Source organism: Actinoplanes sp. NPDC023714, from assembly GCF_040639855.1.
GTDB lineage: Bacteria > Actinomycetota > Actinomycetes > Mycobacteriales > Micromonosporaceae > Actinoplanes.
Window position 1 is genome coordinate 56,814 of the sequence record NZ_JBFAAR010000008.1, and the last position, 345,376, is coordinate 402,189.

Below are 345,376 nucleotides of genomic sequence, written 5' to 3' on the forward strand. Positions count from 1 at the left end.
TCGAGCTGCCAGTAGTGGCGCGGGCCGGCCGCGTGCGCGTCGCTCGTCGCGTCGACGGCCAGCATCGTGAGGTCGACCGGGTCCTGGGCCAGCGGCCGGCCGGCGTCGAGGCGGGCCAGCAGCAGCAGGTCCTCGACGAGCGCCGTCATCCGCTTCGCCTCGGACTCGACCCGGGTCAGCACGTGCGAGATCTCGTCCGGGATGACCTGGCGGCTGCGGCGGCTCAGTTCGGCGTACCCGCGGATCGCGGCGAGCGGGGTGCGCAGCTCGTGGCTGGCGTCGGCGACGAACTGGCGTACCTGCATCTCGCTCGCATGCCGTGCCTCGAGGGCGTTGCCGACGTGGTCGAGCATCCGGTTCAGCGCGGCGCCGACCTGCCCCACCTCGGTGCGGGGGTCGGTGTCCTGCTCGGGCACTCGCTGCGCGAGTTGCACCTCGCCGCGGTCCAGCCTGAGCTCCGAGACCCGGGTCGCGGTCGCTGCCACTCGATCCAGGGGCTCGAGGGTACGACGGACGATGAGCGCACCACCCCAACCGGCGATGAGCAGCGAACCCAGGATCACGCAACCGGTGAACGCGGCCACGGTGATCAGGGTGGAGTTGATCCGGGTCAGCGAGAGGCCCACGTAGTAGACGACGCCCTCGCGGTTCACCACCTTGGTCATCATGTATTCGGGCAGATCGTCGCCGAGGTCGAGGTCGATCTTCGTACCCCGCGAAGTGACCTTGCTGAGCACGATCGCCTCGGCCTCCGCGGAGAGGGCGACGACCTCGTCCTTGGACTGCTCGTACCGGTAGACCCCGCCGGTCAGGGAGCCGTCGGTCTCCTGCCTCAGGACGATGGTCTGGGCCGGGATGCCGCCCAGGGGTACACCGCTCTGACCGCCGCCGCTACCGGGGTTGGGCCGCGGGAAGGTCCCGTCGGGCGCACGGAACTCGACGCGCTTCGAGATGTCCTCCAGCTCGTTCTCGACCTGGTTGTGCAGGGAGCGGTAGAGGTAGACCTCGGCGGTGGCGCCCACCACGAGACCCAGCACCGACAGGAGGGCGATCATGATGGCGACCAGCCGGGTGCGCAGCGACCAGCCCGCCGGGCTGCGCCAGCGAGCGGGGCGGGGGGAACGGGTCGTCGTGGCCATCGCGATCAGTCGGCGGGCTTGAGGACGTATCCGGCGCCGCGCATGGTGTGGATCATCGGCGCCCGGCCGGCGTCGATCTTCTTGCGCAGGTACGAGATGTAGAGCTCGACGACGTTGGCCTGGCCGCCGAAGTCGTAGTTCCAGACCCGGTCGAGGATCTGCGGCTTGCTCAGCACCCGGCGCGGGTTGCGCATGAGGTAGCGCAGCAGCTCGAACTCCGTCGCGGTCAGCGTGATCAGGTCACCGCCGCGGCGCACCTCGTGCGAGTCCTCGTCGAGGGTCAGGTCGCCGACGACGAGCTGCGACTCCGTACGCATCGGGGCGTGCCCCATCCGGCGCATGAGACCGCGCAGCCGGGCGACGACCTCCTCCAGGCTGAACGGCTTGGTGACGTAGTCGTCGCCGCCCGCGGTGAGCCCGGTGATCCGGTCCTCGACCGAGTCCTTCGCGGTCAGGAAGAGCACCGGCACCTCGGGGGACTCGCCGCGCAGCCGGCGCAGCACCTCCAGCCCGTCGATGTCGGGCAGCATCATGTCGAGGATGACGGCGTCCGGCCGGAACTCCCGGGCGGTACGCACGGCGGTCATGCCGTCGCCGGCGCTCCTCACCTCCCAGCCCTCGTAGCGCAGCGCCATCGAGAGCAGCTCGGCGAGGGTCGGCTCGTCGTCGACGACAAGGACCCGGACCGGGGTCCCGTCGGCCCGCCGGAGTTCGGTGCTGGAGTCTGTGTTCGCCATCGTCATGCCCCCACTTTGCTGGGCGTCGCTCTGCGCCGGCTTTTCGTTTCCTGTGTACTAGCTGTGGAGCTACACAGGGACCTTCGGCATGCGGGTCACCGCATTGAGGGGATCGGGGAACACTCGCCGTACGCGCGATGTTGTGCGAGCGTTGGTCTCTGTCGGCGGTGCGATCGTGGGGAGCGTGACGTGGATCTTCTCGAGGAATACCGCAGGGCGACTTTCTTCTTCGAGTCCGGCGACCCGCTCGGCGCCGCGAAGCTGCTCGAGCCGATCGTCGAGGCCGAGCCGCACAACACCGCGGTCCGGCAGCTCCTGGCCCGGGCCTACTTCAACTCGGCGCAGCTGAACGGCGCGGAGACCCAGCTGCGGGTGCTGATCGAGCACGATCCTTCCGATCACTACGCGCACCACGTGCTCGGCCGGACCCTGGAGCGGGCCGGCCGTTTCCGTGAGGCGCTGCCGCACCTGCGCCTGGCCGCCGCCATGAAGACGCAGCCCGACTACCAGGACGCGCTGCGCCGGGTCGAGACCTGGCTCGGCAAGAACGACGCCGCGTAGGGTTCGGATCGTGAAGCTGAAGCTGGACCTGCACGACATCTTCAACAAGGGGCACGAGATCGATCGGGCCCTGCGAGGTGTCATCGACGAGGCCATCCAGAAGAAGGCCGCGACCGTCGAGATCATCCCGGGCAAGGGGAGCGGAGCACTGAAGAAGAAGGTGCTCCGCTTCCTCGACCAGAAGGAGATCAAGCAGCTCTACCACCGGGTGGAGAAGGACGGCGACAACTGGGGCCGGCTCTTCGTGCACTTCCGGCACGACGCGCCGACCGGGCGCCGGGGCCGCGGGCGCTAGAGGGTGTAACTCTTCGCGATCGCCACCATCTCGCTGCTGTGCGAGCCGAGGACGCCCACGCCCGGCGGCCGGGGCCGGAATCCCGGTACCGCCGCCACGTCGTCGGTCGCGTCCATGGCCCGGAAGGTGACGGGTCCGGTCCCTCGTACCCTCAAGGTGATCTCCACCCCCTCAGCCGGCGGCGCATGGAAGACGAATCCGAAGCCCCAGCCGTCGCCGGCCACCCCGGTCACGTCCACCGGCCGGCCGCCGACGGTCGCCTCGACGACAGTGGTCGCCTCGGCCACGTGCAGCGTCACGAAGCGGGCCGTCCGCTGCGGTTTCAGCAGGAGATTCAAGGTCCGTTCCCCGCCCGAGGCCGTATCACCGGCGAGGGTGAGCTGCGGCGCGGGCAGATCCGACCAGGCCGGCGCCGGACCCTGCCGCAGCTCCTCGTCGCCGAAGGCGGGCAGCAGGCCGGTGACCCGGCCGGGCGGCTCGGTGAGGTACTGGGCGGTCCACTCCTGCGGGTCGGTCTCGTGACTCAGCCAGCGGGCCTGCTGGGTGTCGGCGTCGAGCGCGTACATCAGGTGGGTCAGCGACGGGTGCTGCTCGTCGAACCGGTCCACGGCCAGCCCGGTCCCGGTGAACGCCACGGCCGCCACCAGGGCGATCGCGGACGGGACCGCGCCACGCCGCCGGGCCCTCGCCGCTTCCATGCCCCGGGCGCCGCTCGACGCCGGGTGGATCAGGTCGACGACCGGCAGCAGCGCGAGCCCGAGCAGCACGGCCAGGAACGCGCCGACCCCGGCCATCGGCATGCCGAGCGCCGGGAAGAGCATCAGCACGGTGGGCAGCAGGATCACCACGGCCACGGCGGCGCCCGCGGCGATGAAGGCGGCGGCGCCCCGCTCGAATACCAGCGCGAGGAGGGCCGCGAGGGCGCCGGCCAGGGCCGGCAGCGAGGCCAGGTACGCGCCGCCGGGCGTCACCGCCGCGAGCACCACGCCGAGCACGGCCAGCCAGCCGAAACCCGCCACCGCGAGGGCGGCCGGGCCGATCCGCCGGCGCAGCAGCGCGTACCAGGCGAGGACGGTGAACCCGGCCAGGGCGATCACCGCGATCCGGTACCACAGTGGACGGTACGGGTCGATCGGGAGGCCGTCGTACTCCGGGCGGATCGCCACGAGCAGCCGCCAGAGGCCCTGCGCCAGGACCGGGGCCAGCACGATCGGGATCAGCGTGAGACCGGCGGCCGCCGCCATCCGCCCGCCGGTGGCCCGGCCCTGCCGGCGGACCAGCCAGGCCAGCGCCACGACCGCGACCACGGCCAGCGCGGCGAGCGGCCAGACCAGCGAGCCCGGATAGCGGACCAGCAGGCCGGGCACCGGGAAGTAGGTGGCGTCGCCGCCCTCGCCGATGCCGGTCAGGTCGCGTCCGCCGAGTTCCCGCAGGACCGCGAGGGTGTTCGCGCCGTGGTGCTGGAGGCTGGCCCGGTTCATCGACTCGGGAGTGTCGGTCGGCGCGTGGTAGACCGCCGCGCCGTCGATGTACGCGGCGTTCAGCCCGTGGAAGCCGGCCTCCCGGAACGGGGTGAAGTCGGTGTCGTTCGGCAGCAGCCGGTAGATCTCGACGGCGAACGAGGTGCCGACCGGCTGCGCCGCGTGCGCGTACGCCCCGACCAGCTTCCCGTTGTCCGCCGAGGTCTCGAACATGATCGCCGGGCCGTCGCTGCCGCGGGCCTCGAGGTTGAGCACGACGCCGCCGTCCCGGGCCAGCGGGTGCTGGTCGACGAACGCCTTCGCGCCGCAGAGACAGGCCTCCTCGGCGTCGGTGAGCACCAGCACCACGTCGTTGCGCAGCCGGTCGCCGGCGCCGGTCAGCGCGCGGGCGATCTCCAGGATCGAGGCGGTGCCGGCGGCGTCGTCGTTGCCGCCCGGGCCGACCTGCGCCGAGTCGTAGTGCGCGACCAGGAAGATCCGGCCGGTCGAGGCGGTGCCGGGGATCAGCGTGACGACGTTGCGTACCCGGGCCAGGCCCGCGCCGCCGGCGCTCGCCGACAGCGTCCCGCCCTGGATCGTGACGGTGTCCTGCGACTCGGGGGAGAGGCCGAGCCCGCGCAGGGTCTCGATCAGGTGGTCGTGCACCCGCGCGTTCGCGGCGCTGCCGGCCGGATGCGGCACCGCGGCGATCGTGCGCACCTCGGCGAAGGCGCGCTCCGCGCTGAACTCCCCGGCCGGCGCCGAGGTGGGCAGGGGCGCCGGCGGGGTGATCGACCGGACCGCGAAGAACCCGGCCAGGGCCAGGACGGCGAGGACCGCCGCGGCGGCGATGCCCCGGCGAGCCGGCCGGAGGAGAGCGAAGTCACGCATGGGTGACATCTAAGCGCCCGAGGTCACCGGCGGGTACCCCCAAGATCCATTCGGGCGGGCGATAGCGTGGTCCGGTGACTACTCCGCTCGACCCGGCCGCTGTCATCGCGGAATTCATCGACGCGGTGTCCCCGTACAACCCGCACCCGGACGCCGCGCCGGTCGCCGTCGTCGGCGTGCGGACCGCGCTCGGCGAAGACGTCTTCACGCTGAGTGATCACGTGGTGCGCGCTCTGTGCCGGGCCCTGGTGTCCTATCGCGACCCCGAGGACCGGGGCAACTGCTCGGCCTGTGGCGGACGCCATCTCGACGAGAACCTGCACTGCTGCGACTGCGGCCAGTTGCACGGCATCCTGGGCCAGGTGATCGCGGAACACGCCCGCCGGGTCGCGACCGAGAACGACAGCTCCCAGTGAGCCCAGGTCACGACGTGGTGACGCGAGTTGTGGTCACAGCCCGCGTGGTACACGATTTGCGGGTCACCTATGCGTCGAGTGGGGAATCGGAATGACGGAGCGGTCGCTCGCGCCCTCGCGGTACGCGGCGAACCAGCTGGAACGGTTGCGGATCCTGCTCGTCGAGGACGACGAGGGCGACGCCTTCCTCGTTCGTGAGCTGCTGACCGAGGCGGACGCCCCCTTCGAGCTGACCGTCGCCAGCACCCTGCGCGAGGCCCGGGAGCGGCTGACCGGCATCGAGTGCATCCTGCTCGACCTGGGCCTGCCCGACGCCGAGGGCATCGACGGCCTGCGCAAGCTGCTCGCCGTGGCCGAGGGCGCCGCCGTCTGTGTGCTGACCGGCCGCTCCGACGAGCACCTCGGCATGCAGGCGGTCGCCGAGGGCGCCCAGGACTACCTGGTCAAGGGCCAGGTCGACGGCGTGCTGCTGGTGCGTTCGCTGCGCTACGCGGTCGAGCGCAAGCGGGCCGACGAGAATGCCCGCCGGCTGCGCGAGGTGGAGCTGCTCCAGGCCGAGTCGGCCCGTCTCGAGCGGGGCCTGCTGCCGCAGCCGCTCATGCAGACCGCCGAGGTCGGCGTCGAGACGTTCTACCGGTCCGGCCGCGCGCTGGGCCTGCTCGGCGGCGACTTCTTCGACGTGGTGCAGATCGGCGACGACCGGCTGCACGTGATCGTCGGCGACGTCTGCGGGCACGGCGTGGACGAGGCGGCCCTCGGCGTCGAGCTCCGGGTCGCGTGGCGGGCGCTGGTGCTCGCCGGTGTCCCCGAGGACCAGGTGCTGCCGTCGCTGGAGCAGGTGCTGATGAGCGAGCGGCGGGCCCGGGAGGTGTTCGCCACGGTCGCGGCCGCGGTCATCGACCTGCCGGCCAACCGCGCGACGGTCCGGCTCGCCGGTCATCCGCCGCCCGTGGTGCTCTCCGGTGGCCGCGCCCGGCCGGTGGCGGCGCGTACCGGAATCGTGCTCGGGGTACGTCCCACCCCGACGCCCGCGACCGAGTTGGAGTTCCCCGGCGATGACTGGTCCCTGCTGATGTACACCGACGGCCTCATCGAGGGGCACACCGGCGGTGCCGGCACCGAGCGGCTCGACGTCGACGGTCTGTGCAAGCTGCTGGACGAGCCGGCCGCCCGCGAGGTGCCGCTGGCCGGGCTGCCGCCGTGGCTGGTGGCCCGTGCCGACCAGGACAACGGCGGCCCGCTCACCGACGACGTCGCCATGCTGCTGATCTCCCGGGGAGGTGGACGGTGAACCTGTTCCACGCGCGCAGCTGGACGCTGCGCCAGAGGATCATCGCGCTCTGCGTGGCGGTCGGTGTCGTGCTCGGCGGGCTCGGCGTCTTCGCGGCGATCACCGCGGCCGCGAACAACCGGCAGGTCGACGACGTGCTCAACCGGGCGAGCCCGATGCGGGCCGCCGGCGAGACGCTCAACACCGCCCTGGTCGACCAGGAGACCGGCGTCCGCGGCTACGCGATCACCGGCGACGCCCGGAACCTCGAGCCGTACGAGACCGGCCTCGAGGACCAGAGGCGGCAGGTCGCCCGGATCGAGTCGCTGCTGCGGCCGGAGGACGACGAGATCCGCGACGCGCTCGCGGCGGTCGAGACCCGGACCGCGACCTGGCGTGCCGACGTGGCCGACCCGATCATCCAGGCCGTCCGGCAGCAGGGTCCGGAGGCCGCGCAGGCCATGGTCGAGGCCTCGGACACCGCCGAGTTCGACGCGGTGCGCGCGGCCGTCGCCGAGATGCAGTCGCGCATCCAGGTGCTGCGGGCCGCCTCGGCGGACGCGGCCCGCGACTCCAGCCGCACCATGGTCGCCATCGAGATCGCGGCCGCCGTGATCATCGTGCTGACCGGCGCGTTCCTGCTCTACCTGCTGGACCGGGTGGTGACCCGGCCGATCACCGACCTGGCCGCCCAGGTCCGCCAGGTCGCGGCCGGCGACTACGACCGGCACATCGAGAGCCGGCAGGGCTCGTCCGACCTGGTGGCGCTCGCCGCCGACGTCGACCGGATGCGCCGGCAGATCGCCAGCGAGCTCGCCGAGGTCCGCGACGCGCGCGGCCACGTCGAGTGGGTGAATCAGCAGCTCAAGACGCAGGCCGACGAGCTGACCCGGTCGAACCGCGACCTCGAGCAGTTCGCCTACGTGGCCTCGCACGACCTCCAGGAGCCGCTGCGCAAGGTGGCCAGCTTCTGCCAGCTGCTCCAGCGGCGGTACGCCGGCCAGATGGACGAGCGCGCCGATCAATACATCGCGTTCGCTGTCGACGGCGCGCAGCGCATGCAGCGCCTCATCAACGACCTGCTCGCGTTCTCCCGGATCGGCCGGCTCACCGCGGGCTTCACCGAGGTCGACCTCAACAAGGTCCTCGGCGACGTGAAGTCGCAGCTCGACGCGCGGGCCGGCGACAACGCCGAGATCACCTGGCCGGCAATGCCCACAGTGGAGGGTGAGGAGCCGCTGCTCACCACGCTCTTCATGAACCTGATCGGCAACTCGCTGAAGTTCGCCCGCCCGGACGTCCCGCCGGTCGTGACGATCACGGTGGAGCGGGACGGCGGCGAATGGCAGATCAACGTCCGGGACAACGGGATCGGCATCGAGGCCGAATTCGCCGACAAGGTCTTCGTGATCTTCCAGCGGCTGCACTCGCGGGACGCGTACGAGGGCACCGGCATCGGACTGGCGATCGTCAAGAAGATCGTCGAATACCATGGCGGTCGGGTCTGGCTGGACACCGCCGTGCCGGAGGGCGCGTCGATCCACTTCACGCTGCCGGTGCTGCCCGGTACGGAGGACCCCGAGACGCAGACCGAGGAGCGAGAGGTGGTGGGAGCATGAGCATGGAGCGGGAGAGCGGTACTCCGATCGAGGTGCTGCTGGTCGAGGACGATCCGGGTGACGTCCTGATGACCCAGGAGGCGTTCGAGGAGCACAAGGTCCGCAACAAGCTCACCGTGGTGTCGGACGGCTCGGAGGCGCTCGCCTACCTCCGCCGCGAGGGACAGTACGAAGGCGCCGTGCGCCCGGACCTGATCCTGCTCGACCTCAACCTCCCGAAGCGGGACGGCCGCGAGGTGCTCGAGGAGATCAAGAAGGACGACGATCTGGGCCGGATCCCGGTCGTCGTGCTGACCACCTCCTCGGCCGACGAGGACATCCTGCGCAGCTACCAGCTGCACGCGAACGCCTACGTGACCAAGCCGGTCGACTTCGAGCGGTTCATCGCCGTGATCCGCCAGATCGACGAGTTCTTCGTCAGCGTCGTGAAGTTGCCGCCGCGTGCTTGATCAGGTCGCCGAGCTCATCCGCGAGGTCGCGCAGACCGTCGTCCTCCCGCGCTGGAAGCACCTGGCCGAGGGCGAGGTGTCCCAGAAGGCGCCGGGCGACCTGGTCACCATCGCCGACCAGGAGTCCGAGCGCGCGCTGACCCGGGGGCTCACCGCGCTGCTGCCCGGCTCGCTCGTCGTCGGCGAGGAGGCGGTCGCGGCCGACCCGGCGATCCGGGACCGGCTCGGGTCGGGCGGCGCCGTGTGGATCGTCGACCCGGTCGACGGGACGAACAACTTCGCCGCCGGCCGGTCGCCGTTCTGCGTCATGGTCGCGCTGGTCCGCGACGGTGAGCCGCAGGCCGCCTGGATCCTCGACGTGGTCGGCGACCACCTCACGGTCGCCGAGGCGGGCTCGGGCGCCTACCGGGACGGGGTGCGGGTGAAGACCCGGACCGACGACCCGGGTGCGGCCGCGCTGCACGGCGTGATCTCCCACAAGTATTTCCCGGACGACCTGCGGGAGCTGGTCCGGGCGAACGCCGAGGGGCTGGGCGGCCACACGCCGGGGCGGCACTGCGCCGGGTACGAGTACCCGGCCGTCGCCACCGACGAGCAGCAGTTCGCGATGTTCTGGCGGATCCTGCCCTGGGACCACGTGCCCGGCTCGCTGATCGTCAAGGAGGCCGGCGGCACCGTGCGCCACTGGGACGGCTCGCCGTACCGGCCGACGAACCGCAAGCGGGGGCTGCTGGTCGCCGCGAACGACGAGATCTGGGCGACCGTCCAGGGCACCCTGTTCCCGGACGGGGCCCCGGAGACGCCGGAGGGGTAGCGCGCGCGTGTCCACGTACCTTGATCGGCTCTTCGGTCTGAGCGGGCGCACCGCGGTCGTGACCGGCGGCAGCAGCGGGATCGGCAGGGAGATCGCCCTGGCTCTCGGCCGTTCCGGCGCGCGCGTCGTGCTGGTGGCCCGGCGCCCGGCGCCGATGGCCGAGGTCGTCGCCGAGCTGCGGGAACACGGTGCGGAAGCCGGCGCGATCTCGGCGGACCTCGGCGTGCGGGAGGCCGTCAGGGCCGCTGCGGCCGAGGTCGTGGAGGGGTACGGCGAACCCGACATCCTGGTGAACTCCGCCGCCGTGAATCTGCGCCCCCCGATGCCGGACCTGACCGAGGACGTCTGGGATCTGACGCTGGAGGCCAACCTCACCGCGCCGTTCCTGCTCGGCCAGCGGTTCGCGCCGGCGATGGCGGAACGCGGCTGGGGCCGGATCATCAACGTCGTCTCGCAGCAGGCGTTCCGCGCCTACGGCAACAGCGGGGCCTACGGCGCCGCGAAGGCCGGGCTGGTCGGGCTCACCCGGTCGCAGGCCGAGGCGTGGTCGGCCGACGGCGTCTGCTGCAACGCGATCGCGCCCGGCGTCGTGCACACCCCGCTCACCGAACCGGTCTTCGCGGATCCCTCGAAAGTGGCGGCGCACGCGGCCCGCACGATGATCGGCCGCAACGGCCTGCCCACGGATTTCGGCGGATGTGCCGTCTTCCTGGCCAGCGAAGCGGCACAGGCCGTGACGGGCCAGACACTGTTCGTCGACGGTGGATACTCGGCAACCTGATCGATCTCCCGAACTCCAGGTCGGGCACGGTAAAGTACCGGCGCTCACCGACTTGGAGGTATCCGTGCCGGCCAGACTCCCGCGCCGATGCGCCGCCCTGCTGGCTCTGCTCGTCGCCGCCGTCGCGATGATCCTGGCGGTGCCGTCGGCCGCCCTGGCCGAGCCGGACAGCGAGGGCGGCAGCAAGAAGCTGCGCACCGCGCTGGAGACCGCCGCCAAGGGGTACGACACCGCGAAGACGAAGCTGGCCTCCTCCAAGAAGCGGCAGAAGCAGCTCGGCACCAGGCTCAAGGAGTCCGAGGCGGCCGCGAAGGCGATGACCGAGCAGGTCAACGAGCTGGCGAACCGGTCGTACCAGATGGGCCGGGTCAGCACCGTGAGCATGCTGCTGAACAGCAGCTCGCCTGATGGCTTCATGGAGCGGATCCAGAGCCTCGACATGCTCGCCCAGGTCGACAGCGGCATGCTCGCCGACTACCGCGACGAGGTCGAGACGGCCAAGCGGGCCAAGGTCGCGCTGGACGCCGAGATCAAGGAGCAGAAGAAGCAGGTCGACCTGATGGCCCGCAAGAAGAAGCAGGCCGAGCTCGCCCTCGCCGAGGTCGGCGGCGGATCGGCCGGCGGATTCCTCGACCCGGACTCCCCGGCGGCCAAGCCGGCGCCGCGCAACTCGGACGGCTCCTGGCCCAAGGAGTCCTGCACGGTCAAGGACCCGACCTCCTCGGGCTGCCTCACGCCGCGGACCCTGCACGCCTACCAGGAGTCCCGCGCCGACGGCTTCAAGCGCTACACGGTCTGCTACAGCTCCCGCGCCTCCGGCGAGCACCCGAAGGGCCGGGCCTGCGACCTCTCGTCGAACGCCAGCACGTTCAAGAACGCCGCGGCGACCGGCGGGGACAAGGCGTACGGCGACCGGCTCGCCGCGTACTTCGTGAAGAACGCGTCGGAACTCGGTGTGATGTACGTCATCTGGTACCGGCAGATCTGGATGCCGAGCACCGGCTGGCGGGCGTACAGCGCGAGCGGCGGACCGGCCGCCGTGCACACCAATCACGTGCACGTCTCGATGCTCTGAGGTTGCCGTTTCGGACCCTCTCGGTCACGGAGCGAAAGTACGGCGATAGCGTTCCGATGAGGTACGGGCCGAACCCGTGACCGCAGACTGGAGCCGTATGGACCACCACCGGTGGATGAGCCGCGCCGTCGACCTGGCGCACCGCTGTCCCCGCTCCGAGACCGCCTTCGCGGTCGGGGCGGTCATCGTCGACGAGCACGGCCGGGAGATCGCGTCCGGGTACTCCCGGGACTGCTCGGACCGCGTGCATGCCGAGGAGTCCGCCCTGAGCAGGGCCGCCGGTGACGGCCGGCTGTCCGGCGCGACCATCTACAGCACCCTGGAGCCGTGCTCGGAGCGGGCCAGCCGGCCGCACGCCACCTGCACCAGCCTGATCATCGCGTCCAGGGTCCCGCGCGTCGTGATCGCCTGGCGGGAGCCGGACATCTTCGTGCACTGCGAGGGCGTGTCGCTGCTGCGCGCCGCCGGCATCGAGGTGGTGGAGCTCTACGAGTACGCGCTGCGCGCCCAGGAGCCGAACCTGCACCTCGGCGTGTTGGCGGGGCGGCACTAAGGATCTTCGCAGCCGGCGCCGGTAGCATCCGCGCGGTGGAGAACCCGCCGCGCGCCCTGCCCTCCGCTCTCGCCTCCGCCCTGGCCTTCGGGTCCAGCGGCGCCGTCCTCGTCCTGGAGATCGTCGCGCTGCGGCTGGTCGGCCCGTACGTCGGCGTGACCCTCCAGGTCAGCAGCTCGGTGATCGGGGTGGCGCTCGCCGCGATCGCCTACGGCGCCTGGCTCGGCGGCCGGCTCGCCGACCGGTTCGACCCGCGTGCTCTGCTGGCTCCCGCGCTGATCCTCGGCGCGATCGGCACGGCGATCACGCTGCCGCTGGTCCGCTGGGGTGGCGAGCTGCTCCGCGGCGGCGCGGCCCCGGCCGTGCTGCTGCTCGCCGCGCTCGCCATCTTCCTGCCCGCGTTCGTGCTCTCCACGATCGCGCCGATGGTGGTGAAGCTCCAGCTCGGCGACCTGCGGCAGGCCGGCAGCGTGGTCGGCCGGCTCTCCAGCATCGGCACCCTCGGCGCGATCACCGCGACGCTGGTGACCGGGTTCATCTTCGTGGCGGCGATGCCGAGCAGCGCGATCGTGCTGAGCCTCGCCGTGCTGCTCGGGGTGAGCGGCCTGGCGCTCGGCTGGTGGCTGCGCCGGGACATGCCGGGGTCGCCCCGGGCCCGGGCCGCCCTGGCCGCGGTCGGCCTGGTCGGGGCCGGGCTCGGCGCGGTGACGCCGACCCCGTGCGACGTGGAGACCGCGTACCACTGCGCCCGGGTGCAGGCCGACCCCTCGAGGCCGGGCGGGCAGACGCTGATCCTCAACTCGGCCCGCCACTCGTACGTCGACCTGAACGACCCGCGGTACCTGGAGTTCGAGTACGTCCAGTGGATCGGCGCGGTCGCCGACGTGCTGCCGTCCGGCCCGGTCGACGCCCTGCACCTCGGCGGCGGCGGGTTCACGGTGCCCACCTACCTCCGGGACACCCGGCCCGGCAGCGATCAGCTGGTGCTGGAGCTGGACGGCGGCCTGGTCGACCTCGACAAGGAGAAGCTGGGCCTGGTCACCGGCCCCGACCTGCGGGTCCGGGTCGGCGACGCCCGGGTGGGGCTGGCCGCGCAGGCCACCGGCGGCTACGACCTGGTGGTCGGCGACGCGTTCGGGCATCTGGTGGTGCCCTGGCACCTGGCGACCGTGGAGATGGCCGACGATGTGGCGCGGGTGCTGCGTACGGATGGCATCTATGCGCAGAACGTGATCGACTATCCGCCGAACCGGTTCATCCGGGCCGAGGTGGCGACCGTGGCGGCGGCGTTCCCGCACGTCGCGCTGATCGCCCCGCCGGACGCGATCGCCGGCGAGACCGGCTCGAACTTCGTGATCCTCGCGTCGAAGAGCCCGCTGCCGCTGGACGCGATCCGCCCGGGACTGAGCGGGGTCTCCCTGCTGGCCGGCCCCGAGCTGGACGACTTCGTCGATGACGCCCGGGTCCTGACCGACGACTACGCGCCGGTGGATCAGCTCCTGGCCGGTTGAGCCCGGCTTTCCTGGTTGCGGCACCGCGGGCTCGGCGCTCGGGCGAGAATCGGCGCATGGTGCGAACGGAGCGAAACGGGCAGGGCGGATCGCTCCGCATCGCCGGGCGGTACCGTCTCGTCGAGAAGCTCGGCACCGGCGGGATGTCGGTGGTCTGGCGCGGGTACGACGAGACGCTCGGCCGCGACGTCGCCGTGAAGGTGCTGTCGCCGAAGCTGGCCGAGGACCGGACGTTCCGCGACCGGCTGCGGCAGGAGGCGTTCGCCGCGGCCCGGCTCTGCCACCCGCACATCACCGGGATCCACGACTTCGGCGAGGCGCGGATCACCTTCGGCGAGGAGCTGACCGTCCCGTTCGTGGTGATGGAGCTGAACGACGGCGAGTCCCTCGGCGCGCGGATCGGGCGGCAGGGCTCGCTCGACTGGCGGGAGGCCGTGACCGTCGCGGCCGAGGTCGCGTCCGCGCTGGCCACCGCCCACGCGCGGGGCGTCGTGCACCGCGACGTGACCCCGGCCAACGTGATGCTCACCGGGGCCGGCGCGAAGGTCGTCGACTTCGGGATCTCCGCGGTCGTCGGGCAGCGCGACGCCGCCCCGGACGGCAGCCTGCTCGGCACGCCCGCGTACCTGGCGCCGGAACGTCTCGGCGGCGCGTCCGTCTCGCCGGCCACCGACGTGTACGCCCTCGGCCTGCTGCTCTACCGGGCGCTGACCGGCCGGATGCCGTGGCCCGCCGAGAACACCGCCGAGGCGCTGCGCGCGCACCTCTACTCCGATCCGGAACCCGTCCCCGACCTGCCCGGCATGCCCGGCGGCGTGGCCGCCATGTGCCTGCGCTGCCTCGCCAAGAACCCGGCCGACCGGCCGGCCGCCGCCGACGTGGCCCGGGCCCTCGCCGCCACGGTCGGCCTGCGCCCGATCATCCCGCCGCTGCGTACCGGGGAGGGGCCGATCGTGCCGGCCGCCCGCGGGGTGGTGCCGATCTCCGCCGCGCGGCGGCCCGGGAGCTTCGCCACGATGAAGCTGCGCGCCGGGCTGAAGGTGCGGGCGGCGCTGCGGATCGGCGGCGTGCGGCCCCTCGGCGGCGGTCTCTTCGTGGGCGGCCTCTTCCCCGGGCGGCGCCTGCGCGACAGATCTGCCGGCCGGCCCCGGAACCGGATGCCGGCGATCGCGGCGCTCGCCACCGTGGTGATGCTCGGGTCGACGGCACTGAGCTGGTCGGCCCGTGAGGAGTCCCGGGACGCCGGCGGCACGCACACCGCCGCTGCCGGGGCGGCGGGCGCAGCGGTCGGCGGGGCCACCGGGTCGAGCACGCCGAAGGGCCGGTGCGCGGTGACCTATCACGTCCGCCGCGACTCCGGCGCCGACTTCGAGGCGAGGCTCACCGTGGTCACGACCGCGGCCGCCGACGTGCGCTGGCGGGTCGAGTTCCGCTATCCCGGCACGCAGCGGCTCACCCCGGCGTCGAAGGCGATCAGCCAGCAGGGCCGCCGGGTCGTCGTGAACGGCAAGGGCCGGTCGAAGACGGTCCTGCTGCACGGCGGCTACCGCGACCGGAATCCGCTGCCGCTGGCGTTCGCCGTGGACGGGCTGCCGTGCCGGGCCGAGGTGCTGGGCAGCGTCAACCCGGGAACCGTGAAGAACAACTCGGTGAGCGCACCCTCCGGGACCGCGGGCGAGCCCGGCGCTCCGGCGAAGGCCGGCAAGCGCAAGCGGGTGCCGCCGCGGCGGGGCCCGGAGGTACGGAGACCGCCCGCGCCGCAGGGTCGTACGCCGGCGCCCGCGGCCAAGCGGGGAGCGGGCTTCTCCCTGGCCCTGTGATCTCGGAGTTAGGGTCGTGGCATGACACGACTCGCAGTGGTCACCGGCGGCGGAACCGGCATCGGCAAGGCGACGGCGGGCATGCTCGCCGGCGAGGGCTTCGACGTCATCGTCGTGGGGCGGCGCGCCGACGTGCTCGCCGACGCGGTGAAGTGGATCGGACCGCAGGCCACCGCGGTCACCGCCGACGTGTCCGACCCCGCCCAGGTGCCGCGGGTGGTCGAGGCGGTCGGTGACCGGGACCTCGACGTGCTGGTGAACAACGCCGGGGCGTACATCTCGCACGACGAACAGACCCTCGAGGGCGTCGCCGAGCGGTGGCGGGCGAACCTCGACTCGAACGTGCTCACCGCGGTCCTCACCACCACGGCGCTGCTGCCCCGGCTGCGTCGTCCGGGCGGCAAGATCATCGTGACCAGCTCGATCGCGGCCCAGCGCGGCGGTGGCGGGCCCTACTCGGCGGCCAAGGCGGCCCTGCACGGCTACGCGCTCGACCTCGCCACCAGCCTCGGCGGCGACGGCATCACGGCCAACGTGATCTCCCCGGGATACGTGACGGACAGCGAGTTCTTCCTCGGCCGGATGACCCCGGAGGGTCATGAGGCGCGGGTGAACGCCACGCTGGTGAAGCGCGCCGGCGAGCCGGCCGACATCGCCGAGGCGGTCCGGTGGCTGGTCGGCCCGGGCGGCAGCTTCGTGACCGGTCAGATCATCAACGTGAACGGCGGCTCGGTCCTGGGGCGCTGATCGCGATCACTCCGCGCCGCCGGTGAACGGGCCCTCGCCCGGCTCGTTCGTCCGGAAGCGCAGCGCCGACCACCGCTCGTCGATCGCCACCTGCCCGCACGGCCGCATGTCGTAGTCGGCCACGATCGGCCACAGCGAGTCCCGGTTGATGTCGGCCTGGTTCCCCTTCGGGTACGCGATCCAGAACGCACCGGGCTTGTCCAGGTCACCGCGATGCTCGGCGAGCTGCTGCCGGACGCCGTCGGCGCTCTCCGCGAAGAGCACCGCGGTGCCGGCGGTGGCGAGCACGGCGGTCTCCCGGACACCCTCGGGCATCGGCGTGAGCAGCGGCAGCCGCGCCGGCTCGTTCAGCCACACGGTGGAGTTCGACTTGATCATCAGCTTCTCGGCGATCGTCTTCGTCATGCCTCCGAGATTTCCACCCCGGCGGCCCTCCCTCATCGCTTTCCCCGTTTCCCCAACCGGCCCGCCCGGCTGTGGATAACTCCGGTCCGGGCCCGCGGCCCTGGTAGACATGCCGGGTGACCGAAGTGATGCAGGACCGGGCCGCCGTCCGTGACCGTGCCGAGGCGATCCTCCGCCGCCTGGCCGGGGAGCACGCGAGGCTGCGCGAGGACCAGTGGCGGGCGATCGAGGCGCTGACCGTCGACCACCGGCGGGTCCTCTGCGTGCAGCGGACCGGCTGGGGCAAGTCCGCTGTCTACTTCGTGGCCACGGCGCTGCTGCGTGAGCAGCAGCGGACCGGCCCCACCGTCATCGTCTCCCCGCTGCTGGCGCTGATGCGCAACCAGGTCGAGGCGGCGGCCCGGGCCGGCATCCGCGCCCGCACGATCAACTCCGCCAACCTCGACGAGTGGTCGCTGATCGAGGCCGAGGTGCGGGCCGGCGAGGTGGACGTCCTGCTGATCAGCCCGGAGCGGCTCAACAACCCGGACTTCCGCGACAACGTCCTGCCCGGTCTCGCCTCCAGCACCGGCCTGCTGGTCGTGGACGAGGCGCACTGCGTCTCCGACTGGGGCCACGACTTCCGGCCCGACTACCGGCGTCTGCGCACCTTCCTGGCCGGTCTGCCGTCGCACACCCCGGTGCTGGCGACCACCGCGACGGCGAACGCCCGGGTCACCGCCGACGTCGCCGACCAGCTCGGCGAGGGCGACACGCTGGTGCTGCGCGGCCCGCTCGACCGGGATTCGCTGCGGCTCGCCGTCCTCGAACTGGACGACCCGGCGCACCGGCTGGCCTGGCTCGCCGACCACCTCGAGCGGCTGCCCGGTTCCGGCATCGTCTACACGCTCACCGTCGCGGCCGCGACCGAGACGGCCGAGTTCCTGCGGACGCGTGGGTTCGCCGTGGCGTCGTACACGGGTCAGGTCGAGGACGCCGAGCGCCGCGCGGCCGAGCAGGACCTGCTCGACAACAAGATCAAGGCGCTGGTCGCGACGTCGGCGCTCGGGATGGGCTTCGACAAGCCCGACCTCGGGTTCGTGGTGCACCTCGGGGCGCCGCCGTCGCCGATCGCGTACTACCAGCAGGTCGGCCGGGCCGGTCGCGCCGTCGAGCACGCCGAGGTGGTGCTGCTGCCGGGCCCGGAGGACGCCGCGATCTGGCGGTACTTCGCGTCCCTCGCGTTCCCGCCGGAAGACCAGGTGCGGGCCGTGCTCGCCCAGCTGTCGCCGGACCGGCCGATCTCCACCCAGGCCCTCGAACCCCTCGTCGACCTGCGTCGCAACCGCCTCGAGCTGATGTTGAAGGTGCTCGACGTGGACGGCGCGGTGCGTCGCACGCGCGGCGGCTGGCTCGCGACGGGAGAGCCGTGGACCTACGACGGCGTCCGGTTGCGCCGCGTCGCCGAGGCACGCTCCCAGGAGCAGAAGAGCATGATTTCGTACGCGGGGACGACCGCGTGCCGGATGGAGTTCCTCCGCCGTTGCCTCGACGACCCGGAAGCGGCGCCGTGCGGCCGCTGTGACAACTGCGCCGGTCCACTCTTCGACACCGAGATCTCCTCGGCCGCGATGGCGGCGGCCGACGCGTTCCTGGGCCGGCCGGGCGCCGAGATCGCGCCGAAGAAGATGTGGCCGACCGGCCTGGCCGCGGTGGGCGTCGGCCTGAAGGGGAAGATCCCGCCGGCCGAGCAGATCGAGCCGGGCCGGGCCGTCGGCCGCCTCTCCGACCTGGGCTGGGGGAGCAGGCTGCGGGGTGTGGCCGGCCCGGAGTCCGCCGACGCGCCGATCCCGGACGATCTGGCGGCCGCCGTGGTCGAGGTGCTGAAGTCGTGGGCGCACGGCGACGACGCCTGGAGACAGCGCCCGGCCGCCGTCGTGGCGGTCCCCTCCCAGCGTCATCCACAACTTGTCCACAGCCTGGCCGAGCACATCGCGACCGTCGGCCGGTTGCCCTTTCTCGGCACTCTCACCACGGACCACGCGGGGGAGACCTCGGCGCGGGGGAACAGCGCCCAGCGAGTGCGCGCGCTGCACGACGCCTTCGCCGTCCCCGCAGGCCTGGCCGCCGAGCTGGCCGGGGGCGCGGCCGGGGGCCCGGTGCTGCTCGTCGACGACCTGGTCGACTCCGGCTGGACGATGACCCTGGCCGGCCGAGCCCTGCGCCGCGCCGGCGCCGAGGCGGTCCTGCCCCTGGCCCTGGCCGTCGCCGGATGACCCCGCGCGGCGTCCCGGCTCGGCGCGGCGTCCCGGCCTGGCGCGGTGCGGGTCCGGCGCGCTACGACGCGCCGGACTCGAGGTGGCCGAGGATGGCGGCCCGGGTCGGGCGTCGGTCGATCTCCATGAACCGCTGGGCTCCGGCGAGCGGTTCGAAGCCGGAGCGGCGGTACACCTCGTGCGCGTCCCGGGTGGCGAGCAGGAACCGCAGGATGCCCCGCTCGGACAGGCTCTCCACGATCGAGTCGACGAGCCAGGTGCCGAGGCCGTGGCCCCGGTGCGCCGGGTCGACGAAGACGTCGCAGATCCACGCGAACGTCGCCCCGTCGGTCACCACCCGGGCGAACCCGACCTGCTCGCCGCCGTCGGCCAGGACGATCGAGAACGGCAGCGACCCCTCGATCGAGCGGGCCACCACGTCGTGCGCGCGGCCGGCCGCCCAGTACGACTCCTCGGAGAGCCACCGGTGCACCCGGTCCAGGTCGACGCGTTCCCGGTCCTCGGTGAGGACGTACTGCCCGTTCCTGCGATCCGTCACGATTCGGAATCTACCGACCGCCGCGGAACCGGCCGGGGAGGCATCGATACGGGTGGGGGGTATAGTCACGGTATGTCCGGCATGCCGGCGCTGACACGAAGGGATCGATCATGGCGGTGACCAGCACCTACCAGGTGACGGGCATGACCTGCTCGCACTGCGTCCAGGCCGTGACCAAGGAGATCTCGGCACTGCCCGGCGTCGCCGACGTCCAGGTGGATCTCGCCGCGGGCGCCGTGACCGTCACGAGTGAGGCACCTCTCACCGACGACGCGGTCCGCGAGGCGGTCGACGAGGCCGGCTACGAGCTCGCGGATGCCTGACCCCGGGCCGCGGACCAGCCCCGACCGGACCAGCCCCGACCGGACCGGCCCCGACCGGACCGGCCCCGACGACCGGACGACGACCGACGCCGACGATGAGCTGGTCCTCGGGTCGATGGGGTCGTCCCCCTCGGTGCCGCAGAACGCGGGGTTCCGGTTCGCCGCGATCGGGGCGCTGCTCATCGTCGTGCTCTTCGCCGGATACGGCTTGGGCCGCCTCAACAACGGCACCGCAGCCGATCCCGCAGCCGGCGCCACTCAGCCCGGTCAAGGCGCCCAGGCCGGTGCGCCGGCGCCGTCGGCATCGGTCTTCGACGAGAGTCAGCCGCACGTGCACGGCACGGCGAACCCGGTTCCGGGCGCGGCCACGGCCGGCGCCGACGTCGGCGGCCTCTCGCTCAGCTCGCAGGGCCTCACGCTGACCCCGGTCGAGACCACGTTCCAGGCCGGTCGCGCGCAGAAGCTCGAGTTCACCGTGCACGGCCCCGGTGGCGCGCCGGTGACCACCTACGCCGTCGTGCACGACAAGCCGCTGCACCTCATCGTGATCCGCCGCGACCTCACCGGCTTCCAGCACCTGCACCCCGAGATGGCGCCGGACGGCACCTGGAGCATCGACCTCACGCTCGCCGAACCGGGCAGCTACCGGATGATCGCCGACTTCACGGCGCTCGTCGGTGGCGCGCAGCTCGCCACCACTCTGGGTAGCGACCTGACGGTCGCCGGCGACTACGCTCCGGTCACTCTTCCCGCTCCGGCGCGCGCTACGAGCGCGGAGAGCTACCAGGTTGCGTACGAGGGGACGCCCGGCACCGCGTCGACGCAGCCGCTGCTCATGACCGTCACCGACGCCGCGGGGAAGCCGGTCGCGGTCGAGCCGTACCTCGGCGCGTTCGGGCATCTCGTCGTGCTGCGGCAGAACGACCTGGCCTACGTCCACGTGCACCCGGAGAACCAGCTGGTCGACGGCAAGGTCAAGTTCTGGCTCTCCGCGCCGAGCGCCGGCACGTACCGGATGTTCTTCGACTTCCAGGTCGCCGGGAAGGTCTCCACGGCGGCCTGGACGGTCGTCGTCAGCTAGCCAGCATCTTCGCGAGGGCCGGGTCGACACCCCACTGCGCGGTCAGGTCGGCGTATTCCGTCCGCTGCTCGGCGGTCGGCTCGGCGCCGGTGCGGCGGGACCGCAGCAGCAGGTTGCGCGGGGTGTGCGCCGAGTCGATGAACTCGACGACGTCGACCCGGTACCCGTGCAACCGCAGCAGAGCGGCGCGCAGCGAATCCGTCAGCACGTCGGCGAACCGCTCGCGCAGGATCGCGTGACGCGTCGTCTCCCCGTACGGGAAGGGGGTCTTGACGTTCTTGAGCTGCGCGGCGATGTCGTGGTGGCAGCAGGGCGCCGCGAGGACCCACTTCGCCTCCCACCGGACCGCGCGGGCCAGCGCCTGGTCGGTCGCGGTGTCGCAGGCGTGCAGGGCGAGGACGAGGTCGGGCGTGAAGGGCAGCGCCGCCTCCTCGATGGTGCCGGCCACGAAGCTCACGTCGGCGGCACAGCCGAGCCGCTCCGCGACGGCGGTGTTGCGTACCCTCTGGTCCTCACGGACATCGACCCCCACGACCTGGACCTGCGCGCCGCGCCCGGCCAGATATCGGTAGGCGGCGAACGTGAGATAGGCGTTTCCGCAGCCCAGGTCCACGACGCGCAGCGGCGACGGCAGCTCGTCGGGCAGCGTCGCGGCGAGCGCGCGGAGGAACGCGTCGATCTGCCGGCGCTTCGCGGCGTTGCCACCGATCACCTCGAAGAGCGGGTCGCCCGGATCGAGCAGCCACTGCTTCGCCCGGTCGTGCGCCTGCGGCCCGGCCGTCGCGGCCACCGTGGCCGCGGCCCGGTGGACCTGGGCGTCGCCCTTCTTCGTGATCCGGACCTGCACTGTCGACGTCTCGGTCTCCACGTGCCAGTTCCCGAACGGCTCGGCGAGCAGCTCGTCGAACGCGGCGGCCGCCTCGGCGCCCGGGTCGACGTTGCGGGTGAACGGCCGCGAACCGTCATCGGTGACGATCTGTAGTTTCCGCCCGGACTTGAGGGTCACCGGCCGCACCTGCGCCCTGGACACCGAGGGTGCATGCCCCCGGCGCCGTCCGGCCGCGACGGCCCGGGTCAGGCCCGGAGCGAGCAACAGCTCCCGGACCTCGGCGAGTGCTTGATCGAGCGGTTCTGGCATGTCTTCCATTCTGCCCGGGTGCGGATCGGCCACTCGGCGGCTGTGGCGGGTGGCACGGCGCGATTAAGTTGATCAGCGGTGGAGGGAGGTGCTGCCCGGTGTCGTTGTCGTCCATCTCCGGCCGCCTGCTCTCCGACCGCCTCCGCGAGGTGACCCGGGAGGGGCGGGCCGTCGCGCAGCGCAGCCGGTACGTCGAGGGGCTCGCCGGCGGCCGGCTGCCGCTGGCCGCGTACGCGGAGCTGGCCGCGCAGCACTGGTTCGTCTACGAGTCGCTGGAGCCGGCCGCCGCCGCGATGAGCGACGACCCGGTGGCCCGGCACTTCGTCCACCCGGAGCTGTTCCGGCTCCCGGCCCTCGAAGCCGACCTGCGGTTCCTCTACGGCGCCCGCTGGCAGAGCCGGATCTCCGCGCTGGCGGCGACGACGACGTACTGCACCCGGATCCGCTCGGCGGCCTACGACCGGGCCACCGGCTACGTGGCGCACCACTGCACGCGCTACCTCGGCGACCTCTCCGGCGGCCAGTGGCTGGGCCGGAAGCTGGTCGAGGCGTACGGGCTGCGGCGCGACGGATACCGGTTCTTCGTCTTCGAGGGGGTCGACCCGCCGCTGTTCCGGGCCCGGTACCGCGACCGCCTGAACGCGGCGCCGTGGACGCCGGCCGAGCAGAACGCCTTCCTCGACGAGGTGGTGGCGGCCTACCGGCTCAACATCGGCCTGCTGGCCGAGCTCGAGGACCGGTGGCGCTGAGCGGTCCTCGAAGCGCGTTCTCGATGCGGGATCGGCCGGGTGGCTCCCGGAGTGCTTCGGGAGCCCTTCGATGCGGCTCGGAGCACGGGACCATCCGTGGTCCCGTGCAGCGACGATGGATCAGGCCTCGGCCGCGCCGACCCCGGCCTCGGAGCCACCGGTCATGCCGGCCTCGGCAGTGACGCCGGCTTCCGCGGCCGGACGGCGGCGGCGACGGCGGCGAGGAGCGGCGTCCTCGGAAGCGCCGCCGGCGGCCTCCGCGGCGGGCGCGGCTTCGGAAGCGCCGTCGGTGGCCTTCACGGCGGAAGCGCCGTCGGTGGCCTTCACGGCGGGCGCGGCGTCGGAAGCGAGCGTGGCCTTCGCGGCGGCAGCGCGCCGGGGAGCGCGCTTGGCCTTCGTGGCGGGCGCGGCCTGGGCAGCGACGGCGGTCACCTCGGCGGTCGCGGCCTCGGAGGCGGATGCGGCCTTGGACGCGGTCGCGGCCCCGGAATCGGTCGCGGCGGTCGCGGCCCCGGAATCGGTCACGGCGGTCGTGGCCTCCGCGGCGGGCGCGGCGTCGGCGGCGGTCACGCCCTCCGCAGCGGTCGCGGAGTCGGAGAACGACAGGGCCGTCGCGGCAGTGCGACGCCGGCGGGTCCGGGTGCGCGGAGCGGCGGCGCCCTCGTCGGCCGCCTTCTCGGACTTCTCGGCCCCGTCGGCGACCGGCGCTGCCTCGGTGGCCGTCTCGGTGACGGCTGGAGGCGTACGCATCTCGTCCTCGACCACCTTGCGCCGGCGACGCTGGCGCTTGGGACGCTCGGCGCCCTCGTCGCCGGAGGCGGCGGGGCTGTCGGACGACGGCCCGGAACCACCCCGGGTACGCCCGCCACGACCCCGGCCCCGCGCGGCCCGGCCACGGCCGCCGCCACCCAGGTCCTCCTCGACCTCGGCGGCGAGCCCGGCCCGGCTGCGGTCAGCGGTCGGCAGGGTGCCCGAGACGTCGGACGGGATGTCCAGGTCGGCGTAGAGCGCCGGGCTGGTGTGGTAGGTCTCCGGCGGCTCCGGCATGTTCAGCCCGAGCGACTTGTCGATCAGCACCCAGCGCGGCATGTCCTCCCAGTCGACGAACGTGATCGCCGATCCGGTGGCGCCGGCCCGGCCGGTGCGGCCGATGCGGTGCGTGTAGGTCTCCGGGTCTTCCGGGCAGTCGTAGTTGATCACGTGGGTCACGCCCGAGACGTCCAGGCCGCGGGCCGCCACGTCGGTGGCGACCAGCACGTCGATCTTGCCGGTGCGGAACGCCCGGAGGGCCCGCTCGCGGGCGCCCTGGCCGAGGTCGCCGTGCACGGCCGCCACGGCGAAACCGCGGAAGTCGAGGTCTTCGGCGACCCGGTCGGCGGCCCGCTTGGTCCGCGTGAAGATCATCGTGAGGCCGCGGTCCTTGGCCTGCAGGATCCGCGCCACCATCTCCAGCTTGTTCAGCGGGTGGGTGCGGTAGACGACCTGCTTGGTCAGCGGCGAGGGGCCACTGTCGGCGGTGTGCCCGGCGTGGATCGTGACCGGGTTGTGCAGGAACCGGCGGGACAGCGCCACGATCGGGTCCGGCATGGTGGCCGAGAAGAGCATCGTCTGACGCTGCTCGGGCAGCATCGCGAGGATCTTCTCGACGTCGTCGAGGAAGCCGAGGTCGAGCATCCGGTCGGCCTCGTCGAGGACGAGCGCGCGGACCGAGCCCAGCTTCAGAGCCTTCTGCTTCGCTAGGTCGAGGAGCCGGCCGGGGGTGCCGACCAGGATCTCGACGCCCTTCTTCAGGGTGTCGACCTGGGGTTCGTACGCCACGCCGCCGTAGATCGGCAGGACGCGGACGCCGCGGGTGCTGCCCGCCGCCGCGAGGTCGCGGGCGACCTGGAGGCCGAGCTCACGGGTCGGGACGACGATCAGGGCCTGCGGCTTGCCGTCGGCGCCCTCGGACGGCGCGAGGACGCGCTCGAGCAGCGGGAGGCCGAAGCCGAGGGTCTTGCCGGTGCCGGTGGGCGCCTGACCGATCAGGTCGGTGCCGCGCAGGGCGATCGGCAGAGCGTATTCCTGGATGGCGAACGCGTGGGTGATGCCGGCCTTGGCCAGCGCCTCGACGGTCTCGGCACGCACGCCGAGCTCGGCGAAAGTCGGGCTGTCCGGGCGGACCGGCGCTCGACTGGTCACAGGTACTAGAGCTTGCTCATTGTCGGTCATGAAGTTTTACGGGTGCCCTCTCGTGGTGCGCCCGTCGGATGTCTGGGGCGCGGTCTGTTTGGGCGCGGGCCACACGCAGGAATTGCGGGCCGCACGCGCGATCGCCGTGCGAACGCGAGCCCGGGAGGGCTCGGCGGCGGGTCGATTTGACAAATCGACGGGACGGCGACAGCACAAGTCTACCCGACCAGAGGCCGGGCGCACCCGAGAGCAAGTTACGGGAGGGAACCCTGCGACCAGGGTCCCCTCTCGTCGTATTTCAGCGGGTCGTGAAACCGAACGGGCGGTGCGACGCCTCGGCGATCTCCACGTAGGCCACCTTGGCGATCGGGATGATCACCTTGCGGCCCTTCTCGTCAGCGAGCGTCAGGACGCCGTCCTTGGCCAGAGCCTCGGTCACCGCCTGCTCGACCTCCGCCGGGGTCTGAGCGCTCTCGAGCACCAGCTCACGCGGCGACTGCTGCACGCCGATCTTGACCTCCACGGGGCCCTCCTCTGTCAACCGTCTACCGCTGTTGAGGCTATCCGATTTCCGGCGGCGTTCCGGCTGATGAACCGCCCTGGAGCGGGAAGCTGGCGATCCCGCGCCAGATCAGTGCAGCTACGAGCGATTCGGCTTCAGCTTTGGGCGTACGCCGGCCGTTCGCCAGCCAGAACTGAGCGGCCTGTCCGGCCGCCCCGGCGAGGCCCGAGGCGAGCAGCTCGGCCTGGTCCGGGCGGAGCCCGGTGTCCGAGATGATGGTGTCCGTCACAGCCGCGATGCAGCCCTGCTCGACGCGCTCGACCCGCTGCCGCACCTGTGGGTCGTTGCGCAGGTCCGACTCGAAGACGAGCCGGAAGGCCTCGCTCTCGTGATCCATGAAGTCGAAGTAGGCGCGGACCGCGCCCTTCACCCGCTCCTTGTTGTCGGGGGTGGCCAGCATGGCGCCCCGCACCTTGGCGATTATCGCGTCGCAGTGCGTGTCCAGCAGGGCCAGGTAGAGCTCGAGTTTGCCGGGGAAGTGCTGGTAGAGGACGGGTTTGGAGACCCCCGCCCGCTCCGCGATGTCGTCCATCGCCGCGGCGTGGTAGCCGTGGGCGACGAAGACCTGCTGCGCGGCGGCCAGCAACTGCTTACGGCGCGCCGAACGTGGCAGGCGGGTGGGTCGAGCGGTCTGTGCCCCGCCGGACGCAGCGGTCATTTCTCTGAACCTCCAGGGGGTCGGTCCCCGCGGTTTGTCGTCGTGGATTGCCCGGATCGGCGCTCGTCGCGGTCGTGCGGGCAATTGTCGCGACGCTGCAACTTATCGCCACTGCAACCACACGGTAGCCTCAGCGGGGGCGAGCGAGGAGCACGCGGTGGATGAATCAGGGCATTCCGGAGACACCGGAGCCGCAGGGAGCGGCAACGGTGCCGACTCGCGTGACCGCAGTCGAGTGAACGGGTGGGCGAACGCCGACAGCCCGTGGCAGGGGCCGGCGACGGATCAGGAGGCGGATGTGCCGTCGTGGCGTCGCCCGTCGGAAGGTCGCCCGTTCGGGCGTCAGCAGTTCCCGCCCGACCGCCCGTTCGGGTCCGCGCCGTCCTCGGCGGTGCCGGCCGGTGAGAATCCCTCTTCCGTGGACCCCGATCAGCCTCCCGCGCCCTGGCCCGGCGAGCGCAGCCGGCTCGCCGAGATCCTCGGCCGCCGCGCGCCCGGCGCGACTCCTCCGGTGAGCCCCGGCCCCCTGCCGAGCAGCGCACCCCCTTATCCGTACGAGGGCGACCTGGACGACACCTACGGCAACGGCCCGCGCGCCGCCGTCCCGATGAACCGGCCCGACTGGGTTCCGGCCGCCGAGCCGGCGTCGACGCCGCCCGCGCCGGCCGAGCGCTCCCGGCACGCCCTGGTGACCGACACCCTGGCCCAGGGGCTGCCCCAGGTGGAGACCCCCGCGGGGGACAACCCGGCGGCCGTGGCCCGTCCGTCGTACGATGCGGTCGGCTACCAGCGCCGTTACGACCCGGCGCCGGTCGCGTTCCCCCCGTCCACCGGCGAAGCCGGCCCGTACCCCGCTCCCGCGGCGTACCCGCCCCCGCCCGGCCGTCCCGAGGAGTCGGGCGCCGAGCCGGACAGCGGGCTCGTCGCCGCGGTCACGGAGAACAGCGGCGCGCTGCCGCAGCGGGTCCCGGCCCAGCCGGCTGATCTACCCCGAGTTCCGGAGCCGCCCTCCGTGGAGCCATCGCCCGAGGCGCCCGCCCTGGCGCGCATCGCGACGCATCTGCGCCGCGGTGACGTCGTGCCGGCGCAGGAGCGGCAGGAGGGCTTCGACGTCCAGGACATCCTGGCCGCCGTGCGCGAGGTGGCCGGCGTCCGGGACGCGTCGCTGCGGGCCACCCCGGCCGGCGCGCACAGCCTGCGGCTCGACCTCTCCGACGGCGCCGACCCGGCCGAGGTGAGCCGCCAGGTGGCCCGCCTGCTTCAGGAGCGGATGGGCCTGGACGCGGCGATGCCCGCGGACGGCCCGCTGGCCCCCGCCCCGATGCCCTCGCCGATCCCGGCCCAGACCCGGGCCGGCCGCGCCTCGGTGCCCGCCCCGGTCTCGGCGCCGCCTCAGTCGCCCGCGTCCGCACCGGTGTCGTCCGCGCCGATCTCGGCGGTGCCGGCCCCCGCGCCGGTCTCCGCGGCACCCGCTCCCGCACCGGCCGCCCCCGCGCCCGTCTCGTCAGCGCCGGTGTCGTCGGCGCCCGTCTCGTCCGCGCCGGCCCAGCGGGCGCCGTTCGTCGAGCGCGCCTCCCTGGTCCCGGTCGACGCGAGCAAGCCCCGCCCGCTGGACCCCGGCGACACCCCCGGCCCGCGCGTCGTCATCGAGAACGTGCACGTCAACACGTTCGGCGCGGACGCCAGCGTGGAGGTCCGGCTGCGGGCCGGCGGCCGCGTGGCCTCCGGGGTGGCGACCGGCCCGGCCGTCGACGGCTACCTGCTCCGCCTCTGCGCCACGGCCACGGCCGGCGCGGTCGACGAGCTGCTCGCCACGTCCCAGCACGAGCACGGCCCGGCGCGCTGCTTCGTCGAGCACGCCGCGTCCGTCTCGTTCGGTCAGATGCAGGTCGCGGTCGTCGTGCTGCTGCTCTCCTGCGACGGCGGCTGGGTCGAGCAGCTGGCCGGTTCCGCCGTGGTGACCGGCGACGACCGGCACGCCATGGTCCGCGCCACATTGGCCGCGGTGAACCGGCGGCTTGAGGCACTCTTGGCTTGATGAAGGGCGCGATTCTGGCCGACGACAGCGTGCTGTTGGCGGCGGACGAGATCCCGCCGCCGTGGCCCGCCCGCCGGGTCGAGGTCGGCGGTTCGATGCTGCACGTCCGGGACACCCCGGGTCATCCCGGCGCCGAGCCGGCGGTCTACGTGCACGGCCTCGGCGGTTCCTCGCAGAACTTCACCGACCTGGCCGGCCTGCTCGCCGACCGGCTCGACGGCCAGGCCGTCGACCTGCCCGGCTTCGGCTACAGCGACGCCATCCCGCGCTATTCGATCCCGGCCTTCGCGGCCACCCTGATCGACTACCTGGACCACGCCGGCCGTGGCCCGGTCCACCTGATCGGCAACTCGCTGGGCGGCTCGATCTCGGTGCGGGTCGCGGCCCTGCGCCCCGACCTCGTGCGGACGCTCACCCTCATCTCTCCGGCCATGCCGTTCCTGAACCCGCGCCGCACCGCGCAGGGTCCGGTGCTGCCGCTGCTCGCCCTCCCCGGCGCCGAGCGGCTGATGGCGTGGGCGCTCACCCGGGTCACCGCCGAGCAGATGGCCGAGCAGGTCCTCGCCGCGTGCTTCGGCGACACCACGAAGGTGCATCCGCAGCGCCGCGCCGAGGCGATGGAGGAGATCCAGCTCCGCTACACGGTGGCCCACTACCCGAAGGCCTACCTGGGGACGCTGCGCGGCCTGGTCGGCAGCTTCCTCCGGGCGTACCTGCCGGGGGAGGACTCGCAGTGGCGTCTCGCGGCGCGGGTGCAGGCGCCCACGCTGGTGATCGGCGGGCTCAACGACAAGCTGGTCGACCCGCGGGTGCCCGCCCAGGTGGCGAAGGCCATTCCGGACAGTCGCCTGCTCGTCCTCCCGGGCGTCGGTCACGTCGCCCAGATGGAGGTGCCGCGCCTGGTGGCCCGGGGCATCGTGGGCATGCTGGAAGACGTACGGCAGGCCGCGTAAGGCCCCTGTGGGCGGCGTCGACAGCGTGTGCCAGGGTGAGAAGCCCATGATCTCTTCAACACCGCCCACCCCGGTTCCGCAGGATCGGTGGCGCCGGATCTGGCTGGTGGTGCTGGCCGTGTCGCTGGCCCTGCTCGCCGCCGTGATGATCGGCAACCAGGTGACCGCCGAGTCGCCGGCGGCTCCGGTCGCGGCCTCCTCGCCCGCGCCGCCCTCGCTCGCCCCGTCCCCGTCCCCGTCCCCGTCGCCGTCGGTGCTTCCCACGGTCCCGGTTCTCGAGTCGGCCTCGGCTTCGCCCTCGGCCACCGGCCCCTTTCCGGCGGCGGGCCTGCTGCGTCTGCCCGGCAAGGTGCCCACTCACGCTTCAGGCGATTTTTCGTACGCCGGGAAGCGCTCCACGATCCACGGCGACAAGGGACGGCTGCGCCGCTTCAAGGTGGCGGTCGAGAAGGGCGCGAACGAGGACGTCGAAGCGTTCGCCGCGCAGGTCGTCGCGATCCTCGGCGACAAGCGGAGCTGGATCGGCAACGGCGACGTCCGCCTGCAGATGGTGACCGGCGCCGACAAGGCCGACTTCACCGTCTACCTGGCGACCCGGGACACCGCAGGGCAGCTCTGCGGCCGGGGCGGCACGAACATCCGGGTGGGCGGCGTCCCGTTCACGTCCTGCCGCACCACCGGCCGGGCGATCATCAACCTGGACCGCTGGCGGCTCTCCGCGACGCCCTACCTGGACGCGAAGGTCGACCTCGCCACCTACCGCCGCTACGTGATCAACCACGAGGTCGGCCACGAGCTGGGACACGGCCACCAGGGCTGCCCGAAGGCCGGCGGCCCCGCCCCGGTGATGGTCCAGCAGACGCTGACCCTGCGCGGGTGCAAGCCGTACGCCTGGCCGCGCCGCGACGACCGCAGCTTCGCCGGCCCGTCGCTGTAGGCCGCCCGGCGTGATCCTCTGCCCTTCAAACGCGAAACTCCTGTGACAAGCGGCAATTCATGGCACGCTGGCGCTTGCTATGGCAAACGCGACAAATGGTTCCGCTGATCCTGGTGCCGCCGATTCGGGTGCCCCCGCCGGGCGTTCCACCGGGCATCCCACCGAGCGTCCGGCCGAGCGTTCGGCCGAGCGTTCGGCCGAGCGCACCCGCGCCGAGGCCGCCCTGCTGGCAGGCCTGCGCCCGGCGAGGGTGGGAGCCCACCGCGCCGCCGACCCGGACGACCCCATCGCCGGCCACGACCGAGCGGTGTCCACTCCTCAACACGGTCGCGCGGCGTCCGCCCCGCACGATCGCGCGGTGTCCGCCCCGCACGGTCGCGCGGTGTCCACGCCGCACGGTCGCGCGGTGTCCATGCCGCAACACGATCGCGCGGGGTCGGGCGCCGAACGCGGCCGCGTGGTGGCCGCGACCGCGACGGGCCGCGCCGTGGTGACCGCCTCCGCCGACCCGGAGCCGGCTTCGCGCCGCCCCCGCACCCCCACCGCGACAGGTTCCGCGCCGGTGAAGTCGACCGGTTCCGCCAGGCCGCCGGCCGCGACCGGCTCCGCCCCGGCGAAGACGACGGGCTCGGCCAAGCCGCCGGCCTCGGGCGGCTCCACCAGGGCGTCGGCCAAGGCGCCGGCCGTGAAGTCGACCTCGAGCCGCAAGCCCGCCGAGGAGACGGTCTCCGGGAAGGCCGCCGGCCGTACCGCCCGCAAGAGCACCTCGGCCGCCGCCCAGCCGGAGCCGACGCCCCCGCCCACGAAGACCATGCGGCGTACGGCAGCGGCCAAGTCCACGCCGGAGCCGAAGACCACCGGCCGCGCCAGGGACCGGGCCGGCACGAAGCAGCCCGACACGAAGCAGGCCGACACGAAGCAGGCCGACACGAAGCAGGCCGAGACGAAGCAGGCCGGAGCGAAGCAGGCCGACGCCAAGAACGCGCGCAGCGCCGCCACCCGCGCCGTCCTGGCCTCACGGGGCGGAGGGGCCGGCAAGGCCGTGCCCGACAACCGAGCCACCCCGGCCCGCGTCCGGTCCGTCGAGGCCGCTCTGGAGGCCCGCACGGGCGCTTCCACGAAGACCTCCCGAACCGGTTCAGCCCCGGCCACCAAACGCCCCGCCACCAAACGAGCCGACGACAGCGCCACCGATGCCACCCGCGCCGCCGGCCGTGACGCCGGCCGCGACGCCGGCCGTGACGCCACGCGCGCCGCCGGCCGTGACGCCACCCGCGCCATCGGCCGTGACGCCACCCGCGCCACCGGCCGCGCGGGCGAACCTCCGGCGGCCGACACCGAGGCGGCCAAGCCCCGCCGCGGCCGTGCCGTGGCCGCCCTTCCCGCACCGGACGACGCCACGGGCCCGCGGTCCGAGGCCGCTCCCGCCGAGATGACCCGCGGCATCCTCGAACTCGCCGCCGAACGCCTGGCCGCCTCCCGCGCCATGGAGACGCCGCGGACCGAGGAGAGCCGGGACGATTCACCGCTCCAGGCGCCCGGCTCGACGGTCTCGCGCGCCCCCGCACCGCCGCGCTGGCAGCGCCCCGGCTCGACGGTGGAGTCCGCGCCGTCCGACCTTCCCGAGGCACGCTGGGAACATGACCTTCCCGAGGCGCGCTGGGAGCACGACCTTCCCGAGGCGCGCTGGGGCGATCCCCCGGCGGTCGCCTTCCACGGGACGCAGTGGCCGGAACCGGACCTCGACGAGGACTACCGGACGGCGGTGAGCGACCGGACGCCGGCCGGGCTCCCGGCGAGCCTCAAGCTGCCGGCCGAGCTTCCCGACAACCTCTGGCCGCCCGCCACCGTCGAGGAGCACCCCGAGATCTACGTGCCCCCGGCCCGCGACGCCGAGGAGGAACAGGCCGGCGCCGAGGAGGAACAGGCCGGCGCCGAGGAGAGAGACGCCGAGGAGGACCAGACCCCCGAGGGCGCCGCGGAGAGGGACGACGCCTGGGGAATCCAGCCCGACTGGCCCGAACCGCCACACGAGACCCGGGACGACCCGGATCGGTACCCGGACCGGGACGCCTGGGCGCAACCCGCCGAGACCACGGCCGAGCGGATCCACTCCCAGGAGCCCCCGCTGAGCGATCTCGGCCGGCGGCTGCAGGGGCACACGACCGAGCGCGACCACGGCTTCCTGCCCGGCGGCCTCACGACGGGGGACGACCGGGACGAGTACGCCGAGGAGACGGTCCGCGATTCCGCCCCCTCACCGAGGACGCGGCAGACCATCCGGAGGCGTCGGCGCACGGTTGTCCTCGCGTACCTCTTGGTGGTCGCCGGTGTCCTGGTCGCCGGTCACCAACTCCGCGAGCAGGAGCAGGCCTCGACCGCCGAGCAGGAGCAGGCCTCGACCGCCGAGCGGGAAGCCCGGACGGCAGCGGATTCGGCCGTGCTGGGCGGTGCGACGCAGGGCGCGATGCCTCAGGAGACGGCGGCACAGAATCAGGGGGCCCCAGACCCGGGGACGGAGGATCCGGCCGAACAGGACTCCTCCGATCAGGGGACCGCCATGGAGGTCCCGGCCGAGGGCGCCGGCGAGTTCCGGTACGCGAAGGGCCGCGGCCCGATGCTCGGCGAGGGCGGCAAGCTGCACCGATTCCGGGTGGCCGTGGAGAAGACCGTGGACGGCACCGCGCCGGCCGAGTTCGCCGAGGTGATCGACGAGACCCTCGGCGACGACCGGAGCTGGGTGAACGGCGACCGGATGCGGCTGCGCCGGGTGGCCGACGCCGGTAAGGCGGACTTCACGATCTACCTGGCCTCGGCGGACACCTCGGAGCGGATGTGCGCGACCGGCGGCCTGCAGACCGAGGGCTTCACCTCGTGCCGGGTGCCCGGTCAGGTGATCATCAACGCCGACCGGTGGGACGGCGGGATCCCGGACTACGAGGGTCACCTCGACGAGTACCGCCGCTACGCCCTGAACCACGAGGTCGGGCACGAGCTCGGGCACGGTCACGAGGCGTGTCCCGGGGAGGGTGAGAAGGCTCCGGTGATGATGCCTCAGACGTACGGTCTGAAGGGTTGCACCCGGAACGCGTGGCCGTATCTCGACGGCGAGCGCTACGCGGGTGAGCCCACAGTCTGAATATTCCACGATCCCGCATGTCGGGCCCGTGTCCCTCGTCATGGGCGTGTTGCGGGTGAACGAGCAACAATGGTCGGCGATCCTTACCACCGAACCCGGGGAGTGAACTGTGGCTCTGCCCCCGCTCGTCGAGCCGGCCGCCGAGCTGAGCATCGACGAGATCCGCCGCTATTCGCGACACCTGATCATCCCCGACGTCGGGATGGACGGGCAGAAGCGGCTGAAGAACGCCAAGGTGCTCGCGGTCGGCGCGGGCGGCCTCGGCTCGCCGACGCTGTTGTACCTCGCCGCGGCCGGCGTGGGCACGCTCGGCATCATCGACTTCGACACGGTCGACGAGTCCAACCTCCAGCGCCAGATCATCCACGGTGTCTCCGACGTCGGCACGCCCAAGGCGGAGTCCGCGGCCCGGAGCATCGCCGAGGTGAACCCGCTGGTCAACGTGGTCATTCACAACACCGCGCTGGACCGCGACAACGTCAAGGAGATCTTCAGCCAATACGATCTCATCGTCGACGGCACCGACAACTTCGCGACCCGTTACATGGTCAACGACGCCGCGGTGCTGCTCGGCAAGCCGTACGTCTGGGGTTCGATCTATCGTTTCGACGGCCAGGCCTCGGTCTTCTGGGAGGAGCACGGTCCCTGCTACCGCTGCCTCTACCCGGAGCCCCCGCCGCCCGGCATGGTGCCGAGCTGCGCCGAGGGCGGCGTCCTCGGCGTGCTGTGCGCGTCGATCGGCTCGATCCAGGTCAACGAGGCGATCAAGCTGATCACCGGCATCGGTGAGCCGCTCGTCGGCCGGCTGATGGTCTACGACGCCCTCGAGATGGAATACCGCAAGATCAAGGTCCGCAAGGACCCGAACTGCGTGCTCTGCGGCGACAACCCGACGCTCACCGACCTGATGGACGACTACGACGACTTCTGCGGCGCGGTCTCGGTCGAGGCGCAGGAGGCCACGTTCAACGCGACCATCACGGCCAAGGAGCTCAAGGACTGGCAGGACTCCGGCAAGGACATCTTCCTGGTCGACGTCCGCGAGCCCGCCGAGTGGGAGATCAACCGGATCCCCGGCGCGACCCTCATCCCCAAGGGCGAGATCCTTTCGGGTACGGCGTTGGCGCAGTTCCCGCAGGACAAGCAGATCGTGCTGCACTGCAAGTCGGGTGTCCGCTCGGCCGAGGCGCTCGCCGCGCTGAAGGCGGCCGGCTTCAAGGACGCCGTGCACGTCCAGGGCGGCATCGTCTCCTGGGTCAACACGGTCGACCCGTCGCTGCCCTCGTACTGATGGGTGTCACTCTAGGGAGTTGCCCGGGCAACTCCCTAGAGTGATGGTTCCACGTCACAGATGTGAGTTCGGCGCAGCGATTCACAGTTTCGGACGGTAGCGTCACCACAGTGGTCGATATAGATGCCGCCATCGGGTACGTGGTAGCCCACGGTGACCCGGTCGAGCGCGCTCGCCTGTCGTGCCTCCGGACCGGTCAGCCGGCCCCGGAGGATGTCGTCGAACGCATCGCCGCCGGGCAGATGCCGGAGGGCGGCTGGCCCGCCTCGGCCGAGGGCGCGGTCCCATCGATCGACGCGACCTGCTTCCGCCTGGCCGAGCTGGACGACCTCGGCAGCCTGCGCGGCCCGGTCGTCGAGCGCGCGCTGAACTGGCTGGCGCTGGCCCAGCGCGGCGACGGCACCTGGCAGGAGCACGAGTCCCTGGCCGGCGAGGCGCCGCCGTGGGCGATGCCGGGCGACCCGGAGGCCACGCTCTACCTCACCTCGGTGGCCGGTTTCTGGCTGACCGCCGCGGCCGTCGAGGCCGACCCCTACCAGACCCGTTCGCCGTGGGGTGACACGCTCGCCCGCGCCGCGGGCTGGGTGGTCTCCCAGCTCCACCCGGACGGCACCTGGCCGTCGTTCCTGGCGACCGGCTGGCACGCTGCCGGCCTGCTGCACCAGCGGCAGTTCTTCTACGAGTCGGCGCGGGTGCAGCAGGTGCTCGGCGGCCGGCTGCCGGACATGGCTCCGGCCGACGTGGCGGCGATGGCGGCCGCGCTCCGCCGGGTCAACCTGGGCGACGACTGGCTGTTGCAGAGCGCCCGCAAGAGGCTGGCCGAGACGCAGCGCATCGACGGCGGCTGGGACAGCAACGAGGGCCCGCTCTTCGACGTCAACATCACGCTGACGGCGCTCCGGGCCTGTCGCTGACCCCGGCTGTACCACAGGGCGACATTTCGGGCGCGGACCGAGCCGTGCCGTACAGCCGGGCCTGATCGGCTGTACGGGAGGGTGACATTTCGGGCGCGGACCGAGCCGTGCTGTACAGCCAGGCCTGATCGGCTGTACGGCAGGGTGACATTTCGGGCGCGGACCGAGCCGTGCCGTACTAGCGCCTGGCGTGCAGGACGTGCCCGCCGGCCGTCTCCGGTGGCACGTCGGGCCTGCCGAAATAGCGTGCGGCCAGCTCGGACGGGCCGAGGTCCTCGATCGCGGCGAAGCCCCGGGAGCGCAGCTCGGCGGCTATCTCGTCCGGTTCGAAATAGGTCAGCCAGGGCTCGCCGATCCGGGCCACCCGCTCGGCCCGGGCCTCCAGCGCCGCCCGCCGATCGGGCGCCATCCGCTCCGGCGACTGCGCGTAGTCGAACGCCACCTCGTTGCCCTCGGCGCTCGCCACGAAGGCCAGCGTCTCACCGAAGCCTTCGCTGGTCAGGTAGGGCACGACGCCGAGCCAGAGGAAGAACGCCGGCCCGTCCAGATCTACGGTGAGTGACTCCTTCTCGAAGTCGACACCGGCGTAGCGGACACCTTCCGGCACCTCGATCCCCGCCTCGGCCAGCCGCTTGCGCTTCCACGCCTGCGTGTCCGGGTGATCGACTTCGGTCACCCGGAGCCGTGGGTGCGGGTTGCGATACGCGTACGTGTCCAGGCCCGCCCCGAGGATCACCAGCTCCCGCACGCCACGCGTCACCGCCGCGGCGATCGCGTCCTCGGCGAAGCGCGTCCGCGCCGCGATGAACAGCCGCATGGCGCGGCGTGGGGCGTCGGCCAGGAGATCCGCTTGCGGTTCGTTCAGGATGCGTACGGCGAGAGGGTCCCGGAAGATCGACCCCGTCTCCAGGATCTGGTGTGCGGCCCGGTAGCGCGCGGCGCTCCACGCGGTCCTGCTGGGCTGACCGTTCTCCATCAGGGCATCCATCCCGCGTCGGCGATCACGACTCGGTCACCGCGAAGAGGCACGCCCTCGGCGAGGAGCCGGGCCCGGGCCTCCCGCTCGTGACCCGGCGGGAGCCGTCCGCTGCTGCTCACGACCCGGTGCCAGGGCACGCCGCCGCCGTGCCGGGCCATGATCGTGCCGACCTGGCGGGGCGAGTTGCGGCCCGAGCTCTCGGCCAGCGCGTCGGCGATCGCGCCGTACGACATGACCCGGCCCTCCGGGATGCTCTCGACAAGCGTCAGGACGCGTTCGACGTACTCCTCGGGTGTCATCAATCGCCACCATATGGGATCTGACCGCGATCGACACCGGCCCGCCGAGCAGAATGGGCCGGGTGCGGGATGTGGTGACCGGTGCGCGCCGGATCGTGGTGAAGGTGGGGTCGTCCTCGCTGACCACCGCGACGGGCGGCATCGACGAACAGCGGGTCGACGCGTTGGTCGACACCCTCGGCGGCCTCGCGACGGCCGGCCGCGAGGTGGTCCTGGTCTCCAGCGGCGCGATCGCCGCCGGGCTCGCCCCGCTCCAGTTGCGCCGCCGGCCGCGCGACCTCGCCACCCAGCAGGCCGCCGCCTCGGTCGGGCAGGGTCTGCTGATCGGGCGATACACGCTGGGCTTCGCGCGGCACGGGCTCACGGTCGGCCAGGTGCTGCTCACCGTCGACGACGTGACCCGGCGGGCGCACTACCGGAACGCGTACCGCACGCTGCGCAAACTGCTCGACCTCGGCGCCCTGCCGATCGTCAACGAGAACGACACGGTCGCCACCGAGGAGATCCGGTTCGGCGACAACGACCGGCTCGCCGCCCTGGTCGCCGCGCTCGCCGACGCCGACCTGCTGGTCCTGCTCTCCGATGTGGACGCCCTCTACACCGGCAACCCGGCCGACCCGTCGTCGCGGCGGGTCTCGCTGGTCCGCGACGAATCGGACCTGGCGGGCCTCGACATCGCGACGCCGGGCCGGTCCGGGGTCGGCACCGGCGGCATGGTCACCAAGGTCGAGGCGGCCCGGATCGCCACCGGGTTCGGAATCCCGGTGGTGCTGACCGCCGCGCCGCTGGCCGCCGGGGCGCTGGCCGGCGAGGACGTCGGCACGCTGTTCCAGGCCGCGCCCTCCCGGCCGGCCGCCCGGCTGTTCTGGCTCGCGCACGCCACCGCGCCCCGCGGCCGCCTGCACCTCGACGCCGGCGCGGTCGCCGCGGTGGTGGCCCGCCGGAAATCGCTGCTCCCGGCCGGGATCACCGCGGTGGACGGCTCGTTCGCGGCCGGTGACCCGGTCGACCTGGTCGACGCCGGCTCCGGCACCCCGGTGGCGCGCGGCCTGGTCAACTACGACGCGGTCGAGCTTCCGGCGCTGCTCGGCAGGTCCACACCGGAGTTGGCCGCGGAGCTCGGTCCGGGCTATGAACGAGAGGTCGTCCACCGCGACGATCTGGTGCTGCTGTAGCCCCGTACGAAATCAGTCAGAATTTGATCTTTAGAGAGGTTTGCCATGAGCGTGCTGGAGCAGGCCGCCGCCGCCCGGATCGCCGCCATCGACCTGGCCGCCGCCACCCGCGCCGAGAAGGACCGGGCCCTGCTGCTGATGGCGGACCGGCTGGTCGAGCGGACCGACGACATCGTCGCCGCGAACGCCGTGGACGTCGCGAACGCCCGCGAGAACGGCACCTCCGAAGCCATGATCGACCGGCTGGTCCTGACGCCGGAGCGGGTCGCCGCGATGGCCGACGGCCTGCGCCAGCTCGCCGCCCTGCCCGACCCGATCGGTGACGTGGTGCGCGGCTCGACCCTGGCGAACGGCCTGGAGCTGCGGCAGGTCCGGGTGCCGTTCGGCGTGGTCGGCATGATCTACGAGGGCCGCCCGAACGTCACCGCCGACGCCGCCGGCATCTGCCTCAAGTCCGGCAACGCGGCCCTGCTCCGCGGCTCCGGCTCGGCGTTCTCCTCGAACGCGGCGATCGTCTCGGTGCTGCGCAAGGCGGTCGCCGACGCGAACCTGCCGGCCAACGTGATCCAGCTCCTCGACGCCACCACCCGCGACTCGGTGAAGGAGCTCATGCGGGCCCGCGGCCTCGTCGACGTGCTCATCCCGCGCGGCGGCACCTCCCTGATCAAGACGGTGGTCGAGCAGTCCACGGTTCCGGTGATCGAGACGGGGGTGGGCAACTGCCATGTGTACGTCGATGCCGCCGCCGACCTGGAGAAGGCGCTGGCCATCGCGCTGAACTCGAAGACCCACCGGCCCTCGGTCTGCAATGCGGCCGAGTCGCTGCTGGTGCACGCCGAGATCGCGGACGCGTTCCTGCCGCTGATCCTCGAGGAGTTCGAGAACGCCGGCGTCACGGTGCACGGCGACGCCCGGGTGGCCGGCTACAGCGACGCCGTGGTGGCCGCGACCGAGGAGGACTGGGGCACCGAGTTCCTCTCCCTCGACATCGCGGTGGCGGTCGTCGACTCGCTCGACGACGCGCTCGACCACATCCGCCACTACGGCACCGGGCACACCGAGGCCATCGTGAGCGAGAACGTCACGGCGACCCGGCGCTTCACGGCCGGCGTCGACGCGGCAGCCGTCATGATCAACGCCTCAACCCGGTTCACCGACGGTGGCGAGTTCGGGTTCGGCGCGGAGATCGGGATCAGTACGCAGAAGCTGCACGCGCGCGGGCCGATGGGGTTGCCGGAGCTGACCTCGACGAAGTACGTGGTGACCGGAAGCGGTCACACGCGCTGATCCAGGAGTCGGCGCGCGCCCGATTTGTCGCCCTGTCGTGCAGCCGGCGGGGCTTGGCTGTACGGCACGGCTGGGTTCGCGCCCGAATTGTCGCCCTGTCGTGCAGCCGGCGGGGCCTGGCTGTACGGCACGGCTGGGTTCGCGCCCGAATTGTCGCCCTGTCGTACAGCCGGCGGGGTCTGGCTGTACGGCACGGCTGGGTTCGCGCCCGAATTGTCGCTCTCTCGTGCAGCCGGTCGGGCTTGGCTGCACGGCGGGACACGGCTAGGCGGTCAGGCCGGCGGTCGTCGCGGCGCCCGTCATCTGGTACTCGAAGAAGCCCCGCCGGTCCTCGTCGACCGACTTGTTGAGCTGCCCGAACAGTTCGGCGCTCACCGCGCCGCAGAGCTGGAAGAAGCCGGCGATGGTGTCCGCCACCGCGCGCGGCGGCAGGTCCGGCATGAAGGACTCGGCGATCGGGGCGAGCTCGCTCTCGAAGCTCGCGCCGATCGGCTCCCGCACGTCGACGAGCCCGTCCCGGTAGGCCTCCCCGAGCGTCTTTCCGAGGAGGAGCAGGACCCGGGTGGCCGGTCCGATGGTGTCCTGCGGCGCCTGGTATCCCGGGACCGGGCTGCCGTAGATGAGCGCCCACTGGTGCGGATTCTCGAGCGCCCACTCCCGCACCGCGTGGCAGGTGGCCAGCCACCGGTCGAGCGGCGTGGCCGGCGGCGCCGCGGCCCGGTCGGCGGCGTCCGCCACCTCGTTGTACGCGTCGATGATCAGCGCGGTGAGCAGGTCGTCCCGGCTCGCGAAGTAGCGGTAGACCGCCGACGACGCCATTCCCAGGTCACGGGCGACGGCCCGCAGCGACAGGTTCGCCCCGTCGGTGGCGAGGTGGCGGCGGGCCACCGTCTTGATCTCTTCGGTCATCTCGGCCCGGACCCGGGCCCGCAGGTTCGCGGCGCTCATGCGGCCAGTGTGCCATAACGAGAGCAGTGCTCTTGCAATCCGCGCCAGAGGTGTGCGACTGTTGTTCTCGACAGAGAGCAGTGCTCACAAAGGGGATCACTGAAATGGCTCAGCACGTCGTCATCGGATCCGGCCCGATCGGCTCGAAGGTCGCCCGTCTCCTCGCCGACCGCGGCGAGACCGTCCGGATCGTCACCCGCAGCGGCAGCGGCCCGGAGCACGCGCTGATCGAGCGCGCCGCGGCGGACGCCTCCGACGCCCGCCGCCTCACCGAGCTCGCCGAGGGCGCCGAGGTGATCTACAACTGCGCCAACCCGAAATACACCGAGTGGGCGAAGCGCTGGTTCCCGATGAACAACGCGATGATCGCCGCGGCCCGGGCGAGCGGCGCGGTCTACGCCATCACCGGGAACCTGTACGGATACGGTCCGCAGCCCGGTGGCCGGATGACCGAGAGCACCCCGCTCACCGCGCCGGGACGCAAGGGCCGGATCCGCAACCGGATGTGGCAGGACGCCCTGGAAAGCGGCGTGCGCACGTTCGAGGCCCGCGGCTCGGACTACGTCGGCGCGGGCACGGCCGGGATCTTCTCCACGGTCCTGCTGCCGGCCATCCGGAAGGGCCGCGCCGCGTGGGGCCCGGCCGTCATGGACGTGCCGCACACCTTCACCTACACCGGTGACATGGCCACCACCCTGGTCACCCTGGCCCGGGACGAGAGGTCGTACGGAAAGGGCTGGCATGTCCCGTCGCCGGCGCCGGTCACCATCCGGGAGATGGCCGAGCGGTACTGCGAGCTCACCGGGCAGCCGAAGCTGAAGGTGCACGGCCTGCCGCGGTTCGTGATGCGCACGGCCGGGCTGGTCGTCCCGATCGCCCGCGAGCTGGCCGAGATGGACTACCAGTTCTACGCGCCGTTCGTGATGGACAGCTCGCTCACCGAGAAGACCTTCGGCCTGTCGCCGACGAACCTCGACGTGGCGCTGCGCGAGACGGCGGCCGCCGCCGACGAGACCGCCGCCCGCACGATGTGACCCCCGGCCGGCACGACACGACCCCGGCCGGTCAGATCAGCAGGCCCACCCCACCCCGGCGGGGATCGCCCGCGGCGCCGGCCCGGCCGACCGCGGTGACCCCGCCGAAGTAGTGGTTCAGCTCGGGCCACTCGACGACCTGCCAGCCCGCGTCGGTGAGCGCCGCCAGTTCCTCGGGCGGGCACCCGGCCTCGGCGTGCACGGTGTCCTCGACGACGTGGTAGCGCGGCCGGGCTATCGCCTCCGGCACGTTCAGGTCGTCGACGAGCACCCCGAGCAGCGTGTCCACCAGGGCCGTGCGGATCCGGGACGCGCCCGCCGAGCCGGCCGCCACGGCCAGCCCGCCGTCCGGCGCGATCACCACGAGCGGGCACATGTACGACGCCATCCGCCGCCCCGGCACCAGCTCCTCGGTGAGCAGCTCACCCTCGCCCAGCATCGAGTTCAGGTTGATGCCGAGACCCGGCAGCCAGACGCCCGCGCCGAGGCCGAGCGTCGTGGTGACCACGCAGGCGTTGCCCTCGGCGTCGACCACCGAGACGTTGGTGGTGTCGCCGAGCCGCTGCGCGCCGCGGTTGCGCAGCGCGGTGGCGACCTCGGGGGCACGCTTCGGCCGGGAGAGGTCGTCGGGCAGCGCCGCGATCGTGTCGATCGTCCGATTGAGATCGTGCCGGGCGTAGACCCGGTGGCCGGCCAGCGTGGCCCGGTCCACCCGGCTCGACATGACCCGGTAGTTGGCCAGGTCGGCCGGCCCGAGCGCGCCGCCGGAGGCGCGGACCGTGTCGACCAGCATGGCGCCGTAGTCACCGGTGTAGAAGACGTCCGGGCCCTGCTCGCCGAGGACGTCCATGGCGGTCGCGAGCCCCGGGTGGAAGAGCAGCTCGTCGCCCTGGAGCAGCCGGCCGCCCGGCTGGTAGAGCTCGGCGCCCTCGCCGTACGCCAGGGCCGGCGCGCAGGACTCGAGCGTGCGGGCGTGCGCGGCCGGCAGCAGCACCCCGGTGCGGGCCAGGCCCGCGGCCGGCGCCACCACCTCGCTCCACGGCAGGCGTCCCCAGCGCCGGTGCACCTCGCCGAGGCCGGCCGGCACACCGGGGACCGCGACGCTCGCGCCGCCTATCGAGTAGATCTGTGGCAGGCCGCCGAAGAACACGTCGACCGCGACCATCGGCTCGGCCTTGCGGTCGCCGTCCAGGCCGGGCACCGCGACGAAGAAGTCGAGGCAGGTGACCTCGCCGGTGCGCGCCTCGAAGTAGGTGGCGAACCCGCCGCCACCGAGTCCGGTGTAGACGGTCTCGGCGACGCAGCACGCCAGAACCGCCGCCACCGCGGCGTCCGCGGCGGTGCCGCCGGACTCCAGGATCCGCACCCCCGTGCGGGCGGTCGCCGGGTGGCTGGCGGCGACTCCAGCCGCAACGCTTTTCATTCGAAGAGCGTAGGCGGCCCGGCCCGATCATGGTTACGATGCGCGTCGATGACGACATCCGGTCCCTCTCCCGTGTTACCCCGGAAGGGCGTACTCCCGCGCGGAGTTTTGGCTGGATATGCCCTGGGATCGCTGGTCACCGGGGCGTTCGGCACGGTGCCCGGTTTGCTTCTTCTGCCTTACCTGACCGATACGCTCGGTGTCGCGGCGGGCGTCGCGGGTCTTCTGGTCCTGCTGCCGAAGGCGTGGGACGTGCTCGTCAACCCGGTCGCCGGACGCATCTCCGACCGCACCGGTTCGCGGCGCCCGTTCCTGCTCGTCGCGGGCCTGCTGCTCGGCGCGCTGTTCGCGGCCATCTTCGTGGCGCCGTTCGGCGGCAGTGCGGCCTCCGGCGCGTACGTCGCGGTGGCCTTCCTCGCCGCCGCCACGGCCTACGCGTTCTTCCAGGTTCCCTACGTCGCGATGCCGGCCGAGCTCACCGACGGCTACGGCGAGCGCACCCGCCTGATGACCTGGCGCGTCGCCGTCCTGGCCCTGGCGATCCTGGTCTCCGGCGCCCTCGCCCCGCTGATCGTCGAGCTCACCGGCGGCGGCCGCGAGGGACACCGGTGGTCCGGCGCCTTCGTCGGCGCCATCATCGTCGTGGGCACGCTTGCGGTCTTCATGGGTACGAGGAAAGCGCCGTCCCGGACGGCGGCCGCCTCGGAGCCGAGCCTGCGGGCGCAACTGCGCGTCGCCTCGGCCAACCGGCCGTTCCGGGCGCTGCTCCTCTGCTTCGTGGTGCAGGCGGCCGGCATCGGCACCATGCTGGCCGGTGTCCAGTACTTCGCCGACCACGTGCTCTTCCAGTCCTCCGGCGCGACGTTCCTGTTCGCCGCGTTCGTCGGCCCGGCGCTGCTCGTCATGCCACTGTGGACGGCGGTCGGCGACCGCTGGGGCAAGCTGCGCTCGCTGATCGCGTCGTCGCTGCTCTTCGCGGTGGGCGCGCTGCTCCTGCTCGCGGCGCCGGCCCTGCCCCCGGCCGTGGTCTACCTGATCGTCGCGGTGATCGGTGCCGGGTACGCCGGCCAGCAGGTCTTCGCCATGTCGATGCTGCCGGACTGCATCGCCTACGACACCGAGCGCACCGGCCGCCGCCAGGCCGGCGTCTTCACCGGCCTCTGGACGGCGGGGGAGACCCTCGGCCTCGCTCTCGGCCCGGGCATCTTCGCGGCCATGTTGCAGATCTTCGGGTACGTCTCGTCCGCCACCGGCGAGGCCGCGACCCAGAGCGCCGACGCCCGCCTCGGTGTGCTGCTCGGATTCACGGTGGTCCCGGCCGTGCTGGTCGGGGCGGCGCTCGTGGTGCTCCGGGGTTACCAAGAGAGGATCACCGCGTGATCGACGCGCTGCCCGAGAAGGGCGTCCCCGGCGAGCAGATCCTGGCCGAGCTGCGGGAGCTGCGCGGGGGTGACCTGCCGACGCACGGCGGGCGGCTCTTCGCGTACGTCTACGACCCCGCCCTGGACGGCCTCGACGACCTGGCCCGGAGCGCCCACGCGATCTCCGCGCACGTGAACGGCCTCGACCCGACCGCGTTCCCGTCCCTGCTCGCCATGGAGAACGCGCTCGTCGGCGCGGCGGCCCGGCTGCTGGGCGGGGACGCCGAGACGGTCGGGAGCGTCACCAGCGGCGGCACCGAGTCGCTGATCCTCGCCGTGAAGGCCGCGCGCGACGCCCACCCGGAGATCGCCCGGCCGCGCCTCGTCATCCCGTCGACGGCCCACGCCGCCTTCGCGAAGGCGGCCCATTACCTGCGGGTGGAGCTTGACGTCGTACCCATCGAGGGGTTGACGGCGGACCCGCGGGCCATGGCCGCGGCAATCAGCCCGGACACCATCCTGGTCGCGGCCTCGGCGCCGTCCTATGCGCACGGGGTCGTCGACCCGATCCCCGCCATCGCCGCCGTCTCTGCCGAGCGCGGCGTGCGCTTCCACGTGGACGCCTGCTTCGGCGGCTGGATCCTGCCCTATCTGCGGCGGCTCGGCGCCGACCTGCCGGCCTTCGACCTCTCCGTGCCCGGCGTCACCAGCATCTCGGTCGACCTGCACAAGTACGCCTACGCGCCGAAGGGCGTCTCGATCCTGCTGCACGCGTCCGAGGAGTTGCGCCGGCCGCAGTACTTCGCCTACGCGGACTGGCCGGGCTACACCATGATCAATCCGGTCATCTCCTCCACCCGCTCCGGCGGCCCGATCGCCGCCGCCTTCGCGACACTGCGCCACATCGGCGACGCCGGCTACCTCGATCTCGCCGCGCAGACCCGGGCGGCGGTCCGCACCCTCGCCGACGCGGTGACCGCAACCGGCGGTGTCCGCCTCTTCGCCCCGGCTGCGACGAGCGTGGTCTGCCTCGCCTCCGACGGCGTCGACCTCTTCGTGCTCGCGGACGAGCTGGCCGCCCGGGGCTGGCACACCCAACCCCAGATGGCGTACGCCGACCTGCCGCCGACCATCCACCTGACCGTGACGGCGGCCGTGCGCGCCACGGCCGCCTCCTTCGCCCCCGACCTGGCCGACGCGGTAGCCGCAGCGCAGGCCCGAGGCCCGATCGACGTGCCGCCGCTGCCCCCGCTCACCCCCTCCGCGGTCACCCCCGAGCTGATCGCCTCGCTGGCCGAGGGGCTGGGCCTGGGCGCGGGCGACTTCTCCCGGATGGCCGTGGTCAACACGGTCCTGAACGCCGCGCCGCCGGCCCTGCGGGAAGCCTTGCTGACGGGTTTTTTGAGTTACCTCCAGCGCCCTCCCACGCAATGACGCAATGATTGCGTCATTGCGAGTTACACTGGAACCGTGCTCTATCCGACGCCCGCTCTGACCGACGCCGACCAGCAGGTCCTGGCTGGCGTCGAGGACATGCGCCGAAATCTCCGCCATCAGATTCAGGCCTCTCCGGCCAAGTGGACGCTCGGGTTGCGGAAATATCTGACGGCCGATGCGGTGGCGAGGTCCAACTCGATCGAGGGCTTCCGAGTCTCGACGGTCGACGTCCAGGACCTGATCGACGGCGAGCGCGATGTCGACGTCTCCGACGAGAACCGGGAGGAGACGCTCGCCTACCAGCGAATGATGACCTATGTGCAGACACTTCACGACGTCGCCGATTTCGAGTACGGCAAAGGGCTGCTGAACGCCTTGCACTGGATGCTGCAGGGCCACCGCCACACCGCGCGCAAGCCCGCCGGGCAGTGGCGCCGAGGTCCCGTCTACGTCACCGACCCGGATGAGCCGAGCCTCATTGCGTACACGGCGCCGGCAGCCGAGGAGATCCCGGAATTGATCAGTGAGCTGGTGGACTGGCTCAACACCGACGACGGCAGCCATCCGCTGGTTCGCGCCGCCATGGCCCACCTGCACCTGGTGTCGATCCACCCCTGGCCCGACGGCAACGGCCGGATGTCCCGCTCGCTGCAGACCCTGCTGATCGCCCGGGAAGGCGTGCTGGCGCCGGAGTTCTCCTCGATCGAGGCGTGGCTCGGCCGGCGCCAGAACACGTGGGCCTACTACGGGGAACTGAAGCGACGTGGATCCACGTTCCGGCCGGACCAGGACGTCTCCGGCTGGATCCGGTTCAACCTGACCGCCTATCACGAGCAGGCGCAGACCGTGCAGGGGCGAGCGGACAGGTCGGCGGCCGTGTGGAGTTCGCTCGAGTCGTTCGCCGCCGAGGCGGGCCTGGACGAGCGGGTCGTCTCCGCGCTGCACGACGTCGCGGTGATCGGCCGGATCCGGCGGCACCGATATGAGGAGGCGGAGGGGCTGACCCTGCAGCAGGCCCAGCGCGATCTGCGCGACCTCACCGCGGCCGGGTTGCTGGAGCCGGTGGGGCGGACGCGGGCTCGCTACTACCAGGCCGGGCCGCGCTTTCCGGGACCGGTGCTGGAGGTGGCGCGCACGCCGATGACCCTGCGCGCTCCCTACGAGGTAGGTTGACCGAATGGCCCTTCCAGGAGTGCTCGGTGAACCCATCCGGTTCGTGCTGAACTGGGGGCGCCGCTATTCCCTCTGGGTGTTCAACTTCGGTCTGGCCTGCTGCGCCATCGAGTTCATCGCGTCGAGCATGAGCCGGCACGACTTCATGCGCCTCGGCGTGATCCCGTTCGCGCACGGGCCACGCCAGGCCGACCTCATGGTGGTGTCCGGCACGGTCACCGACAAGATGGCGCCGGCGATCAAGCGGCTCTACGACCAGATGCCCGAGCCGAAATACGTGATCTCGTTCGGGTCGTGTTCGAACTGCGGCGGGCCCTACTGGGACTCCTATTCGGTCACCAAGGGCGTCGACCAGATCATCCCGGTTGACGTCTACGTTCCCGGCTGCCCGCCGCGCCCGGAGGCGCTGCTGCACGGCATCCTGCGCCTCCAGGAGAAGATCGCGGCCGAGCAGGCGGGCGTCGGCGGCGTTTCGCGGCCGGACGCGCTGGCCCTGACCGCGCCGATCGTGAAGCCGCCGATCCCGTGACGCCGCCGATCTCGTGACGCCTGGTCACCTCGTGACTTCGTCGAGGATCTGCCGGGCGCCCTGGCGCAGCAGCGCCGCCGCGACCGACGTGCCGAGCACGATCGGGTCGGTGGCCCACTCGTGCGCGTCGAGGACCGTCTTGCCGTCGAGACTGATCACGCGGGCGCGCAGCCCGATCCGGCCGTCCGGTTCGGTGCGGGCGTAGCCGGCGATCGGCGAGTGGCAGCTGCCCTGCAGGATGTGCAGCATCCACCGCTCGGCCTCGGTCTCCTGCCGGGCCCGCCGATCGCCGAGCGCCTCGGCCAGTTCGCGGGTGCCGGCGTCGTCGTCGCGGCACTGCAGCACGAGCGTGCCGGAGCCGACCGCCGGCACGAAGGTGTCCACGTCGATGGGGTGCGTCATCCGATCCTGCTGACCGATCCGGTACAGGCCGGACACCGCGAGCAGCAGGGCGTCGTACTCACCGGCGTCGAGCTTCGCGAGGCGGGAATTGGCATTCCCGCGGATCGGCACGGCGGTCAGGTGCGGGAAGTGCAGCGCGAGCTGGGCGATTCTGCGTACGGCGGAAGTCCCGATCCGGGAGCCCGCCGGCAGTTCGGCCAGTCGCCGGCCACCGGGGTCAATGAGACAGTCCCGCACGTCGTCGCGGGCCAGGTAGGCCGCGAGCACGGTGCCGGCCGGCGCCGGTCGGTCGCCGGGCACGTCCTTGACGCAGTGCACGGCCAGGTCGACCCGGCCGTCCAGCAGGGCCTGGTCGACCTCCTTGGTGAAGGCGCCCTTGCCGCCGAGGTCGGCGAGCGAGCCCTGCCACCGGTCGCCGCTGGTGGAGAGCGGCAGCACCTCGACGGTGACCTCGGGGCGGCGTTCGGCGAGCATCCGGCGAACGCGCTCGACCTGGGCCATTGCCATCGGCGAGGAGCGTGTTCCGATACGCAGCAGGCGTGAAGCGGACATAGCGGAAAGGGTAGCCCCTCCGTGGTCATCCCTGAGTACCGTGAACGGACATGGGCTCCCAGTCACGTGCCGACTTCATCGTTGACGTGCTCACCCGTGAGTTCGGCGAGCTCATGGCGATCGACCCGGCCGCGTTCCGCCGCAAATTCCGGAAGATGGCGGCCTCGCCGTTCGCGTTCTACCGGGGCAGCGCCTCGCTCTTCTACGCCGACCTCACCGGCGGCTTCCGCGACGACGGCTTCCTCGACGAGCGGACCAGCCGGGTCTGGATCCACGGCGACCTGCACGCCGAGAACTTCGGCACCTACATGAACTCGTCGGGCCACCTGGTCTTCAACGTCAACGACTTCGACGAGGCGTACGTCGGCCCGTTCAGCTGGGACCTCAAGCGGTTCTCGGCGAGCGTCGCCCTGATCGGGTACTCGAAAGCGCTCTCCGACGACAACATCACGGCGCTGGTCACCACGTTCGCCCGGTCGTACCTCACCGAGCTGCGGGCGATCGCGCACGGCGGTGACGACGCGATCGGCTCGATCACGCTGGAGAACGCGGACGGCGTGCTGCGCCGGGTCCTCCAGGAGGCCCGGCTCAACACCCGGGTCGACCTGCTGGCCGGGCAGACCACGATCGACGACTACGAGCGGCGGTTCTCGCTCGGCGACGGCGTCTACGAGGTCGACGCCGGTGTGGAGGAACGGGTGCGGGCGGCGTTCCAGCAGTACCTGAGCACGCTGCCGCAGCAGACCCGGCCGGTGTCCACCAACATCAAGGACATCAAGCTGCGCAAGGGCGTCGGGATCGGCTCGGCCGGGCTGCCGTCGTACAACCTGCTGCTCGAGGGGCACACCGAGGCGCTCGAGAACGACGTGATCATCTATATGAAGCAGGCGCAGGTGCCGGCCGTCGCGCGCTGGATCGACGACGACCGGGTCCGGTCCTACTTCAAGCACCAGGGCCACCGGACCGCCGAGTCGCAGCGGGCCCTGCAGGCGCACGCCGACCCGTGGCTCGGCTTCACCGAGCTGGACGGGGTGGGCCAGCTCGTCGCCGAGGTCTCCCCGTACGCCGCCGACCTGGACTGGTCGGACGTGAACGAGCCGGACGAGCTGACCGGGGTGATCGCCGACCTGGGCCGCGCGGTGGCCCGCATGCACTCGGTCGCCGACGACGAGTCCAGCCACGACCTGGTCGACTTCTCCACCGAGGAGGCGATCGTCGCGGTGGTCGACGCCGACGAGGCCGGTTTCGTCCGGCATCTGGTCGACTTCGCCCACCGGTACGGCGACCAGGCCCGCGAGGACCACCAGGACTTCGTCGACGTCTTCCGCAACGGCCGCCTCCCCGGCCTCTGAGTCACATCCGCTCGACCACGATCGCCCCGGCGCTGCGGCCGGCCGCCTCGGCGTCCGGCTCGAGCCGGGTGGCGAGCCCGCCCGCGGTGAGGTCGTGGACGAGGGAGGCGGTCCGGCCGCAGGTCACCTTCACGCTCTCGCCCCCGACGGTGGAAGGGCCGGCGGTGGAAGGGCCGGCGGTGAGGGTGGCGGCGCCGAATCCGACGCAGGCCGCCCGGATCCGGTATCGGCCCGGCTCGAGGGTCTCGTTGTCGCTGCCGCTGCCGTGGTCCATGAAGAAGCTCTCGGCGGCGACGCCGTCCCCGGGCAGCATCGCCGCCGCGGCCGCCTGGTGGCGGGCCCGGTCGGCGTCGGACAGCACCGGCACCAGACCGAAGACGGCCCCGCCGGCGCCGGCCGCCGGGGTGATCGTGACCGGCACGATCGCGCCGGGGTCGGGCATGGTCACCGGGATCGTCAGCACCGTCGTCTGCTCGCTGTCGCAGACGACTGTCGCCCGTGTCCCGGAGAACGCGACGTCGATCGAGCCGGTGCCCAGGCAGACCGCCTTGACGTCGTGGCGGCCGCCGAGCAGATTCCGGGTGGTGACGATCCGGCCGTCGCCCTCGTCGAATCTGGCGAGGACGGCGGGCTCCGGCATCGCCGGGTCGGCGCCGAGGGCACGGGCGACCCGCTCGGTGGTCGCGGACGCCGGCGGCCGGGACGGCGCGACCGGCGGGGCCGAGCCGTGCTCCGGTCGCAGCACCGCTATCAACCCGGCCACCGCCAGCACGAACGCCATCGCGAGCGCCGCCGCGAGGGCGGCCCGTCCCCGGTACAGCCAGGACTTCACGGTCCCGGTCGCGACACCCTCCCGGGCCGCGATCTCGGCGACCGGGATGTCGGCGAGGTAGTGCAGCACCACGGCTCTGCGATGCGCCGCCGGGAGGCCGTCGAGCGCGGCGAGCAGGGCGACCCGGTCCGGCCCGGGGCCGTCGGACTGCGGCTCGACGCGGCGCTGCCGGTTCAGGAAGCCGAGCGCGGTCCGGGCCCGGCGCCACCGGCTGATCGCCAAGTTCCAGGCGACCCGGCGGATCCAGGCGACCGGATCGTCGTAGTCCGCGACGGCGTCCCAGCGGACCAGGGCGCGGTAGAACGCCTCCTGGACCACGTCGTGCGCGTCCTGCCGGTCACCGAAGTGCGTCTGCAGGTGGACGACGAGGTCGGCGTAGTGGGCGGCGTACACCTCGTCGAAGCAGGGGCGCGCGGCGATCGTTGTCACGGCCACTACACGCCCGTTCCCGGCGGCCGGTTGCACCCGGCCGCCGGAAAATTCCTCACCGGGGGTGCAGGGCCCATCCGGTCTCGGCCCGCTCGCCGGGCGCGGCCCGATAGCGGGTCCAGAACTCCACGTTCCTGCCGAGCGCATCCGGGAGTTCGACGTCCTTCCTGAGCGGCGGCCACGAGCAGGCGACCGCGTGCTCGGCGAGAATCGTGCCGTCGTCGCCGCGGCGGATCTGGACAGCGTAGGTCCCGGTGCCCCGGCAGGCCAGCGCGAAGGTGTACCGCTCGTCCGCCGGGAACTCGGCATGCTGCGCCGATCGGTGGAACTTCCCGTCGAAGGGCTCCTCCTCCGGCGCGCCACCGCCGGCCCGGGCGCCGGTCTCCCGGCCGAGCACGGCCTGGACACTCGCCGCCTCGTCGTCGGGGGCGAGTGTCGCGTCGTCGTCGCCGGTCACCCGGATCGCGTAGCCGGCCTTCCCGCCGGCGCTCGTCGTGTCCTCGAGGCCGAACCTCAGCTCGGGCACCATGTACGCGTTGATCCTCCGGGTGATCGGGGCGGGGGCGGCCGAACAGGGCACCTCGATCCTGGCCAGCTCCCGGTCCTCGGCCATGTCGAACCGGTCACCCTCGACGTCCCCGGTCACCACCAGGGTGAACCGCCCGGCGCCGGCGCAGGCCACGGTGAGCGTGAGGCGCGACAGGTACATCCGCCGCTCGAAGCCGCCCGGCCGGACCGGTCCGGCCTGCTCGTACGCCGGCCGGTCGTCCCGGATCAGGCGCAGGGCCTCCGCCGCGAGCCGCGGGGCCGGGTTGAGCCCGGCAGTGGGCGACGCGCTCGCGGCCGGCAGGATCGGCGCCGCTTCCGGCTGCCGGGCCAGGCCGAACCCGCCCACGAGCGCCGCCGTCAGCGCGCCCGCGAGGGCCACGACCCCGGTGGTCCGGCGCCGGCGTACGGTCCGCCGCGCCGCCGCCGCGCCCGGTGGCCGGATCTCCCGCACCGCCGACGTCCGCAGATCGGCGAGAAGCTCCTCGATTCGGTCGGTCACCGCGCACCTCCGTTGCCGTCCTCGGCGAGAGCTCGGCCGGCCGTTGCCGGTTCAGGAAGTTCAGCGCGGTCCGGGCCCGGCGCCACCGGCTGACCGCCAGATTCCAGGCGACGCGGCGGATCCAGGCGACCGGGTCGTCGTACCCGGCGATGTGCTTCCACCGGGCCAGGGCGCGGCAGAACGCCTCCTGGCAGACGTCCTGCGCCTCCTGCCGATCACCGAAGTAGGCGTAGAGCTGCACGGCGAGATCCGTGTAGTGCGCGGCGTAGATCTCGTCGAACGAAGGCGCGGCGATCGGCTTCTCCGTATCAACTGTGGCGGTCACGGGGACTACACGCCCGGGCCACGCGGAACGTTGCGGACGTCTCGATGACCATAGGATGTGTCGCATGACGCCAGAAGAGGTCGGGGACCGCATGGTCAGCCTGCTGGCGACCGACCAGCTTCCGCTCAACGCGACGGCCGGGGTCTCCGGCGGCGGTCCCGGGCACGCCCGCGCCGTGATCGACGTGCCGCCGGCCCGCTGGTGGTTCGCCGCCGAGCTGGCCCGCGATCCGGGGGCGATCGGCTGCGACTTCTTCGACTGGCTCTCCGCCGTGGACGAGCTCGACGAGGGCTTCACCGTGATCGCCCATCTCTGGTCGGTGCGGCGCAAGCACGGCGTGCTGCTGCGGGCCAGGGTTCCGCGGGACGCGCCGGAGATCGAGTCGGTGGTGGACCTCTATCCGGGCGCCGACTGGCACGAGCGCGAGACGCACGAGATGTTCGGGATCGGGTTCGCCCGCCACCCCGGTCTGCGCCCGCTGCTGCTGCCGCCGGAGTTCGAGGGCCATCCGCTGCGCAAGGAGTTCGTGCTGGCGGCCCGGGTGGCGAAGCCGTGGCCGGGCGCGAAGGAGCCGGGGGAGTCCGAGGCCGGCGCCGCGAAACGCGCCCCGATGCGCCCGCCCGGCGTGCCCGACCCGAACGAGTGGGGTCCGATGAAGGGCAAGGTGCCGCCGCCCGAGCGGCCGGCCCGCCCCGAGCGACCGGCCCGTCCCGAGCGGACGGCGCGTCCGGAGCGACCGGCCCGCCCGCCGCGGGAGGAGAGCTGATGCCGCTCTGGCTCGACCTCCTCGTCCGGATCGTCGCCGTGATGGCCGCGTTCCTGGTCCTGCCGCTCGTGGTCGGCCAGGCCGAGCACAAGGTGATGGCGCACATGCAGGGCCGGGTCGGCCCGATGTACGCGGGCGCCTTCCACGGCTGGGCCCAGCTCGTCGCCGACGGCGTCAAATTCGTGCAGAAGGAGGACGTCACCCCGCGGGACGCGGACCGTGCCGTCTTCCGGCTCGCCCCGATCGTGGCGCTCTTCCCGTACCTCGTGGTGCTCTTGACCATCCCCCTCGGACCGGGCGGTCTGGTGGCCCAGAGCCTGGACATCGGCCTGTTCCTGGTCCTCGCGGTCCTCGGGATCGGCGTGGTGGCCGTCCTGATGTCGGCGTGGAGCTCGGCGAACAAGTACAGCCTGCTCGGCGGCGTCCGGGGCGCGGCCCAGCTGCTCGGGTACGAACTACCGCTGGTCCTCTCCGCCGCGAGCGTCGCCATGGCGGCCGGCACGCTGAGCCTGCCCGGCATTGTCGAGGCGTGGCGCCCGTGGTGGCTGATCTGGCAGGCGCCGGCCGCGCTGGTCTTCTTCGTGGCCGGGCTCGCCGAGATCCGCCGCCCGCCGTTCGACATGCCGATCGCCGACTCCGAGCTGGTCTTCGGCTACATGACCGAGTACACCGGCCTGCGCTTCGCGTTCTTCCTGCTCGCCGAGTACGTGGGCATCGTCGTGATCGCGGCCCTCACCACGGTCCTGTTCCTCGGCGGCTGGCACGGCCCGTTCGAGGAGCAGCTGGGCTGGCTCTGGACGCTGCTGAAGATCTTCGCGCTGTCCTTCGTGATCATCTGGCTGCGGGTGAGCTATCCGCGGCTGCGCGAGGACCAGCTGCAACGCCTCTGCTGGCTGATCCTGGTCCCGCTCGCACTGGCCCAGCTGGTCCTGACCGTCGCCGTGAAGGCCCTGACCTAGAGGTTGCGCGGCCGGATCTCCGTGATCGGGATCTCCATCCGCCACGGCTCGGCGAGCCGGATCGTGTCGCCGCCGCTGAAGGCTCCGGTCGGCTGGTAGACCCGATCTTCGGGGTCCAGCCGATAGGTCGTGACGGAGAGGTCGTTCTCCGTTTCGATCAGCCAGTAGAAGGGGATCCCGTGCTTGGCGTAGAGCGCGGGTTTCATGACGCGATCCATGCTCTGCGAACTCGGCGACACGATCTCCACGGCGAGCACGACATCGGCGGCCTGGAACTTCCCCCCGGGCTTCTTCGCGGCGTCGAAAGTCACGACCAGCAGATCGGGAATGAATTTCCGGCGAGAGCTCAGCACCACGTCGTTCGCCTGTGACACGAACAGGTGTTCCGGGCACCCCCGGGTCAACGCGGCCCCGAGCAGGATCACCAGGGCCTGGTGAGCGGTGGACGGTGACGGCGACACGTGGAGGATCCCATCGAGTAGTTCGCGACGCACCCCGTCATCCGGCAGGCCTTCGAGATCCTCGACGGTCCAGCCGTCCGCCGGCGGCACTTCGCTCAAGGAAGCGGTCATCGGGGCCTCCAGGGCGGGGTCGCTCTACCCGTCCGTCCACGGTACCGGAAATCTCGGGCGGGCCGAGGTCGCGTCACCCGGCCGGACCGGGCAGGATATGCCCTTGTGACTGATAACGGCGACCGCGACGTTCCCGGCAAGGGGCTGCTCGACGGGCTCGCGGTCACCTTCAAGACGATGACCAAGCGGTCCACCACCCAGCAGTACCCGGACGTCGAGCCCGATCTCCCGCCCCGCTCGCGCGGCGTGATCGCCCTGTCCGAGGAGAACTGCACGGTCTGCATGCTCTGCGCGCGCGAGTGCCCGGACTGGTGCATCTACATCGACTCGCACAAGGAGGAGGTGGTCGTCCCGGGCGCCGCGCGGGCGCGTCAGCGCAACGTGCTGGACCGGTTCGACATCGACTTCTCGCTCTGCATGTACTGCGGCATCTGCATCGAGGTGTGCCCGTTCGACGCGCTGCACTGGACGCCCGAATTCGAATACGCCGAGACCGACGTCCTCTCGCTGCTGCACGACAAGACCCGGCTGGGTGAGTGGATGCGCACGGTTCCTCCGCCCCCGGCCCACGACGTGCTGGGCGAGCCGAGCAAGGAGGAGGCCACGGCGGCGCGCAAGGCCGCGGGCCCGGGTGCGGCGACCGCCGCCAAGACCGCAAGACCCTCTTCCGTACGGGCGAAGCCCGCGTCGACCGAGCCGGAGGAGCAGTGACCGTCGCCGACGTCCTCCTGCTGGCGCTCGGCGCCCTCGCTGTCGGTTCCGGTGCCCTCGTCGTGACGAGCAGCCACCTGGTCCGGGCCGGCCTCTACCTGGTGGTCAGCCTCGGCGCGATCGCCGGCCTCTACCTCGTCCTCGGCGCCGAGCTGGTCGCCTGGGTGCAGGTGCTCGTCTACGTCGGCGCGGTGGTGGTGCTGCTGCTCTTCGCGGTGATGCTGACCCGGGCGCCGATCGGGCCCTCGGCCGACCTGGACCGCCCGGCCCTCCCGGCCGCCCTGATCGGCGGCGGCACCGGCCTGGGCCTCGCGGTGCTCTTCGCCGACGCGTTCCACTGGGTGCGCTACCCGGCGCCCGAGCCGGAGACCGCCGAGCGGGTCGGTGAGCGGATCTTCGGGGCCTGGGTGCTGCCGTTCGAGGTGCTCTCGATCCTGCTGCTGTCCGCCCTGGTCGGGGCGATCGTGCTGTCCCGGCCGGACATCGGCGCCCGGAAGGGGGACGCCTGATGCACGTCGTCATCCCGTACGTCGTAGGCGCCCTCCTCTTCGGCCTGGGCGTCTACGGCGTCCTGCGCCGGCGCAACGCGATCCTCGTGCTCATGGCGGTCGAGCTCATGCTCAACGCGGTCAACCTGATCCTGGTGACCGCCGACGTGAGCCTGCGCTCGGCGCTGGAGGGCGTCACGATCGAGTCGTGGGCCCGGCCGGGTGCGGCCGACCCCGGCACCGGCGGCGTCTTCGCGCTCTTCGTGATCGTGCTGGCCGCCGCCGAGGTGGGCGTCGGCCTCGCGATCGTGCTCCAGTTCTACCGGATGCGCAGGGCGGTCATCACCGACGAGGTGCGGCTGGACACCGACGAGGAACGGGTGACCGGGTGAGCGTCGACGTGGCCGGGCCGCTGCTTCCCCTCGTACCCTTGCTCGCAGGCCTCCTCGGTCTCCTGCTGCCGCCGGGCGACGGCGCGGGACCACGCAGAAGGCTCGCCGCCGGAATCGGCATCGCCGGGAGCGCGCTGGCCCTGCTCCTCGCGATCAGGCTGCTGCTCGGGGACGGCGATCCCTTCGAGACCGGCTTCGAGATCGCGCACTTCGGCGGCTTCACGGTCAGCCTCGGCGTCGCGATCAACCCGGCCGTGGTCTACGTGGCTCTCGCGGTCGCCCTGGTCGCGCTGCTCGTCCAGATCTACTCGGTCGCCTACCTGCACGACGATCCGCGGTACGCCCCCTACGCCGCCCAGGTCAGCCTCTTCACCGGCGCGATGCTGCTGGTGGTGACGTCGCACGACCTGATCGTCATGCTGGTCGGCTGGGAGGTGATGGGCGCCTGCTCCTACCTGCTGATCGGCCACGACCGGCGGCTGCCCGAGGCGCCCGCCGCCGCGGTGAAGGCCTTCCTCGTCACCCGGGTGGGTGACGTCGGCTTCCTGCTCGGCATCGCCGTGCTGATCACCCAGGCCGGAAGCACCCGGCTCGCCGACGTCATCGAGCATCCGTACGACGGGAGCACGCTCACCGCCGCGCTGCTCCTGATCCTGGCCGGGGTGGCCGGCAAGAGCGCCCAGTTCCCGCTGCACACCTGGCTGCCGGACGCGATGGCCGGCCCCACCCCGATCTCCGCGCTGATCCACGCGGCCACCATGGTCGCGGCCGGCGTCTACGTGGTCTTCCGCCTCTACCCGCTCTTCGAGCAGTCGCCGGTCGCGCTGGGGACGCTCGGCGTGCTGGCCGCGATCACGATCCTGCTCGGCGCGCTCGCGGCCACCGCGCAGGACGACCTGAAGCGCGTGCTGGCCTGGTCGACGGTCTCCCAGATCGGCTACATGACCGCGGCGCTGGCCGTCGGCTCGCCCGCCGCCGCGCTGTTCCACCTGCTCACCCACGCGGCCTTCAAGGCGCTGCTCTTCCTCGCGGCGGGGGCGGTCATCCACGCGGCCGGCACCGGGCTGCTGTCCCGGATGGGTGGTCTGCGGCCGGCCATGCCGGTGACGTTCTGGTCGTTCGTGATCGGCCTGGCCGCGCTGGCCGGGGTGCCGCCGCTGGCCGGCTTCTGGTCGAAGGAGACGGTGCTGACCGCCGCCGCCCATGCGACCGAGGGCGGCGAGACGATCCCGGTCTGGGCCGGGTGGGTGGTCTGGCTGGCCGCGCTTCTCGCGGTCGGGATCACCGCCTGGTACGCGACCCGGCTGCTGCTCCGGGCCTTCTTCGGGGTGTCCCGCGCGCCCGGCCCGGACGGGCCGGCCTGGGAGGTCGGCTTCGACGACGCCCGCTACCAGGTCCCGGCGACGCCGCACGACCCGCCGTGGCTCATGCGCGCGCCGCTGCTCGTCCTGCTGGTCCCGGCCGCGCTGCTCGGGCTGGCCGCGTACGCGCCCGGCTTCCGCACCTCCCTCGAACTCGAGGACCCGCACCTCGGCGTCGCCGTGGCGCTGCCGATGCTGCTGCTCGCCGCGGGCGCCGGCGCCGCCTGGTGGATCTGGTGGGCGGTCCCCGGCGTCGACCCGGCGCTCGCGCTCGGCCCGGCCCGCCCGCTCTTCGCCTCCGGGTTCCACCTCGACGCCGTGCAGCACCGCCTCGTGGTCGTGCCGGTGCGGGCGCTCGCCCGGTACGTCACCGCCGCCGACGAGCGGGTGGTGGACGCCGCGGTCGAGGGCGCCGGCGAGGGGACCCGCCGGGCCGGCGGTGAGCTCGCCGAGGCGCACCGGGTCGCGGTGTTGCCGGTCGCCGCGGTCCTCGTCCTGCTGGGCGCCCTCGTGCTCGGCATCGTCGCGTGGCTGGGAGTGCCGGCATGACCCTCTCCACCGACTCCTGGTCGTTCCTGCTCGCGGCGATGCTCCTGGTACCGGCCGTCGGCGCCGCGGTGGTGGCGCTGCTGCCGGCGCCCAGGATCGTCGCGACCCTCTTCGCGGCCGTGACGTTCGTGCTCACGCTGACGCCGGTCGTCTTCTCCCGGGACCTTCTCTGGGTGAGCTACGGGGACCGGCCTCCCGCCGTGGTGCCCTGGCTGAACCTCGATCTGCCGTGGGTGCCGGCCCTCGGACTCGACTTCCACCTCGGCGTCGACGCGATCTCCTACCCGCTGATCGTGCTGACCGGGCTGCTCACGGTGCTCTGCTGCGCGTACACGGGCTCGCGGCCCCTGGCCGCTCTGCTCCTGATCCTCGAGGTCGGCGTCCTCGGCACCTTCCTGGCCCTCGACCTGATCCTCTTCTTCGTGTTCTTCGAGGTCGTCCTGCTCCCGATGTACGCGATCATCGCGGGCTGGGGCGGGCCGGGGCGGCGGGCGGCGGCGCGGAAGTTCGTGCTCTACACGCTGGTCGGATCGGTGCTGCTGCTGATCGCCGTGGTGACGGTGGTGTCGCAGGCGGGGACCGGAGATCTGACCGGTTCGTTCGATCTCAGCCGCCATTTGCAGTATTTCGTTTTCATCCTGCTTTTTGTTGCTTTCGCGATCAAGGCGCCGCTCTGGCCGCTGCACACCTGGCTGCCCGACGCGCACACCGAGGCGCCCACCGTCGGCTCGGTGATGCTGGCCGGCGTGCTGCTCAAGATGGGCACCTACGGCCTGATCCGGATCGGTCTCGGCGTGGCGCCCGAGGGTGCCGAATGGGCGTCGCCGGTGCTCGGCGTGCTGGCCGTCGTGGCGATCCTCGCCGGGTCGCTGATCTGCCTGCGCCAGCGCGAGCTCAAGCGGCTGATCGCCTATTCCAGCGTCGGGCACATGGGCTTCGTGCTGCTCGGCATCGCGACGCTGACGGTCACCGGCATCCAGGCCGCGCTGATCGGCAACATCGCACACGGCCTCATCACCGGCCTGCTGTTCTTCCTGGTCGGGACGCTCAAGGAGCGCGCCGGCACCGGCTCCCTCGACCAGCTCAGCGGCCTGCGCGAACAGGCGCCGCGGCTGGCCGGCCTGCTCGGCTTCGCGGCGATCGCCTCGCTCGGCCTGCCCGGCCTCGCCGGCTTCTGGGGCGAGGCGTTCGCGGTGGTCGCGGCGGTGCAGGCGGGCGGGCCGCTCTGGGTCACCTGCGGGGTGCTGGCCGCCTGCGGCGGCGCCCTCACGGCCGCCTATTTCCTGCGCCTGCTGCGGCGGGTCACGCACGGTCCGGCAACCCCGATGGTACGGGGCGCGAAGCCGTCCATCGCGGGTGTGGAGTGGTTCGCCTGGGGGCCGCTCGTGCTGCTCACCCTGGTGGTGGGCGTGGCGCCGGCGCTGATCGTGTCCGGAACCGACATCCCGATCCTGCGTCTCCTGGAGGCGGTCTCCCGTGGGTAGCCAGGTCGTAGGACACTTCTCCCTTATCCCGATTTATGCTGCCGCATCGACCGCGATTCTGGCGTTGCTGGCCGACCTCTTCACCGGTCGTCGCGCCGTCATCGTGGGTGTGACCCTGCTCGGTGCTCTGGCGACCGCAGTGTGCGCGGTCGTCGCCGTCGATGCTTCTCCCACCTTCTGCGCCGGCGGCGGCTGCTCCTGGGTGCCGTCCGGCGCGGCCGCGACAGTGGCCGTCCTCTTCGCCGGCCTGACCGCCGGCGTGCTGGCGTTCTCCCTGCCCGCCCTGCGTCTCGGCATCGCGCCGGCCGGCGAGTTCTGTTTCCTGCTGGCCTGTTCGATGACCGGCGGCGTGACGGTCGGCTACGCCGGCGACCTGATCACCCTGATCGTCGGCCTGGAGACGCTGACCCTGCCCCTCTACGTCCTGGTGGGCCTGCGCCGCTTCGCCCCTTCCGAACGCGTGACCACCGACGGCGCCGCCGCCTCGGTCACCTTCTTCCTGATCAGCGTCATCTCCACGGTGATCGCCCTGCTCGGCGTGGCCCTCAACTACGCGGCCACCGGCGGCGTACACCTGGCGGCCCTCACCGCCGCGGCCCCGCCCTTCGCCGCCCTGGCCGGCGTGGGCGCCGCCCTCCTGGTGATCGGCCTCGCCTTCAAGGTGGCCGCGGTGCCCCTGCACGCCTGGGCGCCGGCCACCTACGACGGCGCTCCCGTCCCGATCGCCGCCTACCTCTCGACCGCCTCGAAACTGGGCGGTGTCATAGCCCTGGCAGCCGTCGTATCCCGCCTCGACACCCGAGCCGTGGTCGCCGTACTGGCCATCCTCACGATGACCATCGGCAACCTGGTGGCGCTCCGCCAGACCCGCATGATCCGCCTGCTCGCCTGGTCCTCGGTGGCCCAGGCCGGCTACATCCTGGCGGCCCTCGCCCTCGGCGAACCGGGCGTCGTGGCAGCCCTCGCCTACGCAGCCTTCTTCGTGATCCTCGAACTGATCGCCTTCGGCGTCGTGGTGGCCCTCCGCGCCCCGGGCCAGGACGGCGGCACCCTGGACGACTACCGCGGCGCGGGCCGCCGCTTCCCCTGGCTGGGCGCGGCGTTCGTCCTGGCCCTGGCCGGTCTGGCCGGTCTACCACCCGGCCTGGCGGGCCTGTTCGCCAAGCTCTCGGTAGTCGACGCCCTGGTCGACGCGAACTGGACCTGGCTGGCCGGCGTCGTCGTCCTCAACGCGGTGATCGCGTTGGCGTATTACGTCCGGGTGGCGGCGGGCCTGTATTCATTGCCGGAGAGGGTCGGTCTGTCCGTGGCCGACCCGGTCCTCGTCGACGAGGCGCTGCACCCACACGGCCCGGTTCCCCGTCCGGTGGCAGTGACCATTTCCGCTGCCGTGGTGGTGGCGGTGGTGCTGGGGTTCGCGCCGCAGGCGCTGTTCGACGCCCTGTCCTGACGCGGAGGACTACAGGAGCGGACTACAACTCCGTCGCGAAAGCTACAGAGGTTCGAATCCTCTACCCGCCACCACTGGGAAATGGAGCCCCTCATCTGCGGAGACGAGGAGGCGCTCTTTCGACTGATCGTGCGAGTCCCGCTCTCCACGAGTGATCGCGCGGCGGCTCTCGGCCGGTCAGTAGCCCGGCTCGCCGCCGGCCGCGAGCCTCGCGGCCGCCTCGGCAGGCGAATCGCCGTAGCCCGGCCGCGCTATGGAGACGGACTGGAAGAAGTAGCCCTGCTCCTCGTCGGGGTCGTCGTCCGCGGGGAAGGGCCGCCAGAACGCCAGGTACAGGTCGAGTGCCGCGAAGCTGCAACCGGACTCGTACTCCCGCAGGTCGGCATACCGCTGGATACGCTCCACGACCTGCCGCGCGGGCAATCCGAAGACGTCGACGTCCCGATAGCGCACGACGTCGTGTTCACAAGGTCGCCAGAGCTCGATGGCGTTCACCCGGTTCAGAGTCGGACCGGCTGCGCCGAAGCCGAGACTGAACCGGAGACCGCTCGGCCGGTCCACGGCGAACTCACCGCGGGATTCCTGCGCCAACCGGCCGAGCGGCTGCAACGCCGAACGCGCCTCCTCCGCGGTCATGCCCAGGCGGAGCGGCCCGACGCCGATCGGCGGCTCCAGTTCTAACTCCATCGGGTGATCATCGCAGTCTTCTCCCGGTGGTGACGCCGGCGCCACAGAGGTCGGGGCTCAGCCACGCACCGATAGCGAAACCCGCGCAACGGCCCCCGCCACCCGCACGCGCCCGCGTCGTGCGGGCGGGCGTTGTGGCTGCGGTTGTGGAGGGGTTGAGCCCTCGTACGAAAAAGCAATACAACCGCTTCCCCAAGACCCGCGTCTATCTAGGTGACGGCAGGAACGGGGAGCGGGATGGATGAGGACTATCTGGCGTACGTGAACGGGCGTCTGCCTGCGCTGCGACGGCTGGCCTATCTGCTCAGCGGCGATCGTGATCAGGCTGATGACCTGGTGCAGGAGACGATCACGAAGTTGTATGCCCGGTGGCCTCGGATCTCGCGTGCGGACAATGTGGACGCCTATGTGCACACGATGATCGTCCGGGCTTTCCTGGACGAGAAGCGGCGGGGGTGGTGGCGGGTCGGGTTGTTCGCGGCCGCGCCGGAGCTCCGGGACGGGGCGGGGAAGCCGGGCATCGAGGAGCGGACGGTTTTGCGGGCGGCGCTGGCGCAGGTGCCGGCGAAGCAGCAGGCGGTTCTGGTGTTGCGGTTCCTGTGCGATCGGCCGGTGGCGGAGGTGGCCCGGATCCTCGGCTGCTCGGAGGGGACGGTGAAGAGCCAGACCTCGCACGGCCTGGCCGCCCTGCGGCGGCTGCTGGGTGAACCCGCCAAAAAAGACACCCGGAAGGCAGACACCCGGAGGAGCGTCCTGTGAACGAGGAAGAGTACGGCAACCTGCTGCTCCGGCCGCTCGACACGGGCGGGCCGGACGGGCCCAGCAAGGTCGATGTGGGTAGGGCGATGCGGGACGGGCTGCGGGTCCGCCGGGTGCGGGCCTGGTCGAGCGCGGCGGTGGCGGCCGGGGTGGCCGTGGTGATCACCGGTGGGGTGCTGGTGCTGCGCCCGCAGGCCGAGGAGATGACGCCCGCGCTGCCCGCGGATCCGACGCTGCCCCGGGCGTGCACCGCCGCGGCGCTGCCGACGGGCCGGGCCACGTCGGCGTCCGTGGAGGCCGGCGACCCGGGCGGCACCTATCTGGTCGGCAGCAGCGAGCCGGTCGACGGCGGCGACCACGACGTGCTGGTCTGGCGGAACGGCGAACTGGTCGCGACGGTCGCGCAGCGGAGCCCGAAGGTGTCGATGCAGGACATCAACGCCTCCGGTGTGGCGGTGGGGGCCACTGTCGCGGGCAACACGATCCCGTTCGCGTACCACGACGGCGAGATCACCCGGATGAAGGGCGTCGGGAACGCGGTCGCGATCAACGACGCCGGGGTGGTGGCCGGTGACACCGAGGGGGCGCCCGACGCGGCACGGCCGCAGCGCTGGTCGTCGTGGGACGCCGAACCCGAGCCGATGCCGCTGCCCGCCGGGATGGCCGGCGGGGAGGCCTACGACATCACCGAGGACGGGACGATCCTCGTCGGGTTGTGGGGGAAGCAGGACTCCGGGCCCTACCTCTGGCACGCCGACGGCTCGCTCGAGCGGATCCTGCCGCCGGTGGCCGACCCCGATCCCGGCAAGGGGAGCGGGGTCGGGCCGATCGCGATCCACTTCGGATGGATCTACGCGGAGAGGACGAGGGACGACGCCCGGTCGGCGCTCTACCGCTACGAGCCCGGCAGCCGGACCTGGCAGAAGCTCAGCGACGACAGGTACGCCGTGCAGGTGCCGGCCGTGCAGCGCCGGGGCGGCGGTTTCATCCAGGACGACCCGGCCGTCTACGTCGGCGATCGGGTGCTGAAGCTGCCGAAGCTGAAGAGGTACGACGACGACTCGTTCGGCGTCACCTTCATCAGCGAGAACGCCCGCGTCGCCGCCGGTTCGAACCTGAGCGGCGACGCGGCCGGCCGTCCGGTCGTCCCGGTCATCTGGCGCTGCCGCTGACCCTCTTCTCGATCTCCCTGCGCATCGACGGGGGCAGGGAGTCGGCGTCCAGGAGGCGCGGCAGCCGATCCTGGTCGTGCATGTAGATGTCGAACGCCTCGGCCACGGTCAGCCCGTGGCCGGGGCGTTCGACGACGTCCACCCGGTCGCCGGCGCGGATCGTGCCGGGCGTGATGATCCGCAGGTAGGTGCCGGTCCGGTTGGCCCGCGCGAACCGTTTGATCCAGCTCGGCTCGGCCATCCGGTGCTGGAACGTCGCGCACGGGATCCGGCCGAACGTCGGCTCGAGCACCACGCCGGACGGGAAGTGCCAGCGCTCGCCGATCACCGCGCCGAGGAGATCCAGGCCCTCGGTGGTCAGGTTCTCGCCGAACAGCCCGTTCGGCAGCGCACGGCCCAGTTCGGCTTCCCACCACGCATAGTCTTCTTTTGCGTACGCATAAACCGCCTGGTCGTCGCCGCCGTGATGCTTCGTGTCCCCGATGAAATCGCCGACCACGCCGCTGTGCAGACCCGTCGTCTTCGGGCCCGGGGGCCGGACCTCGATCGGGCCGTCGATCGGGCGTTTGCCGATCCCGGTGATCCCGGTGCCCTTCGCCGGATTGGGCTCGGACCTGCCGACGTTGACGGTGAGAACGGTTCCCTGCTTCTTCACAGGCCCCATACTTTCGCGATCCGGGCCAGGCTGTCAGTCCGGGTCGCCGGGTCGTAGACCGAGCCGGCCAGCATCAGCTCGTCCGCCCCGGTCCGCTCGACGAGCGCGTCCAGGCCGGCGACGACCTCCTCGGCGGTGCCGGCGTACTGGGTCCCGGGCAGCGACTGGTCGAGCTCCTGCGCCGCGGCGGTCTCCGGCGACACCATCGGGCCGAGCCGGCCGGTACGCAGGCTCATCATCATCACCCGGCTCGGACCGGCCAGGTACTGCGCCTCCTCGGTGGTCTCCGCGGCCAGCACCGACGCGCTCACCATGAGGTGCGGTGCCGGGTACCGCGGCGACGGCTGGAACCCGTCCCGATAGAGCCGGGCCGCGCCGTCCACATCGGAGCCCATCGCGAAGTGGTGTGCGTAGCAGAACGGCAGCCCCAGCGCGGCGGCCAGCTGGGCGCCGTAGGTGGAGGAGCCGAGGATCCAGATCTCCGGGTACGTCTCCGCGACCGGGGTCGCCGACAGCCGGGCCGGCGCCGCGGCCCGCTCGTCGCCGAGCAGCGCCATGACGGTCTGCAGGTGCTCCGGGAACCGCTCGACGGTCAGGTAGGGCGAGACGCCGCGCAGCGCCTGGGCGGTCGCCTGGTCGGTGCCGGGCGCCCGGCCGATGCCGAGGTCGATCCGGTTCGGGTAGAGCGCCTCCAGCAGCGCGAACTGCTCGGCCACCACGAACGGCATGTGGTTCGGCAGCATCACGCCGCCGGAGCCGACCCGGATCGTCGCGGTGTTCGCCGCGACGGCGCCGATCAGGACCGGCGGCGCGGTGGAGGCGACGGCCGGCATGTTGTGGTGCTCGGCGACCCAGAAGCGGGCGTATCCGAGCTCGTCCGCGGCCTTGGCGATCTCGATGGTGCCGCGGAGGGCGTCGGCGCTGCCGTGCCCCTCGCGGACCGTGGCGAGGTCGAGGACGGAGAGCGGGACACGGTTCATGAGAACGTCCGTTCGGGATGTGAGGATTGGAGGAGGTCGAAGCCCTCCCGGATCAGGGTGTGCAGCCCTTCGAGGCCGGTGGCGGCGTCCCACCGGGGGCAGGTGGTGTTGAGTACGGCGCGGGCGGCGTTGACCTGTACCTCGACCCGGAAGTCGTCGCCGGCCCAGTCGCGGACGGCATCCCAGAAGCGGTCGGCGATCTCGCGGGAGCAGCTTCGCAGCTCGGGCGAGGCCTTTAAAACGCCTTTGTGTCGATGTATCCGCTCGAAGACCACGCTGGTGTATTCCAGGATCAACTCGCGCAGGGAGATCCAGAGCGGCTCGCCGGCCGGCCGGGCGTCGATCAGCCGGGACCACAGCGCCGGGTCGTCCGGATCGGGGTCGAAGAGCACCGACTCCTTGTCCGGGAAGTAGTTGAAGAACGTCCGGCGGGAGATGCCGGCCGACGCCGCGATGTCGTCGACCGAGACCGCGTCGAAGCCGCGCTCGCCCATCAGGCTCACAGCGGTTTCGCGCACCGACCGCCAGGTCTCGAGTCTGCGCTGTTGCACCTCTCGAACGTACCTCGACTTGCACTCAGTGCAAGTGACGGCCGTTACTGCAGCCAACTCACAGCGTGCTCGGGATGGAACCGAAGGTGATCGACGTTCAGTGGAGTGCGGGTCACGAACCCGCGTCAACCATGAGGAGTGGATGTTGTCCAGCCACCACAACGGCCTCAAGACAGCTGCTCTGCTGGGTCTGCTCACCGGCCTGATCCTGGCCGTGGGCTACTGGCTGGGCGGTACCGGCGGCCTGGTGCTCGCCGTCGTCGTCTCGCTGGCCACCAACGCTTTCAGCTACTTCTACTCGGACCGGCTCGCCCTGCGCTCGATGGGCGCCCGGCCGGTCAGCGAGGCCGAGTTCCCCGAGCTCTACCAGATGGTGCGGGAGCTCGCGGGCGAGGCCGGGCAGCCGATGCCCCGGCTCTACGTCTCGCCGTCGATGCAGCCGAACGCGTTCGCGACCGGGCGCAACCCGGAGCACGCGGCCGTCGCCGTCACCGTCGGCATCATCCGGCTGCTGACCCTGCGTGAGCTGCGCGGCGTGATCGGTCACGAGCTGTCCCACGTCTACAACCGCGACATCCTGATCTCCAGCGTCGCCGCCGGGCTGGCCGGCATCATCACGATGCTCGCCCAGCTGGCGTTCTTCCTGCCGTTCATGAGCTCCGACGACGAGGACAGCCCCAACCCGGCCGGCCTGCTGCTCATGATGATCCTCGGCCCGCTCGCCGCGTCGATCATCCAGCTGGCGATCAGCCGCAACCGCGAGTTCCAAGCGGACGCGTCCGGGGCCACCCTCACCCGCGATCCGCTTGCGCTCGCCAGCGCACTTCAAAAGATCCATTCGGGTACGAGGGAACTGCCGCTTCCCGCCGAGGGACAGCTCGCGACCACCGCGCACCTGATGATCGACAACCCGTTCCGGGGCGGCGGCATGGCGTCCCTGTTCTCCACCCATCCCCCGATGGAGGAGCGGATCCGCCGCCTTCACCAGCAGGCGTCTCTCACGCGCCGGTGACTCCTGCCACCGCGGGCTCATTTCGGTTCTGTTAACCGGGCCTCCGGCGTTAGCCTCGGAACGCGTTTCACCCGTTACCGTCGCTGATTCCGGAGGCCTGCCCGTGACCGCGTTGCGTCAGTACCTTGGCGTGTGGGGACTACCGGGCGGCAAGGTCCTTCTGGTGGTCGGCATCCTGGCCCGGCTCGGCATCGGCATGACCCCGCTGGCCCTGCTGCTCCTGGTCGAGCAGGCCACCGGGCGCTACGCGGCGGCGGGCCTGGCCGGCGGCGTCTACGCCCTGGCCGGCGCGGCCCTCAGCCCGATCGCGGGCCGGCTCGCCGACCGGATCGGCGCGGCGCCCATCCTGGTGGCGACGGCGATCCTGCACCCGTTGGCGCTCGGCGCCCTGATCCTCGCCAGCCGCGGCGGCGCCGACGCCCTCACCTGGATCTTCGCGGCGTCCGCGGTCGCCGGCGCCACGTACCCTCCCCTGACCGCGGCGATCCGCCGCGCCTGGACCGACATGACCGCCTCGACGTCGCTGCGCGGCGCCGCGATGGCGGCCGAGACCTCCCTCTTCGAGCTCGTCTTCGTCCTCGGCCCGATGCTCGTCGCCGCCTTCATGGTGGTCACCGGCGAGCCGGCCGCGGCCCTGGCCAGCGCCGCGGTGGCCACCCTGGTCGGCACCCTGTGGATCGCCCGCCTCCCGGTCATGCGGCACCGAGCCGCACACAACCCGGAACACGCCGCGAAGGGCCTCGGCCCGCTCCGCGCCGGCGGCTTCCCGCACCTGCTGCTCTGCGTCACCGCCCTGGGCGTCGCCTTCGGCGCGGCCGGCGTGATCGTCCCCGCCTACGCCTCCCAGCACGGCGGCGGCGAGGGCCTGGGCGGCGTCCTCCTCGGCATCTGGGGCGTCGGCAGCGCGATCGGCGGCATCTGGTTCGGCACCCGCCGCCCCGCCATGGCCCTCACCAGGCAGTTCGCCTGGCTCCTGGCCGCCGTGGGCGCGAGCTTCACGATCCTGGCCCTGATGCCGAGCCCGCTCTGGCTGGGCGCGGCCCTGGTGATCGGCGGCGCCACCATCGCCCCCGCCCTGACCGTCGAGAACAGCCTGGTGGGCCGCCTCGCCCCGGCCGGCATGCTGAACGAGGCCTACACCTGGATGGTCACCGTCTCGGTCTCCGGCAGCGCGGCCGGCGGCGCCCTGGCCGGCGTCATCGTCGACCAGCCGGGAGGCCTGCCCTGGGCCTTCACCTTCGCCGGTTCGGTGGTCCTCCTGGCGGCGGCGGTGGCCGCGCTCCCGCAAGGTTCCATGGCCCGAGCCGACCGCCGCGTAGCCGAAACCCTGGCCGTCGAGGTCTCCTGACCTCGTCAGCCTTCGCGGCGTCCTATCGCCCACAGCCTCTCGAACTCCGCGCTCGAGATCACCTCGAACGCCGGCTCACCCTCCTCGACGACCTCAGGAAACGGCGCCTCCGGAACAACGCCGTACCGCCCCTCATAGGCGATCACCGCGTCGCCGCCACCCGCATCCCGCGCCGCGACGACCTCAGCCAGCGAGGCCGCGGCGACCACGGTGCCGTCGCGCACCTCCACATGACGTGCCGCCCACCGAGCCTCGTCAAGCTCGTCATAGCACCAGACCTCTTCGTCCGGCCAATACCAGCGGATGTACTCCACGGCGCCAGCCCTCGTTGTCGCAGCGTCGCTTCGCGGCTTGCCACCCGTCTCTCAGCGACGCACGAGGGACCGGGTGTCGAGCTCGAACCGGAACGGGTGCTCGGAGGTCAGGCTCGCACCGGTCTCCACGACCGCTTCCTCGACGTAGTGCCGGCCGTCGAGGCGGTTGAGCCGCAGTGTCAGCGAGTCCGGTCCCCCATGCTCGACCAGGAGGTACCACCCGATGCCGGCAGCCGCGTAGAGCTGCATTTTGAGCACACGGTCCATAGCGGCGTTGCTCGGCGAGACGATCTCACCGATCAGGAGCACCCGAGAGGCGTCAGCAGTGACGTCTTCCTCGTCCACGTCGACGGCGACCAGGTCGGGAATCACGATGCGACCGGTATGCAGCCGGACGTTGATCGCCTCATAGACGAAGAGCCCGGCCTGCTCGGCCCCGTCCTCGAGCGCGTTCGCCAGACGACGGGAGAGTCGCTGATGGCTCATGCTCGGCGCGGGGCTGACCACCAGGCTTCCATCGACCAGCTCAATCCGATTCGTCGTCTCGCCGAGCGCGAAAAACTCGTCCTCGGTCCATGGACCGACGTGGTCGACCACTCCCACGCTCATCGACGACGTCACCCCCACCAGCGGCTCATGAGAAGATGCTTCCACCCACGGTACGGCACCCCATGCGGCACGGCGTCCCTGGAAAGCGGCACGCTGAGCCCGACCCGACCGGGGGATAAGGAAGAGACGCAGACGGCCAGACGCCCTGAATCACAACGAAGAACGGCCCCGGCTCAGCGTTTCCGCTGGCACCGGGGCCGTTCCATTCCCTGTGGCGGGTAGAGGATTCGAACCTCTGTAGCTTTCGCGACGGATTTACAGGGAGCGCACGTTCAAGGGCTCATCATGCCGTCGACCTGCGGATCTCTTACCTTCGTTCTACTTGAACGGGAGGTGGCCCACGATCCGCCCACAAGTACGACGCGATACACGTGATGGCGATCATCGGTTGCCGTTGCTACTTATCCCGGTCTGAGTGCGGAGGTTTAGATCCTCGGCGTCCCTTGGAGCGCTTGTGACGTTCTAACTGATCAACAATGCGCGAAAGCGACTCGGTCGCGGATGCGATGACATCGGGTGGAGGCGTCTGCTGTCCGTGAACTAGTCGGTTTCTGAGCTGTCGCAGTAGGTCGATCTCCCTGAGAGCGTCAGGCCCGAGGATGTTGAGTGACGCAAGCTGCCTTGTTGTGGGAATAACAATCCTATTTCTCGCACCATCAGCTGGTAGCAATTCCTGCACGAGGGTCTCAAAGAGAATCCAGGTGGTGATGAAGTGGCCGAGTTCGAGGGTCGAACGACTTGATCCGGAGGTACGTTTCCGGCTGGAGTATTTGTCCTGAACCGTGCGGTAAATCTCGTATCGAGAAGGTTCTTCGGTTAGGAGTTCATCGACTACCTGTTCGGCCAGAGGGCGAAGTTCCACATTGCCGTGCAAAGCTTGAAGGTAGGGAGAAATCTTTTCGGGCGTGTCGATCTTCAGTCGTCGAATAAGCTCGAAAAGATGATCGACGCGTCCCAGCCCTGAATCGCTTACGGGTCCATCAAGGGTCTTCGAGGCGTGATCGATAAGGTATGCGGCAAGGTCATAGTGGTTCGCGAATCTTCGGCCAGAGATCGAGCTACGCGCTTTGCCTGCTTTTTGGAGTCGTTCGAGCGCTATCTCGCCTGTAAGAACAAGTCCGTTCAACTCGTCCAGAATCGCCTCTTCCTCGTCAGAGAGCGCACCTTCCAGAGGTTTGTATGCGAGGTCGTGTTCAACCTCGGCCCATGCATGCATTAGAACCGATGCAACTTGTATTTCAATTCGTGCGGCGGCGTAACGCTTGACGGATTCCGCCAAAGTCTCTTCTTTTAGGCGTATCCGGTAGTGTGCCGCCGAGTAGCCGGCGAACTTCTTTCCCGTCCGAGTCTTTCCATCTTCGGGAAATGTTTTTGGTGGAGCAAGGAGTTCGAATAGGTTTGTTACGGCTTGATCGACCTGGTCGCGTTCCCCTGGGAAATACAGCGCGATCCGCACGCCGGCAAGATCCGCGATGTCGTCGTATAGATCATCGACCGATCTATACTCCTTTTTGGCTTCGCGCTGTCTGCATTTTGCCTCTAGGCGACGAACATCCTTAGCTCGATGAGTAACAATCGCTCGTACGCCAGCAGCGTCCAGATCGGACTTCAGAAGGTTGGCAGCCAGGCGAGCCGCCTCGGCATAGAAGTCATACTCGCGGAGGTATCTCCCCACGAACTCTTCGACTGGATCCATGGACACTCCGGTATATCGCTTCGCTGAGACCTGACGCCGGGCAAGTTTGGTGCGTATCTTATATCCACAAGAGTCGAGAAAGGTCACTTCAGCGCTCCACCGATCCGTTGGTTCACGCCGGCATCATCGCCATCGATGCAGTTCGCGTACACGCGGAGCAGAACTGCGACGCTATGTCCAAGACGACGTGCTACCTCCGTTGCCGGTACTCCTGCGTTGAGCCACAGTGAGGCGGCGGCGTGTCGGAGGTCGTAGGGCCGTCGTGCCAGTGGAGAGGCCGCCTGGGCATGGTTGAGGGCCTGGGCGCGGGCAAGCTTCCACCACCGGTCATACACCGACTCAGACAGCGGACCGCCATGCAGGCCCCGAAACAGCCGGCCATCCGGTGCAGTGCGGTGCTCCCCGATGTGATGATGCAGCAGGGCGACGAGCTGCGGAGGAATCGGCACCACGCGGGTGTCCTGGCGAGCTCGGTGCTTGAGGCCGCGTCGCTCGTGAGGCATTCCGTCATCAGTCCAGGCCGTACCCGATCGAGGCGCGGTCTCAGCCAGCGTAATGCGGCCCCAGCCGTACTCGATCTTGTCGTGAAGACATGAGCTAGACGGAGGTGCGGTGACGTCCAACAGGTCGGCATCACAGTCCAAGCACCGACCGGGGAGTTCGCAGTCCGGCTGACGAAGGTCAGCAGCCTCAGACGGTCGGGTGCCGGCGTAGTAGAGGCAACCGAAGAACGCCCGTACCCGGTCGGCGCGTTTGCCGAGCGACTTCACGGCATCGAGCAGCGCCGCGATCTGGCCGGGATTGGCGACCACCCGCCGGTCGATGGCCGACGCGACCTGCGGGGCGGTCCACTGGATTCGGTCGATCGGGTTGGCGTCGAGGCGCCCGAGTTCAACCGCGTAGCCCACCGCGTTGTAGAAGATCGCCCGCTTGCGCCCGATGGTGCTAGCGGCGGCCGCTTTGCCGTCTTGCCGAACACAGAGCCCATCGAGAACCCGTCGGACGGTGGCGGTCGTCTCCAGTTCCGTGATCTGCGCCGAGGCCCGTTCCAGCCAGGTGAGAGCGGCGGCGTGTGCTTCCGGAACGTCGTCGTCCCAACGCATCGGGTTGAGCGCGTACCGGTACAGCGCCTCACGAAGCACCGCATCACTTGGCCGACCTCGCCGGCTCTTTGCCGAAAGCATGATGGTGACGTCTGTCAGCGCCTCCACGGTGCCACGCCGAGATTTGGCCGCTAGCCGAGGCCACTTGACCTTCATGTACTCGCGCACGTGGGCGTACCAGGTTACGGCGTTGAGTGCCCGCGTCTCCGCCATCGGGCGCCCGGTCTCCGTGTCGAATGGCTCCCCATTGTTAGCGGCCTTGATCAGCTCGGCCCGGAACGAGTTCGCAAGAGCCTTCGTCCGGAAGGTGTCCTCGAACCGCCGTCCGGCGACAGCCCACCGCACACGCCACGGCTTGGCCTTTCGGTCTTTGCGGCTCGTGATCTCCCATGTCTGGAACTCGAAGCTCTTCATGCCGCGCTCGATTCGAGTTCGCCAAGCCACTCGTGCAGCACGGCCCGTCGGATACGAAGTTCGCCGTTGGGCAGCTTGATCGCTCGGGGTGCCTTGCCGGTCTGCCGCCAGTAGAACCAGGTCGAGCGGGAAACCCGCAGCTCTGCCAGCACCTCGGGGACGGTCAGCAGGTCGTTCATCGGTCCTCCCCGTAGCCGGTGGTCGGTGTGCTGGCCTTTGCCGAGACATCTGCGGGCGGGTCGCTTCCGGCCCGTTGCCGAGCGCTGTTGAGTTGCACGCGGCGTTGGATGCGCTGGGAGATCGCGCGCAGGAGCCGGTGTTCGAGTGCTGGCAGGTCGGGATCGTCGTTGCGGGCCATCTCCCAGACGGCGGGCGGCTTTTCCGTGCTGTCTTCCGTGTCGTCGGTGGCGACGCCGAGCACCGCTTTGACCCAGGCGTGCGCGTCGGCGCGGTGGTCGGCGAGGGTCTTGCCGGACCAGTCGCGGGAGACCAGGACGCGCCGGCCGCCGATGCCTAGGGTCGTTTTCTGGTGCACGCGTCCCTTGCAGTGGCCGGGCCGGAGCCGTCCGTGTGCCTTCTTCGGCTGGACGCCGTAGAGCAGCCAGTTCGCGCAGCGTTCCGAGCAGGGGATGACGCGGAGTTCGTGCCAGAGCCGGTCGAGGTGGGCGCGTTGCGGGTCGCTGCTGATGGTGTGGCAGTCCACCGCGGATTTGGTGATGTACTTCGTGATGTAGCCGATCGTGCGTTCGGCGTCGCGGGTGCCGGTTTCGACGCCTTTGGCCTTGACCTGGGCGCCGAAGCGGACCAGGTGCGCCGGCTCAGCGTCCGGGTCGTCGTCGATGGCGTCCAGGGCCTCAGCCCAGGTCGGCAGCGGTCGTCCGGTGTCCGGGTCCATCCATGCTTCGGCGTTGGCGTCCCAGGTCGGCGCCCGGTCGATCGGGTACCGCAGCCGGTCGGCCGGCGGCCACCACACCTGGTGGTAGGTCGCGGTGGCGACCAGCTCCAGCATCGTCCGAGCGACGGTGCCCCGGATGGCGAAGTGCGCGTGCGGGGCGAGCCGCCGCTGCGGTTCGACACAGCCCGCGTACTGGACGTTCCAGCCCACGGCCCGGCGCAGGTTCTGCCAGTACCGGTCGAGTAGCCGGGGGAAGTGTACGGCGTCCCAGGCCGCGCGGCGGTAGTCGTAACGGGTCGGGTCGACCGGGGTGCCGAGCAGCGGGTCATCGTCGGTGTGCCGGCGACGGCAGGCGCACGGGCGCCCGGCGTGGATCGAGTGGACCGGGCCGTAGCTGTCCAGGGTCAGGGTCAGCCACATCGACGGCCGGTGCTCGACGCCGTCCGCGCCGGTGTAGGTGCGGCCGACGGTGCGCGGGTCGACCTTCTGTCGAGGCAGCTCGGGCACGTCCGGCCGCCGCTTGGTGGACCGGACTCGCCGAGGGGCGTTGTCGTCGTCGCCCTGGTCGTCGCTGGCGTGACCCGGTGCGATGCTGCCGCGCAGTCCTTCGGCGGAGATCTCCCGCTCGACAGCCCCGATGGCGAGGTCGATCCGGTCAAGCTCTGCCGCTCGGTCGTCAGGGTTCATCGCGGCGAGCTGGAGCGCGGCCCGCTCGAATTCCAGGTGTGCCCGTGCGGTGATCAGGTCGCGTTGCCGGGCGGTGGCCGGGGCCGAGCCGGGGAGTGGTTCGTCGGTGCGGTGCCAGCCCTCGCGGATCTGGACCTGTCGCAGCCTGCGTGCCCGCTTGGCGCACGGCGGGCACTTCGCTTCGAGGGTGGCGCCGCAGGGCAGGTCGATGAGTTCGGTTTTGCCGGTGGTCAGGTCGGTGCGGCGTAGGGCGATCGGGTGGATGCAGACGCCGTGGTCGATGGCGAGGTCTTTGAGCGCGTCGACGGCGCGGGGTTGGGCGAGGCGGGCGGCCCGGGAGCCCGGCCGAGGCGTCGTCGTCTCGGCCGGGGTGGGCAGGGTCGGGGTCGTCAACGGGTCACCTGCCCGATGACCGGGACGCCGTTGGGTCGGGTGATCGGCCGGGCTGGGATCGTTGCCGCCGGAGCCGGAGCCGGAGCCGGAGCCGGAGCCGGAGCCGGAGCCGGAGCCGGAGCCCTGTCCGTCTTGGGATTCGACGCCGTGCCGCTGAAGACGAGCTTGACCAGGGCCATGAACGCCAGGGCAGGTACCGCGGATAGCAGCCATCCGGATGGGCTTGGTTGCGCGACGGCGAGCTGAGCGGCCAGAGAGAGCGTGCCAGCGGCGATCAGGAGGGACAGCGGGTAGCCGATCGGCGCACCCACCCGGCGGCGCCGCTTGATCGTGAGCAGCGCCGCGACCGGGACGAGTTCAGAGATGACCGCGTTCACCCAGCCGAAGGCATCCGGGGTGCCAACCGGGACGTGCCGCATCGTCCAGTCGTGCACGTGCGAGAAGGACGCCCACCCCGCCGCCACCGCGACGATCGTGAGGATGGCGGTCAACGTCAGGCCCTCGATCCGTTGCGCGTCGAGCTTCATGCCGCACCTCCGGCCGGTTCGCCGTACAGGTCGGCCATGTCGCGCACGGTGTCGTCGTCGCAGTAGGTGTGCCGCACCCGCATCGGCGAAGGGTCGCCTTCCAGGACCACATAGCCGGTTCCGGGTTGGGTCTGCGGGATGCGGTCGCAGAGGGCGCCACGGTCGCGCATCCCGTCACCGAGCACCATGTCGACCTCGGCGGGTTCCGAGAGCCGCAGCCCGATGCGGGTCGGAAACAGGCCACGCGCCGGTAGTACCTCTTTGCGGGGGTCCTGGATCGCGGCGACGACGTGCACGCCGACCGCGCGGCCCTGGGTGAGGACGATGCCGAGCGCGGCCTTGATCCGGTCCTTGAGTTGCCGCTCGGTCAGGTAGGCGGTCAGGTTCGCTAGCTCGTCGATGACCAGGACGATCAACGGTTCATCCTTGGTCGGGGTGTGCTGGCGGGTCCGGCCGGCCAGCCGGGCCGCACGCTCCTGTGCTGTGTCCGCCGCCCGTTCGATCAGGGCAGCCATCTCAGTGAAGTCCCGCGAGGCGAACTTGGCGAACAGCGGCCGGCCGATACCGAGTTCCATGCCGCCTTTGGGATCCAGCCCCCATAGCTCGACCACACCGGCCGCCACGCCACCGGCGAGCGCGCGGACGATGGACCAGATCACCGAGCCCTTACCCGACCCGGTAGCCCCGACGATCAGCACCTGCGTGCCGAACAGCCGCAGCCGGTACAGCTCGCCGTCCTCCTGCACGGCGATAGGCAGGGCGGTGAAGTCCGGCAGGTACGGCACCGGCAGCGGCGGCACCGTTTCGTGGAGAGCGTCGCCGCGCATGAGGACCAGGACCACGGTCGCGTAGGTCGGTCCGGGCATGGCCTTGACCTGCCGCACCCCGAACGTGTGAGCCAACCGCTCTGATGCCTTGGCGAAGTCGTCAGGAATCTGCCCAGTCACCATCCGGACCGTGACCTCATCACAGCCCGCCCGGCACCGGACCCGCGCGATCTCCGGGATGATCGTGCGCTTGTCGTACGAGGTCGACAGCTTCGCTGTGACCATCGCTGCCGTCCACCGCCGCCGGTAGACCAGCCTGCGAACCCTCGCGAGGATCGGCCACCAGCCGAACCGCAGCCACGACGGCCGGTGCGCGAGCGCCCAGCCGGTCGCCGTCACCGCGATCCCGCCGAGCATCGCCGCGAGGGGTTGCCACCCATGGACGACGTAGAGAGCGGTCAGGAGTGTGATCGGCAGCGTGGCGTACCAGTGCCGGACGTAGCTCGTGACCAGCCAAGCGACCGCCTTGACGATCTCCCAGAGCACGACGAGCCAGATCGGGAGCTTGAAGACCGGGGTCCGGACGTTGAGCGGGGCGACCGGGATCGTCTCGCCCCGGATGATGTTGACCAGCGGCATCGCTACCTCGCCCCCTCGTCCTGGCGGAGCGGGTGAAGGGTCTTGAGCAAGTGCCGGATCTTGTCGATACGCTCGGCGTCGCTGACGCAGGGGATCTGCACGGCCCAGGCGTCGATGCGGCCGACGAGGTCGGCATAGCGGTAGGCGAGGTCCCAACCACGTTCATCGGTGGTCTGCTTCTTGCTAGCGGCGCAGTCCTCGCAGCGGTCGACGCCATCGGGCAGCGGCTTGAGTCGCGAGCAGCCGGTGCAGGTACGCCATACGGTGTTGTCTCGTGTCGTGACGCGGGCAGCGTCGACTACCTTGGGCATCGCAGCCCTCTCCTTCGCAGGTGGGTGGTTGAGCGGCCGGGGCGGGGATGACTTCTTGGCGGTTGTTGGCCCCGCTCCCGGACGCGACGAGATTTAGGCGGCTTTCGGCGCCCGCCCGGCGGACTGCGCTGCGGTCATGGCGGTCGCACGCACCGACCAGCCGAGCCGCGCACGGCACTTGGCGGCGGTGCCCTTGCACTTCTGCGAGTCCACGTACGGCGTCAAAGTGACGTCCGCGAACTCCACCATCGGCGGGTAGCCCGGCACGGCCGACGCTGGCGGGACCGGCTGCTGCGGCGCCACGACCTTGACCTTGAACTCCTTCGAGCCGCCGAATTTGCCTGCCTCCGGGTCGAGGTCGAGGAGCCGGACCAGCCAGACCCGCTCCCCGGTCTCCTTGTCGCGGAGCTGGTCGTCACCCTGCCCACGCTTGTCGAAGTCGGTGGCCGGCTCCACACCGAGGCAGAGCGCACCGTGCGGCACGACGTACTCCCACGGAACCGGCACCTTGATCGAGTTCGGAATCACCGAACGACTCCTTCCGTCGGGACTTGACTACTTGACTAACCAAGTTGGACAGAAGACTACACATGGACAGCATGGCTAGCCAAGTGAAATCAGGGGCGAAGAGAGAAAAGTTCTTCGATGCCTTGCGGTGGCGGCGCGCCGACAAGATCAACCGTGAGCAGCGGGGATGCCCCAGCATTGCGAACCACCAGCAGAAAAGTCAGCACACTAGAGCCCGGAGTTAGAGCGAGAAGCGTCGATTCCCGAACGGTCGCGGGCCGCAGCGACATTCGCTCGACAACGTCAGCCGCCGCGAGGCGCCGATGCCGCTCCAGGTGATCGAGCACGCCCTCACGGAGCGGGTCTGTCGCGGCGAATCCGGTCCCTACCGCCGCAACGGCTGGTAGGTGGACTGTCGAGAGCGCCGACCACTGCACCTCGTCGCCATGCATGATCCGCCGGCGGGCGATCACCGACCGTCCGGCCGGAATGGCGAGCAGCTTCGCGATCCGCTCCGAGGCCGGCGTGCGAACGGCGCCGACAAGAGTGCCATTCCCGATCTCCGGCGCATGCAGCGCCTCGTGTGTTCGCGCCGGCGGCGAGGGTCGGCGGCGCGTAGGTGCACCAAGGACGAGTCGGCCCTTGCCTTGCACGCCCTCCAGGTAGCCGCGTTGTCGCAGGTACTCCAGAGCCCGGACCACCGTCGAGCGGGACGCGCCGAACTCACGCACCAACTGCGACTCGCTGGGCAGCATCGCCCCAAGCGGATACGTGCCTCGCGCGATCCGCTCCTGTAGTACGTCGATGATGTGCGCGTACTTCGCCGAACTGGAGCCAGCGGGCATGCCGGTCATACCGCGCCTCCTGCGGTGACCGCGCGCAAGCGGCAAGCGTCGACGTGCACGAGAGCTTGCAACCATCGCAGCCGGTACCCGGCATGGGACAACTCGTCGCCCTCCACCCAGACCCAGCAGCCGCCGTACCAGCGCGAGATGTCGAGCCGCACCCGCCGCACGAACAGGACCAGGGCGGCATCGCGATAGCGACACGAGCCAGCCGGAATACACAACACGCGACCGGTGAGCTGATCAGCCGGAATCGGTAGGTGCGGCGGCATAGAGATCGACAGCCCGCTCACCAGTGGCCCCTATTGGCGAAATGTGGACCGGCGGTCACCGGTTGCACCGCGACGGCAAGCCCGAGGTCCGCGAGTTGGCGCGCGACGCACGGATAGACGATCGCGGGTCGGCAGTTCAGGCACCAGCCGTCCGGGCCGGGCTGATGATCGGCGTACAAGCGCCGAGCCAGCCGCCAGATCAGCGGGCTGACGCAGCCGGCAGGGGGATCAATCGGCGGTGTCTGCCCGCCGAAGTCGAGCGGTTCGGGCATGACGGGACCTCCGCAGCAGCCTGGAGAGGCGCCGAGGTGGGGACCCTGTGGGTTTCGTGAAGCCAGCCCACCCCGGCGCCGACCGCCCTCCCGAACGAGGTCAACCACAGCGGGATGCGGCTGAGCAAGATCCAGCGAGGGCGACTTGACTAGCTTGGCTAGCCAGATCGACCGTAAAGCTGTCACCACATATACGCAACCCTCAACGTCCCGAATCACCTAACCTGGCTAGCCAGGCTTTAAGCTGTCGACTGTGAACGTTGAAGCGCGCGACCTTGACGACTTGGAGCCGGACGACGCCCGCCCGGCCTCCCAGCAGATCGCGAATGTGCTGCGCGCGGCGATTCTGACTCGACGCTTCGCACCCGGCGAGCGCCTGCCCTCACAGACCGATCTCGCCGAGCGCTACGGAGTGGCCCGCGAGACCGTCAAGACCGCGCTGCGCATCCTGCGCGAAGACCGGCTGATCATCAGCCGGCAGGGAAGTGGCGCGTTCGTCCGTGCCCAGACGGATCGGCCCGTGGGGTTGCGCCCGCACATTGAGGCGGCGTTCGAGCAGGCCCACATCAGCATCGACTTCGCGGGCTTCTCCAGCGAGACCCTGCACGGCGCCATCCAGGAGCCGTTAGACAAGATCCGCGCAGGTCGGCTTACCCCCGAGTCGATCGCGATCCGCATCCTGCTGCCGGACCTCAGCCGGCCATCGATCGTGCCCTCCCGCGCCGAACCTGCCGGAGATGACCCGGCTGTGCGCGAGCGCGCCGCCCGCATCGCCCGCCGGCACACCGAGGCGATCGTCGAATCGGTGGGGGAGCTGGCAACGCTTGGACTTGTCCGCAACGCCACCACCGAGATCCGCGCGTACGGCACCACGGTGCTGTCCAAGCTGTACATCGTCAACCGGGAGGAAGTGTTCTTCGGCTTCTACCCGGTCGTGCGCAACACTGTCTCGGTCGACAAGCAGGCCGTGCCGATCTTCGACGTGCTGGGCAAGGACGTGCCGCTGTTCCACTACGCCACCAGTGGCGATGACGGTGACGCCGGGGATCAGTTCGTGCAGCAGTCCCGCGCCTGGTTCGACAGCGTGTGGGACACCATCGCCCACGAGTACACCCCGTGACACTCGCCGAACTGATCAGTCAGGCCCATCACCTGCTGATCGACTTCGACGGTCCCATCTGTTCCGTTTTCGCCGGTTACCCGGCTGTTGCCATCGCCGACAAGCTGCGCGAGATCATCCGCCGGCACTGCGGCGGCATGCTGCCACCCGGTCTGGCAGAACTGCACGGCGACCCGCTCCGCCTCCTGGTCGACGTCGCGCAGCTCGGAGACGACGAGCTGACCAGAAGGGTCGCAGACGCCTGCCGCGACGCTGAAGCGACTGCGGTGAACTCCGCCGCCGCTACACCAGGCGCCGATGAGGTACTTCGCACCGCATCAGGAAGTGGCCGCCGGGTAACCGTGGTCAGCAACAACGCCACCGCGGCCATCGGTGACTACCTCCAGGCCCACGAACTGAGCCCTCACGTTGCAGGAATCGCCGCCCGCTTCGACGGCATGAACCCACGCCTACTCAAGCCGCATCCTTTCTTGGTGCAACGTGCCATCGACGGTGCTGACGAGCCGAGTAGCCGTGCTCTCTTCATTGGCGATTCCATTACCGACATCGAGGCTGGTATCGCGGCCGGAATCCCCACGATCGGGTACGCGAACAAGCCGGGGAAGCACCAGAGACTCACCGACGCCGGTGCCACCGTCGTGATCGACTCCATGCGACTGCTGGCCGCCGAGCTGCGCTCCACGACAGCCAGACCAGCGCAATGACCTATCGGACAGCAGTGCCAGCTGACGTGCTTGCGAATGTTCGCCGCCGCTGGCCAGGAGCAGCCGAATCCTGGGCGACGCAGGCCGAAATGCAGCTCCGTGAGCTCTGCGAGCGTTACCGAGCGACACCGCGTGAGGTGCTGTCGGCACGTTACGGGTTCGTGGTGGCAGTCGACACCGCTGACGGTCCGCTGGTCATCCGCAGTAGCCCCGACCCACACGGAAAGGATCAAGCAGCCGTCGCCGTCGCGCTCGCCGAGCTGGGCATTGCTCCACGGGTGCACGAGGCGTTCAGTACCGAGCACGGCACCTGGACTGTGCTGGACCAAGTCCTTCCCGGTACGCCACTCAGCCAAGCCGATCCATCCGCAGTTGACCCCCAAGCGCTGTTTACTCCGTTGGCAGCCATGGCGGATCAACCGCCACCCACGGTGGATATGCCGTCGATCTTGGATTGGTTACGGGATCGTCTGGAAGACGATCACCTCGCTGATCTGCGCCCCGGTACCACCGTAGCCTCGGTCAGCGAGCGTAGGGCCGCGCTGGAAGTTCTCGCAGACCTAACTCGCGACCACATCCCTGCTCTCTGCCATGGCGATACCTCCAGCGGAAATATCCTCGCCCATGCCCCTAACCGTTGGATGTTCATTGATCCGCGCGGCATGACTGGCGAGCACTCCTACGACGTTGCGGTGCTCGCGCTTCGTGTCAGCACCGTCTACAGGTCGCCGGACCTTACCGATGTGATCGCTTCTCTGGCGCAGACGGACATCGAGCGCCTGCGTGCTTGGATGAAGATCGCCCAGGCCGCACGCGTATAGGCGCCCGCCCACGTGTCAGATGTCCGCAGACGATCCCTCTGCGGGATTCGTGAACCGTGCCGTCTTCATGGGCGTGTACCACTGTGGATGGAGCTGGCTCTCCATCTCGATCGCCCACGGAACAAGATGACTACTCAAGTAGTCAAGTTGCGTCGGACGGTTGGTTCGAGACGATCCTGTTGAACGCTCGCAAACGAGGAGTAGCCATGGTCGGGCAAACGGGCCGCAGAGACCGTGCCGGCGGCTTCACCCTGCTGATGCTGTGCACGACAGCATCGGTCCTGCTCCTCGGTGTGGCTCTCCTGGTGGCGGTCTCTGAAGAGGTGGCGGATGCGACGCTGTTCAGCCGCGCCGGGATCATGGCCCTGACGATCAGTGCTGCCGTCGTGGTCTGTGCCGCTGCCGTGATCGCTCGACACCGGACGGGGCCTCCGGTGCGTACGGTGGCCGTGGTCTTGTCGATCGTCGCCGCAGTCCTGGTCGGATGTGTCGGGTTTCTCTTCCTGTTCTCCGCGACCCCGCAGCTCTCCGCAGGGCTGTTGCTGGTCGTCGCGGCCGTGCTGATCGCCATGTGTGGGCGGGAGGCCGCGCACACCTCCGAAGCCGGGGAGGGACGCTGAGATGCAACCGGATGTGATGCAACGCCTTCAGGGACTACAGCAGCGCGCCACCCAGCTCGGTCAGCTTGCGGGGGAGCTGGCGTCGGCCGCGCCCGTGCGCTCGGAGGGCTATGACGCGAGCGGACGGGTGCTGGTGGTGCTCGGCCAGGACGGGTTGCCGACCGAGATCCGCGTGCACGAACGCTGGCAGGAGCGGCTGGAGCCTGACCAACTCGGCGCCGCGATCCTGGACGCCGCCTCTGATGCCGGGCAGTCAGCCATCCGGGCGTGGACCGGGAGGCTGGACGAGAGCCGCTGGTGGCGTCGGCAGCGGGACGCGGACGAGGGCGTTGCGATCCCGGACGGGGAGGCGCTGGTGGGGCCGCCGCTGGGACGGCCACAGCATGACGGCGAGTTCAACGAGCAGATCGTGAACGCTTTGCAGGCGTCGGTACGCCAAGCCGGCCGGCCGCGTCCGTCCGGCGAGGTGACGGGCACGGACACCGGGCAGCACGTCGCCGTGACGCTGACCGGCGGCGGCATCGCTGGATGCTTCATCGACCCGTGGTGGGCACGCGACCGTACAGGGGGCGCCATCACCGAGAGCGTATCCATCGCGCTTCGGCGAGCAATGCACGAATTAGCGGCCCCCGCGCTCCCGAGCGCCGATCTCGACGCTCTGGTGGGCGACGCCCTCGCCACGCTGAACGCCGTCGTCCATCAGCGGGCCAGTGGCGGTGATCAGTGATGGGATTGCCCAGTTCAGAAGAGGTCTCGGTCGCCACCGATGCCCTGCGCACCGAGGCGACAGCGTGGCAGGTCCAGGGCGAGAAGCTCAATGCGCTCAGCGCCCAAGTCGAGGCCATGGACTTCGGTCGGGTCGAAGCAGGCCTCTTCCAGATCATGGTGAGCCCGTACAACGACGTGATCCGTGCCGTTACCGCCCGCTGCGCGGAAGGCGCTGTCGCGATGGCGGAGATGGCCGGCACGCTGCGCCGAGTCGCGGACGTGTACGAGGCGGAGGACCAGGCCGGCGCGCACCGCATCAGGAATGTCTACTGAACCCAGGAGCCGCGATGTTCAGCATGGCGCAGTACGAGGCAGTGATCAGTGAGATCGAGGAGGGGACGAAGACCTTCGAAGCTCGGCTCGCCGAAGTCATTCCCGCCGCCGACCGAGTCTCCAGTCAGTGGTATGTCGGCGAGGTCCTCGGCGACCTGCTCCAGTGGATTGCCCGCAAAACGGTCGAGGTGGGGACAGAGATCCTGAACTTCATCCTGGACGTGCTCAAGGGCGCCACCGCACCGATCTTCATGTTCGTCGACGGCTACAAGTGGACGGACTTCAAGGGCGCGGCCAATGGCGTCTCGGCCGACCTCACCACTCAGAACCTGGTGATCGACGACTCGGATTGGTCGGGCAAGGGGCACGACTCGTACCTCACTGCCGCTGCGGCTCAGTCCACCGCCGCCGGCCGCATCGGCTCCATCGCCAAGGCCGCGTCTGACAATTTGCTGTTGTGTGCCACCGCAGGCCTGGCGTTCTACATCGTGGTCGCCGGCGTGGTCGCCAAACTGATCGCTGAAGTGGTCGCCGCGACCACCGCCATCAGCACGGCCGTGTTCTCCGCCGTCGGCGCGATGATCTTCCTGGAGTCCGGCGCCGTCAACACGGCCGCCATCGTCACAGCCGTCGGCGTCCTCGCCGCCTTCCTCGGGACGCAGGTCAACGCCCTGGTCACCCTGCACAGCGAAGCCGTCGACCCCACGAGCTTCCCGAACAGCGCTTGGCCGAAGTCAAACACAGCCCAGTACAACGACGGCACAGTCAAAGACGGAGACGCGGACTGGTCCCTCAAGAGTAATTAGCAGAGTCCCCACAGCACCTGGAGGGAAGACGCTTTAGCAGAGGCGTAGCCAGCGGTCACGCGGGCAAAAAGGGGTTGTCCGCTCTGCCGTTATGCTGGTCCGGTCTGGGCGCGGTAGCCGACTATGGCATCAAAAATCCCGACCACCTATCGAAGGCGGGTCGGGATTTTGGGTCTAGTTCGACGGAGTCGAGGTGCTAGATCCCCTGACGGTTGCCACAAGCCCAGCGCTCGGGGATCGAAAGAGGCCCAAAGTGACAGAGGGTAGGCCAAGCCTCGAAGCAACGCTATGCAACGCTTCCCGAATGAACGGGAAGACCACCTTTATTCCGATGCGATCGATAAACCAGGTAATAGCTGCTTCGTTGACGCCTTCAAAATGATCCAGCTGGTATACGGTAACGATTCCGATCTCAAAATCTGCGACTTTTTCGGAATCTTTCTCTAGTGGTGCTGCCACATCGAACTTGAGCTCAAATCCATCGCTAGTCCGTCGATACCCTGCGGAGATTGTAAACTCTAACTCGATGTTTGCCGGATCCACGGTCTGAAAGAGTTCAGCCGCGAGCTTCACCGTGCGTACGTCTAGCAACTCAGCCGCGAGGAGGAGGCGGAAGCCTTCTGGCTCTGCCTCCTCCAATGCGGGCTCGACGGCAGTTTCAGGCATCAGGACTTCACTCGCTCACTTCGGGGTGAGCTAGAGAGGTGGCTGTCCCGATTAATGGGTGAACGCACTCCCAGATGCACCGCAGAGGACTTTCCGGTCGCGACAGCTATGTATTCGCCTGATGACGGGTTTACCGGCTTCGCTTTCGACGGCATTGCCGGTTCTGCCGACGTGCGGACGACCATCTTGGAGATGGCTTCCCACTCTGTGTCGAGATGCTCCTTGGACTTCAAAAGCGCAAGGTTGACCTTAGCTACCTGTGAGTCAGAGAGAAATTTCTCGTCGCCGTCACTAATACCGTAGTGTTGTTCAAGCCATTCGCTTACTCTCGCCCAACGCCAGACGCGTGAAGATCCAGGTACGCCCGCAGGCGGAGGGAAGCCTCCCGGGCCGCGGGAACCTTCCGACCAAAGGCGAACTGTCTCCCGGTTCATCCCAACGCGGTGAGCAATGTCCGAGACGCTGACCAGGTCGAGATCTACCTCTCGCACACAAGCGCCTTGCACAGCGTTCTCAAGCTGGCGTGCTACCTGAACAACGTGTCCCTCGGGATCTTGCTCGGTCTCGGAGTGCAAGATAGCAATCACTCGGTCACCCACCTGCGTCCAGCCTAGAGACGGCAAGACTTGCCCCAAGCGGCAGAGAACGTCATCGTCCTCCAGGTCAACACCTTCAACGAACAGCGGGATTCGGTACATAGCCCTCACCTGCTCGGCTCCCTTCCCGAAACCTAAGCATAGGTACAGTGTTGGCAGTTGCCAACACGTTACGTCCGAGGACCCCGTAATTTCACTCCGAGGGCAAACGACGACGCAGGTCAGCAAGGTGCGTTCGCGCAGCTTGGAGTCGGGTGACGAGTTGCTGGACCCGGGTGTTCGCCGGAGGTAACGTTTTAACTTCGGCCTTGACCTCGGAGGCTGTCTGGTCGGCCTCGGCTACAAGGCCCAAGGGCTCCGTGGCTGGCGACATGCCGATGATTTCGAGTTCGGCGGAGGCCTCTGCGAAGGCGACACGGGCTTCGAGATCCGTCTGGCCAGCTTGCTCCATGACCGACTCGATCTCCCCGGAGCTGACTTCGGCCTCGGTCAGTAGATCCTCCGCTCGCCCCCAGAGGTCGGCGGCGGCATCAGCACTCTCCGCTGCGTCCAGCAGGTGACCAGCTGCGCTGATCAGCGACTCGACTTTCCCCATCTTGATGAAGGCGCCACCAATGATGGCAGCCTGCCCCGCAGACAAGTGAGTGCATCGATCCACCAACCGCCCAGAGTCCTTGGCTACGCTCTCCCCGGCTTCCCCCGTAGAGAAGATCACCAGCGAGCAACCTGGACCATCCTCGGGCCGTCGACAGTAGAGCTTGCCCCACATGTGAGCGGAGCTCCCGCCGGACTTCAGGTGCCAGCCGGCGTCTCGGGCCTTCCCCAGCGCTTTGCGCCACCAAGACTTCGGGTGTGACGGCCAAGGATCGTCAGGGCCGTACCACCTCGTTTGCCCGCCGGATGACACTCGCGCGTACCCCTCAATCAAGCGGACATTCACCGGAGGCTCAACGCGGAGCCGGATCCAGAGGATGAGTCTAACTCGACAGGCATCGAACGCACGTACGGCTTGAGCGTTGATTTGGGCTCGTCCGCGCTACTCGCGGGTAGTCCGTACGATTCGGACTCTGGTGCGCGGGCTGCTGGTTGAAATTCAAGATGTTCTGAGATCGGCCTCACGGCTGCTGCTGAGGTTTTGAAGATCGCGCTGATTTTTGGGTGTCGAACCTCCACGTGCGACCCAAGGCTGCTGGAGGGGTTCCTTGAGGCGGAGCTCCAAGTTGAGCAGATGGTGCAAGATCCGTCCAGCAAAGGAGGGCGAAACGGTATGTAGTCGGACTAAAAGGCCTTGACATCGGCGGTTACGCTCGACCACGTCGCTCCGCGATGCCTTGCACCCAACGGGCGTGGTCGAGCGTAACCGCCGGGCGCGCGCGCGATTATACTGATCGTCTGCGACTGAGTCAAATCCGCTGGTCAGATCGTATCACTTGACAGCACCAGTAGGCTCGCTCTGTCGCTCCGCGATGCCATGCACCCAACGGGCAGAGCGAGCCTACTGGTGCTGCAAACAGAGGCGAGCAAGAGACTGCCATGCCGATGTAGACGCCAACTTGGAACGGCGTCGAGCCTCGTTCCCTCGTGCCGTAGCCGATCAGGGGCGAGCTAGCAGGAGCGCCTCACTGCTGCCGAGACTTAGTGGCGTATTTTCCGGGGTGGCGAGCGGCAACGAAGTCTGTCTAGTCCCACCTGATGCTTGACGTTTCCGTCCCATCTGTTGCTTGACGGTTGGTCTAGGTCTGGGTGCCTATTGGTCTGTCGCGGCTCGTGGCGCAGCGGCTGGGGCGGCAGCGCCGCAGTGTGGCTGGTACCGGTTCTCGACTATCGCGCGCCGTACCTCGTCCGGGGGTATCTCGAGGTTGCGGTAGGCGACGGCTGCTGCCGATGCTGCTGCCGCAAGGTGCCGTTGGTGGTTGGCGTGGTCAGCCGCGCCCGGCAGGCGATCGACGATCTGATCATGAATGCGTGCGCCGTTGCGAGCTGTTTCGGCCATCAGCTCGGCAGCCTCCGCCAGGCGTTCGCACGTTGCCTTCCAGGAGTCCGGCGGCGGCCGGTTGCTTCGGCTCATCTAGTCAGTACAGCCGCGCCGGCTGAACATCGCCACTGGTGGACCCGGCAGGTAGCCGCACGGGCGAGTGCGACTGGGTGGGACCTGCACCGTTCCCTGCCGCCTGGTGCCGCGCCTACACTCACAGAGGTGACGGATGACGAGATTCGTCGGAGCTCACTGGACGAGCGGGAGAAGCGCGCGGCCGAATGGGACGCCGCCTACGAGGTACGGCAGCGTGACGCCGACAAGCGGGACATCGACGCGGAACGGCGAGAGTCGGCTGCGGTCTTGCGCGAGGAGGCAGCCGACGTACGCGATCGCATCGCGGACGAGCGTGACCAGGCCGCCGACCGGCGTGACCAGATAGCCCGGGAACGGGACGCCGCGTCCCAAGCTCGGCAGCGCGATGCCGACCAGCGGGAGATCGACGCGGAGATGCGGGACTCGCAGGCCGCCATGCGTGACCAGGCGGCTGACGAACGCGGCAGGATCGCTGACAAGCGGGACAGGGCCGCCGACCGGCGTGACCTAGCAGCCCGTGAACGTGACGAAGCCGCCGAGCAGCGTGACCAGGCAGCCCGGGAACGTGACCAGGCCGCCGACCGGCGTGACCAGACAGCTCGTGAACGGGACCTCACCGCAGACAGGCGCGACCAGGCCGCCGACAAGCGCGAAGCTGACTTCGATCAGCGAGTGATCGACGACGAGATCGCCCGCTGGGATGCGCCACCTCGCAGTTGATCCGGATGGCCGCAGCGCGACCGACAGGGGCATCCGCGTGCCAGGAAACGCTTGCCCAGCAGTGCCCGCCAGTGCTAATCCCGGCTCTCCGACTTCGCGCTGCCGCACAGCTCGTGATCAAGAAAGCCGAACGGTGATCATGTTAAGCATCCGGTGGGACGTGAGTGTCAAGCATCAGCCGTGACGGGACAAGCGGCAACGAAGTCTTATTGCCGAATTCTTCTCTCCTGGATCAAGGCGCCGCGCAAGCGCGGCGCGGGCCGGCCGCGCTCGGCCTGCTGGCGGCCTTCGGCCGGCATCGGCCGACGCGCCGGCCGAGTGTTCTCGGCGTTGCGAGCGCATGAGCTCGGGACTGGAAGTCGTCAACCAACGGACGGCAGCGAGATAACGCTCGGGAATGTCCTGGAGTGGATCAGACCGCACGATCTAGCGTTCGAGGATGCTGAGTGGAGGACAGGTTGCGTTGGCGGCAGCCAGGAAGCCGGACTGGGGCGATGTTCCGACTTGGGCGGGCGCCGGTGTGGCGGCGTTGGGACTCACCGTCTCCATACTGGCCTTGTACTTTGCGGCCAAGGCAGCTCTAGCCGCACGTGACATCTACAAGATTGAGTCCGCGCGGGACCGGCTTAGCGAGAACGACCGAGCGGCCCGTGAAGAGGAAGCCGAGAAGGAGCAGGCGGCCAAGGTGGCCTGTTGGCTTGAGCCTTCCGGGCAGAAGGTCCGTATTGCTGGCAGCGACACTTCACGTTTCTTGATCCTGTTGCGGAATGCCTCTGACCTCCCGGTGTACGACCTCATCGCCTACTACTGTTACCCGGACGGCGATGCCTACAAGGTGGTTGATGAGTACGTCAGGCCAGTTTTAGCGCCCGACGCGACAGACAAGATCGATCCGCCCACGAAGCTGCTCTACAAAGTTGGGACCGAGGCGATGGCGCGGGGGCGTGCCGCCCTGACGTTCCGCGACGCAGGCGGTCGCAGTTGGTGGAGACACCCAGATGGGCGACTCGAACGCCGGGAAGATGATGTTCTTCCCTGGGCTGTATCGCCGCTGAGTGCCAAGAAGGTGTACCTGATCCCACTGGGGGCGCCTCCGGGCTATGTCCCTGGACCGGATGACGAACTTGCGTGAGCCCAGCGGGCGACGGGCAGCCGCAAAGTCAAAGGCCAGCCGATTGATCCTGCCGAATTTCGAAGGGCGCCGTTGCTATCCGTGCCTTCGGCGGAGATCTCTGGCTTCTGGGATGGGTTCCATCCCGCCCACCATCGACCCAGGCGAAGCCGAGCAGTCCTGCCCCTGGGCGCCAAGGTCGTTCGTCCGGTGGGGCGCTCCACCTTGTCACCCAGGGGCAGGACTGCTCCACGGGTGTGGGTCGACGGCGGACGGGATGGCGTGGCGCCGGGGGTGGGGAAGATCAGCAAGACATGATCCTTCTGCCCACGATCCGCCCACCACTACTCGTGGATAGCCGGACTCGACTGGACTCAGCTAGATCAAACGAAGAAGGCCCCTCCCTGCCGTTTTGGCTGGTGAGGGGCCTATCTTTCCCAGTTGTGGCGGGTAGAGGATTCGAACCTCTGTAGCTTTCGCGACGGATTTACAGTCCGCTCCCATTGGCCGCTCGGGCAACCCGCCTGGGAACCACCGCGGTCTCCCGCAGCAGCGGACATCAGAATAGCCGTACCGCGGAGCCGCCTCGCAACCGGGTACGGTCGGCATGTCGCGGGAGCTCAATCACCCCGCAAAACATCACCGACGCAGGAGTCTGATCATGGCAGCCAACCCGTCGTTCGACATCGTCAGCAAGGTCGACCGGCAGGAGGTCGACAACGCTTTCAACCAGGCGGAGAAGGAGCTCGCCACCCGGTTCGACTTCCGGGGCACGGGAACCGTCGTCGCCAAGTCGGGGGAGGCGTTCACCATCACGTCGGAGACGGAGGAGCGGGCCACGGCCGCGCTCGACGTCTTCAAGGAGAAGCTGGTGAAGCGCAACATCTCGCTGAAGTCGCTGGACGCCGGCGAGCCCCGGCAGTCCGGCAAGACGTACAAGATCGATCTGAAGGTCGTCGAGGGCATCGACTCGGACAAGGCCAAGGCGATCAGCAAGAAGATCCGCGACGAGGGCCCGAAGGGCGTGCAGCCGCAGATCCAGGGCGACCAGCTGCGGGTGACCGGCAAGAAGCGCGACGATCTGCAGGCCGTCATCGCCCTGCTCAAGCAGGAGGACTTCGGCGTCGCGCTGCAGTTCACCAATTACCGCTGATCCCGCGGTGCGAGGCCGCAGACTGAAGCGGTGCTGCTGGTGGGCGGTCTGGTCGGGTCGGCGCTGCTGCTGTTCGGCGCGCGCGTCCTGGTGACCGGCCGCGCGCCGGCGCTGATCGGCCGCTCCTTCCGGTGCGATCGGGACGCCGGCGGCTACCACTTCCTCTTCGGCGCGGCACTGGTGATCTTCGTGGTGGGGGCCCGCCTTCCGGGTGAGGCCTCCGGCACGATCACCGCGCTGCTCTCGATCGCCCTGGTGGCGACGGCGGTCGTCCGTTTCCGCCCACGAGCGCGCCGGACGAGCGACGACTGAAAGATCAAGATCAAGATCCGGGCCCAAGGGTACGAGGGAAGATGGGCGCCATGGATCTGATGGACGCTGTGCTCTCGTTCGCCCTTCTCGGCGCCCTTCTCACCATCACTCCCGGCCTGGACACCGCGCTGGTCCTGCGGGCCGCCGTCACGATGGGCCGCGGGCCGGCGTTCGCCACCGCGTTCGGCATCGGCGCGGGCGCGCTGGTCTGGGGTGCCGCGGCCGCGGTCGGCGCCGCCGCGCTGCTGGCGGCCTCCTCGTTCGCGTACACGGCCCTGCGGGTGGCCGGCGCGGCGTACATGATCTTCTTGGGCTTGAAGATGGTCCGTGGGGCTCTCCGCCGGGACCGGGTGGACGAGAGTCCCGAGGTTGCGGAGCCGTCGCCCACGCTGTGGAGCACGTTCGGGCGCGGTTTCCTGACGAACCTGCTGAACCCGAAGGTCGGCGCCTTCTACATCGCGGTGATCCCGCAGTTCCTCCCGGAGGGCGCCTCGCCGCTCGGCGTGGGCCTGCTCCTGGCCCTGGTGCACGACATCGAGGGCCTGCTCTGGTTCACCGTGATCATCATGGCGGCGCGGGCGGCGCGCGGGTTCCTGGCCCGGCGCGCGGTACGGCGTAGCGTCGACGCCGGAACCGGTGTGGCCCTGCTCGGCTTCGGCCTCCGCCTGGGTCTGTCCGGCCGGTAGTAGGCAGGCCGCTGGTAAGTAAGAAGGAAAGAGAGAGGGAGGCGCGCGGTGATCGATCCGGTCGTGGACGCGGAGTGGCTGGCGGCGAACCGGGACGGCGTGGTGCTGGCCGACGTCCGGTGGTACCTCGACGGCCGCTCGGGACTTCAGGCGTACGAAAAAGGTCACCTGCCCGGCGCCGTCTTCATCGACCTGGACACCGCGCTCGCCCGGCACGGATCGGCGGCCGAAGGCCGGCATCCGCTGCCGGAACCGGACGTCTTCGCCGCCGCGATGGCCGCCGCCGGGATCGGGGACGAGACCCGGGTGATCGCGTACGACGACGCCGGCGGGGTGATCGCGGCCCGGCTCGTCTGGATGCTCCGCGCGACCGGCCACGACGCTGCCCTGCTGGACGGCGGCGTCAAGGCCTGGACCGGCGATCTCGTCACCGAGGTTCCCGAGGTGCGGCCGGCGACCTTCACGGCCCGGGACTGGCCCGCTGCCCGGATCGCCACCCTGGAGGAGGCCGTGACCGGCCCGGTCGTGCTGGACGCCCGGGACCGTTCCCGCTTCCGCGGCGACGAGGAGCCGGTCGACCCGCGTCCCGGGCACATCCCGGGTGCCCGCAATCTGCCGTGCCGGGAGAACCTGACCGCGGACGGCCGCTTCCTGCCCGTGGCCGACCTGCGGGAGCGCTTCGCGGCGGCCGGCGCGGACGGCTCGGCCGAGGTCATCTCCTACTGCGGTTCCGGCGTGACGGCCTGCCACAACCTGATCGCGATGGAGCACGCGGGCCTGGGCGAGGGCCGGCTCTTCCCGGGGTCGTGGTCGCAGTACGCGAACACCGGCCGCCCGGCGGCGACCGGCGACTGATCGGCGGTCAGACCTGGGTGTCGAGCCAGCGCTGATGCGCCTCCCACGCGGCCTGCTTGCTGCTGCCGACCGCGGCGCCGATCTGGGCCCAGGAGGCGCCGGCGCCCCGGGCCGTCCGGATCATCGGCTGACGCCCGTACCCGGCCTTGCGGATCACCACCTCGCTCAGCGCGAGCATCTCCAGCGCCTCGGCCCGGGTGAGCGCGGGGGAGCCCTCGGGGTCCATCGCGGCGAGCGCCTCGCGCATCCGGAGATCGTTGTACCGGGACGTCGCCGTCACGAGGGTGTGCTGGGCTTCGAGCTCCTCCGGTGTCGTCACGCGACGATGGTGTCGTCAGGTTTGCTTGACGTCAAGCAGCCCTGACGAGAAGAGGCGAATTGCCCTCACTTCTCACCGTAAATCCGGCGTAAAGCCCCCAATTCTTGGGCTGCGGGTCGCGAGATCGACTCAACCGTTCGGCCATTGTTTCGTGAAGTGTGGGTTCGACCCGCCGATCGGCGCTGCCTGTCGCACAAGCGGTGTGGCAACATCAGGACACCGATCCGGAATTGCTGCACCAACAGGAGCCACACATGTCTGCAAAGAAACTGAGCCGCCTTGCCGGTTTGGTGCTTGTGCTGGCAGCTGTTCTCGGCGGAATCGCCGCAGGCCAGACGGCTTCTGAAGAGTCATCGGCAGTTCGTTACACCACCCTCGACTACGACTGGTCCTGATCCGACCCACAGAGGAGCGCCATGGCCGGCCGTTCACGCTCCCGGCGGCGTTCCGCTGATTACGCGTGGCTGATCACGGGCTCACTGGCTCTCTTCGCGCTCGCCTGCACCGTCGGGTTCTGGATCAACTTCCCGCCCCGGCCCGGCGACTGGCTGCCCGCGCTGCTCGTCCTCGCGCTCTATCTGGTCACCCAGTTCGCCGAGTTCAACGTCGTGATCCGGCGCAGCGGCTTCACCGTGACGGTGACCGAGGTGCCGCTCGTCCTCGGGCTGTACTACGTCTCGCCGGTCCTGATGATCTTCGTGGTGATCATCTGTGCGCTCTGCATGCAGCTGCGCGCCACCATGGTGCCGGTCAAGGCGTGGTTCAACGTCGCTAAGCAGGCGGCCTGCATCTGCGCCACGCTGCTGGTGATCCAGGCGTTCCCGCCGATCGTCAACGCCGGCCCGGGCACCTGGGGCATCCTCGCCGTGGCCGTCGCGGTCAACGTGCTGATGCAGGTGGCCTGCCTGGCCGGGGTGATCAGCGTGGTGCAGGGCGTGCGCGCCGGCGCCGACGTGATCCGGGCCAGCTTCTCCAACCTGCTGATCTCCGGCGTCAACGTGGCGGTCGGCCTGCTCTTCCTGATCGCGCTCGAGTCGACCCGCTGGTCGGTCATCCCGCTGGCGGTGCTGGCCGTCGCACTGACCCTGCTGCTCCGGTCGTTCGCGGGCGTCTTCCGGCAGCACCGCACGCTCGCCGACGTCTACGAGCTGACCCAGGCGGTCCGCAACGAGAGCTCGGACAGCGCGCTGCCGGACGTGCTGCTCGGCCGGGTCCGCGCCCTGATGCGCTCGGAGTACGCGACGCTCTGGCTCGCGCCCCAGGAGCGCTACCCCGAGGTGCTGCTCACCGCGAAGGTGGACGACCGCGGCCTGCTCGACCTCTCGCCGGTGCCCGCCACGATCCGGGACTACGCGGTGTCCGAGAACCGGGTGCTGGCGGTCGGCTCCCGCTTCCCGGACACCGAGCACCTGCTCGACCAGCTGCGCTCGACCCGGGCCAAGGACGTGCTGGTCGTCCCGCTCCGGTCCGGCCAGGCCATCATCGGCACGATCGAGGTGGTGAACCGGCTCGGCGAGAACCGCAGCTTCCGGGACAGCGACATCCAGGTCCTCGAGACGATCTCGGCGCACGTGGCGGTGGCGGTGGAGAACTCCCGCCTGGTCGACCGGCTGCGCCACGACGCGTACCACGATCGGCTGACCGGGATGCCGAACCGCCGGCGGATCGTCGACGCCCTGGCCGAGTCGGTGAAGGTGCACGCCGAGCACGAGGTGGTCGCGGTCGTCCTCTTCGACGTGGACGGCCAGCGCAACGTCAACGAGTCGATGGGTCACGCGGCCGGCGACAAGCTGCTCTCCGAGGTCGCGGCCCGGCTGCGCGGCATCGCCGACTCGGGCGCCCTGGTCGGCCGGATCGGCGGCGACGAGTTCGTGGTGACGCTGCGGGCGGAGAGCCTGGAGGCGACCATCGCGCTCGCCACCCAGATGAGGGAACGGCTGCGCGGTCCGCTCGCGGTGGGCTCGCTCACCCTCGACGTGGACACCGCGGTCGGCGTCGCGGTCTACCCCGACCACGGCAGCGACCCGGAGACCCTGCTCCAGCGCGCCGAGCTGGCGGCGAACGCGGCGAAGGCCCTTCCGTACGGGGTGCAGCCCTTCCATCCGGCCCTGGAGTCCCGGGCGGTCCGGCGCCTCGGCATCGCGGCCGACCTGCGGCGCGCCCTCGACAACGGGCAGCTGGAGGTCTACTTCCAGCCCATGGTGACGCTCGCCGACCGGCACGTGGTCGGGGTGGAGTGCCTGGCCCGCTGGGCGCACCCGGCGCACGGCGAGGTCGCCCCGGAGGACTTCGTGGCGGTGGCCGAGCACACCGGCCAGCTGGCCCGGCTCACCGAGGTGGTGCTCAGCGCCGGCCTCCAGCGCTGCCGGGACTGGGCGGACGCCGACCGGCCGCTCGCCATCGCGGTGAACCTCTCGGCGCGGACCCTGCTCGACTCCCGCTTCCCCGAGCTGGTCGAGGAGATGCTCGGGACCTACCGGGTGGATCCCGGCCTGGTGACCTTCGAGATCTCCGAGCCGGGGATGCTCAACGACATCGAACGGGTCCTGCCCACCCTCTACCGGCTGCGCGACCTCGGGGTGCGGCTCAGCGTCGACGACTTCGGCACGGGCGCCTCCTCGCTGGCCTACCTGCGCCAGTGGCCGGTGCACGAGGTGAAGATCGACGACAGCTTCGTGCAGGGCATGGCGACCGACTCCGGCGATCTCGCGATCGTCCGGGCGGTGGTCGGCCTGTCCCGTGAGTTCGGGCTCACCGTGGTTGCCGAGGGCGTGGAGAGCGAGCTCACCCTCGACCTGCTCGAGGAGATGGGCTGCGAGCTGGGTCAGGGATACCTCTTCAGCCGGCCGCTGCCGTTCGAGCGGCTGGAGGCCTGGCTGGCCGCGCAGACCGAGCCGGAATCCACGCCGACCGGCGAGGTCCGCAGGCTCCGGGCCGTGATCTGACCTGGGCTTTCCCGGACATGGGGGTACCGATTTCACCCCCGGTCCAAGGCCGTGTAGTCTTACTTCTGCAGCGAGCGAGAGATCGCGAAGCGGCAAGCCCCCTTAGCTCAGTCGGCAGAGCGTCTCCATGGTAAGGAGAAGGTCTACGGTTCGATTCCGTAAGGGGGCTCTTCCGGGTTCGTTCCCGCCCCGCAGGCGATGAACTATGAGCCTGGCTCGGCGGTGTAGCTCAGATGGCAGAGCAAGCGGCTCATAATCGCTGTGTCGCCGGTTCAAGTCCGGCCACCGCTACTTGGTAAAATCCCTGGTGGTTCCCCGTCCCGGGGCCCACTTTGCAGATCGGCGGCTCAAGCGTCTACGCTGGTTCGTCGACAGTTAGAACCCCGTTAGCAGGAAGGCACCCCGCCGTGGCCAAGGCGACCGACGTCCGTCCGAAGATCACCCTGGCGTGTACGGAGTGCAAGGACCGGAACTACATCACCAAGAAGAACCGGCGTAACGACCCGGATCGCATCGAGCTGAAGAAGTTCTGCCCGCGCGACGGGAAGCACACCCTGCACCGCGAGACCCGCTGATCCAGCGGTCACAGCTTTCACCCTGCGCCGTCCGGAGTCATCCGGGCGGCGCAGAGTAGTTTGTGGGGCATGTCCCTGGACCAGTCCTTCGTCGGCCGTGTGTGGCCGGCCACCGAGCCCTATCTCGTGGGCCGGGAGAAGATCCGAGAATTCGCCCGGGCGATCGGCGCCACCGACGCCGAATACCACGATCCCGAGGCGGCCCGTGCGGCCGGCTACGCCGACGTGGTGGCCCCGCCCACGTTCCCCGTGGTGTTCACGATGGCGGCCAGCCGGCAGATCATCTCCGACCCGGAGCTCGGCCTCGACTACACCCGCGTGGTGCACGGCGACCAGAGGTTCGCGTACGCGCGACCGGTCGTCGCCGGCGACGCGCTCGTCTGCGTGAACGCGGTCGAGGACATCACCAGCCGCGGCGGGCACGAGTTCATCACCACCCGGACCGAGGTGAGCACCGAAGCCGGCGAGCCGGTCGTGACGGTCTGGTCGAAGCTGGTCCAGCGGGGCGAGGAGGCCAAATGAGCGAGCTTGCGAGCGAATCAGCCAGCGCAGTCAAGACATGCCGGCACCGGAGCGCAGCGGAGGTGACGGTATGAGCGAGGTTCTGGAGCCGCAGACCTTTAGGGTCACCCGGGCCGATCTGGTGCGCTACGCGGGCGCCTCGGGCGACTTCAACCCGATCCACTGGAGCGAGCGCCAGGCGACCGGCGTGGGCCTGCCCGGCGTCATCGCGCACGGCATGTTCACGATGGCTCTGGTGGGCCGCGCGGTCACGGCGTGGGCCGGCGCCCCGGACGCGGTCGTCGAGTTCAGCGTGCGGTTCGCCCGCCCGGTTCCGGTGCCCGACACCGACGAGGGAACCGAGGTCGTGGTGAGCGGCACGGTGAAGGAGATCACCGAGGACGGACACACCCGGCTGAGCCTCTCCGCCACCTGCAACGGCGACAAGGTACTGTCACTGGCACAGGCGCTCATCAGGAAGCGGTAGCCCGGGTTGGGATTCGGCCGGGCGTACCCGTACACTGGTGCGCCGTGGGGCTCTGAGTCTTCAGTGGCGCAGGTCCCGCGAAGGGGTGTAGCTCAATTGGCAGAGCAGCGGTCTCCAAAACCGCAGGCTGCAGGTTCAAGTCCTGTCACCCCTGCGCATTCCTCCTCGACGTGCCCGCCCGGTGCGCGGTTCGCACAACTTCCGCGTCCGGTCGAGCCCTGACGGGATCATGAAGACCCACCGACGACGGAAGTAGGGCGAAGTGGCCGAGAAGGACCGGCCCGGTGACGACGTCCCGGGCGACGACGAGCTCCGCGCCGACGCCGCCGCCGGTGACGATGTTCCGGACGACGTCGCGGACAGCACGACCGGCAGCGGCGGGACCGCGCTGGCCGAGCGTTCGGCCGACTCGGAGGGCAGCCCCAAGGCCAAGAAGCGTCGCGGTGGTCCGTTCGGCCGCGTCGGTGGCTTCTTCCGCGAGGTCGTCAGCGAGCTCCGCAAGGTCATCTGGCCGACGCGCAAGGAACTGCTGACCTACACGAGCGTCGTGATCGTCTTCGTGGTGGTCGTGACTGCGATCGTGTCAGGCTTGGACTACGTCTTCGGGAAGGGCATCCTCTGGGCCCTCGGCTGATCAGCCGAAGAGCGCCGACGACCCGCGAGGGCCGGCCCGCCCCGGAGAACCGAACCGAAGAGACCTGATCTGGAGAAGTGAGCGAGCGTGCCTGAGTACGACGACGAGACCGCGCAGTTTGCTGACGAGCAGTCGTCGCTGGTCACCGACGAGTCGGTGGAGGCGGCCGACGAGCCGGTCGCCGCCCAGGCGCCCGAAGCGGACGAGGACTACGACCCCGTCAAGGAGCTGCGGCAGAAGCTGCGCTACGCGCCCGGCGACTGGTACGTGGTGCACTCCTACGCCGGCTACGAGAACAAGGTCAAGACCAACCTCGAGACCCGTATCACGAGCCTCGACATGGAGGACTTCATCTTCCAGGTCGAGGTGCCGACCCGCGAAGAGGTCGAGGTCAAGAACGGCAAGCGCAACCAGGTGCAGGCCAAGGTCTTCCCCGGTTACATCCTGGTCCGGATGGACCTGACCCCCGAGTCCTACTCCTGCGTGCGCAACACGCCGGGCGTGACCGGGTTCGTCGGCGCCACCGACCGGGTCGACCGTCCGGCCCCGCTCTCGCTCGACGAGGTGCTGAAGTGGCTGGCCCCGGCGGTCGCGGCCGAGGAGAAGAAGGCGAAGCCCGAGGTCAAGGTCCTCGACTTCGAGGTCGGCGACTCGGTCACCGTCACCGACGGCGCGTTCGCCTCGCTGCCGGCCTCGATCAGCGAGATCAACGCCGACCAGCAGAAGCTCAAGGTCCTGGTTTCGATCTTCGGCCGGGAGACCCCGGTCGAGCTGAACTTCAACCAGGTCACCAAGATCTGATCGTCCCGACGGGGCGATGTCAGTGGGAGGGACCGCGAAGGAAGCGGTCCCGCCATCAACCACAGGAGTAAGTGAAATGGCACAGCGCAGCAAGGCCTACCGCAAGGCCGCCGAGGCGATCGACGCGACCAAGCTCTACGAGCCCTTCGAGGCCGTGAAGCTCGCCAAGGAGAGCAACCCGGTCAAGTTCGACGCGACCGTCGAGGTCGCCATGCGCCTCGGCGTCGACCCGCGCAAGGCCGACCAGATGGTCCGCGGCACCGTCAACCTGCCGCACGGCACCGGCAAGACCGCCCGCGTCATCGTGTTCGCCCAGGGCGCGAAGGCCGAGGAGGCCGTCGCGGCCGGCGCCGACGAGGTCGGCACCGACGAGCTCGTCGCCCGGATCCAGGGTGGCTGGCTGGACTTCGACGCCGCGATCGCGACGCCGGACCAGATGGCCAAGATCGGCCGGATCGCCCGCATCCTCGGCCCGCGTGGCCTCATGCCGAACCCGAAGACCGGCACCGTGACCATGGACGTCACCAAGGCCGTCAACGAGATCAAGGGCGGCAAGATCACCTTCCGGGTGGACAAGCACTCGAACCTGCACCTGATCATCGGCAAGTCGTCGTTCTCGCCGGAGCAGCTGGTCGACAACTACGCCGCGGTGCTCGACGAGGTCCTCCGGGCCAAGCCGTCCGCCGCCAAGGGCAAGTACCTCAAGAAGGTCACCGTCGCCACCACGATGGGCCCGGGCGTCCAGGTCGACCCGAACGCGCAGAAGAACCTGAACCCGAGCACCACCGAGGCCTGATCCACGGCCGCACCGCACTGAAGGCCAAGCCCCCGGGGGACACCCCCGGGGGCTTTGTCATGGCAAGCTACCGGCCATGCGTTTCGAGGGGATCTGGTTCCGGTACGCCCGCCGTGCCCCCTGGGCCCTGCGCGCCGCCGAGGCCACCGTCGAACCCGGGCAGATCGTCGTGGTGCTCGGCGCGAACGGCGCCGGCAAGTCCACCCTGCTCCAGCTGGCCGCCGGCGTGCTGCGTCCGGTGCGCGGCGCGGTCCGGGACCGCCCGTCCGTGGTCGGCTGGGTCCCGGAGCGTTTCCCGGCCGCGCAGCCGTTCACCGCGGCGGCCTACCTGCGCTCGATGGCCGCGGTGCGGGGCCTGCCGCCGGCCACTGCCGATCCCTGGATCGAGCGCCTCGGGCTCGCCGCGCACGCGGACACCCCGCTCACCGGCCTCTCCAAGGGCACCGCGCAGAAGGTCGGTCTCGCCCAGGCGCTGCTCGCCCCGCCGGGCCTGCTGGTCCTGGACGAGCCCTGGGAGGGCCTGGACGCCGCCTCCCGGACGCTGATCCCGGAGATCGTCGCCGAGGTGACCGCGGCCGGGGGAGCGGTCCTGGTGAGCGACCACCGGGGCGAGATCGCGAATCTTCCGGGCGCCCTGCACTGGACCGTCACGGCCGGTGAGCTGCATCCCGCCGTGCCGCCCGCCGGGAGCGAGGCCCCCGAGGAGGACGAGCTGATCGTCGAGGTGGCGGTGCGGCGGCAGGATGCCGCCGCCGCGGTGGTCCGGCTGCGTGCCTCCGGTCACCGCGTCTTGGGCGTACGAGAGAAGCAGCGCGCCGATCAGGAGGACCGATGACCGCCCTGGCCCGGATGCGCGTCGCCGGCTTCGCCCGCAGTGGCCGGGCGCTGGCCCCGCTCGTCGCGGTGCTCGCGATCCTCTCGGTCCTCTACGGCGGCGGCGCCTCCCCGGCCGCGGCCGCCTACGGATATTCGGCCGTAGCGCTCTTCCCGGTGCTGGCCTGGATCACCAAGCTGGTCCTGGACACCGAGCCGGACGTGCAGCGCCGGCTGGCCCGGATCGCCGTGGGCCCGGCCCGGGAGGCGGCGTCCGGGCTGCTCGCGGCGGCCGTGATCGGTGCCGGTGTGTGCCTGCTCACGATGCTGGCGCCGGTGCCGTTCCGGGCGATCCGCGGCCCGATGCCCGGCACCGGCGAGCCCTCGCTGCTGACCGGCGTGCTGCTCGGCGTGGTCGCGCACGGGCTGGCGCTGGCCGCCGGGCTGGCCCTCGGCGCGCTGGCCGCCCGCGCGGTCACCCTGCGGGTGCTTCCGGGCGTCGCCGTGCTGGTGAGCGGCTCGGTACTGACCATCGTGCTGGGCCTGAAGGGCTCGATCGCCCCGTGGCTGGTACCGCCGGTCATGGCGTTCGCCCGGTCGCTGAGCGGGCAGACCGCACCGCCGGCCGCGACGGTCGCCGGGCTGGTGGGCTGGACCGTCCTGTGGTGCGCCGCCGCGCTGGCCGTCTACGCCGGGCTGCGCCGCGCGCGCTCGTGACGGGCCCGATTTGGTTTTTCGCGGCGGGTCCGCGTACTGTTGCTTCTCGAAGTTCCACCCATAGACCGCTGGTCGCCGCAGTGACCGTCACCACGACGGACGCCGCGGCCGAAGGTCCCGCACGAGCGGGCGACCTGCGCAGGGACAGGATGTGTTCTCGGGCCACGTTCGCGTGGACCCTGATCTCGCCCCGTGCCCTGCGCCGGGGCGTTTTGCTTGTGCGGACTCTTCTGCCAGTGGCTTGAGCACTAGGAGAGGAGGGACATGGCGGACAAGCCGGTCCGGGCCGACAAGGCATCGGCCGTTGCCGAGCTGACGGATCACTTCCGTGGCTCCGCGGCCACCGTGTTGACCGAATACCGCGGCCTCACCGTGAAGGAGCTCACCGAGCTCCGTCGCGCGCTGGGCACCGAGGCCAAGTACGCGGTCGCGAAGAACACTCTCGCGAAGCGTGCGGCCACCGACGCGGGCATCGAGGGCCTCGACGCTCTGTTCACCGGTCCTACCGCGCTCGCCTTCGTGAAGGGTGATGTGGTCGAGGCGGCCAAGGGCCTCCGTGCCTTCGCCAAGGCCCACCCCGTTCTCGTCATCAAGGGCGGTGTCTTCGAGGGCAAGGCTCTCACGGCGGACGAGGTCAACAAGCTCGCTGACCTCGAGTCCCGTGAGGTTCTGCTGGCCAAGCTGGCCGGTGCCCTCAAGGCCGGCCTCAGCAAGGCCGCTGCCACGTTCCAGGCGCCGCTCTCGCAGGCGGTGCGCACCGTGGACGCCCTTCGGGCTGAGCGTGAGAAGGACGGTTCGGCCGAGGCCTGAGCCTCTTCCGGACCTGTTAAACGTCAAGCAAGAACTTAGGAAAGGTTGCCAGACATGGCGAAGCTCAGCACCGACGAGCTGCTCGACGCGTTCAAGGAAATGACCCTCATCGAGCTCTCCGAGTTCGTGAAGCAGTTCGAAGAGGTCTTCGACGTCAAGGCTGCCGCTCCGGTCGCCGTCGCGGCCGGCCCCGCCGCCGGTGGCGCCGCTGCCGAGGCCGAGGCCGAGAAGGACTCCTTCGACGTCGTGCTCGAGAGCGACGGCGGCAAGAAGATCCAGGTCATCAAGGTCGTGCGTGAGCTGACCGGCCTGGGCCTCAAGGAGGCCAAGGACGCCGTCGAGGGTGCCCCGAAGGCGATCCTCGAGGGTGTCAACAAGGAGAAGGCCGAGGCTGCCAAGGCCAAGCTCGAGGGCGAAGGCGCCAAGGTCACCCTCAAGTGATCTAACGCTCCTCAGCGTTTCTCGTCGATGGCGGAGATCCATGTCGGATCTCCGCCATCGGTGTATTCCGCCGGGGTTTCGGCTGCTCACACCCGTGGGCGACAAATCTTGTCAAAGCTCGCTTTTCATGCGTTAAGGTCCCTTTGGTGCGCCCGGCGGATGACCGCACCGGTCCGACCCGCGGCACAGCCCTTGACTGTGTGTCCCCTGACAGGCACGCTGACATCAGCAAGTTTCCGCGCTTGCGACAGCCGCCCTGTGGGTAACCGGTTTGATGAGCCGGGTCCCCGCAGACCGGCACCCGAGGGAGAGTTGCCGCGTTTCTGAGCGGCCCCACCGCTGGTGGGGACACGTTCCGTGGGCCACCTCAGGTGTGGGCTGGACAGCGGTTAGCCGAGCGGCTACACTGCTAGTTTGCGCTGCCTTCTGTCTTGATGCCTGTCGGGATATCCATGTGGATAACTTCCCGGGGGCTCATTGGAGTGCACGCAGACCAGTTGCACCAGCAACTCAGCCGCATAGCAGCACCGGTCCTCGGAAGGACGCATCTTGGCAGCTTCCCGCCCTGCGAAGACCAGCCGTACGTCGAGCGCTTACGCACCCCGCCGGGTCTCTTTCGGCCGGATCACCGAGCAGCTAGAGGTCCCCAACCTCCTCGCCCTCCAGACGGACTCCTTCGACTGGCTGGTCGGCAACGAGGCTTGGCAGGCCCGGACGACGGACGACCCGCACGCCCACTCGGGCCTCGCAGAGATCCTCGAAGAGATCAGTCCCATTGAGGACTTCTCCGGCATCATGTCGCTGTCCTTCTCGGCTCCGCGATTCGACGAGGTCAAGGCCTCGATCGAGGAGTGCAAGGAGAAGGACCTGACCTACTGTGCCCCGCTGTTCGTGACCGCGGAGTTCACCAACAACACCACTGGCGAGATCAAGAGCCAGACCGTGTTCATGGGTGACTTCCCGATGATGACCCCCAAGGGGACGTTCGTCATCAACGGCACCGAGCGGGTCGTGGTGAGTCAGCTCGTCCGTTCGCCGGGCGTGTACTTCACCAAGGAGCCGGACAAGACCTCCGACCGCGACCTCACCAGCGTCAAGGTCATCCCGAGCCGGGGTGCCTGGCTGGAGTTCGACATCGACAAGCGCGACACCGTCGGTGTCCGCATCGACCGCAAGCGCCGGCAGGCCGTCACCGTCCTGCTGAAGGCGATCGGTTGGTCCGCCGACCAGATCCGTGAGCGGTTCGGCTGGTCCGAGCTGCTCATGACGACGCTGGAGAAGGACCACATCGCCGGGCAGGACGAGGCCCTGCTAGACATCTACCGCAAGCTGCGCCCCGGCGAGCCCCCCACCCGGGAGAACGCGCAGACCCTGCTCGACAACCTCTTCTTCAACCCGAAGAGGTACGACGTCGCCAAGGTCGGCCGGTACAAGTTCAACAAGAAGCTCGAGATCGACGTCCCGATCGTCCGGGGAACGCTTTCCGAGGAAGACATCGTCAAGACCGTGGACTACCTCTGCCGGCTGCACGCCGGTGAGGAGGGCTACGAGGCGGACGACATCGACCACTTCGGCAACCGCCGTCTGCGCACGGTCGGCGAGCTCATCCAGAACCAGGTCCGCGTCGGCCTGTCCCGGATGGAGCGCGTCGTCCGCGAGCGCATGACGACCCAGGACGTCGAGGCGATCACGCCGCAGACCCTGATCAACATCCGTCCCGTCGTGGCGGCGATCAAGGAGTTCTTCGGCACGTCGCAGCTGTCGCAGTTCATGGACCAGACCAACCCGCTCGCGGGTCTGACCCACCGTCGCCGTCTCTCGGCGCTCGGCCCGGGTGGTCTGAGCCGTGAGCGGGCCGGCTTCGAGGTCCGTGACGTGCACCCGTCCCACTACGGCCGGATGTGCCCGATCGAGACCCCGGAAGGCCCGAACATCGGCCTGATCGGCGCTCTCTCGACGTTCGCGCGGGTCAACCCGTTCGGCTTCATCGAGACGCCGTACCGCAAGGTGGAGAACGGCATAGTCACCGACGAGGTGCACTACCTCACGGCCGACGAGGAAGACCGCTTCATCAAGGCCCAGGCGAACGCCGCTCTCGCGAGCGACGGCACCTTCGCCGAGGACCGCGTCCTGGTCCGCCGGAAGGGCGGTGAGGTCGACTACGTGCCCGGCACCGAGGTCGACTACATGGACGTGTCGCCGCGGCAGATGACCTCGGTCGCGACCGCGATGATCCCCTTCCTCGAGCACGACGACGCGAACCGTGCCCTCATGGGCGCGAACATGCAGCGTCAGGCCGTGCCGCTGGTCAAGGCGGAGGCGCCGCTCGTCGGCACCGGCATGGAATACCGTGCCGCGGTCGACGCCGGTGACGTCGTCGTCGCCGAGGTCGGCGGTGTGGTCGAGGACCTCTGCGCCGACTACGTGACGGTCCACCAGGACGACGGCCACCGCCGTACCTACCTGCTGCACAAGTTCCGCCGCTCGAACGCGGGCTCCTGCGTCAACCAGAAGCCGGTCGTCTTCGAGGGTGACCGGGTCGAGGCCGGCCAGGTCATCGCCGACGGTCCCTGCACCGACGAGGGCGAGATGGCCCTCGGACGCAACCTGCTGGTCGCGTTCATGTGCTGGGAAGGCCACAACTACGAGGACGCGATCATCCTGTCGCAGCGCCTCGTGCAGCAGGACGTGCTCACCTCGATCCACATCGAGGAGCACGAGGTCGACGCCCGTGACACCAAGCTGGGTCCGGAAGAGATCACTCGCGACATCCCCAATGTCAGCGAGGAGATGCTCGCCGACCTGGACGAGCGCGGCATCATCCGGATCGGCGCCGAGGTCGTCCCCGGCGACATCCTGGTCGGCAAGGTCACGCCGAAGGGCGAGACCGAGCTGACCCCCGAGGAGCGGCTGCTCCGCGCGATCTTCGGTGAGAAGGCCCGGGAGGTCCGGGACACCTCGCTGAAGGTGCCGCACGGTGAGACCGGCACCGTCATCGGTGTCCGCACGTTCTCCCGCGAGGACGGCGACGAGCTGCCCCCGGGTGTGAACGAGCTGGTCCGGGTCTACGTCGCCCAGAAGCGCAAGATCCAGGACGGTGACAAGCTCGCCGGCCGGCACGGCAACAAGGGCGTCATCTCCAAGATCCTGCCGGTCGAGGACATGCCGTTCCTCGAGGACGGCACCCCGGTCGACATCGTGCTCAACCCGCTCGGTGTGCCCTCGCGTATGAACATCGGCCAGGTCCTGGAGACCCACCTCGGGTGGATCGCCAAGACCGGCTGGCAGATCGACGGCGAGGACGAGGACTGGAAGCGCCAGCTCCGCGCCATCGAGGCCCACGAGTCCCCCGCCGACAGCAACGTCGCGACCCCGGTCTTCGACGGCGCCCAGGAGGAGGAGATCAAGGGTCTGCTCGAGTCGACGCTGGTGAACCGGGACGGCAAGCGCCTGGTCAACGGCGACGGCAAGGCGCAGCTGTTCGACGGCCGCTCCGGTGAGCCGCTGCCGGACCCGATCTCGGTCGGCTACGTCTACATCCTCAAGCTCAACCACCTGGTCGACGACAAGATCCACGCGCGGTCGACCGGTCCGTACTCGATGATCACGCAGCAGCCGCTCGGTGGTAAGGCGCAGTTCGGTGGCCAGCGGTTCGGTGAGATGGAGTGCTGGGCGATGCAGGCCTACGGTGCGGCCTACGCACTGCAGGAGCTGCTGACCATCAAGTCCGACGACGTCCTGGGCCGCGTGAAGGTCTACGAGGCCATCGTCAAGGGCGAGAACATCCCGGAGCCGGGAATCCCGGAGTCGTTCAAGGTGCTTCTCAAGGAGCTCCAGTCGCTGTGCCTGAACGTTGAGGTGCTCTCCAGCGACGGCGTGGCTCTGGAGATGCGCGAGACCGACGACGAGGTCTTCCGGGCCGCGGAGGAACTCGGCATCGACCTGTCGCGGCGCCCGAACGAGGGCGTCAGCAGCGTCGAAGAGATCTGACGGTCGAACGTCCCCGGAGTGAGAGCTCCGGGGACGTTCCCGCCGGCCTGGAATTCACCCGAGCAACGAAACACGAGGGATAGACCAAGTGCTCGACGTCAACTTCTTCGACGAGTTGCGTATCGGCCTGGCGACCGCCGACGACATCCGTCAGTGGTCGCACGGCGAGGTCAAGAAGCCCGAGACGATCAACTACCGCACCCTCAAGCCGGAGAAGGACGGACTCTTCTGCGAGAAGATCTTCGGTCCTCAGCGGGACTGGGAGTGCTACTGCGGTAAGTACAAGCGCGTCCGGTTCAAGGGCATCATCTGTGAGCGCTGCGGCGTCGAGGTGACCCGGTCCAAGGTCCGCCGTGAGCGGATGGGGCACATCGAGCTGGCCGCGTCGGTCACCCACATCTGGTACTTCAAGGGCGTTCCGAGCCGGCTGGGCTACCTGCTGGACCTCGCCCCGAAGGACCTCGAGAAGATCATCTACTTCGCTTCGTACGTGGTGACTAGCGTTGACGCCGAGGCGCGTCACCGCGACATGTCCACCATCGAGAACGAGATCTTCGCCGAGAAGCGCCAGTCCGAGAACGGCCGCGACTCGGAGATCGAGAAGCGCGCCGCGAAGCTGGAGCAGGACCTCGCCGAGCTCGAGGCCGAGGGTGCCAAGGCCGACGTGCGCCGCAAGGTCAAGGAGGCCGGCGAGCGCGAGATGCGCCAGATCCGCGACAAGGCGCAGCGCGAGATCGACCGGCTCGACGAGGTGCTCGACACCTTCCGCAAGCTCGACTCCAAGCAGCTGGTCACCGACGAGCTGCTCTACCGCGAGCTCCGGGACCGCTTCGGTGAGTACTTCACCGGCGGCATGGGCGCCGAGGCCATCAAGGCCCTGCTCGAGAACATGGACCTGGACGCCGAGGCGGAGAACCTCCGGGAGATCATCCGCACCGGCAAGGGCCAGCGGAAGATCCGGGCGCTCAAGCGGCTCAAGGTCGTGGCGGCGTTCCTGAACACCCGCAACTCGCCGCTCGGCATGGTCCTCGACTGCGTCCCGGTCATCCCGCCGGACCTGCGCCCGATGGTGCAGCTCGACGGTGGCCGCTTCGCCACGTCCGACCTGAACGACCTGTACCGCCGCGTCATCAACCGCAACAACCGCCTCAAGCGACTGATCGACCTCGGCGCGCCCGAGATCATCGTCAACAACGAGAAGCGGATGCTGCAGGAGGCCGTCGACGCCCTGTTCGACAACGGCCGCCGTGGCCGGCCGGTCACCGGTCCGGGTAACCGCCCGCTCAAGTCGCTCTCCGACATGCTCAAGGGCAAGCAGGGCCGGTTCCGTCAGAACCTGCTCGGCAAGCGCGTCGACTACTCCGGCCGTTCCGTCATCGTCGTCGGCCCCCGGCTCAAGCTGCACCAGTGCGGCCTGCCGAAGCAGATGGCGCTGGAGCTGTTCAAGCCGTTCGTGATGAAGCGCCTGGTCGACCTGAACCACGCGCAGAACATCAAGTCGGCCAAGCGGATGGTCGAGCGTCAGCGCCCGGTCGTGTGGGACGTGCTGGAGGAGGTCATCAGCGAGCACCCGGTGCTGCTGAACCGTGCTCCGACCCTGCACCGCCTCGGCATCCAGGCCTTCGAGCCGCAGCTGGTCGAGGGCAAGGCGATCCAGATCCACCCGCTCGTCTGCACGGCGTTCAACGCCGACTTCGACGGTGACCAGATGGCGGTCCACGTGCCGCTGTCCGCCGAGGCCCAGGCCGAGGCGCGGATCCTGATGCTGTCGTCGAACAACATCCTCAAGCCGGCCGACGGCAAGCCGGTCACCATGCCCACCCAGGACATGGTCATCGGCCTGTACCACCTGACCCACCTCACGCCCGGTGCCAAGGGCGAGGGCCGGGTGTTCAGCTCGGACGCCGAGGCGCGGATGGCGTACGACAACGGCGAGCTGCACCTGCAGGCGCCCGTGAAGATCCGCCTCCACGAGGTCATCGGTGTCGACAACGGCGCCAAGGGCGAGAAGTGGGAGGCTCCGGAGGACTGGACCGAGGGCGAGCCCGTCCTGGTCGAGACCACCCTGGGCCGCGTGATCTTCAACGAGACGCTCCCGGTCGGGTACCGGTACGTCAACTACGAGATCCGCAAGGGTCAGCTGTCGGCGATCGTCAACGACCTCGCCGAGCGCTTCCCGAAGGTCGTCCTCGCGGCGACCCTGGACGCGCTCAAGGAGGCCGGCTTCCACTGGGCCACCTGGTCCGGTGTGACGATCGGCATGGGCGACGTCATCGGTCCTCCGCGCAAGCCGGAGATCCTGGCCCGCTACCAGGTCGAGGCCGACCGCATCGACAAGCAGTACCAGCGTGGTCTGATGACCGCCGAGGAGCGTCGCGGCGAGCTCATCGAGATCTGGACCAAGGCGACCAACGAGATCTCCAAGGAGATGGAGACCGCGCTGCCGCAGGAGAACCCGCTCTGGGTGATGATCAACTCCGGCGCCCGCGGTAACCTTCTCCAGCTCCGGCAGATCGCCGCGATCCGTGGTCTGGTGGCCAACCCCAAGGGTGAGATCATCCCGCGGCCGATCACCTCGTCGTACCGCGAGGGTCTGACCGTGCTGGAGTACTTCATCTCCACGCACGGTGCCCGTAAGGGTCTGGCCGACACCGCGCTGCGTACCGCCGACTCGGGTTACCTGACCCGTCGTCTGGTGGACGTGTCGCAGGACGTCATCATCCGCGAGGAGGACTGCGGCACCGACCGCGCGATCCCGATGGCGGTGGGCGAGCGGGAGCCGGACGGCACCCTGGTCGTGCACACCCACGCGGAGACCGGCGTCCACGCCCGGACGCTGGCCGACGACATCGACGACGCCGACGGCAACCGCGTCGTGTCGCGTGGCGACGACCTCAACTCGATCCTGGTCGACAGGCTGGTCGCCGCGGGCGTGGAGAACGTCCGGGTGCGCAGCGTGCTGACCTGTGAGTCGAAGCTGGGCGTCTGCGCGGCCTGCTACGGCCGTTCGCTGCCGACCGGCAAGTCGGTCGACATCGGCGAGGCGGTCGGCATCATCGCGGCCCAGTCCATCGGTGAGCCCGGTACGCAGCTGACGATGCGTACCTTCCACACCGGTGGTGTCGCGGGTGAGGACATCACCCAGGGTCTGCCCCGTGTCCAGGAGATCTTCGAGGCCCGCGTGCCCAAGGGCAAGGCGCCCATCGCCGACACCCCGGGACGCATCCGCATCGAGGACGGCGAGCGGTCCCGCAAGATCATCGTCATCCCGGACGACGGCAGCGACGAGATCGTGTACGACAAGATCTCGAAGCGCGTCAAGCTGCGGGCGCACGACGGCGACCACGTCAACGTCGGCGAGAAGCTCACCGAGGGCACCATCGACCCGCACGAGCTGCTCCGCATCATGGGCCCGCGCGCGGTCCAGGTCCACCTGACCAGTGAGGTCCAGGAGGTCTACCGCTCGCAGGGTGTGCTCATCCACGACAAGCACATCGAGATCATCATCCGCCAGATGCTCAAGCGGGTGACGGTCATCGACTCCGGCGCGACCGAGTTCCTGCCGGGCGTGCTGGTCGACCGGGCGCTCTTCGAGTCGGAGAACCGCCGTCTCGTGGGCGAGGGTGGCGAGCCCGCCGCCGGCCGTCCGGTGCTGATGGGTATCACCAAGGCCTCGCTGGCGACCGACTCGTGGCTCTCCGCGGCCTCCTTCCAGGAGACCACCCGGGTGCTCACCGACGCTGCGATCAACTCGCGCAGCGACTCGCTGGTGGGCCTCAAGGAGAACGTCATCATCGGTAAGCTCATCCCGGCCGGTACCGGTATCAGCAAGTACCGGAACATCCGGGTCGAGCCGACCGAGGAGGCCAAGGCCAAGGTGTACTCGATGACCGGGTACCCCGAGACCGACTACGGCTTCGGGCCGGCCAGCGGCCAGGCCGTGCCGCTGGACGACTTCGACTTCGGGTCGTACCGCTAAGGGTTCTCGAGGAAGGGCGGTCGCGCTTGGCGCGGCCGCCCTTCCGGCTTTCTAAGATGTAGGGGTGACCACCCTCCCCACGGTGCCCACCCGCCACCCGATGGATCCGGAGCCGATCCCCTCCACGAAGTCGCGTGCGGTCTTCGCGCTGGGGCTGATCGGCCTGCTGACCGGAGTGTTCGTCGGCGGCGTCATCCCGGCCACCCTGGCGCTGCTCCTGGCCCGTCAGGCACACCGCGAGGCGTACGCGGCGGGGGGCTATCTCACCGGCACCGCGTGGATCAGGCGCGGCCGCAGGTTCGCCTGGGGCGGGCTCGTGCTGGCCCTCGGCACCCTGGTGGTGGCCGCCATCGCCGGCCTGCTGCACCTGGCCGCCGTGCCCGGGGGACAGGACTTCGCGCCCGGCACCGACTGAAGCCGGGATGCGCCCCGGCTCGTACGGGTGACATGCTCTTCTCATGACCCAGCCGCCGCAGTCCTTCTACGGCCCGCCCGCGCAGCCCTACTACGGCCCGCCCCCGGTCGCGCCGCCCTCGGCGGGCTGGGAGCTGGAACGGGTCGACGCGGTCGGCGGCACCGGATTCGGTCTCGCCCAGCTGCGTGTCGTCCCCATCACGTCCGGTCTCGCGATCGGCTCGCTGGTGGCCGGCATCGGCGCGGTCCTCGTCTCCACGCTGGCGATCTGCTTCAACGCGGTCGGCGCGAGCGACGGCTGGGGAGTCTGGGTCGGCGGCGCCTTCACGCTGCTCAGTGTTCTCGCGGGTGGGGGAGCACTGGCCGCCGGGATGATCGCCCTGCGGCAGATCCGGCGGTCCGGGCAGACCGGCCGGGTGAGATTCACCGGCCGTGGGGTCGCGATCGCGGGGATCTGCTGTGGCGCGGCCGGCGCGGGAATAGGACTCATCGGTCTGTTGCTGGGACTGGTGTTGCAGATGTCGTGAGAGTCCCCCCGCACGCCCTGGTTCCGGCACCGCGGCGATGCCGCGTCAGGCCACCCGGTACACTGGTATACGGAGATGTCCATCGTGGGAACCTGGTCTGATTTTGACCTGGGTGCCTGAGGTGGGTAATCTTCTCCTTCGTGCCCGGGCTCGCCCGGGCAACTCGTGCGTGCACCCGATTCGGTTCGTACGACGGGTTAGCGGCACGACGGGCCGGAGCTCGGTGAGAGCGCCTGTCCCGACAAAGACAAAACCCGGTGCGCGTGGATCTCCCACGCGTAGCGGGACCGTGAGCCGGACGACACGCCCGACCGCGGGTGTCGGACTCCCCCTCTGGGGCGGGGCCGGCACACAGAGGCAGAAATACTCGGTGCGGCCGTAAAAACAGGAAGCGGCCGAAGGGAGCGGAGAAACCCGGTGCCCACGATCCAGCAGCTGGTCCGCAAGGGCCGCCAGGCGAAGACGAGCAAGACGAAGACGCCGGCGCTGAAGGGAAGCCCTCAGCGGCGCGGCGTGTGCACGCGCGTGTACACCACTACCCCCAAGAAGCCGAACTCTGCGCTGCGCAAGGTCGCTCGTGTGAAGCTGAGCAGCCAGATCGAGGTGACGGCGTACATCCCGGGCGTCGGCCACAACCTGCAGGAGCACTCGATCGTGCTCGTGCGTGGCGGTCGTGTTAAGGACCTCCCGGGCGTCCGCTACAAGATCGTTCGTGGTTCGCTGGACACCCAGGGTGTCCGCAACCGCAAGCAGGCCCGCAGCCGTTACGGCGCGAAGAAGGAGAAGAGCTGACATGCCGCGTAAGGGACCCGCTCCGCGCCACCCTGTGGTCGCAGACCCGGTGTACAACTCCCCGCTGGTAACGCAGCTGGTCAACAAGATCCTGATCGGCGGCAAGCGTCAGCTCGCCGAGCGCATCGTGTACGGCGCTCTCGAGGGTGCCCGGGACAAGAGCGGTGGCACCGACCCGGTGGTCATCCTCAAGCGCGCCATGGACAACGTCAAGCCGACCCTCGAGGTCCGCAGCCGCCGTGTCGGTGGCGCGACCTACCAGGTTCCGGTCGAGGTCCGCACCCCGCGTCAGACCACCCTCGGTCTCCGCTGGCTGGTCCAGTACTCGAAGGCCCGCCGCGAGAAGACCATGATCGAGCGTCTCCAGAACGAGCTGCTCGACGCCAGCAACGGCCTCGGCGCTGCGGTGAAGCGGCGTGAGGACACCCACAAGATGGCGGAGTCCAACAAGGCCTTCGCGCACTACCGCTGGTAAGACCCTGCTGAGGCCCGGCGCATAGCCGGGCCGTGGCAGTCGTACCGGTTCCCCGAGACGACGACGAAGAAAAGTAGGGATGGAAGTGGCCGCCGCAGACGCGCTTGCCAACGTACGCAACATCGGCATCATGGCGCACATCGATGCTGGTAAGACCACGACGACCGAGCGAATCCTGTTCTACACCGGCATCACGTACAAGATCGGTGAGGTCCACGAGGGCGCCGCCGTCATGGACTGGATGGAGCAGGAGCAGGAGCGCGGTATCACCATCACTTCCGCCGCCACCAAGTGCGAGTGGAAGGGTCACACGATCCAGATCATCGACACGCCCGGCCACGTCGACTTCACGGTCGAGGTCGAGCGGTCGCTGCGTGTGCTGGACGGCGCGGTTGCGGTGTACGACGGCGTTGCCGGCGTGGAGCCCCAGACCGAGAACGTCTGGCGTCAGGCGGACAAGTACAACGTCCCCCGGATGTGCTTCGTCAACAAGCTCGACCGGACCGGCGCCGACTTCTTCCGCTGCGTGCAGATGATGATCGACCGGCTGAACGCCACCCCGCTGGTCCTCCAGATCCCGATCGGGCTCGAGGGCGACCACATCGGCGTCGTCGACCTGATCGAGATGCGCGCCCTCACCTGGCGTGGTGAGACCCAGAAGGGTGAGGACTACGCCATCGAGGAGATCCCCGCGGATCTCGCCGAGCAGGCGGCCGAGTGGCGCGAGAAGCTGCTCGAGACGCTCGCCGACGTCGACGACGCGGTGATGGAGAAGTACCTCGAGGGCGAGGAGCTCTCGGCCGAGGAGATCAAGGCCGCCATCCGGCGCGCCACGATCGCCAGCAAGGCCAACCCGGTGCTCTGCGGCTCGGCCTTCAAGAACAAGGGCGTCCAGCCGATGCTCGACGCGGTCGTGGAGTTCCTCCCGTCGCCGCTGGACATCCCGGCCATCGAGGGCACCGCGACCGACGGCGAGACGCCGCTGCAGCGGAAGCCGTCGAACAGCGAGCCCTTCTCGGCCCTGGCGTTCAAGATCCAGACCGACAAGCACCTCGGCAAGCTGACCTACGTCCGCGTCTACTCGGGCACGCTCGAGTCCGGTTCCCAGGTGGTCAACTCCACCAAGGACCGCAAGGAGCGGATCGGCAAGATCTACCAGATGCACGCGAACAAGCGTGAGGAGCGCTCGACGGCCCAGGCCGGCGACATCATCGCGGTGCAGGGTCTCAAGCAGACCACCACCGGCGACACGCTCTGCGACCCGGCGAACCCGGTCATCCTCGAGTCGATGACCTTCCCGGAGCCGGTCATCCAGGTCGCCATCGAGCCGAAGACCAAGTCGGACCAGGAGAAGCTGGGCACCGCGATCCAGCGTCTCGCCGAGGAGGACCCGACCTTCCGCGTCTTCAACGACGAGGAGACCGGGCAGACCATCATCGCCGGCATGGGCGAGCTCCACCTCGACATCCTCGTCGACCGCATGCGGCGCGAGTTCAACGTCGAGGCGAACATCGGCAAGCCGCAGGTGGCGTACCGCGAGACGATCCGCGGCACGGTCGACAAGATCGACTACGTCCACAAGAAGCAGACCGGTGGCTCCGGCCAGTACGCGAAGGTCGTCGTCAAGGTCGAGCCGCTCTCGCTCGAGGCCGACGGCCCGACCTACGAGTTCGTCAACGCCGTCACCGGTGGCCGTATCCCCAAGGAGTTCATCCCCTCGGTGGACGCGGGTGCGCAGGACTCCCTGCAGTACGGCGTCCTCGCCGGCTACCCGCTGGTGGGTGTGAAGTTCACGCTGCTGGACGGTCAGTACCACGAGGTCGACTCGTCCGAGATGGCGTTCAAGATCGCCGGCTCCATGGCGATGAAGGAAGCGGCCCGCAAGGCCGACCCCGCTCTCCTGGAGCCGATGATGGCCGTTGAGGTCACCACCCCTGAGGACAACATGGGTGACGTCATCGGCGACCTCAACTCCCGTCGTGGCATGATCCAGTCGATGGAGGAGCGTCACGGCGCCCGCGTCGTGAAGGCTCTGGTGCCGCTCTCGGAGATGTTCGGCTACGTCGGCGACCTGCGGTCGAAGACTGCCGGCCGGGCTAGCTACAGCATGCAGTTCGACTCCTACGCCGAGGTTCCGCAGAACGTGGCAAAGGAGATCATCGCCAAGGCTACGGGCGCTTAATCCCCCGCCGGACGCGTTGAGGCACGTGCGGTCCGTCGAGGACCGCACGTGCACGAGCAGTCGACAGAGTCCTGAGCGCCTTATCGGCGTGCCGGGCGAAAAGTAATGATCAGTCCACAGGAGGACACCAGTGGCGAAGGCGAAGTTCGAGCGGACTAAGCCGCACGTCAACATCGGCACCATTGGTCACATCGACCACGGTAAGACGACGCTGACTGCGGCCATCACGAAGGTCCTGCACGACGAGTACCCGGACCTCAACCCCTACACGCCGTTCGACGAGATCGACAAGGCGCCGGAGGAGAAGGCCCGCGGCATCACGATCTCGATCGCGCACGTCGAGTACCAGACCGCGTCGCGTCACTACGCGCACGTGGACTGCCCCGGCCACGCCGACTACATCAAGAACATGATCACCGGTGCCGCGCAGATGGACGGCGCGATCCTGGTGGTCGCCGCGACCGACGGCCCGATGCCGCAGACCAAGGAGCACGTGCTCCTGGCCCGCCAGGTCGGCGTTCCGTACATCGTCGTCGCCCTGAACAAGAGCGACATGGTCGAGGACGAGGAGCTCCTGGAGCTCGTCGAGCTCGAGGTCCGCGAGCTGCTCAGCACCTACGAGTTCCCGGGCGACGACCTGCCGGTCGTGCGCGTGTCGGCGCTCAAGGCGCTCGAGGGCGACCCGGAGTGGACCGGCAAGCTCATGGAGCTGATGAACGCGGTCGACACCGCGATCCCGCAGCCCGAGCGTGAGACCGAGAAGCCGTTCCTCATGCCGATCGAGGACGTCTTCACGATCACCGGCCGTGGCACCGTGGTGACCGGTCGCGCCGAGCGCGGCATCCTCAAGCCGAACGAGGAGGTCGAGATCGTCGGTATCCGCGAGAAGTCGACCAAGACCGTCTGCACCGGCATCGAGATGTTCCGCAAGCTGCTCGACGAGGCCCGCGCGGGTGAGAACGTCGGTCTGCTGCTCCGCGGCATCAAGCGCGAGGACGTCGAGCGCGGCATGGTCGTCGTGAAGCCGGGCACCACGACTCCTCACACGGAGTTCGAGGGTCAGGTCTACATCCTCTCGAAGGAGGAGGGCGGCCGGCACACCCCGTTCTTCCAGAACTACCGCCCGCAGTTCTACTTCCGCACCACGGACGTCACCGGCGTCGTCACGCTGCCCGAGGGCACCGAGATGGTCATGCCCGGCGACTCCACCTCCATGTCCGTGAAGCTGATCCAGCCGATCGCCATGGAGCAGGGCCTGAAGTTCGCGATCCGTGAGGGTGGCCGCACCGTCGGCGCCGGAACGGTCACGAAGATCAACAAGTGATTGACGGTCGCTCACGGCTGAAGGCCGTGAGCGACCTCATTGGTGACCCCGATTGGTAATGCTGGAGTTAATCCGGCATACTAGTCAGGTTGCGTCCGCGCGGGGTGGGTGACTGATTGAGGCAGTACTGCTTCAGTTGCCCACCCTCGCCGGGTGTCCGGGTGTGGTTCGTTTTCGCCGCCCGACACCCTTAGATCCCCGTGATCGACCGGCTTCAGGCAGCTGAGGCGGGATCAGAGTGCCCAGCATTCTGAAGCAAGGCGCGACACGCCCGACCGCGGGGGTCGGACAACGCAGGATCAACGGTCCTGCGGGCATGCGGAGGCCACCCGCTTCCGCACGTAGCGGCATCGAGAGAAGGAAACAGAAGCCACCATGGCGGGACAGAAGATCCGCATCCGGCTCAAGGCCTATGACCACGAGGTCGTCGACTCCTCGGCGCGGAAGATCGTCGAGACGGTGACGCGTACCGGGGCGCAGGTCGCGGGCCCGGTGCCGCTGCCCACGGAGATCAACCGTTTCTGCGTGATCCGTTCGCCGCACAAGTACAAGGACTCGCGCGAGCACTTCGAGATGCGCACGCACAAGCGTCTGATCGACATCATCGACCCGACTCCGAAGACGGTCGACTCGCTCATGCGCCTCGACCTGCCGGCTGGCGTCGACATCGAGATCAAGCTGTAGGGATCGCGACTAATGGACAGGCAAGTTAAGGGGATCCTGGGCGCCAAGCTCGGCATGACCCAGGTCTGGGACAACAACAAGGTCGTCCCGGTGACCGTGGTTCAGGCCGGCCCGTGCGTCGTGACCCAGGTCCGCACCGATGAGAAGGACGGCTACTCCGCTGTCCAGCTGGCGTACGGCTCGATCGACCCGCGCAAGGTCAACAAGCCTGAGGCCGGCCACTTCGCCAAGGCGAGCGTGTCGCCGCGGCGCCACCTCGTGGAGCTGCGCACCGTCGACGCCGGCGAGTACGAGCTCGGCCAGGAGGTCACTGTCGAGGCCTTCGCCGCGGGCGCGTCCATCGACGTGACCGGCAAGACCAAGGGCAAGGGCTACGCCGGTGTCATGAAGCGGCACGGCTTCCACGGTCTGCGCGCCAGCCACGGTGTCGAGCGCAAGCACCGCTCGCCCGGCTCGATCGGCGCCTGCGCGACCCCCGGCCGCGTCTTCAAGGGCGTCCGGATGGCCGGCCGCATGGGTGGCCGTCGCTTCACCGTGCAGAACCTGACCATCCAGGCGGTCGACACCGAGCGCAACCTGATCCTGGTCAAGGGCGCTGTGCCCGGCCCCAAGGGCGCGCTGGTCCTGGTCCGTACCGCGGCGAAGAAGGGCGGTGCCAAGTGAGCTCGGTTGACGTGATCAACGCTGAGGGCAACAAGGCCGGCTCGGTCGAGCTGCCGGGCAACGTCTTCGACGTTCAGGCGAACATCCCGCTGATGCACCAGGTCGTCGTGGCGCAGCTCGCCGCGGCCCGCCAGGGCACGGCGAAGGCGAAGACCCGCGGCGAGGTCGCCGGCGGCGGCAAGAAGCCGTACAAGCAGAAGGGCACCGGTCGCGCCCGCCAGGGCTCGATCCGCGCGCCGCAGTTCACCGGTGGTGGCGTCGTGCACGGCCCCGTGCCGCGCGACTACAGCCAGCGGACCCCCAAGAAGATGAAGGCCGCCGCGCTCCGTGGCGCCCTCTCGGACCGGGCCCGGGACGGCCGCGTGTTCGTAGTCGAGTCCTTCGTCACCGGCGAGAAGCCGTCGACCAAGGCCGCCGTCGCGACGCTGCGCAAGGTCGCCCAGACGACCAAGGTCCTCGTCGTCCTGGACAGCCAGGACGAGCTGAACTGGGTCTCGCTGCGTAACGAGCCGACCGTGCACCTCATCGAGGCCGGCCAGCTGAACACCTACGACGTGCTGGTCGCGGACGAGGTGGTCTTCACGAAGGTCGCGCTCGACGAGTTCCTGGGCGGTTCCGCCGAGACGTCCGAGGAGGGCGACAAGTGAGCACGATCGCCGACCCGCGCGACATCATCGTCGCCCCGGTGGTCTCCGAGAAGAGCTACAGCGTTCTGGACCAGAACTGGTACACGTTCCTCGTCCACCCGGACGCGAACAAGACCCAGATCAAGATCGCTGTCCAGCAGATCTTCAACGTCCGCGTGCTGTCCGTGAACACCGCGAACCGCGAGGGCAAGCGCAAGCGCACCCGCACCGGCTGGGGCCAGCGCAAGGCCACCAAGCGCGCGATGGTGAAGCTGGCTGACGGGGACCGTATCGAGGCCTTCGGCGGCCCGGTCAGCTAAGGGGTTCATGAATCATGGCTATCCGTAAGTACAAGCCGACCACGCCGGGCCGCCGCGGCTCGAGCGTCGCCGACTTCGCTGAGATCACCCGGTCGACGCCGGAGAAGTCTCTGCTGGTCCCGCTGCCCAAGAAGGGCGGCCGCAACGTCCACGGCCGGATCACCACCCGGCACCAGGGCGGCGGTCACAAGCGCCAGTACCGGCTGATCGACTTCAAGCGGAACGACAAGGACGGCGTGCCGGCCAAGGTCGCTCACATCGAGTACGACCCCAACCGCACCGCTCGCATCGCGCTGCTCCACTACGCGGACGGCGAGAAGCGCTACATCGTGGCGCCGAAGGACCTCAAGCAGGGTGACCGGGTCGAGTCGGGCGTTGGCGCCGACATCAAGCCCGGCAACAACCTGCCCCTGCGCAACATCCCGGTCGGTACGACGGTCCACAACGTGGAGCTTCGTCCCGGCGGTGGCGCCAAGCTGGCCCGCTCGGCCGGCGTCGGCATCCAGCTGCTCGGTCGCGAGGGTGTCTACGCCACGCTGCGTATGCCCTCCGGCGAGATCCGTCGCGTCGACGTGCGCTGCCGCGCCACCGTCGGCGAGATCGGCAACGCCGACCAGTCGAACATCAACTGGGGCAAGGCTGGTCGTATGCGGTGGAAGGGCAAGCGCCCGACCGTCCGTGGTGTCGCCATGAACCCCGTCGACCACCCGCACGGTGGTGGTGAGGGTAAGACCTCGGGTGGTCGCCACCCGGTGAACCCGGCGGGTAAGCCTGAGGGCCGTACCCGTCGCAAGGGCCAGCCGAGCGACAAGCTGATCGTTCGCCGCCGCTACGCGACCCGCAAGCGCGGGTAACGGGAGTAGAAGATGCCTCGCAGCCTGAAGAAGGGCCCGTTCGTCGACGACCACCTGCTCAAGAAGGTGGAAGTCCAGAACGAGAAGAACTCGAAGAACGTCATCAAGACCTGGTCGCGGCGCTCGACGATCATCCCCGACATGCTCGGGCACACGATCGCCGTGCACGACGGGCGCAAGCACGTCCCGGTGTTCGTCACCGAGGCCATGGTCGGGCACAAGCTCGGCGAGTTCGCTCTGACCCGCACGTTCAAGGGTCACGAGAAGGACGACCGCAAGAGCCGTCGTCGCTAAGCAGATACACGGATTAGAGGATCAAGGAGCTACAGCGATGCCAGTCAAGGGCGACGCTCCGGTGCTTCCGGGCGCGCGGGCGGTTGCGCGGCACGTGCGCATCTCGCCGAGCAAGGCGCGCCGGGTGGTCAACCTCGTCCGCGGTCTGCCCGCGAAGGAGGCGCTCACCGTCCTGCAGTTCGCACCGCAGGCCGCCAGCGAGCAGGTTTACAAGGTGCTCGCCAGCGCCATCGCGAACGCTGAGAACAACGAGCGGCTCGACCCCGACGCACTCCTCGTGAGCGAGGCGTTCGTCGACGAGGGTCCGACTCTCAAGCGTTTCCGTCCGCGGGCGCAGGGCCGGGCGTACCGGATCCGCAAGCGCACGTGTCACATCACCATCGCGGTCGAGGCGGTCCAGGCGGCCCGCCCGGCGAAGAAGGCCGCTGCCAAGAAGGCGGCGCCGAAGGCCGAGTCCCAGAGCACGGAGGGTGCCGAGTAATGGGTCAGAAGGTTCACCCCACCGGGTTCCGCCTCGGCATCTCCACCGACTGGAAGAGCCGCTGGTTCGCGGACAAGCTCTACAAGGACTACATCGGCGAGGACGTCAAGATCCGCCGCATGATGTCCAAGGGCCTCGAGCGCGCCGGCATCTCCAAGGTGGACATCGAGCGGACCCGTGACCGGGTACGCGTCGACATCCACACCGCCCGGCCGGGCATCGTCATCGGCCGTAAGGGCGCGGAGGCCGACCGGATCCGCGGCGAGCTCGAGAAGCTCACCGGCAAGCAGGTCCAGCTGAACATCCTCGAGGTGAAGAGCCCCGAGTCGGACGCTCAGCTCGTGGCGCAGGGCGTCGCCGAGCAGCTGTCCAGCCGGGTCAGCTTCCGCCGGGCGATGCGCAAGGCCATGCAGTCGGCCATGAAGAACCCGATCTGCAAGGGCATCCGGGTGCAGGTCTCCGGCCGCCTCGGCGGCGCGGAGATGAGCCGCACGGAGTTCTACCGTGAGGGTCGCGTTCCGCTGCACACGCTCCGCGCGAACATCGAGTACGGCTTCTTCGAGGCCCGTACCACGTTCGGCCGGATCGGCGTGAAGGTCTGGATCTACAAGGGCGACGCCGTTCCGGGTCGCGAGGTCGCCACCGAGGCGCCCGCTCGTCCGCGGCGTGACCGCGCCGAGCGCCCCGAGCGTCCGCGTCGTGGCCGTTCCGGCTCGTCCGGCACGACCGCGGGCGGCACCGAGGCCGGCCGTGCGGCTGCCCAGTCGCGCGTCTCCGACGGTGACAACGTGAACGACGCGGCCGTTGCCGCGGCTCCGGCCGTGGCCGAGACGCAGCAGGAGGGCTGACACATGCTGATGCCGCGTAAGCCCCCGAAGGGCTTCCGCAAGCCGCACCACCCGGACCGCAGTGGCGCGTCCAAGGGCGGCAACCGGGTCGTCTTCGGCGAGTTCGGTATCCAGGCGCTGGAGCCCGCGTACGTGACGAACCGGCAGATCGAGTCGGCGCGTATCGCGATGACCCGTCACATCAAGCGTGGCGGTAAGGTCTGGATCTCGATCTTCCCGGACCAGGCACTGACCAAGAAGCCGGCCGAGACCCGCATGGGTTCCGGTAAGGGTTCTCCCGAGTGGTGGGTGGCGAACGTCAAGCCGGGTCGCATCCTCTTCGAGATGTCGTTCCCGAACGAGACGATCGCGCGTGAGGCGATGCGCCGCGCGATCCACAAGCTCCCGATGAAGTGCCGCATCGTGACGCGCGAAGTGGGTGAAAGCTGATGGCAGCGGGCGTTAAGGCAGCCGAGCTCCGCGAACTCTCCGAAGAGGAGCTGGTTTCGCGGCTGCGGGAGGCCAAGGCGGAGCTGTTCAACCTTCGTGTGCAGCGCGCGACCGGGCAGCTCGACAATCACCGTCGGCTCCAGGTCGTTCGCAAGGACATCGCGAAGATCTACACGATCATGCGTGAGCGCGAGCTGGGGCTCTCGGTTGCGCCGGATGAGGTGACAGCATGAGTGAGAGCACAGCTGCACCGCGCGCCCAGCGCAAGGTGCGTGAGGGTCTCGTGGTCAGCGACAAGATGGACAAGACCGTCGTGGTCGAGGTCGAGGACCGGGTCAAGCACGCGCTGTACGGCAAGGTCATCCGCCGTACCCGCAAGCTGAAGGTGCACGACGAGCAGAACGCGGCGGGCATCGGCGACCGGGTTCTGATGATGGAGACCCGCCCGCTGTCCGCGACCAAGCGGTGGCGAATCGTGGAGATCCTCGAAAAGGCCAAGTGAGTGCGCTGGGGCCGGTCACGGCCGGCCCCAGCCGCCCACATAGTTCCGCCAAGCTTCGGGGGAGCGACCCGAAGAACTGGCAGACATAGGAGACAGACGTGATCCAGCAGGAGTCGCGACTGCGCGTCGCCGACAACACGGGTGCCCGGGAAATCCTGTGCATCCGCGTACTCGGCGGCTCCGGTCGCCGTTACGCGAGCATCGGCGACGTCATCGTGGCCACGGTCAAGGACGCCATCCCGGGTGCCGGTGTGAAGAAGGGTGACGTCGTCAAGGCGGTCGTCGTCCGCACCGCCAAGGAGAAGCGCCGTCCCGACGGCTCGTACATCCGTTTCGACGAGAACGCCGCCGTCATCATCAAGGACGGCGGGGACCCCCGCGGCACCCGCATCTTCGGCCCGGTCGGGCGCGAGCTGCGCGACAAGCGGTTCATGAAGATCATCAGCCTGGCGCCGGAGGTGCTCTGACCGTGAAGATCAAGAAGGGCGACACGGTCGTCGTCATCGCCGGCAAGGACAAGGGTGCCAAGGGCAAGGTCATCGCGGCCTTCCCGCGGCAGGACAAGGTCCTGGTCGAGGGCGTCAACCGGGTCAAGAAGCACGAGCGCATCCGCACCAACCAGCGGGGCTCGAAGACCGGTGGCATCGTCACTCAGGAAGCCCCCATCCACATCTCGAACGTGCAGGTGCTGGACGACCAGGGCAAGCCGACCCGGATCGGTTACCGGATCGACGAGAACGGCACCAAGGTCCGCATCGCGCGTACGACCGGTAAGGAACTCTGATGACTGCCGCCACCGAGACCAAGACGCTGCCGCGCCTCAAGACCAAGTACCGGTCCGAGGTCGTGCCGGCCATCAACGAGCAGTTCAAGTACGGCAACCCCATGCAGATCCCCGGCCTGGTCAAGGTCGTCGTGAACATGGGTGTCGGCGAGGCCGCTCGTGACGCCAAGCTGATCGACGGCGCGGTGCGGGACCTGACCACCATCACCGGTCAGAAGCCGCTGGTTCGCCGGGCGACCAAGTCGATCGCGCAGTTCAAGCTGCGCGAGGGCATGCCGATCGGCGCGAAGGTCACCCTTCGCGGCGACCGGATGTGGGAGTTCCTGGACCGGCTGCTCTCGATCTCCCTGCCGCGTATCCGCGACTTCCGCGGTCTCGACGGCCGGAAGCTCGACGGGCACGGCAACTACACCTTCGGCCTGACCGAGCAGTCGGTGTTCCACGAGATCGACCAGGACCGGATCGATCGTCCGCGGGGCATGGACATCACGGTGGTCACCACCGCGAAGACCGACGACGAGGGCCGGGCGCTTCTCAAGCTCCTGGGCTTCCCGTTCAAGGAGAACTGAGCATGGCGAAGAAGGCCCTGATCCTGAAGGCTGCCGCGAAGCCCAAGTTCGCTGTGCGTGCCTACACCCGCTGCCAGAAGTGCGGTCGCCCGCACTCGGTCTACCGCAAGTTCGGCCTCTGCCGGGTCTGCGTGCGGGACATGGCCCACCGTGGTGAACTCCCCGGCGTGTCCAAGGCCAGCTGGTAACCCATCCAACCGCCCCGCCCGCCGCTCGTCAGCGGAGTAGTGGCTGGGTTTGTGCAACACCGCTTCGCCGTAGGCCCGCCCGCGGGAACCCCGGCGAGAAAGGTTGACGAATACCCATGACGATGACGGACCCGATCGCAGACATGCTCACGCGTCTGCGTAACGCCAACCAGGCGTACCACGACAAGGTGACGATGCCCTACTCGAAGATCAAGGCGAACATCGCCGAGGTCCTCAAGGCTGAGGGTTACATCGCCTCGTGGTCGTCTGAGGAGCCCGAGGAGGGCGCGGTCGGCAAGCGTCTGGTCGTTGAGCTCAAGTACGGCCAGAACCGTGAGCGCAGCCTCGCCGGCATCAAGCGCGTCTCGAAGCCCGGCCTGCGGGTTTACGCCAAGTCCGACGAGCTTCCCCGCGTGCTCGGTGGTCTCGGTGTCGCGATCATTTCGACGTCCCAGGGACTGCTGACCGACAAGCAGGCCCGCAAGCGGAGCGTTGGCGGGGAAGTCCTCGCCTTCGTCTGGTAACTGGAGACTTAGACATGTCGCGAATCGGACGTAAGTCGATCCCGGTCCCGGCCGGAGTCGACGTCACCATCTCGGGTCAGACCGTGAAGGTCAAGGGCCCCAAGGGCGAGCTGTCGCACACCGTCGCCGAGCCGATCACGGTCTCGCAGGACGGCGGAGAGCTGCACGTCAACCGCCCCAGTGACGAGCGCAGGGCCAAGGAGCTCCACGGCCTCTCGCGTACCCTCGTCGCCAACATGATCATCGGTGTCACCGAGGGTTACAAGAAGACCCTCGAGATCAACGGCACCGGTTACCGCGTCACCGCCAAGGGCAAGGACCTGGAGTTCGCTCTCGGTTTCTCGCACCCGGTGAACGTCGTGCCGCCGGCGGGGATCACGTTCTCCGTCGAGAAGCCGACCCAGTTCACCGTCACCGGCATCGACAAGCAGCTGGTGGGCGAGGTCGCCGCGAACATCCGCAAGATCCGCCCGCCGGAGCCCTACAAGGGCAAGGGCGTCAAGTACCAGGGCGAGGTCATCCGCCGCAAGGCTGGAAAGGCAGGTAAGAAGTGACCGCCACGCTGCTCAAGCGCCGCAACGGCGGCGGGGTCTCCGCCGCGCGTGCCGTTGGCAAGGCGCGTCGGCACTTCCGGGTCCGCAAGAACGTCCGCGGCACTGCCGAGCGTCCCCGCCTGGTCGTCACCCGGTCCACGCGGCACATCACCGCGCAGATCATCGACGACCTCAAGGGTCACACCCTGGTGTCGGCGTCCACGCTCGACAGCTCGATCCGTGGTGGCGAGGGCGCCAAGAGCGACCTGGCCGGCAAGGTCGGCGCGCTCCTGGGCGAGCGGGCCAAGGCCGCGGGCATTTCCAAGGTCGTCTTCGACCGCGGTGGCAACAAGTACGCGGGCCGGATCGCCGCGCTTGCGGACGCCGCCCGCGAAGCCGGACTCGAGTTCTAGGAGGAATTGACCAATGCCTGGTCAGCAGCGCCGAGGCGGCGGGTCCGGCGGTAACACCGAGGGTGGCAACCGCCGTGACAACCGTCGCGAGGGCGGCCGCGGCAACGCGCCCGTCGAGAAGACCCCGCACCTCGAGCGGGTCGTCGCGATCAACCGTGTCGCGAAGGTCGTCAAGGGTGGTCGTCGCTTCAGCTTCACCGCCCTGGTGATCGTCGGCGACGGTGACGGCACCGTCGGCATCGGCTACGGAAAGGCCAAGGAGGTGCCCGCGGCGATCGCCAAGGGCGTCGAGGAGGCCAAGAAGCACTTCTTCAAGGTCCCGCGGATCGGTGCGACCATCCCGCACCCGATCACCGGCGAGGCCGCCGCGGGTGTCGTCCTGCTCAAGCCGGCTTCCGCCGGTACCGGCGTCATCGCCGGTGGCCCGGTGCGCGCCGTTCTGGAGTGCGCCGGTATCCACGACATCCTGTCGAAGAGCCTCGGCTCCTCGAACCCGATCAACATCGTGCACGCGACGGTGGCCGCGCTGAAGGGCCTCGAGTCGCCGGAGAAGGTCGCGGCTCGCCGTGGCCTGCCGGTCGAGGACGTGGCGCCGGCAGCGATGCTGGCGGCGCGTGCGGAAGCGGCGGTGCGCTGATGGCACGCTTGAAGGTCACCCAGGTCCGGTCCGGTATCGGCCGTAAGCAGAACCAGCGGGACTCCCTGCGGTCTCTCGGCCTGAAGCGGATCAACGACGTGGTGGTCAAGGAGGACCGTCCCGAGATTCGGGGCATGATCTTCGCCGTGAACCACCTCGTGAGTGTTGAGGAGGTCGAGTAATGGCGATCAAGGTCCACCACCTCCGCCCGGCGCCCGGTGCCAAGACCGAGAAGACCCGTGTGGGTCGCGGTGAGGGCTCCAAGGGCAAGACCGCCGGTCGCGGTACCAAGGGCACCGGAGCCCGCAAGAACACTCCGGCGTCGTTCGAGGGTGGGCAGATGCCCATCCACATGCGCCTGCCGAAGATGAAGGGCCTCCGGAACAAGCCGCGCAACAAGGTCGTCTTCCAGGTCGTGAACCTGGACCGCCTCGCCGAGCTGTTCCCGAACGGCGGCGAGGTCGGCCCGGCCGAGCTCGTCGAGGCCGGCGCTGTCCGCAAGGGCCAGCCGGTCAAGGTTCTGGGCTCGGGCGAGCTGGGCAACGTGTCGCTGACCGTTTCGGCGCACGCGTTCAGCGAGTCGGCCAAGGAGAAGATCGCTGCCGCCGGTGGTTCCGTCACCGAGCTGTAGTACGTGAGAACGGCGAGAGGCCGTGGCACCGGATCCGTCCGGCGCCACGGCCTCTCTGCTTTGAGCCCCCTGTGCGGCTCTGTGAGGCTCCGGCTACGCCCGGCAGCGGTCGGAACACAGCCGTAACATCCGGGCGGTCCAGGGACGTTCTGAGAGGCTTCCGCTGGAGTAGTGTGAAACCGGCCGGGAACGGGTGACCGGCCAAGGTGGAGCATGCCCAGTTCTTGCACGCCTGGTTCGACCACGAACCCGGACAGTTGTGTTGTACTGGGGCATCGGAGAGTGCCACGCCGGTGGTTGAGTTCTCGGCGTTGCTGATACAGTGCTCCGCTGGCGGCCTCTACGGCTGCCCAATGATGTGTGCCCGAACTTCCGGGATAACGCAACCCAGAGTGTGGCGACCACGCAGGAGGATCAGTTGTTGTCCGCCTTCTCGAGCGCGCTTCGGACGCCTGACCTGCGGAAGAAGCTACTCTTCACGGTAGCGATTATCGCGATCTACCGTCTCGGTGCCACATTGCCCAGCCCCGGTGTGTCCTACGCCAACGTGAAGGCCTGTCTGGCGCTCACCGAGGCTTCCGGCAACGGCGTGCTGAACCTGCTCAACCTGTTCTCCGGCGGTGCGCTGCTGCAGCTCTCCGTCTTCGCGCTGGGCATCATGCCGTACATCACGGCGTCGATCATCCTGCAGCTGCTCACGGTCGTGATCCCGCGGCTCGAGCAGCTTCGCAAGGAGGGTCAGACCGGCCAGGCGAAGATCACGCAGTACACCCGCTACCTGACGCTGGGCCTCGCGGTCCTCCAGGCGTCGGCGTTCGTCGCCCTGGCCCGCACCGGCCAGCTCTTCGGCAACGTCTGCGACCAGGACAACCCGGCCTACCAGATCATCCCCGAGGACACCGGGCTGCCGATGTGGCTGACCCTGACCGTCCTGGTGATGACGATGACCGCCGGCACCGGCGTGGTCATGTGGCTCGGCGAGCTGATCACCGACCGCGGCGTCGGCAACGGCATGTCCGTCCTCATCTTCACCTCGATCGCGGCCCGCCTCCCCGGCGAGGGCTGGACGATCAAGACCTCCAGCGGCACCGGCAAGTTCCTGCTGGTGATCGGCCTGGTCCTGGTGATCATCGCGCTCGTCGTCTTCATCGAGCAGGCGCAGCGCCGCATCCCGGTGCAGTACGCGAAGCGCATGATCGGCCGGCGGATGTACGGCGGCACCTCCACCTACATCCCGCTCAAGGTCAACCAGGCGGGTGTCGTTCCGGTCATCTTCGGGTCCTCGCTGCTCTACCTGCCGCAGCTGTACCTGCAGTTCTTCGACCAGAACAACCTCAAGGGCTACCAGATCTGGATCCAGAACAACCTGGCGGATCCGACGAGCCCGATCTACATCGGCCTCTACTTCCTCCTGATCATCTTCTTCACGTACTTCTACGTGTCGATCACGTTCAACCCGACTGAGGTCGCGGAGAACATGAAGAAGTACGGTGGGTTCGTTCCGGGCATCCGTCCGGGCAAGCCGACCGCCGACTACCTGGACTTCATCCTCAGCCGTATCACGCTGCCGGGCGCGCTCTACCTGGCACTGATCTCGGTTCTGCCGAACTTCTTCTTCATCTGGCTGAACCAGCAGCAGTACCAGAACTTCCCGTTCGGTGGTACCGCAGTGCTGATCATGGTGGGTGTGGGTCTGGAGACGGTGAAGCAGATCGAGAGCCAGCTCATGCAGCGGAACTACGAAGGGTTCCTCCGGTAGTGGGGACGCGGGGCCGGGGGGCTCTGGCGTCGTCGGTGGGCGTGGTTTCTTCCCGAAGCGAGGCGATGTAGGTGCGGCTGGTACTGGTGGGCCCTCCGGGGGCCGGCAAGGGGACCCAGGCTGAGTTCATCGCCGCCCATCTCGCCGTACCGAAGATCTCGACCGGGGACATCTTCCGGGCCAACGTGTCGCAGGGGACGCCGCTCGGCGTCGAGGCCAAGCGGTACATGGACGCCGGGCAGCTGGTGCCGGACGAGGTGACCATCAACATGGTGCGCGACCGGCTCGCCGAGCCGGACGCGTCCGACGGCTTCCTGCTGGACGGGTTCCCGCGGACGGTGCCGCAGGCTCAGGCGCTGGACAAGCTCCTCGCCGACCTGGGCACCGCGCTGGACATCGTCATGGAGCTCGTGGTCGACGACGACGAGGTGATCCGCCGGCTCTCGGGCCGGCGGACCTGCCGTGGCTGCGGGAAGATCTGGCACGTCGAGTTCGACCCGACGAGCAAGGACAACATCTGCGACCGCTGCGGCAGCGAGCTGTTCCAGCGCGACGACGACAAGGCCGAGACGATCGCGAACCGGCTGGTGGAGTACGCGGACAAGACCGCGCCGCTGGTCGACTTCTACGGCGCTCAGGGCAAGCTCGTGGGCATCGACGCGACCGGCCCGGTGGAGGACGTCACCGTGCGCGCGATCGACGCCCTGCGTTCGTACGGCGGCTGAGATGGCACGGAACGAGCAGAGCATCCAGCTCAAGACGCCGGAGCAGATCGAACTGATGCGGGCGGCCGGCCTGGTCGTGGCGGCCGCGCTGGACGCCATGCGTGACGCGGTCGCGCCCGGTGTCTCGACCGCCGACCTGGACGCCATCGCCGAGAAGGTGATCCGCGACGCCGGGGCGATCCCGTCGTTCAAGGGCTACCACGGCTTCCCCGCCTCGATCTGCGCCTCGGTCAACGAGCAGGTGGTGCACGGCATCCCGAGCGCCGAGCAGATCCTCCGCGAGGGCGACCTGATCTCGCTGGACTGCGGCGCCATCCTGGAGGGCTGGCACGGCGACTCGGCGATCACGGTCGGGGTCGGCGAGACCGACCCGGCGCTGCTGCGGATGGCCGAGGTCGCCGAGGACGCGATGTGGGCCGGGATCGCCGCGGCGGCCCGGGGCGTCGCGAACGGCCGGGGCCGGCTCACCGACATCTCCTTCAACATCGAGAAGTCGATCCGCAAGGCCGGCCGGTACGGGATCGTGGACGGCTACGGCGGCCACGGCATCGGCACCGAGATGCACCAGGACCCGCACGTGCTGAACCACGGCAAGCCGGGCCGGGGCGTCAAGGTGATCCCGGGCATGGCCCTCGCCATCGAGCCGATGATCACGATGGGCTCGCCGCGGACCGTGGAGCTCGACGACGGCTGGACCGTGGTGACCCGGGACGGGTCCCGCGCCGCGCACGTCGAGCACACGATGGCCCTGCTCGACGACGGCGTCTGGGTGACGACGGCCGTCGACGGCGGCCGCGCCCGCCTGGGCGAGCTCGTGACGGCCCGCCAGCCGTAGCCCGCACTGGACGCCGGCTGGCATGCTGGGGCCATGGGGCGTGAGGACATGCGGGCGGCCGACGCCGATCGGCAGCGGGTCGCGGATCAGTTGAAGACGGCGCTCGACGAGGGCCGTCTCGATCTCGGCGAGTACGACGAGCGCATCCAGAAGGCGTACGGCGCCCGGACCTACGGCGAGCTGGACGGGCTGCTGACCGACCTCCCCGGGACGATCCCGGCGCAGAGGTCCCAGGTCCAGCCGGCCGCTCCCCAGCACCTCGCCGAGCCTGAGCAGTCCGGGCAGCCTCACCGCAAGGGCGGGGTCGGGCCCATGCTCAGTATCTTCGTGATCTGCACGCTGGTCTGGGCCATCTCGAGCGTGGCTTCCGGGGAGTTCCACTACTTCTGGCCGCTCTGGGTTCTCATCCCGGTGGCCTTCGCCGTTCTGGCGCGACTGAGAGATCGGGACAAGCGACGCGACTGATCGGGACAAGCGACGCCTCTGAGGCGATAAAGTCGTACATGTCCGGCAGTGACACGCCCGACCCCGGGTTACGGAACCCTCGGTTTGTCGTCCCTGTGCCGGGCGCGTAGACTAGCTTGCTGGCGCGCAGCGTCGACTCTCCCATGTCCTCAAGCGCTTCGAGGACGGGTGAGCCGCGGCTGGTCCGAGCTCTCCAGAGGGCTCGGAAACGACGTTGCACAGCCTGCCCCAGAACCCGATGTCAGGTAGCGGAGGACATGCCTAAGAAAGACGGAGCCATCGAGATCGAAGGCCGAGTGATCGAGCCCCTGCCGAACGCAATGTTCCGCGTGGAGCTCGCCAATGGTCACAAGGTCCTGGCACACATCTCCGGCAAGATGCGGCAGCACTACATCCGCATCCTTCCCGAGGACAGGGTCGTCGTCGAACTCTCGCCGTACGACCTGACCCGTGGGCGCATCGTCTACCGCTACAAGTAAGCAGCGGGTCGCGGGGTTTTCTATCCCGTCTGACTGAGAGTTAAGGCAAACCGTGAAGGTCAAGCCGAGCGTCAAGCGGATCTGCAACAACTGCCGGGTCATCCGGCGGCACGGCCGGGTCATGGTCATCTGCAGCACCGACCCGCGCCACAAGCAGCGTCAGGGCTGATTTCAGCCTCGTCGCAGGATCCGCACCACAGCACAAGCTCGTCCAGCCGCGAAGCATTCGCGTGAGCGGCTACACCCCCGGTCGGAGGCCGGGGCCCGCCTGGGCAGGCGGGGCCGGACGGGCACAGACCTCCGAGAGAACTCTGAGGAGCAAGCCCACTTATGGCTCGTCTCGTCGGCGTTGATCTCCCCCGCGAGAAGCGGATGGAGATCGCGCTTACTTACATCTTCGGCATCGGTCGCACCCGTGCCGTCGAGGCACTGACTGCTACCGCGATTGACCTGAACAAGCGCGCCAAGGACCTCACGGACGAGGAGCTGGTCCAGCTCCGCGACTACATCGAGGCCAACTTCAAGGTTGAGGGTGACCTTCGCCGCGAGGTCGCCGCGGACATCCGCCGCAAGGTTGAGATCGGTTGCTACGCCGGCATCCGCCACCGCAAGGGCCTGCCCGTGCGGGGTCAGCGGACCCGGACCAACGCTCGTACCCGCAAGGGCCCGAAGCGCACGGTCGCCGGTAAGAAGAAGCCCGGTCGGAAGTAATAGGAGCGCACTGACTTATGCCACCGAAGGCACGCGCAGGGGCCGCAGTCAAGAAGGTCCGGCGCAAGGAACGCAAGAACGTCGCCCACGGGCAGGCGCACATCAAGAGCACCTTCAACAACACCATCGTGTCGATCACCGACCCGACCGGTGCTGTGATCTCCTGGGCCTCGTCCGGCCAGGTGGGCTTCAAGGGCTCCCGCAAGTCGACCCCCTTCGCCGCGCAGCTGGCCGCCGAGGCCGCCGCGCGTCGTGCCATGGAGCACGGCATGCGCAAGGTCGACGTCTTCGTCAAGGGCCCCGGCTCCGGCCGGGAGACCGCTATCCGTTCGCTGCAGGCCGCCGGCCTCGAGGTCGGACAGATCTCCGACGTCACGCCGCAGCCGCACAACGGTTGCCGTCCGCCGAAGCGTCGCCGGGTCTAAGGGGGATTGACTGATGGCTCGTTACACCGGTGCTGACTGCAAGCGCTGCCGCCGCGAGAAGATGAAGCTGTTCCTCAAGGGCAGCAAGTGCGACGGACCGAAGTGCCCCTTCGAGTCCCGTCCGTTCCCGCCCGGCCAGCACGGCCGTGGCCGGACCAAGGAGACGGAATACCTGCTTCAGCACCGTGAGAAGCAGAAGGCCCGTCGCGCGTACGGCGTCCTCGAGAAGCAGTTCCGCGGTTACTACGAGGAGGCGGTGAACAAGCCGGGCAAGACCGGTGAGGTTCTCCTCCAGATCCTCGAGACCCGTCTCGACAACGTCGTCTACCGGGCCGGCTACGCCGCGTCCCGCGACATGGCCCGGCAGCTGGTCAAGCACGGCCACTTCCTGGTCAACGGTTCCAAGGTCGACATCCCGTCGTACCGGGTCAAGGAACACGACATCGTCACCGTGCGTGAGAAGTCGAAGGAAATGACCCCGTTCGTGGTGGCGCAGGCCCAGGCCGGCTCCCGCCCCGTTCCGGCGTGGCTCGAGCCGATCCCGGCCGAGATGAAGATCCTGATCCACTCGATCCCGGCCCGCGCTGTCATCGACACGCAGGTCCAGGAGCAGTTGATCGTCGAGCTCTACTCCAAGTAGCAGCTCCTGGGGCGCCGGTCTTGCGACCGGCGCCCTGATCCAACGGACGGCCATCAAATAGTGGGTGGCCCGACAGAAAGAAGAACAGCGTGCTCATCAGCCAGCGGCCGACCCTCTCGGAGGAGTCGCTCAGCGAGACCCGCTCCCGGTTCACCATCGAGCCTCTGGAGCCGGGCTTCGGCTACACCCTCGGTAACTCGCTGCGTCGTACCCTGCTGTCGTCCATCCCGGGCGCGGCGGTCACCAGCATCAAGATCGACGGCGTGCTGCACGAGTTCACCACGATCCCCGGTGTCAAGGAGGACGTGGTCGAGCTGGTCATGAACGTCAAGGAACTGACCGTCAGCTCCGAGCACGACGAGCCGGTCAGCATGTACCTGCGCAAGCAGGGCCCCGGCGACGTGACCGCCGGCGACATCCAGCCCCCGGCTGGCGTCTCCGTGCACAACCCCGACCTGAAGCTGGCCACCCTGAACAGCAAGGGCCGGCTCGACATGGAGCTCACCGTCGAGCGGGGCCGTGGCTACGTCACGGCGGCGCAGAACAAGAGCGCCGGCGCCGAGATCGGCCGCATCCCGGTCGACTCGATCTACTCGCCGGTTCTCAAGGTGACCTACCGCGTCGAGGCGACCCGTGTCGAGCAGCGCACCGACTTCGACCGTCTGATCATCGACGTCGAGTCGAAGGCGTCGATCTCGCCGCGGACCGCGCTGGCCTCGGCCGGCTCGACCCTCGTCGAGCTGTTCGGCCTGTGCCGGGAGCTGGACGAGACCGCCGAGGGTATCGACATCGGCCCGTCGCCGCAGGACGCTCAGCTGGCCGCCGATCTGGCCCTGCCGATCGAGGAGCTGGACCTCACCGTCCGGTCGTACAACTGCCTCAAGCGCGAGGGCATCAACAGCGTGGGCGAGTTGATAGGGCGTACGGAGGCCGACCTTCTGGACATCCGGAACTTCGGCCAGAAGTCGATCGACGAGGTCAAGATGAAGCTCGCCGGAATGGGCCTGGGACTGAAGGACAGCGCGCCGTCCTTCGACCCGGCGCACGTCGTGGACTCGTTCGGCGACGTGGATTACGACACCGACGACTACCGCGAGACCGAGCAGCTGTAATCCTGGCTGCCGCGCCATAACTCTGCCTGCCTGAGGCGGCTCCGCCGCACTGCAATAAGGCATATCAACGAGGAGCATCGGAAATGCCCACGCCCACCAAGGGTGCCCGCCTCGGCGGCAGCCCGGCACACGAGAAGCTCATCCTGGCCAACCTGGCCACCGAGCTCTTCCGGCACGGGAAGATCAAGACCACCGAGACGAAGGCCAAGCGGCTGCGTCCGCTGGCCGAGCAGCTCATCACGAAGGCCAAGCGCGGCGACCTGCACGCCCGTCGCCGGGTGCTGACCGTCGTGAAGGACAAGGACGTCGTGTACGCCCTGTTCGAGCAGATCGCTCCGCGGTACACCAACCGTCCCGGTGGCTACACCCGGATCACCAAGACCGGTCCCCGCAAGGGCGACGCCGCTCCCATGGCGGTCATCGAGCTGGTCGAGGAGCTGCAGGTCGCGGCCACCACCGCGCCGGCGAAGTCGGCCCGCAAGGCCGCTGCGCAGCAGAACAAGGTCGAGGCGCTCGCGCCCGAGGACGAGGCGCCCAAGAGCGCTCCGGCCGCGGACACCGACGCCGACCAGGACGCCGAGGCTCCGGTCAACGCGTCCGGTGACAAGGGTGCCGAGGGCCCCGGCGACCAGGCCGAGGGCGACGACACCAAGGCCTGAGTTCCACGTTGAAAGGCCCGGTGCCCACTCAGGGTGCCGGGCCTTTCGCCTGTCCGAAGATCAAGACCTGTCCGAAGATCAAGACCTTTTTTCGTACGAGGGAAGCGCCGCGGGATGACCGGAACCATCCGCCTACGACTGGACGTGTCCTACGACGGCGCCGACTTCTCCGGATGGGCGGTGCAGCCGGGACGCCGTACCGTTGCCGGGGTCTTGATCGAAGCGCTGGGCCGGCTGGTCGGACCGGACACTCCGCTAGGCCTGACCGTCGCGGGACGTACCGATGCCGGTGTGCACGCCACCGGCCAGGTCTGCCACATCGACCTGCCCGCCGACGACTGGGACCGGCTCGGCGGCTCCCTGGTGCGCCGGCTCGCGGCCCTGATGCCGCCGGACGCCCGGGTGCGCGCCGCCACCGAGGTCCCGGACACCTTCGACGCCCGATTCTCGGCGACCTTCCGCCGCTACGAGTACCGCGTCACCGACGACCCGTGGGGCCCCGAGCCGCTGCGCCGGCACGACACCCTCGGCTGGGTGCGCCCGCTCGACCTGGACCGCCTCAACGCCGCGGCCGCCGGCCTGCTCGGCGAGCACGACTTCGCCGCCTTCTGCAAGCGCAAGGAACACGCCACCACCATCCGCGCGATCAGCCGCCTCGACTGGCGCCGCGACCCGGACCGCATCCTGGTGGCCACCGTCCAGGCCGACGCGTTCTGCCAGGCCATGGTCCGCAGCCTGGTGGGCGCCATGCTCTTCGTGGGCGACGGCCGCCGCGAACCCGAGTGGCCGGCCCGCCTGCTGACCCTCCGCGAGCGTTCCAGCGAGGTCACGGTGGCGGCCGCGCACGGCCTCACCCTGGTGGCGGTCGGCTACGCCGACGAGGCCGACTATGCCGCGCGAGCCGAAGCGACGCGCCGCCTGCGGGCCTGACTCAGCGGCCGGCGAGGGTGTTCGCCAGGTGGGTGTCGAGGACCTCGGTCATGATCCGGGTGACCGCGGGGTCGTCGTTGGGGACCAGTTCGTCGCCCGGACTGAGGATCACGCAGTAGAGCAGGTAGTGGTCGTGGGTCCGCCAGATCACCGGGGTCCCGGGCGTGGTCCCGGCCCCGCTCAGGACGGCGAAGCCGCCGTCGCCCGTCTCCACCTGCTCGCGGACCCGTTCGCCGGCCGAGGCGGCGCTCTGGGCGTCCGGGAGGGTGAGGACTCCGGCGGTCACCCGGTAGTCGGCGTAGGGCACGGTGAGGGAGGCGCGGACCGCCTGCGAACATCCGTACCCTCGAAGCACTGACCGCAGCCCACCCGTGACCGCGACCGGGCAATCGGCCTCGACCCGCGCCTCGCCCACCCGGAAGAGGGACGCCCGATCGGGGAAGATCTCGGCCGCGGTGAGGGGAGTGCGGTCGGGGGCACCCGGATCGGTGGCCGGCCGGTTGCCGTCGTCGGCGACGACGAGAAACGCCAGCATCACGACGATGCCGAGCACGATGAGCGAGGCCAGCCCGTGGGTGAGCATGCGGGCGGCCTGGTGGGGCTCCCGCCGGAGGTGCCGCTGCCTGCGGGGTCGAGGGGTGCGATGCTGTCCGGCCGGTCCCGGGAACGGTCTCACGACCAGGGCGTGGGCGGAGCGCGTCGGGGTGGCGTACCGCATGGACCCCAAGCTAGGCGGGGACGCTGATCTATGAACGCACAGGTTGTCCGGCACCCCGCCGTCTCGCCGCTCGTTGCGCGGCGGGAGACTGGCCGGGTGAGTGCCGACCATTACTTCTCCGCCGAGCCGGATGCGCCGCTGCGGCGCGGCGAGATCGAGTTCAGCGTCGCCGGCAAGGACTACCGGCTCGCCGTCGCGTCCGGGGTGTTCTCGGCCGGCCGGCTGGATCCCGGCACCGCCGTGCTGCTGCGCAAGGCGCCCCTGCCGGACGCGACCGCCGCCGGGACGTTCCTCGACCTCGGCTGCGGCTACGGGCCGATCGCCTGCGTGCTGGCGACCGAGGCGCCGGCCGCGACGGTGTACGCCGTGGACGTGAACTCCCGGGCCCGCGAGTTGACCGCCGAGAATGCACAAGCGCTTCGGGTACGGGTCGCCGCGCCGGACGAGGTTCCGCAGGACGTGACGTTCGACCAGATCTGGAGCAACCCGCCCACCCACGTCGGCAAGGCGGAGCTGCACGGGCTGATGGAGCGCTGGCTGCCCCGGCTCGCCCCGGACGGCGTGGCCTGGCTGGTGATCAACCGGAACCTGGGCGGTGATTCGCTGCACACCTGGCTCACCGGTCTCGGCTGGCGGGTGGAGCGTATCGCCAGCCAGAAGGGCTTCCGGGTGCTCAAGGTCGGCCGAAATTCGGCTGACTGACGGTCGGCCACCGGGGAGGATGCCGCCATGGGTTACGTGGATGTCGCCGGCGTCGGATTCGTGCTGCCGGATGGGCGAGAGCTCTTCTCCGACGTGTCGTTCCGGGTCGGCGAGGGCGCGAAGGTGGCGCTCGTCGGTCCGAACGGGGCCGGCAAGACGACGCTGATGCGCATGGTGGCGGGCGACATCCCGACACAGTCCGGGACGATCGCGCGCTCCGGCGGGCTCGGCGTGATGCGCCAGTTCATCGGGATGATCGGCGATGACCGTACCCTTGAAGATCTTGCCTTGTCCCTGGTCTCTCCCGCACTCGGCGCGGCAGGCGAGCGGGTCCGCAAGGCGGCCGCGGCCCTCGACGAGACCGAGAAGAGCCAGATCGCGTACGCGAACGCCCTGGCCCACTGGGGCGAGGTCGGCGGCTACGAGGCGGAGGTCCTGTTCGACACGGTGACCGTCGCGATCCTCGGCAAGCCGTGGGAGGAGGCGAAGGACCGGATCGTCCGGACGCTCTCCGGCGGCGAGCAGAAACGGTTCGCGCTCGACCTGCTGTTCCGCGGCGGTGACGAGGTGCTGCTGCTCGACGAGCCGGACAACTTCCTCGACGTCCCGGCGAAGCGCTGGCTGGAACAGCGGATGCGCGAGTCGTCCAAATCGGTCCTCTACGTCTCGCACGACCGGGAGCTGCTGGCGCAGACCGCGGACCGGGTGGTGGCGGTCGAGGGCGGCGGCGCCTGGACGCATCCGGCCGGGTTCGCGTCCTGGCACGAGGCCCGCGGCGACCGGCACGAGCGGATGGAGGAGCTGCGCCGCCGCTGGGACGAGGAACACGAGAAGCTCCGCGAACTGGTCTTCACGCTGAAGAACAAGGCCGCCTACAACGACGGGCTGGCCTCCCGCTACCAGGCCGCGCAGACCCGGCTCCGCAAGTTCGAGGAGGCCGGCCCGCCGCCGCTGCCGCCGAAGGACCAGGCCGTGAAGATGAACCTGCGCGGTGGCCGTACCGGCAAGCGCAGCGTCATGTGTGAGCAGCTCGAACTGGAGAACCTGACGTTCCCGTTCGACCTGGAGATCTGGTACGGCGACCGGGTCGCCGTGCTGGGCGCGAACGGCACCGGCAAGTCGCACTTCCTGCGACTGCTCGCGGCCGGCGGATCCGAGCCCGACCTGGAGCACAAGCCGGTCGACGGCGCGCCGCTCACCCACGTGATGCACGACGGCAGGGCCCGGCTCGGCGCCCGGGTGCGCCCCGGGCACTTCTCGCAGACCCACGACCGTCCCGAGCTCATGGAGAAGACGCTCGTCGAGATCCTCTGGCGCGGCGACGAGCACCGGTCCGGTGTGGACCGTGCCGGGGCCATGAAGGCGCTCAACCGGTACGAGCTCGCGGCGCAGGGCGATCAGCGGTTCGGCACCCTGTCCGGCGGGCAGCAGGCGCGGTTCCTGGTGCTGCTGCTGGAGCTCTCCGGCGCGACCCTGCTGCTGCTCGACGAGCCGACCGACAACCTCGACCTGGCGTCGGCCGAGGCGCTCGAGGAGGGGCTGAAGGCGTTCGACGGCACGGTGATGGCTGTCACCCACGACCGCTGGTTCACCCGCTCCTTCGATCGTTTCGTGCTGTTCAGGGGCGACGGCGAGGTCGTCGAGGTTCCCGAACCGGTTTGGGACGTGCGCTGAGCTGGCTGGCTCCGCTTCGCTCCGCGGCGATTGCCTTGTAACCGGTGAGATCGGACGCGGTTTCCCGACACCCGCAAACCCCACGGGTGCCGGGAAACCGAGTCCGATCTCACCGGCGGCAATCGCTAGCGTTCATGTGATGGGTCGGGTTAGGGTCCGACTAGTAGAACAACCCCACGGGAGTCCGGGCACCGGGCTGAGAGGGGGGCTGATGCGGCCCCCGACCGTCGAACCTGATCCGGGTCATGCCGGCGCAGGGAGGAGTGCTTCATGCACGGTTTCTTTCCGTTCCCCCGGCTCCACGTCATCACCGACTCGCTCGACGTCGTGCGCGGCGTGGCGGGCCACGAGGACGTGGCCGTCCAGATCCGGGTCAAGAGCACCGACGCGGTCGCGTACGCGCTGACCGTCGCGGCCCTGGAGATCCTCCGGCCGGCCGGCACGATGTGCCTGGTCAACGACCGGGTGGCGGTCGCGCTCGCGGCCGGGGCGGACGGCGTCCACCTCGGTGAGGACGACCTCCCGGTGGAGGCGGGCCGCAGGGTGCTCGGGCCGGACGCGGTGATCGGCGCGACGTGCCGGAACCCGACCGCCGCCCGGGCCGCGGTGGCCGCCGGCGCCAGCTACCTCGGCACCGGGCCGGCGTTCGCGACGTCCACGAAGGACGGCTTACCGCCACCGATCGGGCCGGCCGGGGTCGCCGCGGTCGTCGACGCGGTGCCGGGCACGCCGGTGCTGGCGATCGGCGGCATCACCGCCGACCGGGTGCCGGTCCTGCCGTCGTACGGCGTCGCCGCGATCGGCGCGTTCGTCGCCGACCCGAAGCGCGCGGTCGCCGAGTTCCTCGAAGCGCTCCGATGAGGGTCGCCGTCGTCGGCGGCGGGATCATCGGTCTCGCCATCGGCCGTGAGCTGCTGCGCCGGAACGCCGACGTCACCGTCTACGACCCCGCGCCGGCCGGGACCGGCGGCGCCTGGCACGTCGCGGCCGGGATGCTGGCGCCCGGTGGGGAGTCGGCGTTCGAGTTCCCGTTCCTGGAGCCGTTGCTGGCGGCGTCGAACGAGCTGTGGCCGGCCTTCGCCGATGAACTCGGAGATGTCGGTTATGACGACGCCGGCACGCTGAGTGTCGCCCTGACCGCCGACGATCTGGCCGAGGCGCGGCGCGAATGGGCGCACCAGAAGCTGACGACACTCACCGGATCGCAGGCGCGTGATCTCGAGCCTGCTCTGTCCCCTCGGGTCCGGGCAGGTGCCTTCGCTCCCACCGAGCGTCAGGTCGATCCGCGCAAGGTGGTGGCGGCGTTGCGAAGAGCGCTGAATGGCCGCATTGTGCGTCGGAACATTTCGAATTTATCCGAAATGGAAGGCAGGGTCATTGTTGCGGCCGGCTGCGGGACGGCCACACTCACCGGCCTCCCGATCCGCCTGGTCAAAGGCCAGATCCTCCGGCTGCGCGGCGAACCGGGCCTGCTCAAGCACGTCGTCGACGGCGCTGCCGACGGCCGGCACGTCTACCTCGTCCCGCGCGCCGACGGCGAGGTCGTGGTCGGCGCGACCCAGGAGGAGCGGTCCGACCGGGCGATCACCGCGGGCGGCGTGCACGACCTGCTGCGGGCCGCCCTCGACCTGGTGCCGGGCCTCTCCGAGCACGAGATCGCCGAGTGGACGGTGGGGCACCGTCCCGGGACCCCGGACAACGCGCCGATCATCGGTGCCCTGAACGACCGCGTCATCGTCGCCGCCGGTCATCACCGCAACGGGGTGCTGCTCGCCCCGATCACCGCACGGCTGGTGGCGGATCTGGTGCTGACCGGCGCCGCGGATCCCCTGATCGACGCTTTCACCCCCGGGAGGTTCGGATGCGCCTGACGATCAACGGCCAGGACCGGAGCCGGTCCGAGTCCTGCACGGTCGCGACCCTCGTGGCCGAGCTCATCGCCGCCCAGCGTGGGGTGGCCGTCGCCGTCAACGGGACCGTGGTGCCGCGCTCCACCTGGGGCGAGGTCGACCTCGCCGACGGTGACCGGGTCGAGGTCCTCACCGCCGCGCAAGGAGGCTGAGATGTCGTTCCTCCCGGACAACGGGCTGATCCTCGGCACCGGTGGCGCGCAGAGCCTCGCCGCCCTCGAGGAGGCGATCGAGGCGTCCGAGACTACGCTGGTCACGGTGGCGCTGCGCCGGGTCGACGCGGCCGGGCCGGGCCTGCTGCCGATGCTCGACCGCCTCGGCGTTCGGGTGCTGCCGAACACCGCGGGCTGCTACACGGCCGGCGACGCGGTGAAGACCGCGCAGATGGCGCGCGAGGCGTTCGAAACCGATCTGATCAAGCTCGAGGTGATCGGCGACGAGCGGACGCTGCTGCCGGACGGCGTGGAACTGCTGAAAGCGGCCGAGGCGCTGGTGGCGGACGGGTTCACGGTCCTGCCGTACACCACCGACGACCCGATCCTGGCCCGCCGCCTCGCCGACGCCGGATGCGCCGCGGTGATGCCCGCCGGCTCGCCGATCGGTTCCGGTCTCGGGATCTCCAACCCGCACCACATCGAGCTGATCCGGCAGAGCGTCGACGTGCCGGTGGTCCTGGACGCCGGGATCGGCACCGCCTCGGACGCGGCGCTCGCCATGGAACTCGGCTGCGACGCGGTACTGGTCGCGAGCGCGATCACCCGGGCCGACGACCCGGCGGCGATGGCCTCGGCGATGCGTCACGCGGTCGCGGCGGGTCGTCTCGCCCGTACCGCCGGGCGCATCCCACGCCGGTTCCACGCCCTCGCGTCCACTCAAGACGACGGCATCGCGCAATGGTGACGCCGGGCGGGCTCGTCGTGCTCACCGACCGGCGGTCCGCCGCCGGGCCGCTGGTGGAAGTGGTCGCGGCGGCGGTCCGCGGCGGCGCCGAGTGGGTCGTTCTCCGCGAGAGAGATCTTCCGTACGCCGACCGCGCCGCTCTCGCGTCGCGACTGCGGAGACTACTGCCGGCCGGGCGGCTGATCGTCGCGGGACCGGACCCGCTCGGCGGCGACGCCGTGCATCTGTCCGCGGCCGATCCGCTGCCGGCCGGGGTTCCGCTGGTCGGACGCTCGTGGCACGGAACCGAGCCGCTGTCCGATGTGGATTACGTGACCCTGTCACCGATCTACCCGACCGCCACGAAGCCCGGCTACGGCCCGGCTCTGGGCCCGGCATCCGCCGCCGCGACGGCCGGTCCGATGCCGTGGCTGGCCCTCGGCGGCGTCGACTCCGCCGCCCGGGCAGCCGAGTGCGCCGAGGCGGGCGCCGACGGAATCGCGGTGCTCGGAGCCATCATGCGAGCCGCCAACCCTCAACGCGTAGCGAGCGAGCTGGCCGGCGCTTTCGCCGCGGCCAAACGCCGCCCCCGCGACCCCTCCCGCACCCCTGCCCCCGACTCCCGCGACCCCTCGCGCACCCCTGCCCGCGATCTTGTTGATCTGTGCAGGGACGGAGCTGCCCCAATCAACAAGATCGGGAGTGGAGGGCTGGGGTCGCTCCCGCCTCCTCGCGATCTTGTTGATTCGTGCAGGGACGGAGCAGCCCCAATCAACAAGATCGGGAGTGGGGAGCTGGGGTCGCTCCGGCCTGGTCGCGATCTTGTTGATTTGGGTGGGGGCGGGGCTGCCGGGATCAACAAGATCGGGAGTGGGCGGGTTGTTAGGGAAGGGGCCGTGGGGGAGGGGGTGGGGACGTGGTGACGCCGCCTGTTGTGCTGACCATCGCCGGGTCGGATTCTGGTGGGGGCGCTGGGATTCAGGCCGACCTCAAGACCTTTGCGGCTCTGGGTGCGTTCGGCACGTCGGTGATCACGGCGATCACCGCGCAGAACACGCTAGGGGTCACTGCTATCCACGGGGTGCCGGCGGACATCGTGGCGGCGCAGCTCGACGCGGTTCTCTCCGATCTGCCGGTAGCGGCCGTGAAGGTCGGCATGATCTCGGATCCGGCGGTCGCCAAGGTGATCGCGGAGCGGGCCGGTGACCTTCCGAACCTGGTGATCGACCCGGTTCTGGTGGCGACCGCGGGCAGCCGGCTCGGCGAGGCGGCCGTGGTCGGGGTGCTCCTCCCGTACGCCATGGTCGTGACCCCCAATCGGCACGAAGCCGGCGCCCTCCTCGGAAGGGTGATCGAAACGGCCGAGGAGATGGCCTCGGCCTCGGCCGAGCTTGCGGACCTCGGGCCACGCGCGGTCGTCGTGACCGGAAGTGAGCTCGCGGTCGACGTGCTGCGGCACGGCGGTGAGACCTCGCTGCTGCGCGGCGAGCCGGTGGCGACCCGGAACAACCACGGTTCCGGCTGCACCTTCTCGTCGGCGATCGCGGTGCGGCTGGCGGCCGGCGATCCGATTCCGGACGCGGTCGCGGCGGCCAAGGAGTACGTGCATCGCGGGCTGCGCGGCGGCAGCTCGTGGCGACTCGGGGCGGGACCCGGGCCGCTGGATCACTTCGGCTGGGCCGTCTAGGTCCTCCTTTTAGCCCGGTGCGCGGCCTCGTGCTGCCTCGCGCCGCCGTTTTTATCCTGATTTGGGGAGGTATGGGTATGCGACGCAAGGTCTATGTGGACGGTGTCCCGTTCACCGAGGTGGTGCTGAGCAACGACGAGCCGCCGGTGCGCCTCTACGACACCTCCGGTCCCGGCAGTGATCCGCTCGTCGGGCTGCCGCCCCTGCGCAAACCGTGGTGGACCGGGAAGACGCAGCTCGCGGCGGCCCGGGCCGGGATCGTCACGCCGGAGATGGAGTTCGTGGCGAAGCGCGAGGGCGTGCCGGCCGAGGTGGTGCGCGAGGAGATCGCGGCCGGCCGGGCCGTGCTGCCGGCCAACCGCAACCACCCGGAGTCCGAGCCGATGATCATCGGGTCGCGGTTCCTCGTGAAGGTCAACGCGAACATCGGCACGTCGGCGGTGACCTCCTCGGTCGCCGAAGAGGTGGAGAAGCTGACCTGGGCGACCCGGTGGGGCGCCGACACGGTGATGGACCTGTCGACCGGGCCGCGGATCCACGAGACGCGCGAGGCGATCGTCCGGAACTCGCCGGTGCCGATCGGGACCGTGCCGATCTACCAGGCGTTGGAGAAGGTCGGCGGCGATCCGCTGAAGCTGACCTGGGAACTGTTCCGGGAGACCGTTCTCGAGCAGGCCGAGCAAGGCGTGGACTACATGACGATCCACGCCGGGGTGCTGCTCGAATACGTGCCGCTGGCCGCCGAGCGGGTGACCGGCATCGTCTCCCGCGGCGGCTCGATCATGGCGGCCTGGTGTCTCGCCGAGCACCGGGAGAACTTCCTCTACACCCACTTCCGGGAACTCTGCGAGATCTTCCGGGAGTACGACATCACGTTCTCCCTCGGCGACGGGCTCCGGCCGGGGTCGATCGCCGACGCCAACGACGAGGCCCAGTTCGCGGAGCTGCGTACCCTCGGCGAACTGACCCACATCGCGTGGGAGTACGACGTGCAGGTGATGGTCGAAGGCCCCGGCCACGTGCCGATGCACAAGATCAAAGAGAACGTGGATCTCCAGCAGGATCTGTGCTCGGGCGCGCCGTTCTACACCCTCGGGCCGCTCGCCACCGACATCGCGCCGGCCTACGACCACATCACCTCGGCCATCGGCGCAGCGATGATCGGGATGTTCGGCACCGCGATGCTCTGCTACGTCACCCCGAAGGAACACCTCGGCCTGCCCAACAAGGAGGACGTCAAGGCCGGGATGATCGCCTACAAGATCGCGGCGCATGCGGCCGACCTCGCGAAGGGTCACGCCGGGGCGCAGGAGTGGGACGACGCGCTGTCCCGGGCCCGGTTCGACTTCCGCTGGGAGGATCAGTTCGAACTGGCCCTCGACCCGGAGACGGCCCGCGCCTACCACGACGAGACGCTGCCGGCGGCGCCCGCGAAGACCGCGCACTTCTGCTCGATGTGCGGCCCGAAGTTCTGCTCCATGAAGATCAGCCACGAGCTGCGGGCGGCCGGGATGAAGGCGAAGAGCTCGGAGTTCGTGGACGCGGGCGGCCGCGTCTACCTGCCGGTGGCGCCGTCCGCCTGATCCTCGCTGCTCGCCGCGCTCGGCGTCGCGCTCGGCGTCGTGCTCGGCGTCGCGCTCGGCGTCGTGCTCGGCTTTGCGTGCGGCAGGAAGTCGTAGATCGGTTCGTGGTGCGCCTCGGGCTCGGGGGCCGGGGCGCCTACGGACTGGTTGAGCTCGGCGAGGGTCTCCATGGCCTTGCGCTCGGCTTCCGGCTTGAGGCGGATGGGGCGCTGCAGCGGAGGTTTGTCGTCGGCCGGTTGTTCGTCCTTGGCCGGGTCTTCGGCCTTCGCTGGCTCGGAGGTCTTCGCCGGCTCGGAGGTCTCCGCCGGCTCGGCGGCCTTCTTGCGGGGGCGGCGGGCGCGCTTCTTCGGTGCTTCGGGTTTGAGTTCTTCGACGGGCTCTTTCGCTGCTTCCGGCTCCGGTGTCGAGCTTTCCAGGGGTGAGGGCTCCGGCGTCGAGGGCTCCGGTTTCGAGGGCTCGGTGGGCGAGGAGATCTCCTGCGTGGGCTGTGTGGGCTGCTCCTCCGCGAACTCTTCCTTCGCCGGCTCGGGCTCGGGCTCGGGCGGGAGCGGGGCGGCCTTGGCGGCTCTGCGGGCGGGCGCCCGGCGGGCCGGCGCCGGCTTCGTCTCCGGTTGCGGCGGCCGGGGGACGGCCGAGGCGATCCGATAGCGGTAGGTCACCCCGTCGTCGCGGACCACGAAGTCGTCGGCGCCGTCCGGCCGGGTCCAGGTGAGGATCATCTGGCCGTACTTCTCGGCGAGCTTCACCAGGGCCGGGAAGCTGTCGACGATCACGACCGGTTTGCCGGGCGGGCTCGCCATCGGCTCGACCGGGACGAGAAGGTGCGGGTAGCGGCGTTCGATCTGGTTCCGGGTGCGCAGCGGCACGCGGCGGAAGGCCGTCGTGGCCACGGCCGCAGCCCCGATGAACGCGGCGAGCAGCAGGATGACCGCATACTTACGCGCTTGCGCGGCGGTGAGGAGATCCCTTCCGAGAAGGGAGATCTGGCGGGGGTACGCCTCGCCGCCCGATGTCGCGGCCGATCGTTCGACAAGGAGGCTCTGCGCGCCGCCGGCGAGAGCGAGCTGGACGTCGTTCAGGGTGAACGACAGCGTCGGTTCGAAGGTCGAGCCGTCGTCGTGACGGACGAGCGCGGTGACCGTCGCGGTGATGGGACCGATGTCCGAGCCGATCGCCTCACTCGCTTTCTTGGCACGATCCTCGAAGCCGTCGAGATCGAGCGAGACGGTGCCGACGAAGCGCTGTGCGGTGAACTTTTTGGCCTGTGCCAGCGGGATGGTGGAATGCCAGCCGGCCGACGACGAGAGCCGGGCACTCACTTCGACCTCGCCGGGCTTGCCGAGATACTGCATCCGCAGGACGACGAAGTCGGCGAGATTCCGGTAGATCGGATCGGGGGAGTACGCGGTGGTGCCGTCGTAGGCGGCGCTCCGCGGCACGTCAGCGGAGTAGGAGAAGGTCATCCGCTCGCCCGCAGCCGAAGAGGGAGCGGTGATCTGGGTCGCCGGTTTCATCCATCCGAGCACGCCTAGGGCGAGACCGAGAACGGTCAGCACGGCGGAGAACGCGGCGACGGCGCGGATGGCGGGATGCAGCCGACCGGCCGCCTTGGCCACGGCCGTCACCACCGCCCACGAGCCGCCTTGGCCAGACATGCCCTTCGCTCTCTTCTTCTGCCTGCCGCGCGGAACGTCCCGGCGGGTTCTCGCCGTGGCCGTGGCTGCGCCGCCACTGGCGATCAGGAATCCGAACATCCCGAGAGCGGTGGGGCTGAGCAGTGGTTTCAGCCATCTGCCGCCCTGGGGGACGTGCAGAACCGCGCGGCCGATGAGCTCATCCGCGGTGGGGTTGAGCGAGTCGGCCGACGGGTTGTTGTCTCCTTGGAAGACATAGCCGGTGAGCGGGTCGCCGCCGATGATGCGGTGGAGTGTCTCAATGCCTCCGACCCCATGGTATGCGGCGATCTGCCCCACTTCGTAGGAATCGAATTTGATCAGGAAGACCAGATCGTCCGCGTAGTACGTGGGGTTCATGCTCACCCCGTGAGTGACGACGTAGGAGAGTCGGTGTGTGCCGACCGCCCAAGCACCGATGGCCGCCATCATGAAGATGGCGGCCACGGCGATACGTCGGAACCTCGGAATGGCTACTCCGTGATGTGACGGCTCAATGCTGCGGTAGCAGCCATGGTGTCACCCGGGAGAACCGTCCGGAGGCGTTCTGGATCAGGCGACGACGACGCTCACGTCGAGGTCGGTCACGGCGGTGAGGTAGTCGGTGCCCGTGTTGGCGACCGTGCAGTTCCACACCGTGCCGCTGGAGTAGGTGCAGGTGAGCGCCTTCGACGTAGCTGCGTTGTTGCCGCTGTCGGTGCCCTTCAGGACTCCGGACACCGTCGAGGTGGTGGGAAGGGTCATGCCGCCGGAAGCCGTCAGGTCGAGGGTCGCGCCGACGATCTTGTTAGCGTCCGTGGCGTCAGCCTTCAGCTTCGCCGAGGTGAGGACTGCGCCCTCGACCGTCATGGTGGTGGTGCCACCGCCAACGATCTTGGTGAAACCGCCGCTGTTGGTCACGCCGGAGGCGGTGAAGGCGGTGCTTCCGGCCGCGACGACACCGGCGACGGCAATTCCACCAAGCAGCTGCAGCATGTTGCGCATAGAAGGTTTCTCCCCAAGGTCGGTAGCCCAGCCGGCCCGTAAGGCCCCGTGGCTTTGCGTCCCCGGCTTGCGCCGGGTTTGCTCTTTCGCCGTGAGCGGTTGCTCGCTGACGCCAGGTTGTTCGGCTGGGGTTCCGGGGGGCTGAGCGGTCGCGGAGACTTTTTCTGAAGAAACCGCACCTGATAGCGGGTGGGGTGCTAACGGGGTGCGAGGCGGCTTTTCGAAACGGTGAAATGGGGGCGGGGCGACCGTCGGGAGGACGGCTGCCCCGCGTACGAAGAAAGGTTTTAAAGCTTGTAGAACGTCACGTAGTGGTCCGGCGTGAAGTAGGCGACGCGCGTGCTCCGGTTCACGACGATGCGGTAGGCGTCCCGGGAGGCGCCGCGGGCGCGGGAATAGACGTCGTATTCGCTGTACGTGGCGGACGGCAGTTGACCTTCGCGGTTGTAGAACGTGCCGCCGGTGTAGTTGTAGTTGCCGTACGGCCAGGAGTACCAGCCGGCGCTCGTCGGCCAGCCCAGGGACTGCCAGCCGGTGAACGCGGTGCGCGCGGCCGAGCAGCGGCTGATCGTGCAGCTGTTGTGTACGGCGGCCTGAGCCGCGTCGGTGCCGGTCGGCGCGACGACCGCGGGCGCGACCAGAGCGGTGCCCGACAGGGCGAAGACCAGGGCGACGCCTGCGAAGAGGCGGCCGATTCGGGACAGCGGGCGGGATTGCCGGTCGGTGCGCATGATCGGACTCCGATGCCGTGGGGGATGACCCGGACATCGAATATCGTCACTTTCGGGCGGGGGTTGCGGTACCTCCCGGACCGATCATTTCATCGGCGTCCATCGACGCTTCATGCGCCGCCCAGGCCGTTCACCCAGTCGACGTACTCCGACTCCTGGCGTCCACCCCGGCCGCGCTGCGGCGGCGGGCCGCTGATCGAGGTGGGCTCGACGACCGGCGGGCGCGGCGTGATCCGGGGGTGCTCGGCGGTGTCGATGCCGGTCCGGGGACCCGGGTTGCCGGTGGCGAAACCGTCGAACGAGCCGGCTGGGGACGCCGGTGGGTTCTCCGGGCCGGAGCGGCGGCCACGCCAGCCTCGGCGCTGGCTCGGCGCCGCCTCCTGCTGACCGGAGAAGCGGGGCGCGGGCTCCTGCGGCCGGCTCGGGGAGAAGCGGCCCTGGGCGGGCGCTGCCTGGGGCGCGGCTGCCTGGTGCGTGGCGGCATGCGCGGGGCCGGCCTGCGACGGGCCGGCCTGCGACGGGCCCTGGCCGAACGGCGTGCCGGTGCCGGAGGTGAACGGCGAGTTCGGCGCGTTGGCCGGGGCCTGATTCGCCAGGTCGGCAAGGGGGTGAGGACGGTCGGCAGGCGGGTGCGAGCGGTCGGCGTGGGGGTGCGGTCGGTCGGCAAGCGGGTGCGGGCGGTCCGCGACCGGGTGCGGGCGGTCGGCGGCGGGGATGACGCCGGTGTCCGAGGGGCGTAGCTGGGCCTCCGGGCGCTGCGCGGCGGCGGCCGCCGCGGCGGCGATGGCCGACTGCTGGGCGGGTGCCGGCGCGTCGCGGCGGGGCAGCGGCGGCGCGTCGGCGGCAGGGGTGGCGGCAGGGGTGGTGGCGGCGGTGTCGGAGGAGGATGCCGCGGCCGCGCCCTCCCGTTCCGGCGCGCCCCGCACGATCACGGCGAGCACCGAGCCGAGCACGCCGGCGCCGCTGGCGACCATCGCGCCCCAGTACGGGTTGAGCGCGAAGCCGGTGGTCTCGCCGGGTCCGGCGATCAGGTAGGCGAGGGTCAGCAGCGCCGGACCGGCCAGGCCGGCGAGCGCCACCGTGGCGGTCGACATCCGGCGGCCGCGGGCGAGCCAGCCGAGGATCACGCCGGAGAGCAGGGCGAGGACCGGCATGGTGACGAAGTCGGTGTGGTCGGCGACCGCTCCCGGGATGAGGCTGCCGCCGAGTACGCCGAGCCGGACCTCGCCCGGTGTGCGGCCGGGCAGCAGCGACGGGGCGATCGAGACGAGCGCGACGATCCAGGCCAGGACGGTCAGCGTGGCGAGGCTCCACCGGGCGACGGCCTTCGCGGCGGCGGCCCAGGCGGCGAAGATGCCCACGGCGGCGCCGAGGACCGCGCAGACGCCGATCACGAAGACCGGGTTGACGCCGGCGACCTGGGCGGCGCGGGCCGGCTGCATGGTCAGCGGAAGCACCGCGAGGGAGCCGAGACCGGCGGCGAGGCCGAGGCCGAGCGCTCCACCCGTACCGATGGGCTGCGGCAGCCATCGGGGCCGGAAGCCGGTCCCGACGATCGCGCCGACCGCGGCAGCGGTCATCGCGAACCAGGCCACCCACGCGAGCTGTGACGTCCATTGGTCACTCGCAGTGACGTCCAGATCCCGATCCAGGTGCACCACGCCGAGCCCGTAGGCGAGGCCTAGCTGACCTGCGCCGACGACCGCAGCGGCGCCGGTCGTCGTGGCCAGTAGCTTCACCCAGCTCCGAATTGCCATGCCGCGCACGTTACGGAATGTTCCGGGTGACGCGCCAGTCCGGGGACCGCTTATTAAGACACCCTAAAGTCTGGATCTTAAGCATCGAACTGTGTCACTATCTAGGCCGTCACTACGGGTGATCGCGAGGCGACGTACGGGCATTTGCCACACGCACCGTCCGCAGTGGACACTATTCCGCGCCGGACAACGAGTCCGTCGCGTCGTGCCGATCCTTGCGAACGTGAGACCTTCGCGAGGTCACGGGACGGGAATCCCAGTGGCTGGAACGGTGACGGTGGCTTCACGGAAGGTCGCGGGTGAGACATTCGCGCACGTCAAACCGGACGTCGCTGCCTCGGTACACCTGTGCGCGCGATTTCCGGGGGGACAGCCGAGTATTTTCCGGGCGGATCCACCCTTCCCAAAGGGTCGGCCGTTCTGGTGAAATCGCCGCCGTGCCGGATTCGGCGCGGGCTTTGCTGCGGGCGCCGGACGGGGCCGGGCCGCGGCCCCTGATGCGCCGGCCGTCCGGCCGGATCCGCCGGTTTCGCCGGAGGCGAGCGGGGACGACCACGAAGGAGATGTCGTGAGCACGGGATCCTCGGCCCAGGCTGCACGACGCGGTGGCCTTCCGTGGCTGCGGGACGCGAGCATGCGCGCCAAGCTGGCAGCCCTCATCTTCATTCCGCTCGTCGCGGTGCTGGTCCTCGCCATCGTCCGGCTCGGCGAGGTCGGTGAGCGCGCGAGCGACACCGGCCGGGTCGCCGACCTGACCGCCCTCGGCACCGACCTGTCCCGGCTGACCGATCTGGTGCATGACGAGCGGATGGCCGGTCTCGCGTACCTGGCCGTGCCGGGCGCCGCCGACACCGGATACCGCGAGGCGACCAAGGCGGTCGACGCCCAGGCGCAGACCTTCCGGGCGCACCGCGCGGAGATCGAGGAGATCCCGGCGCTGGTGGACGAGCGCCTCACCGCGATCGAGACCGTCCTCGGCACGCTGCCGGAGATCCGTGGCGCCGTCACCGGCCGCGGCGGCCAGGTGCCCGAGGTGGCCAGCCGGTACGGCGACGCGCTCACCGGCATGTCCGGTTTCGATAACACCCTGAGCCGCGTCGCCGACCCCGGGCCGGTGGCCGACGGCCTGCGGACGCTGGCGGCCTTCAGCAGGATCCAGGCGGCGGCCGCGGAACAGGCGGCGGTGACGTTCTCCGCCCGTACGTCGGGGGGTCTGGACGCCACCCGGCAGCAAGCGATCGTCGCAGCCCAGGCCACCCGCCGGGAGGCCCTGGCCGACCTCCGGTCGGTCGCGGCCGGACCGCAGACCGCCCTCGCCGAGACGGTGCTCCAGGACGACGCCGTGGCCCGGGCCGACGCCCTTTCCGGCCGGCCGGACGAGCTCGCCGCCACCGCGCCGAACGACGTGGTCGACGCGTTCGGCACGGTCACCGAACTGCTCCGGGCCGCCGACGTCCAGCTCGGTGAGCAGGTCGTCGCGGTCGCCGAGGAGAGCAGTTCGGACAGCGCCCAGCGCGCCACCATCGAGTTCGTGCTGGTCCTGATCGTGCTGATCCTCGCCGTCGCGGTCGCGATCTACCTGGGCCGCTCGATGCACATCGCGGTGCGCCGCCTCCGGGAGGGCGCACTCGCGGTGGCCAACCGGGATCTTCCCGACGCCGTGACTCGTTTGCAGGATGTGGAGAACCTGGGCGAGGGCGGCGTCGACCGGATCGTCGCGCAGACCCGGGACCCGATCCGGGTCACCGAGGACGACGAGTTCGGCCAGGTCGCCGAGGCGTTCAACATGGTGCACCGGGAGGCCATCCGGGTCGCGGCCGAACAGGCGGCGCTGCGGACCAGCGTCTCGACGATGTTCCTGAGCCTGGCCCGGCGCAGCCAGACCCTGGTCGACCGGATGATCGGCGAGCTCGACCAGATCGAGCGGATGGAGGAGGACCCGAAGCGGCTGGCCCGCCTCTTCGAACTCGACCACCTCGCCACCCGGATGCGCCGCAACGACGAGAATCTGCTGGTCCTGGCCGGCGCCGAGGTGGGCGCGCCGCGCCGCGAGGACGCGCTGCTGATCGACGCGATCCGGGCCGCGCAGTCCGAGGTGGAGCTCTACCACCGGATCGAGTTCGGCTCGATCGACACCGACGTGCTGGTCACCGCCGCGGCGGTCAACGACGTCGTACGCCTGATCGCCGAACTCCTCGACAACGCCACCCGCTTCTCCCCGCCCTCGACCGTCGTCATGGCGCACGGCGGCCGGGTGGGCGACCACGCCGTGATCTACGTCGAGGACCGCGGCCTCGGCATCTCCGCCGACCAGATGGAGCAGATCGACCGCCGGCTGCACGAGCCGTCCGAGGTGGACGTCGGCACGTTCCGCCTGATGGGCTTCGCGGTGATCGGCCGGCTCGCCGCCCGGCACGGCATCCTCGTCGAACTGCGCGCCGGCAGCGAGGGCGGCACCATCGCCGAGATCACCCTGCCGTCCGACGTCGTGGTGCTGCCGGGCGCGCCCGCCGCGCCGGCCCCGAGCCGCGCCGCGAGCTGGACCCGCCCCGGCCCGCCACCCCAATCCGCCGGGACACGCTCCGCCGGGACGCCGCGCAATGCCGGCGGCATGCCGCGCATCGAGGTACGGCCGCCGGTCCGCTCGGCGCCGATGCCGGCCGAGCCGCTGTTCCGGCAGGCGGTGTCGCTGAGCGGTCCGGTGTCCGATCTGGATCTGGCGCCCACGCCGGATCGGCCGCCGCTGCCGGCTCGCACGCCTTCCTCGCCCGCGCCCGCTTCCGCTTCCGCACCCGCTTCCGCACCCGCTTCCGCTTCCGGGCAGGCGGGGCCGGGCGGGCGGCTCGAGCAGTTCTCGGCGTGGGGATCGCCGGCGCCGTCTGCGCCGGACCCTTCGCCGGCCTGGGGAACGCCGCCGGACCGCATCCAGCTCGAGATGCAGACCAACTGGTTCGACCGGGCCGCCGAGGAGCAGGCCAACCTGGGTATGCCGACCGCCGGCTACGCCCCGGCCCCCGTCTCGGCGACCCCTTCCGCCGGATTCTCCGCCCCCTCATCACCCGCCGCCGGATCCCGCGCCTCCGCCCCTTCGGCCGCCGTGCCGTGGGCGACCCCGGCCGAAGCGCCCTGGGCCTCCCCGGCCGCCGCGTCCTGGTCTCCGCAGGTCTCCGCGCCGCCACTCTCAACCCCGCCGGTCAGCGCGCCCCCTGCCCCCACCCGCCCGGCAAGCGCCCCACCGGTCCCATCGGCCCCAGCGGCCCCACCAGCCCCACCGGCCCCAGCGGCCCCACCAGCCCCACCGGCCCCAGCGGCCCCACCGGCCCCCAAGCCCCAACCCGCCGCCTCCTCCGTCCCCAGGCCCCGCGAAGCGCCCGAATCCGAGGACCGCTGGCGCACCAGTGCCGACGAAGGCTGGCAGCGGGCGATGGCCGCCGCGATCCCCCAGGACGCCGGTACCACCCGTTCGGGACTGCCGAAGCGGGTGCCGCAGGCGCAACTGGTCCCCGGCGGGGTGCAGACCACCCCGCGGACCCAACATCGTCGCAATCCGGATGAGGTTCGAGGGCTGTTGTCCTCGTATCACCGTGGAGTGCAGCGAGGGCGGACGGACGGCGTTGCCGATTCCGCCGCGTCAGTTCCTAAGGAGAACGATCAGTGACCAGGCCCCCCACCATGCAGGACATGGGCTGGCTGCTCAGCAATTTCGTGGACAGCATCGCCGGCGTCGCGCACGTCGTCGCGGTCTCGGCGGACGGCCTGCTGCTCGCGTCGTCGCGTGACCTGCCGGCGGATCGGGCGGATCAGCTCGCCGCGATCACGTCCGGCGTGGTCAGCCTCACCGACGGCGCGTCGCGGATGTTCAGTGCGGGAAAGGTGCAGCAGACCATCATCGAAATGGATAGCGGTTATCTTTTCCTGATGTCCATCAGCGACGGTTCGTCGATGGCGGTCCTGGCGGCGCGCAGCTGCGACGTCGGTCAGGTCGGCTACGAGATGGCCCTGCTGGTGGAGCGGGTCGGCGCGGCGTTGTCGCCGGCGCCACGCGAGGCCGTCAGCTATTAGACGCCGGGCGGACCGCCCTGGCGGAGACGAGGTGACCGCGACATGACAGAGCCGCACGATCCCCGGGGCAACCTGGTGCGGCCGTACGCGGTCACCCGGGGCCGGACCGAACCGATCCGGGACATCCCGATCGAGGCGGTTCTGGTGGCGAGTGTGGCGGCCGTGCAGGAGTCGCGGTTCGCCGGACATGACAAGTACCGCATCGCTGTGCTGTGTGAGCCGAAGGCCCAATCGCTCGCGGAACTCGCGGCGCTGACCCGGATGCCACTGGGGGTCACCCGGGTGCTCGTCGCCGACATGGTCGCCGACGGGTTGTTGACGTTGCACAGTGCCGCTCCGAAGAAGGGCTTCACGGAGCGGATGGATCTTCTGGGAAGGGTGTTGAGTGGACTACGCAAGCTCTGAGGGGGCCGGAGCTCGTCCCACGGAGATCACCTCCGCCAAGATCGTCATCGCCGGTGGATTCGGCGTGGGCAAGACGACTCTCGTCGGTGCCGTCTCCGAGATCGAGCCGCTGACCACGGAGGCCGTGATGACCACGGCCGGAGAGGGCATCGACGACGCGTCCAAGGTGCCGGGCAAGGGCTCGACCACGGTGGCGATGGACTTCGGCCGCATCACGATGGCCGAGGACCTGATCCTCTACCTGTTCGGCACCCCGGGACAGACCCGCTTCTGGTTCATGTGGGACGAGCTGATCCGCGGGGCGGTCGGTGCCGCGGTACTCGTGGACACCCGTCGCCTCACCGACGCGTTCGCGCCGCTCGACTACTTCGAGAACCGGCATCTGCCGTACCTGGTCGCGGTGAACTGCTTCGACGGAGCGCCTCGTTACGAGCCGGAGGAGGTCCGTGAGGCACTGGCGATCCCGAAGCGGGTGCCGCTGCTCATGTGTGACGCACGGCACCGCGAGTCCGTCAAGGCCGTGCTGATCGGGGTGGTCGAGCACGCGATGGCGACCCTGGTGGCCGAGCACGAGGGCCATCCGGCGACGGTGGGATAGAAGATCCATGTCGTGGCGGGGTGGTGGGTACGGACCGCCGCTCCCGCCGAGGTGCCCGGCACGGCGTCGCTGCGCTTGCCGAGCCGGGCCACGTGCGTGAGTGGTTGCGCCCCTCTTCTCTCAGTCCCCGCTCAGACCGGAATCCGGTAGCCCCGCTTCACCACGGTCTGCACCACGCCCGGGACGGCCAGGCCGGCCCGCAGCCGGGCCACCGCCATCTCCACCGCGTGCTCGTCGGCGCCGCGGGGGAGGGCCTGCAGCAGCGCGGCCCGGGAGAGCACCCGCCCGGGTGAGGCCGCCAGTTCGCGGAGCACCGCCATGGGCGCCGGCGCGAGGGGCCGCAGCTCCCCGTCGACGATCGCGGCGTGGCCGCGGAGGGTCAGCGAGTGCCCGGCCACCTCGAAGCTCACGGCACGTTTCGGCAGCTCGTCGACGATGGCCCGGACCAGCGCGCTGAGCCGGGCCCGCCCGGGCGTCACCACCGGGATGCCCTGCCGGCGCAGCGGGGCCGCGGTGACCGGCCCGACGCAGGCGGCCAGGACGTCGCCGCGCAGCGAGTCCACCACGGTGTCGGTGCCCGTGCCGGCGGCCCGGAGCACGGCCTGCACCGCGGCGGCCGAGGTGAACGTCACGGCGTCCACCAGCTTCCCGATGATCAGGTCGACGAGCCGGTGCAGCGGTGCCGGGTCGGTGGGCGGCGCCCAGCGGTAGACCGGCACCTCGATGACGCGTGCCCCGGCCCGCTGCAGGGTCTCGGTGTATTCCGGCTGGCTCTCCCCGTGCAGCTGGAGCGCCACCGTGAGGCCGGCCAGCCCGCGCGCGGTCAGGTGGTCGACGACCTCCTCGAACCCCTCGCCCTCGGGGGTCCACCGCTCGTGCAGGCCGGCCGTCCGGACCGCGGCGCGGGCCTTCGGGCCGCGGGCCACGAGGTAGGCCCGGGACAGCACCGCGCGCAGCGGATCGCCCAGGCCCCAGCCCTCCGCCGCCTCCATCCAGCCGCGCATGCCGATCCCGGTGTTGACCAGCACGACGTCGGGTGGATCGTCGAGGCAGGCCCGGGTCGCGGCCCGCAGTTCGGCGTCGTCGGCGATCGGCACGATCCGGAGGGCGGGGGCCAGCACCACGCGGGCGCCGCGCGCCTCGAGCAGCGCGGCCAGCTCGTCCTTACGACCGTCCGCGGTCACCCCGATCGTGTATCCGGACAGCGCCGCCGCAGGCTCCGCCAGCGCGGCCGCGGTCAGCACAGCCCGGCGCCCGCCCGGCGTCCGGTCCGTCATCCCACGCCCGGGTGAAGAAGTTCGAGAAGTCGCGGCGTGGCCGAACGGTCCACCGAAGGGCACGCCCGAAGCCCGCCGTCCTCAGCGTCGACCCGCTCCCATGTCACGCCTGCGTTCTTCGCCGTGCCTCCGTCCGGGACACGCCGCGACTTCTCCCCGCCGAACCGGCGAGCCGGCCCGGCGGACATCGTCAGGTCCGTCCTCAACCCTGACGATGGTCCTTCCATGGTGCGCCCGGGGAAGCGGTATCGGCCAATCCCGTCCCGCATCTCTGGGTGAACACCACCGTCGGCCATGAACGGAAGCGTGCCGGTGCCGAATTTCGGCAGAGCGTCCCATTTGTTTCAAGCCTGCTAAGTCGAGATAGAGTGGTTCGGGCGCACCCGCCTCCGGCGTGTCGGCGGCGCGGAGTATGCTTGCCACGTTTGGGGTTCCGCCAGGGCTGAGTGTCTGCAACCAGGATGCTCGCCGGTTCACCCGTGCCTTGACAACGGCGCCCTGATCACAGCCTGTTTTGACCACTCGACGCGCATCCGGGTATTGTTGCCTGCTGTTGTGCGACTGTTGCGAGTGGTCCCTCTGCGGGGTCGCTTGACGCATCGGCTGATGTGACCAGCGCGCGCCCCCAGACCGACGACGAGACAAGGTAATTCTGTGCGTACGTACAGCCCGAAGCCGGGTGAGATCGAGCGTCAGTGGCACATTATCGACGCTTCTGACGTCGTTCTGGGTCGCCTGGCCACCCACACCGCGAACCTTCTTCGCGGCAAGCACAAGCCCACGTTCGCCCCGCACGTCGACACCGGCGACTTCGTGGTGATCATCAACGCCGGCAAGGTCGCCCTGACCGGCAACAAGCGGCAGACCAAGGTCGCCTACCGCCACTCCGGCTACCCGGGTGGTCTGAAGCAGGTCGGCTACGAGGAGCTGCTCACCAAGCGCCCCGAGAAGGCGATCGAGCTGGCCGTCAAGGGCATGCTCCCGCACAACAAGCTCGCGCGGCAGATCATCAAGAAGCTGAAGGTGTACCCGGGCGCCGAGCACCCGCACGCCGCCCAGCAGCCCCAGCCGTTCGAGATCAAGCAGATCGCGCAGTGAGCGCGGGAGAAGGCAGCAGCATGACCGACATCACCGAGCCGGAGACCGTCGAGACGGTCGAGACGGTCGAGGCCGTCGAGGAGCCCGCCGCTGAGGCGGTCGTCGTCGTCGAGACCCCCGCGCCGGCCCCGGTCCGCGCTCCGCGTCCCGGTGACCGTCCCGTCCAGACCGTCGGCCGCCGCAAGGAGGCCATCGTCCGGGTGCGCATCATCCCCGGCAGCGGCAAGATCACCTGCAACGGCCGTGACCTCGAGAACTACTTCCCGAGCAAGGTGAACCAGCAGCTCATCCGTGAGCCGCTCGTCACCACCGAGCGCGCCGAGCAGTTCGACGTCATCGCGAACCTGCGTGGCGGCGGCATCACCGGCCAGGCCGGTGCGCTGCGTCTCGCGATCGCCCGCGCCCTCATCGCGCTCGAGCCGGACGACCGGCCCGCGCTCAAGAAGGCCGGCTTCCTGACCCGTGACGCCCGGGTCAAGGAGAGCAAGAAGTACGGTCTCAAGAAGGCCCGTAAGGCTCCGCAGTACTCGAAGCGCTGATTTTTGCGCCGCTTCTGACCGACGGTCGAGTGCACCCCTGCTCCTGGGGGCGTGCTCGGCCGTCGTTGCGTTTCACCTCCCTCCCCAACCAGCCGTTCCGGTGATCGGAGAACGGCCGCGCTCTGCGGCAGGCTGTTCTGCACGTGTCACCGGCGAAAGGAAGCCGCCATGGGGCGACTCTTCGGCACCGACGGCGTTCGCGGACTTGCGAACGGCGATCTGCTCACCCCCGAACTTGCCCTCTCGGTCGCCGTCGCGGCCGCCCGGGTACTGGTCGAGACCGACGGCAGCCACCAGCCGGTGGCGATAGTCGGGCGCGACCCGCGCGCGAGCGGCGAGATGCTGGAGGCCGCCGTCGTGGCGGGCCTGACCAGCGCCGGCGCCACCGTGGTCCGGGTCGGTGTGCTGCCCACGCCCGCTGTCGCGTACCTGGTGGCGGAGACGAACGCCGACCTCGGCGTGATGCTCTCGGCGTCGCACAACCCCATGCCGGACAACGGCATCAAGCTCTTCGCCGCCGGCGGCACGAAGCTGCCGGACGAGCTCGAGGAGCGCATCGAGCAGGCCGTCGCGGACGGGCACGGCCAGGTCGGCCGGCCCACCGGCGCCGGCATCGGCCGGGTGCACGACCTGCTGGACGGCGCCGAGCACTACATCAAGCACCTGGTCGGCTCGCTGTCGCAGCCGCTCGCCGGGATCAAGGTCGTGGTGGACTGCGCGAACGGCGCGGCGAGCGAGGTCGCCCCGATCGCCTACCGCGAGGCGGGCGCCGAGGTCATCGCGATCCACGCCGAGCCGGACGGCCTCAACATCAACGACGAGTGCGGTTCCACGCACCTCGACAAGGTCCGCGACGCCGTGCTGCGCGAGGGCGCCGACCTGGGCCTAGCCCACGACGGCGACGCCGACCGGTGCCTCGCGGTCACCGCGACCGGCGAGGTCGTCGACGGCGACCAGATCATGGCGATCCTGGCGCTGGCCATGCGCGACGCCGGCACGCTCACCGACGACACCCTGGTCGCCACCGTGATGAGCAACCTCGGCCTGCGGATCGCGATGAAGCAGTCCGGCATCACGCTGCTGGAGACCAAGGTCGGCGACCGGTACGTGCTGGAGGAGCTGCAGAACGGCGCCCTCGCGCTCGGCGGCGAGCAGAGCGGGCACATCGTGATGCCGGCGTTCGCCACGACCGGCGACGGCGTGCTGACCGGCCTGCACCTGATGGCTCAGATCGCGGCGACCGGCAAGTCGCTCGCCGACCTGGCCTCCGTGGTGCACAAGCTGCCCCAGGTGCTGATCAACGTACGGGTCGGCGACCGGGACGCCGGAGCGTCGGCGCCGACCGTGCAGGCCGCGGTCGCGCTCGCCGAGAACGAGCTGGGCGAGACCGGCCGGGTGCTGCTGCGCCCGTCCGGCACCGAGCCGCTGGTCCGGGTGATGGTCGAGGCCGGTAGCGAGGAGAAGGCGCGCAGCGTGGCCGAGCGGATCGCCGACGAGGTCCGGGCCGCCAGCCCGGCCTAGCCTCGGGCGACGGTGACGCCTCGGGCGACGCCTCGAACAGCGCCTCGGACGACGCGAAAGGGCCGGCTGCGGAAGCCGGCCCTTTGCCATCTGCGGAATCAGGGTCTCTTGAGCCGGGCGACCGCCTCGTCGATGACCTCGAGCCGCTTGCAGAAGGCGAACCGGATCAGGTGCCGGCCGGCCTCCTCGTGGTCGTAGAAGACCTGGGTGGGCACGGCCACGACGCCGCTGCGGGACGGCAGCTCCCGGCAGAACTCGATGCCGTCGACGCCACCCAGCGGCCGGATGTCGGCGGTCACGAAATAGGTGCCCTCGGAGGGCAGGACGGCCAGGCCCGCGTCGGTGAGGCCGGCCACGAGACGGTCCCGGCGCTCCCTCATGCTCGCCGCGAACCCGGTGAAGTACGAGTCGGGCAGCCCCAGCGCGACCGCCACGGCCGGCTGCAGGGGGCCGGCGTTCACGAACGTCAGGAACTGCTTGACCCGCAGCACCGCGGAGACCAGCGACGCCGGGCCGGTGGCCCACCCGACCTTCCAGCCGGTGCAGGAGAACGTCTTGCCGGCCGAGGAGATCCGCAGCGTCCGCTCGCGCATCCCGGGCAGACCGGCGAGCGGCACGTGCTCGCCGCCGAACACGAGATGCTCGTAGACCTCGTCGGTGACGGCGTAGACGTCGTGCTCCCGGCACAGCTCCGCGACGAGGTGCAGTTCCTCCGAGGTGAAGACCTTGCCGGTCGGATTGTGCGGGGAGTTGAGCAGCACGAGACGGGTCCGCGTACCGAAAGCCGCTCTCAGCTCCTGCTCGTCGAACTCGTATCGTCCGGATGGTCCGGGGCGCAGCGTGACCGGGCGTCGCACCGCGCCGGCCAGCGTGATCGAGGCGGCGTAGCTGTCGTAGTACGGCTCGAAGCAGACCACCTCGTCGCCCGGCTCGCAGAGGGCCAGGATCGCGGCGGCGATCGCCTCGGTGGCGCCGGCCGTCACCGCCACCTCGGTGTCCGGATCCCGGGTGAGACCCCAGAAGCGCTGCTCGTGCGCGGTGATCGCGTGCCGCAGCGCCGGGATGCCGGCCAGCGGAGGGTATTGGTTCGCGCCGTTCGCCAGCGCCTCGGCGGCCGCCGCGAGCATCTCCGGCGGACCGTCGGTGTCCGGGAAGCCCTGCCCGAGGTTCACGGCGCCGGTACGGGCCGCGAGCGCGGACATCTCGGTGAAGATCGTCGTGCCGAACGGCCGCATCCGTGAGACGAGGGGATCCACTGGGCTCCTAGTCGAAGACGAGCTGGTTGCAGGTCGTCGAGGCGTACGGTCCCGATCCGGTCTGTTTCGCGACCTCCTTGCCGTCGACGGTGGCCCGGCAGGTGATGTCGCCGGAGGCGGCGTCGGTGCGCTGCGCGGAGACCGAGACGAGCGCGACGCCCTTCATCGTGGTGGTGACCTTCCACGGCAGTTTCACGCCGCTCACCACCTTGGGCGCGGTCCCGAGCTGTTCGGCGTAGAGGATCTCGGCCGGGCCGTCCCCGGTGACCTCGTAGGTCACCGAGATCTCCCGGTTCTGGTCGGCCCCGGGCAGGCCCGGCAGGTCGGGCGGCAGCGTCGGCAGGTCGGTCGGCAGGCCGGGGATGTCGGTCGGCCACGGCGCGTCCGGCAGCGTCGGGTCGACGATCGGGGCGACCGCCTCCTGCGCCTTGTCGGTGATGCTGCGGACGATCAGCACGCCGGAGGTGACCACGCCGCCGCAGAGCAGCAGCGAGATCGCCACGATCAGTGCGATCAGCGGCGCCTTGCTCTTCCGGGGTGGCGGGCCTGCCGCGTACGGAGAAGGTTGCTGAGGCGGATAGCCCCCCTGGCTGTAGTCGGGCGCGTAGCCCGGCTCGGGGGCGTAGCCCGGCGGCGCATAGTTGACCGGCTCGTAGCCGACCGGGGGGAACTGCGAGGTCGGATCCGGGCCCGGCGCGTAGGGGGCCGTGGGGTCCGGTGGCGGGGTGGCCTGGCCGGGAGTGAACTGCGGTGGCCGGGGCGGCTGGCGCGGCTCGCTCGGATCACTCGGATCGGTCATCTGTTCCCTCCCGGTGAGGCGCTGCCGAAGCCTCCCTCCCGGTGAGGCGCTGCCGTAGCCGACGGTACGCCAGCGGCGCACCTGCGGTGTCACCCACCCGTACGGGCTGTTCACCTTTCGTCCGGCAAACCACGCTTGTGCAGTACACGGCGCTGCGGTGCCCACTTCCGATCATAAGTCGTGCTCGAAAGTGCCCCTCCCGAGCATGACGTTTGAGCGAAAGTCGGTTAGGCTGCCCGCCATGTGTGGGATCGTGGGTTACGTAGGAAGCCGCCCGGCGTTGAGCATCGTCCTCGATGGGCTCCGCCGCCTGGAGTACCGCGGATATGACTCCGCGGGCGTGGCCGTCATCGACGGCGACGAGGTCCGGACCGAGAAGCGGGCCGGCAAGCTGGCCAACCTGGAGAAGGCGCTCGCCGAGCGCACCGGCGACGGCATCGCGTCCGGGATGACCGGCATCGGCCACACCCGCTGGGCCACGCACGGCGGTCCGACCGACCGCAACGCCCACCCCCACCTCTCCGCCGACGGCCGGGTCGCGGTCATCCACAACGGCATCATCGAGAACTTCGCCCGGCTGCGCGCCGAGCTCGAGGCGGACGGCATCGAGTTCCGCAGCGACACCGACACCGAGTGCGCTGCCCACCTGCTCGCCGCGGAGATCCGTGCGCTGCGCGCGGCCGGCGGCTTCGAGGGCCCGGCCCTGCTGGCCGAGGGCATGCGCCGCACCGTCCGCCGGCTGGAGGGCGCGTTCACGCTGCTCGCCGTCGACGTCGAGGTGCCCGACGCGGTGGTCGCGGCCCGGCGCAACTCGCCGCTCGTGGTCGGCCGCGGCGACGGGGAGAACTTCCTGGCCAGCGACGTCTCCGCGTTCATCGAGCACACCCGCGAAGCGATCGAGCTGGGCCAGGACCAGGTCGTGCTGATCACGCCGGGCGGCATCGAGATCACCGACTTCGACGGCGCCCCGGCGACCGGGCAGGAGTTCCACGTCGACTGGGACCTGTCCGCCGCCGAGAAGGGTGGCTACGAGTACTTCATGCTCAAGGAGATCGCCGAGCAGCCGCAGGCCATCGCGGACACGCTGCTCGGCCGGCTGAGCGACCGCGGCGAGATCATCCTGGACGAGGTGCGCCTCACCGACCAGGACCTGCGCGACGTCGACAAGGTGTTCATCGTGGCGTGCGGCACGTCGTACCACGCCGGCATGGTCGCCAAGTACGCCATCGAGCACTGGGTGCGGATCCCCTGCGAGGTGGAGCTGGCCAGCGAGTTCCGCTACCGCGACCCGATCCTCGACCGCTCCACGCTGGTGATCGTGATCAGCCAGTCCGGCGAGACGATGGACACCCTGATGGCGCTCCGGCACGCCAAGGAGCAGAAGGCCCGGGTCCTCGCGATCTGCAACACCAACGGCTCCACCATCCCGCGCGAGTCGGACGCCGTGCTCTACACCCACGGCGGCCCGGAGATCGCGGTGGCGTCCACCAAGGCGTTCCTGACCCAGCTGGTCGCCTGCTACCTGATCGGCCTGCACCTGGCCCAGGTCCGCGGCGTCATGTACGCCGACGAGGTCGCCGCCGTGGTCGAGAAGCTCCAGGCCACCCCGGACAGCCTGCGCACCCTGCTGGACGGGATGGAGGACGTCCGGGAGCTGGCCCGCGACCTGCGTACCGCCTCGACGATCCTGTTCATCGGCCGGCACGTCGGCTTCCCGGTGGCCCTGGAGGGCGCGCTCAAGCTGAAGGAGCTCGCCTACATGCACGCCGAGGGCTTCGCGGCGGGCGAGCTCAAGCACGGCCCGATCTCGCTGATCGACGACGGCACCCCGGTCGTCTGCGTGGTGCCGTCCCCGGCCGGCCGCGGCGTGATGCGCGACAAGGTCGTCTCCAACATCCAGGAGGTACGCGCCCGCGGCGCCCGCACCATCGTGATCGCCGAGCAGGGCGACGAGGGCGTCCGCGCCTACGCCGACCACCTGATCGAGGTCCCGCACACCCCGACCCTGCTCGCGCCGCTGATGACCACGGTGCCGCTGCAGATCCTGGCCTGCGAGATCGCCGCGGCCCGCGGCCACGACGTCGACCAGCCCCGCAACCTGGCCAAGTCCGTCACGGTCGAGTGACCGTCCTCGTCACAGCGCCGGGGCCGCGCGTGCGTTGATCCCATCCCGGCGCCGGCCATCGTCATGCGGCCGGCGCCGGTCTCATCTCACGGTCGCCGGCTCCTGACCTGTCACGATCCGGGCCAGGCCGTCGAGCGCGGGCCGGCCCGGATCCCAGTAGCCGAGGTGGCCCGCGTCGGCCTGGCTCGCGAAGACCCGGCCGCCGAACCCCGGATCGCTCGGATTCGGCCCGAACCAGAGCTCCCGCTCCGGCCGCCCGAACGCGAGCACCGGCCCGGCCACCGGAATGCCGGCCACCGTCAGATCGTGCGGCAGGCTCCGGGGCGAGACGGCCGCGTACTGGATCACGTCGCTCTCCGACGTCGTCGCCCAGACCCGCCCGGCCGGCACGGTCAGCTCACCGGCCGAGCCCACTCCGACACCGGGCGAACCCACGAAGACCACGTCGTCCGCGGCGAGCGGTCCGGCGGCCGCCGCGCCGACCACCACCGAGCCGTAGCTGTGACCGAGAACGGTCAGATGCGCCGGCGTCCGGTCGTGGGTCGCCCGCAGCTCCTCCTGGAACCGCCGCAGCCCCTCCCCGCCCTCCCGGGCCTGCCGGTCGGACCACGCCTCGTGCAGGAAGTCCGGCGCGTCGTAGTCGAGCCACAGCACCGCGCTCGCCGCCTCGGCCGGGTTCACCTCGGCGGCCCGGTCCGCCACCCGCCCGGCCCGGGTCAGTTCTCCGCCGAGCGACTCCAGGTCACTGGTCATGCCCGGGACATGGGTCAGCACGTGCCGGGCCCGGTCCGGGTCACCGAGCGCGACGACCGCCCGGCCGTCTCCCGAGACGTCAAGACCGATGAGGTACGGCCGGAGCCCCGCGTCGTCGTCCAGCCGCGCGCTCAACTCGTCCAGCCCGTTCCGCAGCCCCCGCCGCGCCCCGTCGGCCGCCCGCGCCCGGTGATCGTCGAGCAGCAGCCGGTTCGCCAGGTCGCGGTCGGCGACCGGGATGCCGCCGGTCGACGCCAGCCATCCCGGTTCGGTGACCAGCAGCCGGTTCCGCTCGCCCGGCGAGAGACCGTCCCACCACCGCCGGACCACCTCCGGCCCGTCCGCGCACCCGGGCCGCCCGAGACTCCCCGCGCCGCTCCCGGAAGCCGATCCGCCCGCGGAGACGACGCCGCTCCAGGAGGCCGATCCGCCCGGCGAATCCGCCGCGCGGGCCATCGATTCGAGGCGGGCGGCGGCTTCGGCGTCGGCCCGCGCGGCGACGTCGAGCGCCGCGGAGAGGTCGGCCACGACCGTGGGGAGATCGGGGGACGGGCCGTGCACCGTACCCGAATCGTCGATCACCAAGCCGGCGCCTCCGGCACGGCCTCGCGCCCGGCCGAGCAGCTCGCGCGCTCGCGCGAGCGCCGCCGCGAACTCGCTCAACGCCTGATCGGCACGCCAGCACAGCACCCGGAACATCGCGATCCGCCGCCGGAACCCGGCGATCAGGTTCGTCGCCGCGGCCACCGCCGGCCCCGACCAGGCCGCCCGCAGCCGCGCCACCAGCGGCCCGAACTCCGCCCCGAGCGCGCCGGCCATCGCGGCCCACCGCCGCCAGGCGAGCGCGGCAGCCCGCCACCGAGCCGGATCGGTCACCCGCAGCCGGGCATAGATGGCAGCGCTCATGGCCGGCGGGCGAGGCGGAAGCGGTTCGCGGCTCGCGCGTCTGCCTCCTCATAGGCCGCCGCCGAGGCACGGATTCTCTGCGCCGTCTCCGTCACCTCGCGGCCCAGCTGCGCCAACTGCTGCCGGACCGCCTCGGCCGCGAGCATGCCGGCGCTCGTGGTCGCCCAGCGCGGAACCGGATCGGGCTCCGGCGCTGAGCGGGCTGCCTCCGCCACCCGATCCGCCGTGTCGGCGGCGGCCGCGGCTATTCCGGTCAAATCGACGGAGTCGGCCTGGAAAGGAGCCTGGAAAGAGTCGGACGAATTCATCGGGTGCCTCCCATGAGCGCACGACGGAACGGGACGCACCGAAATTAGGCCCGTCCACAGGCCGTCGGCCCGCCCTGTGGACAACGGCGACCGGCCGATCCGGCCGCCCGTCCACAGGGCTTGCGCGCGAACGGCGACCCGGCTACCGGAGTCCGACGGCGGAGGCGCGGGCACGGCTAGGGTGACCGGTGTGATCGTGTCTGTCGGCATCGACGTCGTCCTGGTGGACCGCTTCGCCCGCGCCCTGGAGCGAACGCCGCTGCTGGGGGACCGTCTGTTCACCGAGCCGGAGCGGCTGACCGGCTCCGGCAACCCGCGCTCGGCCGAGTCGCTGGCCGCCCGGTTCGCGGCGAAGGAGGCCGTCGCGAAGGCTCTCGGGGCGCCGGCCGGACTGCGCTGGCACGACTGCGAGATCGTCACCGATCCGGACGGGCGGCCGTGGTTGACGGTCTCCGGTACGGTCGCCGCCGCGGCCGCCGAGCGCGGTATCCATCGATGGCATCTCTCGCTGTCCCACGACGGCGGGATCGCCTCGGCGATGGTGGTGGCCGAGACCGGTGAGCAGCAGGTGTAACGAAGGGGAGAACGCGTGCGGCAGGCATGGCGGACAGCCGACGTTCGGTCGGCCGAGAAGTCGCTGATGGCGACCCTTCCGGAGGGCACGCTGATGCAGCGCGCCGCGGCCGGCCTGGCCCGCCGGTGCGCGCTGCTGCTGGAGGAGTCCGGCGGCGTCTACGGCGCTCGTGTGGTGCTCCTGGTCGGCAGCGGTGACAACGGTGGTGACGCGCTCTACGCGGGCGCCTCGCTGGCCCGCCGGGGCGCGCAGGTCCGGGCGCTGCTGCTCACCCCGGAGCGGGTGCATCTGGCCGGTCTCGCGGCGCTGCGGGCGGCCGGCGGTTTCACCACGCTCGAGTTGCCCTCCCGCGCCGATCTCGTGCTCGACGGCATCGTCGGTATCGGTGGCAGCGGCGGCCTGCGTCCGCCCGCGGCCTCCGTCGTGGGCAGGCTCGGATCACTGCGATCGCGTACGGGTGACCGTCCCGTGGTGGTGGCCGTCGACACGCCTTCGGGGGTCTCGGTCGACACCGGCGACGTCCCGGGCGAGGCGGTCGACGCGGACGTCACGGTGACCTTCGGCTGCTTGAAGCCGGCTCACCTGATCGGCCCGGCCGCGGTCCGTTGCGGCGCAGTCGAGCTCGTCGACATCGGCCTCGGGCCCTCGCTGGTCACCGGCCCGGCGGTCCGGGTGGCCGAGGCGTCCGACATCGCCGGATGGTGGCCGGTGCCCGGCCCGGCCTCGGACAAGTACACCCGCGGCGTGGTCGGCCTGGCGACCGGCTCGGCCTCGTACCCGGGCGCCGCCCTGCTCTCCACGGCCGGCGCGCTCGCCGGGCCGGCGGGCATGGTGCGGTACGCGGGCAGCGCCCACCCCGAGGTGGTTCGCGCGCACCCGTCGGTCGTGGTGTCGCCCCGGGTCGCGCAGACGGGTCGCGTACAGGGCTGGGTCTGTGGCAGTGGCCTGGGAACCGGCGACGTGGCGCGCACCGAGCTCCGCAGTGTCCTCGCCACCTCGCTGCCGGTGCTGCTCGACGCGGACGCCATCACCCTGCTGGTCGGCGGCGAGTTCTCGGAGGATCTGCGCCGGGACGCCCCGGTCGTGCTGACCCCGCACGACGGCGAGTTCAAGCGGCTCGCCGGCGAGGTGCCGGGCGCCGACCGGGCCGGCGCGGCGGCCCGCCTGGCGGCCTGGACCAACGCGGTCGTGCTGCTCAAGGGCGACCGGACGATCGTGGCGACCCCGGGCGGCGAGATCTGGGCGAACCCGACCGGCAGCCCGGCGCTGGCCACGGCCGGCAGCGGCGACGTGCTGGCCGGCCTGCTCGGCTCGCTGCTGGCGGCCGGTCTGCCGGCGGTCCGGGCCGCGGTGGCCGCCGCCTACGTGCACGGGCTGGCCGGCCGGCACGCGGCGAAGGACGGCCCGGTCACCGCGCCGGACATCGCCGCCGCGATCCGCCCGGTCCTGCTCGACCTGCTGGGGTGACCGGAACTGTCATAGGCCGTCAGTAGGGTTAGAGGTATGTGGCAGGCCGAAGTCCGCGTCGATCTGGACGCGATCCGGGACAACGTCGCGGCGTTGCGCGCCCGCACCTCCGCCGAGGTGCTGGTCGCCGTCAAGGCGGATGGTTATGGGCACGGCTTGGTCCCGGCCGGCCGGGCGGCGCTCGCCGGCGGGGCCACGTGGCTGGGCGTCGCGACCCTCGACGAGGCGCTCGCGCTGCGCCGGGCCGGTGTCGAGGCGCCGGTCCTGGCCTGGCTGCTGAGCCCGGGGCTGCCGCTGGTCACCGGGGTCGAGGCCGGCGTCGACCTCAGCGCCGCCACGCCCGACCTGATCGACGAGCTGGTCGCCGCGGCGCGGCAGGCCGGCCGGGTCGCCCGGGTCCACCTGAAGCTCGACACCGGCCTGGCCCGCGGCGGCTCGCCCCGGGCCGAGTGGCCGGCGCTGCTCGAGTCGGCGGCCAAGGCGCAGGCCGGCGGCGACCTCGAGATCACCGGGGTGTGGAGCCACTTCGCCTGCGCCGACGAGCCCGGCCACGAGTCGGTCGACCGGCAGCTCGCGGCGTTCCACGAGGGCCTCGAGCTGGCCGGCCGCTTCGGGATCAGCCCGCGCTACCGGCACATCGCCAACTCGGCGGCCACCCTGAGCCGCCCCGACACCCACTTCGACATGGTCCGGGTCGGGATCGCGGCCTACGGCCTGTCGCCGATCGCGGGCGAGACGTTCGGCCTGCGGCCGGCCATGACGGCCCGGGCCCGGGTGGCCCTTGCCAAGCGGGTGCCGGCCGGTCAGGGCGTCTCCTACGGCCTGACCTACACGACCTCCGCCGAGACGACCCTCGCCGTGGTGCCGCTGGGCTACGGCGACGGGGTTCCGCGGCACGCGTCGAACGCCGCCCCGGTGCGGATCGGCGGCACGACCGCCCCGATCGCCGGCCGCGTCTGCATGGACCAGTTCGTGGTCGACGTGGGCGACGAGCCGGTCACGGCCGGCGACGTGGCGATCCTGTTCGGCCCGGGCGACGCCGGCGAGCCGACCGCCGACGACTGGGCCGCCGCCACCGGCACCATCAACTACGAGATCGTCACCCGCTTCGGCAGCAGCCGGGTCCCGCGCATCTACGACGGAGAGACCAGCCCCGACGGCGGCGAAACCAGACCCGGCGGCGAGATCGGCGCGACCAGCCCGAGCGGCGGCGGGACCAGCGCAGGCGGCGAGAGCGGCATCGGCGGCGAGGCGCGGCACGGTGCGCAGGGCGGGGAGGTCCGGGCGTGAAGCGGGCTGCGAAGACCGCCGGCATATTCGGCGCCGCGGTCGGTGTGGCGGCGGCCGGCCTGGCCACGGCGTTCGCGGTGGAGCGGGCCCTGGTGCGGCGCTCGGTCAAGGCGCCCGGCGACCCGCACGTCGACGAGCCGTTCGGCGATCAGCCGTTCGACCGGGAGCTCACCGTCACGGCGGCCGACGGCACCGACCTGCATGTCGAGATCGTCGAGCCGGAGCAGCCCACCGGCAAGCCGACCATCGTGTTCGTGCACGGCTTCGCGCTCGACATGGGCACGTTCTACTTCCAGCGCAAGGAGCTGGCCGAGCGCGGCGAATACAAGATGGTCTTCTACGACCAGCCCGGCCACGGCCGCTCCGGCAAGCTCCAGTCGGGCACCTACGACATCGCCGCGCTGGGCCGCTCGCTCGCCGCGGTGCTCGAGGAGACCGTCCCGGACGGCCACATCATCCTGGTGGGCCACTCGATGGGCGGCATGACCATCATGGCGTTCGCCGAGCAGTTCCCGGAGTGGTTCGGCAACCGGGTGACCGGCGTCGTCCTGATCTCCACCTCGGCCGGCCTCTTCGACAAGACCGGACTCGGCGTGACGAACCTGGTGGCCCGGGCCAGCGCGCCCTGGTTCCCGCTCTGGGACCGCGCGGCGAAACTCGGCGGTGGCACGATCGACCGCGCCCGGGTCGCCTCGTCCGACCTGGCCTGGCTGCTGACCCGGCGATACGGCTTCGGCGAGGCGAAACCCAGCGCCACGCTGGTCACGTTCGTGGAGAGCATGAACTCGAAGACGTCGGTGGAGACGCTGACGAAATACCTGCACACGCTCTACACGCACAACCGTTTCCCGGCGCTGTCGGCGCTGCGCGGGGTGCCGGTGCTCGTGGTGGTCGGCGACCGTGACTACCTCACCCCGGTCACCCACTCCGAGGAGATCCTCAAGCACCTGCCGCAGGCCGAGCTGCTGAAGATCGAGAACAGCGGCCACGTGGTGATGCTGGAGAAGGCCGACCAGGTCAACGCCGCACTGATCCCGTTCCTGGAGAAGATCACGTGAAGCTGAGGACCGTCGACGACACCAAGGACTTCGGCCGGCGCCTGGCCGGCATCCTGCGGGCCGGCGACCTGCTGCTGCTGACCGGCCCGCTCGGCGCCGGCAAGACCGCCCTGGTGCAGGGGATCGGCGCCGGCCTCGGCGTGCAGGGCGCGATCACCTCGCCGACCTTCGTGATCGCCCGGGTGCACCGCGGGCCGCTGCCGCTGGTGCACGCCGACGCCTACCGGCTGGGGGAGCGGCCCGACCCCCGTGCCGAGATCGACGACCTGGACCTGGACGCCTCGGCCGACGACGCGGTGACCGTCGTCGAGTGGGGCGCCGGCCTGGTGGAGCAGCTCAACGACGAATACCTGCAGGTCCGCATCGACCGGCTGGACGACGACACCCGAGTGATCGACCTGGTGCCGCACGGCGGCGACTGGGCACACCGACTGGAGAGCCTGTGAACCTGATCGAACTGCTGCCGGCCGAGTGGCGCGCCGAGCTGACGCCCTTCCTGGACGCCGAGGCGACCGCGAAGCTGGGCGAGTTCGTCGCCGCGGAGTATGCGAACGAGACCGTCTACCCGCCGGTGGAGGACCTGTTCGCGGCCTACCGGCTGACCCTGCCGGCGCAGACCAGAGTGCTGATCCTGGGGCAGGACCCCTACCACGGCCCCGGCCAGGCGCACGGGTTGAGCTTCAGCGTCCGCGAGGGCGTCCGCAAGCCGCCGTCGCTCGGGAACGTGTTCAAAGAGCTCGCCGAGGACGTCAACATCCCGAAGCCGGTGAGCGGTGACCTGACCGGCTGGGCGAAACAGGGCGTGCTGCTGCTCAACGCGGTCCTGACCGTCCGGGCGGGCAAGGCCGGCTCGCACGGCAACAGGGGCTGGGAGGCGTTCACCGACGCCACGATCCGGGCGCTCGACGCGCGTGACGAGCGGGTCGTCTTCCTGCTCTGGGGCAGCTACGCGAAGAAGAAGGCGGCCCTCGTCACGAACCCGGTCCACGCCGTCATCGAGGCCGGGCACCCGAGCCCGCTCAACCGGGCGGGCTTCCTCGGCAGCCGCCCGTTCAGCGCCGCCAACAAGGCCCTCGCCGACGGCGGCCGCCCGCTGATCGACTGGGACCCGAGGGCCGCCGGGTAAGGTCAGGTGTGCTCGTTCTCGCTCTGGACACCGCCACACCCGCCTCGACGGCGGCGCTCGTCGAGGTGACCGCCGACGGCCTGTTCGGCGTCGCGGAAAGCCGTACCGTCGACCCCCGCGCGCACGGGGAGAAACTCGCCCCGGAGATCGCCGCGGTGCTGGCCGAGGCGGGTTACCGCCCGCGCGACCTCACGGCGATCGTGGCGGGTCTGGGGCCGGGCCCGTTCACCGGCCTGCGGGTCGGGCTCGCCACGGCGGCGAGCATGGGGCAGGCGCTCGGCATCCCGACGTACGGTGTGTGCTCGCTCGACGGCCTCGGCCGGGCGGCCGGTCCGGGCCGCGTGCTGATCGCCACCGACGCGCGGCGCCGTGAGGTGTACTTCGCGACATATCAGGACGGTGACCGGGTGAGCGGCCCCGAGGTGGCGAAACCCGCCGACGTCGGCGTCGAGGGCGTGACCCGGGCGGCGGGGGAGGGTGCTCTCAAGTACGGGGACCTTTTCGGCGTACCCGTGGAGGAACATCTCCTCTATCCACCCGGCGCCGCCCTGGTGGCGCTCGCCGCCACCAGGATCCGTGCCGGGGCGGAGAGTGAAGTGCTGACGCCTCTCTATCTGCGCCGGCCCGACGCCGTCGAACCGGGCGCGCGCAAGCCGGTGCTGACCTGATGTTGATCGAGCGGTTCCGCTGGTGGCACATCGGTCAGGTGCTGCCGGTCGAGGAGGATCTCTTCGGCGCCGAGAAGTGGTCGGCCGCGATGTTCTGGAACGAGCTGGCCCAGGGCCACTACTACCTCGTGGCGACCGAGGACGAGACGGTGCTCGGCTACGCGGGTCTGTCCGTCGTGGACTCCGAGGAGTCCTGGGTGCAGAACATCGCGGTGCGGCGGGACACCCAGCGGCGCGGGGTGGGCCGGCAGTTGCTGGAGGCGCTGCTGGCCGAGGCGGCCGCCCGCGGGGTGCGCAAGACGCTGCTCGAGGTGGCCGTCGACAACGCGCCGGCGCAGCGGCTGTACGCGAGCTACGACTTCGAGCCGGTCGGGATCCGGCGCGGCTACTACCAACCCAGCAACACGGACGCCCTGGTGATGATGCGCGATGCGTGACGAACCCCTGGTCCTCGGGATCGAGACCTCCTGCGACGAGACCGGTGTCGGCATCGTGCGCGGGCACACCCTGCTCGCCGACGCGCTGGCGTCCAGTGTGGATCAGCATGCGCGGTTCGGCGGCGTGGTGCCCGAGGTGGCGAGCCGCGCCCACCTCGAAGCGCTGGTGCCGACCATGCAGCGGGCGCTCGACGAGGCCGGCGTGACCCTCGCCGACGTCGACGCGATCGCGGTGACCAGCGGTCCCGGTCTGGCCGGCGCGCTGCTGGTCGGCGTGGCGGCCGCGAAGGGCTACGCGCTCGCCGCCGAGAAGCCGATCTACGGCGTCAACCACCTGGCCGCGCACGTGGCGGTGGACACCCTGGAGCACGGCCCGCTGCCCGAGCCGGCGATCGCGATGCTGGTCTCCGGCGGGCACTCCTCGCTGCTGCTGGTCGACGACCTGACGGCCGGCGTGACGCCGCTCGGCGCGACCATCGACGACGCGGCCGGCGAGGCCTTCGACAAGGTGGCCCGGCTGCTCGGCCTGGGCTTCCCGGGCGGCCCGATCATCGACCGGACAGCGCGCGAGGGCGACCCGCGGAAGATCGCGTTCCCGCGCGGCCTGACCGCGCCGAAGGACCAGGCCGAGCACCGTTTCGACTTCTCCTTCTCGGGTCTCAAGACGGCGGTGGCGCGCTGGGTGGAGGCGAGGGAGCGGGCCGGTGAGCCGGTGCCGGTCGCGGATGTCTCGGCGAGCTTCCAGGAGGCGGTCTGCGACGTGCTGACCGCGAAGGCGATCGACGCCTGCCGGACCAACGGCGTGAAGACGCTCGTGATCGGCGGCGGCGTGGCGGCGAACTCGCGGCTGCGGTTGCTGGCCGAGGAGCGGGCGGCGAAGCACGGGATCGCCGTGCGGGTGCCGCGGCCGGCGCTCTGCACCGACAACGGCGCGATGGTGGCGGCCCTCGGCTCGCACCTGGTCGCGGCCGGGATCGCTCCCAGTCGTCTCGACCTCCCGGCCGACTCGGCGATGAGTTTGACCGAGGTCAGTGTCACGGGGTAGGAAGCGAGCATGATCGCGCGGATGTGGGAGGTACGGGCCTCGCGCAGCGGCTTCGACGAGCTGCTGAGCTGGGTCTGTGACACGGCGGTGCCCTCGCTGGAGGTGCTGCCACAACATGTGTCGAGTGACGTCTATTCGTCCACCGATCAACGCATCGTCGTCATCACCAAATGGCGTAACACCCCGGAGGGCATGCCGACTCCGCCGGAGAACCTGGTAGCACGCACTCCGCACGTCTGGGATTTCACGCCCGTCGATCGCTGAGCGGTCGCAGACCTCGCAGCCCGGCCTTACCGTCGGGCTCTGATGCATATATTGCCCGAGCCGGATCCCGGCCTGCCCGACTCCCGGTCCGCCGCCCGATATCTGTTCTGGTTGGTCCGGCGTTCCCGCCTGACGGTCGCTGCGGCGGCCACTCTCGCGATCATCTGGATGGGGTGCCAGTCGCTGGCGCCCGCCATGGTCGGCCGCGCCGTCGACGCCGCCGCCGGCAAGGACGGCGCCGGCCTCGCCCGCTGGACGCTCCTGCTGCTCGGCGTCGGGACGATCCAGGTGATCACCGGCATCATGCGGCACCGGTTCGCCGTCTCGAACTATCTGGGCGCCGCGTTCCGTACCGTCCAGGTCGTGGTCCGCCAGGCCAACCGGCTCGGCGCGACCCTGCCGCGCCGGCTCGACACCGGCGAGGTGGTGGCGATCGGCACCTCGGACATCAGCCACATCGGCGGCGCCGTCGACATCGTCTCGCGCGGCATCGGCTCGCTGCTCGCGGTCGCCATCATCACGGTGCTGCTGCTGCGCATCTCGGTGCCGCTCGGCATGATCGTGCTGATCGGCGTGCCGATCATGATGCTCGTGGTGGGCGCGCTGATCGGCCCGCTGCACCGGCGTCAGCGCGAGTACCGCGGCCGGCAGGGCGAGCTGACCGGTCAGGCCGCCGACCTGGTCTCCGGTCTGCGGGTGTTGCGCGGCGTGGGTGGGGAGCCGATCATGGCGGCGCGCTATCGCGCCGCGTCGCAGAGGCTCAGAGCGGCGGGGGTACGGACCGCGCGGGTCGAGGCGTTGCTCGAGGCGGCCCAGGTGCTGCTGCCCGGGGTGTTCCTGGTGCTGCTGACCTGGCTGGGGGCGCGGTCCGCCTGGGCCGGCCGGATCACCGTGGGCCAGCTGGTCTCGTTCTACGCGTACGCGGCGTTCCTGGTGGCGCCGCTGCGGCAGCTCACCGACGCGGTCGACCGGATCACCCGCGGGCACGTGTCGAGCCGCCGGGTGGTCGCCATGCTCGAAGTGGACGGTGAGCCGGCCGATCCGGGCGAGCCGGCGCCGCTGCCCGCCGCCCGCCTCGCCGACTTGGACGACCCGGAGTCGGGGGTGCGCGTCCCGGCCGGCCGGTTGACCGCGATCGTGGCGGACGTCCCCTCCGACGCGGCCCGGATCGCCGACCGTCTCGGCCGCTACGCGGACGGCGCCTCGATGGGCGGCGTCCCGCTGGCCGGCGCGTCGATGGCCGAGGTGCGCGAGCGGATCCTGGTGGCCGACAACGAGGCCCGGATGTTCGCCGGCCCGCTGGTGTCCGATCTGGATCCGTACGGCGCGGGCACCCTGCCGGAGGCGCTGGAGGTGGCGGACGCGACCGGCGTCGTCGACGCGCTGCCCGACGGCGTGGACACCGTGGTCGCCGAACGCGGCCGGTCCTTCTCCGGCGGCCAGCAGCAACGGCTCCGGCTGGCCCGGGCACTGGTCGCCGACCCGGAGATCCTGATCCTGGTCGAGCCGACGAACGCCGTCGACGCGCACACCGAGGCGATGATCGCGGACCGGTTGCGGGCGGCGCGGTCCGGTCGTACCACGGTGATCTGCACGTCCAGCCCGCTGCTGCTGAGCCGGGCCGACCGGGTCTGCTACGTCGAGAGTGGACGCGTCGTCGCCGCGGGCCCGCACCACGTCCTGCTCCGCACCGCGCCCCGGTACGCCCGGATGGTCCTGCGCGAGGAAGAGCCGTGACCCGCCCGCTGCCGGTGGCGAGCCGTGGCCAGGCCCGCCGGTACGCCCGCGAGCTGCTGCGCCGCCATCCCGGCATGTTCCGGGCGGCGGTCGGCCTCAACGTGGCCGCCGCGCTCGCCGCGCTCGCCGGCCCGCGCCTGCTCGGCGACCTGGTCGAGGCGATCGAGGATCACGAGCCGATGGCCGACCTGAACCGGATCGTCCTGGCGCTGGCCGGATTCGTGCTGCTGCAGACGGTCCTGACCCGGTTCGCGCACGTGGCCTCGGCGCGGCTCGGCGAGCGGGTGCTGGCCCGGCTGCGTGAGGAGTTCATCGCGCGGGTCGTGACGCTGCCGCTCGCCACCGTGGAGGCGGCCGGCAGCGGCGACCTGCTGACCCGGGCCACCCGGGACGTGGACGCGCTCTCCAAGTGCGTGCGGTTCGCCGTGCCGGAGACGATGATCGCGGTGATCACGCTGTTCCTGGTGGTGGGCGCGCTCGTGATGGTGAGCCCGCTCTTCGCGATCCCGCTGCTGATCGGGATGCCGATCCTGCTGGCCGGCACCCGCTGGTACCTGCGCCGGGCGCCGGCCGGCTACCTGGAGCAGAACGCGGCGTACTCCGAGGTGACCGAGGGGCTGACCGAGACGGTCGAGGGCGCCCGGACCGTGGAGGCGTTGCGCCGCGGGCGGCAGCGGATCGCCCGTACCGATGCGGACCTGGACCGGACCTGGAAGGCCGAGCGGCACACGCTCTTCCTGAGGACCGTCTGGTGGCCGGTGATCGAGTCGAGCTACGTCCTCCCGGTGGTGTTGACGCTGGTCGCGGGCGGCTGGCTCTACCTGCGGGACGCCGTGACGCTGGGGCAGCTGACGGCCGCGGTGATCTACGTGCAGCAGCTCGTCGACCCGCTCGACCGGCTCTCCGGCTGGCTCGACGAGCTGGAGGTCGGCGCCGCCTCCCTGGCCAGGCTGCTGGGCGTCACGGCGAAGCAGCCACCACCCGTCGGAGCGGCCCGCCCGGACGGGCGCCGGATCGAGTTGCGGGGGGTGCGGTTCGCCTACCGGGCCGACCAGGAGGTGCTGCACGGCATCGACCTGGTCCTGGAGCCGGGGGAGCGGCTCGCCGTGGTCGGGGTCTCCGGCGCCGGCAAGTCGACGCTGGGCCGGCTGCTCGCCGGCGTGCACCAGCCGACCTCGGGCAGCGTCACGGTGGGCGGGGTGCCGCTCGCCGCGCTGCCGCCGGAACGGCTGCGCGCCGAGGTCGCGCTGGTGACCCAGGAGCACCACATCTTCATGGGCACGCTGCGCGAGAACGTCGCGCTGGTGCGTCCGGGCGTGCCGGAGGGCGAGGTACGGGCGGCCCTCGCCGCCGTCCACGCGCTGGGCTGGGCCGACAGCCTGCCGGACGGCCTCGCCACCGCGGTCGGGGCGGGCGGCCTGCCGCTCACCCCGGCGCAGGCCCAGCAGGTGGCGCTGGCCCGGCTCGTCCTGGCCGACCCGCACACCCTGGTGCTCGACGAGGCGACCGCGCTGCTCGACCCGCGGGCGGCCCGGGACCTGGAACGGAGCCTCGCCGCGGTGGTGCGCGGGCGGACCGTCGTGGCGATCGCCCACCGGCTCTTCTCGGCCCACGACGCCGACCGGGTCGCGGTCGTCGAGGACGGGCTGATCACCGAGCTCGGCTCGCACGACGAGCTGCTCGCGGCGGACGGCTCGTACGCGGCCCTGTGGCGGTCCTGGCAGGGCGGCCCGGAGAAGCCGGAGATGCAGGAAGGGCGCACCACCGGTGCGCCCTTCCATGTCAGCTGAACGGTTCGGGTCAGAAGCCCGGGCCGTGCTGGTGGCCGTGGCCACCGTGGCTGTGACCGTGACCGCCGGCGGCGGCCGGAGCGGCCTCGGCCGGCCTCTCGACCACGAGGCTCTCGGTGGTCAGCAGCAGACCGGCGATCGAGACGGCGTTGGAGACCGCGTTGCGGGTCACCTTCACCGGGTCGATGATGCCGGCCGCGGCCAGGTCGACGTACTCGTCGGTGGCCGCGTTGAGGCCGTGGCCCCAGCCCAGCTCGCCGACCTTGCCCACCACGACGTAGCCGTCGTGGCCGGCGTTCTGCGCGATCCAGCGCAGCGGCTCCACCAGCGCCTTGCGGACGATGCTGACGCCGATCGCCTCCTCGCCGGTCAGGCCGAGGTCGCCGTCGAGCTCCTTGGACGCCTGGGCGAGCGCGGCGCCGCCACCGGGGACGGTGCCCTCCTCGACAGCCGCCTTGGTCGCCGCGATGGCGTCCTCGATGCGGTGCTTGCGCTCCTTCATCTCGACCTCGGTGGCCGCGCCGACCTTGATCACCGCGATGCCGCCGCCGAGCTTCGCGAGACGCTCCTGGAGCTTCTCCCGGTCCCAGTCGGAGTCGGACGCCTCGATCTCCTTGCGGATCTGGGCGACCCGGTCGGCGACGTCGGACTTGTTGCCGCCGCCGTCGACGATCGTGGTGTTCTCCTTGTCGACGACGATGCGCCGGGCGCTGCCCAGCGACTCGATGCCGACCTGGTCGAGCTTGTAGCCGAGCTCGGGGGCGATCAGCTCGCCACCGGTCGCGATCGCGAGGTCCTGCAGGATCGCCTTGCGGCGGTCACCGAAGCCCGGCGCCTTCACCGCGGCGACCTTGATGGTCTTGCGGAGCGCGTTCACCACGAGGGTGGAGAGGGCCTGGCCCTCGACGTCCTCGGCGACGATGAGCAGCGGCTTGCCGGCCTGCAGCACCTTCTCCAGCAGCGGGAGCAGCTCCTCGATGCTGGAGATCTTCTGCGTGGTCAGCAGGATGTACGCGTCCTCGAGGACGGCCTCCTGCGACTCCGCGTCGGTCACGAAGTTCGGCGAGATGAAGCCCTTGTCGAACTGCAGGCCCTCGGTCACGTCGAGCTCGGTGGCAAGCGCCGAGCCCTCCTCGACGGTGATGACACCGTCGCGGCCGACCCGGTCCATCGCCTCGGCGATCAGCTCGCCGATGGTGGCGTCCTGGGCCGAGATGGTGGCCACGTTCGCGATCGCCTTGTGGTCGGCGACCTCGACGGCCTTGGCCAGCAGCGCCTTGGACACGGCCTCGGAGGCCTTGTCCATGCCGCGCTTGAGGCCGATCGGGTTGGCGCCCGCGGTCACATTGCGCAGGCCCTCGCGGACCAGCGCCTGCGCGAGCACGGTCGCCGTGGTGGTCCCGTCGCCGGCGACGTCGTTGGTCTTCGTCGCCACCTCCTTGACGAGCTGCGCGCCGAGGTTCTCGTACGGGTCGGTGAGCTCGATCTCCTTGGCGATGGTCACGCCGTCGTTGGTGATCGTGGGAGCGCCGAACTTCTTGTCCAGGACGACGTTACGACCGCGCGGTCCGAGGGTGACCTTGACCGTGTCGGCGAGCGTGTTGACCCCGTGCTCCAGCAGGTGCCGGGCGTCGTCAGAGAAACTGAGAATCTTCGCCATCTATGGTCCCTTCACGCACCAGCGCCCTGCCCCGAGTCATCGGAACAGGGCGCTGGCGCAATCAGTCAGGTCTTACTTCTCGATGACCGCGAGGACGTCGCGGGCGGAGAGCACCAGGTACTCCTCGCCGGCGTACTTGACCTCGGTGCCGCCGTACTTCGAGTAGAGGACCACGTCGCCGACCTTGACGTCGAGCGGAACCCGGTTCCCCTTGTCGTCGATCCGGCCGGGGCCGACAGCGAGGACGGTGCCCTCCTGCGGCTTCTCCTTGGCGGTGTCGGGGATCACGATGCCGGAAGCGGTCGTGGTCTCAGCCTCGTTCGCCTGGACCACGATGCGGTCCTCGAGCGGCTTGATCGCAACCTTGGTCGCGGTAGTCACGGGCATACCCTCCTGGGTACAGGTTTCGCCGGCCTTGATCCAGGCCGGTCTGATGCCTCATGCCACCGGGCGGGGCCGTCGTCGCGGGTGCCGGTCCGCCTGGTGCCTAACCGCACGGGCGGGCCGCGCGGCTGGCACCCTCATGTTGAGAGTGCTAACCGGAGACTATTCCGGAACTAGCACTCCGTCAACCAGAGTGCCAGCCTGTCACGCCAGGGAGAATGCCTGTCGTGACCCCTGAGTTGCTGTCCCGCTTGCGAACCCCCGCCGGAGCCGAAGCCCTGGCCGTGGCGGCCGGGCTCGATGACGCCGAGCCCCTCGCCGCCGCCTCGGCCGTGCGTGCCCGGGGCATCGGCGCGGACCTCGCCGCGGCCGCTCTGACCCAGGCTAGTTTGCGCAGGCGGGCGGCGATGAAGTTCGGGCCGGACGCGGCCCGGATGTTCTTCACCCGGCCCGGCCTCGAGCAGGCCACCCGGGCCCCGGTCGCGGCGCGGCGGGCGGCCCGGCTGGCGGCCGCGGGCGTGCGGTCCGTCGCCGATCTCGGCTGCGGGCTCGGCACCGACGCGTTCGCCGCGGCCCGGCGGGGCATCCGGGTGCACGCCGTCGACGCCGATCCGCTCACCGCCGCGGTCGCCGCCGCCAACGCCGAGGCGCTCGGGCTGACCGGCCTGGTCACGGTGGAGTGCGCGGACGCCACGTCGGTCCGGGTCGAGGCGTTCGACGCGGTCTTCGCCGACCCGGCGCGCCGCCAGGCCGGCCGGGGCCGGGTGTTCGACCCGAAGTCGTACTCGCCGCCGTGGGACTTCGTCGCGGCGCTGCCGGAGCGGGTGCCGCGGACCGTGCTGAAGCTGGCGCCCGGCATCGGCCACGACCTGCTGCCGCCGGGAGCCGAGGGGGAGTGGGTCAGCGTCGGCGGCGACCTGGTCGAGGCGGCGTTCTGGTGCGGGCCGCTGGCCGGGGCGCCGCGGCGGGCGACGCTGCTCGGCGCCGACGGGTCCGGGGAGGCCGGGCTGACCGGCTCGGGGACCGCGGCCGCGCCGGTGGGGCCGGTCGGCGCCTACCTCTACGACCCGGACCCGGCCGTGGTCCGCTCGCACCTGGTGGCCGAGTTCGCCGCGACGGTCGGCGGCCGGCTGGGCGACCCGGAGATCGCGTACGTGCACACCGACGACCCGGTGGACACGCCGTTCGCGCGCCGGCTCGCGGTGACCGACGTGCTGCCGTTCTCGCTGAAGCGGCTGCGGGCGCTGCTCCGGGAGCGGGGCATCGGGCGGCTGGAGATCCGCAAGCGGGGGTCCGCGCTCGTCCCCGACCAGCTGCGCAAGGACCTGCGCCTGTCCGGCCCGAACGGCGCCGGCATCGTGCTGACCCGGGTGGCGGGCGCGCCGGTCGTGCTGATCACCCAGTAGCTTTCCCTCATGGCGAAGAAAGCGGCCGGCACCCCCGCGACCGTCCTGCTGACCTCCGAGCGGGTTCCGCACACCCTTCATCCGTACGAGGTGTCGCCGGACGCGCCCCACTACGGGGCTCTCGTCGCCGCGTTCCTCGGGGTCGAGCCGGCCCGGCTGTTCAAGACGCTGATCGCCGAGGTGGACGGCGCGCTGGTGGTCGGCGTCGTGCCGGTGACCGGCGATCTCGACCTGAAGGCGCTCGCCCAGGCGGCCGGGGGCAAGCGGGCGGCCCTCGCCGACCGGGCCGCGGCCGAGCGCAGCAGCGGCTACGTGCGGGGCGGGATCAGCCCGCTCGGGCAGCGGCGGCGACTGCCGACCGTGATCGACGACACCGCTCCCGCTCTCGACCTGATGTACGTCTCGGCCGGCCGCCGTGGGCTGCAGGTCTCCCTCGCCCCGGCCGATCTCATCCGGCTGACCAGCGCGATTGTGGCCCCGATCCGGAGCTGAGCGGCGGCATCCTAGCTTCCGTACGGATACGTCCGTTCTCCCGGTATACGCCAACTCCGTAGCTCGAAACTACCGAGCGTCACCCTGCGTGTCCCCCGGGGAGTATTCCGCGCACCGAGGTACCCGCTGGTAACCGCGCCGTGTTGCCGGATTGTTATCCCTCGTTACGAGATAGATCTCCGTTGCGGCTTGTGTTCTCGGCCACCATCGGAATACGTTGCCGGGCACAACAAACCGGTTCCTCATCCATCGGCGTCACAGGGCGAGCGTCACCTCTCCATCCGCCGCGACCCCTGACAAATCCGAACCAAGGCCCCGGATTTACCCCCCGAAAGGACATAAGGAATGCGTAAGGGACTGTTCGCCCTTGCCGCGGCTGGCCTGCTGGCCACCGGAAGCATGGCCGCGTGCGGCAGTGAGAGTGGCGACAGCGGCAGTGGCAGCGGCGACAGCGGCTCCTCGGCCGGCAAGGTCGGCGTGATCCTGCCCGACACCAAGAGCTCCGCTCGCTGGGCGACCGCCGACCTGAAGTACCTCACCGACGCCTTCAAGGCGGCCGGTGTGGAGGCCGACATCCAGAACGCCCAGGGTGACAAGACCCAGTTCCAGACGATCGCGGACGGCATGATCTCCAGCGGCGTCAAGGTTCTGATGATCGTCAACCTGGACTCCGGCACCGGTAAGGCCGTGCTGGACAAGGCGAAGGCCGCGGGCATCGCGACCATCGACTACGACCGCCTCACCCTCAACGGTGGCGCCGACTACTACGTGTCGTTCGACAACGTCGAGGTCGGCAAGCTGCAGGGTCAGGGTCTGATCGACTGCCTGACCGAGAAGAAGGCGACCAAGCCGGTCGTGGCGTACCTGAACGGTTCGCCGACCGACAACAACGCCACCCTCTTCAAGGAGGGCTACGACTCGGTCCTCAAGCCCAAGTTCGACTCGGGTGAGTTCGTCAAGGGTCCGGACCAGGACGTTCCGGACTGGGACAACGTTCAGGGCGGCACGCTCTTCGAGCAGATGCTGACCACGAACAAGGACATCAAGGGCGTCCTCGCCGCCAACGACGGCCTCGGCAACGCGGCCATCCAGGTGCTGAAGAAGAACAAGCTGAACGGCCAGGTCCCGGTGACCGGTCAGGACGCCACCGTTCAGGGTCTTCAGAACGTCCTCGTCGGCGACCAGTGCATGACGGTCTACAAGGCCATCAAGGACGAGGCGGACGCCGCCTCCGAGCTGGCGATCGCGCTGGCCAAGGGCCAGGCGCCGACCTCGGCGACCGGCTCGGTCACCGACCCGGAGTCGAAGAAGGACGTCAAGTCCGTCCTGCTGAAGCCGCAGTCGATCACCAAGGCGAACGTCAAGGACGTCGTGGCGGACGGCTTCGTCACCAAGGAGGAGCTCTGCACCGCGGACTTCGCCAAGGCCTGCACCGACGCGGGCATCAGCTGACGCCTCGGTAGTCAGCGCCTGAGTTCGGCGCCGCCCACGCACGCCGTGGGCGGCGCCGGAGTCGGTTCTCGACAAACCCGCGGTCGGCGGAGCCACGATGAGGTGGCGGAGCCGCGACGCAACCGGTCACCGAACGAAGGAGAACCATCAGTGGCCGCGACACCCCTTCTGGAGCTGCGCGGGATCGACAAGAGCTTCGGTCCCGTCCAGGTCCTGCACGACGTCGGCCTGAACGTCTACCCGGGCGAGGTCACCGCCCTGGTCGGCGACAACGGCGCCGGTAAGTCCACGCTGGTCAAGTGCATCAGCGGCATCTACTCGATCGACGCCGGCACGGTCACCTTCGACGGCAAGGAGGTCGCGATCCACTCCCCGCGCGACGCCTCCGCGCTCGGCATCGAGGTCGTGTACCAGGACCTCGCCCTCTGCGACAACCTGGACATCGTCCAGAACATGTTCCTCGGCCGGGAGAAGAAGTCCGGCATCGTCCTCGACGAGGCGACCATGGAGGAGATGGCCGGCGAGACCCTCCGCAGCCTGTCGGTGCGGACCGTCAAGTCGCTGCGCCAGCTCGTCTCCAGCCTCTCCGGCGGCCAGCGGCAGACCGTGGCGATCGCCAAGGCCGTGCTCTGGAACAGCCGGGTCGTCATCCTCGACGAGCCGACCGCGGCCCTCGGCGTGGCGCAGACCGCGCAGGTGCTCGAGCTGGTCCGCCGGCTCGCCGACAACGGCCTCGGCGTCGTCCTGATCTCGCACAACATGAACGACGTGTTCGCGGTCTCGGACCGCATCGCGGCGCTCTACCTCGGCCGGATGGCGGCCCAGGTGAAGGCCTCCGACGTGACCCACTCCCAGGTCGTCGAGCTGATCACCGGCGGGCGCAGCGGCAACCTCGGCCTTCCGCCCGAGAAGCCCTCGGAGTTCATCGACATCACGCCGGGAGAAGCCCAGTGACCACGACCACGACCACCACGGCCGGTGGCATCCAGGCCGTCAAGCCCACGGTCGGGAGCCACATCCGCGACTACTGGGCGCGGGTCCGCGGCGGCGATCTCGGCAGCCTCCCGGCCGTCCTCGGGCTGCTCGTCCTCACGCTGATCTTCGGCGTGGCCCGGAGCGACACGTTCCTCAGCGCGCTCAACTTCGCGAACCTGTTCAACCAGAGCGCGCAGGTCGTCTTCATCGCCATGGGCCTGGTCTTCGTGCTGCTGCTCGGCGAGATCGACCTCTCGGCCGGTTTCGCGAGCGGCGTGTGCGGCGCGGTCATGGCCATCCTGCTCACGAACGAGGGCCTGCCCTGGTACGTGGCGATCCCGGCCGCGATGCTCACCGGCATCGTGATCGGCCTGGTGCTCGGCCTGCTCGTGGCGAAGCTCGGCATCCCGTCGTTCGTCGTCACCCTGGCCGCGTTCCTCGCCTTCCAGGGCGTGCTGCTGACCATGCTCAAGGGCGGTCAGAACATCTCCGTCACCGACGAGTTCGTCCGTTCGCTGAACAACGACAACCTGTCGGTGGCCTGGAGCTGGGGCCTCACCGTCTTCGCGATCGCCGGGTACGCCGCGGTCCAGCTGAACCGCTACCGCAGCCGGAACGCCCGGAACCTGGTCGCCGACCCGCTCGGCATCGTCCTGCTGCGCGTCGGCGGGCTCGCGGTGCTGCTCGTCGCGGCGACCGCGGTGCTCACCCAGGAGCGGGCGATCAACCCGGCGATCAACTCGCTCAAGGGCGTGCCGATCGTCGTGCCGATCATCGCGATCGCCATGATCATCTGGAGCTTCGTGCTCGGCCGCACCACGTACGGCCGGCACGTCTACGCGGTCGGCGGCAACGCCGAGGCGGCCCGCCGGGCGGGTATCACCGTCGACCGGATCCGCATCTCGGTCTTCGTGATCTGCTCGTTCATGGCCTCGATCGGCGGCATCCTGGTGGTCAGCCGGGCCAGCTCGGTCGACCCGAACACCGGTGGCAGCAACATCCTGCTCTACTCGGTCGGCGCCGCGGTCATCGGCGGCACCAGCCTCTTCGGCGGCAAGGGCAAGGTGATCAACGCGGTGATCGGTGGCGCGGTGATCGCCGTGATCGACAACGGCATGGGTCTGATGGGCTTCAGCTCCGGTCAGAAGTACATCTTCACCGGCCTGGTGCTCCTGGCGGCGGCGAGCGTCGACGCCCTGGCCCGGCGCAGAGCCTCCGCAACGGGAAGCTGATGCGTGCCGGCCCCAGCCAGGAAGAGGTACGCCGGCACAACCTCGGGACCCTGTTGCGCTACGTGCACGTGCACGGCGCGACCTCCCGGGCGGAGTTGACGAACCGGCTCGGCCTCAACCGCAGCACCATCGGGGCCCTGACCGCCGAGCTGATCAGCGTGGGCCTGGTCAGCGAGGCGGCGCCACGTGAGACCGGCCGGGCCGGACGACCGTCACTGGTCGTCCGGCCCGAGTCCGGGCGGGTGTACGCGTACGCGCTGAGCATCGAGGTGGACCGGCTGCGCGCGGCGCGGGTCGGACTCGGCGGCCGCATCCTGGAGCAGTACGAGACCGAGCGCCCGCCCGGGATGAGCGCCGCCGACGCGGTGCAGCCGCTGGCCCGGTTCATCCGGCAGATGCGCGCCGGCGTGCCCGACGACGCCAAGTGCGTGGGCAGCGGGCTCGCGGTGGCCGGCATGGTGCGCCGCCAGGACGGCATGGTCCGCCTCGCCCCGACGATCGGCTGGGTCGAGGAGCCGGTCGGCGAGGCGCTGCGGGCCGAGCTCGGCGAGTCCGGCCGGTTCACCATCGGCAACCACGCGGACGTCTGCGCGCTCGCCGAGCACGCCCGGGGCGCGGCCGTGGGCTGCGACAACGTCATCTATCTGTACGGGGACGTGGGCGTCGGCGCCGGGATCGTGGCGGGCGGCCATCGGGTCACCGGCCACGGCGGATACAGCGGCGAGGTCGGTCACATGGTCGTCAACCCGTACGGAAGACCCTGCTCCTGCGGCTCGCGCGGCTGCTGGGAGACCGAGATCGGCGAGCACGCGTTGCTCCGGCTCGCCGGCCGGTCCGACCGCAGCGGGCAGGACGCGGTGCTCGCCGTCGTCGACGCCGCGATGCGCGGCGACAGCCAGGCACAGCACGCGCTGCGGCAGGTCGGCGACTGGCTCGGCTTCGGCGTCGGCAACCTCGTCAACATCTTCAACCCGGAGGTCGTGATCTTCGGGGGCACGCTGCGCGACGTCTACCTGGGCGCCGCCGCGCAGATCCGCAGCCGGCTCAACGCGGTCGGGCTGCCGGCCTGCCGCGAGCACGTCCGGCTGCGCACGCCCGAGCTCGGCGCCGACGCCGCTCTGATCGGCGCGGCCGAGCTCGCCTTCGAGCATCTGCTGGACGACCCGCTGCTTTCCTGAAACCCGCCCTCCGGGGGTCATCGCGGAAGATCTATGCTGCCCGCCATGCCCCCGCGTCGTACCCCTCGTGCCTCCCGTCGAGGCGCGGGATGATCAAGCAGCTCGAGGTGGACGGCGTGCCCGCGGTGCTGGCGCCGGTCACCGGGGAAATGCACGCCGGCCTGGTCTTCCGGGTCGGTGTCGCGGACGAGCCGCTGGTCCGCCGGGGCGTCACCCACCTCGTCGAGCACCTCGCGGTGCACGGCCTTGGTGACACCGGCTCGCACGTCAGCAGCAGCACCGGGGTCGAGCACACCTTCTTTCACGTACGAGGGTCCGCCGCGCGCATCGCCACCTTCCTGAACGGCGTCTGCGCCGCGCTGCGCGACCTGCCGGCCGGCCGGATCGACGCGGAGAAGGACGTGCTGCGCGCCGAGAGCGCCGGCCGGACGCCCGAGCCGCGCTCGATGTGGCGGCACGGGGCCCGCGACTACGGCATGCCCAGCTTCGGTGAGCGCGGCCTCGACGGCCTCGCCGCCGAGGACCTGCACGCCTGGATCGCCCACTACTTCACCAGGGAGAACGCCGCCCTCTGGGTGGCCGGCGACGAGGTGCCGCCGGGCCTGCGCCTGGACCTGCCCGAGGGGGTGCGCCAGCCCGCCCCGGTGCCGTCCTCGGCGCTGCCGGTCACGCCGGCCTGGTTCGCCGCGCACGGCGAGGAGCTCGCCTGGGACACCGTGGTCCGCCGGGAGGCCCGGGCCGCCGTCTTCGCCAACGTGCTGGAGCGCCGGCTGGCCCGGGACCTCGGGTGCGAGGTGCGGACCGAGTACGAGCCGCGCGCGTCCCGGACCGCCCGGATCACCGCGGTCGTGCCGGACGGCGGGGCGTCGGTGGACGGCCTGACCGGGGTGCTGGCCGCGATGCGGGACGGCCGGATCGAGGCGTCCGACGTGTCCACCGTGGTGGAGCTGACCTGCGAGGGCCTGCGGGAGTCCGAGGGGCGCGGCCGGCGGCTGCCGGGCCAGGCCTTCAACGTGCTGGCCGGCCGGGGCGTCCGCGGCGTCGACGAGGCGATCGCGGAGGTCCGGTCGATCACCGTGGACGACGTCGCCGAGGTGTCGGCCGCCGCGTACGGCGCGGGCCTGCTGATGGCGCCGGTCGGGACGGTGAGCGGCCCGGACGGCTGGACCGCGGCGCCCGGATCCTCGGCGTCGGCGGTCTCCGGCCGTACCCGCCGGGCCCGCCGCAATCGCACCCGGCGCCTGGTGCACGGCGAGGACGGGGTGAGCCTGCTCGACGGCGATGCGATCCGCACCGTGCGGTACGACGCCTGCGCCGCCGTGCTGGCCTGGCCGGACGGCGGACGGCGGCTGATCGGCCACGACGCGATCGCGGTGCCGGTCGAGCCCGCCCTCTACCGGGACGGGGACGCCGCGGTGGCCGACATCGACGCGCGGACGCCGGCGGCGCTGCGGGTCGCGATGCCCCCGCGCGACCCGGACACGATCCCGCAGGCGCCGCGCGGCTGGTGGCCGAACGGCTGAGGGTGGGATCATCGTCGCACGCATGCTGATCAGCCTCTATGCTGCGCGCCATGTCTCAACCCTCCGACGTGGTGTTCGACCCGGCCGCCGCGTACCCGGGCATCACCACGCTGCGGGCCGCGCTGGCACGCCGGGACTGGGCCGGCGCCCGAGCCGTGCTCGACTCGGTGTCCCCGTCCGACCGGACCGCGCTGATCCGTACCTGCGGCGACGAGAAGGACCTCGAGGACTTCCTGCGATACGTGCTGCGCGCCGATCCCCGGGACGGCGCCGCGGCCGCGCTGCTCGGATTCCACCTGGTCCATCTGGGCTGGGAGATTCGGACGGCGGCCTGGGCGAAGGACGTCACGAAGGAGCAGTGGGCCGGATTCCGCGAGCACCTGCGCAAGGCCGAGCTCGTGCTGATCGACGCGGCCGCGTACAACCCGGGTGACCCGGCGGTCTGGACGAGCCGGCTTCTCTCCGCGCGCGGGCTGTCGCTCGGCATCGCCGAGATCCGGCGGCGTTACGATCGGCTCAACGCGGCGGTGCCGCACCACCTGCCCGGCCAGATGGAGCTCTGCTACTCGCTGGAGCCGAAGTGGTTCGGCAGCTGGGAGGAGTTGCACGCGTTCGCCCGGGACTGCGCGCTCGCGGCGCCGCCCGGCAGCCCGCACGGCGGGCTGGTGGCCGAGGCCTTCTTCGCCCGATACGGCGCGGCCGACGACGACGCCGAACGCGCCCGCTTGGTGCGGGACCCGCAACTGCAGGCCGACCTTCAGCGGGTCGCCCACCACAGCGTGCTGCACCCGGGGTTCGCCCGCGAGTACGGCTGGGTGCGCGCCGCGAACGCGTACGCCACCCTGTTCACCCTGCTGGCGGAACGGCCCGCCGCCGCGCGGATGTTCGGGCTGCTCGGCAACCTCGCGACGGTCGACCCGTGGGGTCCCTCGGAAGAGAACGCGGCATCCAATTTCCGCAAGGCGCGCGCTTGGGCCCTGGGAGGAGCGCAATGATCAAGCAGACCGAGGTGAGCGGCATACCCGCCGTGATCGCCCCGACCACCGGCCCGATGCACGCGGGCCTGGTCTTCCGGGTCGGCTTCGCGGACGAGCCGCTGGCCAAGCGCGGCATCACACACCTGGTCGAGCACCTGGCGCTGCACGCGTTCGGGGTGGCCGACTACCACTACAACGGCGCGACCGGCACCGAGTACACCTTCTTCCACATGCAGGGCGCCGAGGCCGACATCGTGGCGTTCCTGAACGGGGTCTGCCGGGCGCTCAACGACCTGCCGATGCACCGGCTCCCCACCGAGAAGGAGATCCTGCGCACCGAGGAGAACACCCGGGGCGAGGGTCCGACCGAGGCGCTGCCGCTCTGGCGGCACGGCGCCCGGGACTACGGCGTGGCCACGTACCCGGAATGGGGTCTCTCCGGCATCAGCCCGGACGACCTGCGCGCCTGGGTGAGCCACTACTTCACGGTCGAGAACGCCGCGCTCTGGATCGCCGGACCGGCCGTGCCCGCCGGGCTCGAGCTCACCCTGCCGCACGGCGAGCGCCGCCCGGCCCCGGCGCCGTCGTCGGCCCTCCCGGTCCGGCCCGCGTTCTTCCCCGGCCCGTCCAACGTGGTCGCCTGGGACGCCGTCGTCGAGCGCTCCACCAGCGCCGGCGTCTTCTCCGGGGTGCTGGAGCGGTCGCTGTTCCGGTCGCTGCGGCAGGAGAGCGGGCTGTCCTACACGGTGCAGGCCGCCTACGAGCCGCGCTCCGGCGGCCGGGCCGTGGTCACCGCGTTCGCCGACGCGCTGCCGGAGAAGCAGGGCGCCGTGCTCGGCGGGTTCGTCGACGTGCTGGCCTCGCTGCGGCTCGGCCTGATCGACGACGCCGACGTGACCGCCGTGGTGAACCAGCGGGTCGAGGAGCTGACCCGGGCCGAGGAGAACGGGACGCGGCTGCCCGGCCAGGCGTTCAACCTGCTCGCCGGCCGCCCGGTGCAGAGCGCCGCGGAGCTGGTCGCCGAGGTGCGCGCGGTCACCCGGGACGACGTCGCGGCGGTCGCCGCGGCCGCGTTCGCCGACGGGCTGCTGATGACGCCGGGCCGCACCGGGGCCGACTGGGCCGGGTACACGCCGGCGCCGAGCGACTCCGACCGGGTGGCCGAGGGCAACCGGTACGGCTCGATGGACGACCCGGAGCTCTCGTTCGTGGCCGGCGAGCGCGGGGTGAGCCTGGTCAACGACGGTTCCGCCGCCACCGTCTTCTACGACGAGTGCGCGGTGCTGCTGGCCTGGCCGGACGGCGCGCGGCGGTTCGTCGGGCACGACGGCATCCAGGTGCACTTCGAGCCGACGCTCTATCCGAACGGCCACGCCGTGGTGCCGGCCCTCGACGCGCGGGTGCGCCCGGAGCTGCGGGCCACGATGCCGTCCCGCGACCCCGACCGGATTCCGAGGCCCCGACCGGCGCAACCCGCGGCTGCCACGTCCGGTGGCGGTGGCCGGACCTGGCCGGTGATCGTGCTGGTGGTGCTCGCGCCGGTGCTGCTCTTCTTCGGCTTCCTCGGCCTGATCATGGGCCTCACGGCGTTCGACGACGACGTGGACGTGGCCCTGGAGATCACCATCGCGGTGATGTTCCTGTCCTTCGCGGCGCTCGCCGGCTGGGGCGTCTTCTGGGCCGTCCGGCGCCTGCGCCGCTGACACGTCCCGCGCCGCGGGGGGTGGGCGACCGATTCCGACGGGTGACACAGAATACGAACACGGCGCCGCCCGGACCGGGCGGCGCCGTCGGCGGGCACCAGGTGAGGGTCGGAATCGGTTGTCCGGAAGCCGCACACTTCGTCCGACTCGAAAACGCAAGTCGCTCATACGGTGGCTTGCATGTCCACCAATGCGGTTGAAGAACCGCTGAACCACCCGGCTCGGTCCTCCGCCGAGGACCGCGCCGCAAGCCGTTTGGTGTCGCCGCGCGCCGGGCGGCGTCAGGCCGCCGGTGCCTGCCGCTGCGCGGGCACCGCCGTCTTGTGGGGCCGGCCGAGGCGCGCCTCGAGCCGGGCAAGGTCGACTCGTCCGTGACGATCCGCCAGGTCCTCCCAGCCGACCGCGAGCAGCCGCAGCCGCTCCGATTCGCTGAAACCTCCCCAAACTCCGTACGGCTCGCGAACCGCCAGAGCGTGCGCGGCGCACTCCGCCCGGACCGGGCAGGCGCCGCACATGGTCTTGGCCTTCGCCTCGCGGCGATTGCGGGACGACCCGCGCTCGCCGTCGGGGTGGAAGAACTGCGCGCTGTCCCGGCCACGGCAGAGTCCCAGCCTCTGCCAATCCCAAAGGTCGGCGATGGGCCCGGGCAGTCTGCGAACGTTCGACATCAACACCCTCCTCCCGCGCGGCACCGCGGAGCGTTCGTCATGAGGGCCTGTGCCCAGGCCTGTGCTGGCGGGTGTACCCCGGCGATCGCCGGCTCACACGCAACATGTCGATGTCTTCGCGAGCGGTATGGCAAAGGGGTGGCAAGTCATACCCATCTTTCCCATTTTTTCCATCTAAAGCGCGTAATGCTGCGGCCCTCGCGTGATCTCCTCTGAGAGAGAAGGAGGATCACTGTGCGTACCGTCCTCGTGTGCGTCCGAACCCCGCTGGCGGCCCAGACCGTCGCGTCGACCGCGGCCCGGCTCGGCATGACCGGTGTCGTCCGGACCGCGGTCAGCGAGACCGAGGCCATGATCCGACTGGCGGAACGGCCGGCCGAAGTGGTCCTGGCCGACACCGCCGTGACCCGGCCCGACAGCGTCGGGTTCACCAGGCGCGTGCTCGCACGTGCCCCCCAGGCTCAAGTAGTGCTCTTCGGAGCTGAGGACCCGCGGGTCGCGGCGGCCGCGGTCGCCGCGGGCGCCCGTGGCGTCATCCGCGGCGTCGAGCACGATCTGGTCAGCGTCGTCGCCAAGGCGCTGCTCCTGCTGCTGTTGCCGGTGCGCCCGCAGGGCATGCCGATCAACGGCGCGAACGCTCAGCCGGCCACCGTGGCCGGTGGGGTGCGCAACAACAACTCGCCGGCGGCCCGGGGCCAGTACGCGCCCGGCATGGGCATCCCGAACGCCGCGGCCGTCCCGGCGATGCTCGGCCCGAACGCGCCGATGGTCCCGGCGCAGCGCGGCGACGCGCCCATCGACCCGGCCACCGGCCGGCCGATGGTGGCCTGGCCCGGCAACGAGGCCGGGGTGGGGATGGGCGAGGCGGCCCCGGCGGGCCGCAGGCTCACCCTGACCGAGCGGGAGCTACAGGTCCTGCGCGGGATGGCGGACGGCAAGAGCAACGCCGAGATCGGCCGCGAACTCTTCGTCTCGGAGGACACGGTCAAGACGCACGCCAGGCGTCTGTTCCGGAAACTGGGTGCGCGCGACCGGGCACACGCGGTCGCTGCCGGTTTCCGAGCAGGCCTGGTCGCCTGAAACACCAGAACACAGGGACTTAGCTTCCGGTAAGGGCGTAGCCCCAGAGCACGTGCAAAAACGCCGCCGTTGAGGAGGCGTGTGCTTTTCCGGCGCCCGCGGGGTTTGCGGGTGGCGGGAAAGTGCGCGCCTCCTCAACGGCCGAAAAGGCGTTTTTGCCCAGGCGAGCGAAGCGAGCCCAGCAAGCTCAGCTCTGCTCGTCCTCAGAACCCTCGGTGAGGGTGTCGTGCACGCCGTCCGCATAACCACGGGCGTATTCCCACGTCACGTAGTGGTCGGGATCGGGGTCGTAGGCGGGCTCGTGCACCCGCGGGCGCCCGCTGTCGAGCAGGTGACGCAGGTTTCCCCGGAGCAGATCCCAGTCGAAGTAGTGCGGCTCGTGGCAGTCCTCGCACTCGATGACCAGCCCGCGGATGCCCGTCGGACTGAGCAGTGCCTGGTAGATCTCCAGGTCGGAGAGGTCCTCCAGGACGTCCTGCCGCTCGTCCTCGGTCAGCGGTTCGGTCTCGCCGTCCTCGTTGAGGTCGTCGAGTCCGGCGGCCGGGTCGGCGGGATCGCCGTTGAACGGGTCGATCGGCTCTTCTTGCACCCCCATACCGTACTCACCTCCGGCCGGGGTGTGCTGGCCCGCACGTTCTGTCCGCCGCCCGGGTGCCCCCTCCGGGATGGGTAGGATGATGGACTCCGCCTCTTCTCTAGGGATGATTTGTGGAAACTGACAGCGCCCGCACCGTTCCGCTCGGTCTGACCTTCGACGACGTGCTGCTGCAGCCCGGTGAGTCGGACGTCGTTCCCAGCCGGGTCAACACCGTGACGCGCCTGACGCGGAACGTCGAACTCTCCATCCCGCTGCTCTCCGCGGGCATGGACACCGTGACCGAGGCGCGCATGGCGATCGCCATGGCCCGCCAGGGCGGCATCGGCGTGCTGCACCGCAATCTCTCGGTGGAGGACCAGGCGACCCAGGTCGACCTGGTGAAGCGGTCCGAGTCCGGCATGATCACCAACCCGGTCACCTGCAGCCCGGACGACACCCTGCGGCAGGTCGACGCGCTCTGCGGCCGCTACCGCATCTCCGGCGCCCCGGTCGTCGACGCGAACGGCGTGCTGGTCGGCATCGTCACCAACCGTGACATGCGGTTCGTCAGCGACCTCGACGCGAAGGTGCGCGACGTCATGACGAAGGCGCCGCTGATCACCGCGCGGGTCGGCGTCACCAAGGACGAGGCGCTGGAGCTGCTCGCCAAGCACAAGGTGGAGAAGCTGCCGCTGGTCGACGAGGCCGGTCACCTGCGCGGCCTGATCACCGTGAAGGACTTCACCAAGTCCGAGCAGTACCCGAACGCCGCGAAGGACCCGCAGGGCCGGCTCCGGGTGGCCGCCGCGGTCGGGGTCGGCGACGACTCCTACAAGCGGGCGCGCGCCCTGGTCGACGCCGGCGTGGACGTGGTCATCGTCGACACCGCGCACGGGCACCAGCGGGCCGTGCTCGAGATGGTGGCCCGGCTGAAGAAGGACGTCCCGATCGACATCGTGGGCGGCAACGTGGCGACCTTCGCCGGGGCGAAGGCTCTGGTCGAGGCGGGCGCCGACGCCGTCAAGGTGGGTGTGGGTCCGGGCGCCATCTGTACGACCCGGATCGTCGCCGGCGTGGGCGTGCCGCAGATCACCGCGATCATGGAGGCGAACCGCGCCTGCGCGCCCGCCGGTGTCCCGGTCATCGGCGACGGCGGCATCCAGTACAGCGGCGACATCGCCAAGGCGATCGTGGCCGGCGCGAGCACGGTCATGCTGGGCAGCCTGCTGGCCGGCTCCGAGGAGAGCCCCGGCGAGCTGATCTTCATGAACGGCAAGCAGTTCAAGTCGTACCGGGGGATGGGCTCGCTCGGCGCGATGCAGTCCCGCGGTCAGGCCAAGTCGTACTCGAAGGACCGCTACTTCCAGCAGGATGTGAACGAGGACAAGCTGGTCCCGGAGGGCGTCGAGGGCCAGGTGCCCTATCGTGGTCCTCTGTCCAGGGTGGCGCACCAGCTCATCGGCGGGCTGCGCGCGGCCATGGGCTACGTGGGCGCGGAGACCATCCCCGACCTGCAGGAGCGGGGACAGCTCATCCGGATCACGGCGGCCGGGCTCAAGGAGAGCCACCCGCACGACATCCAGATGACGGTCGAGGCTCCCAACTACCACTCCCGCTAGAACCCCGTCCAACCACCCCCACCCGCCGCCCCATATAAGGACTGAAGGCGTTTCCAGCCATGCGTGACGTAGTGGAGATCGGCCTCGGTAAGACCGCGCAGCGCGGCTACCACCTGGATGACATCGCGATCGTTCCGAGCCGCCGCACCCGCGACGTGGACGACGTGTCGACCGAGTGGAAGCTCGACGCGTACCCATTCAAGATCCCCTGCGTCGCGCACCCGTCGGACGCCACCCAGAGCCCCGAGTCGGTGATCGCCCTGGGCCGCCTCGGCGGCCTGGGCGTGCTCAACGCCGAGGGCCTCTGGACCCGGTACGAAGACCCCACCAAGATCCTCGAAGAGCTGGCCGCGCTCGGCGAGGACTCCGACGCCACCAAGCGTCTCCAGGAGGTCTACGCCGAGCCGATCAAGCCGGAGCTGATCACCGAGCGGGTCCGGCAGATCCGCGCGTCCGGCGTGACCACCGCGGTCCGGGTCTCCCCGCAGCACACCCTCGCCCTGGCGCCGGTCGTGCTGGACGCCGGCGTCGACCTGCTGGTGATCCAGGGGACGCTGGTCTCGGCCGAGCACGTGTCCACCACGGACGAGCCGCTGAACCTCAAGGAGTTCATCGCCGACCTCGACCTCCCGGTCATCGTCGGCGGCTGCACCGACTACAAGACCGCGCTGCACCTGATGCGCACCGGCGCGGCCGGCGTGATCGTCGGCGTCGGCGCCGACGAATGGTCCACCACCGACACCGTCCTCGGCATCCGGGTCCCGATGGCCACCGCCATCGCCGACGCGGCCGCCGCCCGCCGTGACTACCTGGACGAGACCGGTGGCCGCTACGTGCACCTGATCGCCGACGGCGGGCTGTCGACGTCGGGTGACATCGCCAAGGCCATCGGCTGCGGCGCCGATGCGGTGATGCTCGGGGAGCCGCTGTCGCTCGCCGAAGGGGCGCCGGCGGGCGGGGCCTGGTGGCACTCGTCGGCGAGTCACCCGGCTCTGCCGCGGGGCGGGTTCTGCATCGCCGGCGAGCCGGACGGGACGCTCGAAGAGGTGCTCTACGGGCCGGCCGACCGCCCGGACGGTCAGCTGAACCTCTTCGGCGGTCTGCGGCGGGCGATGGCGAAGTGCGGTTACCGCGACGTCAAGGAGTTCCAGAAGGTCGCCCTCGTCCTGGACAAGTAGTGGGGTGTCACGGGGCCGGGGGTTTCTCGGTCCCGTGCAGCCAGTCCTGGAAGAACTTCGTCAGGTCTTTGCCGGAGGCTTGTTCGGCTGCCTCGATGAACTGGTCGGTGGTGACGTTGCCGTCCTTGTGGTCGGCCGTCCAGGTCTTGACCAGGGTGGTGAAGGCCTTGTCGCCGATGGTTCGGCGCAGGGCGTGGACTGTCATGCCGCCTCGCTGGTAGACGGCGGAGCCGAACAGGCGGGCCGGGGTGGGGTCGCCGGGGATCTCGGCCCAGTTGAAGGTGTTGTAGGTGGTCTCGAAGATCTCGTCGGCGGTGGCCTCGCCGGAGTGCTCGGACCAGAGCCACTCGGCGTACGTGGCGAAGCCCTCGTTCAGCCAGATGTCCTGCCAGCGGGTCAGCGCCACGCTGTCGCCGAACCACTGGTGGGCCAGCTCGTGCGCGACCACGCCCGGGTTCTCGCCGTTCGTGAAGAAGGTGTTGCCGTAGACCGGCCGGGACTGGGTCTCCAGCGCGTACCGGATCTTCTCCTCGTCGACGACCACGCCGCCGTTCGCGTCGAACGGGTACGGGCCGAACCGCGTCGCCAGGAAGTCGGTGATCTCGCCGGTCCGGGCCAGCGACCGCGCCTCCGGGCCGTTCGCGGGATAGGACGCCGGGATCGCGGTGACCATCGGCAGTCCGTTGTGCTCGGTCGTGGTGATCCGGTACTGGCCGATCACGACGGTCGCGAGGTAGCTCGCCATCGGCGAGTTCTCCGACCAGTTCCAGGTGGTCCAGCCGTCCGCGGTGGACCGCTCGCCGGGGACGCCGTTGCTGAGCACCTCGAGGCCGTCCGGGACGGTCATCGCGAGCTTCAGGGTGGCCTTGTCGGACGGGTGGTCGTTGACCGGGAACCAGGTGCTCGCCGACTCGGGCTGGCCGAGCGCGATGCCGCCGTCGGGGGTCCGCATCCAGCCGCCGTTGCCGAGGACCTTGTTCTCCAATTGGCCCGGGGTGCCACCGTACGTGACCACGACCGTGAACCGGGTGCCCGAGGTGATGCCGGCGCCGGGCGTGACGACCAGTTCGTTGCCGGAGGCGGTGCTGGTGGCGGCCGCGCCGTCCACAGTGATCTCGCGGGCCTTCAGGTGGGCCAGGTCCAGGTTGAACCGGGACAGGTCCTGGGTGGCTGTCGCGGTGATCGTCGCGGTGCCGTCCAGGGTGCCGGCCTTCGGGTCGTACTTGAGGGCCAGGTCGTACCCGGCCACGTCGTAGCCGCCGTTGCCGTACGCCGGGAAGTACGGGTCACCGGCGCCGGGAGCGCCGGGCGCGAACGAGACGGCGGGCGACGGGCTCGGTTCCGGATCGTCCGTCTTCGAGCCCGCCGAACAGCCGGCCGCCAGCATGAGGACGGCCAGCGCGCCCATTCCCCGTCGAATCATGCATCCGAGGGTACGTTCTACAGCTTGTCGACCAGCTTCGGATGGTCGGCGAGGTAGTCGTCGGCCTTACCCTTCACGAGCGCCTTGAGGAAGCCGCTCCCCTCGGCCTTGAGCTGCTCACCGAGGTATTTCCCGCCGCTGGAGACGCCGGTGCCGGGCAGGTCGACCAGGGTGATGTTCTCCGGGGTGAGGTCGCGGAGCGCGTACGCGTACTCGAAAGGCGTACGCCCGCCCACGTAGACGAGGGACTCGCCGACCGCCTCGATCACGTCGCCCAGCTTGGCCGGGTCCATGATGTCCTGGGAGAGCGCCTTCGTGAAGATCGCGCTGACCATCTGCCGCTGGTGCCGCTGCCGGTCGTAGTCGCCGTTCGGCAGCCCGTACCGCTGGCGCGCGTAGTCGGTGGCCTGCCAGCCGACCAGGTGCCGCTCGCCGGGCTGGTAGACCATCTGCGGCCCGGTGTGGTCGCCGCCGCCGGGCGCGAGCGGCCGGTTCGAGCCGTCCGGCTTGTGGTGCCGCGACTTCACCCTCTGGTCGATCGTCATGTCGATGCCGCCGAGCGCGTCGACGAGCTTCGACAGGCCGGCGAAGGTGAGGACGGCGCCGCCCTGGAACTCCTTGATGCCGGTGTATTCGCTGAGCGAGCGCGTCAGCAGCTCGTACCCTTGCTCCACGCTCTTCTTGGTCTTCTCGCCCGGAATCCGCGAGCCGCGGCTCATCGCCTCGGTGAGCTTGTGGCGGCCGCCCGCGAAGCCCGCCTTCTTGTAGGCGGGCATGTCGACGCGGAGGTCGCGGGGCAGGGAATAGAGGTATGCGGACTTCAGGTCGGCGTTGACGTGCAGCAGCATCACCGTGTCGGCGTGCGGTTCCCAGCCGGGGATGCTGACCCGGGTGTCGACGCCGACGAGGACCAGGTCGAGCGGTCCCTCGATGTCGGCGCCGGGGGAGACCGACGGGGCGGCCGAGGCCGGCGGCGCGGCCGGCTGCGAGGCCGCCGCGGAGCTCGCCGGCTTGGCTGCCGGGCTGTCCGAGCTCCGATTCATCGCGATGGCGACGCCCACGCCGGCGAGCAACGCCACGATCGCACCGGCGATCACCGCCCAGGTGATCTTGCTGTTCCGCATAGCGGAACAGTAAAGGACATCGTTGTAGTGCTCAATGCCCGTACATATCTCGTTCAATGAAACCGGTATTGCGTTTTAGAAGATCACCAGTACGCTGGCCCGGCGATTCGCCGACCCCCCGGCGGTCGCGACGGGGAGGTCTCGAAGTATGAATTCTTCCAGCCGGCGCGTTCTCGCCGGCATCATCACCGCGGGCCTGGCGGCCGGCGTGGGTGTGGCCGGCGTGGCCGGTCCCGCCCAGGCGTGGGACGCCAAGCAGGTCCGGCTCGTGGTGGGCCTCAAGGCCGGCGTCGACCCCGACGCCTCACTGTCCACACTGTCCGGCTTCGGGATCAAGAACCTCTCCGGTGGCAGCGCGCTCCGCTCCGCCCTGGCCGAGGTGCAGGCCAAGCCGCTGGAGGTGCCGGCCTCGCAGAAGGCGTCGGTGATCACGGCGCTGCGGAAGGACCCGAACGTCGCGTACGTCGAGGTCGACCCGACGGCGAAGTCGTTCGCCGTCACGCCGAACGACCCGATCTACTCCGGCGGGCACCAGCCCGAGCTCGGGCAGATCAAGGTCCCCGGCGCGTGGAACACCACGACCGGGGCGGCGATCAAGGTGGCGGTCGTGGACACCGGCGTGTCCTCGGTCGGCGACCTGTCCGGCAAGGTGCTCAAGGGCTACGACTTCGTCAACAAGGACAGCAACGCGTCCGACGACGGCGACTTCCCGCACGGCACCGTGGTGGCGTCGCTGATCGCCGCCAAGACGAACAACGGCTCCGGCATGGCCGGCGTCTGCGCGCAGTGCCAGATCCTCCCGGTCAAGGTGCTCGACAGCGAGGGCTCCGGCAGCTACGCGGACGTCGCGGCGGGCGTCATCTACGCGGCCAAGCAGGGCGCGAAGATCATCAACCTGTCGCTCGGCGGCCCGGACAGCTCGTCGACCCTCCAGAACGCGATCGCCTACGCGAACGGGCGCGGCGCGCTCGTCGTGGCGGCGGCCGGAAACGAGGGCACCGGCCAGCGGATGTATCCGGCGGCCTACGGCGACGTGCTGGCGGTCGGCGGCACCGACACCCGGGCCGGCGACAACCGCCGTGTCGAGTTCTCGAGCTACGGCGCGAGCTGGGTCGACGTGGCGGCTCCGGCCATCACGGCCGGCATGCGCAACAACGGCGTGTACTGCTGGGACGGCAACACGGCCGCCTGCTGGGACTGGTACTACAACGACTACGAGGTGCAGGGCACCTCGTTCTCGGCCCCGCTGGTCGCCGGCGTCGCCGCGCTCGTGCAGTCGAAGAACCCGTCGTGGAGCGGGTGGAGCGTGCAGCGCGCCATCCTCAACACGGCCCGCCCGATCGGCGGCTGGGTGGCGAAGGGCCTGGTGAACGCGGAGGCCGCGGTCACCTACAAGGGCACCGACACCGCGAAGCCGACCGCCGGGATCGGGATCGCGAAGAACACGCTGGTCCGCGCCTCCCGCACGATCAGCCCCACCCGGCTGTCGGACCCGGGCGGCTCGGGCATCCGCAACGTGGATCTCTACGTGAACGGCAAGTGGCACAGCTGGGACTACGTGTCCCCGTTCGCGCCGAAGCTGAACACGGCGGGCAAGAACGGCCCGATCAAGATCCAGCTGCGGATCACCGACAAGGCCGGCAACGTCGGCTGGACGCCGCACACCTGGGTGGTCGCCGACAACACGGCTCCCAAGGTGACGATCACCAAGGCCCCGAAGAACAAGGCCAAGGTGAAGGGCACCGTCACGGTCAAGGTGAAGGCCAGTGACAAGTACAAGGTCGCCAAGGTCCAGCTGCTGGTGAACGGCAAGGTCGTGGCGACCGACACGAAGGCCGGCTACAGCCTGTCCTTCAAGGTGTCGAAGCAGAAGAAGACCATGAAGGTCGTCGTCCGCGCGTACGACAAGGCGGGCAACGTGAAGAAGCTGGCGACGCGTACCTACTACCGTCGCTGATCGCAGTGTGCCGAGGCCCCACCGCTGGTGGGGCCTCGGCGTGCCGCCGGTAAACTCGCCGGGTGAGTACCCCGCGTCCCGTGCTCGTCGTCGACTTCGGCGCCCAGTACGCCCAGCTGATCGCCCGCCGGGTCCGTGAGGCCCGTGTCTACTCGGAGATCGTCCCGCACTCGATGCCGGTGGCCGAGATGCTGGCGAAGAACCCCGCCGCGATCATCCTGTCCGGTGGCCCGTCCAGCGTCTACGAGCCGGGCGCCCCGTCGCTCGACGCCGGGCTGTTCGACAGCGACGTGCCGGTCTTCGGCATCTGCTACGGCTTCCAGGCGATGGCCCAGGCCCTCGGCGGCACGGTCGCGCACACCGGCTCCCGGGAGTACGGGCGTACCCTCCTCGCCGCCCAGGGCGGCACCCTCCTCCGTGATCTGCCGGCCGACCTGCCGGTCTGGATGAGCCACGGCGACAGCGTCGCGGTGGCCCCGCAGGGATTCGCGGTCACCGCGTCGACCCCGGGCGCCCCGGTCGCGGCCTTCGAGGACCTCACCGCGAAGCGGGCCGGCGTGCAGTTCCACCCCGAGGTGGCGCACACCGAGCAGGGCCAGGAGATGCTCAAGCGGTTCCTCTACGACATCGCCGGCATCGAGCCGACCTGGACCGCCGGCAACATCATCGACGACCAGGTCGCCGCGATCCGCGAGCAGGTCGGCGACAAGCAGGTCATCTGCGGCCTGTCCGGCGGCGTCGACTCGGCGGTCGCCGCGGCCCTCGTGCACAAGGCCATCGGCGACCAGCTCACCTGCGTCTTCGTCGACCACGGCCTGCTGCGCTCGGGCGAGCGGGAGCAGGTCGAGAAGGACTACGTCGCCGCGACCGGCATCCGGCTCGTGGTGGTCGACGCCGAGGAGCAGTTCCTCGGGCACCTGGCCGGCGTCACCGATCCGGAGCAGAAGCGCAAGATCATCGGTCGCGAGTTCATCCGTACGTTCGAAGCGGCCGCCCGCGACCTGGATGCCGAGCGGCACATCGAGTTCCTGGTCCAGGGAACCCTCTACCCGGACGTCGTCGAGTCCGGCGGGGGCACCGGCACCGCGAACATCAAGTCCCACCACAACGTCGGCGGTCTCCCGGACGACCTGCAGTTCGCGCTGATCGAGCCGCTGCGCACCCTCTTCAAGGACGAGGTCCGCGCGCTCGGCGCCGAGCTCGGCCTGCCCGAGGCGATGGTGCAGCGCCACCCGTTCCCGGGCCCCGGCCTGGCGATCCGGATCATCGGCGCGGTCGACCGCGATCGGCTCGACATCCTGCGCCAGGCCGACCTGATCGCCCGCCAGGAGCTGACCGCGGCCGGCCTCGACCGGGACGTCTGGCAGTTCCCGGTGGTGCTGCTCGCCGACGTGCGCAGCGTGGGCGTCCAGGGCGACGGCCGCACCTACGGCCACCCGGTCGTGCTGCGCCCGGTCTCCAGCGAGGACGCCATGACCGCCGACTGGTCCCGGCTGCCCTACGACGTCATCGCCACCATCTCGAACCGGATCACCAACGAGGTTCGCGAGGTCAACCGGGTGGTCCTGGACGTCACGAGCAAGCCGCCGGGCACCATCGAGTGGGAGTGACTCTCGGTAGTGGATCAATAGCTCAGGGCGGGTAAAATCGCCCTGAGCTGCGATTACTCACTGCTATCCCACTGTCAGGAACCTGACAGAAGTTCTTGAGAGTTAACATATTCCGGGCAGAATGCCGCCGTGACCCCCGCACTGGAACCGCTCCGCAGGATCGCCGCCTACGCCGTCGCCCGCGACGACGAGGGCCGCGTCCTCCTGGTCCGGGCCTCGGCCAAATCCGGCACCCCCGGAGTCTGGTCGCTGCCCGGCGGCGCCGTCGACCACGGCGAAGACCCCAATCACACCGTCGTCCGCGAGACCGCGGCGGAGACCGGGCTCTCCGTCGCCGTGACCGGGTTGCACGACGTCCTGGCCGACATGCGCTCCATGCCGCACCGAGGCGTCACCATCCACACCGACCGCCTGATCTATTCGGTGTCGGTGCGCGGTGGCAACCTGATCGACCGGGTCGGGCACTCCACCGACCTGGCCCGCTGGCACACCCTCGAGGAGGCCTCGCAGCTCAAGCTGCGGCCGTTCGCGGCGGACGCGCTCGGGCTCCCGGCCGCCTCCCGGGACCTGCGCCCGGATGTGCCGCCGACGTTCCCGTCCTTCTATGCCTATGAGGGGCCGGACGGGCTGCACCGGGCGCAGCGCTTCGCGGCCTACGCGATCGCCACCGATCCGTACGAGAACCTGCTGCTCACCCGGATCTCGCCGGGATACCCGGGCGCCGGCTGCTGGCACCTGCCCGGCGGCGGCACCGACTACGGCGAGCAGCCCGGCCCGGCGCTGATCCGCGAGCTCGTCGAGGAGACCGGCCAGGAGGGCCGGATCGTCGAGCTGCTCGGCGTCGCGAGCCACCGGGACGCCGCCTCGCTCGGCCCGGAGGGCTACCCGATCGACTGGCACGGCGTCCGCGCGTTCTACCGCGTCGTCGTCGACCACCCGACCGAGGTGACCATCCACGACGTGGGCGGCTCGACCGACGAGGCCCGCTGGATGCCGCTCAAGGACGTGGCCGGGCTGGCCGCCGAGCAGCTCACCGAAGTCACGGCGGACGCCCTGCGCGCGGCGCGACTAATCTGATCATGTGATTCTTCGGAGAAGGGCGGCGGCGTACGGCGTCTGCCGCGACACCGGTGGCCGGGTGTTGCTCACCCGCGGATCGGATCTCGCGGCGTTCCCCGGCGTCTGGTCGCTGCCCGGCGGCGGCATCGACCACGGTGAGCACCCGGACGACACGATCGTCCGGGAGTTCGCCGAGGAGACCGGGCTGTCGGTGCGCATCGTCGCGGTGCGCGCCGCCACCGCCGACCTCACCCTGCTGCCGGACGACTCGGTCGAGCACACCGACCGGATCCTCTACGAGGTCGAGGCCACCGGCGGCGACCTGCGCGACGAGCTGGACGGCACGACCGACCTGGCGGCGTGGGTGGCGCCCGCGGACGTGGCGGGGCTGCCCATGCTCCCGTTCACCGCGGAGGTCCTGGGCGCCGGCCGCGGCGCTCCCGTCGTACCCCGCCCCGAAGTTGAATTTCAAAGGCCGCCGGGCCCGGTGCAGCGGTTCGGCGCCTATGCGCTGGCCACCGACCCGGACGGACGGGTTCTTCTCACCCGGATCGCCGAGGGTTACCCGGGAGGGGGACGGTGGCACCTGCCGGGCGGCGGCACGGACTTCGGCGAGACGCCCGAGGAGGCGCTCGCCCGGGAACTCGTCGAGGAGACGTCGCAACGCGGCCGTGTCGTCGACCTTCTGGGTGTTTCCCACCGCTATGACCCGGCTGCGCTCGGTCCCGAGGGCGTTCCCCTCGACTGGCATGTGATCAGAGTGTTCTACGAGGTCAGACTGGACGAACCGACTCCCGCAGCGGTGACCGAGGCGGCCGGCGGATCGACGTCCGAGGCCGCCTGGTTCGCTCCCGGCGAGCTTTCCGGCCTCCCTCTCACCGAGCTGTCCCGGGAGGCGCTCGCCCGGAAGGGCTAAAATCTGGGGTACGGAAGGCCGAGAGTGGATGAAACTCTTGGACGCCGGTGTTGTTCTTAAGGATCATGCGCCTCTCGCCAAGGCCGTCAGGGGTGTGCGAAGGTGTAACCCGCATTTCGCCGGTCTCCGGCGGAACCACCGAACTCCATGGAGGAAGCACGTGCCGAGTACCCCTTGGCGCCGGCGTCGATCGACGGATAGTCCCCGTCCCGCCGGGCGTCGTTGGGCTGGCCGGCTGCGCCGCGGCGGGACTCTCGCTCGGCAAGCCCTGTTGGTTCGGGTGGGCCGCCGCTCCGCCGAGACCGGTCGCGCCGCGACCGCGACCCGTGCCGAGGTGCTTTACACCCCGGCCCTCGCCGTTCCCGCGGTGCCCGTCACCGTGACCAAGCCCGAGGTCGAGGCCGAGCCCGACGCGATCTCGCTGCTCCCCGGCGAGCACACCATCTCCCGCAAGGCCAGCTTCGCGCTGGTCAACGCGTGCACCCTGGCCAGCCTCGCGCTGGGCCTCATGGCGATCTTCCTGGCCATGGACGGCGACGTCCGGATCGCGGCCGCCTGCCTGGTCGCCTGCGTCGCGTTCGACGGCCTGGACGGCGCGCTCGCCCGCAAGCTGGGCGTCTCCAGCCCGTTCGGCGCCCAGATGGACTCGCTGGCCGACATGTGCTCGTTCGGCCTCGCCGCGCCGGTCGTGGTCTACGCCTCGCTGGCCGACTCGGTCCCGCCGGCCGCCGCCGCGGTCGCCTGCGCGTTCGTGGCCGGTTGCGCCGCGATCCGGCTGGCCCGCTTCAACGTCTCGCCGAAGGACGGCCGGTTCTTCAGCGGCGTGCCGACCACCCTGGTCGCGGCGGTGCTGGCGCTCACCGTGCTGATCGGTCTCGACCTGCCCGGCGTGGTGCTGCTCGGCGGCGTGACGCTGCTGGCGTTCGCGATGGTGTCGAGCTTCCCCTACGCGAAACTCGCCCGGATCGTGAAGCTGCCGCCGTGGCTGCTCCTGCTCCCGATCGTCGGCGCGCTGATCCAGCCGCAGATGGCGTTCGTGCTGATCGTCGCGACCTACCTGGCGAGTGGCCCGGTGCTCTGGATGCGCGCCAAGCGCGTCTGACCCTTCCCACATCTGAGTCTTCCCATGAGAAAAGGGCCGCACTTCGGTGCGGCCCTTTTCTCATCCGCGGATCACTTCCAGCGGGCGATCACCGTGGTGCCGCCGACGACGCGCTCGTGCGGGGTGACCAGCGCCTCCGCCTTGTCGGCGGGCAGGTAGACGTCGGTGCGCGAGCCGAAGCGGATCAGCCCGTACCGCTCGCCGCGCGCGAGCAGGGTGCCGACCGGCGCCCGCTGCACGATCCGGCGGGCGATCAGGCCGGTCCGCTGCGCCACCGCGACCGTGCCGTGGTCGGTGTCGAGGACCGTGTAGGCGGCCACGTTGTGCTCGGCCGCGGCGGTCATCGCGTTCGCGTAGCCGCCCTCCTCGACGAAGTAGTCGGCGACCCGGCCGGCCACCGGCGAGCGGTTCACGTGCACGTCGAAGACGGACAGGAAGACCGCGATGCGCAGGAACTCGCCCGGGCCGAAGCGCTCGTCGTGCATCCGCTCCACCGACAGCACCTTGCCGTCGGCGGAGGCGACCACGGCGGACGGGTCGGTCGGGCCCTCCCGCTCCGGGTCCCGGAAGAACGCCGCGACCGGGGCGGCGGCGAGCGCCGGCAGCAGCCAGAGCTTCGACTTCGGCCGGGCCCGGCGGGCGAGGGCGGCGAGGCCGAGCGCGATGCCGGCGGCGGCCACGCCGTTCGAGTCGATGTGCATGGTCCGGGTGACCGGCACGCTCGAGGTCCGGTAGGCGGGGGCCAGGGTCGCGGCCGTCGACACCGCGGCCGGCGAGAAGCGGAGCTTGTGCACCCGCAGCGGCGGCTGGTTGCGGACGACCAGGTCGGAGCCGACGCCGAAGAGGGCGCCCTGGCGGAACAGCTCGGCCGCGGCGCCGCCGGTCCGGCCCGGAACGGCCGGGGTGGCGACCGAGAGCACGCCGCCGTCGGAGAGGTACTTGCCGAGCCGGTCGAGCAGGGTCCGGGTCTCCTCGGCGGTGCCGGTGAGGGGCTCGGCGGCGATCACGACGTCGGCGGGCTGCGCCTCGTCCAGCGACTCGACGATCCTCACCCGTTCGGCGACCCAGCTGCCCAGGCCGGTGATGTGGCCGCGCAGCAGATCGGTGCTGCTGTGCTCACCGGGGACGAGGGTCAGGGTGTCACCGGGCAGCAGCGCCTCGACCGCCGCCGCGACCACCGCGGAGGCGTGGTCGGCGCCGATGAGCAGGGCGGACGTGGCCGCGTTCTGCCGGGCGAACTCGGCGGTCAGGATACGGGCGGCCCGGGCACCCACGCCGGGTACAGGCGTGGTGGTCACGGCGGGATACGGGGTCATTGAACGAGCATATTGCCCCGCCCGCTGGATGCTTCCTGGCGGGCGGGGCAACTCGTCAGTCCCTGTGCTGTTCCTTCTCGAACCGGTGGGCCGGGTCGTCGAGCAGCTCCTGCACGATCGAGGCGTGCATCTCCGGGGGAAGGTCGCCGGGCGTCTCGATCCGGGCCTCGGCCGCGACCGGGGCCGGCTGCTCCTCGCGGCGGTTCGAGCGGATCGCGCCGAACAGGCCGATCACCCCGAAGAAGATCAGGGCCGCCGCGACGATCCAGCCCACGGCGGGCAGGTGGACCGTGATCACCCGGGAGATCGCCCACCAGAAGGCGATGCCCAGGAAGATCATGCCGAAGGTCAGGGACACGCCGTCCATGCGGTGCGGCTTCATCGGGCCACCTCCAGGTTTCCGGTGTCGAGCCGCAGGTCGAGGCGGAGGTTGCCGCCGCCGGTCCCGTCCCGGCCCAGGTCGGTCACGGTCTGCCGGGCGTTGTCGGACGGGGCGCTCTCGGTGCCGAACAGCACGGTCCGGATCCCGCCGCCGGAGACGTCGACGGTGGTGTCGACCTCCGGGGGCAGCAGCACCCGCAGCTGACCGACCTTCATGTTCACGGTGGTGAGCTGGTCGGCCTCTGCTCCGGCTCCGGCTCCGGCTTCGGCTCCGGCTCCGGCAAAGTCGACGTCGCGCAGGTCGAGCGTCACGTTGCCGAAGGTGAAGTCGTACTGGTCGGCGAGCTCGGACAGGTTCGCCGGGCGGTAGACGCTGTCCCGGAACTCGCCGCCCCAGCGCTCGGTGCCGGTCGAGACGAACAGGCCCATCGTGGCGATCAGGGCGAGCGCGATGAGTCCGCGGGCCCGGCCGAACCAGGCGCCGACGATCAGGCCGACCGCGATGGTGGCGAGGGCCGCCGCGAAGTAGGCGGAGACCACCACGTTCACCCCGGCCATGTCGAGCACGGCCAGCAGGCCCATCACCACGACCACGGCGAAGAAGGTCAGGCGGCCGAGGACCGAGCGCTCGCGCGGGGGCTTCGGCGGTTTCGGCGGCTTGGCCGGGGCGGGCGGCGCCGGCGGGACGGTGGAGCCGGCGAACGGGCCGTGCGGCGCGAACGGCGGGCGGTATCCCTCGGCGGGCGGGCTGAACAGCGGCGGCTCGTAGCGCGGCGGGGCCGGCGTCACCGGGTCGCCGGGAGCCGCAGGCTGATCGACGGTCGGCCGGTCGGCGGCCGCGGTGCCCGTCGGGTCGGCGCCGGCCGGGTCAGTGGTGGCCGGGTCTGTGGTGGCCGGGACGGCCGTGGTGGCCGCCGGAGCGGTCGCCGGGGAGGGGGTGGCCGTCGGAGCGGTGGCCCCGGAGGCGCCGGCCGCATGGGCGGTGGCGCCGGGCACGCCGGCCGCGGGCGGAGTCGTGAACGCGAGCGTCGGGTCGTCGACGGGTGCGGGCGGAGGCGGCGGCGCGGCCCCCGGAGCCGGCGCGTAGCCGTCCCGGTTCGGCACGCCGCCCCGCTTGATCAGCAGGAAGGCGCCGAGCACCACCGCGGCGGCGAGCATGCTGGCCCGGGCGCCCGAGTTCACGATGAACGCGAAGGTCAGCAGTGCGGCGCTGCCGAGCAGCACCACCGAGAGCGGCGCCATCCCGGAGTGGCCCTTGCCGAGCAGCGACTCGACCGGCGAGGCGGTGTCGCCCTCGGACGGGATGATCAGCCAGCCGATGAGGTAGAGCAGCACGCCGGTGCCGCCGAGGATGCCGAGCACGCCGAGCAGCACGCGCCAGAGCACCGGGTCGGTGTTGGTGGCCCGGGCCAGCGCGCCGCAGACGCCGGCGACGTAGCGGCCGTTGCGCGGGCGCACCAGCTGCTGGCGGGCGAACGCGGCGCCGGCGTTGGCGAGCCAGGGCGGGACGTTCGCCCCATACGGGCTCTCCGCGCCCGGCGGCGGGGGCTGCGGGCCCGAGGAGGCGTCGGGCTGAGGGGAGGAAGGTGCCGTGGCGCCCTGTGGACCGGCGCCCGGCGTGGAAGGTCCGCGGGTTCCGGCAGCTTCGTCGTTCATGCTTCGATCGTGCTCGCCCGGTCACCCGACGCGCTTCCGGAGCCGACCCTGAGGCCACCCTGAGATCCTGGGGCCCGGTTTCCCAGGGTGGTAACCCGTGGCCCCCGGCCGCGTGACGTGTGACGATCGAAGGGCAGAGAAGGGAGCAGTGCGATCACCACCACCGCCGTACCTCAGCCGCGCCGGTTGTACCGGCCGCGCGATCACCGCATCGTCGCGGGTGTCGCCGCCGGGCTGGCGCGCCATCTCGGCCTGCCGGTGCTGGCGGTGCGCATCGCGCTCGTGGTCCTGCTCGGCTTCAACGCCCTGGGACTGCTTCTCTACGCCGCCTACTGGGCGGTGCTCCCGCAGGAGGCGCGCGGCGACGAGGAGCCGGCCCGCCGCGACCTCTCCGCCCTCGCCCCGTTCGCCGCGATCGGCCTCGGGGTGGTGCTCCTCCAGGCCCTCGTCTTCGACGATCAGGTGGCCACCACCGCCGGCTGGATGATCGCGGTGATCGCGGTCGGCGCCGGCGTGATCTGGCACCAATCCGACCCGAGCCGGCGCGAGGCGAGCGCCGACTACAACATCGCCTCGACGCCGTGGCTCGCCGCCATCGTGTCCGAGAATGATCGGCGTTCCTTCATCCTCCGCTTCATCGGCGGAGGCATCCTCGTCGCGATCGGCCTGATCGGCGTGGTCGCGGTCTACGCACCCGACAACTCGATCTCCGCGGTGTTCAACGGCGTGATCTTCGCCTTCGTCGGCCTGGTCGGCGTCGGCGTGGTCGTCGCCCCGCTGCTCTGGCGCACCTTCGGCCAGCTGCGCGCCGAGCGCGAGGGCCGGATCCGGGAGCAGGAGCGCGCCGAGCTGGCCGCCATGATCCACGACCAGGTGCTGCACACGCTCGCGCTGATCCAGCGCAACTCGGCCGACATCAAGGAGGTGCAGCGGCTCGCCCGCGGCCAGGAGCGCAGCCTGCGCAACTGGCTCTACAAGCCGACCGCCTCGCCGACCGAGCGGTTCGCGGCGGCGCTCGAGCAGGCCGCGGCCGAGGTCGAGGACACCTACGCGATCACCGTGGAGACCGTGGTGGTCGGCGACACCCAGTGCGACGACCGGGTGGCCGCGCTGGTGGCGGCGGCCCGCGAGGCGCTGGTCAACGCGGCACGCCACGCCGGCGTGCAGACGATCTCGCTCTACGCCGAGGTGGAGGAGGACGAATTGAGCGTCTTCGTCCGGGATCGCGGCGCGGGCTTCGAGCTGGACGGCGTGGCGGAGACCCGGCACGGCGTACGAGGGTCGATCATCGGGCGCATGCAGCGCCACGGCGGGCGCGCCGAGATCCGCAGCGCGCCCGGCGACGGTACGGAGGTGCGGCTCATGCTTCCCGTCTCCCGGGAGAGCGTGACCGCAGGTAAGGAGCATGCACGATGACCGAGCCCGCAGCAGAGCAGCCGGCCGAGGCCGCCCGCAGGCTGACCGTCTTCCTCGTCGACGACCACGCGATGTTCCGCGCCGGGGTCCGCGCCGAGCTGGGCGCGCACGTCGAGGTGGTGGGCGAGGCGAGCTCGGTGGCCGAGGCGATCAGCCGGATCGGCGCGATCCGCCCCGACGTGGTGCTGCTCGACGTGCACATGCCGGACGGCGGCGGCCGGGCGGTGCTGGAGTCGATCCGGCGGACCCATCCGCAGGTCAAGTTCCTGGCGCTCTCCGTCTCGGACGCCGCCGAGGACGTGATCGGCCTGATCCGGGCCGGCGCCCGGGGCTACGTCACCAAGACCATCTCGCCGGACGAGCTGGCCGCCGCGGTGCGCCGGGTGGCCGACGGCGACGCGGTGTTCAGCCCCCGGCTGGCCGGCTTCGTGCTGGACGCCTTCGCCTCCCGGCCGGACGTGCCGGTCGCCGACCCCGAGCTCGATCAGCTCACCAACCGCGAGCGGGAGGTGCTGCGGCTCCTGGCGCGCGGCTACGCCTACAAGGAGATCGCCAAGGAGCTGTTCATCTCCATCAAGACGGTGGAGACGCACGTGTCCAACGTGCTGAGGAAGCTCCAGATGAGCAACCGCTACGAGCTGTCACGATGGGCTGCCGACCGCCGCCTGGTTTGAGATCCACCTTCCGGCGGGAAATATCAGCCGTTTGGCCGCACTGGGTGACCGCGCGGCCACGAGGGGGCGTACGCGCAGGTCAGGCCGGTCGAATCCGGCGAAAGAACGATCTTTGGGTCTGCGTACGGACGTAAACGGCTAATATCGGCTTGATAACGGCGCTCATTGGTTTCCGTGCCCCTGTGTCACAGTGGCAGCTACTCACACAACCCCTCGTGAGCGCCCCTGAAGGAGGCACTCCCATGCTTGGGAAAAGCCCATGGAAGATGGCGGTCGGAGCGACCGCCATCGCCTTGTTGGCCGCCGGTTGCGGTAGCGGTGACTCCGATGAGTCCACCGCCACTTCCAATACTGTGGTTATCGGTATCGCCGAGCCGCAGCACCTGATTCCGACGAACACGACGGAGTCGAACGGTGCCGAGGTTCTGAACTCGCTGTTCTACCCGCTGGTCGACTTCGACGAGCAGAACAACCCGGTCCCGGTCGCGGCTGAGGCGATCACGCCGGACAAGACCAACAAGGTCTGGACCGTGAAGTTGAAGCCCGGCTTCACCTTCCACAACGGCGAGCCGGTCATCGCGCAGAACTACGTCGACGCCTGGAACTACGGCGCCTACGGTCCGAACGGCCAGGGCGGTTCCTACTTCTTCTCGACCATCGCCGGCTACGCCGACCTGCAGAGCGAGGACCCGGACGGCGAGGAGGGCCCGAAGACGGCCCCCGACCCCAAGGCCAAGAAGCTCACCGGTCTGAAGGCGGTCGACGACAGCACGATCGAGATCACGCTGTCGGCGCCGTTCGCCAGCTTCGCGTCGCTGCTCGGCTACACCACCTTCTACCCGCTGCCGAAGGCCGCCTTCTCGTCCGACGGCGTCATCGCCGAGGGCTTCGAGGACGCCATCATCGGCAACGGCCCCTTCAAGATCAAGGGTACGTGGCAGCACGACTCCTCGATCGAGGTCGAGAAGGTCGCCGACTTCAAGGGCCAGGTTCCGAAGATCGACGGCATCACCTGGAAGATCTACCAGGATGACGCCGCGCAGTACGCCGACCTCGTCGCGGGCAACCTCGACGTGCAGACCCAGATCCCGATCGAGAGCCTCGCCTCGGCCTCGGCCGACCTGGGCGACCGGTTCCAGAAGAGCCCGAACTCCGCGTTCCAGTTCGTCGGTTTCCCGACGTTCCAGAAGGAGTTCGCGGACGTCCGCGTCCGGCAGGCCATCTCCATGGCGATCAACCGCCAGGAGATCACCGACCAGGTCTTCCTCGGTTCGCAGACCCCGGCGACCTCGTTCGTCTCCCCGGTGGTCGCGGGTTACCGCGAGAACACCTGTGGTGACAACTGCAAGTACGACCCGGCCAAGGCCAAGGAGCTCTACACCGCCGCCAAGGGCCCGTCCGAGCTGAAGATCACGTACAACGCCGACGGCCCCCACAAGGCGTGGGTCGACGCGACGTGCAACCAGATCAAGGCCTCGCTCGGCGTCAACTGCACCGGTGTCGGTGAGCCGAAGTTCGCCGACCTGCTGACCAAGGTCGAGAAGAAGGAGCCGGTCGGCCTCATCCGCCTCGGCTGGCTGATGGACTACCCGCTGATGGAGAACTACCTCGGCCCGCTGTACAGCACCGACGGTTCCTCGAACTACTACGGGTACAGCAACACCGCCTTCGACGACCTGGTCGCCGCCGGTCGCTCGGCCGCCACTCCGGAGGAGGCCATCGCGAAGTGGCAGGAGGCTGAGGATATCCTCGCCAAGGACATGCCGGTGATTCCGCTGCGCAACGGTCAGAACGTGTTCGGCTACTCGGAGAAGGTCTCCAACGTCAACGTTGACCTCTTCCAGAAGGTGAACCTGTACGAGATCGAAGTAGTCAGCTGATTTAACCGCTCGTACGGTGGTGGCGTCACGGATCATGTGAAACCGTGGCGCCACCGCTGTGTTAACCCACCCTCCTCGTCGCCGTGCTCACGAGGCCGGCGCTCTTCCGCGGAAGAGGCTAAACCCGTATGTTCCGCTACATCGTGCGGCGCTTACTGCAGATGGTCCTGACATTCTTCGGGGCCACTTTTGTGGTTTTCGCGCTGACGTTCGCCAACCAGGACGACCCCCTTCAGGCCTTGGCGGGCGAACGACCCATCACCGAGAGTCAGCGCATCGCGCTGACGGAGCGTTACCACCTGAACGAGAGCTTCCTCACTCAGTACTGGTACTACATGAAGGGTCTTCTCACCGGTGACCTCGGCAAGTCGCTGACCGGTCAGAATATCTCCGACATGCTCGCCAACGCGTGGCCCGTGACGCTGAAGCTGTCGCTGATCGCCATCGTGATCGCGGCCACGATCGCGGTCACGGCGGGCGTCTACTCCGCGATCAAACGGGGCGGCCTCTTCGACAACGTCACCCTGATCGCGACGCTGGTCGTGCTCGCGATGCCGATCGTCGTGCTGGCGCCGCTGGCCCAGCTCGTCTTCGGCATCAAGCTGGGCTGGTTCCCGCCGACCGCGACCCGCGACGCCGGGTTCTACGAGCTGCTGCTGCCGGCCCTGGTGCTGGGCAGCCTCGTGATCGCCACCGAGCTGCGGGTCACCCGTACCTCGGTCGTCGAGAACCTGCGGGCCGACTACGTGCGCACGGCGCGGGCCAAGGGCCTGACGCGCCGCCGCGTCATCTGGGTCCACGTGCTGCGCAACTCGCTCATCCCGGTCGTGACGCTGATCGGCGTCGACCTGGGCGGCCTGATGTCCGGCGCCATCGTGACCGAGAAGATCTTCAACATCCCCGGCGTCGGCTTCAACATCGCCCGCGCGATCACGACCGAGGACGGCCCGCTCGTGGTCGGCTTCGTCAGCGTGCTGGTGATCATCTTCCTGGTCGTGAACCTCCTCGTCGACCTGCTGTACGCCGCCCTCGACCCCAGGATCCGCTATGAGTGACCCCAACGCCATCACCTCTGTCGAGGCGCCTTCGACACTGCCGGGGGCGGAGGCCCCTCGCGGGCGCGGCAAGTCGGACAAGCCCCGCAGCCTGGCCGGGGACGCCTGGATCGACCTCCGGAAGAACAAGATCTTCTGGGTCTCGATCGTGCTGGTGCTCGTCATCCTGCTGATGGCGATCTGGCCCACGCTCTTCACCTCGGCCGACCCGCGTGCCTGCACGCTGGCGAACCAGCACAAGGGCGCGAGCGGCTCGGCGTACTTCGGGTACGACTTCCAGGGCTGTGACGTCTTCGCGAAGACCGTCTACGGCGCCCGGAACTCGATCATCGTGGGCATCCTGTCGACGCTGCTGGCCGGCGTCATCGGCCTGATCTTCGGGCTCTCGGCCGGATACTTCGGCGGCGCGACCGACGCGATCCTGTCCCGCGGCATCGACATCATGCTCGGCATCCCGTTCCTGCTCGGCGCGATCGTGCTGTCGAACCGGCTGGTCACCCCGCAGTCGGACGGTGTGCTGGCGGTGACGCTGACCCTGGGCCTGCTGACCTGGACGTCGGCGGCACGCGTGATGCGATCCGCCGTGATCGCGTCGAAGAACCAGGACTACGTCGCGGCCGGCCGGATGCTCGGTGCGGGCTCGGGTCGTCTCATGTTGCGCCACATCCTGCCGAACTCCATCGCGTCCTTCATCGTGGTTCTCACGATCCTGCTGGGCACGAACATCGCCAGCGAGGCGACCCTGTCGTTCCTCGGCGTCGGCCTGAAGAACGACGCGATCAGCTGGGGTATCTCGATCTCCGAGGCGTCGCCGTACGCCCGGGTCGCGACCGAGCCCCTGGTCTGGCCGTCGATCTTCCTCGCCGCCACCGTGCTGGCCTTCATCATGCTGGGCGACGCGATCCGCGACGCCTTCGACCCGAAGTTGCGGTGACCCTGTGACTGAAATCAAGGCGCAAATGGATGTCGTACCCGGCATCGATCCGCGCGCACCTCTGCTCGAGGTGACCGACCTGCACGTCGAGTTCCGCACCCAGTACGGCGTCGCCAAGGCCGTCAACGGCGCGAACTTCTGGCTCTCCCCGGGCGAGACCCTCGCGATCCTGGGCGAGTCGGGCTGCGGCAAGTCCGTGACCGCTCAGGCGATCATGGGCATCCTGGAGAGCCCTCCCGGGTTCATCACCAAGGGCGAGATCCGCTACCGCGGTGTCGACCTGCTGAGCCGCCCGGAGGAGCAGCGCCGCAAGGTGCGCGCCAACCGGATCGCGATGATCTTCCAGGACGCGCTCTCCGCGCTGAACCCGGTCTACAACGTCGGGTTCCAGCTCAGCGAGCTGTTCCGGATGCACCGCGGGATGTCCCGCGCGGACTCCAAGAAGCGGGCCATCGAGCTGCTCGACCAGGTCAAGATCCCGGCCGCGAAGGCCCGGATCAACGACTACCCGCACCAGTTCTCCGGCGGTATGCGCCAGCGCGTCATGATCGCCATGGCGCTCGCGCTCGACCCCGAGGTGCTGATCGCCGACGAGCCCACCACGGCTCTCGACGTGACCGTCCAGGCGCAGATCATGGGCCTGCTCGCGGAACTCCAGCAGCAGCGCAACATGGGCCTCATCCTGATCACGCACGACATGGGCGTGGTCGCGGACGTCGCCGACCGGATCTCCGTGATGTACGCGGGCAAGGTCGTCGAGGAGGCGGCCGTCTACGACATCTACTCGCGGCCGGCCCATCCGTACACTCGCGCTCTTCTCGAGTCGATTCCCCGGCTCGACATGAAGGGCCAGCAGCTCAACGTCATCCGCGGCCTGCCGCCGGCGCTGACCGACATCCCGAAGGGGTGCGCGTTCAACCCGCGGTGCCGGTACGCGAAGGACCCGTGCCGTTCGGACCCGCCGCCGCCGGCCTACGCCGTCGCGCCGCACCGTACCGCCCGTTGCCACTATTTCCGGGAGGTTCTCGGTGAGTGACGTCGTCCTCGAGACCAAGGGTCTCGTCAAGCACTTCCCGATCACCCAGGGCATCGTCTTCAAGACCAAGGTCGGCGCCGTCCGCGCGGTCGACGGTGTCGACATCCAGCTCCGCCGCGGCGAGACGCTGGGTGTCGTGGGCGAGTCCGGCTGTGGCAAGTCGACGCTGGCGAAGCTGCTGGTCGGCCTGGAGAAGCCGACCTCCGGCTCGATCATGGTCCGCGGTCAGGACATGGTCCGGCTCAAGGGCAACGAGCTGCGCAAGGCCCGCCGCAACATCCAGATGGTGCTGCAGGACCCGTACACGTCGCTGAACCCGCGCATGACGGTCGGCGACATCATCGGGGAGCCGTTCGAGATCCACCCCGAGGTCGTCCCGAAGAAGGGCCGGCAGCGTGCGGTGCAGGACCTGCTCGACACGGTCGGCCTGAACCCGGATCACATCAACCGGTACCCGCACCAGTTCTCCGGCGGTCAGCGCCAGCGCATCGGCATCGCCCGCGCGCTCGCCCTGAAGCCCGAGATCATCGTGTGCGACGAGCCGGTCTCGGCGCTCGACGTGTCGATCCAGGCCCAGGTCATCAACCTGCTGGAGCGTCTGCAGGACGAGTTCGGCCTGTCGTACATCTTCATCGCGCACGACCTGTCGGTGGTCAGGCACATCTCCGACCGGGTGGCCGTGATGTACCTCGGCCGGATCGTGGAGCACGGGTACGACCGGGAGATCTACGAGCAGCCGACGCACCCGTACACGCAGGCTCTGCTCTCCGCCGTACCGGTTCCGGACCCGCGCCTGCGCGGGCAGCGGGACCAGATCGTGCTCGAGGGTGACGTGCCGTCGCCGGCCAACCCGCCGTCGGGATGCCGCTTCCGGACCCGCTGCTGGAAGGCCCAGGACGTCTGCGCCCAGCAGGATCCGCTGCTGCAGATCCGCGACCGGTCGCCGCACCCGAGCGCCTGCCACTTCGCCGAGATCCGCGACGTGGTCCACGGTCGCTGACCGAAAACGAATAGCGGCGGCCCGGGGGTTTCCCGGGTCGCCGCTTCGTCATTCGGTCAGCGCGGCCGTTCGCCGCTCTTCGCGGGTCGTCTGCCGTGGCTCATCGCGGGTCGCCTGCCGGCCGTGTGTCGCTCGCCGCGCGCGCCCGGCTCTGGCGGATCTTGGACGTTTCACCACCGGATTCGGTGGTCGGGCGTCCAAGATCCGGGTGGGACGGTGGTGAGGCGTCCAAGATCCGGGAGGCGGTGGTGAGGCGTCCAAGATCTGGGGGGAGGCGGTGGTGGAGCGTCCAAGATCTGGGGGAGGCGGTGGTGAGGCGTCCAAGATCCGGGGGAGGCGGGGGTGGGGCGTCCAAGATCTGGGTGGGACGGTGGTGAGGCGTTCAAGACTGCCGGAGCTGCCGGAGCTGCCGGAGCTGCCGGAGGCCAGGCCCGGGAGCACCCGGAGCCTGCGGGATCTGCTGAGGGCTCCGGGCGCTGCGGAGGGAGGGTTACAGGGGGCCTCGGCCTGAACGGAGCAGGAGCAGGGCCACCTGGGTGCCGTCCGGGCCGAGCGCGTTGCGGAAGCGCTCGACGATCTCCCGCTCGCGGGCGAGAACGAGGCGGGTGCCCCCACTCGCCATGCGGGTCTTGCCGACCTCCTGGGAGAGGCTCGCGCGTTCCAGCCAGAGGTCGATGATCGCTTGATCGATCTCGTCGATGCGCTCACGCTTGGCACGGATCGCCGCGGCGGCCGGCTCCGCGCCCGCCCCGGTCTTCTGGTCCACGGTCTCGGCGGTCATGACTGCTCCTCGGGTGCTCTCGCCCCGGTCGACCCGGCCCGGGCAGAAAACAAGCCCCGGGCGGAGAAGCCCGGGGCTTGTTGTAGGTCTCGGTGTCAGACGCGACCTACGGCTGCCGGACTTCCGGTGCCGTAGTAGAAAAATCGCGCCCGCTGGATCACGTTGCCGAGTATGCCCCCGTCCCGGACGGTCCCGCAAGGAAACCGCCCGAGTGTTGGGACATCACGGCGTCCTGGTGATCCGGTCGGCCGGGCCGGGCGCGATCGGGCCGGTGGCGAGGTGCGCCACCAGCGCGTCCACGTCGAAGCCGGGAGCGGTGACCCGTCCCGAGCCCAGCGTGAGGTTGCTGAATCCGTCCCCGCCGTTGGCGAGGAAGTCGTTCGTGGTGACCAGGTAGTTCGCGGCCGGGTCGATGGGCGTCCCGTTCAGCGCGAGCCCGCTCACCTTGGCGCCGGGCGCGGCCGAGGCGCTCCAGGTGTACGTCAGCCCGGCCGACACCTGCAGGATGCGCTGGGTGGTCTGCCCGCCGAAGCCGGCGAACTGCTGCTCCAGCACGTTCTTGAGCTGCTCGCCGGTGAAGGTCTGGGTCACCACGAGGTTGTTGAACGGCTGGACCGTGAACGCCTCGCCGTAGGTGACCTGGCCGTACGCCTCGCCGCCGGAGGACTGGTCGGCGTCCAGGTCGGCGCGGATGCCGCCCGGGTTCATCAGCGCGATCTGCGCCCCGGCCGACCGCGTGTAGGCGAGCTGGGCGTCGGCGATCACGTCACCGAGCGGGCTCTCCCCGGCCGGCGTCGCGGTCCGCACGATGTCCCCGGTGATGCTGCCGACGATCTCGTTGGCGATCGGGGCGACCGCGGCGCGGTACTTGTCGGCCACCCTCTTCGCGGCGGGGTCGACGGTGTCCGGGTTGCGGACGTACGCCCCCGACGCGTCCTTGAGCCAGCCGCCGCTGCCGTCCGGCACGCCGTTCTCGACGATCACGTTGGTCGCCTCGATGCCGGCGAACCGGCCGGTCCGGGAGTCGAGCGAGTAGTCGATGTCGGTGACGATCTGCCCGTTGGTGCCGGCGCTGGTGACCACGGTCGGCACGCCCTTGCGGTTCGGGAGCTCGCACGAGTAGAAGCGGTGCGTGTGCCCGGAGATGACGACGCCGATCTCCGGGTTGAGGCCCGCCACGATCGGGACGATCGGCCCGGTGAAGCCGGCGCAGTCGGAGACGCCCGGGGTGGGCGTGGCCGAGGCCTGTGAGCCGCCCTCGTGCAGGAGCAGCACCTGCGCCTTCACCCCGAGGAGCTTGAGCACGTTGCTCCACTTGTTGGCGGTCTCCACCTCGTCGGTGAAGCGCACCTTCTGGATGCCGGCCGGGTTCACGATGCTCGGCGTGCCCTCCAGGGTCATGCCGATGAAGCCGACCGGTACGCCGCCGACGTGCTTGATCTCGATAGGCGGCAGGATCGGCAGGCCGGTCCTCTTGTCGATCGTGTTGGCCGCGAGGTAGGTGAACTTCGCGCCCCGGTATCCGTCGCCGTCCTGGCAGCCGTCCACCGGGTGGCAGCCGCCGCGCTGGATGCGGATCAGCTCGTCCACGCCCTCGTCGAACTCGTGGTTGCCGACCGAGCTGACCTGCAGGCCGATCTCGTTCATCAGCTCGATCGTCGGCTCGTCGTGGAAGGCCGCGCTGACCAGTGGCGTCGCGCCGATCAGGTCGCCCGCGCCGGCGGTGATCGTGGTGCGGCCCTCGGTCGTACCCTCGGCGCGCAGCCTCTTGAGCCAGGTCGCCAGGTATTCGACGCCGCCGGCCGGGGTGCTGGTGCCGCTCGCGTTCACGACGGCGCCGCTGCCGGTCGGCGGGTCGATCGCGCCGTGGAAGTCGTTGTAGCTGAGGAACTGGCCCTTGACCAGCTTTCCCCCGGAGGTGTCGTAGGACACCGACACCGGGGTGAACTCGGCGGGCGGCGCCGCGACCGCGCCCGGTGGGGCGGGTATCGCGGCGAGGGTGGCGGCGGCGGTGACGGCCGCGGCCGAGATGGCGAGACGCATCCGGGTCATATGGGTTCCCCGATCGGAGTGAGTTTTTCGCCGACCAGGACAAGCTAATCGCTGGCGGTCGATGCGGGGGCGGGTCGCCGGGAAATTCCTGTCGGTGGGGCGGCATACACTTGCTCCCGCGATGCGACCTTCCTCAGAACCTGCCGACACCCTGTTCTCCCTGCCCTCCGCGGCGCCTGCCGCCCGGGCTCCGGAGAGGCGTCCCGCCGCGCCCCGCCCGGCCGCGCGGCACATCGATCCGGAATCGCTGCTGACCGGCCTCAACGGCCCCCAGCGCGACGCCGTGACGCACGCCGGCTCGCCGCTGCTGATCGTGGCCGGCGCCGGTTCGGGCAAGACCAGGGTGCTGACCCACCGGATCGCCTACCTGCTGGCCGAGCGCGGCGTCCATCCGGGGGAGATCATCGCGATCACCTTCACCAACAAGGCCGCCGGCGAGATGAAGGAGCGGGTGGCCCAGCTGGTCGGCCCGCGCGCCCGGCTCATGTGGGTGTCGACGTTCCACTCGGCGTGCGTGCGCATCCTGCGCGCCGAGCACGAGCACGTCGGGCTGAAGAGCACGTTCTCGATCTACGACGCCGACGACTCGCGCCGCCTCATGCAGCTGGTCGCCCGCGAGCTCGACCTCGATCCGAAGCGTTACACCGCCCGCGGCCTCGCCGCCCAGGTGTCGAACCTGAAGAACGAGCTGGTCGAGCCGGAGGAGTTCAAGGCGAAGGCGAAAGGGCCCAACGAGCGGGCCGTCGCCGAGGCCTACGAGCTCTACCAGCGTCGCCTGCGCGAGGCGCACGCGCTCGACTTCGACGACATCATCATGGCCGTGGTGCACCTCTTCCAGTCGCACCCGATGATCGCCGAGACCTACCGCCGCCGGTTCCGGCACGTCATGGTCGACGAATACCAGGACACCAACCACGCGCAATACCAGCTGATCCGCGAGCTGGTCGGCACGGCCGGCGGCGAGGTGGAGCCGAGCGAGCTCTGCGTGGTCGGCGACGCCGACCAGTCGATCTACGCGTTCCGCGGCGCCACGATCCGCAACATCCTGGAGTTCGAGCGCGACTACCCGGAAGCCCGGACCATCCTGCTCGAGCAGAACTACCGGTCCACCCAGACCATCCTCTCCGCGGCCAACGCGGTGATCGACCGGAACACGTCGCGCAAGCCGAAACGGCTCTGGAGCGACCAGGGCGCCGGCGAGCAGATCGTCGGCTATGTCGCCGACACCGAGCACGCCGAGGCCGACTGGGTGGCCCGCGAGATCGACCGGCTCACCGACAACCACGACGTCCGCCCCGGCGACGTCGCGGTCTTCTACCGGACGAACGCGCAGTCCCGGGTCTTCGAGGAGGTGTTCATCCGGGTCGGCCTGCCCTACAAGGTGGTCGGCGGGGTGCGCTTCTACGAGCGCAAGGAGGTCCGCGACGCGTTGGGCTACCTCCGCGCCATCGTGAACGAGGACGACACCGTCAGCGTCCGCCGGGTGCTCAACACCCCGAAACGCGGCATCGGCGACCGGGCCGAGGCCTGTGTCGAGGCGCTCGCCTCCCGCGACCGGATCTCGTTCGGCCAGGCGCTGCGGCACGCCAAGAACGCCCCGGGCATCTCCACCCGCGCGTCCAACAGCATCGGCGACTTCGTGCAGCTCCTCGACGACCTGCGCGAGCTCACCAGGACCGCGCCGCCGGAGGAGGTCCTCGAGGCGGTTCTGCAGCGCTCCGGCCTGCTCAGCGAGCTGGAGGAGAGCCTCGACCCGCAGGACCAGGGCCGGGTGGAGAACCTCCAGGAGCTCGTGAGCGTGGCCCGCGAATACACCGAGCGGGTCGAGTCGCAGGCCGAGGAGGGGGAGGAACAGGTCGCCACCCTGGCCGGCTTCCTGGAGCAGGTCGCGCTCGTCGCCGACGCCGACCAGATCCCCAGCGACGATCCCGACCATCAGGGCGTCGTCACGCTCATGACGCTGCACACGGCGAAGGGCCTGGAGTTCCCGGTGGTCTTCCTGACCGGCCTGGAGGACGGCGTCTTCCCGCACATGCGCGCGCTCGGCGACAACACCGAGCTGGAGGAGGAGCGCCGCCTCGCGTACGTCGGCATCACCCGTGCCCGGCAGCGGCTCTACCTCTCCCGCGCGGTCACCCGGTCGGCCTGGGGCCAGCCGCAATACAACCCGCCCTCGCGCTTCACCGACGAGCTCCCGACCGAGCTGGTCCGGTGGGAGCGCACCGGCGGCTCCTACACGTCCTGGTCCGGGACCGGCGGCGGCGTGGGCGGCCGGGGCGGGGGAGACCGCCAGCGCGGCGGCGGCTTCTCCGGCGGCACGCCGAAAGCGCAGCGCATCGCCGAGCGCCTCGGGATCGACGGCAGCAAGCTGGCCACCGCGAGCGACCTCAAGCAGGCGCCCAAGGTCGACCCGGGCGACCGGGTCAACCACCAGCGCTACGGCCTGGGCCGGGTCCTCGCGGTGGAGGGCCACGGCCCCGGCGCCCGGGCCCAGATCGACTTCGGCGACCAGGTGATGTGGCTCGTCCTGCGCCACGCGCCAGTGGAGAAGATCTAGGCGCAGCCGCCGAGCTCCACGCCGTGGGCGCGCATCCAGGCGGTCGGCTCGATCGGGTTCTTGTAATGGCCCTGGTGCACCTCGAAGTGCAGGTGCGGCCCGGTCGAGTGCCCGGTCGAGCCCTCCAGGCCGATCCGCTCGCCGGCCGTGACCTGCTGCCCGGGGACGACCAGGATGGCGGACAGGTGGCCGTAATGGGTCAGGTACCCGTTGTCGTGCCGGATCAGGACGGCGTTGCCGTACCCGCCCTCCTCGCCGGCCGCGACGACGACGCCGGCCCCGGCCGCGACGACCGGGGTGCCGTGCGCGGCGGCCAGGTCGACGCCGGCGTGCAGGCGGCCCCAGCGCTGGCCGAAGCACGAGGTGACCCCGGCCGCGGGCATCGGGTGCACCCAGGCGCGGGCGGCGACGGCCGTGGTGGTGGCGACGGCGGCCTTCGTCACGACGGCCGGGCGCTTCTTGCGCTGGACGGCGTGGCCGGTGGGCTCGGCGGCGAGAGCCGGCGGGTCGGCGGCGAGACTCCCACGGGGGAACTGCTTGCCGGGCGCCTCATCGCCGGGAGGCGCGACCACGGGCAGTTCGGCGTACGGATGAGACGCGGTCACATGCGCTGACGGATTCGAGACCAGGGCGCCCGTGGAGGCCGACGCGGAGACCCCGGCCACGCCCACCCCGGCGGCGAGGGTGGCGCTCAGCGCGGTGACCGAGAGCGCCGTGCGCCCGCGGGTGGCGAACAGGGCCGGGAACGCGGGCGCGCGGTGGCGGTGCAGCCGTTCCTGCCGGTGCCGGCCGAGTGAGGGACGGTGCCGGCCGAGTGAGGGACGGTGCCGGCCGGGTGAGGGACGGTGCCGGTCGGATGAAGACTGCCCCACTCGATTGCCCTCCGAGGTACGTGACGATTCCTGCCACGTACCTGTCGGCGGAGGGTCGGGAAAGGGTGAAGGTTGTCGAAGAGGTTCTACCGGACTGCAACCGAAACGGTCGTCAGTGGTAGAAGTGCCGGGTCCCGGTCAGGTAGACGGTGAGGCCGGCCTTCTCGGCCGCCTCGATGACCAGGTTGTCCCGGATGGAACCGCCGGGCTGCACCACGGCCTTGACGCCGGCCTCGATCAGCACCTCGAGGCCGTCCGGGAACGGGAAGAACGCGTCCGAGGCCGCCACGCTGCCGGCCGCCCGGTCCGAGCCGGCCCGGGAGACGGCGAGGCGGGCCGAGTCGACCCGGTTCACCTGCCCCATCCCGACGCCGACGGTGGCGCCGCCGGACGCCAGCAGGATCGCGTTGCTCTTGACGCTGCGGATGGCCCGCCACGCGAACGCCAGGTCCGCGAGGACTTCGGGGGAGGCCGGCGAGCCGCAGGCCAGCGTCCAGTTCGCCGGCGCGTCGCCGGTGGCGTCGATCCGGTCGGCCTCCTGCACGAGCACGCCGCCGCCGACCTGCTTGACCTCGGTGCGCGGCGGGTTCCAGGCCGGCGCCACGAGCACGCGCAGGTTCTTCTTCTCCCGGAACAGCGCGAGCGCGTCGGGGGCGAAGGACGGCGCCACGATGACCTCGGTGAAGATCTCGCCGAGCTGCTGCGCGAGTTCCAGCGTCACCTCGCGGTTCACCGCCACGACGCCGCCGAAGGCGGAGACCGGGTCGCAGGCGTGCGCCTTCCGGTGCGCCTCGGCCACGTCCGCGCCGACCGCGATGCCGCACGGGTTGGCGTGCTTGATGATCGCGACGCAGGGCTCGGTGAAGTCGTTCGCGCTGCGCCAGGCGGCGTCCGCGTCGACGTAGTTGTTGTAGGACATCTCCTTGCCGTGCAGTTGCTCGGCCTGGGCGAGCCCGGCCGGCGCCTCGGCGTCGACGTAGAGCGCGGCCTGCTGGTGCGGGTTCTCGCCGTAGCGGAGCACCGACGAGCGGCGCAGCGCGATCCCGGTGAACTCCGGCCACTCCTCGGGGGCCAGCACGGAGGCGGTCCAGTTCGCCACGGCCACGTCGTACTCGGCGATGTCGGCGAAGGCGCGAGCAGCGAGAACCTTGCGCTGCGTCAGCGAGAAACCGCCGTCCTCCAGGGCCTTCAAGATCAGAGGGTACGAGGAGACGGCCGTGACCACGGCGACCGAGGCGTGGTTCTTGGCGGCTGCCCGGACCATCGCCGGCCCACCGATATCGATCTTCGCGATGCACTCCTCCTCGCCCGCACCGGACGCGACCGTCTCGGTGAACGGGTAGAGGTTGCTGACCAGCAGGTCGAACGCCTCGATGCCGTGCTCGGCGAGCTCGCCGACGTGGCTCTCCAGCCGCATGTCGGCGAGGAGGCCGCCGTGCACCTTCGGGTGCAGCGTCTTCACCCGGTCGCTGAGGATCTCCGGGAAGCCGGTGATCTGCTCGACCCGGGTGACCGGGACGCCGGCCTTCTCCACGGTCGACGCGGTCGAGCCGGTCGACACGATCTCCACACCGGCCGCGTGCAGCGCCTGGGCCAGCTCGACGATGCCGTCCTTGTACCAGACGCTCAGCAGCGCCCGCTTGATCGGACGACGTCCCTCGTCAGAAGAGATGGTCACGGGATCCGTACCTTTCTGTCCTCGATGGTCCAGCCCTCGCGGACCAGCCGGCCGACGTACTCCACCAGCTGGGACCGTTCGGCCACCTTGATCCGCTCGGTGAGGGTCTCCTCCGTGTCGCCGTCGAGCACGGGGACGCTGACCTGAGCGATGATCGGCCCGGTGTCGACACCGGCGTCGACGAAGAAGAGCGTCGCCCCGGCGATCTTCACGCCGTACGCGAGCGCGTCACGCGGCCCGTGGATGCCGGGGAACGCGGGCAGCAGCGCGTTGTGCGTGTTGATGTACCGGTCGCCGAACGCGTCCAGGAAGTTCTTGCCGACCAGCTTCAGGAACCCGGCCGAGATGACCAGGTCCGGGCGGTGCTCGGCGACGTGCGCGGTCAGGGCGGCGTCCCAGTCGTCCCGGGTCGGGTACGCCTTGACCGAGTCCACGAACGTGGGGACGCCGGCGGCGGTGGCGTGATCGAGACCGGCGATGCCGTCCCGGTCCGCGCCGACCGCGACCACCTCGGCGCCGTACGCCGGATCCTTTGTCGCTTCGAGAAGAGCCTGCAGGTTGCTGCCCGATCCGGAGATGAGGACGACCAGGCGGGCGGGCGCGGGGTCAGTCACCCGTGCACCCTATCGTCGCTGCGGAAACCGGCCGCTCGCAGGGCAGCGAAGATCGAGCCGGTTCACTAGGGTTTCCCTGTGTCATATCCACCTCCGGCCTACGGGCCGCCGCCTGGCCCACCGGCTCAGCCGCAGAACGCGTTCGGCCTGACCGGCATGATCCTCGGCATCGTCTCGATCCCGATCTCCTGCTGCTGGCCGGTCGCCGGGGTGCTCAGCATCCTCGGCCTGGTCTTCAGCGTGCTCGGCAAGAAGAAGGCGGACACCGGCCTGGCCACGAACCGCGGCATCGCGGTCGCGGGCCTCGCCACCAGCGTCGCCGGCCTGCTGCTCAGCATCGCGTTCCTGATCCTGGCGCTGACCATCCCGTCCGACTTCGACTACAACCGCTGGATCCAGGAGAACAGCTAGAAGATCCGGATCAGCGGGCGGTGCGCTGCGGCCCGAACATCCTGGCCGCCGCGGCGCCCGCCAGCACCGAGACGCCGGCGACGATCGTGCCGACGATCGCTACCTGCACGGCGTCCGGCCCGATCTGGGCGAGCCGGCCGTCGCCGAGCGACCCGCCGGAGAACCGGGCCAGCACGCCGAGCGTGATCCCGGCGACCGGCCCGGCCAGCAGGGCCGCGCCGATCAGCCGCGGCCACGCGGGCGCGTCCGGTGAGCCCGGCCCGCGGCGGCCGGTGCGCCGGGTGCCGCCCTGGCCGTGCCGGAGGCGCTGGGTCAGCAGCCAGCCGGCCGCGGCCCCGGCGATCACCGGCAGGAGCAGCAGCGCCGTGCCGGCCGCGCCCATCGGCCCCTCCGGCAGCCCGGCGACCAGGGGCAGCGTCGGCAGCGGGCCGACCGAGACCTCGGTGATGCTGACCTTCGAGGCGACGCCGAGCGCGAATCCCGGCCCGAGCAGGTAGGCGGCCGCCCAGATCGAGGCGTTCACCGCGTACCCGATGCTGACCAGCGTGATCCCGGCCTGCCCGGCCACCCCGGTCTGGTAGGCCGCGATCATCTCGGCGGCCTGCCCGCCGCCGAGAGCCACCGAGAGCCCTCCGGCGACCGCGCCGGCCGCGAGGATCAGGAACGCCGCCACCAGCCCGGTGCGGATGCCGTGCCGCAGCACCGGCGGGGTGCGCCGGGCCAGCGTGGAGATCGCGTCGGTGCCGCGCAGCGAGCCGATGAACGCGCCCGCCAGGCCGAGGATGAAGAAGTGCAGCGCGGCCCGCCCGGCGGAGATCTGGGTGCCGCGACCGTCGGCGAGGACCGCTGCGAGAGCTCCGACCAGGGCGTACGCGAGAGCGATGGACCCGGCGACGCCGAGTGCCCGGGCCGTCGAGCCGCTGCGCCGGGCGCCCACGGCGCGGGTGACGTGCAGGCCGGCCCGGTTGAGCCGCCAGACGACCAGCAGGGTGAGCAGGAGCGGGGCGACCGCGAGCGGGCCGATCGAGGTGCCGATCGGCAGGCCGTGCCCGAGCAGCCAGCCGGCCAGGCCGGCGCGCGTGGCGCCGCCGAGGCCGCCGGCGCCCTCCAGCGTGCGGGCCAGGCCGATCACCGCGGCGATCGGCAGGTAGCTCAGCAGCGCGGCCCAGAGCGTCGCGAACGCGGCCGCCACCAGCAGGGGCGCCCGCCGGGGCGGCTCCGGTGGCCGGCGCTGGCTCGGCAGCCGGACCGTGTCCCGCCGTCCGAGCAACTCGTCGTCGACCACGACGGTGTCCCGCCGGTCGCCTTCCCCGTCGGGGCGCCGGCCGGAAGGGCGCTCGCCGACCGGGACCTCTTCGGTGTCCCGTACGAAAGAGGTTTCTCCCTCGACAGACTGGATCGCCTCGGCGACCGCGAACGGGTCCTCCGAGCCGTCTGGCCGGTCGGTTGTGCTGGGCATCGCGACTACCTTGTCACGCCGCAGGGCTTCCGGCGATGCAGAAACAGCGGCGCGCCGCCGATCGGATCATCGAGATCCGTCCGGCGGCGCGCCCGTGTCGCTGCTTCAGCTCATGACCTCGCGCATGAGGCGGGCGGTCTCGCTCGGCGTCTTGCCGACCTTGACGCCGGCCGCCTCGAGGGCCGCCTTCTTGGCGTCGGCGGTGCCGGCCGAGCCGGAGATGATGGCGCCGGCGTGGCCCATCGTCTTCCCGGGCGGCGCGGTGAAGCCGGCGATGTAGCCGACGACCGGCTTGGTGACGTTGGCCTTGATGAACTCGGCCGCACGCTCCTCGGCGTCGCCGCCGATCTCACCGATCATGACGATCGCGTCGGTGTCCGGGTCCTCCTGGAACGCCTTCAGCGCGTCGATGTGGGTGGTGCCGATGATCGGGTCACCGCCGATGCCGACCGCCGTGGAGAAGCCGAACTCCCGCAGCTCGTACATGAGCTGGTAGGTCAGCGTGCCGCTCTTGCTGACCAGGCCGATCCGGCCCTGCGGGGTGATGTCGGCCGGGATGATGCCGGCGTTGGAGGCGCCCGGCGACGCGATGCCGGGGCAGTTCGGGCCGATGATCCGGGTCTTCTCGCCCTTGGCCACGTTGTACGCCCAGAACGCCGCCGAGTCCTGCACCGGCACGCCCTCGGTGATCACCACGGCGAGCGGGATCTCGGCGTCGATCGCCTCGACGACCGCGGCCTTGGTGAACGCCGGCGGCACGAAGATGACTGAGACGTCCGCGCCGGTCTCCTTGATCGCCTCGGCGACGGTCGCGAAGACCGGGAGCTCGGTGCCGTCGAAGTCGACAGTGGTGCCGGCCTTGCGCGGGTTCACGCCGCCGACTACCTGGGTGCCCGCGGCGAGCATCCGCTTGGTGTGCTTGGAGCCCTCACCACCGGTGATGCCCTGGACGATGACCTTGGAGTCCTTGGTGAGCCAGATAGCCATTAGTTCACTTCCCCGCAGCCGCGAGCTCGGCGGCGCGCTCGGCCGCTCCGTCCATCGTGTCCACCCGCTGCACCAGCGGGTTGTTCGCTCCGTCGAGGATGGCACGACCCTCTTCGGCGTTGTTGCCGTCGAGGCGGACCACGAGCGGCTTGGTGACGGTCTCGCCGCGCTCGGCGAGCAGCGCCAGGGCCTGGATGATGCCGTTGGCGACCGCGTCGCACGCGGTGATGCCGCCGAACACGTTGACGAAGACGGACTTCACGGACGGGTCGCCGAGGACGATCTCCAGGCCGTTCGCCATCACCTGGGCGCTCGCGCCACCGCCGATGTCGAGGAAGTTGGCCGGCTTCACGTTGCCGTGCTTCTCGCCCGCGTACGCCACCACGTCGAGGGTCGACATGACGAGGCCCGCGCCGTTGCCGATGATGCCGACCTCGCCGTCGAGCTTGACGTAGTTGAGGTTCTTGGCCTTCGCCGCCTGCTCGATCGGGTCGACGGCGGACTTGTCCTCGAGCGCCTCGTGGTCGGGGTGCCGGAAGCCGGCGTTCTCGTCCAGCGTGACCTTGGCGTCCAGGGCGAGCACCCGGCCGTCGCCGACCTTGGCGAGCGGGTTGACCTCGACCAGGAGCGCGTCCTCGGCGACGAACGCCTGCCAGAGCTTCACGGCGATGTCGACGACCTGGTCGGCGACGTCGGCCGGGAACTTGGCGGCGGTGACGATCTCGCGCGCCGTGGCCTCGTCGACGCCCTTGCTGGCGTCGATCGCGATCTTGGCGACCCGGTCCGGGTCCTCCTCGGCGACGGTCTCGATCTCCATGCCGCCGGCGACGCTGGCGATGCAGAGGAACGTCCGGTTGGCCCGGTCCAGCAGGTAGGAGAAGTAGTACTCCTCCTTGATGTCGGCCGTCTCGGCCAGCATCACCTTGTGGACCGTGTGGCCCTTGATGTCCATGCCCAGGATGTCGGTGGCACGGGCCTCGGCCTCGTCCGCGCCGTCGGCCAGCTTCACGCCGCCCGCCTTGCCGCGGCCGCCGACCTTCACCTGGGCCTTGACCACGACCTTGCCGCCCAGCCGCTCAGCGATGGCCCGGGCTTCCTGCGGGGTCTCGGCGACGCCGCCGCCCAGCACGGGCAGCCCGTGCCGTTCGAACAGGTCGCGCCCCTGATACTCGAACAGGTCCACGTGTCTCCTTTCGCTCGCGACGCCAAGCGCCGGCAAGCCGCACCGTTGCGTCCCGACCTGTGTGCGCGGCGCGGCTGTCCAGCGCCGCCAGCGTGAGGATCGTCTGACCTTCCACGGATTGCGGAACGGTCGTCATCCGCAGACTAGCGACCGTTTGGTCCCCTGTGACCTCGCGGGTGCGCGGTGTGCAAGACCGCACACTGGAGGGACGAAAACGCAGCTCCGTGACGGTTGATACCCGGGTGACGGGTGTGCACACGGGGAACGCCGGACCGGTTGTCCACAGGCCGTCCACAGGCCCGCCCGGATCGATCCCCTCAAGATCCGCTCACTCGATCTCCTCACTCGGAGGAGTGAACGTAAAAAGTCACGCGCCGAGCGGTAACCCGGCTGAGAAGGGCGTCGTTGAGTGTGATGTCGGAGCGCTGGAGAACTTAAGGCGCCCGCAAGGAAAGCGGCCGATGCCCTGTCGGTCGAGGGGTGGCGGCGGGGCATCGCGCATAGAGGGGCCGGACGTGTGAGGGGTGCGTCCGGCCTCTCCCCTTGCGCAGGACCATTTCCCCGCGGTCAGGCCACCGGCGTGGCCACATTCGCGCGCACCCATTCGACGATGGACGCGGTCGTCGCACCCGGAGTGAATAGCTTCGCTACGCCGAGTGCTTCCAATTCCGTGATGTCGTCCTCCGGAATGATGCCGCCGCCGAATACGACGATGTCCGCGGCATCACGCTCCGCCAACAACTCGATCACTCTCCGGAATAGCGTCATGTGCGCCCCGGAAAGGATGGACAGCCCGATCGCGTCGGCGTCCTCCTGAATGGCGGTCTCCACGACCTGCTCGGGCGTCTGATGGAGGCCCGTGTAGACCACTTCCATGCCGGCGTCGCGCAACGCCCGCGCCACCACTTTGGCGCCGCGGTCGTGCCCGTCCAGCCCCGGCTTCGCCACCACGACCCTGATCCGTGCTTGCATGCTGACCCCTTCGGGCTCTCCAACCTCGGTGTCGGACGCCTCGGACCGGCTGTCACCGCGGTCACCTGAACGAACGGTAACCCGGCGCGGGGAGGTCGGGGTAGCCGTCCCCGCGAGCGGGTGACCGAGTAAATAGTTTCTTAGGTCACATCACTTTGCGTCCGTTTGCTAATTACCCACGGTTGCCATAACGGCACCCCGGAAAGGTAGCCAATTCGGACAATCACTGATCAATGCAGACCAGGAACTGTCACGAAAATGGCGCTGCGACTTGTGACCCGGCGGTCGTTTCGTTACCGTGGCCCACGGCTCTCGCACAGGTTCACCCCATAGCGGGGGCCCGGCAAACCACCGTTCACCGCTGTTCGGCGGTGGTGTGGTGCCGCCGCAGTTGTCTTCTACGGAGGGTTGTTCGTGCGCCAGCGCTTGTCGTCTGAGCCCGATCGCTATCGCGGCCGCCGCCGCGTGCCGACCCCTCCCCGCAGCCGTTACGCCGCGGTCGTCACCTCCGCTTTCGTCGGAGCCGGCGTCGTCGCTCTCGGCGCCGCGTCCAACCTTCCGGACGCCAAGGACGTCAGCCCCGAGGTCCTGCAGAGCCTGAAGAGCTCGCAGATCGCCGCCGACGCGCTCGACAGCCGTTCCGACGACGAGAACCGCGCCTCCCGCAGCGAGGACCGCTCCGAGGGCGCCGAAGAGGTCAGTGCCGAGGTCTCCGCGGAGGACATCTACCTCCTGCCCCTCGACGACTACCAGTTCACCTCGGCCTACGGCGTCCGGTTCGGCAAGCTGCACGCCGGCATCGACCTGGCCGCCGCCGAGGGCACGCCCTACAAGGCGGTCCACGGGGGCACGGTCACCAGCGCCGGCTACAACGGCGGCTACGGCTACGCGGTCACCGTCCAGCAGGAGGACGGCACCGAGATGATCTACGCGCACTCCCGGCGCCTGCTGGTGAAGAAGGGCGACGAGGTCAAGGCCGGTCAGGTGATCGGCGAGGTCGGCAACACCGGCTACTCGTACGGCACCCACCTGCACCTGGAAGTCCACGTCAAGGGCACCCCGGTCGACCCGATCGTCTTCCTCAAGGAGCGCGGCGTCGACATCAAGCTCCAGATCGAGTCGGTCTACGCGGGCATGGCCGCCGCCGAAGCGGCTTCCTGAGCCCCTCTTCGTCTGATTGATCACTACCCGGCTCGGGCGGGCCGAAACCGGCACGGCGTGATTCCCCGCGATTTTCCCGACATTGTGGACACGGGGCCGACACATTGACGATGATCCAATAGCCTGACCGGTGAAAGTGACAGCGGCAACTACGCTGGTCAGTGCAAACGTCAACGTGCCGAGGAGGTAACGCCATGACGTTCGATCTCTTCGTGTGGCACGAGCCGTCCCCGATCAGTGCCGACGCGGCCGAGGCGAAGGTGCGCGAGGGCCGCTTCCGGGCCCACCCCGCCGTGCCGGCCCTCCGTGACGAACTGCTCCGCCGTTTCCCGCCGCAGCAGTCCCCGGGCGTCTGGACCATGACCCCCGACACCTCCGACGGCGTCCTGGCGCTCTCCTGCGTCTGGTCCCGGGCCGGCGAGTTCGGCGACGCCGTCCGCACGCTGGCCGCCGAGCACGGCCTCGTCTGCTATGAGCCGGGCACCCGCCTCCTGGACCCGAACGCCCCCGGCCACGACCACTGAGGGCGATAAGGCGCAACCCCGCGCGGTCCGCCGCCCGGCCTGGGATGGTGGAGGGTGGACGGCCGGTTCCGGGGCCGCCCGGTGATGATCGACGGGCGGGCAGTACGCTCGTACTGCTAAGCGTGTGTTTCGGGAGAGGAGCGCCGGCCGATGGCGAAAATCAAGGTCAAGAACCCGGTCGTGGAGATCGACGGCGACGAGATGACCCGGATCATCTGGAAGCAGATCCGTGAGCAGCTGATCCTGCCGTACCTGGACGTGAACCTCGAGTACTACGACCTCTCGATCCAGTACCGCGACGAGACCGACGACCAGGTGACGATCGACTCGGCCAACGCGATCAAGCGGCACGGTGTCGGCGTCAAGTGCGCGACGATCACGCCGGACGAGGCTCGAGTACAGGAGTTCGGCCTCAAGAAGATGTGGCGGTCGCCGAACGGCACGATCCGCAACATCCTCGGCGGCGTCGTCTTCCGTGAGCCGATCATCATGTCGAACGTGCCGCGCCTGGTGCCGAGCTGGACCAAGCCGATCATCATCGGCCGGCACGCGCACGGCGACCAGTACAAGGCCACCGACTTCGTGGCCCCGAAGGCCGGCAAGTTCACCGTGACCTTCACGCCGGAGGACGGCTCGGAGCCGCTGGAGTTCCACGTCGCGGACTTCCCGGCCGGTGGCGTCGGCATGGCGATGTACAACTTCGACGAGTCGATCCGCGACTTCGCGCGCGCCTCGTTCCGGTACGGCCTGGCCCGCAACTACCCGGTCTACCTCTCCACCAAGAACACGATCCTGAAGGCGTACGACGGCCGGTTCAAGGACCTGTTCGCGGAGATCTTCGAGACCGAGTTCGCCGACCAGTTCAAGGCGGCCGGCCTCACCTACGAGCACCGGCTCATCGACGACATGGTCGCGGCCGCGCTCAAGTGGGAGGGCGGCTACGTCTGGGCCTGCAAGAACTACGACGGTGACGTGCAGTCCGACACCGTGGCGCAGGGCTTCGGCTCGCTCGGCCTGATGACCTCGGTGCTGATGACCCCGGACGGCCAGACCGTCGAGGCCGAGGCCGCGCACGGCACCGTCACCCGGCACTACCGGCAGTGGCAGAAGGGCGAGAAGACCTCGACCAACCCGATCGCCTCGATCTTCGCCTGGACCGGTGGCCTCAAGCACCGCGGCAAGCTGGACGGCACCCCCGAGGTGACCGAGTTCGCCGAGAAGCTGGAGCGGGTCTGCATCGAGACCGTCGAGGGCGGTCAGATGACCAAGGACCTCGCCCTGCTGATCGGCCGGGACGCCCCGTGGCTCTCGACCGACGAGTTCATGAACGCGCTCGACGAGAACCTGGCGCGCAAGCTCGCCGCCTGATCCTCCGCACGGAAAAGGCCCGCCGGCACTTGTCGGCGGGCCTTTCGGCGCTCACCCCTCCCGATCTTGTGAAATGCCGCAGGGGCGGCCCTGTGCAACTTCACAAGATCGGCGGAAGGGGGGTGCGGGGCGGTGCGGGGCTAGAGGCTAGAGGGCTTCGCGCAGGCGTTGGGCTGCTGTTTCGGGGACGATGTCGTTCACGAAGGCGCCCATCGCCGACTCCGAGCCGGCCAGGAACTTCAGCTTGTCGGCGGCGCGCCGGATGCTGAACAGCTGCAGGTGCAGGTAGCCCAGCTCACGGCCCTCGCCGACGACCGCCTGGTGCCATGCCGAGATGTACGGCATCGGCTTGCCGAAGAGGCCGTCGAAGCGCTTCAGCACGTCCAGGTAGAGCGGCCCGAACGCGTCGCGCTCGGCGTCGGTGAGCGCGGGCAGGTCGGGGACCTGCCGGTGCGGGGCCAGGTGCACCTCGAACGGCCAGCGGGCCGCCGCGGGCACGTACGCGGTCCAGTGCTCGTTCGCGGCGACGACCCGTACCCTCGCCTCCCGCTCCGCGGCCAGGACGTCGGCATAGAGATTGCGCCCGCCGGTCTTCTCGGCGTGCCGCGCAGCGGCGCGGAGCATCGCCGCGGTCCGCGGCGTCACCGTCGGGTACGCGTAGATCTGCCCGTGCGGGTGGTGCAGCGTCACGCCGATCTCGACGCCCCGGTTCTCGAACGGGAAGACCTGCGCGACGCCCGGCATCCGCGAGATCTCGGCGGTCCGGTCGGCGAGCGCGTCGACGACGGTGCGGACCCGCGACGGCGGCAGGCTGCCGAACGAGCTGTTGTGGTCGCTGGTGAAGCAGACGACCTCGCACCGGCCGCGGCCCGGCTTCACCGGCACCAGGTCGGTGAGCTGGGTGATCTCGTCCGGCACGATCCGGTCGCTGAACGACGGGAACTGGTTCTCGAAGACCGCGACGTCGTAGGTCGGCGCCGGGATCTCGCTGGCGAAGTGCTCGTTCGTCGGGCAGAGCGGGCAGGCGTCGGACGGCGGCAGGAAGGTCCGCGTGTTGCGGTGCGCCGCGATCGCGATCCACTCGTCGACGAGCGGGTCGTAGCGCAGCTGCGAGGCCGGCGGGGGAGGCGGCAACTGCCGGGTGTCCGGGTACGAGGAACGCCCGCTGTCCGGGGCCTCGTCGTAATAGAACAGCTCCCGGCCGTCAGAGAGATGGACGGTCGAGCGGATCGGGGTCACTGCGGGTTCACCACCACGAGATCAGGAACGGTTTCCGAGAGGAGGGCCCGCGCGTCCTCGTCCAGTCCGGAGTCCGTGATCAGGACGTCGGCGCGGCTGAGGGGGACGATCGAGGAGATGCCGACGGTGCCCCACTTGGTGGAGTCGGCGAGCACGACGAGGCTCTCGGACGCCTCGACCAGGGCCCGGTTCGCGTCGGCTTCCATGAGGTTCGGAGTGGTGTACCCGGCGCGCTCGCTCATCCCGTGCACGCCGAGGAAGAGCAGGTCCAGGTGCAGCGATCCGATTGCGGCGACGGCCACCGGCCCGACAAGAGCATCAGACGGGGTACGGGTACCGCCGGTCAGCACCACGGTCTGGTCCGGCCGGCCGCCGCGGTAGAACACGTCGGCGACCGGGATCGAGTTCGTCACGACGGTCAGCGACGGCACGTCGACGAGACGCTGGGCCAGCTCCGCCGTGGTCGTGCCGGCCGAGAGCGCGATGGCGTCACCGGGGGAGACCAGGGCGGCGGCCCGCATCGCGATCGCGGTCTTCTCGCCACGCTGGCGGACCGACTTCGCGGCGAACCCGGGCTCGTGTGCCGAACCCGGGCTGACGGTGGTCGCTCCGCCGTGTACCTTCGCGAGCAACCCCCGATCGGCGAGGGCCTCCAGGTCACGGCGGATCGTCATGTCGGAGACGCCGTACTCCGAGGCGAGCTCGCTGACGCGGACACCGCCGGTGGCGCGCACCCGATCGAGGATGGCGGCCTGACGCTGTTGCGCGAGCATCAGAGTTTCCGAACTAATTCGAACACACTCGAACACTACCGTGTGATCGGCTCGGTGCGGAAGAGTGAGTTCAGATACCCCGTCCGCGTTTGTGCAGGGCGGACAACACGTTCTCCACCTTCACCGCCCCGGTCATGGCGGCCAGCGCTATCGCCGTACGCGGCTCCCGCCAGTTCTGGCGCACCGCCTCCTTGCTGTAGCGCCACGCCTGGCTGCGGTTCCCGGTCGCCGCCGACCAGCAGGCCAGCTGGCCGTACACCCGGGCCGCGCCGGGCCGGCAACCGCTGATCTCCGGGTGCCGCTGCATCATCCAGCGCAGTGAGGTGATCTTCGTGGCGTACTCGTAGGCGTAGTGCGAGGTGCGGCCCCAGAGCACCTGCACCAGCGGCTCGTCGAGGTGCACGATCGGGGCGCGGCGGGCCGCCCGCAGCAGCAGGTCCCAGTCCTCGTTCTGGCTGCCCGGCGCGTCCTCGGCGACCAGGCCGACGGCGTCCCCGGCGAGCGCGTCCCGGCGGATCAGGAACGACGACGAGTGCAGCATCGCCATCCGGGACCGGGCCAGGTCGTCCACCGTCACCCGGCTGCGGCCGGCCAGCCGCGCGGTGGTCCGGCCCTCGTACTCCACCTCGATCGCGCAGGTGGCGAACTCGGCGTCCGGGTCGGCGAGCAGGGCCGCGACCTGACGGCGCAGCTTGTCCGGCAGCCAGCGGTCGTCGTCGTCGCAGAACGCGACGAGCTCGGTGTCGAGGGCGAGCAGGCCGGTGTTCCGGGCGCCGGCCAGGCCGGACGACCGCCAGTTCGTCAGGACCAGGACCGGTACGCCGTCGGAGGAGGTGTTGGCGAGCAGGTAGTCCGGCTCGGTCTGGTCGTAGACCACCACGATCCGGATGTCACCGGGGTAGCGCTGCTCGCGCACCGCGGCGATCGCGCGGCGCACCAGCTCCGGGCGGTTGCGGGTCGGGATGACGACCCCGACGGACGGCCAGTTCATGGTGCCTCCGATGCGACGTTGATCGGGTAGCCGTAGGCGCGCAGCATCGGGCCGCAGACGGCGCCGACGAGGCGGCGCTGGGAGCTGGGCAGTGCGCGTACCCAGGCGTCGTCGTGGCGCAGCGGGAGATGGCCGACGGTGAACCGCATGGGGTTGCCGGCGGCGCTGTGCCCGACCTTCAGTTCGGCGCTGTGCCCCTCCTCGGCCGCCCGCTTCTCGGGGCGCAGGAAGTCCAGGTCCTCGGGGCGCAGCGGGACGCCGGCGAAGTCGGCGAGGCGGATCAGGCCGGCGCGGGGGTCGGCGAGGAACTCCTCGTACCGGATCCGGCGGACCGGGACCCCGCGGCGGGCGAGCAGGCCGAACGCGGCGTTGTGCGCGTTCCAGAGCAGCGCCGAGCGGCCGGGGGAGTAGCGGGTCATCTCCTCGGCGCCGTCGGTCTCCGGGCGGGACACCTTCTTGGTCCACGAGTACGCCACCCCGCGCGCGTCCCGGACCACGTGCACGACCCGCAGATCGATGTCGTCGGCCCAGCGCAGCACGTGGGCCAGGGCGGAGTGCTTCGACGAGTCGATGACGACCCGCGCGCCGGCGATCTCGGCGGCCGCGGCGTAGACGCGGGAGTAGAAGGACGCGTACTCACGCACCTCGGCGGTCGCGGCGCTGGCCGAGGCCAGCCGCGGGATGTGCCGGGTGCGCTCGACCGACTCGCGCAGGTGGTGTACCCGGTCGACGTCGACGTTGGACCAGCCGCCGAACGCGCGCTCCCCGACCTTCGTCCAGAACGGGCAGGCGGAGAACCGATCCCCGCAGCCGCACCGCTCGTCGTCGCGGACGTCGCGCTGCCACAGGTGGACGACCTCGCCCAGAGCGCACATCCCGGGTAGCTCGCCGAGCAGGCGTTCCACCAGCGTAGTGCCGCTTCGCCCCAATCCGCCCAAAAAAAGCACCTGTGCCACTTTGGCCTACCTTCGTTCGTTTCGCTCTGGTAACGAGTGAAGCAGGCAAAAGGAGGCGTTAGGTGTCTATCGAGGCTTTCGACCGCGTACACCTGGACGGAACCGGCATCGACCGGATCACCGAGGACGAGGTCGTGGCCGTGGTTCGGGACGCGCTGGCCCACGGCCGGGGCGGCCGCATCATCACGCCGAACGTCGACATCCTCCGGCGGGCGTCGGCCGATCCCCGCGTACGCCGCCACCTGGACGACGCCGACCTCATCGTCGCCGACGGCATGCCCCTGGTCTGGGCGAGCAGACTGGGAGGATCCCCCCTGCCCGAACGCGTGGCCGGCAGCAGCCTGATCTGGTCGCTCTCCCGGGGTCTGGGCCGGGACGCCCGCTCCGTCTTCGTGATCGGCGGCATCCCCGCAGGCACCGACCGCCCCGCCGGCGCCCGAGCCCGCCGAAGCGACAGTGCCGCTGAAGCCCACGCCACCGACGGCGACCGTCCCGCCGGCGCCCACGCCACCGACGGCGACCGTCCCGTCGGTGCCCACGCCACCGACGGCGAGCGGCTCTCCGGTGAGCGGCCGTCGGGCGCCGAGCGTGCGGCGGCGCGGCTGGCGGCGGCCTCGCCGGGTCTGCGGATCGCCGGGGCGGTCAGCCCGCCGTTCGGGTTCGAGCGGGACGAGGCGCGCTATGCCCGGTTCCGTGCCGAGGTGACCGAGGCGCGGCCCGACCTGGTCTTCGTGGGCCTCGGTTTCCCGAAGCAGGAACTCGTCATCGAACGCCTCCGCGAACACCTCCCCTCAACCTGGTTCATCGGCTGCGGCGCCGCCGTCAACTTCGTCGCGGGCGACGTCCACCGCGCCCCCCGCTGGATGCAGCGAACCGGCCTCGAATGGGCCCACCGCCTCGGCGCCGAACCCCGCCGTCTCGCGGGTCGATACCTCAGGCACGACGCGCCCTACGCCCTCCGCCTCCTGGCCCGAGCCCCCCGCGGCCGCCCCTGACCCCGCACCACCGCCGGACGAGACCGGGGAAGGCCCCGCCCCTAACCGCGGGCTCCCCGGCGGGCCCGCCCCCGGCCTCGGGGGAAACCGCGGAAAGCGGCACACCGCCGCCCCGCACGGATCGCCGCCATGCCGATGGCGGGTTGGGGCCACTGGGCCACCGCATAGCCTTCCTGCCAGGGGAAGCGGCCGAAGGGGTCGGGCCAGACGAGCTGGCAGAGGCTCACCCGGTCTTCGCCGTAGCGGTAGAGCGCCGAGCCCGGGAAGACCTCGTCGGTGGGGTCGCCGGCGACGACGAGCAGGTCGTGGCCGGTTGCCAGGTCGGTGACGCGCTGGCCGTGGGCGAGGCGGACGCCCTCCCAGGTGATGCGGCCGGCGATCTCGTTGAGCAGGGAGCCGGTCACGTCGAGCGGGACGCCGGCGACCGCCACCTCGGCGAGGCCGATCTCGGTGAGGCCGACCGTGTAGCCGAAGGGGACGGCGCCGGGTGGGTCGTCCTCCGTCGGCTCGACGTGGACGACCGTCCACCCGTATTTGTCGATCAGCCTGCTCTGTTCCTCGAAGAACTCGTCGAGGTCCATCGGTGCACCCCCGCCCATCAGGTCCGGTCCGCTTACCGCACCATCTTGGAACAGGTGTACGACACTTTTTCAGGGATTGAAGTAGGGGTCCTTCACCATGGTGTGGAACGCCTTGAACGCCGGGCCGTCGCCGGTCAGCTGGAAGTGCTGGTTGGGCTTGTTCCGTTCCGGGTTCGACTCGAAGTAGGCGACCGCCTTGATCTGCGGGTTCGCCTTGAAGGTCCGCTCGGCGTCCTGGAGCCAGGAGGCCCGGGCCTGCGAGCCCCACACCTTGGCCACCCCGAACTCGCCGATCACGATCGGCTTCGGCCGCTGGGCCGCCCAGTCCAGGAACGGGCCCATCAGCTTGCCGATCGGCTGGAACTGGGCGCCCGCGTAGACGTCCACGCAGGTCCAGTCCACCTGGTCGTCGCCGGGGTAGAAGTCCGGCGCCTCACCGCGGACGAACCCCTCCGCCGTCGGGCACCACACCCACGAGACGTTGTCGGCGCGTTCCTGGCGGAAGATGTTCCGGACGTACTTCCACGCCGCGATGTAGTCGGGCCCGGACCACATGGTGGCCCGCAGGTTGGGCCGGTCCATCTCCCAGCGCATCCGCAGCATCACCGGCCGCTTGATCCGCCGGATCGCGCGCGCCTGCTTGCGGATCATCTTGTCGTGGTCGCCGGCCACGATCGACCGGTTGTCCCCGGTCGCCCAGCTGATCATGAGGTTCGCGTCGTCGGCGAGGAACTCCTTGTCCGAGGCGGTGCCCATCATCTGGTCGAAGCGGCGGTACGTGTTGATGAAGTCGAGCCGCCGGCCCAGCGACTCCTCGAGCCCGCCGACCGCCGCGATCCGGCCCACGTGGGTCAGCTCGTCCGGCTTGATCCAGGCGCCGACGTACGCGCCCTCGCCGGGCGCCGAGAACGGGCCCGCCTCGAACGGCCCGGGGTTGACCGCGACGGCGCGGGGTGCGCTGCTCAGGTCCGGGGAGGGCGGCGGCGAAGGGTCGGGACGGTCGCCTGTGCAGCCGGCCAGGAGCAGAGCGAGCACGACGACGGCTGCCCTACGCATGGACCCGCCGCGCGGTGTAGAGCACGTTCACGGCGTACCCGTCGGTGCCCGGCAGCCGCCGGGCCGCCGCGTCCGCGACCCGGGCGAGCCTGCTGTCGTGCAGCTTCGGGGTCAGCATCGAGAAGCCGCGACGCTCGACGATCTCGAAGCCGTGCCGGTTCAGCAGCCGCTCCACCTGCTCGTGGGAGAGCTCGGCGAACCAGCGCTCGCCGTCGTGCCGCCGGGCGCGCAGGTGCCGCAGCGATCCGGAGTTGCCGTGGTTCTCCACGACGAGCAGGCCGGATCCGCGGTGCGGGAGGGCCTTCGCGGCGAAGGCGAGGGCGCGGTCGCGGACGCCGTCGTTGACGTTGAGCAGCAGCCGGAAGATGGTGACCAGCGCCGGGAAGCCGGCCGGCACGGGCGCCGGAACCGGGCCGTCCATCGGGACCTGGTGCCAGTACGCCCGCGATCCGACGTCGGCAGCTTTCGCCATCATCTCGGCCGACGTGTCGTACCCGTGTGCCTCGCGCACCAGGCCGTGCAGTGCCCGGATGGCCCGGCCGGTGCCGCACGCGAAGTCGTGCTGCACCGGCGGATGCTCGGGGAACTCGCGGCGCACCAGCGTGCGCAGATAGCTGCGCTGCCGTTCGCTGATCCGCGACGCGTAGCTGTCCGGGGCGTAGGTGACGTTCTCGTACTTCTCGACCGCGTCGGTGTCCCGGAACACCTCGGTGTACTCGCTGGTCAACTCTCCTCCAATTGAGATCGTCGTCGGGCGAAGGCGGCAAGCCCCAGCTCACGGCGGAGCAGCCAGGCGCCCGCGAAGTAGGCCGGCACGGCAGTCGTCAGCGCCGGCAGGAGGCCGGTCAGCGGGGTGGCCGCCGCCGGCAGCACGCCGAAGCAGCCGAGCGACAGCAGCGCGGCGGCCCGGGTGCCGGTTCCGAAGGGGTGCAGCCCGGCGGTGCGGTGCACCTGGGCCAGCGGCAGCAGGTTGTTCACGACCACGGCGCAGGCCAGGCCGGTGGCCGCGCCGGTGGCACCCCAGCGGGGGATCAGGAACAGGTCGACGCCGATCATCACGACCAGCGCGGCCAGCACGTTGCCGAGGTTCATCGAGGTGCGCCCGGCCATCGCGAGCACCATGTCGACCATCCCGCAGCCGGTCGCCACCAGCATCGCGGCGGCCAGCACCAGGACGACCGGGCGGCCGGCCGCGTACCCGTCGCCGAAGAGCCGCAGGTACCAGGGCGCGCATGCGACGACCAGCAGGTTGATCGGCCAGGTGACGAGCACGAGCCAGCCGGTCGCGGTCTGGTAGAGCCGGTTCGCGGCCTCCCGGTCACCGGTGGCCAGGGCCTCGGCGAGCCGCGGCTGCACCGACTGGGACAGGCCCTGGTTGGCGAACTGGATCAGCACGACGAACCGGCCGGCCACCGCGTAGACCGCCGCCGGCGCGAGACCGCCGAGGGCGGCCACCAGCAGCACGTCGACTCTCTGGAGCGCGAGCTGGGCGACCGCGGCGATCGCGCGCGGACCCGTGAAGATCCAGAAATCGCGGCGCAGCCTGCTGCGCTCCTCACGCCGGGTGGTCACACCGGGTGGGCGATTGCTTGCGTACGCCCTCCGGGCCGCCCAGCCGGCGAGGACCGCCACCGGCAGATAGGGCGAGGCCCAGGCCAGCGCGAAGACCGGGAGCGACGCGGCGACCCAGAGCGTGGTGATCCCGGCCGCCGTCACGGCGAGCAGCTGCAACCCGCTGCGCAGCACCCGGTCGAGCAGCACTGTCGGCCGCATCTCGCGGTAGCCGCGGGTCACCGTCAGCAGCACGTCGGTGAGCGCCTGCAGCGGCAGGAAGACGGCGAGGATGCGCAGGCCCGCGACGTGGTCGGCGACCACGTGCGGCGACTCGGCGGCGGTGAGGCGGGCGATCGCCGGGGCGGCGAGCCACATCGCCACCGCCAGCACCAGCGAGAACACCGCCACCGGCGGGATGCCGGCCCGCAGGCAGGCGCCGAGCAGGTGACCGTTGCCGGTGGCGCGCAGCCGGGCCGGCCAGTAGACCAGCCCGGTGTTCGTACCCAGCTTGGCCAGGCCACCGGCGAGCACGAACGCGGCCGTCGCGGCGAAGAACGCCCCGGCCTGCTCGGGGCCGAGGGTCCGCGCGACGACCCAGGTGACCACCACGCCGGTGCCGCCCGCGAGCGCCGAGCCGGCCATGTTGGCGAGCCCGCCGCGCGCCGCGCCCCGGGCCGCCCGATCGGGATCCCGGAAGGTCGCGCCGGATTCCGGAGGCGTCCCATCGGGATCCCGGGGAGGGGCCGGTGCCGTCACGCGCGGCGCCAGATCGGGGTGTGCCCGAGCCAGCCCGCGAGCGCCTCGTCGTGCGACTGGTAGTAGGCGCTCAGCTCCCGGCGCAGGCCGGGATCCATCTCGGCCTGCCGCGGGCGGGCGTTGTGCCGCTCGAACGGCGGCCGCTCCAGATCGGTGGGGAGGCCGAGGAACGCGCAGACCTCGTCGTAGACCGGCTCCGGGTCGGTGAAGAACCGCTCGCTCTCCACCACGTGGATCCGCTCCCGGCCGACGTGCTGGGCCATCACGCTGAGGTACCGCGCGTACTCGCCGCGGGCCCGGTACGCGTGGTGCTGGTGGGCGAAGCTGTAGAAGCTCGGGTCGATCGCGAGCCGCTCCTCCTGGCGGTGCAGCCGGGCCGGCTCGAGGGCCAGCGCCGCGCCGAAGTCCCGCTCCGACTCGAAGGCGCGGGCGACCTCGTGGTGGTGCTGGGAGTACGCCCGTTCCACCGGGTCCCGGACCAGGACGATGAGCCTTGCGTACGGGAGGTCGCGCGCGATCCGGGCGGCCGCCTGCGGGTGGTACATGTAGTACGGGCTGGACTCGAAGGTGCGCGCCGGTACCCCGTACCGTTCGGCGATCTTCTCGGCGCTGCGCAGCAGCGGGAAATGCGCCCGGTACCAGTCCAGCCCCCGGTGATACGCGGTGTCGAAGTAGTGCACGCCCTTGTGCAGCACCGCCTTGAGCACCACGGGATGCGCGGCGAGGGCCCGGTAGAGGGACGTGGTGCCGCACCGCTGGCCGCCGCAGATCAGGAACGACGGGAGCATCCGGTTCTCGGCGGTGAGCCGCCCGTACGAGCGGGAGCCCAGGTGCACGACCCGTTTCACGGGTGCGGGCAGTTTGCGGACGTCCATGGTGTCTAGAGCTCCTCTACGCGGCGGATCAGCACCGGAAGCAGCCACGTGCCGAGCACGCCGAGCCGCGCACCGGCCTCCGCCTGCCGGTCGGTGAGGTAACGGACGGCCAGGTCGACGAGGTAGAGCAGCGCGGTGATCTCCCGGGACACCGGCGCCACGCCGAACGGGGCCAGCAGTTCGTCGCTGCGGCGCACGGTCGCCTCGACTGCGGCCCGGGCGTCCCCGGTGGACTGGATCCGTCGCTGCAGCTCGTGGTGGACCGCGTCGAAACCGACCGGCACGCCGGTGGCGAACCGCTCCCAGTCCCAGACCAGCAGCGCGCTCTCCAGGTTCGCCATGTTCCAGGGGGCCCAGTCGCCGTGCCACGCGCCGTACCGCAGGGTGGTGTCGCCGGAGTGCGCGGCGAGCACGCCGACCGCGGCGGAGAGCGCCGCGCCCTCCGGCCGGTCGGCCACCGCGGCGAGCCGTTCCTGCAGCTCCCGCCAGTACGAGCTGGCGGTCAGCGAGCCGGCCGTGTAGCCCCGGCAGCCGGCCACGTCGAGCATCGCGGCGGTCAGGCGCTTCGCGGTGAGCGGGGCCCGGGGCAGCCAGACCGGCAGCGCCGACTGGATGAGGACCTCGATGTCGCGCCACCGCCCGGCGTGCAGCACCCGCGGCACGGCCAGCTTGGTCAGGCCGGCGTCGTTCAGCGTGGTGAGCGCCGCGGTCTCGGCCCGGACCAGGCGCCGGGTCAGGGCGCCGGTGCCCAGCTTGCCGAACGCGAACGTCTCGCCCTCGGTGCTGAGCAGCTGCAACACCGGTTTGCGGTTGGCCCGGGCCGGGCCGATGTGGATGCTCACGGCGAGGTCGCGGCGCAGCGCGTCGCTCAGGTAGCCGTCGATGCCGGCGGTGGCCGACCCGGTCACCCGGATCCGGTCCCGGAAGAGCAGCCCGGACGTCCGGGTGTGCACGGCCGCCACCACGGCGTCGCGCTTGAGCCGGGCCAGCCGGGACTGCGGCTCGGCGTACCGGCGGACCGCGGCCGCGGCGACCGAGGCGTTCAGCGCCGGCACCAGCAGCCGGGGCCGCCGGGCGTTCGGGACCACCAGGTACTCGGCGATCACCGGGCCCTCGCCGCCGGCGGTGTCGCACGGCGGCGGATAGAGCAGGCCGAGCACCTCGTTCAGGTACTGGGTCCGCAGGGCGGCGTCGTCGGCGGTCAGTTCCGCGGGCGCCGTCTTCACTGGACTCATGTGTGGTCGCTCCCCTCGATCCATTGGCGCCAGAGCAGCGCGTAGGCCAGAACCATGAAGGCCAGGGGGGTGACCAGGGAGTTGTACCAGAGCATCGCCGAGAACGAGGTGACGATCGCGCCGCTCGCGGCCACCCCGATCGGGCTCCGGTCGCGGCGGAAACGCCACAGCCCGTACCCGAAGAAGCCGAGATATCCGGCCGTGCCGACCGCGCCGTGCGCGTAGAGCAGCTGCCACAGCTGCCCGTTGCCGCCGACCGTGAAGTTGCCGCAGCGCTCGCACCCGGCGCTCTCGCCCACGGTGATCGAGTTGCGGCCGCCGAGGGTGTTCCGGGTGCCGCCGTACCCGATCACCGGGGACTCGGCGAAGCCCTCCACGGCCTTCTCGATGAGGAACGACCGGACGCCGTTGGACTTGCCGTTGTCGAGCCGGGCCTGCACGGTGTCGCCGAGCGGGGTGGCGACCATGGCGGCCCAGAGCGCGGCGGCGGCCACCAGCACGGCGCCGATGATCCAGAGCTTGCCGGCCAGGACGTACCGGATCGCGACGTAGGCGACCAGCACGCCGACGCCGATCCAGAGCCCCCGGTTCAGCGAGGCCACGGCCGGGACGATCGAGACGGCGACGCAGATCAGGGCCAGCGTCCGCTTCCCGGCGCTGCGGCTCGCCCACGCGGCCACCAGCAGGAACCCGACCAGCAGGCAGTAGTTGTTGCCCCAGGTGTTGGTGTACCCCCACGGCGCCGCGGGCCGCGGCTTCTCGCCACCGACCAGGTCCATGATCTGCGCGGCGTACGGGTGCACCAGCGACCGTACGAATCCCTTGTTCCGGACGCCGGAGGGGAGCAGCCACTCGACCGGCGAGGTGAACTCGAAGGTGCCGGCCACCATGCCGAGCAGGCCGCCGGCCACGGTCAGCACGAACATGCCGCCGAGCAGGCGCACCAGCCGGCGGCGGGACAGCTCCGCCTCGGTCAGGTTGCCGGCGTAGATCAGCAGGACGGTCAGCGACCCGTACATCGCAAGCTTGTAAATGACGGCCGGGAGACGCGCGCTCGCCCGCTCCGCAACAGTGCCGGTCGGATCGGCGCCCAGCGCCGCGATGCTCACCACTGCCGCGAGCAGGAAGATCGCCCACCAGGCGAAGCCCGGCGGCAGGCGCAGCGGCCGACCGGCCGCACGCCGCCGGACCAGCAGGAACAGCATCGGCACGGCCATCATCGGGAAGATCAGCACGCCGAGGCCGAGCGCCCACCAGAGTGGATAGAGCAGCAGGATGCCGGCTACCGGCCAGGACGGCAGGGAGCGGTTCTTGACGCTGCGGTGTGCCGGACCGGCGAGTGGAACCGCCGGGGCGACCGCTGTCACTTCTCGTCGCCGTCGCCGCTGATCTTCTCGATCACGGCGGTCTCGTCGGTGATGCCCTCGCCCGGACGCTGCCGCGGCGAGCCGGCGAACTGGAACTGCTGGGTGTGCTCCTCGGCCGCGGGCGGCGCGAGGGTGACGGCCGGCGCCACGATGTCGCCGGGCTTCATCGGGGCGAGCTTCGGCATCACCACGGCGCCGAGCAGCCGGGTGCCGACCCGCTGGAGCTGCTCGGTCGCGTCGAGCAGGGCGGGGCGGCGCGAGCGGCGCAGCTCGACCGCGAGGATGGCGGCGTCGGCCAGGCTCGCGAGGGACTGCGCGTCGGCGCTGCTGCTGGTCGAGGGCGCCTCGATCACCACGTACCCGGTCTGCTGCCGCAGCGCGGCCAGGGTGTCCTTGAGCCGCTGCGACTGCATCAGGCCGGCCGCCGTGGCGGCGCCGCCCGTGGTGATCACCCGCAGCGACGGGATGCGCGGCGTGCGCTGCAGCGTGCGGGCCAGCGAGACCCGGCCGGCCAGCAGGTCGGAGAGGCCGGGCATCGCGGAGACGCCGAGCATCCGCGCGAGCGGGGCGGCGTCCACGACACTGTCCGGCAGGTGCGCCCCGATCAGGATCACGTCGCTTCCGGTACGGGCCAGCGCCGCGGCCAGGTTCGCGGCCACCAGGGTGCTCGCCGATCCGCGGCTCGTGCCGGTCACCACGATGATCTGGTCGCCCTCGCGCAGGCTGGCGAGGACCTCGTTGCGCAGCCGGTTGAAGACCCGGCCGCCCGGCCCGTACGGCTGCACCACGTCGTCGAAGTGCGGCGTGCTGCGCTCGTCGAGCGCGGCGAGCACCGGCACCCGGCCGCGGTCCCGCACGTCGGCGGCGGTGACCAGGCGCCTGTCGAAGCGCTCCCGCAGGTACGCGAGGCAGAGCCCGAGCAGCAGCCCGATCATGCCGCCGGTGCCGACGTTGAGCAGGGTGTTCGGGCTGGTCGGGAGGTCCGGGAGGCGGGCGTCGCTGATGATGCTGCCGCCGCCCACCATCGTGGTGGTCAGCTCGTTGAGCCGGCCGGTCAGCGAGTTGAGCTGGTTCTGCGAGTTGTTGCGCAGGCTCAGCAGGTTGCTCTCGGTGGAGCTGCCCGGCGCGGCGGCGGCCAGCTTCGCGTTGATCCCGGTGAGCGCGCCGGTCAGCTGCTTGACCTTGAGGTTCAGCGAGCGGATCTGCCGGTCCAGCTGCGCCCGCGCGGTCTCCTCACGGTTGCGCAGGTACGCCTCGGCGAACGCGTGCGACCCGGACTGGGCGGCCGCCGGGGTCTCCGCCTGGAAGGTGATCACCAGGACCGTGGTGTTCGCCGGGACCTGGACCGACACCGAGCGGGCCAGCTCGATCGGGGAGAGGCCGGAGCGCAGCAGCGTCGCCGCCTTGACCGCGACCGCCCCGGACCCGACGAGCTGGGCCTCGGTGTCCAGGTTGACGGCGCCCTTGGTGCGGCCGCCCTGCGCGTTGGTGTCCTGGTCGACCGACTGCACGAGCACCGAGGTCGACGACTCGTACACCTTGGGCATGGCCTGCGTCAGGGCGGCGCCCCCACCCAGCCCCGCTGCCGTGGCCACCAGGGCGATCCACCAGTGCCGGCGGAATGCTCCCAGGTAGTGCGAGACGTCGGCGGATGCAGGACGAGACGCTTCCATCAGAGTTCGGCGGCCCTTCCGGGTATAGGAGTGTTTCGGGCGTTTCGCCCCAGGGGGCTAACGTCACACTCCCGCCGAGAGTGATGGGTCAGGTCAGTTTGGGCTCCACCCAGCCGCTCTCCACGAGGTACGCGAGCACCACCTCGACCGCCTCGGCGACGGTCATCGTGGTGGTGTCGATGGTCAGCTCGGCGTTCGACGGCGCCTCGTACGGGTCGTCGATGCCGGTCATGCCGCGCAGCTGGCCGGCCCGCGCCCGGGCGTACAGGCCCTTGCGGTCACGCTGCTCGCAGACCTCGAGCGGGGTGGCGACGTGCACCAGGATGAACCCGGCGCCGGCCTCCGCGGCCATCCGCCGGGCCGCCGCGCGGGCCGCCTCGTAGGGCGCGATCGGGCAGGCCACGGCCATCCCGCGGTGCCGGCCCACCTCGGCCGCGACCCAGCCGATCCGGCGCACGTTCGCGTCCCGGTCGGCCTTGCTGAAGCCGAGCCCGGCGGTCAGCTCCCGGCGCACCACGTCGCCGTCGAGCAGGGTGATGGTCCGCTCGCCGTTCTCCCGCATGGCGTCGGCCAGGTTGCGGGCGATCGTCGACTTGCCGGAGCCGGAGAGGCCGGTGAAGAAGACCACGAGGCCGCGGTGCCGGCGCGGCGGGCGGACCCGGGCCAGCTCCTTCGCGACGGCCGGCGGGGTGTGCCACTCGGGCAGCGGGAAGCCGCGGTCGAGCAGGTCGTCGATCTCGGCGGGGGTCATCGCGAGGCGGCGGTTGCGCGGCGGGATGTCGTCGCGCCAGCGCCACTGCCCGTCCCGGTTGTCGTAGGCCAGCTCGCGCGGCACCAGCACCCGCACCCCGGCGCCGGAGAGGGTGTGCTCGGTGGAGAGGACGTGGGTGACGCCGTAGGCCTGGGCCACCCGGGCGCGCAGCAGCGCGTCGCGCATCTCGTCGCCGCGGGTCAGCAGCGGCACCGCCACGATGGTGGCCGGCGGCATCCGGTCGCGGGCCGCGAAGATCGAGCGGACCAGCGACTCGGGCGGCAGGCCGTCCGGGCCGGGACCGCTCACCGGGATGAGGATCAGCAGGTGGGCCGCGAGGGTGCGGGCCGCGTGCGCGATCTGCGCGAGCTGCGGGCGGTGCAGCGGCCGGTCGGCGATCACACCGAGCACCCGGCCGGGCGGCAGCAGCGCGGTGACCTCCTCGGGCGTGCGCCGCAGGCGCTGGAACGGGCCGTGCCCGCCGTCGCCCATCCGGCGTACCGGGCCGCCGATGCCGAACCGGTTGACCCCGGTCTGCCAGACGTCGGCCACCTCGATCGCGGCGACCGGCGCGCCCTCCGGGTCGGTCAGCACGACCGTGCGCCGGCGCGGGTCGCGCAGGTCGAGGGTCTGCGCCAGCTCGCCGGGGATCTCGCAGGTGACCGGGACCGGCCACGGCGTGCCGTCGGCGAGCCGGCCGGTGCGGTTGAGCGCCGCCAGGTCGGCGCGGCCGAGGAAGCCGGTCAGCGGGGCGTAGGCCCCGGAGAGCAGCAGTTCCAGGTCCGCCAACTCGTACGGGCGCGGCGTGAAGGACGGCGCATCCCGCAGCACGTCTTCGGGCAGTACCGAACCATTCACCTTCGCATCCCCCAACAGCCGACTTGGGGGACAGTTTCGCAGCCTCGATCGAGTCGGTCGAGACGGGCTCTCGCTCTTCTGCGGATCTTCTTAGCGGGGCGGGCACGAGCCGGGGCAAAACGACTTAAACCCAATTTCAGCTTATTTCGCGTCATTTCTGGACAAGCCGTCGTGATCGACTGATACTGCCTGTTTGTGAGACAGAACCACGCTCGGCTGATCCGCATGACAGCGCTGACCACGGCTTTCGTCATGTCGGTGACGGTCACCCTCTCGTGGGCCTGGACCGGTGGCCTCGACCAGCTCGGCCTGAGGGACGACCCGCCCGGAGACCCGACCGTCAGCGCCCCGGCCGGCGACACCCCGCTGCCCGATCTGCTGGCGCCGATCACCGGCCCGACCGGGATGCCGTTCCCCGGGCCCGGCGGCAACCCCGGCCCCGGCCCCGGCTCCGGCGCCACCGCGGCACCGGGCGCCGGCGCGCGGCCGGTCCTGCGCGGCCTCGGCACCCAGATGCTCGGCGGGACGCAGGCCCGAGACGTGCCGGCCGCCGCCGACCGGGTCGAGCGCCGGCGCTGCCGTACCGGGGCCAAGCTGGTCCCGACGTGCGGCGTGCTGTGGGGTGTGGCGCCGGGTGCGAAGACCGAGTCGCGGGGACTGCGGGCGCTGCGCGAGTTCGAGCGGAAGACCGGGCGGCACCAGGCGGTGTTCCACGCGTACCACAAGGGGACGCGGCAGCTGTTCCCCACCGAGCAGGAGATCGCGATCTCCCGGGAGCGGGGGCGCAAGAGGATCCTGCTGCTGAACTGGAAGCCGGGGACGACGACGTGGGCCCGCATCGCACGGGGCGACCGGCGTACCGATGCCTTTCTCGATCGTCTCGCCGTGCACCTGCGGAAGAACTACCGGGAACGGTTCTTCTTCGCCATCCATCACGAGGCGGAGGATCAGGTACGGGAGCGGCCCGGCTCCGGGTACACGGCCCGGGACTACGCCGCGATGTTCCGGCACGTGGTCAACCGGCTGCGGGCCCGGGGCGCCACCAACGTGGTGACCGTCCTGATCCACATGGCCTACGTCCCGCACACCACGAAGAGCTGGTTCACCCAGATGTACCCGGGCGACGACGTGGTGGACTGGATCGGGTTCGACACCTACTCCTACAGCGACCCCGGGTACGGCCACGGCGGCCTCGACGAACTGCTCAACCGGCGCTCGGCGAGCAAACCCGGCTGGCCCGGCTTCTACAACTGGGTCCGGCAGAAGCACCCGCGCAAGCCGGTCATGGTCGCCGAGTGGGGCGTCTGGTTCTCCAAGCGCAACCCGGGGCACATGGCCCGCTTCTACCGGGAGGTCGGGCGGGACATCACCCGCTACCCGGGGATCAAGGCGATGGTGCACTTCGAGACGCCGGCGAATCACAAGGGGCAGGATTCGTCGGTGGACAGCACCCCGGCGGCGCTGCGGGAGTACCGCCGGCTGGGCAGCCTGCCGGTGTTTCAGGTAGCGGTCGGGTGAGCGCGCTTTCCTGTGAGGAGGCTGAGAGACCCTGAGAACCCCTCAGGGTTGATTCCGGATCCCGTGGGGTGCGGTGCCTTTCTAGGCTGAGGCCGTGACCATCATCGCTACCGAGGCGCTTACGAAGACGTACGGGGGCGGGGTGACCGCCCTCGCCGACCTGACCGTGTCCGTCGATGCCGGAGTCATCGGCCTCGTCGGCGCCAACGGCGCCGGCAAGAGCACCTTCATCAAGATCATGCTGGGGCTGATCGCGCCCAGCTCGGGTTCGGTCCGGGTCTTCGACCTCGACCCGGTCACCCAGACCGACCGGGTGCGGGCGCGCGTCGGATACATGCCGGAGAACGACTGCCTGCCGCAGGACGTCTCCGCCGCCGAGTTCGTCACCCACCTGGGGCGGATGAGCGGCCTGCCACGCACCGCCGCCCGCGAGCGCGCCTCCGAGGCGCTGCGGCACGTCGGCCTCTACGAGGAGCGGTACCGGCAGATCGGCGGGTACTCGACGGGCATGAAGCAGCGGGTCAAGCTGGCCCAGGCGCTCGTCCACGACCCCGACCTGCTGCTGCTCGACGAGCCCACCAACGGCCTCGACCCGGCCGGCCGCGACGCCATGCTGGCGCTGGTGCACCGCATCGGCACCGAGTTCGGCATCTCCGTCGTGGTCTGCTCCCACCTGCTCGGCGAGGTCGAGCGGATCTGTGACTCGCTCATCGCCATCGAGGGCGGGCGGCTGCTGCGCGCCGACCGCATCTCCAGCATGACGGCGGCCTCCGACGTTCTCGCGGTGGAGGTCAGCGAGGGTACGGACGAACTGGCCGCGGCCCTGACCGAGCGCGGGATGGCGGTCACCCGGGACGGCCGGATGCTGCTCGTGCCGATGGACTCGGATGCGGCGTACGACCAGATCCTGCGCGCCGTGACCGACCTCGAACTCTCCCTGCACCGCCTGGACCAGCGCCGGCACCGCGTCGCCGAGCTCTTCACCGCGAAGGAGACCGCCGATGTCTGAGGCCGGCGTCATCCACGACATTGGCTATCAGCGCTACGAGGGCGAACGGCTGGGCCGGAGCGCGGCGATCCGCGCCCTCTACGTGCACGGCCTGCGCGCCTCGTTCGGCTTCGGCCGCTCGGCCAAGGCGAAGATCTTCCCCTGGCTGGTGGCCGGCATCCTGCTGCTGGTCGCGGTCATCCTGGCGGCCGTCCGGTCCCAGCTCAACCAGGTCATCTTCACGTACGTGCAGTTCGACGACCAGATGTCCTGGCTGATCATCTTCTTCGTCGCGATCCTCGGGCCGGAGCTGATGTCCCGGGACATCAGCTCGAACACGCTGCCGCTCTACTTCAGCCGGCCGCTGCGCGCCGCCGACTACGTGCTCGCCAAGTACGCGGCGATGGCCTCCGCGGTGTGGCTGCTGCTCGGCGTCCCGCAGCTGATCATGTTTCTGGGCGCGGCGTTCACCACGAAGAGCGGGGCGAAGGGCGTGTGGAACGAGTTCCTCGACCTCGTACCCGGCTGGGGTTACAGCCTGCTCTGGGCGCTGCTGTTCGCCGGCATCGGCCTGCTGATCGCCTCGTTCACCGGTAAGCGCGCCTTCGCGGCCGGCGGCATCGTCGCCGTCTTCCTGCTGACCACGCCGGTCGTCGGGGTGATGAGCATCCTGCCGAACAGCACCGCGAACCACCTGGCCGGCCTGGTCAGCCCGATGTCCCTGATCGCCGGCGTCGGCGAATGGCTGTCCAACGAGCCGGAGAGCCAGATGGGCCTCGACATCGGCCGCTTCGGCCCGGTCTACGGCATCACGGCGATCTGCGTGATCACCGTCTGCCTCCTGCTGCTGCTCGCCCGTTACCGGAAGGTGGCGTCGCTGTGACGACCCAGACCCCTGCCGCGGAGACGACCGCCGTGACCGCCGCCGGCGCCGGAGTCGTCGAGCTGACCAACGTGACCCGGTGGTACGGCAACGTCGTCGCCGTCAACGACATCACCATGTCGCTGGGCACCGGCGTGACCGGCCTGCTCGGCCCGAACGGCGCCGGCAAGACCACCCTGCTGCACATGATGGCCGGCTTCCTGGCGCCCTCCCGCGGAACCCTCACCATCGACGGCCGGCCGACCTGGCGCAACCCGGCCGTCTACCGCGACCTCGGCCTGGTCACCGAGCGCGAGGCGGTGCACTCGTTCCTCACCGCCGAGCAGTTCGTGCTGGCCTGCGCCAAGATGCAGAAGCTTCCCGACCCGGCCGCGGCGGCCCGCCGGGCGCTCGAGCTCGTGGAGATGACCGGCGCCGCGGATCGGCGCATCGGCACCTTCTCCAAGGGCATGCGCCAGCGTACGAGGGTGGCCGCTGCCCTCGTACACAATCCTCGGGTCCTCCTCCTGGATGAGCCTTTCAACGGCATGGACCCGCGCCAGCGGATGCACATGATGGAGCTGCTGCACTCGCTCGGCGACCGCGGCCACACCATCCTGTTCAGCTCGCACATCCTGGAGGAGGTCGAGCAGGTCGCCGGCCTGGTCCAGGTGATCGTGGCGGGCCGGCTCGCCGCCTCCGGCGACTACCGCAAGATCCGCCGGCTCATGACGAACCGGCCGCACGTCTTCGCCGTGCGGAGCTCCGACGACCGGCGGCTCGCCGTCGCGCTGATCGGCGAGAAGTCGGTGAGCGGCATCGAGATCGAGGGCGGCGGCATGACCGTGCGGGCCTCCGACTACGGCAGCTTCACCCGCGCGCTGCCGCGCATCGCCCTGGACCAGGGCATCCGGCTGCACAAGCTGGTCCCGTCCGACGAATCCCTGGAGAGCGTCTTCTCCTACCTGCTGGAGGCCTGATGTCGACCGTCGCTCTGATCACGGCGCGCGGCCTCTTCGGCCGGCGCCGGGCGCTGATCCTGCTGCCGCTTCCGCTGCTGCTCATCCTGCTGGCCGCGGTCTGCCGGGCGTACGACCTGGACCCGTCCCAGTGGGGCGCCGCGGTCATCGTGGGCCTCGGCTTCGCGGTGGTGCTCCCGGTCATCTCGCTGATCGTCGGCACCGGCGTCCTCGGCTCCGAAGTGGATGACGGCACGCTCGTGCACATCCTCACCAAGCCGCTCCCGCGCCGCGACATCATCCTGGCGAAATACCTGGTCGCCGCCGTGACGTCGGCCGTCACCTCGGCGGTCCCGCTCTTCGTGGCCGGCATCCTGGCCGACGGCGTCGCGTTCGGCACCGCCCTGGCCGTCGCCGCGGTCGCCGGGGCCTTCGCGTACTCCGCCCTCTTCGTGCTGCTCAGCCTGCTGACCCGGCGGCCGGTCCTGCTCGGCCTGGTCTACATCCTGGTCTGGGAGGGCCTGCTGGGCCGCTTCCTGAGCGGCACCCGGGTCCTCTCCATCGAGCAGTACGTCATCACGATCGCCGACAAACTCGACCCGACGACGATCCTGACCGCCCAGGTCGGCATCGGTACGGCCGTCGTGATGAGCGTGGTCTTCGTGGTGGTCTGCACGGTCGTCGCCATCAACCGCCTGGGCAGCTTCAGCCTGGCCGGCGAAACCAGCTGACCGCAGTAACCGCGATGTGCCGCAGGGGTCCGGATGGATCCCTGCGGCACATCTGTGTCAGATGAGCACTTCTGTGTGGTAACGCCACCTCCTCTTTGGCAATCATCCGCTCTCTGTGGCAACGTCTGTGGCAATGTCGGTGGTGGTGGCACGACGAGGGTGGGTCTGATGAGCGCATTCGAACTGAGCCGTCTGCTGACAGATCTGCGTGCGCTCGGTGCCGACCACTACACCTGCGAGGTCAAGAAGGCGAAGGGCGGCCTTCCCGCGTCGCTCTGGGAGTCGATCAGTGCCTTCGCGAATGCCGCCGGAGGCGAGATCGTGCTCGGTGTCGATGAGAAGAGCGGCTTCCAGGTGACCGGCATCGACGATCCCGCGGCAATGGAGGCACAGCTCAGTGCGATCTGCGCCGAGATGGAACCGCCGGTCCGGGCCGAGATCCGAACTGCCCGGCTTGAGGGCAAGAGCGTGGTGTTGTGCTCCATCCCCCGCGTTTCTCGTGACCAGCGACCTTGCCACAAGCGGTCGGTCGGCCCCTGGGCGGGGTCGAGGATCCGGGTCGCGGATGGGGACCGGAAACTGACCGAGTACGAGGTCCGTGTGTTGCTTGCCAACCGGTCGGAACCGAGGCTTGACCTGCGGCCTGTGCCGGCGGCGTCGGTCGAGGACCTGGATCCGAATCTGCTCGGCGCCTTCCTTCAGCGGATTCGGGACACCAAGGGGGACATCTTCAGCCGCGTCAGTGACGAACGCGCGCTGACCATGCTCAACATTCTGGGAAAGAATGGCGATCGGATCGTTCCGACGCTGGCTGGTCTCCTGGTGTTCGGCTTCTATCCGCAGAGCTACGAGCCGCAGCTGAATATCACGGTCGTGGCTTATCCCACGACAGAGCCCGGGGTCGTCGGCGGTTTCGGCGAGCGATTCCTGGAAAACCGCTCGATAGACGGTCCGATTCCGCTGATGGTCGCCGAGTGCATCCGTGTCCTCAAGCGCAACATGAGGCGTCGGAGCATCGTCTCCGGGATCTTCCGAGTCGACGAGTGGGAGTACCCGGAAGAGGTTCTGCGGGAGGCGTTGGTCAACGCTCTGGTGCACCGGGACTACTCGGATCCCGCCAGCGGGATGCAGGTTCAAGTCGAGATGTACCCGGACCGCCTCGTGATTCGCAATCCCGGTGGGTTGTACGGCCCGGTCGAGGTGAGTTCTCTGGGAGTGAACACGGTGACGTCGTCACGGAACCGCTCGTTGCTGAAAATTCTCGAAGACACGCCCTTCGGAGACGGGCACATGGTCTGCGAGAACCGGGGGACGGGCATCGCGCGGATGCTGGTGTTGCTCGGTGAGGCCGGTATGGAGCCACCGCGCTTCACGGACGACATCTCCACCTTCACTGTCGAGTTTCCCAACCACACCCTGCTCGACGAGGAGGCTTTGGGCTGGCTGGCCTCGCTTGAGCTGCGCCCGCTGTCCAGGGCTCAGATGACGGCGCTCGTGATGATGCGCAACGGCGTGGTGCTGACCAACAGCTCATTCCGGGCGTCCACCGGTGTCCGTGACAGCCGGACGGCAACGCGCGAGTTGAAGGAACTGGTGGACGCGGGTGTGGTCGAGCAGAGCGGGACGCGGGGATCCACCACCTACCAGCTCACCAGCGCCGTGACTGATGAGCCGGAAGCGATGCTGCCCACGGTGAGGCTTTCCGTCAACGAAGAGAAGATCATGCACTCGCTGAGAGTGGCGTCTCGCACGCGAGCCGAACTCGAGGCTCAGAGCGGCTTGACGAAAGACCAGGTCCAGTACGGATTGGAGACGCTGCGGCAGAAAGGTCTGGTGACGCGTCTAGGGAAGCCGCAATCCCGCACAGCACGCTGGGCGACCACGGGCTGACGGCCGCGCCGGAAGACGAAAGGGCCCCCGGCCGGAACCGGGAGCCCTTTCGTCGTTCGTACGGAAGAAATCAGCCGGTGTTGCGCATGCCGGCGGCGATGCCGTTCACGGTGGTGAGCAGGGCCCTCTCGAGCGCCGTCGAATCGGAGGGGCCTCGGCGGGCGCCCGGCGCCGTCGGGATCTGGCGGCCGGCCTCGCCCATGTCGCGGTACTGGCGGAGCAGCGCCACCTGGAGGTGGTGCAGCGGCTCGAGGTAGGTGTCGCGGACGCCGAGGGTGCGGGACAGCTCGGGCTGCGAGGAGAGCAGCTCGGTGCCGCCGGTGATGGCCAGGACCTCCTGGACGGTCAGCGCGTACTCCTGCTCGATCGAGCTGAAGATCGGCTGCAGTTCCTCGGGTACCAGGGTCTCGACGTAGCGCCGCGCGATCGACAGGTCGGTCTTCGCCAGCATCATCTCGACGTTCGAGAGGAAGGTGCGGAAGAACTGCCAGTTCTCGTGCATGGCGTCGAGTTCGGCGCCGAGGCCGGCGGCGCGGACCGCGGCCAGGCCGGTGCCGACGCCGAACCAGCCGGGCACGATCTGCCGGGTCTGGGTCCAGCCGAACACCCACGGGATGGCCCGCAGGCCGCCCAGGCCGGCGTCGGCGTTGGGGCGCTTCGCCGGGCGGGAGCCGATGTTGAGGGCGCCGAGCAGCTCGGTCGGGGTGGCCGCCCAGAAGTACGCGGCCAGGTCCGGGTTCTCGACGAGCTGCCGGTACTGGGCGAACGCCGCGTCCGAGGCGGTGTCCATGACCGAGTCCCAGACCTTCAGCCGGACCGGGTCGACCGAGATGCTGGTGTGCAGCAGGGTCGCCTGGAGCACGGCCGCGACGGTCAGTTCGAGGTTCTCCCGGGCCAGGGCCGGCACGGTGTACTTGTCGGAGATGACCTCGCCCTGCTCGGTGACCTTGATGGCGCCGTCGAGGGTGCCGTACGGCTGGGCCAGGATCGCCTCGTGGGTGGGGCCGCCACCCCGGCCGACGGTGCCGCCGCGGCCGTGGAAGAGGCGCAGCCGCACCCCGTGCCGGGCGGCCACGTCACGCAGCGAGCGCTGCGCCTTGTGGATGCGCCACTGGCTGGTGGTGATGCCGGCCTCCTTGTTGGAGTCCGAGTACCCGAGCATGACCTCCTGCACGTCGCCGCGCGCCCGGACGATCTCCCGGTAGGCGGGCAGGGAGAGCATCTCGTCGAGCAGGTCGCCGCCGGCGTCGAGCTCGGCCGGGGTCTCCAGCAGCGGCACGATGTTGACCCGCGCCCGGCCGGTGTGGATGTCGATGAGGCCGGCCTCGCGGGCCAGCACGGCCGCGGCCAGCACGTCGTCGACGCCGAGGGTCATCGAGATGATGTACGACTCGATGACGTCGGCGCCGAACCGCTCCTGCGACTCGCGGATCGTGTTGAACACGTCGAACGTCTTGCGGGCCGCGTCGGTGAGCGGGGTGTCGGCGCTGGACAGCGGCCGGCGCCCGGTCAGCTCGGTGGCGAGCAGCTTGGTCCGCTCGGTCCGGTCCAGGGCCGCGTAGTCGTCGACCTCGCCGACCTGCGTGTACATCTGCTGGAGCACCTCGTGGTGCTTCTCGGCGTGCTCACGGACGTCGAGGGTGGCGAGCTGCAGGCCGAACGCGGACGCCTGCCGGATCGCGGTGGCGACGATGCCGACGGCCGGCAGCTGGCCGGAGTTGCGGGCCAGCGAGGCGCGCATCAGCTCCAGGTCGGAGATGAGCTCGTCGCTGCCGAGGTAGTCGCGGCCGGGCACGTGCGGGGTCCCGGCGGTGAGCCGGGCCCGGGTGTTCTCCAGCTTCGCCTTGATCGCGCGCACCTTGAGCCGGTACGGCTCCTCGGCGTTGACCCGGCGGAACCGCTGGGCGATCTCGGGCAGGTTGTCGAGGTCCTGGGCCAGGCTGGCGGAGAGGTCGAGCGAGACGCCGCGCAGCCGGCGGGACACCGACAGCTCGTCGATCAGCCGGTCCATCGCCTTCTCGGTCGCCTGGATGCCGTGCTCGTGCTGGATCAGCAGGACGTCGCGGGTGACCGACGGGGTGACGAACGGGTTGCCGTCGCGGTCGCCGCCGATCCAGGAGCCGAAGGTGAGCGGCCGGGAGGTGGGCGCGGTCTCGACGCCGAGCCGGCGCAGGGTCTCCGCGAGGTCGTCGAGGACCTGCGGGGCGGCCTCGGCGTACAGGTCCTTCAGGTAGTAGACCGCGTTGCGCGCCTCGTCGGTCGGGTCCGGCCGGTCCAGCCGCAGCTCGTCGGTCTGCCAGAGCAGGTCGATCAGCTCGGCGAAGCGCTTCGTGGAGGCGGTGGTGTCGGTCGCGCCGTACAGGGCCGCGGCGGCGGACTCGGCGTCGAGCGAGTCGGCGACCTGGCGCAGCTTCGACAGGATCGAGCGGCGGGACGCCTCGGTCGGGTGCGCCGTGAAGACCGGGCGGACCGCGAGGCGGCGGGCGGCCGCGGCGATCTCGTCGGCCGGCACGCCCTTGTCGGCGATCCGGGTGGCGGCCTGGTCCAGCCAGCCTCCGTCGCGGGCGCGGCGGCGGCGCAGGTCGCGGGCGCGGTGCACCTGCTCGGTGATGTTCGCGAGGTGGAAGTAGGTGGAGAAGGCCCGGGCCAGTTTCGTACCCGTGGTGATGTCCATGGCGCTGAGCCGGTCGGCGGCGGCGGGCGCGTCCTGGCGGACCAGGGCGCGGATCTCCTCGACCAGATCGAGAAGCGGCCGGCCTTCCTGGCGGGCCAGCGTCTGGCCGAGCAGCGTGCCGATCCGGCGGATGTCGGCGCGAAGCGCGGCGTCGGAACCCTCTGGGTCGAGATGGGCAGACTGCTCTTCTGTCATCGGGGCGCTCCTTAGAACGGATGGCTCCAGGACGGCGCTGTCCCGACTTCGCCGATCGTATCGGCGTACCCCCGACCGGGGGCGAATTGAGTCAAGGGTCTCATGCGCGTTCCGCGCACGAGCGATCACCCGGCAATCACGAAAACGTCATCGGGCGAGCGCCAGGGCGTAGGACGGATACCAGCGGCCCGCGGCGGGGGCACCGCCGCCGCAGGCGCCGTCGGACTCTCCGGGCCGTTTCACCCAGAGGTACGCGTCGGCGAGCGGATGCCCGGTGACCAGGGTCGGCGGGGTGCCGAGCCGCCGTCCGGGCGGGTTGCACCAGCGGCGGTCGCCGGTGACCCGTCGGGCCGGTCCGTTGCCGTTCCGGCTGGTGTCGACCACGAAGTGACGGTCGCCGAGCAGGCGGGACAGCTCCGTCCCGTACCTGAGGTTGTCCGCCGTGGTCTCGAAGTTGGCGACGTTGAGCGCGAAGCCGTGTGCCCGCATCGCCCCGGCGAGCCGCAGCGCCGGCGCCATCCGGGCGGCGGGCACCCAGGTGGGATTGCCCGCGTCCAGATAGACGCGCACGCCCGGTTCGGTCCGCAGCGTCGCGACCGCCCAGCTGAGCAGGGCGAGCCGCTGCTGAGCCGCCGTCCCCTTGAGGCATCCGCGGACCGCATGGGCCACCGCGTCGGGTTCGAGGATCACCAGGGCGCGCTGCCCGCGCAGGGCGAGGGTCAAGGTCGAGACCCATTTCTTGTACGTCTCCGTGCTGCGCGCACCGCCTTTCGAATGATGGGCGCAGTCCCGCTGGGGGATGTAGTACAGCGCGATCACCGGCAGCCGGCCGGCGCGCCCGGCGGCGAGCGCGAGCTGCCGCGCCCGGTCCGCGTATCCGGGCGAGGCGTCGGTGAACCAGGTGGCGACCGGCCGGTCCGCGATCTTCCGGATCACGGCGGCGTCGGCGGAGCGGCCGGCCCGCTCCAGCCGGCGCACGTGGTCGGCGGCCGCGCCGTGCGGATCGACGTAGAGCGCCGGCCGGCCGGCCGAGGTGCTCTCCGGCACCCGGACCGCCGGTGACGGCTCGTCGTCCTTCAGCAGGACCACGGCCGCCACCAGCGAAACGGCGGCGATCAGCGCGGCGCGTCGGCGGCGGCCGGTCACCTTGAGGTGCCGGGCCATGCGCTAACGCACCCGCACCCAGCGGGCCACCGACGGGACCCCGGAGTCGTCCATGAGGAACAGCATGTACCAGCCGGAGGGCACCAGCCCGGCCTTCTCCGGAACGGTCACCTCGACGGTGGCGGCCGAGCGCTTCAGGCCGAGCGCCACCGACCGCTGATCGGTGTCCGTCACGTGCGTGACCGAGCTCGGCTTCAGCAGCCGGGCCGACGCGATCCGGCCGGCGTCCGGGGTGGCGAACCGGGCGGTCCCGCCGCGGGCCACCTCCTCCGGGCCGCCGGTGATCCGCGGCCGCTCGCCCTGGAACAGGTACGGCGGGCTGAACACCTCGATCCGCTGCTCGAACGTGCCGGCGTTCTTCCCGCTCCGGTCGTAGAGCGGGTCGCCGCCCATGGTGATCACCCGGCCGTCGGGCAGCAGGATCGCCTCGGAGTGGTAGTTGCGGCCCACCGTCGAGTCGGCCGCCGTCACGAACGCGTTCCGGTCCGGCCGGTAGATCTGCGAGTTGAACAGGTCGCTGCGCGGATTGCCGCGGTACATGCCGCCGCGATAGCCGGAGGAGCCGCCCGTCGTGAACACCGAGTCGTCGGGGAGCAGGACCGTGGAGAGGTACCGGGCCGGCCGGGGCAGGTCCGGGCCGGGACGGTAGGCCGGCTTCTTCTCGTCGAGGTCGATGACGTCGGTGCGCCGCGTCGACTCCTCCGACTCGCCGATCCCGCCGCCACCCAGGATCATGACCTTCTGGTCCTGCGCGGGCGGGAGCAGCACCGACGAGCTGGTCTCGGTCATCCGCGGGTCGCGCAGGCCGGGCACCTCCCGGAACCTGTTCTTCCGGACGTCCCAGACGCCCGGGATGCGCCCCTCGGTGTCCGAGCCGTACCCGGCGTTGGACCCGGAGTAGAAGACCTTGCCGTCGGCCATCAGGTGCAGGCCCGGGTAGGTGGGGAAGTACCGCTTCAGCTCGGGCGCGGCCACCCAGCGCTTCTCCTTCGGCAGGTAGCGCTCGTTGCGGCCGGGCAGGATCCGGCCGAACTCGTCGAGGCCGGAGACCGCGAGCACGTCGCCGCCGGTGAGCCCGATGAGCGTCGGGTACCAGCGGTGGTCGCGCAGGTCGCCGGTGCGCACGTACTGCTCCTTGACCGGGTCGAACTCGTACGACGTCTTGTCGCCGCCATACTCCTGCTTCTCGTGGGTGATCTTGTCGCTGACGCCGTACAGGTTGCGGGCGTCCGCGCCGGTCAGGCCGTCGAGGGTGTACTGCGCGGGCTCGCGGACCACCGGGGCGTCGCCCTTGCGCTCCGCGTCGACCCAGACCTCGGCCTCGCCGGCGTGCACCATCACGGTGCCGCCGTGGGTCATCTTCGACGCGGCCGGGACGGTCACCTTCGTCCGGGTCAGGTAGGCCTGGCCGGACGCCGACAGCAGCCGGGTGCCCTTCGGGAACTCGCGCGGCCCGCCGTCCGGCGACTCGTTCTTGATCTTCATGACCCCGGCGGCGTGCTCGACGTCCTTTTCCAGCACCTCGTACGACTTCGTCCCGCCGGCGATCAGCAGATTCCCGTCCGGCAGGAAGGTGTGGCCGGCGCAGAAGACGTCGGTGGGGGTCTCCACCTCGGTGAACTCGTCCGTGGACGGGTCGTAGATCACCGTACGGAAGCTCTTCTCCTCGAAGGCGTCCCGGTTGTTGCCGCTGCCCGCGACGATCAGCACCTTGCCGGTGTGCAGCAGCGCCGCGTGGATGGCGTTCACCCGGAACCCGTGCGGCACCGGCAGCCGGGCCCAGTGCCCGAAGCGCTCCTTGTAGGACTGCCGATTGATCTGGTACGTGTGCAGCGCCTCGGCGCCGGCCGCCACCATCGGCCGGTTCGCGACCACCACGACGGCGAGCACCACCAGCGTGGCCAGACCGCTCACCAGGCGGCGAACGAGGGTGGGACGCGAGCGGGGCTTCATACGGGCGGCTCCTGATGACGGCGGCGGTTGACGAACCAGATGACGGTCGGGGCGAGACAGATGGCGAGGTTGAGGGCCGGCCAGGCGTACATGGCCGGGTCGACGTTGCCGAGGACGAGCGCGACGGCCAGCAGCGCGGCGTAGAAGCCGGCCCAGCGCAGGCCGGGCGCGAACGTGGCGAGCCGGTCCGGGCTGGCCGAGTCGCCCTTCGGCGTCACGACGAATCCGGATCGGCGGCGCAGCAGGGTGCCGACGAACGACGAGACGTAGATCGGCGTGCACAGCGTGGACGCCAGCATCCCGGCGAGGCCGGACGACCCGGAGCCCTCGTGCGGGCTCACGTTGTGCCGCCGGTTGTAGAGGTAGAGGCCGACCTGGAAGAGGGCGGCGTCCACATAGAGCATCAGCCAGACCTCGGCCGGCACCTGCACGCCCTTCGCGCCGAGCAGCAGGAAGCAGGCCGCGTTCAGGGCGCCGAGCAGCCAGGCAGCCGCGGTCAGCGGGTAGTACGACATCAGCAGCATGTAGTGCAGCGCGCGGGCCGGGCCGAGACGCCACGCCATGCGCGCGAAGCGCCGGACCACCACCTCGTCGGTCCCCTGCGACCAGCGGTGCTGCTGGGTGAAGTAGTCGGTCCAGGACGACGGCCCCTCGCCGACGGCGAGCACGTCCGGGGTGTAGACCGAGCGCCACCGCCGGCCGGTCGCCGGGTTCTCGGTGGCGTGGATCCTCAGGCTGGTCGCCATGTCCTCGGTGATCGAGTCCTGGAGGCCGCCGATCGACCGGAGGGCCGACACCCGTACCGCGTTGTTCGTGCCGACGAGCATGGCGATGCCGCGCCGGTTGCCGGCCCGCTGCAGCAGCGAGTGGAACAGGTACTGCTGCGACTCGGCCCAGCGGGTCACCAGGTTGTCGTAGTTGCCGTAGATCTGTGGGCCGACCACGAACGCCACGTCCGGGTCGCGGAAGTAGCCGAGCAGCCGCTCGCAGAAGTTCGGCGCCGGCACGTGGTCCGGGTCCACCGAGACGAACACGTCGTAGGAGTCGCCGTGCGCGTCCAGCCAGGAGTTGTAGTTGCCGTGCTTGGTCTTCGCCTTGAACGCCCCGGTGCGGGTGTTGTACTCGTCCCGGCCGCGCCGGCTGAAGTGCTTCACGCCGAGCCGCTTGCACATGAGCTTGACCACCGGGTCGTCGCCCTCGTCGAGCAGCCAGACGTCGAACGTCCCGCCGTACCGGATCTTCCGGGCCGCCCGCAGGGTCTTCTCCACCATGGCGATCGGCTCCTTGCCGGGCACGATCGTGGTGAGGAACGCGACCCGGGTCCCGGTGTCCGGCACGACCGGCGCCGGATCGCGGGCCCAGAGCGTGGCGAGACACAACGTCACGACGTTGACCAGCCGGAACAGCTCGATCGCGGCGGTCGCGCCGATCATGAAGAGGGTGGCCGCGTAGAGGATCGTGTGCAGCCGCTGGTCCGGCACCTCGATCGAGGTGACGAGCCAGCCGAAGAACGTGGCCTCGAAGGCGAACGCGAACAGCGTGATCAGCACCGTCCGGATCGGACGGCTGCGCGCGAGCCGGCGCATCCGGACCCGGTAGTCGCCGCCGGGCGCCGGCTCGGCCGGGCCGGCGAGCACGCTGTACGCGCTGTACTCGTACTGCGCGTTGAACAGCATGGTGCTGCCGAGCTCGTCGCCCGGCATCGGGACCTGCCCGGTGGGCGGCCGCTGTGGCGGGATGACGGCGGTCTGAGCGGGATCGGAGGCAGGGTGATTCGCCCCGGAACCCGGGGTGTGGAGGACGCTCATCGATCAGGCCGACACCGGGACCGCGGGACGGAGAGCGGGCCGGCGATCCAGGGCCGGGCCCGCATTGGTGTTCCGCTGCCGGACCGGCGGGGCGCCCGCTGTTCCGGCGTTCGCCGCGAACAGCAGATGGCGCGGCGTCTCGGCCGGCCGGATCTTGCGGACGAAGGCGCGGCGGGCCCCGGCGAACCCGGAGCGGTCGGTGTAGATGTCGCGGCTCATCTCGGCCAGTTCGCGGGTCTCGTACACATCGAGGGGAATGCGCTCGGCGGCGAGCCGCCTCGCCTTCGCCGCGCGCCGCTTGCGCGCGGAGGGCAGCTCACCGAGGCGTTCGGCGAGGGCGGAGAGCCATTGACCGTACGCCTCGGGGTGGCGCGGCCCGACCTCGTCGACCAGGCCGATCCGGGCGGCCTCCTGCACGCCGACCGGCAGCCGGTCATCGATGAGGCGTTGCGCGGCGTCCGCGCCGACCCGCCGCGGCAGCGAGAAGGTGTGCAGCTCCGAGCCGAACAGGCCGATGTCGTAGTACGGGTTCAGCACGATCCCCTCCCGCGCGGCGACGACGTCCGCGCCCAGGCCGAGCATCACGCCACCGGCGCCGGCGCTTCCGGCGTACGCGGCCACCACGACCTGCCGGGTGCACGTGATGATCTCCCGGCACACCTCGTTGATCGCCCGGATGGCCGCCCACGCGGCGCCGGACGGGTCGGCCGACCCCTCGATCACGTTGAGGTGGATGCCGTTGCTGAACGCCTCGGTGCCGCCGCGCAGCACCAGCACCCGGGTGTCCTGCGCGGCCGCGTGCCGCAGGCCGGCCAGCAGCCGCCGGGAGTGACCGGGCGCCATCGCGCCGTTGTAGAAGTCGAAACTCAGCCAGCCCACCGGACCGGTACGCCGGTAGCGGACCTGCCGGTACGCGTGCGGGTGCTCCGGGTCGTCGACCGGACCGGCATGCGACTGCGGCACGCCGTGCAGCCGGGGGCCGAGCGCCGTGGTGGCGGGCAGCTTGATGCCGTTCTCCGCGGCCGGGCGCAGGTGGCCGATCCAGAGGCTGCCGTCGCCGGTCGCCACCAGCACGGCGCCCTGCCGGCGGCACAGGATGGTGCCCGGACGCCCGCCGCGGGCGGCGCCCGGGTGCGCGTCGTACGCGTACGCCTCCATGCCGGCCAGCTCGGTGCGCACCCCCGGGGAGCCGTCGCTCGCCCGTATCCGCCGCAGGATGGCCTCGGACGGCTCGGACCAGTCGAACGCCCGGTCGGCCTGCCGCATCGGCGGCCGGGACCGCGCGCCGGGCACTCCGGCCGGCGCGTTCTCGGCCGCTGCCGGGGTGAACTCCGGGTCGGCGGCCTTGGCCACCACCTCGAAGACGCACTCCAGCGCGGCGTCCGCGACCGGGCCGGTGTAGAGCGCCGACTTGCGCGGCGGCGCGGCCGGCATCGGGAACGTCCGGGTGGCCCAGATCGGGCCGGCGTCCAGCTCCTCGACGGCCTGCAGCGCGGTGACGCCCCAGGCCGGGGCGCCCTCGCTGATCGCCCAGTCCAGAGAGGACGGGCCGCGGTCGCCGGCCGGGCCGGGATGGATCACGATGGTCCGTACACGCTGCCAGACCTGCGCCGGCACGCGCTCCTTCAGGAACGGGCAGAGGATCAGTTCCGGGCCCGCGGCGTCCACGCCCTCGACGATGTCCGCCTCGCTCGTCGCCAGCAGCACCCCGACCTCGTGCCCCGCCTCCCGCAGGGCACACCACACACGCTGGCTCAAGCCGTTGAACGCTGACACGAGCAGCAGGATCCGCACGATGCCTCCCCCCTTGGCACGAAAACAGAGGGGACTCTGTCGGACCGATCGCCTCCCATGTCGGACATGCTGTGCGATAAGCCGTGCGTTGCCGTAACTGTCAGACGGTCGGACTAAACTCGTACCCATCACCCCCGCCCTCCTCGGGCGCTCGGGGTCGTTCGTCGTGCCCTCTGGGGGTTCTTGCACATGCAACTCGCCGGTCTCATCCCTGCCGCGCTGCGCGATCGCGGCCTCGCCCGCGCGCGCGACCTGGCCCGCAAAAGCTTCGTCGACTCGGATTCGCTCGACCTGACGGCGCCGGTCTCGCTGCGCCCGTTCGTGGTGGCGACCGTGGCCGGGACCGCCGAGGCCGGTGGGGCGGGGCGGCCGGTGCTCGCCGTGACGGCGACCTCCCGCGAGGCCGACGACCTGGCCGACGCGCTCGGCTGCCTCATCGACGCCGACCGGATCGCGGTCTACCCGTCCTGGGAGACGCTGCCGCACGAGCGGCTCTCGCCCCGCTCCGACACGGTCGGCAAGCGCCTGGCCGTGCTGCGCCGGCTCGCGCACCCCGGCGAGCACCCGCTCCAGGTGGTCGTCGCGCCGGTCCGCTCGGTCCTCCAGCCGCAGCTCAAGGGCCTCGGCGACCTCGAACCGGTCGAGCTCGTGACGGGCGGGAGCGCCGAGCTCGAAGACGTGGCCCGCCGGCTGTCCGACATGGCGTACGCCCGGGTCGACCTGGTGACCAAGCGCGGCGAGTTCGCGGTCCGCGGCGGCATCCTCGACGTCTTCCCGCCGACCGACGAGCACCCGTCCCGGGTCGAGTTCTGGGGCGACGACGTCGAGGAGATCCGCACCTTCGCGGTCGCCGACCAGCGGACCATCGAGGCGGCGCCCCGGCTCTGGGCGCCGCCCTGCCGCGAGCTGCTGCTCACCCCCGACGTCCGGGCCCGGGCCGCCGAGCTGGCCGGCCGGCACCCGGAGCTCGCCGAGATCCTCGACAAGCTGGCCGAGGGCATCCCGGTCGAGGGCATGGAGTCGCTCGCCCCGGCGCTGCTGCGCGGCACCGACAGCATGGAGCTGCTGATCGACTGCATGCCGGCCGGCACGCACGTGCTGCTCTGCGACCCGGAGCGGATCCGGACCAGGGCGCACGACCTCACCCGCACGTCCGACGAGTTCCTCGAGGCCTCCTGGGCCGCGGCCGCCGTCGGCGGCCAGGCGCCGATCGACGTGGGCGCCGTCGCTTTCAAGACCCTTGCGGACGTACGCTCCCACGCGGCCACGCTGCGGCAGCCGTGGTGGACGCTGTCCCCGTTCGGCCTGGCCGCCACCTCCCCGGCCGAGGAGGCCCTCCCGTGGGAGGACGCGTCGGCGGTCGAGGTCTCACCCGACCTCGGCGACGCGATCGCGCTGGCCGCCCAGCCGGTGCCGCTCTACCACGGCGACACCGCGAAGCTGGCCGGCGACCTCTCCGGCTGGGCCCGGGCCGGCTGGGCGATCGCGCTGGTCTTCGAGGGCAAGGGCACCGCGCAGCGGGCCACCGAGCTGCTCCGCGACGCCGGCCTCGGGGTGACCCCGGTGGACGCCGTCGCCGACCCGATCGAGGACGGCCAGCTGCTGGTCACCTGCGGCGGGCTCAACCACGGTTTCGTCGACGAGGCGTCCCGGCTCGCCGTGATCACCGGCAACGACATCTCCGGCGGCCGCGGCGCGTCCACGAAGGACATGCGCAAGATGCCGGCCCGCCGGCGCAACACCATCGACCCGCTGGAGCTGAAGACCGGCGACTTCGTGGTTCACGAGCAGCACGGCATCGGCCGCTACATCGAGCTGGTGCAGCGCACCGTCAACGGCGCCGACCGGGAATACCTGGTGATCGAATACGCGGCGTCCAAGCGCGGCCAGCCCGGCGACCGGCTCTACGTCCCGACCGACCAGCTCGACCAGCTCTCCCGCTACGTCGGCGGCGAGTCGCCCAGCCTGCACAAGATGGGCGGCGCCGACTGGCAGAAGAGCAAGGCCCGCGCCCGCAAGGCGGTCAAGGAGATCGCGGCGCAGCTCATCCAGCTCTACGCGGCCCGGCAGGCCTCGCAGGGCCACGCCTTCGGGCCGGACACCCCGTGGCAGCGGGAGCTGGAGGACGCCTTCCCGTACACCGAGACGCCCGACCAGCTCGCGGCGATCCACGAGGTCAAGGACGACATGCAGAAACCGGTCCCGATGGACCGGCTGATCTGCGGCGACGTCGGCTACGGCAAGACCGAGATCGCGGTGCGGGCCGCCTTCAAGGCGGTGCAGGACGGCAAGCAGGTGGCGGTCCTGGTGCCCACGACGCTCCTGGCCCAGCAGCACTTCAACACGTTCACCGAGCGGATGAGCCAGTTCCCGGTGCAGATCAAGCAGCTGTCCCGGTTCCAGACGCCGAAGGAGACCGCCCTCACCCTGGAGGGCGCCGCCGACGGCACCGTCGACATCGTGATCGGCACGCACCGCCTGCTCGCCAAGTCGACCCGCTTCAAGAACCTCGGCCTGATCATCGTGGACGAGGAACAGCGGTTCGGCGTCGAGCACAAGGAGCAGCTCAAGGCCCTGCGCGCGTCGGTGGACGTGCTGACCATGTCGGCCACCCCGATCCCGCGCACCCTGGAGATGGCGATCACCGGCATCCGGGAGATGTCGACGATCGCCACCCCGCCCGAGGAGCGGCACCCGGTTCTCACCTATGTGGGGGCGTACGACGAGAAGCAGGTCGCCGCCGCGATCCACCGCGAGCTGCTCCGCGACGGCCAGGTCTTCTACCTGCACAACCGGGTCGAGTCGATCGACCGCGCCGCCCGTAAACTCCGCGAGCTGGTCCCCGAGGCGCGGGTCGCGGTGGCGCACGGCCAGATGAGCGAGGAACAGCTCGAGAAGGTCATGGTCGGCTTCTGGGAGAAGGAGTTCGACGTCCTGGTCTGCACCACGATCGTCGAGTCCGGCATCGACATCCCGAACGCCAACACGCTGATCCTCGAGCGCGCCGACCTGCTCGGCCTCGCCCAGCTGCACCAGATCCGCGGCCGGGTCGGCCGGGGACGCGAGCGGGCGTACGCCTACTTCCTCTACCCGCGCGAGAAGCCGCTCACCGAGCACGCCCACGAGCGGCTCGCCACCATCGCCCAGCACACCGAGCTCGGCGCCGGCATGTACGTCGCGATGAAGGACCTGGAGATCCGCGGCGCCGGCAACCTGCTCGGCGGCGAGCAGTCCGGCCACATCGAGGGCGTCGGGTTCGACCTGTACGTGCGGATGGTCGGCGAGGCGGTGAGCGCCTTCAAGGGCGAGCGCCCCGAGGAGGAGCCCGAGGTCAAGATCGACCTGCCGGTCGACGCGCACCTGCCCACCGACTACATCGCGGTCGAGCGCCTGCGTCTGGAGATGTACCGCAAACTGGCCGAGGCCCGCGACGAGACCCGGCTCTCCGAGGTGGTCGCCGAGATGACCGACCGCTACGGCGAACCGCCGGCCGCCGTCGCCAACCTGATCGCGGTGGCCCGGTTCCGCCAGGTGGCCCGGGCGTACGGGCTGACCGACGTGTCGATGCAGGGCAAGCACATCCGCTTCGCGCCGCTGGCCCTGCCCGACTCGAAGCAGATGCGGCTCAAGCGCTACCACCCCGACTCGGTCTACAAGCCGGCCACCGACCAGGTCAGCGTGCCCCGCCCGAGCACCCGCCGCGTCGGCGGCGAGCCGCTGCGCGACCAGGCCATGCTCGAGTGGTGCGCCCAGCTGCTGAAAGACGTGCTCGGCGAGGCCCCCGCCCCGGCGACGGCGACACGCTGACGGGGTGGGCGACCTAGATCACATTGTTCGTGAGACAGTCATGACCATGCTGCGTGCCCGCCGACTCGCCACCGCCGTTGTCGCCGCGTCACTGACCGTGGGTGGCCTCTCCGCATGCCGGTCCCAACCGGCTGTCGCCGTCTATATCGGACAGAGCGGCCAGATCACCGAGCACCGTGTCCAGCAGATCTGGGACGACACGGAGGGACTCCTGGAGGAGGCCTCCGGCGGGAAGGCGACGCGGATGCCGATCGCCCGCGCCGACGTGGTCGGGCTGCTGCTCACCAACGAGCTGTACGGCCGGGTGGCCGAGCGCGACCGGGTCACGCTGCCCGCGACGATGCCGTACGACGAGGTCGCCGGCCAGATCGGGCTGCCCGCCACGGCCGACATCACCCGGCTCTACACCGAGAACGCGGTGCTGCGGCAGACGCTGCTGCAGAGCGCCGCCGGCACGGCCGGGGCCCAGCCGAGCGACGAGGACCTGCGCGACGTCTACCAGCGGTTCGCCGACAACGGGGCGATCGACGTCGACTTCGACGCGTTCAAGAGCTCGCTGCAGCCGGCCGACAAGCAGGAGCTGCAGGGCGCGTTCGCGCTGCGTGACGCGCTCGAGACGCTGGTGAGCGACCTCGACGTCGAGGTCAGCCCGCGGTACGAGAACCTCGAGCTCGGCATCTCCTCCTACACCGACCAGAACAGCGGGCGGTCCTTCTCGATCGTCGGCGTGCCGTTCGGTGAGCCCGGTTCCGAACCCCTGGTGGTGGACGTTTCTTGACCAGCCGGATCATCCTTCTCGTCACCTCGCCGCGGCTGCCGGCCGGGCTGCTCACCGCCGAGGCCTGGGACGCCGTCCGGGCGTACCCGGTCTTCGCCGCCGCGGAGAGCGCGCAGGCCGGCGCGCTGCGGGCGAACGGCGTGGAGGTGACCGTGCTGGACACCGACGCCCAGGGGTTCCTGGACGCGGCCGGTGATCGGCCGGCCGTGGTCTGGCTCGCCGGGCCGGACGGGGACCAGGCGTTCGCGCGGCAGCTCGGGCTGCGCCTCGCCCGCGAGCCGGGACTGGCCGAGATGGAGCTGATGTACGGCTCGTGGGACCCGCCCGGCGCGCGCCTGCTCGACGCGGTCGCGGTGATGGACCGGCTGGCCTCGCCCGGCGGCGATCCGTGGAAGCGGGCGCAGACCCACCAGACGCTGGCGCCCTATCTTCTCGAGGAGAGCTACGAGGCGTACGACGCGATCGTCTCGGACGATCCGGCGGCGCTGCGCGAGGAGCTCGGCGACGTGCTGCTGCAGGTGGTGCTGCACGCCCGGCTCGCCGAGGACCACCCGGACGGCCGGGGGTGGAACATCGACGACGTGGCCGGCGGGCTGGTCGAGAAGATGGTGCGGCGCAACCCGCACGTCTTCGCCGGCGAGCGGATCGAGGACATCGAGGAGATCACCGCCAACTGGGAGCGGATCAAGCAGGCGGAGAAGTCCCGGGAGTCCGTGCTGGACGGGATCGCCCTGAGCCAGCCCGCTCTCTCGCTGGCCGCCAAGATCCTGTCGAGGGTGGAGCGCGGCGGTCTGCCCGTACCCTTGCCCGAAGCTCTTGATCTTGGATCTTCGCTGCTGAAAGTGGTCGCGGAGGCACGGGCGGCGGGTCTCGACCCGGAGGCCGAGCTGCGCCGGGCCACTCTCGCCTATGCGGACGCGGTGCGTGCGGCGGAAAATGTCGGTGGCGCCGAGTAGTTTCTGAGCATGGCTGAGTTCGTGCCGCTCGCCGAGCGCATCGTCGACGCTCTCCTGGAGAGCGACCCCGCGACCGCGACCTATGCGGGCGACCATCGTTTCGACGACCGCCTGCCCGACCTCTCGTCCTCCGGGGCGGCCGAGCGGGTCGCCATGCTGCGCGACGCCGGTGACGCGCTCAGCGGCGTCGACCCCGACGGCCTCGACGCGGAGGACCAGGTCGACCACGCCATCCTGACCGCGTTGGTGGAGCGGGCCGCGTTCGAGCTGACCGACGTCCGCGAGCACGAGTGGAACCCTCTCGAGCACAATCCCGGCCCGCTGCTGCACGCCCTGCTCTCCCGCCAGTTCGCCCCGGCGGGGGAGCGGCTGACCAGCCTGGCCGGCCGGCTCACCGCGATCCCCGACGCGCTCGCGACCGCCCGGGCCGTGCTGCGCGACGTGCCCCGCATCCACGCCGAGACGGCCGCCGGGCAGTTCGCCGGCACGGCCGCGCTGATCCGCGACGAGGTGCCCGCGCTGCTGGCCCAGGAGCCCGGCCTGCGCGACGTGGTCGAGCCCGCGACCGCCGCGGCGCTGGCCTCGCTCGGCGAGTTCGACGGCTGGCTGCGCGGCCTGCTCGACGGCGGCGAGCCGGGTCGCGACCCCCGGCTGGGCCGCCGGCTCTGGGAGGCCCGGCTCTGGCACACGCTCGACACCGAGCTCTCCGCGGCCGAGGTGCTGACCCGGGCGCGGGCCAACCTCGACCAGGTCGGCGAGGAGCTGCGGGAAGCGGCCGCCGAGCTGGTCGGCGGCCCGGCCGACGACGACACGGTCCGCCGCGCGCTCGACTCGATCGCCGCCGAGCACCCCGACAACACCAGCATCGTCGGGCTGGCCAAGCAGACCATGGACGAGGCGACCGCGTTCGTCCGCGAGCACGACGTCGTCTCGCTGATCGACGACGCGTGCGTGATCGAGGAGATGCCGGAGTTCGCCCGGGGCGTCGCCGTGGCCTACTGCGATCCGCCCGGCCCGCTCGAGACGGCCGACGTGCCGACGTTCTACTGCATCGCGCCGGCCCCGGCCGACTGGCCGGCCGAGCGGGTGCGCAGCTTCTACCGCGAATACAACAACCAGATGATCCGGGGCCTGACCGTCCACGAGGCGATGCCCGGCCACTTCCTGCAGCTCGCCCACTCCCGCCGGTTCCGGGCGGCCACCCGGGTCCGCTCGCTCGGCCTGTCCGGCCCGTTCGTCGAGGGCTGGGCGGTCTACGCCGAGCGGGTGATGACCGGCCTCGGCTTCGGCGGCCTCCCGGTGCGGCTCCAGCAGCTCAAGATGCAGCTCCGGATGAGCCTCAACGCGATCATCGACCAGCTCGTGCACTGCGACGGGCTGACCGAGGCCGAGGCGATGGAGCTGATGACCGGGCGCGGGTTCCAGGAGGAGGGCGAGGCGGCCGGCAAGTGGCGGCGGGCGCTGCTGACGTCGACGCAGCTGTCGACGTACTTCGTGGGCTACACCGAGGTGTCGGCGATCGCGGCGGCCCGGCCGTTCGGCGCCACGCCGCGCGCCTGGCACGACGCCATGCTGGCGCACGGTTCGCCGCCGCCGCGCCACCTGCGGACGCTGCTCGGGGTCTGACCGCGGCTCGCCGGCCGCCGCGCCCGGCTTGCGGCGGCGAGCGGCTTGCGGCGGGCGGCTTGCGGCGGCGGGTGGCTATTTGCTGCGGCGATCGACCAGGCGGGCGCCGGGCGGGACCGTGAAGTCGCGCTCCTCGGCCGTCGGGGCGTACTCGGTGAGCACCACGTCGATGCCGTCGCCGCGGAAGCCGGCGAGCGTGCCCTCCACGGTCACGCAGACGTCGAAGGACGACATCTCGGCGCGCTCCACGCCGGTGATGGCGAGGCAGGTGGCGTTCCGGCCGGCCAGGGTGGTGTCCCGCTGGGTGACCTCGGGATAGGAGTCCAGGGCGGCCGCCTCCAGCAGCGCCACCACGCGGGCGTCGGTCACCAGGCCGCTCGTCTCGGGAAGCGTCACGGCGTCACCGGGGTCGGTGGCGGTGCAGACGTCCGGGGTGCAGCTCGTCACCGCGGCCGGGGTGCGGATCAGGCGCCCGCCCGGATAGTCGTAGGCGGTCCGGTCCGGGGTCAGCGAACGGGTCACGTGGGCGGTGTCGCCGCCGGCCACCCGATAGGTCGCCGTGTATGCCGGGCCCGGCGTGGCCAGCCGGGTGGCGACCTCGGAGACCAGGTCGCCGGGCGTGACCCCGGCGGCGTTCGCCTGGTCGAGGCCGCCGCATCCGGACGACACCCCGATCAGCAGGATCGCGGCCAGGGCACGGCGGTTCACGCGTGAGGCGGGCACGACTGCCAGCCTCACCCGCGGCATTGATGAAACGCAATCGAGTTATCGCGGAGCCGACTCGAATATCGCCATTCGCGATGAATTCGCGAAAAGGAGGTCAGGCGCTGCTCGACTCGCGGGCCCGGGCCACCTGCTGGCGCAGAACGTACCGCCGGATGATTCTGGCCTGCCGTTCGTCCTGCTCGAACACGGCCACCAGCTCCACCATGAGCGGGCCCCGGGCCGGCACCCGCTGCCGGATCGTGCTCACCTTCGTGGCGACGGCCGGGAACTCGACCACGTCCTCGCCGAGCTGCACCCGCAGCGTCATCGGGTTGCCGGGGCGCAGCTCGACGTCGGTGAAGTGGGCCCGGATCGAGCTCTCGCTGATGTCGTGCACCCAGCCGACCGCGTCGCGCTCGCCGTGCCGCACCAGCACGACGCTCTCGCCGCCGCCGCCGCGCACGTAGTTGCGCAGCTGCTCGACCTCGGGCGCGCCGGTCAGGCGGATCTCGACGCGGTTCTCGTCGGCGCCGGTGACGACGCCGCGGACGGCCAGTCGGCCGCGATGGCCGGCCGGCCCGCGCAGGGTCACGTTCGTACCGGCCGGGGGCACGTCGTCGAGGGCCAGGGAGAGGGTCACGGCCTGCTCGGAGGCCTTGAGGACCCGGATGCCGGGGATGTGTTCCTCGCCGTTGTCCAGCTCGATGCGCGAGCCCTCGGCGAGGAAGCCGGAGGGAAACAGGTCACTGGTCATAGTGCCCAACGGTTCGGCAGCGGGGGTGCGGGTTTGAGGTAAACCGGGTGCGAACTTGACCGGCCCGGCGAACGCCGCATCGCCCGACTCGATAGGCTCAGGGCCGTGGACGGCCCGCAGGGTCGCGGACCGAAACTGTATTCGTCCAACTGTTAGGGAGCGACACCACAAATGGCCACCATTGAAGCGATCGTCGCCCGCGAGATCCTCGATTCCCGGGGCAACCCCACCGTCGAGGTCGAGGTCGGCCTGGACGACGGCACGGTCGGCCGCGCCGCGGTGCCCTCCGGCGCCTCCACCGGCGCCTTCGAGGCGCTCGAGCTCCGCGACGGTGACAAGGGCCGCTACCTCGGCAAGGGTGTCGAGAAGGCCGTCGCCAACATCGAGGACAAGATCGCCGACGAGCTGATCGGGTACGAGGCGAGCGAGCAGCGCCTCATCGACCAGAAGATGCTCGACCTGGACGGCACCGACACCAAGTCGGAGCTGGGCGCCAACGCGATCCTGGGCGTCTCGCTCGCCGTCGCGAAGGCCGCCGCGCTCTCCGCCGAGCTGCCGCTGTTCCGCTACGTCGGTGGCCCGAACGCCGCCGTGCTGCCGGTCCCGATGATGAACATCGTCAACGGTGGCGCCCACGCCGACTCGAACGTCGACGTGCAGGAGTTCATGATCGCCCCGATCGGCGCGCCGACCTTCCGCGAGGCGCTGCGGACCGGCGCCGAGGTCTACCACGCGCTCAAGTCGGTGCTGAAGAAGAAGGGCCTCTCGACCGGCCTGGGCGACGAGGGCGGCTTCGCGCCGAACCTGCCGGCCAACGCCGCCGCGCTGGACCTGATCGCCGAGGCCGTGCAGGCCGCCGGCTTCAACCTGGGCACCGACATCGTCCTGGCCATGGACGTCGCGGCGACCGAGTTCTACAAGGACGGCTCGTACGTCTTCGAGGGCGCCTCGAAGACCACCGACGAGATGATCGCCTACTACTCGAAGCTGGCGTCGGACTACCCGATCGTCTCCATCGAGGACCCGCTGTCCGAGGACGACTGGGCCGGCTGGAGCGCGATGACCGCCGAGCTCGGCAACAAGATCCAGATCGTCGGCGACGACCTGTTCGTCACCAACCCGCAGCGCATCGCCCGCGGCATCGCCGAGTCGGCGGGCAACGCGGTCCTGGTCAAGGTGAACCAGATCGGCTCGCTCACCGAGACGCTGGACGCCGTGGACCTGGCCCACCGGGCCGGCTTCAAGACCATGATGTCGCACCGGTCCGGCGAGACCGAGGACACCACCATCGCCGACCTGGCGGTGGCGGTCGGCAGCGGCCAGATCAAGACCGGTGCCCCGGCCCGCTCGGACCGCGTCGCCAAGTACAACCAGCTGCTGCGCATCGAGGAGCAGCTGGAGAGCGCCGCCCGGTACGCCGGTGCGGGCGCGTTCCCGCGTTACCGCGTCGGCTGACGTCCCGGCGACAGATCATGGAGTTGTGGCGCCCGTCCCGGCCGACGTAGGTTCGAGCGGGCGTCACAACACCGGACAGTCAGGCGGGGGAGGGCGGAGATGACGCAGCGTCGCCTGCCGAGCGGGCAGGGCCCCACCCGCCGCCAGGGCGCCGGTGGCCGGCCGACCGCGTCCCGCACGCGCAACACCGGGCCGATCCGGGTGCCGTCCTCTCGTCGTACGAATGGCTCTGGTCCTGAAAAAGCGGCCGAGCGCACCGACGCTCCCCGCCCGCGCGCCCTCACCGGCCGGGCCACCATCCTGATCGCGGTGTTCGTCGCGCTCGCGCTGGCCTACACCTACCCGCTGCGCGTCTATCTCGAGCAGGAGAGCCAGATCGCGCAGATCGAGAAGGACCAGGCGGCGCAGCGCGAGAAGATCGCGGCCACCGCCAAGGAGCTGGACAAGTGGCAGGACGACGAATACCTGCGCATCCAGGCCCGGGAGAAGTACTTCTACGTCCGTCCCGGTGAGACACCGCTGGTCATCTACTACGATGCGGCGGGCGCCACCCGCGACGCCGACCCGAAAGCGCCGGCGGCCGCCCCGGACCGCTGGTACGACACGCTGTGGAGCAGCGTCCGAGCAGCGAATGCCGAGCCCGCGAACTGATGTCAGAAGCACCGACCCCCGAAGACCTCGCCACCGTCGCTGAGCAGCTGGGCCGCCCGCCGCGCGGGACACGCGCGATCGCGCACCGCTGCCCGTGCGGCAACCCCGACGTGGTGGAGACCGCGCCCCGCCTCGACGACGGCACGCCGTTCCCCACGCTGTTCTACCTGACCTGCCCGCACGCCACGGCCGCGTGCAGCCGCCTCGAGTCGGCCGGCGTCATGCGGGACATGCAGGAGCGGCTCAGCACCGACCCGGAGCTGGCGAAGCACTACCAGGCCGCGCACGAGGACTATCTGGAGCGCCGGACCGCCATCGCGGACGTTCCGGAGATCGCCCACGTGTCCGCCGGTGGGATGCCCGACCGCGTGAAATGCCTGCACGTCCACCTCGGTCACGCGCTGGCGGCCGGGCCGGGCGTGAATCCGTTCGGCGACGAGGTGCGGGAGGCGATCGGGCCGTACTGGTCCGGTGGATCCTGCACATGATCGTCCGCCGTGCGCGCACCGGGGACGTCAAGGCCATCCGGGCTCTCGTCGACGCCTACACCACCGACCGGCGGCTGCTGAGCAAGGCGACCGTGACGCTCTACGAGTCGGTGCAGGAGTTCTGGGTGGCGGTCGCCGAGGACGGCACGGTCGCCGGCTGCGGCGCCCTGCACGTCATGTGGGAGGACCTCGCCGAGATCCGTACCGTCGCCGTGGACCCTTCCCGCCGTGGCCAGAAGATCGGCCACATGATCGTCACGGCGCTGCTCGACCAGGCGCGGGCGCTCGGCGTACGGCGGGTCTTCTGCCTCACCTTCGAGACCCGGTTCTTCGGGTCGTTCGGGTTCACCGAGATCGACGGGGCGCCGGTGCCGCACTCGGTCTACGAGCAGCTGCTGCGTTCGTACGATGAGGGTGTCGCGGAATTTCTGGACCTCGAACGGGTCAAGCCCAACACGCTGGGGAACACGAGGATGTTGCTGCACCTATGAGAGTCGCTGCGATCGACTGCGGAACGAACGCGATTAGGTTGCTCATTGCGAACGTTTCCGACAATTCGGAAAAATTGGTAGATGTCGCCCGGCGGATGGAGATCGTCCGGCTGGGGGAGGGTGTCGACCGCACCGGTCTGCTCGCCCCGGCCGCGATCGAGCGCACCCGGCAGGCGCTGCTCGGGTACGCCGCCGAGATCGCCGAACTGGGCGTGACGCGGGTGCGGATGTGCGCTACCTCGGCCACCCGCGACGCCGGCAACGCGCAGGACTTCCGGGACATGGTGCGCGGCGTGCTCGGCATCGACCCCGAGGTGATCACCGGTGAGGAGGAGGCGGCGCTCTCCTTCCTCGGCGCCGTGCGGGGCCTCGACGCGCCCGGCCCCTACCTCGTCTTCGACCTGGGCGGCGGCTCGACCGAGTTCGTCACCGGCACGACCAGCGTCGAGCACGCGATCTCGATGGACATCGGCTGCGTCCGGATGACCGAACGGCACCTGCACGGCGATCCGCCGACTCCCGCCGAGATCGCCGCCGCCACCGAGGACATCGTCGCGGCGGTCGACACGGCTCTCGCGGCCGTGCCGGGCAAGCAGGCCAGGACTCTGGTCGGCCTGGCCGGGACGGTCACGACCGTCGCTGCTCTCGCTCTGGAGCTCGACGGGTACGACTCCACGCGCATCCACCACAGCAGAATCCCGGCCGCCGACGTCGCCCGGGTCACCCGGGACCTGCTGTCGATGACCGTCGCCGAGCGCCGCGCTCTGCCGGTGATGCACCCGGGCCGGGCCGACGTGATCGGGGCGGGCGCCCTGATCGAACAGATCATCGTGGAGCGTTCCGGCCACGACACGATCATCGCCTCCGAACACGACATCCTCGACGGCATAGCGTTCGGCCTCGCCGCCGACTGAGGGCCCGGCTGTACGGCAGGGCTGGGTCGGCGCCCGAATAGTCGCTCTCCTGTGCAGCCGGTCGGGGTTGGCTGTACGGCAGGGCTGGGTTGGTGCCCGGATTGTCGCTCTCCTGTGCAGCCGGTCGGGGTTGGCTGTACGGCAGGGCTGGGTTGGTGCCCGAATTGTCGCTCTCCTGTGCAGCCGGGTGGGTCGTTGCCCGTGAGCCGCCCGGGCGCCTCGTCGACGGTTACTCTCCGCTGTCACTTCGAGGTGGCCCCGCATCGTGCCAGGTCACTCCTGCGCTCCACAACGGAGTAGTCCGTTGTTGACGGTACTGTGCATTGAATACTAGTCTGCATCGCGTGGATCGGTCCCAACTGCTCAAAGGCGTCCTGGACCTCGCCGTCCTAGGCGTACTCAAGGACGCCGACGGCTACGGCTACGACATCCTCCGCCGCCTCCGCGCCGCCGGCCTGGAGGACGTCGGCGACGCCTCGGTCTACGGCACCCTGCGCCGCCTCTACAACAGCGGCTTCCTGACCAGCTATGTCGTGGCGAGCGAGGAGGGTCCGCACCGGAAGTACTACTCGATCAACGAGCTCGGGTACGGCGAGCTCAGGCAGTCCAGCAAGGTCTGGCAGGACTTTTCATCGATCATGGACGGTCTGCTGACCGACCACAGTGAGCGACGGGTGACGCTGTGAACCTCACCGACCAGGACGAGATCGGCAACTACGTCGAGCAGGTTCGGCAGGCGCTCGGGGGCCTGCCGCCCGCGACTCGTGAGGAGCTGCTGGAGGACCTTCCGGAGCATCTGGCCGAGGTGCTCGCCGAGGGCGGGGGCACGCTGGTGAGCCGTCTCGGTTCGCCGTCGGCCTACGCGGCCGAGTTGATCGCGAGCGCGGGCCTGGCCACCGGTGAGGCCGGCGAGGGCGGGGATGCGAGGGGCGGCCTGCGGGGGCGGGCGCGCGATCTGCGGGATCGGGCGCGGGAGGCGACGCGGCGGGCCGACGTCCGGGTCGGGCCACTTCTCGGGTACGGGAAGGCGAGTGAATTCCTGGCCCTCCTCCGGCCGGCGTGGTGGGTGCTCCGCGGCTACCTCGCGGCGATGGCGTTCACCTACGTGTTCGACGACAACAGCGCGCCGATCGGGCTGCTGCCCCGGATCGGCGGCAGCGGCAACGAGCTCATCGCCCTCATGGTGCTCGCCGTGTTCGTCCTCGGGTCGATCTGGCTGGGCAGCCGGACGCCGTCGAAGCGGATGCCGCGGCTGCTGTTCCGGGCCGGCGGGGCGGCCCTGGTGCTCTTCGCGGTGGTCGGCTTCTTCGAGACCGACGGCCAGGCCCGGCGCGGCGACCCGGTCCAGGCCGGCTATGTCAGCGAGGTGAGCCGATACAGCGACGTCCAGGACGTCTTCGTCTACGACGACGACGGCAACCTGGTCCGGAACGTGCAGATTTACGACCAGTGGGGCAACGCCATCGAGTTCGGGGAGCCGGGCTGCATCGACCCGATGACCGGGGACTGGAGCCCGGCCCGCGAGCGCGGCTACCCGTACTGCCCCGACCAGGCGCCCTTCCGGTCGGGCCGGGTGGCGCCGTCGCCGTCGGAATCCGCGGTGTCACCGTCAGCGACGGTTACGCCGCACGCCGCTCCGAGTGTTGCGAACGCCTCACCCAGTCGTGAATAAAGCCTGGTAACGGGGTCGCGCAGGGGCGTCGGGGGTCGCTATTCTCGCGCGGCGGCGGCCGATTGTCGGTCGTACCCCTCGAGAGGAAAGACCCATGACAGACCCGGCCTACCCGCCTGCTCCCGGAAGCGGATACCCGCCGGCCGGTTACCCGCAGCAGCAGGGCTACCCGCAGCAGCCGGCCGTTCCTCAGCAGGGGGGTTACCCGCAGCAGCAGCAGCAGCAGGGCGGCTACCCGCAGCAGCAGGGTTACCCGCAGCAGGGCGGATATCAGCAGCAGGGCGGCTACCCGCAGCAGCAGGGCTACCCGCAGCAGGGCGGATATCAGCAGCAGGGCGCGCCCGCCTACCCGCAGCAGGGCGGCTACGGCCAGGAGAGCGGCCAGCAGTGGGGCGGCCAGCAGCAGGCCGACCAGCAGTGGGGCGCCCAGCAGCAGGGTGGTCAGCAGCAGGGTGGTCAGCAGCAGGGCCAGCAGGGCGGCTGGCAGGGCTTCGCCGACCAGGGTGAGGCGCCCGCCTTCCCACCCGCCCCGGCGCCCGAGCCGGAGAAGAAGAAGAAGGGCAAGAAGGCCCTCGGCATCGTCGGCGCCATCGCCATCTTCCTGATCATCGCGGTGGTCAAGGGCGGCCTCGGCGCGCTGCTGGCGAAGGACCCGACCGCCGAGGCGAAGGCCGGCGACTGCATCTCGGTCGACGACAACCTCGGTGAGCAGGCCTCCGACGTCAAGGCCAAGATCGTCGAGTGCTCGGCCTCGGACGCGAAGTTCACCGTCCTCGGCCGGGTCGACAAGGTCACCGACGTGAACAGCACGGCGTGCGACAAGACCTTCGAGGAGAAGCTCGCCGAGGGTGGCGAGGGCGCCGTGATCGCCAGCGAAGAGGGCGACGGCTACCTGCTCTGCCTCAAGGCGAACTGAACCGAACCGGACCCGGGTGCATCACGTTCAGCCGCTGATGCTGTGCTGATCTGATGCACCCGCACGGCGCTTCCCCTCGTACCCCCGCCGCAGTCGAAGCCAAGGCGGCCGGAGCCGCCTCACTCAGCGTGCTCGACGCGGAGATCGCGGATTGCTTCGCGTGTCCGAGATTGGTCACGTGGCGCACGGACGTCGCGGTCACGAAGCGCGCGTCGTTCCGGGACCAGACCTATTGGGGACGGCCGGTGCCCGGCTTCGGACCGGCCGACGCGGAGATCGCGATCCTCGGGCTCGCCCCGGCCGCGCACGGCGGCAACCGCACCGGGCGGATCTTCACGGGGGACCGCTCGGGCGACGTCCTCTTCGCGGCGCTGCACCGCGCTGGGCTCGCCAACCAGCCGACGAGCGTCGCGAGCGACGACGGCCTCGCGCTGCGGCACACCCGGATCTTCTCGGCGGTCCGATGCGCCCCGCCGGACAACAAGCCGCTGCCGGAGGAGCGCGACACGTGCGCGCCCTGGCTGCGCCGGGAGCTGGAACTGATCAGACCCACCCTGCGGGTGGTGGTCGCGCTGGGTGCCTTCGCCTGGGCTGCGTGGTGGCCCGCCCTGATCGATGTGTACGGGAAACGCCCACCCGTCCCGCGACCCAGATTCGGTCACGGGGCCGAGGTGCTGATCCCCGGCGCACCGGATCTGCTCGGGTGCTTCCACGTCAGCCAGCAGAACACGTTCACCGGCAGGCTGACCCCCGCGATGCTGGACGAGGTGTTCGCCCGTGCGAAGGCTCGTGCGGGCCTGGCATGATTCGAGCTTGCCGACAACCCCCGAGTCACGGATCTGAGCCCCCCGCATGGACCTCACCGCACTGCGCCGATGGTGGCCGCTGGCCGCCGTCGTCACACTGCTCTTCGTGATCTCGCTGGCTGCCACCCGTTCCGCGCCGCAGCTGGACCACATCACGCCCGACGCGACGCCGACCACCACGGCGCCGCCACTGCTGCCACCCACGACCGAGCCTGCGCCGGCGCCGTCGTTCACCGAGGAGGCCGTCCCCGAGGCGGCCCGCGGCCTGCCGGACTGGGCCGGTGACGCCGCCCTGGCCGTGCTCGGGTTCGTGGTGGTCTGCATGGTGGTGCTGCTCTCCTGGGCGCTCGCGCACGACTACCTGCGGCGGCGCGGCCGGCGGACCGGCCGGATCGACCGCCGCCGGCAGGCACAGACCGCCGAGGACCTGGTGGCCGCGCTCGATGCCGGCCTGGAGGAGCTCTCCGACACCGACCGCGACCCGCGCCGCGCCGTGATCGCCTGCTGGGTGCGCCTCGAGGACGCGGCGGCCGCGGCCGGCACGCCGCGCCACCCCGGGGACAGCCCGACCGACCTGGTCGGCCGGCTGCTCGCCGAGCAGCGGGTGGACGCCGGGGTGCTGGCGGCGCTGCTGGAGGTCTACCGGGAGGCGCGGTATGCGACGCACACGGTCGACGATCAGATGAGGCAGCAGGCGCGGTCGGCGCTGGAGCGGCTCCGGGCCGACCTGGGTGGTGTTTCGGTGTGAGCGACGACGGCAGCCTCGACGACCTCTTCGGCGGCGGATACGAACCCCCGGCCGAGGAGGCCGCCCCGGCCGAGAAGAAGCGCCGCTCGCGGATCCCGCGGCTGATCGGCGAGGCCGCGGTGATCGCCCTCACCACCGTGGTGATCACGGCGGCGCTCCGGGCCGGCGGGGTGAGCATCCCGCTGCTCCTGCTGGTGGCCGCGCTGATCGGCCTGCGCCTGGTGATCGGGGCGGCGTCGGCCGTGGCGCCGCCGCCCGCGCCGAAGCTGCGCTCGCAGATCGGCCGGAATCCGAAAGCCGGCAGTGACTCGTTGCGCTCCTCGGTGAAACGCTGGGAGCGCAACCTGGAGCAGGCCCACTCGGACCCGGATCTGTATGCGCGTAACGTTCTGCCGGTGCTCGCCGAGCTCACCGACGAACGGCTGCGGCTCCGGCACGGCATCACCCGGGCGAGTGACCCGCGACGGGCCCGGGAGCTGCTCGGTGAACCGCTGTGGACGGCGCTCGACGCGCCGGGCCGGCACGGGCTCCGGGCCCGTGATGTCGGCACCCTGTTGGACGCGTTGGAACGACTGTAGAAAGGTGTGCCGGTGACGCAGGCTCTTCCCCCGTACGAGGTCGGGCGGCTGGCCGGAGCGGTCCTCGACTCGGTCGGCACCGTGGTGGTCGGCAAGCGGGACTCGCTCGAGCTGGTGCTGGCCGGCATCCTCGCGGGCGGGCACGTGCTGCTGGAGGATCTGCCCGGTCTCGGCAAGACGCTGACGGCGCGATCCTTCGCGCAGGCGCTCGGGCTCGACTTCCGGCGGTTGCAGTTCACCCCCGACCTGCTGCCGGCCGACGTCACCGGCTCCTTCCTCTACGACCAGCGCAAGGGCGACTTCGCATTCCGCGCCGGCCCGGTCTTCACCAACATGCTGCTGGCCGACGAGATCAACCGGACGCCGCCGAAGACCCAGGCCGCCCTGCTCGAGGCGATGCAGGAGAAGCAGGTCTCGGTCGAGGGCGTGACGTACCGGCTCGATCCGCCGTTCCACGTGCTCGCCACCGCCAACCCGATCGAGTACGAGGGCACGTACCCGCTGCCCGAGGCCCAGCTCGACCGGTTCCTGCTGCGGGTGTCGTTCGGGTACCCGACGGCCGAGGAGGAGTGGGCGGTCCTCCAGCGCCGGATGTCCCGGCGTCAGGAGGAGGCCACCCTCACGCCCGTCGTGGACGCCCACACCCTGCAGTCCATGCAGGCCGCTCTCGAGTCGGTAGCGGTCGAGGACTCGATCGGCCGCTACATCGTGGCGCTCACCTCGGCCACCCGGGAGCACGGCGCCGTGCTGGTCGGCTCGTCGCCGCGTGGCTCGCTCGCGCTGCTGCTGCTGGCCCGGGCCCGGGCCGCGATGGCCGGCCGGGACTACGTGGTGCCGGAGGATGTGAAGGACGTGGCCGTGCCGGCGCTCGCGCACCGGATAACGCTGCGGCCGGAGATGTGGCTGCGCCAGGTCAACCCGTCGTTCGTGGTCCAGGAGGTGCTCTCGGCGGTGCCGGCGCCGGCCAGCGGTGCGCTACCGACCTACGCGCGGCATGACTGAGCCGTCCGCTCCGGTCTGGCTCCCGACCCGTGCGCTCGGGCGTACGGTCCTGCTCACCGGGCTGCTCCTGCTGCTCGGGGTGATCCTCGGCCGGGTCGACCTGGTGCTGCTCGCGGCGCCGTTCGCGATCGGCGCCGCGATCAACCTGCACCGCCGCCCGAGGGCCGTCCCCGAGGTGACGATCACCGCGGACGAGGGGCACATCGTGGAGGGCGGCGAGGTCGAGGCCGGCCTCACCGTGGCGAACCCGGACGCGATCGGGTACGACCTGGTCGTCGTCCGCGCCCGCACCTCGCCGTGGCTGCGCCTGCGGCACGCCGACCGGCCGTTCGCGATCACCGTGCCGTCGGACGGCTGGGCCGCGATCGACCTGCCAGGCGAGGCGACCCGCTGGGGCCGGCAGGACGTCGGCCCGGCCGCCGCCCGCGCCGCGGCCTGCGGTGGCCTGCTCGCCTGCCGGCCGGTCGTGACCCCGGCCCGGGGCGTCCGGGTCTACCCGGTCACCGAGCCGTTCAACGCGACCGAGGCGATGCCCGCGGCGGCCGGCCTGGTCGGCGCGCACCGGTCCCGCCGTCCCGGCGAGGGCGGCGAGCTGGCCGGGGTGCGGCAGTTCGCGCCCGGCGACCGGCTGCGCCGCATCGACTGGCGGGTCTCGCTGCGGACCCGCGACCTGCACGTGGCCTACACGCTGTCGGACCGGGACGCCGAGGTGCTGATCCTGCTCGACGTGCTGGGCGACGTGGGGCTGCCGGGCGGCGTACGCGGAAGCTCCTCCGTCCTGGACACCACCGTGCGGGCGGCCGCCGCGATCGCCGAGCACTACCTGCACCGCGGCGACCGGGTCTCGATGCTCGAGTTCGGCGCCTCCGGCCGGCGGCTGCGCGCCGCCTCGGGCCGCCGGCAGTACCTCACGGTCCTGGAGTGGCTGCTCGACGTCCGCGCCGACCCGGTCGACGACATCTCCCTCGCCCCGCAGCACATCTCGTCGTCCGCGCTCGTCGTCGTGCTCACCCCGCTGGTCGACCCGCGGGCCGCCGACATGCTCGCCCAGCTCACCCAGACCGGCCGGTTCACCGTGGCGGTCGACACCATGCCGAAGGACGCCGCCCCGGCGGTCCGCAACCAGTGGACTCCGGCCGCGACCCGGCTCTGGCGCATCGAGCGGGAGAACGTGCTCGGCCGGCTGCGCGAGCACGGCGTGCCGGTGGTGACCTGGGCCGGCGCCGGCAGCCTCGACCTGGTCCTGCGCGACGTGGCCCGGATGGCCTCGGCCCCGAGGGGACGCTGACATGCTCACCAAGATCTCGAAGCGGGCGGGCCGGCTGCGCACCACGCTGAGCCGCGCCACCGCCGTGCCGGTGATCGTCCGTTTCGCGGTGCTCCTGACCGGCCTGCTGGCGCTCGGCGTGGCCTGGCCCGCCGAACTGCTCGCCACCCGCTACTTCACACTGCTCGCCGTCGTGGCGGTCTGGCCCGCGATCGCGCCGGGCGGCCGGGGTGGCACCGCCGTGGCCCTCACCGCGATTGGCGGCTGGCTGCTCGACACGGCCGGATTCGACGCCCGGGTCGCGCTCTGGCGGGTCCTCGCGCTGGCCGCTCTGCTCTACCTCGCGCACACGCTCACGGCGCTCGCCGCGGTGCTGCCCATCGATGCGATAGTCAACTTCGACGTGCCGGGGCTCTGGCTCGGCCGGGCCGCCGTGGTGATCCTGATCTCGTCGGTGCTGATCGTCCTGGCCCTCGGCCTCACCGCCGATCTCGGCGGCAGCGCATTCCAATTGGCCACCCTGGCTGGGATTGCTGGGGCCGGTGTTGTGACAGTTCTCCTAGCACGTATGGCTCGACGCGAGTGAAATCTGTTAGTTACGACACTTGACTTTCGTCGTTGCGATCGTCACAGAACAGCGCATGAACAGCCTCTCGCGCGCGAGAATAGGGGCGTGAATCCACCGCGCATAGTCGTCGTTGGAGCAGGTCACGTCGGGCTGTATGCCGCCCTCCGCCTGTCCAAGAAGATGAACCGGAACCGGGCCGAGATCGTGGTCATCGACCCTGTTCCGCACATGACTTATCAGCCGTTCCTGCCTGAGGCAGCGGCCGGTAACATCTCGCCGCGACACGCTGTGGTGCCGCTGCGCCGGGAGCTGAAGAAGTGCCGCATCGTCTCCGGTGAGGTCACGAAGCTCGAGCACGCCCGCAAGACCGTCACGATCCAGCCGATCGACGGCCCCGCCTACGAGATGGAGTACGACCACATCATCGTGGCGCCGGGCTCGGTCTCGCGCACCCTGCCGATCCCCGGTCTGAGCGACCGCGGCATCGGTCTCAAGACCATCGGCGAGGCCATCTACCTGCGCAACCACATCCTCGACCGCCTGGACGTCGCCGCCGTGACGCCGGACGAGGAGGTTCGCAAGGCCTCGCTGAACTTCGTCTTCGTCGGTGGCGGCTTCGCCGGCATCGAGGCGCTCGCCGAGATGCAGGACGTCGTCGCGGACGCGCTGAAGTACTACCCGGAGCTGGACCCGAAGGAGGTCCACTTCATCCTGGTGGAGGCCTCCAACCGGATCCTCCCCGAGGTCGGCCCGGAGATGGGCGCCTACACGGCCCGGCAGCTCGCCAAGCGCGGCATCGACCTGCGCCTGGAGACCTTCCTGAAGTCGTGCGTCGACGGCCAGATCGTGCTCTCCGACGGTGACACCTTCCGCGCCGAGACCCTGGTCTGGACCGCGGGCGTCAAGCCGTCGCCGATGCTCGAGCACACCGACCTGCCGCTCGGGCCGCGCGGGCACATCAACTGCCTGCCGACCCTCCAGGTCGCGAGCATCGACTCCGGCGAGGTGCTCGAGGGCGCCTGGGCCGCGGGCGACGCCGCCCAGGTCCCGGACCTGACGAACCCGGGTGGCTGGTGCTCGCCGAGCGCCCAGCACGCGGTGCGCCAGGCCACCGTGCTCGCCGACAACATCCGCCAGGTCATCCTCGGCGGTGCCCCGAAGGAGTACCGCCACAAGCACGTCGGCGGCGTCGCGGGCCTCGGCATCAACAAGGGTGTCGCGCACGTCTACGGCGTGAAGGTCAAGGGCTACCCGGCGTGGCTGATGCACCGCTTCTACCACGTGAGCCGGATCCCGTCGTTCAACCGCAAGGTGCGGGTGCTCGCCGACTGGGTCCTCGCCTTCGTGCTCAAGCGCGAGACCGTGGCCCTCGGCCAGCTGCACCACCCGCGTGAGGAGTTCCTCGAGGTGACCCCGCCGGTGGCCCCTGCCGCCGAGAAGACCGACAAGGTCTCCGCGGGCTCGCGCTAGGGGAGTTTCCGTCACCCGGGCGGCACCAGATACGGTGTTCGCAGGTCCGCCCGGGTGGTGGAATGGCAGACACGGCCGCCTTAAAAGCGGCTGCCTCACAAGGCGTGCGGGTTCGAGACCCGCCCCGGGCACGGCGTATTTCGCGAAAGGGATGTTCCACCGACTGGCGGAACGTCCCTTTCGTCGTTGCGATCACGCCTCTGACCACGGGTTCTCAGACTTCACACAGGCTCTGCGGGCGGCGATCCGGCGGATCAACCCGTACCCTGGAACGACAGGCAAGACGCCCAACCTCAAGGGGAGGCTGGAAACAGTGAAGACATCGAACCCGGTGCTCTCGCGCCTCGGCCAGGCGGCCGAGCGGGAGCGGGCGGCCGGGTACGGGCCATATGGGCCGACCGGTCAGCCGGGTTACGGCCAGCAGGCGGGTTACGGTCAGCCGGCGTACGGCGACGCCTACCCGACGGCGACAGGCTACCCCGCCTCGCCGCCGGCTGTCCGGCCGATGACCATCGACGACGTCGTGGTCAAGACCGTCACACTGCTCGGCATCACGGGCATCTCCGCGGTCGCGGCGTGGAACGTGATCCCCGACTCGGCGACGGGTGTGGCCTGGATCGGCGCGGCGCTGGTCGGCCTCGTGCTCGGCCTGGTCATCTCGTTCATGCGGGTGGCGAACCCGGCTCTCGTCGTGGCGTACGCCGTGATCGAGGGCGTGTTCGTCGGCATGGTGAGCAAGACCTTCGAGAACATCCTCGGCTACGAGGGGATCGTCCTCCAGGCGGTGGTCGCCACATTCGGCGTCTTCTTCCTGATGGCGGTGCTCTACCGTGCCAAGGTCATCCGTGCGACCCCGAAGTTCACCCGCGCGATCATCTCGATCATGGCGGGCCTCTTCGCGGTCATGCTGATCAACTTCGTGCTGGCGCTGTTCGGCGTCAACACCGGGCTGCGTGACAACGGCGCTGTCGGCATCATCTTCAGCCTCGTCTGCATCGTGGTCGCGTCGCTGAGCTTCATCCTGAACTTCAACGAGATCGAGGAGGGCGTGCGGATGGGTCTTCCGCAGCGCTACTCCTGGACCGCTGCGTTCGGGATCCTGGTCGGCCTCGTCTGGCTCTACATCGAGATCCTCCGCCTCCTGAGCTTCCTGCAAGGCGGCGACGACTGACGGTTCGTCCCGTCGTCGCAGAAATGAGCAACGCCCGGCCCGCCTCCCCGCGGACCGGGCGTTGTCCCGTTCCCGGGGCCGGTGCTGCGGCGGGTAACGTCTGACTGATGTCGGACTTCGCCGTGTCGATCGAGCGCCTGTTGAACCAGGTCCGCCACTGGGAGGAGCGCCGCTGGTCCCAGCCGGCCGGATCCGCCCCAGCGGCGGGCGGTGCGGCTCGGGCGGGTGGCGGTGCTGTCACGCGGGCTCAGGCTGTTTTCGCTCTGGCGCAGACGCTTGCCGATCTGGGAGCTGAAGCGGAGAAGGGGCCGGTCCGGGAGGTGCCGTTCGTGCACGCGATGGTTCTGCCGGACCAGCTGAGGGTGCTCGCCGACGACATCGTGGCTGCCGGGCCGCCGCCGGAGCTGCTGACCCGGGCGACCGCTGCGGTGACCGATACCAGGAGTGCCCTCTAAAGGCGGAGGCTGAGAGCCGTCAGACCGGGGACCCTTGTGAAACCGCGGGCTGTGTAGAGCGCCAGCGCCGCCTCGTTGTCGTCCTCGGTCCGCAGGGAGACGCGCACGGCTCCGGCCGTCTTCGCGCGGGCTATGACGTGGTCCAGCAGGGCGTGGGCGACTCCGGCTCGGCGGGAGTCCGGCTTCACGAAGAGATCCTGTACGTGGACCAGCACCCCGAGCAGGAGTGACGCCGGCTGGACCGCGCTGGTGATCAGGCCGTGGAGGGTGCCGTCCCGGGTCGCTGCCGCCATCTCGAGGCGGCCGGTCGTGAGCTGCTCGGCCAGCCAGGCGCGGGTGCGTTCCGGGTCGTAGGGGTGGCCGTAGTGGGCGCGGTAGTCGTCGAAGAGCGCGGCCACGCCCGGGAAGTCCGCCGTCACCGGCACGATCTGCATCCGGCCAGTCTGCTGTCCGGGGACTGAGAGGAGAAGGAGCTCAGCCACTCACGCAGGTCGCGCGGCGCGGTGAGCGCAGCGAAACCCCGCCGCGCCCTCGGCGTGAGCAGCGGTCCGTACCACCCACCCCGCTGCGACATCCTGATCTTGAATTTCGCAGCGGGGCGGGAGGAAGAATCAGCTGAGGCGCTCGATGATCAGGGCCATGCCCTGGCCGCCGCCGACGCACATGGTCTCCAGGCCGATCGACTTGTCGTGCCAGTCGAGGGAGTTGAGGAGCGTCGTGGTGATGCGGGCGCCGGTCATGCCGAACGGGTGGCCGACGGCGATCGCGCCGCCGTTGACGTTGAGCTTCTCCAGCGGGATGCCGAGATCCTTGTAGGACGGGATCACCTGCGCCGCGAACGCCTCGTTGATCTCGAAGAGGTCGACGTCGGAGATGGACATGCCGGCCCGCTTGAGGGCCTGCTTCGACGCCTCGACCGGGCCGAGGCCCATGATCTCGGGGGAGAGGGCGGTCACGCCCGTCGAGATGATCCGGGCGAGCGGGGTGATGCCGAGCTCGCGGGCCTTCGTGTCGCTCATGATGACCAGGGCGGCGGCGCCGTCGTTGAGCGGGCAGCAGTTGCCGGCGGTGACCCGGCCGTCCTGCCGGAAGACCGGCTTGAGCTGGGAGACCGCGTCGATGGTGACGCCGGCGCGGGGGCCGTCGTCCTTCGACACGACGGTGCCGTCGGGGAGCGTGATCGGGGTGATCTCGCGGTCCCAGAAGCCGTTCGCGATGGCCTTCTCGGCGAGGTTCTGGCTGCGGACGCCGAACTCGTCCATCTCTTCGCGGGTCACGTTCTTGACCTGGGCGAGGTTCTCGGCGGTGTAGCCCATCCCGATGTAGATGTCCGGCACGAGGCCGTCCTCGCGCGGGTCGTGCCAGGTCGTGCCGGCCTCGGCGGACCGCTTCGTGCGGGCCTGGGCGTCGTCGAAGAACGGGTTCGTCCAGGGGCCGCCGACGATCTCCTGGGCGGCGGAGGGCAGGCCGTCGGAGGAGCCGCGGGCGAAGCGCGAGACGGTCTCGACACCGGCCGAGATGAAGACGTCGCCCTCGCCGGCCTTGATCGCGTGGAACGCCATCCGGGTGGTCTGCAGCGAGGACGAGCAGTAGCGGGTGACCGTCGCTCCCGGCAGGCCGTCCAGGCCCAGCTTCGTGGCGATCACGCGGGCCTGGTTGAAGCCCTGTTCGCCGCCGGGCAGACCGCAGCCGAGGTAGAGGTCCTCGATCAGCGTGCGGTCGAGCTGCGGCACCTTGTTGAGGGCGGCGTCGACGATCGTGGCGGCGAGGTCGTCGGGGCGCATTTCCTTCAGCGAGCCCTTGTGGGCGCGGCCGATGGGTGAGCGGGCAGTGGCAACGATGACAGCTTCCGGCATGCCGCCAGTTTACTCACCGGTAACATGGTCGGAAGCGCTAATTTGTCACACTCCGCTCATGGCTGCTTTCGCCACGGCGGGATAGAGCGCGTGCGCCCACACCCGATAGCCGTCGGCCGACGGGTGGAAGCCGTCGTAGCAGAGCGTCCCGGCGTCCGCGCGGAACACCGCCCCGGTCTCGCCGGCCAGGTCGACGACCGTGCCGCCGGCCTCGGCCACGGCCCGGGCCTGCGACTTCGCCATCCGGCGGCCGACCAGCCCGGCGATCTGCCGCAGCGGCGGGGCGATCGAGCGGACCGCGCCCAGGTCCGGACAGGTGCCGACGACGACCTGCACGCCCGCCGAGCGCAGCCGGCGCACGGCCTGGCCGAGGTGGATCGCGGCGTCCTCGGGGGCGCGGCCGGACGCGGCGTCGTACGCCCCGATCAGCACCACCGCGACGTCCGGCCGGTCGCCGAGCAGGGCCCGCGCCACCTGGGTGGCGAGGTCGCTGGACCGGGAGCCGGCCACGCCGACGCTGCTGAGCAGGACGTGCCGCTGCCCGGTCTCGGGGGTGCCGTCGGCCAGCAGCCGGGCCAGCTGGCCGCCGACCGTGTCGGAGAGCCACTCCACGCCCACGCCGACCGCGGCCGAGTCGCCGAGCAGCACGAGCCGCAGCGGCGGGGCCGTGGCCGGGCCCATCGAGGTGCGCAGGGCCAGGCCCATCGTGGGCTTGGCGTAGCGGCGGGCCTTCGCGGCGAGCAGCTCGCCGGCGATCAGCGCGGCGCCGCCCACCGCACCGGCGAGCAGACTGGTGGCAGCTGCCTTGCCCAGTCGTTCCGGCAGACCAGCCATGTCCCGCCTCCCTGCGTCAGCCGACTTGATGATCCTCTGGCGTATACCCTACGGCGGGAACCGGGTTCGTCGTGCCCGCCCTCGATCCGAACCAGTGCCGGGGCTCGCCGAACCAGGGGTGCCTGCGCAGCTGCGCCCACCGGCCCGCCGGACTGACCTCGGTGCCCGGCGCCCGGACCGCGGCGTCGGCGGCCTCGGGCAGGGTACGGACGGCCTCGGCGATCGGTGTCCGCTCGTCCTCGCCGAGGGCGGCCATCACCGTCGGCATCATCACGGCCGCTGCCCTGGCGTACCCCTCGGCGGACGGGTGGAAACGGTCCGAGCTGTACATCCGCACCGGATCCGCCTCGAACATCGGGCCGAGCAGGTTGCCGATCGAGACGGTCCTTCCGCCCTCGCGCACCACGGCGACCGTCTGCGCGGCGGCCAGCTGGCGGCTCCAGCGCCGGGCCAGCCAGCGCAGCGGCGGCTTGATCGGCTGGATCGCGCCCAGGTCGGGGCAGGTGCCGACGACCACCTTGCAGCCCGCGGCGCGCAGCCGGCGGACCGTGTCACCCAGATGGCGGACGGCGGCGGCCCGGGCCGAATTGTGCGTGACGTCGTTGCCGCCGATCAGGATGATCGCGAGGTCCGGCTGGTATTCCAGGGCGGCGTCCACCTGGTACGGCAGGCCCGACGACATCGAGCCGACCACGGCGAGCCGGTGCAGCCGGACCGGGCGGCGCAGCCGGCGCGAGATGCCGGTGGCGAAGAGCGCGCCGGGTGTCTCCCGGGGACGGTGCACGCCGTAGCCGGCCGCCGACGAGTCACCGAGGATCACCAGGTGCAGCGGCTTGCCGCCGAACTTCGCGCCGTACACCCCGTCGCCGCGCGGCGGCGGGGCCTCGGCCAACGGGATCACCCGGCGTGCGGTGGCGGCCTGGCGCAGCAGCAGTCCCGCCGAGAAGGCGGCGACGCCCGCGAGCGCGCCCGTCACGTGACCGGCCATCTTGATCCGCCGCCAGCCGTTGGCGGAGAGGGTGAAATCGATACTGCTCATGATTCCCTCCTCGTCCTTCATTCCAAGATCGGCATGTCATTGATCGGCATGTCATTCCAAGATCGGCATGGAAAGTGGGTACTTGAGGCTAACTCGCCATGGCGAGAGGCAATCATGGCGCGGCCAAGTCATGCTGGAGTGGCGGAGAGGGGAACAGAGATGGCCAAGACGTTGAAACGTGCGGCGGCGTTCACGGCGCTCGCCCGCGCACTGACCGCCGGCAGCAGGGGCGGGCCGTCGCTCGCGACACGGCTCGCCGCTCTGCCCCGGATGCTCAGCGCGGTGCGCCGGGGCGAATACGACGGCGGCGTGCGGCTCGCCATGATGGCGGCCGCGACGGTCTATGTCGTGTCCCCGATAGACGCGATCCCCGAGGCGTTCGTGTGGGTGTTCGGCCTGATCGACGACGCCGTGGCGGTCACCTGGCTCGCCGGGGCCGTGCTCGCCGAGACGGATCGCTTCCTGGAGTGGGAGCGGACCAACCCGCGCCTGGTCGTAAAGTGAAGCGTGCGCTATTACGACAACGTCGTCGAGATCATCGGTAACACTCCGCTGGTCCGGCTGAACAGTGTGACCGAAGGCATCAGCGCCACCGTGCTGGCCAAGGTCGAGTACTTGAACCCCGGCGGCTCGGTCAAGGACCGGATCGCGCTGCGGATGGTGGAGGACGCCGAGAAGGCGGGCCTGCTCAAACCCGGCGGCACGATCGTGGAACCGACCAGCGGCAACACCGGAGTCGGCCTGGCCCTGGTGGCCCAGCAGCGGGGTTACAAGTGCGTCTTCGTCTGTCCCGACAAGGTCAGTGAGGACAAGCAGAACGTCCTGCGGGCGTACGGCGCCGAGGTGGTGGTCTGCCCGACCGCCGTGGCCCCCGAGGACCCGCGTTCCTACTACAACGTGTCCGACCAGCTGACCCGCGACATCCCCGGCGCGTGGAAGCCCGATCAGTACAGCAACCCGGCCAACCCGCGCTCGCACTACGAGCAGACCGGCCCGGAGCTCTGGGAGCAGACCGGCGGCAAGATCACCCACTTCGTGACGGGTGTCGGCACCGGCGGCACGATCAGCGGCGTCGGCCGCTACCTGAAAGAGCAGGGGAACGTCCGCGTCATCGGGGCCGACCCCGAGGGGTCCGTCTACTCCGGTGGGACCGGCCGTCCCTACCTCGTGGAGGGTGTCGGCGAGGACTTCTGGCCGAGCGCCTACGACAAGACCGTCACCGACGAGGTCATCGAGGTGAGCGACTCCGACTCGTTCGAGATGACCCGCCGGCTGGCCCGCGAGGAGGGTCTGCTCGTCGGCGGCTCCTGCGGCATGGCCGTGGTGGCGGCGCTCGAGGTGGCCCGCAAGGCCGGCCCCGACGACGTCGTCGTGGTGCTGCTGCCGGACGGCGGCCGGGGCTACCTGTCGAAGATCTTCAACGACAAGTGGATGGCCCGGTACGGCTTCCTGCGTACCTCCGCGGCGACCCCGACCGTGGCCGACGCGCTGGCCGGCAAGGGCGCCGAGATCCCGCCGCTGATCCACGTGCACCCGACCGAGACGGTGCGCGACGCCATCGACTACATGCGGGAGTACGGCGTCTCGCAGCTCCCGGTCCTGAAGGCCGAGCCGCCCGTGGTGACCGGCGAGGTGGCCGGCTCGATCTCGGAGAAGGCGCTGCTCGACGCGCTCTTCACCGGGCAGGCCCACCTGCACGACACGATCGAGAAGCACATGGGCGACGCGCTGCCGATGATCGGCGGTGGCGAGCCGGTGGCCGAGGCGGTCGCGCTGCTGGAGAAGGCGGACGCCGCGATGGTCCTGGTGGACGGCAAGCCGGCCGGGGTGCTCACCCGGCAGGACCTGCTGGCCCACCTCAGCTGAGCCTCAGCTGAGGTCCTCCGCGACGCTGGGCCTCAGCTGAGCTCGTCCGGCGTCGCCACGACGTCGACGAGGGCGTTGCGCCTCAGCAACGTGATCGGCAGTTCCACGCCGATCGCCGGGCCGAGCATCAGCCGCTGCAGGGCTTGGGCAACCTGCAGCGGCTTGCCGCCCGCCGTGATCAGGACGTCACCCAGGTAGATCCCGGCGTGCCCGGCCGGGCTGCCGGGCACCACCTCGACGACTCGCAGCCCCTGCTTCTGGTCGAGCCGTTCGGCGACGGCCGGTGGCAGCGGCTGCGGCACGCCGGCCACGCCGAGCCAGGCGCGGCGGACGCGGCCGGTCGAGACGAGCTCACTGATGATCGACCGGGTGGTGTCGCTGATCGGGACGGCGAGCCCCAGGCCGAATCCCGCTATCGCCGTATTTATCCCGATGACCCGGGCGTCGGAGTCGGCCAGTGCGCCACCGGAGTTGCCCGGGTTCAGCGCGGCGTCCGTCTGGATCACGTTGTCGATGATGCGGACCCGGCGGCCGTCCCGGGCCGGCAGCGACCGGCCCAGCGCCGAGACCACCCCGGCCGTGACCGAGCCGGCCAGGCCCATCGGGTTGCCGACCGCCACCACGAGCTGACCGATCTTCAAGCCGTCCGCGTCGCCGAGCGGCGCCGGCGGTGCGCCCGGGTGGTGCACCCGGACCACGGCGAGGTCGGAGAGCGGGTCCGCCCCGACCACGTCGAACCGTGTCTCGGTGCCGTCCGCGAAGGCCGCCACGCCCTTCGCCGCGCCGGCCACCACGTGGGCGTTGGTGAGAAGGAAACCGTCGTCGGTGAAGGTGACCGCCGAGCCGGCGCCGCTGCCCCGCGACGAGCGCACCGACAGGGCCGCGACGGAAGGCAGAAGGCGCTCGGCGACGCCGGTCACGACGCTGCTGTACCCATCCATACGTATCTCAAGGCTCCGCCGTGCCGCATCGATACCCGTACGGCGTCCGCCCACGGCGAACATGGACCGTCACGGATAGTCGCCACAATCGCACACACAGTCCGACCAGCCGATGGTGGTCTGCGGTTGTATGTGTCGTGACGGAGCTATGAGCCACTCCCGGATGGAGGGGTAGGGGATGGTCGACGTCGACGAGGCGGTGCCCGCCGACATCGTGGACCGCCTTCTGTGGCGGGACGCGCAGCAGATGTTGGGGCGCCACACGGCGTCCGAGGCGGACGGCACCTGCGTCTGGTGCGGATGGCGATGGCCGTGCTCGGCCCGCCGCCTGGCGCAACGCGCCGACACCGTCGCCCGCCGATCCTGGCGGGAGTCGTGGACCTTGCGCCACGACCTGAACACCATGCGCGACCGGCCAGGTCGCGGGCTCAACGTTCCGTCCGACCACCGCTACAGGAGGCTCCTATGAGGTCTTAGACGTCGCCTGCCGTCCCCCGGCAGGCAAGGGCTTCCCGGCCCGGCGACGTCTCCCGGCGGTGACGCCGGCGCGCCCCGCCAGCGCTCCGGTATCCCGCGCCCAAGCCCGCCTTTGAACCGGTCACCAGGATCAGCACGCCTCCGCTGATCCGTGCCTCCGGCCAGGCACAGCCGATTCGGGCGGGGCGGTGGGCGGGAGCACGTGATCACAGGTTCCCCCGCATTCATAGGTCACGTGCTCCCGCCTTTTCCGCATTTATACCTTTTATATGTACGAAGAATGGCGGCCGCCCTCACCGGATCCGACCGCCCCCGATCGCACAAACCTGAAGCCCCTTCCCGCCGGCGCGACCCGCCGCCGGCCCCGGCGTCCCCTCACGCCCGCCAGGCCTCGACTCCCAGCCGGCCGGCGTCAGTCAGAGCCGTTTGTCGCTCGCGCCTTCCGCAGGCCGCCGGTGCCTTCCACCGGTCGCCCGGCACCTTCCGCAGCTCGCCCCGCGCCTTCCGCAGGTCGCCTTGCGCCCTTGGCGTTCCCTCCCGCGCCGCAGATGCCCAGGCAGCGACCCGCGATCCGGCCGTTCCCACGCGCGATCGCGATGCGGCACGCGCAGATGCCCCCGCCGCGACCCGGTGATGCCCGGCCGGCTGCACTCCACGGCTCGTGCAAGCGCTCCCACGCAGCCGTGCCGTACAGCCGAGGGGATCCGGCTGTACCTCATGGCTGGTGCGAGCGCTCCCACACAGCCATGGCGTACAGCCGAGGGGGCCGGGCTGTATCTCATGGCTGGTGCGAGCGCTCCCACGCAGCCGTGCCGTGCAGCCGAGGGGGCCGGGCTGTATCTCATGGCTGGTGCGAGCGCTCCCACACCGCCATGCGCTACAGCTGACGCGAGTCACTGGACGCAGTCCTGCGCGGGAAGGACAGGTCGTACAAGTGGGCGCCGCACTTTTCACACCCCGGAACGAAAAGTATCGACATGTCCTGACATGTCGATCAGACTCGGGAATGAGGTGACGGGCGACGGAGGTGGGCATGCAGTACCGGAACGACGATGAGCGCGCCGCCTGGGAACTGGCCGAATTCATGATCCAGCAGGCACGGCTGATGATGCGCGAGGCGGAGAAGGCGCTGGAGAGCTGGAAGCTCGGCAAGGAGATGAACCGGCAGCGCTGTGCGCGCCGCGGCATCAACACGACGGACGCGGAGATCCGGTGGGCGGCGTCGGCCAGCGCGAAGAACGCGATCACCAACAACTCGTTCCACGTGTCGCTGGCGACCATGTACTACGGGGCGGCGACCGCGAACTACGCGCGGGCCGAGTACCTCAGGAACAACCGGCCCTAGAGATCGTCGGGGGTGTCCTGTTCGGCGACCGGGCCGGGCTGCGGGCGCGGCGGTTCGGCCTGGGCCGGGGAGGCGGGAACGGCGAGCGCCAAGCCGAGGACGGCGCCGGCGCCGATGAGGCGCAGACCGGCGAGCGACGCGGACAGCGAGACGGGACGGCGTTCGGGCTTCTCCATGCGGCTCTCCTAACTGATCCTGGGAAAGAACCGTGACTGATCCTGGGAAAAGAACCATGACAGCTCAACCTGAGACATGACTGTGTCAAAGGGCGGCAACAGGGCACCATTGATACGTGGAGATCGCCACCGAGACCGAGCGCAAGTACGACGTCCCCGAGACATTCGAACTTCCGGAGCTGGCCGGGGTGGCCGGCATCGCCGACTTGGGCGGCGCCGAGACACATGATCTCGACGCCACCTACTTCGACACCGAAGACCTCCGGTTGATGAGAAATCGCCGGACACTTCGCCGCCGGGCCGGCGGCAACGACGCCGGCTGGCATCTGAAGACGCCCGGCGACGGTGAAGGGCGCACCGAGCACCGGGTGAACGGGCACGAAGGCGACACGGTTCCGGACGAACTGGTCGGTATCGTGCGCGGCATCGTCCGCCGTCACTCGCTGGGCCCGGTCTGCCGGTTGCAGACCCATCGGGTGGAGACGCCGTTGCGGGACGAGGGCGGGCGCACCCTCGCGTTGATCGCCCACGACCGGGTGATCGCCGACGCGGGTGAGGAGCACAGCGTCTGGCAGGAGCTCGAGGTGGAGCTGGTGGACGGCGACGCCGATCTGCTCGACGCCGTGGAGCGGGTGCTGCTCGACGCCGGCGCGACCCCGGCCGGGGGTCCGTCCAAGGCCGCCCGCGCCCTGTCCAGCAAACTCTCAGAAAAAACTAAGAAGACCAAGATCAACCCCGTTGTCCGGTACGCCCGTGAGCAGCGCGACGCGATCATCGGACACGATCCCGCGGCCCGGCGTGGCGACCCGGAGGCGGTGCACAAGATGCGGGTGGCCACCCGTCGCCTGCGCAGCACGCTGAAGACGTACCGTCGCTGGTTCCCGGAGACCGGTGCCGGTGACGAGCTCCGCTGGCTGGCCGGCATGCTCGGCGCGGTCCGCGATCCTCAGGTGCTGGAGGGGAAGCTGCTGGCCGGCGTCGTGGAGTCGGGGCCGGAGTTCGAGCCGGCCGCGAACCGGATCCGGGCGGCCCTGGAGCACCGCGTCGCCAAGGGCCGTGACGAGCTGGCCGAGGCCCTCGACTCGGATCGTTACCTCACCCTGCTCGACGACATCGACGCGCTGGTGGACCACCCGGAAACTCATGGTGGGGACCCTTCCCGACGTACCCGGAAGGTCTTGAAAAAGGCGGACCGGAGACTCGATGCGGCGACCGCGAGCGGGGTCGACGAGGAATTGCACGAGGCCCGGAAGACCTACAAGAAGGCCCGGTACGCCGTCGAGGTCATCCAGCCGGAGCACGGCAAGCCCGCGAAGCGTCTGGTGAAGGCGTTGACCGCGCTGCAGGACGGCCTCGGCGCCCACCAGGACTCGACGGTGGCCCGCGAGGTGCTCCGCGAGATCGGCCCGGACAGTTTCCATTTCGGCGTGCTGTACGGCAGGCAGGAACAAGTGGGTAAGGAGACCTTGCGGGAGGTGCCCGCGCTCGTGCGGGCGTCGCGGCGCAAGAAGGTGCGGCGTTGGCTGGTGAAGACATGACCACTGATGTTCATCAGGAACACGTTGATCCTGAACAGGACGTTATCGAGCATGTTGATCATGAGCATGCGGAGGAATCGATGACGGAGCCCTATTCGGGTCCGATAGCCGAGCTGAGCGGCTACCGGGTCGTTGACGACGAGGACGACGATCCGCGGCTGATCAACGCGGACGGCTCGCCCGTGGACACGTGGCGCGAGGACTATCCGTACGACGAGCGGATGTCCCGGATGGAGTACGACCACGACAAGCGCCTGCTCCAGATCGAGCTGCTGAAGCTGCAGAACTGGTGCAAGGACACCGGCGAGCGCCTGCTCATCCTCTTCGAGGGGCGGGACGCCGCGGGCAAGGGCGGCACCATCAAGCGGTTCATGGAGCATCTCAACCCGCGCGGCTCCCGGGTGGTGGCCCTGGAGAAGCCGAACGAGAAGGAGAGCACCCAGTGGTACTACCAGCGGTACATCAAGCACCTGCCGGCCGCCGGTGAGATCGTTCTGTTCGACCGCTCCTGGTACAACCGGGCCGGCGTCGAGCGGGTCATGGGCTTCTGCACCCGCGCCGAATACCTCGAGTTCATGCGGCAGACCCCGGAACTCGAGCGGATGCTCGTCCGGTCCGGCATCCACCTGGTCAAGTTCTGGTTCTCGGTGACCCAGGGCGAGCAACGCACCCGCTTCGCGATCCGCCAGGTCGACCCGGTCCGGCAGTGGAAGCTCTCCCCGATGGACCTCGAATCCCTCGACAAGTGGGACGACTACACCGAGGCCAAGGAGGCGATGTTCTTCTACACCGACACGGCCGACGCGCCGTGGACCGTGGTGAAGAGCAACGACAAGAAGCGCGCCCGGGTGGCCGCGATGCGGCACGTGCTCAACCGCTTCGACTACGACGGCAAGGACCCGGAGATCGTGGGCATCCCCGACCCGCAGATCGTCGGGCCGGCGTCGCTCGTGGTGGAGAGCACCGAGATGACCCCGCGCGTATTCCCGCGGCTGTGAGTGATTTTAAAGCGTTGGCGCTGCCTGCTGATCGTGGATAACGTAGCCGTACACGTGAAGGGAGGTGGTCCGAAGTTGTATAGCAACGGGACTCGTGAGGTGGCTGTCCGCTAGCCGCTGTCCTTGACAGCTTCGTTTGAGCGTCGAGACCGTGTGGCAGCGGCCCGGCGAGTACCAGACAGCCACCCGACCCCAGGGGATCCGGCCTTGTCCGACCGGACCACGCTCTCCGGAGCGTGGAAGTCCCCTGGGGTCGCTTCATTGTTGAAGCAGGCATGGCCGGGGGTCCGGATGCGTGAGTTGGTAGTGCTCGGAACGGCCAGTCAGGTGCCGACCCGGCTGCGGAACCACAACGGCTACCTCCTGCGCTGGGACGACGAGGTGATCCTCTTCGACCCGGGCGAGGGCACGCAGCGTCAGATGCTCCTCGCCGGCCAGGCCGTGACCCCGCTCCAGCGCATCTGCATCACGCATTTCCACGGCGATCACAGCCTCGGCCTGCCCGGGATCCTGCAGCGGATCTCGCTCGACCAGGTGCCGCACGAGGTGACCGTCCACTATCCGGCCGGCGGCCAGGATTTCTACGACAGACTGCGGCAGGCCACGAGCTACTGGGACAAGTCGATCATCTCGGCTTCGCCGGTGGCCGCGGGCTTCGAGGTGGAGACGTCCGCGGGGCGCCTTTCGGCGCTGCCGCTCAGGCATTCCATCGAGACGTACGGGTACCGCCTGGTCGAACCTCCGTCGCGGCGGATGCTGCCCGAACTCCTGGCCCGGCACGGCATCAGCGGACCCGCCGTCGGCGAGCTCCAGCGTTCCGGCCGGCTCGGCGACGTGCGGCTCGAACAGGTCAGCACGGTCCGCCCCGGCCAGAGTTTCGCCTTCGTGATGGACACCGGCCTGTGCGACAACGTCTACGCCCTGGCCGAAGGCGTCGACATGCTGGTGATCGAGTCGACGTTCCTGGCCGAGGACGCCGCCATGGCTGCGCAGGTGGGCCACCTGACGGCCGGTCAAGCCGCCGCGGTGGCCCGCGAGTCGGGCGTACGCCTGCTGGTCCTGACCCACTTCTCCCAGCGCTACCAGGAACCGTCCCGCTTCCTGGAGGAGGCGCAGAAGGAGTTCCCCGGCCCCATCGTGATCGCCGAGGATCTGCAGCGGGTGCCCGTCCCGGCAAGGAGCACGTCATGACGATCCGACTCCGCCTCGCCGTCGAGATCGACCTGCCCGCCGTGGGCCGCCTTCACCACCGCTCGCGAGCAGCCGCCTACGCCCACCTGGTCGATCCGTCCTCCTTCGCCGCCCGGGGCCCGGACATGCTGGTGGCCTACTGGGTGGAGCGCCACCGCTGGGAGCAGGACACCCACCGCATGACCCTGGCCGTCGACGGCGACGAGCTGATCGGCTTCTCCTACATCGGCCCGAGCGAGACGGATGGCGCCGCCGAGCTCTACGCCATCCACCTCGACCCGTCCCGCGTCGGTTCCGGCGTGGGTCGTCTTCTGATGGTCGACGCGCTGGCGAATCTGCCCGCCTATGGGGAGCCGCGGGCGGTGCTGTGGGTGCTGGAGGGCAATACGGTGGCGCGAAGGTTTTACGAAAAGGGCGGCTGGGTGGAGGACGGCGTGCGGCGTGCGGACGAGCTGAACGACCAGCCGGTGACGCACTTGCGCTACTCACATCCACTCTGACGGTCTCAGGGCAGAGCCGGGCGGGCCACGGTCGTGCCGGAGCGGGTCTCCTGGTAAGAGCGGCGCTCAGCGCCTTCCAGCGGGGGTGTCCAGCTATCGGTGGCGCACCGTGGGAAGGGGGTCAGTCCGCGGCGCTGAGGGACCGATACTTCTCGCCGATGCGGGAGGCGTGGTCGAGGGCCTCGTCGTCGCTGTCGTAGCGCCTCCGCGGCCAGAAGAAGCCGCGCAGGCCGTCGCCCTTGGTGCGGGGCACGACGTGGGTGTGCAGGTGCGGCACGGACTGGGAGACGATGTTGTTCTGGGCCACGAAGGTGCCCTGCGAGCCGAGGGCGGCGGGCACCGCCGCGGCAATCGACTGCACAAAACCGAAATATCCGGACAAGTCCGGAGTTGGTAGGTCGATCAACTGCACGATGTGCGGACGCGGCACGACCAGGACGTGACCCTTGAAAACCGGACGTATGTCGAGGAATGCCACGCCGGCCGGCGACGAGGCCACCATGAACGCCGGGACGGACCCCGCCACGATGCCACAGAACACGCAGTCGGCCACCACGTGAGACTAGCCTTGCGCTACATGACGGCTAACCAGTACGGGTTCGACACCCTCGCCATCCACGCCGGCCAGGAGCCGGATCCGCGGACCGGCGCGGTGGTGCCGCCCATCTATCAGACCAGCACGTACGCACAGGACGCCGTCGGCGCCCCGCGCCTGGGGTACGAGTACAGCCGCTCCGGCAACCCGACCCGGGACGCGCTCCAGGAGTGCCTCGCCGCGATCGAGGGCGGCCGGCGGGGGCTCGCCTTCGCGAGCGGGCTCGCGGCCGAGGACACCCTGCTGCGCGCGGTCTGCCGGCCGGGCGACCACGTGGTGATCCCGAACGACGCGTACGGCGGCACGTTCCGGCTCTTCTCGAAGGTCGCCGAGCGCTGGGGCCTGGACTGGACCGCCGTGCCGCTGGACGACCTGGACGCGGTGCGGGCCGCGTTCCGGCCCGGGCACACCCGGCTGATCTGGGCCGAGACGCCGACCAACCCGCTGCTCAACATCGCGGACATCGCGGCGCTGGCGGGCCTCGCCCACGAATACGACGCGATGCTGGCCGTCGACAACACGTTCGCCTCGCCCTACCTGCAGCAGCCGCTCGGCCTCGGCGCCGACGTGGTGATCCACTCGACGACCAAGTACATCGGCGGTCACTCCGACGTGGTGGGCGGCGCGCTGATCACGGCGGACGCGGGTCTCGGCGACGAGCTGGCCTTCCACCAGAACGCCATGGGTGGCGTGAACGGCCCGTTCGACGCCTGGCTCACCCTTCGAGGGATCAAGACCTTGGGGGTACGGATGGACCGGCACTGCGACAACGCCGAGCGCATCGCGGGATATCTCGCCGAGCACAAGGCGGTGACCCAGGTCCTCTATCCGGGGCTGCAGGACCACCCCGGTCACGAGACGGCGGCCAAGCAGATGAGCCGGTTCGGCGGCATGATCTCGTTCCGTACGGCCGGTGGCCCGGAGAAGGCGATCGAGATCTGCAACCGGGCGAAGCTGTTCGTGCTCGCCGAGTCGCTGGGCGGAGTGGAGTCGCTGATCGAGCACCCGGGACAGATGACACATCTGTCGGCTGCGGGCTCAGCGCTTGAGGTTCCCGCCGATCTCGTGAGACTGTCTGTCGGCATCGAAACCGTTGACGATCTGCTCGCCGACCTCGAGCAGGCGCTGGGCTAAAGACCGACGCTGGAGAATCTGCGCGATGGACACGACGACCTGGGTGGGAGCAACCGCCAAACAGATCGCCCGCGCGGTGCGCCGCGGTGACGCGAACGCCACCCAGGTCGTGGCCGACCATCTCGAGCAGATCGCCATCTCCGATCCCGAGCTGGGCGCGTTCCGGCTGGTCCGCGACGTCGAGGCGATCCGCGAGGCGGAGAAGGTCGACGACCAGGAGGACCTGGCGAACCTGCCGCTCGCCGGCGTGCCGGTGGCGGTCAAGGAGAACACCGCCGTCGCGGGACTGCCGACCTGGCACGGGAGTGCTGCCGCCCGTACCCCCGAAGTGGCCGAAGAGGACCACGAAGTGGTCCGGAGGCTGCGCGGAGCCGGCGCCGTCGTCGTCGGGGTGACCAGGATGCCGGAGATGGGTCTCTGGGCGGTCACCGACGACGACACCGGCGCCACTCGCAATCCGTGGGACCTGGAGCGCACGCCCGGCGGCTCGTCGGGTGGCTCGGCGGCGGCGGTGGCGGCCGGGCTGGTGCCGATCGCGCAGGGCAACGACGGCCTCGGCTCGATCCGGATCCCGGCGGCCTGCTGCGGTCTGGTCGGCCTGAAGCCCGGCCGGGGCGTCGTGCCCGTCGACTTCGGCGACAAGGACTGGTTCGGCCTGGTGGAGAACGGCGTGCTGACCACCACGGTGGCCGACGCGGCGCTGGGCTTCTCGGTGCTGGCCGGGCTGACCCCGCAGACCCTGAAGGAGCCGCGCCGGCTGCGGATCGGCGTCTCGCTGAAGTCCCCGGTGGCCGGGGTGAAGCCGGACGAGCCGAACGTCGGCGCCGTCACGACCGCCTCCCGGCTACTCACCGAGGCCGGCCACGACACGGTCACGGCCGACCCGGCCTATCCGACCGGCGTGGCGCTGGGCGTGCTCGCGACCTGGTTCGCCGGGGCGTACAAGAACTCCGAAGGACTCCCGCTCGACCGGTTGCAGCCGCGGACCCGGCGGCACATCGCGCTCGGCAAGGCGGCGATGCGGGCCGGGCTGGTCCGGCAGTCGTCCCGCGACGGGTGGCGGGAGCGGTCCATCCGCTTCTTCGCCGACCGCAACGTCGACCTGCTGCTCACCCCGGCCCTGGCCGCGCCGCCCCCGCCCGCGGTGCGGTACTCCGGGATCCCGTGGTGGAAGAACATGCAGGCGAATGCTTCGTACGCCCCGTACCAGGCGCCCTGGAACTACGCGGGCCTGCCGGCCATCGTGGTGCCGGTCGGCTCCCGGCCGGACGGCCTGCCGCTCGCGGTGCAGCTCGTCGGCCCGCCCGACTCGGAGATGCTGCTGCTCTCGGTGGCCGGCCAGTTCGAACTCCAGAACCCCTGGCAGCGCCAGAACCTGGTCTGACCGGCGGTGGCAGGATTGGTCCCCGTGGACCTGCTCTCCCTCGCTGACGTCGAGGCCGCCCGCGACCTGCTCGCCGGAGTGGCCAAGACGACGCCGCTGATCACCTCACGACCGCTCACCGAGATCACCGGGGTTCCGGTCTGGCTCAAGTGCGAGAACCAGCAGCGCGCCGGGTCGTACAAGGTGCGCGGCGCGTACACCCGGATCGCCCGGCTCTCCGACGCCGAGCGCGCCCGCGGGGTGGTCGCGGCCTCGGCCGGCAACCACGCGCAGGGTGTGGCGCTCGCGGCCGGCCTGCTCGGCACCCGGGCCACGGTCTTCATGCCGGAGGGCGCGCCGCTGCCCAAGGTCAGCGCCACGAAGGGCTATGGCGCGGCCGTCGAGTACGCCGGCACCAGCGTGGACGACGCCCTCGAGGCGGCACACGACTTCGCCCGCAGCACCGGGGCCGTGCTGATCCACCCGTTCGACCACCCCGACGTGATCGCCGGGCAGGGCACGCTGGCGCTGGAGATCCTCGACCAGTGCCCGGAAGCCACCACGATCATCACGGCGGTCGGCGGCGGCGGCCTGATCTCCGGGCTCGCGGTGGCGGCGAAGGCGCTGCGGCCGGACATCCGGATCGTCGGGGTGCAGGCCAGTGGCGCCGCGGCGTACCCGCCCTCGCTCGCCGCCGGCGCGCCGCAGAAGCTGGAGTCCGGCGCCACGATCGCCGACGGCATCGCCGTCCTGCGCCCCGGCGACCTCACGTTCGCGCACGTCGAGAAGCTCGTCGACGAGGTCGTCACGGTCTCCGACGAGGATCTGTCGGCCGCCCTGCTGATCCTGCTGGAGCGGCACAAGACGGTCGTCGAGCCGGCCGGGGCGGCGGCCGTGGCGGCGCTGCTGACCGGGGCGTACGTCCCGCCGCGCGGCGGCCCGGCGGTGGCGATCCTGTCCGGCGGCAACATCGACCCGATGCTGCTGCTCCGGGTGATCGAGCACGGCCTCGCGTCGGCCGGCCGGTTCCTGCGCCTCGCGGTGCGCTGCGCGGACCGGCCCGGTCAGCTGGCCCGGCTGCTGCGGGAGATCGCCGAGCAGCGGGCCAACATCGTCGACGTCTCGCACTCCCGGCAGAGCCCGCGGCTCAGCTTCGGCGAGGTGGAGGTGGCGCTCTCGGTCGAGACCCGCGGACCGGCCCACTCGTCCGCGCTGATCAGCGCCCTGCGCGACGCCGGCTACCGGGTGGCCCTGCTCGCCGAGGCCACGCCGTAACGGGGTTGCCGCGGCGGGCCCGGTCCCGCAAGATCATCGCCCGTTACCGATGAACGACCCTGTCCCCAGTGCTCAGCACCGACGATCAGCGTGCGGTCGGCCCCGGCGTGGTGCCCGTCGTGCGAGTGGAACCTGGACCGGTTCGATCCGGAGCACGGAGGGCACCTCGGCTGGCGCTGGGTGGACCGGCGGCTGTACAGGGCCGCGTACTGGCTCACCGCCCGCCGGTTCACCGAGCTGAGCGGGCGGACGGTGAGCGGGACGTCGGCGTCGGCCGCCCGGTTCGTCACGATCGGCGCCTCCGCGCTGCTCCTCGCCGGGGTCCTGGCGCTGGCCGTGGCCGGCGTGTGGCTGCTGGTGTGGGACTTCTTCAACCTGGTCAACCTGCTCGGCGCTCTCCTGCTGGCGCTCGCGGTGGTGCTGCGGCCCCGGCTCGGCCGGCTGTCCGAGCTGACCGTGGAGGCGCGGGAGGTCGGCCGGGACGGTGCGCCGGAGCTGTTCGGGCTGATCGACCGGGTGGCCGCCGCGATCGGGGCGCCGCGGCCGGACCACGTGCTGGTCGGGGCCGAACAGAACGCGTACACCACGACGGTGGGGCTGCGCCGCCGCCGGGTGCTCTATCTGGGCGCGCCGCTCTGGGCCGTGCTCGATCCGCAGGAGCGGGTCGCGTTGATCGGTCACGAGCTCGGGCACTTCGTGAACGGGGACGTCCGGCGCGGGCTGCTCACCCAGTCGGCGCGGAGCACGCTGGGGCACGTCGCCTACCTGCTCACCCCGGAGCGCGGCGGTGACTTCATCGGGCAGGTCGTCGAGTTCCTCGGCTGGGTGCTGTCCCGGGCGGCCCTCGGCTTCCACCTGCTGCTGGTCTGGACCAGCCTGCGCGACTCGCAGCGGGCCGAGTACCGGGCCGACGAGCTGGCGGCCGAGGCCGGCGGCAGCGCGGCGGCGGTCCGGCTGCTGGACTCGTTCCTGATCGCCGACTCGGTCGACACCGTGGTGCGCCGGGAGGCCCGGGCGAAGCAGGGCGCCGAGGCGTGGCGGGCGGCGGCCGGCCAGGCGCGGGCCGGGCTGTCGCCGGAGCGGGTCGCGGCGCTGCGGCAGCTCAGCCAGCGCACCGAGGCTTCGCTTTTCGCCTCGCATCCGCCGACCGGGCTGCGGGCCGCGCTCACCGCCTCGCGGCCGGATCGCCAGGCCGCGGTCGTGCTGTCCGAGGCCGGTGCGGCCCGGATGGACGAAGAGCTCGCGGCGCACTATGAGACAGCACGCCGCGAGCTCGCCGTGAGCAGGTGAGGGATCAGCCCTCGAAGGCGCCGAACTTCACGACGGTGACCTTGATGTCGGCGCCGCTGGGGGCCGTGTAGGTCACGGTCTGGCCGGTCCGCGCGCCGAGGATCGCCTTGCCGAGCGCCGACTCGGGGCTGTAGACCGTCAGGTCGGTCGTCGAGGAGATCTCGCGGGAGCCGAGCAGGAAGGTCTCGGTGTCGGCCTGGTCGTCGTCGAAGTAGATCGTCACGACCGAGCCGGGCGCCACCGAGTCGGCCACCTGGACCTCGCCGACCTCGGAGTTGCGCAGGAACTCCTTGAGGTAGAGGATCCGGCCCTCTTCGCGGCTCTGCTCCTCGCGGGCGGCGTGGTAGCCGCCGTTCTCCCGGAGGTCGCCTTCCTCGCGCCGCGCGTTGATCTCCGCGGCTATCGCCGGGCGGTTGGCGATCAACTGGTCGAGCTCGGCCTGCAGCCGGTCGTAAGCGTCCTGGGAGAGCCAGGTCTTCGGCGCCTCGGAACTGGACACGGTCGATCTCCTTGCTGGGACTGGGCAGTGTTCAGAGCATGGGGGGCAACGCAGCGAATCACCAAGCTTACCAGCGGTGTGCGCGGCGCCCGGAAAGTGAAATCTTGTCAGTGGTGTGACAGCCCGGCGGTCAGCCGCCCGCGCGGCAGCCCATCACGTCGCCCACCGATGCCTGCGCCGTCGTCGGCACCGCCTCGCTGACCTCGACCGAGCCGCCGCCCGGCTTGGCCGGCACGGTCACCTCGCGGCGGCCCACCTCGAAGCCGTCGTAGTCGCGGGCGCGCAGCATGCAGGTGGCACTGCCGTCCTCCGGCACGATCACCCGGAACTGGATCACCATCTCGGTGGGGGTGGGGTCGTTCCAGCCGATGATCTGCGGGTCGTAGTCGCCCTCGCCGAACTTGTTGTAGAACTGCAGCGACAGCGCCACGATGCCGACCGCGAAGAGCGCCGTGATGACGATCGACGGCCAGCGGCGACGCGAACCCTCACGGCGCCGGCCGTAACGGCCCGCGGGGAAGACCGGGGTTGTGGCGTGCGTCTCGCTCACCTGACGACCTCTCGTGCGTTTGTTGTCGGTGGGATCGGCCAGAATGGCAGAGTCCATCTTCGCAGCCGATCCTGGGCCGCCGACGGCAGGCCTGGTCGAGAGGGAAAACAACGTGGCCGAGCAGTTGCGCCTGATGACCGTGCACGCCCACCCCGACGACGAGTCGAGCAAGGGCGCCGCCACCATGGCGAAATACGTCGCCGAGGGGGTCCAGGTCCTCGTCGCGACGTGTACCGGCGGGGAGCGCGGCAGCGTGCTCAACCCGAAGATGGACCGGCCCGAGGTGCTGGCCGACATCTCCAACATCCGCCGTGCCGAGATGGACCGGGCCCGCGAGATCCTCGGCGTGAGCCAGGCCTGGCTCGGCTTCGTCGACTCGGGCCTGCCCGAGGGCGACCCGCTGCCGCCGCTTCCCGAGGGCTGCTTCGGCCTGCAGGACCCGCAGGAGGCGGCCAAGCCGCTGATCAAGCTGATCCGGGAGTTCCGGCCGCACGTCATGACGACGTACGACGAGAACGGCGGCTACCCGCACCCCGACCACATCATGTGCCACAAGGTCTCGGTCGTGGCGTTCGAGGCGGCCGGCGACCCCGAGCTCTACCCGGAGCTCGGCGAGCCGTGGCAGCCGCTGAAGCTCTACTACAACTCCGGCTGGACCCGGGCGCGGATGCTCGCGCTGCACGAGGGGATGCTGGCGGCGGGACTCGAGTCCCCGTACGCGGAATGGCTGGAGAAGGCGTCCGAGCGTCAGGACCGCGGTGACAAGATCACTACGCGGATCGAGTGCGGTGACTACTTCTCGATCCGGGACGACGCCCTGCGCGCCCACGCCACCCAGGTCGACCCGGACGGCTTCTGGTTCCACATCCCGCTGGAGCTGCAGCAGAAGGTGTGGCCGACCGAGGACTTCGAGCTCGCCCGCTCGCTCGTGGACAGCCCGATTCCGGAGTCCGACCTGTTCGCGGGCATCCGGGAGAAGGTCGACGCACACTGACGCAGTACGCTGCAGATGTGGACGTCTTCGCTGTCAACAACTTCGGTGACACCCGTTCGGGCGGCCTGGCCGGTCCGATGGGGCTGTTCCTCATCGTCCTCATGTGTGTCGCCACCGTGCTGCTGATCCGCAACATGAACAAGCGCATTCGTCGGCTTCCCGACAGTTTCACGGACGCCGCCGACCGCGAACGTGTGGCGGAAATCGCGCGCCTCGATGCCGATCTCGGGCGTCCCGCCGGTCCGGCCGCCGCAGACGTCGAAGCGGATCGATCCGTCGCTTCGGTGACCAAGGAGGAACCCGAGGTGACGGGCGTGCCCGAGGAGGAGCGCGACTCCGTGGAGGGCCGCAAGACCACCGGCGCGTGATGGTGCGGGCGCTCGGCGTACCCAAGGGATTTTCGCCCCTGGGAAGCCGAGTGTCCCCGTCTCGGGTCCGTCAAGCCCTGTTGCGTTCATCGGTATTGATTTAGCCTTCCGCCCGGGGGCCACACGGCCCTGGGACCCTGCGCGGAAGGGGGCGCCGAGATGACACCTTTCCGGCGCGAACTCTCCGCAGATCATCTGCACGTGCAGATGGCTGTGCACGTGCCCACCGGGGCTCCATCGTGACCGCCCCACCGGCCGATCTCACCCGGCTCAACCGGCCCCGCCCGGTGCGGATGCTCACCGCCGCCGTCGTGGTGGCCGCCCTGGCCGCCGTGCTGCTCGGCGTCCTGCTGCCGGTGGACCGCCCGGCCGACCGCCCGCTCTCCGCCCTCGACGGCGTCTGTGTGGCGGCCGTGCTCGCCGCCATCGCGCAGCTGGCCGGCCTCCGGTTCCGCCTCGGGCCGGACGCCGTCTCGGTCAGCTGGGCCGAGGCCGCCGTGGTGGTCGGCTTCGTGGTGGCGCCGGCCGGCTGGCTGCCCGCCGCGACCCTGGCCGGCACCGGCGCGGCCTGGCTGCTGCTCGCCTGGTTCACCGGCCTGCGCAACCCCGCCGAGATCGTCCACCTGGTCGCCTCGATGACCGTCGGCGTGGCCGGGGCCGCCCTGGTCACCACGATGCTGGCCGGCGACGCCCCGATCTCCGGCCTCCGGCTGCCGCTCGCCCTGGTGGGCGGCGCCGCCACCTACCTGGCGATCACGTTCGGCCTGGTCGTGCTCACCCTCGTGCTGCACCGTGACGCCTCGCCCGGCCGGATCGCCGCCCGGGTGCTCTACGCCAAACTGCCGATGTCGGCCGGCAACGTGCTGGTCGGGCTCGGCGCGGTCGTCGCGCTGATCCGGGAGCCGCTCTGGCTGCTCGCCTTCGGCCCGGCGCTCTGGCTGCTGCACCGGACCTACCGCTTTCACCTGCGCGCCGCCGAGGAGCGCCGGATGTGGGAGGCCTTCGCGGCCGCCACCGCCCGGCTGCCCGGCGCCAGCGAGGCCGAGGTGGCCCGGGCCGGGCTGCGCGGCGCGCTCGACGTCTTCGGCGCCCGCCGCGCCGAGCTGGAGGTGCGGATCGGCAACGGGCACCGGCGGTACGCGCAGGACGGTCCCGGCCTCGGCGACCCCGCGGCGGCCCGGTCCGGCCCGGCGATCACCCGCAGCATGGCGGTCGCCGGCCGGCCGGTCGGCGAGCTCACCGTCTGGCTCGGCGAGCCCAGCCTGCCGGTCCCGCAGGACGAGGCGGCCATCACGGCGTACGGGGAGGCGCTGGCCGGCGCGCTGCACGACGCCGCCGCGCACCAGCGGATCGCCGAGCTGGACGCCCGCGCCGCCCGCGACCGGATCCGCGACCCGCTCACCGGGCTGCTCAACCGCTCCGCCTTCGCCGAGGGCGGCGACCAGCTGCTCCGGTCGCTCGACCGCGGCCAGCACGTCGCCCTGCTGCTGCTCGACCTCGTCGACTTCCGCGAGGTGAACCGCACGCTCGGGCACCGCGGCGGCGACGAGGTGCTGCGGCTCGTGGCGGAGCGCCTCACCGAGCTCTGCCGGCCGCACGAGCTGGTCGCCCGCACCGGGGACGACGAGTTCGCGCTGCTGCTGCCGGCCATGGCGGCCCTGACCGAGCCGGCCGGCCGGGCGGGCGGCTCGCTCCCGCCGGCCCTGCGCCGGGCCCGGGAGCTGGTCGAGCAGCTGCGCCTGCCGATGGAGGTGGCCGGCGTCCGGCTCGCCGTCGAGGTGACCGTCGGCGTGGCCGCCGAGCAACCGGGCCGGATCGAGGTGGGCGAGCTGCTGCGGCGGGCCTCGCTGGCGGTCGGCCGGGCCAAGGAGCTGAACATCACCGTCGGGACGTACGACAGCGGCCAGGACGCGAGCAGCACCGATCACCTGGCGCTGCTGGCCGAGCTGCAGGACGCGTTCGCCGCCGACGACCAGATCGTGCTGCACCTGCAGCCCGCCGTCGACCTGGTGACCGGCGCGCCGACCGGCTGCGAGGCGCTGGTCCGCTGGCGGCACCCGCGCCGCGGGCAGCTGTCGCCCGGCGCGTTCCTGCCCGCCGTGGAGCGCAGCGAGCTGCTCATCCCATTCACCCGCCGGGTCCTCGACCTCGCCCTCGCGGCGGTCGCCGACTGGACCGCGAACGGCATCGACATCCCGGTCTCGGTGAACGTCTCGGCGCGCAGCCTCACCGACCCGACGTTCCCGGCCCAGGTCACCGAGGCGCTGCGCCGGCACCGGACGCCCGCCTCCCGCCTGGTCCTGGAGATCACCGAGTCGGTGGCGGTCAGCGAGCAGGAGATCGTCGACGAGGTGCTGGCCCGGCTGCGGGCCTCCGGCGTACAGATGTCGCTCGATGATTTCGGCACCGGCTTCTCCTCGCTCGCCTCGGTCACCCGGATGCCGGTCGACGAGATCAAGATCGACCGCTCGTTCGTGGACGAGATGATCGACAAACCGGCGGCCGGCGCGGTCGTGCGCGCCGCTGTCGAGCTGGGCGAGCGGCTCGGGGTCCGGGTCGTGGCCGAGGGCATCGAGACGGTCGAGCAGCGCGCCGCGCTCATCGAGCTGGGCTGCCCGACCGCCCAGGGCTACCACTTCTGCAAGCCGATGCCGGCCGACAAGATCGTCCAGGCGCTCACCCGGCTGGCCGAGGAGGCGGGGCCCGGCCCGGCCGTCAGACTCAGGTCTGACGGCGCTTCCGGAAACCAGACCTCGGCCTGACGACACCTCCCGATCCGGCGTGAGAAGGTGGGTTCATGCCCAACCGCCTGGCCGATGCCACTTCGCCCTATCTGCTGCAGCACCGGGACAACCCGGTCGACTGGTGGCAGTGGTCGGCCGAGGCGTTCGAGGAGGCCCGCCGCCGCGACGTTCCGGTGATCATCTCGGTGGGCTACGCGGCCTGCCACTGGTGCCACGTGATGGCCCACGAGTCCTTCGAGGACGAGACGATCGCCGAGCTGATGAACGCGGGCTTCGTCTCGATCAAGGTGGACCGCGAGGAGCGGCCCGACGTCGACGCGGTCTACATGACGGCCACCCAGGCCATGACCGGGCAGGGCGGCTGGCCCATGACGGTCTTCGCGACGCCGGACGGCGATCCGTTCTTCTGCGGGACCTATTTCCCCAAGGCCAGCTTCGGCAGGCTGCTCACCTCGGTCACCACGGCGTGGCGCGAGCAGCGCGACGACGTGCTGAAACAGGGCGCCGCGGTGGTCGAGGCGGTCGGCGGCGCCCAGATGATCGGCGGTCCCACCGCGCCGATCTCCGATGAGCTGCTCGCGGCGGCCGCCGAGGCGCTGGGGAAAGAGCAGGACCATCAGTACGGAGGGTTCGGCGGCGCACCGAAGTTCCCGCCCCACATGAACCTCCTCTTCCTGCTGCGGCACCACGAGCGCACCGGTTCGGCGGAGGCGCTCGAGACGGTCCGGCACGCGTGCGAGCAGATGGCCCGCGGCGGGATCTACGATCAACTGGCAGGCGGCTTCGCGCGCTACGCGGTCGACGAGAGCTGGACCGTGCCGCACTTCGAGAAGATGCTCTACGACAATGCGCTGCTGCTGCGGGTCTACACCCAGTTGTGGCGGCTCACCGGCGACCTGCCGGCCCGCCGGGTGGCCGACGAGACCGCCGCGTTCCTGCTCCGCGACCTCGGCACGCCGCAGGGTGGGCTGGCGTCGGCGCTCGACGCCGACACCGAGGGTGTCGAGGGCCTGACCTACGCCTGGACGCCCGCTGAGCTGACCGCGGCGCTCGGCGAGGACGACGGCGCCTGGGCGGGCGACCTGTTCAACGTGACCACGAAGGGCACCTTCGAGCACGGCAAGAGCGTCCTGGTCCTGGCCCGGGACATCGACGCCGCCGACCCTGCGCTGGTGGAGCGCTGGCGCGACGTACGCGAAAGGCTCCTCGCCTCTCGCCGCCGGAGGCCGCAGCCGGCGCGGGACGACAAGGTGGTCGCCTCCTGGAACGGCCTGGCGATCACCGCGCTGGCCGAGCACGGGCTGCTCACCGGCGCGGCGGAGTCCCGGGAGGCGGCGGTCGCGCTGGCCGGGGTGCTCGCCGACCGGCACCTGATCGGCGGCCGGCTGCGGCGGGTGTCGCGGGACGGCGTCGCGGGTGAGCCGGCCGGGGTGCTGGAGGACTACGGGTGCGTGGCCGAGGCGTTCCTCGCGGTGCACCAGGTGACGGCCGAGGGCCGGTGGCTGGAGCTGGCGCGCGGGCTGCTCGACGTCGCCCTGGAGCGGTTCGGCAGCGGGGACGGCGGGTTCTACGACACGGCCGACGACGCCGAGAAACTGCTCACCCGCCCGGCCGACCCGACCGACAACGCCACCCCGTCCGGGTTGTCGGCGATCTGCGCGGCGCTCGTCGGCTACGCGGCCCTGAGCGGCGAGACCTCCTACCGGGAAGCGGCCGACCGGGCGCTCACCACGGCCGGCCCGCTGATCGGGGGACACCCGCGCTTCGCCGGCTACGCGGCGGCGGTCGCCGAGGCGGCGCTCACCGGCCCCTACGAGATCGCGATCGTCACCGAGGACCGGGATGCGGCGAACCCGCTGGTCGAGGCGGCGCACTGGTCGGCGCCGGGCGGGACGGTGATCGTCGTGGGCGAGCCGGATCGTCCCGGCGTGCCGCTGCTGGCCGACCGGCCCCTCATCGAGGGAGCCCCGGCCGCCTACGTGTGCCGGGGATTCGTGTGCGACCGGCCGGTCACGAAGCCCGGCGAGATCGCGTCGCGAGTGGGGCGGTGAAACGTACGGATGAGACGGGGTTGATTTCTGATCTTCGCCTGCGCGTCGCTAGGCTGGCCTGGCGATGGATACCCGAACCGGACTGCCTGTAGTCGGCATGGTGGGCGGCGGCCAGCTGGCCCGGATGACCCACCAAGCTGCCATTTCCCTCGGCCAGTCACTGCGTGTGCTCAGTGAGAAGCCTGACGACAGCGCCGCGCTGGTCGCGGCCGACGTGCCGATCGGCACGCACACCGATCTGTCCGCGCTGCGCGAGTTCGCGAAAGGCTGCGACGCGGTCACGTTCGACCACGAGCACGTCCCCACCGAGCACATCGAGGCGCTCGAAGCCGAGGGCGTGAAGATCTTCCCGGGGTCGAAGGCGCTGGTCTTCGCCCAGGACAAGGGCATGATGCGGGAGCGTCTGGCCGAGCTGGGCGCGCCGGTGCCGCGCTGGCGGCGGGTCACGACGGCCGAGGAGATCGAGACCTTCGCGGCCGGGTCCTGGCCGGTGGTGGCCAAGGCCACCCGAGGCGGGTACGACGGCCGCGGCGTGTGGATGGTCTCCTCCGCCGAGGCAGCCGCCGATCTCGTCTCGACCGGCATCCCGCTGATCGTCGAGGAGAAGGTGGCGCTGCGCCGGGAGCTGGCCGCGCTCGTGGCCCGCTCGCCGTTCGGGCAGGTCGCGGCGTACCCGGTCGTCGAGACCGTGCAGAAGGACGGCATCTGCGTCGAGGTGATCGCCCCGGCCCAGGACCTCGACGAGGAACTCGCGCTCGAAGCCCAGCAGCTCGCCATCGACCTCGCCAACGAGCTCGGCGTGGTCGGCCTGCTCGCCGTCGAACTCTTCGAGACCGACCGCGGCATCGTCGTGAACGAGCTGGCCATGCGCCCGCACAACTCCGGGCACTGGACCATCGAAGGCGCGCGGACCTCGCAGTTCGAGCAGCACCTGCGCGCCGTCCTGGACTACCCGATGGGCTCCACCGAACTCACCGCGCCGATCGTCGTGATGGCGAACGTGCTCGGCGGCGAACCCGGCGGCATGTCCATCGACGAGCGGCTGCACCACCTCTTCGCGTCCGACCCCGCCGTCCGCGTGCACTTCTACGGCAAGCAGGTCCGCCCCGGCCGCAAGATCGGGCATGTGACCGCGCTCGGTGACGATCTGGCCTCGGTGCGGGCGCGCGCCGCCCGGGCCGCCCAGTGGCTTCAGGAAGGCAAGTGATGGCACCCGTCGTCGGCATCATCATGGGCAGCGACTCCGACTGGCCCACCATGGAGGCCGCCGCGGTCGCGCTCGCCGAGTTCGAGGTGCCGTTCGAGGTCGGCGTCGTCTCCGCGCACCGGACCGTCCGCAAGATGGTCGACTACGCCGAGTCCGCCGCCGACCGGGGCATCAAGGCGATCATCGCGGGCGCCGGTGGCGCGGCCCACCTGCCCGGCATGGTCGCCGCCCTCACCCCGCTGCCGGTCATCGGCGTCCCGGTGCCGCTCAAGCACCTGGACGGGATGGACTCGCTGCTCTCCATCGTGCAGATGCCGGCCGGCGTACCGGTCGCGACCGTGTCGATCGGCGGGGCGCGCAACGCGGGCCTGCTCGCGGTGCGGATCCTCGGCGCCTCCGATCCGGTGCTGCGGCAGAAGATGCTGTCGTTCCAGGCCGGGCTCGAGAAGCTGGTCGCGGAGAAGGACGAGGCGCTGCGCGCCAAGCTGTTGGGCTGAGTTCGCGCGCCGGGGCTGTTGTCTGGTTGTGGGCGCGGGCCTGTTGGTCGGGGGCTCGCGTCCCTGCTGGTCGCCCGCGATCTTGTGAGTCTGTGCAGGGACGGTCCTGCGTGGCTTCACAAGATCGGGACTCGCGTGCTTTCGGCGTGGGCTCGGCCCAGCTGTTCGCCGCGATCTTGTGAATCTGTGCAGGAACGGGCCTGCGGGACTTCACAAGATCGGGGCAACAGGGTCAGCGCATCTTGGAGAGCACCGAGCGCAACTCCTGCGTCCGGCGACGGTTCTCACTTGTGGCGCCCAGGAACAGCAGCACCACGCCGACCGGCACCAGCACCAGCCACGGCCCGACCAGGTTGAAGCCGAACCAGAGCGCCGCGAACACGGTCGCTATCGAGCCGATCACCACGGGCGCCTGCTGCTGGGTCCGCGAGCCGATGATCAGGGTGACCACGGCGCCGAGGAGCAGCAGGACCGGGCGGGCCTCGTTGCCGGCGTCGGCCAGGACGATGCCCATGGTCGGTACGAAGGCGGCGAGCAGGGCCGGGCCGTACGCCGCCCAGCTGCTCAGGTCGGGCCGGTGGTGTGCCTCGATGACGCCGACGGCGAGGGCCAGGGCCGCGAACGGCAGGGTGTACGCCTCCGGGACGGCTACCTCGGCGAGCGCGATGAACAGCCACCAGCCGACGATCTCGAAGCCGACCGCCACCCAGAACAGCGTGCGCCGCTGCTGCGGGGTCCGGTCCGGCCGGGACGCCGTGAGGCCGAGCACCGCGCCCCAGGCGGCCAGCAGGGCGGCCAGGTGGGCGGGGGAGTCGAACGCCAGCACGCCGGCGATCAGCGCGGACGCGTAGCCGCACCATTCGACGGTGACCGCCTCGGCCCGGTACTGCGGGAGGCCGAGCCGGGGCAGTGCCGCCTCCAGGGAGAGCAGGACCGCGCCGACGGCGAGGACGCCGAACGCCGCCCACTGCCGTTCCAGGCCCGCCGAGATCGCCACGGTGAGGACGAACATCTGCCCCATCAGCGCCGCGAAGAGCCACCCCAGGATCCGGGCGATCTGGGTACGCCCGCCGACCGCGGCGACCAGTCCCACACCGACGGCGCTGCCCAGGGTGAACAGGGTGAGCGGCTCCTCGGCGAGGCTGCCGGCGAGTCCGGCGCCGCCGGCCAGCAGGCCGATCACGAAGACGATGCTGCGGGTGGTTCGCAGCAGCGGCGCGCGGGTGGCGGCCGGCGGCGGGGTGAGCGCCAGCCCGAGCATCGAGATGGTGAAGACCACGAGCGCCGCGCCGGTCGCCGCCGGGAAGCCGGCGTGCAGCGCGATCGGCGTGATCAGCAGGGTCAGCGCGACGCCCGGCAGGATCACCGGGACGGTCTCCGAGGCCTTGCCGCCGAAGCCGAGCGCCGCCAGGGCCGCGGCGCCGGTCAGCAGCACCGCGGCCAGGGCGCTGGTGGCGTCGACGTTGCCGGCGTCCGGCACGGCCAGCGCCGGGATCGGGCCCTCCCAGATCGCGTTGATCTGCTTGAGCGGGTCGACGAGCGCCGCGCCCAGGGCCGGGGCCAGCGAGAAGAGCGCCAGCAGGGTGGGCAGCAGCGCCAGCCAGACGGCGCCGGTCGCCGGGTCGGCGAGCCAGCGCTCGCCGAGGCCGCCGGCGGTCAGGCCGCTCGCGCGCAGGGTGCCGCGGCGGGCCCGGACGTAGCGGGGCGCCGGGTATTCCAGCGGCGCGACCCGCTGCACCGGGGCCGGGGTGGCGCCGCGCAGCAGTTCGGCGAGGACGCCCAGCAGCGCGGCCGCGGCGGCGTAGAGGGCCGTCGGGTAGTCGGACGGCACCGAGGTGAGCGCCGTGATCGTGGCGCCCAGGACCAGGCCGATCGTCGCCCACGGCAGGAACTGGGGGATGTGCTTGCCGAGCGCGGCGAGCACGGCCAGCCCGATGCTCGAGGCGGCGAGCGCGGCGGTGAGCACGACCTGGACGCCGTACCCCTGGTCGGCGGCCGCGGCCGCGAAGACGCCGGGCAGCGCCAGCAGGACCGCGCCGGTGGCGGCGCCGCCGATCTGGGCCCGGTGCCGGGGCAGCGCGCTGGACGGCATCGAGACGTTCTCGGCGGCCTCCTCGGCCGCCTCCACCGGATCGGGGGCGGTGCCGCGGATCGGCATCCGGGCCAGCACCGCGACGAGCACGCCGAGCATCACGACGAGCAGCAGGGCGAGCGCGGTCGCCCACGGGCGGACCAGGCAGGTGGCGACCGCGTGCAGCAGGACCGCGACGGCCACCGCGGCCCGGGCCCGCGCCGCCGAGGGCGAGGGCGCCGCGACCGAGGCGAGCCCGTACGCGATGGCGACCGCCCCGCCCACGAGCAGCGGCGCCCACCAGGGCATGCCGAGCGCCCACGGCGTGCCGATGGTGGCGAGGGTGGCGGCCAGCCCGGAGGCCCAGTGCGACCACGGCTTCGCCATCCCGATCGCGGCCGTGATGGCGACCATGACGAGCGCGAACGGCGCCTGCCACGCCCCGGCGGGCGGGCCGGCCGGGTAGGCGCTCAGGTCGGCCGCCCAGAACGGGCCCGGCAGCGCCAGGATCCGCAGGCCGCCGGAGACCGCCTGGGCGCCCGCAATCAGGCCGACCACCAGGGCGGCGACGCCGAGGCCGCGGGACGGGCCGCGCTTCCAGTCCTCGGGCAGCACGGTGACGCCCATGCCGACCAGCAGCACCACGACGCCGGCCACGGCGAGCGGGGCGTCCGGGAAGGCGAGCGCGGCGACCCGGGCCAGCGCGCCGCAGATCGCCACGGTGGCGGCCGCGGCGGCGATGTCCGGGCCGTCCAGGATCCGGTCGTTGCGGCCGCGCTCGTCGATCGACTTGGCGAAGAAGAGCAGGCCGGCGGCGCCGAGCAGCAGCGCGCCGACCCACAGGTCGGGCGCGGCCGCGCCGGGCGCGAAGAGGGCGGCCAGCGCCATCGCCACGGCGCCGAGGCCGGTGCCGAGGGTGAGCGGCAGGCTGATCTCGCGGCGGGCCACCTGGTAGACCGCCGCGTAGCTGAGAGTGCAGGCCACCGCGAGGAAGCCGGCGGCCAGGGCCGGTACGGTCGCCGCCTCGGTGGGTGGCGGGCCCCCGCCGGGATCGGCGATCGCGAGGGCGGCGGTCACGGCGGCGCCCGGCAGCGCGAGCGCGGCGGCGCCGGACGCCCAGTCGCCGATCACCCAGGCGAAGAGCCGGACCGGGATCTGCCGGGCCGCGATCGCGACCATGACGCCGGCCCCGCCGAGTGCGGTCAGCACCGCGGCGGTCAGCCAGGAGGCGCTCAGCGCGGCGGCCGCGCCGAACAGGCCGACGATGCCGGCGCCGATGACGTGCGCGAACGCGATCCGGCGGGTGCTCGCCCAGAGCCCGGCCGCGCCGAGGCCGATCGACCCGAGCACGAGCGGCCAGGGCGCCTCGGACCAGGGCAGGCCGAGCGAGGCGGGCACGGCGAGCGCGGTCAGCGTGATGCCGGCGACCGCACCCTCGTGCCGGATGCTGACCGGCAGCGCGAGCGCGGCCGCGACGGTGGCGAGCAGGGCGCTGAACGCCAGCAGCCAGCCGGACGGGCCGACCGCCTCGGCGAGCTGCTGGGCGTACGCGGTGGTGTCGGCGTTCCAGACCGGGCGGGCCGCGGCGACCGGGGCGAGCGCGGCGCGGATCGCGTCGATCGAGATGATCAGCCCGATCACGGTGAGGGCGCCCGTCGACGCCCACTGCGGGCCGGTGCGGATCGGCCGGTCGAGCAGGCCGACCACGGCGCCGGTGATCGCCACGGTGGCCGCCGCGATCACCAGGGTCCAGCGCGGCGAGACCACGTCGGCGAGCCGGGCGGTCGTGCCGATCACGGCGAGGGTCAGCACCGCGCCGGCCACGTTCATGGCGAGCGGGTTCTTCAGCAGCCGGGCCGCGAAGACCGCGGTGAGCGCGGCGGCGATCAGGATCAGGCCGGAGCGCAGGGCGTCCGCCACCACCTCGGCCTGGAGCAGGGCCACCGCCGAATAGACGAGCGCGCCCGCGGTGGCGAAGCAGAGCAGCGCGAAGGTGAGCTCGCGCAGCCAGTCGGCGGACGGCGGGGAGGCGGGCGGCGCGAGCGGCACCGAGCCGGCCGGCGGCGCGTCCTCGGGGCGCGGGCCCGGGAAGATCCGGGTCGGGCTCCAGCGCCTCTTCGGCCGGGTCAGGCCGGAGATGATCAGGTCGGGTTCTTCCGGCTGGGACTCCGGGCGCGGCGGCGCGTCCGGGTCGGGGCTGGTGAACCGCGGCGCGTCGGCGTCCGCGAGCGACTCGCGGTCGGGCGGCAGCGGGCGGCCGATCGGCCAGCGCGGCACCAGCCGGCCGGTGCGGATCACGGTGGTGAGCAGCAGCAGGTCGAGCGCGGCCACGGCGGTGAGCGCAAGGCCCCACCCGGCGGGGCTCTGGATCAGCGGGTACGCGAGCAGCGGAGCGACCGGTTGGGCCGCGATCACGGTGGCGTAGCGGGGGGCCGCCAGCCGGGTGACTCCGGCGTACACGAAGCCCGCCATCGCGGTGATCGCGAACGTGATGCCCAGATAGAGGGCGACCGGGACGTCCGGGCCGCCGGCGAGCGCGCTGCCGTGCAACGCGAACAGCGTCATCGGCAGCATGATCAGCCCCACCGCGGCGACGGTCTCGCCGGTGGAGGTCAGGCCCCTTTTCGCGATGCCCGGCGCGACGGTGAGGGCGATTCCGGTGGCAAGAGCGAGGATCAGCGTACGGGCGAACGGGTTCTCCACCGCGACACCGGCGAAGACCACCGCGGCCACGCCGAGCAGCAGCGCTCCGAGCACGAGCAGGATGTTCTGCACGGACTGGGTGGACGCCTCCGGCGCGTGCTCCGGGGGAGGCGGCGGCTGGCGGCGCGGGCCGGCGGTGACCCGCTCGGTCGGCGGCGGGTCGTCGACGAGCAGCGTGACGCCGTCGGTGGCGACCCCGGGCGGCCCGGTGTGCCGGGTGCCCGGCTCGGCCCAGTCGGGCGGCGGCGCGGCGCGGCCGGGACCGGAGCCGCGCGACGGTGGCGGCGGCGGGTCCTCCGGGGCCGGCCGGTTCGCCGGTGGCGGGGGAGGCGGGAAGTCGCCGCCGGTCGCCGGTTTCCGCCGGGTGGACCGCTTGTTGCTCTTGGTGCCCTTGGTCTTCTGCGCGTGCGACAGGATGTCACGCTGGAACTGCGCCGCCTGGATCTTGCTGGCTATCTTGGTCCGCTCGGCGGCGGCCTGCATGTCCTTGACCTTGAGCTCCGCGATGGAGGCGTCGATCCGAGCCAGATCGTCGGCGTAGTCGGAATCGTCAGCCTGCGCCACGGGACCTCCTCGACTCCTCTTGGTAACTAGAGCATGCCGGTCGGACACCTCATTAGAACAGTCTCAACCGGGTGGAGATCCGTGGAAACGGCACGGAACCCGGCACTTTTCCAGGTGGTACTTCCCAGGGGGATGTTCCGCACACCTCGGACTGTTGCACCGGCAGCGCTACGCGCCGGTAACATGACGGCGGGACCCCTTAGGGAAGGTTAAGGTCATGTCTGATTTCGACGCATACCGGCTGCCGGAGGATCACGAGACCATTCGCGCCGCCGTGCGTGAGGTCTGCGACGCCAGGGTCGCACCGAACGCCGCCGAGGCGGACGAGACCAGCGAGTTCCCCAAGGCGTCCTACGACGCCCTGCGGTCCTCCGACTTCCACGCCCCGCACATCCCGGTGGAGTACGGCGGCGCCGGCGCGGACGCCCTCGCCACCGCGATCGTGATCGAGGAGGTGGCCCGCGCCTGCGCCTCGTCCTCGCTGATCCCGGCGGTCAACAAGCTCGGCACGATGCCGCTCATCCTGGCCGGCTCCGAGGAGCTGAAGCAGAAGTACCTGTCGAAGGTCGCGGCCGGCGAGGCGATGTTCTCGTACTGCCTCTCCGAGCCGGAGGCCGGCTCGGACGCCGCCTCGATGACCACCCGCGCGGTCCGCGACGGCGACTCCTGGGTGCTCAACGGCGTGAAGCGCTGGATCACCAACGCCGGCGTCTCCGAGTTCTACACGGTCTTCGCGGTCACCGACCCGTCCGCCCGCTCCCGCGGCATCTCCGCGTTCGTGGTGGAGAAGTCGGACGAGGGCGTCAGCTTCGGCGCCCCGGAGAAGAAGCTGGGCATCAAGGGCTCCCCGACCCGCGAGGTCTACTTCGACAACGTACGCATCCCGGCGGACCGCATGATCGGCGCCGAGGGAACCGGGTTCGCGACCGCCATGAAGACGCTCGACCACACCCGGGTGACCATCGCGGCCCAGGCCATCGGCATCGCCCAGGGCGCCCTCGACTTCGCGCTGAACTACGCGAAGGAGCGCAAGCAGTTCGGCAAGCCGATCGCCGACTTCCAGGGCCTGCAGTTCATGCTCGCCGACATGGGCATGAAGCTCGAGGCGGCCCGGCAGCTCACCTACGCGGCGGCCGGCAAGAGCGAGCGCGGCGACGCCGACCTCACCTACTTCGGCGCGGCCGCGAAGTGCTTCGCCTCGGACGCCGCCATGGAGATCACCACCGACGCGGTGCAGATCCTCGGCGGCTACGGCTACACCCGCGACTACCCGGTCGAGCGCATGATGCGCGACGCGAAGATCACCCAGATCTACGAGGGCACCAACCAGGTCCAGCGCATCGTCATGGCGCGCCAGCTCCTCAAGGACTGACCGGCCGCCCGGATCCCGCGGAGAAGCCGGGGCTGACCTCACAGGGTCGGCCCCGGCTTCTTGCTGTCCGCTGTTGCGAGCCCTAGATGACCTGAGTAATCTTCGGAGTCGTGCAGCTACACGGGGGTGTACTGCAAAGTCTTTGATGTAGCAGTGCGAGCCGCTTATTACTCACGTAACGTCGAGTCATCCCGTAGCGAAGAGAGTCACGGGACGTGTGAGGAAGTGGACCCGTGGTCGCTCAGGTGCCCCAACCCGAATTCGGTCGCCGCTTGCGGAAGCTGCGCGCCGGTCGCGGGCTCTCCCAGCGTGACCTGGCATCGGGAGCGGTCAACCAGTCGTACATCTCGCTGCTGGAGTCCGGCGCGCGGGTGCCGACGCTCGACGTCGTCGCGCACCTGGCCAAGATGCTCGGCGTGCCGCTGCGGGATCTCGCCGGCGACATCGACGTGGACATGGAGGCGGGCGCCGCGGCTCCCGCCCCGGGGCCGGCCGGTCCCGCGCCCGCCGCGTTCGTCCAGGAGCTGCTCGCCACGAGCGCCATCGACCAGGGCGACCTCGACCAGGCGGAGCAGCAGCTGACCCGGCTCTTCGAGTCGGCCGTGGCGGCCGGGTCGCCGACCGCGATCCTGACCCAGGGGCTCGACCTCGAGCGGGTGCTGGAGATGCGCGGCGACCGCCCGGCCCGCTACGCGCTGCTCGGCCGGCTGCTGCCGGTGGCCGAGTCGTCCGGGGTGGCCGAGGCGCGGGTGCGGATCCGGGTGTCGCTGGCCGCGGCCGCGCGCGACGTCGGCCGGCTCGACGAGGCGTTCGGCCACATCGAGCACGCCCAGCAGGAGATCGACGCGACGGCGTACCGGCACGGGGCCGAGCACATCAAGCTGATGGCCGTGCACATCTCCATCCTCGCCGACTCCGGCGGCGGCGCGGAGATCGTCCGGCTGGTGAACGGCATGCTGGCGATGGCCGAGCAGCTGGACAGCCCGGGCATCAGCGGCCGGGCGCACTGGGCGGCGAGCCTCGCGCTGGCCGCGGCCGGCGAGACCGACCGTTCCCTGGAGCTGCTGGCCGGCGCGCGCCGGATGCTGGCGAACCCGCGCACGTCGCTGCGGGACTGGGCGCGGTTCAGCCGGGCCGCCGCCTCCACGCTGCTCGACGTGGACGCCGACCGGGAGCGGATCGACGACTACATGCGCGCGGCCCGGGCCGCGACCGTGGCCGAGGCCGGCCCGGACGCCAACCGGCTCGCCGCGCTGGAGGTGCGGTACGCCATCGCCACCGGCGACCCGGAACGGGCGCTGGCGATGGCGGCGACCGTCGACGAGAGCCTGCTGATGGGCCTCGAAGGGGTCCGCTTCCTGCACGCGGTCGGCAGCGCGCTGGTCCGGGTGGACCGGGCCGGGGAGGCGGTCGCGACGCTGCGCCGGGCCGCCCAGCTGGCCGAGGAGATCTCGGCGTTCCGCCGTGCCTCGCAATTGTGGCGGGAATTGAACGACCTGATGGCTTCCCAGAACTGAGAACACGAAAAATGCGGGAACCCCGATGAGGGTTCCCGCATTTTGCGTTTCCGGTGAATACCCGGCGGACCGGGTATTCACCGGGAGCTTGGTGACCGGTTACCAGGGCCACTCGTCGGCGGGCCGGTCGATCGTGCCTGAATTGCCGGGGTTGTTCGGGTTACCCGGGATCGCCTGCGCTCCCACGCCCGGCTGCTGCGACGGGCCGTGCTGCGCCGGGTCGGCCTGCGCGGGGGTGGCGAGGAATCCGAGGACCGCGGTGGCGGCGGCGGCCAGGAGAGCGGTGCGCTGGGCGATTCGGCGGGTGTTGTGCGTCATGCCGATATTTCTATCGGCCGGCGCCGGGCCGGCGACAGCGCAGATCGAATTCTTCGATCCAGAACGGACGTACCGGCGAAACGGTGGTCTGCTGAATCTCATCCGAGCGGGACACATTCCGCACGACGAGAGGACGAGGAAATGACGTACGAGGACAAATTCGCGGCGGCCGGCGACATCGCTGCCGAGCTCAGCGAGCAGGAGATCGACCTCGAGGCGAGCCAGGAGGCCGGTGGCCTGTTCACCGTCCCGGGCACTAGCACCATCGGCTGGGTCTGCACCTACTCCTGGGAGTGCTCGGTGCCGAAGAAGCTCTGCGGCACCGGCGACTGACCGTACGAAATCTCCGCGGGGCCCCTGGACACCAAGGGCCCCGCGTTCGCTTTCACGAGAGGCGTGAACCCCCGATGCGATCGACCGACGTGCAGACCCTGTTCCCCGAGTACACCGACGCCGCCGAGCTGCGCGGCTTCCTCACCCGCATCTCCGGCGATCTTCCGGACGACGGCGTTCAACCCGATGACCGCACCTCGGAGCTGCTCGCTCTCGGCGCGCTCTGCGAGGATCCGCCCGGGACGGGGCCGGCCATGTTCGACGCGTTCGCCCGGGCCTTCGGCGAGCGGTACCGGGCCGAAGCCGAAGCCGTGTTCGCCGGCTCGCCGCTGACCGCCCGGGCGGCCGCGACGCTCGCCGGCGAGCTGCTGGACTGGCTCGTCGAGCGGGTGCAGAACGCTTCCGTTCGTACCCTTGTGGTGGCTCTTGATCTGATGAGGGCCGCGGGTGTGCTGCCCGGCGAGACCGCCGACGACCGGCTCCGGCACTTCTGCGACCTGACCGGCACCGAGGCGTTCCGGGAGACCCTGTTCCGCGTCTTCCCGGAGTTGCGCCGGCAGCTCGACGTGCTGGCCGAGGGGAGCGTGCGGCACGCGCGGCGGCTGGTGGAGGCGACCGGGGACGCGGTGGCCGGCGGCGTGCTGACCGCGGACGCGATCGGCGCCGGGCCGGCCGAGCTCCGGCACATCGGGTACGGCCTCGGCGACTCCCACGCCGGTGGACAGGTGGTCAGCCTGCTCACCTTCGGCAGCGGCCGGCTGCTCGTCTACAAGCCGCGGTCGATGGCGGCCGAGCGCGCCTACGCCGGCTTCCTGGCGAGGGTGAACGCCGCGGCCGGGTTCGCGCTGCCGGTGCTGCGGGTGTGGTGCGGCGCCGAGTGCGGCTGGCAGGAGTACGCGGACCAGGCGCCCGCCCGCGAGGACCCGGCCTACTACCGGACCGCGGGCCGGCTGCTCGGCGTGCTGAATCTGCTGCGCGCCGGCGACATGCACTACGAGAACGTGCTGAACCACGGCGGGCTGCCCGTGGTGATCGACGCCGAGTCGCTGTTCAGCGTCAACCATCGGGCCGGCGCGGGCGGTGCGGGCTCGGCGGCCGAGGCGCTCGCGCACACCGTCTGGTCCACCGGCTTCCTGCCGACCCGCATCGCGGACCCGGCCGAGCCGAACCGCTCGATCGACATCGGATTTCTCGGGTACGTCCCGGGACAGCAGGCGGTCACCGCGGTGCCGACGCTGGAGGGGTTCGGCACCGACCGCCCCCGGGTCACGATGACCACCGGCTCGGTGGACACCCCGGCGATCCGGCCGTCGACAGTGCCGCGCGGCGTCGAGCTGCGCGAGCTGTGCCGCGGCTTCGCCGAGTGCTGGGACTGGGCCGCCGGGGACGCCGGCCGGGTGGAGCGCTGGATGCGCGAGCTCTTCGCCGACCTGCCGACCCGGGCCGTCCTCGAGGCGACCAGCAGGTACTACAAGCTGCTGCGGACCTCGACGCACCCGGCCTTCCAGATGTCCACCGACCGGAAGCGGATCCTGCTGCACCGGGTCGGGCTGGGCCGGCTCGACCACTTCACCGCCCCGGTCGTCCGCGCCGAGATCGACGACCTGCTGCAGGGCGACATCCCGTTCTTCACGCTGCGCACCGGATCGCGCTGGGTGCACCACCGCGGCCGGCCGATCGCGGACGTGCTCCGGCAGACCCCGCTCGACCAGGCAGTCGCGGGCCTGCGGCGGATGTCGGACGAGGGGCGGGAGCGGAATCTGCGGATCATCCGGGCCGCGTACGCCGACCTCACCGAGCCGGAGTGCGATGCCCCCGCGTACCGGCCGGGTGTCCGGCGCCCGGCGCCCGCACCGGCCGGCCGGGTCCGGGAGGCGGTCGACGTCATCGCGGCCGAGCTGTCCGGCGCGGTGATCACGGCGGCCCGGCCGGAGTGGATCGGCGCGACCATCCGGGACACCACGCAGGAGCATCCGTGGCGGGTCGGCGAGCTCGCCGACGACCTGTACGCGGGGGTGGCCGGCCTCGCCCTCTTCCTGGCCGCGGCCGGGGTGCTGACCGGCCGGCGGCGCTACCGGGACCTGGCCCGCGACGCGCTGGCCCCGCGGGTGGAGGCGCTGCTCGCGGACCCGGCACGGCGGCGCCGGGAGGTGACCGGCGGGGTGGCCGGCGGATATCCGGGGGTGGCCTTCGCCGCCCTGGAGGCCGGCCGGCTGATCGGCTCGGCGGAGCTCGCCGAGCTCGGCGCCCGGCTCTGGGACCACCTGCCCGGCGACCTCGGCCAGATCACCGACTCGGACTTCCTGATGGGCACGTCCGGGCTGCTCGCGGCGTCGCTGACGGCCGGACGGCCGCTGGTCTCCGAGGCGCTCTTCCGGCACCTGCGCGCCGCCCCGCTGCCGGCGCCGGGCAAACCGGTCTACAGCGGTTTCGCGCACGGCACGAGCGGGCGGCTCGCGGCCGTGGCCCGGTACGCCGCGGTGACCGGGGGTGCCGGGGCCACCCTCGCCGGGCTGGAGCGGGCGCACGCCGGGCTCTACAACGCCGCCGAGGGGCACTGGCCGATCAGCGACCGGGCGCCGGAGCGGACCGCGCGCGGGTGGTGCCACGGCACGCCCGGGGTGCTGCTGGGAGTCACCGAACGGCTCGCGGTCCTGCCGGGATCCGCGCCGCTGGATGTCGCGGAGCTCGCCGAACAGGTGCGGACCGGCGGCTTCGGGCTGAACCTGTCGCTCTGCCACGGCGACGCCGGCAACCTGCTGATCCTCGGGCAGGCCGCCCGCTGGGACCCGACCGGCCGGACCGCCGAGCGCTTCGCCGACCGCCGCGGCCAGCTCGCCGCCGCGATCGTGCCCCGGGCGCTGCGGGCCCGCACCGGCAAGTCGGTGCTCAACGACTCCCTCTACGTGGGCCTGGCGGGGATCGGGATGGGCCTGCTGCTCAGCACCGGCGAGGTCGATGTCGCCTCGCCGCTGACGTTCCGCCGGGACACGCCGTGAGCCCCCGGCCGGGCTCGCTCCGCCGGATCCGGCGCCGCGGGCCGCGCGCCGTCGAGCAGCTGGGCGCCACCGAGTGCGGGCTGTGCTGCTGCGCCATGCTGCTGGAGGCGGCCGGCGCCGGGGTGTCCATGCACGACCTGCGGCTGCGGTACCGGGTCGGCCGGGACGGGCTCACCGTCGCCGACCTGGCCGCCGTGCTGCGCGAGAACGGCGTGACGCCGCACGTCTACCGGACCACCCCGGCCGGGCTGGCCGCGCTCGGAGCGCCGGCGATCTGCCACTGGAAACGGTCGCACTTCGTGGTGGTCACCGGGTTCGACGGCGGGGGAGTCACGCTGCTCGACCCGGGCGCCGGCCGCCGCCGGGTCGGCCACGAGGAGTTCGCGGCGTCCTTCTCCGGCCTGGCCGTGACGGCCGACCGGCTCCCGCGCCGGGCCCGCAATCCGTCCGGCGCCCGGGCGCCGGGAGGCGCTCGTGTGCTGGCCCGGTTCGCCTGGGAGAAGCGCCTCCTGCTCGGCCTCGTGCTGCTGCTCTCGCTGGTCAGCTCGGTGGTGCCGCTCGGCATCCCGTGGCTGCTCGATCAGCTGTTCGGTGGCGAACCGGGCGGCGATCCGGGCGGCCTGTCCGCGGGCCCGCTGCTGGCCGGCGTGGGGCTGGCGTTCGGCCTGATCCTGTTCGTGCGGACGGTGGCCGGCGTCGTGGCGTCCGCGGCGGTCGGCCGCGCGCTCTCCGGCGCGGTGTTCGACAGGCTGCTGCGCCTGCCGTACGGATTCGCCGAGACCCGCGGGCCCGGCGACCTGATGTTCACCCTGGAGTCGGTCCAGCAGTTGCGGGCGCTGCTCTGCAACGACCTGATCATGGTGCTGGCCGGCACTGTCGTCGCCGTGGTGCTGCTCGGCTGGCTGGCGGCCGTCTCGCCGGCGGCGCTGGCGGCCACGCTCGGGCTGATCGCGATCCTGGCCGCCGGGACGCTCGCCGCCGCCCGGACCGTCCGCCGCCTCGCGTACGCGCAGACCAAGGCGCAGGCCGAGCTCCAGGCCACCCAGCTCTCGGCGATCTCCGGCCTGGAACTGATCAAGACGAACGGCATGGAGGACGCGTACGCGGCGCAGTGGCAGTCCCGCAGCGACGCCGTGCAGCAGCGGGTGAGCCGTCTCCAGATCGCGCAGGGCGTGTTCGACGCGGTCACCGCGGGGGTGATGTTCGTCGGGCCGGTCGTCATCCTGGCGCAGGCTGTGCCGGCCGGCGCGCCGGCGAGCGTGTCCCTCATCGTGTCGGTGCAGGCGCTGACCGGGTTGCTGCTCGGCCAGGTCAACATGATCGTCGGCTCGATCACCCGGCTGTCCCGGGCCGGCTCGCTGCTGTCCCGGGTCGCGGACATCCTGCTGCGCCCGGCCGACGACCTGTTCCGCGGCGAGGTGCCGGACCGGCCGGCCGGCGCGGTCGACGTCGAGGGGGTGTCCTTCGGGTACGGCTCGTTCGGGCGCCGGGTGCTCGACGGCGCCACCCTGCACGTGCCGGCCGGCGCGAAGGTGGCGATCGTCGGCCCGTCCGGCTCCGGCAAGTCCACCCTGGCCCGGCTGCTGGTCGGCCTGCACCGGCCGGACCGCGGGCGGATCCTGATCGGCGGCGTGGAGCTGGGCCGGCACGAGCGCGACCGGTTCTTCGAGGCGGTCGCGTACGTGCCGCAGAACGTGGTGCTGGAGTACGGGACGGTCCGGGAGAACATCGCCTGGGGCGCCGGCGACCCGGACGAGGAGCGGGTGCACGAGGCGGCCCGGCGGGTCGGCCTGCACGACGAGATCAGCGCGCTGCCGCTCGGGTACGACACCCCGGTGGCCTCGCTCGGGCAGAACTTCTCCGGCGGCCAGCGGCAGCGCATCGCCCTGGCCCGGGCCGCCTTCAAGCGGGCCTCGATCGTGGTGCTGGACGAGGCGACCAGCTCGCTGGACAACCTCTCCGAGGCGACCGTGACGGCGTTCTTCGACAGCCTGCGGGCGACCCGCGTCGTCATCGCGCACCGGCTCACCTCGGTGCTCGACGCCGACCTCATCGTGGTCATGGACCGCGGGCGGGTGGTGGCGACCGGGACGCACGAGCGGTTGTGCCGGGATGACGGCCTGTATCGGGCGCTCTACCGCCGCACGCTCGCCGAGGTTAGCTGAGAATTACCTTAGTAATATCCTGTTATCTGGGCCGTGTGCAGGAAAAACACTACCTGCATGCATGGTGCACAGGGTTTCGGAACCGATCGATCATTGACCCCCGTGACAATCTCGCATTAGTGTGATGACTACAGTAAAGCTGGTGGCGCGGAACATCCACGGGGGAGTCATGAACGAGCGTGAACTGCAAGCTTTCGTCACCGTCGCCCAGTGCGGGCGGATGGACCTGGCCGCGCAGTCGCTGGGCTACTCCCAGCCGGCGATCAGTTACCAGATCAAGTGCCTCGAGCAGACGCTGAGCACCCGGCTGTTCGCGCGCAACTGCACCGGCGCCGCGCTGACCCGCGCCGGCGCCCTGATGCTCCCGTCCGCCCAGGCGGTGCTGGTGCTGATGAACGGCATCAAGACCGCCACCGGCTCGGCCGTGGGCTGAGCGGAACCGGGTCGGCCCCTACACGGACGCACGACGCAAACGGGGAGACATGCTATTCAAGATTCTGGGCCCCCTGGAGATCCAGGGCCGCCGGCAGACGGGCTCACCGGTACGCCGGGCCATACTGACCGCGTTCCTGCTGCGCGCCGGCCAGTCGATAGGCGTCGGCGAGCTCGCCACCCTGCTCTGGGACTGCCCGCCGCCGTCGGCCACCGCCAACATCCGTAGCCACCTCACCGGCCTGCGCCGCGATCTCGACGACGCCGTGCCCGGTCTGGGCGGCCGGATCAAGACCTACCGCGGGACGCAGGTCAGCTACGGCCTCCAGGTGTCGCCCGAGGAGTGCGACCTCACCGCGTTCAGCCGGCACACGCAGATCGGCCGCGGCCTGCTGCTGCGCGGCGAGGTGGAGTCCGCGGCGCAGACCCTCGAGGAGGCGCTCGCCCTGTGGCGCGGGCCGTTCGGGCCGGATCTGCCGGAGACCCGCTGGTTCGGCGCCCACGCGGCCGGGCTCAGCGGCGCCCGGTTCACCGCGTACGAGCAGCTCTTCACGTCCTGTGTGATGGCGAACCGGACCGACATGCTGTCGTACCGCATCGAGACGGTCCTGGCCGAGGCGCCGTACCGGCAGCGGCTCTGGGAGCTGCTCGCCGCCGTGCACTGCATCGAGGGCGACGCCGCGTCCGCGCTGGAGACCATCAAGCGCTGCCAGGAGCTGTTCGCCGACGACCTCGGACTCGACCTCCCGCCCAGCGTCGGCGCCATGCGGATGGCCGCGCTCAGCTGGGACCGCGCCCAGGCCCTGCGCCTGCTGTGCAGCGGCGCGTCCGCCACCGGAGGGGGTGCCGCGCCACCGCTCTCCAGAGTCTCCTGACGACACCCGCAAGCGAACCGAACGCGAAGGCGAAGAAGGTGCAATGAGCGCATCGATCGAAGTACGGCAACTGACCAAACGGTACGGCGCCACGGCCGCCGTGCAGGACCTCTCCTTCGAGGTCCACCCCGGCCGGGTGACCGGCTTCCTCGGCCCGAACGGCGCCGGCAAGTCCACCACGATGCGGGCGATCGTCGGGCTGGACCGGCCGACCTCCGGCGAGGTGCTGGTCGAGGGGAAGCGGTACGACCAGCTGAGCCGGCCGCTGCGGCACGTCGGGGCGCTGCTCGACGCCAAGTCGCTGCACGGCGGCCGCACGGTCCGGGCGCACCTGGACGGCCTGGCCCGCAGCAACCGGATCGAGGGCCGCCGCGTCGACGAGGTGCTCGACCTGGTCGGCCTCACCACGGTGGCGAAGAAGCGGGCCAAGGGCCTGTCGCTCGGCATGGCGCAGCGGCTCGGCGTGGCCGCGGCGCTGCTCGGCGACCCGAAGGTGCTGCTGCTGGACGAGCCGGTCAACGGCCTCGACCCGGAGGGCATCCTGTGGATCCGGGCGCTGATGAAGCGGCTCGCCGCCGAGGGCCGCACGGTCTTCGTCTCCAGCCACCTGATGAGCGAGATGGCGCTGACCGCCGAGCACCTCATCGTGATCGGGCAGGGCCGGCTGCTCGCCGACAGCCCGCTCGAGGAGTTCATCAGCCGCAACTCGCGGTCGTTCATCCTGATCCGCACGCCCGAGCCGGAGAAGGCCCGGGACGTGCTGGCCGCCGACGGCATCACGATCGAGAACGGCCCGGACGGCACGCTCGAGGCGGTCGGCACCACCCTCGAGGTCGTGGGCGCGCTGATGGCGCGTCACCAGATCACGGTCTACGAGATCAGCCCGAAGGTCGCCTCGCTGGAAGAGGCGTTCATGCAGATGACGGCCGACGCGGTGGACTACCGCGCGAAGCAGGAGGTGTGACCGTGGCGGAGTTCGGCGCGGCCCTGTCGTTCGAGTGGACCAAGATCCGTACGCTGCGGTCCACGTTCTGGAATCTCGCCATGTTCCTGGTGATCAGCCTGGCGCTGGCGGTGCCCACCGGGTACTTCCTCAACGAGACCTACGCGGACCTGGACGCCGCGGAACGTCTCACCTTCGACCCGGTCGGCTCGGGTCTCAGCTCGATCCGGCTGGGGCTGCTCGCCCTGGTCATCTTCGGCGTGCTCGCGGTGAGCACCGAGTACACCTCGGGCACCATCCGCAGTTCGCTGACGGCGGTGCCGCGCCGAGGCCTCTTCTTCGGCTCGAAGCTGGCGGCCGGCGGCCTCGTCGCGCTGGCGGCCTCGACCGTCGTGGTGATCGCGACCTTCGTCGCCACCAACGTGATGCTCGGCGAGCACGCCGTCGGGCTGACCGACGACGGGGTGCTGCGCGCCATCTTCGGCGGCATCGCCTACACCACCCTGCTCTGCCTGTTCAGCATGGGGCTGGCCGCCGTCCTGCGCAGCTCGGCGCTGACCATCGGCATCCTGTTCCCGCTCTTCTTCATGGTCTCCACGATCCTCAGCAACATCCCGAAGGTGGGTCAGGTCGCGCAGTTCCTGCCGGACGTCGCCGGCGGGCACATCCTCTACCGCGAGCCGCAGGGCGACACCGTGCTGAACGCCTGGACCGGCCTGGCCGTGCTGCTGGCCTGGACGGTGGCCGCGGTCGTCGCCGGTCACCTGGCCATCAAGCGCCGGGACGCCTAGAGCCGTCCCGCCCGGACCCGTTCCGGACGAGCCCCGCACGCCACCCGGCGCGCGGGGCTTCAGCTTTTGAGCAACGCGAGCAGGTCGCCGGCCGCCGCCCGGGGACCGTGCACGGCGGCCGTCCCGGTCGCGTTCAGGACGACCTCGTCCACCCCGGCCGCCGCGAACTCGTCGAGCCGCTTGCGGATGTCGGCGGCCGAGCCGTACAGGAAGACGCCCTCGTCGATGAGCCGGTGCGGGTCGGGCTCGTCGACGCCGGCCTGCCGGAGCATGTCCCGGTAGTGCGGCGCCCGCACGTGGGCGCCGCACGCGGCCGTGACCAGCGCGGCCGGGTCGCGGCCGGGACCGTCCAGGGCGACCGGCACGATGGCGGTGACCCGGATCGGCTCCGGCAGGGCCCGCGGCGCCGACCGCAGCGCCGGCCACAGCGTCCGCTCCAGGTAGGAGGCCGGGGTGAGCCAGGTGATCGCCACGTCGGCGACCTCGCCGGCCACCCGGGCCATCCCCGGCCGCAGCACGCCCAGCCCGATCTCCACCGGGGGCACCTCGACCGGGAACGGCGCCCCGGTCAGGGTGGCCCGGACCGCGCCGAGGTAGTCGCGGGCCACGGCGAGCGGCCGCGGGTAGGCGCCGCCCAGCAGGCCGCGCTGCAGCTCGGCCGACCCCGGCCCGAAGCCGGCGACCACCGGCTGCCCGGTCGTGAGCGCTACCGAGCGGGCGTCCACGGCGGCCTGCGCCGGCGACCGCAGCGGCATCAGCGAGACGCCGAAGCCGGCCGGCACCGGCAGGCCGTTGCCGGCCAGCCAGGTGACCACCTGATGCGCGTCGAGCAGCAGGCCCTGGCCCTGCCAGAGCCGGGCGGCCCCGCCGGGCCGCACCAGCTTGGCGAAGCCGGCCACCTCGCGCGGGTGCGCCGGCGCGAAGGGGACGAGCAGGGAGAGCCGCATCTAACCGGCCCGGCCGGAGCGGCGCGAGAAGATCGCGTAGAGCACGATGCCGGCGGCCGCGATGCCGGCGCCGACCCAGTTCTCCTGGGTGATCGCCACGATGGTCACCACGCCGAGGCCGGCGGCGACGATGGGCAGGCCGGACCTCTTGGTCTTGTTGTTCGCCATGATCGATCCCTTCAGTTCTGCGGTGCCGGGTGGATGGGCAGGTGGAACGCGACCGGAATGCTCCGGCCGGCGAGCCGCCCGTCGCGGGCGGCGTCGAGCAGCAGGTCGGTGTCGCCGACCCCGGACCAGCCCAGCAGGTAGCCGAGCAGGGCGGTCCGGCCGGCGGCGCCGGTGGAGAAGCCGTGCGCGCGCGCCGCGGCGATGACCCGCTCCTGGTACGCCGCCGCACGATCGAGGAACGCCGCGTCGTCGCCGAGGATGCGCCCGGTGGCGAGCAGGGACTGGATCACCCCGCTGCTGCCGTGGCAGACCGACAGGTCCACCGGCAGACCGGGCGACAGGTGCGTCGCGGCGTCCAGCAGGGCCGCGGTCCGGGCCTCGCCGAGGGCGTCGGGACGGCCGGCCGCGGCGAGGATCTCGGTGGCGGCGAGCAGCAGGCCGGCCGCGCCGTTGCACCAGCCGGCCAGCTCCGGCTGGTCGTCGCCGGCCAGCCGGTCGAGCAGCCAGCCGGCCGAGCGGGTGGCCGCCGCGGGGTCGCCGAGGACCCGACCGGCCCGGGCCGCGGCCCAGTGCAGCCCGAGGTCGCCGTGCGCCACGTCGTACCAGGGCCGGTCCCGGGCGACCGTGAGATGGGTGTGCACGAGGTCGACGAGGCCGGCCACGTCGACCTCGCGGGCGGACCCGGGGCGGGACAGCAGCAGCATCAGCAGGCCCGCCGGGCCGTTGCCGAGATCGGCCTCCAGAGTGGACGCGGCGGCGCGCCCGGCGATGCCCGCGGCGATCCGCTCGCGCCACGCCGGCTCGGCCCGCCCGTCCCGGGTGAGCAGCACCGACGCGGCGCCGGTGAACGCGCCCTCGGGCACCTGGAACAGCACTTCGGCGTATTCGGCGAGCAGGACGTCGAGCCCCCGCTCCGCGCTGTCCCGGACCGCTTCCAGGGCCGGGTCGGCCGCGGCGGCGTGGGCCAGGAAGGTGACGATGCCTCCGAGGTCGTGGAACGAGACGAAGTTGCCCGGGGTCAGCGTCAGCGTATCCCGGCCCGGCCCGATCCCGGCCAGCCAGCCGAGCTCCTCGCCGTCCGGCCCGTCGTGCCGGACGCCGACCTCGCCGATGGTCCGCGCGATGCCGGGCCACCACCGGCCGGCCGTGGCCGTGCGCAGGGCGGGGGCGAAGACGCTGTGCGGCGCGAGCTCGCCGGCGCCGGCCACCTCGCTGAGCCCCTCCTCCAGCAGGAAGTGGTGGTAGTGGTCCGGCTGCCGGGCGTTCTGCCGCAGCCCGCGGCGGGCGAACTCGAGCCCCGAGGTGCGGTGCACGTCCGGGTACGCGGTGCGCACCGTGGCCAGCTCGGTAGAGCCGGCCCGGGCCGAGAAGAGCGGCACGTTGCCGGCCCGCAGCGAGGCCCGCTCCTGCTCGCCGACGTACGCGGCGGCCCCGGGACTCAGATATGTCGGGTACTGCCCGAGCAGCGACAGCAGCCGCTCCGCCTCGGCGTGGTCGCGCAGGTAGTCCGGGTGGGTGCCGGCGTCGATGAACTTGGAGTAGACCCGGGTCGAGCGGATCAGGCAGCGCACCCGCATGTCCGGGTACTTGTCGAGGACCGGCTCCAGGACGCCGTCGCGGATCGCACCGAGCGCGGCCAGGTAGCCGTCCCGGATGTCGGTGAAGTGGGCGACCGCCGAGACCGCCGCCCCGCCCTCGCGCGGCAGGTTGTCGCCGTGCCGGTAGGTGATCGGCGTCCACTGTGCCGCGATGCCGTCGTTGTCGTGGTCGCGCACGGTCGGCCGGCGCATCCGGGAGCTCTGCACGCCGTCCACGCCGATGCCGGACATGTTGAGGTCGTTGTCCGAGCCGTGGTTGAGCACCGGGAGCAGCATGGTCGAGGCCATCGACAGCTTCAGGCTGTTGATCAGGCGATGCGGCAGGGTGTCGTCGTCCACGCCGGCGTCCGGCCGGACCACCGTCTCGGTGTCGATCACGTACGGGTGCTCGCCGCCCGCGATCACGTTCTCGTCGTGCAGGTCGGACGCGCCGATCGCGCCGAGGATCGCGCCCAGCGCGCCGAACCGGTAGAAGTAGCGGGCCGGCTGGTCCGGCGCGGTCATCGGGCGCGGCGTGACGTACTCCTGCCAGCCGTACCCGTCCCGGGCGATCGAGCGGGGCAGGCAGTCGCGCAGCGAGTGGGTCAGGTACGGCTCGGCGGCCGCGTACAGGTCCCGGACGAAGTCGTCGGTGGCGAGGTCGCGCGGCTTGAACAGCACCCGGCCGCCGCCGGCGAGCTCGAGGCCGACCACCTTGCGGTTGTCGTTGTGCAGGTCGCCGGCCGTGCCGAACAGCGACACCACCCGCTGGTCCGGGCCGGCGAGCAGGCCGGCGCGGTGCATCGCCTCCCGGTCCCGCCGGTACGCCCCGAGCACCTCGGCGTACGGCTCCAGCGACGCGGTGACCATGGTGGACAGCCGGTCCCGCAGCACCGGGTGGGCCGCCAGGACCTCCTCGCCGCCCGGCCCGGCGAGGTGGTCCCGGAAGAGCCGCAGCCCGGTGTCGCCGGTCGTGGTCGCGGGCAGGCCGCGGGCCTCCCGGAAGACGTGGAACGCGCCGATCAGCGTCCGGAAGGACTGCTGCTCCACCCGCCCGGCGAGGTCGTTCCACACCCGGTCGAGGATGCCGTCCACGTGCTCCGGGGCGGCGACGGCCGTGACCGCCTCGCGTAGCCGCGCGGCGACCCGGTCGCGCGGCACCACCCGGTCGTAGAAGGGGCGGAACGCGTTGATCGCGATGGACGGTCCGCTCATCGGGGCTCCTCGGCGGTCGTGACGGCCGCTGCCGTCTCGGTGTACAGGTCGGCGTAGGCGGCGCCGTTGGCCAGCAGGGCGTCGTGGGTGCCGTGCTCCACCACGTGGCCGCCGGCCAGGACGTAGATGTGGTCGGCCGACCGGATCGTGGCGAGGCGGTGCGCGATGATCACCTGAGTGGCGCCGATCTCCTGGATGATCTGGGTGACACGGCGCTCGTTGACGGTGTCCAGCGAGGCGGTCGCCTCGTCCATGACCAGGATCCGCGGCCGCTGGAGCAGCGCGCGGACGATGGCGAGCCGCTGCCGCTGCCCGCCGGAGAAGTTGGCGCCCATCTCGGACACCAGCGTCTTGAGGCCCATCGGCAGGTCGTCCAGGAAGTCCAGGATGCCGACGTTCGCGCAGTAGTCGCGGACCTCCTCGATCGGGATGTCCTGGCCCATCGTGAGGTTCTCCAGGATGGTCCGGTTGTGCAGGTGGACCTCCTGCGGGATGTAGCCGATCGAGCGGCGCAGCGCGTTCCGGTCGTACTCGCGCATGTCCGCGCCGCCGAACTCGACGGTGCCGGTGACCGGCTCGTAGAGGCCGCAGATGATCCGGCCCAGGGTGCTCTTGCCGGACCCGGACGGGCCGACCAGGGCGATCTTCGCGCCGGCCGGGATGTCCAGCGAGACGTTGCGCAGCACCAGATCGCTGTGCCGGGTGAAGCGGAAGCTGACGTCCCGCAGCCGGATGCCGGTCGACGGCAGCGTCAGCCGGCTGCCGCCCGCGGTCTCCGGCTGCGCGGCGGTGATGTCGCCGAGCCGGGCCACGTACCGGGACGCCTCGCTGAACTCGGTGTAGGTCTGGAACACCGAGGTGGCCAGCGCGAAGTAGGTGGCCGACACGGCCTGCACCCCGATCGCCGCGCCCAGGCTGATCTGCCCGTGCGACACCATGTAGAGCGCGCTGAGCAGCACCAGCAGCGGGCCGAACATCTGGGTGGACGCCGTGACCCCGGCGATCCGGCCCTGCTGCAGGCGGATCCGGGTCTTCATGGCCTCCAGCGAGTCCTGGTAGGTCCGGCTCCAGTCGGCCACGAAGCGGTCCGCGTAACCGCCCATCTTGATGGTCGGGATGGAGACGATCGCGTCCAGCTGCGTGGATTGGCTCTTCGACAGGTTGGCGATCTCGGCGTCCACCGCCTCCAGCACGCGCATCCGGGTCTTCGCCAGATAAAGCGCATTGAGTACGAGGAGAGCCAGCGTGATCAGCCCGAGCCGCCACTCGGTCAGGAAGATGTAGGTGGTGACCCCGATCAGGGTGCCGACGTCGAGCACCCCCTGGGCGACCCGCGACGAGAGCAGGTCCCGGATGGTGTTCACGCTGTTCAGCCGGAACAGCAGCTCACCGGGTTGGCGGGTGGTGAAGAACCGGTACGGCAGCGCCAGCAGCTTCGTGAACGTCCGGGTCATCAGGTGGCCGCCGAGCAGCGTCACCAGCGTGGACAGGGTGGCGGTGCGGATCAGGTGGATGACGTAGTAGCCGGCCGCCACGGCGAACACCAGCGCGATCATCACGCCCAGGTCGCCGAGGCCGTCGAACCGGGCGGTCCGGTCCACCGCCCACTGGGTGAGCAGCGGCACGCCGAGCACCGCGCCGTAGCCGACCAGCGACAGCAGGCCGACGAGCACCATCCGGCGGCGGGCGCCGTCGGCGAAGAGCGGCACCCGGCGCCACTCGGCGAACGGCTTCGCGCGGGACTTCTCGAAGTCCGGCCCCGGTTCGGCGGCGATCACGATGTTGCTGAACCCGGCCTCCAGCTCGGCCGCCGTGATCCGGCGCCGGCCCACCGCCGGGTCCATCACCACGGCGTGCTTGCCGTCGAACTTCTCCAGGACCAGGAAGTGGTAGTCCTCCCAGTAGAGGATGACCGGTTCGGTGAAGCCGGCGAGAGCGCGGACGTCCCGTACCCGATAGGTCTTGACCTGAAGGCCCCGGGCGGTGAGGTATTGGGCCAGCTGGTGCGCGGAGAGACCGTCGCGGCCGGCGTCCATCACCTCCCGCGCCGTGGAGATCTCCTCGGCCCGGCCGAAGTAGCGCAGCAGCGCCACGCACGAGCAGAGCCCGCATTCGGTCTGCGTCACCTGGGTGACGGTGGGGACCCGGCGCCCCATGATCACTCAACTCCTTCGGTGCTCGGACGGGCCAGATCGATCGGGGAGAGGCGGGCGGCCGGGTCGAGCCGGTTCACCAGGTGCAGCACGATGCCGGAGGTCCCGACCAGGAGGCTGTTGGTGTGCGCGTACCGGCTGTGGAAGTCGGCGATCTTCCGGCGGAAGACGTCCGGCGCGAGCCAGCGCTCCTCGATCCCGGCCAGCTCGGCGGCGAGCGGGGTGCCGGCCGGACCGGCCAGGGAGGTCAGCACGTCGTGGTTGCCCAGGTCGCCGTGGCACCAGGTGAGGTTGCGGCCGAAGCCGTCGCGGACGGTGTTCGCCACGGCCCGGGCCAGAAGGCGGTCCACCTCGGGGCCGTCGTTGATTTCCTGGTAGGCCGACAGTGCCAGGGCGATGCCGGCGGCGCCGTGGCACCAGCCGGTCGAGAACGCCTCGGGCGTCGCCAGGTTGGAGAACCAGTTCCGCTCGGCCGGGTCGTAGAAGCGCCCGAGGTGGCCGTACAGATCGGACAGAGCGCTGCGGACCGGGGCGTGCGCCTCGGCGGGCAGCAGCGGCAGCGCCCGGCTCAGGGCGTAGATCAGGCCGCTGACCCCGTGCGCGAAACCGGACTGGGCGAACAGGCTCGCGTGCCGGGCGTCGCCGGAGCCGATCGCGCCGAGCAGCAGCCCGGTGAGCTCGGTGACCGCCGATCCGGCGTGCCGGCCGCCGATCGCGGTGATCCCGGAGATGACCCCGGCCAGGCCGCCGATGACGTCGGCGGGCACGCCGGCCGGCGACTGCTTGCGGATCAGGTCGGTGACCAGCGGCACCGAGTCCTCGGCGGCGGTGCGCCAGTCCGGCCGGTCGAGCAGCCGGCCGGCCGCGGAGAGCGCGAACAGGATGCCGGTCATGCCGGTGTAGCCGCCGAATCCGGCCTGGGCGATGCTGCGGGCCTCGTACCGCTCGCCGGCCAGGATGTCCGCGGTGGTCGAGAAGATCTGCGAGGACAGGTCCCGGTAGCGGTCGTCGCCGAGCAGCCGGCCGGCGGCGGCGAGCGCCAGGGCCGGTCCGGTCCGTCCGGTGTAGAGCTCGTAGCCGAGCACGCCGGGCGGCCAGGGGCGGCCGGCCTCGGCGGAGGCGAGCGGGCCGATCCAGGTCCGGGGCAGGTGCGCGAACTTGTCCGGCAGTGAGGTGGCGACGAGCTGGTCGCTGAGCTCCGCCACGAGGGCGGTCATCTCGTCGCGCCGGTCGCCGGCCGGCTTCGCCGCGCCCGCGCTGGGCACCGGCCGCTCGGACGACGTGAGGTGGTTGTCCGGGAACCGGGACGCGAACGCCGAGTAGATCAGCCGCAGCTGCTCGCCGAGCTCGGCCTCGCTGAGCCGGCCCGCCTTCGCCACGGCGGCGTCGAGCGGCGACTGCGGGAAGTGCGCGCCGGTCTCGGCGCCGCTGCCGTCGGTCAGCGCCGTGCCGGTGGCCGCCACCGTGAAGTACGGGACGTCGCGCTCGGCCAGCTGCCGCATCTCGGCCCGGATGATCTGCCGGTCCGAGGTCTTGCTGGCGATCGCGATCCGCTTGAGCAGGGCGAGGTACGGCCCGGTGCCGTCCAGCGCGCTCGGTCCCGAGGTCATCTGGAGGATCTGGGCGTACAGCGACGTGGGGTTGTGCACGTAGCGGACCCGCAGGCCGGCGGCCGCCTCGCGGAGCAGCGCGGTCCACGCGTCCGGGTCGGCCATCGCGGCGCGGAACACCCGGGTGAAGCCGGCCGCCATCCGCTCGCCGAGCCGGTAGGTCTCCTTCTCGCTGAGGGCGCGCACCACGGTGGTCCGCTCGGCGGCCGCGGCGGGCCGGAACACCAGCCGGATCCGGTCGGTGAACGGGTTCTCGATCTGCGCCGACTTGAACGGCGCGTTGCCGCGCACGTTCTCCCCGAGGAAGCCCAGGTCGACGTGGCCCGCGTCGGCGTCCTTGCCGGCCAGCACCAGCGGCAGGATGCCGATGCCGTAGACCGACTTGCCGATCGTGGCGTACGCGTTCTCCGGCGCCTCCGGGGTGGGGCCGACGTGGATGCGGTCCGGGTGCAGGATCGTCTCGAGGTCGATCGGGAGCGGGCCGCGGCGGGTCGGCAGGATGTTCTCGAAGTGCATGTCCCGCGCGTTGAGCAGGTAGAGGACCGCCGCGAGCTCGCCGCTGGACTGCATGAACGCGCCGGAGATGTCCGAGACGTCCTCGGCGGTGACGAACTCGACGTAGCCGTACCCGGGGCGCTGGAGCACCGCGGCGCTGGCCAGGTCGGTGTCGATCCGGCTGTTCAGCTCGCGCGCGATGGTGACGTAGGCGGCCTCGCAGGAGACGTCGCGCGGCTTGTAGACGAGCCGGGCGCCGGACTCGAACACCAGGACGGCGACGCTGCGGCCGTGGTGGTGCGTGTCGCCCTCGGCCACGCCGTACGAGGCGAGCCGGTCGGTGGCGGCGATGCCGAACGCCGCGGCGATGGCGGCCCGGTCGGCGGCCAGCCGGGTGAGCAGCTCGCGGACCGCGGCGCGCTCGTTCTCGAGCACGATCCGGCGCAGGTCCTCCAGCAGCGGGAAGCTGACCCCGCCGGCCACCTCGAAGGAGGTGCGCAGGGACTCGGCGGCGAAGTGCTGGTAGCGGGCCTCGGGGGTGCCGCCGGTGAGGCGGTCGTCGCGCCGGGCCCGGTTGATCGCGGCCACGAGCGGGCGCGTGTAGAGGTTGCGGATCCGGCTCTCGGCACGGGTCAGCAGCTCCCGGAGGATCCGCTCCGGGCCGGCCAGGGACGCCGTGAACTCGGCGAGCGGGTCCGGTGCCGCCACGCCGGCCGCGATCGTCCGGATGATGCGCTGGAAAGGATATTGCTCGGGTTCGATCGACCATCGGCGTACGAATTCCGGGCGACCCTCCCGCAGCACGCCGGCGATTTCGTGGTCGAAAACGGCCAGCGGCGTGATGGTCTCCCCGATCTCGATGCTGTCGAACTCGGGATAGTAATTGGTTGCGGACGCCATTTTCTTCCACTTCCGTTCGGCTCGGCGCCGGCCGCGCGGAAAGGAAGCGGCCCGGCGCACGGTGAATGTTGCGCGTTCTCGGGGTGGTGCGGCCAAATGGAACGGCGACGGGGGTTGGCGCCTGTTCCATCCGGCCGCATCCATCACCGTGCCGGCTGGAGGGCTCTCAGCACTCCTTGGTGCACTTCGTCGTCGGGCAGACCGCCGCGGTGACCAGCGTGATCGTGGTGACGGCGCAGCCCCAGCCGGTGCCGCCGTAGGTGTCGGTCTCGCCGAGCTCGATCAGCTCCGCCTCGTCGTGGCGGGCCAGGTCGTCGGTCTCGTTCTGCTTCTCGCTCATGTTCTTCCCTCTTTCTTTCCGGTCGATTCGGTGATCAGGAGCAGTTCGGCTGGCATTCCTTGGTCAGGGTGCACCAGCCGCCGTTGTTGCCGAGGTAGTTGGAGAGCGAGAAGGTGTTCGTGGTGCAGGCGCCGTAGGCCACACCCTCGAAGTCCTGCTCCTCGATCTCCTCGACCAGCTCGATGTCGCCCTCGTACATTTCCTTCTCCTTTGTTCTGTCCGGCCGATCCGTCGTCCGCCTGACAAGAAATATCTTGGCGGGTGCGCATTGATATCAGGCATTGCGCCAAGAGGCCGGCCGGCACACTTCCCGCACACGCTCCGCATAGGACGGATGCGAGATCGGCCGGGCCGGCGTTGATCCAATGTGAGAGCGTTCCCGTACCGATGGGCATGGGCAGGTCTCGGAACAGCACGTCACGCTGGAAGGTCGCAGCGGTCGCAGCGGTCGCGGTCACGATCACCGGCGTGGGACTCGGAGTGGCGTCGGCGGCGGAGGGCGTGCCGACCGTCGCCTGCCCGCAGGTCGTGGTCGGCGGGAACATCCCCGCGCAGGCGCGGGACGAGGTGCAGCGCAACCTCGACCTGCTGCAGAAGCAGATCGAGGAGGCGAACGCCCGGATCGCGAGCACGCAGGGGCAGGGCGGCGCCAACTTCATCCAGAACGCGATCCTCGGGCCGCTGAAGGACAAGCGGTTCGCGGCCATCAACCGGATCGAGACGGCGATCGGGCGGAACGCGCCGAAGCCGGACCTGAACGCCGAGGGCCTGGCGCCCTGCACCCTCGACGAGGACGGCGGGGGAGACGACACCAACGCCGGCGGCGGCAATGGCAACGGTGGCGGGGCTCCTGCTCCCGGCGCCGACCTGGGCATCCTCACCAACAGCTGCGACACCAGCACCCTGCAGGCGCACGACGGTTTCCAGAAGGGCGACCGCTGCGTCTCCACCGAGTTCGGCGAGGTCGGCGCGGCCGCGAACAACCCCACCCTGCTGATCACCTCGGCGCCGAGCCAGGTGCGCCGGAACCAGGCCTTCACGCTGCGGATCAGCACCCGCAACCTGATCCGGGACCGGTTCCTCGCGGCCGGCCAGGGCGGCTACTACGTGGAGTCCAGCGTCCTGCAGAACGGCCTGGTCCGCGGCCACTTCCACACCGCGTGCCGGATGCTCGCCGGCACCCGCAGCGCGCCGGATCCGGCGCCGGTCCCGGCGTTCTTCGTGGCGACCGAGGACAGCCGGGGCGGCAGCACACCGGACACGGTCACCATCCAGGTGCCCGGCCTGCCCGAGTCCGGCACCGCCCAGTGCGCCTCGTGGGCAGGCGACGGCTCGCACCGCATCCCGATGATGGAGCGCGCCAACCAGACGCCCGCCCTCGACGCGGTCCGCATCCGGGTCCGCTGATCGCCGACCCCGGGCCGGCCCACCCGCAGCCGGCCCGGGCAGACCCTCGCCGAGGTCGCGAAGGTCATCACCTGAGTATTCTTCGTCGATGCTCCACCGGCGTCTCGGATGGCTGGACGGACTGCGGGCGGTCGCCGTCCTGCTGGTCCTCTACGCCCACCTGAGCCGGTACGCGTTCCCCGGCGTCCGCGCGGTCACCAGCGAGTGGCTGCACGCCGGCACCGCCGGGGTGATGCTCTTCTTCCTGGTCAGCGGATACATCATCCCGGCCTCACTGGAACGGCACGGCGACCCGCGCCGGTTCTGGGCGGGACGGTTCCGGCGGTTGTGGCCGCTCTACCTCGTGGTGGTCGTCGCGGCCACGCTGATCCCCACCAATCCCGAGATGTCGGCGGAGAGCGCCGTCGCGCATCTCGCCATGCTCCCGTTCCTGCTGAACGCCGATCTGGTCACCCCGGTCCTCTGGACGCTCAGCTTCGAGATGGCCTTCTACCTGCTCGTTTCGGCCATCCATGCGCTGGGGCTGCGGCGGATCGATGCGTACGCCGGAGTCACGCTGGCGATCCTCGCCACGATCACGGCCCCGCTCGTCTCCATCGGCCGGGATGTCACGGTCCCCGCCGTGATCGCCCTGATCGCCGGCCTGGCCGGGATCTGCGGCCGCCGGCGGTGGGCGGTCCGCGCGGGCGGCCTGGCCCTGGCCGGGCTCACCGGCTGGCTCCTGCTGACCGGGATGGACCCGTCGCACGCGTGGGACGGCCTGCTCATCCTCGCCGTGATGTTCACCGGGACGACGATCTACCGGGCCGACACCGGCCAGACCGGCTGGTGGCCGGTCCTGGTCACCGGAACCGTGGTGGCGGCCGCCCTGCTGACCAACTGGTTCGCCGAGCTGCGATCCCTGGACGGCTTCACGCCGCGATACGTGGCCCGCTCGGTGATCACACTCCTGGTCTTCGCGGGCGCCTTCGCTCTCGGCATGCTGACCCGGCGATGGCGCACCCCCGGCTGGCTGGCCCGGATCGGGGTGATCAGCTACTCGCTCTATCTCGTCCACTATGTCCTGTTGCAGGCCTTCGGCGCCTCCATCCACGGCCCGCTCGGCGCCGTCCTGTTCCTGATCGCGCTCTACGGGATCTGCGAGCTGACCTACCGCTTCATCGAACTGCCCGGCCAGCGACTCGGCCGCGGCCGCACCATCAGCCTGCCCGGTCACCGGCGCGGTGCAGGGCCTGCTACTCCCGAGACGATCACCGCGGAGACCGGGGTGGCGAGACCGGGCGGGTAGGCCGCGGCCATCCCCTCGAAGTCGTACGTGCCGGCGGTCACCCCGGTGAAGCCGGCCCCTTCGAGGAGGGCACGATCCGGCAGATCCCGGAGGCTCAGCGCCAGCCGGCCGCCGGGCTTGAGCACCCGCGCCGCCTCGGCCACCGCCGGCACAGGATCGGCCGGGTGCCGAAGCAGGAAGTTCCCCGCCACGACATCGAACACCCCGTCCCGGAACGGCAGAGCCTCGACCCGCCCCACCGCGAACGTCCCCCGCGCCCTCGACAGCCCCGCCCTCGCCGCATCCACCTCGGCAAACCCGACCCCCGTCTCGTCGGCGCGCGGCCCTTGATCAGGAGCCGCGTCCGGCGAGGCGGAGTCGAAGGCAGGCTGGCGAGAACGGGCCAGGGCGACCATGTCGGGGGCCGGGTCGAGGCCGGTGGGGCGGCAGCCTCGCATGGTGGCCCGGGAAGCCAGCGCGCCGGGACCGCAGGCCAGGTCCAGGACGCGCATTCCGGGTGCGGCGCCCGCCGCGTCCAAGAGGCGGTCGGCCAGGAGGCGGTCGTATCCCGCGGCCCGGCCCCGCCGCTCGGAACGGCTGAACGGGTCCATCCGGCCAGTGTGGCGGAGAAATCAGACGCTCAGCATCTCGGCGTAACGCTCCACATAGAACGTCCTCTTGAACTCGGCCGTCTCCGCCGCGCCGAGCACGCCCACGCTCGGCTCGTAGGTCGCGCCGCCGTCCGGGCCCAGCGGCAGCACGATCGCGTCGGGGGCCGGGTGGTGTTCCGCCACGGCGACCCCGCCGCCGATCAGCGAGCGGATGTTGGCGGCCACCACCCCGGCGTGCATGCCGGCGTTGCGTGCCATCTTGAGTTCCGGCACGGCCGTCACATCACCGATCGCGAAGACCCGGTCGTGTCCGGGAATGTTCAGGTGTGGGGTCACCGCGAGGCGACCGTCCGGCTGCCGGGCCGCGGCCAGGGTCGCGTCCAGATAATCGGTGTTCACCCGGCCTCCGAAGCACGGCAGCCACAGGTCGGCCGCGATGATGTCACCGTCGTCGGTGGTCACGGTGAAGGGGCGCAGGCTTCCGGGCGCCGGTTCCGGCTGGGTGCGCAGAGACGTTCCGAGGCGCATGCGTACGGGGAAAGCCTCCAGCTGCCGCCGCACGAGTGACCGGAACTCATCGGGGAAGCGCCCGCCGAGCGGTTCCCGGCCCGGATCGACGACCGTCACCGCCTTGCCCGGCCAGGCCGCCGCGATCTCGCCGGCCATCTCCAGCCCGACCGCGCCGGCGCCGAGCAGCAGCACGTGTGACGCGCGGACCAGATTGTCGCGGAGCTGCTCGAGCCGGGCCACGGCCCTCACCGGGTCGTCGATCTTGGCGGGGAACGGGCCGGAGGAGCCGGTCGCCAGCACCACGTAGTCGGCGGGCAGCACCTCACCCGAGGACAGCCGGACCCCGTCGCCGGTGACGTGGACGGCCCTGCTCTGGATGACGCGGCCGCCAGTGAGCAGCCCCCCGTACGGAAAAAAGATCTTGTCTTGCCAAGCGGGGTCGACGGTGGCACGCAGCGCCGCCACGTTGTGCACGAACATCGCGCGCGGCTCCACCAGGGTCACGTCTGCGATGTCGTCGAGCGCCTTCGCCACCGCGATACCGCCGTAGCCGCCACCGACCACCACCACGTTCTCGGTCATGTCCGTTCCTTCCGATCGAGGATGCGACTCGACTCTCGGCCGGATCGGGACGGGCGGGGAGACCGGCGTGAGGGTGGTAGTGCGGGGGACACCCTCCGGCACGCCGACGTTGTTACGGTCGGGGAGTGAGCGACAACGAGCTCGGTCTGTTCCTGCGCAGCAGGCGCGAAGCGGTGAGCCCGGCCGAGGCGGGACTGCCGGCCGGCAAGCGCCGGCGCACCCCGGGACTGCGCCGTGCCGAGGTAGCGATGCTCGCCGGGGTGAGCGTCGAATACCTGATCCGCCTCGAACAGGGCCGCGACCGTCATCCGTCGCCGCCGGTGCTCTCCGCGCTCGCCGGCGTGCTCCGGCTGACCCCGGCCGAGCGGGTCCACCTGCACCGGCTGGTCAAGTCGGCCGGCCCCGGATTCAGCTGCCGGGGTGCGATGGGGCCGGCCCGGACCGTGCGGCCCACCCTGCGCGCCCTCCTCGACCAGCTCGAACCGGCCGCCGCCGTGCTGCTCAACCAGCTCGGCGACATCCTCGCGTCGACCGGTGGCTTCCGCCGGCTGGTCGCGCCGCTCGGCCTGCTCGACGACCCGGACGCCAACCTCGTACGGTTCGTGCTCGCCGATCCGCGAGCCCGGACCGCCTTCCCCGACTGGGAACACGTCGCCGACGAGCAGGTGGCGGCGCTGAAGCAGGGGCCGTTCCGGTCGAACCCGCACGGGGCGTCGTTCGCCGACGAACTGACCGTCACGGCGGGCGCCGCCTTCACCGACCGGGTCGAGCGGGTGCCGGGGCTGCCGCGGGCGAGCGGGGCGCTGCGGGTGACGCATCCGGAGGCGGGGGCACTGCGACTCGCGTACGAAACCCTGGAACTCTCCGCCGACGACGACCAGCGGATCGTGGTGTATTTACCGGCCGACGAGGCGACAGCCGTGGCACTGAGGGGCCTCCGCGAGCCGTTGCGCCTGGTAGCGGGCTGAAAGCAGCGCCCGAAGCTGATCGCCGCCCCCTCCCCGCCGCGATCTTGTGAAGCCGCGCAGGACCGTTCCTGTGGGATTCCACAAGATCGCGGGTTGGTGGTGGCGCCGATCGCGCCGGCCGCCGCGCATAGCCGCCCCCTTGCCGCGATCTTGTGAAGTTGTGCGGGGCTGTTTCTGTGGGCTTTCACAAGATCGGGGGTTGGTGGCAGTGGCGGCGGCTGATCGCCGTCTCCTTGCCGCGATCTTGTGAAGCTGTGCGGGGCCGTTGCTGTGGGCTTTCACAAGATCGGGGGTCGGCGGCAGTGGCGGCGGCTGATCGCCGTCTCCTTGCCGCGATCTTGTGAAGTTGTGCGGGGCCGTTCCTGTGGGATTCCACAAGATCGCGGTTGGCAGCGGCGCCGATCGCGCCGGTCGCCGCTCATAGCCGCCCCCTTGCCGCGACGCTTCTATAGGTGGGCCGGTTCCGGGAGGGATTGGTATCGGTAGGTTCGTCGCCGGTGATTTACGAGTGACTCACACAAGATCTGGCCA

326 protein-coding genes, 5 tRNA genes, 5 pseudogenes and 2 riboswitches (1 of these 338 running past the window's edge) are annotated in these 345,376 nt (G+C 70.9%); of the genes and pseudogenes, 229 read left to right on the forward strand and 107 right to left on the reverse strand.

Annotation, left to right across the window (positions count from 1 at the left end; all coding sequences use genetic code 11):
- Positions 1–1,139: the 5' portion of a HAMP domain-containing sensor histidine kinase gene (locus AB0G10_RS30185; protein WP_360929156.1), read on the reverse strand. It extends 421 nt beyond the left edge of the window; 1,139 of the gene's 1,560 nt are visible here — the first part of the coding sequence; its start codon is at positions 1,137–1,139; its stop codon lies off the left edge, out of view.
- Positions 1,140–1,144: 5 nt separating this feature from the next.
- Positions 1,145–1,882: a response regulator transcription factor gene (locus AB0G10_RS30190; protein ID WP_360929158.1), complete on the reverse strand. Its 738-nt coding sequence runs from the start codon at positions 1,880–1,882 to the stop codon at positions 1,145–1,147.
- A gap of 183 nt (positions 1,883–2,065) precedes the next feature.
- On the opposite strand from AB0G10_RS30190, the gene AB0G10_RS30195 reads away from it, so the two are divergent.
- Positions 2,066–2,437, forward strand: a complete 372-nt coding sequence (locus AB0G10_RS30195) for a tetratricopeptide repeat protein (RefSeq protein ID WP_360929161.1) — start codon at positions 2,066–2,068, stop codon at positions 2,435–2,437.
- A gap of 10 nt (positions 2,438–2,447) precedes the next feature.
- A complete protein-coding gene (locus AB0G10_RS30200) occupies positions 2,448–2,732 on the forward strand; it encodes a Smr/MutS family protein (RefSeq protein ID WP_360929164.1) in 285 nt (94 codons plus the stop codon).
- Here AB0G10_RS30200 and AB0G10_RS30205 read toward each other — a convergent pair.
- Complete coding sequence (locus tag AB0G10_RS30205) at positions 2,729–5,083, reverse strand: M28 family peptidase (protein WP_360929167.1); 2,355 nt, start codon at positions 5,081–5,083, stop codon at positions 2,729–2,731. The genes AB0G10_RS30200 and AB0G10_RS30205 overlap by 4 nt on opposite strands.
- Before the next feature lie 74 nt (positions 5,084–5,157).
- Here AB0G10_RS30205 and AB0G10_RS30210 point away from each other — a divergent pair, with 74 nt between their 5' ends.
- The 11 genes from AB0G10_RS30210 to AB0G10_RS30260 all read left to right on the forward strand — a co-directional run bounded on the left by AB0G10_RS30210 (position 5,158) and on the right by AB0G10_RS30260 (position 16,138).
- Positions 5,158–5,499 carry a hypothetical protein gene (locus AB0G10_RS30210; protein ID WP_360929170.1) on the forward strand — a complete coding sequence of 114 codons (342 nt, stop codon included), beginning with the start codon at positions 5,158–5,160 and terminating at the stop codon, positions 5,497–5,499.
- 91 nt (positions 5,500–5,590) lie between these two features.
- Positions 5,591–6,790: a fused response regulator/phosphatase gene (locus tag AB0G10_RS30215; RefSeq protein WP_360929173.1), complete on the forward strand. Its 1,200-nt coding sequence runs from the start codon at positions 5,591–5,593 to the stop codon at positions 6,788–6,790.
- Positions 6,787–8,388 (forward strand): CHASE3 domain-containing protein, encoded by a 1,602-nt coding sequence (locus AB0G10_RS30220; RefSeq protein ID WP_360929176.1) that lies wholly within the window; start codon positions 6,787–6,789, stop codon positions 8,386–8,388. Before AB0G10_RS30215 ends, AB0G10_RS30220 begins: the two co-directional genes overlap by 4 nt.
- A complete protein-coding gene (locus AB0G10_RS30225) occupies positions 8,385–8,837 on the forward strand; it encodes a response regulator (RefSeq protein ID WP_360929179.1) in 453 nt (150 codons plus the stop codon). Before AB0G10_RS30220 ends, AB0G10_RS30225 begins: the two co-directional genes overlap by 4 nt.
- Complete coding sequence (locus AB0G10_RS30230; RefSeq protein ID WP_360929182.1) at positions 8,830–9,651, forward strand: inositol monophosphatase family protein; 822 nt, start codon at positions 8,830–8,832, stop codon at positions 9,649–9,651. Before AB0G10_RS30225 ends, AB0G10_RS30230 begins: the two co-directional genes overlap by 8 nt.
- A gap of 7 nt (positions 9,652–9,658) precedes the next feature.
- Positions 9,659–10,432, forward strand: a complete 774-nt coding sequence (locus tag AB0G10_RS30235) for an SDR family oxidoreductase (protein ID WP_360929185.1) — start codon at positions 9,659–9,661, stop codon at positions 10,430–10,432.
- A 100-nt stretch (positions 10,433–10,532) separates the two neighbouring features.
- Entirely contained in the window at positions 10,533–11,507 is a 975-nt protein-coding gene (locus tag AB0G10_RS30240; RefSeq protein ID WP_360929998.1) for a hypothetical protein, read from the forward strand.
- Positions 11,508–11,604: 97 nt separating this feature from the next.
- Positions 11,605–12,060 carry a deaminase gene (locus AB0G10_RS30245; protein WP_360929188.1) on the forward strand — a complete coding sequence of 152 codons (456 nt, stop codon included), beginning with the start codon at positions 11,605–11,607 and terminating at the stop codon, positions 12,058–12,060.
- A gap of 35 nt (positions 12,061–12,095) precedes the next feature.
- Entirely contained in the window at positions 12,096–13,571 is a 1,476-nt protein-coding gene (locus AB0G10_RS30250; protein ID WP_360929192.1) for a fused MFS/spermidine synthase, read from the forward strand.
- A 56-nt stretch (positions 13,572–13,627) separates the two neighbouring features.
- On the forward strand, positions 13,628–15,391 hold the full coding sequence (locus AB0G10_RS30255) for a serine/threonine-protein kinase (protein ID WP_360929195.1): 1,764 nt from the start codon (positions 13,628–13,630) through the stop codon (positions 15,389–15,391).
- A 21-nt stretch (positions 15,392–15,412) separates the two neighbouring features.
- Positions 15,413–16,138: an SDR family oxidoreductase gene (locus AB0G10_RS30260; RefSeq protein ID WP_360929198.1), complete on the forward strand. Its 726-nt coding sequence runs from the start codon at positions 15,413–15,415 to the stop codon at positions 16,136–16,138.
- 6 nt (positions 16,139–16,144) lie between these two features.
- On the opposite strand, the gene AB0G10_RS30265 is transcribed toward AB0G10_RS30260, so the two are convergent.
- Positions 16,145–16,543 (reverse strand): hypothetical protein, encoded by a 399-nt coding sequence (locus AB0G10_RS30265; protein ID WP_360929201.1) that lies wholly within the window; start codon positions 16,541–16,543, stop codon positions 16,145–16,147.
- A gap of 125 nt (positions 16,544–16,668) precedes the next feature.
- Here AB0G10_RS30265 and AB0G10_RS30270 point away from each other — a divergent pair, with 125 nt between their 5' ends.
- A complete protein-coding gene (locus tag AB0G10_RS30270) occupies positions 16,669–18,798 on the forward strand; it encodes a RecQ family ATP-dependent DNA helicase (RefSeq protein WP_360930001.1) in 2,130 nt (709 codons plus the stop codon).
- A gap of 61 nt (positions 18,799–18,859) precedes the next feature.
- Here the strand turns inward: AB0G10_RS30270 and AB0G10_RS30275 are convergent, their stop codons facing one another.
- Positions 18,860–19,339 carry a GNAT family N-acetyltransferase gene (locus AB0G10_RS30275; RefSeq protein ID WP_360930004.1) on the reverse strand — a complete coding sequence of 160 codons (480 nt, stop codon included), beginning with the start codon at positions 19,337–19,339 and terminating at the stop codon, positions 18,860–18,862.
- Positions 19,340–19,446: 107 nt separating this feature from the next.
- Here AB0G10_RS30275 and AB0G10_RS30280 point away from each other — a divergent pair, with 107 nt between their 5' ends.
- Together AB0G10_RS30280 and AB0G10_RS30285 are read left to right on the forward strand one after the other, a co-directional pair.
- Positions 19,447–19,659, forward strand: a complete 213-nt coding sequence (locus AB0G10_RS30280; protein WP_360929204.1) for a cation transporter — start codon at positions 19,447–19,449, stop codon at positions 19,657–19,659.
- Positions 19,652–20,740, forward strand: coding sequence for a hypothetical protein (locus AB0G10_RS30285; protein WP_360929206.1), 1,089 nt, complete (start codon positions 19,652–19,654; stop codon positions 20,738–20,740). Before AB0G10_RS30280 ends, AB0G10_RS30285 begins: the two co-directional genes overlap by 8 nt.
- Here AB0G10_RS30285 and AB0G10_RS30290 read toward each other — a convergent pair.
- The gene (locus AB0G10_RS30290) at positions 20,733–21,878 is read right to left on the reverse strand and encodes an SAM-dependent methyltransferase (RefSeq protein ID WP_360929209.1); all 1,146 of its coding nucleotides are present in this window, start codon (positions 21,876–21,878) and stop codon (positions 20,733–20,735) included. The genes AB0G10_RS30285 and AB0G10_RS30290 overlap by 8 nt on opposite strands.
- A gap of 98 nt (positions 21,879–21,976) precedes the next feature.
- On the opposite strand from AB0G10_RS30290, the gene AB0G10_RS30295 reads away from it, so the two are divergent.
- Positions 21,977–22,627 (forward strand): biliverdin-producing heme oxygenase, encoded by a 651-nt coding sequence (locus tag AB0G10_RS30295; protein WP_360929212.1) that lies wholly within the window; start codon positions 21,977–21,979, stop codon positions 22,625–22,627.
- A 621-nt stretch (positions 22,628–23,248) separates the two neighbouring features.
- Here AB0G10_RS30295 and AB0G10_RS30300 read toward each other — a convergent pair.
- The 3 genes and pseudogenes from AB0G10_RS30300 to AB0G10_RS30310 all read right to left on the reverse strand — a co-directional run.
- Positions 23,249–25,052 (reverse strand): annotated as a pseudogene (locus tag AB0G10_RS30300) (DEAD/DEAH box helicase); the annotation flags it as partial.
- Positions 25,053–25,097: 45 nt separating this feature from the next.
- Positions 25,098–25,322: a DUF3107 domain-containing protein gene (locus AB0G10_RS30305; protein WP_360929215.1), complete on the reverse strand. Its 225-nt coding sequence runs from the start codon at positions 25,320–25,322 to the stop codon at positions 25,098–25,100.
- 37 nt (positions 25,323–25,359) lie between these two features.
- The gene (locus AB0G10_RS30310; protein WP_360929218.1) at positions 25,360–26,019 is read right to left on the reverse strand and encodes a TetR/AcrR family transcriptional regulator; all 660 of its coding nucleotides are present in this window, start codon (positions 26,017–26,019) and stop codon (positions 25,360–25,362) included.
- 418 nt (positions 26,020–26,437) lie between these two features.
- On the opposite strand from AB0G10_RS30310, the gene AB0G10_RS30315 reads away from it, so the two are divergent.
- The 6 genes from AB0G10_RS30315 (at position 26,438) to AB0G10_RS30340 (ending at position 35,291) form a co-directional block, all read left to right on the forward strand.
- Positions 26,438–28,057 (forward strand): Daple, encoded by a 1,620-nt coding sequence (locus tag AB0G10_RS30315; RefSeq protein ID WP_360929221.1) that lies wholly within the window; start codon positions 26,438–26,440, stop codon positions 28,055–28,057.
- Positions 28,057–29,010, forward strand: a complete 954-nt coding sequence (locus AB0G10_RS30320) for an alpha/beta hydrolase (RefSeq protein ID WP_360929224.1) — start codon at positions 28,057–28,059, stop codon at positions 29,008–29,010. The genes AB0G10_RS30315 and AB0G10_RS30320 overlap by 1 nt, the downstream gene beginning before the upstream one ends.
- 46 nt (positions 29,011–29,056) lie before the next feature.
- Positions 29,057–29,947: a DUF3152 domain-containing protein gene (locus AB0G10_RS30325; RefSeq protein WP_360929227.1), complete on the forward strand. Its 891-nt coding sequence runs from the start codon at positions 29,057–29,059 to the stop codon at positions 29,945–29,947.
- 412 nt (positions 29,948–30,359) lie between these two features.
- Positions 30,360–33,086 (forward strand): DUF3152 domain-containing protein, encoded by a 2,727-nt coding sequence (locus AB0G10_RS30330; RefSeq protein ID WP_360930007.1) that lies wholly within the window; start codon positions 30,360–30,362, stop codon positions 33,084–33,086.
- 109 nt (positions 33,087–33,195) lie between these two features.
- Entirely contained in the window at positions 33,196–34,377 is a 1,182-nt protein-coding gene (gene moeZ, locus AB0G10_RS30335; protein WP_360929230.1) for an adenylyltransferase/sulfurtransferase MoeZ, read from the forward strand.
- Positions 34,378–34,487: 110 nt separating this feature from the next.
- Positions 34,488–35,291: a prenyltransferase/squalene oxidase repeat-containing protein gene (locus tag AB0G10_RS30340; RefSeq protein WP_360929233.1), complete on the forward strand. Its 804-nt coding sequence runs from the start codon at positions 34,488–34,490 to the stop codon at positions 35,289–35,291.
- A 178-nt stretch (positions 35,292–35,469) separates the two neighbouring features.
- Here the strand turns inward: AB0G10_RS30340 and AB0G10_RS30345 are convergent, their stop codons facing one another.
- Positions 35,470–36,267 (reverse strand): SAM-dependent methyltransferase, encoded by a 798-nt coding sequence (locus AB0G10_RS30345; RefSeq protein WP_360929235.1) that lies wholly within the window; start codon positions 36,265–36,267, stop codon positions 35,470–35,472.
- A complete protein-coding gene (locus AB0G10_RS30350; protein WP_360929238.1) occupies positions 36,267–36,569 on the reverse strand; it encodes an MGMT family protein in 303 nt (100 codons plus the stop codon). Before AB0G10_RS30350 ends, AB0G10_RS30345 begins: the two co-directional genes overlap by 1 nt.
- A 62-nt stretch (positions 36,570–36,631) precedes the next feature.
- Between AB0G10_RS30350 and proB the strand changes: the two genes are divergently transcribed.
- Positions 36,632–37,744 carry a glutamate 5-kinase gene (gene proB, locus AB0G10_RS30355; protein ID WP_360929241.1) on the forward strand — a complete coding sequence of 371 codons (1,113 nt, stop codon included), beginning with the start codon at positions 36,632–36,634 and terminating at the stop codon, positions 37,742–37,744.
- Positions 37,745–37,789: 45 nt separating this feature from the next.
- Positions 37,790–39,031: a glutamate-5-semialdehyde dehydrogenase gene (locus tag AB0G10_RS30360; RefSeq protein ID WP_360929244.1), complete on the forward strand. Its 1,242-nt coding sequence runs from the start codon at positions 37,790–37,792 to the stop codon at positions 39,029–39,031.
- 264 nt (positions 39,032–39,295) lie between these two features.
- Here AB0G10_RS30360 and AB0G10_RS30365 read toward each other — a convergent pair whose 3' ends face one another.
- A complete protein-coding gene (locus AB0G10_RS30365; protein WP_360929247.1) occupies positions 39,296–39,979 on the reverse strand; it encodes a TetR/AcrR family transcriptional regulator in 684 nt (227 codons plus the stop codon).
- Positions 39,980–40,083: 104 nt separating this feature from the next.
- Here AB0G10_RS30365 and AB0G10_RS30370 point away from each other — a divergent pair, with 104 nt between their 5' ends.
- Positions 40,084–41,013, forward strand: coding sequence for an NAD-dependent epimerase/dehydratase family protein (locus AB0G10_RS30370; RefSeq protein ID WP_360929250.1), 930 nt, complete (start codon positions 40,084–40,086; stop codon positions 41,011–41,013).
- A gap of 31 nt (positions 41,014–41,044) precedes the next feature.
- On the opposite strand, the gene AB0G10_RS30375 is transcribed toward AB0G10_RS30370, so the two are convergent.
- Positions 41,045–42,436 carry a gamma-glutamyltransferase gene (locus tag AB0G10_RS30375; protein WP_360929253.1) on the reverse strand — a complete coding sequence of 464 codons (1,392 nt, stop codon included), beginning with the start codon at positions 42,434–42,436 and terminating at the stop codon, positions 41,045–41,047.
- A 48-nt stretch (positions 42,437–42,484) separates the two neighbouring features.
- On the opposite strand from AB0G10_RS30375, the gene AB0G10_RS30380 reads away from it, so the two are divergent.
- Genes AB0G10_RS30380 through AB0G10_RS30395 form a run of 4 tightly spaced genes read left to right on the forward strand, consistent with a single transcriptional unit; the run spans position 42,485 to position 46,936 of the window.
- The gene (locus AB0G10_RS30380) at positions 42,485–43,816 is read left to right on the forward strand and encodes an MFS transporter (RefSeq protein WP_360929256.1); all 1,332 of its coding nucleotides are present in this window, start codon (positions 42,485–42,487) and stop codon (positions 43,814–43,816) included.
- Positions 43,813–45,231 (forward strand): aminotransferase class V-fold PLP-dependent enzyme, encoded by a 1,419-nt coding sequence (locus tag AB0G10_RS30385; RefSeq protein WP_360929259.1) that lies wholly within the window; start codon positions 43,813–43,815, stop codon positions 45,229–45,231. The genes AB0G10_RS30380 and AB0G10_RS30385 overlap by 4 nt, the downstream gene beginning before the upstream one ends.
- 36 nt (positions 45,232–45,267) lie before the next feature.
- A complete protein-coding gene (locus tag AB0G10_RS30390; RefSeq protein WP_360929262.1) occupies positions 45,268–46,407 on the forward strand; it encodes a Fic family protein in 1,140 nt (379 codons plus the stop codon).
- Positions 46,408–46,411: 4 nt separating this feature from the next.
- A complete protein-coding gene (locus AB0G10_RS30395) occupies positions 46,412–46,936 on the forward strand; it encodes an NADH-quinone oxidoreductase subunit B family protein (RefSeq protein ID WP_360929265.1) in 525 nt (174 codons plus the stop codon).
- A 24-nt stretch (positions 46,937–46,960) separates the two neighbouring features.
- Here the strand turns inward: AB0G10_RS30395 and hemC are convergent, their stop codons facing one another.
- Positions 46,961–47,890, reverse strand: a complete 930-nt coding sequence (gene hemC / locus AB0G10_RS30400; RefSeq protein ID WP_360929268.1) for a hydroxymethylbilane synthase — start codon at positions 47,888–47,890, stop codon at positions 46,961–46,963.
- A 50-nt stretch (positions 47,891–47,940) separates the two neighbouring features.
- Here hemC and AB0G10_RS30405 point away from each other — a divergent pair, with 50 nt between their 5' ends.
- Positions 47,941–49,242, forward strand: a complete 1,302-nt coding sequence (locus tag AB0G10_RS30405; RefSeq protein ID WP_360929271.1) for a DUF2252 domain-containing protein — start codon at positions 47,941–47,943, stop codon at positions 49,240–49,242.
- A 784-nt stretch (positions 49,243–50,026) separates the two neighbouring features.
- On the opposite strand, the pseudogene AB0G10_RS30410 reads toward AB0G10_RS30405, so the two are convergent.
- The 3 genes and pseudogenes from AB0G10_RS30410 to AB0G10_RS30420 form a co-directional block, all read right to left on the reverse strand.
- Positions 50,027–50,509: pseudogene (locus tag AB0G10_RS30410) on the reverse strand (sigma-70 family RNA polymerase sigma factor); the annotation flags it as partial.
- Positions 50,510–50,558: 49 nt separating this feature from the next.
- Positions 50,559–51,551: a hypothetical protein gene (locus AB0G10_RS30415; protein ID WP_360930028.1), complete on the reverse strand. Its 993-nt coding sequence runs from the start codon at positions 51,549–51,551 to the stop codon at positions 50,559–50,561.
- A gap of 40 nt (positions 51,552–51,591) precedes the next feature.
- Positions 51,592–51,876: pseudogene (locus tag AB0G10_RS30420) on the reverse strand (sigma factor); the annotation flags it as partial.
- 64 nt (positions 51,877–51,940) lie between these two features.
- Between AB0G10_RS30420 and AB0G10_RS30425 the strand changes: the two are divergent.
- Positions 51,941–52,642, forward strand: coding sequence for an NADH-quinone oxidoreductase subunit C (locus AB0G10_RS30425; RefSeq protein ID WP_360929274.1), 702 nt, complete (start codon positions 51,941–51,943; stop codon positions 52,640–52,642).
- Positions 52,642–53,601 (forward strand): NADH-quinone oxidoreductase subunit NuoH, encoded by a 960-nt coding sequence (nuoH, locus tag AB0G10_RS30430; RefSeq protein WP_360929277.1) that lies wholly within the window; start codon positions 52,642–52,644, stop codon positions 53,599–53,601. Before AB0G10_RS30425 ends, nuoH begins: the two co-directional genes overlap by 1 nt.
- Here nuoH and AB0G10_RS30435 read toward each other — a convergent pair.
- Entirely contained in the window at positions 53,598–54,173 is a 576-nt protein-coding gene (locus AB0G10_RS30435; RefSeq protein ID WP_360929280.1) for a Uma2 family endonuclease, read from the reverse strand. The genes nuoH and AB0G10_RS30435 overlap by 4 nt on opposite strands.
- Before the next feature lie 105 nt (positions 54,174–54,278).
- Between AB0G10_RS30435 and AB0G10_RS30440 the strand changes: the two genes are divergently transcribed.
- The 6 genes from AB0G10_RS30440 to AB0G10_RS30465 are packed head-to-tail and all read left to right on the forward strand — an operon-like array spanning position 54,279 to position 60,608.
- Positions 54,279–54,884 carry an NADH-quinone oxidoreductase subunit I gene (locus tag AB0G10_RS30440; RefSeq protein WP_360929283.1) on the forward strand — a complete coding sequence of 202 codons (606 nt, stop codon included), beginning with the start codon at positions 54,279–54,281 and terminating at the stop codon, positions 54,882–54,884.
- A complete protein-coding gene (locus AB0G10_RS30445; protein WP_360929286.1) occupies positions 54,881–55,393 on the forward strand; it encodes an NADH-quinone oxidoreductase subunit J in 513 nt (170 codons plus the stop codon). The genes AB0G10_RS30440 and AB0G10_RS30445 overlap by 4 nt, the downstream gene beginning before the upstream one ends.
- Positions 55,393–55,764 carry an NADH-quinone oxidoreductase subunit NuoK gene (gene nuoK / locus AB0G10_RS30450; protein ID WP_360929289.1) on the forward strand — a complete coding sequence of 124 codons (372 nt, stop codon included), beginning with the start codon at positions 55,393–55,395 and terminating at the stop codon, positions 55,762–55,764. The genes AB0G10_RS30445 and nuoK overlap by 1 nt, the downstream gene beginning before the upstream one ends.
- A complete protein-coding gene (locus tag AB0G10_RS30455; RefSeq protein WP_360929292.1) occupies positions 55,761–57,674 on the forward strand; it encodes an NADH-quinone oxidoreductase subunit L in 1,914 nt (637 codons plus the stop codon). Before nuoK ends, AB0G10_RS30455 begins: the two co-directional genes overlap by 4 nt.
- Positions 57,671–59,158 carry an NADH-quinone oxidoreductase subunit M gene (locus AB0G10_RS30460; protein WP_360929295.1) on the forward strand — a complete coding sequence of 496 codons (1,488 nt, stop codon included), beginning with the start codon at positions 57,671–57,673 and terminating at the stop codon, positions 59,156–59,158. Before AB0G10_RS30455 ends, AB0G10_RS30460 begins: the two co-directional genes overlap by 4 nt.
- The gene (locus AB0G10_RS30465; protein ID WP_360929298.1) at positions 59,151–60,608 is read left to right on the forward strand and encodes a proton-conducting transporter membrane subunit; all 1,458 of its coding nucleotides are present in this window, start codon (positions 59,151–59,153) and stop codon (positions 60,606–60,608) included. The genes AB0G10_RS30460 and AB0G10_RS30465 overlap by 8 nt, the downstream gene beginning before the upstream one ends.
- 177 nt (positions 60,609–60,785) lie before the next feature.
- Here the strand turns inward: AB0G10_RS30465 and AB0G10_RS30470 are convergent, their stop codons facing one another.
- Positions 60,786–61,295: a hypothetical protein gene (locus AB0G10_RS30470; RefSeq protein WP_360929301.1), complete on the reverse strand. Its 510-nt coding sequence runs from the start codon at positions 61,293–61,295 to the stop codon at positions 60,786–60,788.
- A gap of 237 nt (positions 61,296–61,532) precedes the next feature.
- Here AB0G10_RS30470 and AB0G10_RS30475 point away from each other — a divergent pair, with 237 nt between their 5' ends.
- Both AB0G10_RS30475 and AB0G10_RS30480 read left to right on the forward strand, forming a co-directional pair.
- Entirely contained in the window at positions 61,533–62,054 is a 522-nt protein-coding gene (locus AB0G10_RS30475; protein ID WP_360929304.1) for a SigE family RNA polymerase sigma factor, read from the forward strand.
- Complete coding sequence (locus tag AB0G10_RS30480) at positions 62,051–63,226, forward strand: hypothetical protein (protein ID WP_360929307.1); 1,176 nt, start codon at positions 62,051–62,053, stop codon at positions 63,224–63,226. The genes AB0G10_RS30475 and AB0G10_RS30480 overlap by 4 nt, the downstream gene beginning before the upstream one ends.
- Here AB0G10_RS30480 and AB0G10_RS30485 read toward each other — a convergent pair.
- The 3 genes from AB0G10_RS30485 to AB0G10_RS30495 are packed head-to-tail and all read right to left on the reverse strand — an operon-like array spanning position 63,207 to position 65,412.
- The gene (locus AB0G10_RS30485; protein ID WP_360929310.1) at positions 63,207–63,881 is read right to left on the reverse strand and encodes an MOSC domain-containing protein; all 675 of its coding nucleotides are present in this window, start codon (positions 63,879–63,881) and stop codon (positions 63,207–63,209) included. The genes AB0G10_RS30480 and AB0G10_RS30485 overlap by 20 nt on opposite strands.
- Positions 63,878–64,861, reverse strand: a complete 984-nt coding sequence (locus AB0G10_RS30490) for an LLM class flavin-dependent oxidoreductase (protein ID WP_360929313.1) — start codon at positions 64,859–64,861, stop codon at positions 63,878–63,880. The genes AB0G10_RS30485 and AB0G10_RS30490 overlap by 4 nt, the downstream gene beginning before the upstream one ends.
- Positions 64,858–65,412, reverse strand: coding sequence for a TetR family transcriptional regulator (locus AB0G10_RS30495; RefSeq protein WP_360929316.1), 555 nt, complete (start codon positions 65,410–65,412; stop codon positions 64,858–64,860). Before AB0G10_RS30495 ends, AB0G10_RS30490 begins: the two co-directional genes overlap by 4 nt.
- A 142-nt stretch (positions 65,413–65,554) precedes the next feature.
- On the opposite strand from AB0G10_RS30495, the gene htpX reads away from it, so the two are divergent.
- A complete protein-coding gene (gene htpX, locus AB0G10_RS30500; RefSeq protein ID WP_360929319.1) occupies positions 65,555–66,424 on the forward strand; it encodes a zinc metalloprotease HtpX in 870 nt (289 codons plus the stop codon).
- Between the two features lie 103 nt (positions 66,425–66,527).
- Positions 66,528–67,772 carry an MFS transporter gene (locus AB0G10_RS30505; RefSeq protein ID WP_360929322.1) on the forward strand — a complete coding sequence of 415 codons (1,245 nt, stop codon included), beginning with the start codon at positions 66,528–66,530 and terminating at the stop codon, positions 67,770–67,772.
- A gap of 5 nt (positions 67,773–67,777) precedes the next feature.
- On the opposite strand, the gene AB0G10_RS30510 is transcribed toward AB0G10_RS30505, so the two are convergent.
- The 13 genes from AB0G10_RS30510 to AB0G10_RS30570 all read right to left on the reverse strand — a co-directional run bounded on the left by AB0G10_RS30510 (position 67,778) and on the right by AB0G10_RS30570 (position 78,023).
- On the reverse strand, positions 67,778–68,086 hold the full coding sequence (locus tag AB0G10_RS30510; RefSeq protein ID WP_360929325.1) for a hypothetical protein: 309 nt from the start codon (positions 68,084–68,086) through the stop codon (positions 67,778–67,780).
- 51 nt (positions 68,087–68,137) lie between these two features.
- Positions 68,138–68,695: a Uma2 family endonuclease gene (locus tag AB0G10_RS30515; protein WP_360929328.1), complete on the reverse strand. Its 558-nt coding sequence runs from the start codon at positions 68,693–68,695 to the stop codon at positions 68,138–68,140.
- 397 nt (positions 68,696–69,092) lie between these two features.
- Positions 69,093–70,391, reverse strand: a complete 1,299-nt coding sequence (locus AB0G10_RS30520) for a RelA/SpoT domain-containing protein (protein WP_360929331.1) — start codon at positions 70,389–70,391, stop codon at positions 69,093–69,095.
- Positions 70,392–70,474: 83 nt separating this feature from the next.
- Positions 70,475–71,908 carry a tyrosine-type recombinase/integrase gene (locus AB0G10_RS30525; protein WP_360929334.1) on the reverse strand — a complete coding sequence of 478 codons (1,434 nt, stop codon included), beginning with the start codon at positions 71,906–71,908 and terminating at the stop codon, positions 70,475–70,477.
- Positions 71,905–72,087, reverse strand: coding sequence for a helix-turn-helix domain-containing protein (locus tag AB0G10_RS30530; protein WP_360929337.1), 183 nt, complete (start codon positions 72,085–72,087; stop codon positions 71,905–71,907). The genes AB0G10_RS30525 and AB0G10_RS30530 overlap by 4 nt, the downstream gene beginning before the upstream one ends.
- Positions 72,084–73,883, reverse strand: coding sequence for a replication initiator (locus tag AB0G10_RS30535; RefSeq protein ID WP_360929340.1), 1,800 nt, complete (start codon positions 73,881–73,883; stop codon positions 72,084–72,086). Before AB0G10_RS30535 ends, AB0G10_RS30530 begins: the two co-directional genes overlap by 4 nt.
- A complete protein-coding gene (locus AB0G10_RS30540; RefSeq protein WP_360929343.1) occupies positions 73,880–74,410 on the reverse strand; it encodes a hypothetical protein in 531 nt (176 codons plus the stop codon). The genes AB0G10_RS30535 and AB0G10_RS30540 overlap by 4 nt, the downstream gene beginning before the upstream one ends.
- A complete protein-coding gene (locus AB0G10_RS30545; RefSeq protein ID WP_360929346.1) occupies positions 74,407–75,816 on the reverse strand; it encodes an FtsK/SpoIIIE domain-containing protein in 1,410 nt (469 codons plus the stop codon). The genes AB0G10_RS30540 and AB0G10_RS30545 overlap by 4 nt, the downstream gene beginning before the upstream one ends.
- A gap of 2 nt (positions 75,817–75,818) precedes the next feature.
- The gene (locus AB0G10_RS30550; RefSeq protein ID WP_360929349.1) at positions 75,819–76,127 is read right to left on the reverse strand and encodes a hypothetical protein; all 309 of its coding nucleotides are present in this window, start codon (positions 76,125–76,127) and stop codon (positions 75,819–75,821) included.
- Between the two features lie 93 nt (positions 76,128–76,220).
- Positions 76,221–76,655: a hypothetical protein gene (locus AB0G10_RS30555; RefSeq protein WP_360929352.1), complete on the reverse strand. Its 435-nt coding sequence runs from the start codon at positions 76,653–76,655 to the stop codon at positions 76,221–76,223.
- Between the two features lie 89 nt (positions 76,656–76,744).
- Positions 76,745–77,488 (reverse strand): GntR family transcriptional regulator, encoded by a 744-nt coding sequence (locus AB0G10_RS30560; RefSeq protein WP_360929355.1) that lies wholly within the window; start codon positions 77,486–77,488, stop codon positions 76,745–76,747.
- The gene (locus AB0G10_RS30565; protein WP_360929358.1) at positions 77,485–77,772 is read right to left on the reverse strand and encodes a hypothetical protein; all 288 of its coding nucleotides are present in this window, start codon (positions 77,770–77,772) and stop codon (positions 77,485–77,487) included. Before AB0G10_RS30565 ends, AB0G10_RS30560 begins: the two co-directional genes overlap by 4 nt.
- Positions 77,769–78,023: a hypothetical protein gene (locus AB0G10_RS30570; protein ID WP_360929361.1), complete on the reverse strand. Its 255-nt coding sequence runs from the start codon at positions 78,021–78,023 to the stop codon at positions 77,769–77,771. The genes AB0G10_RS30565 and AB0G10_RS30570 overlap by 4 nt, the downstream gene beginning before the upstream one ends.
- Before the next feature lie 253 nt (positions 78,024–78,276).
- On the opposite strand from AB0G10_RS30570, the gene AB0G10_RS30575 reads away from it, so the two are divergent.
- The 7 genes from AB0G10_RS30575 to AB0G10_RS30605 all read left to right on the forward strand — a co-directional run bounded on the left by AB0G10_RS30575 (position 78,277) and on the right by AB0G10_RS30605 (position 83,135).
- Entirely contained in the window at positions 78,277–79,143 is an 867-nt protein-coding gene (locus AB0G10_RS30575) for a winged helix-turn-helix domain-containing protein (RefSeq protein WP_360929364.1), read from the forward strand.
- A complete protein-coding gene (locus AB0G10_RS30580; RefSeq protein WP_360929367.1) occupies positions 79,140–79,847 on the forward strand; it encodes an HAD hydrolase-like protein in 708 nt (235 codons plus the stop codon). The genes AB0G10_RS30575 and AB0G10_RS30580 overlap by 4 nt, the downstream gene beginning before the upstream one ends.
- A 14-nt stretch (positions 79,848–79,861) precedes the next feature.
- Positions 79,862–80,668, forward strand: coding sequence for a phosphotransferase (locus AB0G10_RS30585; RefSeq protein ID WP_360929370.1), 807 nt, complete (start codon positions 79,862–79,864; stop codon positions 80,666–80,668).
- Positions 80,669–80,874: 206 nt separating this feature from the next.
- Positions 80,875–81,288: a hypothetical protein gene (locus AB0G10_RS30590; protein ID WP_360929374.1), complete on the forward strand. Its 414-nt coding sequence runs from the start codon at positions 80,875–80,877 to the stop codon at positions 81,286–81,288.
- 1 nt (position 81,289) lies between these two features.
- Positions 81,290–82,015: a hypothetical protein gene (locus AB0G10_RS30595; protein WP_360929377.1), complete on the forward strand. Its 726-nt coding sequence runs from the start codon at positions 81,290–81,292 to the stop codon at positions 82,013–82,015.
- Positions 82,015–82,329: a hypothetical protein gene (locus AB0G10_RS30600; protein WP_360929379.1), complete on the forward strand. Its 315-nt coding sequence runs from the start codon at positions 82,015–82,017 to the stop codon at positions 82,327–82,329. Before AB0G10_RS30595 ends, AB0G10_RS30600 begins: the two co-directional genes overlap by 1 nt.
- Before the next feature lie 14 nt (positions 82,330–82,343).
- Entirely contained in the window at positions 82,344–83,135 is a 792-nt protein-coding gene (locus tag AB0G10_RS30605; protein WP_360929382.1) for a hypothetical protein, read from the forward strand.
- Positions 83,136–83,309: 174 nt separating this feature from the next.
- On the opposite strand, the gene AB0G10_RS30610 is transcribed toward AB0G10_RS30605, so the two are convergent.
- Both AB0G10_RS30610 and AB0G10_RS30615 read right to left on the reverse strand, forming a co-directional pair.
- Positions 83,310–83,801 (reverse strand): hypothetical protein, encoded by a 492-nt coding sequence (locus AB0G10_RS30610; protein ID WP_360929384.1) that lies wholly within the window; start codon positions 83,799–83,801, stop codon positions 83,310–83,312.
- 789 nt (positions 83,802–84,590) lie between these two features.
- Entirely contained in the window at positions 84,591–85,112 is a 522-nt protein-coding gene (locus tag AB0G10_RS30615; RefSeq protein ID WP_360929386.1) for a hypothetical protein, read from the reverse strand.
- A 1,482-nt stretch (positions 85,113–86,594) separates the two neighbouring features.
- Between AB0G10_RS30615 and AB0G10_RS30620 the strand changes: the two genes are divergently transcribed.
- Positions 86,595–87,188 carry a hypothetical protein gene (locus AB0G10_RS30620; RefSeq protein ID WP_360929389.1) on the forward strand — a complete coding sequence of 198 codons (594 nt, stop codon included), beginning with the start codon at positions 86,595–86,597 and terminating at the stop codon, positions 87,186–87,188.
- A 439-nt stretch (positions 87,189–87,627) separates the two neighbouring features.
- Positions 87,628–88,320 carry a hypothetical protein gene (locus tag AB0G10_RS30625; RefSeq protein ID WP_360929392.1) on the forward strand — a complete coding sequence of 231 codons (693 nt, stop codon included), beginning with the start codon at positions 87,628–87,630 and terminating at the stop codon, positions 88,318–88,320.
- Positions 88,321–88,743: 423 nt separating this feature from the next.
- On the opposite strand, the gene AB0G10_RS30630 is transcribed toward AB0G10_RS30625, so the two are convergent.
- Positions 88,744–88,824 (reverse strand) — tRNA-Tyr (locus AB0G10_RS30630).
- A gap of 136 nt (positions 88,825–88,960) precedes the next feature.
- Between AB0G10_RS30630 and AB0G10_RS30635 the strand changes: the two genes are divergently transcribed.
- From AB0G10_RS30635 to AB0G10_RS30650, 4 genes are read left to right on the forward strand one after another with little or no spacing between them, the layout of a single operon-like run.
- Positions 88,961–89,452, forward strand: coding sequence for a YajQ family cyclic di-GMP-binding protein (locus AB0G10_RS30635; RefSeq protein WP_360929395.1), 492 nt, complete (start codon positions 88,961–88,963; stop codon positions 89,450–89,452).
- Between the two features lie 30 nt (positions 89,453–89,482).
- Positions 89,483–89,764 (forward strand): hypothetical protein, encoded by a 282-nt coding sequence (locus AB0G10_RS30640; RefSeq protein ID WP_360929398.1) that lies wholly within the window; start codon positions 89,483–89,485, stop codon positions 89,762–89,764.
- 50 nt (positions 89,765–89,814) lie between these two features.
- Positions 89,815–90,450: a LysE family translocator gene (locus AB0G10_RS30645; RefSeq protein WP_360929405.1), complete on the forward strand. Its 636-nt coding sequence runs from the start codon at positions 89,815–89,817 to the stop codon at positions 90,448–90,450.
- Positions 90,451–90,498: 48 nt separating this feature from the next.
- A complete protein-coding gene (locus tag AB0G10_RS30650) occupies positions 90,499–91,305 on the forward strand; it encodes a sulfurtransferase (protein ID WP_360929408.1) in 807 nt (268 codons plus the stop codon).
- Positions 91,306–91,312: 7 nt separating this feature from the next.
- Here the strand turns inward: AB0G10_RS30650 and AB0G10_RS30655 are convergent, their stop codons facing one another.
- A complete protein-coding gene (locus AB0G10_RS30655; protein WP_360929411.1) occupies positions 91,313–91,624 on the reverse strand; it encodes a hypothetical protein in 312 nt (103 codons plus the stop codon).
- Positions 91,625–91,782: 158 nt separating this feature from the next.
- Here AB0G10_RS30655 and AB0G10_RS30660 point away from each other — a divergent pair, with 158 nt between their 5' ends.
- The 56 genes from AB0G10_RS30660 (at position 91,783) to truA (ending at position 133,547) form a co-directional block, all read left to right on the forward strand.
- Positions 91,783–92,019, forward strand: a complete 237-nt coding sequence (locus AB0G10_RS30660; protein ID WP_360929414.1) for a hypothetical protein — start codon at positions 91,783–91,785, stop codon at positions 92,017–92,019.
- A 21-nt stretch (positions 92,020–92,040) separates the two neighbouring features.
- Positions 92,041–94,569, forward strand: coding sequence for a bifunctional diguanylate cyclase/phosphodiesterase (locus AB0G10_RS30665; protein ID WP_360929417.1), 2,529 nt, complete (start codon positions 92,041–92,043; stop codon positions 94,567–94,569).
- A 96-nt stretch (positions 94,570–94,665) separates the two neighbouring features.
- Positions 94,666–94,738, forward strand: a tRNA-Thr gene (locus AB0G10_RS30670).
- Positions 94,739–94,787: 49 nt separating this feature from the next.
- Positions 94,788–94,860: transfer RNA gene (locus AB0G10_RS30675), tRNA-Met, on the forward strand.
- Between the two features lie 116 nt (positions 94,861–94,976).
- The gene (gene rpmG, locus AB0G10_RS30680; RefSeq protein WP_014440704.1) at positions 94,977–95,144 is read left to right on the forward strand and encodes a 50S ribosomal protein L33; all 168 of its coding nucleotides are present in this window, start codon (positions 94,977–94,979) and stop codon (positions 95,142–95,144) included.
- 69 nt (positions 95,145–95,213) lie between these two features.
- Complete coding sequence (locus AB0G10_RS30685) at positions 95,214–95,666, forward strand: MaoC family dehydratase N-terminal domain-containing protein (protein WP_360929419.1); 453 nt, start codon at positions 95,214–95,216, stop codon at positions 95,664–95,666.
- Between the two features lie 70 nt (positions 95,667–95,736).
- On the forward strand, positions 95,737–96,132 hold the full coding sequence (locus tag AB0G10_RS30690; protein ID WP_360929422.1) for a MaoC family dehydratase: 396 nt from the start codon (positions 95,737–95,739) through the stop codon (positions 96,130–96,132).
- Positions 96,133–96,213: 81 nt separating this feature from the next.
- Positions 96,214–96,286: transfer RNA gene (locus AB0G10_RS30695), tRNA-Trp, on the forward strand.
- A gap of 108 nt (positions 96,287–96,394) precedes the next feature.
- Positions 96,395–96,766 (forward strand): preprotein translocase subunit SecE, encoded by a 372-nt coding sequence (gene secE, locus AB0G10_RS30700; RefSeq protein ID WP_360929425.1) that lies wholly within the window; start codon positions 96,395–96,397, stop codon positions 96,764–96,766.
- An 87-nt stretch (positions 96,767–96,853) separates the two neighbouring features.
- Positions 96,854–97,567 (forward strand): transcription termination/antitermination protein NusG, encoded by a 714-nt coding sequence (gene nusG, locus AB0G10_RS30705; RefSeq protein WP_360929428.1) that lies wholly within the window; start codon positions 96,854–96,856, stop codon positions 97,565–97,567.
- A 76-nt stretch (positions 97,568–97,643) separates the two neighbouring features.
- Positions 97,644–98,363, forward strand: a complete 720-nt coding sequence (gene rplA, locus AB0G10_RS30710; RefSeq protein WP_360929431.1) for a 50S ribosomal protein L1 — start codon at positions 97,644–97,646, stop codon at positions 98,361–98,363.
- A 76-nt stretch (positions 98,364–98,439) separates the two neighbouring features.
- Complete coding sequence (locus AB0G10_RS30715; protein WP_360929434.1) at positions 98,440–99,198, forward strand: ATP-binding cassette domain-containing protein; 759 nt, start codon at positions 98,440–98,442, stop codon at positions 99,196–99,198.
- Positions 99,195–99,893 carry a hypothetical protein gene (locus AB0G10_RS30720; RefSeq protein ID WP_360929437.1) on the forward strand — a complete coding sequence of 233 codons (699 nt, stop codon included), beginning with the start codon at positions 99,195–99,197 and terminating at the stop codon, positions 99,891–99,893. Before AB0G10_RS30715 ends, AB0G10_RS30720 begins: the two co-directional genes overlap by 4 nt.
- Positions 99,894–100,157: 264 nt before the next feature.
- A complete protein-coding gene (rplJ, locus tag AB0G10_RS30725) occupies positions 100,158–100,703 on the forward strand; it encodes a 50S ribosomal protein L10 (RefSeq protein ID WP_360929440.1) in 546 nt (181 codons plus the stop codon).
- Between the two features lie 54 nt (positions 100,704–100,757).
- Complete coding sequence (gene rplL, locus AB0G10_RS30730; RefSeq protein ID WP_360929443.1) at positions 100,758–101,144, forward strand: 50S ribosomal protein L7/L12; 387 nt, start codon at positions 100,758–100,760, stop codon at positions 101,142–101,144.
- Positions 101,145–101,693: 549 nt separating this feature from the next.
- Entirely contained in the window at positions 101,694–105,134 is a 3,441-nt protein-coding gene (locus tag AB0G10_RS30735; RefSeq protein ID WP_360929446.1) for a DNA-directed RNA polymerase subunit beta, read from the forward strand.
- 88 nt (positions 105,135–105,222) lie between these two features.
- Positions 105,223–109,113 carry a DNA-directed RNA polymerase subunit beta' gene (locus tag AB0G10_RS30740; protein ID WP_360929449.1) on the forward strand — a complete coding sequence of 1,297 codons (3,891 nt, stop codon included), beginning with the start codon at positions 105,223–105,225 and terminating at the stop codon, positions 109,111–109,113.
- Between the two features lie 100 nt (positions 109,114–109,213).
- Positions 109,214–109,528 (forward strand): hypothetical protein, encoded by a 315-nt coding sequence (locus tag AB0G10_RS30745; RefSeq protein WP_360930010.1) that lies wholly within the window; start codon positions 109,214–109,216, stop codon positions 109,526–109,528.
- A 43-nt stretch (positions 109,529–109,571) separates the two neighbouring features.
- On the forward strand, positions 109,572–110,054 hold the full coding sequence (locus tag AB0G10_RS30750; RefSeq protein WP_360929452.1) for a hypothetical protein: 483 nt from the start codon (positions 109,572–109,574) through the stop codon (positions 110,052–110,054).
- Between the two features lie 417 nt (positions 110,055–110,471).
- A complete protein-coding gene (rpsL, locus tag AB0G10_RS30755) occupies positions 110,472–110,846 on the forward strand; it encodes a 30S ribosomal protein S12 (RefSeq protein WP_014440718.1) in 375 nt (124 codons plus the stop codon).
- Position 110,847: 1 nt separating this feature from the next.
- Entirely contained in the window at positions 110,848–111,321 is a 474-nt protein-coding gene (gene rpsG / locus AB0G10_RS30760) for a 30S ribosomal protein S7 (RefSeq protein WP_127545760.1), read from the forward strand.
- A gap of 85 nt (positions 111,322–111,406) precedes the next feature.
- Positions 111,407–113,503 carry an elongation factor G gene (gene fusA, locus AB0G10_RS30765; RefSeq protein ID WP_360929456.1) on the forward strand — a complete coding sequence of 699 codons (2,097 nt, stop codon included), beginning with the start codon at positions 111,407–111,409 and terminating at the stop codon, positions 113,501–113,503.
- A gap of 130 nt (positions 113,504–113,633) precedes the next feature.
- Positions 113,634–114,827, forward strand: a complete 1,194-nt coding sequence (gene tuf, locus AB0G10_RS30770) for an elongation factor Tu (protein WP_014440721.1) — start codon at positions 113,634–113,636, stop codon at positions 114,825–114,827.
- A gap of 375 nt (positions 114,828–115,202) precedes the next feature.
- The gene (rpsJ, locus tag AB0G10_RS30775) at positions 115,203–115,511 is read left to right on the forward strand and encodes a 30S ribosomal protein S10 (RefSeq protein WP_007073037.1); all 309 of its coding nucleotides are present in this window, start codon (positions 115,203–115,205) and stop codon (positions 115,509–115,511) included.
- Between the two features lie 12 nt (positions 115,512–115,523).
- On the forward strand, positions 115,524–116,174 hold the full coding sequence (rplC, locus tag AB0G10_RS30780) for a 50S ribosomal protein L3 (protein ID WP_360929459.1): 651 nt from the start codon (positions 115,524–115,526) through the stop codon (positions 116,172–116,174).
- Complete coding sequence (gene rplD, locus AB0G10_RS30785) at positions 116,171–116,821, forward strand: 50S ribosomal protein L4 (RefSeq protein ID WP_360929462.1); 651 nt, start codon at positions 116,171–116,173, stop codon at positions 116,819–116,821. Before rplC ends, rplD begins: the two co-directional genes overlap by 4 nt.
- Positions 116,818–117,120 carry a 50S ribosomal protein L23 gene (gene rplW / locus AB0G10_RS30790; RefSeq protein ID WP_127545777.1) on the forward strand — a complete coding sequence of 101 codons (303 nt, stop codon included), beginning with the start codon at positions 116,818–116,820 and terminating at the stop codon, positions 117,118–117,120. Before rplD ends, rplW begins: the two co-directional genes overlap by 4 nt.
- A gap of 14 nt (positions 117,121–117,134) precedes the next feature.
- Entirely contained in the window at positions 117,135–117,974 is an 840-nt protein-coding gene (rplB, locus tag AB0G10_RS30795; RefSeq protein ID WP_127545780.1) for a 50S ribosomal protein L2, read from the forward strand.
- A 12-nt stretch (positions 117,975–117,986) separates the two neighbouring features.
- The gene (rpsS, locus tag AB0G10_RS30800) at positions 117,987–118,268 is read left to right on the forward strand and encodes a 30S ribosomal protein S19 (RefSeq protein WP_014687760.1); all 282 of its coding nucleotides are present in this window, start codon (positions 117,987–117,989) and stop codon (positions 118,266–118,268) included.
- A 37-nt stretch (positions 118,269–118,305) separates the two neighbouring features.
- Positions 118,306–118,749 (forward strand): 50S ribosomal protein L22, encoded by a 444-nt coding sequence (gene rplV / locus AB0G10_RS30805; RefSeq protein ID WP_360929466.1) that lies wholly within the window; start codon positions 118,306–118,308, stop codon positions 118,747–118,749.
- A complete protein-coding gene (gene rpsC, locus AB0G10_RS30810; RefSeq protein WP_360929469.1) occupies positions 118,749–119,597 on the forward strand; it encodes a 30S ribosomal protein S3 in 849 nt (282 codons plus the stop codon). Before rplV ends, rpsC begins: the two co-directional genes overlap by 1 nt.
- Before the next feature lie 3 nt (positions 119,598–119,600).
- Positions 119,601–120,026, forward strand: a complete 426-nt coding sequence (rplP, locus tag AB0G10_RS30815; protein ID WP_127545789.1) for a 50S ribosomal protein L16 — start codon at positions 119,601–119,603, stop codon at positions 120,024–120,026.
- Complete coding sequence (gene rpmC, locus AB0G10_RS30820) at positions 120,026–120,259, forward strand: 50S ribosomal protein L29 (protein ID WP_014440730.1); 234 nt, start codon at positions 120,026–120,028, stop codon at positions 120,257–120,259. The genes rplP and rpmC overlap by 1 nt, the downstream gene beginning before the upstream one ends.
- On the forward strand, positions 120,256–120,528 hold the full coding sequence (gene rpsQ / locus AB0G10_RS30825) for a 30S ribosomal protein S17 (protein WP_127545792.1): 273 nt from the start codon (positions 120,256–120,258) through the stop codon (positions 120,526–120,528). The genes rpmC and rpsQ overlap by 4 nt, the downstream gene beginning before the upstream one ends.
- 98 nt (positions 120,529–120,626) lie before the next feature.
- Positions 120,627–120,995, forward strand: coding sequence for a 50S ribosomal protein L14 (gene rplN, locus AB0G10_RS30830; RefSeq protein WP_007073026.1), 369 nt, complete (start codon positions 120,627–120,629; stop codon positions 120,993–120,995).
- A complete protein-coding gene (gene rplX / locus AB0G10_RS30835; protein WP_360930013.1) occupies positions 120,992–121,312 on the forward strand; it encodes a 50S ribosomal protein L24 in 321 nt (106 codons plus the stop codon). The genes rplN and rplX overlap by 4 nt, the downstream gene beginning before the upstream one ends.
- Positions 121,312–121,881 carry a 50S ribosomal protein L5 gene (rplE, locus tag AB0G10_RS30840; RefSeq protein ID WP_127545798.1) on the forward strand — a complete coding sequence of 190 codons (570 nt, stop codon included), beginning with the start codon at positions 121,312–121,314 and terminating at the stop codon, positions 121,879–121,881. The genes rplX and rplE overlap by 1 nt, the downstream gene beginning before the upstream one ends.
- A gap of 2 nt (positions 121,882–121,883) precedes the next feature.
- Positions 121,884–122,069, forward strand: a complete 186-nt coding sequence (locus AB0G10_RS30845) for a type Z 30S ribosomal protein S14 (RefSeq protein ID WP_020513598.1) — start codon at positions 121,884–121,886, stop codon at positions 122,067–122,069.
- Between the two features lie 116 nt (positions 122,070–122,185).
- Positions 122,186–122,593: a 30S ribosomal protein S8 gene (rpsH, locus tag AB0G10_RS30850; RefSeq protein ID WP_111648498.1), complete on the forward strand. Its 408-nt coding sequence runs from the start codon at positions 122,186–122,188 to the stop codon at positions 122,591–122,593.
- Positions 122,594–122,607: 14 nt separating this feature from the next.
- Positions 122,608–123,147: a 50S ribosomal protein L6 gene (gene rplF, locus AB0G10_RS30855; protein ID WP_360929474.1), complete on the forward strand. Its 540-nt coding sequence runs from the start codon at positions 122,608–122,610 to the stop codon at positions 123,145–123,147.
- An 8-nt stretch (positions 123,148–123,155) separates the two neighbouring features.
- Entirely contained in the window at positions 123,156–123,539 is a 384-nt protein-coding gene (gene rplR, locus AB0G10_RS30860) for a 50S ribosomal protein L18 (protein ID WP_127554226.1), read from the forward strand.
- Positions 123,540–123,552: 13 nt separating this feature from the next.
- The gene (rpsE, locus tag AB0G10_RS30865) at positions 123,553–124,176 is read left to right on the forward strand and encodes a 30S ribosomal protein S5 (RefSeq protein ID WP_014440738.1); all 624 of its coding nucleotides are present in this window, start codon (positions 123,553–123,555) and stop codon (positions 124,174–124,176) included.
- Positions 124,176–124,358 (forward strand): 50S ribosomal protein L30, encoded by a 183-nt coding sequence (rpmD, locus tag AB0G10_RS30870; protein ID WP_014440739.1) that lies wholly within the window; start codon positions 124,176–124,178, stop codon positions 124,356–124,358. Before rpsE ends, rpmD begins: the two co-directional genes overlap by 1 nt.
- A complete protein-coding gene (gene rplO / locus AB0G10_RS30875) occupies positions 124,358–124,807 on the forward strand; it encodes a 50S ribosomal protein L15 (RefSeq protein WP_360929477.1) in 450 nt (149 codons plus the stop codon). The genes rpmD and rplO overlap by 1 nt, the downstream gene beginning before the upstream one ends.
- Before the next feature lie 418 nt (positions 124,808–125,225).
- Positions 125,226–126,566: a preprotein translocase subunit SecY gene (gene secY / locus AB0G10_RS30880; RefSeq protein ID WP_360929479.1), complete on the forward strand. Its 1,341-nt coding sequence runs from the start codon at positions 125,226–125,228 to the stop codon at positions 126,564–126,566.
- A 71-nt stretch (positions 126,567–126,637) separates the two neighbouring features.
- The gene (locus AB0G10_RS30885; protein ID WP_127545809.1) at positions 126,638–127,291 is read left to right on the forward strand and encodes an adenylate kinase; all 654 of its coding nucleotides are present in this window, start codon (positions 126,638–126,640) and stop codon (positions 127,289–127,291) included.
- Position 127,292: 1 nt separating this feature from the next.
- A complete protein-coding gene (map, locus tag AB0G10_RS30890) occupies positions 127,293–128,126 on the forward strand; it encodes a type I methionyl aminopeptidase (RefSeq protein ID WP_360929482.1) in 834 nt (277 codons plus the stop codon).
- A 33-nt stretch (positions 128,127–128,159) separates the two neighbouring features.
- Positions 128,160–128,591, forward strand: a complete 432-nt coding sequence (locus AB0G10_RS30895; protein ID WP_360929485.1) for a DUF1707 domain-containing protein — start codon at positions 128,160–128,162, stop codon at positions 128,589–128,591.
- Positions 128,592–128,848: 257 nt separating this feature from the next.
- Positions 128,849–129,070, forward strand: coding sequence for a translation initiation factor IF-1 (infA, locus tag AB0G10_RS30900; protein ID WP_007073013.1), 222 nt, complete (start codon positions 128,849–128,851; stop codon positions 129,068–129,070).
- Positions 129,071–129,122: 52 nt separating this feature from the next.
- Positions 129,123–129,239, forward strand: coding sequence for a 50S ribosomal protein L36 (gene rpmJ / locus AB0G10_RS30905; protein ID WP_014440745.1), 117 nt, complete (start codon positions 129,123–129,125; stop codon positions 129,237–129,239).
- A gap of 161 nt (positions 129,240–129,400) precedes the next feature.
- Positions 129,401–129,781 (forward strand): 30S ribosomal protein S13, encoded by a 381-nt coding sequence (gene rpsM, locus AB0G10_RS30910; protein ID WP_127545815.1) that lies wholly within the window; start codon positions 129,401–129,403, stop codon positions 129,779–129,781.
- A gap of 17 nt (positions 129,782–129,798) precedes the next feature.
- A complete protein-coding gene (rpsK, locus tag AB0G10_RS30915) occupies positions 129,799–130,206 on the forward strand; it encodes a 30S ribosomal protein S11 (RefSeq protein WP_014440747.1) in 408 nt (135 codons plus the stop codon).
- 13 nt (positions 130,207–130,219) lie between these two features.
- Positions 130,220–130,846, forward strand: coding sequence for a 30S ribosomal protein S4 (rpsD, locus tag AB0G10_RS30920; RefSeq protein ID WP_014440748.1), 627 nt, complete (start codon positions 130,220–130,222; stop codon positions 130,844–130,846).
- Between the two features lie 89 nt (positions 130,847–130,935).
- Complete coding sequence (locus AB0G10_RS30925; protein WP_014440749.1) at positions 130,936–131,958, forward strand: DNA-directed RNA polymerase subunit alpha; 1,023 nt, start codon at positions 130,936–130,938, stop codon at positions 131,956–131,958.
- A gap of 83 nt (positions 131,959–132,041) precedes the next feature.
- Positions 132,042–132,617 (forward strand): 50S ribosomal protein L17, encoded by a 576-nt coding sequence (gene rplQ, locus AB0G10_RS30930; protein ID WP_360929489.1) that lies wholly within the window; start codon positions 132,042–132,044, stop codon positions 132,615–132,617.
- Positions 132,618–132,731: 114 nt separating this feature from the next.
- Complete coding sequence (gene truA / locus AB0G10_RS30935; RefSeq protein ID WP_360929492.1) at positions 132,732–133,547, forward strand: tRNA pseudouridine(38-40) synthase TruA; 816 nt, start codon at positions 132,732–132,734, stop codon at positions 133,545–133,547.
- A 1-nt stretch (position 133,548) separates the two neighbouring features.
- Here truA and AB0G10_RS30940 read toward each other — a convergent pair whose 3' ends face one another.
- Positions 133,549–134,265 (reverse strand): hypothetical protein, encoded by a 717-nt coding sequence (locus AB0G10_RS30940; protein ID WP_360929495.1) that lies wholly within the window; start codon positions 134,263–134,265, stop codon positions 133,549–133,551.
- A 96-nt stretch (positions 134,266–134,361) separates the two neighbouring features.
- Here AB0G10_RS30940 and AB0G10_RS30945 point away from each other — a divergent pair, with 96 nt between their 5' ends.
- The 9 genes and pseudogenes from AB0G10_RS30945 (at position 134,362) to thiC (ending at position 142,700) form a co-directional block, all read left to right on the forward strand.
- Positions 134,362–134,967 (forward strand): methyltransferase, encoded by a 606-nt coding sequence (locus AB0G10_RS30945; RefSeq protein WP_360929497.1) that lies wholly within the window; start codon positions 134,362–134,364, stop codon positions 134,965–134,967.
- A 27-nt stretch (positions 134,968–134,994) separates the two neighbouring features.
- A complete protein-coding gene (locus AB0G10_RS30950; RefSeq protein WP_360929500.1) occupies positions 134,995–136,641 on the forward strand; it encodes an ATP-binding cassette domain-containing protein in 1,647 nt (548 codons plus the stop codon).
- A 166-nt stretch (positions 136,642–136,807) separates the two neighbouring features.
- Positions 136,808–136,918, forward strand: a riboswitch (TPP riboswitch).
- Positions 136,912–137,502 (forward strand): thiamine phosphate synthase, encoded by a 591-nt coding sequence (locus AB0G10_RS30955; RefSeq protein WP_360929503.1) that lies wholly within the window; start codon positions 136,912–136,914, stop codon positions 137,500–137,502. It overlaps the preceding riboswitch by 7 nt.
- Positions 137,499–138,512, forward strand: a complete 1,014-nt coding sequence (gene thiO / locus AB0G10_RS30960; protein WP_360929506.1) for a glycine oxidase ThiO — start codon at positions 137,499–137,501, stop codon at positions 138,510–138,512. The genes AB0G10_RS30955 and thiO overlap by 4 nt, the downstream gene beginning before the upstream one ends.
- Positions 138,503–138,703: a sulfur carrier protein ThiS gene (gene thiS / locus AB0G10_RS30965; protein WP_360929508.1), complete on the forward strand. Its 201-nt coding sequence runs from the start codon at positions 138,503–138,505 to the stop codon at positions 138,701–138,703. The genes thiO and thiS overlap by 10 nt, the downstream gene beginning before the upstream one ends.
- A gap of 1 nt (position 138,704) precedes the next feature.
- Entirely contained in the window at positions 138,705–139,451 is a 747-nt protein-coding gene (locus tag AB0G10_RS30970) for a thiazole synthase (protein WP_360929511.1), read from the forward strand.
- Positions 139,445–139,999 (forward strand): annotated as a pseudogene (locus tag AB0G10_RS30975) (thiamine phosphate synthase); the annotation flags it as partial. The gene AB0G10_RS30970 and the pseudogene AB0G10_RS30975, both read left to right, overlap by 7 nt.
- 350 nt (positions 140,000–140,349) lie before the next feature.
- A complete protein-coding gene (gene thiD / locus AB0G10_RS30980; RefSeq protein WP_360929514.1) occupies positions 140,350–141,117 on the forward strand; it encodes a bifunctional hydroxymethylpyrimidine kinase/phosphomethylpyrimidine kinase in 768 nt (255 codons plus the stop codon).
- A gap of 71 nt (positions 141,118–141,188) precedes the next feature.
- Entirely contained in the window at positions 141,189–142,700 is a 1,512-nt protein-coding gene (gene thiC / locus AB0G10_RS30985; protein WP_360929517.1) for a phosphomethylpyrimidine synthase ThiC, read from the forward strand.
- Here thiC and AB0G10_RS30990 read toward each other — a convergent pair.
- The 4 genes from AB0G10_RS30990 to AB0G10_RS31005 all read right to left on the reverse strand — a co-directional run bounded on the left by AB0G10_RS30990 (position 142,673) and on the right by AB0G10_RS31005 (position 147,845).
- Positions 142,673–144,733, reverse strand: a complete 2,061-nt coding sequence (locus tag AB0G10_RS30990; RefSeq protein ID WP_360929520.1) for a DUF5305 family protein — start codon at positions 144,731–144,733, stop codon at positions 142,673–142,675. The genes thiC and AB0G10_RS30990 overlap by 28 nt on opposite strands.
- Before the next feature lie 192 nt (positions 144,734–144,925).
- Positions 144,926–145,348 carry a hypothetical protein gene (locus tag AB0G10_RS30995; protein ID WP_360929523.1) on the reverse strand — a complete coding sequence of 141 codons (423 nt, stop codon included), beginning with the start codon at positions 145,346–145,348 and terminating at the stop codon, positions 144,926–144,928.
- A gap of 27 nt (positions 145,349–145,375) precedes the next feature.
- Positions 145,376–145,450: riboswitch (cyclic di-GMP riboswitch) on the reverse strand.
- Positions 145,451–145,644: 194 nt separating this feature from the next.
- A complete protein-coding gene (locus AB0G10_RS31000; RefSeq protein ID WP_360929526.1) occupies positions 145,645–146,088 on the reverse strand; it encodes a ribonuclease domain-containing protein in 444 nt (147 codons plus the stop codon).
- Positions 146,089–146,198: 110 nt separating this feature from the next.
- A complete protein-coding gene (locus AB0G10_RS31005) occupies positions 146,199–147,845 on the reverse strand; it encodes a hypothetical protein (protein WP_360929529.1) in 1,647 nt (548 codons plus the stop codon).
- A 568-nt stretch (positions 147,846–148,413) separates the two neighbouring features.
- On the opposite strand from AB0G10_RS31005, the gene AB0G10_RS31010 reads away from it, so the two are divergent.
- Genes AB0G10_RS31010 through AB0G10_RS31025 form a run of 4 tightly spaced genes read left to right on the forward strand, consistent with a single transcriptional unit; the run spans position 148,414 to position 152,910 of the window.
- Complete coding sequence (locus AB0G10_RS31010) at positions 148,414–151,503, forward strand: nitrate- and nitrite sensing domain-containing protein (RefSeq protein ID WP_360929532.1); 3,090 nt, start codon at positions 148,414–148,416, stop codon at positions 151,501–151,503.
- Positions 151,500–151,907, forward strand: a complete 408-nt coding sequence (locus AB0G10_RS31015; RefSeq protein WP_360929534.1) for a roadblock/LC7 domain-containing protein — start codon at positions 151,500–151,502, stop codon at positions 151,905–151,907. The genes AB0G10_RS31010 and AB0G10_RS31015 overlap by 4 nt, the downstream gene beginning before the upstream one ends.
- A gap of 42 nt (positions 151,908–151,949) precedes the next feature.
- A complete protein-coding gene (locus tag AB0G10_RS31020; protein WP_360929537.1) occupies positions 151,950–152,312 on the forward strand; it encodes a DUF742 domain-containing protein in 363 nt (120 codons plus the stop codon).
- The gene (locus AB0G10_RS31025; RefSeq protein WP_360929540.1) at positions 152,293–152,910 is read left to right on the forward strand and encodes an ATP/GTP-binding protein; all 618 of its coding nucleotides are present in this window, start codon (positions 152,293–152,295) and stop codon (positions 152,908–152,910) included. The genes AB0G10_RS31020 and AB0G10_RS31025 overlap by 20 nt, the downstream gene beginning before the upstream one ends.
- Before the next feature lie 131 nt (positions 152,911–153,041).
- Here AB0G10_RS31025 and AB0G10_RS31030 read toward each other — a convergent pair whose 3' ends face one another.
- Positions 153,042–154,187: a uroporphyrinogen-III synthase gene (locus AB0G10_RS31030; protein ID WP_360929543.1), complete on the reverse strand. Its 1,146-nt coding sequence runs from the start codon at positions 154,185–154,187 to the stop codon at positions 153,042–153,044.
- A 654-nt stretch (positions 154,188–154,841) separates the two neighbouring features.
- On the opposite strand from AB0G10_RS31030, the gene rplM reads away from it, so the two are divergent.
- From rplM to glmM, 3 genes are all read left to right on the forward strand, one after another.
- A complete protein-coding gene (gene rplM / locus AB0G10_RS31035; protein WP_014440773.1) occupies positions 154,842–155,285 on the forward strand; it encodes a 50S ribosomal protein L13 in 444 nt (147 codons plus the stop codon).
- Positions 155,286–155,305: 20 nt separating this feature from the next.
- Entirely contained in the window at positions 155,306–155,824 is a 519-nt protein-coding gene (gene rpsI, locus AB0G10_RS31040; protein ID WP_360929546.1) for a 30S ribosomal protein S9, read from the forward strand.
- Positions 155,825–155,992: 168 nt separating this feature from the next.
- Entirely contained in the window at positions 155,993–157,345 is a 1,353-nt protein-coding gene (glmM, locus tag AB0G10_RS31045; RefSeq protein WP_360929549.1) for a phosphoglucosamine mutase, read from the forward strand.
- A gap of 98 nt (positions 157,346–157,443) precedes the next feature.
- Here the strand turns inward: glmM and AB0G10_RS31050 are convergent, their stop codons facing one another.
- Positions 157,444–158,601, reverse strand: coding sequence for a pyridoxal phosphate-dependent aminotransferase (locus AB0G10_RS31050; protein ID WP_360929550.1), 1,158 nt, complete (start codon positions 158,599–158,601; stop codon positions 157,444–157,446).
- Positions 158,602–158,608: 7 nt separating this feature from the next.
- Entirely contained in the window at positions 158,609–159,400 is a 792-nt protein-coding gene (locus tag AB0G10_RS31055) for an MmpS family transport accessory protein (protein WP_360929553.1), read from the reverse strand.
- Positions 159,401–159,641: 241 nt separating this feature from the next.
- Here AB0G10_RS31055 and glmS point away from each other — a divergent pair, with 241 nt between their 5' ends.
- Complete coding sequence (gene glmS, locus AB0G10_RS31060; RefSeq protein ID WP_360929556.1) at positions 159,642–161,525, forward strand: glutamine--fructose-6-phosphate transaminase (isomerizing); 1,884 nt, start codon at positions 159,642–159,644, stop codon at positions 161,523–161,525.
- A gap of 81 nt (positions 161,526–161,606) precedes the next feature.
- On the opposite strand, the gene AB0G10_RS31065 is transcribed toward glmS, so the two are convergent.
- A complete protein-coding gene (locus tag AB0G10_RS31065) occupies positions 161,607–163,184 on the reverse strand; it encodes an alpha/beta hydrolase (protein ID WP_360929559.1) in 1,578 nt (525 codons plus the stop codon).
- A complete protein-coding gene (locus tag AB0G10_RS31070; protein WP_360929561.1) occupies positions 163,181–163,492 on the reverse strand; it encodes a hypothetical protein in 312 nt (103 codons plus the stop codon). The genes AB0G10_RS31065 and AB0G10_RS31070 overlap by 4 nt, the downstream gene beginning before the upstream one ends.
- A gap of 190 nt (positions 163,493–163,682) precedes the next feature.
- Here AB0G10_RS31070 and AB0G10_RS31075 point away from each other — a divergent pair, with 190 nt between their 5' ends.
- From AB0G10_RS31075 to AB0G10_RS31130, 12 genes and pseudogenes are all read left to right on the forward strand, one after another.
- The gene (locus tag AB0G10_RS31075; protein WP_360929564.1) at positions 163,683–164,066 is read left to right on the forward strand and encodes a holo-ACP synthase; all 384 of its coding nucleotides are present in this window, start codon (positions 163,683–163,685) and stop codon (positions 164,064–164,066) included.
- Between the two features lie 15 nt (positions 164,067–164,081).
- Positions 164,082–165,533: an NAD(P)H-hydrate dehydratase gene (locus AB0G10_RS31080; RefSeq protein WP_360929566.1), complete on the forward strand. Its 1,452-nt coding sequence runs from the start codon at positions 164,082–164,084 to the stop codon at positions 165,531–165,533.
- 36 nt (positions 165,534–165,569) lie between these two features.
- Positions 165,570–166,679: pseudogene (alr, locus tag AB0G10_RS31085) on the forward strand (alanine racemase); the annotation flags it as partial.
- Between the two features lie 140 nt (positions 166,680–166,819).
- Positions 166,820–167,881: an alpha/beta hydrolase gene (locus AB0G10_RS31090; RefSeq protein WP_360929569.1), complete on the forward strand. Its 1,062-nt coding sequence runs from the start codon at positions 166,820–166,822 to the stop codon at positions 167,879–167,881.
- Positions 167,878–168,327, forward strand: coding sequence for a tRNA (adenosine(37)-N6)-threonylcarbamoyltransferase complex ATPase subunit type 1 TsaE (tsaE, locus tag AB0G10_RS31095; RefSeq protein ID WP_360929572.1), 450 nt, complete (start codon positions 167,878–167,880; stop codon positions 168,325–168,327). Before AB0G10_RS31090 ends, tsaE begins: the two co-directional genes overlap by 4 nt.
- On the forward strand, positions 168,324–169,007 hold the full coding sequence (gene ung / locus AB0G10_RS31100; RefSeq protein WP_360929575.1) for a uracil-DNA glycosylase: 684 nt from the start codon (positions 168,324–168,326) through the stop codon (positions 169,005–169,007). The genes tsaE and ung overlap by 4 nt, the downstream gene beginning before the upstream one ends.
- 8 nt (positions 169,008–169,015) lie before the next feature.
- Entirely contained in the window at positions 169,016–169,675 is a 660-nt protein-coding gene (gene tsaB, locus AB0G10_RS31105; RefSeq protein ID WP_360929577.1) for a tRNA (adenosine(37)-N6)-threonylcarbamoyltransferase complex dimerization subunit type 1 TsaB, read from the forward strand.
- Positions 169,675–170,112: a ribosomal protein S18-alanine N-acetyltransferase gene (gene rimI, locus AB0G10_RS31110; RefSeq protein ID WP_360929580.1), complete on the forward strand. Its 438-nt coding sequence runs from the start codon at positions 169,675–169,677 to the stop codon at positions 170,110–170,112. The genes tsaB and rimI overlap by 1 nt, the downstream gene beginning before the upstream one ends.
- Positions 170,105–171,157 (forward strand): tRNA (adenosine(37)-N6)-threonylcarbamoyltransferase complex transferase subunit TsaD, encoded by a 1,053-nt coding sequence (tsaD, locus tag AB0G10_RS31115; protein WP_360929583.1) that lies wholly within the window; start codon positions 170,105–170,107, stop codon positions 171,155–171,157. The genes rimI and tsaD overlap by 8 nt, the downstream gene beginning before the upstream one ends.
- A 9-nt stretch (positions 171,158–171,166) precedes the next feature.
- Positions 171,167–171,421 (forward strand): hypothetical protein, encoded by a 255-nt coding sequence (locus tag AB0G10_RS31120; RefSeq protein WP_360929586.1) that lies wholly within the window; start codon positions 171,167–171,169, stop codon positions 171,419–171,421.
- Positions 171,422–171,463: 42 nt separating this feature from the next.
- On the forward strand, positions 171,464–173,158 hold the full coding sequence (locus AB0G10_RS31125; protein WP_360929589.1) for an ABC transporter ATP-binding protein: 1,695 nt from the start codon (positions 171,464–171,466) through the stop codon (positions 173,156–173,158).
- A complete protein-coding gene (locus tag AB0G10_RS31130; RefSeq protein ID WP_360929592.1) occupies positions 173,155–174,948 on the forward strand; it encodes an ABC transporter ATP-binding protein in 1,794 nt (597 codons plus the stop codon). Before AB0G10_RS31125 ends, AB0G10_RS31130 begins: the two co-directional genes overlap by 4 nt.
- A gap of 10 nt (positions 174,949–174,958) precedes the next feature.
- Here AB0G10_RS31130 and groL read toward each other — a convergent pair whose 3' ends face one another.
- The gene (gene groL / locus AB0G10_RS31135) at positions 174,959–176,608 is read right to left on the reverse strand and encodes a chaperonin GroEL (RefSeq protein WP_360929595.1); all 1,650 of its coding nucleotides are present in this window, start codon (positions 176,606–176,608) and stop codon (positions 174,959–174,961) included.
- 72 nt (positions 176,609–176,680) lie between these two features.
- The gene (groES, locus tag AB0G10_RS31140) at positions 176,681–176,995 is read right to left on the reverse strand and encodes a co-chaperone GroES (protein ID WP_014440794.1); all 315 of its coding nucleotides are present in this window, start codon (positions 176,993–176,995) and stop codon (positions 176,681–176,683) included.
- Positions 176,996–177,219: 224 nt separating this feature from the next.
- Here groES and AB0G10_RS31145 point away from each other — a divergent pair, with 224 nt between their 5' ends.
- From AB0G10_RS31145 to AB0G10_RS31185, 9 genes are all read left to right on the forward strand, one after another.
- On the forward strand, positions 177,220–178,398 hold the full coding sequence (locus AB0G10_RS31145) for a methyltransferase domain-containing protein (protein ID WP_360929598.1): 1,179 nt from the start codon (positions 177,220–177,222) through the stop codon (positions 178,396–178,398).
- A 9-nt stretch (positions 178,399–178,407) separates the two neighbouring features.
- Positions 178,408–178,890 (forward strand): Cys-tRNA(Pro) deacylase, encoded by a 483-nt coding sequence (gene ybaK, locus AB0G10_RS31150; protein WP_360929601.1) that lies wholly within the window; start codon positions 178,408–178,410, stop codon positions 178,888–178,890.
- 345 nt (positions 178,891–179,235) lie between these two features.
- The gene (locus AB0G10_RS31155; RefSeq protein WP_360929604.1) at positions 179,236–180,342 is read left to right on the forward strand and encodes a substrate-binding domain-containing protein; all 1,107 of its coding nucleotides are present in this window, start codon (positions 179,236–179,238) and stop codon (positions 180,340–180,342) included.
- Between the two features lie 150 nt (positions 180,343–180,492).
- A complete protein-coding gene (locus AB0G10_RS31160) occupies positions 180,493–181,296 on the forward strand; it encodes an ATP-binding cassette domain-containing protein (RefSeq protein ID WP_360929607.1) in 804 nt (267 codons plus the stop codon).
- A complete protein-coding gene (locus AB0G10_RS31165) occupies positions 181,293–182,549 on the forward strand; it encodes an ABC transporter permease (protein ID WP_360929610.1) in 1,257 nt (418 codons plus the stop codon). Before AB0G10_RS31160 ends, AB0G10_RS31165 begins: the two co-directional genes overlap by 4 nt.
- The gene (locus tag AB0G10_RS31170; RefSeq protein WP_360929613.1) at positions 182,549–183,727 is read left to right on the forward strand and encodes an ROK family transcriptional regulator; all 1,179 of its coding nucleotides are present in this window, start codon (positions 182,549–182,551) and stop codon (positions 183,725–183,727) included. The genes AB0G10_RS31165 and AB0G10_RS31170 overlap by 1 nt, the downstream gene beginning before the upstream one ends.
- A gap of 89 nt (positions 183,728–183,816) precedes the next feature.
- Positions 183,817–185,250, forward strand: a complete 1,434-nt coding sequence (locus AB0G10_RS31175; RefSeq protein WP_360929616.1) for an insulinase family protein — start codon at positions 183,817–183,819, stop codon at positions 185,248–185,250.
- Positions 185,251–185,300: 50 nt separating this feature from the next.
- On the forward strand, positions 185,301–186,245 hold the full coding sequence (locus tag AB0G10_RS31180; RefSeq protein ID WP_360929619.1) for a DUF4034 domain-containing protein: 945 nt from the start codon (positions 185,301–185,303) through the stop codon (positions 186,243–186,245).
- Entirely contained in the window at positions 186,242–187,930 is a 1,689-nt protein-coding gene (locus AB0G10_RS31185; protein WP_360929621.1) for an insulinase family protein, read from the forward strand. Before AB0G10_RS31180 ends, AB0G10_RS31185 begins: the two co-directional genes overlap by 4 nt.
- Before the next feature lie 281 nt (positions 187,931–188,211).
- Here AB0G10_RS31185 and AB0G10_RS31190 read toward each other — a convergent pair whose 3' ends face one another.
- Complete coding sequence (locus tag AB0G10_RS31190; RefSeq protein WP_360929624.1) at positions 188,212–188,598, reverse strand: WhiB family transcriptional regulator; 387 nt, start codon at positions 188,596–188,598, stop codon at positions 188,212–188,214.
- A gap of 234 nt (positions 188,599–188,832) precedes the next feature.
- On the opposite strand from AB0G10_RS31190, the gene AB0G10_RS31195 reads away from it, so the two are divergent.
- On the forward strand, positions 188,833–189,678 hold the full coding sequence (locus AB0G10_RS31195; protein ID WP_127545968.1) for a helix-turn-helix transcriptional regulator: 846 nt from the start codon (positions 188,833–188,835) through the stop codon (positions 189,676–189,678).
- Between the two features lie 187 nt (positions 189,679–189,865).
- Here AB0G10_RS31195 and AB0G10_RS31200 read toward each other — a convergent pair whose 3' ends face one another.
- Positions 189,866–190,267, reverse strand: a complete 402-nt coding sequence (locus AB0G10_RS31200) for a DUF5319 domain-containing protein (RefSeq protein ID WP_360930016.1) — start codon at positions 190,265–190,267, stop codon at positions 189,866–189,868.
- A 119-nt stretch (positions 190,268–190,386) separates the two neighbouring features.
- Here AB0G10_RS31200 and guaB point away from each other — a divergent pair, with 119 nt between their 5' ends.
- The gene (gene guaB / locus AB0G10_RS31205; RefSeq protein WP_360929626.1) at positions 190,387–191,874 is read left to right on the forward strand and encodes an IMP dehydrogenase; all 1,488 of its coding nucleotides are present in this window, start codon (positions 190,387–190,389) and stop codon (positions 191,872–191,874) included.
- Positions 191,875–191,933: 59 nt separating this feature from the next.
- The gene (locus tag AB0G10_RS31210) at positions 191,934–193,052 is read left to right on the forward strand and encodes a GuaB3 family IMP dehydrogenase-related protein (protein WP_360929629.1); all 1,119 of its coding nucleotides are present in this window, start codon (positions 191,934–191,936) and stop codon (positions 193,050–193,052) included.
- A 7-nt stretch (positions 193,053–193,059) separates the two neighbouring features.
- Here the strand turns inward: AB0G10_RS31210 and AB0G10_RS31215 are convergent, their stop codons facing one another.
- Complete coding sequence (locus tag AB0G10_RS31215; RefSeq protein ID WP_360929631.1) at positions 193,060–194,475, reverse strand: M1 family metallopeptidase; 1,416 nt, start codon at positions 194,473–194,475, stop codon at positions 193,060–193,062.
- Between the two features lie 17 nt (positions 194,476–194,492).
- Positions 194,493–195,599 (reverse strand): LCP family protein, encoded by a 1,107-nt coding sequence (locus AB0G10_RS31220; RefSeq protein WP_360929634.1) that lies wholly within the window; start codon positions 195,597–195,599, stop codon positions 194,493–194,495.
- Between the two features lie 148 nt (positions 195,600–195,747).
- On the opposite strand from AB0G10_RS31220, the gene AB0G10_RS31225 reads away from it, so the two are divergent.
- The 5 genes from AB0G10_RS31225 to AB0G10_RS31245 all read left to right on the forward strand — a co-directional run bounded on the left by AB0G10_RS31225 (position 195,748) and on the right by AB0G10_RS31245 (position 202,243).
- On the forward strand, positions 195,748–197,556 hold the full coding sequence (locus AB0G10_RS31225) for a S8 family serine peptidase (protein ID WP_360929637.1): 1,809 nt from the start codon (positions 195,748–195,750) through the stop codon (positions 197,554–197,556).
- Positions 197,557–197,618: 62 nt separating this feature from the next.
- Entirely contained in the window at positions 197,619–199,166 is a 1,548-nt protein-coding gene (gene guaA / locus AB0G10_RS31230; RefSeq protein WP_360929640.1) for a glutamine-hydrolyzing GMP synthase, read from the forward strand.
- A gap of 129 nt (positions 199,167–199,295) precedes the next feature.
- On the forward strand, positions 199,296–200,243 hold the full coding sequence (locus AB0G10_RS31235) for an NUDIX domain-containing protein (protein WP_360929643.1): 948 nt from the start codon (positions 199,296–199,298) through the stop codon (positions 200,241–200,243).
- A gap of 4 nt (positions 200,244–200,247) precedes the next feature.
- Entirely contained in the window at positions 200,248–201,141 is an 894-nt protein-coding gene (locus AB0G10_RS31240) for an NUDIX domain-containing protein (protein WP_360929646.1), read from the forward strand.
- A 235-nt stretch (positions 201,142–201,376) separates the two neighbouring features.
- A complete protein-coding gene (locus AB0G10_RS31245) occupies positions 201,377–202,243 on the forward strand; it encodes a CDP-alcohol phosphatidyltransferase family protein (protein WP_360930019.1) in 867 nt (288 codons plus the stop codon).
- A 71-nt stretch (positions 202,244–202,314) separates the two neighbouring features.
- On the opposite strand, the gene AB0G10_RS31250 is transcribed toward AB0G10_RS31245, so the two are convergent.
- From AB0G10_RS31250 to AB0G10_RS31260, 3 genes are read right to left on the reverse strand one after another with little or no spacing between them, the layout of a single operon-like run.
- The gene (locus AB0G10_RS31250) at positions 202,315–203,559 is read right to left on the reverse strand and encodes a phosphatidylserine decarboxylase (protein WP_360929649.1); all 1,245 of its coding nucleotides are present in this window, start codon (positions 203,557–203,559) and stop codon (positions 202,315–202,317) included.
- A gap of 55 nt (positions 203,560–203,614) precedes the next feature.
- Positions 203,615–203,941, reverse strand: a complete 327-nt coding sequence (locus tag AB0G10_RS31255) for a hypothetical protein (protein ID WP_360929652.1) — start codon at positions 203,939–203,941, stop codon at positions 203,615–203,617.
- Positions 203,938–205,596 (reverse strand): PspC domain-containing protein, encoded by a 1,659-nt coding sequence (locus tag AB0G10_RS31260; protein ID WP_360929655.1) that lies wholly within the window; start codon positions 205,594–205,596, stop codon positions 203,938–203,940. Before AB0G10_RS31260 ends, AB0G10_RS31255 begins: the two co-directional genes overlap by 4 nt.
- A gap of 186 nt (positions 205,597–205,782) precedes the next feature.
- Between AB0G10_RS31260 and AB0G10_RS31265 the strand changes: the two genes are divergently transcribed.
- The 7 genes from AB0G10_RS31265 to AB0G10_RS31295 all read left to right on the forward strand — a co-directional run bounded on the left by AB0G10_RS31265 (position 205,783) and on the right by AB0G10_RS31295 (position 213,591).
- The gene (locus tag AB0G10_RS31265) at positions 205,783–207,012 is read left to right on the forward strand and encodes a PspC domain-containing protein (protein ID WP_360929658.1); all 1,230 of its coding nucleotides are present in this window, start codon (positions 205,783–205,785) and stop codon (positions 207,010–207,012) included.
- Positions 207,009–207,686, forward strand: a complete 678-nt coding sequence (locus AB0G10_RS31270; RefSeq protein ID WP_360929661.1) for a response regulator transcription factor — start codon at positions 207,009–207,011, stop codon at positions 207,684–207,686. The genes AB0G10_RS31265 and AB0G10_RS31270 overlap by 4 nt, the downstream gene beginning before the upstream one ends.
- A 266-nt stretch (positions 207,687–207,952) precedes the next feature.
- The gene (locus AB0G10_RS31275; RefSeq protein ID WP_360930022.1) at positions 207,953–209,566 is read left to right on the forward strand and encodes an ABC transporter substrate-binding protein; all 1,614 of its coding nucleotides are present in this window, start codon (positions 207,953–207,955) and stop codon (positions 209,564–209,566) included.
- A 128-nt stretch (positions 209,567–209,694) separates the two neighbouring features.
- Positions 209,695–210,621, forward strand: a complete 927-nt coding sequence (locus AB0G10_RS31280) for an ABC transporter permease (RefSeq protein WP_360929664.1) — start codon at positions 209,695–209,697, stop codon at positions 210,619–210,621.
- Positions 210,614–211,555, forward strand: a complete 942-nt coding sequence (locus AB0G10_RS31285) for an ABC transporter permease (protein WP_360929666.1) — start codon at positions 210,614–210,616, stop codon at positions 211,553–211,555. The genes AB0G10_RS31280 and AB0G10_RS31285 overlap by 8 nt, the downstream gene beginning before the upstream one ends.
- Positions 211,556–211,580: 25 nt before the next feature.
- A complete protein-coding gene (locus tag AB0G10_RS31290; RefSeq protein ID WP_360929669.1) occupies positions 211,581–212,591 on the forward strand; it encodes an ABC transporter ATP-binding protein in 1,011 nt (336 codons plus the stop codon).
- Complete coding sequence (locus AB0G10_RS31295; protein WP_360929672.1) at positions 212,584–213,591, forward strand: dipeptide ABC transporter ATP-binding protein; 1,008 nt, start codon at positions 212,584–212,586, stop codon at positions 213,589–213,591. Before AB0G10_RS31290 ends, AB0G10_RS31295 begins: the two co-directional genes overlap by 8 nt.
- Positions 213,592–214,081: 490 nt before the next feature.
- Here AB0G10_RS31295 and AB0G10_RS31300 read toward each other — a convergent pair whose 3' ends face one another.
- Both AB0G10_RS31300 and AB0G10_RS31305 read right to left on the reverse strand, forming a co-directional pair.
- Positions 214,082–214,372: a chorismate mutase gene (locus tag AB0G10_RS31300; protein WP_127546021.1), complete on the reverse strand. Its 291-nt coding sequence runs from the start codon at positions 214,370–214,372 to the stop codon at positions 214,082–214,084.
- Positions 214,373–214,594: 222 nt separating this feature from the next.
- Positions 214,595–216,424 carry a bifunctional metallophosphatase/5'-nucleotidase gene (locus AB0G10_RS31305; RefSeq protein WP_360929677.1) on the reverse strand — a complete coding sequence of 610 codons (1,830 nt, stop codon included), beginning with the start codon at positions 216,422–216,424 and terminating at the stop codon, positions 214,595–214,597.
- Between the two features lie 121 nt (positions 216,425–216,545).
- Here AB0G10_RS31305 and pcrA point away from each other — a divergent pair, with 121 nt between their 5' ends.
- Positions 216,546–218,981 (forward strand): DNA helicase PcrA, encoded by a 2,436-nt coding sequence (gene pcrA / locus AB0G10_RS31310; protein WP_360929680.1) that lies wholly within the window; start codon positions 216,546–216,548, stop codon positions 218,979–218,981.
- On the opposite strand, the gene AB0G10_RS31315 is transcribed toward pcrA, so the two are convergent.
- The 3 genes from AB0G10_RS31315 to purN form a co-directional block, all read right to left on the reverse strand.
- On the reverse strand, positions 218,978–219,853 hold the full coding sequence (locus tag AB0G10_RS31315; protein ID WP_360929683.1) for a M23 family metallopeptidase: 876 nt from the start codon (positions 219,851–219,853) through the stop codon (positions 218,978–218,980). The two genes, pcrA and AB0G10_RS31315, sit on opposite strands and share 4 nt — an antisense overlap.
- A gap of 112 nt (positions 219,854–219,965) precedes the next feature.
- Positions 219,966–221,531 carry a bifunctional phosphoribosylaminoimidazolecarboxamide formyltransferase/IMP cyclohydrolase gene (purH, locus tag AB0G10_RS31320; RefSeq protein ID WP_360929686.1) on the reverse strand — a complete coding sequence of 522 codons (1,566 nt, stop codon included), beginning with the start codon at positions 221,529–221,531 and terminating at the stop codon, positions 219,966–219,968.
- Positions 221,528–222,145, reverse strand: coding sequence for a phosphoribosylglycinamide formyltransferase (gene purN, locus AB0G10_RS31325; protein WP_360929689.1), 618 nt, complete (start codon positions 222,143–222,145; stop codon positions 221,528–221,530). Before purN ends, purH begins: the two co-directional genes overlap by 4 nt.
- Positions 222,146–222,223: 78 nt before the next feature.
- On the opposite strand from purN, the gene AB0G10_RS31330 reads away from it, so the two are divergent.
- Positions 222,224–222,556, forward strand: a complete 333-nt coding sequence (locus AB0G10_RS31330) for a DUF4190 domain-containing protein (RefSeq protein ID WP_360929691.1) — start codon at positions 222,224–222,226, stop codon at positions 222,554–222,556.
- Positions 222,557–222,566: 10 nt separating this feature from the next.
- Here the strand turns inward: AB0G10_RS31330 and AB0G10_RS31335 are convergent, their stop codons facing one another.
- The 4 genes from AB0G10_RS31335 to AB0G10_RS31350 form a co-directional block, all read right to left on the reverse strand.
- Positions 222,567–224,015, reverse strand: coding sequence for a DUF6350 family protein (locus AB0G10_RS31335; protein WP_360929694.1), 1,449 nt, complete (start codon positions 224,013–224,015; stop codon positions 222,567–222,569).
- 105 nt (positions 224,016–224,120) lie between these two features.
- Positions 224,121–225,002: a succinate--CoA ligase subunit alpha gene (sucD, locus tag AB0G10_RS31340; protein ID WP_360929696.1), complete on the reverse strand. Its 882-nt coding sequence runs from the start codon at positions 225,000–225,002 to the stop codon at positions 224,121–224,123.
- A gap of 4 nt (positions 225,003–225,006) precedes the next feature.
- The gene (gene sucC / locus AB0G10_RS31345; RefSeq protein ID WP_360929699.1) at positions 225,007–226,185 is read right to left on the reverse strand and encodes an ADP-forming succinate--CoA ligase subunit beta; all 1,179 of its coding nucleotides are present in this window, start codon (positions 226,183–226,185) and stop codon (positions 225,007–225,009) included.
- A 567-nt stretch (positions 226,186–226,752) separates the two neighbouring features.
- Positions 226,753–227,157: a cobalamin B12-binding domain-containing protein gene (locus AB0G10_RS31350; protein ID WP_360929702.1), complete on the reverse strand. Its 405-nt coding sequence runs from the start codon at positions 227,155–227,157 to the stop codon at positions 226,753–226,755.
- Positions 227,158–227,571: 414 nt separating this feature from the next.
- Here AB0G10_RS31350 and AB0G10_RS31355 point away from each other — a divergent pair, with 414 nt between their 5' ends.
- The 3 genes from AB0G10_RS31355 (at position 227,572) to AB0G10_RS31365 (ending at position 230,210) form a co-directional block, all read left to right on the forward strand.
- A complete protein-coding gene (locus AB0G10_RS31355) occupies positions 227,572–228,318 on the forward strand; it encodes a M23 family metallopeptidase (RefSeq protein ID WP_360929705.1) in 747 nt (248 codons plus the stop codon).
- 194 nt (positions 228,319–228,512) lie between these two features.
- Positions 228,513–228,842, forward strand: coding sequence for a hypothetical protein (locus AB0G10_RS31360; RefSeq protein WP_360929708.1), 330 nt, complete (start codon positions 228,513–228,515; stop codon positions 228,840–228,842).
- A 150-nt stretch (positions 228,843–228,992) separates the two neighbouring features.
- On the forward strand, positions 228,993–230,210 hold the full coding sequence (locus tag AB0G10_RS31365) for an NADP-dependent isocitrate dehydrogenase (protein ID WP_360929711.1): 1,218 nt from the start codon (positions 228,993–228,995) through the stop codon (positions 230,208–230,210).
- A 147-nt stretch (positions 230,211–230,357) separates the two neighbouring features.
- Here the strand turns inward: AB0G10_RS31365 and galT are convergent, their stop codons facing one another.
- The 4 genes from galT to AB0G10_RS31385 form a co-directional block, all read right to left on the reverse strand.
- Entirely contained in the window at positions 230,358–231,449 is a 1,092-nt protein-coding gene (galT, locus tag AB0G10_RS31370; protein WP_360929713.1) for a galactose-1-phosphate uridylyltransferase, read from the reverse strand.
- Positions 231,446–232,222 carry a DeoR/GlpR family DNA-binding transcription regulator gene (locus AB0G10_RS31375; RefSeq protein ID WP_360929716.1) on the reverse strand — a complete coding sequence of 259 codons (777 nt, stop codon included), beginning with the start codon at positions 232,220–232,222 and terminating at the stop codon, positions 231,446–231,448. Before AB0G10_RS31375 ends, galT begins: the two co-directional genes overlap by 4 nt.
- Before the next feature lie 70 nt (positions 232,223–232,292).
- The gene (locus AB0G10_RS31380; protein WP_360929719.1) at positions 232,293–233,213 is read right to left on the reverse strand and encodes a glycosyltransferase family A protein; all 921 of its coding nucleotides are present in this window, start codon (positions 233,211–233,213) and stop codon (positions 232,293–232,295) included.
- Entirely contained in the window at positions 233,210–234,169 is a 960-nt protein-coding gene (locus AB0G10_RS31385; protein WP_360929722.1) for a sulfotransferase, read from the reverse strand. The genes AB0G10_RS31380 and AB0G10_RS31385 overlap by 4 nt, the downstream gene beginning before the upstream one ends.
- Positions 234,170–234,231: 62 nt before the next feature.
- On the opposite strand from AB0G10_RS31385, the gene AB0G10_RS31390 reads away from it, so the two are divergent.
- Positions 234,232–235,164 (forward strand): WecB/TagA/CpsF family glycosyltransferase, encoded by a 933-nt coding sequence (locus AB0G10_RS31390; protein ID WP_360929725.1) that lies wholly within the window; start codon positions 234,232–234,234, stop codon positions 235,162–235,164.
- 41 nt (positions 235,165–235,205) lie between these two features.
- Here the strand turns inward: AB0G10_RS31390 and AB0G10_RS31395 are convergent, their stop codons facing one another.
- From AB0G10_RS31395 to cysC, 9 genes are all read right to left on the reverse strand, one after another.
- Positions 235,206–235,745 carry a DUF4262 domain-containing protein gene (locus tag AB0G10_RS31395; protein ID WP_360929728.1) on the reverse strand — a complete coding sequence of 180 codons (540 nt, stop codon included), beginning with the start codon at positions 235,743–235,745 and terminating at the stop codon, positions 235,206–235,208.
- Between the two features lie 69 nt (positions 235,746–235,814).
- Positions 235,815–236,801, reverse strand: coding sequence for a glycosyl hydrolase (locus AB0G10_RS31400; protein ID WP_360929731.1), 987 nt, complete (start codon positions 236,799–236,801; stop codon positions 235,815–235,817).
- Positions 236,794–237,528, reverse strand: coding sequence for a methyltransferase domain-containing protein (locus AB0G10_RS31405; protein WP_360929733.1), 735 nt, complete (start codon positions 237,526–237,528; stop codon positions 236,794–236,796). Before AB0G10_RS31405 ends, AB0G10_RS31400 begins: the two co-directional genes overlap by 8 nt.
- Positions 237,525–239,111, reverse strand: coding sequence for an MATE family efflux transporter (locus AB0G10_RS31410; protein WP_360929736.1), 1,587 nt, complete (start codon positions 239,109–239,111; stop codon positions 237,525–237,527). The genes AB0G10_RS31405 and AB0G10_RS31410 overlap by 4 nt, the downstream gene beginning before the upstream one ends.
- The gene (locus AB0G10_RS31415) at positions 239,108–239,986 is read right to left on the reverse strand and encodes a sulfotransferase domain-containing protein (protein ID WP_360929739.1); all 879 of its coding nucleotides are present in this window, start codon (positions 239,984–239,986) and stop codon (positions 239,108–239,110) included. The genes AB0G10_RS31410 and AB0G10_RS31415 overlap by 4 nt, the downstream gene beginning before the upstream one ends.
- A 5-nt stretch (positions 239,987–239,991) precedes the next feature.
- The gene (locus AB0G10_RS31420; RefSeq protein WP_360929742.1) at positions 239,992–241,221 is read right to left on the reverse strand and encodes a hypothetical protein; all 1,230 of its coding nucleotides are present in this window, start codon (positions 241,219–241,221) and stop codon (positions 239,992–239,994) included.
- Positions 241,218–242,588 carry a hypothetical protein gene (locus AB0G10_RS31425; protein ID WP_360929745.1) on the reverse strand — a complete coding sequence of 457 codons (1,371 nt, stop codon included), beginning with the start codon at positions 242,586–242,588 and terminating at the stop codon, positions 241,218–241,220. Before AB0G10_RS31425 ends, AB0G10_RS31420 begins: the two co-directional genes overlap by 4 nt.
- Positions 242,585–244,261 carry a Wzz/FepE/Etk N-terminal domain-containing protein gene (locus tag AB0G10_RS31430; RefSeq protein ID WP_360929747.1) on the reverse strand — a complete coding sequence of 559 codons (1,677 nt, stop codon included), beginning with the start codon at positions 244,259–244,261 and terminating at the stop codon, positions 242,585–242,587. Before AB0G10_RS31430 ends, AB0G10_RS31425 begins: the two co-directional genes overlap by 4 nt.
- Before the next feature lie 88 nt (positions 244,262–244,349).
- Positions 244,350–245,870 (reverse strand): adenylyl-sulfate kinase, encoded by a 1,521-nt coding sequence (gene cysC / locus AB0G10_RS31435; protein ID WP_360929750.1) that lies wholly within the window; start codon positions 245,868–245,870, stop codon positions 244,350–244,352.
- A 225-nt stretch (positions 245,871–246,095) separates the two neighbouring features.
- Between cysC and AB0G10_RS31440 the strand changes: the two genes are divergently transcribed.
- From AB0G10_RS31440 to AB0G10_RS31465, 6 genes are all read left to right on the forward strand, one after another.
- The gene (locus AB0G10_RS31440) at positions 246,096–247,388 is read left to right on the forward strand and encodes a glycosyl hydrolase (RefSeq protein ID WP_360929752.1); all 1,293 of its coding nucleotides are present in this window, start codon (positions 246,096–246,098) and stop codon (positions 247,386–247,388) included.
- A gap of 94 nt (positions 247,389–247,482) precedes the next feature.
- Positions 247,483–248,397, forward strand: a complete 915-nt coding sequence (locus tag AB0G10_RS31445) for an ABC transporter ATP-binding protein (protein WP_360929755.1) — start codon at positions 247,483–247,485, stop codon at positions 248,395–248,397.
- Positions 248,390–249,259, forward strand: coding sequence for an ABC transporter permease (locus AB0G10_RS31450; RefSeq protein ID WP_360929758.1), 870 nt, complete (start codon positions 248,390–248,392; stop codon positions 249,257–249,259). Before AB0G10_RS31445 ends, AB0G10_RS31450 begins: the two co-directional genes overlap by 8 nt.
- The gene (locus AB0G10_RS31455; RefSeq protein WP_360929761.1) at positions 249,256–250,218 is read left to right on the forward strand and encodes an ABC transporter ATP-binding protein; all 963 of its coding nucleotides are present in this window, start codon (positions 249,256–249,258) and stop codon (positions 250,216–250,218) included. Before AB0G10_RS31450 ends, AB0G10_RS31455 begins: the two co-directional genes overlap by 4 nt.
- The gene (locus tag AB0G10_RS31460; protein WP_360929764.1) at positions 250,218–250,928 is read left to right on the forward strand and encodes an ABC transporter permease; all 711 of its coding nucleotides are present in this window, start codon (positions 250,218–250,220) and stop codon (positions 250,926–250,928) included. Before AB0G10_RS31455 ends, AB0G10_RS31460 begins: the two co-directional genes overlap by 1 nt.
- A gap of 168 nt (positions 250,929–251,096) precedes the next feature.
- Complete coding sequence (locus AB0G10_RS31465; protein ID WP_360929767.1) at positions 251,097–252,818, forward strand: ATP-binding protein; 1,722 nt, start codon at positions 251,097–251,099, stop codon at positions 252,816–252,818.
- 70 nt (positions 252,819–252,888) lie between these two features.
- On the opposite strand, the gene ppc is transcribed toward AB0G10_RS31465, so the two are convergent.
- From ppc to AB0G10_RS31490, 5 genes are all read right to left on the reverse strand, one after another.
- Entirely contained in the window at positions 252,889–255,687 is a 2,799-nt protein-coding gene (gene ppc / locus AB0G10_RS31470; RefSeq protein WP_360929769.1) for a phosphoenolpyruvate carboxylase, read from the reverse strand.
- A 147-nt stretch (positions 255,688–255,834) separates the two neighbouring features.
- On the reverse strand, positions 255,835–256,851 hold the full coding sequence (locus AB0G10_RS31475; protein WP_360929772.1) for a glycoside hydrolase family 6 protein: 1,017 nt from the start codon (positions 256,849–256,851) through the stop codon (positions 255,835–255,837).
- A 3-nt stretch (positions 256,852–256,854) separates the two neighbouring features.
- Positions 256,855–258,765: a galactose oxidase-like domain-containing protein gene (locus AB0G10_RS31480; protein ID WP_360929775.1), complete on the reverse strand. Its 1,911-nt coding sequence runs from the start codon at positions 258,763–258,765 to the stop codon at positions 256,855–256,857.
- Positions 258,766–258,800: 35 nt separating this feature from the next.
- On the reverse strand, positions 258,801–260,507 hold the full coding sequence (locus AB0G10_RS31485) for a glycosyltransferase family 2 protein (RefSeq protein ID WP_360929778.1): 1,707 nt from the start codon (positions 260,505–260,507) through the stop codon (positions 258,801–258,803).
- Positions 260,508–260,615: 108 nt separating this feature from the next.
- On the reverse strand, positions 260,616–262,370 hold the full coding sequence (locus tag AB0G10_RS31490; RefSeq protein ID WP_360929781.1) for a hydrogenase maturation protein: 1,755 nt from the start codon (positions 262,368–262,370) through the stop codon (positions 260,616–260,618).
- A gap of 225 nt (positions 262,371–262,595) precedes the next feature.
- Between AB0G10_RS31490 and mfd the strand changes: the two genes are divergently transcribed.
- The 4 genes from mfd to AB0G10_RS31510 are packed head-to-tail and all read left to right on the forward strand — an operon-like array spanning position 262,596 to position 269,573.
- Positions 262,596–266,213: a transcription-repair coupling factor gene (mfd, locus tag AB0G10_RS31495; protein ID WP_360929784.1), complete on the forward strand. Its 3,618-nt coding sequence runs from the start codon at positions 262,596–262,598 to the stop codon at positions 266,211–266,213.
- Between the two features lie 40 nt (positions 266,214–266,253).
- Complete coding sequence (locus tag AB0G10_RS31500; RefSeq protein WP_360929787.1) at positions 266,254–266,991, forward strand: hypothetical protein; 738 nt, start codon at positions 266,254–266,256, stop codon at positions 266,989–266,991.
- The gene (locus AB0G10_RS31505) at positions 266,988–267,947 is read left to right on the forward strand and encodes a nucleoside triphosphate pyrophosphohydrolase (RefSeq protein WP_360929790.1); all 960 of its coding nucleotides are present in this window, start codon (positions 266,988–266,990) and stop codon (positions 267,945–267,947) included. Before AB0G10_RS31500 ends, AB0G10_RS31505 begins: the two co-directional genes overlap by 4 nt.
- Positions 267,948–267,956: 9 nt before the next feature.
- On the forward strand, positions 267,957–269,573 hold the full coding sequence (locus AB0G10_RS31510) for a DUF885 domain-containing protein (protein WP_360929793.1): 1,617 nt from the start codon (positions 267,957–267,959) through the stop codon (positions 269,571–269,573).
- A gap of 75 nt (positions 269,574–269,648) precedes the next feature.
- On the opposite strand, the gene AB0G10_RS31515 is transcribed toward AB0G10_RS31510, so the two are convergent.
- Positions 269,649–270,296, reverse strand: coding sequence for a hypothetical protein (locus AB0G10_RS31515; RefSeq protein WP_360929796.1), 648 nt, complete (start codon positions 270,294–270,296; stop codon positions 269,649–269,651).
- A gap of 97 nt (positions 270,297–270,393) precedes the next feature.
- Complete coding sequence (locus AB0G10_RS31520) at positions 270,394–271,032, reverse strand: hypothetical protein (protein ID WP_360929799.1); 639 nt, start codon at positions 271,030–271,032, stop codon at positions 270,394–270,396.
- A 171-nt stretch (positions 271,033–271,203) separates the two neighbouring features.
- Between AB0G10_RS31520 and eno the strand changes: the two genes are divergently transcribed.
- The 18 genes from eno to AB0G10_RS31610 all read left to right on the forward strand — a co-directional run bounded on the left by eno (position 271,204) and on the right by AB0G10_RS31610 (position 285,684).
- On the forward strand, positions 271,204–272,487 hold the full coding sequence (eno, locus tag AB0G10_RS31525; RefSeq protein ID WP_360929802.1) for a phosphopyruvate hydratase: 1,284 nt from the start codon (positions 271,204–271,206) through the stop codon (positions 272,485–272,487).
- Positions 272,488–272,586: 99 nt separating this feature from the next.
- Positions 272,587–273,138, forward strand: coding sequence for a septum formation initiator family protein (locus tag AB0G10_RS31530; RefSeq protein ID WP_360929805.1), 552 nt, complete (start codon positions 272,587–272,589; stop codon positions 273,136–273,138).
- Complete coding sequence (locus tag AB0G10_RS31535) at positions 273,138–273,626, forward strand: DUF501 domain-containing protein (RefSeq protein ID WP_360929808.1); 489 nt, start codon at positions 273,138–273,140, stop codon at positions 273,624–273,626. The genes AB0G10_RS31530 and AB0G10_RS31535 overlap by 1 nt, the downstream gene beginning before the upstream one ends.
- Positions 273,623–274,117 carry an amino-acid N-acetyltransferase gene (locus tag AB0G10_RS31540; protein ID WP_360929811.1) on the forward strand — a complete coding sequence of 165 codons (495 nt, stop codon included), beginning with the start codon at positions 273,623–273,625 and terminating at the stop codon, positions 274,115–274,117. Before AB0G10_RS31535 ends, AB0G10_RS31540 begins: the two co-directional genes overlap by 4 nt.
- A complete protein-coding gene (locus AB0G10_RS31545) occupies positions 274,114–275,031 on the forward strand; it encodes a Ppx/GppA phosphatase family protein (protein WP_360929814.1) in 918 nt (305 codons plus the stop codon). The genes AB0G10_RS31540 and AB0G10_RS31545 overlap by 4 nt, the downstream gene beginning before the upstream one ends.
- Before the next feature lie 344 nt (positions 275,032–275,375).
- Positions 275,376–275,717 carry a PadR family transcriptional regulator gene (locus AB0G10_RS31550; protein ID WP_360929817.1) on the forward strand — a complete coding sequence of 114 codons (342 nt, stop codon included), beginning with the start codon at positions 275,376–275,378 and terminating at the stop codon, positions 275,715–275,717.
- Complete coding sequence (locus tag AB0G10_RS31555) at positions 275,714–276,703, forward strand: hypothetical protein (protein ID WP_360929820.1); 990 nt, start codon at positions 275,714–275,716, stop codon at positions 276,701–276,703. Before AB0G10_RS31550 ends, AB0G10_RS31555 begins: the two co-directional genes overlap by 4 nt.
- Before the next feature lie 94 nt (positions 276,704–276,797).
- A complete protein-coding gene (locus tag AB0G10_RS31560) occupies positions 276,798–277,619 on the forward strand; it encodes a hypothetical protein (protein ID WP_360929823.1) in 822 nt (273 codons plus the stop codon).
- A gap of 53 nt (positions 277,620–277,672) precedes the next feature.
- Positions 277,673–278,425 (forward strand): uracil-DNA glycosylase, encoded by a 753-nt coding sequence (locus AB0G10_RS31565; RefSeq protein ID WP_360929826.1) that lies wholly within the window; start codon positions 277,673–277,675, stop codon positions 278,423–278,425.
- Positions 278,426–278,471: 46 nt separating this feature from the next.
- Entirely contained in the window at positions 278,472–279,173 is a 702-nt protein-coding gene (locus AB0G10_RS31570; protein WP_360929828.1) for a DUF4129 domain-containing protein, read from the forward strand.
- Positions 279,170–279,751 carry a hypothetical protein gene (locus tag AB0G10_RS31575; RefSeq protein ID WP_360929831.1) on the forward strand — a complete coding sequence of 194 codons (582 nt, stop codon included), beginning with the start codon at positions 279,170–279,172 and terminating at the stop codon, positions 279,749–279,751. Before AB0G10_RS31570 ends, AB0G10_RS31575 begins: the two co-directional genes overlap by 4 nt.
- A gap of 6 nt (positions 279,752–279,757) precedes the next feature.
- Entirely contained in the window at positions 279,758–280,753 is a 996-nt protein-coding gene (locus AB0G10_RS31580; RefSeq protein WP_360929834.1) for a MoxR family ATPase, read from the forward strand.
- Positions 280,746–282,041, forward strand: coding sequence for a DUF58 domain-containing protein (locus tag AB0G10_RS31585; RefSeq protein ID WP_360929837.1), 1,296 nt, complete (start codon positions 280,746–280,748; stop codon positions 282,039–282,041). Before AB0G10_RS31580 ends, AB0G10_RS31585 begins: the two co-directional genes overlap by 8 nt.
- Position 282,042: 1 nt before the next feature.
- The gene (locus AB0G10_RS31590; RefSeq protein ID WP_360929840.1) at positions 282,043–282,606 is read left to right on the forward strand and encodes a hypothetical protein; all 564 of its coding nucleotides are present in this window, start codon (positions 282,043–282,045) and stop codon (positions 282,604–282,606) included.
- Between the two features lie 87 nt (positions 282,607–282,693).
- Positions 282,694–284,058 (forward strand): NAD(P)/FAD-dependent oxidoreductase, encoded by a 1,365-nt coding sequence (locus AB0G10_RS31595; RefSeq protein WP_360929843.1) that lies wholly within the window; start codon positions 282,694–282,696, stop codon positions 284,056–284,058.
- 48 nt (positions 284,059–284,106) lie between these two features.
- Positions 284,107–284,189, forward strand: a tRNA-Leu gene (locus AB0G10_RS31600).
- Between the two features lie 182 nt (positions 284,190–284,371).
- Positions 284,372–285,229, forward strand: a complete 858-nt coding sequence (locus tag AB0G10_RS31605; protein ID WP_360929846.1) for a Bax inhibitor-1/YccA family protein — start codon at positions 284,372–284,374, stop codon at positions 285,227–285,229.
- Between the two features lie 107 nt (positions 285,230–285,336).
- A complete protein-coding gene (locus AB0G10_RS31610; protein WP_360929849.1) occupies positions 285,337–285,684 on the forward strand; it encodes a hypothetical protein in 348 nt (115 codons plus the stop codon).
- Here AB0G10_RS31610 and AB0G10_RS31615 read toward each other — a convergent pair.
- The 4 genes from AB0G10_RS31615 to AB0G10_RS31630 all read right to left on the reverse strand — a co-directional run bounded on the left by AB0G10_RS31615 (position 285,681) and on the right by AB0G10_RS31630 (position 289,413).
- The gene (locus AB0G10_RS31615; protein WP_360929852.1) at positions 285,681–286,118 is read right to left on the reverse strand and encodes a GNAT family N-acetyltransferase; all 438 of its coding nucleotides are present in this window, start codon (positions 286,116–286,118) and stop codon (positions 285,681–285,683) included. The two genes, AB0G10_RS31610 and AB0G10_RS31615, sit on opposite strands and share 4 nt — an antisense overlap.
- 177 nt (positions 286,119–286,295) lie before the next feature.
- Positions 286,296–287,540, reverse strand: a complete 1,245-nt coding sequence (locus AB0G10_RS31620) for an acetyl-CoA C-acetyltransferase (protein ID WP_360929855.1) — start codon at positions 287,538–287,540, stop codon at positions 286,296–286,298.
- Positions 287,541–287,585: 45 nt separating this feature from the next.
- A complete protein-coding gene (locus tag AB0G10_RS31625) occupies positions 287,586–288,374 on the reverse strand; it encodes an SGNH/GDSL hydrolase family protein (protein ID WP_360929858.1) in 789 nt (262 codons plus the stop codon).
- A gap of 16 nt (positions 288,375–288,390) precedes the next feature.
- Positions 288,391–289,413 (reverse strand): SGNH/GDSL hydrolase family protein, encoded by a 1,023-nt coding sequence (locus AB0G10_RS31630; protein ID WP_360929861.1) that lies wholly within the window; start codon positions 289,411–289,413, stop codon positions 288,391–288,393.
- Between the two features lie 159 nt (positions 289,414–289,572).
- On the opposite strand from AB0G10_RS31630, the gene AB0G10_RS31635 reads away from it, so the two are divergent.
- Positions 289,573–289,917 (forward strand): YkvA family protein, encoded by a 345-nt coding sequence (locus AB0G10_RS31635; protein ID WP_360929864.1) that lies wholly within the window; start codon positions 289,573–289,575, stop codon positions 289,915–289,917.
- Between the two features lie 3 nt (positions 289,918–289,920).
- Complete coding sequence (locus AB0G10_RS31640; RefSeq protein WP_360929867.1) at positions 289,921–291,279, forward strand: cystathionine beta-synthase; 1,359 nt, start codon at positions 289,921–289,923, stop codon at positions 291,277–291,279.
- 32 nt (positions 291,280–291,311) lie between these two features.
- Here the strand turns inward: AB0G10_RS31640 and AB0G10_RS31645 are convergent, their stop codons facing one another.
- Positions 291,312–292,220, reverse strand: coding sequence for a trypsin-like peptidase domain-containing protein (locus AB0G10_RS31645; RefSeq protein ID WP_360929870.1), 909 nt, complete (start codon positions 292,218–292,220; stop codon positions 291,312–291,314).
- Positions 292,221–292,398: 178 nt separating this feature from the next.
- On the opposite strand from AB0G10_RS31645, the gene AB0G10_RS31650 reads away from it, so the two are divergent.
- On the forward strand, positions 292,399–292,689 hold the full coding sequence (locus AB0G10_RS31650; protein WP_360929873.1) for a hypothetical protein: 291 nt from the start codon (positions 292,399–292,401) through the stop codon (positions 292,687–292,689).
- Positions 292,690–293,730: 1,041 nt separating this feature from the next.
- The gene (locus AB0G10_RS31655) at positions 293,731–294,042 is read left to right on the forward strand and encodes a hypothetical protein (RefSeq protein ID WP_360929876.1); all 312 of its coding nucleotides are present in this window, start codon (positions 293,731–293,733) and stop codon (positions 294,040–294,042) included.
- Here AB0G10_RS31655 and AB0G10_RS31660 read toward each other — a convergent pair.
- On the reverse strand, positions 294,039–294,218 hold the full coding sequence (locus tag AB0G10_RS31660; RefSeq protein WP_360929879.1) for a hypothetical protein: 180 nt from the start codon (positions 294,216–294,218) through the stop codon (positions 294,039–294,041). The genes AB0G10_RS31655 and AB0G10_RS31660 overlap by 4 nt on opposite strands.
- 116 nt (positions 294,219–294,334) lie before the next feature.
- Between AB0G10_RS31660 and AB0G10_RS31665 the strand changes: the two genes are divergently transcribed.
- The 4 genes from AB0G10_RS31665 (at position 294,335) to AB0G10_RS31680 (ending at position 298,445) form a co-directional block, all read left to right on the forward strand.
- Positions 294,335–295,756, forward strand: coding sequence for a CYTH and CHAD domain-containing protein (locus AB0G10_RS31665; protein WP_360929882.1), 1,422 nt, complete (start codon positions 294,335–294,337; stop codon positions 295,754–295,756).
- An 80-nt stretch (positions 295,757–295,836) separates the two neighbouring features.
- Positions 295,837–296,754 (forward strand): polyphosphate kinase 2, encoded by a 918-nt coding sequence (gene ppk2, locus AB0G10_RS31670; protein WP_360929885.1) that lies wholly within the window; start codon positions 295,837–295,839, stop codon positions 296,752–296,754.
- A 291-nt stretch (positions 296,755–297,045) separates the two neighbouring features.
- Positions 297,046–297,945 carry a ribonuclease Z gene (locus AB0G10_RS31675; protein WP_360929888.1) on the forward strand — a complete coding sequence of 300 codons (900 nt, stop codon included), beginning with the start codon at positions 297,046–297,048 and terminating at the stop codon, positions 297,943–297,945.
- The gene (locus AB0G10_RS31680; protein WP_360929891.1) at positions 297,942–298,445 is read left to right on the forward strand and encodes a GNAT family N-acetyltransferase; all 504 of its coding nucleotides are present in this window, start codon (positions 297,942–297,944) and stop codon (positions 298,443–298,445) included. The genes AB0G10_RS31675 and AB0G10_RS31680 overlap by 4 nt, the downstream gene beginning before the upstream one ends.
- Positions 298,446–298,566: 121 nt before the next feature.
- Here the strand turns inward: AB0G10_RS31680 and AB0G10_RS31685 are convergent, their stop codons facing one another.
- Positions 298,567–298,998 carry an HIT family protein gene (locus AB0G10_RS31685; RefSeq protein ID WP_360929894.1) on the reverse strand — a complete coding sequence of 144 codons (432 nt, stop codon included), beginning with the start codon at positions 298,996–298,998 and terminating at the stop codon, positions 298,567–298,569.
- Between the two features lie 24 nt (positions 298,999–299,022).
- Here AB0G10_RS31685 and AB0G10_RS31690 point away from each other — a divergent pair, with 24 nt between their 5' ends.
- The 4 genes from AB0G10_RS31690 to AB0G10_RS31705 all read left to right on the forward strand — a co-directional run bounded on the left by AB0G10_RS31690 (position 299,023) and on the right by AB0G10_RS31705 (position 304,102).
- The gene (locus AB0G10_RS31690; RefSeq protein ID WP_360929897.1) at positions 299,023–300,174 is read left to right on the forward strand and encodes a cystathionine gamma-synthase; all 1,152 of its coding nucleotides are present in this window, start codon (positions 299,023–299,025) and stop codon (positions 300,172–300,174) included.
- 25 nt (positions 300,175–300,199) lie between these two features.
- The gene (locus AB0G10_RS31695; RefSeq protein ID WP_360929900.1) at positions 300,200–301,558 is read left to right on the forward strand and encodes an amidase family protein; all 1,359 of its coding nucleotides are present in this window, start codon (positions 300,200–300,202) and stop codon (positions 301,556–301,558) included.
- Between the two features lie 15 nt (positions 301,559–301,573).
- Positions 301,574–302,812 (forward strand): threonine ammonia-lyase, encoded by a 1,239-nt coding sequence (ilvA, locus tag AB0G10_RS31700; RefSeq protein ID WP_360929903.1) that lies wholly within the window; start codon positions 301,574–301,576, stop codon positions 302,810–302,812.
- A 90-nt stretch (positions 302,813–302,902) separates the two neighbouring features.
- Positions 302,903–304,102 (forward strand): M48 family metallopeptidase, encoded by a 1,200-nt coding sequence (locus AB0G10_RS31705; RefSeq protein WP_360929906.1) that lies wholly within the window; start codon positions 302,903–302,905, stop codon positions 304,100–304,102.
- A 4-nt stretch (positions 304,103–304,106) separates the two neighbouring features.
- Here the strand turns inward: AB0G10_RS31705 and greA are convergent, their stop codons facing one another.
- Together greA and AB0G10_RS31715 are read right to left on the reverse strand one after the other, a co-directional pair.
- On the reverse strand, positions 304,107–304,601 hold the full coding sequence (greA, locus tag AB0G10_RS31710; RefSeq protein ID WP_127546262.1) for a transcription elongation factor GreA: 495 nt from the start codon (positions 304,599–304,601) through the stop codon (positions 304,107–304,109).
- Between the two features lie 130 nt (positions 304,602–304,731).
- Positions 304,732–305,151 carry a DUF4307 domain-containing protein gene (locus AB0G10_RS31715; protein ID WP_360929910.1) on the reverse strand — a complete coding sequence of 140 codons (420 nt, stop codon included), beginning with the start codon at positions 305,149–305,151 and terminating at the stop codon, positions 304,732–304,734.
- 112 nt (positions 305,152–305,263) lie between these two features.
- Here AB0G10_RS31715 and mca point away from each other — a divergent pair, with 112 nt between their 5' ends.
- The 6 genes from mca (at position 305,264) to purE (ending at position 313,012) form a co-directional block, all read left to right on the forward strand.
- Positions 305,264–306,145, forward strand: coding sequence for a mycothiol conjugate amidase Mca (gene mca, locus AB0G10_RS31720; RefSeq protein ID WP_360929913.1), 882 nt, complete (start codon positions 305,264–305,266; stop codon positions 306,143–306,145).
- A gap of 17 nt (positions 306,146–306,162) precedes the next feature.
- Entirely contained in the window at positions 306,163–306,513 is a 351-nt protein-coding gene (locus AB0G10_RS31725) for a hypothetical protein (protein WP_360929916.1), read from the forward strand.
- Positions 306,514–306,806: 293 nt separating this feature from the next.
- Entirely contained in the window at positions 306,807–309,275 is a 2,469-nt protein-coding gene (locus tag AB0G10_RS31730) for a bifunctional diguanylate cyclase/phosphodiesterase (protein WP_360930025.1), read from the forward strand.
- A gap of 35 nt (positions 309,276–309,310) precedes the next feature.
- Positions 309,311–311,308 carry a thioredoxin domain-containing protein gene (locus AB0G10_RS31735; RefSeq protein WP_360929919.1) on the forward strand — a complete coding sequence of 666 codons (1,998 nt, stop codon included), beginning with the start codon at positions 309,311–309,313 and terminating at the stop codon, positions 311,306–311,308.
- Between the two features lie 64 nt (positions 311,309–311,372).
- Positions 311,373–312,515 carry a 5-(carboxyamino)imidazole ribonucleotide synthase gene (locus AB0G10_RS31740; RefSeq protein ID WP_360929922.1) on the forward strand — a complete coding sequence of 381 codons (1,143 nt, stop codon included), beginning with the start codon at positions 311,373–311,375 and terminating at the stop codon, positions 312,513–312,515.
- The gene (gene purE, locus AB0G10_RS31745) at positions 312,515–313,012 is read left to right on the forward strand and encodes a 5-(carboxyamino)imidazole ribonucleotide mutase (RefSeq protein WP_360929925.1); all 498 of its coding nucleotides are present in this window, start codon (positions 312,515–312,517) and stop codon (positions 313,010–313,012) included. Before AB0G10_RS31740 ends, purE begins: the two co-directional genes overlap by 1 nt.
- Positions 313,013–313,244: 232 nt before the next feature.
- Here the strand turns inward: purE and AB0G10_RS31750 are convergent, their stop codons facing one another.
- Positions 313,245–318,350 carry a hypothetical protein gene (locus AB0G10_RS31750; protein WP_360929928.1) on the reverse strand — a complete coding sequence of 1,702 codons (5,106 nt, stop codon included), beginning with the start codon at positions 318,348–318,350 and terminating at the stop codon, positions 313,245–313,247.
- 217 nt (positions 318,351–318,567) lie between these two features.
- Here AB0G10_RS31750 and AB0G10_RS31755 point away from each other — a divergent pair, with 217 nt between their 5' ends.
- Entirely contained in the window at positions 318,568–319,722 is a 1,155-nt protein-coding gene (locus tag AB0G10_RS31755) for an acyl-CoA dehydrogenase family protein (protein ID WP_360929931.1), read from the forward strand.
- 245 nt (positions 319,723–319,967) lie between these two features.
- Positions 319,968–321,239, forward strand: a complete 1,272-nt coding sequence (locus AB0G10_RS31760; RefSeq protein WP_360929934.1) for a helix-turn-helix transcriptional regulator — start codon at positions 319,968–319,970, stop codon at positions 321,237–321,239.
- Between the two features lie 99 nt (positions 321,240–321,338).
- Here AB0G10_RS31760 and AB0G10_RS31765 read toward each other — a convergent pair whose 3' ends face one another.
- Positions 321,339–321,557, reverse strand: coding sequence for a hypothetical protein (locus AB0G10_RS31765; protein WP_360929937.1), 219 nt, complete (start codon positions 321,555–321,557; stop codon positions 321,339–321,341).
- Between the two features lie 141 nt (positions 321,558–321,698).
- Between AB0G10_RS31765 and AB0G10_RS31770 the strand changes: the two genes are divergently transcribed.
- The 7 genes from AB0G10_RS31770 (at position 321,699) to AB0G10_RS31800 (ending at position 330,095) form a co-directional block, all read left to right on the forward strand.
- The gene (locus AB0G10_RS31770; RefSeq protein WP_360929940.1) at positions 321,699–321,890 is read left to right on the forward strand and encodes a hypothetical protein; all 192 of its coding nucleotides are present in this window, start codon (positions 321,699–321,701) and stop codon (positions 321,888–321,890) included.
- Positions 321,891–321,964: 74 nt separating this feature from the next.
- Positions 321,965–324,889, forward strand: a complete 2,925-nt coding sequence (locus tag AB0G10_RS31775; RefSeq protein ID WP_360929943.1) for a type 2 lanthipeptide synthetase LanM family protein — start codon at positions 321,965–321,967, stop codon at positions 324,887–324,889.
- Positions 324,886–327,054, forward strand: coding sequence for a peptidase domain-containing ABC transporter (locus AB0G10_RS31780; protein WP_360929946.1), 2,169 nt, complete (start codon positions 324,886–324,888; stop codon positions 327,052–327,054). The genes AB0G10_RS31775 and AB0G10_RS31780 overlap by 4 nt, the downstream gene beginning before the upstream one ends.
- 169 nt (positions 327,055–327,223) lie before the next feature.
- Positions 327,224–327,487, forward strand: a complete 264-nt coding sequence (locus AB0G10_RS31785) for a LysR family transcriptional regulator (protein WP_360929949.1) — start codon at positions 327,224–327,226, stop codon at positions 327,485–327,487.
- 49 nt (positions 327,488–327,536) lie between these two features.
- A complete protein-coding gene (locus tag AB0G10_RS31790) occupies positions 327,537–328,361 on the forward strand; it encodes a BTAD domain-containing putative transcriptional regulator (RefSeq protein WP_360929952.1) in 825 nt (274 codons plus the stop codon).
- A gap of 43 nt (positions 328,362–328,404) precedes the next feature.
- Positions 328,405–329,325, forward strand: a complete 921-nt coding sequence (locus AB0G10_RS31795) for an ATP-binding cassette domain-containing protein (protein ID WP_360929955.1) — start codon at positions 328,405–328,407, stop codon at positions 329,323–329,325.
- Positions 329,322–330,095, forward strand: coding sequence for an ABC transporter permease subunit (locus AB0G10_RS31800; RefSeq protein WP_360929958.1), 774 nt, complete (start codon positions 329,322–329,324; stop codon positions 330,093–330,095). The genes AB0G10_RS31795 and AB0G10_RS31800 overlap by 4 nt, the downstream gene beginning before the upstream one ends.
- Before the next feature lie 59 nt (positions 330,096–330,154).
- On the opposite strand, the gene AB0G10_RS31805 is transcribed toward AB0G10_RS31800, so the two are convergent.
- The 7 genes from AB0G10_RS31805 to AB0G10_RS31835 all read right to left on the reverse strand — a co-directional run bounded on the left by AB0G10_RS31805 (position 330,155) and on the right by AB0G10_RS31835 (position 339,699).
- Positions 330,155–331,042 carry an LLM class flavin-dependent oxidoreductase gene (locus tag AB0G10_RS31805; protein WP_360929961.1) on the reverse strand — a complete coding sequence of 296 codons (888 nt, stop codon included), beginning with the start codon at positions 331,040–331,042 and terminating at the stop codon, positions 330,155–330,157.
- Positions 331,043–331,210 (reverse strand): hypothetical protein, encoded by a 168-nt coding sequence (locus tag AB0G10_RS31810; RefSeq protein ID WP_360929964.1) that lies wholly within the window; start codon positions 331,208–331,210, stop codon positions 331,043–331,045. It abuts the gene before it with no gap.
- Between the two features lie 11 nt (positions 331,211–331,221).
- The gene (lanM, locus tag AB0G10_RS31815; protein WP_360929967.1) at positions 331,222–334,002 is read right to left on the reverse strand and encodes a type 2 lanthipeptide synthetase LanM; all 2,781 of its coding nucleotides are present in this window, start codon (positions 334,000–334,002) and stop codon (positions 331,222–331,224) included.
- Positions 333,999–336,158, reverse strand: coding sequence for a peptidase domain-containing ABC transporter (locus AB0G10_RS31820; RefSeq protein WP_360929970.1), 2,160 nt, complete (start codon positions 336,156–336,158; stop codon positions 333,999–334,001). The genes lanM and AB0G10_RS31820 overlap by 4 nt, the downstream gene beginning before the upstream one ends.
- 2 nt (positions 336,159–336,160) lie before the next feature.
- Positions 336,161–339,160, reverse strand: a complete 3,000-nt coding sequence (locus AB0G10_RS31825) for a type 2 lanthipeptide synthetase LanM family protein (protein WP_360929973.1) — start codon at positions 339,158–339,160, stop codon at positions 336,161–336,163.
- A gap of 166 nt (positions 339,161–339,326) precedes the next feature.
- A complete protein-coding gene (locus tag AB0G10_RS31830; protein WP_360929976.1) occupies positions 339,327–339,500 on the reverse strand; it encodes a class II lanthipeptide, LchA2/BrtA2 family in 174 nt (57 codons plus the stop codon).
- A gap of 34 nt (positions 339,501–339,534) precedes the next feature.
- Entirely contained in the window at positions 339,535–339,699 is a 165-nt protein-coding gene (locus AB0G10_RS31835; protein ID WP_360929979.1) for a plantaricin C family lantibiotic, read from the reverse strand.
- A gap of 188 nt (positions 339,700–339,887) precedes the next feature.
- Between AB0G10_RS31835 and AB0G10_RS31840 the strand changes: the two genes are divergently transcribed.
- Positions 339,888–340,907, forward strand: a complete 1,020-nt coding sequence (locus AB0G10_RS31840; protein WP_360929982.1) for a hypothetical protein — start codon at positions 339,888–339,890, stop codon at positions 340,905–340,907.
- 88 nt (positions 340,908–340,995) lie between these two features.
- A complete protein-coding gene (locus AB0G10_RS31845) occupies positions 340,996–342,195 on the forward strand; it encodes an acyltransferase (RefSeq protein WP_360929986.1) in 1,200 nt (399 codons plus the stop codon).
- Here AB0G10_RS31845 and AB0G10_RS31850 read toward each other — a convergent pair.
- Together AB0G10_RS31850 and AB0G10_RS31855 are read right to left on the reverse strand one after the other, a co-directional pair.
- Entirely contained in the window at positions 342,120–342,785 is a 666-nt protein-coding gene (locus AB0G10_RS31850; protein WP_360929989.1) for a methyltransferase domain-containing protein, read from the reverse strand. The genes AB0G10_RS31845 and AB0G10_RS31850 overlap by 76 nt on opposite strands.
- Before the next feature lie 21 nt (positions 342,786–342,806).
- Positions 342,807–343,877, reverse strand: a complete 1,071-nt coding sequence (locus tag AB0G10_RS31855; protein WP_360929992.1) for an FAD/NAD(P)-binding oxidoreductase — start codon at positions 343,875–343,877, stop codon at positions 342,807–342,809.
- 125 nt (positions 343,878–344,002) lie between these two features.
- Here AB0G10_RS31855 and AB0G10_RS31860 point away from each other — a divergent pair, with 125 nt between their 5' ends.
- On the forward strand, positions 344,003–344,845 hold the full coding sequence (locus tag AB0G10_RS31860; RefSeq protein ID WP_360929995.1) for a helix-turn-helix transcriptional regulator: 843 nt from the start codon (positions 344,003–344,005) through the stop codon (positions 344,843–344,845).
- The last annotated feature ends 531 nt before the right edge of the window (positions 344,846–345,376 follow it).

What these genes read in the sequence shown, in the direction of transcription:
- AB0G10_RS30190 (WP_360929158.1), bottom strand. Translation starts at nt 1,882, where the DNA reads ATGACGATGGCGAACACAGACTCCAGCACCGAACTCCGGCGGGCCGAC.
- AB0G10_RS30205 (WP_360929167.1), bottom strand. Translation starts at nt 5,083, where the DNA reads ATGCGTGACTTCGCTCTCCTCCGGCCGGCTCGCCGGGGCATCGCCGCC.
- AB0G10_RS30215 (WP_360929173.1), top strand. Translation starts at nt 5,591, where the DNA reads ATGACGGAGCGGTCGCTCGCGCCCTCGCGGTACGCGGCGAACCAGCTG.
- AB0G10_RS30225 (WP_360929179.1), top strand. Translation starts at nt 8,385, where the DNA reads ATGAGCATGGAGCGGGAGAGCGGTACTCCGATCGAGGTGCTGCTGGTC.
- AB0G10_RS30245 (WP_360929188.1), top strand. Translation starts at nt 11,605, where the DNA reads ATGGACCACCACCGGTGGATGAGCCGCGCCGTCGACCTGGCGCACCGC.
- AB0G10_RS30255 (WP_360929195.1), top strand. Translation starts at nt 13,628, where the DNA reads ATGGTGCGAACGGAGCGAAACGGGCAGGGCGGATCGCTCCGCATCGCC.
- AB0G10_RS30260 (WP_360929198.1), top strand. Translation starts at nt 15,413, where the DNA reads ATGACACGACTCGCAGTGGTCACCGGCGGCGGAACCGGCATCGGCAAG.
- AB0G10_RS30265 (WP_360929201.1), bottom strand. Translation starts at nt 16,543, where the DNA reads ATGACGAAGACGATCGCCGAGAAGCTGATGATCAAGTCGAACTCCACC.
- AB0G10_RS30280 (WP_360929204.1), top strand. Translation starts at nt 19,447, where the DNA reads ATGGCGGTGACCAGCACCTACCAGGTGACGGGCATGACCTGCTCGCAC.
- AB0G10_RS30285 (WP_360929206.1), top strand. Translation starts at nt 19,652, where the DNA reads ATGCCTGACCCCGGGCCGCGGACCAGCCCCGACCGGACCAGCCCCGAC.
- AB0G10_RS30290 (WP_360929209.1), bottom strand. Translation starts at nt 21,878, where the DNA reads ATGCCAGAACCGCTCGATCAAGCACTCGCCGAGGTCCGGGAGCTGTTG.
- AB0G10_RS30310 (WP_360929218.1), bottom strand. Translation starts at nt 26,019, where the DNA reads ATGACCGCTGCGTCCGGCGGGGCACAGACCGCTCGACCCACCCGCCTG.
- AB0G10_RS30320 (WP_360929224.1), top strand. Translation starts at nt 28,057, where the DNA reads ATGAAGGGCGCGATTCTGGCCGACGACAGCGTGCTGTTGGCGGCGGAC.
- AB0G10_RS30325 (WP_360929227.1), top strand. Translation starts at nt 29,057, where the DNA reads ATGATCTCTTCAACACCGCCCACCCCGGTTCCGCAGGATCGGTGGCGC.
- AB0G10_RS30330 (WP_360930007.1), top strand. Translation starts at nt 30,360, where the DNA reads ATGCCGCAACACGATCGCGCGGGGTCGGGCGCCGAACGCGGCCGCGTG.
- AB0G10_RS30345 (WP_360929235.1), bottom strand. Translation starts at nt 36,267, where the DNA reads ATGGAGAACGGTCAGCCCAGCAGGACCGCGTGGAGCGCCGCGCGCTAC.
- AB0G10_RS30350 (WP_360929238.1), bottom strand. Translation starts at nt 36,569, where the DNA reads ATGACACCCGAGGAGTACGTCGAACGCGTCCTGACGCTTGTCGAGAGC.
- AB0G10_RS30360 (WP_360929244.1), top strand. Translation starts at nt 37,790, where the DNA reads ATGAGCGTGCTGGAGCAGGCCGCCGCCGCCCGGATCGCCGCCATCGAC.
- AB0G10_RS30365 (WP_360929247.1), bottom strand. Translation starts at nt 39,979, where the DNA reads ATGAGCGCCGCGAACCTGCGGGCCCGGGTCCGGGCCGAGATGACCGAA.
- AB0G10_RS30370 (WP_360929250.1), top strand. Translation starts at nt 40,084, where the DNA reads ATGGCTCAGCACGTCGTCATCGGATCCGGCCCGATCGGCTCGAAGGTC.
- AB0G10_RS30375 (WP_360929253.1), bottom strand. Translation starts at nt 42,436, where the DNA reads ATGAAAAGCGTTGCGGCTGGAGTCGCCGCCAGCCACCCGGCGACCGCC.
- AB0G10_RS30380 (WP_360929256.1), top strand. Translation starts at nt 42,485, where the DNA reads ATGACGACATCCGGTCCCTCTCCCGTGTTACCCCGGAAGGGCGTACTC.
- AB0G10_RS30395 (WP_360929265.1), top strand. Translation starts at nt 46,412, where the DNA reads ATGGCCCTTCCAGGAGTGCTCGGTGAACCCATCCGGTTCGTGCTGAAC.
- hemC (WP_360929268.1), bottom strand. Translation starts at nt 47,890, where the DNA reads ATGTCCGCTTCACGCCTGCTGCGTATCGGAACACGCTCCTCGCCGATG.
- AB0G10_RS30405 (WP_360929271.1), top strand. Translation starts at nt 47,941, where the DNA reads ATGGGCTCCCAGTCACGTGCCGACTTCATCGTTGACGTGCTCACCCGT.
- AB0G10_RS30425 (WP_360929274.1), top strand. Translation starts at nt 51,941, where the DNA reads ATGACGCCAGAAGAGGTCGGGGACCGCATGGTCAGCCTGCTGGCGACC.
- nuoH (WP_360929277.1), top strand. Translation starts at nt 52,642, where the DNA reads ATGCCGCTCTGGCTCGACCTCCTCGTCCGGATCGTCGCCGTGATGGCC.
- AB0G10_RS30435 (WP_360929280.1), bottom strand. Translation starts at nt 54,173, where the DNA reads ATGACCGCTTCCTTGAGCGAAGTGCCGCCGGCGGACGGCTGGACCGTC.
- nuoK (WP_360929289.1), top strand. Translation starts at nt 55,393, where the DNA reads ATGCACGTCGTCATCCCGTACGTCGTAGGCGCCCTCCTCTTCGGCCTG.
- AB0G10_RS30460 (WP_360929295.1), top strand. Translation starts at nt 57,671, where the DNA reads ATGACCCTCTCCACCGACTCCTGGTCGTTCCTGCTCGCGGCGATGCTC.
- AB0G10_RS30470 (WP_360929301.1), bottom strand. Translation starts at nt 61,295, where the DNA reads ATGGAGTTAGAACTGGAGCCGCCGATCGGCGTCGGGCCGCTCCGCCTG.
- AB0G10_RS30475 (WP_360929304.1), top strand. Translation starts at nt 61,533, where the DNA reads ATGGATGAGGACTATCTGGCGTACGTGAACGGGCGTCTGCCTGCGCTG.
- AB0G10_RS30490 (WP_360929313.1), bottom strand. Translation starts at nt 64,861, where the DNA reads ATGAACCGTGTCCCGCTCTCCGTCCTCGACCTCGCCACGGTCCGCGAG.
- htpX (WP_360929319.1), top strand. Translation starts at nt 65,555, where the DNA reads ATGTTGTCCAGCCACCACAACGGCCTCAAGACAGCTGCTCTGCTGGGT.
- AB0G10_RS30515 (WP_360929328.1), bottom strand. Translation starts at nt 68,695, where the DNA reads ATGAGCGTGGGAGTGGTCGACCACGTCGGTCCATGGACCGAGGACGAG.
- AB0G10_RS30520 (WP_360929331.1), bottom strand. Translation starts at nt 70,391, where the DNA reads ATGGATCCAGTCGAAGAGTTCGTGGGGAGATACCTCCGCGAGTATGAC.
- AB0G10_RS30525 (WP_360929334.1), bottom strand. Translation starts at nt 71,908, where the DNA reads ATGAAGAGCTTCGAGTTCCAGACATGGGAGATCACGAGCCGCAAAGAC.
- AB0G10_RS30530 (WP_360929337.1), bottom strand. Translation starts at nt 72,087, where the DNA reads ATGAACGACCTGCTGACCGTCCCCGAGGTGCTGGCAGAGCTGCGGGTT.
- AB0G10_RS30540 (WP_360929343.1), bottom strand. Translation starts at nt 74,410, where the DNA reads ATGAAGCTCGACGCGCAACGGATCGAGGGCCTGACGTTGACCGCCATC.
- AB0G10_RS30545 (WP_360929346.1), bottom strand. Translation starts at nt 75,816, where the DNA reads ATGCCGCTGGTCAACATCATCCGGGGCGAGACGATCCCGGTCGCCCCG.
- AB0G10_RS30550 (WP_360929349.1), bottom strand. Translation starts at nt 76,127, where the DNA reads ATGCCCAAGGTAGTCGACGCTGCCCGCGTCACGACACGAGACAACACC.
- AB0G10_RS30560 (WP_360929355.1), bottom strand. Translation starts at nt 77,488, where the DNA reads ATGACCGGCATGCCCGCTGGCTCCAGTTCGGCGAAGTACGCGCACATC.
- AB0G10_RS30570 (WP_360929361.1), bottom strand. Translation starts at nt 78,023, where the DNA reads ATGCCCGAACCGCTCGACTTCGGCGGGCAGACACCGCCGATTGATCCC.
- AB0G10_RS30590 (WP_360929374.1), top strand. Translation starts at nt 80,875, where the DNA reads ATGGTCGGGCAAACGGGCCGCAGAGACCGTGCCGGCGGCTTCACCCTG.
- AB0G10_RS30595 (WP_360929377.1), top strand. Translation starts at nt 81,290, where the DNA reads ATGCAACCGGATGTGATGCAACGCCTTCAGGGACTACAGCAGCGCGCC.
- AB0G10_RS30600 (WP_360929379.1), top strand. Translation starts at nt 82,015, where the DNA reads ATGGGATTGCCCAGTTCAGAAGAGGTCTCGGTCGCCACCGATGCCCTG.
- AB0G10_RS30605 (WP_360929382.1), top strand. Translation starts at nt 82,344, where the DNA reads ATGTTCAGCATGGCGCAGTACGAGGCAGTGATCAGTGAGATCGAGGAG.
- AB0G10_RS30610 (WP_360929384.1), bottom strand. Translation starts at nt 83,801, where the DNA reads ATGCCTGAAACTGCCGTCGAGCCCGCATTGGAGGAGGCAGAGCCAGAA.
- AB0G10_RS30625 (WP_360929392.1), top strand. Translation starts at nt 87,628, where the DNA reads ATGCTGAGTGGAGGACAGGTTGCGTTGGCGGCAGCCAGGAAGCCGGAC.
- AB0G10_RS30635 (WP_360929395.1), top strand. Translation starts at nt 88,961, where the DNA reads ATGGCAGCCAACCCGTCGTTCGACATCGTCAGCAAGGTCGACCGGCAG.
- AB0G10_RS30645 (WP_360929405.1), top strand. Translation starts at nt 89,815, where the DNA reads ATGGATCTGATGGACGCTGTGCTCTCGTTCGCCCTTCTCGGCGCCCTT.
- AB0G10_RS30665 (WP_360929417.1), top strand. Translation starts at nt 92,041, where the DNA reads ATGGCCGGCCGTTCACGCTCCCGGCGGCGTTCCGCTGATTACGCGTGG.
- AB0G10_RS30685 (WP_360929419.1), top strand. Translation starts at nt 95,214, where the DNA reads ATGTCCCTGGACCAGTCCTTCGTCGGCCGTGTGTGGCCGGCCACCGAG.
- AB0G10_RS30690 (WP_360929422.1), top strand. Translation starts at nt 95,737, where the DNA reads ATGAGCGAGGTTCTGGAGCCGCAGACCTTTAGGGTCACCCGGGCCGAT.
- rplA (WP_360929431.1), top strand. Translation starts at nt 97,644, where the DNA reads ATGGCACAGCGCAGCAAGGCCTACCGCAAGGCCGCCGAGGCGATCGAC.
- AB0G10_RS30715 (WP_360929434.1), top strand. Translation starts at nt 98,440, where the DNA reads ATGCGTTTCGAGGGGATCTGGTTCCGGTACGCCCGCCGTGCCCCCTGG.
- AB0G10_RS30720 (WP_360929437.1), top strand. Translation starts at nt 99,195, where the DNA reads ATGACCGCCCTGGCCCGGATGCGCGTCGCCGGCTTCGCCCGCAGTGGC.
- rplJ (WP_360929440.1), top strand. Translation starts at nt 100,158, where the DNA reads ATGGCGGACAAGCCGGTCCGGGCCGACAAGGCATCGGCCGTTGCCGAG.
- rplL (WP_360929443.1), top strand. Translation starts at nt 100,758, where the DNA reads ATGGCGAAGCTCAGCACCGACGAGCTGCTCGACGCGTTCAAGGAAATG.
- AB0G10_RS30745 (WP_360930010.1), top strand. Translation starts at nt 109,214, where the DNA reads ATGGATCCGGAGCCGATCCCCTCCACGAAGTCGCGTGCGGTCTTCGCG.
- AB0G10_RS30750 (WP_360929452.1), top strand. Translation starts at nt 109,572, where the DNA reads ATGACCCAGCCGCCGCAGTCCTTCTACGGCCCGCCCGCGCAGCCCTAC.
- rpsG (WP_127545760.1), top strand. Translation starts at nt 110,848, where the DNA reads ATGCCGCGTAAGGGACCCGCTCCGCGCCACCCTGTGGTCGCAGACCCG.
- rpsJ (WP_007073037.1), top strand. Translation starts at nt 115,203, where the DNA reads ATGGCGGGACAGAAGATCCGCATCCGGCTCAAGGCCTATGACCACGAG.
- rplC (WP_360929459.1), top strand. Translation starts at nt 115,524, where the DNA reads ATGGACAGGCAAGTTAAGGGGATCCTGGGCGCCAAGCTCGGCATGACC.
- rplB (WP_127545780.1), top strand. Translation starts at nt 117,135, where the DNA reads ATGGCTATCCGTAAGTACAAGCCGACCACGCCGGGCCGCCGCGGCTCG.
- rpsS (WP_014687760.1), top strand. Translation starts at nt 117,987, where the DNA reads ATGCCTCGCAGCCTGAAGAAGGGCCCGTTCGTCGACGACCACCTGCTC.
- rplV (WP_360929466.1), top strand. Translation starts at nt 118,306, where the DNA reads ATGCCAGTCAAGGGCGACGCTCCGGTGCTTCCGGGCGCGCGGGCGGTT.
- rpsC (WP_360929469.1), top strand. Translation starts at nt 118,749, where the DNA reads ATGGGTCAGAAGGTTCACCCCACCGGGTTCCGCCTCGGCATCTCCACC.
- rplP (WP_127545789.1), top strand. Translation starts at nt 119,601, where the DNA reads ATGCTGATGCCGCGTAAGCCCCCGAAGGGCTTCCGCAAGCCGCACCAC.
- rpmC (WP_014440730.1), top strand. Translation starts at nt 120,026, where the DNA reads ATGGCAGCGGGCGTTAAGGCAGCCGAGCTCCGCGAACTCTCCGAAGAG.
- rpsQ (WP_127545792.1), top strand. Translation starts at nt 120,256, where the DNA reads ATGAGTGAGAGCACAGCTGCACCGCGCGCCCAGCGCAAGGTGCGTGAG.
- rplE (WP_127545798.1), top strand. Translation starts at nt 121,312, where the DNA reads ATGACTGCCGCCACCGAGACCAAGACGCTGCCGCGCCTCAAGACCAAG.
- AB0G10_RS30845 (WP_020513598.1), top strand. Translation starts at nt 121,884, where the DNA reads ATGGCGAAGAAGGCCCTGATCCTGAAGGCTGCCGCGAAGCCCAAGTTC.
- rpsH (WP_111648498.1), top strand. Translation starts at nt 122,186, where the DNA reads ATGACGATGACGGACCCGATCGCAGACATGCTCACGCGTCTGCGTAAC.
- rplF (WP_360929474.1), top strand. Translation starts at nt 122,608, where the DNA reads ATGTCGCGAATCGGACGTAAGTCGATCCCGGTCCCGGCCGGAGTCGAC.
- rpsE (WP_014440738.1), top strand. Translation starts at nt 123,553, where the DNA reads ATGCCTGGTCAGCAGCGCCGAGGCGGCGGGTCCGGCGGTAACACCGAG.
- rpmD (WP_014440739.1), top strand. Translation starts at nt 124,176, where the DNA reads ATGGCACGCTTGAAGGTCACCCAGGTCCGGTCCGGTATCGGCCGTAAG.
- rplO (WP_360929477.1), top strand. Translation starts at nt 124,358, where the DNA reads ATGGCGATCAAGGTCCACCACCTCCGCCCGGCGCCCGGTGCCAAGACC.
- map (WP_360929482.1), top strand. Translation starts at nt 127,293, where the DNA reads ATGGCACGGAACGAGCAGAGCATCCAGCTCAAGACGCCGGAGCAGATC.
- AB0G10_RS30895 (WP_360929485.1), top strand. Translation starts at nt 128,160, where the DNA reads ATGGGGCGTGAGGACATGCGGGCGGCCGACGCCGATCGGCAGCGGGTC.
- infA (WP_007073013.1), top strand. Translation starts at nt 128,849, where the DNA reads ATGCCTAAGAAAGACGGAGCCATCGAGATCGAAGGCCGAGTGATCGAG.
- rpsM (WP_127545815.1), top strand. Translation starts at nt 129,401, where the DNA reads ATGGCTCGTCTCGTCGGCGTTGATCTCCCCCGCGAGAAGCGGATGGAG.
- rpsK (WP_014440747.1), top strand. Translation starts at nt 129,799, where the DNA reads ATGCCACCGAAGGCACGCGCAGGGGCCGCAGTCAAGAAGGTCCGGCGC.
- rpsD (WP_014440748.1), top strand. Translation starts at nt 130,220, where the DNA reads ATGGCTCGTTACACCGGTGCTGACTGCAAGCGCTGCCGCCGCGAGAAG.
- rplQ (WP_360929489.1), top strand. Translation starts at nt 132,042, where the DNA reads ATGCCCACGCCCACCAAGGGTGCCCGCCTCGGCGGCAGCCCGGCACAC.
- truA (WP_360929492.1), top strand. Translation starts at nt 132,732, where the DNA reads ATGACCGGAACCATCCGCCTACGACTGGACGTGTCCTACGACGGCGCC.
- AB0G10_RS30940 (WP_360929495.1), bottom strand. Translation starts at nt 134,265, where the DNA reads ATGCGGTACGCCACCCCGACGCGCTCCGCCCACGCCCTGGTCGTGAGA.
- AB0G10_RS30950 (WP_360929500.1), top strand. Translation starts at nt 134,995, where the DNA reads ATGGGTTACGTGGATGTCGCCGGCGTCGGATTCGTGCTGCCGGATGGG.
- AB0G10_RS30955 (WP_360929503.1), top strand. Translation starts at nt 136,912, where the DNA reads ATGCACGGTTTCTTTCCGTTCCCCCGGCTCCACGTCATCACCGACTCG.
- thiO (WP_360929506.1), top strand. Translation starts at nt 137,499, where the DNA reads ATGAGGGTCGCCGTCGTCGGCGGCGGGATCATCGGTCTCGCCATCGGC.
- thiS (WP_360929508.1), top strand. Translation starts at nt 138,503, where the DNA reads ATGCGCCTGACGATCAACGGCCAGGACCGGAGCCGGTCCGAGTCCTGC.
- AB0G10_RS30970 (WP_360929511.1), top strand. Translation starts at nt 138,705, where the DNA reads ATGTCGTTCCTCCCGGACAACGGGCTGATCCTCGGCACCGGTGGCGCG.
- thiC (WP_360929517.1), top strand. Translation starts at nt 141,189, where the DNA reads ATGGGTATGCGACGCAAGGTCTATGTGGACGGTGTCCCGTTCACCGAG.
- AB0G10_RS30990 (WP_360929520.1), bottom strand. Translation starts at nt 144,733, where the DNA reads ATGAACCCCACGTACTACGCGGACGATCTGGTCTTCCTGATCAAATTC.
- AB0G10_RS30995 (WP_360929523.1), bottom strand. Translation starts at nt 145,348, where the DNA reads ATGCTGCAGCTGCTTGGTGGAATTGCCGTCGCCGGTGTCGTCGCGGCC.
- AB0G10_RS31000 (WP_360929526.1), bottom strand. Translation starts at nt 146,088, where the DNA reads ATGCGCACCGACCGGCAATCCCGCCCGCTGTCCCGAATCGGCCGCCTC.
- AB0G10_RS31005 (WP_360929529.1), bottom strand. Translation starts at nt 147,845, where the DNA reads ATGGCAATTCGGAGCTGGGTGAAGCTACTGGCCACGACGACCGGCGCC.
- AB0G10_RS31020 (WP_360929537.1), top strand. Translation starts at nt 151,950, where the DNA reads ATGACAGAGCCGCACGATCCCCGGGGCAACCTGGTGCGGCCGTACGCG.
- AB0G10_RS31030 (WP_360929543.1), bottom strand. Translation starts at nt 154,187, where the DNA reads ATGACGGACCGGACGCCGGGCGGGCGCCGGGCTGTGCTGACCGCGGCC.
- rpsI (WP_360929546.1), top strand. Translation starts at nt 155,306, where the DNA reads ATGACCGACATCACCGAGCCGGAGACCGTCGAGACGGTCGAGACGGTC.
- glmM (WP_360929549.1), top strand. Translation starts at nt 155,993, where the DNA reads ATGGGGCGACTCTTCGGCACCGACGGCGTTCGCGGACTTGCGAACGGC.
- AB0G10_RS31055 (WP_360929553.1), bottom strand. Translation starts at nt 159,400, where the DNA reads ATGACCGATCCGAGTGATCCGAGCGAGCCGCGCCAGCCGCCCCGGCCA.
- glmS (WP_360929556.1), top strand. Translation starts at nt 159,642, where the DNA reads ATGTGTGGGATCGTGGGTTACGTAGGAAGCCGCCCGGCGTTGAGCATC.
- AB0G10_RS31065 (WP_360929559.1), bottom strand. Translation starts at nt 163,184, where the DNA reads ATGAGCGCTGCCATCTATGCCCGGCTGCGGGTGACCGATCCGGCTCGG.
- AB0G10_RS31070 (WP_360929561.1), bottom strand. Translation starts at nt 163,492, where the DNA reads ATGAATTCGTCCGACTCTTTCCAGGCTCCTTTCCAGGCCGACTCCGTC.
- rimI (WP_360929580.1), top strand. Translation starts at nt 169,675, where the DNA reads ATGTTGATCGAGCGGTTCCGCTGGTGGCACATCGGTCAGGTGCTGCCG.
- tsaD (WP_360929583.1), top strand. Translation starts at nt 170,105, where the DNA reads ATGCGTGACGAACCCCTGGTCCTCGGGATCGAGACCTCCTGCGACGAG.
- AB0G10_RS31120 (WP_360929586.1), top strand. Translation starts at nt 171,167, where the DNA reads ATGATCGCGCGGATGTGGGAGGTACGGGCCTCGCGCAGCGGCTTCGAC.
- AB0G10_RS31125 (WP_360929589.1), top strand. Translation starts at nt 171,464, where the DNA reads ATGCATATATTGCCCGAGCCGGATCCCGGCCTGCCCGACTCCCGGTCC.
- groL (WP_360929595.1), bottom strand. Translation starts at nt 176,608, where the DNA reads ATGGCGAAGATTCTCAGTTTCTCTGACGACGCCCGGCACCTGCTGGAG.
- groES (WP_014440794.1), bottom strand. Translation starts at nt 176,995, where the DNA reads ATGCCCGTGACTACCGCGACCAAGGTTGCGATCAAGCCGCTCGAGGAC.
- ybaK (WP_360929601.1), top strand. Translation starts at nt 178,408, where the DNA reads ATGGCGAAGAAAGCGGCCGGCACCCCCGCGACCGTCCTGCTGACCTCC.
- AB0G10_RS31155 (WP_360929604.1), top strand. Translation starts at nt 179,236, where the DNA reads ATGCGTAAGGGACTGTTCGCCCTTGCCGCGGCTGGCCTGCTGGCCACC.
- AB0G10_RS31170 (WP_360929613.1), top strand. Translation starts at nt 182,549, where the DNA reads ATGCGTGCCGGCCCCAGCCAGGAAGAGGTACGCCGGCACAACCTCGGG.
- AB0G10_RS31175 (WP_360929616.1), top strand. Translation starts at nt 183,817, where the DNA reads ATGATCAAGCAGCTCGAGGTGGACGGCGTGCCCGCGGTGCTGGCGCCG.
- AB0G10_RS31180 (WP_360929619.1), top strand. Translation starts at nt 185,301, where the DNA reads ATGTCTCAACCCTCCGACGTGGTGTTCGACCCGGCCGCCGCGTACCCG.
- AB0G10_RS31185 (WP_360929621.1), top strand. Translation starts at nt 186,242, where the DNA reads ATGATCAAGCAGACCGAGGTGAGCGGCATACCCGCCGTGATCGCCCCG.
- AB0G10_RS31190 (WP_360929624.1), bottom strand. Translation starts at nt 188,598, where the DNA reads ATGTCGAACGTTCGCAGACTGCCCGGGCCCATCGCCGACCTTTGGGAT.
- AB0G10_RS31210 (WP_360929629.1), top strand. Translation starts at nt 191,934, where the DNA reads ATGCGTGACGTAGTGGAGATCGGCCTCGGTAAGACCGCGCAGCGCGGC.
- AB0G10_RS31215 (WP_360929631.1), bottom strand. Translation starts at nt 194,475, where the DNA reads ATGATTCGACGGGGAATGGGCGCGCTGGCCGTCCTCATGCTGGCGGCC.
- AB0G10_RS31220 (WP_360929634.1), bottom strand. Translation starts at nt 195,599, where the DNA reads ATGCGGAACAGCAAGATCACCTGGGCGGTGATCGCCGGTGCGATCGTG.
- AB0G10_RS31225 (WP_360929637.1), top strand. Translation starts at nt 195,748, where the DNA reads ATGAATTCTTCCAGCCGGCGCGTTCTCGCCGGCATCATCACCGCGGGC.
- AB0G10_RS31250 (WP_360929649.1), bottom strand. Translation starts at nt 203,559, where the DNA reads ATGACCCCGTATCCCGCCGTGACCACCACGCCTGTACCCGGCGTGGGT.
- AB0G10_RS31255 (WP_360929652.1), bottom strand. Translation starts at nt 203,941, where the DNA reads ATGAAGCCGCACCGCATGGACGGCGTGTCCCTGACCTTCGGCATGATC.
- AB0G10_RS31260 (WP_360929655.1), bottom strand. Translation starts at nt 205,596, where the DNA reads ATGAACGACGAAGCTGCCGGAACCCGCGGACCTTCCACGCCGGGCGCC.
- AB0G10_RS31270 (WP_360929661.1), top strand. Translation starts at nt 207,009, where the DNA reads ATGACCGAGCCCGCAGCAGAGCAGCCGGCCGAGGCCGCCCGCAGGCTG.
- AB0G10_RS31275 (WP_360930022.1), top strand. Translation starts at nt 207,953, where the DNA reads ATGGCGGTCGGAGCGACCGCCATCGCCTTGTTGGCCGCCGGTTGCGGT.
- AB0G10_RS31280 (WP_360929664.1), top strand. Translation starts at nt 209,695, where the DNA reads ATGTTCCGCTACATCGTGCGGCGCTTACTGCAGATGGTCCTGACATTC.
- AB0G10_RS31285 (WP_360929666.1), top strand. Translation starts at nt 210,614, where the DNA reads ATGAGTGACCCCAACGCCATCACCTCTGTCGAGGCGCCTTCGACACTG.
- AB0G10_RS31290 (WP_360929669.1), top strand. Translation starts at nt 211,581, where the DNA reads ATGGATGTCGTACCCGGCATCGATCCGCGCGCACCTCTGCTCGAGGTG.
- AB0G10_RS31300 (WP_127546021.1), bottom strand. Translation starts at nt 214,372, where the DNA reads ATGACCGCCGAGACCGTGGACCAGAAGACCGGGGCGGGCGCGGAGCCG.
- AB0G10_RS31305 (WP_360929677.1), bottom strand. Translation starts at nt 216,424, where the DNA reads ATGACCCGGATGCGTCTCGCCATCTCGGCCGCGGCCGTCACCGCCGCC.
- pcrA (WP_360929680.1), top strand. Translation starts at nt 216,546, where the DNA reads ATGCGACCTTCCTCAGAACCTGCCGACACCCTGTTCTCCCTGCCCTCC.
- AB0G10_RS31335 (WP_360929694.1), bottom strand. Translation starts at nt 224,015, where the DNA reads ATGCCCAGCACAACCGACCGGCCAGACGGCTCGGAGGACCCGTTCGCG.
- sucD (WP_360929696.1), bottom strand. Translation starts at nt 225,002, where the DNA reads ATGGCTATCTGGCTCACCAAGGACTCCAAGGTCATCGTCCAGGGCATC.
- AB0G10_RS31350 (WP_360929702.1), bottom strand. Translation starts at nt 227,157, where the DNA reads ATGCAAGCACGGATCAGGGTCGTGGTGGCGAAGCCGGGGCTGGACGGG.
- AB0G10_RS31360 (WP_360929708.1), top strand. Translation starts at nt 228,513, where the DNA reads ATGACGTTCGATCTCTTCGTGTGGCACGAGCCGTCCCCGATCAGTGCC.
- AB0G10_RS31365 (WP_360929711.1), top strand. Translation starts at nt 228,993, where the DNA reads ATGGCGAAAATCAAGGTCAAGAACCCGGTCGTGGAGATCGACGGCGAC.
- AB0G10_RS31375 (WP_360929716.1), bottom strand. Translation starts at nt 232,222, where the DNA reads ATGCTCGCGCAACAGCGTCAGGCCGCCATCCTCGATCGGGTGCGCGCC.
- AB0G10_RS31380 (WP_360929719.1), bottom strand. Translation starts at nt 233,213, where the DNA reads ATGAACTGGCCGTCCGTCGGGGTCGTCATCCCGACCCGCAACCGCCCG.
- AB0G10_RS31395 (WP_360929728.1), bottom strand. Translation starts at nt 235,745, where the DNA reads ATGGACCTCGACGAGTTCTTCGAGGAACAGAGCAGGCTGATCGACAAA.
- AB0G10_RS31400 (WP_360929731.1), bottom strand. Translation starts at nt 236,801, where the DNA reads ATGCGTAGGGCAGCCGTCGTCGTGCTCGCTCTGCTCCTGGCCGGCTGC.
- AB0G10_RS31415 (WP_360929739.1), bottom strand. Translation starts at nt 239,986, where the DNA reads ATGGACGTCCGCAAACTGCCCGCACCCGTGAAACGGGTCGTGCACCTG.
- AB0G10_RS31420 (WP_360929742.1), bottom strand. Translation starts at nt 241,221, where the DNA reads ATGAGTCCAGTGAAGACGGCGCCCGCGGAACTGACCGCCGACGACGCC.
- AB0G10_RS31430 (WP_360929747.1), bottom strand. Translation starts at nt 244,261, where the DNA reads ATGGAAGCGTCTCGTCCTGCATCCGCCGACGTCTCGCACTACCTGGGA.
- AB0G10_RS31440 (WP_360929752.1), top strand. Translation starts at nt 246,096, where the DNA reads ATGACAGCGCTGACCACGGCTTTCGTCATGTCGGTGACGGTCACCCTC.
- AB0G10_RS31450 (WP_360929758.1), top strand. Translation starts at nt 248,390, where the DNA reads ATGTCTGAGGCCGGCGTCATCCACGACATTGGCTATCAGCGCTACGAG.
- AB0G10_RS31460 (WP_360929764.1), top strand. Translation starts at nt 250,218, where the DNA reads ATGTCGACCGTCGCTCTGATCACGGCGCGCGGCCTCTTCGGCCGGCGC.
- AB0G10_RS31465 (WP_360929767.1), top strand. Translation starts at nt 251,097, where the DNA reads ATGAGCGCATTCGAACTGAGCCGTCTGCTGACAGATCTGCGTGCGCTC.
- ppc (WP_360929769.1), bottom strand. Translation starts at nt 255,687, where the DNA reads ATGACAGAAGAGCAGTCTGCCCATCTCGACCCAGAGGGTTCCGACGCC.
- AB0G10_RS31475 (WP_360929772.1), bottom strand. Translation starts at nt 256,851, where the DNA reads ATGGCCCGGCACCTCAAGGTGACCGGCCGCCGCCGACGCGCCGCGCTG.
- AB0G10_RS31485 (WP_360929778.1), bottom strand. Translation starts at nt 260,507, where the DNA reads ATGCCGGGCGACGAGCTCGGCAGCACCATGCTGTTCAACGCGCAGTAC.
- mfd (WP_360929784.1), top strand. Translation starts at nt 262,596, where the DNA reads ATGCAACTCGCCGGTCTCATCCCTGCCGCGCTGCGCGATCGCGGCCTC.
- AB0G10_RS31500 (WP_360929787.1), top strand. Translation starts at nt 266,254, where the DNA reads ATGACCATGCTGCGTGCCCGCCGACTCGCCACCGCCGTTGTCGCCGCG.
- AB0G10_RS31510 (WP_360929793.1), top strand. Translation starts at nt 267,957, where the DNA reads ATGGCTGAGTTCGTGCCGCTCGCCGAGCGCATCGTCGACGCTCTCCTG.
- AB0G10_RS31520 (WP_360929799.1), bottom strand. Translation starts at nt 271,032, where the DNA reads ATGACCAGTGACCTGTTTCCCTCCGGCTTCCTCGCCGAGGGCTCGCGC.
- eno (WP_360929802.1), top strand. Translation starts at nt 271,204, where the DNA reads ATGGCCACCATTGAAGCGATCGTCGCCCGCGAGATCCTCGATTCCCGG.
- AB0G10_RS31530 (WP_360929805.1), top strand. Translation starts at nt 272,587, where the DNA reads ATGACGCAGCGTCGCCTGCCGAGCGGGCAGGGCCCCACCCGCCGCCAG.
- AB0G10_RS31535 (WP_360929808.1), top strand. Translation starts at nt 273,138, where the DNA reads ATGTCAGAAGCACCGACCCCCGAAGACCTCGCCACCGTCGCTGAGCAG.
- AB0G10_RS31540 (WP_360929811.1), top strand. Translation starts at nt 273,623, where the DNA reads ATGATCGTCCGCCGTGCGCGCACCGGGGACGTCAAGGCCATCCGGGCT.
- AB0G10_RS31545 (WP_360929814.1), top strand. Translation starts at nt 274,114, where the DNA reads ATGAGAGTCGCTGCGATCGACTGCGGAACGAACGCGATTAGGTTGCTC.
- AB0G10_RS31560 (WP_360929823.1), top strand. Translation starts at nt 276,798, where the DNA reads ATGACAGACCCGGCCTACCCGCCTGCTCCCGGAAGCGGATACCCGCCG.
- AB0G10_RS31565 (WP_360929826.1), top strand. Translation starts at nt 277,673, where the DNA reads ATGCACCCGCACGGCGCTTCCCCTCGTACCCCCGCCGCAGTCGAAGCC.
- AB0G10_RS31570 (WP_360929828.1), top strand. Translation starts at nt 278,472, where the DNA reads ATGGACCTCACCGCACTGCGCCGATGGTGGCCGCTGGCCGCCGTCGTC.
- AB0G10_RS31585 (WP_360929837.1), top strand. Translation starts at nt 280,746, where the DNA reads ATGACTGAGCCGTCCGCTCCGGTCTGGCTCCCGACCCGTGCGCTCGGG.
- AB0G10_RS31590 (WP_360929840.1), top strand. Translation starts at nt 282,043, where the DNA reads ATGCTCACCAAGATCTCGAAGCGGGCGGGCCGGCTGCGCACCACGCTG.
- AB0G10_RS31610 (WP_360929849.1), top strand. Translation starts at nt 285,337, where the DNA reads ATGTCGGACTTCGCCGTGTCGATCGAGCGCCTGTTGAACCAGGTCCGC.
- AB0G10_RS31615 (WP_360929852.1), bottom strand. Translation starts at nt 286,118, where the DNA reads ATGCAGATCGTGCCGGTGACGGCGGACTTCCCGGGCGTGGCCGCGCTC.
- AB0G10_RS31620 (WP_360929855.1), bottom strand. Translation starts at nt 287,540, where the DNA reads ATGCCGGAAGCTGTCATCGTTGCCACTGCCCGCTCACCCATCGGCCGC.
- AB0G10_RS31625 (WP_360929858.1), bottom strand. Translation starts at nt 288,374, where the DNA reads ATGGCTGGTCTGCCGGAACGACTGGGCAAGGCAGCTGCCACCAGTCTG.
- AB0G10_RS31630 (WP_360929861.1), bottom strand. Translation starts at nt 289,413, where the DNA reads ATGAGCAGTATCGATTTCACCCTCTCCGCCAACGGCTGGCGGCGGATC.
- AB0G10_RS31635 (WP_360929864.1), top strand. Translation starts at nt 289,573, where the DNA reads ATGGCCAAGACGTTGAAACGTGCGGCGGCGTTCACGGCGCTCGCCCGC.
- AB0G10_RS31645 (WP_360929870.1), bottom strand. Translation starts at nt 292,220, where the DNA reads ATGGATGGGTACAGCAGCGTCGTGACCGGCGTCGCCGAGCGCCTTCTG.
- AB0G10_RS31650 (WP_360929873.1), top strand. Translation starts at nt 292,399, where the DNA reads ATGGTCGACGTCGACGAGGCGGTGCCCGCCGACATCGTGGACCGCCTT.
- AB0G10_RS31655 (WP_360929876.1), top strand. Translation starts at nt 293,731, where the DNA reads ATGCAGTACCGGAACGACGATGAGCGCGCCGCCTGGGAACTGGCCGAA.
- AB0G10_RS31660 (WP_360929879.1), bottom strand. Translation starts at nt 294,218, where the DNA reads ATGGAGAAGCCCGAACGCCGTCCCGTCTCGCTGTCCGCGTCGCTCGCC.
- ppk2 (WP_360929885.1), top strand. Translation starts at nt 295,837, where the DNA reads ATGACGGAGCCCTATTCGGGTCCGATAGCCGAGCTGAGCGGCTACCGG.
- AB0G10_RS31675 (WP_360929888.1), top strand. Translation starts at nt 297,046, where the DNA reads ATGCGTGAGTTGGTAGTGCTCGGAACGGCCAGTCAGGTGCCGACCCGG.
- AB0G10_RS31680 (WP_360929891.1), top strand. Translation starts at nt 297,942, where the DNA reads ATGACGATCCGACTCCGCCTCGCCGTCGAGATCGACCTGCCCGCCGTG.
- AB0G10_RS31690 (WP_360929897.1), top strand. Translation starts at nt 299,023, where the DNA reads ATGACGGCTAACCAGTACGGGTTCGACACCCTCGCCATCCACGCCGGC.
- AB0G10_RS31695 (WP_360929900.1), top strand. Translation starts at nt 300,200, where the DNA reads ATGGACACGACGACCTGGGTGGGAGCAACCGCCAAACAGATCGCCCGC.
- AB0G10_RS31730 (WP_360930025.1), top strand. Translation starts at nt 306,807, where the DNA reads ATGCTCACCGCCGCCGTCGTGGTGGCCGCCCTGGCCGCCGTGCTGCTC.
- AB0G10_RS31735 (WP_360929919.1), top strand. Translation starts at nt 309,311, where the DNA reads ATGCCCAACCGCCTGGCCGATGCCACTTCGCCCTATCTGCTGCAGCAC.
- AB0G10_RS31740 (WP_360929922.1), top strand. Translation starts at nt 311,373, where the DNA reads ATGGATACCCGAACCGGACTGCCTGTAGTCGGCATGGTGGGCGGCGGC.
- purE (WP_360929925.1), top strand. Translation starts at nt 312,515, where the DNA reads ATGGCACCCGTCGTCGGCATCATCATGGGCAGCGACTCCGACTGGCCC.
- AB0G10_RS31755 (WP_360929931.1), top strand. Translation starts at nt 318,568, where the DNA reads ATGTCTGATTTCGACGCATACCGGCTGCCGGAGGATCACGAGACCATT.
- AB0G10_RS31765 (WP_360929937.1), bottom strand. Translation starts at nt 321,557, where the DNA reads ATGACGCACAACACCCGCCGAATCGCCCAGCGCACCGCTCTCCTGGCC.
- AB0G10_RS31770 (WP_360929940.1), top strand. Translation starts at nt 321,699, where the DNA reads ATGACGTACGAGGACAAATTCGCGGCGGCCGGCGACATCGCTGCCGAG.
- AB0G10_RS31775 (WP_360929943.1), top strand. Translation starts at nt 321,965, where the DNA reads ATGCGATCGACCGACGTGCAGACCCTGTTCCCCGAGTACACCGACGCC.
- AB0G10_RS31785 (WP_360929949.1), top strand. Translation starts at nt 327,224, where the DNA reads ATGAACGAGCGTGAACTGCAAGCTTTCGTCACCGTCGCCCAGTGCGGG.
- AB0G10_RS31790 (WP_360929952.1), top strand. Translation starts at nt 327,537, where the DNA reads ATGCTATTCAAGATTCTGGGCCCCCTGGAGATCCAGGGCCGCCGGCAG.
- AB0G10_RS31795 (WP_360929955.1), top strand. Translation starts at nt 328,405, where the DNA reads ATGAGCGCATCGATCGAAGTACGGCAACTGACCAAACGGTACGGCGCC.
- AB0G10_RS31805 (WP_360929961.1), bottom strand. Translation starts at nt 331,042, where the DNA reads ATGCGGCTCTCCCTGCTCGTCCCCTTCGCGCCGGCGCACCCGCGCGAG.
- AB0G10_RS31810 (WP_360929964.1), bottom strand. Translation starts at nt 331,210, where the DNA reads ATGGCGAACAACAAGACCAAGAGGTCCGGCCTGCCCATCGTCGCCGCC.
- lanM (WP_360929967.1), bottom strand. Translation starts at nt 334,002, where the DNA reads ATGAGCGGACCGTCCATCGCGATCAACGCGTTCCGCCCCTTCTACGAC.
- AB0G10_RS31820 (WP_360929970.1), bottom strand. Translation starts at nt 336,158, where the DNA reads ATGGGGCGCCGGGTCCCCACCGTCACCCAGGTGACGCAGACCGAATGC.
- AB0G10_RS31825 (WP_360929973.1), bottom strand. Translation starts at nt 339,160, where the DNA reads ATGGCGTCCGCAACCAATTACTATCCCGAGTTCGACAGCATCGAGATC.
- AB0G10_RS31830 (WP_360929976.1), bottom strand. Translation starts at nt 339,500, where the DNA reads ATGAGCGAGAAGCAGAACGAGACCGACGACCTGGCCCGCCACGACGAG.
- AB0G10_RS31835 (WP_360929979.1), bottom strand. Translation starts at nt 339,699, where the DNA reads ATGTACGAGGGCGACATCGAGCTGGTCGAGGAGATCGAGGAGCAGGAC.
- AB0G10_RS31840 (WP_360929982.1), top strand. Translation starts at nt 339,888, where the DNA reads ATGGGCATGGGCAGGTCTCGGAACAGCACGTCACGCTGGAAGGTCGCA.
- AB0G10_RS31845 (WP_360929986.1), top strand. Translation starts at nt 340,996, where the DNA reads ATGCTCCACCGGCGTCTCGGATGGCTGGACGGACTGCGGGCGGTCGCC.
- AB0G10_RS31850 (WP_360929989.1), bottom strand. Translation starts at nt 342,785, where the DNA reads ATGGACCCGTTCAGCCGTTCCGAGCGGCGGGGCCGGGCCGCGGGATAC.
- AB0G10_RS31855 (WP_360929992.1), bottom strand. Translation starts at nt 343,877, where the DNA reads ATGACCGAGAACGTGGTGGTGGTCGGTGGCGGCTACGGCGGTATCGCG.